We start from the raw sequence: 461373 nt of genomic DNA, 5'->3' as shown, positions 1-461373 counted from the left end.
GGGCGCGGCGCGGTGCGCGAAGTGTGCGACCTGGTGATGCGCGCGCAGGGCACCTACGACCAGGCGCTGGCGCCGTATTTCGGGTAACGCGATGGCACCGGCGAACTATAAACGCACCGCCCACCGCTGGCGTTTGCTGGCCCTGATGCTGACCGGCGTGTTCTTCGCGTTCGGCAGCTTCTGGCTGGTGCAGATCATGCAGCGCGGCGGCGACGGCAACCCCGACGTCAACCTCGGCGACGCGCCCGACTACATCATCGAGAACTTCAGCTTCGTGCGCATGTCGGAAACCGGCAAGCCGAAGTACGTGATCTCGGGCGCGCGCCTGACCCACCGCCCGGCCGACAACACCTCGGTGATCGACAAGCCGGTGGTGCAGAGCATGACGGTCGAGCACCCGCGCATGACCATGACCGCGAATACCGCGCACATCAACCAGGACCAGAACCAGATCGACCTGGCCGGCAACGTCGACATCCACCGTCCCGGCAACGCCACCACGCAGCCGATGCAGATCCGCACCGAGGCATTGACCCTGCTGCCGGACGAGGACATCGCCAAGACCGACCGCAAGATCGACATGACGCTCGGCGCCACCGCCGTCACCGGCACCGGCATGATCGCCAACAACGCCACCCAGCAGATCCACCTGGGCGGGCGCGGCCAGATCGTCTATCCGCCGCGCGGCAAGCGCTGAAGCGCCCATCACAAGGACCCGTAACCAATGAAAAAACTATTCGCCGTCGTTGCCCTGTCGCTGGCAACGCTCACCGCCTGGGCCGAAAAGGCGGACTCGCTCAAGCAGGCCGTGATCAAGTTCGATACCGGCGACGTCGACGAGGTCAGGCAGACCCGCACGCTGACCGGCAACGTGGTGGTGGAGCGCGGCACGCTGACGCTGAAGTCGGACAAGGCCGTGCTCAAGGAATCGCCCGAGGGCTACATGCTGGTGACGCTGACCGCGGCGCCGGGCAAGGTCGCCAGCTTCCGCCAGAAGCGCGACGGCGGCCCCGACCTGTGGATGGAAGGGCAGGCCCAGCGCATCGAGTACGACGAGCGCACCGAACTGGTCAAGCTGTTCTCGAACGCGGTGGTGCGCCAGCTGGAAAACGGCAAGCTGTCGAGCGAAGTCAACGGCGCCTTCATTTCCTACGACAACCGCACCGAGGTGGCCAACGTGCGCAACGACGCCAGCGGCCAGACCAAGGCGGGGCAGGGCCGCAACACCATCATCATCGCGCCGCGCCGCAATGCGAATGCGGCCGCCGCGCCGGCCGCCGCCGCACCTGCCGTGGCTGCGCCTGCGGCCGAGGGCAGCCGATGATGGACGTCCGCCCCGAAGCCGCCGTGGTCGAATGCAGCGGCGGCAGCACCCTGGTCGTCAAGGGCCTGCAAAAGAGCTACGGCAAGCGCCTGGTGGTGCGCGACGTCTCGCTGCAGGTCGCCTGCGGCGAAGTGGTGGGCTTGCTCGGCCCGAACGGCGCCGGCAAGACCACCTCGTTCTACATGATCGTCGGCCTGGTGCCGTCGGACGCCGGCAGCATCGACATCAACGGCACCGACGTGACGAGCATGCCGATCCACCGGCGCGCATTGCTGGGACTGTCGTACCTGCCGCAGGAAGCCTCGGTGTTCCGCAAGCTGACGGTGGAAGAGAACATCCGCGCCGTGCTGGAGCTGCAGCGCGAGAACGGCAAGCGCCTGGGCAAGGAGCGCATCCGCGAGCGGCTCGACGAACTGCTGGCCGAACTGCAGATCGAGAAGCTGCGCGAGAGCCCGGCGCTGTCGCTGTCGGGCGGCGAGCGGCGGCGCGTGGAGATCGCGCGCGCGCTGGCCACCAATCCGCGCTTCGTGCTGCTGGACGAACCGTTCGCCGGCGTCGACCCGATCGCCGTGATCGAGATCCAGCGCATCGTGCGCTTCCTGAAGGAGCGCGGCATCGGCGTGCTGATCACCGACCACAACGTGCGCGAGACGCTCGGCATCTGCGACCGCGCCTACATCATCAACCAGGGCGCGGTGCTGGCATCCGGGCGTCCCGACGACATCATCGCCGACGAGTCGGTGCGCCGCGTCTATCTCGGCGAACACTTCCGCATGTAGTCATGAAACAGTCGCTGCAACTCAAGACCTCGCAACACCTGGCACTGACCCCGCAGCTGCAGCAGTCGATCCGGCTGCTGCAGCTGTCCACGCTCGAACTGCACCAGGAAATCGAACAGGTGCTGAGCGATAACCCGCTGCTGGAACGCCTGGACGATCCGCTCGACCGCTCGGTGCGCCTGCTGGCCGACGGCGCCATCAACAACAACGCCGGCACGTCGACGACCCCGTCGAACGAGGCGCCCAACGCGGAAGCCAACGGCCAGGAAGGCGGCGCCGCTGCCGAGAACGGCGAAGGCGGCGAAGCCAGTGGCGACGAGGGCGGCGGCGCAGCCGAAGGCGCGGATGCCGACTGGGGAGAGACGGGACGCGCCAGCGGCAATGGCGACGACGAGGACGGCCGCCCGCAGCTGGAAGCCAGTCCGGTCTCGCTGCGCGAGCATTTGATGGAGCAGTTGCGCCTGACCTGCTTCGCCGCGCGCGATTGCGCGCTGGTGGAACTGGTGATCGACGCGCTCGACGACAACGGTTACCTGGAAGAGCCGTTGGACGACATCCACGCGCGCCTGCCGCAAGAGCTGGAAGTCGAGTTCGACGAGCTGCGCACCGCGCTGGCGCTGGTGCAGAGCATGGACCCGCCCGGCGTCGGGGCGCGCAGCGCGGCCGAGTGCCTGGCGCTGCAGATCCGGCGCATGCACGGCGTGCCGCTGGTGACGCGGCGCATGGCCCTGGTCATCGTCGAGCGCTACCTGAGCTGGTTCGCGCAGCGCGAATTCAACAAGCTGAAAAAGGCGCTCGACTGCGACGACGAAGACCTGCGCGAGGCGCAGGCGGTGATCCGCCAGTGCAATCCGCATCCGGGTGCGGCATTCGCAGCGGACGTGTCCGACTACGTGGTGCCGGACGTGATCGTGCGCCGCGCCAAGGACGGCTGGAGCGTGCAATTGAATCCGGAAGTGATGCCGCGCCTGCGCGTGAACAGCGTGTACGCGTCGCTGCTGAAACAGGGCAAGAGCGAGAGCCAATTGAGCGCGCAATTGCAGGAAGCGAAGTGGCTGATCAAGAACATGCGCCAGCGTTTCGACACGATCCTGCGCGTGGCGCAAGCCATCGTCGATCGCCAGCGCAACTTTTTCTCCCATGGCGCGGTTGCCATGCGTCCCCTTGTTTTACGCGAGATAGCTGATACACTAGGCCTACACGAGAGCACAATTTCTCGGGTTACAACTCAAAAATACATGCTGACGCCGCATGGCATGTTCGAGTTGAAGTACTTTTTTGGGAGCCACGTTGCGACCGAGGCGGGCGGTGAAGCGTCCTCGACGGCAATCCGGGCTCTGATCGTGCAACTTACAGGAGCGGAAGACCCCAAGAATCCCTTATCGGATAGCAAGATTGCGGACATGCTGGGGGAGCAGGGCATGGTGATTGCGCGCCGCACGGTCGCCAAGTACCGTGAAGCCTTGAAGATTCCACCCGTCAGCCTCCGCAAATCCTTGTAGCCGGCCTTCGTATCAAGCGCTGTTCGCCGCATTTTCCCCAAAGCCCGGACAGCTGCGTATCTTCAAAGGAGTGTGTATGAATCTCACCATCAGTGGACATCACCTGGATGTAACCCCCGCCATCCGAGAATACGTACAGAACAAGCTCGAGCGCATCACCCGCCATTTCGATCAAGTGATCGACTCCCACGTCATCCTCTGCATCGACAACCTCACCGAGAAAGAAAAACGCCAGAAGGCCGAGATCAACCTGCGTGTCGCGGGCAAGATCGTGCACGTCGCCAGCGCGGCCCACGACCTGTACGCAGCGATCGACATGCTGATGGACCGTCTCGACCGGCAAGTGCAGAAGTACAAGCAGATGCTGCAAAATCACAGTCGCACGGCGCTCAAGCATCTGTCCGATGCGGGCGATGCCGACGACGTTCCCGCCACGGCATAAGCCGGCTGCAGCAACGACAACGAAGGGCGCATCGGCGCCCTTTTTGCTTGATGGACGTCCGCAAAATACCATGAACCAACACGTGCACGCCCGCGTCGTCAACCGCACCGGCATCCTGACGCTGGACCGTCCCAAGGCCCTCAATTCCCTGTCGCTCGACATGGTGCGTGCGCTCACCGCGGCGCTGCTGGCGTGGCGCGCGGACGATGGCGTCGATGCCGTCGTCATCGGCAGCACCAGCGACAAAGCCTTGTGCGCCGGCGGCGACATCCGCTTTTTCCACCAGGCCGGCGGCGCCACGCCCGGCACCGGCAGCGCGCTGCTGGAAGATTTCTTCACCGAAGAATACACGCTGAACCACCTCGTGCATTTTCATGGTAAACCGTATATATCGTTGATGGACGGCGTGGTGATGGGCGGCGGCATGGGCATCGCCCAGGGCGGCCCCGGCTGCGGCCTGCGCATCGTGACCGAGCGCACCAGGATGGCGATGCCGGAGGTGAACATCGGCATGTTCCCGGACGTCGGCGGCAGCCATTTCCTGGCGCATGCGCCGGGCCGGCTCGGCGTCTACCTGGGCGTGAGCGGCGCCACCATCGGCGCCGCCGACGCGCTGTATGCCGGCCTGGCCGACCTGTTCGTGCCCGCCGCCCGGCTGGACGGCTTGCGCGCACTGGTCGGCAGCGTGCCCGGCGCCGCACTGCCCGAAGCGATGCGCGCCTTCGCCGCGCCGTTCGCAGCGCAGGCCGGAGACAGCGAGCTGAGCGCGCAGCGCGCGTCGATCGACCGCCATTTCGGCGCTGCCTCGGTGGCGGACATCGTGGCGTCGCTGGCCGGCGACCCGGACCCGTTCGCCCAGGCCGCCCTGGCCGCGATGCGGCGCCGCTCGCCCTTGATGATGTGCGTGACGCACGCGATGCTGGCGCGCGCCGCCGGCATGGACTTTGCCGATTGCCTGCGCATGGAGCGCAGCCTGGTGCGGCGTGCGTTCGAGCACGGCGAGATCCTGGAAGGCGTGCGCGCGCTGGCGGTCGACAAGGACAATGCGCCGCGCTGGAACCCGCCGGCGCTGGAACAGGTGACGCCGGAAATGATCGAACGCTTCTTCGCACCGGTATGGCCGCCGTACGCGCATCCGCTGCGCCATCTCTGAACCGTTTCATCGATCCCTGGGAGGATGCATGGACGCCGAGTCGATACCGCCGCAGTCGATACCACAGTCATGGCGGGCATCCCTGGCCGGCTGCCGCTGGACGCGCCAGGAAACCGGTTGCTCGGAGGCGCAGGTGTGGCGCCTGGATGCGCCCGGCCGTCCCGCGCTGTTCGTCAAGGCCGAACCCGCGGGTCCGCTGTCGGAACTGGCCGACGAGGCGGCGCGCCTGCGCTGGCTGGGCGCAAGCGGCATTCCCTGCGCGCCGGTGCGTGGCGAGGCGCACCACGCCGGCCACGACTGGCTGCTGCTGGGCGCCGTGCCCGGCAGCGACCTGGAAGCGAGCGGCATCGATCCCGGTGCCGGCGTCGCGCTGCTGGCCGGAGCGCTGCGCGCGCTGCACGCGCTCGATCCGGCCGGCTGTCCGTTCGACCACCGCGCCGCGCTGCGCATCGAACGCGCCGATGCGCGCCTGCAGGCGGGCCTGGTCGACACGGACGACCTGGACCAGGGTCACCGTGGCCTGGCGCCGGTCGAGCCGTTGGCGCGCCTGCGCGCGCAGGCGCCGCTGCGCGAAGAGCCGGTGGTCGCGCACGGCGATGCCTGCCTGGCGAACGCGATCGTGAACGAGGGCCGCTTCAACGGCTGGATCGATTGCGGCAGGCTGGGCGTGGCCGACCGCTGGCAAGACCTGGCGCTGGCCACGCGCGACATCGGCGACACCTGGGGAGAAGAATGGGTCGCGCCCTTCCTGCGCGCCTACGGCGCCGCACCGGACCCGGCGCGCAATGGGTTCTACCGCTTGCTCGACGAATTCTTTTGAAACGCCGCGCCGTTCAGGTCAGGGCTGTTCGCGGTGCCGCACCACTACCCGCTCGCTGTCGCTGAAGTAGGCGCCCAGGCGTTCCGCCATGTACACCGAGCGGTGCTGGCCGCCGGTGCAGCCGACCGCCACCGTCAGGTAGCTGCGGTTGTCCTTCTTGAACGAAGGCAGCCACTTGGCGACGAAGGCGCGCACGTCGGCCAGCAGCTCGATCGCCTGCGGCTGGGCGTCGAGGAAGGCGATCACCGGCGCATCCCTGCCGTTCAGCGGGCGCAGCGTCACGTCGTAGTACGGGTTCGGGACGGCGCGCACGTCGAACACGAAGTCGGCGTCGAGCGGCACGCCGTGCTTGAAGGCGAAGGATTCGAAGAACAGCGTCAGCGGCGCGTACTCGACCTCGGCCAGTTCCTTGACCCAGGCGCGCAGTTTATTCGCCGACAGTTCCGAGGTATCGATCACGTGGCCCAGCTTTTCGATCGGCAGCAGGCGCTCGCGCTCTTCCAGGATGCATTCGATCAGCGTGCGGCGCGAGGCCGGATTTTCTCCCGGGCGCAGCTCGTGCGACAGCGGGTGGCTGCGCCGCGTCTCGGAAAAGCGCGCCACCAGCGAATGGGTGCTGGCGGTCAGGTAGATCACCTTGACGTGATGGCCTTCTTCGCGCAGCGCAGCCACGGTGTGCGGCAGCTCGGCCAGCGACTGGGCGCTGCGCGCATCGACCGCCACGGCGACGCACCGGGTGTGTTCGCCGTCGACGGTGCGGACCAGGGCCGGCAGCAGCGGCGGCGGGAGATTGTCGACGCAATAATAACCTGCGTCTTCGAGGACGTTCAGGGCAACGGATTTACCGGAGCCCGAGATACCGGTAATGAGAAGGATGCGCATGCGGCGATGATAGCATCGGCGCGGCATCGACGCAGGCCCTGATCGCCGTCAATCGCTGCTCATCGCCTGGCGCTGGCGTTCCATGAATTCCTGCAAGGTATCGATGCCGCGCAGTTGCAGGATCGTGTTGCGCACCGCCGCCTCCAGCAGCACCGCGATGTTGCGGCCGGCCGCGACCGGAATGACGACCTTGCGGATCGGCAGGCCGAGCACGTCCTCGGTCGGGAAGTGGAAGGGCAGGCGTTCCACTTCTTCGTCGAGCGCTCCGCGCTTGACCAGGTGCACGATCAGTTTCAGGCGCATCTTGCGGCGCACCGCGGTCTCGCCGAAGATCGCCTTGATGTCGAGCAGGCCCAGGCCGCGCACTTCGAGCAGGTTTTGCAGCAGCGGCGGGCAGCGCCCCTCGATCATGTTGGGCGCGATGCGCGAGAATTCGACCGCATCGTCCGCCACCAGGCCGTGCGAGCGCGAGATCAGTTCCAGGCCCAGTTCGCTCTTGCCCAGGCCGGAATCGCCGGTGATCAAGACGCCTACGCCGAGCACGTCCATGAACACGCCGTGCATGATGACGCGCTGCGCCAGCTTCTTCGACAGGTACACGCGCAGGAAGTCGATCACCTGCGCCGCCGGCAGCGGCGTCGAGAACAGCGGAATGTTCTGCTCGTCGCAGATGGCGAGGATGTCGGGCGGGGTGTCGAGGCCTTGGGCGATGATCAGCGCCGGCGGACCGCCGCCGATCAGTTCGCCGATCACGTGGCTGCGCGACCCCGACTTCAGGCGCTGGTAATAATTCAATTCCTGGTGCCCGAACACCTGGATGCGGCCCGGGTGGATCAGGTTCAGGTGGCCGACCTGGTCGGCGGCCGAGACCGCGTCGCCCGAGATCAGGCGTTCGCCGCCGGGAAAGCCGGCGAACCAGCCCAGTTGCAGGCTGTCGCGGTTGTCGTCGTACAGCCGTTGGATGGTCAGCGGAGTCTGCAGCATGGCGGCGCCATCAACCCAGGGCTTGCAGGCTGGGCTGCCAATTGATGATGCGCTCGTGCACTGATTTCGGATCGGGATCGGTGGCCAGCGCCGTGCGGATCGCTTCGTCCGAGAACAGTTCCGCGATCTCGGACAGGATTTCCAGGTGCTGCTGGGTCACATGGTCCGGAATCAGGAGGAAGAACAGCAGTTTGACCGGCTGCCCGTCCGGCGATTCGAACGGGATCGGCTCGACCAGCCGCACGAACGCGGCCAGCGGCGCCTTTAAACTCTTGCTGCCCTTGATGCGCCCGTGCGGCACCGCCACGCCGTGGCCCAGGCCGGTCGACCCGAGGCGCTCGCGCGCGAACAGGTTGTCCGACACGGTCGAGCGGGCAATGCCGCAGTTGTTTTCGAAAATCAGGCCGGCCTGTTCAAAGGCGCGCTTCTTGCTCGAGACTTCCAGGTCGAGCTGGACATTCTCGAGCGAGAGGATTTTGCTTAAATTTGTCATAACACGCTTCGATATTGCGAAGCACCACCAGTGCTTGCGAGCGGGAATTATAGGCCCGTTTCATGGCCGTGACATTCGATTTCGCATACACCGGACAGGGTGTTTCGTCTCTGCTGCAAACGGGTTGCCGCACGCTTTACAAGCCACGAAAGGCAATGCGCAATTTCCTATGCGAAATCAAAGATTTTACGCATGAAAACGCGTCGGCAAGGCGCCTGCGCCGATTTTTCTGGCAGGCGCCGCGCCGTCCATGCGTAGCGCATAGGCAGCGGAATCATTGCCGGATCGATCACGGCACCCGGCCCTTGTCGCCTGAAACGGACAGCAGATGGGGACGAACTGCCGCATTTCACGCGGCCTCGCCCATCCGGTGCCATCCTTATTGACGCGCCGTGCGCAAATTCGGCGGTTTTCCCGTGCTGAAATTGGCGCGCCACGGGTTGATGTCGAGCCCGCCGCGCCGGGTGTAGCGGGCATACACCGCCAGCTTGTTCGGTTTACACTCGCGCAAGATGTCGGTGAAGATTCGCTCGACACATTGCTCATGGAATTCGTTGTGTTCGCGGAAGCCGATCAGGTATTTCAGCAGGGCTTCCTGGTCGATCTGCGGACCGGCGTAATGGATCTGCACGCTGGCCCAGTCCGGCTGGCCCGTCACCAGGCAATTCGATTTCAGCAGGTGCGACACCAGGACTTCCTCGACCGCCGCTTCCTCGTGGTTCGCCTTCAACCATTGCGGCGACGGGGTGTAGCTGTCGATCTCGACGTCGAGGCGGTCCAGCAGCAGGCCGTCCAGTTCGCCCATCTTGCACTTGCCGAACTCTTCCGGCATGGTCACGCTCACATGCACCGGCGCACCAAAGGCGTTCGACAAGTCTTCGCGCAGCAGCGCCAGCAGCGCATCGCCGTTGGCCAGGCGCGTCTGGTTGAAGGAGTTCAAATACAGCTTGAAGGATTTCGACTCGACGATATTCGGCGAATCGGCCGGCGCGGTGATGGTCGCCAGCGCCACCTGCGGCTTGCCGCGCATGTTCAGCCACGACAATTCGTAGGCGTTCCAGATGTCGACGCCGAAGAAGGGCAGGGTGCCGGTCAAGCCGAGTTCGTCGCGCTTTTGCTGGCGCGGAATCGGGAACAGCAATTCGGGCGCGTACTGGGTCTGGTAGGCCGAGGTTTTGCCCAATGGAGATTGATCAGGGGTATTGTTCATGGTCTTGTCTCGCAATGCCGGTGAAGAGATCGACATGCCGGCCCGGCGGCGGCAAAGCGGCGTATCGTACACCTTTCTCGGCAATGCGGGGCGCGGGAACGGAGAGCGATGCAAGGTCATCGCACGAATCGCCGTAGGGTGGATGGCTCCACCCGGCATCATGCATCGACGCGGCGTATGCGCCATCCCACGCGTTCACAAAAACAACTTGTACACCGGATTCGCGCTCTCGTCCCAATGGCGGTAGCCCAGGCTCGCCAGGAATTCCCGGAACTCGTCCATTTCCCCGCCCGGCACCTGCAAGCCGACCAGGATCCGCCCGACGTCACCGCCCTGGTTGCGGTAGTGGAACAACGAAATATTCCAGTTCGGCGCCATGCTGTCGAGGAAGCGCATCAGTGCCCCCGGACGCTCCGGGAACTCGAACCGGTACAGCAACTCGTGCCGCGCCAATGTACTCTTGCCGCCCACCAGGTGCCGGATGTGCAGTTTCGCCAGCTCGTCGTGCGTCAGGTCGAGCGTGCGGAACCCGTGTTCCTCGAAGGTGCGCGCCAGCGCACCCGACTCGCTGCGGTTGCCCACCTGCACGCCGACGAACACGTGCGCCTCGCGCTCGTCGCTGATGCGGTAATTGAATTCCGTGACGTTGCGCGGCCCGACCAGCGAACAAAAACGCTTGAAGCTGCCGCGCTGCTCGGGAATCGTCACGGCGAACACCGCCTCGCGGTCTTCGCCGACCTCGGCGCGTTCGGCCACGAAGCGCAGGCGATCGAAGTTCATGTTGGCGCCGCAGGCCACCGCGACCAGGGTTTCGTTCTTCACCGGCTGGCGCGCCATCTGGGACCGTTCGACATAGGCCTTGGCGCCGGCCACCGCCAGTGCGCCGGCCGGTTCCAGGATGCTCCTGGTGTCCTGGAACACGTCCTGGATCGCGGCGCAGATGGCGTCGGTGTCGACGATGATGATCTCGTCCACGACTTCCTTGGCCAAACGAAAAGTTTCCTCGCCCACCAGGCGCACCGCGGTGCCGTCCGAGAACAGGCCGACGTCGGGCAGCGTCACGCGCTGGCCGGCGCGCAGGCTTTTTGCCATCGCATCCGAATCGACGGTCTGCACGCCGACGATCTTGATGTCCGGCCGCACCGCTTTCACATAGGCGCCGATGCCGGACACCAGCCCGCCGCCGCCGATGGCCACGAAGATCGCATGGATCGGGCCGGCATGCTGGCGCAGGATTTCCATGCCGATCGTGCCCTGGCCGGCGATCACGTCCGGGTCGTCGAACGGGTGCACGAAGGTCAGGCGCTGTTCGCGTTCCAGCGTCAGGGCGTGGTTGTAGGCATCGGTGTACGAATCGCCGTGCAGCACGATTTCGACGCTGGCGCCGCCGCGCGCCTTGACGGCATTGATTTTTACCGGCGGGGTGGTGGTCGGCATCACGATCAGCGCGCGGCAGCCGAGGCGGCAGGCCGACAGCGCCACGCCCTGCGCGTGGTTGCCGGCCGAGGCGCAGATCACGCCGCGCTTCAATTGTTCCGGCGACAGGTGGGCCATCTTGTTGTAGGCGCCGCGCAGCTTGAAGCTGAACACGCTCTGCATGTCTTCGCGCTTGAAATAGATGCGGTTGTCCATGCGCTGCGACAGGGTGGGGGCCAGTTCCAGCGGCGTTTCTTGGGCCACGTCGTAGACGCGCGCGGTCAGGATTTTCTTGAGGTAATCGATGGTCATGTTCGGATGCAGGCTGCGAGTTGTCGAGATGCCCTTCCGGATTCCGGGGCGACGTGCCGGTGACGTGGAACGGGCGGACGCGGCGGCACGGCGGCGAGACGAGCGCCGGCGTGGATGCGCGTGCCGTTCCAGGTAGCGGCGGGACTGTCCTGCGGGGTGGGTAACCGCGGCGTGCAGTGCGGCGGGCGGCGCCGGGTGAGCGTGGCCAACCGTGTCGTTACGATGGGTTGCTCCTCATTATAATGGACCGCTCCGCCGCCAACCTCCTTCCCATCGATGATCGAATCCGCCGTCCTCTGGCTGCTGAAATTCCTTGCCGTGCCGAGCGTCGGCCTGACGTCGGTGTTCCTGATCAGCTTCGTGTCTGCCACCCTGGTGCCGCTCGGGTCCGAACCGGCCGTGTTCGCGGTGGTCAAGGCCAATCCCGCCATGTTCTGGCCGGTGATCCTGGTCGCCACCCTCGGCAACACGATCGGCGGCGCGGTCGACTACTGGATCGGTTATCGGGCCAAGGTCGCTTTTGCCAAGGAGCGCAAATCGCGCTGGTTCCACTGGCTGGCGAAATATGGTGCGAAGACCATGCTGCTGTCGTGGGTGCCGGGCATCGGCGACCCGCTGTGCACGCTGGCCGGCTGGCTGCATCTGCCGTTCTGGCCGAGCGTCATGTACATGATGATCGGCAAGTTCGGCCGCTATGTGTTCATGACGGTGACGCTGCTGTACGTGCCGGATGGCTGGTGGAAGTGGATCGGGGAAACGACCAGCCGCCTGATCGGCTGAACAGGCCGCATCGTGACGGTTGATCGCACCCGGACGGCGCCTGCGGCACCCGGTATGGATAAGTTGCCTGCTTGTCTAGCGCGCCAAGTTTTCTGTGGTAAATCGGCGATTTTCCAAAAAGAAATTTAATCGAAAGGGGGTTTTTCCGCGGCTTCCTGCTTTTTGCGCCCCTTGTAAATCGTTCCCTGCCCAGCGTGTTGCAGCGCAATGGGCTAGAATGGCTGTCCTACGCGTCAGTACGTCAGCCGATCTCATGAACGCTCCTGCCAACATCCACGCCCTGCTCGAAGACAACGCGCCGACCCGTTTGCGCGAAATCCCCTATAACTACACCTCGTTTTCCGACCGCGAGATCGTGATCCGCCTGCTGGGCGAATCGTCCTGGAAACTGCTCGACGAATTGCGCGGCGCGCGCCAGACCGGCCGCTCGGCGCGCATGCTGTACGAGGTGCTGGGCGACATCTGGGTGGTGCGCCGCAACCCGTATCTGCAGGACGACATGCTGGACAATCCCAAGCGGCGCGCCAAGCTGATCGAGGCGCTGCACCACCGCCTGGGCGAAGTCGACAAGCGGCGCCTGACGGTCGATGCGGGAGAAGGCGTCGATGCGGCCGCGGCGGCCGCATCGACGACCCGCAGCAGCGCGGTGGAGCAATTGCTGGCAGCGGCGCGCAAGGCGGTCGACGATTTCGGCCGCGAATTCTCCGACATGTACGACCTGCGCAAGCGCGCACGCGCCGTGCTGGGCCGTTATACCGACAAGCGCAACATCCGTTTCGACGGCATGCACCGTACGTCGCACGTGACCGACGCCACCGACTGGCGCGTCGAGTACCCGTTCCTGGTGCTGGTGCCGGACAGCGAAGACGAGATGGCCGGCCTGGTCAAGGGCTGCATCGAACTCGGCCTGACCATCATCCCGCGTGGCGGCGGCACCGGCTATACCGGCGGCGCGATCCCGCTGTCGCCCTTGTCGGCGGTGATCAACACCGAAAAGCTGATCCAGATGAGCGAGGTCGAGCTGACCCGCCTGCCGGGCGTGGAGCGCGAGTACGCGACCGTCTACACCGGCGCCGGCGTGGTCACCCAGCGCGTCTCGCAGGCTGCCGAAAAGGCGGGCTTCGTGTTCGCGGTCGACCCGACCTCGGCGCACGCCTCCTGCGTCGGCGGCAACGTCGCCATGAACGCCGGCGGCAAGAAGGCGGTGCTGTGGGGCACGGCGCTGGACAATCTCGCTTCCTGGCGCATGGTCGACCCCAACGGCGACTGGCTCGACGTCACCCGCGTCGACCACAACCTGGGCAAGATCCACGACGTGCCGGTCGCCACGTTTACCTTGGAATGGCGCCATCCGGTGCCCAAGGGCAGCGAGCGCGCGCAACCGTTCCGCACCGAGACCCTGTCGATCGAAGGCCGCCGCTTCCGCAAGGAGGGTCTCGGCAAGGACGTGACCGACAAGTTCCTGGCCGGCTTGCCGGGCGTGCAGAAGGAGGGTACCGACGGCTTGATCACCTCGGCGCGCTGGATCCTGCACAAGATGCCGAAGTTCACGCGCACGGTGGCGCTGGAATTCTTCGGCCAGGCGCGCGACGCCATCCCGTCGATCGTCGAGATCAAGGATTACCTGGACCAGTTGCCGAAAAGCGGCAAGCCGGAATTCGCCAGCCTGCGCCTGGCCGGCCTGGAACACCTCGACGAGCGCTACCTGCGCGCGGTCGGCTACGCCACCAAGTCCAAGCGCGGCACCATGCCCAAGATGGCGCTGTTCGGCGACATCGTCGGCGACGACGAGAACGCCGTGGCGCTGGCCGCCTCGGAAGTGGTGCGCCTGGCAAACACCCGCGTGGGCGAGGGCTTCGTTGCCGTCAGCCCGGAAGCGAGGAAGAAATTCTGGCTCGACCGCTCGCGCACCGCGGCCATCGCGCGCCATACCAACGCTTTTAAGATCAACGAAGACGTCGTCATTCCTTTGAACCGCATGGGCGAGTACACCGATGGCATCGAGCGCATCAACGTCGAGTTGTCGGTCAAGAACAAGCTGCAACTGGTCGAGGCGCTGCACGCCTATTTCGCGGCCGGCAACCTGGAACTGGCCAAGAGCGACGACGCCAATGGCGAAGGCGTGCCGGTGGAAGAGTTGCTGGGCGACCGTCCGCAGCAGGCCGAGGCGCTGCTGGCCCAGGTGGCGGCGCGCTGGGGCTGGCTGATGGCCAACCTGGACATGCCCTTGAGCGAGGCGCGCAACAAGCTGGCCGACGTCGGCCTGGACGGTTTATTGGCCGCCTTCGAGGAGCGCATCGGGCGCCAGCCGGACGCCACCCTGTTCGACGTGGTGCAGGACCACACGGTGCGCGTGTCGTGGAAGAACGACATCCGCGCGCCGCTGCGCCAACTCTTCAACGGCGCCTCCTACAAGCCGATCCTGGACGAGGCCACCGCCATCCACAAGCGGATCTTGCGTTCGCGCGTGTTCGTGGCGCTGCACATGCACGCCGGCGACGGCAACGTGCACACGAATTTGCCGGTCAACTCGGACGACTACGCCATGCTGCAGGACGCCCATAAAGCGGTCGAGCGCATCATGAAGCTGGCGCGGTCGCTGGACGGCGTGATCTCGGGCGAGCACGGCATCGGCATCACCAAGCTGGAATTCCTGACCGACGAAGAGATCCGCGAATTCCGCGAATACAAACAGCGCGTCGATCCGGAAGGGCGTTTCAACAAGGGCAAGCTGCTCGATACCGAAGCGGTGGCGGCCGACCTGCGCAATGCCTATACGCCGTCGTTCGGGCTGATGGGGCACGAGTCGCTGATCATGCAGCAGAGCGACATCGGCGAAATCGCCAACAGCATCAAGGATTGCCTGCGCTGCGGCAAGTGCAAGCCGGTGTGTACCACCCACGTGCCGCAATCGAACCTGCTGTACTCGCCGCGCGACAAGATCCTGGCGACCTCGGCGCTGATCGAAGCCTTTTTGTACGAGGAGCAGACCCGGCGCGGCGTGTCGATCCGCCACTGGGAAGAGTTCGAGGACGTGTCCGACCATTGCACCGTGTGTCACAAGTGCGTGACGCCATGTCCGGTGAACATCGACTTCGGCGACGTGTCGATGAACATGCGCAACCTGCTGCGCAAGATGGACAAGCGCAGCTTCAAGCCCGGCAACCGCGCCGCCATGTTCTTCCTGAACGCGACCGACCCGACCACCATCAACGCCACCCGCAAGGCGATGGTCGGGGTCGGCTTCAAGGCACAGCGCCTCGGCAACGCGTTATTGAAAGGCCTGGCCAAGGAGCAGACCAAGGCGCCGCCGCCGACCACGGGGAAAGCGCCGGTGCGCGAGCAGGTGATCCATTTTATTAACAAGAAGATGCCGGGCAATCTGCCGAAGAAGACGGCGCGCGCCCTGCTCGACATCGAGGACGACAAGGTCATCCCGATCATCCGCAACCCGAAGCTGACGAACGCCGACACCGAGGCCGTGTTCTACTTCCCCGGCTGCGGCTCCGAGCGCCTGTTCTCGCAGGTCGGCCTGGCGACCCAGGCGATGCTATGGGAAACCGGCGTCCAGACCGTGCTGCCGCCGGGCTACCTGTGCTGCGGCTATCCGCAACGCGGCGCCGGCCAGTACGACAAGGCCGACAAGATGATGACCGACAACCGCGTGCTGTTCCACCGCATGGCGAACACGCTCAATTACCTGGACATCAAGACGGTGCTGGTTTCCTGCGGCACCTGCTACGACCAGCTGGCGACCTACGAGTTCGACAAGATCTTCCCCGGCTGCCGCATCATGGACATCCACGAATACCTGCTGGAAAAGGGCGTCAAACTGGAAGGCGTGACCGGCACGCGCTACATGTACCACGACCCCTGCCACACGCCGATGAAGCTGCAGGACGCCACCAAGACGGTGAATGCGTTGGTGCAGACCGTGGACAACGTCAAGATCGAGAAGAACGACCGCTGCTGCGGCGAGTCCGGCACCTTCGCCGTGTCGCGCCCGGATATCTCGACCCAGGTGCGTTTCCGCAAGGAGCAGGAAATGGACAAGGGCGCGGATAAATTGCGCGCCGACGGCTTCGACGGCAAGGTCAAGATCCTGACCAGCTGCCCGTCCTGCCTGCAGGGCTTGTCGCGCTACAACGAGGATTCGGGCACCAGTGCCGACTACATCGTGGTCGAGATGGCGCGCCATCTGCTGGGCGAGAACTGGATGCCGGACTACGTGGCCAAGGCTAACAACGGCGGCATCGAGCGGGTGCTGGTATGACGTCCGCCCTGGAGCTGGTCGATGCGCCGGTCGAACCGGGCAAGCTGGCCGGTTGCGAACTGTGCGAATTGACGGCGGTGGCGGCCGCCACGGGCGTGCCGGCGCTGCCGGTGCTGTCGGCCACGCAGGCGCAGGGCGTGCTGGCGCCGGTCGTGCTGCGCCATGAGAAATTCATCGTGATCCTGGTGGACGACCCCGCCTACCCCGGTTTTGCACGCGTGATCTGGAACGACCACGTGCGCGAGATGAGCGACCTGGCCGACGAAGACCGCCTGCTGCTCAACGATGCGGTGTGGAAGGTGGAGCAGGCGCTGCGCGAAGTGATGCAACCGCTGAAGGTCAACCTGGCCAGCTTGGGCAACCTGGTGCCGCACCTGCACTGGCACGTGATTCCACGCTATGCGGACGATGCGCATTTCCCGGCGCCGGTATGGGCGCCGGCGGCGAGCCTGCCCCCGCCGGCGGTGCTCGATGAAAGAAGGGCGCTATTGCCGCAATTGGCAGAGGCGATCACGCGCAAGTTCGCAAGCCGTTAAAATACGCTACCCACGTCGTTCCCGCGCAGGCGGGAACCCATGCCGGACATGCCGAAGCCGCTCTGCTGACGATACGGCTTCGGTCGCTAAGCATGGGTCCCCGCCTGCGCGGGGACGACGGTATACGTGCCTCCTCATGTAGCGCCCAACACACCACGACCATGCCTACCCCCACCGAACTCACCGTCCACCAGCAGTCCAAGCTGCTCGATATCGCCTACGACGACGGCGCCGCCTTTTCCATTCCGTTCGAACTGCTGCGCGTCTACTCCCCTTCGGCCGCCGTGCAGGGCCATGGCCCCGGCCAGGAAACCCTGCAGGTCGGCAAGCGCCACGTCGGCATCAAGGGTATCGAGCCGGTCGGCAACTACGGCGTCAAGCCGCTGTTCAGCGACGGCCACGAATCCGGCATCTACACCTGGGATTATTTGTACAAACTGGGTAAGGAACAGAAGGAATTGTGGCACGACTACGTCGGCCGCCTGCACGCCGCCGGCTTCTTCGGCGACAGCGGCCGCGAGCCGATCCCCGACCTGGGCATCAAGCAGGCCAGCGGCGGCGGTGGATGCGGCAGCGGCAGCTGCGGTTGCCGCTGATCTGGCCGGCCGGCAAAAAGCGCACGCCGCAAATGAGAAAGGAGCGCCGGCGCATGATGCCTGGCACTCCTTCGATGGCCGGTTACGCGACCGGCGGCGGTAGGGATTGCTCCCTCGCGGGGTTTACTGCGGCTGGATGTTCGATGCCTGCTTGCCTTTCGGGCCAGTGGTCACGTCGAAGGTGACGCGCTGGTTCTCCGACAGCGATTTGAAGCCTTGTGCATTGATCGCCGAAAAGTGCGCGAACAGGTCTTCGCCACCGCCGTCCGGGGTGATGAAGCCGAAGCCCTTTGCATCATTGAACCATTTAACAATACCAGTCGCCATTTTAATCTCTCACAAGTAATTAGTTTTGATACCTTGCTCCCTATGCCGGGCAATCCCTGGCAAGGTGCCGGGGCTAGCAAAGTCAGGCAATTATAGAGAGCTTTTGAACACAGCAGAGCACAATTAATATAAATATTTACAGTGTAACTTAAGTCCAACAACCAAAAGTAAAAGCCTGTCACCGCAGGGTAATGGGCGGTTGGACAGCGCGATTGCGGCGGCCCAGGTCGCGCCAGGCCGGTCCCACCGTCGCCAGGACGATAACCATGAACAGCGCCTGGGCGCCGAAGGCGCGCCAGTCGAAGCCGTAGGCCAGGCCCGCGCAGGCGTTCACGGCGACGTCGGCGACGATGATCGCCGTCGTCAGCGCCAGGCCGGCACGCGGGGCAAGCAGCAGCAGGACGATGGCAAGGCTGTCGAACAGGTTCAGCGCAGTCCAGAAGCCGGCAATGAAAGGATGGATGCCGCCGTAATCCCACCATAGTCCATGCTCCGCCAGGATGCGTACATGGTTGAAGGCGGCGCCCGCGAGGCACACGATGTAGAAGCCGCGGACGAGGGGCGAGGCAGGGACGGGCAGGCGCATGATGGAAGGGAGGGCGGCGACCGGGCCATTCTAGCCGGGCTGGTCCGGATGGGACGGGCGGGATGACGATAAGGCACGGTTAAGTATTGACTACACCCGGCTTGTATAATGCGTCAACATCAATCCGGCTCCCAACCATGACCAACACCACCCATTTCGGCTACAAGACCGTTTCCGAGGACGACAAGGTCCACGAAGTCGCCAAGGTATTCCACTCGGTCGCGTCCAAGTACGACGTGATGAACGACCTGATGTCGGGCGGCCTGCACCGCATCTGGAAGGCGTTCACCATTGCCCAGGCCGGCATCCGTCCCGGCTTCAAGGTGCTCGATATCGCCGGTGGCACCGGCGACCTGTCCAAGGCCTTCGCCAAGCAGGCCGGGCCGAGCGGCGAGGTCTGGCTCACCGACATCAACGAGTCGATGCTGCGTGTGGGGCGCGACCGTCTATTGAACAAGGGCCTGGTGACCCCCACCTTGTTGTGCGACGCCGAAAAGCTGCCGTTTCCGGACAATTATTTCGACCGCGTCAGCGTCGCCTTCGGCCTGCGCAACATGACGCACAAGGACCAGGCGCTGGCCGAGATGCGGCGCGTGCTGAAGCCGGGCGGCAAGCTGCTGGTGCTGGAATTCTCGAAGGTCGCCACGCCGCTGCAGAAGCCGTACGACGTGTACTCGTTCTCGGTGCTGCCGTGGCTGGGCCAGCGCATCGCGGGCGATGCCGAAAGCTACCGCTACCTGGCCGAATCGATCCGCATGCACCCGGACCAGGACACGCTAAAGTCGATGATGGAAACGGCGGGCCTGGAACGGGTCCAGTATTTCAACCTGACGGCGGGCGTGGCTGCTTTGCACACCGGTATCAAACTCTAGGATGACGACCATGAAAAAAACCCTGGCCGCTAAAAAATTGTTAGCCACCTCCATGATCGCGCTCACCATGTTCTCGACGGTGGCGGAAGCGTTTGCCCGCCCGGTCGGCGGCGGCCGCTCCATCGGGCGCCAGTCGCAGGCGGTGCGCCAGATGCGCACGCCGGCCCCGGCTCCCACGCCGAGCTACCAGCAGCAGCAGCGCCAGGCGCCCCAGCCGGCGCCGGTACCGGCGCGCGCGCCGGCACCGCAACGCTCCGGCATGTGGAAGGGCATCCTCGGCGGCGCACTGCTCGGCCTCGGCCTGGGCGCGCTGTTCTCGCACCTGGGCATCGGCGGCGCCATGGCCAGCGCCCTGTCGACCATCCTGATGCTGGTACTGCTGGCGCTGGCCGTGATGTTCATCGTACGCATGTTCCGCCGCAAGTCCGCGCCCGCCAGCGGCGCCTTCAACCGCGACCCGCTGCCGGCCGGCGCAGCGCCCGGCTTCGGTTCGGCCCAGCCGGATACGGCGCCACCGAGCGCCTACCAGGGCGGCTACATGCAGCCGACGTCCAACGTGTCGCTCGACAAGGGCGGCCAGCGCGCGCACCAGCAGTGGGGCGTGCCGGCCGATTTCGATGCCGAATCCTTCCTGCGCCATGCCAAGGCATCGTTCATCCGCATGCAGGCCGCCTGGGACCGCAGCGACCTGGCCGACCTGCGCGAATTCACTTCGCCCGAGGTGTACGCCGAGCTGTCGCTGCAGATCCAGGAGCGCGGCGGCAATCCGGACTTTACCGAGGTCGTCTCGATCGATGCCCAGCTGCTGGGCATCGAGACCACCGAGCGCGACTACCTGGCCAGCGTCCAGTTCAACGGCATGATCCGCAATGCCCAGAATGCACCGGCCGAACCCTTCGTCGAGGTGTGGAACCTGTCCAAGCCGCTGCAGGGGCAGGGCGGCTGGGTACTGGCGGGCATCCAGCAGATCACGTAAATATTGTGGTTGCAAGTTCGTGCTGCCGGGCTCATACCCCGGTGAACTGGTAAGATCGACACCGCCCGACCGGGGGCGGCCGCAAACCGCCCGCCACGCCGGGCGGTTTTCTTTTTCGGAAGTGCGCATCCCATGTCATTGATTCCTTCTCTCCCTTCGCCGCAGCATGCCCTGGCGGCCTCCGCGGTCGCGACGATCAATCACTTGCTGGCCCAGGAAGCCTGGGCGCGCGACACCTTGCGCCGCCATGCGGACAAGGTCGCCTGCATCGATGTCGGACAACTGGGCGGCCACCTGCGCCTGTGCATGCGCGTGGCGCGCGACGGCATGCTGGAAAGCGCGCGCGGCAGCGATGCCGCCGCCGTCACCATCCACGTCAAGGCCAGCGACCTGCCGCTGATCCTGCAGAACCGCGAGCGCGCGTTTTCGTATGTGCGCATCGATGGCGACGCCGAATTCGCCAACACGATCTCGCAGCTGTCGAAAGGCTTGCGCTGGGATGCCGAGCACGACCTGGAGCGCTTCCTCGGGCCGATCGGCGCGGTGCGCGTGGCCGGCGGCGCGCGCAGCGTGCTGCAGGGCGCCGCCAGCGGCGGACGCCGGCTGGCCGAGAACGTGGCCGAATTCCTGCTGGAAGAGCGGCAGGTGCTGGTGCGGCCGGCCAGCGTGGCCGGTTTCGGCGACGAGGTCGGCCGCCTGCGCGACGACGTCGAGCGCAGCGCCAAGCGCATCGCCCGGCTGGAGCAGAAGCTGGCGCAGCAGGCGTCGGCGGCAAGCGCGGCCGCGCTACCGGCCCATCCCATGCAACGGACCGCCGATGCGCGGCAGGCCGCTGCCGCCCAGCCGGCCGCCGATGCGCAGTCGAGCGCTGATGCGCAGCCGGCACGCGCGGCTGCCGCCGTGCCGGGCGCCGCACCGGCGATCGATCCAGCCGTGCCGGGTGTGCCTGCCGCGCCGGCCGCTGCCATTCCGGATGCACCGCTTACCGTGCCGGCGCCGGCCCCGGCGCGCGCCGCGCTGCTGTCGCCCGCGGTGCGCACCATCCAGCCCGCACCCGCAGGCACTGGCGTCCCGGCCGCCGCGGCGCCCCCTGCACCGGATGCACCGTCCGCCGCTGCAGCGGATGCGCCAGCCACGGCTGCAGCGCAGCCGGCAGCCGATCCGACGCCCCCGGCCGAATCGGCCGCGGCTGCTGCCTCTTCTTCCGCACTCCCCGACACGAATCGCGACAGCCGATGATCCTGAAATTCCTGCGACTGCTGAAAATCCTGACGGTTGCCACCCGCTACGGCCTCGATGAAATCGCGATGTCGGGCCTGCACGTGCCGCGCACCGCGCGCCTGATGAGCGCGATGTTCTTCTGGCGCCGTATCACCTCGCCGCGCGCGGTGCGCCTGCGCATGGCGCTGGAAGAGCTGGGCCCGATCTTCGTGAAATTCGGCCAGGTGCTGTCGACCCGGCCCGACCTGATGCCGCCCGATATCGTGGCCGAACTGTCGCGCCTGCAGGACCGGGTGCCGCCCTTCGGTTCCGACTTGGCCATCGCCCAGATCACGCGCTCGCTCGGCGCCGCGCCGGAACAACTGTTCGCCACCTTCGACCCGGTGCCGGTGGCCTCGGCCTCGATCGCCCAGGTGCACTTCGCCACGCTGAAGGATGGCAAGCAGGTGGCGGTCAAGGTGCTGCGCCCGAGCATGAAGAGCACCATCGACGAAGACATCGCGCTGATGCAGATGGCCGCCGGCCTGGTCGAGCGGGTGTGGCCGGACAGCCGCCGCCTGAAGCCGAAGGAAGTGGTGGCCGAGTTCGACAAGTACCTGCACGACGAGCTCGACCTGATGCGCGAGGCGGCCAACGCCAGTCAGTTGCGCCGCAATTTCGCCAATTCGACGCTGTTGATGGTGCCGGAAATGTACTGGGACTATTGCTCCAGCAATGTAATCGTGATGGAGCGCATGAACGGCATCCCGATCTCGCAGATCGACCGCCTGGCCGCGGCCGGTGTCGACCTCAAGAAATTGTCGAGCGACGGCGTCGAGATCTTTTTTACGCAGGTGTTCCGCGACGGCTTCTTTCATGCGGACATGCACCCCGGTAACATCCTGGTGTCGGTGGACGAGGCTACCTTCGGGCGCTACATCGCGCTCGACTTCGGCATCGTCGGCACGCTGAACGACTTCGACAAGGATTACCTGTCGCAGAATTTCCTGGCCTTCTTCCGGCGCGATTATAAACGCGTGGCCGAGGCGCACATCGAGTCCGGCTGGGTGCCGCGCGACACCCGCGTGGACGAACTGGAAGCGGCGGTGCGCGCCACCTGCGAGCCGATCTTCGACCGCCCGTTGAAGCACATCTCGTTCGGCCAGGTGCTGCTGCGCCTGTTCCAGACCTCGCGCCGCTTCAATGTCGAGGTGCAGCCGCAACTGGTGCTGCTGCAAAAGACCATGCTGAATATCGAAGGACTGGGACGCCAGCTGGACCCCGACCTCGACCTGTGGAAGACCGCCAAGCCCTACCTGGAGCGCTGGATGGGCGAGCAGGTTGGCTGGCGCGGCCTGGTCGACCGCCTGCGCGCCGAGGCGCCGCGCTACGCCCAGATCTTCCCGCAACTGCCGCGCCTGGCGCACCAGGTATTGCAGCACCAGGCGCAGTCCACCACCGACCACGGCGAGCTGCTGGCGATGGTGCTGATGGAACAGCGCCGCACCAACCGGCTGCTGGTGTTCCTGGCGTGCGTGACGGGCGCGGCGCTGGGCGGGGCGGCGCTGATGGTGCTCGGCGGCGTCATCTAGCATGCGCGCCGCGCACGGTCCGGCGCAGGATGATCCGGCTGCGAGCGCGCCGGCTTCGGACATGCCGGTCGCGGACGTGCCGGTCACGGACATGCCGGTCAAGGACGCGCCGCAAGCCGGTGTCCTTTCATTCCAGAGCCGCGATCCGTTGAGCGCAGCCTTCTGGGACGAGCGTTTCGAACGGCGCTTCACGCCCTGGGACCGCGGCGCCGCGCCACACGCGCTGCGCGCCTTCGTCGCGGCGCCGGCGACATTGTCCTGCGCACCGGCCGCATCACCCACCGTACCGGCAGTATTGATCCCCGGCTGCGGCGCCGCCCATGAACTGGCCCTGATGGCCGACGCCGGCTGGGACGTGCAGGGGATCGACTTTTCTCCGGTGGCGGTGGCGCAGGCCCGGATGCAAGCCGAACGGTGGGCCGGACGCATCGCCCAGGCCGATTTTTTTACTTGGCAACCGGCGCGGCCGCTCGACCTCGTCTACGAGCAAGCCTTCCTGTGCGCGCTGCCGCGTGCGCAATGGCCGGCGGTCGCCGCGCGCTGGGCGCAATTGCTGGCGCCGGGCGGGCTGCTGGCGGGTTACTTCTATTTCGACGACAAGGAAAAGGGGCCGCCGTTCGGCATCGTGCGCACCGCGCTGGATGCGCTGCTGGCGCCGCATTTCGACTGTATCGCCGATGACGCTGTCGACGATTCGATTTCGGTGTTTGCCGGCAAGGAGCGCTGGATGGTGTGGCGCAGGAAATAAGATCGAAACAAAAAAGACAGCAACCGAGCGGAAAAAAGAAAGGCCCGCAAGCGGGCCTGATTTGAAGTCGTTCTTTTATGGCATTGCGGCGCAGTAGCATGAGCACTCGCGCAAACTTCTGTTTCTTGAATCTTTCGCGCCGGTCGAGCCGTCGCGTTCGAGGATGCTATTTAATCAGGTAAGTTGATGTTCGGCAAACGGAACCGAACTCAGCGCTGACGAAAAACAACACTGTTTCTTGAATGCAGCGCCTGCCAAGCATCAGACGCGGGATACCATGCACCGCCAAAGGGCAACAGCTTTTGCAAAAGCTTTATAATTCAGGGTTTTGATGATTTTTGCGGAGTATTCAGATGCCGATTTACGCCTACCGCTGCGATGAATGCGGTTTTGCCAAGGATGTGCTGCAAAAGATGTCCGACCCGGTGCTGACCGTGTGCCCGTCATGCGGCAAGTCATCGTTCAAGAAGCAAGTCACCGCAGCCGGCTTCCAGTTGAAGGGCACCGGCTGGTACGTGACCGACTTCCGCGGCGGCAGCGCGCCGGCGACCGGCGCCGCACCGGCGGCGAACGGGGCATCCGGCGGCGGCGACGGTGCCAAGGAAACGGGCACGCCGGCGGCCGCACCGGCGGCCGCTGCGGCGCCGGCCGCCACCACCCCTTCGAAAGAAGGCGGCGGCACCTGAATGGCCGCGCCGGCCGCGCGGCCGGCGTCGCACGACACGACCCTGGACGAGACACCGATGCGTAAATATTTCATCACCGGCCTGCTGGTACTGGTCCCGCTGGCGATCACCGCCTGGGTATTGAACCTGGTGATCGGCACGCTCGACCAGTCGCTGCTGCTGGTGCCGAAAGGCTGGCAGCCGAGCACGCACATCCCCGGCCTGGGCGCCATCATCACGCTGGCGATCGTGTTCGTGACCGGCCTGCTGGCGAACAACCTGGTCGGCAACTACGTGGTGCGCCTGTGGGAGCGCCTGCTGCACCGCATCCCGGTGGTCAATTCGATCTACGGCAGCGTCAAGCAGGTGTCGGACACGCTGTTCTCGTCCTCGGGCAACGCGTTCCGCAAGGCGGTGCTGATCCCGTACCCGCACGAAAACTGCTATACGATCGCCTTCTTGACCGGCGTGCCGGGCGGCGACGTCAAGAATTACCTGGTGGGCGACTACGTCAGCGTGTACGTGCCGACCACCCCCAATCCGACTTCCGGTTTTTTCCTGATGCTGGAGCGCAGCCGGGTGGTCGAACTGGACATGAGCGTCGACGCGGCGCTCAAGTACATCGTCTCGATGGGCGTGGTGGCGCCGGCGGACCCGACGCCGCAGGCGGCCGCGGCGCGCATCGCCGCGCACACCGGCTGAACCGGACGAAGCAAACCAAGAAGAAAACAAACGATAGAGATTCCCGCCTGCCATCAGGCGCGACCGAACAACCAACCTGGATCGAAAAACCATGTCTTCCATGCGTACTCACTACTGCGGCCTCGTCACCGAGGAACTGCTGGGCCAAACCGTCAGCCTGTGCGGCTGGGTGCACCGTCGCCGCGACCACGGCGGCGTGATCTTCATCGACCTGCGCGACCGCGAGGGCCTGGTGCAGGTGGTCTGCCACCCCGACAATGCCGAGGTCTTCAAGGCCGCCGAGCACGTGCGCAACGAATACTGCCTGCGCATCGTCGGCACCGTGGTCAACCGCCTGGAAGGCACCGCCAACGCCAACCTGAAGTCGGGCAAGATCGAAATCAACACCACCAGCCTGGAAGTGCTGAACGCCTCGGTGCCGGTACCGTTCCAGCTGGACGACGACAACTTGTCGGAAACCACGCGCCTGACGCACCGCGTGCTCGACCTGCGCCGCCAGCAGATGCAGCACAACCTGCGCCTGCGCTACAAGGTGTCGATGGAAGTGCGCAAGTACCTGGACAACCTGGGCTTCATCGACATCGAGACCCCGATGCTGACCAAGTCGACCCCGGAAGGCGCGCGCGACTACCTGGTGCCATCGCGCGTCAACCCGGGTAACTTCTTCGCGCTGCCGCAGTCGCCGCAGCTGTTCAAGCAACTGCTGATGGTGTCCAACTTCGACCGCTACTACCAGATCACCAAGTGCTTCCGCGACGAAGACCTGCGCGCCGACCGCCAGCCGGAATTCACGCAGATCGACTGCGAGACCTCGTTCCTGACCGAGCAGGAAATCCGTGACCTGTTCGAAGACATGATGCGCGTCGTGTTCAAGAACGCGGCCGGCGTCGACCTGCCGAACCCGTTCCCGGTCATGGACTTCGCCACCGCCATGGGTTCCTACGGTTCGGACAAGCCGGACATGCGCGTCAAATTGCAGTTCACCGAGCTGACCGAGCTGATGAAGTCGGTCGAGTTCAAGGTGTTCAACAGCGCCGCCAACATGGCCGGCGGCCGCGTGGTCGGCCTGCGCGTGCCGCAGGGCGGTTCGATGGCGCGTTCGGAAATCGACGCCTACACCCAGTTCGTCGGCATCTACGGCGCCAAGGGCCTGGCCTACATCAAGGTCAACGAGAAGGCGAAAGGCCGTGACGGCCTGAAGTCGCCGATCGTCAAGAACCTGTCCGACGAGGTGCTGGCCAAGGTGCTGGAACTCACCGGCGCAGAAGACGGCGACATCATCTTCTTCGGCGCGGACAAGGCCAAGGTCGTCAACGACGCCATCGGCGCGCTGCGCGTGAAGATCGGCCACTCGGAATTCGCCAAGAAGGCCGGCCTGTTCGAGGACCGCTGGGCGCCGCTGTGGGTGATCGACTTCCCGATGTTCGAGTACGACGAGGACGGCGACCGCTGGAACGCCACCCACCACCCGTTCACCGCGCCCAAGGATGGCCACGAGGACATGCTGGAAACCGATCCGGGCGCCTGCATCGCCAAGGCCTACGACATGGTCTTGAACGGCTGGGAACTGGGCGGCGGCTCGATCCGTATCCACCGCGAGGAAGTGCAGAGCAAGGTGTTCCGCGCGCTGAAGATCGACGCCGAGGAAGCCCAGCTGAAATTCGGCTTCCTGCTGGACGCGCTGCAGTACGGCGCCCCGCCGCACGGCGGCCTGGCGTTCGGCCTGGATCGCCTGATCACGCTGATGACCGGCTCCGAGTCGATCCGCGACGTGATCGCCTTCCCGAAGACGCAGCGCGCGCAGGATCTGCTGACCAATGCGCCGTCGGAAGTCGACGAGAAGCAGCTGAAGGAACTGCATATTCGCTTGCGTAACGAGCAGCCTAAGGTGGCTTGAGCCACAAGCCCAAATACCGTCGTTCCCGGCATTGCCGGAAACGACTCCCCGCGCATGGTAAAGAATGCCACTGGCATTCTTTACCCCATACTGAGTAACTTGAGCCGATACGTGCGCGTTTCGACTACATTACCGTCAGCTTGGGTCCCCGCCTGCGCGGGGACGACGTATTTGGCGGTTCTACGATATCGCCCTTGACGATTTCAGCACGAGTCAACCCGCCCCGCCGGCTGGCGCTACAATAGCGTCATGCCCCACAAGATCCCCGAATCCGTCCTGGTCGTCATCCACAGCGCCGACCTGGAAGTCCTCCTGATCGAACGCGCCGACCGCCCCGGTTTCTGGCAATCGGTCACCGGGTCGCTGGATGCCCTCGACGAGCCGCCGCTGCAGACGGCGGCGCGCGAACTGTTCGAGGAAACCGGGATCGCCGTCGACGGCGCACATATCAGCCTGCACGACTGGCACCTTTCCAACGTCTACGAGATCTATCCCACCTGGCGCCACCGCTACGCGCCCGGCGTCACCCGGAATACCGAGCACGTGTTCTCGGTGTGCGTGCCGCGCGACATTCCGGTCGTGCTGGCGCCGCGCGAGCACCTGCGGTACGCCTGGCTGCCGTTGCTGGAAGCGGCCGACCGCTGCTTTTCCAGCTCCAACGCGGAAGCGATCCTGCACCTGCCGCGCCACTACCCGCCGCGCGGCGCCTGATCGCGCGCGGCTGCCCGCTCGCCGGCAGCCCGCTCCGCAGTGCAGGCTGCGCATCCTGCCCGCTTGGCGGACGCCGCCGCGGTTTCCGGATTTATCGATACGGCGTGTTGCAATCATGCCGACTTTTGGTTTTTATTGCAAAATTTATGCTATTTTGTGCGCGGTCGAGAAATCATATTGCATAAAAACCTGCTGAATGCGCAATGAAAAACAAGTCAAGCTTCTTGCTGCGGTCGTGTTCGCCATCCTGGCGCTGGCGGCGGCACTGCCATTCTGGCTGAACCGGTCCAACCAGGCGCTGCTCGACGCGGCGCAGCGGGAAGGGCGCCAGCAGCAGCGCCTGGAGCGCATGCTGGACCTGCTGCGCGACGCCGAATCCAGCGAGCGCGCTTATGTCATCACCGGCAAGGATGCCTTCCTGGCGTCCTCGCTGCAGGCGCGCCAGGCACTGGCGCCGGCGCTGCAGCAGATCAAGGACGGATCGCGCTCCGGCAGCGCGCGCGTGGCTGCCTGGCGCATCGCCCGGCTGGCCGAGCTGAAGCAGGCCGAGATCGACGGCGTGATCGCGGTGCGCCGCCAGGACGAAGCGGCGGCCCGGGCCATGGTCGGTGCGATGCGCGGGCGTGACCACATGGAAGAGCTGCGCCGCCTGGTCGCGCTGGAAACCGCGCGCATGGCGCAGGACCGCGACGCGGGATATGCCGGCCTGGTGGCGGACTCGCAGCGCTCGGCCTGCATGGGCGCCGCCGCCGTGCTGCTCGCCGCCGGCCTGCTGGGCGGCTTGCTGCCGATCCTGCTGCGCATGCTGCGCGTGCGCGCGCAGGGCGTGCGCGCACTCGAAGCCAGGGCGGCGCAGCTGGGCGCGGCCGCCGACCTGGCGGCCAGGCGCAACCGCGAACTGAAGCTGATCGCCGCCATGCTGCGCGCGGTGGACGCGGCGCCGTCCAGCACCGCGGCCGCACCGCTGGTCGGCCGCTACGCCGCCCGGCTGATGCCGGGATTGAGCGGCAGCCTGTACCTGCTGCGCGAGGATGGCGCCCTGCGCCGCCATGCCCAATGGGGAGATGGACCGGCGCACCCGGCCGAGATGGCGCTGGATGCCTGCCGTGCGCTGCGCCGGGACACGGCCCCCGACCCGAGCCCAAGCGCATGCCACGATGGATGCAATGGCGCGGAAGACGAGCTTGGCGGGCGCACCTGCCTGCCGCTGGTGTCGCACGAGGAGCTGGTCGGCATGATGGTGGTGCAGGGCCTGTCGTCCGACCCGCGCCAGCAGGAGCAGCAGGAGCGCCTGGCGCAGGCGGTGGCCGAGCAGCTGGCGCTGGCGCTGGGCAATGCCAAGCTGCGCGAATCGCTGCGCCGGCAATCGGTGCTGGACCCGCTTACGGGCCTGTACAACCGGCGCCATTTCGACGAGACCCTGGCGCGCGAACTGGCGCGCGCGCGGCGCAAGGCGGCGCCGCTGTCGCTGCTGGTGCTGGACATCGACCATTTCAAGCAGGTCAACGACCGCCATGGCCACGCCGCCGGCGACGCCGTGCTGCGTACCATCGCCCAGCGCATCCGCGCCTGGGGCCGCGAAGGGGACGTCGCCTGCCGCTACGGCGGCGAGGAATTCGTGATGCTGCTGCCGGAATGCGCCGTCGAGGCGGCCGCGGTGCGCGCCGACGCCCTGCGCCGGGCGATCGAGTCGATGACGGCAAGCCCCGGCGGCGGCGGGCCGGAGCAGGTCACCGCCTCGATCGGGGTGGCCGCCTGGCCGGACCAGGGCGACGGCGCCGACGCGCTGTTCTGGGCCGCCGACAAGGCGCTGTACCGCGCCAAGCAGCAGGGCCGCAACCGGGTGACCGTGGCCGGCGCCGAAGATCGATGACGCCGGCGGCGTGCCGCAATGCGCACGCAGCATGCATCGATATGCGGCAAATCTTTTAACAAAAATAGTATATTCAAGGACAAAACCATTCGTTCCGGCACGGCGTGGCGACGGGTAGTCTGTTCCGATCCTCTTGACCGGAATCGACCATGAATGTGTTACTGCTGGGCGGAAGCCCATCCGCGCCATCGACCACCTGGCGCCTGCTGCGGCTGGTCGGCGAACGCCTGGCGGCGCTGGGCCACCGCACCACCGCGCTGCAGGTGCGCGAGCTGCCGGCGCACGCGCTGCTGCGCGCCGATCTCGACGATCCCGTCGTCGCCGAGGCGGTGGCGCAGGTCGCCGCCGCCGATGCGATCGTGGTCGGCACCCCCGTCTACAAGGCCTCGTTCAGCGGCGTGCTGAAGACCTTCCTCGACCTGCTGCCGCAGGACGGCCTGGCCGGCAAGCTGGTGCTGCCGCTGGCCACCGGCGGCAGCCAGTCGCACATGCTGGCGCTCGACTACGCCTTGCGGCCGGTGCTGGCCTCGCTGGGGCCGCGCCACATCCTGCCCGGCATCTACGCCACCGCCGCGCAACTGCCGTGGGACCCGGACAGCGGGGCGCCGGCGCCGGTGGCGGCGATCGCCGCGCGCATCGACGCCGGCGTCGAGCAGCTGGCGCACGAGCTGGAGCTGCGCCATGGCGCGGTGCGGCGCGCCAACGGCGCCGGCCCGGCTGCGGCGGCCGGCGTGCCGGCGAGCGCGCCGGCGGCGGTGCTGGCGGCGTGAGCGGCCCGGCGCCGTGTGCGGGGACACATCCGCGCCACCTCTTCTTCCATAAAAACATGAGGGATTTCCATGACTGACCGTTCCCACCACGGGCGCCAGCGCAGGCGCACGCTCGGCCTGCTGTCCGCCGCCGTCCTCGGTGCGTCGCTGCCGGCCGCGCTGCCGCAGGCGCGCGCCGCCCAGGCCGCGGCCTTGCGCGAGCTGCGCATCGGCTACCAGAAATATGGCACGCTGACCCTGCTGAAGGGCCGCGCCACGCTCGAGCCGCGCTTGGCCGCCGCCGGCATCGCGGTGAAATGGACCGAGTTCCCGGCCGGTCCGGCGCTGCTGGAGGGCCTGAACGTCGGCAGCATCGACTTCGGCACCGTCGGCGAGGCGCCGCCGATCTTCGCCCAGGCCGCCGGCGCGGCGCTGGTCTACGTCGGCAACGAGCCGCCGGCGCCGGGCGCCGAGGCGATCGTGGTGCCCAAGACCTCCGCGCTGCGTTCGCTGGCCGATCTGAAGGGCAGGAAGATCGCCCTGAACAAGGGCTCGAACGTGCACTACCTGCTGGTGAAGGCGCTGGAAAAGGCCGGCATCGCCTACCGCGACATCCAGCCGGTGTACCTGGCCCCGGCCGACGCCCGCGCCGCCTTCGAGCGCGGCGCGGTGGACGCCTGGGCGATCTGGGATCCGTTCCTGGCCGCGGCCGAGAAGCAGCTGGGGGCGCGCGTGCTGGCCGATGGTCGCGGCCTGGTCGCCAACCACCAGTTTTATCTGTCCTCGCGCGGCTTCGCCGAGCGGCACCCGGACGTGGTGCGCATCCTGATCGATGAACTGGCCAGGGTCGACGAGTGGGGCCGCGGCCATCCGCAGGAAGTGGCCGCGATCCTGGCGGCGCAGACCGGCCTGCCGCCCGACGTGGTCGGCCTGGCGGCGCAGCGCTATGCCTACGGCGTGCAGCCGGTGACGCCGCAGGTGCTGGCCGAGCAGCAGAAGATCGCCGACGCGTTCCACGGCCTGAAACTGATCCCGAAACCGATCGTGGTGCGCGACGCGCAGCCACCCGCCGCCTTGTTGGCCAAGGAGTAATCGCATGACTTCGCAACATCTTCCGCAGGACGCAGTGCAGGAAACGCCGGCATCGCCCGACGTGTTCTGGTTCCTGCCCACCCACGGCGACAGCCGCTACCTCGGCACCAGCCGCGGCGCGCGCACCGTCGACGGCGATTACCTGCGCCAGGTCGCGGTGGCCGCCGACACCCTCGGCTACGACGGCGTGCTGCTGCCGACCGGGCGTTCGTGCGAGGACGCCTGGATCGTGGCTTCCTCGCTGATCCATGAAACGAACAAGCTGAAATTCCTGGTGGCGGTGCGGCCGGGCCTGTCCACGCCGGGGCTGGCGCTGCGCATGGCGTCCACCTTCGACCGCCTGTCCCGCGGACGATTGCTGATCAACGTGGTCACCGGCGGCGACCCCGGCGAACTGGAAGCCGACGGCCTGTTCGCCAGCCATGCCGAGCGCTACGAAATCTCGGACGAGTTCTTCCGCGTCTGGCGCGGCGCGCTGGCGCCGGAAAACGCGGACAAGGGCTTCGATTTCAGCGGCAAGCACCTGACCGTCAAGGGCGCGCGCACGCTGTATCCGCCGCTGCAGAAGCCGTCGCCGCCGCTGTATTTCGGCGGTTCGTCGGCGGCGGCGCACGAGCTGGCGGCAGAGCAGATGGATGTCTACCTGACCTGGGGCGAACCGCCGGCCGCGGTGGCGGAAAAGCTGGCCGACATCCGCGCGCGCGCCGCCCGCTTCGGGCGCACGGTGCGCTTCGGCATCCGCCTGCACGTGATCGTGCGCGAAACCAATGACGCCGCCTGGCGCGCCGCCGACGAATTGATCAGCCACCTGGACGACGAGGTGATCGCCAAGGCCCAGGCCGCGTTCGCCAAGATGGATTCGGTCGGCCAGCGCCGCATGGCGGCCCTGCACGGCGGCCGGCGCGACCAGCTGGAGGTGTCGCCCAACCTGTGGGCCGGCGTGGGCCTGGTGCGCGGCGGTGCCGGCACCGCGCTGGTGGGCGATCCGGACACGGTGGCGGCGCGCATGCGCGAATACCAGGAACTCGGTATAGAGACCTTCATCCTGTCCGGCTACCCGCACCTGGAAGAGTCGTACCGCTTCGCCGAGCTGGTGTTCCCGCTGCTGGGTAAAGGAAAGCAGGGCGGCCAGCATTCGCTGACCGGGCCGTTCGGCGAGGTGATGGCCAGCGATATCGTTCCTAAACCCGGCGTCCCGAAACCCGGCGTCCCGAACAGCGTGCCGGGCGCCGCCGCGCCGGGCGCCGTTGCGCAGCAGGAAACGCCGAAAAAGGTGGCGTGATGACGCGCCCATCGACGCCGGCGCCGGCGCCGCGCCTGTTCTCGTGGGGGCGGGGACGGGCGCGGCCGCCGGCTGCGCGGCGTGCATCCACGCGCATCGATGCGGCCGACCCGCGCCAGCACGGCCGTCCGGCCGCCTGGCTGGCGCCGCTGGCCGCGTGGGTACTGCCGCTGCTGCTGGTCGTCGCCTGGGAAGCGGCGGCGCGGAGCAGCCTGCTGTCCAGCCGCATCCTGCCGGAACCGTGGGCGGTGGCCACCGCCTTCTACGAACTGGCGCGCTCCGGCGAGCTGTGGACCCACCTGCGCGTGAGCCTGTGGCGCGCCACGGCCGGCTTCGGCCTGGGCGCCGGCCTGGGGCTGGCGCTGGGCCTGCTCAACGGCGGCAGCCGGCGCGCCGAGGTGCTGCTCGACACCACCCTGCAAATGGTGCGCAACATCCCGGCGCTGGCGCTGATCCCGCTGGTGATCCTGTGGTTCGGCATCGACGAGGCGGCCAAGCTGTTCCTGCTGTCGGTGGGCGTGTTCTTTCCGATGTACCTGAACACCTTCCACGGCATCCGCTCGGTCGACGCCGGCCTGGTCGAGATGGCGCGCAGCTACGGCCTGTCCGGCTGGGCGCTGTACCGCGAGGTGATCCTGCCGGGCGCGCTGCCGTCGATCCTGGTCGGCGTGCGCTTCTCCCTGGGCCTGGTGTGGGTGCTCCTGATCGTCGCCGAAACCATCTCGGCCCAGGCCGGCATCGGCTACATGACCATGAACGCGCGCGAGTTCCTGCAGACCGACGTGGTGCTGGTCGGCATCCTGCTGTACGCGCTGCTGGGCAAGGCGGCCGACCTGCTGGCGCGGGCCCTGGAACGGCGCCTGCTGCGCTGGAATCCGGCATATCGCTGAGCGCCACCGCTATCGAGGAATTTTTTCATGCAAACCGATCTTATCGACCATTCGCGCAGCAGCCAGGCCGGCGCAGGCAAACGCCAGGGCGCGCACCTGCACCTGCAGCGGCTGACCAAGCGCTATGCCGGCCGTACCGTGCTGGACGCCGTCGACCTCGAGATCATGCCCGGCGAATTCGTCGCCGTGGTCGGCCGCAGCGGCTGCGGCAAGAGTACCTTGTTGCGCGCGATCGCCGGACTGGAGCGGCCGGATGCCGGCCAGGTCAGGATCGGCGGTGGCGGTGGTGGTGGCGGCGGCAGGCCGGAAGTGCGCATGATGTTCCAGGACGCGCGCCTGCTGCCCTGGAAGACGGTGCAGCAGAACGTGGCGCTGGGCCTGGCCGGCGGCGTGGAACGCGCGCGCGCGGCGCTCGCCAGCGTCGGCTTGCTGGAGCGCGCCGGCGATTGGCCGGCGCAATTGTCTGGCGGCCAGCGCCAGCGCGTCGCCCTGGCGCGCGCGCTGGTCCACGAGCCGCAACTGCTGCTGCTGGACGAACCGCTGGGCGCGCTCGACGCACTGACCCGCATCGAGATGCAGCAATTGATCGAATCGCTGTGGCAGCAGCGCGGCTTCACGGCGGTACTGGTCACGCACGACGTGCAGGAAGCGGTGGTGCTGGCCGACCGCATCTTGCTGGTGGAAGAGGGACGGCTGGCGCTCGACCGGGCAGTCGGCCTGGTGCGTCCGCGGCGCCGCGGCAGTCCCGAATTCGGTGCTCTTGAGCAAGAAGTGCTGGGCCGGGTGTTGCGTAGAAATCACGTACAGGAAAACGATTCCTTGCCAAATCTCACACTGGTGTATTGATGCTTCATGAGTGAAAAATCACGAAAACAGCCTCGGATTTGAAAAAGATGGGCCAATGTTCCTTGCTTGGCTGGCTTGACAAGCATTATTGATTTGATTACCGTCAATTTATCGCTAACAGCGATTTTATGTTGTGCAATCTTTAACGAGGACACTGGAGAGACCATGAGCGAACGCAAGCACGAGCAAAAGGTAAAAGATGTTGGTGTCGACAACGATTGCATCTGCATCGAATTGTTGAACGGACTGCGGCTGATGGGGCCGATGCGCACCCGTCCGGTCTACCGCGATCCGGTAATCCCGCCCGAAGTTCGCCCGCTGCCGGCTGCCGAGTTCGCCGTGTCGGCCATCGCTCCCTGAATCTGCACTGCCATGGCCGTCCGCGCCGACTGGTCCGGGACGGCACCCGCCGCACGATTGCACGCCGTTCGGCAAGAACACGGAATGATGGGGTTAAAATGTCCCCATGAAAATTCGTGTTGCGACCTACAATATCCACAAGGGCGTGTCCTCGTTCCGTAGCACGCCGCGTGTCCTGGCCCTGAAAAAAGCCATCGGCCTGTTCGATGCGAACGTCGTGTTCCTGCAGGAAGTGCAGGGACGGCACGATCGCCACCAGGCGCGCTACGGCGAAAAGGTGCGCAAGCCTCATCACCATTGGCCGGAAGGCTCGCAGCACGAGTTCCTGGCTGGCGAAGACCTGCATTCCGCCTACGGCATGAATGCCGTCTACGATCACGGGCACCACGGCAATGCGCTGTTGTCGGCCTATCCGATCGCCAATATGCACAACCACGACGTGTCCGATCATGCGTATGAGCAACGCGGCATCCTGCATTGCATATTGGAAACGCCAAGCTGCAATATCCATTGCTATGTTGTCCATCTCGGTTTGTTCGAAGGCAGCCGCCGGCGCCAGACCGACGCCCTGATCAACGCGGTGCAGGATTCGGCGCCGAACGGCGAGCCGGTCATCATCGCCGGCGACTTCAACGACTGGCGCAACACCCTCAGCGATTGCCTGCGCCTGAAACTCGGCGTGGTGGAAGTGTTCGACGAACTGGCCAAGCCGTCGCGCATCGGCGGCATCGGCGACATGGTGCGCGGCGTGGCGGGCCGCGAACGCCGCCTGGTGCCGGCGCGTACCTTCCCGGCGGCGATGCCGTGGTTCCGCCTGGACCGCATCTACGTGCGCGGCTTCAGCGTCGAGCACGCCGAGGTGCTGCACGGGCCGCAGTGGGCGAAGCTGTCCGACCACGCGCCGATCGTGGCCAGCCTGCAGCTGGCGTAGCGGCATGCGTCCGGTCGGCTACATCGCCAACAACGACGTCGTCCTCCTCGAAAGCGGCTGTTCCTACCTGCCGGCGCTGCTGGCGGCGATCGGCGCGGCGCGCCTCGAGATCCTGTACGAAACCTATATCTATTCGGAAGACAAGACGGCGCACGCGGTCACCAAGGCGCTGGCCGAGGCGGCGGGGCGCGGCGTCAAGGTGCGCGTCGTGGTCGACTGGTTCGGTACCGGCAGCCGCACCGCGCGCCGCCTGGGCGAGGAATTCCATGCGGCCGGCGTGCACTACCGCATGTTCAATCCGTGGTTCAAGCGCGGGGTGGCGCGCAGCCATCGCAAGATCTGCGTGGTCGACAACGAGGTCGCCTTCGTCGGCGGCATCAATACCAACGACGACCTGCTGTGCGACTACGCGCCCTACGAGCCGCTGCCGGGACCGCGCTGGGATTTCGCGGTGGCGGTGCGCGGGCCGCTGGTGCACGAGATCCACCGCGAGGCGCAGGCGCAATGGATGCGCGTCGGCCACCTGGACGTGGTGCGGCGCGTAAAACTGTTCCGCGAGATGCGCAAGAAGCCGGCCCCGCACGGCGACGGGCCGATGCGCGCCGCCCTGGTGGTGCGCGACAACCTGCGCAACCGGCGCACCATCCAGCGCGCCTACCTGCAGGCGTTCGGCCGCGCGCGCAAGCGCGTGCTGATGGCGACGCCGTACTTCGCACCGGGGCGCAAGCTGCGCGACGCCATGTGCCAGGCGGCGCGGCGCGGGGTCGACGTGTGCCTCCTGATCGGCGTCGGCGAATTCCGCATGCAGGATGCGGTGGCGTATTCGTTCTATCCGCAGTTGCTGGCCTGCGGGGTGCGCATCGTCGAATACCGCTCGACCCAACTGCACGCCAAGGTGGCGGTGGTGGACGACGACTGGGCCACGGTCGGCTCCAGCAATTGCGACGCGCTGTCGCTGTTCGTCAACCAGGAGGCGAACGTGGTGGTGCGCGATGCCGGCTTTGCCGCCGGCATGGCCGACAAGATCGAAAAGGGCATCGCCGCCGGCGTGCCGGTGCAGCTGGAAGACTTGCGGCGGCTCGGCTGGGTACGGCGCTTCAGCCATGGGGCGGCGTTCTTCCTGTATAAACTCACGATGCGGATCTTTTCGATCGGCTATGCGTGAGCGGAAGCACCGCATGCAATCGTCACGGGAAGGATGAGTCAACGATGGAAAACGCGATGGAAAACGACAACGTACGGATCGACAAATGGCTGTGGGCGGCGCGCTTCTTCAAGACGCGCTCGCTGGCCGCGGACGCGGTCGAGCGCGGCCGCGTAAAGATCGGCGGGGTGGCGGTCAAGGCGGCGCGCCCGGTCAAGCTCAACGACAAGATTTATGTCGACAACGGTTCCACCAGCTGGGAAGTGCAAGTGCTGGGCCTGTCCGACAAGCGCGGCCCGGCGCCGGTGGCGCAGGCGTTGTACCGCGAGACCGCGGAAAGCGTGGTCAAGCGCGAAAACGACCAGGAAGCGCGGCGCCTGTTCCCCGAGCCCAGCCTGGGCATCAAGGGCCGTCCCACCAAGCGCGATCGCCGAGCCATCACCCGCGCCGGTGACTAGAACACGACCTCTAAGTTCCCGTTTGACATTTCACGGCTGGTAGATAATAGTACGAGCGTTCGGATTTTTTCGATTCGGGAAGCGGGGCAGTATTCCGCTTCGTTCACGCAGAGGCACTTATCAACACTTCAGCCAAATCCATGAGCATGCGCAAGGGCGAGATGACGCGGGCCGCGATCCTCGACGTCGCGCTCGAGCTCGCCAGCCGCGACGGTCTCGAAGGCTTGACCATCGGCTTGCTGGCCGACCGCATGAACATGAGCAAGTCGGGCGTGTTCGCCCACTTCGGTTCGCGCGAAGACCTGCAGATCGAAGTGCTCAAGCTGTACCACAGCCGCTTCGAGCAGGAAGTGTTCTTCCCGAGTCTGCAGGAAACGCGCGGCCTGCCGCGCCTGGAAGGCATGTTCAACCGCTGGCTGGGGCGCGTCTCGGTCGAGATCGCGTCCGGCTGCATCTATATCAGCGGCGCGGTCGAGTATGACGACCGCCCCGGTCCGATCCGCGAGGCGCTGGTCGGCATGGTGCGCATCTGGCAGAGCGCGCTGGTGCGCTGCGCCCAGCAAGCCATCGATTGCGGCGACCTCAAGGCGGATACCGACGCCGCGCAGATGGTGTACGAAATGTATGGCCTGGTGCTGGCGGTGCACCACGATGCGCGCTTCCTGCGCCTGCCGGGCGCGGTGGACCGCGCCCACCGCGGCTTCGCGCGCCTGGTCAGGGATTACCGCAACGCGCAGCGCGGCGGCCAGGAAGCGGCCAACGCCGTGGGCGCCGCGTAGCCCGGTATCGCTATTCCATCACTTATTTAGCTCTTCACTCTTTACCTCGTCAGGAGATCAACATGGGTCAGTACGTCGCGCCACTTCGGGATATGCAGTTCGTTCTGCACGAGTTCCTGAACGTCTCGGAAGAATACAAGGGCATGCCCCGTTACCAGGACGTCGATGCCGACATCATCAACCAGGTCCTGGAAGAGGGCGCCAAGTTCACCCAGGAAGTCCTGTTCCCGCTGAACCACAGCGGCGACCGCGAAGGCTGCCACTACGATGCCGCCACCAAGAGCGTGACCACGCCGAAGGGCTTCAAGGAAGCGTATAAACAGTATGTCGAAGGCGGCTGGGCGGCGCTGGCCTGCGATCCGGAATACGGTGGCCAGGGCTTGCCGGTGGTGCTGAACAATTCCTTCTACGAGATGCTGAACTCGTCGAACCAGGCCTGGACCATGTACCCGGGCCTGTCGCACGGCGCCTACGAGTGCCTGAAGGAGCACGGCACCGACGAGCAGAAGGCGCTGTACCTGCCGAAGCTGGTCTCGGGCGAATGGACCGGCACCATGTGCCTGACCGAAGCGCATTGCGGCACCGACCTGGGCCTGCTGCGCTCGAAGGCCGAGCCGCAGGGCGACGGCACCTACCTGATCAGCGGCTCGAAGATCTTCATCTCGGCCGGCGAACACGATTGCGCCGAGAACATCGTCCACCTGGTGCTGGCGCGGCTGCCGGACGCGCCCGAAGGCTCGAAGGGCATCTCGCTGTTCCTGGTGCCGAAGTTCCTGCCCAACGCCGACGGTTCGGTCGGCGAGCGCAACCCGATCTTCTGCGGCGCCATCGAGGAAAAGATGGGCATCCACGGCAACTCGACCTGCCAGATGAACCTGGACGGCGCGCGCGGCACGCTGATCGGCCAGCCCCACAAGGGCTTGAATGCGATGTTCGTGTTCATGAACGCGGCGCGCCTGGGTGTGGGCATGCAGTCGCTCGGCCTGACCGAAGTCGCCTACCAGAACGCGCTGGTGTATGCGAAGGACCGCATCCAGATGCGCAGCCTGTCGGGCCCGAAGGCGCCGGACAAGCCGGCCGACCCGATCATCGTGCACCCGGACGTGCGCCGCATGCTCCTCACCGGCAAGGCCTACGCCGAAGCGGCGCGCGCGTTCTCGTCGTACGTGGCGCTGCAGATCGACCGCGAGCTGCACCACCCGGACGAGGACGTGCGCAAGGACGCCGCCGACGAAGTCGCGCTGCTGACCCCGGTCATCAAGGCCTTCCTGACGGATAACGCCTGGATCGCCACCTCGGAAGCGCTGCAGGTGTACGGCGGCCACGGCTACATCAGCGAGTGGGGCATGGAGCAGTACGTGCGCGACGCGCGCATCAACATGATCTACGAAGGCACGAACACCGTGCAATCGCTCGACCTGCTGGGCCGCAAGATCCTGATGGACAACGGCGCCAAGCTGCGCAAGTTCGGCGAAAAGATCAAGGCGTTCGTCGAAGACAACGGCCTGGACGAGTCGCTGTCCGAATTCGTCACGCCGCTGGGAGAGCTGGGCGACAAGGTCACCAAGCTGACCATGGAAATCGGCATGAAGGCCTTCCAGAGCCCGGACGAAGTCGGCGCCGCCGCCGTGCCTTACCTGCGCGTGATGGGCCACCTGGTGTTCAGCTACTTCTTCGCGCAGATGGCCAAGATCGCGCTGGAGAAGCAGGATTCGGGCGACAAGTTCTACGAATCGAAGCTGGCCACCGCGCGCTTCTACTTTGCCCGCCTGTACCCGGAAACCGCGATGCTGATCCGCCAGGCGCGTTCGGGTGCGAGCAACCTGCTGGCGCTGGACGCGGATCTGTTCTAAGACGCACCGTCACGACAAGCAAGTACACCCGCTGACCCGTCGTCCCCGCGAAGGCGGGGACCCATGCCGAGCCGCCGAAGTCGAAGACGCTGCGTCATGCAGCCGTCACCGGGTTCCGAAACTCAGTATGGGTTCCCGCCTGCGCGGGAACGACGCACATAAAAGGATAAACGATATGTCCAATTTCATCGTCAAGAAAGTCGCCGTGCTCGGCGCCGGCGTGATGGGCGCGCAGATCGCCGCGCATTGCGTCAACGCCAAGGTACCGGTGGTGCTGTTCGACCTGCCGGCCAAGGACGGCAACAAGAATGGCATCGTCCTGAAAGCCATCGAGAACCTCAAGAAGCTGTCGCCCGCTCCGCTGGGCAACAAGGACGACGCCGCCCTGATCGAAGTCGCCAACTACGAGGACAACCTCGACGTGCTGGGCGGCTGCGACCTGATCATCGAAGCCATCGCCGAGCGCATGGACTGGAAGCACGACCTGTACAAGAAGGTCGCGCCGCACATCGCCCCGAACGCCATCTTCGCCTCGAATACCTCGGGCCTGTCGATCGAGAAGCTGGCCGACGGTTTCGATGATGAACTCAAGGCGCGCTTCTGCGGCGTGCACTTCTTCAATCCGCCGCGCTACATGCACCTGGTCGAACTGATCCCGACCGCCGCGACCCGCCCGGACATCCTGGACCAGCTGGAAACCTTCCTCACCTCGACCCTGGGCAAGGGCGTGGTGCGCGCCAAGGACACGCCGAACTTCATCGCCAACCGTGTCGGCATCTTCGGCATGCTGGCGACGATGGTCGAAGCCGAGAAATTCGGCCTGTCCGTGGACGTGGTCGACGACCTCACCGGCGCCAAGCTGGGCCGCGCCAAGTCCGGCACCTTCCGCACCGCGGACGTGGTCGGCCTGGACACCATGGGCCACGTGATCAAGACCATGCAGGACAACCTGCAGGACGATCCGTTCTTTGCCGTCTACAAGACACCGGACATCCTTGCCAAGCTGATCGAGAAGGGCACGCTGGGCCAGAAATCCGGCGCCGGTTTCTATAAAAAGGTCGGCAAGGACATCCAGCGCCTCGACTTCGCCACCGGAGATTATGTGGCGGGCGGCGCCAAGGCGGCCGACATCGTCGGCCGCATCTTGAAAGAGAAAGACCCGGTCAAGAAATTCAAGGCCATGCGCGAATCGAGCAACCCGCAGGCGCAGTTCCTGTGGGCGATCTTCCGCGACGCCTTCCACTACATCGCCGTGCACCTGGAATCGATCGCCGACAATGCGCGTGACATCGACTTCGCCATGCGCTGGGGCTTCGGCTGGAGCGTCGGCCCGTTCGAGACCTGGCAGTCGGCCGGCTGGACGCAGATCGCCAACTGGGTCAAGGAAGACATCGACGCCGGCAAGGCATTGAGCAGCGCACCGTTGCCGGCCTGGGTGTTCGACGCGCCGGTGGCGGAGCAGGGCGTGCACACGCCGGAAGGTTCGTACTCGGCGGCGAAGAACGCGTATGTTCCGTTGTCGGATCTGCCGGTTTACGCCCGCCAGCAATTCCGCGCGCCGGTGGCGGGCGCGGGCGGCCTGGATGCGAAAAAATTCGGCACCACCGTGTTCGAGGACGAATCGGTGCGCCTGTGGCATTCGGACGACGAGGTCCTGGTGATCTCGCTGAAGACCAAGATGCACGTGATCGGCGACGGCGTCATCAAGGGCATCAAGCGCGGCCTGGAAGAGGCGGCGGGCGGCTACAAGGGCCTGGTGATCTGGAATACCGACGCGGCCGAAGGCGGCGCGTTCTCGGCCGGCGCCGACCTGCAGTCGGCCCTGCCGGCATTCATGACCGGCGGCGCCAAGGCGATGGAACCGATCGTGCGCGAGCTGCAGGATACCTTCATGGCGATGAAGTATTCGAACGTGCCGGTGGTGGCGGCCGTGGCCGGCCTGGCGCTGGGCGGCGGCTGCGAACTGGCGCTGCACGCGTCGAAGCGCGTGGCCTCGATCGAATCCTACATCGGCCTGGTCGAAGTCGGCGTCGGCCTGGTGCCGGCCGGCGGCGGCCTGAAGGAAGCGGCGCTGCGCGCGGCCAAGGAGGCCAAGGGCAACGACATCCTGCAATTCCTGAAGGTCGGCTTCACCAATGCCGCCACCGCGCAGGTGTCCAAGTCGGCGCTTGAAGCACGTGCGATGGGCTACCTGAAGGACGACGACGTCATCGTGTTCAATCCGTACGAACTGCTGCACGTGGCCAAGGTCACGGCGCGCGCCATGTTCGACGCCGGCTACCGCGCCCCGGCGCGCCGCCAGGTACCGGTCACCGGCCGCTACGGCTGGGCGACCATCCGCGGCCAGCTGGTCAACATGCGCGACGGCGGTTTCATCTCGGCCTACGACTACCACCTGGGCGACACTATCGCCGAGATCGTCACCGGCGGCGACATCGACCAGGGCAGCATGGTGAGCGAGCAGTGGCTGCTGGACATGGAGCGCAAGGCGTTTATCTCCCTGCTGAACAACCCGAAGACCCAGGAACGCATCATGGGCATGATGCAGACCGGGAAGCCTGTACGCAACTAAGCGGTGCGTAACTGACCCCGTCGCGGACAACAAGGACCAATGACATGAGCAAACAACTTCAAGACGCCTACATCGTCGCCGCCACCCGCACCCCGATCGGCAAGGCGCCGCGCGGCATGTTCAACAAGACCCGCCCGGACGACCTGCTGATCGCCGCGATCCGGGGCGCCATAGCCGCCGTGCCGGACCTCGATCCGGCGCTGATCGTCGACGCCGTGATCGGCTGCTCGTTTCCGGAAGCGGAGCAGGGCTTCAACATCGCGCGCCAGGCGGTGGTCATGGCCGGCCTGCCGAACACCGTGGGCGGCGTCACCGTCAACCGCTACTGTGCCTCCGGCATCACCGCGCTGGCGATGGCGGCCGACCGCATCCGCGTGGGCGAGGCCGACGTGATGATCGCCGGCGGCGTGGAATCGATGTCGATGGTGCCGATGATGGGCCATCATCCGTCGATCAACATGCGCGTGTTCGAGGACGAGAACGTCGGCCTGGCCTACGGCATGGGCCTGACCGCCGAAAAGGTCGCCACCCAGTGGAAGGTCTCGCGCGAAGACCAGGACGCGTTCGGCCTGGAATCGCACCGCAAGGCGATCGCCGCCCAGCAGGCCGGCCAGTTCAAGGACGAGATCACGCCGGTCGAGATCGTGACCCGCACGCCCAACCTGGCCAGCGGCCAGGTCGACGTGCAGCGCCGCACCGTCGACCAGGACGAAGGCCCGCGCGCCGACGCCAGCATCGAGTCGATGGCCAAGCTGAAGCCGGTGTTCGCGGCCAAGGGCTCGGTCACCGCCGCCACCTCGTCGCAGATGTCGGACGGCGCCGGCGCCCTGATCGTGGTCAGCGAAAAGATCCTCAAGGAGCACAACCTGACGCCGCTGGCCAAGTTCTCCTCGTTCGCCGTGCGCGGCGTGCCGCCGGAAGTCATGGGCATCGGCCCGAAGGCGGCGATTCCGGTGGCGCTAGCCGCGGCCGGCATCACCCAGGATCAACTGGACTGGATCGAGCTGAACGAAGCCTTCGCCGCGCAGGCGCTGGCGGTGATCCGCGACCTCGGCCTGGACCCGTCGAAGGTGAACCCGCTGGGCGGCGCCATCGCTCTCGGCCACCCGCTCGGCGCTACCGGCGCCATCCGCGCCGCCACCGTGGTGCACGCGCTGCGCCGCAACAGCCTGAAGTACGGCATGGTGACCATGTGCGTCGGCGCCGGCATGGGCGCGGCGGGCATCATCGAGCGCGTGTGATGCCGGCTTGATCGCTGTCGAAAAGGGCGCTGCGGGAACACCCCAGCGCCCTTTTTTAACGAACGTCGTTCCCGCGAAAGCGGGAACCCAAGCTGAGCGTATCGGAGAGACATCGCTCGCACCAAGGCATACGAACAACAAAGGAGCACCTGATGGACATCCTCGCCACCGCCGCCGACCACATCCTCACCCTCGAATTCAATCGTCCCCAGCGCAAGAACGCCATCACCGGCGCCATGTACACCGCGCTGGCCGAAGCCTTGCGCGCCGCCGACGCCGACCCGGCCATCCGCGCCATCCTCATCACCGGCAAGCCCGACATTTTCACCGCCGGCAACGACCTGGACGATTTCCTCAACAACGCGGGCGCAGGCGCCCTGGACGACGACCGCCCGGTGTTCCAGTTCATGCGCGCCCTGGAAAGCTGCACCAAGCCGGTGGTAGCGGCCGTGGCCGGCCTGGCGGTCGGCATCGGCACCACGCTGCTGATGCATTGTGACCTGGTCTACGCCGCCGAGAATGCGAAATTCTCGATGCCGTTCACCCAGCTCGGCCTGTGCCCGGAATTCGCCTCGTCGCTGCTGGTGGCGCAATCGGCCGGCTATACCCGGGCCGCCGAAAAGCTGCTGCTGGGCGAAGCCTTCGACGCCCAGGAAGCGCTCGGGATGGGCATCGTGGCCAGGGTGCTGCCGGCGGCCGAGCTGGCAGACTTCGCCCGGGGCCAGGCCGCCAAGCTGGCCAAGCTGCCGCCGGCCTCGGTGCGCACCACCAAGGCGCTGATGCGGCGCGCGCGCGCGGCGCTGGTGCAGGAAACCATCGCGGCCGAGAACGAGCGCTTCGGCGCCATGTTGAACGGCGACGAGGCCAAGGAAGCGTTCACCGCCTTCTTCGAAAAGCGCAAGCCGGACTTCAGCAAATTCGATTGATACGGCAGGCGCGCATGTTGTTGCAGGCATGTGAAATTTGACTGTGGAAACATCCTCAGCGAATAGTGCATTGTTTATTCAGTGTTAATATCGCGGATTACGACGGACGCGCCCCAGCGCGTCCACTGCCACCGCACTGCCACGCCGCCATGAAAATCCTCACCTTTTCCACCCTGTTCCCGAATGCCGCCAAGCCGCACCACGGCATCTTCACCGAGACCACGCTGCGCCACCAGCTGGCCACCGGAGAGATACAGGCCAAGGTGGTGGCGCCGGTGCCGTGGTTCCCGTTCACCCACAAGGCGTTCGGCCAGTACGGCGTGATGGCCAGGGCGCCCAAGGTGGAAACCCGCGTCGGCGTGGAGGTGTTCCACCCGCGCTACACGGTAATCCCGAAGGTCGGCATGTACCTGCAGCCGGCCGGCATCGCGCGCGCCGCCAAGCCGGTCATCGCGCGCATGATCGACGAGGGCTACGACTTCGACGTCATCGACGCCCATTATTTTTTCCCGGACGGCGTGGCCGCGGCCATGCTGGCGAAGTACTTCCGCAAGCCGCTGATCATCTCGGCGCTGGGCACCGACATCAATTTGATCCCGCAGTATCCGCGCGCGCGCAGCATGATCAAGTGGGCCGGCGAGCAGGCGACGCATTCGATCACCGTGTGCGAGGCGCTGCGCCGCGAGATGATCGGCTTCGGCATGGACGGCAGCCGCATCACCACGCTGCGCAACGGCGTCGACCTGGAACTGTTCCATCCGATCGACCGCGCGGCCGCGCGCAAGGAACTCGGCATGACCGACTTCACGCTGCTGTCGGTCGGCTACCTGGACCCGCGCAAGGGCCACGAACACATCATCGGCGCGCTGCCGCAACTGCCGGGCGTGCGCCTGCTGATCGCCGGCAGCGGGCCGGACAAGGCCAAGCTGGAAGCGGTGGCGACGGCCGCCGGCGTGGCCGAGCGCGTGACCTTCCTCGGCCCGCTGCCGCAGGACAAATTGCGCCAGTACTACGGCGCCGCCGATGCGCTGGTGCTGGCGTCCAGCCGCGAAGGCTGGGCCAACGTGCTGCTGGAGGCGATGGCCTGCGGCACGCCGGTGGTGGCAAGTAATGTGTGGGGCACGCCGGAAGTGGTGCGCGTGCCGGAATCCGGCGTGCTGATGCCGAGCCGCGATGCGGCCGGCGTCGCCGCCGGCGTGCAGCAGCTGCGCGCCAACTACCCGGACCACGCCGCCACGCGCGCCTATGCCGAGCTGTACAGCTGGGACGACACGACGCGCGGCCAGATCGACCTGTTCCGCCGGGCGGCGCAGCAGCCGATGCAAGCCAAGGCGCGCGCCACCGCGTCGGCATCCTGATGGCGGCCGTCGTGGAGCGCGCCGTGCCGCGCGCAGACGCGCCGCTGGTCGTGCATCTGGTGTACAGCTTCGAATGCGGCGGTTTGCAGACGCTGATCGCCGAGTGCATCAACCGCATGCCGGCACAGCATTACCGCCATGCGGTGGTCTGCCTCACCAACTACACCGAGTACGCGGAAAAGATCAGCCGGCCCGGCGTCGAACTGTATGCGCTGCACAAGCCGCCGGGGAACAGCCTGGCCACGCACCGCAAGCTGTGGGCGCTGCTGCGCAGGTTGCGGCCGGCGGTGATGCACACGTATAACGTCGGCACCATCGAATACAACGCCACCGCGCTGCTGGCCGGGGTGCCGCTGCGCATCCACGCCGAACACGGGCGCGACAGCGTCGAGATGGACGGCAAGCACAGTAAATACAACCTGCTGCGACGCCTGCTGACCCCGGCCATCCACGCCTATGTACCGGTGTCGGCCGACATCGCCGACTGGCTGCGCCAGACCATCGGCGTCCCGGCGCGCAAGATCGCGATGGTGCCGAACGGCGTCGATACCGTGCGTTATTCCCCGGGGCCGGCGGCGCAAGAGCAGGCACAGACGGTGTGCATCGGCACCGTCGGACGCAGCGACCGCATCAAGAACCACGCCGGACTGCTGGACGCGTTCGCGCTGCTGCTGCAACGCTTTCCGGCGCCGCAGTACGACTTGCGCCTGGCGATCGTCGGCGACGGTCCGCTGCTGCAGACGCTGCGCGAGCGGGTGGCGCGGGAAAGCTGGGCCGAGCGCGTCTGGCTGCCGGGCGCGCGCGCCGACGTGGCCGAGGTGATGCGCGGCTTTTCCGTGTTCGTGCTGCCCTCGCTGTCCGAGGCGACCCCGGTGACGATCCTGGAAGCGATGGCGACCGGGCTGCCGGTGGTGGCCAGCCGCGTCGGCGGCGTGCCGCAGCTGGTGCAGGAGGGGCAGACCGGCATGCTGGTGCCGCCCACCGACGCGCAGGCGCTGGCCGATGCGCTGGCGGCCTACGTCATCGATCCCACGCTGCGCAGCCGCCACGGCGCCGCCGGGCGCGCCTTCGTCGAGCAGCGCTTCAGCGTGGACGCGATGGTGGCGGGCTACGATGCGCTGTACGGCGGGCGGCACGTGGCTGCTTGATGTCGCCAACAACTCGTCGTCCCCGCGAAGGCGGGACCCATGCTGATTAACGATGTTCGATCATCGGGAGTACATCGAGTGCTTCAAATGTCGCGACTCGGGATGCTCAGCATGGATCCCCGCCTGCGCGCACTAGTGTCCGGGATATTAATTCCATAAAGACTCTATAAATAGAATCGTCGTTCCCGCGCAGGCGGGAATCCATACTGAGTGTGCTAACTTCATCGATCTGAGTCACCGAGTTAGTAACAAATTATCGAATTCTTTTAGTTTCTATGGGTCCCCGCCTTCGCGGGGACGACGGTTTTCCCCTATGACGGGTCTATTTAAGGCAGCAAAAATTATTCCGGACAGCAGTGCACCTGCGCGGGGAGTCGTTTCAGGCAGTGCCTGGAACGACGGTCTATAGGCTCACATCCACCCGCGCATAGAACGAGCGCCCATTGATGCCGAACGGGCAGGTCTCCCAGCAATACGTAAAACCCAGCTGCGGGAAGGGCGCGGCGCGCACCGGGTCCCATTTGGTCGGGAAGGTGTTGAAAAGGTTGTTGGCGCCGACGCTGACGCTGGTCGACTTGCTAAAACTGTAGCGCGCGGTGGCGTCGAGGATCCACTTGGCGCCCCAGGTCTGCACGAACGGCGCGGTGAAACCCTGTCCCTGGACTTCGCCGTAGTAGTTGGCGCGCAGGTTGCCGTTCCACGGGCCGGTGGTGTAGTCGGCCGACAGCACGTGGTGCTGGCGCGGCTGGCCGCGTTCGATCAGCGTCACCTGGGCGTCGTCGAACAGCTGGGCGCCGCTCAGCACCGGCGACAGCGAGTGGCGGTTCTTGACCTTCGTGCGGTTGAAATCGAACTGGCCGGACAGCACCAGCGTCGAACCGGTCCAGCGCGTGGTGTGCTCGGCCACGATGTCCAGGCCGCGCGTGCGCGTGTCGATGGCGTTGGTGAAGAACTGCGCCTGGCCGACTTTCAACGGGTCGAGGATGGCCTTGACCGGGCAGGCCGCGGCGGTGATGCAGGCGCCGCTCTCGGGTGCGATGTTCGAGGAGAACACGATGCGGTCGTCGATGTCGATGCCCCACAGGTCGGCGGTCAGCGAGAAATTCGGCAGCGGGCGCAGCACCAGGCCGACGCTGGCGTTCTTCGAGGTCTCTTCCTTCAGGTTCGGGATGCCGAAGGCGCGCGTGACGGCGCTGCCTTCGCGCGCCGTGAGCGTCTCGGTCAGCACGCCGGCGCCGTTCAGGTTGGTCGAGACCGAGCTGTAGAACTTCTGCTGCACGCTGGGCGCGCGGAAACCGGTGGACACGGTGCCGCGCAGGCCCACGGTCTTACTGGGGTCGTAGCGCAGGCTCAGCTTGCCGGTGGTGGTGCTGCCGAAGTCCGAGTATTTTTCCCAGCGCACGGCCGCGCCCAGCAGCAGTTCCTTGGTCAGATTGTGTTCGAGGTCGGCGTACAGCGCGATGTTGTGGCGGCTGTCGTCGACCGCGGTGGCAGGGGTGTAGCCGGGGAAGCCCTGGGTGCCCGAGGCCGCGGCGCCGCCGACCTGGTCGCGGATGACGATGGCCGGATTGTTGGTACGGCCGTACTGGTAGGAGACCGGGTCGCCGGCCTCGATCGCATAGCCGTCGCGCCGGTACTCGAAGCCGGTCGCGAACGACAGCTGGCGTCCGGCCAGCGTCACTGGGCCGCGCAGGTCGGCATTGACCGTGGTCTGGCGGAATTTCAGGGCGCCGGTGTCGGCTTCCAGGGGCGAGGCGGCGTAGATGCCGCCGCCCGGCTTCGGCTCGTACCAGTAGCTGACGTTGATGGTCTCCTTTTCGTGGAAATCGAGTTCGCTGCGGCCGTGGTTGACGGACAGGTCGGCTTTCCAGCCGTCGGCCAGGTCGCGCCGGTAGCCGATGGCCAGCGAAGCATCCTTGACGGTCGTGCGGATGTTGGGCAGGAAGCCGTTCGGATACACGGCGGGCACGGTACGGCCGTCGCCGGCCGAGCGGAAGAAGCCGGCCGAGTCGCCGGTGCGGTGCGAGACGCCGCCGAACGCGTAGAACTCGCCCTCGGCCGCCACCGGCAGCGCCGCGTTGTACCAGAAGTACTTGTCCTTGGCCAGGCTGTCGCCGATGCGCTGGGTGACGCGCGGCGGGTTCACGCGCAGCGTGTCCACGCCGGCGCGGTTGGTTTCGCCGCGGCGGCGGCCCTCGGCGGTGAGATTCAGGTAGCCGCCGTCGTTGCCGATCTTAAAACCCTGGTTGGCGCTGGCCGAGACCAGCGCGCCGCCGCCCTCGCTGGTACCGCCGCCGGTCGCGGACAGCTGTGTTTCACTCGTCTGCTGCTTGAGCACGATGTTGATCACGCCGGCGATCGCGTCCGACCCGTACTGGGCGGCGGCGCCGTCGCGCAGCACCTCGATGCGCTGGATCGCCGACATCGGGATCGCGTTGATGTCGGTGCCGGCCGAGCCGCGCCCGATGGTCTGCTGCACGTTGACCAGCGCTTGCTGGTGGCGGCGCTTGCCGTTGACCAGCACCAGGATCTGGTCGGGCCCCAGCGAGCGCAGGGTGGCGGGGCGGATGATGTCGGTGCCGTCGCTGATGAAGGTCGAGGAAAAGTTGAACGACGGGTCGAGCGTCTGCAGCAGCTTGCCCAGTTCCAGCGGTCCGGCCGTCTGCAAGTCCTTGGCGCCGATCAGGCCGACCGGCGCGGCGGCATCGAGCGCCGTGCGCGCCGCGCCGCGCGAGCCGAGCACCACCACCGAGGCCATGGCCGGATCGTCGGCCGGACGCGCGTCGGCGGCGCTGGACTGGGCTTGCTGGGCTTGTTGGGCTTGCTGGGCATGCGCCGGCGCGAAGGCCAGCAGCAGGGCGGAAGCGAGGAAGGTGAAGGTGAAACCCGGTGCGGCGGCTTGTCTCGTCATGGCGTTCTCTCTTGATTGTTATGCAGGACGCAAGGAGTCTACGAGGCAGCATCGATATGAACAATTGTTAACTGGTGAGCGTTGTAAATAGGTAAATAACTGTCAATATTGCTTGTTGTGCCAACACAGGATTCGCTATGCTCGGTAGAGTCGGCCGCTCTATCGGGCAAGGATTTTTACCGGCGAGCTGGCCGCGCATGCCGCCTGTCAATTGTGACATTTGGCGAGAATGTCCGGTGGACGCGGCCATCGCCGTCCCATTGACCCTTGTCGCACGCCCGTCATGCGACGTTGGTATCGTCTCCGCTTCGCGCCACGCGCAGCGCCGCCGTCATGTGTGCCTCGTCCGGCGCCGACACGGTAGAGTGGTCGCCATCAAAAGGAGAAAAACAATGGAATCCGAAATCAAGCTGGCGGTCGACGCCGCCAGTGCCAGCCAGATCAAGAAAAGCCCGGTACTACGCACCGACGGCGCTTCCAAGCCGCAGGAACAGGAACACGTCGACCGTTATTTCGACAGCGCCGCCTTCGACCTGTGGCAGCACGGCTTCGCGCTGCGCGTGCGCAGCAGCGGCGGCCGCCACGTGCAGACCCTGAAGGGCGGCGGCGACGCGCTGGCCGGCCTGCACCGCCGTACCGAGCTGGAAAGCGAGATCGCGTCCGAGACGCCGGACCAGGCCGTGCTGCACGAACAGCTGCGCCAGGCGCTGCCGGACCTGGCCAGGCACCTCGACGGACAGGGTCTGGCGCTGGACACGGTGTTCGTCAACCGCAGCAAGCGCACCAGCTGGATGCTGGCGCTGGCGGACGGTACCCGGGTCGAATGCGCGTTCGACAGCGGAGAACTGCGGCGCGGCGACAAGAGCGCGCCGGTGCGCGAGCTGGAACTGGAGATCAAGGAAGGCGACCCGGCCCGCCTGTACGAGCTGGCGCGCCAGGTGCACGCGGCGACGCCGGTGCGCATCGAGCATGCCAGCAAGGCCGAACGCGGCTACCAGCTGGCCGGCGCGGTGGCGCCGCAGGCGGTCAAGGCGGCCAAGGTGCGCGTCAAGCGCAAGGCCAGCATGGCGCAAGCGCTGGCGGCGATCCTGGCCAACTGCCTGCAGCAGATGCAGGCCAACGAACGCGGCGTGCTGGCCGGCGACGTCGAGGGCCTGCACCAGATGCGCGTCGGCCTGCGCCGCCTGCGCGCCGCGCTGGCGATGGTGGACAGGATGGTGCAGCTGCCGCAGCTGCTGCGCGACGACATCGAATGGCTGGCCGGCGAACTCGGCGACGCGCGCAACTGGGACGTGTTCATCGAGTCGGTGCTGCCGGGACTGCCGCTGCCGGACGAACATCAAGGCGCCATGGAGCGGGTACGGGTGGCGGCGCGCGAGGAAGCCCAGCGCCATCACGGCAAGGTGCGCTCGGCGGTGAGCAGCGCGCGCTACACCGGCCTGCTGCTGGGACTGGGCGCCTGGCTGGCCGGCAAGGGCTGGGAGCAGGACGGGCTCGATGCCGAGGCGCTGGCGCGCAAGGTGTCGAAGGCGGCGCCGCAGCTGGTGCAGCACGCCTCCGCGCGCGTGCGCAAGCGCGCCCGCGGCCACGACCTGGGCCGGCCGGAATGCCTTCACAAGGTGCGCATCGCCGCCAAGAAGGAACGCTATGCGCGCGAGTTCTTCGATGCGCTCGACCACGGCAAGAAGGCGGCGCGCCGGCACGACCTGCTGGCCGGCATGCAGGACGAGCTCGGCCTGATCAACGACAGCTTCGTCGCGCGCGGCCTGGTGGAGCAGTTGCGCGCACGGCTGCCGCAGGAACCGGCGCTGCTCGGCTTCATCGACGGCGTGCTGGCGGCGCGCGCGGCGCAGGCGCTGCCGCTGGCGCGCAAGCACGTGAAAGGCCGCCTGCGCGGACGTGCCGGATTCTGAGTTGGCTGGATTGTCGCGCCGGGCTGCTGGCGAGCCCGCGGCATGACATCGATGAGTGAACTCCGTCACGTCGTCCCCGCGAAGGCGGGGACGACGGTATCTCTGCGGGTTATCCGTTATCGAAATCCGCTCGGACAGCACTGCGCTTGCAGCAGTGTCACGCCTTCACCGCTAAAAACTCGCCTTTCCCCACCGGCACCAGGCTAACCGTGAACCCCGCGTCGCCACGCACCGCATCCATGAATTCCGCCATCTCGTGCGCATGCGAGGTGGCGTTATCGACCACCAGCAGCCCGCCGGCGCGCAGCACGCGCTTGATGTGCGGCCACCAGGCCAGGTAGGCGCTGCGCTGCGAGTCGAGGAACAGCAGGTCGAAGGCGCCGTCGTCCAGGTTCGCCAGCAGTGCGCCGGCATCGCCTTCGCGCTGGTCCACGACCGCCTGCAGGCCGGCGCGCGCGACGTTGTTGCGCGCCATGGCGACCTTGGCGGGCGCCAGTTCCACCGTGGTCACCATACCGCCGGTGGCGGTAGCGGCGTCGGCCAGCCACAGTGTGGAATAAGCGTTCGAGGTGCCGATCTCGAGGATGCGGCGCGCGCCGGTCGCCTTGACCAGCAGCGCCAGGAATGCGCCGGTGTCCGGGGTGATGTTGAGCATGCGGGTGGCGCGGTTGGCGGCGTCGCCGTCGTGGGCGTCGCCGAAGGCGGCGAGTTCGTCGAGCAGGGTGGTGAGGCTGGGGTGCACGGCGGTCTCCTGTGGTGAACGTTGGACCGTACATGGTGCCACAACAGCCGGCCGCCGGTGGCTGGGCGGCCGTTCGAAGATGGTGCCGGTATGTTTCCCGACCGCCGGCGCCGGTAGGGCGGCCATGCCGCCGTGCTCAGGGAGCGAGACGGATTCTGACGGTGGAATGTGACGCGCGTTTGACGCGCGGGTGACACGTGCGTGACCTCGCCACCGTCGTTCCCGGCCTTGACGGCCCCTTGGCGGTGGTCCATGCGGCGTGTCCAAAATTAGAATCTTGGAACGATCTGGGTAGTTCTTGAAATACCGAATTTTGTTGCTCAGTATGGGTCCCCGCCTTCGCGGGGACGACGTGTCGGGATGGCGCGTCAGTGAGGGCGCCGCGTCAGGGCGCGCCGCCGGCGTTGCCCGGCTTGAGTTCTTCTCCCCACTTGCGCAGCAGGCCGGCCAGCGTCGGCGTGCTGCGGGTCTGCGGCGCCAGCAGGGCCACCGCGGCCTGCAGCGCCTTGTCGTCGCGGGTGCCGAACATGCGCGTGCTCTCGACCGGATTGTGGCCGACCGCGGTGGGCGCCGCGCTTGCGCCGGTGGACGCCGGCAGGTGGTTGGCCAAGTCCGATTCGCGCAGCAGCAGGTCGTCCTGCGCGCCTGCCTTGGGCGCGACTACGATGTCGGGCGTCACGCCTTGCGCCTGGATCTCGCGGCCCTTCGGCGTGAAGTAGCGCGCTACGGTGAACTTGATGCCGCTGTCCGGCCCCAGCGGGATCACCGATTGGATCGAGCCCTTGCCGAAGGTCTGGGTGCCGACCACGGTGGCGCGGCGCTGGTCCTGCAGCGCGCCGGCTACCAGTTCCGCGGCCGAGGCCGAGGCGCCGTTGACCAGCACCGTGAGCGGCACGCTGCGGGTCCAGGCGGGCAGGCCGGCCAGCACGTCGGCTTCGCCGGGTTCCTGGTAGTAGCGCTGGTCGACGGTGACGGTGGCGTTGGCCCCGGCGACCTGGCCGCGCGCCGAAAACAGTTCGGTGCCGGGTTCGAGGAAGGCGCCGGCCACCGCCACGCCGGCCGACACCAGGCCACCCGGATCGTTGCGCAGGTCGAGGATCAGGCCGCGCGGCGCTTCCTTGGCGGCGTCCAGTTTTTTCAGCGCCGCCGCCAGCTCGGCGCCGGTGGCGCCGCCGAATTCGGCCACGCGGATCCAGGCCAGGCCGGGCGCCGCCATGCTCACGCGCACGGTGGCGTTGTTCAGCGCCGCGCGCGTCAGGCGCAGCGTGCGCAGGCGGTTGCCGCGCGCTACCCCGAGCGCCACCACCGAGCCGGGCGCGCCGTGCATGCGCCGCGCCACCTCGGTATTCGACAAGCCGGCGATGGCCTTGCCGTCGATCGCCACCAGGATGTCGCCGGCGGCGATGCCGGCGCGCTCGGCCGGGCTGTCCTCGGCGCTCGACACCACGCGCATGCGGTCGCGGTCGACCTCGACCTCGATGCCGACGCCGACGTAGCGGCCGGTGTTGGTGCGGTCGAGCTCGCGCATGTCGTCCTTGTTCAGGTATTGCGAGTGCGCGTCCAGCGAGGCCAGCATGCCGGCGATGGCGCCGTCGAACAGCTTGTTGTCGTCGGCCTGGCCGACGTAGTTGCGCTTGATGAGCGCATAGGCCGACAGCAGCTTTTCCACTTCCGCCTGCGGCAGCGCCAGCGGCGCGCTCAGGGTTTGTACAGTAGCGGCGGGTGGCTCAGCCGCGCCGCGCGTGGGCGGTGTGTCTTCGGCCTGCGCCGGCATGCCGGCGATGAGCAGGGTGGCGCCGGCGGCCAGGGCGGCGGCGGCGGCGCGCTGCCATCCGTGGCGGCGCTGCATGAGGTGTTTGGTCGTGCTTGTCATCGTGGCTCCTTGTACTTGCGGCCATTCTGGCGCGGACGCCTGTTAAGCGGGGTAGGGGACGGTAAATGTAGGTAAATGGACGGTAACAAATTGCCAATCACGTTCGTAGGGACGTGTTGTACCCGACAGCCGGCGGGCCGCTTTCGCTTGTTCCCCATGGCAAAAAGCACCGATAATCCTTCCTTTGCGGCCGCACGCTGCCGCCAGACAGGAGATGTCAGTGCAAGACCACGAACGAGATCACGAGCGCAGCCAGCAGGCTGCACAGGCCGGCGAACCCGCCAGCCCGTCGCGCCGCCGGATGTTCCAGGCCGCGGCGGCGGTCGGCCTGTCCGCCGGTGCCGGCCAGGCGGACGCCGCCGCCGCCAAGCCGGGCGCCGCCAAGGCGCACAAGCCGGCGCCCGGTTCGCTGGACGCCAAGCTCAAGGCCAACGTCAAGAACGTGGTCGTGATCTACCTGGAAAACCGCAGCTTCAACAACCTGTTCGCCGATTTCCCGGGGCTGGCGCAGCCGTTGGCGGCGCTGCCGGCCTCGGCCGCGGTACAAAAGGACCGCGACGGCACGCCCTTGTCCGAACTGCCGAAGATCTGGGGCGGCATGGTGCCGGCACGCCAGAACCTGGGCGGCAAGGATTACCTGATCAAGGAAGAGCAGGTCCACGGCCTGCCGAATGCGCCGTTCAAGCTGGCCGATACCGACGGCAAGCCGCTGCCGGAAGGCATCGTCACGCGCGACCTGTGCCACCTGTTCTACCACAACCAGATGCAGATCAACGGCGGCAAGAACGACGGTTTCGTCGCCTGGGCCGACAGCGGCGGCCTGGTCATGGGCCGCTACGGCGACACGTCGAAGAACCTGGGCTTGTGGCAGATCGCGCGCGAGTTCACGCTGTGCGACAATTTTTTCATGGCGGCCTTCGGCGGTTCCTACCTGAACCACCAATTCCTGATCAGCGGACGGGTGCCGGAATACTTCGACGCGGCCGCGACCCCGGCGAAAAAGAAGATCGCGGTGCTGGAAGACGGTCCCACCGGCCACCGCCTGGCGCTGGCCCCCGATTCTCCCAAATCGGCATTGGAGGGCAAGCCGAAGTTCGTCAACGCCGGCGCCATCACGCCGGACGGCTACGCGGTGAACACCATGGCGCCGCCGTACCAGCCGAGCTGGGTGCGCCCGGCGCCGGGCGACGACGCCGCCACCGCCGATCCGCAGGATCCGTCGGTGCTGCCGCCGCAGACCTACCATACGATCGGCGACCTGCTGAGCGAGCGCGGCATCGGCTGGGCCTGGTATGGCGGCGCCTGGCAGGCGGCGCTGGACGGCCGCGGCGAGGGCGCGCGCCCGAACTTCCAGCACCACCACCAGCCCTTCAATTACTTCAAGCAGTTTGCGCCGGGCACCGCCGCGCGCGCCGAACACATCCGCGACGGCGGCCTGGGCGACAGCCCGATCTCGAACAAGTTCATCGCCGACGCGGTCGCCGGCAAGCTGCCGCCGGTCGCTTTCTACAAGCCGCAAGGCAACCTCAACCTGCACGCCGGTTATTCGGACATCGAGAGCGGCGACGCCCACGTCGCCAACGTGATCGAGCACCTGAAGAAATCGCCGCAGTGGAAGGACATGGTGGTCGTCATCACCTTCGACGAGAACGGCGGCTGGTGGGACCACGTGGCCCCGCCCAAGGGCGACCGCTGGGGACCGGGCACGCGCATTCCGGCGATCGTCGTGTCGCCGTTCGCCAAGAAGGGCGCGGTGGACCACAATTTCTACGATACGACCTCGATCATGCGCTTCATCACGCGCCTGCACGACCTGCCCCTGCTGGAAGGCCTGGCCGCGCGCAACGCCGCCTTCGCCGAGCGCGGCGCACGCGGGCCGGGCGACCTGACCGGAACGCTCAGTTTCCGCTGATCCGGGGCAGCGCAACGAAACAGCGGCGCGCCATGCCGCATCGTCACATCAAGCGACCTGCACAGGTCGCTTTTTTTATTTGCATAGTTTGATTTCGCATAAAAAGTTTCCTATCGGCTAACGCGCGCGGGTTTCTCGAACACGGCGATACACTGCGTCATGGCCGTTGTCATTTGAATACGAGCTTGCGCATGGCCAGGCCGTCAAGCGCCCACATTCATATTTCATTATTCGTAGTTCGATCAGGAGAACAAAATGCAAAACAATAAAACCTTGAAGGGACTGCTGGCCGTGTCGGCCGTGGCCGCCATGTTCAGCGCATTCGGCGTCCAGGCGCAAACCGCGACCTCGACCACGTCGCCGACCACCACCAGCCAGGGCAAGCAGAACATGGCCGGCAAGGTCACGACGAACGGCGCCATCGACAACACCAACAGCACCGGCATGGAAAACCGCGACGTGCCGAACCGCGCATCGAACATGAGCGGATCGAGCGGCTCGGGCAGCATGTCCTCGGGCCAGTCGATGAACGACACCGGTTCGACCAACATGTCGGGCAAGACCACCAAGGACGGCGCCGTCGGCAACACCAATAGCCAGGGCATGGAAAACCGCACCGGCGCCAGCCGTTCGAGCGGCGCCAGCGGCGCGGCCGGCCAGACCGCTTCGGGCGGCACCAAGCTGAGCGCGGGCGACCAGAAAATCCTGAAGGACATGGCGATCGCCGACATGGCCGAAGTCGAGGGCGGCAAGCTGGCCCAGAGCAAAGGCCAGAGCGCCGAGGTGAAAGCCTTCGGCCAGCAGATGATCGACGACCACAGCGCCAACCTGACCGAAGTCAAGGCCCTGGCCGACGCGCGCGGCGTGACCCTGCCAACCGAACCGGACGCCAAGCACAAGCAGATGGCCGCCAAGCTGGAAAAAATGGACGGCGCCGCCTTCGACAAGGCCTACATGACCCAGGCCGGCGTGCAGGACCACAAGACCGTCCACGCCAAGCTGGTGACCGCCTCCAAGCAAGCCAAGGATCCGGAACTGAAGGCCCTGGTCGACAAGACCGAACCGGTGGTCGCCCAGCACCTGAAGTCGGCACAACAAATGCCGATGGCCAAGTCGGGTACCACGGCCGGCAAGTAAGCCGTAGTGCAAAGCAGAAAATGATGCCGGTTTCGGCAGCCATGTAAGAAAGTAGCTGCGTCGTCCCCGCGAAGGCGGGGACCCATGCTGAGCATCCACAGTTGGTATTTCTAAAATATCCCAGTTGCTTCAATGGTAATGAATTCTATTACTCAGTATGGGGTAAAGAATGCAGTGGCATTCTTTACCCTGCGCGGGGACGACGAGCTATGGGTTGAAGCAGAGATAACGATTATCTTGGATAGCAGTGCGCAAAGGCGGGGACCCAAGCTCGGCATCGGAAGTCAGTCAATCAGCGGTCCGCTGCTTATGTCGAAGCAGCGGACCGCTGTGCTTTAAAGCTACCGGCTCAACAGATACGCACTGATATCCAGCGCATCCTTCTCGCTCACTCCCATGTTCGGCATGGTCGTGTGCGGATCGACCCCCTGCGGATCGCGGATCCAGCGCACCAGGTTGGCCTGGTCGTTGGGCAGCGTCCCGTTGATGAAGCGCCGCTTGGCCAGGTCGTCCAGCGGCCGCCCGACATACACGCTGGAGCCGGTGATGCCCGGGATCATGTGGCAGGCGCGGCACGCGTACTGGTTGAGCGCCAGCTTGCCGCGCAGCGGATCGCCCTGCACGCCGGCCGGCGCACGGGCGCCGCCGTCGCAGGCGGCCAGCAAGGCCAGCGCCGCGGCGGCGCCCAGCAGGCGCATGGTGGTGGCGCCCATCATTTGCGCTCCTGCGGTGGCTGCCGCTGTGGCGCCGGCTGCGATTCCTGCTGCAAACCCGGCCGTGGTTCCGGCTGCGGTTTCATGTACTGGGGCGAGCGTTTCAATTCCTGCTCCTGCGCCTGCCCGCGGGCGTCGCCGCGCCGGGCCGGGGCGCCGTCGGCGGCAAAGGCCGTCAGCGCGCGGTACTGCCGCGCGTCCAGCGTCGGCATGGCCGCCACGAAGGCGACCACGGCCCAGGTTTCCGCTTCGCTCAGGTGCAGGTCCCAGGCCGGCATGCCGCTCATCTTGATGCCGTGGCGCGTGATCCAGTACAGCTCGCGCGCGCGCCAGCGCGAACTGGCGTCGACCAGCGGACCCGGCACCGGTTGCATGCTCATGCCGTGCTGCGCCTGCGCGAAGCCGGGGCCGCCGTGGCACTGGGCGCAGTTGTCGCGGTACAGGGCGGCGCCGCGCAGGATCTGCTGCGGCTGGCGCAGGTCCGGTTCGGCCACGTCGCGGGCGTAGCGCCGCACCGAATAGTGCATGCCCTGTTCCAGCAGCGTGTAGACCGGCTGCCAGTGCTGGGTGGTGGCGCTGATGTCGTACCAGCCGGCGCGCAGCACCACCAGGCCGGCGGCCGCGCCGAGCACGCCTGCGCCGAGCAGGGTGAAGGCGGCGGTCTTGACGACCAGGCGGGTGCGCGATGAAAGCATGGAGGTTGGCAAAAACGTATCGTGTTAAAAAAGTGTCATTACGTCCTGTATTATAAAAGTCATCCGCTTATCGTGATTCCAACCGTGCCCAGCCTCACCGCCTCTGCCGTCCGCCGCCCGTTCGCCGCCCTCACGCACCATGCCGTCCTGCCGTCTGTCCTGGCGTGCGCCTTCCTGCTGGCCGCCTGCAAGGAGCCTGGCGCGCAGCCCGGCAACGCCGCGCCCGGCGGCGCCGCCACTGTCCAGGCGGGCACGGCGTTGGGCGACGCAGCGACCGGAAAACGCCTGATGGCGCAATACCAGTGCGGCGCCTGCCACGCCATTCCGGGCGTGCAGGGGGCGGGCGGCGGCGCCGGTCCTTCGCTGGAGCACATGGGCAGCCTCAGCTACATCGCCGGGCGCATCCCCAACAACGGCGGCAATATGGTGGCCTGGCTGCGCGATCCGCCGGCACTAAAACCCGGCACGCCGATGCCGGCGCTGGGCTTGTCGGAACAGGAGGCGCGCCACATGGCGGCCTACCTGCGCACTTTGAAATGAGCGTTGAAATGACGGACCGTATGCACGCTGCGGCGGAGGTGCCGCTGGCCGCGGGGCAGGGCACGCTGCAATCGGTGCTGCACCCGGCCGGGGCCGACGCCGCCGTCATCGGCCAGTTCGCCTGGGTGCTGTTCGGCGCCGGCGCCGTGATCTTGCTGGCGGTGATGGCGCTGCTGCTGGCCAGCCTGCGCCGCCATGCGCGGCCCCTGCCGGCCAGGGCCTGGATCCTCGGTGCCGGCGTGGCGTTCCCGGTGGTGGTGCTGAGCGCCCTGCTGGTATGGAGCACCTGGCGCAGCGCCGAGCTGCGTCCGCAGACCTCGAACGGCGCCATGGCGCTGTCGGTGACCGCCAGGATGTGGTGGTGGGACGTGCGCTACGCCGGCCCGGGCGGCGGCCCCGAGATCGCCGCTGCCAACGAGATTCACATCCCGGTCGGCCAGGACGTGTACGTCGGCCTGAACAGCGCTGACGTGATCCACAGCCTGTGGGTGCCGGCGCTGGCCGGCAAGCGCGATACGATTCCCGGCCGCGTCACCGGCCTGCGCCTGCGCGCCGACAAGCCGGGCATCTACCGCGGCCAGTGCGCCGAGTACTGCGGCGCCCAGCATGCGCGCATGGCGCTGCACGTGGTCGCCCTGGCGCAGCCGGACTACGACGCCTGGCTGGCGCGCCAGGCGCGGCCGGCCGTGCAGCCGGCGGACGAACTGGCGCTGCGCGGGCGCGCGGTGTTCCTGGAGCAGCGCTGCCAGTCGTGCCACACGATCCGCGGCGTGGCCGAGAGCGCGCAGCTCGGCCCCGACCTGACCCACGTCGGCAGCCGCATGCAGATCGGCGCCGGCACCCTGATCAACCACCGCGGCACGCTGGCCGGCTGGATCGCCGACCCGCAAGCCATCAAGCCCGGCGTGTTCATGCCGCCCGCGTCCGGCATCGACGGCGCCTCGCTGCGCGCGCTGGCGGCCTACCTGGAACAACTGAAATGACGCAGCCCACCGCCAAGCCGGCCGCCACCGCCGCGGGTCCGCAGACGCACGATATCGATACCGGCGCCGGCGCATCGTCCGATGCGCTGCCGAATCCCTTGCCGCGTCCTGCCGGCGAGCTCGAAAAACTGGAAGCGGTCTGGCGCACGCCGCGCGGCTGGCGCTTCATCACCTCGGTCAACAACACCAACATCGGCCTGCTGTACATCGGCACCGCGCTGCTGTTCTTCCTGCTGGCCGGCGTGCTCGGCCTGTTGATCCGCACCCAGCTGGCCGTGCCGGAGAACACGCTGCTGGGCGCCGGCACCTACAACCAGGTGTTCACCATGCACGGCACGGTGATGATGTTCCTGTTCGCGATTCCGGTGGTGGAAGCCATCGCCGTCTACCTGCTGCCCAACATGCTGGGCGCGCGCGATTTGCCGTTCCCGCGCCTGTCCGCGTACGCCTTCTGGGCCTACGCCTTCGGCGGCCTGGCGTTCTTTTGCACGCTGTTCGTCGGCCTGGCGCCGGACGGCGGCTGGTTCATGTACCCGCCGCTGACCGGCATGAAGTATTCGCCCGGCCTGAATGCCGATTTCTGGCTGCTGGGGATCGGCTTCATCGAGATTTCCGCCATCGCCGGCGCCATCGAACTGATCGTCGGCATCCTGTTTACACGGGCGCCGGGCATGACGCTGGGCCGCATGCCGGTGTACGCCTGGGCCATGCTGGTGGTGGGCGTGATGATCGTGTTCGCCTTCCCGGCGGTGATCGCCGGCACCGCGCTGCTGGAACTGGAACGCGCCTTCGACTGGCCGTTCTTCATCCCCGAGCGCGGCGGCGATCCGCTGTTGTGGCAGCACCTGTTCTGGTTCTTCGGCCACCCCGAGGTGTACATCATCTTCCTGCCGGCGGCGGGCATGGTCTCGACCATGATCCCGACCATCGCCGGCACGCCGCTGGTCGGGCGGCGCGCCATCGTCGCCGCGCTGGTCGGCGTGGGCGTGTTCAGCTTCGGCCTGTGGGCGCACCACATGTTCACCGCCGGCCTGGGCGTGCTGGAGATGAGCTTCGTCTCGGCCGCCAGCATGGCGGTGGCGGTGCCGACCGCGATCCAGGTATTCGCCTGGATCGCCACGCTATGGAAGGGCAACGTGCAGCGCGGCGCGCCGACGCTGTTCCTGCTCGGCTTCATGTTCATCTTCGTGCTGGGCGGCCTCACCGGCGTGATGGTGGCGGTGATCCCGTTCGACTGGCAGGTGCACGACACCTATTTCATCGTCGCCCATTTTCACTACGTGCTGATCGGCGGGATGGTGTTCCCGGTGTTCGCGGCCATGTATTACTGGATGCCGCTCATCAACGGCAACCGCCTCTCGGAACAGCTGGCGCGCCCGGTGTTCTGGCTGATGTTCGGCGGTTTCAACGTGTCCTTCTTCCCGATGCACGTGACCGGGCTGCTGGGCATGCCGCGCCGCGTCTACACCTACGCCGCGGACCTGGGCTGGAATGGCCTGAACCTGCTGTCCACGGCCGGCGCCTACGCCTTCGCCGCCGGCGTGCTGCTGTTCTTCTACGATGCGATGCGTACCCTGCGCCGTCCCGAACGCGAGGTCGGCAACCCGTGGAACGCGGCCACGCTGGAGTGGCTGCCGTCCGAGGACTACGGCAACCGCAGTATCCCCCGCATCGCCTCCGCCGAGCCTTTATGGGACCAGCCGGCGCTGGCGCGCGAGGTCGGGCAGGGCGCGCACTACCTGCCGCAGAGCGCCCTGGGGGCGCGCGAGACCATCGCCACCAGCCCGGTCGCGGCGTCTCCGCGCTACCTGCTGGTGCTGCCCGGCGACAGCTGGCTGCCGGTGCTGGCCGCGTTCGGCACCGCCGCCTTCTTTTTGCTGCTGACGGTGAAGGCGAACGTGCTGGCCTGGACCGGCGGCGCGGTCGCGGTGGCGTCCACCATCGCCTGGTTGTGGCAATCCGACCGCCCGGCACCGCTGGACCGGCACGCCGGCGTCGACATCGGCGGCGGACTGCGCCTGCCGGTGGGCGCCGTCCGCACCGGCTCGCACTCGTGGTGGGCCACGATCATCATGCTGGTGGTGGACGCCAGCATCTTCGCTTCGTTCGCATTCGCCTACCTGCACCTGTCGATGCGTTTGCAGGTGTGCCCGCCGCCGGGCAGCACGCTGCCGCCGGTATCGCTGGCATGGCTGTCGGCCGGCCTCCTGGCGCTGGGGTCGGTGCTGGTGTGGCTGGCCACGCGCGCCATCGGCAAGCGGCGCCTGCCCTGGCTGGTGCTGGCGGCGCTGGGCTGCGCGCTGGCCTCGTTCGTGGTCGACCAGCATGGCTTGCGCCAGGCCGGGCTGGACGGCAGCGCCAACGGCTGGGCCGCGGCGGTGGCGGCGCTGGCGGCCTACCAGGGCCTGCACATCGTGCTGCTGGTGCTGCTGGCGCCCTACCTGGCGCTGCGCGCCTGGCGCCGCCACCTGACCGAACGCAGCCGTGCCACGCTCGACAACATCGCCCTGATCTGGCACTACACCACACTGCAGGGTATGGCCTGGCTGGCGGCGGTGCGGCTGGTGCCGCTGCTGATGGAGTGAGTGGAATGGCGACCGAACCGAACCCGAACGCCGCCGCGCCGAACGTGGCGCGGACCGACGAACATTTTTTCTCGCGCCTGCTGCGCGGCATCCTGCCATTGCTGGTCTGGATCGCGCACTTCGCCTTTTGCTACGGCCTGGCGGCGGCGCAATGCACGCCGGCCGCCGCGCGTGCGGGCGGTCCGGATCGCCTGACGCTGGGCCTGGCCACGCTGGCGGCGCTGGCCGCCTGCGCATGGCTGGCCTGGCGCGCGCGCGGGGTGCTGCGGCGCGAGGACGGCGGCCTGCTCGACTGGGCGGCTTTCCTGGGGGCCTTGCTGGCCACGGTGGCGGTGGCCTGGAACGGCGTGCCGGTGCTGCTGGTGGCCGGCTGCGCCTGATGTCCGGCGCGCCCAACATTTTTGAAGCGCCAAAAAAAAAACGCCCGCGCATCGCTGCTGCAGGCGTGAATCCAAGTCAGGGACTTGGAGGAGACAAGGGTGACCGGCACCGGGCCGGAAAACATGACACTAGTGTAAGGTAATTCAGCGCGCCGCAAGCGGCGATTCGGGTTATCCGAGGCGCATGTTCATGTCGGCCTCTGCCTACAATCACCTATGCCAGACGCGATCAGGCCGGCTGCGCCAGCAGCGCCCGCGGCGCGGCGGGGGCGGGCTGGCGCGGCGCGGCCGTTCCGGCATCGACGCGGAACATGCCGACCGTGCGCTCCAGCGTCACCGCCTGTTCGTTCAGGGCGCCCGCCGCGGCCGCCGCCTGCTCGACCAGCGCCGCGTTCTGCTGCGTGACCTGGTCCATCTGCACGATGGCCTGGTTGATCAGGTCGATGCCGGTGCTTTGCTCGGTGGTGGCGAGCATGATCTGGTTCATGGTGCCGGCCGCATTCACCACGCTGGTCACGATGCCGTCCATGGCGGCGCCGGCCTGGCCGGCCAGCACGGCGCCGCTGTCCACACTGGCCACCGCGCTGCCGACCAGCGCCTTGATGTCGCGGGCCGCCAGCGCCGAGCGCTGCGCCAGCGTGCGCACCTCGCTGGCCACCACGGCGAAGCCGCGGCCCTGCTCGCCGGCGCGCGCCGCCTCGACGGCCGCGTTCAGCGCCAGGATATTGGTCTGGAAGGCAATGCCTTCGACCGTGGCGGTGATTTCGGAAATCTTGCCCGAGGAAGCGGCGATCTCGCCCATGGTGTCGACCACCCTGGCCACGATGCGGCCGCCTTCCTGCGCCAGCTGGGCGGCCGAGCCGACCATGTCGTCGGCCAGGCGCGCGTTGTCCGCGTTCTGGCGCACGGTGGAAGTCAGTTCCTCCAGCGAGGACGCGGTTTCTTCCAGGCTGGCCGCCTGCTGCTCGGTGCGGCGCGACAGGTCCAGGTTGCCCTGCGCGATCTCGTCGCTGGCCACGACGATGGCGGCGCTGCCGTCGCGCACGCCGCGCACGGTGCCGGCCAGTTGCGCCTGCATGCGTGCCAGGGCCCGCATCAGCCGTCCCATTTCGTCGGTGCCGCCGGTGCCGATCGGATGCGACAGGTCGCCCGCCGCCATCGCGTCGAAATGGCGCACCGCGTCGTCCAGCGGACGCACGATCGCGCGCACCAGCGCAATGCCGGCGGCGGCGGCCAGCAGCAGGGCGCCGGCCGCGGCGGCGACCGACAGCATCAGGATGCGCCGGTACAGCTGCTGGCTGGCGTCGAACGAGCGCTGGGCGCTCGCCATCTGGTAATCCTCGAGCTTGTCGGAAGCATCGCTGTAGGCAGCGAACAGCGGCTGTATTTCCTTCATCGCCACGCGGTCGATGCGCGCGGCGTCCTGGTCGCGCAGCGCCTGCGCCATGGCGCCCAGGCCATTCTCGACGAAGGCCTTGCGCGCCGCGGCGGTGGCGTCGGAGAGCGCCTTTTCGTCGGCATCCTGCGGCAGCGACAAATAACGCTTCCAGGTCTCGTCCGACTTGGCCAGGAAGCCGTCGGCGCGTTCGAGCAGCGCCGCCAGTTGCGGCGAGTCGGGGTGCAGCACCGCGCGGTCCTGCACCAGGCGCGCCCGGCTGAGCGCATTCTTCGAGGCGCCGATGGCCAGTCCCGACGCCAGCTGATTGCGGTAGGTATCTTCCAGTGCGGCGTTGACCGATTGCATGCCGTAGACGCCGAGCGCACCGGCGGCGGCCACCAGCAGGCCCAGGATCGCCAGCGTGGCAACGAGGCGGGTACGGATATCGAAACGGGTGAGCATGGATCTCTCTCGGGCAGGCACGACGGTGATGGAATACCGCAGCAATGACGGTGAAACGGCTGTGGCAGATACGGCAATACCGGACAGGCAGCGCTGGTTTTATCCGGTGGCGACAGATTCCAAGGTGCCACAGTCATTGATATGAAGCAACAATTGGATAGATTCTTGTTGCTTTCCAGCCCAGGCAACCGTTTGTTTATACTTGCGCCATGAACCCGATCCGTTGCACCTGGGCCAATCCGGCCAACCCGCGCTACCTCGCCTACCACGACCACGAGTGGGGCGTGCCCTGCCATGACGAGACCACGCTGTTCGAGATGCTCAACCTGGAAGGGGCGCAGGCCGGGCTGTCGTGGGAAACCATCCTCAACAAGCGGGAGACCTACCGCGCCGCCTTCGACGGCTGGGATGCGGGAAGGATCGCGCGCTACGACGAGGCCAAGGTGGCATCGCTGCTGGCCGACCCCGGCATCGTGCGCAACCGCCTGAAGGTGGCGGCGGCCGTCAACAATGCGCGCGCCTATCTGGCGCTGCGCGAAGAGGGGTCGAGCCTGGACCAGTGGCTGTGGGATTTCGTCGACGGCACGCCGATCGTCAACGACTGGCCGGACGGCGCGCGCCCGGCCAGGACGGACCTGTCCGACCGCATCTCGAAGGCATTGGGCAAGCGCGGCTTCAAGTTCGTCGGCTCGACCATCGTGTATGCCTACATGCAGGGCATCGGCATGGTCGACGACCACGACCGCGACTGCTTCTGCCGACGGCGGCGCTGAGGAGGCGGGGCGATGGATTACCGTGCAGCGTGGCGCGGGCGGGCGCGCCATACCGTGTTCACGAACCGGCATGACGAGGCGCGCCTCGGCGCGATGATCGACGCCTGGCGCGCCGACCCGGAGCGCCCGCCGCACCTACACGTGATCGCCTTGATCGACGCGGCGCTGCCGGGTTTCCGGCGCGTGCCGCAGGCCGAGCCGGGCCTGACGCTGGACCTGCTCGGCGCCGCGCCCGGCGCGCCGTTCGGTGTCACGCTGGCGCAGTTGGCGGCGCGCATCGACCTGTTCCGCCTGGACGGCGGCGACGCCGTCATCGACGCCATGATCGACGATGACACGGCGCGCGCCATGGCGCGCCTGGCGGCCAGGGATGCCTGCCTGGTGCTGGAAGGAGCGGATGCGATGTCGGCGCCGGCCCTGGGCGCGGCCGCGGCGGCGGCCCTGGCGGCGCACGGCTTCGTGTTCGAAGAAGGGGGAAAGCGCGCGCGCTTCGCCGGCCGCAAGCCGCGCCCGCCGTTGCCGCCGGACCCGCAGCGGCAGGCGATCGTGCTGGGAGCCGGCATCGCCGGCTCAGCGGCCTGCGAGCGCCTGTGCGCGCGCGGCTGGCAGGTGACGCTGGTGGAGCGCCACGCGGGGCCGGCGCTGGAAGCCTCCGGCAACCGCGCCGGCATCTTCATGCCGCTGCTGTCGCGCGACGACAATATCCCGACCCGCCTGACGCGCGCCGCCTACCTGTTCACGCTGCGCCACTGGGAACGGCTGGGCGGCATCGGCCACGCGATCGAGGGCCAGGCTTGCGGCGTGCTGCAGCTGGCGCGCGACGCCGGCCATGCCGCAGTGCAGCGCGCGCTCGCCGCCGGCGGCGTGGGCGGGCGTCCGTACCCGCCCGACTTTGCCGAGTGGCTGGAGCGGCCGCAGGCCGAGGCACTGCTGGGCTCGAGCGCGCCGGATGGCGGCTGGCTGTTCCGCCGCGGCGGCTGGGCGCGCCCCGGCAGCGTGTGCGATGCCTTGCTGGCCGCCTGCGGCGAGCGCCTGGAACGGCGCTTCGGCGTGGGCAGCGTGACCGTCGAACACGACGACGGGCAGTGGCATGTGCTGGACGCGCACGGCATCCCGATCGCGCACGCGCCCAACCTGATCCTGGCCAACGGCGCCGGCGCGGCCGGGATGGCGGAGACGGCGCCGCTGCCGCTCAGCGCAATGCGCGGCCAGGTCTCGCACATCCCGGCGCAGATGCTGCCGCGCCTGCCGCTGGTGCTGTGCCGCGAAGCCTACCTGACCCCGGCCGCGCACGGCATATGCAGCGCCGGCGCCACCTACGACCTCGACCCGGACCCGGTGCTGTCGCTGGCGAGCCACCGGGAAAACCTGGCGCGCCTGCGCGGCCTGCTGGCCGATCCGCACGCGGCCGAGGGTGCGCCGCTGCAGGGCCGCGTGGGCTTCCGCTGCATCGCCCCGGACCGCCTGCCGCTGGTGGGGCGCGTGCCCGACGCCGCCGCGGCCGGCGGCACCGAGCGCCTGCGCGACGTGCCGCGCCATCCGGGCCTGTATGCGTTGCTCGGCTACGCTTCGCGCGGGCTGATCTGGGCCGGCCTGGGCGCCGAACTGCTGGCCGCACAGATCGAGGGAGAACCGCTGCCGCTGGAGACGGCGCTGGTCGATGCGCTCGATCCGGCACGCTTCGTGTTGCGCGCGCGCCGCAGTCCACGCGGGCCGCAAGCGGCCGACATTTGATTTCCATGAGGGAACTTCGGCTGGCAACTGTATAATTTATGCAGTGCAACATTCTCAATGGATCTCAGTGGACCCTCAGTGGACCATTTTATGGAGCCGGCCATGGACGACACGCCCCATTCGCATGCGCTGTCCCTGTTCCTGGCGTCGACCGCGCACGACATGAAGAACTCGATCAGCGTCCTGTCGGGCACGCTGGAGCGCCTGCTGGCGGACGCCGCCACGGCACAGCCGGCATCGGCTGACGAGGCGCCGGCCGCGGCGCACCTGCCGCAGATGGCGCACATGCTGTACCAGACGCGGCGCCTGAACGACAACCTGATGCAGTTGCTGGCCCTGTATAAACAGGTCGGCCAGCCGGCGTATCCGTTCGACGTGCAGCCGCTGCCGCTGGGCCAGCTGGCCGAGCAGGTGGTCGAGCTGGAGCGCGTGCTGCTGGCGGCGCGCGGCATCCGTCTCGAACTCGACGTCGATCCCGAGCTGGTCTGGCACCTCGACGAAGACCTGGTCGTCGGCGTGCTCTCGCATGCGATCAACAACGCCATCCACTACACGCGCGACACGGTGCGCCTGGCCATGCACGAGCTGGACGGCTGGCTAGAATTGCGCGTGGAAGACAACGGCCGCGGCTTTCCGGCGGCGATGCTGGAGGCGGGCGCGATCGCCGGGCGCGCCAGCGCCGGCGGCGTCAACTTCCTCACCAACAGCACCGGCCTGGGCCTGTATTTTTCGGCCGAGGTGGCGCGCATGCACCGCCATCGCGGCTGCCACGGCGCGGTGCGCCTGGAAAACGGCGGCCGGCTGGGCGGCGGCTGCTTCGTGCTGAGGCTGCCGTGACGGCGGCGCCGGCTGAGGCCGTGGCGCCGGCGGCGGCCGCGCCGGTTGCCGCTGCATCTGCTGCTCCAGTACCGGCTGCGCCAGCATCGGCCGCCGTGCCGCCCCCGGCAAGCGCGCCGGTGCCGCTGCTGTCCGCCGTGCCCGCCAAATCCGCCCAGGTCGACTGGGCCGCCAAGCACTACCTGATCGTCGACGATTTCATCGGCGTGCGCCAACTGCTGCGCGAAAGCCTGCGCAGCCTGGGCGCCAGGAACATCGACCAGGCCTCGTCCGGCGGCGAGGCGATCGGCCTGCTGGCGCGCACGCGCTACGACGTGGTGCTATGCGACTACAACCTGGGCGACGGCAAGAACGGCCAGCAGGTGCTGGAAGAGGCGCGCGTGCGCAACCTGGTCAACCCGAGCACGGTATGGCTGGTGGTGTCGGCCGAAAAGAGCGTGGAATCGGTGATGGGCGCCGCCGAGCACCAGCCGGACGCCTACCTGATCAAGCCGATCACCGAAGGCATGCTGCTGACGCGCCTGAACCGCGTCTGGCACAAGAAGCAGGTGTTCCGGCCGATCGACCAGGCCTGCGCCGACAAGGAGTACCTGCGCGCGGCGCGCCTGTGCGACGCCGCCATCGCCGCCGCCCGCCTGCACGAACTCGACCTGCTGCGCATGAAGGCGCGCCTGATGGAGAGAAGCGGCGAACCCACGCGCGCGCGCGAGATCTACGAACAGGTGCTGGCGCAGCGCGAATACCAGTGGGCGCGCGCCGGCCTGGCCAAGATCCGCATGGCCAACGGCGAGTTCGAGCAGGCGCGGCAGGTGTTCCAGGGCGTGATCGCGGAAAACCGCTACTACATCGACGCCTACGACCAGCTGGCCGTGGCCTGGCAGCACCTGGGCAAGCCGGAAGAAGCCTGCGCCGTGCTGGAAAGCGCGGCGCGGCTGTCGCCGAACTCGGTGGCGCGCCAGCGCAACCTGGGCCGCCTGGCCCTCAAGCTGGGCAACGTGGCGCTGGCCGAAAAGGCGTTCCGCAAGTGCATCGCGGTGGGCGAATATTCGGTCATGAAGACGGCCGACGCCTACCTCGGCCTGGCGCGCGTGTGCGGCCAGAAGAACGACCAGAAGGAAGCGCTGCAACTGCTGCTGGCGGCGCAGCGCGACTTCGGCCAGGAGCGCCCCGACGTGCGCCTGCGCGCCAAGATCACCGAGGGCCTGGTCTACCACGAGAGCGGCGACCACCGGCGCGCGCGCCTGAGCGCCGACGAGCTGGAAGACATGCTGCGCGCCGCGCCCGAGCGCCCGGACGTGCCGACCTGCCTGGAACTGGCCACGCTGCTGTTCGCGGCGGGCGGCAAGGACACGCCGGTGGAGTTGCTGTGCTACGTGGTGCGCAACAACCACGACAATCCGCTGCTGCTGGACGAGGTGCAGCGCATCTTCGACAAGGCGCACCTGGCCGACGAGGGCATCGTCCAGATCCGCGGCGCTCGCAAGGAAGCGGCCGACCTGATGAACCAGGGCGTGCTGCTGTGGAAGACCGGCAAGCTGGACGAGGCGGTCGCCTGGACGAGAAACGCGCGCCAGGCCGTGCCGAACAACCAGCGCATCCTGTTCAACGCCGCCCAGATCCTGGTATCGCAACTGCAGCAGCGCGGCCACGATGCGGCGCTGTCCGCCGAGGCGTACGCCATCCTGCACCACGTCGACAGCCTGCTGCCGGGGCAGCAGCGCTTTGCGCAGTTGATGGAGCAGCTGGGCAGGCTGCAGCCGGGGCGGGAGGAGGGTGGGGAAGCGGCCGGGCGGGAGGACGGCGTCGTAACGGCGCCGGACGACACGGCTGAAGGGAAATGAGTCCGTCGTTTCGGGCATTGCCTGCAACGACTCCCCGCGCAGGCGTACCGCCGTCCACATAGTGAGCAACAAAATTCAGTACATCAGAAGCAGCTCAGACACTTCAAGATACCGACTTTGGACACTCAGCATGGGTCCCCGCCAAGGGGGCCGCCGAGGCCGGGGACGACGGGGGATGCGATGCCGGCAACCGTTATGCCTTGTCCGCCTTCGGCCTGCCGCCTCGCCCCTTGCCGTTGCTGCCGGCAGCCCCGCCATTGCCGTTGACGCTGCCGCCTTCCGGCGCCGCGCCGCCAGTCTTCGCCTCGGGCGGCGGCGCTGCCTTGCCCAGGTCGGATGCAGCGGCGGCCGGCGCGGCTGAAGAACCAGCCGCGCCACTCGCCGGCGTCATCGCCGTCGTCACCGCCTGCGTAAATTGTTCTTGCAGCAGATTCCACCAAGCCATTGCAGCCGGCATGCCCATGCTGGCGGCCGACGCCGCCTCCGCACCCGGCGATTTGTCCGCCGCTCCGGCCTGGGACGCATCGCCTTGTGGCGCTCCCGCGCCGGGCTGGGCATTGCCGCCGCCGCTTGCGGTGTGCGGCTTGCCTGCCGGCGCGCCCGCTGCTGCGGATGGCGCCGCCGCCGCCGGTTGCCCGAAGAACGAGGCGAACGGCATGGCCGCCATCTTGTCGGCGCTCACGCCGGACTGGCGCATCGCCTCGGCCATCGAGGCGCCCATCGTCTTGAGCGTGACGAGGGTGCTGCGCTGGACTTCCATGCCCTGGATGGTGCCGCGCAGCATGGTCAGGTTCATGTTCAGCCAGGATTCCACCGCCTTCAGGTCGGCGATGCGTTTCTCGAGCTCGTCGGCCGACAGGGCCGGGCTGGCCAGGCCGGACATGGCGGACATGCCGGGAATGCCGGACATGTTGGTGCCGGGAATGCTCATCGAGCCCCACAGGTTCTTGACAAAATCCAGCGTATCGGTCATCCCGGGAACTGTTGCTGCAGGTGAAGATGGTTTCAGCATGATCGTCTCCTCGTTGGTGCGGTCTAGCGTAACAGATAACCAACAGCGCTTGAAGATGGGCGCGGCTGGCGTCCGGCAGCGTCTGCGTGGAACGGATAGACTAGCGCCATGAGTTTCGCTACCGCTTTGAGGGAAGGCCTGATGCGGCGGCGCCGGCAACTGGCCCTGGTGGCAGTCACGATCCTGCTGCACCTGGTCGTGTTCGACTGGTTCGGCGGCCAGCTCGGACAGCGGCGCGGCGAAGCGCTGCCGCAGGCCGAGGCGCCGATGACGGCGCGCTTGATCGCGTCCGCGTCGCCGTCGCCCGATCCTGCCGCCGCGCCCGCAGCGCCGATCGTGCTGGGGCCGCCTGCGCCGCCGCCGCCCTTGCCGCAGATCGTTCCCGATCCGGTGCCGGCGGATGAAGGCGCGCCTGCACAAACGGACGCGGCCGCCGGTGCCGTCGCAGGCGGTGCGCAGGATGCCGGCGCGGCAGCAGGCACGCCGGTGCCGCCCGGCGCCGTGCCGCCGCCGGACGCTGCACCGGCATCGCCGGCGCCCGCCGCCGCGCACGAGAACCCCGTTGCCGCCGCTGCCACGGCAACGCCGCCGGCGCAGGACGCCGCACCGGCGCCCACGTCCGCACCCGGTGCGCCGCCCGACCTGCTGCCGAATCCGCGCCGCTACAAGGTCGACCTGCCGCCCTCGGCCGACATCACGCTCGACGTCGCGCGCACCGACGCCGACGGCCGCCGCTGGAACGGCGAGGCGCTGCTGTCGTGGCGCGTGGCGCCGTCGAGCTACCGGGTCCGGGTCGAGGCCGGCATCCGCGTCGTGTTCGCGCGCGTTAACCTGCTCGAGCTGACCAGCGAAGGAACGGTTGGAGAACAGGGATTCGTCCCCACCTTGACCACAGAGAAGCGCCGCGGGCGTTCCTTGACGGCGACGCATTTCAACCGCAAGGACGGCACCTTGACCTTTTCGGCGTCGCAGGCGAAGTATGCGCTGTCGGGCGGCGCCCAGGACAAGGCCAGCCTGCCGCTGCAGCTGGCGGCGATCGCGCGCGGCGATCCGAAACAGTTGTCGGGCACGATCGACGTGCTGGTCGGCGAAGACCGCGACGCCAGCGTGTTCACGTTTACGGTGGCCGGCCAGGAAGAGATCGCGACGCGCATGGGCCGCATCGCCACCTGGCACCTGGTGCGTCCGCCCAAGCCGGGTTCGTACCACTCGCGCCTGGAACTGTGGCTGGCGCCGGGCTACGGCTGGTATCCGGTCCAGATCCGCAACACGGAAGCCAACGGCGCGGTCACCACGCAGACGGTCAGCAATATTGCAATGAAAGAGGCAGGGAGCGAATGAAAAAGAATAATTTGACGCCGGCAGCAGCCGGACTGGTGCTGGCCGTGATGCTGGCGAATCCGATCCATGCGGCGCATGCGGCGAGCCCGGCGAATGGGGCGGATGCGCCGGCCGCCGAGGAATCGCATCCGGCCATCAAGCGCGCCTTCGAACTGCCGCCCTCGGCCGACCTGGCGTATTCGATCAGCGCGCGCCAGCGCGGCTTCAACCTGAACGGCGACGCCACGCTGACCTGGCGCGCCGGGGACAACAAGTACGCCATCAACGCCGAGTCGCGCGTGGCGCTGGTGGGCAAGCTGACCGAGAACCGCAGCCAGGGCACGGTCGACATCTACGGCCTGGCGCCGGCCGAGTTCTACGAAAAGCGCTTCCGCAAGGAGCCGGTGACGGCCACCTTCGACCGCGACAAGAAGTCGATCGGCTTCACCGACGGCAAGCAGACGTACCAGATCAAGGGCGGAGAACAGGACCGGGTCTCGGTGTCGTGGCAATTGGCGGCGGTGGCGCGCGCCGCCAAGGACAAGTTCAAGCCGGGTTCGGAATGGCAGTTCTTCGTGGTCGGCCCGCACGATGCCGACCCCTGGACCTTCCGCGTGGTGGGGCGCGAAAAGATCCAGGCCGGCGCCGCCATCGGCGAGGTCGAGGCGGTGCACGTGGTGCGCGCGGTGCCGCCCGGCTCCAAGGACCAGACCCTCGACTTGTGGCTGGCGCCGTCGAAGGAGTGGTATCCGGTCAAGCTGCGCTTCACCGACAACGACCGCGACTACGTCGAACAGACGCTGGAGCGTATCACGCGCAAATAAACCTCACCATCGGACGCTAGCGATCCTGCCAGCCGGCCACGTGGTCCGGCAACGGCGCGGATGACTGATCCGGCGCCTTCGCCAGCGCCGCCGCACAGCGCGCGTCCGGCACCGGCGCGCCGCGCGCCACCCCCAGCGGCAGCACGCCGGCCCAGGTTGCGATGTGCAGATCGTCCTCGTCGTCGTTCGGCGGCCCGCTGCGCACCTTGCACGCCGCTTCGTCCAGCGCGATGCGCATGATCGTGGTGGCGGCGTACTCCTGCGCGTTCCCCGGGCGCACCAGCGGCAGGCGGCCAGGCGCCAGGTGTTCCATGAAGGCTTCCAGCGCCGCTTCCTTGTCCGCTTCCTCCACCACGGTAAAACGGCCGTAGATCATCGCGCTGCGGTAGTTCATCGAATGGTTGAAGGCGGCGCGCGCCAGCACCAGGCCGTCCAGGTGCGTGATCGTCACGCAGCATTCCTGTTCCGTCAGGCGCTTGAGCATGCGGCTGCCGTTCGATCCATGGATGTACAAATGGCCGCCGATGCGCCAGCAGGCGGTCGGGATGCAATGGGTGCCGTGGGCGTCGCCGAAGGCGACGTGGCACAGGTAGGCGGCGTCGACGATGGCGTGCAGGAGCGCGCTGTCGTAGGAAGCGTTCTTGGCGATGCGGCGCACCTGGGTGCGAAGGGAAGGGGCGGTGTCCATGGTCTCTCTGGGTTGGTGGAACGCCAACTATAATCAGGGTGCTGGTCCCATGAACAGGTCCAGCATCGATCGATTTCATGGAGCCACGAAAGGACGGGATGGACTACGCGCTGCTGTTCGATACATTCCGGCAGGCCAATGGAACCCACGCCTGGCCGCGCCAGCGCCTGCTGCACGCCTGCCTGCGCACGGCGATCCGCGACGGCATTTTGGCCGCCGGCACGCGCCTGGCGTCCACGCGCGCACTGGCCGAGGAATTACAGCTGGCCCGCAATACCGTGCTGTACGCCTACGAGCAGTTGGCCAGCGAAGGCTACGTGCTGCCGGACCGGCGCGGCACGGTGGTGGCCGCGCTGGCGGGAGCGGCAGTGGCGGCGCAGCGTACCCAGGGGCCGGCGCCCCAGGCCGGCCTGGCGCGGCGCGCGCGCGACCTGCGCAGCCTGAACGGACCGGCGGGCGGCGGCCTGCCGTTCACGCCCGGCGTGCCGGACTTGCAGGCGTTTCCGCTGGCGCCATGGCGGCGCCTGCTGGAGCGCGCCTGGCGCGGCCTGGATCCGGCGCAGCTGAACTACGGCGACCCGGCCGGCGAGCCGGCGCTGCGCGCGGCGATCGCGGACTACCTGCGCGCCTCGCGCGGCGTGGTGTGCGAAGCGGACCAGGTATTCATCACCGACGGCGCCCAGGGCAGCCTCGACCTGTGCGCGCGCGCCTGCGCCGACGAAGGCGACACCGTCTGGATCGAAGACCCGGGCTACGGCGGCGCGCTGGCCGCCTTCCGCGGCGCCGGCCTGGACGTGCAAGGCATCGGCATCGACGCCGAAGGCATGGCCCCGAGCACGCGCGACTGGCAGGCACGCCCGCCCAGGTTGGTCTACGTGACGCCCTCGCACCAGTTTCCGGTCGGCGTGGTGATGTCGCTGGCGCGCCGGCTGGCGCTGATCGAGGGTGCGCGCAGCGCCGGCGCACTGGTCGTCGAGGACGACTACGACAGCGAATTCCGCCACGAGGGACCGCCGCTGGCGGCGATGCAAGGCCTGGCGCCGGACGCGCCCGTGCTGTACTGCGGCACCTTCAGCAAGACCATGTTTCCCGGCCTGCGCATCGGCTACCTGGTGGCGCCGCCCGGACTGGCGCGCCAGCTGGCGGCGATGCGCGCCCAGTCGTCCGCCGCCGGCCGCGCGGCCGAGCAGCTGGCGCTGGCCGCCTTCCTGCACAGCGGCGACTTTCTGGCCCACCTGCGGCGCATGCGTCGCCTGTACCGCCAGCGGCGCGACGCGCTGGTCGAGGCCGTCGAGCGGCACCTGGGGCGGGCCGTGACGGTGCAGGGCGCGTCGGCGGGCATGCACTTGTCGCTGCTGCTGGAAACGCGCCTGGACGATGCCGCGATCGTGCGCCGCGCGCGTGAAGAAGGGATCGTGGTCAATCCATTGTCGGCGCATGCGACTAGCGAAGGTGCGCCGTGGAACGGGCTGGTGCTGGGTTATGCGCAGGTGCCGGTGGAGGAGATCGACGCGCTGGTGAAGCGGCTGGCGGCGGTGGTGCACCTGGCGGCATACGAGGCTGGCAAAAGGTAGATCGTCAGGGTGCGCAAGCGATGGCTGAGACGGAAAGCGCGACCGGTCAGGAGCACGCGGCTATTGATAGATGAAATAATTTCTCATAAAGAGTGACAGTAAGCTTTATTTTAAAAGCAGACATGCTGGTTGAAAATCCGACCGAATTTTTCATGCGATTGTATTCTGCGTAGCTACATTATGGGAACCTCGAAAAACCTCGGCTGACCTGGCCCTGGCTGGGTAAAATCTTGAGATCGAACCAAGCCAGCGAGTGTCGCCGTGATGAAGCCCAGGATCAGTCTATTTGCCGAGCAGGAGCGCGAGGACCGGCGCGCGAAGCTGGGCGATCCGCTGGTGGGCCTGGCCGAGCATGTGGATTTCGAGGCGCTGGCGGGGAGCATCGATGCCGCCGCGCCGCGTCCGTCGCGTGCCAAGGGCGGCCGTCCGCCATACCCGACAGTATTGATGATCAAGATCTTGGTGCTGCAACAGCTCTACAACCTGGCCGACGACGCGCTGGAATATCAGTTGCTGGACCGGCGCAGCTTCCTGCGTTTCCTGGACCTGACGGAAAGCAGCAGCATCCCGGACGCCAAGACGATCTGGCTGTTCCGTGACCGCCTCGCGCAGGCTGGCGTAGGCAATCAGGTATTCGAGCAAGTCCAGCAGCAGTTACTGTCGCAGGGCTATCTTGCGCGCTGCGGCCAGATCGTCGACGCATCGCTGGTACAAGCCCCGATCCAGCGCAACAAGCGCGAGGAGGCCGAGACGGTCAAGGAAGGCACGATGCCGTTGGGCTGGAAACCGCACAAGCGCGCGCAAAAGGACGTCGATGCCAAATGGACCAAAAAGCACGGCAAGAATCATTTTGGGTACAAGCTGCACGCCAGCGTCGACAAGCGTTGCAAGCTGATCCGCAAGATCGCCATCACCCATGCCGCTGTGGCCGATACCACGGTCTTCGAGGAGTTGCTCGACCTGAGCAACACGAGCCGGGATGTCTATGCCGACCGTGGCTATCCCAGCATCGAACGCGAAGCCAGATTGAAACAAGCCGGATGGCGCGTGCATATTCAGCGACGCGGCCATGCGACCAAAGGCATTTCCGAGACGCAGAAACGGCGCAACCGCGCGATCGCTATCCCGCGAGCCCGTGTTGAGCATGTATTCGGCGCCCTGGCTCAAATGGGTGGAAAACTGGTGCGCTGCCTTGGCATCGTGCGCACGACCTTCGTCCTGCAGTTGAAGGCTGCCAGCTACAACCTCAAGCGTCTCGTATTCTTGAAAGAACGCGGTCTGGCACCGTTCTAAACCCACGGTTTGGCAGCCTGCGGCTGCCAAACCAGCCTGTTCATATACGTGTCGCGATCAAAAATCGCGTTGTCGGAGCGTCGCGGTACGCTGAATCGTGCTTCAGATTGCCTGCTGGCGTTCAAAACTGGGTTATTCGAGGTGGCCTTATGTAGTGCAGTAATTGGTCACATAGACTGCTGTCTTGCACACTTATTCAGGCACTCAAGGACTGGTACGAAAAACGCCATGAATTGTTCAGAAAGCGCGTGTATAAGCAGGTGGGTCTTGACGGCTAACCTGATATTCGCTTGTGAAACATTTCGTGGCACAGCAGCTTTTACTTCTAGTCGGCTGGAAAAGTTCCTTGTATATTAATTTCGTGCTAGAAATAGCGCTCTCGTGAAAACAATTATGGGAATCTGAAAATTCAACAAGGAGCGGCATTTGAGCAGACCACTTATTGTCTTGGGCGACAAGACCAGTCATGGCGGCACAGTCATAAGTGCCGATCTCACCTTCGACATCCATGGCAAGTACGTTGCGCGCGTCGGCGACATGACCGTATGCCCAAAATGCAAGGGGACTTTCCCGATCACGTCTGGGCCAAGCGACTTGGTCGACAGTGACGGCAACGGCTACGCGCGCCACATGGATTCGACCGCTTGCGGGGCAAAATTGATTTCCGGTCAAATAACGACGATCTGGTCGGATCAATCGTCGCTGGGCGACCCGGCCGCCGAGGACAAGGCCGAAGCACTGGCGGCCACATCGCTGATCGCAGCAAGCACGACATCGGGTATCTGCCTGGATTGCCTGCTCAAGGCGGCGGCGACCGGCAGCGCGACCGTGGTGCGCGATTGAGCGCCCCACCCGATGTAGTGACGCGGCTCGCGCTATTGCAGCAGAGCACGGCCGCACTGCGGTTGTACGCGCTGGTTGATGGTGTTCAGTACCGCGCGCAGTGCGGCGAACCGTGTACGGCGCGCGAGGGTTTCCATTCACTGTTCGCCGGCACTCCGGACGCGGCCTTGGCCCATGCCGGGCCGTGGCTGATCGATGCCGAGCACGTCGGCGCGAGGCTCGTCGATACGCTGGCGGCAATGGAGCAAGCCGTCCCCGCAGTCAGCTGGCTGATCGCCGCACAAACACTTGAAGGCTTGGCACAACTGCTGCAACTGAACCTGGACATAGAACTACCTGACGGGCGCACTGCGCTGCTGCGCTTTTGGGACCCGCGTGTACTGGTGAACTTGGCCGAGGTGCTGGAACCGGTCCAGCGAGAAAAGTTCTTCACCCACATTCACGAATGGCATCTGCTGCACAAGGGGCAGCGGGTCTGGATAGGAAGGCAGCATGCTCAAGCTTAGCCAAACGCAGTGGGACCAACTGCAGGTGCGCGACACGCACCAGTTCGTGGCCGCCGTGAGCGATCAGTTCTTGGCCAAACGTCTCGACATGCTGGATAGTCCTGGCCGAACCGCGGTTCAAGACCGTATGCAGGCCGCACATGATTACGCGGTGCGTATCGGCTTCACGTCGACGCCGCATATCGTGCGCTTGCTGTACCTCGCGGCAGACGCACCGGGCATACACGACGACCCGCTCATCGATGCTTACCTGCGCAAACCCGGCGCCACGCCGGAACAACGGGTGGATGACATGCTTGCGGTGTTGAACAAGAAACTCGAAAGGGAGCACTGATGGCAGCTCTTGTAATTCCGGCGATTGAGGCGGTGGTCGCGCGCGTGCTCGTGGTAATGGGTGTCGGCGCGGTCGCCGGCGCCGCTGGCGACGCAGCGCGCAAACAGCAGAAAGAAGCCGATAAAGCCAAGTCGACACCGATCGCGCGTACCGATGCGCAGACCAAGGCCAAGGAGAAATGCAAGGAATGTCCACCGGACGCCGGCACGCCCTTCAACCGTTCCACAGCCGGTTGGTCAGAAACATCGATTGCCTACCAGGCGCGGATCGCCGGCCTACCGGTCGGTTCGGGCTTTATCACTGAATGGATGTTTGGTGGCGTGACTTTCGACGGTTTCGACTCAAGTCAGTGTACCCTTAAGGAAGCGAAGGCGAAGTACGATCAGTTCTTTGACGATTACGGCGATCCGCAAGAGTGGTGGAAGGGGGATGAGCCACTGCTGGCAGAAGCATCTCGGCAATCTGCCGTTGCAAAGCCGATACCACCGGTCCAGCTGCGTTGGTACTTCATGCAGCCTATGAGTTATCGGTTTTTCTCAAAAGCGCTTGCGTCCATGCGGCTTCCAATCGAAACGGTGTTCTATCCATGAAACGTCCATACGAACTCACAGCTATATTCCGTCATGCAATCGACCTTAATGTCATGACGATGCTTGATGAGCTATATGGCTTAGTGCCAGATCTCCTCGCTTGTTCACCGATGTTGGATGGGTGGCTTCTCAAAGGCAATACGAAGGCAGAGGCTTTACTTTACGATGTGTTTGGTCCCTCGGGCCCGACCGCTTCCGCCATCGCGGTCCTGACTGAATCATTGAAGCACGATGTTGATCCGCGCATTGTCAGCATGTGGAACGGTCGCGAAGGCAGCGAAGGCGCATCGGTGCAGTATGTTGGTCGACCGGCACCGGAAACAAGTATGCTGGTACTACGCGCAAAACCTGGCGCTTTCACGAATGAATGGGAAGCGGCCGCTGATCTGCTTCGAAGTTCCATCGGACTATTGCATCCCACCGTCGTGACGCTCGATTCGGCAGGCTACTTTGACAAGAAAGTATTCAAAGACCGCCCCGGAATTGGCTGGATGCTTTACCTGCCAAAGGTTCTCACCGCCCAGCAGGTGCCCGAGGCACGCGCGCTGGTTCCGGTGTTGGGAGCAGACAAGAAGCAGATCGGCACCATCGTTGTCACTGTAACGGACGAGCCATTCTCCGATGAGAATCCGGAGCACGTCAAGATCGCTAACGCCATCGAAATCCGATTGGTGGACCAGGACTTGCTGCCACGATACGCCGACCTCTGACCAAATAGTTTCGTGCAGTTTCTTAGGAGAACTCATGCCAGTCAGCTTTCTTTCGAACGATTAGCGCGAAAATTATGGCCGCTTTACAGGACCGCCTTCGCCGCATGAGTAAGGTCCTTTTACTGTGCGCTGTAGCTGGTGTATCGAATTAGCTGCCGGTACTTTATAGGTCCGCTTGTGGCCGATCTCGGCCGGTCCGCCAAGCTTAGCAGTGTGCCCGGCTCGAAAATTCACGGGCTGTCACGACAGGCAGGAACCGACCCGGAGTGGCCCTTCAACTGCCGAGTACGGACGTGACGTCTCGCCATTGGATGGCCTGAGGTAGCTCGTGACCTCGCAAGAATGCAGTAAAAGCTTCAATGACAAGCGGAGCAGATATCCACTCGTCGGCTTGGAGCTTTACTTGACCACCGCTGAAGGCGAGGATAGTACCGTCCGGATGTATGCCGCTCGGCGTTTCCAGATATGCCCGAAAGTGCTTCCCACCTGCCAGAGCTCTCCTTTCAAGCAGACAGGTTAGTCCCCCACCAGCCACCTGCAGGAAATTCCCGTGCTCATCGGTAAGTGACGCAAAAGATGACGGGCCATAAGACCGCAACTTCGTGATCGCAGCGCTTACCTGTGCCTCAGTCGGATCTTGCTTGGGAGCCTTCTTCTCTACTTCAAATAACACGACACCTCTCTCCAAACTGTTCCACGCCAACGGCCGCTCTTGGCCGAATCCAGGTATTGAACATCAAATGAAATGTACTAGAGGAAACTTAGCGTTCATAGTTAGCGGCTCATTGACTGTTTTATTTAGATTGCTATTAGCCGCAACCGAATCGGTTCGATTACTTGCCCATACTGCCCACCTCCTCATAAGCCATCAGACGTATTTGCAGAACGCACAGGATAATCGCAATCGCCGTCTCACCAACAAATCCCGCATCGAACCGGAGATGGAAGAACATCCCCAATGTCGCGCGCCCGAAGAGATAGATCGGAATGAGAAAATTGGAAACCTTGAGCTTGATCTTCAATCGCGCGCCGCAGCATGGACACGTGGTCCGGCCGTCGAAAGGGGGCGAAAGCTGGGCACGCCAGGAGATGGAAAAATGACGGCAATGCGGGCACATGTACATGGGGGCCTTCGTCCGGCAGCACGTTTCGCAAGCTTGTTTCCAGGCTCGGATTGCTACCAAGCCAGGTCGTTCACCGCAGCATACCAGCAGGTCAGGCTGGAAAAATCACGCACTGTCACGGCGAGCCGCACCGGTCTCTCCGTCCAGATCGCCGCGCCGCCACGCACGGCACGCCGCTCGCCCAACCGGTCTACTGCGCCGCTTCGCCCGGATCTTCCTGGCTATCCTTGTCCCAATGTAGCGTCATTGCCTTCGGCGCGCCGCCGACCTTGACGGTACGCTTGAAGGTCTTGTCCTGCGCCGCCGCGCTGATGCGGTAGGTGCCCGGCTGCAGCTTGGCAAAGAACATCGGGCCGGCATTGGCGGCGCTCAGCAGGCTGGCGCCCTTGGCGTCCATGATGTCGACGCGGACGTCGGAGCGGTATTCGCCGCTCTGGGCGTTGGCGAAGGTCAGCTGCAGGTTGTAGTCGGCGCGCACGGCGCGCATGGCGGTCTGTTCTTCCTGGCCGACGCCGCCGTTGACGTAGGCGATGCCGTTCTGTTGCTTTTCGGTGGGCGCCGCCAGCGCGGCGGTGGAAGCCAGGCCGATGGCCAGGGCCAGGACGGCGCTCGTAAAGGGTCGTTGCATGGCGTTCTCCTATCGATATCAATATGACAATGGCATTATGGCTGCGCCGGGCGACGAGGGGCGCGCGCCTGCCGAGCCCGTCAAGCGGCAACCGTCGCCCGTTGCATATCCGCCAGCATCGAAAAGGCGGCCGCCTATTCCTGTTAGTTGCTCATCCCTAACTGTTATACTGACGAACCCGCTGCCGCCTCGGCCGCGCGCGACATGCACAACTGCCTAGCTCTACGATGATCGACAATCTGGCTGGCGCCATCGCCGCCGACTCCCCCATACCGGTTCAGGACGAGTTCGACCCCTTGCAGGCCCACTTCCAGGAAGGCGTGGCGCCCGACGAGATCGAACAGGTCTACCTCCTCAAGCGCGCGCAGCCGATGCTGCAGGCGTTCACCGCGCTGTTCCACGGCGCGCAGGACGGCGTCATCGTGCGCCTGCTGGTGCTGCGCGAACTGGCGGCCGACCCGGCCGACTCGGCGTTTTCGCGCGCCGACATCAACCAGAAGTTCGCCTACCTGATCCCGGAAAGCCTGGAAACGGTGCTGGGCCGCCTGCGCGGCCACGGCCTGCTGGCCTGGGACAACCCGGCGGCGGTGTACCGCATCACGCCGCTGGCGCGCAACGTGCTGGCCGCGCTGGACACGCTGCTGGCGCTGGCGCGTCCGGAACAGGACGAGGCCGAGATGGGCTTCCTGCTGTCGCAGGTGGCCGGCGCCCAGGCGGTCGGCGGCGTCACGGTGGAACAGCTGAAGCACCTGCTGGGCCGCCTGGTCGAGCTGACCGAGGAATTCCGCGACGCCATCGCCTCCGGCTCCGAGTTCCGCCTGCGCACCTCGCAGGCGAAATGGCACATGGCCTGCGACTGGGTCGAGAAGGGTTCGGTGATCCTGCGCGCCATCACCTCGGACGAGCGCGCCGACTCGGCCACCCACCGCGCGGCGCAGGCGATCGGGCGCGCCCAGTCGCAACTGCTGAACATGCAGGGCATGTTCTCGCGTGCCCTGAACCAGATCGAGCGCCAGCGCGTGCACCTGGGCCAGTCCGGCCTGTCGACCACGGACGTGAAACGCTGGCTGCTGGCGCACGAGGACCTGGCCAGCCTGGCCGAGGGTGCCATCGACCGCCCGGTGGTGCCGCTGTTCGTCACGCCGGCCGAGATGATCGACGTGGCCGAGACCGAGCTGCTGCTGGAACGCGCGGCCTACACCGGTCCCACCAGCCTGCCGAGCGGGCAGGACGCGCCGCTGACCGTCAACGACAACCCGGCCATGCAGGTCGAGCTGGACGACTGGCTGAAGCGCCTGTCCGACTTCGCCAACCTCGGCAACTTCCCGGAGTTTTCCGAGGCCGGCCCGCGCAGCGTGCCGATCCAGGATTCGCTGCTGCCGGCCAACTTCGCCGTGGCGTCCTACCGCGCCTCGCTGCTGCCGCTGCTGGGCGACGCCGCCGAGGCCAGCCTGCAGGGCGCCACCGCCGAGCTGGCGCGCCTGCCGGTACGTTTTACATCGGAAGACGAGATGGTGCAGCTGGACGACCCGCACGTGGCGGCGATGTCGCGCGCCTCGCTCTCGCTCGACCTCGGCCTGGATTTCAATCTGGAGCTGGGCCAGGACCCCAATTCGGAAGAAGATGCCCATGAATGACGACGCCCAAATCCTGATCGCGCGCCTGCTCACGCACCAGACCCTGCGCCGCGACGACAAGATGGTCAAGCGCGCGCTGTCGGACGACCAGTTCCGCGCCGAGATCGACAAGCGCTTGCTGGAATCCGGCTTGAAACTGCTCGACAACGTGTACGCCGACCACGTGACGCTGGCGCTGCACCGCAACGTCGAGCCGAAGATCTTCGGCGCCAAGGACATCTGGCAGAACAACAATTTCGGCCTCACGCGCGACGGCGTGGCGCTGCTGGTGGTGCTGTGGGCGCAGATCATCCTGCCCAAGCGCCAGCGCCAGGAAACCCACCAGGCGATCGACGTCGACCAGTCCGACATGTTCGACAAGGACGCGCCGATCCCGCGCGCCGAGGACACCTCGATCGGCATCTCGTACAGCGCGCTGCTGGCGGATTTCGGCGAAAAGCTCGGCAAGAAGACGCGCATGGACATGAACCTGGGCCTGCTGTCGAAGCTCGGCTTCATCGAGCGGCGTGGCGACGTGATCGTGGAAGGTCCGCTGCTGGACCTGCTGATGGACACCGACCTGCTCAAGGAACGCATCATCAACGGCGCCCTGGCCGAGGTATTCAAGCGCGCGCCGCTGTCCGTGAGCGCGCGCCGCCCCGTCAACGACGCGGCCAACGACGCCGAGCCGCAGGCGGCCGAGGCGCAAGCGCAGCCGGCGGACGCATCCGCCGACGCATTGGCCGAACCCGCCGCCACCCCGGACAACCAAGCTTAAGACGCATGTTCCACATCAAATCACTCGAACTGGTCCACTGGGATTACTGGCAGCGCATCAAGAACATCCCGCTGGACGCCAAGATCATCACCATCGCCGGCCAGAACGGCTCCGGCAAGACCACGCTGCTGGATGCGCTGCGCACCCTGTTCGGCCTGGATTGCTCGATGGGGCGCACCTACAAGCATTACGCCCGCCACTCGGGCCAGCAGAGCGCCTGGCTGCGCGCCGTGGTCGACAACAAGCCGGTCGGGCGCCAGTTGTCGAACCGTCCGTTCCGTCATTCCGGCTTTTTCAGCGACGACGAGGTCACGCTGTTCTGCCAGGTGCAGAAGAACGGCGGCGACTGGAAGCGCCAGTACCTGATGCGGCCCGGGAACGTCGAGATCGAGGAAGTCACCGACGCCACCGACTGGCTGGGCGTGGAAAACTACCGCAAGCGCCTGGCCGCGGCCGGGCTGTCGCCGGCGATGTCGAAGGTGCTGGCGCTGGAGCAGGGCGAGACCGACAAGCTGTGCGAATACGCGCCGCGCCAGTTGCTGGACCTGGTGTTCCAGGTGTTCGGCGACAAGGAAGTGCTGGACGCCTACGACGAAGCCAAGCGCCACCAGAAGGATACCGAGCTTGAACTGAAACGCTTCGAGGCCGAACTGGAAACCTCGCGCCTGAACCTGGAAGGTCTGCGGCTGCGCGTGGCCAACTACCACCAGTGGGAAGACCTGAACAAGGAACGGCAGACGCTGGTCGAGGAAGTGCTGCCCAGCCTCGAATACCACGAGGCGCGCGAAAAGGCGGCCGCCGTCGGCCGCCAGTTGCGCGAGGCGAGGAAGCCGCTGCTGCAGGCCGATTCGATCCTGACCGAACGGAGGAATGCGCTGGCGGCGCAGCAGCGCGCCTTGAGCGAAGCGCAGCAGCAGGAAACCCAGCTGGAACAGGAAGCGACCGGCCTGGCCGGCCGCCTCACGCAGGTCAACGGCAAGCTGAAACCGCTGGAAAGCCTGCTGGAGCAAAAGGAACGACTGCACAAGCTGGCGGCGAACGAGGGCGCCGACATCGCCGAGGTGGCGACCCAGCTGGAAGCCAAGGAAGCGGAGCTGCAGCGCAAGCGCCAGGAGCGCGACGCGGTGTCGGCGAAGATCGCCGGCGAGATGGCGACCATCTCGGCGCTGCAGGGCAAGAGCACGATGCCGGAACCGGAAGCCCAGCGCCAGATGCGGCGCGCGCTGCGCGATGCCGGCATCGCCCACGCCATGCTGTCGGACATCGTCGAGGTGACCAATCCGAAGTGGCAGGGCGCGGTCGAGGGCGTGCTGGGCGGCTACGCCTCGGTGGTGCTGCTGGAACGCGCCAAGGATGCGCCGGCCGCCTATAAGCTGGCGGAAAAGGAGCGATATCGCCACTTCATCGTGCCGGATTGCGTGGCGGCGCCGGTGGTGCGCGACGATACGCTCTTGTCGGTGGTGCGCTTTTCCAGCGCGGCGCCGGGCTGGCTGATCGACCAGCTGGAACGCATCGAACGCGTCGAGTCGGTCGACGCCGGCTTCCAGAGCGATTCGGACGAATGGATCACGCCGGACGCCTATCACCGCGAACGCCGCGGCGGCCGCTCGCTGTTCGTCGAACCGTCGCGCTACCGCTTCGGCGCGGCCGGCAAGACCCAGCGCCTGGAAGCGATCCAGAAATCGCTGCCGGGGCTGGAGGCGCAGGAAGACACGCTGACGCTGGCGATCAGCAAGCTGGCGGCCGACGTATCGAGCCTGCGCGTGCGCATCGCCGGCGTGGACGCGGCCAAGGAACTGGCGGCGCGCCAGGCCGAGTTCGAGGAAGCCGTGCGCGCGCTGGAGCCCTTGAAGGCCGAGCGCCTGCAGGTGGGCGCGCGCCTGGGCGAGCTGCAGGTCCTGACCAAGAGCGCGACGGTGACGCGCACCCGCGCCGACACCGTGTGGCAGAACGCGCGCATGGCGCTGTCCGAAGCCGAAGCCGGCATGCGCCTGAACAACCGCCGCCAGATCGAGCAGCGCAGCGAACACGCGCGCGACCTGCTGACGCTGCGCCGCAACTGGCGCCACGTGCCGCAGAGCTGGCGCCAGGTGCAGCAGCGCGCGGCGCTGGTGGCCAGCCACCAGAACACCCACCAGGTCAAGTTGCGCGTCGGCTCGCTCGACCATTCTCTGGCGCGCGCCGACTGGGAACAGGACGCCACCGTGATCGACCAGTACGGCCGCCTGAACGAGCAGCTGCAGGGCCGCCAAGTCGAGACCGAGGAACGCCGCTACCAGAACAACCGCGCCATCGAAGCCACGGGTAACGCGCGTGGCGCCTACATCGAGCGCCTGCGCTACACGATCAAGACCTACTCGAAGAACATCAAGGAGCTGGGAGAACTGGCCAACATCGAGGTCAACGCCGACCCGGTGCGCCTGGAAAACGACGACGTGCTGCTGGCCCAGGCCGGCCTGCACGTGCGCTTCAAGTTCGACGGCAAGGACCAGATCGGCATGAACGACGGCGAAGCCTCCGGCGGCCAGCAGGTCATGAAGTCGCTGGTGCTCCTGATCGGCCTGCTGAAGTCGGAAGAGGGTTCCGGCGGCTTCGTGTTCATCGACGAACCGTTCGCCCACCTGGACATCCGCAACATCCAGCTGGTGGGCGAGTTCTTGAAAAACACCGACGCGCAATACCTGATGACCACGCCGCTGACGCACAATACCGACGTGTACGACCCGTCCGAGCTGACGCTCATCACCAGCAAGAAGAAGAAGGATGTGCAGTGGGCGCAGCCGATCTTCGTGCTGCAGCGGCGGGCGGCGGGGGAGGCGCCGGCGGCCAAGGCGGCGTAAGCCATCGGCACGTCGTCCCCGCGCAGGCGGGGACCCATACTGAGCAACAGAATTCGGTACTTCAAGAGCTATCCAAATGGTTCAAAGATACTAGCTTTGGATACTCAGCATGGGTCCCCGCCTTCGCGGGGACGACGCTGTTTTTACGTTTGCGTGATGGATAAGGATGCATGGCTGCAGTGGCGCAGCAGTGCACATAGCTATTGGGAGCAGCGATGTCGTTCGATACGCCTTTCATCCTCACCTTCGGCACCCTGGCGGCGGCGGTGCTATCCCTGTGGTTGCCGGCCCCCGCGCTGCGCGGAAAAAACGACTGGCTGTGGGCACCCCTGCTGGCCCTGGCCGCGCTGCTCGGCGTCGCCAACGGCTTCCTGGAGTGGCAAGCGCCGCTCTGGCTGCTGCTGTTCGCGGCGCTCGCCGTGCTGGCGCGCGACACGCGGCAAACCTGGCTGCGCATTCCCCTGCTGCTGGCGACCTGCATCGCGCCGCTGCTGTTCGCCGCGCACCGCTTCCCCGGCTTCCACAACCCGGTGCTGGCCAGCGGGCTGCAGTTCTCGCCCGGCGCGCCGCCGTTCAACCTGCACGTCAACTTCGACATGGCGGCGGTCGGCGTCATCCTGATGGGCGTGTTCTGCCCGCGGGCGCGCACCGTGGCCGACTGGACCGGTATGCTGCGCCGCACCTGGCCGATCACGCTGTCGACGCTGATCGTGGTGCTGGGCCTTGGCCTGCTGCTCGGCTATGTACGCCCCGACCCGAAATGGACGCCGTATTCGCTGGCCTTCCTGTGCGGGAACCTGCTGTTTACCTGCGTGACCGAGGAAGCCTTCTTCCGCGGTGTCATCTTCGCCGCCCTGGCGCGGCGGATGGCGGCCTGGCGCTTCGGACCGGCCGCCGCCGCCATCGTGTCGGCGCTGCTGTTCGGTGCCGCGCATGCCAGGGGCGGCATGACGCTGGTGCTGCTGGCGACGATCGCCGGGCTGCACTATGCGGCGGCGTATGCCAGGTCGGCGCGCATCGAAGGCGCGATCCTGACGCACTTCGCGCTGAATGCGGTGCACTTCGTGTGCTTTACCTATCCGTATCTGGCTGGGTGAAACGCTTGCCCTTTAGCGCTAGCGCGAAACTAATCCAACTTGTATGAGGATACCCGGCGATGCGCAATCCAACGGCCGGCGTTCTATGGGCGCCGGCCGTTTTTCTATTGCAGCCTTCCTTTGCAGTGCCTACGTACCATTCCTCAGCAATGGCGGTAATAGCCGCTCACACGAGTTCCGTCTTTCCTCGTATAACCATTCACCCAGCACATGCCGCTCGATGGGGAAGTTGAGGGTGGCGTATAAATCGTCTTTTCCAGATTGACATCCGAGGCCTCGCACGGCTTGCCGTCATGATCTCGATCGAGATAGGTATGGCCCTGCAAGTAGAGCAAGATGGCGTTCGCAGGTGAAAGGGTCGAACATTTATACGTTCCTGTATCTGCAATGCTTGGTACGGATGGAGATCTTTCATATGCAATATCCGATGCACTGCATGCCAAACCGTCTTTGTCTCGATCAAGATAAGTATGTCCGGAAAAATATAAAGCCTGCGCTTTGGTTGAGTCGATAGTCGAACATGTATAAATCCCGGAGTCCGCAACGATGGCGTGAGCTGTTACCATGATTTTGGCTGGCGAGTAGCTTTTTGATGTCGCATCGTTTACCCACAAGCTCAACTCGTACTTGCCAGGCTTATCAAGTACAATTTTCGGTTTGACGGTGTTCGAACTCGTGAATTCGGAAACACTTCCATTCGGTCTGCTGGAAACGGACCAGTTGTACTGGAGTTGATCGCCATTGGCATCGGTCGAAGTCGAACCGTCGACTTCGAAAAATACGCCCACCGGCACATCGGCAGGCGCAACAGCATTCGATACTGGAATATAGGATATGCCAGGTTCTGCAAAAGCCATGCCTTTCATGATGGCCACTGCAGTCGCAGTCTGGTTTTCTGGTGACTCGGAAAAGGATATTAGAACGTCAGTTCGTTTCGTTCCAGAGCGTAGTGTACCTATCCAGAAGTTTGCCCCTGCTGCGTCTGGCTTGCGATGTAGTACATTCTGGTACAGCCGTTCGACAAAAGTCGTATCATCGCTATCAGTGCCATACAATGATTTTGACTCGGTGCTGTTCAAGAATTCGTTAGCGACTTGGGTGAGCGGAAAACCCTTGTTTTCAAGTATATCTTTCCAATAACCAAAACCTGCAACGTCAGGTGTTCGGCCAAACGCAGCTTGGTAGAGTCTGAAAAGCTGCCCTGGCAAATTATCCTTGTCAAACGTGAGAGAAATATCCTGCAAGCGGACTTCGGGCGTAGCAAGCTGAAAATTGCCGAGCTCTGCTGACTTGGCTACGCCAACCAGCTTCCCCTGCGTCCAGCCGATATCATATGCCTTACGTTCTCCAGGCGTTGTCGAGGCCAGTTTGGCAGAGGAATGTTCTGTGCTTACTGATCCAAAAAATCGCGGCTGTTCGCTGTTTTGCTCCGTGTTTGCGCCACATGCAGACAACAAAAAGGCAAAGGAGAGTGCGGTAATTTTTTTCATTGTACTTGGCAGTATTAGGCAAGATCTGACGATGGTATTGATGAGTTCACTAATTTGCCTGGATGATACCAACTATATTTTCGTGAAAACTATCCAATAATTTTACTGGCGTTGAACAAGAAATAATTTTCTATTACCGCCAATTTCCGCGTCCCAGGCTGAAAACGACTAGAAGCAGGGAAAGCCCGACGGCGCACACGACCAGCAGCAGGGCCAGCGCCACGCTGATCATGAACGTGGTCCTGTCGCGCCGGCCGGCGCCGCGCACCGCCAGCAGCGGCGCGACGGCGATCAGCAAGGCCAGCGGATGCAAGCCCAGCACGTAGCCCAGGATGCCGCCAAGGACCACCGCGGCCAGGTGCTGCAGGATGAAGCGTCCGCGTGGTCGGGACGAGGGCTTGTCTATTGCGATCATGGGCATTGTTCCGTGTGGGTCTGCAAGGTCGAGGTTCAGGAACGCGTTCCCTGTGCCCGCCACTCGGCCAGGTAATGCTGCGGCGTCCGCCCCAACAGACGCCGGAACATCCCGGTGAACGCGCTCGGACTCGCATAGCCGAGCGTGGCGGCGATGCTTCCCACGCTCGCGCCGCGCGCCAGCATCTCGAACGCGTGCGCCAGGTGCACCTGTTGCACCCACTGGCGGTAATGCAGCCCGGTCTCCTTGGGGAACAGGCGGATCAGCGTGCGCGCGCTGGCACCGATGTCCTGGGCGCCGTCTGCCAGCGGGCGCAGGCTGCCGGGATGCGCCATGATGTCGGCGCACAGCGTCTGCAGGCGGCGGTCGCGCGGCCAGGGGACGGCGATCGGCACCGTCTCCATGTCGGCCAGCTCCGACAGGATCAGCCGCGCCAGGTGCTCGCCGCGTCCGCCCAGCGGATAGTCGACCGGCTCCAGCGACAGCGCCAGGATCAGCTCGCGCAGCAGCGGACTGACTTCCAGCACCTTGCAGCCCTCGACCAGCGCGGCGGCGGTCCGGCCGTCGAAGCCGGCGGCGTCGGCCTCGATGTACAGGGCGCGCATGCTGACGCGGCTGAGCATGGTCACTTCATGCACGATGCCGGCAGCGATCAGCAGCGCGCGTCGCGGCGGGATGATCCAGACGCCGAGGTCGGTGCGCACACGCATCACGCCTTCGCTGGCGTACAGCAGCTGTACCCATGGGTGGCTGTGCGCCTCGATCAATTCGCCATGCGCGGCCATGGATGGCACGGCGGTCACGCTGCGCGGCAGCGTCAGCCATTTGAAGCGATAACGCAGGGAAGGGGCAAGTGTCACTTGGGCGACGAAAAATGGAATAGGCGTTCTGTACGCACAGTCTACACTGACCGATCCCATTACCAAGATGCCATCATGACCACGCCATCCACTTCCTCCACGCCAGCCGCCGGGGCCGGCGCGACCGCGCGGCCGGGCGCCGTGCTGCAGATCCTGTTCTCGGTCGCCTTCGTGCACCTGCTGAACGATTGCGTGCAGGCCGTGCTGCCCTCGATCTATCCGCTGTTGAAACAGCAGTTCGCGCTCAGTTTTACCCAGGTGGGCCTGATCACGCTGACCTTCCAGTGCACGGCCTCGCTGCTGCAGCCGTGGATCGGCCTGTTCACCGACAAGCGGCCGATCCCGTTCCTGCTGCCGGCCGGGATGTGCGTGACGCTGGGCGGCGTCGCCCTGCTGGCCGTGGCCGGCAGTTTCGGTATGCTGCTGCTGGCGGCCGGGATGATCGGCGTCGGTTCCTCGACCTTCCACCCGGAAGCCTCGCGCGTGGCGCGCCTGGCCTCGGGCGGGCGCTTCGGTTTCGCCCAGTCGCTGTTCCAGGTCGGCGGCAATCTCGGCTCGGCGCTGGGGCCGCTGCTGGCCGCCGCGATCATCGTCGGCCGCGGCCAGGGCCGGATCGCCTGGTTCACGCTCCTGACGCTGCTGGCGGTGCTGGTGCTGGTGGGCGTCAGCCGCTGGTACGGCAGCCACCTGGCCAACGCGCCGCGCAAGGCAGCGCTGCACGCCGGGCCGGGCCTGCCGCGCGCGCGCGTGATCGGCGCGCTGGCGGTGCTGGCCATGCTGGTGTTCTCGAAATACATCTACATGGCCAGCCTGTCGAGCTACTACACCTTCTACCTGATCGAGAAGTTCCACATGCCGGTCGGCACCGCGCAGATGTACCTGTTCACCTTCCTGGCGGCGGTGGCGGCCGGCACCTTTGCCGGCGGGCCGATCGGCGACCGCATCGGCAGGAAACGCGTGATCTGGGTGTCGATCCTGGGCGCGGCGCCATTCACGCTGGCGCTGCCGTATGCCGACCTGTTCTGGACCGGCGTGCTGTCGGTGGTGATCGGGCTGGTGATGTCGTCGGCGTTTTCCGCCATCGTGGTGTTCGCGCAGGAGCTGGTGCCGGGCAAGGTCGGCATGATCGCCGGCGTGTTCTTCGGCCTGATGTTCGGCATCAGCGGCATCGGCGCCGCGGCCATGGGCCACATCGCCGACGTCGCCGGCATCGAGACCGTGTACCGCCTCGCCTCGTTCCTGCCGCTGCTGGGCATCCTGGCGGCGCTGCTGCCGCGCATGGAGTCGGCCAAGCGCTAGCGCGCGTTCATCCCGCCAGCGCCTGCAGCAGGTAGGCCGTATCGCGGCGCAGGATCGATTCGTTGAAGGCCAGCTGCACCTTGCCGTCGCCGACCTTCGCGATGCGCACGTTGGCGCGCTGCAGGCGCTGTTCCAGCCCGGCCAGGCGCTGCGGCGCGATCTCCAGCGTGGCCAGGTTGCTGCCGTCCTCGACGCGGCGCACCGTGAACCCCGGCGTGCCGGCCAGTGCCGCCAGCAGGCGTTCCCCGGCCGCGCGCACGTCGGCAAAACGCTGTTCGACGCCGTCCAGCGTATCCAGCGCCGGCAGCGCCGCCTGCCAGCCGTGGTAGAGGGTGCCGCCGAACACGTGGCGCAGCGCGCGCGCCCGCGCCATCGTTGCCTTCGCGCCGGACAGCACGCCGCCGAACGGCGCGCCCAGGTATTTGTAGAGCGAGACGTAGACCGTGTCGAAGTGCGCGCAATACGGTTTCACGGCGAAGCCGGCCATGCCGCTCATCAGGAGCAGGCGCGCGCCGTCCAGGTGCAGCGGAATATTGTTTGATCTGGCCAGGCGCGCGATGTCCGCCACCAGCGCCGGGCGCAGCGTCGCGCCCTGGGCGCGCCGCACCGGGCTTTCCAGGGCGATGGCGCCGACCTTGATCGGATACGGGCCGACCTCGGCGCGCTCGATGGCGGCGCCGACTTCGTCCAGCGTGGGCGCGGCGCGTCCGGGCGCCAGCGGCACCAGGTTGATGCCGCTGAGCGTGGTCACGGTGTTCGATTCGTCGCGGTAGACGTGGCTTTCCTGCTGCACCAACGCGTGGCGCGCTTCGCCGCACAGCAGGCGCAGGGCGATGTGGTTGGCCAGCGTCCCGGTCGGCATGAACACCGTGTCTTCCTTGCCGAGCAGGGCGGAGAATTTGGCTTCCAGTTCGGCGACGGCGCCGCCGGCCAGGTAGCCGTCGACCGGCTTCGCATGCCGGTCGAGCAGGGCTTGCAGGCGCGCCGGTTCGGCGGCAGGGTTGCGCGGCAGGGCGTCGCCGGCCAGCATGACCAGGGTGTCGTAGTCGGTGATGGGGGCCGGAGTTGTTGCGCTGGCGGCTGCGGCGCCGTACTGGGCCTGGGCATGGCCGGCGGCCAGGCCGAGCGAGGCGAGCGGGACGGCGCTCAGGAAGTTGCGGCGGTTGAGGGGCATGGCATCTCCGGAAAATGAGGAACGTTACGCCAAATTGATCGTCGCCGGCTTCAAAACGTCGTCCCCGCGAAGGCGGGGACCCATGCTGAATGTCCCAAGTCGGTATCGTTGGAGCAATCGCTTTGTTCCCGATTACCGAATTCTGTTGCTCGGTATGGGTCCCCGCCTTCGCGGGGACGACGTTGCTGGCTTATTCGACGCTCAACTGGAACGGCGCCGCCGGCAGGTCGTCGCCGTCGAACAGGTTGACGATCGGCGCGTCGGCCCAGGCGTAGCGTACCGACGTGACCCCCGCCGTGTTGGCGCCCTTGAGCACGACGCGCTCGCCCGCCACGCCGGCGTCGGCATAGCGGCAGACGCTGCCGGCGCAGGTCTCGAAGCCGAGCGCCTTGTCCGACGAGTAGGTCGCCAGTGCGCCATGGACGTTCCTGAAGGCGACGACGATGTCGGCGCCGCTGCGGCGTGCCGACAGCGCTTCCGGCCCGCCGGGCGCGGTTGCATCGCCGTAGGCCAGCGCGCGCGCCGCGCGCGCCAGGCGCTCGCCGACGATGGTCTTCTGGGTCGGATGGATGTCGGTGCGGTCGCCGACGTCGAGCGTCACGGCCAGCGCGGCGTGGCGGTCTTCACGGACGGCGGCCGCCTGCGCCTCGCGCAGTTCGGCCCAGGCCGACGGGCCGGGCGCCTTGGCGGGCGCGCCGAACGACGTCAGCTGCACCACCAGGAAAGGCAGTGCGGGCTGGCCGAAGCGGGTGCGCCAGTCGCGCATCAGGAGCGGCAGCAGGCTGCGGTATTCGTCGGCCGCCAGCGCGTTCGATTCGCCCTGGTACCAGGCCGCCAGCTTGAATTTGTAGCCGGCCAGCGGCGCGATCATGCCGTTGTACAGCGTGCTCAAGCTGGTCGGCACGTCCCATGGCGCCGCCGGCACCGACAGGCCCGCCAGGCGCGTGCCGGTGCGGTATTTCCAGCTTGGGGGCAGCGCGATGAATTGCCCGTCCGCGGTGCGCACGCCGCGCTTGTCCGGCTGGCCGGTGAGGCCGCCGCCCTGGCCGCCGCCCAGCACGCGCACGGCCACCAGGTTGCGGCCGGCCTTGAACACGCCCTTCGGCACCGGGTAGTCGCGCCACATCCAGCCGGTGCTGCCCCCGCCCACGCGCACGCCGTTGACCCAGGTGGTGTCGTAGGTGTCGACCGGGCCCAGTTGCAGCGCGTCGGCCTGCTCGGCCTGCGCCTGCGTCAGCGTGACCTCGGTGCGGAACCAGGCCACGCCGTCGAAGCCGGCCAGGTCCGCCGCGCCGCTGTCCTTCCAGGAACCGGCGGGCGTGATGCTGCGCCAGGCCGCATCGTCGTGGCCAGGCGCGTTCCAGGCGCGCTGGGTGCGCGCCGCCGGGTCGTGCGCATCCCACCAGGCTTCGATGCGCGCTTCCTCGTCCTTCATGGCGGCGGCCGGGTCGGCGGCCAGCTTGGCGACGGCATCGACGCCGGCCGCATGGGCGGGCAGGGTGCGCAGCGACGTGGCGCCGATCCAGCCCTGGATCGTGGTGCCGCCCCAGCTGGCGTTGATGAAGCCGACCGGCACCTTGTAGCGGCCCTGCAGCGAGCGCGCCATGTAGTAGCACACGGCGGAGGCGTCGCCGATGGTCTCGGGCGACGCCACCTTCCAGGCCGCCGGCTGTTTCAGTTCGTCCTGCGGCGTGGGAGAACTCAGCTTTTCCACGTTCAGGAAGCGCAGGTTCGGGTTGCCGGCCGCGTTGGTGTTGGACCAGGCGTTGGTCGAATTGCGTACCGCGAATTCCATGTTCGACTGGCCGGAGCACAGGTAGACATCGCCGACCATGATGTCGCCCAGGCTGGCCGTCTGGCCGCTGCCGCTGCTGACGCTCAGCGTGTAGGGGCCGCCGGCGGCCATGCGCGGCAGGCGGATGCGCCATTTGCCGTGGGCGTCGGCCGTGCCGGCTGCGCTGCGGCCGTTCAGCGACAGCGTCAGCTTGCTGCCGGCGCCGGCCGTGCCCCATACCTCGATCGGCTCGCCGCGCTGCAGCACCGCGTGCTCGCCGAACACGCGTGCGAACGCGGGTGCCGTTGCCTGCGTTGCCTGCGCTGCCTGCGCCGGCGTCCACGCGCCGATGCCGGCCACCACGGCGAGCGCGCCGGCCTCGATGGAGAATAGGCGGATACCGGCCAGTCTCGTATGGGTCATTCCTGTCTCCTGGTCGCGTGCGGGCTGCGCGCCCGCTATGTAATGTTTGCGCTAATCATTTGTTAGCGGAATAATGTTATACCAATTCACACCATTATTAGAAAAAAGGAGACGATTCCATGCCCCGACCGAAAACCGTGGCGCCCTTGCGCGCCGTCGCCCTGGCGGCCCTGCTGTGCGCCGGCCACGCCGGTGTGGCCGCCGCCGCTGCCGATACTGCCCCAGCCGGCTATCCATTCCGCGACACCGGCCTGGCGCCGGCCGCGCGCATCGCCAGCATGCTGTCCCTGATGACGGTGGACGAGAAGATAGATGCGCTGTCGACCAATTCCGGCGTGCCGCGCCTGGGCATCCCGAGCTTCGGCAGCACCGAAGGCATCCACGGCATCGTCCAGCGCGGGGACCAGGAACACGAGAAGCAGCGCATCACGACCACGCAGTTCCCGCAGCCGCCCGGCATGGGCGCCAGCTGGGACCCGGCGCTGGTGCGCCAGGCCGGCGCGGTGCAATCGCTTGAAGCGCGCTACATCTCGCAGAGCGCGAAGTACGGCAAGCCGGGCCAGCCGGGCCTGGCCGGCAAGCCGGTCCTGATGCAGTGGGGACCGCAGTCCGACCTGGCGCGCGACCCGCGCTGGGGCCGCAGCGAAGAAGTGTACGGCGAAGACCCGTTCCTGGTCGGGACCATGGCGGCGGCCTTCGTCCAGGGCATCCAGGGCGACGACCCGCATTATTGGCGCGGCGCCGCGCTGTTGAAGCACTTCCTGGCCAACAGCAACGAGAACGGGCGCGGCAATTCCTCGTCCGACTTCGACGAGCGCCTGTTCCACGAATACTACGCAGTGCCGTTCCGCATGGGCTTCCAGGAGGGCGGTGCGCGCGCGCTGATGGCCGCCTACAATGCCTGGAACGGCACGCCGATGGGCGTGCATCCGTTGTTGAACGATCTGGTGATCAAGCAGTGGGGTGCGGACGTGGTCTCCAGCGACGGCGGCGCCATCGGCAACCTGGTCAAACTGTATAAACGGTATCCGGACCAGAAGGCGGCCGCGGTGGCGGGCCTGAAGGCCGGCATCAACCAGTACCTCGACACCTACAAGGAGGAGCTGCGCGCCGCCGTCAGGGAGGGAACGGTTACCGAGGCCGAGCTCGACGCCGCACTGGCGCGCAAGTTCCGCGTCACCCTGAAGCTCGGCCTGCTCGACCCGGCCGCGAACAACCCGTACGCCGCCATCAAGGACGGCCAGGAACCGTGGCAGGGCGAGGCGCACCAGGCGGTGTCGCTGCAAATGGCGCTGGAATCGATCGTGCTGCTCAAGAACGAGCGCGCCGCGCTGCCGCTGTCGCGCGCCGGCATCAAGAGCATCGCCGTGATCGGCCCGCATGCCGACAGCGTGCACTGGGACTGGTACGGCGGCATTCCGCCGCACAAGGTGACGGCGCTGGACGGCATCCGCGCGGCGCTCGGGCCCGGCGTCAAGGTCAACTATGCCGCGGACAACGCCGGCGACGCCGCGGTGAAGGCGGCGCGCACGTCGGACGTGGCGGTGGTCGTGGTCGGCAACGATCCGACCTGCGGGCCGAACATGGGCAAGGAATGGACCGACGCCGGCACCAAGCCGTGCAGCGATCCCGGCGACGGCCGCGAGGGGCGCGACCGCGAGACCCTGGCGCTGGCGCAGGAAGCGCTGGTGAAACAGGTGCTGGCCGCCAATCCGCGTACGGTGATGGTGCTGGTGTCGAGCTTCCCGTACACCATCAACTGGTCCAAGGAGCACGTGCCGGCGATCGTGCAGATGGCGCATTCGTCGCAGGACCAGGGCAGCGCGCTGGCGCAGGTGCTGTTCGGCGACTACAACCCGGGCGGCAAATTGACCGTCACCTGGCCGGCCTCGATGGCGCAGCTGCCGCCGATGATGGACTACGACATCCGCCACGGCCGCACCTACATGTACGCGAAGCAGGCGCCGCTGTTCCCGTTCGGGCACGGCTTGAGCTACACGACGTTCACGTACGCCAACCTGCGCGTCGGCGTGCCGGGGGCACCGGCATCGGCAGCGGCGTCGGCTTCGGCGGCGCTGGCGAAGGGCGGCAGCGTCGACGTCGATGTCGACGTCGGCAATACCGGCAAGGTGGCGGGCGACAGCATGGTACAGCTGTATGCGGCGTGGCCGCAGTCGAAGGTCGCGCGTCCGCGCCAGGCGCTGGTCGGCTTCCAGCGCGTGCATCTGCAGCCGGGCGAGCGCCGCACCGTGCGCATCGCGCTGCCGGCGTCGCGCCTGGCGTACTGGGACGGCGCGCGCGGCAAGTGGGAAGTCGAGGCGGCGCCGGTCGAGTTGCGCGTCGGTGAATCGTCGGCGGCGATCCGCTTGACGCGCAGGGTCGACGTGCGTTGAGGGTGAGCGGCGCCCATCATTCGAGCGGCAGCGCGACCCGTTTGCCGTCTTCCTCCGCCGCGTGCGCGGGGACGTCGACATGCGGCCGCACCAGGTGATGCGCGATCACCGCCCGCGCCGCTTCTCCGATGGCGCGCCAGTGTTCGCGCCGCATGGCCGCGCGCTTGCGGTGCTTGGCCGGCGTCTCCGACAGCGGTTTCAAGCGGTGCTGCAGGTCGATCAGCCAGGCGCGCCCTTCGCCGGCCACGCCGCCCAGCGCCTGCCAGAAACCGTCGTAGGCATTCGTGAAGCGCGCCTGGTCGGCCGGGCGGCAGGCGCTCTGCCACTCGGCCTTGACCGCCGCCGCCTGCGCCATGCCGAGCCCCTCGGCGATGCCCTGCAGCGCGGCGAAGCAGAAGAAGCTGGGAGAATTGTGCGGAAAGGCGCGCTCGAAGGCGTCGAAGGCATCGGCGGCGTCGGCGCGGTGGCCCTGGTTGCGCGCGATGAAGGGCACCAGCGCGGGCGCGGATGCCGGCGCCGCGGCCAGTCCCGCGAACGCACGGCCGGTCCAGCTGAACGACAGCCGGTGCAGGCACTTGCCGCCGGCGCTGGCGGTCAAGGTCAGGTCGCCCTCGGCGTTCAGGCGCGATGCCATCTCCAGCGCGATCACGAACTGCGTGGCGCCGCTGCCGTGGCGCCACAGCACCAGGCCGCCGTTCAGGTAGACCGCGCGCTTGTAGGCGGCGTCGAACGTGGCGTCCTCGAAGCGGTAGTGGGTGCGCGCGCATTCCAGCCGCTGGCGCGGCGACAGGCCCTTGGCCAGGTAGTGGCGGTGGCTGAGGTGGTGGAACACGTCGTCGTGGGCACGCGTCAGGTAGCGGCGGTAGATGTCCAGCGCCAGCAACTGGCGGTGGGCGCGGTAGAACAGCAGCACGCGCGCGCTGCGCGCGACGCAGGCCAGCCAGGACGCCAGCGGGAAGTGGCGCCTGGCGTACCAATGGCGGCCGAGATAAGCGAAGACCATCGCATGCTCCGTCGATTATTGTCTAGATGACAATTATCTGCTTTATGCGGAACGCTGCCTTGGAGTGCGACAAACGACGCGGACGCCGGGCCGGACGGCCGTCACATGCGCCCGATTTCCTTGCGCTTCTGCATGCGCCAGCGCATCAGGCCGGCCGAGTAGGTGGCGAAGTAGCCGGCAGTCAGGCCCAGGCAATACATGGTCAGCGGGCTGTCGGAAAAGCGCGGGTTCGGCTGGTTGCTGCCCTGGTTCATGTAGATCTCGATGCCGAGGTAGATCACGCGCGCCACCAGCACCATCGCAATCAGGACGCCCAGGCGCGGATCCGGCGTGAAGTAATAGCCCTCGTCGGTATCGCTGAAACGGGTGCGGCGCAGGCCGTACACGCCCAGCAGGATGCCGAACACGGCGCCGCCGGCCAGCGCCACCAGCGCGTAGGCTTGGCCGGCGAGGCTGGCGGCCGGCACCAGCACCATGGCGCCGAACACAAGCAGGCCGGTGTAGTGGCGCGACATGATCGAACGCTGGCGCTGCATCTGGGTCTTGAGGCGCGAATAGATGCGCCACACCAGGACGGGAACGAGGACGATGAGGGCGAGGGTGGTGACGGTCATTGCGGGAGGGATCGGGGAACGGTGCGGCGGCGCCAGGCCAGCAGGCCGACGGCGAAGGTCATGTAGTAGCCGGCGAGGATGCCGAAGATGAACAGGGTCAAGGGACTGGCCACGAATTCCTGGTGCGCGAACGAGCCCATCGCATAGTATTCGTAGGCGCGCCAGGCCATGCGGCCCATGAACAGCAGGGCCACCAGCATGCCGATCGGCGCGAACGGCGTGAAGTAGAAATCCTCGCCCTGCTGCTCGAACTGGGTGCGTTTCACCGCCATGCGGCCCAGCACGATGCCCAGCGGCAGGCCGAGCGCCAGGCCGGCCAGCGCGATCGTGGAGGTGCCCAGCGCGACGATGGCCAAGGCAACCAGCAGCAGGGGAAAGAACACCAGCGTCGTGCGGTGGCGCCACAGCTTCGAGCGCTGGCGGGTCGTCAGCCGCTTGATGCGGCTGTACATGCGCCACAGGACCAGCGGGACCACGACGGCGGCAACGACGGGGGGTGGCAACATGACGGTTCCTTTCTGGTTCCTTGCTGTCGAATCTGCCATTGTAATCCAGCCGGGCGTCACCGATGTGCGGGCCGTGGTAATGTTTTCGGTCCATTTCGGCCTGTGCCGGCCGCGCCACGGCGACCATGTCGTGCGGTGTCCTTATGCCCGGCCGCAGGCTTTTCTGCCATCTTGTCCGTCACAGCCACCAGGAGAATCCGGATGATGCCATTCCCTCTGCACGCCCACCGCGCCCCCGACCCATCCCCCATCGAGGAGCCGCCGGCCGATCCGTTCGACCCGGCCGATCCGCACCAGGCGCCGATCCGCACCCCGTTCAACGACGAGCCGCCGACCGATCCGAACCCGAGCGTCGGACGCCTGTTGCACTGAACCGCCATCCACGGCACTGCATGGGCGGAAGACGCATCCCGTGCGGTCTTCCATCATGTTGCATCGATCGGCTATCTTGCATTGACGCCATCTTTTCTGCCGATTTATATTTAGATAAATTTCTAATTAAACATTGGTGAGGAGAACGGATGGCATCCACTTCACAAAGGCTGCTGGGCGCCGCGGTCATGGCGGTTGCGGTAGCCGGCCAGGCCGCCGAAGTACGCGAGCAGGCGATCGTGCTGGACACGGCGGGCGGCGCCATCGCCGGCACACTGGCCTTGCCGGATACGAAGACCAAGCCGCTGGTGGTATTGATCATCGCCGGTTCCGGGCCGACCGATCGCGATGGCAACAACAGCCTTGCCGGCCGCAACGACAGCCTCAAACTGCTGGCTGCGGCGCTGGCCGAAGGCGGGGTGGCGTCGGTGCGCTACGACAAGCGCGGCATAGGTGCCAGCCGCGCCGCGGCCCCGAGCGAAGCGGCACTGCGCTTCGATACCTACGTCGACGACGCGGCGGCCTGGGTGGCAAAGCTGCAAGCCGATGCGCGCTTTGCCGCGCCGGTACTGCTCGGCCACAGCGAAGGCGCGTTGATCGCGACGGTGGCGGCGCGGCGCGGCGGGGCGGCGGCGCTGGTATCGGTCGCCGGCGTCGCCCGCCGTCCCGGCGCCATCCTGCGCACCCAACTGGCCGGCAAGCTGCCGCCCGACCTGGCGGCTGCCAACGAGCGCATCCTGGCGGGACTGGAGCAGGGCGCCACCACGCAGGACGTGCCGCCCGCGCTGGCCGCCTTTTACCGCCCCAGCGTCCAGCCCTACCTGATCTCGTGGATGCAGTACGACCCGGCCGCACAGCTGGCCGCGCTCAAGTTGCCGACGCTGATCGTGCAGGGCACCACCGACATCCAGGTCGGCGCCGGCGAGGCGAGCGCGCTCAAGGCAGCCAGGCCGGACGCGGTGCTGGCGCTGGTGCCCGGCATGAACCATGTGCTCAAGGCGGTGCCGGCCGATCCGCAGAAACAGCTCGCATCGTATGCCGATCCGGCACTGCCGCTGGCGCCGCAACTGGCAGGCATCATCCTGGACTTCCTGCGCGGACTGCCGGCGGCTCAGCGGTAGCGCTGACAATACAACGCAGTGTGGACTCGGCCGGCGAGGCGGCTTTGCCGTCCACGCGTTCAACGAACGTCTGCGCCATTTGCACGCGTGGACGGGAAACCCATCTGGTCCGCCACGTCCACCGTATCGCCAATCTTGCCGCACATGAAGTGGAGGGTAGGCGTCGTCATGTCGGCACCATCGTCGAGGTGGTGGACGCGGCGACCAGTGCGCGCACCTTGGCCGCATCGTCCGGGGTGGCGGGATTGTAGACGACCATCGACAGGTCGGGCCGGCCGTCGACGGCGAACGACGAATATTCCATGGCCAGCAGTCCGGCCACCGGATGGCGCAACTGCTTGGTGCCTTCGCCGTAGGCGCGCACGTCCTGGCCGCGCCACATGGCGTCGAAGTCGGCGCTTCTCCGCGACAGCTCGCGCACCAGTTCCGCCGCGTGGTCCTGCATGCCCGCGCGCGCGACGTCGGCGCGGAAGGCGGCCACGGCGAAACGGGCCACCGCTTCCCAATCGAGCTGGCGGGCGCGGTTGTGCGGGTCGAGGAAGATGCGGCGCAGGATGTTGCGCTGTTCCGGCGGCAAGTCGTCGCGGTAGTCGAACACCGCGGCGGCGGGACGGTTCCATGCCACCAGGTCCCAGTTCAGGGTCTTGACGAAGGCCGGGCTGTCCGGCAGCGCATCCAGCACGCGCTGGATGCGCGGCGACAGCGCGGCCCCGAGCGGGTAACGCGGCTCGGGCGGGCGGCCCAGTCCCAGCAGGAACAGGTGCTCGCGCTCGACCTCCGTCAGCAGCAGCGCGCCGGCGATGCGTTCCAGCACCTCGCCTGACGGCGCGCCGCCGCGCCCTTGCTCCAGCCAGGTGTACCAAGTGGCGCTGATGCTGGCGCGCTGCGCCACCTCCTCGCGGCGCAGGCCGGGCGTGCGCCGGCGCGCGGCGCCGTAGCCGAGGGAGGCCGCATCCAGGCGCGCGCGGCGATCCTTCAGATAGGCGCCCAGCGGATTGTGGTCGACGGCGGCGCTTGGCATCCTGTTAGTCCTCATACCGGTATGAAGCCACTACTTTACCCGGATGCGCGCCGCGTCGATAGTAGCCGCATTCACTCAACCATCAGGAGCAACCCATGCGTGTTTTCGTTACCGGCGCCACCGGATTCGTCGGCTCGGCCGTCGTGCAGGAATTGCTGGCCGCCGGCCACCGGGTGCTCGGCCTGGCCCGCTCGCCGGAAGGCGCGGCGGCGCTGGCGGCGGCCGGGGCCGAGGTCCACCATGGATCGCTGGCCGACCTGCCCAGCCTGCACAGCGGCGCCAGCGCGGCCGACGGCGTCATCCATACCGGTTTTACGCACGACTTCAGCCGCTTCGCCGCGAGTTGCGAGCAGGACCGGCTGGCGATCGAAGCGCTCGGCGCGGCGCTGGCAGGGTCGCAGCGGCCGCTGCTGGTGACGGCGGGTCTGGCCGGCCTGGCGCCGGGACGGCTGGCGACCGAGAACGATGCGGCGCCGCCGGCCAGCGCCGCCTATCCGCGCGCCTCGGAACAGACCGCCGACGCGCTGGCGTCGCGCGGCGTGCACGCGTCCACGGTGCGGCTGCCGCCTTCCGTGCACGGCGAGGGCGATCATGGCTTCGTGCCGATGCTGATCGGTATCGCCCGCGAAAAAGGCATCTCGGCGTATGCCGGCGAGGGCGCCAACCGCTGGGCGGCGGTGCACCGGCTGGACGCCGCGCGCCTGTTCCGCCTGGCGCTGGAGCACGGCGCGCGCGCCGCGCATTACCACGCCATCGCCGACGAGGGCGTGCCGTTCCGGGATATCGCCGCGGTCATCGCGCGCCGCCTCGGCCTGCCGCTGGCAGCCAGGATGGGCGAGGAAGCCGCCGCGCACTTCGGCTGGTTCGCGCATTTCGCCGCCATGGACATGGCCGGCACGAGCCGGGAAACACGCGACTTGCTGGGCTGGGCGCCCACGCAGTGCGGTCTTGTCGAGGATATCGATAGCGAGCGCTATTTCCCGATCTAAAACCGGGGTCAGAGCCCGATTTTTGGAAAGATATCGACAACAATTTCATTGCCGTGATTTTGTTTTCTAATCCATTCACAAGCGCGGACTGGATCGAAAGAAATTGCCAAAAATCGGGCTCTGACCCCGGTTTGTGATCAGTCAAACGCCCACGAATACAGGACATCGAGCGCGGTGTTGGTGCCGGTCTGCAGCTGCACGGTGATGCGCGGGTTGATCTTGTAGCGCAGGCTGACCAGGCTGGTGGCGCTGGCGGCGCCTTGCTCGAAGCTCAGGTACAGCTTCGACGAGATGCGCTTGCCGACCGTGACGATGGTGTTTTCCAGGCCCTTGGTCTGGCCGCTGCCCTGGCGCACGCCGACTTCGTCCAGGCCGAGCTTGTTCGCGATCTTGCTCTGGAAGCCGCCGGTGCCGCCCTTGCCGCCGAGCAGCGCGCCGGCCGCGGCGCTGAGCACGTCGGCTTCGTTGCCGGTGGTGCCTTCCATGCCGTGGCCGAGCACCAGCCAGGACAGTTTTTCGCTGTCCTGCACGTTCGGCGTCGACACCAGCTTGGCCACCGGCGCCAGCGCGCTGCCGCGCACCTGCACGCCGGCTTCGACGTTGGTTTCGCTGAGCTGCTCGTTTTCCGGACGTTTTCTCACCGCCAGCACGTCGATCGACGGGTTGTCGTAGGCGCCGCTGAAGGTGACCACGCCGCGCTCGATGCTCAGCTTCTGGCCGTAGGCGGCGTAGGTGCCGCTGACGGTGCGCACGCTGCCGGTCAGGCGCGGCGGGCGGTCGCCGACGATGCGCACCTGCACCGCGCCGGCGAGATACGCGTCGGCGCCCATGCCGCGCAGGTGGAAGTCGTCGCCCAGGTCGGCGGTCAGGTCGATCGTCAACGGCACCGCCGCCGCCTTTTTCGACGCTGCCGGCTTCGTGGCGCCGCGGCCCAGCACGATCACATCGTCGGAAATGGTGGGGCGGTCTTGCGGCGCCAGTTCGATCAGCGCGCGGTCGGCGCGGAATTTGCCGTCGACGTTGAAGCGGGTGGCGTCGCGCACCACGCTGGCCTGGCCGCTCAGGATCAGGGTGCGGTCCGGACGCGACAGCGCTTCCAGGCGGTCGGCCACTAGGCGCAGGTTCATGCTGGCCTCGCCGCCGGCAAAGCGCACGCTGCCGTCGGCGGTGGCGCTGCCGCTGGCGCCTTCGAAGCGCAGGCGCTGCAATTGCAGCTGGTCGCCGGCCAGGGTCGCGCGCAGCTGGCCGTTGCGCAGGCGGATGCCCTGGTCGGGCCAGCGCATCGCCAGGCGGTCGCCGTTGACGCTGCCGTTCAGGGTCGGGGCGCCGATGGTGCCGGCGCCGCTGACGGCCAGGTTGAGGGCGCCGTCGACTTCCAGGCCGGGCTGGCCGGAAAGCGGCGCCAGCCAGGCCAGCGAGCCGAGGCTGGCGCTGGCGGTCAGTTTCAGGGGACTGTCGTTGTCGACGCGGCCGCGGATCATCTGCGCGGTGGCGTCCACGCGCGCGGTGCCGACGCGGCTGCCGTCCAGCGCCAGCTGGGTGCGCACGGCGCCACCCGCGACGTCGGCGCGCAGGTCGAGCTGGCGCAGGCCGAGCACCACCGGCACCGTGTCGCCGGCGATCAGGTCGCCCTTTTCGCGGAACACGTGCACGTTGCCGTCCAGCGCCGGCGGCGCACCGGTCGGCACGCGCAGGTCGAGCGCCCATTGTGCGCCCAGCGCCAGGTCGCCGCGCAGGTTCTGGCGCACCGATTCCGAGGCTTGCGCCAGGTAGCTGACCGGCACGCCGGTGGCGCTGCCGCGCGTGGTCCAGCGCGGCCCCACCTTGGACAGCGAATCGACCGTGATGGCACCGGCCGGCAATTTGACGACCGCGCCGTTGAAGGCGATCTGCTCCGGCTTGCCCAGGCCGGCCAGGCCGCTGCCGGGCGCGCCGGCGATGCGCAGCGGTGTCGGCGCGGCCAGGTTGAAGGCGTAGCGGCCGCGGTTCTGCAGCGTGTTGATGGTGCCGCTCCAGGCGCTGGTATTGCCTTTCATGCTGAGGCCGCCGCGCACTTCGACGGCGGCATCGAAGCCGTCGCCGCGCGCCGCCGCCGACAGCGTGTGCGCACCGCGCGTGCCGGTCGATTGCAGGCGCGCGCTGTCGATGCGGGTGGCGTTGTCGGCGCTGGTCGAACTCATGGCGGTGGCGTCCGCGCCTTTCTTGGGCGCCGCGGCGCCGACGTAGCCGGCCACCTGCACGTCCAGCGCCAGCGGATCGGCGGCGCCGCGGCCGGAACCGAGGTTGGCGTTGGCGCGCAGGCTGCGCACGCTGTGCACGCCCATCAGGCGCAGGTTCTGGCCCTCCAGCGCCGCCGTCAGCGACGGCGTGTCCATGGTGCCGGACAGCGTGCCCGAGCCGCGCAGCACGCCGCCGAAGTCCGGTCCGAGCGCGCCCAGCTGCGGCGCGTCGATGCGCCAGTTGAGCGTGTCGCGACCGCTGCCGAAGGCGCCCTTGGCGGCGACCAGGTTGCCGCCCAGGTGCAGGTCGACGTCGGCGTTCGACACGTGGCGCTTGTCGGCGGTCAGCCTGGCGTAGCCCCACAGCGGCGAGTTCGACAGCGTCGACTGCTGCAGCGCCAGGTCGACCGAGCCGCCCATGTTGGCGCCGCTGCGGCCGCTGGCATCGAAGCTGCCGTTGATGCTGCCCGGCAGCGGCGAGCCGAAGGCGGCCGGGTTCAGGCGCGTCATCGTGCCCTTGGCCTTTACTTCCGCCACGCGCGCGTTGTCCGGTCCGGCCAGCCAGGCTTCGCCAGTGGCGCGCAGGCTGCCGTTGTCCTTGTTGCGCTGGTTGGGCACCCAACCCAGGCCGCGCGCGTCGACGTCGAAGGTGGTGCGCGGCGCCTGCATCGTGCCGCTGACCACGCCGCTGGCCAGCAGGGCGCCGTACAGGTCGGCGCGCAGCGCGCCCAACTGGCGGCCGTCGAGCTTCCAGGCCAGCTTTTCGCCGGGCTTGCCGAAGGCGCCGTTCAGGTCGACCTTGTTCTGTCCCAGCGCCAGCGTCGCATCCACGCCGTGCACGTGGGCGGCGTCGGCGGCCAGCTTGCCGCGTCCGGTCAGCGCCTGGTCGAACAGGCGGCTCGGGCGCAAGGCAAAATCGGCGGCCACGTCCCATTGCGGCGCCAGCACGCCGGACGCGTTGATCTCGGCATTGATGTCGGCCTTGGGAAAATCGCCGAAGGCGGCCGGATCCAGGCGGCTGGCCACCACGTTGGCCTTGAACGGTTTCTTGTCGAGCAGGTTGGCGGTGCCGGTGACGCGCACGCTGCCCTTGCCGGCCGCCAGGCGCGCATCGCGCACCGTCAGCACATTGTTCGCCAGCGCGGCTTCGGCCACCAGGCGCAGGCCGGCGTCGGCCAGGTTGACGGTCAAGGTCTGCGTGTCGCGCGCGTTGGCGATGGTCAGGTCGCCGGCGATCGCGGTCGGCTTCATGCTGCCGTGGAGCTGCTTCAGGTCGATGCGGTCGGTGTGCAGCGTGAACTGCGCGGTGCCGATGCCTTGCTCGTCGGCGCCGCGGTCGACCGCGCCGCTGCCGGTAAAGCGCCCGGCGCCGCCCAGGTCGATCAGGACGTCCGAAATACGCATCGCCGACAAATTACCGCCCAACTGGCCGCGCATCGCCCGCAGCGGCAGGCGCTGCTGGTCGATGGTGCCGAGCGGGCCGTCGTTGACCAGGTTCACCGAGCCGGCGATGTCGCGGTTCGGGTCGAGTTTCGCGGACACCGCCAGGTTCAGGTCGGCGGTCGGCAGCGAGGGATTGAAGAAGCCGGGGTCGATGTTTTTCGCGTTCAGCGTGAACGCCTGCAGCGGGATGTCGGCGAACGGCGACAGCACCAGGTTGGCGGTGCCCTGGGCGCGCGCGGCCTGGCCGCTGGCGTCGATGACGGTGCGCTGCAAATCGCCGCCGGCGTGCAGTTTCAGCTGCGCATTCAGCGTGGCGGCGTTCAATGGTTGCGGCTGCTGCGCGGCCTGGTCGGGCGCCGGGGCAGGCTGCGCGGGCTGGGCCGGGGCGCCGGCCTGTGCCTGCGCCGGCGTCTGGCTCAGGCTGGCATTCGCATCCAGCTTATACGGCTTGGCATTGGCGATGGTGCCGTTGGCGGCCACCTGCCCCCATGGCGTGGACGCGTTGGCGTAATCCAGCTTCCACTGCTGCTGGTCGCCGTGCAGCTGCGCGCGGATATTGTCGATCTGCGTCTCGGCGCCCTTGTTGACGAACACGGCTTTCGCCAGGCGCGCGTCTTCCACCGCGATCTTGAACGGCGGCGCCAGCTTGTCCGGCATGGTCGACTTTTCTTCGCTTTCCTTCAGCGTTTCCATGCGCAGCGAAGCGGCGTACAGCTTCTGGATCTCGACGCCGCGCGACAGGTATTGCCAGGGCTTCCAGTCGATGTCGATGTTGTCGGCGGTGGCCACCTGCGTGTCGGTGCGGAACACCACGTGGTCGATGTGCATGTGGCCGTACAGCGAGCCGGACACGCCGGTGAGCGTCAGCTTGCCGCCGCTGGCGTTGGCCACGCGCTGGGCGATCATCTGCAGCGTGGTCTCGCGGCCCAGGTACCAGTAGGCGCCGCCCAGTACCAGGCCGGTGACGACGACGCCGGCGGCGACGCGGCGCGGCCAGCGGCGCGGGCGCGGCTGCCGGGGTTGCGGCGGGGTGGCCGGCGCATTGGCGCCATGCGGCGTGGCCGGGGTGTTGTTTTCGACGTCCATCAGAAAGTGAATCCCAGAGAAAAGTGCAGACGGACTTTCTTGACCGCCTCGCCGTAGGCGACATCGACGTTGATCGGCCCGACCGGGCTGCGCCAGCGCGCGCCGACGCCGTAGCCGGCCTTGGGCTTCAGGTCGCCGATGCGGTCGGCGGCATTGCCCACATCATAGAACACCGCCGCGCCGTAGGGCGGCTTGAACCAGTAATCGTATTCGGCGCTGGCGGTGAGCAGGTAGCGCGCGCCGGTGATGGCGCTGCCGACCGGCACGCCCAGTTGCTGGTAGCCGTAGCCGCGCACCGAGCCGTCGCCGCCGGCGCGGAACAGGAAGGTCGAGGGCACGCCGGCCTTGTTGCCGGAACCTACGGCGCCCAGTTCGCCGCGCGTGATCAGGGTGCCCTTCGGCCCCAGCGGTTTGTAGGCCAGGAAGCGGGCATAGGCGCGCACGAATTTTTCATCGGTGAGCACCGGCAGCGGCGCCACGCCGATCTGGGCGTTGGCGATGTAGCCGGTGGTCGGCGCCACCAGGCTGTCCAGGCGGCGCTTGGTGATCGAGAAGGTCAGCGGCACGCTTTTTACGCGCGAGGTCGGCAGGTCGTCGATCGTGATCTGTTCGGTCAGCGCTTCCAGCTTCAGGCTGCGCTCCAGCAGCGGCGAACCCCAGGCGCGCGTGGCCGAGATGCTGGTGGTGCGCGTGACCTCGCCGCGCACGTCCTGGCGGTCGTAGCCGGCGCCCACGCTGTCGCTGTAGCCGTTCGAGGTGGTCGGCCAATAGAAATCGGTGCGCGCGCTCTGGTGCAGCTGCTCGTACAGCAGGCTGCTCTTCATGCGCTTGCCGAACACGAACAGGTCGCCGTAGTTGGCCTGTGCGCGCGCGCCGGTATTGGTCGAGTAACCGAGGCCGACCGAGACGTTCTTGCGCTTGTTTTCCGTCACCCGCACCAGCACCGGCAGCGTGACCGGGCCGGTCTGCGTGGACGGCTGGGCGCTGCCGGTCTGGTTCAGGTCGCTGATCTGCTCGTTCAGCACCGAGGACAGGTCGGCGCTCACCTCCACGCTGGCGAAGTAACCGGTTTCCTGCAGCTTGCCCTGCAGCGCCTGCAGCGTGGCTTCGCTGTACTGCTCGCCGGGGCGGATCTGGTTCAGGTTCGTCACCACGCTGCTCGGATAGCGCGACAGGCCTTCGATGCGCAATTCGCCCAACCGGATTTCCGGGCCGCTGTCGAGCACCACCTTGAGCAGGGCGCGGTGGGTGTCCGGATCGACCGTGGCGCTGGAATCGAGCAGCTGGGCGCGCGGGAAGCGCGTCTGCGTGACTTCGCGCAGCAGGCCGCGCTTGGCCGATTCCCAGTCGGCGGTGCGGAAGCGCGCGCCCACGGCCAGGGTCCAGCGGTTGCGCAGGGCGGCGGCGTCCAGCGCCGGCGCGGTGCCGGCCGCCGCGTCGGTCTTGGGAAAGCCGCGCAATTCGAGGTCGACGTCGCCCACCACCACCGGCTCGCCCGGATCGACGATGACGCGCGCCACCGGCGTGGCGCCGGAGGTGTCGAGGCCGGCCGACACCTTGGGCGAGTAATATCCCTCGGTGGCGATCAGGGTCTTGACCTGCTCGGGCGCCACGCGCACCAGGCGCTGCAGCTGCTCCAGGTCGAGGCGCGGGTTGCCACGCCAGCGCATCAGGTCGAGGTTGTCTTCCAGCAGCCCGCGCAGGTTGCGCGGCGCATCGATGCGTACCGTGTAGTTGACGGCGCGCGGCGGCGCATCCGACACGTTTTCCTGCGTCACCGGCTGGCCCGACGGCGGCAGCGCCTGCGGCACCGGTTCCGGCTTGGCGTCCTGGGCCGAAGGCGGCGTGGGCGCCACCACCGCCTGCGCGAGCGCGCCTTGGGCCAGGCACAGCGCGTTCACGGCCAGCACGATTTGTGCCAGAATCCGTGGTTGCGCCGGGGTCGATGCCGTGGTCTGGTCGGGTCGCGCGGAAAACATATCACTCCATGTCAGTACAAATATCGCCGACATCTTAACTGATCGTTAAAAGAGGTGGCGGACGGTTTATTTTGGGAAAAATCACTATGCAACAAGCAGATACCGCGCTGGTTTTGTTCAGCGGTGGGCAAGATTCCACCACCTGCCTGGCCTGGGCGCTGGAGCGTTACGCGCGCGTCGAGACCATCGGCTTCGATTATGGCCAGCGCCACGCGATCGAACTGGCCGTGCGCCCGACCGTGCTGAGCAAGATGCGCGCGCTGTCGCCGGCGTGGGATGCGCGCCTCGGCGAAGACCACCTGATCGACCTGTCGCTGATCGGCCGCATCTCGGACACGGCGCTCACCAGCGACGTCGAAATCGCCATGCAGGAAAACGGTTTGCCGAACACCTTCGTGCCTGGCCGTAACCTGATGTTCATGACGGTGGCGGCGACGGTCGCCTACCGGCGCGGCTTGAACGTGCTGGTCGGCGGCATGTGCGAGACCGACTTTTCCGGCTATCCGGATTGCCGCGACGACACCATGAAGGCGCTGCAGGTCGCGCTCAACCTGGGCATGGCCACGCGCTTGAAGGTGGAGACGCCGCTGATGTGGATCGACAAGAAGCAGACCTGGGAACTGGCGGAACAGTGCGGCGGACAGGCGCTGGTCGACCTGATCCGCTTCGATACCCACACCTGCTACCTGGGCGAGCGCGGCGCGCCGCACGACTGGGGTTATGGCTGCGGCACTTGCCCGGCGTGTGCGCTGCGGGCACGCGGCTATGCGCAGTTTGCGCAGGAGCGCCGAGCCGCCTGAGTCACGCCGCGGCGCGTGCGGCGTGCGGCGGCGCGGCGCGCGCTGCCGGTTGTGCTCACACCGGCTGGTCGCGCAACACGCGCTGGCGGCGCGAGCGGTGCATCATGGCCAGCACCAGGCCGCCCAGCAGCAGCGGCAGCAGCAGCGGCGACAGCGCCAGCGCCGCCACGAAGGCCAGCGCCGCCACCAAGGCCAGCGCGCCGACGCCGAATCCCCCCACGCACAGCACGCCGACGCCGGCGAACACCAGCGCCAGGAGGCCGCCCACCAGCAGGATGACGAAGCCGGCCAGTAACAGGCCTCCGCCCGTGAACAGCAAGGCGAGCAGGGCGCCGAACGGCCCGTCGACGCTGTCGCCGTCGATGTCGAACATCACGCCGTTGTGGAAGGAGGCGCTCCACGCCAGCAGGGCGAACAGGAACAGGATGACGACGACGCTGCGCTTTTTCATGATGGTCTCCGGTGACGGGTTGCAGGCTGTGCCTGATGGGCACCTCGAAAAACTGTCGCGAGCGGCAGCCAGGGCAGCTGAGAAGCGCAGCTGTACGAGTAGTACAGCGAGCATCGCAAGCTGTCCTGGCAACGCGCAGTAGGTTTTTCGAGGTGCTCTGATGGGATGGGCGCACTGTAGTGGGGTAGGGCAGGGCACTCCAGCGGCCTGCGACAGGCTGCAAATCGGCGGCGCCGGACGGGCTGTAAACGGCGATGGGCTGCGCGGGAACAAGCGCGGTGCCGGCTGGCGTGGCCGGCAATCGCTCCTTGCAATGCTGGAATCGCTGCCTATACTGACAGCCTGCTCTGTCGCAGGAGGACACTATGCAATTCGCTCACAGTACGATCGCGACCGCATGGGCCGGCAAGTGGGATCACAAGAATCCGCCGTCGGCCCCTCCGGCCATTCCGCCAATCATCATCACGCCGTTCAGCCGGCAAGTCATCCCCATGCCGGACATCGATCCGCGCGCCGAACTGCCCGGACCGCCGATCGAGCCGCCGCCGCTGCCCGGCCTGCGCATCTAGCAGGCCTTCCGCTACGCCGCCGGAGCGCCGCGCCGCGCTCCGGCGTCGCTCTCGCCGTCCAAGCGGACGGCGCTTGTTGGATGCGCCGGGATTGCCTATGATCTGGCTTTCGGGCACAGCCCGCCAGATCGAGAACACCCATGAACCAAGAAGTCAGCGACCGCGACGAAGACGCCCCGGTCCAGGAAGCGCGCCTGTGGCAGGACAACGGCTGGACCGCGCGCGTGATCAAGAACGAGGACGACGACGGCTGGGCCGTCGCCATGTACAAGGACGGCGAGCCGGAACCGGCCCTGGTCGGCCCCTGGACCATGGGGCGCGACAAGAAGAACCCGAAGCCGCTCGACGTCAGCGCCTTTCATACGCTGGTGAAGACCGCGTCCGAAGTCATCCGCCGCCACGAGCAGCAGCGCCACGCGATGCTGCACAAGCACACCACGGTTTCGACCGCGGACGGCGAATTGAAGGTCACGCTCGACATCGTGCCGGAAGAGGACAATCCGTACGCCATCCTCACCGCCATCGACGAGATGGGAGAGCAAGTGGCGCAGGCGCGCGTCGAACCGGGCTTCAAACTGTCGCCGTCGTCGGCCGCCGCCTGGGTCGAAAACGATTTCCGCGCGCCGCGCTGAACGTTTGTTCGGGTAGCGCCGTCACATCGGCGCTACAGCCGGACCGCCGCGGTCCGGATCGTTTTCCCCTTCTCCTTGCGAACTGCTAATATTTCCTTGTGGAATTATAGAATGCGCGAGGGGATGGCATGGAAGGTGTGAGGGAAACGCGGCTGGTGCGCCTGGAAGCGGTGCAATCGATGCTGCTCGAGATCGGACAATTGTCCGCCAGCTGCACCGACATCGTCGACTTCGTCGGCGCCGTGCACCGGGCGCTGGGGCGCATCATGTACGCTGAGAATTTCTACGTGACGCTGGCCGACCGCGAGGACGGCAGCGTGCGCTTCGTGTACTTCGTCGACAGCGTCGACGCCGGCCCCGACCCCGACCAGCGCATCGTGCTGGCCTCGCCCGACCAGTCGCCCACCGCCTGGGTCATGCTGAACCGCCGCGCGCTGGTGATTACCGGCGATGAGCTGCGTGCCCGCAAGGATGGCGTCGGCCTGGGCCGCGGCAGCGTGCCCGAGCACTGGATGGGCTGCCCGCTGCTGGACCACCGCCACGAGGTGCTGGGCGCGATCGTGATCCAGAGCCACCTGGCGCAGCACACCTACAGCGCGGAAGACCAGGCGCTGTTTTCGCTGATCGCCAACCACGTGTCGAACGCGCTGCAGGGCTTGCAGAGCATGGACCGCCTGGAGCGCGCCGTGCAGGAGCGCACCCGCGCGCTGGCGCGCGAGGTGGCCGAACGGCGGCGCGCCGAGCAGATCCAGCGTGCGCTGTACCAGATCGCCGACCTGTCCAGCGCCGCCCTCGACACCGATGCGCTGGCCGCCGCCGTGCACCGCATCGTCGGCGAGCTGATGGTAGCGAACAACTTCCTGGTGGCGCTGGCGCAGCCGGACAGCGGCGAGATCGTGATTCCCTATTGCGTCGACGAAAAGGACGGCGGCGCGCCGCGCACGCGCTTTCCGTTCGGGGTCGGCATGGTGTCGTACGTGCTGCGGTCGCGCCAGGCGCAGCTGCACGACGCCGGCAGCTTCGCGCGCCTGCAGGCGGCCGGCCGGGTCGACCAACCGCTCGGCAACCTCGACATCGCCAGCTGGATCGGCGCGCCGATGCTGGTGGACGACAAGGCGCTGGGCGTGCTGGTGGTGCAGAGCTACGACCCGGCCGTGGTCTACGGCAAGGCCGAGCTCGACCTGCTCGCCTTTATCGCCAGCCACGTGGCGGTGGCGCTGGCGCGCATGGAGGCCGGGCGCGCCATCCGCCAGGCGCGCGACAGCCTGGAAAACCGCAACGCCGAGCTCAACCGCGCGCTGACCCAGCTGCGCGACGCCCAATCGGAACTGGTGCGTCAGGAAAAGCTGGCCTCGCTGGGCCGGCTGGTGGCCGGCGTGGCCCACGAGATCAACACGCCGCTGGGCATCTGCGTGACCGCCACCAGCAACCTGGTGCAGGAGCTCAAGCTCACGCGCGAGGACCTGGCCGCCGGCAGCCTGACCGAGGAGGGCCTGCACGGCTTCTTCGACGTGCTCGACCAGTCGCTGCGGATCATGACCAGCAACACCCAGCGCGCCGCGGCGCTGGTGCGCAGCTTCAAGCAGGTGGCGGTGGACCAGTCCTCGGACGGCATCCGCCGCTTCGACCTGCGTGCCTACCTGAACGAGGTGCTGCTGTCGCTGCAGCCGAAATTGAAAGGGCGGCCGGTGGCAGTGGAACTGGACTGCGCGCCGGACCTGGTGCTGGACAGCCTGCCGGGCGCGTTGTCGCAGGTGCTGACCAACATGGTCATGAACTCGCTGGTGCACGGTTTCGCGCAGGAGCAGCCGGGAACCATCCGCATCCGCGCGGCGCTGGAGGGCGGCATGGTGGCGTTCGAATACGGCGACGACGGCGCCGGCATGGATGCCGACACCCTGGGTCAACTGTTCGATCCGTTCTTCACCACCCGGCGCGGCAACGGCGGCAGCGGGCTCGGTGCGCATATCCTGTACAACCTCGTGACCGGGGCGCTGGGCGGTTCGCTGCGGGTGGAGAGCAGTCCGGGCAAGGGCTTGCAGTACTACCTGCGCTTTCCGCAGGCGCTCGCCAAGAAATGACGTGGATGCCGCCATGAGCCGGCATGCGTGCTCAATCCTGGTCCACCCGCAATTCCAGGAACCCGGTCGCGGCGTCGTGTTCGCGGCTGAAACGGTGGCCGGGCAGCAGCGCCACCAGCACCTCGGCGGTGGTGCGCACGATGCAGCCCGGCGCCATGTGGCCGCCGGTCACGCGCCCGTGCGCGTCCGCCACCGCCAGGTGCAGGTGCACGCCGTCCGGCGCCAGCGAGCCGCCCAGGCTCAGGAGTTCGAGGTCGCCGCGCAGTTCGGCCGGGTCGGCCACGCCGGCATAGCGGATGCGGGCCACGCTCAGGCTGCCGATGCCCTGCACCACGAAGGCGGCGGCGGCGCCGTACGCGGCGGGAATGGCGGCGAGCGCGGCGCGCAGGTCGGCGCCGGCAGGGATGCGCAGGGGCAGGGCGGTCATACTCATGGCAGCTTCCTTCTCGTCGGATGGCGACGCCATGTTACGTATTCGCCCGCGCGAGCGACCCCAGCAGCTCGATCAGCTGGCCGATCTCGTACGGCTTGGCCAGCACCTGCACACCGGGGACGACGGCGCGCTGGTCGGTATAGCCGGTGGCCAGCACCACTGGCAGGCCGGGGCGGCGTTCGTGCAGGATGGCGGCCAGGTCGATGCCGCTCACCCGGCCCGGCATGACGACGTCGGAAAACACCACGTCGGCGTCCAGGCCGCCCTCGATCATGGCCAGTGCCTCGTCGCCGCTGGCGGCCACCACCACGTCGAAGCCGGATTCCTCCAGGCCCGGCAGGACCGCCTCGCGCACCAGCGGGTCGTCCTCGACGAACAGCACCCGTCCGGCCGCGCGCGGTAGAACGCCGTCCTTGGCCGCCGCCGTGGGCGACAGCGCCTGGCGCGAACGCGGCAGGAAGATGTCGACCGTGGTGCCGGCGCCGACGCTGCTGGCCAGCGCCAGGTGGCCCTGCGACTGGGTGGCGAAGGCGTAGGCCTGCGGCAGGCCGAGGCCGGTGCCTTCGCCCGGCGCCTTGGTGGTAAAGAACGGATCGAGCGCGCGCGCCAGCACCTCGGGTGGCATGCCGGCGCCGCTGTCGGCCAGGCGTACCCGCACGCACTCGCCGCCGGCGCGCTCCGCGGTCGTCTCCAGCGCCACGTTGCGCACGTCGATGGCGAGGCGGCCGCCGGACGGCATGGCGTCGCGCGCGTTGATGGCCAGGTTCAGCAGCGCCAGGTCGAACTGCAGCGGGTCGACCGTGACCGGCCAGGCGTCCGCGGCGCAGCTCACCTGCAGGTCGATGTCCTGGCGCAGCACGCCGCGCATCAGCTGCACCGAGTTGCGCACCTGCTCGCACGGGTCGACGGTCAGTAGCTTGGCGTCCTGCACCCGGCCGAACGAACCCAGGCGCGTGGTCAGCGCGGCGGCGCGCCCGACCGTGCGCTTGCAGGTGTCGAGCAGGCTCTGCACCCTGGGTTGCGTGGCTGTGAGCGAGGCCATCTGCAGCGCCGTGGTCAGCGTCTGCAGCAGGTTGTTGAATTCGTGCGCGATGCCGCCGGTCAGGCGTCCCAGCGCCTCCAGCTTCTGGCCGCGCAGCAGGGCGTTCTGGGCGCGCTCGCTGTCGGCCACCGCCTCGGCCACGCGCCGTTCCAGTTCGCCCTGGGCGCGCAGGATCTTGCCGCTGGCTTCGGCCAGGCGCCGCGCCACCGCGTCGAACTCGTGCACGCGCTGCGGCGCATAGGCGACTTCGCGGCCCTGGCCGAGCTCCTCGGCGCTGCGCGCCAGGTAGTCGATCGGCGCCAGCGCGCGCTGGCCGAACCAGCGCGCCACCGCCACCGCCAGCACCAGCAGCAGCGCCATGATGGCGGCCAGGAAGGCGGCGGCGCGCTGCGGCACCCGGCGCATCTCTTCCTGCGGGATCGTGACCATCACGCGCCAGCCGGAATCGGGCACCGTGCTGAAATAGCCGTGCATCGGGATGCCGGCCAGGTTGGTGGCCGACACCATCCCGTCCGGCATGGCGGCGAACTTGCGCAGCACGGCGTCGCGCACCAGGCGGCCGCGGAATTTTTCCGCCTCCTGCAGGCGCGCGATGATGTGGCCGCCGCGGTCGACGATCACCGCCTGCCACTGGTCCGGGAAACCCTGCCGTTCCAGCAGGTCCTGCATGCTGGAAGCGTTCGAGCTCAGGCTCAGGAAATGGGTGATGCGGCCGTCGCGGCGCACCGGCACCTGGATCACGTAGTCGTAGCGGCTGCCCAGCGGCGCCGCGTACAGGTCGGACACCAGGGTGCGGTCGGCGCCGTGCTGTTTCATCAACTCGCCGATGTTGGAAAAACGCTGGGCCGGCAGCGCGCTGCCCAGCGGCGCACGGGTGTTGAGCAGCTGGCGCGCGTTCAGGTCGTACAGCACGATCGCGGTGTCGCGCGACGGTGCCAGCGATTGCGCGTGGCGGTAGAACTCGGCCAGGTCGCCCTTGGCCAGCGAGGGCGAATTGGCCAGCGCGCGCAGCGTGGCTTCGCTGGTTTCCAGCTCGTTGTCGACCAGCAGGGCGAAGGCGCGCACCGCCTCGTGCACGCTCTTTTCCTGGGCGCGCCGTTCTTCCAGGTAGACATAGCCGACCGCCAGCGCCGCCGCCACGAAGGCGGGCAGCAGAATGGCGAGGATCACGATCAACAGCCGGGTTCGAATGCGCATCTTCAGGAGGACGGTACGGCTTGCCGGCCGTGGACATGGGGAGCTTGTCCCGAAGCCGAGCATACTACCGGACAATCCCGGGCTTGTGGCACGGAAATAATCGGCAGGGTCAATCCGGCCACAGGCGGTTGATCTCCTCGGCCTTGTCGATATTCCTCACCAGGATGTCGACGTAGCGCGGATCGAGATGGCGTCCGGCCACTTCGCGCAGGTGGTCGCGCACCTGTTCCAGCGGCCAGGCTTGCTTGTAGCAGCGCGCGTGGGTGAGGGCGTCGAACACGTCGGCCACCGCCACGATGCGCGCGTACGGGTGGATCTGTTCGCCGGACAAGCCCTGCGGATAGCCGCTGCCGTCGTACTTTTCGTGGTGCTGGTGGGCGATCACGGCGGCCGCCTTCAGGATCGGCCGCTGCGAGCCGTCCAGGATCTGCAGCCCGACGGTCGGGTGCTGCTTCATGATCTCCCACTCCTCGGGCGTGAGGCGGCCGGGTTTCAGCAGCACCGCGTCCGGCGTGGCGATCTTGCCGATGTCGTGCATCGGCGCGGCGTGCACCAGCACCGCGGTCTCGTCGGCCGGCATGCCCGATTCCTGCGCCAGCAGGCGGCACACCTGCGCCATGCGGCGCACGTGGTTGCCGGCTTCGTGCGAGCGCGATTCGACCACGTCGCCCAGGCGCAGGATCAGCTCGGCCTGGGTATCGGTGATTTCCTGGTTGAGCAGGATGTTGTCGAAGGCGATCGCCACGCCCGAGCAGAACACGTCGAGCAGCTGGACGTCGATCTCGGACAGCTCGTCGACGCCCTTGAGCACCAGCAGCGAGGCTTTGCCGCTGGCATTCGGAAAATAGCCGACGTAGGTGTCGCCGTGCAGCTTGGAGATGCGGTTGTGGCGCGCTTCGTCCAGTTGCGCCACCAGCTGCGGACCGATGTCGGCTTCGCCCATCTCGCCGATGCGCGCCAGGATCTCGTAGCGGCTTTCCCCGGCGATGACGCTGGCGCCGGCCACGCGCAGCAGCATGCTCTGCTCCAGCTGCAACAGCGCCACCACCTGCTGCAGCAGGCCGCTGGCGAAATCCTTCAAATTACGCTGGCGGAAGATGTGCGACGAGGCCGCGATCACGCGCTCCAGGCCTTCGCGGTAATTGTGCTGGGTGCGGCGCGCCTCTTCCACCTTCATGATGTCGCGGTAGGCGCGCAGCGCGGCGAAGGTGGTGGTGAACAGCTTGGTGCGGTCGAGCTCGGTCTTTTCCTTGTAGTCGTTGATGTCGTAGTCGACGATCACGCGCTCCTCGGGCGCCTGGCCCGGCTGGCCGGTGCGCAGCACGATGCGGGTGAAGGCGTTGCCCAGTTCCTGGCGCATCCAGCGCGCCACCTCCAGGCCGCTGTCCTCGCGCTCCATCACCACGTCCAAAAATACCAGCGCGATGTCCGGCTCGCGCGCCAGTATCGCGCGCGCCTCGGCGCCGCTGTAGGCGTGCAGGAATTGCAGGGCGCGCCCGTCCAGGCGGAAACGCGCCAGCGTCAGCCTGGTGACGTCGTGGATGTCCGGCTCGTCGTCGACCAGCAGGACTTTCCAGGGAGCGAGCTTGGGCGCGGCTGGGGACAGGAATGACATGGGACGATCCGGTATCGAAAGGAGGCTGGAAACGATAAAGATTGCGCAAAAGCATCATGAATGCAAACCGATTGTAGTATGCGGATTTCGCCTTAACAACAAGTAATAAAGAAGTTTTTAGAGAAATTATTTTCTTGTCAGCCATCTTTTGATCGCTTGTCTGCCGCATGCAACATGGTTGCGTAGGTCTGCCAAACGGACGCTGCCTTGGAAACGGGCGTATATTCGAAGCGAAAAACCAATCGATCAAGGAGCAGGCCATGAAATCGTTCATGAAGGACATCGCCCTGGCAGGGCTGCTGGCGCTGGCCGCGGGCGGCGCCTCGGCGGCGGTCACCGTCACCTATGTCCACCCCGAAACCTTCCACGACCTGCCGTTCGCGACCTGGGAACGCGACGACATGCTGGCCCAGGTCACCGACCATTTCACCAAGCTCGGCAAGTCATTGCCCGAAGGCCAGGACCTGCGCATCGAAGTGCTCGACTTCGACCCTGCCGGGCGCCTGATTCCGAACGCGCGCCTGGGACGCGACCTGCGCGTGCTCAGCGGCAGCGCCGACTGGCCGCGCATGGACTTGCGCTACACCGTCGAGCAGAACGGGCAGGTGATCAAGAGCGGGGAAGCCAAGCTGTCCGACATGAACTACCAGCAAGGGCCGCATCACTACTTTGACAGCGAACCGCTGCGCTACGAAAAAGAGATGATCGACGAATGGTTCGAAAAGACCATCGCGCCCTTGCCACGGCGCCGTTGAGTTCGATTGCAGGCGGCATGAATGAAACGTTTTCGGGTGTTGTGATAAAAAATATCACTAATTTCTCATAAGATATTTCATTAATATTACTAATTTTAGTAATAACCTATTAGTCTCATAGTAATCATTTAACAGGGTTATTGTCCTTCTGTTAGTTATCCAACAGTGGGCGGGTCTGCACTCGGTTATGTTGTTCGTTGAAACAACAATGAAAGATTAACCAGTGAGGACAGGATGACCGCCCCCAAGAAAAACGCTACGCCAGCTTCCGTCGACGGTGCCGGCTCGGTATTGAGCACCGTGGCAGGACCCTCCACCAGCACGCCGCCGGCGAGCCTGGGCAACAACGACCCGGTTCCCGAGCGCCTGCTCGAAAAGACCACCGCCGAGAAGCAGCTGGCGGCCGCCATGCCGTACAACCCGACCAAGGCCGGTGAATACGGCGATGCCGCGCGCACCCCGTCCGAAGGCGCCCACAACCAGCCGTCCACGCCGGCCGCCACCGGCAGCACCAGCACGGAAATCGTCATGTCCGACAAGGTCGGCAATGGCCAGCCGCCGAATGGCGAGAACCGCACCACCGCGCCGCTGGACCGCGTGCGCGTCGATGCCGGCAACCAGGTGCTGACCACCAACCAGGGCGTGCCGATCGCCGACAACCAGAATTCGCTGAAGATCGGCCTGCGCGGCCCGACCGCGATGGAAGATTTCATTCTGCGCGAAAAGATCACCCACTTCGACCACGAGCGCATTCCCGAGCGCGTGGTGCACGCGCGCGGTTCGGCCGCGCACGGCTTCTTCGAATCCTACGGCGACTACACCGACCTGACCCGCGCCGTGCCGCTCGCCGAGAAGGGCAAGCGCACCCCGGTGTTCGTGCGTTTCTCGACCGTGGCCGGCGAACGTGGCTCGACCGACACCGCGCGCGACGTGCGCGGCTTCGCGGTCAAGTTCTATACCGAGCAGGGTAACTGGGACCTGGTGGGCAACAACATTCCGGTGTTCTTCATCCAGGACGCGATGAAATTCCCGGACCTGGTGCACGCCGCCAAGCCGGAACCGCACCACGGCATGCCGCAGGCCGCCACCGCCCACGACACCTTCTGGGACTTCGCCTCGCTGTCGCCGGAAATCACCCACATGCTGATGTGGGCGATGTCGGACCGCGCCATCCCGCGCAGCTACCGCACCATGCAGGGCTTCGGCGTGCACACCTTCCGCCTGATCAATGCGCAGGGCGAATCGCGCTTCGTGAAATTCCACTGGACCCCGCTGCAAGGCACCCACTCGCTGGTGTGGGACGAAGCGGTGCGCATCTCGGGCGCCGATTCCGACTTCCACCGCCGCGACCTGTGGGAAGCGATCGAAGGCGGCAACTTCCCGCAGTGGGAACTGGGCCTGCAGATCTTCACCGAAGAGCAAGCCGCGTCGTTCCCGTTCGACATCCTGGATTCGACCAAGCTGGTCCCGGAAGAACTGGTGCCGGTGACCCCGGTCGGCCGCATGGTGCTGGACCGTAATCCGGACAACTTCTTTGCCGAGACCGAGCAGGTGGCCTTCTGCACCGCGCACATCATCCCGGGCATCGATTTCTCCAACGACCCGCTGCTGCAGGGCCGTAACCACTCGTACCTGGATACGCAAATCTCGCGCCTGGGCGGCGCCAACTTCCACGAGATCCCGATCAACACGCCGATCGTGCAGATCCAGAACAACCAGCGCGACGGCATGCACCGCCAGGCCATCGCCCGTGGCCGCGTCTCCTACGAGCCGAATTCGCTGGGCGGCGGCTGCCCGTTCCAGGCCGGCCGCATGGGCTTCACCAGCTTCCCGGAAGCCTTCAATAATGTCGACAAGGTGCGCGGCAAGCCGGAACTGTTCGCCGAACACTACGGTCAGGCACGCCTGTTCTACCAGAGCCAGTCGCCGGCCGAGCAGACCCACATCGCCAACGCCTTCCGCTTCGAGCTGAGCCGCGTGCAGACCCTGGCCGTGCGCCAGCGCGTGCTGGCCCAGCTGGCCAACGTCGATGCCGGCCTGGTGGCGAAGGTCGCCGAAGGCCTGGGCCTGGACGTGCCGGAAGCGCTGCCGCGTGTGAACGACACGCCGATCCCGGCCTACGAGCCGTCGCCGTCGCTGTCGCTGCTGGCGCGTCCGGGCCAGACCGGCATCCGCACCCGCCGCGTGGCGATCCTGGTGGCGAACGGCGTCGACGGCGATGCGGTGCGCGCCCTCTATGCCGACCTGCTGAAGGATGGTGCGGTGCCGCGCCTGGTGGGCAACATGCTGGGCAAGGTCAAGACCAGCGGCGGCGATGCGCTGGACGTCGAAATATCGCTGGAAGCCGGACCGTCGGTGATGTACGACGCGGTGATCGTGGCCGACGGCGGCGCCGACCTGCTGGCCCGCAATGCCCAAGCGATCGACTTCCTGCGCGAGCAATATCGCCACTGCAAGCCGATCCTGGTCCTGGGCAACGGCGCCAACCTGCTGACCAAGGCGATGATCCCGCAGACGCTGCCGGACGGTTCGGCCGACCCGAGCCTGCTGGTCGATGGCACGCTGGACGCCTTCAAGGAAGCGCTGGCCAGCCATCGTTCGTTCGACCGCGAGACCGATCCGCCGATGGTGTGATGAGAGCCCGGCGCTTGCCGGGCGTATGAATGCAAAAGCCTGCCGCGACTTTGGTCGCGGCAGGCTTTTTGCTTTTTGCAGTGGCATGGTGCAAGCGGAACGCGTATTCGATTTTGGCCGCGTACCAATGCACGTCGTCTCCGCGCAGGCGGGGACCCATAGTGAACAACAGGATCCGTCAGCCTCGAAACATTGCGGTGTGCTTGGGTTTACGGCTTCGGCAACTCAGTATAGGTCCTCGCCTGCGCGGGGACGGCGGCTTCAAGGTCGACTCAACCGGTGCGCTCGTTCTGAATGAGCCGCCTCAATCCACCCAATTCACCCGCTCGAACTTGCCTCTAAAATCGTCCGGCATCATCACGACCTGGCTCGACTTGTAGTTGTAGAACACGAAACCCTGCTTGGCCATCGCCACCAGCGTGCGGTCCTGCGGCCGGGTGATGCGGAAGATGATGTCGCCGCCGTACTTGTTGAAGTCCATGACGCCGACTTCGAACAGCAGCTGGTCGCGCGCGTGCGCTTCGGCGCGGTAGGTGGTGGCGAGGTCGGTGACGATGATGCCGTTGCCGTCGCGCTCGGTTTCGCTGATGCCGAATTCGAACAGGAAGCGGGCGCGCGCTTCCGAGATCATCGAGATCATCGAATCGTTGCCGAGGTGGTTGCCGGCATTGATGTCGGTGACGCGCACCGTCAGCAGCGAGGAATAATAGTATTGGTCGTCAGGAAAGTTGAGCTGTAGTCGTGCCATGTCTTCACGTATCCCGGGTGGGCAAGCGGTCTTGGAATGCTCGACTGTACACCGATTCCGGCCGGCGGCGCGCAAGCCGCCGCTGGCCGCGCGGCCAGCGGCGTGCGCTCAGGCGGCCGGCGCGTCCAGCCGCTTGGCGCCCAGTTGCACCGACTGGCTGCGGATGCGGCCATCGACCACTTCGTAGATCGCTACCAGTTCCAGCGAGCCTTTGCCTTCGGGGAAATTCCTGGTGACGACTTCGTGGTCCATCACCAGCTTGCCCATCACGACGCGCTGCAGCAGGCGCGCGTGCAGGTCCGGTTCCTGGAAGCGCGCGGCGAAGCGCGGACGGAATTCGTCGTGGCCGCTGGCCAGCAGCGTGGCCGGGTATTCGTACTGGCGCGCGTCCGGCGCGTAGGTGGCGAGCAGGGCGTCGACGTCGCGTGCATTGTAGGCGTCGAGCTGGCGCTGGACGACGGCGGCGGGAGAATCGTGTTCGAGCATGGCGTGCGATGGCAGGGTTGAAAGCTTGTCATTCTGCCATAGATGCTGCGGGCGATCAGCGCCGCTGGCCGTCCCCGTCGCCGGGGTAGGGCGGCCGGCGCCGCAGCTTGCGCACGATGCCGTCGCGGTCCAGCAGCACGACCAGTTCCTCGCTGCGGCCGGCGCCGGCATCGGCCGTGTACAGCCAGGTTTCGATGCCGCTGTCGAAGGCGACCCGCTTGGTCGGGCCGAAGGCGGCCAGCAGTTCGGCGCGGGTGGTGCGGCCGGGTACGACCGTCTCGGTAAAATGGTCGGCGCCGACCATGGCGCCGGGGGCCGGCGCGCGCGTGGCGCAGCCGGCTACGGCGGCGCCCAGCAGCGCGGCCAGCAGTGCAGCCCGCAGCAGCGCGGCCAGCAGTGCAGCCCGCAGCAGCGCGGCGCCGGAGCGGCGCGTGCGGACGAGCGTCATGGCTGCGCTCCGGCGGCGGGTACGGCTGCTGCTGCTGCTGCTGCACCGTCGTCCATGTACTCGAAGCTGACCAGGGTATCGTCGGGCCAGCTGCGGTCCCAGATCGGCGCGTAATAGGTGCGGTCGAGCAGCACCTGGCAATCGCAATAGGGCAGCATGTCGGGCGTCTGGTCGCCGCCGGCGTACAGCAGGCGGAACGGCAGGATTTCGCTACGCGTGCCGGCACGCAGCGTCACCGAGAACAGCGGGCGCTCGGTAAAGAACAGGAAGTTGCCGTCCGGGCTGCCGCACACCTGTTCCGGACTGTTCAGGGCGCTCGCGATCCAGCCGAACAGCGGCGAACTGTTGGACACCAGTCCGGCTTCCACGCCGACCAGGCATTCCAGGCGCAGGTCGCCCAGGCGGCGCGTGTCCGGCGGCAGGTCGGGCGTGGTCACCTGGGCGCGCCAGGTCATGCTGGTGGTCTTGCGGTTGGCGATCACGGCGGCGTCCTCGTCCAGCGCCTGGCGGTTGCTGGGCAAGATAAAACTGTTGTCGGCAGCCACCGGCACCGGCACCGTGACGCGGTCGCCCACCACGCGCAGCGTGATGCCGCGCATGTCGACCCGCGGCGTGCGCGGCAGCAGCCGGAAGCGCAGCGTGGCCTGCGGCGCCAGCGCGTGCTGGCGCGTGAAACGCTCCATGCCGCGGATCATCTTGCGATAGGACTTGTCGACCGGGTCGCGCGTGCTGGTGACGACCACCGTCTGCGGCGCGGAGGCGGTTTGCGCGGCCGGCGGCGCCGGGTCCGGTGCCGCCGTTTGCGCCCGGGCTGTCCACGGCAGGGCCGCCATCATGAATACGATCGCCGTGCGCCGCATCGAATGCCTTACCAGTGGCGGACGCGGCCGACGTCCATGTGCACGAACTGCGAATCCGGGTAATAGCCGACGCCGCCGGCGCGCTGGGCCATCGCCGCCTTGCGCAGGCTGGCCAGGTTCCGGCCCGGGATGCGCACGTCGATCGCCTTGCCGTCCATGTGCAGGCTGTGCTTGGCCACGCCGCTGGTGTTTTCGTGCAGCATCTCGTTGGTTTCCGGCGAGCGGTAGCCGGAAATGATGTGCAGGGTAGGATGGTCGCCGAACTGGGCGCTGACGCGGTCGAGCAGCACCAGCAGTTGCGGATCGATCGGCGCGACCTTGTCGTTGCGGTGGTCGCGCAGCAGTTTGTTGATGTCCTGCAGCGCGTCCGGAATGAACCGGCCCTCGGCCCAGAACACGCTGCGCAGGCTTTCGCCGGTGTGGGTATTGTACAGGCGCAGGATGCGTTCGCCGGCGGCCACGCCGGCATCGGACGCCAGCGGCAGCGGCGCCGGCTGGGCCACGGCCGGGACCGCCCGGGCCGCGGCGCGCGACATCGCCGGGGCGCCCAGTACCGAAGCGAGCACGGCGGAACTCTTGAGGAAGGAGCGTCGTTGGTTCATGGTACGTATCCTGTACTGTGACGGATGGCTCATCATACGCTTCCTGGGCCGCTCATGCAGGCGGCGCGCCCATTCGTCCGCCTGCGGGTGTGGCAAACATGACGGCACGATGCGCGCCGTTGCCTGTCCGTTGGCATAAAATACACGGTCCGCCGGACGCGGCCGCGCCGCCGCCACGCTTGCCGGCAAACGCCGCGCGGCGCAGCGGCCGAGGGGAATCCATGGGTGTCACCGATCGCCGTCCTGCGCCGAAGCCGCGGTCCAGGGCCTTGCCGATGTTGCTGGGCCTGGCGGCCATGCTGGCGTCGTGGCCGGCCGCCTCCACGGCCGCTGCGCCGGCCCGCCGCGTCGACATCCCGGTCCCCGACATTCCCTATACGCGTTTCGTGCTGAAGAACGGCCTGACGGTGCTGGTGCACGAAGACCACAAGGCGCCGGTGGTGGCGGTGAATACCTGGTACCACGTCGGCTCCAAGGACGAACAGCCCGGCAAGACCGGCTTCGCCCACCTGTTCGAGCACCTGATGTTCTCGGGCAGCGACAATGTCGATCGACCCTTCCTGGCGGCGCTGGAAGGCATCGGCGCGCGCGACCTGAACGGCACCACCAACAAGGACCGCACCAATTACTTCGAGACCGTGCCGGCCTCGATGCTGGACACCGTGCTGTTCGCCGAGAGCGACCGCATGGGCCACCTGCTCGGCGTGCTCGACCGGAAAAAGCTGGACCTGCAGCGCGGCGTGGTGCAGAACGAAAAGCGCCAGCGCGAAAACCAGCCGTACGGCGTGGTCGACCAGATCGTCACCGAGAACACCTGGCCGCGCGGCCACCCGTATTCCTGGACCGTGATCGGTTCGATGGCCGACCTGGACGCGGCCTCGATGACCGACGTCGGCGCCTGGTTCAAGGCCAACTACGGCCCCAACAACGTGGTGCTGGTGCTGGCCGGCGACATCGATCCGGCCACGGCGCGCGCCAAGGTCGAACGCTACTACGGCGATATCCCGCCCGGCCCGCCGCTGGCCAGGCAGCGCGCATGGGTCGCCAAGCGCAGCGGCAGCCGGCGCGGCAGCGTGCAGGACCGGGTGCCGCAGTCGCGCATCTACCGCAGCTGGAACGTGCCCGGCGCCGACACGCCGGAAGAAGCGCTGCTCGACCTCGCCGCGCACGTGCTCGGCGGCGGCAAGAGTTCGCGCCTGTACCGGCGCCTGGTGGTCAGGGAGCAGCTGGCCACGTCCGCCTTCGCCGGCGACGATTCGGCCGAGATCGCCGGCCAGTTCGGCATCAACCTCACCGCGCGGCCGGGCGCCGACGTCGACCGCATGGAGCGCCTGGCCGACGAGGAGCTGCACAAGCTGCTGAAGGAGGGGCCGACGGGCGACGAACTGGAACGCGCCCGTATCGCCATCCTGGCCGGCTACGCGCGCAGCGTCGAGCGCGTGGGCGGCTTCGGCGGCAAGAGCGACGTGCTGGCGCGCTGCACCACCTTCACGGGCGATCCGGACTGCTATAAAACCTACTTGCGCCGTATCCGGGCCGCCACCCCGGCCACGGTGCGCCGGGCGATGCTGGACTGGCTGGCCGACGGCGACTACACGCTGCGCGTCGATCCGTTCCCGGCCGGCCTGGCGGCGCAGCCGCAAGCGCTCGACCGCAGCAAGGCGCCGCCGGCCGGCCGTCCGGAAACGCTGCGCCTGCCGCCGATGCAGACGGCGACGCTGTCGAACGGCTTGACGGTGGTGCTGGCCGAGCGCCACGGCGCGCCGGTGATCAATCTGTCGATGATGGTCGATGGCGGCTACGCCTCCGATGCGCGCGAACTGCCGGGCCTGGCCAGCCTGACGCTGCGCATGCTGGAAGAGGGCACGGGCGAGGGCGGGCAGGTCCGTTCCGGGTTTGAAATCAACCGCGAGCTGGAGGCGCTGGGCGCCTCGTTCGGTACCTCGACCAACCTGGACGGCGGCTTCGTCAACCTCAACGTGCTGAAACCGACGCTGGAGCGCGCGCTCGGCCTGTACGCCGACCTGGTGCTGCACCCGCGCTTCGCGCAGGCCGACTTCGAGAGATTGCGGCGCGAGCGGCTGGCGGCGATCGCGCGCGAAAAGACGGTGCCGCGCCAGATGGCGCTGCGCGTGCTGCCGGCCTTGCTGTACGGCCCCGGCCACGCCTATTCGCTGCCGCTGACCGGCAGCGGCACCGAGGCGGCGGTGCAGCGCATGACGCGCGCCGACCTGCAGCGCTACCACCGCACCTGGTTCCGGCCCAACAACGCGACCCTGCTGGTGGTCGGCGACACCACGCTGGCCGAACTGGCGCCGCAGCTCGAACGGGCGTTCGGCGCCTGGCCGGCGGCGCCGGTGCCGAAGAAAAACCTGCACAGCGTGGCGCAGCCGGCCGGCAGCACCATCTACCTGATCGACCGCCCCGGCGCGCTGCAGAGCGAGATCGTCGGCGCGCAGCTGGCGCCGCCGCTGGCGGGAACAAGCGTCACCGAGGCGCTGCAGCTGAACCTGCTGAACGACCTGTTCGGCGGCACCTTCAACTCGCGCCTGAACCTGAACCTGCGCGAGGACAAGCACTGGTCGTACGGCGTCGGCTCGTCGCTGGTGCCGGCGCTGGGGCAGCGCATCTTCCTCAGCGCCTCGCCGGTGCAGACCGACAAGACCGCCGACGCGCTGGGCGCGCTGGCGCGCGAATACGCCGACATCGCCGGCGCCCGCCCGCCCGGCGCCCGGGAACTCGAGGATGCGCAAGCCAACGAAACCCTGGGCCTGCCCGGCGCCTTCGAGACCGTGAACCAGCTCAGCGACGCCTACGCGACCATCCTGCAGTACCGCCTGCCGGCGGATTACTACGACACCTACACGGCGCAGGCGCTGGCCGTGACCCCGGCGCAGGTCGACGCGCTGGCCAGGCGCACGGTGCTGCCGAGGCAACCGGTGTGGATCGTGGTGGGCGACATGGACAAGGTGGAGGCGCCGATCCGCGCGCTGGGACTGGGAGAGGTGCGCAGGATCGATGTGGATGGGAAGGCGCTGCGGTAGGCGTCGAATGCAGGGTGTCGCAGCAGTCGAGCGGTGGATGAGCCGAAGATGAATGTCACCCGAAACGCGTCGTCCCCGCGCAGGCGGGGACCCATGCTGAGCGGCGGGACTCGATGAAGTCGAAAATGCTGCGGCGGTTTCAACTGCATGGTACTGAAAGCGCGGCATAGGTTCCCGCCTGCGCGGGAACGACGAGCAATCGGCATTCGTGTGCATGGTGCACGATGCGGGACGACGGCTATGATGCCCCCGCCTTTTTCTTCTTCTGCTCTTCCTGGTACTTCTGGAAGCGCTCGATGTGTTCTTCCCGCCGCAGCAGCTTCGAATGCGGATCGAGCGTATACGTCTCGCCGTCGCCCAGCGCCACGCTGCCGCGCCCGTCCGTCATCGGCACGGTCAACAAGCGCGTGCCCGCGCGCACCTCGACCGGCATCGGGAACGGCGTGTTCTTTTCCGTCTTCCACGCCAGCTGCAGCGTGTTGCCGCTGCGCGTGGCCTGCAGGTCCGGCAGCGCCGCCTGGTAGAGATAAGCCTGGAAGAACCAGCCCAGGTCGCGTCCGCTGGCGCGCTCGGCGAGGGCGATGAATTCCGGCGTGGTGCCGTAGCGCGGCGCGAACCGGCCCGGCTGCGGCCGGTCGGTGCCGTACACCATCTGGCGCACCGTGCGGAAAAAGGCGTCGTCGCCGACCAGGCCGCGCAGCGTGTGCAGTACCAGCGACCCCTTGCCGTAGATATCGCCGCCGGGGCCGCCGCGCTTGGTGTCGTAGACGTCTTCCTCGAGCTTGTGCTTGCCCGACACGATCGGCGCCTTATTCAGGATGCCGGCGCGCTGGCGCATCAGCTCGGCGTAGTATTCCCGGTCGCCGCGCAGGCGCTGCATGTACAGCGGCTGCATGTAGCTGCCCAGGCCCTCGTGCAGCCACATGTCGTCCCAGTCGGCGTTGGTCAGCTGGTTGCCGAACCATTCGTGGGCGAACTCGTGCTGCAGCAGTTCGTCGTAGCCGTAGGCGGTCTTGGCGTAGTTGTTGCCGTAGGCGTTGATGGTCTGGTGCTCCATGCCCTTGTGCGGTGTCTCGACCACGCCCATCTTTTCGTCGCCGAACGGGTAGGGGCCGATGGTGCTCTCGAAGAAGTCGAGCATCGGCGTGAATTCGGCGAACAATTCCCTGGCCTTGGCTTCGTTCTGCGGCAGGTACCACATGCGCAGCGGGATGGTATTGCCGTAGCGGCTCTTGTAGTCCCCTTCCAGCAGCTTATAGGGCGCCACGTTGATCGCGATGCCGTAGGTGCTGGGGTTCCTGGTTCTCCAGTGCCAGGTACGCCAGCCATCGGACTCGGTGACGCCCATGGCGATGCCGTTGCCGGCCGCCACCAGAGGCGCCGGCACGGTGATGTGCTCGTCGACCTGCCTGGCCTTGCCGGTCGGGTGGTCGATGCAGGGCCAGAACAGGTCGCAGCCTTCGCCCTGCACGGCGCTGGCGACCCAGGGCTGGCCGTCCGGCGTCTGCGACCAGACGAAGCCGCCGTCCCAGGGCGCGCGCCTGGCCACGTGCGGCTGGCCGTGGTAGCGCACGCGGATCGCCACCTGCCGGCCCGGCACCAGGCGCTGCGGCAGTTCGATGGTCAGCTTGCCGTCCGGATTGCGCCAGCGGCTGGCCGCCAGGGCCTGGCCGTCGACCTCGATGGCGTCGATCGGCAGGTTGCGGTCGAGGTCGAGCTCGATCCGCTCCAGCGGCGCGCGCGTGCCGAAGGTGAGCAGGACGTCGCCGCGGATGCTGCGGCTGGCCGGTTCCACGCGCAGTTGCAGGTCGGCCTTGTCGAACTCCAGGGCCAGCTGGTCGGCGCTGCGCGTGGCGCCGGAATTGACGCTGTAGTCGGTCAGCGCCGGTTGGCTGGCGCAGCCGGCCAGCAGCAGGGCGCTGGCAAAGGGGACGATCTTGGTCATGGAAGCGGCACTCTGAAGATAATTCCGGGAAATTTATCACAGCGCCAATGGGAAGCGGAAGGCGGCCGGCCACGCCGGCGCGCGCCGCCAGAACGGCGCTTGGCGGATACTGGACGCCAAGGAGGAAACATGAGCGAACTGAACATCGATATCGGCAGCACCGCGCTGGTGCTGATCGACCTGCAGAACAGCAACGTCAGGCGCGAACTGGCGCCCTACACGGCCGAACAGGTGGTCGGCAACGCCGTGCTGCTGGCCGGCGAAATGCGCGACCGCGGCGGCATGGTGGTGTATGTGCGCGTGCTGGTGGACCAGTTGCCGGCGCTGCCGGCGGATGCGCCGATGCCCAAGGCCGGCAACCCGCCGCCGGACGCCTCGCAGCTGGCGCCCGAGGCGCAGGTGCAGGCGCAAGACATCGTGGTGACCAAGCGCCAGTGGGGCGCGTTCTATGGCACCGAACTCGACCAGCTGCTGCGCCGCCGCCACATCAAGACCATCGTGCTGGGCGGGATAGCCACCAACTACGGCGTCGAATCGACCGCGCGCGCCGCCTTCGACCTGGGCTATGAACTGGTGTTCGCGGAAGACGCGATGAGCAGCATGCAGGCCGAGGCGCACCGTTTCTCGTGCGAGAACAGTTTTCGGACCATGGGCCGGGTACGTTCCACCCGCGCGCTGATCGATGCATTCCAGGCCGGCACCGGCGACGCTTGATGAAGGCTTGACACTGAAGGCTTGACACGCAAATGACACGCCCGCCGCGGCCCGGAAAATCGGGCGGCGGCGGGCGTGATGGTGGTGCGGCCGGTGCGTCGACTGGTCGTCTAGCCAATACTGCAGCCGACCCTGTTCATGGCGCGGCAATCTGCCTGCTTACGTAGGCAGGCTGCCAGCCCGACCGGCTCAGCGGCGTGGCGCCTGCTGGGCGGCCTGGGCATTGGCGTTTGCCTGGGCCTGCGCATTCGCCTGGGCTTGTGCCTGCGCCTGCTGGCGCTCCTGCTTCTTGCCCATGTGGTGGCCGACCGCGCAGCCGACCGCGGCGCCCAGCACGCTGTGCTTGCCGGCCACGTGGCCGCCGACGGCGCCGACGGCGGCGCCCTTCAGGCAGCCCGGCTTGGCGAACGCGCCGGCCGAGGCCAGGGACATCAACAGCGATGCGGCGATGAGTTTGGTTTTCATGGTGGTTCTCCGTTCGATCAGTGTGGCGGCGGCCGACGGGCCTCCCGTTGATGCCAGAGTAGCCCTGCCTGCGGTGCTTGAATGTGCGCCACACAACCGTACGCGCGATTTTCCGGTCGTGCCGGTCACGGCATCATGCAGCCGCGCGCGGCGGGCGCCGGGCGTCGCCCATCATACGGCGTCAGCTGCCGCGCGCGATCTCGGCCGCGATCTCGTACGAGCGCAGGCGCGCCGCATGGTCGAAGATCTGGCAGGTGATCATCAGCTCGTCGGCGCCGGTGCGGACCACGAAATCGTTCAACTGGCGCGCCACGGTGGCGGGCGAGCCGATCGCCGCGCTCGACAGCACGGAATCGAGCATGCCCCGCTCGGCCGGACCCAGCAGGTCGAGATAGCCCTCCACCGGCGGCTTCAGGCGGGTCGGATGGCCGCTGCGCAGGTTGACGAAGGCTTGCTGCATCGAGGTCGCGCGCCAGTGCGCTTCGGCGTCGGTGTCGGCGGCGAACACGTTAAAGCCGAGCATCACGTACGGCTTGTCGAGCTGGGCCGACGGGCGGAAGTTGGCGCGGTACAGCTCGATCGCCTGCATCATCATCTGCGGCGCGAAGTGCGAGGCGAATGCGTACGGCAGCCCGAGCGCGGCGGCCAGCTGGGCGCCGAACAGGCTGGAACCGAGGATCCACAGCGGCACCTGCAAGCCGGCGCCCGGCACCGCGCGCACGTGGCGACGCGGGGCGTCGGCGAAATAATCCATCAGTTCCACCACGTCCTGCGGAAACTCGTCGGCGTCGGAGGCCAGGTTGCGACGCAGCGCGCGCGCGGTGGCGTGGTCGGAACCGGGCGCGCGGCCCAGGCCCAGGTCGATACGGCCCGGATACAGCGACTCGAGCGTGCCGAACTGCTCGGCGATCACCAGCGGCGAATGGTTCGGCAGCATGATGCCGCCGGCGCCGATGCGGATGGTCGAGGTGCCGGCGGCCACGTGGCTCATTAGCACCGCGGTCGCCGCGCTGGCGATGCCGGGCATGCCATGGTGCTCGGCCAGCCAGAAGCGATTGTAGCCCCAGCGCTCGCCATGCCGGGCGAGGTCGAGCGAACGGCGGAAGGATTCGGCGGCGTCGCTGCCTTCCGTGATGGGGGAGAGGTCGAGTATGGATAATGGGATCATGTTCGGCATCATACGCCGATCGGATTGTTCGCGTGCACCGGCCCGCAAAACCGGAGTTGGCGTCCGTACAGTGTTTATTAAAGGAAATTGCCAAGAATTGTGCTCTGACCCCGAATTGTGGGCGCGAATCGTGCGGGGTCGGGTTTGGTGCTTGACCGGGGTGGCCGGGGCTGCCTAAGATGGGTTTTTGTCAAAGCGCCTGGCGCGCTGTCTGTCATGTCAATGTCGTGGATGCGGGCGCCCTGGCGGCGCCGTTGCCTGCTTGCCGGCGGTGTCGCGGTGCTGGCGGCGGGGTGTGCGGCGACCGGGCCGCGGCCGGTGCAACCGGGCGATGCGCGGCTGGATGCGGCGCGCTTTGCGGAAATCGATGCCGCCATCGGGCAAGCCATTGCGCAGCGCAAGCTGCCGGGGGCGGTGTTCCGCCTTGAGCGCGACGGCGCGGTGTTCGAGCGCGCCTACGGGCGGCTGAGCTATGCCGCGGACGCGCGGCCGGTGGCGGCCGGCACGCTGTTCGATGCGGCGTCGCTGACCAAGGTGCTGGCCACCGCGCCGGCGGTGCTGATGCTGGCCGAGGAGGGAAGGATCGATCTGGATGCGCGCCTGGTCGACTATTTTCCCGAATGCGCCGGCGGCGGCAGGGACGGCATCACGATCCGCCACCTGCTCACCCACAGTTCCGGCCTGCCGGCCGGGCTGGGCGCGCAGCCGGCCTGGCACGGCGACGCGGCGGCGCACGCGCTGGCCTGCGGACGCGCCTCGAGCGCTGCGCCGGGCACGCTGCTGCGCTATTCCGACGTCAACTACATCCTGCTGGGGCAATTGGTGGCGCGCGTGTCCGGCATGCCGCTGGATGCATTCGCGCAGCGGCGCATCTTCGGCCCGCTCGGCATGCGCGCCACCGGCTACCTGCCGCTGCGGCATGGGGCGGACGCGGCCGCCATCGCGCCGACCCAGCGCGGCGCGATGGCGGATGGAGCGGCGGGGGCGGCGGCCGGTCCGGCCTCCGCACATGGCGACCTCGCTCCCGGCCAGCTGCTGCAGGGGGTGGTGCACGACCCGACCGCGCGCCGCATGGGCGGGGTGGCCGGATCGGCCGGCGTGTTCACCACGGCGGCCGACCTGGCGCGCTACGCGCGCATGCTGCTGCAGGGCGGCGCGCTGGACGGCGTGCGCATCCTGAGCCCCGCCGGCGTGCGCCTGCTGACCACGGTGCAGACGCCCGCCGGCCTGGCGCCGCGCGCCATGGGCATGGACATCGATTCGCCGTACGCGCTGCGCCCGCGCGGCGCGCTGTACCCGGTGGGCAGCTACGGCCACACCGGCTTCACCGGCTGCGTGCTGTGGATCGATCCCGGCTCGCGCAGCTTTTATGTGCTGCTGTCGAACCGCGTGTATCCGGACGATGCCAGCCGCGTGCTGGAACTGTACACGCAGCTGGGCACGCTGGCGGCGCGCGCGGCCGGGGTGGCGCCGGCAGCGGCAACCGCCACGACAACGGCAGCGGCAACTGCGACGACAACGACAACGACAGCAGTAACTGCGACGACAACGTCAGCGGCAACGGCGGCGGCTGGGCACTGAATCCACGGGCCGCCGCACCGGTACGCCATGCGCGTGCACGGCGGCGCACCGCCTCTTTTCAGCCTGCAAACTTTTCCGTGCGGCTACCGCGCGCACCCTTTCCGGCGTCCGCCTTACACTGCAAATCCTCAATTTATCTTCTTGATATTGTTGAGTTTTTGCCCCAAATCCATGAGGAGAACGACATGAAAACGAATAAATTGTTGAAAGGTCTGTTGGGCGCCACCGTCGCCATGGCGATGTTCGGTTCGATGGGCGCGCAGGCGCAAACCAGCGGCAGTTCGTCGACCAGCGGCGGCAACAGCGCCAGCTCGCAAACGGACCAGACGTCGTCGGGCAGTTCGTCGACCAAGAAGTCGAACAAGAAGCACTCCCGCAAGAGCGGTGCCAGCGGCAGCAGCTCTTCGGGCAGCATGGGCTCCGGCGCCAGCGGCTCCAGCGGCAGCGGCTCCAGCATGGGCTCGGGCAGCAGCGGTTCGGGTTCGTCCAGCAGCGGCAGCGGCAGCACCAGCGGCGGCACCACGGGCAGCGGCAGCATGGGCACCAGCGGCTCGAGCGGTTCCAGCGGCACCTCGGGCGGCGGCACCAATAGCGGCAGCAGCGGCACCAGCGGCAGCATGGGCACCGGTTCCTCGGGCTCGAGCGGCAGCATGGGCACCGGGACCAGCAGCGGCGCGGGCAGCATGGGCACCGGCACCGGCACCGGCGGCATGAGCAGCAGCGGCAGCAGCGGCATGACCGGTTCTGGCACCGGCCTGAACAGCTCCGGCATGAGCGGTACCGGCTCCGGCTCGGGCAGCAATACCGGCACCGGTACCGGCGCGGCAGGCACCGGCACCAGCACCACCAGCGGCGGCAGCGGCACCGGCAGCCGCGGTTACTGATCGGCCGCCGTATTAATCGGCCATCATGTCGATCGGCCAGCATGTCGATCTGCCAACGTATCGATCGGCCCTGACGCCGATCGGCCGCGGCCAGGACGGCTGCACACCGGCGCCCACGCGGCGCCACCTGAACGACCAGCCCCGGGGCTGGTTTTTTTTCGTCCGCCGGCACCGGTTTCCTGGCTGGTAACCACACAGCCGGCTTGCGCTTGGCGTCTGTCCCCCTGGACGGGGCAAGCGAGTGCCATGCATGGCAAACGGGAGCAACGCAGCGCCCGCTTGCCAGGGGCAGCACGAGCGCCTGCGGGCTGCCGGGATACGCTGTCAGGTGAGCCGGTAGCCGACCGGCAGCAGCGGCGGCGGCAGCTCGCGTTCGCCGAGCGCGATGCGCAGGTCGATCTCGATGGTGCGGCACAGCGCCGCCAAGGGCAGGTCGTGGTCGGACACGCCGAACGGTTCCTCGATCTCGTCGCCGAGCGCGTCCAGGCCGAAGAAGGTGTAGGCGACGATCGCCACCACCAGCGGCGTCAGCCAGCCGACCGTGTCGACCAAGCCGAACGGCAGCAGGAAGCAGTACAGGTAGGCGGTGCGGTGCAGCAGCAGCGTGTACGAGAACGGGATCGGCGTGCCGCGGATGCGTTCGCAGGCGGCCGCTACCCCTGTCATGGCCGACAGGGTGGCGTCCAGCGCCACCGCCAGCGCCGGATCGATGCGCCGTTGGCGCAGGCACAGGGCCAGGTCGGCGCCCATGTGCAGCATCAGCGCGTGCGGCAGGTTGGGCAGCGTGCGCACGCCTTCCCATTCGCCGGCGTCGAGCCAGGGCGCGACGTCGCCCGCCGGGTCGCTGCCGCGCAGGCGGTGGCGCAGCGCGTGCGCGTAGGCGGCGGCGCGGCGCAGCATGCGCGCGCGCGGATCGCCGCGCTCATCGGCGCCATCCGCCGCAGCGCCGCCATCGCCATCGCCATCCTGCACCAACGACAGGCACTGGCGCGCCAGGCTGCGGCTGCGCAGTACCAGTTCGCCCCATTGCTTGCGGCCTTCCCAGTAGCGGTCGTAGGCGGCGTTGTTGCGAAAGCCCAGGAAGATCGCCAGCGGCAATCCCATCAGCGTGAACGGGATCGTGCTGAGGGCGATGCGCACGCCGCCGAGCAGGTCGAGCAGCGTCACCGCCGCCGCCAGCAGCGTGGCCGCGGCCAGGCTTTTCCAGATGCTCGGCAAGACCGAACCGCGCAGCACCAGCAGCAGGCGCAGCGCCGAGGGGCGCTCGCGCACGATCATGGCAATCTTCCCGGGAAGGCGGTGGCGCTGCGCTGCATGGTGGGTCCTGGCGATGTAGGGCGGAACGGGAAGCCGATTATAGGCGGTGCCGGCCAGCCGTGTGCCGCGCCCGTACCGGAGCGGTTATCGTGGACGATCATCTCTCACCACGACATCGGAGGAAGCACATGCAGACGCGCCAGCTCGGCAACACAGGATTGCAAGTCTCCAGCATCGGCCTGGGGTGCATGGGCATGAGCGATTTCTACGGCGCGCGCGACGAGCGCGAATCGGTCGCCACCATCCAGCGCGCCATCGACCTGGGCGTGACGCTGTTCGACACCGCCGACATGTACGGCCCGCACACCAACGAGGAACTGCTGGGGCGCGCCATCCGCGGCCGCCGCGAGGGGCTGGTCATCGCCACCAAGTTCGGCATCGTGCGCACGCCGGACAATCCGGCCGGCTACGACATCGACGGCAGTCCGGCCTACGTGCGCGCCGCGGTCGAGGGCAGCCTGCGGCGCCTGGGCGTCGAGGCCATCGATCTGTACTACCAGCACCGCATCGACCCGGACACGCCGGTCGAGGAGACCATGGGCGCGCTGGCCGACCTGGTCCGCGCCGGCAAGATCCGCCACATCGGCCTGTCGGAAGCTTCGGTGGAGACCATCGAGCGCGCCGTCAAGGTGCATCCGGTGGCCGCGCTGCAGAGCGAGTATTCGCTGTGGACGCGCGACCCGGAAGAGGGCGTGCTGGACGCCTGCCGCCGCCACGGCATCGGCTTCGTGCCCTACAGCCCGCTGGGGCGCGGCTTCCTCACCGGCGAGATCCGCAGCCCGGACGATTTCGCGGCCGACGACTGGCGCAGGAACAATCCGCGCTTCATGGGCGAGAACTTCGCGAAGAACATCGCGCTGGTCGACAAGGTGCGCGACCTGGCCCGCGAGGCCGGCTGCACGCCGGGGCAGCTGGCGCTGGCCTGGGTGCTGGCGCAGGGGCCGGACATCGTGCCGATCCCGGGCACCAAGCGCCGCAGCTACCTGGAGCAGAACGTGGAGGCGGCCGCCATCGACCTCGGTCCGGCGCAACTGGTGGAACTGGAGGCCATCTTTCCGCGCGGGGCGGCGGCCGGGTCGCGCTATCCGGAAGCGCGCATGAAGCTGCTAGATAAATAAAGACGTTCAGCAGCCGACCACCGCCGCGTGGCCGGCCTGCACCGCTTTCCAGTCGCGCAGGCCGGCGATGGCGTCTTCCTTCAATTTGGCCTCGATCTCGATCCAGGGCGCGGCGGCATACGAGGCCGGCATGGTCGTGATCAGGTCGGCGTGCTGGCGGTCGTTGAAGTGTTCGCGGCCGTTCGAGATGTGCACCAGCTGGTGCTCGGGCACGGTCCAGGTCTCGCGGGCGCGCGCCAGCATCTCCGCCACGCTGGGGTCGTCGTAGCTGGCCAGCTTGGCGTGCACGACATGGTGGTGGGCGTCGAAGATCATCGGCACGCCGCTGCGCATGCAGATGGCGTGGATCTGCGCCGCGCCGTAGGCGTATTCGTCGTTTTCCAGGCACAGGCGCAGGCGGATCGGGTCCGGCAGGTCGGCGATGCGCGCCACCAGCTCGTCGCTGCGCCCCGATTTGCCGCCGTGGATTTCCAGCAGCGCCCACGGCGAGCGCGGCTGCTGCAGCAATTCCATGATGTCGGCGTGCATCTGCAGGATCTTGACGCTGTTGGCCACCACGTCAGGCGAATCCGAACTGAGTACCACGAACTGGTCCGGATGCATCACCAGGCGCAAGCCCTGCGCCGTGGCGCGCGCGCCGGTGCGCGCCAGGGCCGGCGCCAGCGGCTGCATCACCTCGCGGCCGACGTCCTCGTCGAAGAACGGGAAGATCGAGGACGGCATGCGGTACAGGCGGATGCCTTCGCGCTGGCAGTACTGCAGGGCGCCGTCCAGGGTCTGGATGTTGTCGCGGTAGATGTCTTCGAGCAGCTTGCGCTGGCCGGCATCGGACTGCTCCAGCAGGCGCTTGCGCGTGACGGTGCGGTAGCGGACGTCCTTCGATACGGTGATACAGACCAGGCCAAGCTCGGGAGACATGTGAATGCAGAAATCGTTAGCGTTGTCACCATGTTCCTTCGAAACCCCGCTACCGTCAAACCAGTGCCGTGCCGCAAGCAAAATTTCGGGGTCAGAGCACAAATTCGGGGTCAGAGCAGAAATGGCGGAAAGATATTGAAGAAGATTTTTAATATAGGCATGGACGCGACAAGGAATTCTTACCCTGCAGCGGCAGATGACCATGCGTGTACCGTCTCTTCAATTTGCCTTTAAGCAATTGATCCAAAAAGTGCTCTGACCCCGAATTGGTGGTGAAAAGTGCTCTGACCCCGAATCGGGCGGCGGCAGGGACGGCGAGGGCGTGGCAGCTCGTGAAGAGTGCAGGGCAAGAAGGTGTGAGGAAACAGTGGCGAGCCAACAACTCGCGCTGAATTAATTTCCTTGTGGAAAATAAAATCCTTTCCGTATGCGTCAATGCTGGCTAGAGTAGCCGTGGATATTCACTAGGCTCGCTTGCCGGCGCCATCACACGCGATTACACCATGCTCAACAACATCAGCATCAAGCTGCGCCTGATCTTCCTCACCGTCCTGCTGAACGGCGTCGCCATCGTGGTTGGCGCCGTCGGCCTGGTCAACCAGGGCGCCACCAATGCCGCGCTGGGCACGGTCTACAACGATCGGGTGCTGGCGCTCGACCAGCTCGGCCGTGTGCAAGTTCTAATGCAGCAGAACCAGAACGCGCTGGCGCATGCCGCGCTGGACAGCGGCGAGGACCCGGTCCCGGTGCTGGCCGGCGTGGAGCAGCGTAGCGCGCAGGCGTCCGCCACCTGGGCCGCCTACGAGGCAACCTTTCTGACCGCGGACGAAAAGATCCTGGCGCGCAAGGCCGCCGCCACCCGCGCCGCCTTCCTCGAGACCGGCCTGCGGCCCGCGCTGGCCGCGCTGCGCACGCACGACAACGGCCTGCTGGTTTCCCTGGTCAAGGGGCCCATGAGCCAGGCCTACCTGCCCGCGCAGGACGCCATGCAGGCCCTGGTCAGGCTGCAGCTGGACGTGGCGAAGAGCGAATACGACGCCGCGCTGGCGCGCTACGAGCGCACCCACCGGCTGTCGATCGCGTTGATCGTGCTCGGCGTGGCCGGCGGCGCGGCGCTCGCCTTTTATCTCATCCGCGGCATTACCGGTTCCATTGCCCAGGCGCTGCACCTGGCGCGCAGCGTGGCCGCGGGCGACCTGACCCAGGCCATCCGCATCGATTCGAAGGACGAGATCGGCCAGTTGCTGGAAGCGCTGCGCGGCATGAACGCCAGCCTGGGCGGCATCGTGACCCGGGTGCGCGCCGGCACCGACACCATCGGCACCGCCTCGCAGCAGATCGCCGCCGGCAACCAGGACCTGTCCACGCGCACCGAGGAGCAGGCCAGTTCGCTGGAAGAAACCGCGGCCTCGATGGAAGAACTCACCGCGCAGGTGCGCAGCAACGCCGAGCATGCGCGCCAGGCCAACGCGCTGGCGCAGGCGGCATCCGGCGTGGCCGGGCGCGGCGGTGAAGTCATCCGGCAGGTGGTGGACACGATGGACGGTATCAACGACGCCTCGCGCCGCATCGCCGACATCACTGGCGTGATCGACGGCATCGCCTTCCAGACCAATATCCTGGCCTTGAACGCGGCGGTGGAAGCGGCGCGCGCCGGCGAGCAGGGGCGCGGCTTCGCGGTGGTGGCGGCGGAAGTACGCAACCTGGCGCAGCGCTCGGCCACCGCGGCCAGGGAAATCAAGGGGCTGATCGAGGATTCGGTACGGCGCGTGGACAGCGGCGGCCAACTGGTCGCCGCGGCGGGCCAGACGATGGGCGAGATCGTCGCCAGCGTGCAACGCGTGACCGACATCATGGCCGAGATCAGCGCCGCCAGCACCGAGCAGAATGCCGGCATCGAGCAGGTGAACATGGCGGTGGTACAGATGGACCAGGTGACGCAGCAGAATGCGGCGCTGGTGGAGGAAGCCGCCGCGGCGGCGGATGCGATGCAGCAGCAGGCGCTGCTGCTGCTGGACGCGGTGAGCGTGTTCCGCACGGCGGACCAGGCGGCGCGCCCCGGCCGGGATGCGGCGCCGGCGCCGCGTCGCTACGCCCTGGCTGCCGCCTGAGCGGGCGTGGCGGCCGGCGCGGCGGCCGGGATCAGGACTTGGCCTTGTGCGCCTGCAGCTGTTCGCGCAGCTGGTGCGCGTTCGAGTGGCTGTAATCCTTGTTCAGCTCCAGGTCGACCTTCTGCTTGAGCTGGTCGTTCAGTTGCGCGCGCAGCACCCCCAGGAAGCGCGGCTCGGCCACCAGCGTCAGCTTCTGGAAACGCTGTTCCTGGTGTCCCTTCAGCAGGAAGGCGCAGACGTCCTTGGCGAAGCGTTCGGCGTCGTGCTGTTCCGGCGTCTGGTTCGGCTCGTACAGCTTGCCCGGCGTGGCGCCGCCGGTATTGTGGATGCCCTGGGGCGCCGCGGTCGGGCTGCCGCCGTCGGTGTTGATGTCGGCGTCGCGCAAGCGGGCGTTGGCGCTGACCATGTCTTCGACTTCCTGCAGCGGCTGCTGCGGGTCGGATTCGGCGAAGATGCGTGCGCGGCCGGCGTCGGCGGAAACGATCCAGGTTGTGCTCATGTTACCTCCCAGTGTTGACGATGGTTGTTCCATGCGGCCCGTGGGCCGCGCGTTCGGTGCCTCGGCCTGCGTCGGTGCAGGCCATGCGTTGGAGGAAGTCTATCCGAAGCGGCATTTTCGGGCGGTACGAAAGGGAACGGAATGGAGCGCGCCGCGTTCGCCTGCGTTGCGGCATGATGAGACGGCGCCAAACCCGATCCCGTGGCTGTTGCGACGCCGGGACGCCGATTAGCAAGATTTGACAAACATCCCTCCCGGTTCGCCGACACAATGCCCTCCATACGAAGACGAGAGACGCCCTGAAGGACAGCTCGCTGTCCGGCCCTGCGCGTCCGCCGGATTCGACACTGGCAGTTTCATCGATGTCTGGGGAGAGCACATGGACAAGTCGTTCGAAGGGCAGCACTGCGCCCGCACCGCCATCGCGGCCGCGGTTTCCTTGTTGGCGGTGGGCGCCGCTGCGCAGGCGCGCGCGCAGGAGGCGGCGGAGCCGGGCGTCGCTACGCCGGGCGCCGCGCAGACGGTGATCGTGACCGGCGTGCGCGCCGCGCTGGAACAGTCGCTGCGCCAGAAACGCAATGCCGACGCGGTGGTCGAGGTGGTCACCGCCGAGGACATCGGCAAGATGCCCGACAAGAACGTGGCCGACGCCATCCAGCGCCTGCCCGGCGTGAACACCCAATCCTCGGCCGGCGGCGAGGGCGGCTTCGGCGAGAACGACCGCGTCAGCCTGCGCGGCACCAGCCCCAGCCTGCAGCAGACCCTGTTCAACGGCCACGCCATCAGCACCGGCGACTGGTTCCTGCTGAACCAGATCGGCGGCAACGTCGGCCGCTCCAGCAGCTTTTCCCTGCTGCCCTCGGAACTGGTGGGCTCGATCGTGGTGCAGAAGAGCGCCAGCGCCGACCTGGTCGAGGGCGGCGTGTCGGGCGCCATCAACGTGATCACGCGCCGTCCGCTGGACCTGCGCCAGCCGCTCACGGTCGAGGGTTCGGTGCAGGCCAACTACAACGATTTGTCCGGCAGGACCGAGCCGCAGCTGTCGGCGCTGGTGAGCTGGAAAAACCCGGACAGCACCCTCGGCGTTCTGGTGCAAGGCTTCTCGGAGAAGCAGGGCGTGCGCCGCGACGGCCAGGAAATCCTCGGCTACACGCCGATCGCCGCCGCCAGCGCCGCCGCGCGCGCCAATCCGCAACTGGCCGGCGTGCTGGTGCCGACCTTCATCGGCGCCGCCCTGTTCGAGCAGACCAAGAAGCGCCAAGGCGGCGCCTTCGACATCGAGGCCAAGCCGTCGCGTGCCTTCGGCGTCGACCTGAACGGCTTCTATTCGAAGCTGGAAGCGCCGCACCAGAACACCAACTGGCTGGCGGCGCCGGCCAATTCGATCAACAGCGCCGGCCAGGTGCCGCAGAACCCGGTCGTACGCAACGGCACGCTGGTGAGCGCCGCCTTCCCGGTCAATGCGGGCGAGGTCGACAACATCTACCGGCCGGACGCTGGCGGCGAATCCTGGTACCTCGACCTGAACGGGCGCTGGCGCGCCGGCGATGACCTGGGTTTTACCGGCCGCATCGGCAAGACCCACGGCGTCGGCTACGACCGCAACGACGTCTACTACCAGAACAACGTCGACGGCGGCATGCGCTACGGCCTGAACGGCATGACGCCGGCCGACGTCGCCTACCCCGGTGGCAACACGGTCACGCCCGGTTCCACCGCCTGGGCCGGCGGCGGCGAGGCGCGCTCGGTCGACCAGGAAAAGTATGCCCAGCTCGACGCCGAATGGCGCCTGCGCGATGCCGGCGCGGCGCAGGCGCTGCGCTTCGGCGCGCGCTGGACCGACCATGCGCGCAGCGCCGAACACCCGCTGGAAACCCGGCCCGGCGCTACGGGCTTCACCAATCCCGGTCCGGCCTGGAGCGGCCAGCTGTACCCGTCCGACTTCGGCCGGGACCTGGGCGGCAACGTGCTGTCGAATTACTTCAAGTACGACGGCGCCGCGCTCGGCGCCTGGGGCGCGGTGCCGGGCAACCGCCTGCTCGATTACACCCTGCGCCACAACTGGCTGGACGAATTCCGCGTCGGCGAAAAGACCGCGGCGCTGTACGCGCTGGCCGACATGCAGGGACAAGGCTGGAGCGGCAACGTCGGTTTGCGCGCGGTCCACACGCGCCAGACCACCGTGGTCAACCTGCCGGGCGGGCCGAATCCGGTCACCGGCTCGGCCTTCGGCCCGTACACGCCGACGACGTATCAACGCAGCTACCGCGACTGGCTGCCGAGCGCCAACCTCAAGTACGACGCGCGCCCCGACCTGGTGATCCGCGCCGGCATCGCCAAGACCATGGCGCGCCCCGACTACAGCGCGCTGGGCGGCTCGGTGTCGCTCAACGACGACGCCCTGTCCGGCAGCGGCGGCAACGTCAACCTGGATCCGGTGCGCGCGACCAACCTCGACCTGTCGGCCGAGTGGTACTACGCGCCCAAGGCGCTGCTGTCGGCCGGCTTGTTTTACATGGACTTCGGTTCCATCGTGGCGCAGGGCACCAGCAGCGGCAGCTACTACAACAACAAGCGCGGCGCCTTTACCGAGTACCAGATCACGTCTCCCTACAACACCGGGGCGAAAAACAAGGGCGTGGAGCTGAGCTGGCAGCAGCCCTTGTGGCGCGACTACGGCTTCCTGGCCAACTACACCTACGCGGACGGTGAGCTGGACGGGGGCGGCGAACTCCTGAATTCCTCGCGCAACACCTGGAACCTGACCGGCTACTACGAGAACGAGCGCTTCTCGGCGCGCCTGGCCTACAACTACCGCTCGGCCTACAAGGCGGGCGTGGACCGCGGCGCCAGCCAGCACGTGGACGGCATGCCGACGCTGGCGGCGTCGGTCAACGTCAAGCTGGGCGAGCACCTGACCCTGACCTTCGACGGCTTGAACCTCACCAACGAGACCATCAGGATGTATGCCGAGAACAAGGACCGGCCGCGCGCCTTTTATGCCAACGGCCGCACCTTCTACCTCGGCCTGCGCGGCAAGCTCTGAACGTGGGCTTGCCGAAGCGGGAAGGCGCGCCGGTGACGCTGGCGTGGGAATGCCTGTCGAACCTGGACGACGAACAGCGCTTCTCGGCGCGCCTGCGGCTGCATAACGCATCCGGCACGCCGATCGGCGCCGGCTGGGCGCTGTACTTCAACAGCTGCCGGCGCATCCTGCCGTGGACGGTGGATGGCGGTTTCGCCATCGTCCATGTCAACGGCGACCTGTTCCGCCTGACGCGCAGCGCGCAGGAAGACTGGGCGCCGGGCCGGGACTATGCGCTGCGCTACCAGGCGCGCTTCTGGGCGATCAGCATCACCGACGCGCCGCTCGGCTTCTACCTGGTGACGGCGGCCGGCCAGGCGATCGACCTGGGCGACCCGGCCATCGCGCCGTTCGTCCAGCCGTGCCAGCTGCTGCGCCATGCGCACGACCTGGTGCCGGCGGCCGACGCCGCCTGGCGCTACCGCGAGAACGCGGCCCTGGCCCTGCTGCCGCCGCACGCGGTCGGGCGCGTCACGCCGCGGCCGCTCGAGGCGCGTTTCGACGAGGATGCGCGGCGTGTGATCCTGCGCAGCGGCACGCCGCTCGTCGTGCGCGGCGACGCGGCGGCGCTGGCGGGCGAGATCGCCTTGTTGCGTGCCTTGCTGGGCGGGTTGCCGGCCGGCGCCGACGATGAAGATGGCGCGGCGGCGCACATCGTGCTGGAATGCGGCCCGGTGGCGGCGCCCGGCGCGGAAGCCTACCTGCTCGAGATCGGCGCCGGTCCTGGCGGCCGCGCCCAAGTGCTGCTGCGCGGCGCCAGCGCCCACGGCGTGTTCAACGGCCTGCAGACGCTGGCCCAGCTGCTGGAAGACGATGGCGCCTTGCCGGCCGGGCGGGTGCTGGACGCGCCGCGCTTCGGCTACCGCGGCCTGATGCTCGACGTGGCGCGCCATTTCGTCGGCGTGGACACCGTGCTGCGCCTGGTCGACTGCATGGCATGCTACAAGCTGAACCGCCTGCACCTGCACCTGACCGACGACGAAGGCTGGCGCCTGCACATCGACGCGTTGCCGGAACTGACGGCCATCGGCGCCCGGCGCGGCGTCCCCGGTGCGGACGAAGCGCCGTGCCTGCCGCCTTCGTTCGGCTCGGGCGCCGCGGTGGCCGGTTCCGCCGGCACCGGCTACTATGGCCGCGCCGATTTCATCGCCATCCTGCGCTACGCGAACGCGCGCCACATCGAGGTGATCCCGGAATTCAACCTGCCCGGCCATGCGCGCGCGGCGGTGGTGGCGATGCGCGCGCGCCACGACCGGCTGCTGGCGCAGGGGGATGCGCAGGGCGCGGCGCGCTACCGGCTGGACGATCCCGACGACGCCTCCGCGTACGAGTCGGTGCAGATGTGGCGCGACAACGTCGTCTGCATCGCGCTGCCCTCGGTCGACCGCTTCATCGAGACCGTGGTCGCCCACGTGGCGGCGCTGTACCGCGCCGCCGGCGTGCCGCTGTGGACGATCCACACCGGCGGCGACGAAGTGCCGGCCGGCGCCTGGACCGCGTCGCCGCGCTGCCGGGCGCTGATGCGCGAACGCGGCTGGGACACGGTCGGCCGGCTGCACGCCGACTTCGTGGCGCGCTGCCGCGCGATCCTGGCGCGCCACGGCATCGCCTGCGCCGGCTGGGAAGAGACGGCGCTGGTGCACGCCGGCGGCACCACGGCGATGCCGGCGCCCCCTGGGGGCCACGGCCCCGGCGTCCAGGTCTACGCCTGGAACAATGCCTGGGGCTCGGGCCAGGAAGACCTGGCCTACCGCCTCGCCAACGCCGGCCACGACGTGGTGCTGGCCAACGCCGCCAGCCTGTACTTCGACCTGGCCCATGCCAAGGACCCGCACGAGCCGGGCTACTACTGGGCCGGCTTCGTCGATACCCGCGACACCTTCGCCTTCCGTCCCTTCGCCATGCTCGACGCCGCCGCGGCCGACCCGATGGGGCGGCCGGTGGCGCCGGCGCGGCGCGCGGCGCTGCAGCGCCTGGACGCGGCGGGGCGCGCGCACATCCGCGGCCTGCAGGGGCAACTATGGGGAGAAAACGCAGGTTCGCCCGCGCGCATCGAATACCTGGCGGCGCCGCGCCTGCTGGCGCTGGCCGAACGCGCCTGGGCGCCCGACCCCGGCTGGGACGGCATCGCCGACCCGGCGGCGCGCGCCGCCGCCATCGGCGCCGCCTGGAACGAATTCGCCAACCGCCTCGGCCAGCGCGAACTGGCGCGCCTGGACCGCGCGCCGCTAGACTGGGCCTACCGCCTGCCGCCGCCGGGCGTGCTGTGCGAAGCCGCCGGCGACGCGACGATCGTGCATGCCAACGCCGCCTTTCCCGGCCTTGCCCTGCATTACACTGTGGACGGCAGCGCGCCGCGCGCCGACGGCCCGCGCTACCGGGCGCCGCTGACGCTGGCCGCCGGCGCGGTGCTGAAGGTGGCGAGTTTCGATACGCGCGGCCGCGCCAGCCGCGTCGTCACCATCGACAACCGGATGTCCCATCACGAGGAGCGCCATGGACGAGACCACAACGGTGCCGGCGGCGCCTGAACCCGCGCGCGGCGCGCGCCATCCGCTGGCCTGGGTGCCGACCCTGTACCTGGCGCAGGGGCTGCCGTTCTACAGCGTGGCGCTGGTGGCCGGGCTGATGTTCAAGAGCCTGGGCGTGGCCAACGACCGCATCGCCCACTGGACCGGGCTGCTCGGCCTGGCCTGGGTGTTCAAGGCGCTGTGGAGTCCCTTGCTCGAACTGGCGCCGGGCAAGAAGGCGGCGGTGGTGGCGTTGCAGCTGGTGGGCGGCGCCGCCCTCGGCGCGCTGGCGCTGGCGCTGCAGCTGCCGGGCTGGTTCGCGCTGTCGATCGGGCTGCTGGCGCTGGTGGCGCTGGCGTCCAGCACCCACGACATCGCCGCCGACGGCTTGTACATCGCCAGCCTGGACGCGCGCCGCCAGGCCGCCTACGCCGGCTGGCAGGGCGCCTTTTTCAACGGCGCCAAGTTCCTGTCCCTGGGCGGCCTGGTGATCCTGGCCGGGCACCTGGAGCAGAAAATCGGCGCGTTCGCCGCCTGGTCCGCCGTGTTCGGGCTGTTGGGCGCGCTGATGGCCGTCCTCGGCCTGTACCACGCCTGGGCCTTGCCGGATGCGCGCGCTCGCGCGGCGGCGGGCGTGCCGGCGGCGTCCGCACACCTGCGCGGCGTGGCGCTGATGCTGGACGTGGTCCGCACCTTTTTCGCCAAGCGCGGCATCTGGCTCGGCCTCCTGTTCATCGTGCTGTTCCGCGCCGGGGAAGGGCAGGTCCAGACCATCGGTCCGCTGTTCCTGCGCGATGCGCGTGCGCTCGGCGGCCTGGGCCTGTCGACCCAGCAGGTCGGCGCCATCTACGGCACCGCCGGCACTGCCGCCTTCCTGGCCGGCAGCGTGCTGGGCGGCTGGTTCAGCGCGCGCCTCGGCCTGCGCCGCGCGATGCCGTTCCTGATCCTGGCGATGAACCTGCCCAACCTGGTGTTCTACTGGCTGAGCGTGGCCCGGCCGGACGCGGCGGCCGCCGTCACCGCGGCGCTGGGATTGGAGATGTTCGGCTACGGCTTCGGCTTCGTCGGCATCATCCTGTTCATCATGCAGGTGATCGCCAGCGGGCCGTACCAGACCGCGCATTACGCGCTCGGCACCGGCTTCATGCAGCTGGGCTTCGTGCTGTCGAAGGTGGTCAGCGGCGACATCCAGCAGGCGCTGGGCTACCGCCATTTCTTCCTGTGGGTGTTGCTGGCCGCGCTGCCGGCGCTCGTGCTGGCGCGCTGCGTGCGGCTGGAAGTGGCGACGAATACGGAGGCGGGCGGCGGCACCGGCCAGCCGTCGGGAGCGGCGCCGGCCGCGCCGATGGCGGCGCAGCCGCTGGCGCGGCCGCCGTCCGGTCAGCCGCGGTAGGTGCGGCGCTGCGGCGGCGCGTTGCGCTTTTCGATGTGGCGGAAGGTGATGCGGCCCTTGCTCAGGTCGTACGCCGACATTTCCAGCGTCACGCGGTCGCCCGCCAGGATGCGGATGTGGTGCTGGCGCATCTTGCCGGAGGTGTAGGCGATCAGCTTGTGGCCGTTGTCCAGGTCGACGCGAAAGCGCGAGTCGGGCAGGATTTCCTGGACGATGCCGTCCATTTCGATGAGTTCTTCTTTGGCCATGTTGTCCTCGATAGGTAATGCAGACGACAGCGGGCGTCCTGCCCGGATGCGGTCGGCGAGCCGGCCTTGCAGATAGTCGCTGCAACGAACCGGAGCGTTGAAGTGGGATGGAGCGGCGCGCTGCGCGCCTGCGGGCGCGGTCAGTGAGGGCGGATCCGGCGCAAACTTTGCGTGCCGGAAACTACATTATAGCCCATGCCACTTTGTGGGTCTGACATTCATCAATTCCATCCCATCACCGGCGCGCGTGTTGCGCGCACGCTATACGCTTGTCGCAGGATCGTCCCGGGCAATCGATTGCTTCGGTCGATGGCGAAAATATCGCTTGAAATACTCCGTTTATACTCCAATTGGAGTATAAATAAAGCTCACCCACGGAAATCACACCATGAAGCTCGTCTCTTCCAAACAAAAACTGCCGGATACCGAAAAAGTCACGATCAACCTGGGACTGGTCGACCTGGCCCAGATGGACTTGTTGGTGGAGGAAGGGTTTTATACCAACCGTACCGATTTCGTCCGCACCGCCATCCGCAACCAGTTGCAGCAGCATGGCGAGGCGATCCGCCAGACCGTGGTGCGCAAGCGCTTCGTGATGGGCCTGCAGCGCTACACCAAAACCGAACTGGAGCAGGGTGTAGCGCGCGGCGAACGGCTCGACATCCACGTGCTCGGCCTGGCCTCGATCGACGACGACGTCACGCCGGAACTGGCGCGCGACGCCATCGCCTCGATCCGCGTGCTGGGCGCCTTCGTGGCCTCGGACGCGGTGCGCAAGGCGCTCGCCGACCGCACCTTCAGCTAATCAAAGGAACAGCCATGAAACCGTATGAACAATTTGTCGGCAAGATGCTGCGCGCGGTGCGCGACGGCCAGGGCAAGGACCCGGCCGCGCTCACCGGCATGATCCAGGAAGCGCTCGGCAGCGCCGGCCTGCTGCAGCCGCAGCCGGCGCAGGCGCCGGCCCGACCGGCGGCGCCCGAGCGCACCGCCTTCGTCGACCTGAACGAGGCGCCGGCGTGGGCGCGCAGCCAGGACGGCCGCGGCCCGGATCGCGCGCATGACGAGAATGCGGGCAAGGACGCCGGCGGGCCGGGCGCGGCGCCGTTCGGCGGCGCCATGCCGGCCTGGGACATGCAGGCCATGCGCGGTGCGATGCAGGACGCCATGCGCGGCGCCATGCCGGGCGCGATGCCGGGCAACTTCGCCGACCTGGCCGAGCAGCTCAAGCGCTTCCAGCCCGGCCAGGGCAGGGCGGACGCCGCACGTGACCTGGCGCGCGAACCGGGCGAATTCCTGCACGGGAGTTTCACCAACGACGCCGGCACGCGCCGCTATCGCCTGTACGTCCCGGCGCGCCCCGGCGCCGGCCCGCGCCCGCTGGTGGTGATGCTGCACGGCTGCAAGCAGAATCCGGAAGACTTCGCCGCCGGCACCGCGATGAACGTGCTGGCCGAGGAACACGGCTGCCTGGTGCTGTATCCGGAGCAGGCCGCCGGCGCCAACAGCCAGCAGTGCTGGAACTGGTTCGAGGCGGCGCACCAGGGCCGCGAGGCGGGCGAGCCGTCGATCATCGCCGGCATGACGCGCCAGGTGCTGCGCGAGCACGGCGGCGACGAGAACAGGGTATATGTCGCGGGCCTGTCGGCCGGCGGTGCGATGGCGGCGGTGGCGGCGGCGGCCTATCCCGAGCTGTATGCGGCGGTGGGCGTGCATTCCGGCCTGCCGGTGGGCGGCGCGCACGACCTGATGTCGGCCCTGAACGCGATGAAGGGCGCCCGCCACGGCAAGGGCGCGCGCCGCGCTGCGCTCGAGCGGCAAGTGCCGGCGATCGTGTTCCACGGCGACCAGGACGGCACCGTGCACGGCTCCAACGGCGAGGCGGTGTTCCACCAGTTCACCCACGGCGCCGGCCTGCGCGCGCACGAGGAACGCGGCGGTGCGGGCGGCGGCCGCAGCCATACCCGCACGCTGCTGCGCGACGACGCCGGCCGCACGGTGGCGGAATACTGGGTACTGCACGGCGCCGGCCACGCCTGGTCGGGCGGCAGCGCGGCCGGCTCGTACACCGACCAGAATGGTCCGGACGCCTCGGCCGAGATGCTGCGCTTCTTCCTGAGCCACGCGCGCCGATCATAGCGCGCCGGCTGGCGGGCCGGCCACCGGGTTTGCTATGCTAGCGGGTCCGCACGGCCAGGCTGGCAGCCAGGCCGGCATCCCTCATTTACGGAGCAGTAACATGGTTTCCCTGCAAGAGCAGCTGTTGAAGGCCGGCCTGGTCGACAAGAAAAAGGTCAAGGTGGCCAACCAGGAAAAGAGCAAGCAGCAGAAGATCGAACGCCGCACCGGCGTGGAAAGCGTCGACGAGACGCGCCAGGCGGCATTGGAGGCCCAGCGCAAGCAGGCCGAGCGCGCGCGCGAACTGAACGCCCAGCGCGACGCCGCCGCGCAGCAGAAGGCAGTGGCCGCCCAGATCACGCAGATGGTGCAGAAGAACCGCCAGAGCAAGGGCAACGGCGAGGTCGCCTACAACTTCACGATCGGCAGCAGGATCGAGCGCATCCACGTGTCGCCCGCGGTGCGCGACCACCTGGTGGCCGGGCGCCTGGCGATCGTCGCCCACGGCACCGGTTTCGAGCTGGTGCCGAAGGTCATCGCCGACAAGATCGCCGAGCGCGCGCCGGACAGCGTGGTGCGCGTCAACAAGCCCAGCGCCGAGGTCGATGCCGACGATCCGTACGCCGACTTCAAGATCCCGGACGATTTCACCTGGTAAGCCGCGCCGCCGGCGTCAGCGCTTCTTGACCGGCAGCGCCAGCCAGCCGCGCCAGCGGCCGTCCGCGCCGCGTTCCACGCGCTGGATGTGCGGCCGGGTGCTGTCCAGGCGCCACAGCGCCTGCCGGTCCAGCCAGTCCTCGTACATCGAACGGAAGCGCGGCCATTCGCCGTGGAAGTCGAGGCAGGCGTAGCTGCCGGCCGGCAGCAGGCGCAGGCCCAGGGCCGGGTCGTCGCTGCCGCCGCCGCCGTCGGCATAGCCGAAGTCGTAGCAGTATTCGCGCGCGCCCGTAAAACCCGGGTCTTCGTCGAACACGCCGTACCAGGCGCGCGCCGCCGCTGCGGCGGCGGGTGCGAGTTGGTGCGCATGCTCGCGTTCTTGCTCGTGCTGGCGGATGACGGCATTGCAGGCGCTCGACAGCGCTGCTCCGGATTGTCCGAAGAAGCGCCGGTAGCGCAGGGCCGCCGCCGGCAGGCTGCGCACCGCGATGCGCGCGGCGATGCTGCCGGGCGGCGGCGGCCGGTAGGGTGCCAGGAGCGCCTGCAGGTCGCCCGGTTCCGCCACGAAGAAGCTGACGTCGCTTTCGCGCCCGACCTGGCGGTCCATGTAGTCGCGCCAGCCGCCTTCGCGCCAGGCCTTGGCCGACATCGCGAACTGCTGCCGGAAGGCCTTGGCGAAGGCGGCGTTGGAGGGAAAGCCGCAATCCTGGGCGATGCGCACGATCGCCACGTCCGGCTCGTGGCGCAGCAGGTGGGCGGCGCGCCGCAGGCGCCGCTTGCGCTGGTAATCCACCGCCGAAAAGCCGGTCAGCTCGCGGAAGATGCGGTCGAAATGGAAGGACGAATAGCTGGCCGACGCCGCCAGCGATTTCAGCGCCAGCGGGTCGCCCACCGAACCGAGCATCAGGTCCATCGCTTCGTACAGGCGCGAGACCCGCGCGCCCGGTCTGGCGCGCTGCGCCGTGCGGCTGCTGGCAATCTCGGAATGCATCATGACAGGCGCCTCATGAGGAACGATCCAAATAATTTATATATTTGAAATATGGATGATCCTCAAACCCGCGCGCCTTGGCAAGCCTTTGTGGCGTCGATGCCGCGCAGCGTTGCCGGCACGCGGCGGCGCAGGGGTCAGCGGGCCGGGTCGGCGGCCTGCCTGGTCGGCGCGATCTTCGACACGTCGAAACCCTGGCGCGCCAGCCGCGCCAGCAGGGCATCGTAGGCCGGCTTCGGCACGTTCGGCGTGCGCGCCAGGATCCACAGGAACTCGCGCGTGGGCTCGCTCACCGCCGCCAGCTGGTAGGCGGGGTCGAGGTCGATCACCCAGTAGTCGCCCCACACCATCGGCAGGAACGACAGCCAGCGCGGTGCGAAGCGCACTTTCAGCTTGGGCGAATCGGGCGCGCCGCTCTGGCGCGCGCTGCCGACCGCGGTGTCGAGCCGGCCGTCGGCGCGGCGGCAGCGGTTCAGCACCTCCACCGTCCTGTCCGGCTGCAGGCTGTAGGTGGCGCTGGTGTCGCTGGCGCAGTCTTTCTGGAAGCGGTTCGGGTACTTGGCGATCTCATACCAGGTGCCCATGTAGCGCGGCACGTCGAGGCTGGCGATGGGCGTGACGGCGGGGGTTGCCGGCACGGCAGCGGCGGCAAGGGCGGCGCCGGCGACGCTTAGCGACAGCAGGAAGCCGGCGAGCAGCCGTGCCGGGTGCAAGGAGCAAGAAGTCATGGCGGGAATCGGTTGTTGATTTGCCGTCATCCTACAACGCCCGGCGGGGCAGCGGCGACCATCATCCGGCCGCGTCCTGATCCAGCATCGCCGCGATATCGGCATCCTGCCCGAAGGCGTCGGCAAAATACGCCACGAAGCGGTTGACCTTCAGCGACGGCCGCCGCGCCGGCTGGAACACCACGTTCAGCGGCAGCGGCGGGAGTTTATAACGCGTCAGGATCGGCTTGACGCGGCCGGCGCGGATGTCCGGCCCGTACACCCACAGGGTCGAGTAGCTGATGCCCAGGCCCTCGCACACGGCCTGGCGCGTCGCTTCCGAACTGTTGGAAAGGAAGCGGCCGTCGACCTTGACCGTCAGCGGCGCGCCGTCCTGGTCCATGAACACCCATTCGTTGATGCTCGAGAGACCCGTGTACAGGACGCACTGGTGCCCCTGCAGCTCGCTCGGATGCTGCGGCTCGCCATGGCGCGCCAGGTAGGCGGGCGCGGCCAGCGCGGCGCGGTGGGCGGTGCCGATGCGGCGCGCCACCAGGCGGCTGTCCTTCAGTTCGCCGACCCGGAAGGCGACGTCGACGCCGGCCGCGACCAGGTCGACGAAGCTGTCGTCGAGCACCAGGTCGATGCGGATGTTCGGATAGCGGTCGTAGAAACCCTGCAGGCGCGGCACGATGTGCTGGCGCCCGAACGCCGCCGGCGCCGACACCCGCAGCAGGCCCGAGATGTCGTGCTCGGCGCGCCGCACTTCGATGCGCGCTTCTTCCAGCGTGTCGAGCACCTGCCGGCAGCGCTCGTAGTACAGCTGGCCGGCCTCGGTCAGCGAATGGCTGCGCGTCGAGCGCACCAGCAGCCTGGCGCCGAGCTGGTTCTCCAGCGCCTGCACCTGCTTGCTGATGGCCGACTGGGTGGTCATTTCCTCGCGCGCCACCGCCGAGAAGCTGCCGCTTTCCACGACCCGGCAAAAGGTTTCCATCAAGCGCAGGCGGTCCATGGCGGCTCCTTCGATTCAGTCCTGTCAGGAATAAATCATATCACCGGCGCCGCCTATTCCATCCGGCCGGGAATGGGCATAATGGCTTCATTGCACGGGGCCGCTACGTCGCGACAGCGACCGACGCGGCCCCTTCACATTTCCAGAAAGGTTTTACCATGACCGATGTTTCGAACCATGCCCAGCCCCTGCTGTTCCAGCCGACCCGCATCGGCGACATCGACGTCGCCAACCGCGTCGTGATGGCGCCGCTCACCCGCAGCCGCGCCGACGAAGCCGCCGGCGACGTCCCGGGCAGCCCGATGAACGTCGAGTACTACCGCCAGCGCAGCAATGCCGGCCTGATCATCAGCGAAGGCACGCAGGTCTCGCCGCTCGGCAAGGGCTACATGGCGACGCCGGGCATCTACTCGGACGCGCAGGTCGAAGGCTGGAAGCCGATCACCGCCGCCGTGCATGCAGCCGGCTCGAAGATCGTGGCGCAGATCTGGCACGTCGGCCGCATCACCCACCCGGAACTGACCGGCGGCGCGCAGCCGATCGGCCCGTCGGCGCTGCGTCCGGAAACGCTCGCCTACACCCACAAGGGCAAGCTGGACGCGCCCACCCCGCGCGAACTGAGCCTCGATGACATCCGCCAGGTGGTCGACGAGTTCCGCCGCGGCGCCGCCAATGCCATCCGCGCCGGCTTCGACGGCGTCGAGATCCATGGCGCCAACGGCTACCTGGTCGACCAGTTCCTGCGCGACGGCGCCAACCAGCGCACCGACAATTACGGCGGCTCGGTCGAGAACCGCGCCCGCTTCGCGCTCGAGGTGGTGGATGCGGTGGCGGCCGAGATCGGCGCCGGCCGGGTCGGCATCCGCCTGTCGCCAGTGACGCCGTCGAACGACATCCGCGACAGCGACCCGCAGGCGGTGTTCGGCTACCTGGTCGAGCAGCTGAACGCGCGCGGCATCGCCTTCATCCACTTCGTCGAGGGCGAAACCGGCGGCGCGCGCGACGTGCCCGGCTTCGACTTCGCCTGGGCGCGCACGGCCTTCAAGGGTACCTACATCGCCAACAACGGCTATGACCGCGAGATGGCATTGGCGGCGGTGGAATCGGGCGCGGCCGACGCGGTCGCCTTCGGCCGGCTGTACATCGCCAACCCGGACCTGGTGCAGCGCCTGGCGCGCAACGCGCCGCTGAATACGCCGAATCCGCAGACCTTCTATACCTTCGGCGAGGAAGGCTATACGGATTATCCGAGCCTGCAGCAGGCGGCTTGAGTCCGGTACTCTGACCTTGTTCAGGCGAGTCGAAAACACTGGGCGTCGTTCCAGGCATTGCCTGAAACGACTCCCCGCGAAGGCGCACTAGTGTCCAAGATAGTATTGATGGCCTAAAGACCGTCGTCCCCGCGAAGGCGGGGACCCATGCTGAGTGTCCCAAGTTGGTGTTTTTGAAGCATTCTGGTTGCTTCTGGGTACCAAATTCTTTTGCTCAGTATGGGTCCCCGCCTTCGCGGGGACGACGCATTTGGTATTGAGCAAACGCAAACTCCGCTTTGATCTATCGCCTAAAGTAGCGCTGCATCACGAGGTGCACCGTTCGCCGTGGCCGCGTCGCGGCTTCCGCCACTTTTTGCGAGGATCCCCCATGAACAACCCGGTCGTCTGGTTCGAGATCTACGTGCAGGACATGGCGCGCGCCCGCGCCTTTTATGAAACCGTGCTGCCGGCGCAACTGGAAGCGCTGGATGCGCCCGATATCGAGATGTGGACCTTCCCGATGCAATCGAACGGCGCCGGCGCGGCCGGCGCGCTGGTGCGCATGCCGGGCTTCGAACCGGGCGCCAACAGCGTGCTGGTGTATTTCGGCTGCGAGGATTGCGCCGAGCAGGCGGGCAGGGTGGCCGGCGCCGGCGGCAAGGTGGTCAAGGACAAGTTTTCGATAGGGAAATACGGCCATATCGCCCTCGTGAACGATACCGAGGGCAACATGATCGGCCTGCATTCGATGCGTTGAACTTGCCGCGCAGGCGGCCGCCGATCAATCGTCGGCGTGCACGCCGCCGCCGGCGCACGCCAGCGCCACGACGATCGACGCCAGCACCACCAGGCCGAGCGCGCCGGCCAGCTGCAGCAGCCCTGCATCGTCGATCGGATGCAGGGGCAGGACGCCGGCATGGCGGCCGGCGGCGAACAGCACCGCCAGCGTCGGCACCACGATGGCGCCCCACGCCAGGCCGGCGCGCACGCCGCCGAGCAGCAGCGCCACCATCGGGCACAGCGCGAACCAGGACACGGTCGGCGCGCCGATGCCGCCCAGGTGCAGCGCCAGCCAGACTTTCAGCAGGTACAGCGCGCCGACGAACTGGTCGCGCGCCAGGGGCAGCGGCAGGCCGGCGCGCAGGGCGAACGGCGCCGCCACCATCGCGGCGCCGCCGCCCAGCACCACCGCGCCGGCGGCGTCGAAGCCGAGCAGGTGGTACAGCAGCGCCAGCAGCGGCGCGCTGAGCGCCGTCAGGCCGGCCAGCAGCGCCAGGTCGCGCGCCGCGCGGCGCTGGCGCGGCCGGGCCTGCAGCCGCGCCGGCACGATGCGCCCGATGCGGTCCAGGATGCCTGGGCCTTGCCCTGCGCTTTGCCCTGTCCCTGCGCGACTGCCGTCTGCCATGGCGGCTTACGGGCGCGCGCGCTGGCTGTCGATAAAGGCGGCCAGCAGTTCCACGCTCTGGTAGTCGAACAGCAGTTCCGGCAGGATCGCCATGCCCAGCTGCTGCTCGAGGTCGACCGCGATGGTGGCGGTGGCCAGCGAGTCCATGCCGAGCGTGGTGAACGGCGTGTCGTCGTCGAGCTGCACCACGTCGCGCCGCGCTTCCGAACGCAGCCAGCGCATCACGCACTCGTGCACCACGGCGCGCGTGGCGGCGGAAGCGCCCGCTGCCGCGGCATCCGGTGCGCCGCCACCGCCGGCATCGTTTGCCACGCTGTCTTCCACGCCGGCCGTGCCGTCGGCTTGGCCCTGCTGCTGCGCCTGGCGCGGCAGGTGCTGGGCCGCATGGCGCGCGGCGCCGCCGTCGCGCCGCAGCAGCGGGTCCATGAACTGGGTTTCGCCCGGCAGGCGCTGGTCGATGTCGCCGATGGCGGCGGCATAGCCGTCGACCATGGCCAGCAGCGCGTCGGCGGCGTTGTGCGGACGGTTGGCGGCCATTTCCGCCACCAGTTCCTGGGCCAGCGCGCTGAAGCGGCGGCGCGCCCAGGCCACGGCGTCGCTGGCGGCCTGCTGGTCGCACGGCCCGTCGAGCTGCTTGCGTTCGGCGGCCGCCAGCAAGAAGGCGCGCGCGGTCAGCTCGCCCAGGCGGTAGTCGAGCCACTGGCCGAGCGCGGCCTGGGTCGGGAACAGGCGCGCGCCGCCGTCCGCGGCGGCGCGCACGCGCGCGATGGCGGCGCCCAGTTCGGCGGCCAGCGCCGGGCGTCCGAGCGTCTCGCCCAGGTAGCTTTCCACCGGCCCGCCCGCATGCGAAGCCGAGGCGCCCAGGTGCGCGTACAGGGTCTCGGTCGGGCCTTCCAGGATGCGCAGCACGCGCGCGTCGCGCAGGATCTGCGGCGCCGCGTTGGTCTCGATGTAGCCGCGCCCGCCCAGCATCTGCACCAGTTGGTCGGCGGCGCTGCCGAGCGCCTCGGTGGCGGCGGTCTTGCAGGCCAGGTAGGCTTCGGCCGGGGCAGCCGCGCCCTGGTCGACTTGCCCGGCGATGGCGTATACCAGCGCTTCCACCGCGAAGATGCTGGAACCGAGTCCCTGCAGGCGCGCCACCGTCACCGGATTGGCGGCCAGCTTGCCGGTGGCGATGTCGCGCCGCGCCGCGTAGCGCGCCATCAGCTGGGCGCAGCGCTTCATGGCGCCGACGCAGATGCCGCCGATGCCCAGGCGGCTGAACAGCATGGCGTCGCGCGCCACTTCCATGCCCTCGCCCGGAGACAGCAGCATGGCGCCGTCGGGGACGAAGGCGTCTTCCAGGAACACCGTGTTCTGCACCATGCCGCGCATGCCCATGGTCAGCGATTCCGGTCCCTGCACCAGGCCCGGGTTGTCGGCTTCGACGGTGATGGCGCTGATGCCGAGCGGGGCGCCGCCCGCGTCGGTCGCCTTGGCGAACACGGTGGTCACGCCGGCCCACGAGGCCAGGCCGATCCACTGCTTTTCGCCGCTGACGCGCCAGCCGCCCTCGGTGCGCATGGCGCTGGCGCGCAGCGCCATCGGGTTCGAGCCGGCGTCGGGCTCGGTCAGGCCGAACGAGGCCATCTGGCGGCCGCTGGCCAGCGCCGGCAGCAGGCGTTCGCGCAGTGCCGGCGCAGCGAAGCGCAGCAGCGGGCGGATGCCCAGGCCGTTGTGCACGCCGACCATGGTGGCCACCGTCATGTCGACCGCGGCCAGCTGTTCCAGCACGCGCATCAGGTCGACGGTGGCGAGGTCGCGCCCGCCGTATTGCAGCGGCGCCTGCAGGCCGAAGAAGCCCTGGTTGCCGAGATCGAGCACGACGTACGGCGGCACCGTGCGGCGCTCGTCGATCACGCGCGAATTGATGCGGCGCTCGGCGTACTGGCGCAGCCAGGCGATCATGGCGTCGGCGCGGGCGCGGCTGCCGGCGGCGTCGGTGCCCGGCGCGGACGCGGGCGCATCGGGCGCGTCAAGGGCGGCCGGCGCCTCGGCAGCCGGCGCGGCCGGGGTGGCCGGCAGCGCCGGCGCGGCCGGGACGTCGGCGTCGGCATGGATGCTGCGGCGGTCGAACAGGCTGCCCGGCATCACCCACACCAGTTCCAGCTGGCCCAGCAGCGCCAGTTCCTTGCAGCGCGAGCGCTGCACCTTGCCGCTGGTGGTGCGCGGGAAGCTGCCCGGCCGCACGAACACGATCGACGACACCGACACGTCGAACTGCTGCGAGATCACGCTGGTGATGGCGCGCGCGCTGGCCTCGATCTGCGCCAGGTAGGCGTCGGTGGTGTGCGGGTGCTCGGTCTTCTGGGCGTGCTGGGCGGCGCGCACCAGGCTGCGGTTGGCCTCGGCCACGATCGCCAGCCGTTCCTGGCCCTGGATCTCGACCGAGAACGCGGCGCACATGTTCGGCTCGATGAAGTCGATGGCGCGCTCGATGACTTCCTCGACGTCCTGCGGATAGACGTTGCGGCCGTTGATGATGATCAGGTCCTTCAAGCGGCCGGTGATGAACAGCTCGCCGTCGCGGATGAAGCCGAGGTCGCCGGTGCGCAGGAACGGGCCTTCGTCCGTCTTGGCCAGGCGCGCGCCGAAGGTGGCCTCGGTCACGTCCGGGCGCATCCAGTAGCCGCGCGTCACGCTCGGGCCGCTGACCCAGATCTCGCCGACGCGCCAGTTCGACACCGGCAGGTGCGTTTCCGGATCGACGATCGCGACCCGGGTGCCGCTGCCGATGCGGCCCGAGCTGACGATCTCGCGCGCATCCTCGTCGTCCGGGGCGGCGTTGCGGATCTGGTTCCCTTCGAGCAGGGATTTACTCACCGTCATGACCACCGGCGCGGTCTCGATCGGCCCGCCGCTGACGAACAGCGTGGTCTCGGCCATGCCGTAGCACGGGAACAGCATGGTGTCGCGCATGCCGCAGGCGGCAAAGGCGTCGACGAAGGCGCGCAGCGTGGCGGCGCGCACCGGCTCGGAACCGTTGTAGGCGACCTTCAGGCTGGACAGGTCGAGCCCGGCCTTCTGGCTGTCCTGGACACGGCGCGCGCAGTAGTCCCAGCCGAAGTTGGGCGCGCCGGCGCAGGTGCCGCGGTAGCGCGAGATGGCCTGCAGCCACGCCAGCGGATTTTTCAAAAAGGCCGCCGGCGCCATCAGCACGCAGTGGAAGCCGACGTGCAGCGGCGAGACCACGCTGCCGATCAGGCCCATGTCGTGGAACAGCGGCAGCCAGCTGACCATCACGGTGTCCGGCGTGAAGCCGAAGCCGTTGCGGATCGATTCGACGTTGCTGGCGATGTTGCGGTGAGTGACCTCGACGCCTTTCGGCAGCGCGGTCGAGCCCGAGGTGTATTGCAGGAAGGCGATCGCGTCCGGATCGACCGGCGGCAGCGGCGTGGCCGTGTAGGTCGGTTCCAGTGCGTCGGTGGTCAGGACGGCGCGGTGGGCGGCGTCGACGAGGGACAGGCTGGCCTTGATCGCGCTCTCGCTGTCGACGCGGGTCAGGATCAGGGCCGGGTCGGCATCCTCGAGCAGGGCGCGCAGCCGGCGCGAGGCGCGGCTTTTATGCGGGATCGTGGCCGGCACGGCGATCAGGCCGGCCAGCTGGCAGGCCAGGTAGACGACGATGAACTCCAGCCCGGCCGGGTACAGCAGCAGCGCGCGCGAACCGGGCGCGGCGCGCTCGGCGAGGGCGCGCGCCATGCGCGAGGCGCGCTGCTCCAGCTGGCCGTAGGTGATCTCGTCGATCTTGCCGTCGTCGCGCAGGAAGGTGTAGGCCAGGCGCTCCGGCGCGGCCTGCGCATGGTGGCGCAGGCGATCGGTCAGCAGTTCGAGGGTGCCGTGCATGTCTCTCATGTCTTGTTCTCTCAGGCGTTGCCTTGGTTGCGTTGCAGGCGTGCTTCGCCGGCCTGGATCGCGGAACGTGCCCGCGCCACCGCGTTGCCGATCACCGGCGCGGCACGCTTGAGCTGCTGCATGTTGTGGTTGGCCATCAGCTGCAGGCGCAGGCGCGAGGCGCCCACCGGCACGCCGGGGAACTCGACCTGGTTGACGAACACCGACTGGTCGAACAGCATCTTGCCGACCAGGCGCGACACCTTTTCGCTGCCGATCAGCACCGGGATGATCGCCGACGGGATGCCGATGCAATTCAAGCCTTCGCCGGCCAGCAGGCCGCGCAGGCTCTCGACGTTGCGCATCAGGTCGGCGCGCAGGGCGGCGCCTTCGCTTGATCCGATGATGTTGATGCATTCCAGGATCACGGCCGACTGCACCGGCGACAGCGCGTTCGAGAACATGTGCGGGCCGGCGTACAGCTGCAGGTGGCGTTTCACGGCGCGCGAGGACGTCGCCACGAAGCCGCCGTTGGACGAGAAGGTCTTCGAGAACGCGCCCATGACCAGGTCGATCTTGCCGAGCATGCCCTGCTGTTCGATGCAGCCGCCGCCGTTGGGGCCGAGCGCGCCCAGGTCGTGTGCCACGTCCACCAGCAGGGTGGCGCCGTACTCGTGGCACAGGGCCTGCAGGCGGGCGATGTCGGGCGTGTCCGAGTCCATGCTGAACAGGCCTTCGGTGACCACCATGATGCCGTGCTCGGTGTCGCGCGCGCGGATCGCGCCCAGCAGCTGGCGCACGTGCTCGACATCGAGGTGGCGGTTGACCGTGACGTTGGCGGTGGCGGCGCTGGCGCCCTGGCGTAGCGAGGCGTGGGCGAACTGGTCGATGACGATGTGGTCCTGGGCCTGCACCAGCGCCGTGATGGCGCCGAAGGCGGCGCCCCAGCCGGTCGGGAACAGGGCCACGTGCTCGGCCTGCACCAGGCCGGCGATGGCCTGTTCCAGCGCCAGCGAGGTCTTGGTGTTGCCCAGCAGGACGGCCGAGCCGGCGCTGTGCGGGCCGGCGTCGCGCAGCGCCTTGGCGGCCGCTTCCGCCACGCCCGGGTGCGAGGCCAGCGACAGGTAGTCCTGGGAAGCGAAGTTGATGCCGCGCGCGCCGGTGCCGGCCTCGTCGCGGATGCTGGCGATCGGGTAGGGCGCGCCTTCGAGCGAGCGGGCGTACTGCCACAGGCCGTGCGCGGCGCGCTGGTCGTGCCAGCGCTCGACGCCGGCGGTGCGCGCCAGCAGGTCGGCGCCGCGCGGCTGCGCGAACTGGGCGGCGGTGCCGGACAGGGCGCCGCCGGCCAGCATCGCGTCGACCGCGCCGGCGAGCTGCCGTTCCGCGTCGAGTGCTGCGTTGTCCACTTGCGTATCGGCCGTTTGGAAAGGGATGGCCGGACCCGGACGTTCTTGACTCATATGCCTTCCTAACCCGCTCCCTGCACGGTCACGCCACCAGGCGCGCCGCCACGGACGGGGATGTCGTCTGCTGCCGCAGCAGCTCCGCGATGATGTCCGGACTGACCGGACGGTTGAAATAATAGCCCTGCGCGGCGTCGCAGCCCATGGCCTGCAGATCGGCCAGCTGCTCCCTCGTCTCGACCGCCTCGGCGATCACCTTCAACTGCAGGCGGTGCGCCATGTCGACGATCGATTCGGCCAGCGCATAGGCGCGCTCCTTGCCTTCCTGCTGCCCGAGGCGGACCACGAAACTGCGGTCCATCTTCAGGATATCCGCCGGCAATTCGGTGAGGTAACCCAGGCTCGAGTAACCGGTGCCGAAATCGTCGATCGAAATCTGTACGCCGGCCTGGCGCAAGCGGTCCAGGCCGGTCTGGTTCATGCTCATGTTGTCGATCAGGATGCCTTCCGTGATCTCCAGGTCGAGGCAGCGCGGATCGATGCCGGTGTCGGCGATCACGGCGAGGATACGCTCGACCAGGCCCGGATGCTTCAATTGGCGCACCGACAGGTTCACCGCCACCTTCAGCGCCGGCAGCCCGGCGGCGCGCCAGGCCACGTTCTGGGCGCAGGCGGTGCGCAGCACCCATTCGCCGATCGGCACGATCAGGCCGGTTTCCTCGGCCAGCGGGATGAAGCGGCCCGGCTCGATGCGGCCGTATTGCGGATGCGACCAGCGCAGCAGCGCCTCGACCCCGGTGATGCGGCCGCTGGCCAGGTCCACCTGCGGCTGGTACTCCAGCAGCAGCTGGCCGGCAGCGAGCGCCTCGCGCAGGTGGTTCTTCAACAGCAGGCGCTCGCTCGGCGGCAGGGCGGCGTCGGCCGAATACACCTGCACGTTGTTCTCGCCCCAGCTCTTGGCGCGCGTCATGGCGGTGTCGGCGCGCTTGAGCAGGGCGTCCATGTCGCACGACGGCGCCGGGTAGGTGGCGATGCCGATGCTCAGGCTGACGAAGCATTCGCGTGCGCCCGCCATCATCGGCAGCGCAAAGCGGTCGAGGATCTTTTCCGCCACCTGCTGGGTGTCGGCGGCGTTGGCCAGGTCTTCCAGGATGACGATGAACTCGTCGCCGCCCCAGCGCACGATGGTGTCCGATTCGCGCAGGCAGCCGCGCACGTGCCGGGCGGTCTGCACCAGGATCGCGTCGCCGGCCTCGAAGCCGAAGGCTTCGTTGAATTCCTTGAATTTATTTACGTTCAACAGCATCACGCCGATCTGGCGCTCGTTGCGCAGCGCGCGCGCCATCGCGTGGCCGAGGCGGTCGCGCAGCACGCGCCGGCCCAGCAGGCCGGTCAGCTCGTCGACCTGGCTGGCGTCGACATGCTCGGATGGCGCACCCGCCGCGGCAGGCTCGGCGTCCGGCCTGGCGGCCGCCCGGGCCGGCAGGTCGGGCTGCTGGCCGTAGCTCAGCACCAGGTTGCGCCCGCCCGACTTGGCCAGGTACAGCGCTTCGTCGGCGCGCGCCACGGTCTGGCCGATCGATTCGCCGCGGCGGAATTCGGCCACGCCGATCGACACCGTCACCGCCAGGTCCGGGGAGATAGCGCTAACGTCGAGGCGCTCGATACGCTGGCGCACCGACTCGGCGAATGCATGCGCCTCGTCCTGGCGGGTGCGCGGCAGCATCAAGAGGAATTCCTCGCCGCCGTAGCGGCCGAAGGAATCGGTCGCGCGGATCTGCTGCTGGATGCAGTGGGCGAATTCGCGCAGCACCGTGTCGCCGGCCGAGTGGCCGTAGGTATCGTTGATGCGCTTGAAGTGGTCGATGTCGAGCAGGCACAGGCTGAAGGTGGAACCGTCGCTGGCGGCGCGCTCGCGCTCGCGCTCGATCAGCTTGATCAGGTGGCGGCGGTTGTGGCTGCCGGTCAGCTCGTCGCGGATGGCCAGTTCGTTGATGAAGTTGAGCGCCTGCTCGAGCTTGATGAAGCCCTGCGTCTTGGTCAGTTCGAACAGCAGCACGAACACCACGATGACGATGTACAGGCCGAGGTCGCACAGCAGGTACAGCAGCGTGATGTCCTTGACCGGGTGGTCGGGCAGCGGGTAGCCCAGCAGCGGCAGCGCATATAGCGCAGCCACCGCCGCGCAGCTCATGACGAGCCAGAACACGGCGGTGGCCACGCCGCCCAGGAACATCGCCACCACCGGCGCCGCGATCAGCCAGCCGGCGGTGGGCGCCGACACCCCGCCCAGCGAATAGCTGAGCCAGGTGAAATTGAAGAACACCGCGCACAGGAACACCTCGCGCGCCAGCATGATGTTCCTGGTCAGGCGCAGCAGGAAGGGCGCCACGAACATGAAGGCGCAGCACAGCAGGATCTCGCGCGCCGCCGCGCCGAAGCCGAGCACGTAGTAGACCCAGGCATACACAGGACCCGAAAGGGCCGCCATCACGGCGGCGTTGATGACGTTCTGGGCACGCGTCAGCGTCGCGGCGTCATGCTGCGCATCCGGTGGAATGAACCACTGGATGGCTGCAATATACTTGCCGATGCAGCGTGAACCAAACGTCGTCATATCGTGTCTTTGTAACATCGCATGCATTGCCTGCTCTTCCATAGTTGCATGTTGAAAAGATTGCAATATGGAACTGATTTTAGATGGTAACATGGGGAATTATGCATACCCAATAGTTGTGCCCAATTCTTCGAGATACTGAACACTTAGTTGCAGCCGCGTCACACCTTGATGGTCGAAATCAAAGATGGGACTTGGCAAAGGGACATGTTTCGGAGTAGTAAATATGCCGCCGTAAATGGCCTGGATCGGCATCTAGCGGCACCGTGGCAGGCATGTCATCGATGCTGGGGATCGTCAGGCGTCGTGCATCCGGCAAACTGGTGCATGGAGACGCCGGGGACGGGACAGCGAGGCAGTGTAGCAGAGCTATATTTCCTCAGTGAACTTTATTACCCGTAAAGGGTATTGCTATTAAGGCAGTCATCGTCATGTCATGCGCTTGGCTTAAAGTCAACGATCCACTTTTGCGGATCCGACCATGCCAAGCCATCGATACCTCGTCCTTGCACCGCTGAACGCCGCCTTGCTGACCGCCATGCTGGCGCTGGGCACGGCGCCGGCGCGCGCCACTCCATTCACCATCATCGGCGCCAGCACGGCGGCGCAAACCCTCGGCAATGGACAGACCGGCACGGTCGCGCCGGGCGCCAGCCTGGGCGTTGCCGGCTCGACGGTGGCAGTGACCGTCGACGGCAGCAACGCCACGCTGAACAATGGCGGCGTCATCGCCCAGACCGGCAGCGGGCGCGCCATCCGCGACAACACCGGCGTGGCCAACCTCGTCATCAACAACGGCAGCCGCGACAACGGCAGCGCCGTCATCCGCACCGCGGACGCCGACGTCGTCCAGATGAACGTGGCGGGTGCCAGCGTCAAGCTGAACAACTACGGCAGCCTGGTCTCGCAGAACGCTTCCGCCGGCGGCGCCCAGGCGGTCGACTTCGCGGCCGTCACCGGCGCCAACGTCGTCAACAATTACGCCGGCGCGCTGCTGCAGGCCAGGGAAGCCGACGCCGTGCGCCCGGGCGCGGGCGGCATCGTCTACAACGCCGGCACCATCCGCGCCACCACTATCAGCGGCAGCGGCAGCGACGGCATCGACGGCCAGAACAACAGCGGCATACGCATTACCAACGACGGCGGCGGCCTCATCGACGGCGGCCGCCACGGCATCACCGGCGGCCAGGCTGCCGCCGCGGACGCGTTCGCGCTGAGCGTGACCAACAACGCCGGCGCCGTCATCCGCGGCAACAACGGTTCGGGGATCAATATCGACGGCCTGAATGCGCGGCAACTGCTCACCGTGATCAACCACGGCACGATCCTCGGCAACGGCATCAGCGGCGACGGCGACGGCATCGACGTCGATGGCCTGGCCAGCATCACCAATACCGGCATCATCCGCTCGACCAACGCATTCAATCCGACACCGGCGGGGCTGGCCTACAGCGAAGGCATCACCGCCGGCGGCGGCGTGATCGTCAACGCAGGCACCATCGAAGGCCTGGTCGCGGCCGGCAACGCCAACGCGGTCGGACGCGGCATCACGCTGGCCGGCAACGACATCGCCGGCGGCGCCCTGGCCGGCACCCGCGAAGGTTTATATGGCAACGCCACCATCGAAAACCGCGCCGGCGGCCTGATTCGGGGTCAGAGCGATTCCGCCATCGTCGCCCAGGGCGCCGCCAGCGGTTTCACGGTCACCATCGACAACCATGCCGGTGCCGTGATCCGGGGCGGCGGCGCCACCACCGCCGCCATCATGGGCGGGGCCGACCGCACCGTCATCGCCAACGCCGGCGTCATCGACGGCAGCAGCAGCGGCAAGGCGATCCAGCTCGGCGGCGCCGGCGGCAATGGATTGACCATCCTCGGCGGCGGCGCGCGCGTCATCGGCGCCATCGACGGCGGCGCCGGACGCGGCAACACGATGCTGGTCGACGCCGGCACCGGCAACCGGTTTACCTATGCCGGCGCGATCGCCGATTTCGACAGCGTCGAGTTCAGGAGCGGCGTCACCACGCTGTCCGGCCAGAGCAGCTACACCGGTGCGACCGTGCTGGGCGGCGGCACGCTGGCGCTGATGGGCGACGAGCGCATCGCCGCCGCCAGCGCGCTGGTGCTGGCCGGCGGCACGCTCGACCTGACCGGCGCGGGCAGCCAGACCTTCGCCAGCCTGAGCCTGCTGGACGACTCGACCATCGACTTCGGCCACGGCCGCCTTACCTTCGGCGGCCTGGGCACGGTCGCCGGCGGCAAGACCCTGGCGCTGGCCGAGGCACTGGCGACGTCCGGCTACCTCATGCGCTTTCTGGGCGATTATGCCGGCAATGCCGATTTCCTGGCCCTGCTGCGCGCGGCCGGCAGCGGAGACGTGAGGATCACGTCCAGTTTCGACGGGGTATATACGAACGTGCTGGCATCGGGTGAGGTGCCGGAGCCGGCCGGTCTTGCGCTGATGCTGGGCGGGCTCGCCATGATGGCAGCGCTGCTGCGGCGCGTCGCAAGATAAGCGATCTTATTTCAAGAAATTGTGAATTATTAAAGTTTTTTCCACTAAAAATGCTGGAAAGCAAAGCTTGTTTTATTAATTCAACCATAGCCGGTCGCCAAACGAAAATTTTGCATTTTGGAAAGGAAATAGTAAGGAGAAAATATAATGTTGTTCGCATGTTTATTTGTGACAATTCGAGAGTTTGTATTAATTACATTCACTTACAATAGTTAAATTATGCAAGCAATCTTGCTTGTCACAATCAAGAAGGAAGGCGCTTCAGGCGCCTGGCAATGAACATCATCGACATCGTCGCGGCTGGTATGCGTGAAGACAATAACCGTCTGAGCATCGTCAGCAGCAACCTGGCCAACGTATTGACTCCGGGCTACAAGCGCCAGATCGCGGCTGAACGCTTCGACGCCACGCTGGCTGCCTTGGGCGCGCCTTCCAGCTCCCATTCCATACAGATCGATAGCAGTGCGGGCGCCTTGCGTGCCACGGGTAACGCCGCCGACATTGCCATCGAAGGCGATGCCTGGTTCGAGTTCGACACCGCCGCGGGACCGCGCTACAGCCGCGGCGGCATGCTGCACGTCGACACCGCCGGGCGCCTGGTGAATGCACAGGGTGCACCGATCGTCACCTCCGGGGGCGCCGTACTCACCAGCGCGGCATTTCGCATCGATCCGAATGGCGACATCGTCCAGGGCGGGCGCGTCACCGGCCGGGTGAAACTGGTCTCGTTCGACCATCCCGAGCGTCTTCAGCCTGCCGGCGCCGGTCTGTACGACGCGACCGGACTGCAGGCATCGACGCAGACGCTGGACAGCCGGGTCCGCAGCGGTTTCATGGAAGCATCCAACGTCAACTCGCCGCAGGAAATGGTGCGGCTGAGCGAGACCGTGCGCCATTTCGAGTCGCTGCAGCGCGCGGTGCAAGGCTACGACGAAGCGCTGGGAAGCGCCATCCGCAAACTGGGAGAGTTCTGAAGATGAATGATTCGATGTACATCGCCGCGACCGGCATGGTGGCGCACCAGAAGAGTGTCGACGCGATCGCCAACAACATGGCCAACATCAGCACGCAAGGCTACAAGAAGAGCCGCGTGAATTTCGAAGACCTGGTGTATCGCGGCCTGGCCGCCGCCGCCAACCCGGACGCCGCCAACGGCGCGCCGGCCCTGCTGTCGGGCAGCGGCGTCGGTATCGCGGCCTTGACCAAGTCGTTCACGCAGGGCGAACTCAAGAAGACCGATGCCATGTTCGACGTCGCGATCCAGGGCGACGGCTTCATGGAAGTGACGCTGGCCGACGGCAGCCTGCAATACACGCGCGGCGGCGCACTGACGGTCAACCAGGACGGCTTGCTGGCCACCGCCGGCGGCTTGCCGCTGCGTCCCGCAGTACGGGTCGGCACCGACGTGCGCCAGCTGACCGTGCAGGCCGACGGCATCGTGATGGCGCAATCCGACAGCCAATCCTCGGCCATCGAGGTCGGCCGCATCGAGCTGGCCCATTTCGCCGATGCATCCGGCCTCACGCCGCTCGGTACCAACCTGTACAAGGCCACCGAACGTTCCGGCGATGCCATCTACGGCCAGCCGGGCGAGGGGCCGTTCGGGACCCTGGCGCAGGGTTACCAGGAATCGTCGAACGTCAACATCGTGCAGGAAATGGTCGATTTGATGGTGGCGCAGCGCGCCTACGAATCCAGCGTGAAGGTCATCCAGGCGTCCGACGAGATGCTGGCGATGGGAAACAACCTGCGTAAGTAATCCAGCCAGCAAGCCGCTCATGTTTCGTTTTCAGCATGCCGCCCGGACGGCGGCCTTCGCATGCCTGGCCTTGGGCTCGGCAACCGTTGGCGCCGCCGCCGTGCCCGTCGCCCTGGTCATGCGCGCCGACGTCACGGTCGAGACGCGCACCATCCGCCTGCAAGACCTGCTCGAGCGCCCGGCAGCGGCTTCCCTGCCGGATTGCGTGCTGCAGGCGCAGTTCGGTGCGGCGCCGCTGGTACAGCAGGCCGTGACCCTGAACCGCGCGACGGTAGAGCGGCAGCTGCTGCGCGCCGGCTGCGTCGCGGCCGTGCATTGGGAAGGGGCGCAGGTGGTGCGGGTGCACAGCGCCGGCCAGCTGGTCGATGCGGCGCTGCTGCAAGGGAAGGCCGAGGAATTCCTGCGCCAGCGGCTGGCCGGCCGCTACGCGCACGTCGACCTGGTGCCGAGTACGGCGCTGGCCGCCGTCGCCGTACCCAAGGGCGCGGTCGCGGTGACGGTGCGGGGCGACATTCCGCCGCCAGGCCAGGTGCGCATCCCGGTGTGGCTCGACATCGCGGTCGACGGGGACCTGTATCGCTCGGTGGTTGCCGGCTTCGATGTCAGGGCGAGCCAGCCGGCATGGATCGCGCGCCGCGACCTGGAAGCCGGCGCCACCGCGCAACGCGACGATTTCGTGTTGCAGGACACGCCCGTCGAGCGCTTGAAGCAGCTCCCCATCGGCGCCGATACGCCGCCTGACGCCATTCGCCTGCAGCGCCGCATCCATGCCGGCGAAGCGCTGACGGCGCTGCACCGCCCGGCCCGGGCCGCCGTGCTGCGCGGCGATCGCGTGAAACTGGTCTACGGTACCGGCACGGTGGTGGTGGAAACCGCGGCGATCGCCATGAACGATGCGCAGCAGGGACAGGCACTGCTGGTGCGCGCGCTGGCCGGCACCGCGCCCGTGCAGGCGCGCCTGGTTGGCGCGGGCATCGCCCGCCTCGAGGAATGATGATGACGACACGTAAAACGATCGCCCTGGGCATCGCCCTGGCCACGCTGCTGCAGGCCGCCCAGGGCACCAGCCTGTACGACCCCAAGACGTTCCAGCCGCAGACCTCGGACCTGCGCCCGCGCCGCATCGGCTCGCTGGTCACCGTGCTGGTCTACGAGAGCGCCAGCGCCAGCAGCACGGCCAACACCTCGGCCAGCCGCGATGCCGGCATCGGCCTGTCGGTGCAGACGCCGTCGCACGACCACCAGGCGGCGATCGACGCCTCCAACCGCATGGACGGGCGCGGCAAGACCGAGCGCCAGGGCAAGGTGCTGGCCCAGCTGACCGCGGTGGTGACCGGCGTGACCGCCGAAGGCGACCTGCGCATCGCCGGCGAGCAGGTGCTGGACATTAACAACGAACGCCAGCAGATCCGCATCGAGGGCACCGTCAGGGCCCAGGACGTATCGGACCTGAACGTGGTGCTGTCGACCCGCATCGCCAACGCCAGGATCAGCTACTCGGGACAGGGCGACCTGGCCGACCGCCAGCGGCCATCCTGGTGGCAGCGCTTCGCTTCCTTGTTCGGGATCTGACCATGAACCGTCCCGGACGCATCGCGGCATACCTGTTCCTGTCCCTGTGCGCCTGCTGCGCGCAGGCCCAGGGAATCCGCATCAAGGACCTGGGCAAGGTCTCCGGATGGCGCGAGAACGCGCTGCTCGGATACGGCGTGGTGACCGGCCTGGCCGGCACCGGCGATTCCGCGCGCAGCAAGATGACGCGCCAGTCGCTGACCAACATGCTGTCGCGCTACGAACTGAACCTCGCCGCCGAGGATATCCAGAGCAGGAACGTGGCGGCGGTCATGGTGACGGCCAACCTGTCGCCGTTCGCGCGCGCCGGCGACCAGATGGACGTGACGGTCACTTCCATCGGCGACGCGCGCAGCCTGGTCGGCGGTACCCTGGTGATGGCGCCGCTGAAGGCGGCCAATGGCCAGATCTACGCGCTGGCGCAGGGCGCGCTGTCGGTGGGCGGCTACAAGTACGACATGAACGGCAACGTGGTGCAGAAGAACCACCCCACGGTGGCATCGATTCCCGCCGGCGCGACGGTGGAGCAGGGCATCGTCAACGAGGTCGGCCGCGATGGCGCGATTACCTTCGTGCTGAGCGAGCCGGACTACACGACCGCGAACCGGGTCGCGACCGCGATCAACCGCGCCCTGGGCGCCGACACCGCGACCGCGCGCGACGCCTCCGGCATCGACGTGCGCCTGCCGGGCGGCAAGGCGCGCACCGCCGAATTCATGATGGCGCTGGAAAACGTGACGGTCGAGCCGGACCGCCGCGCCCGGGTCGTCATCAACGAGCGTACCGGCACCGTGGTGGCCGGCGCCGACGTGCGCATCGCCAAGGTGGCGATCTCGCACGGCGACCTGAAGGTGTCGATCGTGACCGACAACACCGTGGTCCAGCCGCTGTCGGTCGGCTACGCCGGCGCCGGGGTACGCACCGCACTCGTGTCCAACAGCCGGGTCGACGTCGCCGAACGCGGCGAAACCGGATTCGTCGCCAGCGACAACACGGTCGGCGACCTGGTGCAGTCGCTCACGCGGATCAGGACCAACACGCGCGACATCATTTCCATCCTTCGTGCGGTCAAGGCGGCGGGCGCACTCCACGCCGACCTGATCGTACAGTAACCGCAGCAGAGGAACCCGAATTGTTCAATCTCGTAGCAAGCAGCACCACGGCGCTGCTCGGCGCCGCCCTGGACGTGACGAGCCTGCGCCAGCAGGCGATCGCGCAGAACATCGCCAACGCCAACACGCCCGGCTACCGCCGGGTCATGGTCGACTTCGACGCCCAGGTCGACGGCCTGCGGCGCCAGGCCGGCGGCGCGCAGCGCACGGCGGGCACCTTGATGCGCCCGCACATCGTGCCGGCGGCCGATGCGGCGCAGGCGAACGACGTCTCGCTCGACCTCGAGGTGGCTGACCTGTCCGATACGGTCCTGCGCCACCAGGCCCTGCTGAAGGTCGTGAGCCGCGAATACGCGATCATCGGCACGGCGATCACGGAAGGGAAGCGTTGATGGCCTACGAAAACGCATTCCAGATCAGCGCCGCCGGCTTGGCCGTCGAGAAGCTGCGCGTCGATACCGCCGCCGCCAACATCGCCCACATGCACAGCGCCGCGCCGAACGCCGCGCAGCTGTACCGGCCGCTCAAGGTGGTGGCCGACCAGGCGCTGGCGTTTTCGCGCCAGTTCGACGGCTTGTACCGCCAGCGCGGCGCCGCGGCCCAGGTGGTGGAGCAGGACGCCGCGCCGCGCCTGGCCTACGAGCCGGGCCACCCGTACGCCAACGACAAGGGCTTCGTCGCCTATCCCGGCATCGACCAGACCCAGGAAATGCTGACCTTGACCACTGCGCTGCGCGCCTACGAAGCCAACGTGGTGGCGATGAGTGCCGCCAAGACCATGGCGGCGCGCGCCCTGGAAATCGGAGGCCAGCAATGAGCATCGATCCGATCGCGCTGCTGGCGCAGGCGGCGCCCGCCCAATTCACCGGCGACGGCATGCGCGCGGCGGCGCCGGCGCAACCCTTCGGCGCCTGGTTCGAACGCGAACTGGGAGAGGTCAACCGCGCCCTGGGCGTGGCCGACCGCGACGCGCGCCTGCTGGCCGCCGGCCAGCCGGTGGCGCTGCACGAGGTGATGATGCACGTGGAAGAGGCCAAGCTTTCTTTCCAGTTGCTGGCGCAGGTCAGGAACAAGGTCCTGGAGGGATACCAGGAAGTGATGCGGATGCAGGTGTAGGGGATACGGCGTGAGTTTCTTATCGACTATCTGGCGTGGCCAGGGAACGGGCGGGCGCGCCGGCATCGTGGCGGGCATGGTCTTCATCGTCGCCGCCGTGGCGGGGTTGGCGGTGTGGAGCCTGACCGCCAGTTACCAGGTGCTGTTTTCCGACCTCGGCCAGCGCGACGCCGCCGCCATGACGGCGGAACTGGACAAGCTGAAAGTGCCGTATCGCCTCGAAGGCGACGGCAACACCATCCTGGTGCCGGCCGAGCAGGTGCACAAGACCCGCCTGAAGCTGATGGCGGGCGAATTGCCGCTGCACGGCGGCGTCGGCTTCGAAGTCTTCAACAATGCCGACTTCGGCATGACCGAATTCGTCCAGAAGGTCAACTACCAGCGTGCGGTGCAAGGGGAGCTGACCAGGACCATCCAGGCCATCGAGAACGTGCAGTCGGCACGCGTCCATCTGGCGATCCCGGAACAGGGATTGTTCAAGAAGACGGTGAATCATCCCAAGGCGTCGGTGACGATCGCCATGAAGCGCGATACCGCGCTGTCGCACGAGCAGACGGTCGGCATCGCGCGCCTGGCGGCGGCGGCGGTGCCGGAGATGCAGACCGGCGACGTCACCATCGTCGACCAGCACGGCAACGCGCTTACCGGCGCCGCCGGCGAAGCCGACCTGCAGGGCGGCGCCCAGCTCGACAGCAAGCGCAGCACCGAGGAATACCTGGCCCGCAAGGCCGCGCGCGTCCTGGACAGCACCTTCGGCCCCGGCCAGGCGGTGGCCAGCGTCGACGTCGTGCTCAATCTGGACCAGAGCAAGGTCACCACCGAGGAAGTGCTGCCGGCGCGCGGCGCGGCCACCGGGCTGGCAGTGCGCCAGCGTGTCGTCAACCGCGACCCGGACGCCGACGGCGTGCAGGGCGCGCGCCCGGACGACGTCAAGCGCAGTACCGAAACCGAATACCAGGCCGGCCGTCGCGTCGAGCAGGTATCGGTGGCCGCCGGCGCCATCCGCCGCATGACCGTGGCGGTGATGGTGCAGCCGGCCCTGCACGAGATCCAGCGCGAACAGTTGAAGGAAGTCGTGGCGATGGCGGTCGGACTGAATCCGGACCGCGGCGACGCCATCGTGCTGTATTCGGCGGATCGTATCGCGCCGATCATGCCGCACACCGACGTCACGCCCCCGCAGGCGCCGGCTGCGCCGGACACGGCGCAAGCCCTGCCGCAGGCGCGGCGCGGCGAAGGGTTCGACACCGGCCTGGCCGTGCGTTTGCTGCTGGCCGCGTTCCTGGTGATCGCGGCAGCGCTGCTGCTGTACCGCCGGCGCCGCACCGCGCGCGCGCGCCAGCCGGGCCGCCTGAGCGCCAGCGAGCGCGAAGCCCTGCTGCGCGACGTGCGCGGCTGGATCGGCAACACGGACGGTGCGGCGGCGCTCGACCGGAGCAAGCCATGAGTACCGGACACCGCCAGGCAGCCGCGGCCTTGTACGGCCACGGCGATGCCGACCGCGAGGCGGTGCTCGGCGCGCTGCCCGAGGCCGACCGCGCCGTGCTGCGTCGGCACCTGGCCGAGATGGCCGCGCTGGGGTTCGAGCGGGTGCCGCTCGACCGCGCCGCCCTCGACCCGGCCGTGGCCGACGATGCGGATGCGCAGGCGCCGGACGGCGCCGCGCGACGCGTCCTGCAGTCAGCGTCCGCGCACCAGCTGTTCGGTGTGCTGGCCGCCGAACCGGCCGGCCTGGCGGCGTTGTTCCTCGAGTGCGGTCCGTGGCCGGCCGAACGCGCGCTGGTCGCCATGTTCGAACCGGAACGGCGCGCCCGCATCGACGCCGTGCGCAAGGCCGGCATGACGGCGGCGCCGGCCTTGCGGGCGGCGTTGCTCGATGCCCTGGCGGCGGACCTCCCCGCCGCCGTCCCGCAGGCGCGCGCCGCGCGCCGCGGCCTGGCACTGCTGACGGGATGGATGCCATGGGCGAAGTGATTTTCAAGCCCGAGATTTCCGGCGCCCCGCGCCAGCTGGCACGGCCGGGTGCGCCGTCGGCCCGCGACATGCTGCAGGAGCCGAGCGCCGAACAGCGCCTGCGCGACGAGAACACGGCCTTGCGCATCGCCCTGCAGGACGTGCAGAACGACCTGGACGCAGCACGTTCGGCTGCCGCGGCGGATCTGGCGCGCGTGCGCGAGGCCGTCGCACGGGAACAGGCCGCGTCGCATGCGCAGGCCGCGCGCGCCGGACTCGACGAAGGGCGGCGCCAGGGACTGGCCGAAGGCCGCCGCGCCGCCGACGAGGCGGCCGCCGCCAGGCTGGCGGAGATCGACAAGCTGATGCGCAGCCTGGCCGACGCCCGCCGCCGGGTGCTGGCGGAGGCCGAGGCGATGGTGGTGGAATCGATTTTCGCCGGCGTGTGCCGCGTGATCGGCGCGCATGCGCTCGACCCGCGGGTGCTGCGCGCCTCGATCGCGGCGGCGCGCGCGGCCTACGGTACGGCCGACGGCGTGAGCGTCGGCATCCATCCGGCCGACCACCGCCTGCTGGGCGAAACCGCCGCGCCGGAATGGCTGGCGCGCGCCGGGCTGGTCGCCGACGAAGGGGTCGGACGCGGCGGCTGCATCGTGCGCGGACCGGAAGGCGAACTCGATGCGCGCCTGGAAACGCAGGCCGGCCTGTTGCAGGCGGCGCTGCTGGCGGCCCATGGCGGCGGCGAGGAACGCGCCGATGCGTGACTATGTCCAGGCGATCCAGGCCGCCGAAATGACCCGCCGTACCGGGCGCGTGGTGGCCGTGGCCGGCGACATGCTGGAAGCGGCCGGGCCGCGCGCGGCGGTCGGCGAAGTCTGCGATCTCGAGATCGACGGGCGCACGACGGTGCCGTGCGAGGTGGTCGGCATCCGTCCGGGCCGCACCATCCTGATGCCGCAGCGCGCGCTGCGCGGCGTGCAGGCCGGCTGCCTGGTGCGCGCCACCGGCCGCCATGCCGGGGTGATGGTGGGCGACGCCCTGCTCGGACGCGTGATCGATGCCTTCGGCGCGCCGCTGGACGGACGGCCGGCGCCGGCCGGACTGGCGGCGCGGCCCTTGAACGCGCCCGCGCTCAATCCGCTGGCGCGCCCCGCCATCGACGCCATCCTGGAAACCGGCGTGCGCGCCATCGACGCCATGCTGCCGCTCGGACGCGGCCAGCGCATCGGCATCTTCGCCGGCAGCGGGGTCGGCAAGAGCACGCTGCTGGGCATGATGGCGCGCCACGTCGAGGCCGACGTCAACGTCATCGCCCTGATCGGCGAGCGCGGCAGGGAAGTGCGCGAGTTCATCGAGCACCAGCTCGGCGAGGAAGGCCTGGCGCGCAGCGTGATGGTGGTGGCCACCGCCGACCAGTCGCCGCTGGCGCGCACGCGCGCGGCCTATACGGCGACGGTCATCGCCGAGCATTTCCGCGCCCAGCGCCGCGACGTGCTGCTGATGATGGATTCGCTGACGCGCCTGGCGATGGGGCGCCGGGAAATCGGGCTGGCCGCCGGCGAACCGCCGACCGCGCGCGGCTATACGCCCTCCATCTTCAGCGAGATCCCGGCGCTGTGCGAACGCTGCGGCACCGCCGGCGGCGGCGGTTCGATCACCGCGCTGTACACGGTGCTGGTCGACGGCGACGACTTCAACGAGCCGATCTCGGATACCGTGCGCGCCACGCTCGACGGCCACATCATGCTGTCGCGCGACCTGGCGCAGGAAGGACATTTCCCGGCGATCGACATCCTGCAGAGCACCAGCCGGCTGGCGGGACAGCTCGCGACCAAGGACGAGCGCCAGCTGATGCGGCGCGTGCTGGAACTGCTGGCGACTTACCAGCGCAACCGCCAGATGGTCGACATGGGCGCGTATCGCGCCGGCGCCAGCGCCGCGATCGACCAGGCGCTGGCCTGCCATCCGGGCTTGACCGCGGTGCTGCGCCAGCAGCTCGACGAGCCGACCGCGCGCGCGGAGGCCGTGAAACGCCTGGCAGCCGTGCTGCAGGAGCAGGGCGCATGACGGCGCGCCGTTTCCGCTACGGCCTCGAAGCCATCCTGGCGACCAGGCGCTGGGAGGCCGATGCGGTCCAGCGCGAGCTCGGCGACGCCAACCTGGCGCTGGCGCGCCAGCAGGAGGAGGTGGACGCGCTGCGCCGGCAACTGGCGCACACGGCGTCTGCCGCCGCGCTCGGCGCGAGCGAGTTCGCCAACCGCCGCCGCCACCTGCTGGCCACGGCGGCGGACGTCACCGTGTCGCAGGGGCGGTTGCGCGGCCTCGAACGGGATCGGGATGCCGTGGCCGAGCGTGCCGTCGCGGCGGCGGGCGCGGTGAAGGCATTCGAAAAGGACCGCCGTGCGGCGCGGCTGCGCCACGGCGCCGCGCTGGACGTGCTGGCGGCCAAGGACGCCGACGACCATTGGCTGATGCACAAGGCAAGGGAGCGTAACGATGGAAATTAAGCCAGGCATGACGCCGGAACGCGCGGACCCGTTTTCCGCGCGCGCCAGCCGGCAGGCGCCGGAAGCGCGGCAATCGAAATGGCTGCAGGAGCTCGAGCGCGAGCTGCTGGAAAGCGGCCGCCAGCGGCCGCAGCCCGTCGCGGCCGTGAATGGCGCGCCGGCGCCGGAGGCCGCGCAGCCGGCCGCGGCGGCCGCGGGTGCAGCGGCCGCGGGTGCAGCGGCGGCAAGTGCGGCGCCGCGGGCGGGCGTGCGCATGCAGCCCGGCGCGGCGCATGCCGCCGCGGCGCCGGCGCCGGCGCAGGAGATGCAGGCGCGCGCGGCGCAGGATGGCGGCATGCACGACGCCGCGCCGGCGGCTGCCGAAGCCGCGTTCGCGGCGCCGCGAAGCGCGGTCGCGGCCGCCGCGGATGCCGCCGTGCCCGCGCAACAAGCGGCCGGCCTGTCCGCTGCAGCGATGGCCGCGCTGCCGGCCGCGCGCGGCGCATTCCACGCCGCCTCCGCGTCCGCTGTGCCGGTAGCGCCGGACAACGCCTCCACGATCGCGGTCGCGAGCGCATCGCCCCGCTTCGCGGCGGCGCCATGGCAGACGGCGGCGGCGCTCCCCGAGGCGCAGGCCGAGGCCGGCGAGCCGGCCGAGGAAGCACCGCCCGCGGCGCCGGCGCAGGCGGCTGGCGAGGAATGGACGGAACAGCGCCTGCACCTGTATCGCGACGGCGACCGGGTGCAGGCCTGGATCCGCGACGCGCGCCTGGACGCGGGACAAGCGCGTTCGGTGCGCGCCGCACTCTCGACCGAACTGGCCCAGGCCGGCCAGGCGCTGGTGTCGTTCAGCGTCAACGGCCAGCGTATCGCCGCTCCGTACGGCGCGGTACGAGCCGATGCGGCGCCGGCGGCGCCCGCGCGTACGGAACAGGGGGCCGGCGGCGCCCGTCAAGGCAGACAACCAGGGAGAAAAGCATGACCATCACCAGTACCGCGCCGGTGGGCGGCGGCGCCGCGGCCCAGGCCGGCAACATCGGCATCCAGGATTTTCTCAAGATCCTGACCTCGCAACTGAACAACCAGGATCCGCTCAAGCCGATCGACAACCAGGACTTCGTCGCCCAGATCGCCCAGTTCGCCTCGCTCGAACAGAGCCGGCAACTCAACGAGAAGCTCGATTCCCTGCTGACGGCGCAATCGTCGATGCAGTCGATCGGCCTGCTGGGCAAGACCATCGACATCGACAAGAACGGCAACACGCTCACCGGCAAGGTCAGTGCGCTGGACCTGTCGTCCGGCCAGCCCCTGCTGACGATCACCACCTCGAGCGGCCAGTTCGAGAGCGGCATCTCGCTTGCGCAAGTCATCACCATCCGATAGGAAGCGTCATGTTCGATACCATCTATGTCGGCACTTCGGGCCTGCTGACCCATGCCAAGGGACTGCGCGTGGTCGGCGACAACCTGGCCAACGTCAACACGCCCGGTTTCAAGAGCGCCCAGCTGCAGTTCTCGGACCTGTTCGAGCAGGGCTCCGGGCTGTACTCGCAAAAGCAGGAAAACCACGGCGCCACCGGCACCGGCGTGACCTCGCTCGGCAGCCGCATCAATTTCAGCGCCGGCCTCGACCAGACCACCGGCAACGCGCTCGACCTGAGCATCCAGGGCAACGGCTTCTACGTGATCAAGCGCGGCGACGCGTTGCTGTACACCCGTTCGGGCGATTTCCGCTTCGACGCCGACGGCATCCTGGTCAACTCGGCGGGCGACCACGTGCTCGGCATGGACGCCTCCGGCAAGCTGGCCGACATCTCGCTGGCCGGCTACGAGCGCAGCGCGCCGGTCGCGACCACCACCGTCAAGTTCAGCGGCAACCTGACCGCGCCCACCGCCACCGCCACCACGACGGATGCCGGCACCGCGACCGCCACGGTCATCGACGCGGGCGGCGCTTCGCATACGCTCAACCTCGCCTTCAAGAGCAGCGCCACGGGCAGCTATACCGTCACCGTGACCGACGGCACCACGGCGGTCGGCAGCGGCACCATCAAGTTCGCCGCCGGCGCGCCGGTGGCCGGATCGGATTCGATCACCGTCAACTATGCGCCGGCCGATACCACGCCGTTCGACGTCAAGCTGGACTTTTCCGGCAACGTCACGTCGCTGGCCAGCAGTACGCTGCTGACTGCTGCGCAGGACGGGTACGTCCCCGGCACGCGCAAGGACCAGTCGATCGAGGCCGACGGCACGGTCAAGATCTTTTATTCGAACGGCAAGGATGCCAAGGGCCAGCGCCTGGTGCTGGCCAACTTCGGATCGGAAGACGACCTGGAGCAGGTCGGCGGCAGCGCCTTCCGCCTGCGCGGGGAGGACGGCGTGTTCTACGGCTATGCCGGCGACGGCTCGTTCGGCTCGCTGCTGGCAGGCCACCGCGAGGGGTCGAACGTCGACCTGGCGTCCGAATTCAGCAACCTGATCCTCATGCAGCGCGGCTACCAGGCGTCGTCCCACGTGATCAGCACCGCCAACGACATGATCCAGCAGTTGTTCGACATGAAAGGCAACCGCTGATCGTGACGCACGTACTGAGCTTGATCGGCAGCGGCCGCCTGGCGCTCTTGGAGCGCGCCGTCGCGGCGGCGCTGCAGCCCTGGCGCGACGCCTGGGGCATTCCCGTGGATGCGGTCGGCGTCGCCGTGCGGCGCGCCGGCCAGGTGGAGCCGGCTGCGGCGGCGGCGCAACGGGCGGCCGCGGCGGCGGCATGGCGCGGCGCGCTGCGCGACTGCCTGTTTCCGGACGGCGGCGCGGGACTGTACGCGTCCCCGCCGCTGCTGGCGCCGCGCCTGGCCGGGCAGGCGGACGAAGCGCTGGGCGCATTGATGGCGCAACTGGCACAAGCGGCCGGGAACGCGGCGGCGCCGGCCGCGGTCGAGATCGACCTGGGCATCGGCGCCGGCGCCCGCCGCTTCGCCCTGCCGCGCACGGCGGTCGATGCGCTGGCGCCGAAGCCGGCCGCGCAGGGGACGGCACTGGAAGCGGTGGACCTGGGCGGCGTGACGGCGGCGGCGGAAGTGATCCTGGAAGTCGACGCCGGCGCGACCGAGGTGCCGCTGGGGGCGCTGGCAGCGCTGCGCCCCGGCGACGTGCTGCGGCTCGACAGCCGCCTGGACCAGGCCTTGACCGTGCGCGTACGCGGCGGCGCGGCGATCGCGCTGGGCTATCTGGGACGCAGCGGCGATTACGCCGCGGTGGAAATCGTGAAATCATCAACAGGAGCGGCAACATCGTGAGCAGTTCAAACAGCAAGAACATCGAACACCAGGGCGCCACGGCGCAAGTGCTCAGTCTCGGGGAACTGCCGCAGCGGCAGACCGGGCAGGCGGTGGCCGCGGGCGCCATGGGCGTGTTCGAAGGCGTGCCGGTATCGGTCAACGTGGTGGTCGGCACGGCGCGCAGCACCATCGGCGAGGTGATGGCGCTGCGCGAGCATGCGGTGCTCAAGCTCGACCGCCAGGTCGACCTGCCGGTCGACGTCGTGTTGAACGGCAAGGTCATCGCGCGCGGCGAGCTGCTCGCCGTCGACGACAATTTCGGCGTGCGCATCACTGAAGTCGCCAGCCTGGGCGCCAGCCTGTGAAGTGGTGCAAGGTCATGGCCGTGGCGGCCTCGCTGCACCTGTTGCCGGCGATGGCGCAAACCCAGCCGGCCCCCGCGGCGCGGCCGGGCGCGCCGTCCGCCATTCCGTTCAAGCGCGACAACGCCGGCATGGGCGCGGCGCCCTCCGCCGGTGCGGTGGGCGCTCTGCTGGCGCTGCTGGTCGCCGGCGGCGCCGGCGTCGCCTGGCTGCGCAAGCAGCTGAAGATCGGCGGACGCGCCGGCCGTCCGGGACTGGTCACGGTGCTCGAATCGCGCCGGCTCGGACCGAAGGCCTTGCTGTCGGTGGTCGAGTTCGGCGGACAGCGCTACCTGCTGTCGCAATCCGATGCCGGCGTGCAGTGCGTGGCCAGCGTGGCGGCACCCCAGGCGCAGGAGGACGCGTGATGGCGCCGCGTTCCGCACCGGCGCGCCGCGGCCGCTGGGCGCTGCTGGCCGCCGGCCTGCTGTTCGCCGGCGGCGCCGCGGCGGCGCCGGCGACGCTGCTGCCGGGCGTGCAGGTCGACCTGGCCGGCAACATCCCGGCGGGCGAACTGGCGGCGCCGCTACGCATCCTGTTCGCGCTGACGGTGCTCAGCCTGGCGCCGGCGATCCTGATGTCGATGACCTCGTTCATCCGGATCGTGGTCGTGCTGTCGATGCTGCGCCACGCGCTGGGCATGCAGGAGACGCCGCCGAACACCGTCATCGTCAGCCTGTCGCTGTTCCTGACCTTCTTCACGATGGCGCCGGTGCTGCAGCAGGCCAATTCGCAGGCGCTGCAGCCGTACATGGCCGGCCGCATCCAGTCGGCAGAGGCGTTCACCCGGGCGGCGGCGCCACTGCGCGACTTCATGGTGCGCCAGACGCGCGAGCAAGACCTGGCGCTGATGGTGGAACTGGCCAAGGCCGAGCGTCCGGAAACCATCGACCAGATCGGCATGCTGCAGTTGATCCCGGCCTTCATGCTGTCCGAGCTGCGCTCGGGCTTCCAGATCGGCTTCGTGATCTTCCTGCCGTTCCTGCTGGTCGACCTGATCGTCTCCAGCGCGTTGATGTCGCTGGGGATGATGATGGTGCCGCCGGCATCGATTTCGCTGCCGATCAAGATCCTGCTGTTCGTGCTGATGGACGGCTGGAACCTGGTGGTGCGGGCCTTGCTGGGCACCTTCGCTTGACATGGACCGCCTCGAACAGTCGTTGTCGCCGGCCGATGCGCAGCTGCAGGCGCTGTGGCTGGAGGCGCGCGGCGGCAATGCCGGCGCGCGCGAACGATTGATCGAGCGCTACCAGGGATTCGCGCGCATCATGGCGGCCAAGTCGTTCGCCAGGCGCGTCAACGACGAGAGCGAGTTCGACGACTATTTGCAGTACGCGCGCATCGGCCTGATCGAGTCGGTCGACCGCTTCGATGCCGGCCGCGGGATCAAGTTCGAGACCTTCGCCGCGGTGCGCATCAGCGGCGCCATCCTGAACGGCCTGGCGTCGAGCAGCGAACTGCAGCGCCAGCTGGCGACGCGGCGCAGCATCCTGTCCGAGCGCGTGGCTTCCTTGCGCGACGAGGAGGCCAGGCCGGACGAGGACGTGTTCGCGCAGCTGGCCGACATCGCGGTCGGCATGGCGCTCGGCTTCATGCTGGAAGAGACGGGCATGTACCGCGACGGCGAGCGCACCGGCATGGACGATTGCTACGCCGGGCTGGAGATGCGCCAGTTGCAGGAGCAGGTGCGCAGCGCGCTCAAGGAGTTGCAGGGCAACCGCGCGACGGTGATCGGCTACCATTATCTGCAGCAGATTCCGTTCGAGCAGATCGCCACGATGCTCGGGCTCAGCAAGGGACGTATCGCGCAGCTGCACCGCGAAGCGCTCGGCACGATGCGTGAGCGGTTGCGCGGCACGGCGCTCGATACACGGTTTTGAACAGCGCCGCCGGACGGCGCACGAGAAGAGGGGAAACGACATGAACAACGACCTACTTGGCGGCCTGGACCAGGCCGAACTGCTGGCGCTGGCGCTGGATGCCAGCCAGCGCGACCAGCACGCCGACGCGCTGGCCTGCTACAAGGAACTGGCGGGCCGGACCGGCGCGCCGGCGCAGGCGCACTTCGGCATGGGCGCGATGCTGGCGCAGCTGCGCCTGTACGAGCGCGCGATCGAATCCTACCAGCGCGCGCTGGACGCCGATCCGGCGCTGCATCCGGCGCGGGTCCAGCTGGCGCTGCTGCTGATCGGCCAGGCGCGCACGCAGGAGGCGGCCGAGGCCGTGCAGCCGCTGGCGGCGCTGCCCGACACGGCCTACCGCCACTTCGGCGCCGGCTTGCAGGCCCTGTGCGAGGACCGCCTGGCCGACGCCGCGCGCGAACTGAACGAAGGTATCGCCATCGGCAGCGGCAACCCGCCGCTGGACGGCGACCTGGCCAAGCTGGCCGCGGCGGCCGCCGAAGCGGCGGGCAAGACCCGGGACGATGCGCCGGCGCCGGCGCAGCCCGAGCCCGAGCCGGACCTGGCCGGTTCGCACCTGCTGCTGTCGGCCTATTCGCAATTGACGCGCCATTGATCCGGGGCGTGCGGTGACCCAGTCGATCAACCCGGTGCGCGACCTGGTCGCGGTGATCCAGGGCCGCTTCGCGGCAGGCACGCAGACGCTGCGCCGCGGCAAGCCCGCCGCCGTCAAGGCAGCGGGCGCCGCTGCGGCCCGGCGCGGCCTCGAGGCGGTCATCGAAAAGCGGGTCGCCGCCATCGATCCCGACGAACCGCAGCGTGGGCGCAAGGCATTCCGCGTGTTCCTGGAAGCGGTGCTGCTGTCCCAGTTCGGCGAACGGCTGATCAACGACGGCCGCTTCCAGCAGATGGTGGACGACGTCCAGCGCGCCATGGAAGCGGAACCGGGCTGCGCGCCGCTGGTCGACCGGGCGATCGCCCAACTACTCAATCCGGCCGGCGCCAAGGCCGCCACCAACCAGAAGGACTGACTCTCGATGCAAACCGAAGCAAGCTTGAACCCGGCCGATGCCGCCGCCCGCATGGAACGGCACCTGGCCGCCGATCCCGCCAATACGGCGCTGCGGCTGGCCGCGGTCGATGCCGCCTGCGCCGCCGGCATGCTCGACCGCGCCGCGGCGCTGGTCGAGGACGGGCTGGCGGCAGAGCCGGCACACGCCGGACTGCGCGCCAAGAAGGGAGAAATCTACCTGCGGCGCGGCGCCTGGAGCGAGGCGATGGACCTGTTCGCGGCCCTGCTGGAACAGCATCCCCATCCGGCGCTGGCCTACAACTATGCCTACGCCGCGCTGCGCATCCGGGCCTACGACGCGGCGATCGAGCGCCTGCTGCCATATGCCGAGGCCGACACCGAGGATGCCTCGCCCGAACTGGTCACGCTGCTGCTGAGCGCACTGCATCACGCCCGCCGCCATCCCGAGGCGCTGGCCATCGCGGCGCGCTGCGAGCCGCGCCTGGCGCAGTCCGGCGCCTTCCTGGCGACCTACGGCCTGGTGGCCTACGACGAGGGAGAATCGGCGCTGGCGCAGCGGCTGAACGCCGCCGCCATGCAGGCCGGCGCGGCCAGCCCGGAAGCGATGGTGCTGGGCGGTTCGCTGGCGCTGGAAGCCGGCGACGCCGAGCAGGCCGATCCGATGTTCAGCCGGGCCATCCTGGCCAATCCCGACGACGGCCGCAGCTGGTTCGGACTGGGCATGACCAGCCTGCTGGCGCAGGACTTTCCGCTGGCGCGCCAGCGGCTGGAGCGCGCGGTCGGCCTGATGCCGGAGCACATCGGCAGCTGGCACGGACTGGGTTGGGCCAGATTGTTCGACAACGACGGCGACGGCGCCCAGGCCGCGTTCGAGCACGCGCTCGGCCTCGACCGCAATTTCGGCGAGAGCCACGGCGCCCTCGCGGTGATGGCGGCGCTGCGCGGCGATGCCGCCGCCGCCGACGCCGCCCTCGAACGCGCCGAGCGCCTGGACGCCGGCAACGCCGGTGCGCAGTACGCGCGGCTGCTGCTGGCAGGGAAGGGGCGCGACCCCGAGTTCGTGCGCCGCGCCGCGCGCCGCCTGCTGGTGCGCAGCGGCAGCCCGGCGGCGCAGCGCCTGGGCGGCGACGACAACGGCAACGCCTGACGGGACGGCAACGTCATGGGTTCCGATCTCGCATTGCAACTGATGGCCGACCTGATGTGGAACGCGCTGATCATCGGCGCACCGCTGATGGCGGCCACGCTGGTCGTCGGCGTGCTGGTGAGCGTGGTGCAGGTGGTCACGCAGATCCAGGAAGCCTCGCTCTCCTTCGTCCCCAAATTGATCGTGGCGGGCGCGATCCTGCTCGCCTGCGGTCCCTGGATGCTGCGACGGCTGGTCAACCTGAGCGTCCAGATGATCGCCAACATCCCTTCGTACTTCTGAACCATGCTGCTCCAGATCGATGCCGACCGCCTGATGGCCGTGCTGCTGCTGTCGGTGCGCACTTCCGCCGTGACGCTGCTGACGCCGGTGTTTTCCGGCTTCGGCCGCATGACGACCGTGCGCGTGCTGTTCGCGATCGCCCTGGCGGCGCTGCTGCTGCCGGCGCGGCCGGACGCGTATCCGGCGCTGCCGGCCGACCTGGCCGGCGTCCTGCTGGCGGCGGCGGGCGAACTGCTGGCCGGCGCGCTGATGGCATTCGGGCTGTTCGCGGCGTTCGGCGCCTTCGCCGTCGCCGGCAAGCTGCTCGACGTGCAGAGCGGCCTCGGCCTGGGCAGCGTGTACGACCCGGTCAACCGCGCCGGCGCGCCGCTGTTCGCCACCATCCTCAACCTGGTCGCGCTGGCCGCCTTTTTCGGCATGGACGCGCACCATGCGCTGATGCGCGGCCTGGCGTGGTCGATCGAGCAGGTGCCGCCGGGTTCAGGCTGGCAACCGGCTTCGGTGGAACCGCTGCTGCGCCAGTTCGGATTGATGTTCTCGCTCGGCGTGGCGCTGATCGCGCCCACGCTGCTGTGCCTGCTGATGGTCGAGGTCGCGCTGGCCATGACCTCGCGCGTGCTGCCGCAGATGAACGTGTTCATCATCGCCGCGCCGGCCAAGCTGATCGCGGCGCTGCTGCTGGTGGCGGTCACGGCCGGCACGCTGGAGCCGGTCATGGCGCGCATCTTCGGCACCGTGTTTTCGTTCTGGCAGGAAGCGCTGGCCCATGGCTGAACGCGACGGCGACCCGACCGAGCAGGCGACACCGCATAAACTGCGCGAGGCGCGCAAGAAGGGCAACGTCGCCAAGAGCCAGGACTTCAGTGCCGCGGTGATCCTGGCCACCGCCGCCATGCTGGTGCACGGCGGCGTGGCCGACCGGCTGCGCGAACTGGCGCAGCTGCAGCGCGGCGTGATCGCGCGCGCATCGCAGGACAGCTGGACCGTCGACGCGGTCGCGGCCTGGCTCGACAAGCTGCTGGTGGCCAGCGCCGGCCTGCTGGCGCCGTCGCTGCTGATGATCGTGATCGCGGCCATCTGCGTCAATCTGGCCCAGAGCGGCGTCATCTTCAGCGGCGAACCGCTGAAGCCGGATTTCCAGCGCATCAACCCGGCCGCCGGCTTCAAGCGCATCTGGTCGATGCGCACCCTGTACGAGACGTTCAAGTCGATCGTGAAGGTGGTGCTGCTGGCGCTGGTCACCTGGTCGCTGCTCAAGGGCATGCTGCCGGGACTGGCGGGATTGTCCGGCGCCGACCCCAGGAGCTACCTCGGCATCGCCGCGCGCCTGGCCGGCGGCCTGATGACCAAGCTCGCCGCGCTGCTGTTCGTGATCGGCCTGGCCGACCTGCTGTACGTGCGCTGGGAATACACCAAGCGCATGCGCATGAGCACGCGCGAAGTGAAGGACGAGGCCAAAAACCGCGACGGCGACCCGCGCCTGCGCGCGCGCCGGCGCGAACTGCAGCGCGAAGTCCTGCAGCGCTCGGCGGCGGTGCAGAAGGTGCAGGGCGCCGACGTGCTGCTCACCAATCCGACCCACCTGGCGGTGGCGATCAGCTACCGCCACGGCAGCGGCGGTGCCCCGCAGGTGGTGGCCAAGGGCGCCGGCGAGGTGGCGCAGAACATGAAACTGGTGGCGGCACGCCACCGCGTACCGATCGTGGAAAACCGGCCGCTGGCGCGCGCATTGTTCCGCGAGGTGCGGCAGGAAGACTACGTGCCCGAAAAATTCTACCCGCAGGTGGCCCGGATCATGGTCTGGGTCTATTCGCTGCGCGACGCCCAACGCAGATCAGCAAGGAAGTAAGCCATGCAGTCCCTACGCCGCCTTTTTCAAAACAATACCGACCTGGTGATGGTCATGCTGGTCATCGGCATCCTGACCGTGCTGTTCGTGCCGGTGCCGGCCTACGTGCTGGATTTCCTGATCCTCACCAACGTCAGCTTCGCGCTGCTGATCCTGCTGCTGACCTTCTACGTCAACCGCCCGGTGGAATTCTCGACCTTTCCCTCGCTGCTGCTGATCGCCACGCTGTTCCGGCTGTCGCTGAACGTGGCGGCGACCCGGTTGATCCTGTCCGACGCCCAGGCCGGGCGCGTGATCGCCGCCATCGGTTCCTACGTGGTCGGCGGCAACTACGTGATCGGCCTGATCGTGTTCCTGATCCTGGTGGTGGTGCAGTACGTGGTCGTGACCAGCGGCGCCCAGCGCGTCTCGGAAGTGGCGGCGCGCTTCACGCTGGACAGCATGCCGGGCCAGCAGATGAGCATCGACGCCGACCTGAACATGGGCTTCATCGACCAGGAGGAAGCCAAGCGCCGCCGCAAGATGCTGGAAAAGGAGAGCGGCTTCTATGGCGCGATGGACGGCGCCAGTAAGTTCGTCAAGGGCGACGCCATCGCCGGCATCGTCATCATGCTGATCAACATCATCGGCGGCCTGGTGATCGGCATGATGCAGATGGGGATGCCCTGGAGCGAAGCGCTGCACACGTTCACGCTGCTGACCGTGGGCGACGGCATCGTCACTCAGGTGCCGGCGCTGGTGATCGCGGTCGGCACCGGCATCATCGTGACGCGCTCGGCGTCCGATAACAACCTCAGCGGCGAAGTGCTCAGGCAGATCACCGCCTTCCCCAAGGCCCTGCTGGTGATCGGCGCGGTGCTGGCGGTGCTGCTGGTGCTGCCCGGCATACCGTCGCTGCCGGTGCTGTTCATCGCGGTGATCCTGCTGGGCACCGGCTTCCTGCTGCGGCGCGCCGCCAAGCCGGCCGGCAAGGAAGAAGCCGAAGCGGAAAGCGCGGAACCGGAAGCCGGCGGCGGCGAGTATGCGGACATGCGCGTGGAACCGGTCGAGGTGATGGTCGGGGTGCGCCTGGCGCCGCTGGTGTCGGGCGAGCATTCGGTGTTCATGGACCGCATCGTGGCGATCCGCAAGCAGTACGCGCTGGACGCCGGCATGGTGCTGCCGCGCGTGCGCTTCCGCGAAGTCCAGCGCCTGGCCGAGCATGCCTACGAAATCCAGATCTTCGGGGTTCCGGTCGGCCGCGGCGAGATCTTCCCCGAACGCACGCTGGCGATTTCGGCCGGCGGCGACGCCAAGGCGGTCAAGGGCGTCGAGACGCGCGAGCCGACCTACGGCCTGCCGGCGCTGTGGATCGAAGACACCGAGCGCGAGGTGGCGCGCGCCGCGCGCTACACGCTGGTGGATGCGCCGACGGTGTTCATCACCCACCTGAGCGAGGTGCTGAAGCAGCAGTCGGCCACGCTGCTCACGCGCACCGAGACCGACAAGCTGCTGGCGCGCGTGCGCGAAGACCAGCCCGGCCTGGTGGAGGAACTGGTGCCGACGGTGCTGAGCGTCGGCGACGTGCAGAAGGTGCTGCAGAACCTGTTGAAGGAAAAGGTATCGATCCGCCACCTGGAACTGATCGTCGAGACCCTGGTCGACGCCGGCCGCGCCAGCAAGGACACCGGCTACCTGACCGAGGTGGTGCGCCAGCGCCTGGGCGGCGCCATCTGCCAGGCGCTGCTGGGCGACAGCAAGACCCTGACCGTGATGACGCTCGACCCGGCGCTGGAGCAATCGCTGATCGAGTCGATCCGCAACGTCGACCTGGCCAGCACGCTGGTGCTGGAACCGAAGCTGGCCGACACCCTGCTGAACCGGCTGGCCACGCAGTCCGACCGCATGATGAAGGCGAACATGCTGCCGGTGCTGCTGTGCGCGCCCGACCTGCGCCGCCACCTGCGCGCGCTGGCGGAGCGGGTGATGCCGCACACGCGCTTCCTGTCGATGAACGAGATTCCGAATACGGTCAATTTGAAGGCGTACGGCACGGTGGCGCTGTAAGGCCCTGAAATATTTTGTAGAAGAGTCAGTTTCCTATAAACAAAATCAGGAATGCGACGATACCTTGGCAAGGGGATGCCCCCGTTTTGCCAATGCCACTGATTGGAGCCTCAATGAAAATCGTGTTCAAGCTGCGCGACGAGCTGCGCAATCATCTCGACCATGTCTGCGAGACGCGGCGGGATACGGTAGATCCCTCGAAGCCCGCAACCGGCCTGAGCGGAAGATACGGCTTGTTCGGTTCGCTGGAATGGTGGGGCAACGTCGCCCAGGAGAAGATGCCCTTGCAGCGCGTTTCCGGCACCGTCGAGGCCGTCCATGTCGCGGGGACGGACGAGGCCGTCGTCCAGGCTGTGGACGTGCGTAGCGCGGACGGCAAGGTCCAGCGCATCGAGGTGCGCGCCAGGTGCGAACCCGGTGCTGCGCCGCTGCTCGTGGCCGGCGACACCGTTTCCATCCTGTGCGCGCTGGACGAATTGAAACGCCAGCCGGCACCGGACGGCGGCTTGAACGTCGCCAGGATCGCGCTCGAGATCGCCGTGCCGGCGGTGCCGGCGGCGGCGCCCGCGGGAGTCGGTTCCACGCAGGCGTCGACCGGATCGGCCGAGCTGCATCGATCGGGTAAATGAGCCATTCTTGAAAAATGTAATCTTGATAATACAAAGCGAAGATCGTCGTTAAAATTTTTTATCAAAATGACCGAAACGCCATAAACAATTTCAAAAACCACCGGATACCTTGCCAAGTGAGCGGTATTGCCCCTTCGGGCACCGCATGAATCGTCAGTTGGCTTGGGAGACTACAAAATGGTGGCAATCGTCGGCGGTAACGGTCTGGGCTTGTTGAACAGCTCTGCGGCATTGTTGGGACAGCGCGGCTTGGCCGGCAACGCGCTGCAGGGGCAGAACGGCGAGTCCGTGTACGTGAACGCCAGTACCGGCAACCTGGTGATCCAGCACCAGGACGATTTCCTGGCGTCGGTCGGCATCGACATCGCGGTGGGGCGCACCTACAACTCGCAGGGCAAGCTGGACGACGACAATGGCGACAACTGGAAGCTGGGGTTGTCCCGCCAGGTGACGGGGTTGACCGGCACGGCCAACGCCGCCGGCAGCACCGTCGAGCGGGTCGACGGCGATGGCACGCGCTACAAGTTCACCTACGATAGTTCGCGCAGCATGTATGTCTCGACCGACGGCGGCAATGCCTTCGATACGTTGAGCTACGACGCCGCCACCAAGGTCTGGACTTGGCAGTCCGGCAGCACGGATCTGTCGGAAACCTACGATGGCGCGAATGGCGGCCGGCTGGCATCGATGCTCGACCTGGACGGCAACCGCCTGACCTTCAACTACCAGGCCAATGGCTTGCTGGCGTCGGTGACCGATGCCACCGGCGCCGGCACGTTCTTCACCTATGCGGGTGCCAGCGGCAAAAACCTGATGTCTGCCGAAGTCCGTTATCGCGATACCGCCGACGGCCCGCTCAAGGTGTCGAGCCGGGTCAGCTACACCTACGATTCACAGAATCGCCTTGCGCAAGTCACCACCGCGCTGTCGGCCAACAGCAGTTTCACCACCAAATACACCTACGATGGCGCCAGCAACCGTATTGCGACCATCGAGCAGACCGACGGCAGCAAGCTGACCTTCACCTACCAGGGCGACCGTGTCGCCACGGTGAGCGACGGCAAGTACGAGAGCGAGACCTTTACCTATGCCGGCACCCAGACCACGGTGACGGACAAGGACGGCACCATCACCCGCTACGACTTCAATGGCAATGGCCAGATCCTGCATATGGAAATGGCCGGTACCAATGCCGCCAGCCTGCACACGTATTTCGAATACGATGCTCAAGGCAATGTGACCAAGATGGTCGAGCCGAATGGTAATACGATCACCAGGCGCTACGATGCCAGAGGCAACGCGACCAATGAAAGCGATAGTACGGGACGGGTGTTCGTTCGTACCTACAGCGACAATAATTTGTTGCTAGACGAAATGCTCAATAACGACGCCACGAGTTATTACATTTATGACGCACGTGAACATCTGCGCTTCGTGATTGATGGTGACAGGAACGTCCAGGAATACCGCTACGACCAGCGTGGTCAGCGTTCAGCTACGATCGCGTATGCAAAAGATTTCTATTCGTCAGCCGTCGTCAACCCGAACGAGTCGCAGCTGGTTAACTGGGTCGCTGGAATAGATAAAACGCGGGCGTTACGAACCGATTACGGCTATGACATTCGTGGCCGCCTGGCTACGGCAACCACCTACACTGACCTGGCCAGCGATGGCACTGGTATCCGTAACGGGACGGAGTCGGTTGCCCGCTTCACCTACGACCAAGCTGGCCAGTTGCTGTCAAAAATCGATGGCAAGGGCCATGTCACGTCCTATGTTTACGACGGCATGGGCCGCTTACTGACGACAGTTGACCCCGGCGCGAACAGCGTCGTCACGACGCGCGAGGATATACCGGTACAGCGCATCGTGAATGGTGTCAGCACACTGTCGACCCTGAGCCGGACGACATATCCCAACGGCCGCGTCAGCGAAACCACGTTCGATACCGCCGGCCGCACCCTCGCCGTCGTCGAGAAAAGTGGCTCCGCCGTTTTAAGCGAGGTGTACTACGGCTATGATGCCGAAGGCCGCCTGGCCATGGTGCAGGATGCTAACGGCAACCGCAATTTCACTCTGTACGATAGCCTCAACCGCAAGTCCCTGGATATCGACAGCGATGGCAGCGTCGTCGAATACAAATATAATGCTAAGGGCCTGGTAAGCGAGGTGATCCAGCATGCCGAGCGCTTAAGTACGAGCCTTAGGACGCCCAGCCTGGCGACGTCCCGCCCGGCGCAGCTCGACCTTAAGCCAGGTAGTGCAGACGTGCACGAATGGCGATTCTACGATGCCGCGGGTCGTCTGACGGATACCGTTGACGGCGCCGGCAACGTGACCTCGACCGTTTATGATAAGGCCGGTCGTGTCCTCGCACAGATCCAGCGCTTCAATGTGGCGAATATCTCTTCGGGAAGCCCAACCGGCGTGCCAGTGGTAGCCAACGACAGCGACCGCATCCATCGCTATCTCTACAAGACCGACGGCAAACTGGCTGGTGAAGTGGATGCGGCGGGTTACCTTACCGAATATGTTTATAATGCTGCCGAACAATTGGTGGAAACGGTGCGCTATGCAGGGGCCGAAGTAAAGCCTAATATCTACGCTACATGGGGAGTAGGAGAGTTTCGCCCAAGCTCTGGCAGTCCCAGCCATGCCAACGATATCCACGAATACAATCTGTATGATGCCAAGGGTCAATTAGTTGCCGAGATTGACGGACAAGGCTACGTGACCGTGCATGACTACGATGCGGCAGGCAATCTCGGCCGCAGTGTGCGCTATGCTAACCCGATCGCATACAAATCCGGCCAGACGTTGGTGCAAGTGCTCCCGCAGGTAGGCAACGACACCCAGTCCATCACCTACACCTACGATACCCTCGACCACGTGAGCAGCGTTACCGGCGTGGACGGTTCGGTAACGCGCTACGAATACGATGCCGTCGGCAACCGCACCTCGACCACCGCCGCCGCCGGGACCGCCGGCGCGCGCGGCGGCCTGGTACGCTACGACGCGCTCGGCCGCGTGACGGCCGAGCTGAGCGGCGTCGGTGCTGCCCAGCTGGCATTGGCGGGCACCTCCGCCCAGCAGGAAGCCGTGTGGACCTCGTATGCCGCCACCTACACCTACGACAAGGCCAACCACCGCACCACGATGACGGATGCGAATGGCCACGTGACCCGCTACTACTACGACCAGGACGGCCGCCTGGCGGCCACCGTCAACGCAGCCGGCGAGGTCGAGCAGCGCACCTACAACGCCATCAACCAGGTCACCAGCCTGGTCCGCTACGCCCAGCGCATCGATGGCGCAGAGCTCGGGAAGATGACCGGCGGCGAGTTCGGCGCGATCGAGGCGCGCCTGGCGACGCTGCGCAGCACGGCGCGCGACTATGTCGCCACCTATGCCTACGATGCCACCGGCAGGATGACCTCGCGCACCGACGAAACCGGTACGCATGTGTTCACCTACGACACTTTTAACGAGGTGGTGCTGGACCGGGCCGACATCGGCGACGGCCGCACCGCGCAAACCCGCTACACCTATACCGCACGCGGCGAACTGCTGGCGCAGGAAGACCTGGCCAACGCGCAGACCGGCGCCGTGCTGACCAGGTCGGTCATCACGCGCGACGCCTTCGGCCGCGTCATCTACAGCAAGAACGATAATACCGGTAGCGGCGATACCTATGCCTACGACAAACTCGGGCGCCTGGTGTCCGTGGTCAGTGCAACGGGCACGGGCAAGTCGACCGTCTACGACGCCTTCGACCGCGTGGTCAAGGAAATCGACACGTCCGGCGGCGTGACGACCTACAGCTACGACACCGCCGCGCGCAAGATGACGATGACCACCGCGGAAGGCGTGGTGCACTCGGTGGTGCGCAACGCCTTCGGCGACGTCGCCGAGCTGATCGACGCCAACGGCGACAAGACTACCTATACTTACGACCAGGACGGCAACCTCAAGTCGGTCAGCGATAAGCTGGGCACTAGCGAGGCGCACGATTATGACCGCGCTGGCAACATGGTGACCACGACCGATGGAAACGGCAGCGTCACGCGGTTCGAGTACGACAGCGTCGACCGCGTGCTGCGCCGCACCGTCGACGTGGGCGGGTTGAATCTCGTCACCAGCTATACCTACGATGCGCAGGGCCGTACCCTGACCGTCACCGACCCGACCGGCGCCATCACGGCCACCACCTACGATTCCCTGGGGCGCGTGCAGACGGCGGTGCAGAGCGCGGAGCAGGGCGGCTTGGCCTTGACCACCAGCTTCGCCTATGACAAGCTGGGCCGCACGGTGCGCACCACCGATCCGGCCGGGCGCGTGGTGGAATACCAGTACGACCTGGCCGGCCGCCGCACGGCCACCATCGCCGACCCGGACGGCCTGAAGCTCAAGACCACCTACGATTACGATAGCCTTGGCACGGCGCCGTTCCGCAGCACCGATGCCAACGGCAACATCACGCATTACATCTACGACCAGGATGGTCGCAAGGTCGGGGAGATCGATGGCGCCGGCGACGTTACTGTGTATGCCTACGAGGCCGGCAGCGACCGCATTGCCTCGGTGACGCGTTACGCGCGTCCATTGATGGCAAATTTCAAGAAAAATTTCGATAACGCCGGCAAGCGCCTGGATCTCGCCACCGTTCGGGGATATCTAGAGCCAGATGCGAACCGCGACAACGTCACCACCTACCTCTACGACAAGGACGGGCGCCTTCATTTCACCGTCGAGGGCGACCGCAGCGTCACGCAGCAGCGCTACGACAACAACGGCCGCGTCGCGCAAACCACCCAGTATGCCGTCTTCCTGCCGTCGAACGTGGCATTGACCGATGCGGCGGTGAGCGCCTGGGCGCCCGCCAATGTCGCCGGAAGCATCTCGGTGTCGAGCGTGTACGACGTGCGTGGCCAGGTGCTACAGCAGACCAACGCGGCGGGCGGCGTCACCAAGTACCGTTACGACGGCAACGGCAACGTAGTGTCCGCCAGGACCTCGTCGGATGCGACCGGCCCGGTCAGCGCCAAGCACATGTTGTACGACGCCGCCGGCCGCCTGGTCGGCAGCGCAACGGTACAGAATTTCGACAACGCCGCGGCGTACTGGTCGGTAAGCAAGATGGCCTACGACGGCGCCGGCCGCATGACCGAGCGCGTCGATTACGCGACGCTATTGTCGGACAACACCGTCGTCCTGGACCCGACCCAGGCCCAGCTGGCCCAGTGGCTGGCGAGCGTATCGGCCAACCCCGCCGCCGATGCGCACGCGCGCATGAGCTACGACGGCGCCGGCCGCATGGTCGTCTCGGCGGTGGCGCAGCGCGGCAATGCCGACGGCTTGCAGTGGTCGGTCACGCGCCAGGAATTCGACGCAGACGGCAACGTGACCGGCCGCACGGCCTACGCCAACTTCCTGGCCGGCACGGCGGACGGCAGTTTGACGGACGCGCAGGTGAAGACCTGGCTGGCCGGCGCCGCCGACGCCACCCGCGACAGCACCACGCGCTACGTGTACGACAAGGCCAACCGCCTCGGCTTTACCATCGATGCGCTGGGCAGCGTGGTGCGCCGCGAATACGACGGTGCCGGCAACGTGCGCGCCGAAACCGCCTACGCCAACCCGATCCGCCTGGCCGGCACGCCGACGCAGGAAGCGGTGCTCAAGGCGCTGGAAACGCGCACCGGCGCCTTGCTGTCCAACCTCGACGGCGACCGCGTTACCCGCTACCAGTACGATGCCGCCAACCGGGTGTCGGTCAAGACCGACGCGGTCGGCGTGTCGACGGCGTATACCTATGACGGCGCCGGCCACCTGGTGCGCGAAATCGAGAACAGCGGCGCCGCCACCCAGGCCGAATTCAGGGTCCATCGCACCGTGTACGGCGCCGACGGCATCGCGCGCTTGAGCATCGATCCGGAAGGCTACGTCACCGAGACGCGCTACAACGCGCTGGGCCTGGTATCGGACAGCATCCGCTACACGACCCAGACCGTGATCGGCGACGACCAGTCGGTGGCGAGCGTGCTGAGCAAGGTCAACCAGAACGATGTCCAGAACCGCCGTACCCAGTACCAGTACGACAACCAGGGCAACCTCGTCGCCAGCATCGATCCGATGGGGAAATCGGACCTGTACACCTACGATGCGCTGGGCCGCAAGACCGCGTATACCAACAGAAACGGCGCCACCTGGACCTATGTGTACGACGTGGCCGGGCACTTGCTGGTGGAACGCGCCCCGGCGGTGACGGTATCGGAGGGTTCAGGCGTAGGTAAATCCGTGCAAATCGAAACGCGCATGACCTACGATGCGTTCGGCCACCTGACTTCGCGTATCGAGGGCGTGGGTGGAGCGGGCACGCGCACGACCCGTTATGCCTACGACTTGGCCGGACGCCAGGTCAAGACCATCCTGCCGCAGGTCGCGGCCTACGATTACGCGGCTGATCCTTTGTCCGCTGCGAGCAATGCCGGCTACACCAAGGCCGTCGATCCGACCACGACGGTCACCTACGATGCGCTCGGCAACGCCATCGAAGGCACCGACGTGTACGGCAACGTCAGCCGCAAGGTGTACGACGCGCTCGGCCGGGTCGCCTACGACATCGACCAATTGGGCAACGTCACCGCCTACGAATACAACGCCTTCGGCGAGGTCGAGAAATTGACCCGCTATGCCGAGGCGATCAATGCCCCGGTCGATCCCGACAAGGCGGCCAGGGAAGACATCGCCAAGATCTATGCGGCGTTCTACAACCGCGCGCCCGACGGCGGCGGCGTGAACTTCTGGCTGGCCTACCTGAAGAGCGGCCACACCATGGCGGAGCTCGCCGACAAGATACTGGAACAAAAAGAGTCGCTGTACTACAACTTGCCCGGTATGGAGCTGCCATCCTACGTGGCGCGCCTCTTCAACGACACCTATGAACGGGCGCCCACGCAGGCCGAGACCGACTATTGGGTGAAGATCGGCGGCGAGCAGGGCATGACGCGCGGCAAGCTGATGCTGCGCATCATCAGCGAAGTGCCGGCCCAGCGCGACCGCGACGTGTTCGCCAACAAGATGGACGACTTCCTCCATCCGTGGGTGCTGAGCGCGCCGCGCTACCGCGTCAGCCTGCTGTACACGGCGATCCTCGGCCACGCACCGACCGCGACGCAACTGTTGGACGGCATGACCTACCTGGCCGGCGGCGGCAACGAGGCTGGCCTCGCCCACGTGTTGTTCGACAGCGCCGAAGGCAAGACGCTGTATCCGGTCAACATGAGCACCGCGGCCTTCATCACCGCGCTGAGCCAGAACGCGCTCGGCCGCGCGCCGGGCGCCGACCTGAATGCCTGGGTAACGGCAGCCGATGCGGCGCCGACCCGCACCCAGGCGGTGCTGGACTTCCTGCAGGCGCGTACCGCGGTACAAGGCAACGACGACCGCTTCAACCTGGAAATCCGCGCCAAGAAGAACATGCCTGCCAATACCCAGGTGTACGGCGCCGTGAGCGATTACTCGCTGGCCAGCGTGCGCAGCGCCATCGAACTGCACATGGGCGCGCTGGACCGCGTGGTCGATACGCTGCACGACGGCCTGGGACGCGCCATCAAGGTGGCGGAATCGGCGAGCTACTACTACACCGACGTCACCGCTGCCGGCAGCGCCAACCCCGCGATGGGCTACGCCAGCCTGCGCAAGGTGACCAGCTTCGCCTACAACGCCTTCGGCGACGCCGTGGAGCGCAAGGAATACGCCGCGGGCGGCGACTACCGCGACGCCAAGTCGCAGGTGGGCGAAGCGGCGGTCACACGCATGTACTACGACCGCCGCGGTTTCAAAACAGCCGAATTCGTGGCTGCCGACACGCTGGCCAGCAACAAGCTGGCGCGCGACAACGAAACCAGGATCGCGACCGAGACCGGCGGCTACCTGACGCGCACGGAGTACGACGCCTTCGGCAACCTGAGCCGGACCTATGAATACGCGCAGCGAAGCGGCGATCCGGGTTTGGCAGCGACGTCGGATTACACGATCAGCCCGACTTCGCCGGCAGTGACCGACAATGACCGTGATACTCGGTACGCGTATGACTTGGACGAGCGTAAGCTGTCCGAGCAACGCCTCAACGTGGCATACAACACCAGCGCACAGGCATCGACGCGTGGCACGCTGACCACCACCTATACCTACGACAACGTCGGCAACCTCACCTCGACTAAAGATCCACTGCTCAACAAGGTTCGTACGTTGTACGATGCGCTCGGACGTGTGACCCGGATTCTGAATACGATCGATGGCAGTGCTTCGGCCTATGACTCCAGCCGATCCTGGATCATCACGGACTTCGCGCGCGATTCCCTCGGCAATGTTGTGCGGCAGACCGCCTACAGCCAATACCAAACCATTGATGACGCCGGAAACTCAACGCTGAAAGTCGGCGCCGACGACCGTGTGACGATCAACGTGTACGACGCCAACGGCAACGTGACCGGAACCATCGACGCGAACGGCAGCATCACCTGGCATACCTATGACCAAGGCGGAAGGGTGGCCAAGGAATGGCAGACCGTGACCGACCACACGTCGAAAGATGCCACCGTCACGCTGAACAACTACAAGGTCTTCCGCTACGACGCCACCGGCCAGATGGTGTCGGTAACGACACCGGACAGCACGGTCGCGGCGCAGCAATCGGCGCCGGGCATGGTGACGGGCATCGTGGACAAGGCCGCGGCGGACATCGGCCGCAACGTCCAGACGCTGACCTACAACTCGTTCGGCGAAGTCACGTCGCGCGCCATGAACGGCAACGTCTACGAGTTCGCCGAATACGACAATGCCGGCCACGCATGGCACACCAATGTCGGCGACGGCGTCACCAAGGTGACGTACTACGACATCCACGGCAACCTGACCCAGCAAGTGACGGGGACCAACCGTGCAGGGGACAGCCTCAACGACCTGAGGCTGTACACCAGCGCCAAGGACGTGCGCGACGCGATTTCCGCCACCTATCTCGAGGTGAAGGGCTTCGACACGGTCGAGAACCGCTACGACCTGATGGGCAGGATGTTGCTGCACAAGGATGCCCAGCGCGTCGACGGCACCGTCAAGCTGGCCGATGGGCAGCCGGCCTCGGCCGCGCTGCGCACGCCCACCACGCATACCAAATACGACAGGTGGGGCAACGTCCTGGAGGTGACGGACCCGCGCAACGTGAACTGGCGCATGGAGTACGGATACAACGCGCTCAACGAGCAGACCACGAAGAGGCTGGTCAGCTTCGAACAGGGTGAGACGGAGCTGTCGAGCCAATACAATTACTACGACCGGCTGGGCCGCTCGTTGGGTAGCCGCGATTCGAACGGCAACCTGACATCCATCACCTATGCGAACGACGGTTCGTCGACCACCACGTTCGCCGATGGAACGACAGAAGTGTCTTCATTGAACCTGTTCGGCGAGCGAATCTCGCTCAAGGCGCGCGACGGCATGTTGACGTCGTATGCCTATGACCACATGGGCCAGATGATCTCGATGGTACGCAAGACAACCGACTTGTATTACGCCGGGGACTTCTACGGCACGCACGAGATGGAAGCGCTGATCGTCAGCGGCAGCTGGGACATCCGCGAGGAATACGCCTACGATGAAATGGGGCGCCGCTACCGCACCACCAGCTATGCGCAGCAGGGTACTACCCGTCGTCCGGAGATTACCAATATCACCCGCTACGACCTGGCCGGCAACGTCATCGCCCAGATCGACAACGCCGGAAACCGGACGAGATGGGTCTACGATGCGTACGGTCACAAGACTGCAGAAATGGACGGCGCCGGCAAGACCATGAGCTGGCAGAGCGATGCCTTCGGCCATGTGATGAGCCACGTGGACCAGGGCGGCGCGACGGTGCAGTACCAGTACGATGGCCAGGGACACCTGATTTACCAAGAATCGACCGCGCGCCAGAATACCGGTGCCCAGAAGATTTTTTATACCTACGATTACGGCTTGCTTGCACGTATCGACGACCAGGGCGTCGGCCTTGTCACGGTTTACAAATACGATCTGGCCGGTAACCACGTGCTGGAACAGACGATCTCGACTGCCGGACAGGTACTGACCGCGCAGAACAATCGCATCACCTACGATGCGTATGGCCGCATGAGCCAGGTCGAAGACGACTTCTTCAAGGTCAACATGGAGTACGACAGCAACGGCAACCGTACCCGCGTTACGACCCATTACGTCAACAGCAACAAACAGGCGGTCGATACCGATGTGTGGAACACGTATGACTCCATGAATCGCGAGGTGATCGCGAACGGTATCAAGGCCAACGGCAGTATCAGTATGGGGTCGAAGGGACACAGCCTCACGTATGACAGCCTGGGCCGCCGGGCTACCGATACTTACTACTATAAGAATGCGCAAAATAATACAGTCCCAACGACTGAACGTTTCGCGTACGACACGCTAGGCCGCTTAGCGACTGTGACGCGCGACGGCGTGGTGATCGAGGAACGCTTCTACGACGAATTCGGACGCGTGGTAAAGAGCGGGCCAAAGCGCAACGAGAGTGAATCCAGAATGAAGGAACTCGGTGTTCCAACGAACTACAAGACGTATCACTACAACGCCGCCGGTAAAGTTGATCGCATCAAGTTATTCAATCTGAAGGCAGACAAGCTCGACGACATCTATTACAGGCCCATCCAGTCCCATCCCAACGCCGGCTATGACGGCGCGGGCAACCTGATCCAATACGTACAAGTTCCTGCGGACAGCCTCGGTAACGCGAGCCGGCATTCGGAATACACCACGACCTACACCTACTTCGATTCGGCGAAAGAAGTCCAGGTGGTCGGCAAGATCGACAAGGTAACGCAGACCACCATCACGACCCTCGATGCGAACGGCTCGGTCATCGGCGTCATCGACAATAGCGCCACGAACAAGAACCGCACTTTCATCAACGACGCTGCAGGGCGTGTACTGCTCACGAACCAGGGCGGCAAGACCGAACGCACGCTGATCGTCAACGGCGAGGTATTGGGAAGCAACAGCGACCAGGCCGATCCGAGCAATTTCGCCAATGGCTACCAGTCTGCCCTGTCGGGCGCCAACCTGGCTTCGCCGACGATCCACTACGTGCAGCAGGGCGATACCCTGAAGTCGATCGCCAAGGCGGTATGGGGCGACGCCAACCTGTGGTACCTGATCGCCAACGCCAACAACCTGGACGTGGATTCGGTGCTGACCGAAGGGCAGACGCTGAAACTGCCGCCGCGGGCCAACGTCGTGCATAACGATGCGGGCACCTTCACGCCATACAACGCGCAACAGGCGATCGGTGATACGAGTCCGACGCTGCCGTTGCCGCCGGCGCAATCTTCCAAGTCGGGGGGGAGCTGCGCTAAGAAATTGATTGTGGCAGCGGTCTCGATCGCTGTCGTGTGGGCGACTTCCGGCCTTGGAAGCTTTGTGGCGGGGGCATTGGGTAGTGTCGCCGGTCAGGTTACCGGTATTGCTCTTGGAGTACGTGATTCCTTTAGTTGGGGGGAAGTATTCACCAGCGCAGTGGGTAATGCAGTAACTGGTGGCCTTGGTAAGGCATCTTCGCCTTTGGACGCAGCTAAGAATGCTGCGATCTCAAATGCTGTATCGCAGGGCGTTGGAGTAGTTGTTGGCGTGCAGGATCGCTTTGACTGGAAAGGGGTGGTGGCATCAGCGATTTCTGCTGGCGTAAGCAGCAACGTAGCCAGTAGTAGGATGCTGAGCGGTATTAACGAAATTGCACGATCGACCATCGCTCAGACTGCAGGTCAGACTGTAGCGACTGTTGCTACAGGAGGCAAGCTGGAATTAAAGTCGATTGTGGCCGACGCGTTTGGTAATGCTCTAGGAACAGCCCTCGGTAAGTCTATTTCGACCACTATTGAAGAATCACGTGCTAACAGCAGACTGATCGATACGTTAAACCGCTCTGGCACACCTTATGTACTTAACGAAAATGGCCGTGCAATCGCAGATCCAAGGTATCGAGCTTCTTTTAACTTTGTTCAAGGCGCAGTACAAGGAGGAGCCACACTTGAGCAAATCCAGCAAGCTACCGTTGCATTGGCAGATCCTATAAGTCGTTTGGATGCGGCGCCGGGTGATTTTTCGGAAAGCGAAATCGGTTCGCGTGTAGCTCATGCATTTAGAAATGATTCGAGTCCAATTGCTAGTCATGGCCTAGATCAACTTTCAAATGATTCCATAGAGCAACGTAGCGAGGGATATTCTGAAACCATCAATGGCGAGTATATTGGGCCAAGCGGCCAAAGTATAATTTCTGAAACCGTCTTGGGAGCGAGTCAGCTTCTTTCCGAATTTGCAGATTTCTATTCTGAACACCAGTTGGTTGCAACTGCTACCTACGCTGGTATAAAAGCCGTTATTGGAGGGGGGCCAGTAAAAACAGTCGCTATGGAGGTTGCTAGGGTCAGTTTAGAATCTGCTGTAGGCGATGTCACTGGTGCTATTTCAACTTTCGCTCAGATACAGGCACGTGACTATGTCACTGATCTTGCAGAAAGAAAGAAATGGAATTTTTCTTTCAGCGTCCATGGATATGAAGTTGAAATTGGTCCTAATGAGATCGGTCGATTTGCTGGGAATGTTGTTGGCAGTGTTGTTGATACCGTATTAAATAAGGGAGTAGATGCACTCGTTAATCGAGGTATCACGGTTAACAATATTATCGAGCGCCAACAGGTGGGGCCCCATACGGTAGGATCATACAGTGATGTTCAAGGCCATCACCCACATCAGCAGGCAAGCAGGAGTAATAATGAAAACTATAATCCTAGAAATGCTGTAGCTGTTGCAGATGACGGAACATATAATCATGATGCAATTTCTGCTGAGCAACGAAGGTTAAATGCTGAGTATGCCAGAACTCAAAAAGTATATACTTTAGAGGCTGAGGAAAAAATTCAAGTGGAAGCTATGATAAAAGGTGGAATTAAACGTGCTGATGCTGAAGAAATGCTTCGAATAAGTCGTGAGGAGCTACAAAGACAAGATGCTTTGAATCCAACTAGAACTCCAGGTACACGTAGAGGAAAATAATGGTCGGGTATTTTTTGGAAATTCAACCTGAAAAAGCTGCTTATGATGATAAAGTATATGTGGGTAGCTTGAATGAGGAAAAACCGGGCTTGTGTAAATGCCCAAATTGTGGTGAAAAAATGTTCCCTGTTTTTTCCATCCATAAATCTATTAATGGCATGCCTGACCTCAATTTTTACGATGAGTTAGGATACGTCACAATGGATGTTTGCCCTTTTTGTTCGCATTCTTTAAAGAATTATTTTGTTCGAATTGATAATGGTAATAGAGTTGCTGCTGGTGGATATATTGATGGGAATGGACCAAGCAATTTCATCGATACCCCTTTTGAGAGCCGTGCTGTAACGCTGGTTGCAGTAGCTGAAAGCGTATGGAATGAAAAGGAATTTTTGGAAAAATATGCAAAGCGTGAGATTTTAGGTGGAGTAAGGCATCAATTAAAAGGTAAAAAAATAAAAAACGAAGTTCAACCGTTAAAAAATTGCATGTGTTGTGGAGGTAAATTAGAATATTTTGCGACTATTGATTATGACGATCTGAATATTCCGCTATATGAAAAAAAAGAGCCGCGAGCTTTGATAATTGGAGATATGAAAAGTTTGAATGTAATGGCTTGCATGGAATGCGGTTCATTAAATTACGGAATTACGACTTAATAATGCTTTATTAGGCTTTGCTGCAAAAAATTTTTCTGGGTAGGCGCGTAGTGTTGGGCGGTTTGTCCTATTTAGGTTAAAAACCTTGGGTGTCAAGAGCCGCCTGGTTATACATGTATTTTCTGAAAAATCCAAGGCATTTTCGCGCTGGTCCTTGAGGACTTGGACAGGTATTTTGTGTTTGAGTGCTCGCTGCGGAATGCTGTGGTCGTACATTTTGACGTAGTTTCGTAGTGTCGATTCCAGCTCGACAACCAATTGATGCGCACCTCGAAAAACCGTCGCGAGCGGCAGCAGTTTCAGCTGAGAAGCGCAGCCGTACAAGCGTACGGCCGGGCTGCCGTAGCAGAGCATCGCAAGCTGAAAATACAACGCACAGCAGGTTTTTCGAGGTGCCCTTGATACTGCGGGCATCCACAAAAGCCGGAGCGATTCAAAATTAGAAAATTTTCAAAAAGAAATCAATTTGCTATAAACAAATTTCTAAGCCCCTGGATACCTTCCCAAGTAAGCGGCACACCCCCTCCGGGCGCCGCATGAATCGTCAGTTCGCACTTGGGAGAGTCACAAATGGTAGCAATCGTCGGCGGTAACGGTCTGGGTTTGTTGAACGGCTCTGCAGCATTGTTGGGACAGCGTGGCATGGCCGGCAAGGCGCTGCAGGGGCAGGACGGGCAAGCGGTGTATGTCAATGCCAGCAACGGCAACCTGGTGATCCAGCGCCAGGACGACTTCCTGGCGGCGGTCGGAATCGACATCGCGGTGGGTCGCACCTACAATTCCCAAGGCAAGACCGACGACGACAATGGCGACAACTGGAAGCTCGGCCTGTCGCGCCAGGTGACCGGCCTGTCCGGCGCTCCGAACAGTGTCGGCAGCACCATCGACCGCATCGATGGCGACGATACGCGCTACCGTTTCACCTACGACGCGACGCGCCGCCTGTACGTCACCACCGACGGCGGCGAAGCCTTCGACACGCTCAGCTACGACGCCGGCACCAAAATCTGGACCTGGCAAACCGGCACGACCGACCTCGCTGAAACGTATGACGGCACCAACGGCGGCCGCCTGCTGTCGATGGTCGACCTGGACGGCAACCGCCTGGCCTTCAATTACCAGTCGAACGGCATGCTGGCCTCGGTCACCGATGCCACCGGCGCCGGCACCTTCTTCACGTATGGGGGCCCTAGCGGCAAGGAGCTGCAATCGGTCGATGTCGCATATCGCGAGACTGCCGACGGCGAACTCGAATCCGCCAACCGTGTCGAGTATTTTTACGACAACCAGGGCCGGCTCGCGCAAGTCGATACCTTCCTGTCGATCAGAGGCACATTCAGCACCAAGTACACTTATGACGGCGCCAGCCGGCGCATCGCCACGATCGAGCAGAGCGACGGCAACAAGCTGACGTTCACCTACGATGCCGGCCGCATTGCCACCGTCAGCGACGGCAAGTACGAGAACGACACGTTCAGCTATGCCGGCAACCGGACCACCGTCACCGACAAGGACGGCACGGTCACCTACTACACCTTCGACAACAACGGCCAGATCCTGCACACCGAGATGGCGGGTGCCAATGGCGCCAGCCTCAACACGTATTTCGAGTACGACGCCAAGGGCAACGTCACCAAGATCGTCGAACCGAACGGCAACGTCACCGTCAAGCGCCACGATGGCAACGGTAACGTCATCTACGAGCGCGACAGCACCGGCCATGTCGTCACCCGTACCTATACCGCGACCAACCTGCTGCAAAGCGAAACCGTGTTCCGCGACGTCGATCCCGACGGCGAAGGGCCCGCCAATCCGGCCGACGCCAGCACCACCTATTATGTCTACGATGCGCACGAGCACCTGCGTTTCGTCGTCGATGGCGACCAGGGCGTCCAGGAATTCCGCTACGACCAGCGCGGCCAGCGCCAGGCCGCCATCGCTTATACGCAGGACCGCTACGCCGTCACCGGCGCCGCTCCAAGCGAGGCAGAACTGGCGCGCTGGGTAGCCGGCGCCGACAAGACCCGTGCCGTGCGCACCGATTACGGCTACGACATCCGCGGCCTGGTGGCCACGGCCACGACCTACAGCGACCTGGCCGCCGACGGCAGCGGTATCCGCAATGGCATGCAATCGGTCACCCACTTCACCTATGACCAGGCCGGCCGGCTGCTGGAAAAGATCGACGCCGACGGCAATGCCACGGCGTATGCGTACGACAACCTGGACCGCCTGCTGACCACGGTCGATGCCGGCTCCAATAGCGTCAGGACGACCTACGCCCAGGGCGGCAGCTACCTGGATCTGAGCGGCGCGACGGTCGCGGTCAATCGGACCTTCACCACTTATCCCAATGGACGCGTCACCGAAACGATCCTGGATACGTCGGGTCGCACCCTCGGCGTGCTCGAGAAAAGCGGTACCACCGTCCTCACCGAGGTGTACTACGCCTACGATGCCGAAGGCCGGCTGGCCATGGTGCAGGATGCCAACGGCAACCGCAACTTCACGCTGTACGACAGCCTGGGGCGCAAGGCGGTGGACATCGACGGCGACGGCAGCGTGGTCGAATACAAGTACGACGCCAAGGGCCAGCTCGGCGAGGTGATCCAGCGCGCCACGCGCCTCGACGCGAATCTGCGCGGCACCAGGCTGATCAACATGCGTCCGGAGCAGTTGCGTCTCCAGTCCAGCGCGCTGGACGTGCACGAATGGCGCTTCTACGACGCCGCCGGCCGCCTGGCCGAATCCGTCGACGGCGCCGGCAACGTCACCTCGACCGTCTACGACGGCGTCGGCCGCATGCTGGCCGAGATCCAGCGCTACACGCCCGTCGACGTTGCCTTGGGCAGCCCCAAGGGAGTGCCGCCGGCGGCAAGTGCGAACGACCGCATGCAGCGCTATTTCTATACCAACGACGGCAAGCCGGCCGGCGAGGTCGACGCGGCGGGCTACCTGACGGAATACCGCTACGACGGCGCCGGCCAACTGGTGGAAACCGTGCGCTACGCGGGCCTCGTGAAAAAGCCGGACCTGACCTCGGCGCTGGCCGACTTCCGTCCGGCCGCCGGCGACGCCAGCCATGCGGACGACATCCACGAATACAACCTATACGATGCCAAGGGCCAGCTGGTCGCCGAGATCGACGGCGAAAACTACCTGACCGTGCGTTCCTACGACGCGGCGGGCAATCTCGGCCGTACCGTGCGCTACGCCAACCGGGTCGCTTTCCAGCCCGGCCAGACCACGTTGGCGCAGGTACTGGCGCAAGACGCTTCCGGCAGCCAGTCGATCACCTACACCTACGACGCCCTCAACCATCTGCGCAGCGTGACCGGCGTGGACGGTTCGATAACGCGTTACGAATACGATGCCGTCGGCAACCGCACCTCGACCACGTCCGCTTACAACAGCGATGGCGCGCGCAATGGCTTGGTGCGCTACGACGCCCTCGGCCGCGTGACGGCGGAGCTGACCGGTGTCGGCGCAGCCCGGCTGGCGCTGGTCACCACGCCGGCGCAGCAGGAAGCCGTGTGGACCGCATACGCCACCAGGTACACCTACGACAAGGCCAACCACCGCACCACGATGACCGACCCCAACGGTCACGTGACCCGCTACTACTACGACAAGGATGGCCGCCTGGCAGCCACCGTCAATGCCGCCGGCGAAGTCGAACGGCGCGAGTACAACGCCATCAACCAGGTCGCCACCGTCACCCGCTATGCACAGCGTATCGGCGAGGCCGAACTGGCGGGCATGGCGGGCGGCGAATTCGGCCTGATCGAAAGCCGCCTGGCGCTGTTGCGCGACGGCGCGCACGACTACGTGGCCACCTACGGCTACGATGCCGACGGCAGGATGACCTCGCGCAGCGACGAGAACGGCACGCATACCCTGAGCTACGACAGTTTCAACCAGCTGACGCTCGACGAAGCCGACATCGGCGACGGCCGCATCGCGCAATCCCGCTATACCTACACTGTACGCGGTGAATTGCAGTCCCAGTATGACGGCTTCACGCGCGGCGAGCCCAAGCTGAGCAGGTCCTTCATTTCGCGCGACGCCTTCGGCCGCGTCATCTACAGCCAAACCACCGACGGTGACGGCGAAACCTACCGTTACGACCGCCTCGGCCGCCAGATCGCCGTGACCAGTGCCGAGGGCGTCGGCGGCACCACCACCTACGATGCCTTCGACCGGGTTGTGACCGAGACCAGCAATGCCGGCGGTACCACCACCTACCGCTACGACACCGCGGCGCGCAGCATGACCGTGACCACCGCCGAAGGCGCCGTGCATACGGTGGTGCGCACCGCCCAGGGCGACGTCGCCGAATTGATCGACCTGAACGGCGAAAAGACCACGTATGCCTACGACCAGGACGGCCACCTCAAGTCGGTCAGCGACAAATTCGGTGTCAGCGAAGCGCACACCTACGATTTTGCCGGCAACCTGACGACCACGACCGACGGCAACGGCAGCGTGACGAAGATCGAATACGACAGCGTCGACCGCGTGCTGCGCCGTACCGTCGACGTGGACGGCCTGAATCTCGTCACCAGCTATACCTACGACACTCAGGGCCGCACCCTGACCGTAACCGACCCGACCGGCGTCATGACGGCCACCACCTACGACGTGCTGGGCCGCGTGCAGACGACGGTGCGCAGCGCCGAGCCGGGTGGCTTGGCATTGACCACCAGCTTCGACTACGACAACCTGGGCCACGTGCTGCGCATGACCGATCCGGCCGGCCACGTGACCGAGTACCAGTATGACATCGTCGGCCGGCGCATCGCCACCATCGTCGATCCGGACGGCCTGCGGCTGACGACGATCTATGTGTACGATGATCTCGGTACCGCGCCGTTCCGCAGCTACGACGCCAAGGGCAACGTCACGCACTACATGTACGATGCCGACGGCCGCAAGGTCGGCGAGGTCGATGCCGCCGGCGACGTGACCGTGTACACCTACGAGCAGGGCAGCGATCGCATCGCCTCGGTGACGCGCTACGCGCGCCCGCTGGTGGGCGCGACCGTGGCGCAGTTCGTCGACGACGGCGTTCGTCTCGACCTGGCCACCGTCCAGGAACACCTGGCGCCGGACCCGAGCCGCGACAACGTCACCACCTACCTGTACGACCAGGACGGGCGCCTGCATTTCACCGTCGAGGGCGACCGCAGCTTCACGCAGCAGCGCTACGACGGCAATGGCCGCCTGGCCGAGACCACGCAGTATTCCAACTTGCTGCCGCCGGAAGTCGCCCTGACCGACGCCGCGGTGCGCGCATGGGTGCCTGCCGGCGGTAGCGGCGAAGTCTCGGTCTCCTACACCTACGACGTGCGCGGCCGGGTCGCGCAGCAGACCAACGCCGCCGGCGGCGTCACCACCTACACCTACGACGGCAACTTCAACGTCATCGCCAGCATTACCGGATCGCCGGAAACTGGAACGGTGGCTGCCAAGCGCATGGTCTACGACGGCGCCGGCCGCCTGGTCGCCAGCGCAGTCAAGCAGTACGGCGACGAGGACGCGTCCTACTGGTCGGTCAGCACCCAGGCCTACGACGGCGCCGGCCGGGTGATCGACCGCACCGACTACGTGACCCACCTGTCGGATGCCGGCCTGGCGCCGGACGCCACCCAGGCGCAGGTCGTCGCATGGCTGGCGACGGTGCCGGCCAGCTACGGCAACGATGCGCGCGTACGCATGCGCTACGACGCCGCCGGCCGCCTGGTGGCGTCGGCGACGGCGCAGCGCGGTGATGCTAATACCCTGCTGTGGTCGGTCACGCGCCAGGAGTTCGATGCGGACGGTAACGTTCTTGCACGTACCAGCTACGCCAACTTCCTGGGCGGCGCGCCGGCGCAAGGCACGCTTTCCGACGGCCAGATGCAGGAATGGCTGGCCGGCGTGGCCGTCGACGGCACGCGCGACAGTACCACCCGCTACGTCTACGACAGCGTCAACCGCCTCAACATCACGATCGACGCCCTCGGCGGCGTCGTGCGCCGCGAGTACGACGGCGCCGGCAACGTGCTCGCCGAAATCGCCTACGCCAACCCGGTCCGCCTGAGCGGCGCGGTGACGCGCGAGGCCGTGCTGGCCGCGCTCGAAAGCCATTATGGGCAACCCTGGAACCCGGAAGGCGACCGCGTCACCTACTACGACTACGATGCGGCCAACCGCGTCGCCGTGATGACCAACGCCGTGGGCGTCGCCACGTCGTATGTCTACGACGGCGCCGGCCATCTGGTACGCCAGGTCGACAACGCCAACAACGAAGCCGACTACCGCGTCCACCGCACGGTGTATGGCGCCGACGGCCTGCCGCGCCTGAGCATCGATCCCGAAGGCTACGTCACGGAGACGCGCTACAACGGCCTGGGCCTGGTGTCGGACAGCATCCGCTACGCCACCCAGATCGTGGTGGGCGACGACGCCTCGGTCGCCGACGTGCTCGGCCTGGTCGATACCAGCGATCCGCAGACCCGCCGCACCCAGTCGCAGTACGACAACCAGGGCAACCTCGTCACCAGCGTCGACGCCATGGGCAAGGCCGAGACGTACACCTACGACGCGCTCGGCCGCAAGGCCAGCTATACCAACCGCAACGGCGCGACCTGGACCTACGCGTACGACGCGGCCGGCCGCCTGCTGGTGGAACGGGCGCCGGCGGTGCTGGTGCCCAACGAGCAAGGCATTATCGGAATGGTGGAGGTCGAGACGCACATGGCGTACGACGCGATGGGGCGCATGACCTCGCGCACCGAAGGCTATGGCGGGCCGCATCCGCGCACCACCAGCTACGGCTACGACCTGGTGGGACGCCAGGTCAGGACCACGCTGCCGCTGACCGCCGTCTACGATCCGGCCTCGGATCCGCTGTCGGCCGCCGACGCCGATTATCACGTCATCCATGTGGCGCCTTTCACCACCGTCACCTACGACGCGCTCGGCAACGCCGTCGAAGGCACCGACGCCAACGGCAACGTCAGCCGCAAGGTGTACGACGTGCTCGGCCGGGTCGTGTTCGAGATCGACGCGCTCCAGAACGTCACCGGCTACGAGTACGATGCCTTCGGCGGCGTCGAGAAGTTGACGCGCTATGCCGAGGGGCTGAATGCCCTGGCCGATCCCGACAAGGCGGCCAAGGAAGACATCGGCAAGCTGTATGTGACGATGTACAACCGCGCGCCGGATGGCGGCGGCTTGAACTACTGGCTGCAGTTCCTGAAACAGGGCCAGACCCTGGCACAGGTCGCCGACACGATTCTCAAATCCAAGGAATCGGCGTTCTTCAACCTGCCGGGCATGAGCTTGCCCGACTATGTGGCGCGCATCTTCGATACGGCGTTCGGACGCGCCCCGTCCGAGGCCGAGACCACCTACTGGACCAATATCGGCAGCGCCGAGGGCGTGACCCGCGGCCAGCTGCTCGTGCGCATGATCGGCGAGGCACCGACGCAACGCGACCAGGATTTCTTCGTCAACAAGGTCGAGGACTACCTGCATCCGCAGATGTTGAGCTCGCAGCGCTACCGCATCAGCCTGATCTACACGGCCGTGCTGGGCAGGGCGCCGAGCGCCGCCGAGCTGGCGGACGGCATGACCTACCTGGCATCCGGCGGCAGCGAAGCCGGCCTGGTGCACGTACTGATGGATGGCACGGAGGGCCGCGCGCTGTATCCGCAAGACATGGATGGTGCTGCCCTGGTCACGCTCCTGAGCGAGCATGCGCTCGGACGCGAGCCCGGCCAGGACCTGCAGTGGTGGACGGGCGCGGCGGAGAACGCCTCGTCGCGCGCCCAGGCCGTGCTGGATTTCCTGGCCGGACGCGCCATCGACCGCGGCGATGACGACGACCTCAACCTGGAGCTGCGCGCCAAGCGCAACATGCCCGCCAACCCCGTCGGCTACGGACCGGTGACCGATTTCTCGCTGGCGACCATGCGCAGCGCCGTCGAGCTGCACGCCAGCATCCTGGACCGGGCGGTGGATACGCAGTACGACGGGCTCGGCCGCAAGATCAAGGTCGCCGAAGCGGCCACCTACAACTACACCGCCGTCGGCGGCTATGGCAACGACGAAACCTGGATGGGCTACGCCGAGCTGCGCAAGGTAACCAGCTTCGACTACGACGCCTTCGGCGATGTCACCGCGAAGAAAGTCTACGGCGTACGCGGCGACTTCAGGGACGGCGAGCAGCTCGGCGAAGCCGCCGTCACCCGCATGTACTACAACCGGCGCGGCGAAAAGACGGCGGAATTCGTCCTTGCCGACACCGAGAACAGCAACCGCCTGGCCCACAATTACGAAGACAAGGTCGCGACCGACAGCGGCGGCTACCTGACGCGCATGGAATACGATGCGTTCGGCAACCTGACCCGCACCTACGAATACGCGCAACGCAGCAGGGATCCGCGCGGGCCGGAAGATGGGCTGTACGACATGAATCCGGAATCGCCGGCGTTGACCGAGAGCGACCGCGACACCAGGTACGAGTACGACCTGAACGACCGCAAGCAAGCCCAACTGCAGGTGAACACGGCGTTCGACAACTTCACCTGGGACGGCAACTATTCGGCCCTGCGCGACACGCTGGTCACGAGCTATGAGTACGACGGTGTCGGCAACCTGACCTCGACCACGGATCCGCTGGGGAACACGGTCCTCAGCTTCTACGACGCGGTCGGCCGCGTGACGCGGGTCGCCAGCCGCAACGACGGCGTCGGCCGCTCGCAGATCATCCTCAGGCCCGAGCCGCTGCCGGACCCTGAGCCTCAGCCGACCCCTACGCCACCCTACGATCCCGAGAATCCGAACGACCCGAACCGCGTCTGGATCGTCACCGACTTCGTGCGCGATGCCTACGGCAACGTGCTGACGCAGATCGCCCACGCCAAGTACCAGGCCCTGTACGACGGCGCCAGCTCGCCGATGCTGGCCAGCGCCGACGACCGCACCACGAGTACGACCTACGACCTGATGGGGAACGCGCTGGCCGTCACCGACGGTAACCTCAACATCACGCGGCGCTCCTACGACGCGGCCGGCAGGCTGGCCAAGGAATGGCAGACCGTGACCGACCGCAGTTCCGCGACCAGCGCGGTCACGCTCACCAGCTACAAGCTGTTCCACTACGACGCCACCGGCCAGATGACGTCGGTGACCACGCCGGGCAGCACGAATGCGATGCCGTTGCCGGCAGTAGGCGTGGCATCGGTCGAATCGGCACCCGGATCGTTCGATCCGTCGCAGACCAAATCGATCTTCACCGGCACCAATACCATCAGCGTGCGATTCCCGGACACCGGCAATGCGCCGATTCGTGTGGTTGTGGATTACACGCAGGCCGACAACCCGCAATTCAAGCTCGGCCTGGACGGCTTCAAGCCGATCTGGATTCCAAACGGCGTGAAGCCGGGTGACCCGGCCCAGAAGACCTTCAGCTATCCGGCTGCGGAAGGAGAGTTGCCGCTGCAGCGCACCGATGGCGGCGCCACGCTGATCTGGTCGGAAAACGACCAGGTGGGCGGCGGCATCAAGTCGGTCCAGCGCGTGAAGGTCTATGTCCAGAACGCCAACGGCGAATGGGAATTGCGCCAGGACTTCGACGGCAGCGTCGCGCCGCTGTCGTCGACCATCGTGGACAAGGCGCCGGCCGACATCGGACGCAACGTGCAGTCGCTGACCTACAACGCCTTCGGCGAGGTGACGTCGCGCAGCATGAACGGCAACGTGTACGAATTCGCCGAGTACGACAACGCGGGCAACGTGTGGCACACCAATGCCGGCGACGGCATTACCAAGGTGATGTTCTACGACATCCGCGGCAACCTGACGCAGCAGGCGACCGGCACCGACCATGCCGGAGGCACCCTGGATGACCTGCGCCTGTACACCAGTGCCAAGGACGTGCACGACGCATTGTCCACACCGTATCTCGAGGTAAAGGGCGTCGACGTGGTCGAGACCCGTTACGACCTGATGGACCGCGCGGTACTGCACCTGGACGCGGCGCGCGTGGACGGCACCGTCAAGCTTGCGGAAGGACAGCCAGACTCGGTTGCCATGCGCACGCCGACCAGCCACGTCAAGTACGACCGTTGGGGCAACGTGGTCGAAGTGACCGACCCGCGCAACCTCGACTGGCGCATCACCTACAGCTACAACAGCTTCAATCAGCAGACCGAGAAATCGGTTGTGCTGATGAATGGTGGCGTACCGACCGTGCGTTCGAGCGAGCTGAATTACTACGACGAGATGGGGCGCGCCACCGGCAACCGCGATGCCAACGGCAACCTCACCTTCACGGGATATTTCGGGTTCGGCCTGTCGACGACGCGCTTCGCCGACGGCAGCGGAGAATCGTATGCGGTGAACGCATTCGGGGAGCGGACCTCGCTGCAGGCCAGGGATGGCTATGCGACGCTGTATACATACGATCACATGGGTAACCTGGCCTCGTCGTCGCGTTATTCCTCGCATGTGTATTACACCGTCGATCAAAGCGATGGCGGCGGAATGACAGCCCTGCTCAACCCTGGCAATTGGGAAGTCCGCGAAGAATTTGCGTACGACGAGCTCGGCCGGCGCTATGCCACCTCTACGCAGAAGTATCCCGCTAATGCGGGAGGACAATCCGACAAAATCCATGAAGTGATCTCGAGCCTGACGCGCTACGACCTCGCCGGCAACGTCGTTGCCCAGATCGACAACGCCGGCCGCCAGACCAGGTCGGTCTACGATGCCTATGGCCACAAGGTCGCCGAGGTGGACGGCGCCGGCAAGTCGATGACGTGGAATGTCGATGCCTTCGGCCGCGTGGTGGGCCACGTGGACCAGGGGGGCGCCCAGATCCGCTACGAGTACGATGGCCAGGGCCACCTGATCCACCAATGGTCGACCGCGCGTCAGGGCAGCGGCGCGCAGAACATCGTTTACACCTACGACCATGGCCTGCTGACGACGATCGACGACCATGCTACCGGACTCTTGACCACGTATACCTACGATCTTACCGGCAACCGCGTGACCGAGAAGGCGCTGGCGCGCAATGCCGAGGGCGGTCCGCTGCTCGTGCAGAACAATACCATCCGCTACGACCAGTACGGCCGCATGGAGCACGTCGAGGACGGGCATTTTACCGTCGACATCGGCTACGACGACAACGGCAATCGCCTGCATGTGGCGACGCACTATGTCGACAGCAGTGGCAGGGCGGTGGACAGCGATGCCTGGAACAAGTACGACGAGATGAACCGCGAAGTCGTCGCGAACGGCATCAACGTCAACGGCAACATCGTCATGGGCGACAAGGGGCACGTGATCACTTATGACGGTTTCGGCCGGCGCGAGACCGACAGCTACATGTACAAGGACGCGCAGAAGGGCGGGCCATACCTGCCGACGACCGAGAGGTACCAGTACGAAGACGACACCGGACGCCTGTCCCAGGTCACGCGCGACGGCATCGTCATCGACCGCCGTTACTACGACGAGTTCGGCCGCGTTATCCGGAGCGGCCCACCCGAAGGGACCAACAACGATCGGCTGAAGAGTTTCGGCATCGCCGGCGAGTACAGGACCTATCACTACACCAAAGGGGGCGAACTCCAGCGCCTGAAATTCTGGGCCTTGAACCACGATTTCCTGGACGATATTTACTACCTCGCCAATGGTGCGGAGGGTGGCTATGATGGCGCCGGCAATCCGATTGGCTACGCCGTCGTGCATCCGCATGACGACGGCACCGGGCGACAGCATTCGATCTACTTCAACACGTATGCCTACTTCGATTCCGCGAAGGAGATACAGGTCAGGGGTTCGATTAACGGCAAGCCCGAGTACACCACCACGACGCTCGACGCAAACGGCAATGTCGTGAAAGTGGTCGACACCAGCGCACCGGGTAAGGACCGCACCTACATCAACGATGCCGAGGGCCGGGTACTGATGTCGACCCAGTCCGGCGAGATGGTGCGCACGCTGATCGTCAACGGCGAGGTACTCGGCTCCAACAGCGACGAGGCCGATCCGAGCAACTTCGCGAACGCCTACCAGTCCGCGACCACGGGCGCCAACCTGGCCTCGCCGAGCATCTACCACGTGCAGGGTGGCGAAAACCTGAAGTCGATCGCCAAGTCGGTCTGGGGCGACGCCAACCTGTGGTACCTGATCGCGAACGCCAACAACCTCGAGGTCGACTCGCCGTTGACCATAGGCCAGACGCTGAGGCTGCCGGCACGGGCCAACGTGGTGCACAACGATGCGGACACGTTCACGCCGTATAATCCGAGCGACGCGATCGGCAGTACGACGCCGACCTTGCCATTGCCAGCCAGGTCGGATGCGAGTTGCGGCAGCAAGCTCGTCATCATTGCGGTGACGCTTGCGGTAACGTTCGCGACCCAGGGATTGGCAACCAGCTGGCTGGGCGGCGGCGGCGCCTGGCTCAGCAGCATACTGGGTAGTACGGGTGCCGCCGCTGCATCGTTAGGTATCGGTGCCGCTGCCGGCAGCATCGCCGGCCAGGCCATCGCCATCGACCTCGGCGTTCGCGATTCGTTCAGCTGGGGCGAGGTCTTTACCAGTGCAGTCGGGGCAGCGGTAAGCGGCGGGTTGAATGCCAAAGTGGGTGGCGACTGGTGGGATGTGGCTAAAAATGCGGCCATTGCCAATGCGAGTTCGCAAGCCGTTGGCATTGCGCTGAACTTGCAGAAGGGCTTCCAATGGAAGAGCGTGCTCGGATCGGCGATTTCCGCTGGCGTGGGCAGGAGCTTGTTCGATAGTCAGCTGCTGTCGGGTACCGATAAGGTATACCGTTCAATAATTTCGCAAACTGCTGGTCAAACATTGGGGACGTTTGCAAGTGGCGGAAAGGTGTCGTCGCAGTCGATTGCGATTGATGTTTTTGGAAACGTGTTGGCTTCTAATTTTGAAGCGAGACGCGATCCAAATAAAAATCAAATTTCAAACGGAAACCAAACAGCATTTTTAAATAATTCTAAATTTTCCGAGAACGAGTACGGTCAGTTACGGGCAAGATTAGCTGAATATGGAACTGATGCTCGCGCTGATTTTGCTACAGATGAAGAATTAAAAGCATTGGAAAGCGCTGCTGACAGCAATGGTGGTGTCTTGCCGAAGGCAGGAGAATTTCTTTCAAGGCCAGAAATATCAGTTGAAGACCTAACCAGTCAAAGAGTGATTGTAGTCGGAAAGCGACTGTCTATAGAGGACCAGGAGGCATGGTATAAACAGCAAATGCGGAGTTCAATGCCAGATTATGGGCGAAGCGCGCCAACTTCGCGCTCCAGTAGGAAAACAACTGCCGCCTCTCGACAAGTGACGCCAGTAGGGCAGCTAAATGTGCGCGCAGTTGCAATACCTCCTACTAAGCCTCAAATAAACGTGAGTGAGGCGGCTTTTGCAAATGCAGCACGAAAGCTTAATGTTGAGGTGGCTGCTATTAAAGCCGTCGCTGAGGTTGAAAGTAAAGGTAATGGATTCTTTAGCGATGGTAGGCCAAAAATCCTTTTTGAACGTCACTACTTTCATCGACTTACAAATGGAGTTTTCGATGCTTCAAATCCAGAAATTTCGAATTCAATTTCTGGTGGGTATGGTGCCAGTGGCGATAATCAGTACAGGAAGCTAGATATAGCATTTGCGCTAGACAATACGGCAGCTTTAAAATCTACTTCTTGGGGACAGTTTCAAATCATGGGAGCAAATTACCGAGCGGCGGGATATAATTCGGTAACGGATTTTGTAGATTCACAACGTCAGGGTGCGGATGTTCAATTGAAAGCATTTGCAGATTTTGTGGGAAGTGATCGGGGTCTCCTCAATGCTTTGCGAGAAAAAGATTGGTCCGTTTTTGCGCGAAAGTATAACGGACCTAATTATCGGGAAAACAACTATGATAATAAAATGAGAGAGGCATATGAGAAGTATAAAAATTAAGAGTGTTTTTATATTTTTGTTTTATGCACATTGCTCCGCGCATGCGCAACTGGTCCCAGTGTCAGATTCTGAGTTGGTTTCGCAAGGCAATTATGTCAACCAAATTCAGAAGTTTCCGAATTTGATTTTTAGTCAATTTAAAAATCAATCATTTAAGGACAAAGAAACGGGGGAATATATTTCTGCCGGGTCTGCACTGCGGCGAGATGGTTCATCAAAAATGGAATGTTTTCTTTACTATGGTATAAATAATAAATCAGGGATAATATTGTTTACTTCTGCTAGAACTGAATCGACATGGGAGTGTACTGGTAATCCAGCAGTCAGTCTAAAAAAACTTTCATTTGGGAGGAAGAGGAATACGATAGTATTCGCACTCTTCGAATTTAGGCCGCCTAGTGGGGAATATTTTAAATTTCCATTTGCTGCTGATGTGACCCCCAATAATTTAATTGGATTCCATGATTTACAAAGCTGCATCGAAAAGCGAACAGCAGGGATTAATTTGCAAAAGCTGCAGCAAGTAATATCTGCTGCTAGAAAATGTGGGTTCGAATAGAATCGCTTTGTTGCGTAAATTAGGCTTAGCCAGCGTAGTATAGTGGCCCCTGAATTTGAGACAGTGGTTTAAGCTGTCGTCCGCGAAAGGATGACAGCGAATGAGTGAAGGTAAAAAACGCAGGGTGCACAGTGCGGAGTTCAAGGGCAAGATCGGGCTGGAAGCGGTGCGCGGGGTGAAGACGATCAACGAGATCGCGCAGGAGCACGACGTGCATCCGCAGTTGGTGACGCAGTGGAAGAAGGAGATTCTGGAGAACGCCGGCGCGCTGTTCGACGTCAAGCGCGGGCCGAAGCCGGTGGACGAAAGCAGTGCCGAGGACAAGCTGTACAGCGAGATCGGCAAGCTGAAGATGCAGGTGGATTGGCTCAAAAAAAAGCTTGGGGAATGAGTCCTGCCGAGCGGGCACGGTGGATTGCACGGGAAGACGAGATGCCGCTGACGATGCAATGCGAGCTGGCCGGCGTGCCGCGTTCGACGGTGTATCGGCGGCTGGAAGCGGTAACACGCCAGGCATGCATAAACGAGGAAGACGACCGACTGCGCGCCCTGATCGACGAGGAATACACCAGCCGGCCGTTCTACGGTAGCCGGCGCATGGCAGTATTCCTGCGAGGTCGAGGGCACTAGCTCAATCGCAAGCGCGTGCAGCGCTTGATGCAGGAAATGGGTCTGGCGGGCATGGCGCCGGGGCCGGCGACGAGCAAGCCGCATCCGCAGCACAAGGTCTATCCATACCTGTTGCGCGGGGTGGCGATCACGCGGCCGAACCAGGTGTGGAGTACGGATCTAACCTATATCCGCCTGGCGAGTGGCTTTGCCTACCTGGTGGTGATCATCGACTGATACTTGCGCCGAGTGCTGGCCTGGCGCATCAGCAACAGCATGGACGCGTCGTTCTGCGTGGACTGCCTGGAAGATTCGCTGCGCCACTACGGCAGGCCGGATGTATTCAACAGCGACCAGGGCTCGCAGTTCACCAGCGACGCCTTTACCGGCGTGCTCAAGCGCGAAGGTGTGGCGATCAGCATGGACGGGCGCGGGCGGGCGCTGGACAACATCTTCGTCGAGCGCTTGTGGCGCAACGTGAAGTACGAAGACGTGTACCTGAAGGGCTATGCCAACATGCCCGGACTGACAGTCGACCTGGTGCAATACTTTGCGTTCTACAACGCCGAGCGACCGCATCAGGCGTTGGGATATAAGACGCTGGATCACGTCTATCGCGCCGGTATCGGAGGCGGCGCGCTGATCGTCGATAAGTTCGGCGACACGGACGTGGAGCAAGAAAAAATCGGCAGTACGGGGCAGCGCCAGGCAGCTGCTGAAGTGGAAACGGACACAGCTTTAACTAGCCGGCTGAGTGTCTTGACTGATGGGGCCACTCTATAGAACGCGTAGGTCTGCTATCCTGAATAGGATGAAGCCAGTTACGTAGAAGCACCGCACGACTAACTGAAGGATGTATAACGAAGCACTGAAGTCACGCAGTTCGTTGCTCATCTGGCTTAATCCGGCGATGAACTTGCATGGGCAAGTGAGCGGCAAGCGCGGACGCAGCCAGACATTCAGCGAAGAAGCGATCCAGTTTTGCCTTAGCATCAAGTGGCCTCTTCAATTGACCACTATGCCAAGCCATGGAGATGACGCAAGCCTGCTGCGCCTGAACGAGCTCGACTGGCGGGTGCCGGACTACAGCACGGTTAGCAGGTGGCAAAAGACGCTGCAGGTGGCCATTGGCGCTGTCTCGAGTACGACGGGCTTGTATCTTCTAGTGGACAGCACGGGCATCAAGATGCTGGGCGAAGGCGAATAGAAGACGAAGAAGCACGGTGCGGATTAACGCTGTCAAGGACGCAAGACGCATCTCTGGATCGAAGCGTCCACGATCGAAATCTGGGCCATTGAAGTCACTGACAACAGTGCTGACGACGCGCCTATCCTGCCAGCGCTGCTCAACCAGATTTCTGCTGACGAGAGCATTGCCAGCGTTAGTAGCGATGGCGCTTATGGGCACCTCGAAAAACCTACTATGCGTTGCATTTTCAGCTTGCGATGCTCACCGTACGCCTGTACGGCTGCGCTTCTCAGCTGAAACTGCTGCCGCTCGCGACGGTTTTTCGAGGCCCCCTTATGACACGTAGGACTGTCATGAAGCTATCGCGTTGCACACTGCGCATGCCATCATCCCAACTCGCAAGAATACTAAAGGCTTGGAAGGCGAACCGCTGTAGCGTCAATGCACGTAACAATATCCTGCGGGCGACAGATAGGATGGAATAGGTAATATGGAAGAGATGGATCGGCTACCACTGGCGCAGTCTTGTTTAAACCAAGATGCGCTGTTTCAAGCTGCTGGGTAAACGTCTCATGACACGTAGCTCCGACCGTTAAGTCGCCGAATTACAAGTGCAAGCTACTGTGTTGAACCGCTTCATTCGGCTGGGCACACCGGTCACAGTCCCCAGTGTTGTAAAACAAACTATCAATAGCGTCAGCTCGGCCTTCGCTCGATTTGCTCAACAAAGTCTATTGGAAGCGAAGGTTAGCGAGAATGCCAAGCGGGGCCAGTGGGTGGTCCCGATGGACGGCTTGCGCAAAGTGTTGGTCCTGAAAACGACAAAGCCCACTCGAAGGAATGGGCGTTGCATGGTTCTTGTTCTTGGTGGCCCGGGGCGGAATCGAACCACCGACACAAGGATTTTCAATCCTCTGCTCTACCAACTGAGCTACCAGGCCAAGGCGGCGAATTATAGCACGGCATCATGAAAAAGCCACCACCCCGTGCGTATCACAGTCAGGCGCGGGCGCAGCAGCAGCAGCTGCGCCCGCGGTCGATCACCAGCCGAGATCCTTCAGCAGGGGCACGGTCAGGTCCACCGGCGGCACCAGCGTGGTGGTCAGGTCCGAATTGATGTTCGGTTCCATCAGCAGGTTCGGGGTGGCCGTCACATCCCAGTGCGACACCGACGAACCGGGCGCCAGCGTGGCAGGGGTGTACAGCAGCGGGTTGCCGTTGGTGTCGGCGCCGGCGATGCGGGCCGGGTCGGTCGTCAAGTTGGCGGTGACCGTGCCGGCCTTGCTGCGGGTACCGTAGGGGATCGCGGCAGTGACGGCGGCCTTCAGCGCGTTGCCGTCGGCCTGGGTCACGCCCACTGCCGGGATGGTTATGGTGGTATCGGTGCCGCCCGGTATCAGCGCGCCGGTGGTGTTGTTCACCAGGATCACGCCGACCGCGCCGGCGTTCTGCGCGTTCTTGACCTTGATGGCGAACGAGCAGGTGCCGCGGCTGATGATCGCCACCTTGCCCTTGACGGCCATGGTGTTGGCGGTATCGAATGCATCGCAGCCCGGACCGGTCTCGTTGGTCTGGGTGGCGACGTTGGCCAGCACACCGAAGGTGCCGCTGGACGGCGCTGCGGGGCCGAAGCTGGCGGCGCTGAAGTCCAGGCTCAGGTTGCCGCTGGTGGCAGGCGACACGGTCTTGACGATCGGGATGTGCTTCAGGAAGCCGGCGCCGGCCTTCACGTTCGGGCCGATCCAGGCCAGCTGCAGCGGGTTGATGGCCGAGGCCTTGCGCTCCGCCGACGTCATGTTCAGCCAGGTCTTTTTGGCCGTGTTGTCGTACATGTACTGTTCCCAGATGCTCGGCAAGCCACCGGTGGCAACGTAACCGGTGCCTGCGGCGTTCAAGCGGCTACCGGTGGAAGTTGACACCGTCAGGACCGAGAAGCCGAGGCCATGGCCCAGTTCGTGCAGCAGGGTTTCGACAAAATTGACGTTGGTGCCGGCATTACCATCCAGACCCAGATAGAACTTCGAGCCGTCGAGGCAGCCGGTGTTGCCCAGATTGACGTTGAATTGGGTCTTGATGTCGAAATTGTCGTAGCCGGTCGAGTCAGGCTGACCATCGCTCAGGTTTACGCCGGCGAGCTTGTTGGCAAGGGCTTGCGGGTACCATGTGCCCGCTTTGCCGTTAGGGAAATCGTGCCAGATGTTGAGTGCGCCGGCACTGCCCAGGGTGGCCGAGGTGGAGGTGCAAGTCAGCGCTTCCCAACCAGCACTGACGTTGATGACGACGTTGCTGTCGATGTTCTTTTCCCAGATCGAGGCTACGTACTGGTAGACGTTCCAGCGCTGCGCACCGAGCGTGGTGCCCGGGTTGCCGCCGACCGGCGTCACCGGGGTCGGGTCGTTGAATCCTTCGCCGGCCTTGTCGCGGCTGGTGATCTTGATGGTGGCGGCCTGGCTGGCCATGCAGGCCAGCGCGCAGGCGGCGGCGATCAGCGAACGCGTGATGACAGGGGTACGCATGGGTTTACTCCGTGACAGGGGTGTTGGCGGCGGTGGCATGGACGTGGGCGGCGTGCTCGGTGCCGCCATGGCTGTCGTTGCATACCATGTCGATCGTGCCGTCGGCATTGCGCACTGCGGTCGATGAAGTCATGAACTCGTCGGTGAGGCGGGCGCCGCGCGCGCCGCTGGAGTGGAATTTCTGCTGCACCGTCTGGGTGGCGGCGCGCAACTGGCGTACCCGCGTGGCTTGCATTGCGGTCTGCTCTTCGGCGGTGGCGGGGCGCAGCTTGCCGGTGCTGGGGTCGCGGGTGACCGTGACGGCATCGACCGATTGCACGGCTTCCTGCTGCGCCTGCTGGGCGGCGGCGGGCAGGGCGGCGGCGCACAAGGCCAGGCCGGCGGCGCCGGCGGCCAGCAGGCGCTGGAAGGAATTCAGGTTCGACATGGGGTTCTCCGAAATCGTGACGATGGTGTTCAAGCGCGCGAGCGGCGGCGCAGGGCGCCCAGGCCGAGCAGGCCGCCGGCCATCAGTGCGATGCTGGCCGGTTCCGGCACGTCGACGGTCAGGCTGTCCAGGGCGACGGCGTTGGCGGTATCGTAGGTGCCGGTGTAGCGGAAGGCGAAACGGGTGGTGCCGGCCTGGTAGGCGTCCAGGTGAACGGTGTACAGGGTCCAGGCGCTGTCCGGTACCGGCGTGATCGTCGTCAGGGCGGTATTGGTGCCGGTGAAGCCGTACGAAACCGTATCCGTATAACCTTCCCCGCCGGCACGCAGGTAGAAGGAGATGTCGACGCCATAGGTGGCGTTGAATTCCGGGGTGATCAGCCAGCTGTCGATGCTGCCGCCGGAGGTGGTGTTGTTGAAATTGGCCTGCGCGTACGAGTAATTGCTGCCGGACTGTGCGGTGAACGGGCCGTCGGAACCCTGGAACCAGCCGCTGGTGGTGCCGCCCGGTGCACTGGCATTGGTGAAGCTCCAGCCTTGCGACGCCAGGGCCGCGACATTTTCAAAACCTTCATTGATCACGACACCGGCTTGTGCGGACATCGCCATTCCTGCAAGTGCCATTGCGGCCAACGCTTTTTTAATCATTGATAGTGCGCTCCAAAGTTTTGAAAGGCGGGGAGAACAAGATCGTTGCGCCCCTGTTGGTTGGCGCGGCGGAGTGGACGGCTTAGTGTCCAGTCAGGCAGCCAATGTGTTAGCCATTGCACATAGCATGCCAACCTAGATAACTTCCTGATTTCTCACAAATAAGCGTAAAAAATAGAAAAATTTGTCATCAAATTGTAAGATTTCTCGACGAAAACGTATTTTCGATGCATTTTTTGCACTGAAAACGTGCATCCTTTTTAACATTGTGTGAATGTGGTATGAGCAAAGGGATCACGGAATGTAACCGGTAATCACACTTTATTTGATGAAAGCTTTGAATTTCGCAGTAGGGAAAGAACTGAAAATCCACATGCGTTATGCATGAGAACGCTGACAAACCCATCGACAAACGTGACATGGGTTTGCATCAAAATGGACAAAACTTGAAGGAAGGCTCGGATGACAGGCAACAGTGAGTGCCTGATGGAAATTACCGTTGAGGGCGTATTGTAATAAAGCCTGGTTATGCCAGGCAGTTGGTAATCGTTACATTTGGCGTCAGCTGCGGGCCTGGTTGCGCTCGGCATGCTGGCGGTCGAGCGCCATGCGTGCTTCCTTGCGTCCCTTGGCTTCCTGGTGGCGGCGCTGTTCCTCGGGCGTGAACGGGCGCAGCGGCGGCACCGCGACCGGCTGCTTGTCGTCGCCGACCGCGACCATCGTGAAGAAGCAACTGTTCACATGGCGGACTTCCTGGGTGCGGATGTTTTCCGCCAGCACCTTGATGCCGATTTCCATCGAGGTGCGGCCGGTATAGTTCACGGATGCCAGGAAGGTGACCAGTTCGCCGACGTGGATCGGCTGGCGGAACGTGACCTGGTCCACGCTCATGGTGACGACGTAGGTGCCGGCGTAGCGGCTGGCGCAGGCGTAGGCGACCTGATCGAGCAGTTTCAGGATGTTGCCGCCATGGACGTTGCCGGAAAAATTGGCGGTGTCCGGCGTCATCAGGACCGTCATCGTGAGTTGGTGTGCAGGCAGGTTCATGGCTGGTTTGGCAAGTGGGTCATGAAATCATGTTGCACCACAAAATCGTTCTGCGCAACGGCCAAAAAAAACGCCATCCCGCAGGGCGGCGATGGCGTCGAAAGGTGGCGCGGCGCCGCCACGGAGGAGGCGGAACAGGCGCTCAGAATTCTTCCCAGTCGTCGGCCGCGCCGGCAGCAGCGGGGCGAGGGGACGCGGCAGCGGCACCGGCCTGGCGCGCCGCGGCGCCGCCGCGGGAAGAGGAGGGCGCCGCCGCGCGCGCGCCGGCAGGCGCGCGGACGGACGCGGTACCGGATGGAGTGCCGGACGCAGTGCCGGACGCAGTGCCGGACCTGGATGCCGGCCTGGATGCAGACTTGGCCGCGGGCTTGGCCGCAGCAGCATCCACGGCAGCGGCAGCGCCGGCCTTGGCGCCGTCGCGCGCCGTGGGCCGGGCCGAAGGCAGCGCGCGCGGCGCCGCGGCAGGCGCATCCGGCGTGGACGAGGCGCTTGCCGCCGCCCGCGCCGGCGCAGGCCGGGAGGCGGCGCGCGCCGCCGGCCGCGTCGCGCCGTCCACCTGGAACAGCGCCACCAGTTGCGACAGCTGGGCCGCCTGCTGCTGCATCGAGCGGGTGGCGCCGGCCGAGGCCTCGACCAGCGCCGCGTTCTGCTGGGTCATGCCGTCCATCTGGCCGATCGCCTGGTTGATCTGGCCGATGCCGCTGGCCTGTTCGCGGCTGGATGCCAGGATCTCGCTCATGATGCCGCTGACCCGGTCGATGCTCTCGACGATGCCGTGCATGGTTTCGCCGGCCTGGCCGGCCAGTGCCGAACCGCCGGCGATGCGCTGGGTGGAAGCATCGATCAGGCCCTTGATTTCGCGCGCCGCCGAGGCCGAGCGCTGCGCCAGCGCGCGCACCTCCGACGCCACCACCGCGAAGCCGCGCCCCTGTTCGCCGGCGCGCGCCGCTTCCACCGCCGCGTTCAGCGCCAGGATGTTGGTCTGGAAGGCGATGCCGTCGATCACGGCGATGATGTCGACGATGCGCGTGGACGATTCGTTGATCGCGCCCATGGTGTCGACCAGCTGGCCGACCATGGCGCCGCCCTGCTGCGCCACCAGCGAGGCCGCGGCGGCCAGCCGGTTGGCCTGCTCGGCGCTGGACGCGCTGTTGTTGATGGCCTGGGTCAGCTGCTCCATCGAGGAGGCGGTTTCTTCCAGCGCAGCGGCCTGGCTCTCGGTACGGCGCGACAGGTCTTGCGCTTCGCCGGCCATGGCGCCGATGCCGGTGCCGATGGCGGTGGCGCCGTGGCGCACCTGGCCGACGATGTCCGCCAGGCTGGCGCGCATGTGTTCCAGCGCGGCCATCAGGCTGGCGCCGTCTGCGTAGCTGCCGTGCGCGCGCGTGCCGGCGCCGAGCGGCACCTCGACCCGCAGGTTGCCGCGCGCGATCTCGGCCGCGACCGCCGCCGCCGCCGCCGGCTCGCCGCCCAGGCGCCGGAACAGGCTGCGCCCGAACAGGGCCCCGGCCGCCATGCTGAACACCAGCGTTGCCAGGCACAGCGCCACCAGCGCCGCCGTGCTGCGCGCGGCACTGTCGAGGACGGCCACGCTGCGGGCATCGATGGCCTTTTGCTGGATCGTCAGCAATTCTTTGACCTTGGCGACATAGGCATTCATTGCAGCGACGAACGTATTCTCGAATACGCTCTTGGCTTCATCGCTTTTGCCATCCGTTTTGAGCGCCATCACCCGGTCGCGCGCTTCCGTATAGTGCTGGCGCAAGGTCGCGATTTCCTGGAACACGGCCTTTTCCTCGTCGCTGTCGAGCAGGTCGCCCACCTGCTTCTGGACGCCGTTGGTGCGTGCGCTCGACTCGCGCGCCTCGTCGGCATACAGCCTGGCCAGTTCGCCGTCGGCGCTGCGCGCGACCAGCGCGGTGCGCTTGGCGGCGACCGAGATGTTCAGCATCCAGCCGGAGATCAGCCTTTCCTTGACCAGCGGGCGCTGGGTAAGCGCCTGCATGTCGTCGGCCAGCGCCTGCAGGCGCCAGACGGCGATGGTGGTGGACAAAAAGGAGAGCACGATCACGACGGCAAAGGCCCACCATAGCTGGCGGCGGACGCTGGAGGGGTGTTGTTGGCTCACTTCGGCTCCTGTGCGATGAAGGGATTCGTTTCCTGTAAACAAGCCTCCATTAAAAATGTTCCAAGTCGCACAAGGTCTGAGGAAACGCAGACGCCGCGGGAGAAAGGACGAATTACGACAATCGCCATGCCGCCGGCATGCGCCATGGCGCATGGGGCGGCGCGGCGATGCGGCCGTGCTTCTGCTAGGATGGCCGGATGTCGATTCTGCTCGTACCCGGCTTCATGGCCGATGAAACCCTGTGGGACGAGGTGCTGCCGCGCCTCGAACGCTTCGGCCCGGTGCTGCACGCCGACTTGCGCCACGACACCTCGGTCGCGGCCATGGCGCGGCGCGCGCTGGCCGCTGCGCCGCCATCCTTCGTCCTGGTCGGTTTTTCGATGGGCGGCTACGTCGCGCGCGAGATCGCGCGCCAGGCGCCGCAGCACGGCAAGCGGGTCGAGGCAATGGTGCTGATCGCCACCTCGACCCGGCCCGACAGCGCGGCGCTGCAGCGCCGCAAAGGCGCGATCGGCCACGCCGCGCCGTCGATCGCGTTCAGCGGCCTGAGCCGCACCGCGGTGGCATCTTCGCTGCATCCGCAACGGCGCGACGACGAGACCATGATCGAGCGCGTGCGGGCGATGGGGATGCGCCTGGGCGGCGAGGTGTTCCGGCGCCAGTCGGTGCTGGAACGGCCGGGCGACATCGACTGCCTGGGCGGCATCCGCTGCCCGACCCTGGTGGTGGCGGCCGCCCAGGACGGCCTGCGCAGCCTGGAAGAGTCGCGCGAGATGCAGGAACACATCGCGGGCGCCGAACTGGCCGTGATCGAGGACAGCGGCCACATGATCCCGATCGAGGCGCCGCAGCGCCTGGCCGATCTGGTGGTGCCGTGGCTGGAGCGGCATGCGGCCGGCCTTGGCGGCGAGCGGCATTCCCGGGCGCCGGATGCGCAGCCCGGGTTGCCGCTTGCGCCGTGATGCCAGCGGCAGCCTGGCCATCCCTGGGTGTGGCAACGATCGATGGCGCGGTGGTATCGGCCGCCGTGTCGGCGCCGCCGCCGGACATGCTGCCGGCCTGGATGAGAAGTGCGGTCTCTCGCCGCGTGCTGGTCGTGGTCATGATGAAAATTGTTATTTTTGTATAGACAGTACTACCAGCCAACTCAGCCGTGTAGCCCAGAAACCGCAATGAAAATAATGACTTATGTGATTTTCGTGAGAATTTCCGATGAGTGGATGTGAAAAGGGCCGCACAGTCGGACTGTGCGGCCCTTGCCGGTCCAGGCGGCGCTGCCGCGGGCGTCAGCCCTGCTTGCGCAAGCGCTCGATCGCCGCCGCCACTCCCTGACCATAGGCCGGATCGGCTTTCAGGAAATGCCCGATCTGGCGGTCCTGGATCGCCGCGTCGGCCTGGCCCAGCGCGCAGGCGATGTTCTCGATCAGGTTGTGCCTGGCCTGCTCGTCCAGCAGGCGGAACAGGTTGCCGGCCTGGGTGAAATGGTCGTCAGTGGCGCGGGTGTCGTAGCGGCCGGCCGTGCCTTCCAGCTGCCAGCCGGCGTCGCCGTGGCCGAAGCCGCCGGCGGCCGGCCCGCCCGCATTGACGGGATCGTAGTTGCCGGCCGCGCCGCCGTTGAAGATGGCCATCGCGCCGTCGCGCTGCTGGTTGTGGAACGGGCAGCGCGGGCGGTTCACCGGCAGGTGCTGGTGGTTGGTGCCGACCCGGTACAGCTGGGCGTCGTGGTAGGCGAACAGGCGCGCCTGCAGCATCTTGTCCGGGCTGTAGCCCATGCCGGGCACGATGTTGGCCGGCGACAGCGCGGCCTGCTCGACGTCGGCGTGGTAGTTGTCCGGGTTGCGGTCCAGTTCCAGGATGCCGACCTTGATGCGCGGGAACTCGCCCTGCGGCCACACCTTGGTCAGGTCGAACGCATCCCAGCCGGTGCGCGCCTCGAAGGCGGCGCGCTGTTCGTCGTCCATCACCTGCATCTCGACGCTCCAGCGCGGGTAGTCGCCGGCCGCGATGGCGCCGAACAAATCGCGCTGGGCGTAGTCCGGATCGGTGCCGGCCAGGCGCACGGCTTCGGCGGCCGGCAGGTTCCTGATGCCCTGCAGGGTCTTGAAGTGCCATTTCACCCAGACGCGCCGGCCGTCGGCATTGACCAGGCTGTAGGTGTGGCTGCCGAAGCCGTCCATGTGGCGGTAGCCGTCCGGGGTGCCGCGGTCGGAAAATAAAATCGTCACCTGGTGCAGGCTTTCCGGGGCACGGCTCCAGAAGTCCCACATCATCTGCGCCGATTTCAAATTGGTGCGCGGATCGCGTTTCTGGGTGTGGATGAAGTCGGGGAACTTGATGCCGTCCTTGAGGAAGAAGGTCGGGGTGTTGTTGCCTACCAGGTCCCAGTTGCCTTCCTCGGTGTAGAAGCGCAAGGCGAAACCGCGCGGGTCGCGTTCGGTGTCGGCCGAGCCTTTCTCTCCGCCCACGGTCGAAAAGCGCAGGAAGGTGTCGGTGGTCTTGCCGATCGCGTCGAACAGTTTGGCGCTGGTATAGCGGCTCATGTCGTGGGTGACGGTGAAGGTGCCGTAGGCCCCGGAACCCTTGGCGTGCACCACGCGCTCGGGAATGCGCTCGCGGTTGAAGTGCTGCAGCTTCTCGATCAGGTGGAAGTCCTGCAGCAGCACCGGGCCGCGTGGACCGGCGGTGATCGAATTCTGGTTGTCGGCGACGGGAATGCCGGAGGCGGTGGTCAGCTTGGTCATGGCGGTTCTCTTCAGGCAGTTGGATTGAGTGCTATCGAAATTCTTATTTCGATAGTGTTTATCTATATGACTATCGTAGCCAATCGGTTTCATTTGGGCAAACTATCTCTTTTTATGGATGAGATAGGAATAATTTATAGCGTGCGCCACCGCTAAACCTGTACTCTATTTCTTTAAATCATTTAATTTTGCTTTTTAGACAGAAAAATCATTGGAATGGAATTGACCATCGTGCCGCCCGGATCCCTGAAGTTGTCGGAACTGATGGCATCTCTCAGCTACGCCCTCGATATCACCGAGGGCCAGCCGCCCGGGCATTGCCTGCGCTGCTGCTGGATCGGCGTGCACATCGGGCGCACGGCCGGCTTGCCGGACGAGCAGTTGTGGGAGCTTTACTACACCTTGCTGCTGAAAGACCTGGGCTGCAGCAGCAATGCGGCGCGCATCTGCGAGTTGTACATGACCGACGACCGCGCCTTCAAGCGCGACTGGATGTTGAACAACGACAGCATTCCCCAGGCGTTTTCCTTCGTGCTCAGGCATACCGGGCTGAAGTCGAACCTGGCCGAACGGGTCCGCGGCGTGCTGGCGATGCTGCGCGACGGACGCCGCCTGCAGGTGGAGTTCGTCGCCACGCGCTGCGACCGCGGTGCCGAGATCGCGCGCCTGCTGCGCTTTCCGGAAGCGGTGGCGGCCGGCATCTACAGCCTGGACGAGCACTTCGACGGCAAGGGGCGGCCGCATCGCCTGAAGGGCGAACGAATCCCGGTCCATTCGCGCATCGCCCTGATGGCGCAGGTGGTCGACGTGTTCCACGCCGAGGGCGGACGCGAGGCCGCAATCAAGCAGGTGCGCGAGCGTGCCGGCAGCTGGTTCGATCCGCGCCTGGCGCAAGCCTTCGAGCAGGTGGCGCAGTCGGAAGTCTTTTGGGAAACCCTGGCGAGCGACGGCATCGAGCAGGCCGTGACCGGCCTGCAGACCGCCACCCACACCCTGCAGCATGTGCTGGACGACGATTACCTGGACGACATCGCCGCTGCGTTCGGCCAGGTGGTGGACGCCAAGAGCCCGTACACCAGCGGGCACAGCGCGCGGGTGGCGCTGTACACCGACATGATCGCCGAGTCGCTCGGCTTGTCGGCGCAGCGGCGCCGCTGGCTCAAGCGCGGCGCGCTGCTGCACGACGTCGGCAAGCTGGGCGTGAGCAACAGCGTGCTGGACAAGGCGGGCAGCCTGGACCGCGACGAATGGGCGGCGGTGAAGGAACACGCCTATTTCACCGAGACCATCCTGGGCCGCATCACCGCGTTCAAGGAACTGGCCAGGATCACCGGCGCCCACCACGAGCGCCTGGACGGCACAGGCTATCCGCGCGGCCTGTCGGCGGACGAGATCCGCATCGAGACGCGCATCATCACCGCCGCCGACATTTTCGACGCCATCACCGCCGAGCGGCCGTACCGCGGCGCCATTCCGATCCCGCAGGCGCTGGACATGATGGGCAAGACGGTCGGCACGGCGCTCGATCCGCACTGCTTCGACGCCCTCAAGCGGGCCGTGGCGCAGGTGCCGTTCTCGCAGGCGGCGTGATCCGCAGGCGGATGTTCTTCGCCTACAGGCGTCAACGACAAAAGGCGCCGTTCCCATCGGACGGCGCCTTTTGCGTTAACCGGTTGCTTCAGCGGCCGGCCATCGGGGCCGGCGCGTGCATCAGTTCAGGGTGATGTTGACGTCGATGTTGCCGCGGGTGGCGTTCGAGTACGGGCACACGACGTGGGCGGCGTCGACCAGTTCCTGCGCCACGGCGCGGTCCAGGCCCGGCAGGGTCACCGCCAGGTCCACGGCCAGGCCGAAACCGTTCGGGATCGGGCCGATGGCGACGCTGGCGTCGACCGTGGTGTCGGCCGGCACGGCGATCTTCTTCTGCGAACCGACGAACTTGATGGCGCCGATGAAGCAGGCCGAGTAGCCGGCGGCGAACAGCTGTTCCGGGTTGGTGGCGCCGCCCTTGCCGCCCATTTCCTTCGGTGCCGACAGGGGAACGTCCAGCAGGCCGTCGTCGCTGGTGGCACGGCCGTCACGGCCGCCGGTGCTGTGTGCTTTGGCGGTGTAGGCAACTTTGTCGAGCTTGGTGGTCATGGCATGTCCCTTTCGTTCATTGATTCGGAGGTTGGTTGTCGGCTGCACCGGCTTGGGCTGCATCCATGGATAGAACTATAGCGCGCAATTGAATAGCGCGCTATTTATATTTGTCGATGAGGCCGATAGGCAAAACCAATGCGTCGAGACGGCTAGCGCGGCTGCGCGAACACTTGCGTCCAGTATGGCGTCCGGTGCTCGTTGAGCGGATCGATGGCGTAGGCGGCGCCCAGTTCGGTAAAGCGCGGGTTCATCAGGTTGGCGCAATGTCCGGGACTGTCGAGCCAGGCCGCCACCGCGTCCTGCGGCGTGCGGTTGCCGGACGCGATGTTCTCGCCGACCAGGCGCCAGGCGTAGCCGCTGCGGGCGACGCGGTCGGCCGGCAGGCTGCCATCCTTTTCCTGGTGGCTGAAGTAGCGTCCCTGCGCCAGGTTGGCGCTGTGCCCCAGCGCGGCCCGGCCCAGCCGCTCGTTCCAGGCCAGCGGCGGCGCCGCGGCGAAGGCCTGCTCGCCGCAGCGGCGCGCCGTGGCGCGGGCGCGGTTGGTCAGGGCCAGCACCTCGCGCCCGGCGTCTTCCCAGCCGGGCAGGTCCGGAATCACCAGCGCGCGGGCCAGCACCACTTGCCAGGCGTTGCCGCTGCGCGCGCTGCCGACGGCATCGAATTCCTCGCTCAACAGCTGGCGGCAGTATTTCCGGCGCAGGACCTCGAAGGCCGCCTGCGCGTCTGGCGGCCCGGTCACCGAGAGCGATTCCGCGCGCTCGGCGGCGAAACCCAGGCGTTTCAGGGCCGGTTCGAGGAAGGTGCCGGGGCCGATCTGCACGGCCGACAGGGCGGGGACGGGTGCCAGCGGCGCCAGCGCCGCCGTGGCGCCGCCGCAATCGTGCGGCGCGGCGCGGTAGGCGTTGACCAGGCCGGCAAGCGGGTCGGCGGGCGGATCGGCATGCGCGCAGGCCGGCAGGGACAGGGACGCCGCGCACAGCAGGGCGGCAAAGGGTGCATTCATGCCGCCCAGGTGAGGGCGGGCGTCCGGAAATCCAGCGCCCGCGCAGGCCGTGCCGGGATCAAGCCTTGCGCACGAATTCCGATTTCAGGCTCATGGCGCCGAAGCCGTCGATCTTGCAATCGATGTCGTGGTCGCCCTCGACCAGGCGGATGTTCTTGACCTTGGTGCCCTGCTTGACGGTGCCGCCGCCGCCCTTGAGTTTCAGGTCCTTGATGACGGTGACCGTGTCGCCGTCCTGCAGCAGGTTGCCGGAGGCGTCGCGCCAGACCTTGGCGGCTTCGCCCGCGGTGTCGGCCTGGACCGGCCATTCATGACCGCATTCCGGGCAGACGTACAGCCCGGCGCCGTCTTCGTAGGTCAGGTCGGATGTGCAGGCGGGACAGGCGGGCAGGGTGCTCATGGAAAGACTTTCAAAAGGCGCGATGATAGCATCGCGCCGTCCCCGCCCTTCGAATGCCATGCCGCCCGGTTATCGGCGCCGCAACAGCGGTCATGGCCGGCCGGGCAATCAAGCCTTGGCAGTGGGCACACTTTAAATTAGCATCCAGCCCTCGATTCGACACCACGGAGACATCCCATGAAACGATCCCTGTGCGGCGCCGCCATTGCCGCCCTGTTCGCCGGCCTGGCCAGCGGCCCCATCCATGCCGCCGATACGCCCGCAGCCGCCTCCACCGCGGTATCGACCGCCGCGGTATCGGCCGCCGCGGTCTCCGGCGTCGACAAGGGCGCCATCGACGGCGCCGTGCGTCCGCAGGACGATTTCTTCCGCTACTCGCAGGGTAAATGGCTGCACGACGTCGACATCCCGGCCGACCGTTCCAGCTGGGGGGCATTCAACATCGCCCAGGAAAACGTCGAAGGCCAGATCCGCACGCTGATCGAAGGCGCGGCGCAGGACAGGAACGCCAGGGCCGGTTCCGACGCCCAGAAGATGGGCGATTACTACGCCAGCTTCGTCGACCGGCAGCGCCGCGACGCGCTCGGCGTCGCGCCCCTTCAAGCGGAACTGGCGCGCGTGGCGGCCCTGAAGGACAAGCGGGCGCTGGCGGTGCTGGCCGCGCATTTCAGCCGCATCGGCGCCGGCAGTCCGATCGGCATGTCGGTGTCGCAGGACAGCAAGCAGTCGACCCGCTACCTGGTCGAAATCTCGCAATCGGGCCTGGGCATGCCGAACCGCGATTTCTACATCCAGGCGAACGACGCCAAGCTGATGGACACGCGCGCCAAGTACCAGGCCCACGTGGAAAAGATGCTGGCGCTGGCCGGCCAGCCGGACGCCGCCGGCCAGGCCGCGCGCATCGTGGCGCTGGAAACGCAAATCGCCCAGGCGCAGTGGAGCGCGGTGCAGAACCGCGATCCGGTCAAGACCTACAACAAGGTGACGATCGCGCAGCTGAAGGCGCTGATGCCGGGCTTCGACTGGGATGCCTGGCTGAAGGAGCAGGGCGTGGCCGGCAAGGTGGACGCGGTCAACGTCAGCCAGCCTTCGTATCTGCAGGCGCTCGACAGGATCGTCGCCGCGACCCCGGTCGACACCTGGAAGTCGTACTTCAACTTCCGCCTGCTGAGCAGCTACGGCCCCTACCTGTCGCAGCCCTTCGTCGACGAGAGTTTCGCGTTCCGCGGCACGGTGCTGTCCGGCGCCAAGGTGAATCGTCCGGTGGAAAAACTGGCGATCGCCCAGATCAACCGCGACCTGGGCGAAGTGGTCGGCAAGGTCTACGTGCAGAATTACTTCCCGGCCGAGCGCAAGGCGCAGGTGCGCGAGATGGTCGACAACTTCCTGCTGGCCTACAAGGAGCGCATCGACACGCTCGACTGGATGAGCGAGGCCACCAAGAAGCAGGCGCAGGCCAAGCTGGCCAAGATCGCGGTGAAGGTCGGCTATCCGGACAAGTGGCGCGACTACGGCGCGCTGGCGATCAAGCGCGACGACCTGGTCGGCAACGCCATGCGCGCGCGCGAATTCGCGCACGGCTACAGCGTGAATAAACTCGGCAAGCCGGTCGACCGCAGCGAATGGCACATGACGCCGCAGACCGTGAACGCCTACTACAGCCCGGAGATGAACGAAGTCGTGTTCCCGGCCGCGCGCCTGCAGGCGCCGCTGTACGACCCGGACGCCGAGCCGGCAATCAACTACGGTGCGGTCGGCATCTCGATCGGCCACGAGATCAGCCACGCCTTCGACGACCAGGGCGCGCAGTACGACGGCGACGGCAATTTGCGCAACTGGTGGACCAAGGAGGATGGCGAGAAGTTCGCGGCCAAGGGCAAGGTGCTGGTGGCGCAGTACGGTGGCTACAGCCCGGTGCAGGGCTACAACCTGAACGGCGAGCTGACGCTGGGCGAGAACATCGCCGACAACGCCGGCGCCATCATGGCCAGCCGCGCCTATAAAATTTCGCTGAAAGGCAAGCCGGCGCCGGTCATCGACGGCTATACCGCCGAGCAGCGCATCTTCATGGGCCTGGCCCAGGCGCGGCGCGGCAAGGCGCGCGACGCCGCGCTGATCTCGCAGGTGAAGTCGGACCCGCACTCGCCGTCCGAGTTCCGCGTCAACGGCAGCCTGCGCAACCACCCGGGCTACTACGACGCCTTCGGCGTCAAGCCGGGCGATAAGATGTACCTGAAGCCGGAAGAGCGCGTCGTGTTCTGGTAAGCGCTGTCCTGCGCGCGCGCCCTGCACGCGCGTTTGTACCCCATCTGGCGGAACGCCAGCCTGCCGGGCTGGCGTTTTTTTTGCGCCGTCGGCCGTGTTCGCAATCGAATCGTGCATTGCGCCCTGCGGTCCTATACTCGGTGTACGTACACATCCACATCCGGGGAAGGAGCAATCATGAAACGCATCGTGCAATGTTCGATCCTGGCGGCGGCAGTTGCCGCGACAAGCGCCGCGGCGGGCGCCGCCAATGCCCAGGCCGGCGGCTACGGCGGCCCGTCCGGCAAGGCGGCGCCGGCGGGCTACAGCGGCCCGTCCGACGTGCCGCTGATGAGCGCAAAAGAGTTGCTGGAGAAGGGCAAGGACGACCAGTACGCCCGCCTGCGCGGCAAGCTGGTGAGCCACAAGGGCGGCGAGGACTACGAATTTGCCGACCAGAGCGGCAGGATGACGGTGGAGATCGACGCCAAGCACTTCCCGGCGGGCGTGAAGATCGACCAGAACACCATGGTCGAGCTGACCGGAGAGTTCGACAAGGACCTGGTGGGCGAATCGACGCTGGAGGTCAAGCAGATCAGGGTGGTCGGCAACTGATCGTCAGGCGCCGCCCTTGCCGGCGCCGGCGCGCCGGCAGCGCTCCGAGCAGTACTTCACGTTCTCCCAGTCGCGTTCCCATTTCTTGCGCCAGCTGAAAGGCAGGGCGCAATGGGCGCATACCTTGGACGGCAAATCCGCCTTTTTCCGCATCTTCATGGTTCGCTTCCGCGCGTGGTCGATGCACGCCATCATAGCTGCACCGGCGGCGCGGCCGGGTCCGCACGCCAGGCGGCGGCCGGCGCATGCGTTCGGCATTACAATCGTGGTATCCAATACATAGCAAAAGATCATCGCCATGCATCGTCTTGCCGTCATCCTGTCGGGCGCGTTCGCCCTGGCCTGCATCCCTTCCGCTTACGCCCAGAACGGCGCCGTGCAAGTGAAGATCGGCAGCGTGTCGCCGCTGTCCGGCACCGGCGCCCACCAGGGCAAGGACATCGAGAACGGCGCGCGCATGGCGATCGACGAACTCAACGCCAAGGGCGCGCCGGTGGGCGGCAAGAAGGTGCACTGGGTGCTGCAGCCGGAAGACGACGGCGCCGACCCCAAGCTGGGCACGGCGGCGGCGCAGAAACTGGTCGACGCCGGCGTGGCGGCGGTGGTCGGCCACCTGAACTCGGGCACCACGGTGCCGGCCTCGAAGATCTACGCCAGCGCCGGCATCCCGCAGATTTCGCCCGCGGCCACCACGCCGCTGTACACGCACCAGGGCTACAAGACCGCGTTCCGCGTGGTCGCCAACGACAACCTGGTCGGGCGCTCGCTGGCCGCGTATTCGATCGGCACGCTGAAGGCGAAGAAGATCGCCGTGATCGACGACCGCACCGCCTTCGGCCAGGGGCTGGCCGACGAGTTCGTGAAGGGCGTCAAGGCCGCCGGCGGCGCCGAGATCGTCAGCCGCCAGTTCACCAGCGACAAGGCCACCGATTTCAACGCCATCCTGACCCAGATCCGCGCGCGCAAGCCGGATGTCATCTTCTACGGCGGCATGGACGCGGTGGCCGGCCCCATGCTCAAGCAGATGAAGGCGCTCGGGATCGGGGCGAAGATGGTGTCGGGCGACGGCATCTGTTCGGAAAAGCTGCCGCAGCTGGCCGGCGACGCGCTCGGCGACGACCACGTGATCTGCGTGGTGGCGGGCGGTATCGACGGCCCGCAGGAAGCGGCCTACGCCGCCTTCGCCGAACGCTACCGCCAGCGCTACAAGATGGTGCTGCAGACCTATGCGCCGTATGCCTACGACGCGGTGATGACCTTCGCCACCGCCATGCAGCAGGCCGGCTCGACCGATCCGAATGCCTTCCTGCCGGCACTGGCCAGGGTGCGCTACCAGGGCATCACCGGCGCCATCGCCTTCGACGCGCGCGGCGACCTGCTGAACGCTGCCCTGACGCTGTACACCTATCGCAAAGGGCAGAAAGTCAAGTTGCAGGTGGTGCGCTGAGCGCGGCGCCGAACGCGTCCTCCATGCAAGAAACATGGGACAATGCCGGGATGAACGTGACCCCTGACGACCTGTTCCTGTTCCACGGCGATGGTGCCATCCGCGCCACGCTGCGCACCATCGACTGGACCGTTTCGCCGCTCGGCGCGGCGCAGGACTGGCCGGCCGAACTGGTGACCGCACTCGACCTGGCGCTGCATGCGCGCCATCCGGTCCTGCTGCTGTGGGGACCGCGGGCAGTCGTGTTCTACAACGATGCCTGCGCGGCCCTGCTGGGCGAACGCCACCCGGCCGCGCTCGGGCAACCGCTGCGCGCGGCGTGGCCGGCGGCCTGGGCGCGGGCGGGAGACGCCGTCCACGCCGCACTGGCCGGCACCGCCACGGCACTCCCGGACGCATCGCTCGATGCGCTGTGCGATTGCCTGTGCGACGCGGCCGGGCAGGGCGCGGGCGCGCCATCCGCCGCTGCGGCCGCGCCGGTGCGCGGCCGCAGCGGCGCGGTGCTGGGCATCCAGGTGTCTTTCGAGGCGCCGAGGCGCGCCGATGCCTCGCCGGCCGAGCGCCGCCTGGCGTTCCAGCTGGCGCTGGCCGACCGCCTGCGCGACCTGTCCACGCCCGAGGAGGTCGTGGCCACCGCCAGCGAAATGCTGGGCCGCGAACTGGGCGTGTCGCGCGTGCTGTACTGCGAGATCGAAGACGACGGCGACACCTTCTTCGTGCGCCGCGACTGGGCCGCACCGGGTATTCCGAGCGTGGCCGGCATCCGCCAACGGCTGGAAGAGTTCGGACCGGAAGTCGCCGCCGGCATGCGCGCCGGACGGCAGCTGGTCGTGCCCGACGTCGAGGCCGATCCGCAGGCGGCCGGCCACGGCGCCAGCTATGCCGCCATCGGCGTGCGCGCCCACGTGGCGCTGCCGCTGCTCAAGGCAGGCAGGCTGCGCGTCGCGTTCGCCATGCACAGCCCGGTGCCGCGCCCCTGGCAGGACGGCGACGTGCAGCTGGCGCAGGAAGTCGCCGAGCGCACCTGGGCCGCGGTGCAGGCGGTGCGCGCAGAGGCCGAGGCGCGCGACGCCCAGGCGCGCCTGTCGGCCGTGTTCGACAGCCTGCCGGTGGGCGTGGCGGTGGTCGACGCCGATGGCCACTACCTGATGTGCAACCAGGACATGCAGCGCTTCACGCCGACCAGGACCATGCCGTCGCGCGACGACGGACGCATCGGCCGCTGGCGCGCCTGGCACGAGGATGGCACGCCGGTGGCGCGCCACGATTTTCCCGGTGCGCGCAGCCTGCGCGGCGAACGCGTGGTGCCCGGCATCGACATGCTGTACACCGAGGACGACGGCAGCCGGCACTGGACCCGGGTGGCGGCGGTGCCGGTGCGCGATGCGGACGGCAATGTGAAGGGCCTGGTCAGCGTGGTGACCGACATCGACGCCATGAAGCGCACGGAAGCCGCGCTGCGCGTCTCGCAGGAGCGCTACCGCGCCCTGTTCGACGAGATGGACGCCGCCTTCTGCATCGTCGAGCTGCTGTTCGACGAACACGGCAAGCCGTTCGACTACCGCCACATCGAGACCAATCCGCGCTTCGAAGAGCACACCGGCGTGAAGGACGCGCAGGGCAGGACGGTCAAGGAACTGTTGCCGAACGTCGAACCCTTCTGGCTCGAGACCTACGCCGGCATCGTGCGCAGCGGCGAGTCGGTGCGCATCGAGCATTACTCGCCCGAGCTGGGGCGCTGGTTCGACGTCAACGCGTTCCGCCTGGGCCGTCCGGACGAGCGCCTGGTCGCCGTCATGTTCCGCGACACCACCGCGCGCAAGCAGGGCGAAGCCGACATGCAGCGCCTGGCCATCGGCGCTTCCGAGGAAAACCGCAGGAAAAGCGAGTTCCTGGCGGTGCTGGCGCACGAGCTGCGCAATCCGCTGGCGCCGATCCGTACCGGCCTGGAACTGATGCGCATGCGCGGCGACAGCCCGGAAACCGTGGCGCGGGTGCGCGAGATGATCGACCGCCAGACCACGCAGATGACGCACCTGATCAGCGACCTGCTCGACATCGCGCGCGTCACCAGCGGCAAGATCGAGATCCGCAAGCAGGCGGTCGACCTGAACACGATCGTGTCCGACGCCGTCGAGACCTGCCTGCCGGCGATCGAGGGCGCGCGCCACGCATTGTCGGTGCAGCTGGTGCCCGAGCCGCTGGCGCTGCAGGCCGACCCGACCCGCATCGCCCAGGTGGTCGGCAATTTGCTGACCAACGCCGCCAAGTACACGCCGCCCGGCGGGCGCATCCGCCTGAGCGTGACGCGCGACGACGGCGCCGCGCTGATCGCGGTGACCGACAGCGGCATCGGCATCCCGGCCGAATCGCTGGCCTCGGTGTTCGACATGTTCAGCCAGGTCGGACGCAACATGGGCCATTCGCAGGGCGGCCTGGGCATCGGCCTGGCGCTGGTGCGCCAGCTGGTCGGCCTGCACGGCGGCACCATCAACGTCGCCAGCGAGGGCGCCGGCCGCGGCAGCACGTTCACGGTGCGCCTGCCGCTCGACAGCGGCGCTATCCCCGCCACCTGGCCGGCGGCCGCGCGCCCGGCGCCCGTGCGCAGCAGCCGGCGCCTGCGCATCCTGGTGGCCGACGACAACACCGACGCCGCGCAGAGCCTGGCCGGCCTGCTCGGCGCCTACGGACACGAGGTGCGCATGGCGCACGACGGTGCGCGCGCGGTCGAGCTGGCCGAAAGCTTCCTGCCCGAAGTCGCCTTCCTCGACATCGGCATGCCCGGCATGACCGGCTACGAAGTGGCGCGCCGCCTGCGCCTGATCGAGGGGCTGGCGCGCATCACCATCGTCGCGGTCACCGGCTGGGGCACCGACGAGGACCGCGCCCGCTCGGCGCAGGCCGGCTTCGACCGCCATTTCACCAAGCCGATCTCGCCGGCCGCGGTGAACATGCTGCTGGACGGGGTGGAATAAGATGCGCTACCTGGATTTCAGTTCGTGGCAGGCGATGCTGACCACCTTTCTCGGCTTGGCCGTGTTCACGCTGCTCGGGGTCGGCATCCGGGTGCTCATGATGCAGACCGTCCAGCAGCGGCGCGAGCGCATGAACCGCCAGATCAACGAACGATTGCGTACCCTGATCGCCGCCTACCGCGCGCTGGGCGGTTCGTTCACCGGCCAGCTGACGGTCGACCCGACCCACCTGCGCGAACTGCGCATGGCCGGGCAGGGCGGCGCCGCGGCGGCAGCGCAAGCGGGCCTGGTGCCGCAGACCATTGCCGACAACGGCGCCAATTCCGAGCGCGCACGGCGCATCCGCGACGCGGTCGAGGCATCCCTGGCCGACATCCTCCTGCTCGGCACCGAAGAGCACTGCCGCCTGGCCGGCAAGGCCGCCGCCGACATGGCCGCCGGGCGCCCGATCCACACCGCCGAACTGGTGATCGCACTGCGCGACTTCATCCGCGAAGCGCTCGACCTCGGACCGATGCCGGCCGACGTCGCCATTCCGCTGCAGGGGCCGACGCGCACCCAGGGCGGTGCCGCCGGACGCGGCAAGGCGGACGGCGACAAGGGCGGCGGCAAGGGTAGTGGGGGCGATGGCGCTGGTGCGGGCGGAGAAGGCGGTGGCGGTGGCGGCGGCGGTGGCATGGGCGGCATGATGGGTGGACATGGTGACGGCGCCCACGACCATCATGGTTGAGCGGAAGCGGTCGCACAGGGAACACTGCCGGGAATGTTCAGTTTTGATTTAAAGCATTGTAATAAATAAATTATCTCCTGATGGCATCGTTTTAAAAGCATTTATCGCGTTTTACGATGCATTCGAGGATGGCTGGGTTAATTGCCGCACCGAGTTCCTGCCGTGCGCGCTTCAAAGTGGTTTCATTTTCTACAACGCGGCTGCGGCCGTGTTCTCATATTTCCGAACAGAAAAGGAACCACCATGAAAGCACTCGTCTACAACGGCCCCTGCGACGTCCAGGTCAAGGACATGCCGGACGCGAAAATCGAAAAAGCGACCGACGTCCTGGTGCGTATCACCACCACCAACATCTGCGGCTCCGACCTGCACATGTACGAAGGCCGCACCGAGATGGAAGCCGGGCGCATCCTGGGCCACGAGAACCTGGGCGAGGTGATCGAGGTCGGCGCCGCGGTCGAACGCGTGAAAGTCGGCGACATGGTGTGCCTGCCGTTCAACATCGGTTGCGGCTTTTGCGAGAATTGCGAGCGCGGCTACACCGGCTTTTGCCTGACCGCGAATCCGGGCAGCGCCGGCGCCGCCTATGGCTTCGCCGGCATGGGTCCGTACAGCGGCGGCCAGGCCGAACTGTTGCGCGTGCCGTATGCCGACTTCAATTGCCTGGTGCTGCCGGAAGACGCCAAGGAAAAGGAAAACGACTACGTGATGCTGTCGGACATCCTGCCGACCGGCTACCACGCGACCGAACTGGCCGGCGTCAAGCCGGGCGACTCGGTGGTGATCTACGGCGCCGGTCCGGTCGGCCTGATGGCGACCGCGTCGGCCTACCTGAAGGGTGCCAGCCAGGTGTTCGTGGTGGACACCCACAAGGATCGCCTGGCGCTGGCCGAAAAACTGGGCGCGATCGCCATCGACGATACCGAGCAGGGCGGCGTGCAGCGCGTGCTCGACCTGACCGACGGCAAGGGCGCCGATTGCGGCTGCGAATGCGTCGGCTACCAGTGCTGCGACAAGCACGGCAAGGAAGTGCCGAACCTCACCATGAACAACCTGGTGCAGACGGTCAAGGCGACCGGCGGCATCGGCGTGGTCGGCGTGTTCCTGCCGCAGGATCCGAAGGGCCCGGACCCGCTGGAAAAGGAAGGCAAGCTCGCCTTCGACTTCGGCAATTTCTGGTTCAAGGGCCAGCGCATCGGTACCGGCCAGGCCAACGTCAAGGCCTACAACCGCCACCTGGCCAAGCTGATCCATGCCGGGCGCGTGAAACCGTCGACGATCATCTCGCACGAACTGGCGCTGGAAGAGGCGCCGCATGCGTACGAGAAATTCGACAAGCGCGAAAATGGCTGGACCAAGGTGGTGCTGAAGCCGGGCAAATAAGCTTTACCGCCAGGCATGCACACGCAAGCACGCCTCCATTTTATTCTGGTCCCCCGCCTTCGCGGGGGCGACGGCATAAGGGACGATCATGACGAACGAATTCAAGGCGGGCGACAAGGTGCAGTGGGAATCTTCGCAAGGCACGGTGCACGGCACCGTCAAGAAGAAGCTGACCGCGCACACCACCATCAAGTCGCATGAAGTGGCGGCGTCGAGAGAGCATCCGGAATACCTGGTCGTGAGCGACAAGACCGGGGCGGAAGCGGCGCACAAGGGCAGCGCGCTCAAGAAAGCCTGAGCCGCTTTCTTTGCCCTCTCTGCAACGCCACCTTCGGGTGGCGTTTTCTTGATACTAGCGCTATTTCTTGTGCATATTTGCAGCGTACAGCCCGCTCTGTGTACCAGCGCACGGAAGCGGGGTTTCGTTCAATATATTATTAAATCGTCATCACCACACAACATCAAAGGGGGGTAGCATCATGGGTAAATATTTCCTGGCTTGGATCATGGGTGTTCCGGCAATCGTTCTGGTTCTGATCTATTTCTTCTTCCATTGATCGGACGCTGCATGCCGTACCAACGACAACGCCACCTTCGGGTGGCGTTGTGCTTTGTACGGATTGAAGGCTTCATGAAGCAACCGGCAAGCAGGCCGCGCGATCGACGATAATGGTGTACGGACCCACGCCATTACGCATGTCATGCAATTTACCTTTGAAAGTCTCACACTCCAGTTCGACGCCACCACCTTTTCCCGCGGCCTTGGCTATATGCGCAAAGGAATGGTTCGCGAGGTCACCCGCGAAGACGATGTGATCCGTAGCGAAGTGGGAGGCAGCAACGGCAGTATTTACCAGCAAATCATTTTGCTCAGAGAAAGCCGCCATGGCGTGCGCTTCGACGGCGATTGCAGCTGCCCGATGGATTTCAACTGCAAGCACGTCGTCGCGGCGCTGCTGGAGGCGCTGAAACAAGGCATGGGCGTGCCGGTGCAGTCCGGCGCCTTGCCTGCCAGGGCCGAGCAATGGTTGCGTCAACTGGCGGTGGCGGAGTCGTCGGCGAGCGAGAGCGCGGCGCCATCACAGCAGGCGACGCAGCGCTATCGGCTGGTATACATGCTGATTCCGGACGCGCGCAGCGGCGCCATGTACCTGCACGCAGGCAGGGCGCGCCTGCGCAAGGACGGCAGCATCAGCAGCGTCACCATCCACGACGACATGCGCGAGTTGCTGTCCACGCTGCCGGCGAATGGCAGTGCCGACGATGAAGACGTGTTGCGTATGATGATCGCGTTAAGCGCCGGCCACATGCATGGCGACGGTCTGCGCCCCACTGGCTGCCTCGGGGCGCGCCTGCTCGACCAATTGTGTGCCGGAGAGCGGCTGCTGGTGGCGGCCACGCTTGCCGACCCGAAGCGCGGCCATGTGTGGAAGGTTCGTCCGGGACCAGTACGGCATGCCACGCTTGGCTGGCATGCGCAGGAGGACGACAACGAGTCGGTAAAGCTGCGCTGGCGTTTCGGCGAGCACGATGCGGTCACGCATGTGTTGCCGACCGAACCGGTGCGCTACCTGTATGAGGGCCTGCTCGGTGAAATGGCGATGCCGCCAACCGCTGCGGGGCTGCCTGTGCCCGCGTTGCTGCGTCTCGTGGAGCAGGCGCCAGTGCTGCATGCCGAGCAGCGCGCGGGCATGGCGGCGCGCCTGGTCGAGCTGGGGCTGGACCGCATCCTGCCGCCGCCGCAGGCATTGCAGACGCGCGAGCGGCGCGACGTGGCGCCGGTACCGCACCTGCTGCTGGACAGCTTCGAGGCGCGGCACTACCGCGAATACCACGGGCACGATTACGCGCTGCTGTCGTTCGACTACGACGGCATGCAGACCGAAGGCATCGACGACCCGGTGCTGCGCAGGGTCGAAAACGACACGGTCGACCTCGTCGTGCGCGATTTGCAGGCCGAAAGCGCGGCGGCGGCCCTGCTCGCCGATATCGGGTTCACGGAGCCCGACCAGGATTCTCCACTGGCCGACATGGACGATGCCCTGGCATTGCCGACGCCGGACGCCTGGATCGCATTCGTGCGCCGCGACCTGCCGCGCCTGCGCGCCGCCGGCTGGCAGATCGAGATCGAAGAGGATTTCCGTTACCAGCTGGCGGAGGCCGAGGACTGGTATGCCGAACTCCACGAGGAAACCGACGGTGCCGGCGGCTGGTTCGCGCTGGAACTCGGCATCCTGGTGGAGGGAAAGCGCCATGCGCTGCTGCCGCTGCTGCTGGAAATGATCCGCAAGGCGCCGCGCGATTTCGATGCCGCGGCCCTGGCGGCGCGCGCCGACGACAGCGAAATCATCGTCGATCTGCCGCGGGGACCGCGCGTGATCCTGCCGTGGCAGCGCGTCAAGCCGATCCTCGCCATCCTGGGCGAACTGTATTTCAACGAGCGCATCGGCGATGCGCTGCGCCTGCCGGCCGCCGATGCCGCGCGCCTGGCCGAACTGGAGCAGGCGGCGCAATTGCGCTGGCTGGGCGGCGAGCGCCTGCGCGAACTGGGCCGCAAGCTGGGCCAGTTCGAGGGCGTACGCCGGATGGACGCACCGGCCGGCCTGCAGGCGACCTTGCGTCCCTACCAGCAGGCCGGGCTGGAGTGGATGCAATTCCTGCGCGAATACGGTTTCAACGGCATCCTGGCCGACGACATGGGACTCGGCAAGACCGTCCAGACGCTGGCCCACATCCTGGCGGAAAAGGAAGCGGGGCGCCTGGACGCGCCGGTGCTGGTGGTGGCGCCCACCAGCCTGATGAGCAACTGGCAGGCCGAGGCGGCCCGCTTCGCCCCGGACTTGCGCGTGCTGCTGTTGCACGGCAAGGAACGCGGCGCGCTGTTCGACCGGATCGCCGGCGCCGACCTGGTGTTGACCACCTATCCCTTGCTGGGACGCGACGAGGAGGCGCTGCGGGCGCAGCGTTATCACCTGCTGATCCTGGACGAAGCGCAGTACATCAAGAACAGCCGCTCCAAGGCGGCGCAGGTGGCCTGCCTGCTCGATGCGCGCCACCGCCTGTGCCTGACCGGCACGCCGGTGCAGAACCACCTGGGCGAACTGTGGTCCCAGTTCAACTTCCTCATGCCGGGCCTGCTGGGCGACGAAAAGAGCTTCAACAGCGGCTTGCGCAAGCCGATCGAACTGCAGGGCGACACGGTGCGCCAGGCCTGGCTGGCACGGCGCGTAAAACCGTTCATGCTGCGCCGGACCAAGGACAAGGTGGCCACCGAGCTGCCGCCCAAGACGGAGATCGAGCTGCCGGTCGACTTCGGCAGCGCCCAGCGCGACCTGTACGAAACCGTGCGCCTGGCGATGGACCGCAAGGTGCGCGACGAGATCGAGCGCAAGGGTGTCGCGTGCAGCCAGATCGTGATCCTGGACGCCCTGCTCAAGCTGCGCCAGGTGTGCTGCGACCCGCGCCTGCTCAAGAAACAGGGCGGCGCCGCCGCTTCGGCCAAGCTGGAGGCGCTGCTGGAATTGCTGGACACGCTGCTGAGCGAAGGGCGCAAGGTGCTGGTGTTCTCGCAATTCACCAGCATGCTGGCCTTGATCGGCGAGGCCCTGCAGGCGCGCGCCGTCGACTTCGTCACGCTGACCGGCGACACCGTGGACCGCGCCGCGCCGGTGGCCGCCTTCCAGCAGGGGCGGGTGGGCATATTCCTGATCAGCCTGAAGGCCGGCGGCGTCGGCCTGAACCTGACCGCCGCCGATACCGTCATCCATTACGATCCGTGGTGGAATCCGGCCACCGAAAACCAGGCCACCGACCGCGCCTGGCGCATCGGGCAGGAACAGCCGGTGTTCGTCTACAAATTGATCGCACGCGGCACGCTCGAGGAAAAGATCCAGGAGATGCAGCGCCGCAAGGGGGAACTGGCGAATGCGCTGCTGGACGCGGAAGGCGGACTGGCGCCCGCCCTCGGTGCGGACGATCTGCAGGCGATTTTCGCCGCGGCGCCGGGAGTGTGACCCTGGCGCGCTGCGCCAGGTGTTGCCATTGCAGCGTCAGTGATAGAAGTAAGGTTCCAGCACCGAGACTTCGCTGATATTGTTGACCGGCAGCCCGTTGCGCTCGGCGACCTGCTTGATCGCTTCCGGCGTCGGCGCATCGTAGATGCAATACGTGCGGGTTTTATCTGCGCTCACATAGGAATGCACCCAGGTGACGCCCTGGCTGCTGTTGGCCTCGACGATCTTGCTCAGGGCGCTGGCGCCCTCGGCATCGACGGGGACGTGAAGACCATCGGGAAAAGTGCGTTCGACCAGGTAGCGTGGCATACGTGTCTCCTTTGGTTGAATGGATCTTGCGATCTGCCGGGCCGCAAAATCTTGCATGCCCGGCTATTCAACATATGACAAAAATTCAACGATGACAATGGCCGGATGACCGATACCGCAAACGGTGCGCCAAAAACAGAAACGCCACCCGAAGGTGGCGTTCTGTCGTACTGCCGAATTCTTGGTGGCCCGGGGCGGAATCGAACCACCGACACAAGGCGTTTCAGTCCTTTTGTCCGTTTGAGGCTGAATTACTGACGCTGGATTCGGGCGTCAAGTGTTCAATAATCCCATGATGGCTGACGACAATTGTTGTACCAGTCATTCTCGCGAGGTCGTATGCACGTTTTGCTGCCCGCTGCATAGCGATTTGCGAAAGCCGCAGATCAGGATCGTGGGCCTGCTCGATCGGTCGTTTGTTCATGATCGTTCGCTCCAGTCGATAAGAATCGGGGTAGATCCGGCATTGTCATATAAAGCCCAGGCATCCACGATGGGCGCATAAATCTGATCGAAATTATGTTTCCCAGCAACAAAGCGGCGCTGGATAACGTCGTCAGGAATATGATGGCCGCCTTGCTTGATCCGTTGCGCCACGCGTGCGATGGCTTCGCCAGCACTTGCTAATTGTAAGAAAATAAGCTTGACGCGGTAACCGGCATTTTGCCATTCGCGGATCAGCCGAACATAGCCTCGACCTGAAAGCGTCGTCTCAAATGCAAAGCTGGTGCGGGCGGCAAAGTGGCGAGTGAGTTCTTGCAGATCAAACGTCCTGCTTGTATCGCAGCCGTTTCTGGAGCAAACGGCGCTAGTCCTGCCGCGATCAAATCCGCATTAACGAACACTGGGCATGCAGCTTCGCTCGGTAAAAATTCACGCGCGAAGGTAGTTTTTCCAGCGCCGTTGGGTCCGGCAATAATGATGATACGTGGCGTTGCTTCCATGCTCTAAACTCCATCCTCGCATGCTGCCGTAATCGAAACGATACTGCAAATATACCGGACAAGGGCAATGGCCTAAAAACAAAAACGCCACCCGAGGGTGGCGTCTTACTGTACTGCCGAATTCTTGGTGGCCCGGGGCGGAATCGAACCACCGACACAAGGATTTTCAATCCTCTGCTCTACCAACTGAGCTACCAGGCCAAGAGAGGCATGATTATAGCCAGCGGTGTTCGAGCCCGCAAGTCCTGGCAGGCAATTTTTTATGAACGGCGCCTGAACGCCGCCCAGGCCGCGCAGCCACGGCAGGCCAGCGCCACAGCCCGGAGCGCGCTGATTCGCCAGCGGCAAGGGCTATAATGCCCGCATGACCTCATACACCACTTCCTCCGCACCATTGCGCAGCGATGGGCGCAACAATCCGGGCCAGGGCGCGGGCCAGGGCGCCGTCCGCCGCAGCGACGTCTGCATCATCGGCAACGGCGCCATCGCCAAGACCGCGGCGCTGGGCCTGTCGCAGGCCGGCCATGGCGTGACGCTGCTGGTGCCGCCGGCGCGCGCCGAGCAGGCGTCGGCAGCGCCATCGTACGGTGGCGAGCGCCCGTGGGACGTGCGCGTGTACGCATTGAATCACACGGCGCACGCGCTGCTGTCGTCGCTGAAGGTGTGGGGCGCGCTCGACATGGCGCGCGTGGCGCCGGTCGATGCGATGGATGTGCAGGGTGACGGCGCGGGCAGCGGCCACCTGGGCTTCGATGCCTTCGGCGCCCATGCCGGCGCGCTGGCCTGGATCGTCGAGGACAGCAATTTGAATGGGGCGCTGGACGCTGCGCTGCGCTTCGCCCAGAACGTGACGGTGGTCGAAGGCCGCGCCAGTCGGCTGGCCTGCGCGCAGGACGGAGCCAGGGTGGAGCTGGAGCAGGGCGGCGCCATCGAGGCGCAGCTGGTGCTGGGCGCCGACGGGCGCGACTCGTGGGTCCGCGGCCAGTGCGACATCGGCATCGACTACCGCTCGTACCGCCAGCGCGCCATCGTCGCCAATTTTACCTGCGAAAAGCCGCACCACAACGTCGCGCGCCAGTGGTTCACCTGCAAGGACGGCATCGTGGCGCTGCTGCCGCTGCCGGGCAACAAGGTGTCGCTGGTATGGTCGGCGCCGGATGCGCTGGCCGATACCATCATGAACGAATCGCTGGGCGAACTGGCGATCCGCCTGGGCGAGCATGCCGACCGCGAGCTCGGCCTGCTCAAGCCCTTGCAGCCGGAAGTGGTGAAGGCGATTCCGCTGGCGCTGGTGCGCCCGCACGCGATCACCGCGCCGCACGTGGCCCTGCTCGGCGACGCTGCCCACGCGGTGCATCCGCTGGCCGGGCACGGGATGAACCTGGGCTTCGGCGACATCGTCGACCTGCTCGAGGTGATCGGCGCGCGCGAGGCGCACCACGGCATCGGCGACGAACGCGTGCTGGCGCGCTATGCGCGCGCGCGCAAGGAAGATGTGTTGCTGATGCAACTGGCGACCGATGGCCTGGAGCGTTTGTTCGGCACCAACCTGGAGCCGCTGCGCGTGGTGCGCAATATCGGATTAAACTTGCTGGATAAATTGCCGCTAGTTAAGCGCCGGCTGATCGCGCATGCGATGGGCAAATAATCCTTATCCAGTAGCGTCTTTTCAAGAATTGGAATCCAATCATGCTTAAAACCAAGCTCGCCGTCCTGTTGGCGACCGGCCTGATCACGTCGTGCGTCGGCGCCCAGAATGCGGTCGAAGCGACCATCAAGAAGGCGATCGAGCCGCGCCTGGGCGGCGCCAAGATCGATTCGATCAAGGAAACCCCGTATTCCGGCCTGTACGAACTGCGCGTGGCCGGCGATATCTTGTACACCGACAAGAAGGGCGAATACCTGGTCATCGGCCACGTGTACGACGCCAAGACCACGCGCGACCTGACGCGCGAGCGCATCGACGACATCAACAAGATCAAGTTTTCCGACCTGCCCTTGGGCGATGCGATCAAGCAGGTCAAGGGCGACGGCAAGCGCGTGATCGCCGTGTTCGAGGATCCGAACTGCGGCTATTGCAAGCGCCTGCGCCAGACTACGCTGAAGAACCTCGATAACGTGACGATCTACACCTTTATGTACAACATCCTGTCCGAGGATTCGTTCGCCAAGTCGAAGAACATCTGGTGCGCGCCGGACCGTTCCAAGGCCTGGGACGACTGGATGATCAGCGGCAAGGCCGCGCCGGCGGCGGCCGCAAGTTGCGAGACGCCGAACGACAAGGTGCTGGCGCTGGGCCAGAAGCTGCGCATCCAGGGCACGCCGGCGATCTTCTTCGCCGACGGCAGCCGCATCCCGGGTGCCGTCGACCAGAAGACGCTGGAAACCAAGCTGTCCTCGCTGAAGTAATCCCTCCCATGCGCGCCTGCCCCGTCGCGATCTTGCTGGCCGCCGGCAGGGGGCGCCGCTTCGATCCGGACGGCCGGCGCAACAAGCTGCTGCAAGCGCTGCCCGGCGGCGAACCCGTGGTCGTGGCCAGCGCGCGCAAGCTGCTGGCCGCGTTCCCGCGCGTGATCGCCGTGACGCCGCCCGAGGACGGCGGCGTCGGCGCACTGCTGGCGGCGCTCGGCTGCGAGGTGACCGTGTGCGCCGATGCCGACAGCGGCATGGCCGCTTCGCTGGTGCAGGCCCTGCGCCATTCGCTCGGACCCACTGCCGATGATCCGTCGTCCCCGCGCAGGCGGGGACCCATACGCAGCCTGCAGTACCCCGCTCATGACCTTATCGACGGCGCCGATACCGACAGCACCATCCCCAGCGCCTGGCTGATCGCCCTCGGCGACATGCCCCACGTCGCCTCCGCCACCTTGCTGGCCCTGCGCGAAGCGCTGGCCGCCGGCGCCCCCATCGTCGCCCCCGTGCACGACGGCCGGCGCGGCAACCCGGTCGGTTTCAGCCGCATCCACCTGGACGCGCTGCTGGCGTTACAAGGCGAGCAGGGCGCACGCCGCCTGCTGCAGACCTGCGCGGTCACCGAGGTGGCGGTGAACGACCCCGGCATCCTGCTCGACATCGACACGCCGTCCGACCTGGCCGCATCCTGACACCTGCCCGCGCGCTTGCGCACGGCGCACGCCTGGCCAGCGCGTCCGGCCGACTTTCCCGGTACCGGCAAATCCGATTACACTTAAGCGCATCGGAAAAGATTGCCCACACCATGAAAAAAACCACGTCCAAGAAGCAGCCCGCCATCCACTACACCATCGTGCCCAAGGATCTGTCGGGCCACCTGTTCAATGTCACCGTCACCGTGGCCGCACCGGCCGCGGACGGCCAGGTGTTCGCGCTGCCGGCCTGGATCCCGGGCAGCTACATGATCCGCGAGTTCGCGCGCAACATCGTGCGTATCCGCGCCGAGTCGGCCGATGGTCCGGTGGCGCTGGTCAAGCTCGACAAGCACGCGTGGCAAGCCGCTCCGGTCGACGGCCCGCTCAGCCTGCACTATGAGGTGTACGCCTGGGACCTGTCGGTGCGCGCCGCCCATCTCGACCAGACCCACGGTTTCTTCAACGGCACCAGCGTGTTCCTGCGCGCGCTCGGCCAGGAACACCAGCCGCACCAGGTCGACATCCAGCGTCCGGCCGATCCGGCCGCCAAGACCTGGCGCGTAGCGACCTCGCTGCCGGAACTGGGCGCCAAGCGCTACGGCTTCGGCACCTACGTGGCGGGCGACTACGACGAACTGATCGACCATCCGGTCGAGATGGGCGATTTCGCGCTCGGCACCTTCACCGCCAGCGGCATCCAGCACGACATCGTGATCACCGGCCGCGTGCCCAACCTGGACATGGCGCGCCTGGAGCAGGATTTGAAGGCCATCTGCGAGACGCAGATCGCCTTTTTCGAGCCGGCCACGCGACTGGCGCCGATGGAGCGCTACGTGTTCATGACGATGGCGGTGGGCGACGGCTACGGCGGCCTGGAGCACCGCGCCTCGACCGCGCTGATCTGCGCGCGCGCCGATTTGCCGACCACGGCGGCGCCCAAGACGGCCGAGCCGAACGAGGGCTACATCACCTTCCTCGGCCTGTGCAGCCACGAATACTTCCACACTTGGAACGTCAAGCGCATCAAGCCGGCGGTGTTCGCGCCCTACGACCTGCAAGTCGAGAACTACACGCCGCTGTTGTGGCTGTTCGAAGGGTTCACCAGCTACTACGACGACCTGATGCTGGTGCGCAGCGGCATCATCAGCGAAGCGACCTATTTCAAATTGCTCGGTAAAACGGTCGGCAGCGTGCTGCGCGGCAGCGGCCGCACCAAGCAGAGCGTGGCCGAATCCAGCTTCGATGCCTGGAGCAAGTATTACCGCCAGGACGAGAATGCACCCAACGCCATCATCAGCTACTACACCAAGGGTTCGCTGGTGGGCCTGGCCTTCGACCTGACCATCCGCGCCAAGACCGGCGGCGCCCGCTCGCTGGACGACGTGATGCGCGCGCTGTGGGAACGCTACGGCCGCGATTTCTATGCCGCCGATGCCGAGGGCGGACGCGGCGTGACGGACAAGGAGGTCGAGGCGCTGTTCGACGAGGTCAGCGGCGTGCGCCTGAAATCGATCTTCGACCGCTACATCCGCGGCACCGAGGACATCCCGCTGGCCAAGCTGTACGCCCCCTTCGGCGTCAAATTGGCGGACGAGCGCAAGAACACGAAACCGTCGCTGGATGCCGGCATCGGCCGCGATGCCGGCGGCGCCAAGCTGACGCAGATCCACGAGGGCGGGGCGGCGCACCAGGCCGGGCTGTCCGCCGGCGACATCCTGATCGCGGTCGACGGCCTGCGCGTGAACGGCAACCCGTCCAACCTGGACCAGCTGTTCGCGCGCTACCGCGTGGGCGACACCCTTACCGTGCACGCCTTCCGCCGCGACGAACTGATGGCGTTCGACGTGACGCTGCAGGGCGACCGGGTGCCGTGCGTGCAATTGGCGCCGGCGCCGGGCGTGCGCCGTACGGCGCTGCTCAAGCGCCCGAGCGCGACTTAAGGACGCGTAGGGTGGACGGCTTGACCTGCGCGGGATGATTCGCCCGAAACGTTGACGCCGTCCACGCGGCGATACGCGGCCGCCGCATTTTCATCGACCGGGATGGTCACTCCGACGCCTGCGGCCCGGCCAGGCTGCGCAACTGGTAGCGCTCGCGGTCCGCGAACAGGAAGGTCTCGGCAAACGTCAGCTTGGCGCCGGTGCGCGCCAGCTGGTGCGGGCGCGGCAGCGGCACGCTGCGCCACATCGCCGCCAGCGCCACCAGCGAGGCGTCCGGGTCGCGCGAGCGCACCACCTCGACGGCGGTCATGTGGCCGGCGGCGTCGACCGTAATGTTGAGCACCACGATGGCGGGCAGCAGCGGGGGCAGGGTGCCGCTGTACAGGTGTTCGCGGTTGTGCTGCACCACGTGCTGCGCGACCAGCGTTTTGTAGTCGTCCAGCCCGGCCGGGGAAAGACGCGATGGCGATAGCGGCGTCGGCGGACCGGGATAGTCCGCCTCGGTCCAGGGAATCGTGCCGAAAGTAGTGCGCCCGACCGAGTAGGGATCGGCCACGTCGTTCGAGAGGTTCGAGCATCCGCTCGCCGCTGCCAGCGCGATCAGCAGGCCCGCTGCGGCGAGCGGCGTGGCCGGCAAGTTTCCCGCACCGGGGCGCTGCAGCGCAGGCGGCATGCCACGGGCGCGCGGCGGGTAGGCCGCCAGGGAAGCGTCTGGGGATGCTTTCTGGCGCCGGCGGAAGGGCATTCTCATCTCGGGATCCTCGCAAGCCTGGCGCGCCGCGCTTCGGCGTCGGCCGGCGGCGTGGCGCGCACGACGCCGGTTCGCGCGTCCCCGAGGGATCAGTCGAACAGGCGTTGCAGTTCCGTGCCGGGATCGGGCGCGCGCATGAAGGCTTCGCCCACCAGGAAGGCATGCACGTCGGCGGCGCGCATGCGCTTGACGTCGTCCTGGCCCAGGATGCCGGACTCGGTGACCACCAGGCGCTCCGCGGGGATGCGCGGCAGCAGGCCGAGGGTGGTGTCGAGCGTGACATCGAAGGTGCGCAGGTTGCGGTTGTTGATGCCCAGCAGCCGCGTCTTGAGGCGCAGCGCCGCGGTCAACTCATCGCCGTCATGCACTTCGACCAGCACGTCCATGCCGAGTTCCTGCGCACAGGCTTCCAGCTCGGCCATCAAGCCATGATCCAGCGCAGAGACGATCAACAGGATCGCATCGGCGCCCATCGCACGCGCTTCGTACACCTGGTACAGGTCGACGATGAAATCCTTGCGGATCACCGGCAGCGTGCAGGCGGCGCGTGCCTGTTTCAGATAATCTGTCGCGCCCTGGAAGAACTGCACGTCGGTCAGTACCGACAGGCAGGAAGCGCCACCCCTGGCATAGCTCTCGGCGATGGCGGCCGGGCGGAAATCGGCGCGCAAGACGCCTTTCGACGGCGATGCCTTTTTCACTTCGGCGATGACGCCGGCGCGGCCGGCGGCGATGCTGCGGCGCAGGCCGGCTTCGAAACCGCGCAGCCCGGCGCGCAGCTCGGCGTCGCTTTCCACTTCGCGGCGCAGGCTGGCGAAGTCCTGGTATTTCTTGGCGGCGGCGACTTCATCGGCCTTGACGGCCAGGATCTTGTTGAGGATGTCGGACATGATGTTTTCGTTAGTTGAGTGCGCCCAGCCGGCGCGTGACGTCGACGAACTGGTCCAGCTTGGCCAGCGCCGCACCGGAGGCGATGGCGGTGCGCGCCTTGTGTAACCCTTCCTCGATCGAGGTAGCCACGCCGGCCGCGTACAGCGCGGTGCCGGCGTTCAGCGCCACGATGTCGGTGGCCGGACCCGGCTCGCCGCGCAGCGCTTCCAGCATACGCGCCTTGGATTCGGCGGCGTTCGCCACCTTCAGGTTGCGGCTGGCGACCATCTGCAGGCCGAAGTCTTCCGGGTGGATCTCGTATTCGCGGATCGTACCGTTCACCAGTTCGCCGACCACGGTGCCGGCGCCGAGCGAGACCTCGTCCATGTTGTCGCGGCCCCAGACCACCAGCGCATGCTGGGCGCCCAGGCGCTGCAGCACGCGCACCTGGATGCCGACCAGGTCGGGGTGGAACACGCCCATCAGGATGTTGGGCGCGCCGGCCGGGTTGGTCAGCGGCCCGAGGATATTGAAGATGCTGCGCACGCCCAATTCTCGCCGCACCGGCGCCACGTGGCGCATGGCCGCGTGGTGGTTGGGCGCGAACATGAAGCCGATGCCGGTCTGGGCGATCGACTGGGCGATCTGCTCGGGTTTCAGGTCGATGTGGGCGCCCAGCGATTCGATGGCGTCGGCGCTGCCCGAGGAAGACGAGACGCTGCGTCCGCCGTGCTTGGCCACGCGCGCGCCGGCGGCCGCCGCCACGAACATCGCCGCGGTCGAGATGTTGAAAGTGTGGGCGCCGTCGCCGCCGGTGCCGACGATGTCGAGCAGGTTGGTGGTGTCGGCCATCGGCACCTTGGTCGAGAACTCGCGCATGACCTGGGCCGCGGCGGTGATCTCGCCGATGGTTTCCTTTTTCACGCGCAGACCCATGGTCAGGGCGGCGACCATGGTCGGCGACATCTCGCCGGACATGATCTGGCGGAACAGGTGGAGCATCTCGTCGTGGAAGATTTCGCGGTGCTCGATGCAGCGCAGCAGGGCTTCTTGGGGGGTGATCATGGCGGGTCCAGTGTGAACGTCGTCCCCGCGAAGGCGGGGACCCATACTGCGCATCCAAAGCCGGAGGCTTGCAGATTCCGCGAACATTGCAGGTGGCCTATGGGTTCCCGCCTGCGCGGGAACGACGGGGAAATGCGCGGACTGTTGCTAGCGCTCGAGAAAATTCTTCAGCATCGCATGCCCATGCTCCGACAGGATCGACTCCGGGTGGAACTGCACCCCCTCGATGTCGAATTCCTTGTGGCGCACGCCCATGATCTCGCCGTCGTCGGTCCAGGCGGTGACTTCCAGGCAGGCGGGCAGTGAAGCACGCTCGATCGCCAGCGAGTGGTAGCGGATCACGGTGAACGGACTCGGTAAACCCTTGAACACGCCCACGCCGGTGTGCGCGATCTTCGAGGTCTTGCCGTGCATGACCTGCTTGGCGCGGACGACCTTGCCGCCGAAGGCTTCGCCGATGGCCTGGTGGCCGAGGCACACGCCCAGGATCGGCAGCTTGCCCTTGAATTGCCTGAGCACGTCGACCGACACGCCGGCATCCACCGGCGCTTTCGGACCCGGCGAGATGCAGATGCGGTCCGGCTTGATGCCGGCGATCTCGTCCAGCGAGATCTCGTCGTTGCGCACGGTACGCACGTCCTCGCCCAGTTCGCCGAAATACTGGACGATGTTGTAGGTGAACGAGTCGTAGTTGTCGATCATGAGCAGCATGTCAGATCTCCCCATCCAGGCCGTCTTGCACTTGTTCGGCCGCGCGCAGCACGGCGCGCGCCTTGTTCTCGGTTTCCTGCCATTCCATCTCGGGGATCGAGTCGGCCACGATGCCGGCCGCGGCCTGCACGTACAGGTTGCCGTACTTGATCACGCCGGTGCGGATGGCGATGGCGACGTCCATCTCGCCGCCGAAGCTCAGGTAGCCGCAGGCGCCGCCGTAGATGCCGCGCTTGACGGGTTCCAGCTCGTCGATGACTTCCATCGCGCGCACTTTCGGCGCGCCGGTCAGGGTGCCGGCCGGGAAAGTGGCGCGCAGCACGTCCAGGTTCGACATGCCGTCCTTCAGCGTGCCTTCGACGTTGGAGACGATGTGCTGCACGTGCGAGTATTTTTCGATGACCATGCGGTCGGTCACCTTGACGCTGCCGGTCGTGGCGATGCGGCCGATGTCGTTGCGCGCCAGGTCGATCAGCATCACGTGCTCGGCCACTTCCTTCGGATCGTTCAGCAGCTCGTGCGCCAGTTCGGCGTCGCGTTCCGGGGTCGCGCCGCGCGTGCGGGTGCCGGCGATCGGACGCAGGGTCACGGTGCGGCCGCCTTCCGGCTTGGCTTCGTTGCGGACCAGGATTTCCGGCGACGAGCCGACGATCTGCATGTCGCCGAAGTTGTAGTAGTACATGTACGGCGACGGGTTCAGCGAGCGCAGCGAGCGGTACAGCGACAGCGGCGAATCCACGTAAGGCTTGCGGATGCGCTGGCCGATCTGCACCTGCATCAGGTCGCCGGCCATCACGTATTCCTTGGCCACCGCCACCGCCTTCAGATAGTCTTCCTTGCTGAAGTCGCGGATCGCTTCGGTACGCACCGAGCTGGACGTCACCGGCGCATCGACGCTGCGGCGCAACATCATGCGCAGGTCCTTCAGGCGCTGGCGCGCCTTGGTAAACGCTTCCGGCTTGGCCGGGTCGGCGTACACGATCAGGTACAGCTTGCCCGACAGGTTGTCGATCACCGCCAGCTCTTCGGTTACCATCAGCTGGATTTCCGGCAGCTCCAGGTCGTCCCTGGGCGCGCCGCCGGCCAGCTTCTTCTCGATGTGGCGCACGGTGTCGTAGCCGAAGTAGCCGGCCAGGCCGCCGCAGAAGCGCGGCAGGCCGGCGCGCAGCGCCACCTTGAAGCGGGCCTGGTAGGCCTCGATGAAGTCGAGCGGATTGCCCTCGTGGGTCTCGACCACGCTGCCGTCGGTCTCGACCGTGGTGACCTTGCCGCGCGTGCGCAGCAGGGTCCGGGCCGGCAGGCCGATGAAGGAATAGCGGCCGAAGCGCTCGCCGCCAACCACCGACTCCAGCAGGAAGGTGTTCTTGCCGGCGCCCTGGCTCTGCGCCAGTTTCAGGTACAGCGTGAGCGGCGTTTCCAGGTCGGCGAAGGCTTCCGCGATCAGCGGAATGCGGTTGTAGCCTTGCGTGGCCAGCGATTTGAATTCGAGTTCGGTCATGCTTTTCTCCGGGCCGCCGGAAAGGAGGAGGGGGCGGCGATGTCTTCAAAAAACCTGCCGGTGCGAGCGCGCACCGGCAGCAATCGGGTCTTACTCGGACCAGGATTGCCAGCGTCGCCACAGCCAGGCCTCGAGGGCGCCGGTTTGCTGGACGGTGTGTTTTTTGGTGAAAAACATGTTCAGATGAGTTGGTTGGCTTGCGCGTGGGTGGTTTGCATGCATTCGGCGTTATAGGAAGAAATCCATGCCGCCGCCGACAGTATCGAATCAACTATACCATCGGAATCGATGTCTTGCACAGGCTTGCCGTGGTTATATCCGTATGGCACCGTGAGCACCCTGCAACCGGCCGCGCGCGCCGCCTCGGCGTCGTTGCTGGAGTCGCCGATGGCCACCACCTGCGCCGGCGCCAGGTCGACGTCGCGGCAGACCTGCAGCAGCGGCAGCGGATCCGGTTTCTTGCGCGCCAGCGAATCGCCGCCGTAGACGATCTCGAAGTACCCCGCCAGGCCCTTCTGCGCCAGCAGCGGCGTGGCGAAGGCGATCGGCTTGTTGGTCACGCAGGCCAGGCGCAGGCCTTGCGCCGCGAGCGCCTGCAAGCCCTCGATCACGTCCGGGAACAATGTGGTGCGGCTGCCGTTGATGGCCAGGTAGTGGCGCTGGTAGGATGCCATCGCCTGCGCGAACACGGCGTCGATGCGCGCGGCGTCGAAGTCGCGCGCCAGCACGTCGCGGATCAGCCGTTCGGAGCCCTTGCCGACCAGCGGCGTGACGATGTCCTGCGTGACCGGCTCCAGGCCGAGCTCGGCGCGCATGCCGTTCAGCGCCAGCTCGAAATCCGGCACCGTGTGCAGCATGGTGCCGTCCAGGTCGACGATGACGGCGCGGATCGGCGCCGCGCAGGTCGTCATTACAGCGACGCGCGGATGCCGACCGAGGCCAGTTCCGCGCGCATCGAGTCGATCACCGCCTTGTAGTCCGGCTTGCCGAAGATGGCGGAACCGGCGACGAAGGTGTCGGCGCCGGCGCCGGCCACCGCCGCGATGTTGTCCGGCTTGATGCCGCCGTCGACTTCCAGCAGGATGTCGCGGCCCGATTCGTCGATCAGGCGGCGCGCGATGGCGATCTTCTTGAGCGCTTCCGGAATGAAGGACTGGCCGCCGAAGCCCGGGTTGACCGACATGATCAGGATGATGTCGATCTTGTCCATCACGTGTTCCAGGTAGTGCATCGGCGTGGCCGGGTTGAATACCAGGCCGGCCTTGCAGCCGTTGTCGCGGATCAGCTGCAGCGTGCGGTCGATGTGGTCCGACGCCTCCGGGTGGAAGGTGATGATGTCGGCGCCGGCCTTGGCGAAGTCGGGGATGATGCGGTCGACCGGCTTGACCATCAGGTGCACGTCGATCGGCACCTGCACGTGCGGACGGATCGCCTGGCACACCAGCGGGCCGATGGTCAGGTTCGGGACGTAGTGGTTGTCCATCACGTCGAAGTGGATGATGTCGGCGCCGGCGGCGACGACATTGCGCACTTCCTCGCCGAGGCGGGCGAAGTCTGCGGACAGGATGCTGGGAGCGATGCGGTAGGTGGTCATGGTGGGTCGGCCAGGGTTCTTGTACGAGGAGCGTCATTGTACGCCGACGGCATGGCGCATGGCCGGGCGCACGCCGTCCGCATCCACGCATTTTGAGCGCGTTGTATCATGCGCGTTTGCCCCACGAGGCATCCGCATCACCTATAAGGAGCACCATGTCCGCCTACGATTTCGCGATTACCGTCAAGACCCAGTACCTGGCGGACCAATCCAGCCCGGACCGGTCGCACTACGTGTTCGCCTACACGATCTCGATCAAGAATACCGGCAGCGTCGCCGCCCAGCTGATCTCGCGCCACTGGGTGATCCTCGACGCCGCCAACAAGACCCAGGAAGTGCGCGGCCTGGGCGTGGTCGGCCACCAGCCGCTGCTGCAGCCGGGCGAGCAGTTCGAATACAGCAGCGGCACCCAGCTCGGCACCGCGCAGGGCTCGATGACCGGCGAATACTTCTTCGTGGCCGAGGACGGGCACCGCTTCGAGGTCACGATCCCCGAATTCCTGCTGTCGCCGCCGCGCACGCTGCATTGATGTCGCGGCGCGTCGGCCGCAGTCTTGTCAGGCGCCCGGCGTATCGTTTTTGGCGGACGCATCCGGATCGCCCGGCGGGCGTGCCGGCGCCGTCGGCCGCTGCGGCGGCGCCTGCGGCTTGCGGCCGGCAAACATCGTCCACCAGACGATGAATACCAGCAGGAACAGCGCCACGCCCGCTTCCAGCATCAGCATCCACATCACGGTTTCCTCATGTCCTCGATACGCCGCAGTGTACCCGTATTCTTGCCCCCGATCGCGCTGATGGCGCTGGTGGCGGCCTGTTCCACGCCGCCGCAGCAGCCTGCGCCGCAGCCGCCGGCCCAGCCGCGTCCGCCCGTGACGATGCCGCCGCCGCTGGGGCCGATTGCCGTGCCGGTGCCGCCGCAGCCGCCTGCCGCCACGTCCACGCCTTCGTCTTCGCCGGCGCCGTTGTTCACCCCCGTGGATTTCACGGCGCTGCCGGGATGGCAGAGCGACGACCTGCGCCAGGCCTGGCCGGCCTTCCGGGCCAGCTGCCGCGCGCTTGCCGCCAAGCCGGACTGGAACAGCGCCTGCGCCGCCGCGCGCGGCGTCGACGCTACCGACGGCGCGGCGCTGCGCCGCTATTTCGAGACCTGGTTCACGCCGAACCTGGTGCGCGCCGCCGACGGTGCCGACAGCGGCCTGGTCACCGGTTACTACGAAGCCTTTCTGCGCGGGTCGCGCCAGCGCGGCGGCGCCTACCAGACGCCTTTGTATAAAGTGCCGGACGACCTCATCACGGTCGACCTGGGCAGCGTGGTGCCGAGCCTGAAGGGCATGCGCCTGCGCGGGCGCTTGTCGGGCAAGACCGTGGTGCCCTACGCCAGCCGGGCCGAGATCGAGCGCGCGCGCATCCCCGGCAAGGAACTGGTATGGGTCGACGATCCGGTCGAGGCCTTTTTTCTCGAAGTGCAGGGCTCGGGCCGCATCCGGCTGGAGGATGGAGAGACGGTGCGCGTCGCCTACGCCGACCAGAACGGCCATCCCTATAAAGCGATCGGGCGCTGGCTGGTGGAACAGGGCGAGCTGACGTCCGCGCAGGCCACGGCGCAGGGTATCAAGGCCTGGATCGCGGCGCACCCGGCGCGGCGCCAGGAGCTATTGAACGTCAACCCGAGCTATATCTTCTTCCGCGAAGAGAAGCTGCCCGATCCGGATGTCGGCCCCAAGGGGGCGCTGGGCGTGCCGCTGACACCGGCGCGCTCGGTGGCGATCGACCCGGCCTTTTTGCCGCTGGGCGCGCCGATCTGGCTGTCGACCACCGAGCCGGCCGGCGAGACGCCGATGCAGCGCCTGGTGATGGGCCAGGATACCGGCGGCGCCATCCGCGGCGCGGTGCGCGCCGACTTCTTCTTCGGCTTCGGCGGCGCGGCGCCGGACAAGGCCGGCCGCATGAAGCAGCGCGGGCAGCTGTGGGTGCTGCTGCCGAAGGCAACGATCCGCTAATCCCTTACGTGGCGCAGCCGGGTGGCGAACAGCGTGGCGATGGTCAGCACGATGGCGCCGGCGGCCACCACGCCGAGGCCGCCGCGCACGCCGAGGCGCTCGCCCAGCAGCCCGGCGCCGGCCGCGCCCACCGGCGCCATCGCTACGGTGAGAAAGCGCATGGTCGAGGTCATGCGGCCGAGGAAGGCGTCCGGCGTGACGCGCTGGCGCAGCGCCAGGTAGGGCAGGAAGAACAGCATCGCGCCGCAGTCCAGCCAGAATACCACCACCGCATAGGCGCAGGCGCTGGCGGCGGCGCTGCCGAACAGGTCGCGCGGGATCAGCGGCATCAGTACGAAGCCGACGGCCGAGGCGCACAAACCGATCACGGTGGTGCCGCCCGAGCCGAAACGGGCGGTGAGCGGCTTGAGCAGCATCGAGCTGGCCAGCACGCCGACGCCGCCCAGCATCTGCGCCGTGCCCATGGTGCCCGGCGACAGGCCGAGGTCGCGCGTGGCGAACAGCACGTACAGCGCGGTGTAGGCATAGAACAGCAGGTGCCAAAACGCCGCGATCCAGCCCAGCAGGCGCAGGGTCGGATGGCGCCAGACGAAGCGTAAGCCCTCCAGCATGTCGCGCAGCAGGTGCGATTGCGGCGCATGCGGCTGCGGCTCGGGCCGGCGGATGCGCCGCAGGTTGGCGATCGACACGCCGAACGCCGCCACGTTGCACAGGATCGCCACCGGCGCGCCCAGCACCTGCACCAGCAGGCCGGCCAGGCCCGGTCCGAGCAGGCGCGACGCCGATTCGGTGGCGCCGAACTTCGACTGGGCGTCGGTCAGGCCCTCGCGCCCAACCAGGAAGGTGAGGAATACCTGCTCGGCGCCGCCGCCGACCACGTAGCCGGTGCCGATCACGAACTGCACCGCATAGATCCAGTGGACCGACAGCCAGCCCTGCCACCAGGCCAGCGGCACGCTGAGCAGGCCGAGCGCCACCATGGCGTCGCTGCACAACATGACCGGCAGGCGCCGGCTGCGCTCCAGCAGCACCCCGGTGGGCAAGCCGAACAGCAGGAAGGGCAGGGAGCCGACCGCGGCCAGCGTGCCCATCTGCGCCGGGGTGGCGTGCAGCAGCAGCGCCGCGCAGATCGGCAGGGCCAGCAGGGTGATCTGGGCGCCGAAATTGGTGAGGATGCTGCTGAACCAGAAAAGGCGGAAGTCGACGTCGCGCAGTTGCGGGTCGTGGCGCAGGCGGCGCAAAAAGGCGATGGGCGACAAGGGCGGCGGGGTCTCGTATCAAATTTTAATTGGTCCACGATGATAGCAAAGCACCGTTGCCATTTACGTCACGGCAAGCGCTACAATCGAGCGGTGACCATATTGAGAGGTGTCCCGTGGAATATTCTGACCTGCTGATCGAACACCATGGCAAGGTGGCCGTCATCCGCCTGAACCGTCCCAAGGCGATGAACGCGCTGAACGACAACATGATGAACGAACTGGGCGACGCGCTGTACAAGTTCGACGCCGACCCCGGCGTCAACGTTATCATCCTGACCGGCAGCGACAAGGTGTTCGCGGCGGGCGCCGACATCGCCGCGATGGCGGACTATGGTTATGCCGACACCTATCCGGGCAATTACATCGGGCGCAACTGGGAGCACATCCTGAATGTGCGCAAACCGGTGATCGGCGTGGTGGCCGGCTACGCGCTGGGCGGCGGCTGCGAACTGGCCATGATGTGCGACTTCCTGATCGCCGCCGACAATGCCAGGTTCGGCCAGCCGGAGATCAAGGTCGGCGTGACGCCGGGCGCGGGCGGCACCCAGCGCCTGCCGCGCGCGATCGGCAAGGCCAAGGCGATGGACATGCTGCTGACCACGCGCATGATCGACGCGCTTGAAGCCGAGCGCACCGGGCTGGTGTCGCGCGTGGCGCCGGCCGACGAACTGATGACGCTGGCGCTGGAGGTGGCGAACACGATCGCCGCGATGCCGGTGTCGGTGGCCATGCAGATCAAGGATTCCGTCAACCGCGCCTTCGAGACCACGCTGACCGAAGGCGTGCGCTACGAGCGCCGCTTCTTCCATGCCGGCTTCGGCACGCCGGCGCAGAAGGAGGGCATGAAGGCCTTCCTGGAAAAGCGCAAGCCGGATTTCGAAGGCCTGTAACAGCCATGTGCGCGCCGGCCTGGACGTGGCGGGGCAGGGCGCCGGCGGCGAGCGCGTCATCGTCGCCGGCCCGGTCCGGGCGGACGGCGCCAGGCGGCTGGCTGTTGCTGGCCGGTGCCGTGACGCTGGGCGGTTGCGCCAGCTTGCCGCCGCCGGGGCCGCGCCCGGTGTCGAGCGCTTTCACCGATACCGGCGCCACCGCCCTGGGCAGCGCGCTGGCGCCGCTGGCCGCGGCGCATCCCGGTCTGTCCGGCATCTATCCCTTGTCCGAGGGGCGCGATGCCTTCGCTGCCCGCATCCTGCTGGCGCAGCGCGCCGAGCGCAGCCTGGACATCCAATACTATATATGGCGCAACGACCTGACCGGCATGCTGATGCTGGACGCCCTGCGCAGCGCCGCCGCGCGCGGCGTGCGGGTGCGCCTGCTGCTGGACGATAACAACACGTCCGGACTGGACGACATCCTGCTGGCACTGGCCCGTCAGCCGAACGTCGAAGTGCGCCTGTTCAATCCGTTCGCCTTGCGCGGCTGGCGCAGTATCGGTTACCTGACCGACTTCGCGCGCCTGAACCGGCGCATGCACAACAAATCCTTCACCGCGGATAACCAGGTGACCATCGTCGGCGGACGCAACATCGGCGACGAGTATTTCGGCGCGGCGGCGGACCTGCTGTTCGTCGACCTGGACGTGATCGCCGCAGGTCCGGCGGCGCGGGCGGTGTCGGCGGACTTCGACCGCTACTGGAACAGCAGGTCCGCCTATCCGATCGCCGCGCTGGTGCACGATGCGGCGGCGCCAGGACCGAGCGTACTGGCGCAACGAGTTGCCGCGGTGCGCGCCCAGCCGGCGGCGCAGGCGTACCTGGATGCGATCCGCACGCTGCCCTTCGTCGAACAGCTGGCGCAGCGCCGCCTGCCGCTGGAGTGGGCGGCGGCGCGCCTGGTCAGCGATGCGCCCGACAAGGTGCTGGGGGCAGAGCAGCCGCAGGCGCGCATGTCCGCCGCGCTGCGCGAGCTGATGGGCGAGCCGCGGCGCCGGCTCGACCTGGTGTCGCCGTATTTCGTGCCGGGATCGGAGACCACGCAGAGCCTGGCGGCGATGGCGCGCCAGGGAGTACAGGTGCGCATCCTGACCAATTCGCTGCAGGCAACCGACGTCGCGGCCGTCCATGCGGGCTATGCCAAGCGCCGGCGCGCGCTGTTGCAGGCAGGCGTGACCGTGTATGAACTGCGCCGCATCGGTGGCGCACCGCAGCAACGGGCCGGATCGTTCGGCAGTTCCGCATCGAGCCTGCATGCCAAGACCTTCGGCGTGGACGGACAGCGCATCTTCGTCGGTTCGTTCAACCTGGACCTGCGCTCGATCGACCTGAATACCGAGATGGGGCTGGTGATCGAGAGTGCTGCGCTGGCCGACAAGTTGGATGCGAGGTTGACGCAGGTGACGCCCGGGCGCGCCTATGAAGTGCGCCTCGATACCGACGGCAAGTTGATCTGGCTGCAGCACACCGACGGTGGGGTAGTGCGCTATCACGAAGAGCCAGGCGCGAGCGTCTTGAAGCGCGCCGGGGTGCGTGTACTGTCCTGGCTGCCGATCGACTGGTTGTTGTAAAACGGCTCGTGGCAGAAACATCGGGCCTTGCGCACCAGCTCATCCATTTGCTATAGTTCGCGTCCTGCTTCTGCAGTGCAGTAAAAAGCTGAACCGAATCAACAGGTTGAGCTGGCTTGTTTGACCAAGCCGCTGGCGCTGAAGAAAAAGAAGGGGTTGACGAGTTAAGTAGCATGCTGCATAATCTCTCTCCTCTGCTGCTGACGAACAAAACGATTCGCAGAATGCAGCAAGGCAGTACCGAATACGAGTTCTTTAACAATAAACAGTCGATAAGTGTGGGCGTTTGATGAAGGTGCCGGCAGATGCGAAAGCGCTGCTGATTACTTAAATTATCAAATGTTCACAAAAAAGAAATACGTTGCTCAGCAATGAGTGACGGTCAGTATTTTGAGTGAGCGAAATCGATCCAGTGGATCGATTTCGAAATCGGTAGCAATGCCGGTTTCGACAAACAGAGATTGAACTGAAGAGTTTGATCCTGGCTCAGATTGAACGCTGGCGGCATGCTTTACACATGCAAGTCGAACGGCAGCGCGGGGCAACCTGGCGGCGAGTGGCGAACGGGTGAGTAATATATCGGAACGTACCCAAGAGTGGGGGATAACGTAGCGAAAGTTACGCTAATACCGCATACGATCTAAGGATGAAAGTGGGGGATTCGCAAGGACCTCATGCTCCTGGAGCGGCCGATATCTGATTAGCTAGTTGGTGAGGTAAAGGCTCACCAAGGCGACGATCAGTAGCTGGTCTGAGAGGACGACCAGCCACACTGGGACTGAGACACGGCCCAGACTCCTACGGGAGGCAGCAGTGGGGAATTTTGGACAATGGGCGCAAGCCTGATCCAGCAATGCCGCGTGAGTGAAGAAGGCCTTCGGGTTGTAAAGCTCTTTTGTCAGGGAAGAAACGGTTGGGGCTAATATCCCCGGCTAATGACGGTACCTGAAGAATAAGCACCGGCTAACTACGTGCCAGCAGCCGCGGTAATACGTAGGGTGCGAGCGTTAATCGGAATTACTGGGCGTAAAGCGTGCGCAGGCGGTTTTGTAAGTCTGACGTGAAATCCCCGGGCTCAACCTGGGAATTGCGTTGGAGACTGCAAGGCTGGAGTCTGGCAGAGGGGGGTAGAATTCCACGTGTAGCAGTGAAATGCGTAGAGATGTGGAGGAACACCGATGGCGAAGGCAGCCCCCTGGGTCAAGACTGACGCTCATGCACGAAAGCGTGGGGAGCAAACAGGATTAGATACCCTGGTAGTCCACGCCCTAAACGATGTCTACTAGTTGTCGGGTTTTAATTAACTTGGTAACGCAGCTAACGCGTGAAGTAGACCGCCTGGGGAGTACGGTCGCAAGATTAAAACTCAAAGGAATTGACGGGGACCCGCACAAGCGGTGGATGATGTGGATTAATTCGATGCAACGCGAAAAACCTTACCTACCCTTGACATGTCAGGAAGCTCCGAGAGATTGGAGTGTGCCCGAAAGGGAGCCTGAACACAGGTGCTGCATGGCTGTCGTCAGCTCGTGTCGTGAGATGTTGGGTTAAGTCCCGCAACGAGCGCAACCCTTGTCATTAGTTGCTACGAAAGGGCACTCTAATGAGACTGCCGGTGACAAACCGGAGGAAGGTGGGGATGACGTCAAGTCCTCATGGCCCTTATGGGTAGGGCTTCACACGTCATACAATGGTACATACAGAGGGCCGCCAACCCGCGAGGGGGAGCTAATCCCAGAAAGTGTATCGTAGTCCGGATCGCAGTCTGCAACTCGACTGCGTGAAGTTGGAATCGCTAGTAATCGCGGATCAGCATGCCGCGGTGAATACGTTCCCGGGTCTTGTACACACCGCCCGTCACACCATGGGAGCGGGTTTTACCAGAAGTAGGTAGCTTAACCGCAAGGGGGGCGCTTACCACGGTAGGATTCGTGACTGGGGTGAAGTCGTAACAAGGTAGCCGTATCGGAAGGTGCGGCTGGATCACCTCCTTTCTAGAGTAGCACCGGGGCGAAAGCCCAGCATCAAGCGTCCACGCTTATCGGCTGTTGAACAGTAAAGAACAGTGTTTCGGGGCTGTAGCTCAGCTGGTTAGAGCACCGTGTTGATAACGCGGGGGTCGTTGGTTCGAGTCCAACCAGCCCTACCAAGTTGTCGCCGGGTAGCACGTACCGGGGGATTAGCTCAGCTGGGAGAGCACCTGCTTTGCAAGCAGGGGGTCGTCGGTTCGATCCCGTCATCCTCCACCAAAAGTTCAAACGTAAGCGATGCGAGAGCATGCGTTTAGGTTTGGTCTTTTCGAGATCACTGTTTTTTCGTTCTTTAACAATCTGGAAGAAGTAAAGTTTTCTTTAAGCGTGTAGTTGGTCGAAAGATCAAATGCACACTTAGGGTAGTAATCTGTATGTATCAACAAACAAAGTAAGCTGAACTCTTGTAATTATGACGTTCCCTGACACTCATGCAGGGGCCAACGTTATAGGGACAAGTGAATAAGTGCACATGGTGGATGCCTTGGCGATTACAGGCGATGAAGGACGTAGTAGCTTGCGATAAGCTGCGGGGAGCTAGCAAACGAGCTTTGATCCGCAGATTTCCGAATGGGGAAACCCGGCCTTATAGGTCATCGTACACTGAATACATAGGTGTACGAAGCGAACGCGGCGAACTGAAACATCTAAGTAGCTGCAGGAAAAGAAATCAACCGAGATTCCCAAAGTAGTGGCGAGCGAAATGGGATGAGCCTTGTACGCGATAGTCGATCGGATAGTGGAACGGATTGGAAACTCCGGCCATAGCGGGTGATAGCCCCGTACACGAAATCCGAACGGTGATACTAAGCGTACGACAAGTAGGGCGGGACACGAGAAATCCTGTCTGAAGATGGGGGGACCATCCTCCAAGGCTAAATACTCGTAATCGACCGATAGTGAACCAGTACCGTGAGGGAAAGGCGAAAAGAACCCCGGGAGGGGAGTGAAATAGATCCTGAAACCGTGTGCATACAAACAGTCGGAGCCCCTTCGTGGGGTGACGGCGTACCTTTTGTATAATGGGTCAGCGACTTACATTCAGTGGCGAGGTTAACCGGATAGGGGAGCCGTAGAGAAATCGAGTCCGAACAGGGCGACAGTCGCTGGGTGTAGACCCGAAACCAGGTGATCTACCCATGGCCAGGATGAAGGTGCGGTAACACGCCCTGGAGGTCCGAACCCACTAATGTTGAAAAATTAGGGGATGAGCTGTGGGTAGGGGTGAAAGGCTAAACAAACCTGGAAATAGCTGGTTCTCTCCGAAAACTATTTAGGTAGTGCCTCAAGTATCACCATCGGGGGTAGAGCACTGTTATGGCTAGGGGGTCATTGCGACTTACCAAACCATTGCAAACTCCGAATACCGATGAGTGCGAGCTTGGGAGACAGACGTCGGGTGCTAACGTCCGGCGTCAAGAGGGAAACAACCCAGACCGCCAGCTAAGGTCCCAAAGATTGGCTAAGTGGAAAACGAAGTGGGAAGGCTAAAACAGTCAGGATGTTGGCTTAGAAGCAGCCATCATTTAAAGAAAGCGTAATAGCTCACTGATCGAGTCGTCCTGCGCGGAAGATGTAACGGGGCTAAGCCAGTCACCGAAGCTGCGGATATCTTTCTGATGCTTGCATCAAGATCGATATGGTAGGAGAGCGTTCCGTAAGCCTGAGAAGGTGTCTCGTAAGGGATGCTGGAGGTATCGGAAGTGCGAATGCTGACATGAGTAGCGATAATGCGGGTGAAAAGCCCGCACGCCGTAAGCCCAAGGTTTCCTGTTCAACGTTCATCGGAGCAGGGTGAGTCGGCCCCTAAGGCGAGGCAGAGATGCGTAGCTGATGGGAAGCAGGTTAATATTCCTGCACCGTCGTATGATGCGATGGGGGGACGGATCGCGGAAGGTTGTCCAGCTGTTGGAATAGCTGGTTTCTGGTTCATAGAAGGCGCTTAGGCAAATCCGGGCGCAGGATTCAAGGGACTGGGACGTGTAGCCATGTGCTACGAAGCAATCGGAAGTGGTTCCAAGAAAAGCCTCTAAGCTTCAGTCATACGAGACCGTACCGCAAACCGACACAGGTGGGCGAGATGAGTATTCTAAGGCGCTTGAGAGAACTCGGGAGAAGGAACTCGGCAAATTGGTACCGTAACTTCGGGAAAAGGTACGCCCCGGTAACTTGACTGCTTTGCTGCAGAAGGGTGAAAGGGTTGCAATAAACTGGTGGCTGCGACTGTTTAATAAAAACACAGCACTCTGCAAACACGAAAGTGGACGTATAGGGTGTGACGCCTGCCCGGTGCTGGAAGATTAAATGATGGGGTGCAAGCTCTTGATTGAAGTCCCAGTAAACGGCGGCCGTAACTATAACGGTCCTAAGGTAGCGAAATTCCTTGTCGGGTAAGTTCCGACCTGCACGAATGGCGTAACGATGGCCACACTGTCTCCTCCCGAGACTCAGCGAAGTTGAAATGTTTGTGATGATGCAATCTACCCGCGGCTAGACGGAAAGACCCCATGAACCTTTACTGTAGCTTTGCATTGGACTTTGAACCAATCTGTGTAGGATAGGTGGGAGGCTTTGAAGCGGGGACGCCAGTTCTCGTGGAGCCATCCTTGAAATACCACCCTGGTTTGTTTGAGGTTCTAACCTTGGCCCGTGATCCGGGTCGGGGACAGTGCATGGTAGGCAGTTTGACTGGGGCGGTCTCCTCCTAAAGTGTAACGGAGGAGTTCGAAGGTACGCTAGGTACGGTCGGACATCGTGCTAATAGTGCAATGGCATAAGCGTGCTTAACTGCGAGACCGACAAGTCGAGCAGGTACGAAAGTAGGACATAGTGATCCGGTGGTTCTGTATGGAAGGGCCATCGCTCAACGGATAAAAGGTACTCTGGGGATAACAGGCTGATTCCTCCCAAGAGTTCATATCGACGGGGGAGTTTGGCACCTCGATGTCGGCTCATCACATCCTGGGGCTGTAGCCGGTCCCAAGGGTATGGCTGTTCGCCATTTAAAGTGGTACGTGAGCTGGGTTTAAAACGTCGTGAGACAGTTTGGTCCCTATCTGCCGTGGGCGTTGGAAATTTGAAGGGGGCTGCTCCTAGTACGAGAGGACCGGAGTGGACGAACCTCTGGTGTACCGGTTGTCACGCCAGTGGCATTGCCGGGTAGCTAAGTTCGGAAGAGATAACCGCTGAAAGCATCTAAGCGGGAAACTCGCCTTGAGATGAGATTTCCCGGAGCCTTGAGCTCCTTGAAGGGTCGTTCGAGACCAGGACGTTGATAGGCTGGGTGTGGAAGTGCAGTAATGCATTAAGCTAACCAGTACTAATTGCCCGTACGGCTTGTCCCTATAACCTTGGCAGTCAGCCAAAGATGAGGGTTCGGCTGTTTGTTGATACAAGTAAGACCACAGATTACAGAAAATACTTCTTCCAGATTCAGGGTGGCATCGCGCACAGCACGACGCACCCGTACAAGTCATGCCTGATGACCATAGCAAGTCGGTACCACCCCTTCCCATCCCGAACAGGACCGTGAAACGACTTTGCGCCGATGATAGTGCTGCAACCAGTGTGAAAGTAGGTTATCGTCAGGCTAGTTATAAGCGAAACCCCACCGAGTGATCTCGGTGGGGTTTTTCGTTTTGGTAAAACGAAATCCCGTTGTTCGGATTCACATTTGTGAATCCTCGTTCTGAGCGGGGCTTTTTGCTTTTCAGGCGTGCCAAAAAGTTTTTCCCTTCTTCCAGTTTTCTGTCTGTTTGCCGGACCTTTTGGCGAAAAAACAGGTCTCACCACTGCTACAAACGTTCATTGGCGATTCTCGTTTCTCAGCAGGGGGATGTATGCGAACCAAGAGCAGCAAAAGCGAGGCAAGGCCTGCAGATGGTGACGGCATCGCCAACCCGATGGAAAGCCAGGCAGCAGCCGGCAACGGGGCCTCGTCGAACAATCCCGAGCAAATGCCCAACGACATGGGCGCCGGATTCCCCGATCCGGATGACCGTGGCATGCCCGGCAGCGGCCGGCATGACGCACCCGATGACATGCCGTCTGCGAGCCTGTTCCAGGCAAGGGCAGCGCAGGATGACGGCATGCCGCGCGGCGACATGGGTAGCGGTGGCGGAGCCGGGCGCCGCGACGCCGGTGACGGAGGCGGCGACGGCGGCGGCAGCGGTGGCAGCGGCGCCGACGGCGGCACGCGTCCGGTCAGGCGTTGCGCGACCATGGACGTGCACCGCCGCCTGCTGTCGACCGATCCCGGCTACGCCCAGCGTCGCGCCGCCATCGAAAACCAGGCGGCGCTGTTCGCTTCCGTCGATGCGGAAGCGCAGCGCAGCGGCATCACCCGCATCCCGGTCGTGGTGCATGTGGTGTGGAACACGCCGGTCCAGAACATCTCGGATGCGCAGATCCGCAGCCAGATCGATGTCCTCAACCGCGATTTCCGCCGTGCCAACCCGGACGTCGCCAGCACGCCGGCGCCATTCCTGCCCCTCGCTGCCGACTCGCGCGTCGAATTCTACCTGGCCGACAGCGCGCCGAACGGCACGCCATCCTCGGGCATCGAGCGGCGCCAGGCCACGGTCGCCAGCTTTTCCGATAACGACGCGGTCAAGGCGGCCGCCAGCGGCGGCATGGATGCCTGGCCGGCCGCGCGCTACCTGAACATCTGGGTCTGCCAGCTGGGCGGCGGCCTGCTCGGCTATGCGCAGTTCCCCGGCGGTCCGGCGCAAACGGATGGCGTGGTGATCCTGTGTTCGGCGTTCGGCACGGTCGGCAGCGCGGCGGCGCCGTTCAACCTGGGCCGCACCGCGACGCACGAAATCGGCCACTGGCTCAACCTGAACCATATCTGGGGCGACGACGGCAGCGGATGCAGCGGCACCGACAACGTGGCCGACACCCCGAACCAGGGCGGCGCCAACACCGGCGTGCCCGGATTCCCGCATGTCAGCTGCAGCAATGGCCCGAACGGCGACATGTTCATGAACTACATGGACTATGTCGACGACCGCGCCATGGTGATGTTCACGGCCGGTCAGGCGACGCGCATGCAGGCCTGCCTGGATGGGCCGCGCAGCCAGATCGGCACCGGGGCCAGCTTGGTGCGTCCGAGTTCCTCTCCCGTCGTGGCGTGGGGCCCCGACCGCCTGGATGCCTTCGTGCTCGGCATGGACCGCGCCCTGTACCACAAATGGTGGAACAGGACGGCCTGGGGACCGTCGGTCACAGGCTACGAACGGCTCGGCGGCGTCTGCACCAGCCCGCCGCAAGCGGTGTCGTGGGGACCGAACCGGCTCGACGTGTTCGTCACGGGCACCGACAGCGCGCTGTATCACAAGTGGTGGGACGGGGCGCAGTGGGGGCCCTCCTTTACCGGTTTCGAAGCGATGGGCGGCGCCTGCATCGGCACCCCGCGCATCGTTTCCTTCGCCGAGCGGCGGTTGGACGTGTTCGTCCTCGGCACCAACCGCGCCCTGTTCCACAAATGGTACGACGGCACCTGGGGACCGTCGCCGACCGGCTACGAAAGCCTCGGCGGCACCTGCATCGGCCAGCCGGAAGTGGTGGCGTGGGGACCGAACCGGCTCGACATCTTCGTCATCGGGATGGATCGCGCGCTGTATCACAAGTCTTGGGACGGCAGCGCGTGGCGGCCCTCGGTCAACGGCTACGAGCGCCTCGGCGGCACCTGCACGTCGTCCCCGCGCGCGGTGGCCTGGGGGCCGAACCGGCTGGACATCTTCGTCGCCGGCACGGACGGCGCGCTCTACCATAAATGGTGGAACGGTGCGGCCTGGAGACCGTCGCAGGAAGGCTTCGAACGCCTGGGCGGCGTCTGCGTGGGCGAAGTGGAAGCCGTGGCCTGGGGACCGAACCGCCTCGACCTGTTCGTGACCGGGACCGACAGCGGCGTCTACCACAAGGCATGGGACGGCGCGGCCTGGCGGCCTTCCATCACCGGCTACGAAGCGCTGGGCGGCGTCTGCACCTCGCCTCCGTATGCGGCGGCATGGGCGGCGAACCGGCTCGACCTGTTCGTCACCGGCACCGACAGCGCGCTGTACCACAAGGCCTGGACCGGCAGCGCCTGGGCGCCATCGATCCAGGGCTACGAGAACCTGGGCGGCACCGTTTCCGACCTGCGCAAGGCGCAATCGCAAGCGGCCGAGCGCGAGCCTGCCGCCGCCATGCCGCTGGCGCCGCCGCAACGCGACGCATCTTCGATGGCGAACGCATGATGGAGAACGGTCTGCCGGCCGGCAGCTGGACCCATTCCTTCGAAGAGGATGCGGATGGCATCGAAGTGTTCCGGCCCAGCGCGTCGTTTTCGTTTCCGCCGAGCCGGCGTCCGCGCCGGACGCTGGCATTCGGCGCGGACGGACAGGTCGGTCTCGGCACGCCGGGGCCGGACGACCGCCTGCGTCATGCGCAGGTGGCGTTGCAGGCCCTGGGCGCGAACCGCTTCCGGCTGGGCGATGCGCGTGTGGTCGACGTGGTCGAGGCGGGGCCGGACGTGCTGAAGCTCAAGGAGATTTGAGTCGTGGGCGGGCCGGCGATGGTTCAGCGGTTGCCGAGCGCCAGCAACCGCGCCATCAACGGTTCGGCCGCATCCGCGATCCGCTCCAGGCTCGCCTCGCGCAGCGCCGCGCTGTCCACCGCGTGCTCGCTGTGCAGCCCGGCCCAGCGCAGCAGGGCGGCGCAGGCGGCGGCATCGTCGAACAGGCCGTGCAGGTAGGTGCCGAGGACCTGCCCGTCTTCCGAACAGGCGCCTTCGGGGCGGCCGTCGATCTCGAAGGCGGGCCGGCGCAGCGCCTCGCCGCTGGACACGCCCATGTGGATCTCGTAGCCGGCCACCGCGGCGCCGGCGGCGTCGGGCGCGAACACGCAATGGCCGCGCACCTGCACCAAGCGTTTTTCGCGCGTCAGCGTGGTCGCCAGCGGCAGCAGGCCGAGCGCGTCGGTGCGGCCGGCAGCGCCTTCCACGCCGTCCGGGTCGATCACCTCGTCGCCCAGCATCTGGAAGCCGCCGCAGATGCCGATCACCTTGCCGCCGTAGCGCAGGTGGCGTCGGATCTGGTGCGGCCAGCCGTGCTGCTGCAGCCAGGCCAGGTCGCCGCGCGTATTCTTGCTGCCGGGGAGGACGATCAGGTCGGCACCGGGGATCGGCTCGCCCTGGCGCACGAAGCGCAGGTCGACGTCGGGATGGAAGCGCAGCGGATCGAAGTCGGTGTGGTTGCTCATGCGCGGGGTGCTCGGCACCACCACGCGGAACTTGCCGTCGCGCCGCGGCCCGGTCTGCACCGCATCCTCGGCGTCGAGGTACAGGCCGTGCAGGTAGGGCAGCACCGCCAGCACCGGCTTGCCGGTCTGCGCTTCCAGCCAGTCCAGGCCCGGCTCCAGCAGCTTGATGTCGCCCCGGAAGCGGTTGATGACGAAGCCGATCACACGCGCGCGTTCGCTGTCCGACAGGCAGGCCAGCGTGCCGAGCAGGTGCGCGAACACGCCGCCGCGGTCGATGTCCGCCACCAGCAGCACCGGGCAGTCGACCGCTTCCGCGAAGCCCATGTTGGCGATGTCGCGCGCGCGCAGGTTGATCTCGGCCGGACTGCCGGCGCCCTCGACGATCACCGCGCCGTACTGCGCGCGCAGGCGCGCGTGCGATTCCAGCACCGCCGCCATCGCCACCGTTTTATATTGGTGGTAGTCGCGCGCGCTCATGTCGGCGCGCACGCGGCCGTGGATGATGACCTGGGCGCCGGTGTCGCTGGACGGTTTGAGCAGCACCGGATTGAGGTCGGTATGCGGCTCGATGCCGGCGGCGATCGCCTGCAGCGCCTGGGCGCGGCCGATTTCTCCGCCATCGCGCGTCACCGCGCTGTTCAGGGCCATGTTCTGCGGCTTGAACGGCGCCACGGCAACGCCGGCGCGGCGCAGCAGGCGGCACAAGGCGGCCACCACGGTGCTCTTGCCGGCATCCGAGGTGGTGCCCTGCACCATCAGGGTGGAATAGGGAAAAGCGCTCATGGGCGTTTTACTTGCCACGATGCGCGCGCGCCAGTTCCAGCTTTTCGCACAGCACGGCGGCGCCGGCGATCATGCGCGGGCCGGCGCGGTTCAGCAGGTTGCCGTCGATGGTGAACAGGTTGTCGTTGCGTACCGCGGTGATCATGCCGTACTGCTTCCACATGTTCACGCCGCCGTAGTTCTTTTCGGCGGTGGCGAAGATGGCTTCCGGATTTTCCTGCAAGACGCCCTCGACGCTGACCACCGGTGCCGTCACCGCCAGCCTGGCGAAGACGTTCTCGCCGCCGCACAGGCGCAGCGCGTCGGTGACGATATGCGTGCCGTTGAGCGTGTACAGCGGCTTGTCCCAGACCTGGTAGAAACTGCGCACCGGCGGGCGGTTGGCATAGCGGCTGCGCAGGCTCGCCAGCTGGCTGCGCAGGGCGGCGGCGGCGGGGCGCGCGGCATCCTCGGTGCCCATCAGCCGGCCCAGCTTGTCCACGCTGTCCGCGATGTCTTCCAGCTTGTGCGGCTCGCTGTGGAAGACCGGCACGCCGAGCTTGCGCACCATCTCGATCTGGCGCTCGGAGCTGCCGTGGCGCCACACCACGAACAGGTCCGGTTTCAAGGCGATGATGCGTTCCAGGTCGAGTTCGCGGTTCGAGCCGACCTGCGCCACCTTCTTCGCTTCTTCCGGAAAGTCGCTGTAGGCCACCACGCCGACCACGCGGGCGCCGCCGCCGGCCGCGAACAGCAGCTCGGTCACGTGCGGCGCCAGCGAGATCACGCGCTGCGCCGGCTTTTGCAGCGTGACGGTGTTGCCGTCGTCGTCCTTGACGCTGACGGCGGCGTGGCCGGCGCTCGCGTGCAGCGCCAGCGCCAGCGCGGTCATTGACATCGATGTCTTCATGTTCGTCATTGCTCTCTCCAGTCGCGAAGTGCTCGTTCGATACGCTGCCAATCGGCTTCGTGCGCGGGCAGGCCCAGGCGGATGCCGCGCGCGGCCTGGCGGAACAGGCGCACCCAGATCGCCCGGCGCGCCATGTGCTCGTGAAAGGCTTCCGGGCGCGCCTCCGGCCACCAGTGGAACAGCGGCGTGCCGCCGGCCTCGATGCCGCTGCTGGCCAGCAGCGTGCGCATGCGCGCGCCGTCGCGCAGCAGGCGTTCCTGCGTGGCCGCCTGCCAGGCCCGGTCGCGCAAGGCGTCCAGGGCCACGGCCTGGGCCGGCCCGCTCACCGCCCACGGCCCGAGCAGGTCGGCCAGCTGCGCCAGCAGGCGCGGCGCGGCGGCGACGAAGCCGAGCCGCAGCCCGGCCAGGCCGAAGAATTTGCCGACCGAGCGCAGCACGACCAGTCCTTCGGCATCGGCGTGGCCGGCGACACTCAGGGCGGGCGCGGTGTCGCCGAAGGCTTCGTCGACCACCAGCCAGCCGCCGCGCGCCGCCAGTTCGGCGCGCCAGGCCAGCAGCTGCGCCGCCTCGATGGTGTCCCCGGTCGGGTTGTTGGGGTTGCAGACCACGACCACGTCGCTGTCGCGCACCGCCGCGTCCAGCTGCGCATACGGCACCTGGCGCAGGGTATGGCCGTGGCCTCCCCAGTGGTGGGCGTGTTCGGCGTACGAGGGCGCGGCCACCGTGATCCGGGACGGTGCGCGCAGGCGCGGCAGGGCTTGAATGGCGGCCTGGGTGCCGGCCACCGGCAGCAGGTGCGGCGCGCCATAATACGCGCAGGCGGCGCGCAGCAGTTCCGGGTCCGGCTCCGGCAAGCGCTGCCAGGCGTCCGGCGCCAATGGGGGCGCTGGATAGCCGAGCGGGTTGATGCCGGTGGAGAGGTCGATCCAGTCGCTGCCGCCGTAGTGGCGCATGGCGTCGCGCAGGTTGCCGCCGTGTTCAAGCATGCATGGCTCCCAGGATGACTGCGCCCACGAGCGCGAGGACGCACCACAGCAACGTGGCGCGCCATACCAGGCGCCAGGCACGCAGGATGTCGGCGCCGGCGGCGGCCGGGCCGGCGCCCAGCGGCGGACGTTGCTCCACTTCGCCGCCGTAGGTCGCGGCGCCGCCCAGCGATACGCCGAGCGCGCCGGCGCCGCTGGCCATCACCGGGCCGGCGTTCGGGCTGCTCCAGCGCGGCGCCTGGGCGCGCCAGCAGCGCCAGGCGCGCAGGCGGTTGCCGCCGGAGGCCAGCAGCACGTACGACAATGCGGTCAGGCGCGCCGGCACGTAATTCAAGGCGTCGTCGATGCGCGCCGCAACGCGCCCGAACAGATTGAAACGTTCGCTGCGGTAGCCCCACATCGCATCCAGCGTGTTCGCCAGGCGGAACAGCACGGCGCCCCAGCCGCCCGCCAGCAGGAACCAGAACAGGGTGCCGAACACGGCGTCGTTGCCGTTTTCCAGCAGCGATTCGGCGCCGGCCTTGGCCAGGTCGGATTCGCCAGCCCGGTCGGTATCGCGGCTGACGATGCGCGCGGTCAGCCAGCGCGCGCGCGCCAGGTCGCCGTCCAGCAGCGCCGCGTGGATCGGCAGCGTGTGGTCGCGCAGGCTGCGCAGGCCGATGCAGAAGTACAGCAGCAGTGCGTGCACGGCCAAGCCGCCGAGCGCGCAGGCGCCGCAGGCCAGCAACGTCGGCGGCAGCACCGCCAGCGTCCAGGCCAGCAGGCCGCGCCCGATGCGCATACCGCCCACGTTCAGGCGCCGTTCCAGCAGGCTCGCCACACGGCCGAAACCGACCAGCGGATGCCAGCGCCGCGCTTCGCCCAGCAGCAGGTCCAGCGCCACGCCGGCCAGCATCAGCAGCGCCAGCGTCAAGGGCGGCAGGCCGCTCAGCATGGCGCGCCCTTCAGGGCCAGCGGCAGCCCGGCGGCGACCAACAGCACGCGCTCGCAGCGCGCCGCCACGTCCTGGTTCAGGCGTCCGGCTTCGTCGGCAAAGGCGCGCGATACCGCGCCCCAGGGCACGATGCCCATGCCGACCTCGTTGGAGACGAAGATGACGTCGCCGGTGGACGGCGCCTCCAGCCAGTCCAGCAGCGCGGCGCGCTCGTCATGGAAGGACTGCGGCAGCGTGATCGTGCCGACGTCCGGATAGTCCTGGCCGGGGGCGAACATCAGGTTGCTCAGCCACAGCGTCAGGCAATCGACCAGTACGATGCGTTCGGGCGCGCACAAGGCGCACAGGGTGGCGGCCAGCGCCGTGGGTTCTTCCACGGTGCGCCAGTGCGGCGGACGGCGCGCACGGTGGTGGGCGATGCGCGCCGCCATTTCGCTGTCGTCCGCATGCGCGCTTGCGGGCGCGGTGGCGAGGTAGACCACTTCCTTGCCGGAGTCGCCTGCCAGGCGTTCGGCCAGCGCGCTCTTGCCCGAACGGGCGCCGCCGAAGACCAGGGTGCGCGTCATGGCGCGTCCCCGCACAGCAGGCCGGCGGCGGCGGCCGGGTTCGATGCGAAAAAGGCGTGGAAGTAGGAGGCGGTGAGCGAGCCGGTTCGGTACACCGCCTCGCCGGTCGCGCCGGACGGATGCTTGACCGTGTGTGCCTGCGCTTCGATGGCCGTATCCAGGCGCGAATAATGAAAGGTGTGGCCGCGCAGCTGGCCGGCGCCGGTCTGCAGCCCTTGTGCGCCCAGCCCGGCCAGGCGCTGCTGCATCGCCACCTGCCCCGGCAGCAGGCCGGCCATCGGCCACGTCTGCCCATCCTTGTCGGTGATCGATTCGGCTACCGCCATCATGCCGCCGCATTCGGCCAGGATCGGGCGGCCGGCGGCGTGCGCGGCGCGGATCGATTCGCACCACTGCCGCGCCCGGGACAGCAGAGGGCAGTGCAGTTCCGGATAACCGCCCGGCAGCCAGACGATATCCGCCGCATCGGGCACCGGCTGGTCGGCCAGCGGAGAAAAGAACAGCAGCGCCGCGCCCAATTCGCGCAGCACGTCCAGGTTGGCCGGATACAGGAAGCAGAAGGCGGCGTCGCGCGCAATCGCCACGGTCTTCCCGGCCAGCAGCGGTGGGGTGACCGCGAGCGGTTCCAGCGCTGCCGGCGCCGGGGCCGGCAACTGCGGCGTCAGCGCGTTCCAGGCCCCTTCGTCGAGCTGCAACTGGTCGGCCAGTTCGTCCAGGATGGCATCGATGCCGTCGACCTCGTCCGGCACCACCAGGCCCAGGTGGCGCTCCGGTAGCCGGCGCTGCTGCTTGACCAGGGTGCCCAAGAGCGGGATGTCGCGCAGCGAGGCCGCCACCATCGCCGCGTGTCCGGCGCTGGCGACGCGGTTGGCGACCACGCCGGCCATGCGCACCGGCCCGTAGTCGCGCAGGCCCAGCACCAGCGCGCCGGCGGTCTGCGCCATGGCCGACGCATCGATCACGGCCAGCACCGGAATGTCGAACTCGCGCGACAAATCGGCCGCCGACGGCTTGCCGTCGTACAGGCCCATCACGCCTTCGACCAGCACCACGTCGGCCTCGCGTGCCGCCTGCTCCAGCCGTTGCCGGCATTGTTCCAGGCCGACCATCCACAGGTCGAGCGTGTGCACCGGCGCGCCGCTGGCGCGTTCCAGCAGCATCGGGTCGATGAAGTCGGGGCCGCACTTGAACACGCGCACGCGCTGGCCCGTGCGCCGCAAACGGCGCGCCAGCGCGGCGGTGACGGTGGTCTTGCCCTGGCCGGAGGCCACTGCCGCCACCAGCACCATGCGCGCGCCTTGCTTGTCCCTCATCGTCTCCATGCTCACCTCCATCACCATTCGGTCCCTGCCTGCGCCGCGATGCCGGCGGCGAACGCGTGCTTGACGACTTTCATCTCGGTGACGGTGTCGGCCACCGCCACCAGTTCGGGCGGCGCCGCACGCCCGGTCACGACCACGTGCTGCATGATCGGGCGGTCGAGCAGGTCGGCGATGACCGCGTGCACGTCCAGGTAATGGTATTTCAGGGCGATGTTCAATTCGTCCAGCACCACCAGGCCGATGGCCGGGTCCTGCAGGAAGCGGCGCGCCTGTTCCCAGGCCAGCGCCGCCTTGGCGGCGTCGCGCTCGCGGTTCTGGGTCTCCCAGGTATAGCCTTCGCCCATCACGTGGAAGCTGACCTCGTCCGGGAAGCGGCGCAGGAAGGCTTCCTCCCCGGTCTTGATCGCGCCCTTGATGAACTGGACCACGCCGACCTTCATGCCGTGGCCGAGCGCGCGCGCGGCCATGCCGAAGGCGCTCGAACTCTTGCCCTTGCCGTTGCCGGTGTTGACGATGAGGATGCCAACCTGCTTGTCGGCGGCGGCGATGCGGGCGTCGATCATCGCCTTCTTGCGCGCCATGCGCTCGCGGTGGCGCTCGTTGAGGGCAGCGGTCTGTTCGGGAGTCAAGTCATGCATGGGGCGGTTCCAGTGGAATGAAGATGCGGCGGCCGCCGTGTTCGATCATCTCGATCGGATGGCCGAGGTAGTCGCCCAGCAGCGCCGGCCGCATGGCGTCGTCGACGGCGCCGGCATGCCAGGCGCCGTCGCCTTTTAAAAGCAAAGCATGGGTCGAGATGCCGTACGCCAGGGTCAGGTCGTGGCCGATCATGACCACGGTCTTGCCCTGCTGCCGGCACAGGCGCGCCAGCAGGCCGGTGATCCGCACCTGGTGCGCCAGGTCGAGTGCGTTGGCGGGTTCATCGAGCAGCAGCAGCGGCGTGTCCTGGGCCAGCAGGGCGGCGATGGCGACGCGCTGGCGCTCGCCGCCGGACAGGGTGCGCACGTCGCGCGCCGCCAGGTGTCCGGCGTCCAGCGCGGCCAGCGCCTGTAGCGCCGCCTGGTGGTCGTCGCCGCCTTCCCAGTAGCGCTCGGCGTGGTACGGGTGGCGTGCCGACAGCACGGTCTCGATGACGCTGTAGGCGAAGGCGTCGTGGCGCGCTTGCGCCAGGTAGGCGCGGCGGCGCGCCAGCGCTTCCAGCGGCCAGTCGCGCAAGGGGCGGCCGTCGATCTCGACGCTGCCGCCCTCCGGCGCGCGCAGGCCGGCCAGCGTGCGCATCAGCGTGCTCTTGCCGGCGCCGTTGCGGCCGATGATGCTCCAGCATTCGCCGGCACCGACGCGCCAGTCCAGGCCGCACACCAGGGTGCGTTCGCCGGCGCCGAGCGTCAACTGGCGCGTGCTGAGGGTCATGGCGTTGCCGGTCATTTGCGCAGGCGATGCAGCTGGTACAGGAACACCGGCGCGCCGATGATGGCCGTGATCGCGCCCACCGGCAGCTGGGTAGGCGCGATCACGGTGCGCGCCAGCGTGTCGCACAGCACCAGGAAGCCGCCGCCGGCCAGCACCGCCGCCGGCACCAGCACGCGGTGGTCGGGGCCGAAGGCGAAGCGGCAGGCGTGCGGCACGATCAGGCCGACGAAGCCGATCGAACCGGCATTCGTCACCGCGCTGGCGGTGAGCAGGCCGGACACCAGGAACAGCCCCTTGCGCAGCGCGCCGACGCCCACTCCCAGCGTGACCGCGGCTTCCGCATGCAGGGCCAGCATGTTCATGGCGCGCGCGCCGCGCACGGCGTAGGCGAGGGCGCCGCCCAGCACGATCCAGGGTAGGGCGCGCAGCGGCGCACCGGCCAGGTCGCCGATCATCCAGAACACCATGCTGCGCAGCGAACCTTCGGGGGCGATGGACAGCATCAGCGTCACCAGGGCCATGCAGGCCGAGGACAGGATCACGCCGGTCAGCAGCAGGGTCGAGGCGCCGCCTTCGGCCACCGTGCCGGCACGCATGTCGCGCCGCGCCAGCCCATACAGCAGCATCGACACCGCGATGGCGCCGGCCAGCGCGGCGCCGTCGACGGTGGCGGCGGCGCACATCAGCAGCAGCGCGAACAGGGCGCCGACCGAGGCGCCGGCCGAAATACCCAATATGTACGGGTCGGCCAGCGGATTGCGCAGCAGCGCCTGCATCATGACACCGGCCAGCGCCAGCGAGCCGCCGGTGACGAAGGCGGTCAGCGCGCGTCCCAGGCGCAGCGCCAGCAGCGAGGCCGCCAGCGAGTCCGGCGTCCCGTGCAGCAGCTGGGCCAGCGCCGCCGGCAATTCCGCCGGCGCCAGCGCCACCGAACCGATCATGCCGGACGCCAGCAGGATGGCGAGCGCCGCCAGCAGCAATGCGCCGACGATCAAGGCGGCGCGCCGCGGCTGCGACGGACGGGCCGGGAGCGGTCGCTGGTCGTGCAGCGGGGGCGGGGCGGGATGCATGCGCTGGACTCGGACGGTGGGCGGATCAGCGGATGCCGTAGCGGATCGCCGCGAACCAGGTGCGGCCGGCGGTGCCGTAGTTGCGCGCCAGTTCGTAGCGCTTGTCCGCCGCATTTTCCAGGCGCAGCAGCAGCGACCATTCGGGTGCCAGGTTCCAGGTGCCGTAGAGGTTCAGCAAGCCGTAGCCGCCCAGGCGGTTATTGTTGGCGGCATCGTCGAAGCGGCGGCCGGAGGCTTGCAGCTCGACGCCGCTGTCCACCTGGCCGGCAGTGTAGTTGGCGCTGACGGCGGCGTGGCGCTTGCTGCGGCGCGCCAGCTGCTTGTTCGTGGTCTCGTCGCGCGGATCCTGCAGGTCTGCGCTGGCGCGCAGGTCGATGCCGGCCAGGCGCGTGGCGGCCGACAGCGTCAAGCCTTCCAGCAGGGCGTGGTTGACGTTGTAGGCGCAGCTGCCGGCACGCCCGGGGCACGGGTTGGCGGTGACGATCATGTCGGTCAGGCGGTTGCGATAGTAATTGGCGCCCAGTTCGACGTCGGCGATGTCGTAGCGCAGGCCGGCTTCGGCGTTGCGGCCGCGTTCCGGCCGGTTGGTCGGCAAGCCGTAGCCAGGGTAGTACAGCTCGTTGAAAGTCGGCGCGCGGAAGCTGGTGCCGACGCTGGCGGTGGCGCGCAGGCCCTTGCTGAACTGGTAGCCGTAGCCCGCCGCGCCGGTGGTCTTGCCGCCGTACTCCGCATGGTCGCGGCGTGCGCTGACATCGAACAGGTGGCTGCCGCGCTTCATGTCGTACGAGGCCGCCACCGAATTGGTGATGCGGGTCTTGTTGAGCGGGCTCGGGGCGGCGCCGCCGCCGGTGACGGACAGGACTTCTTCCTTGCGGTGGCCGAACAGCACTTGCAAGGTGTCGGGACCGAGGTCGATCGTGTTCTGCCAGGTGAGTTCGTCCTGGCGCGTGTCGATGCGGCTGGTACCGGAGAGCGCGGTGCTGGTGTAGCTGGCCAGCTTGTCCTCGGCGCGCGCCGCCTGCACGCTGCTGCGCCAGTTGGGCAGGAAGCGATCGTTCAGGAACACGGCGTAGCTGTCCAGGTCCTGGGTATTGCGCGTGTCGAAGCTGGACGCGCTGCTGTCATACTGGGCGCGCAGGCGGCTTTTCAGGAACTGGGCGCCGGCTTCGTGGCCGGGCGCCAGCTGCACGGTGACGCGGCCGTTGGCATTGTTGCGGCTGTAGCCGTCGTCGTCCGGGTTGTAGCCGAAGGCGCCGGAACGGGTGGCCGAAAAGCCGTCCGCTTCCTCGTGGGCGACGCCGAGCGCATAGCTGACCGCGTGTTCGCCGCCGCTCGTGCCAGTGACGGCGGCCTGGGTTTGGTTGGTGCCGTAGGTGCCGCCGCCGATGCTGGCGCTGAGCGCCGGCGCGCCTTGGCCGCGCTTGGTGAAGATCTGCACCACGCCGCCGATGGCGTCGGCGCCGTACAGGGAGCTCAATGGACCGTACACGACTTCGATGCGCTCCACCGCCGACAGCGGAATCGCGTTCCAGGCCGCCACGCCGCTGGTCGAGGAACCAATGCGCACGCCGTCGATCAGCACCACCACCTGATTGGCGTTGGCGCCACGCAGGTAGACGCTGGTACTGGTGCCGGCGCCGCCGTTGCGCACGATCTCGATGCCGCGCTGGCGGCGCAGCACATCCGCGACCGAGCCGGCGCCGGAACGGGCGATCTCTTCGCCGGTGACGACGGTGGTGTCGGCGATCAGCTGGTCGGCGCGCTGCGGCGTGCGGGTGGCGGTGACGACCACGGTGTCGGGCAGGGCGTCGGCGGCGCCGGCATGCTGTGCGCCGAAGGCGGCGGCGAGGGCCAGCGCGAGCGCGAGCGGACGGGAAAGCGGGCGTGCAGGCGGCTGCGCGAACGAAGGCGCGGCCGGCCGGCCTGGAAGGATGTGCGTCATGGCGATGTTCTACGTGATTGGGCAACCGGCCGACGTCCCCGTGGGCCGGATTGAACGGAAGCGCATCCGCGGGCACGCCTCCACCTTTTGGCCGGTATCCGGGCTGGCAAGTATGGCCGTCCGGCCTTCCCATGCGAACGCACAGTGGCATAGAAGACGGTTGCCGCGCTCGAAGCGAGGCGGCACTTGCTTACCGTTGCGGGGGCAGCACACGTTGGCTCTGGCGGCATGTCCGGGCAATCGCGCCGTGCGCTGTCGATGATTGCCGGGATGCCGGGTGTTGGCAGAGTCCGTGTTTCCCGTTTAACTGCGTCCGTGGACACGGACGCGAGCACCAAAACGGCGTCATTATACGGCGGATCGGCGCGCCGACGGCGGTTTATCCGGCCTGCACGGCGAGCGATGGCGGGGCGCACGGCCTTGCCTCGGGCGCCGGCTTCAGCAGTCCAGCGCGACGATTTCGCCGTAGCCGATGCGGTGCGGCGTGGCGGCGGCCTGCAGCGCGGCCTGTTCGAGCGGCAGGCCGGTCGCCAGCGCCGCCAGCAGGCGGATCGTGCCGGCGTGGCAGAGCAGCAGCGCCTGCGCCTGCCCGGCCGGTTCGCCGCATGGGCCGTCGCCGCCCGTGCCGCCCGGTGCGCCGCTATATGACGATGTGCGCAGGTCGCCGACGAAGGCGGCGACCCGTGCGGCGACGTCGAGCACGTTCTCGGCGCCGCCGGGCCGGTAGTGCAGCAGGTCGGCCGCCCAGGCATCGACCTCGACGCGCGCGATGCCGGACCAGGGACGCAGTTCCCAGGCGCCGAAATCCATTTCGGCCAGGCGCGCGTCGAGCCGTAGGGCGCACGGCTGCAGGCGCCGCGCCAGCAGGGAGCAGCGCTGCAGCGGGCTGGCATAGACCGGCAGCGCGCCGGGCAGGCCGGCGCCGGCCAGGGCCGCATGCACGCGCGCCAGTTCCGCCTCGGCCACGGGCACGTCGCTGGCGCCGTAGCAATGGCCGGGGGCGATCGCGGGCTGCGGATGGCGCACGCACAGCAGCTTCATCGTGTCGACTTCATGGCGCCGGCGTCAGGAAGCCGTCCAGGCGCCATGGCCCAGCGTGGCCAGCACGGCCACGTAGGCCAGTGCTTCCGCCACCTGCTGGACCGCGCCCAGGCAATCGCCGGTATAGCCGCCGAGCCGGCGCACGAAGATGCGGCCGAGCCAGAACGCGGCCAGCAGGCAGGCCAGCACGGCGCCCAGCACGGCGGCCGGCGTAACCCAGCCGAAGGCCAGCAGCACGGCGGCGGGCAGCAAGGCGCCGAGGGTAGCGATGGCGAATTCCACATGCGTCATCCGGTGCGCCAGCGGCTTGGCCTTGCCCTCGCCGCGCACGTACGCCAGCCGCCAGATCAGCGCCGTGGCCGCCAGGCGCGACAACGGATGCGCCAGCAACAACGCGGCGACGGCGTCGCGCGGCGGCAGCATGGACAGGGCCGACAGCTTGGTGGCCAGCATGCAGGCGATGCCGATCGCACCGTAGGCGCCGACGCGCGAATCCTTCATGATCTCCAGCACCCGCTCGCGCGTCATGCCGCCGCCGAGGCCATCGCAGGTGTCGGCGAAGCCGTCTTCGTGGAAGGCGCCGGTACTATAGATCGACGCCGCGGTCGACAGCACCGCCGCCACCGGCGCCGGCAACACCAGCGCCGCCAGCGCGTACACGGCGGCGGCGATGGCCGCCACCACGCAGCCCACCAGCGGAAAATAGCGCGAGGCATGCTGCAGCCAGCTCGCCTCGAAGCCGACCCAGCCTGGGATCGGCAGCCGGGTGAAGAACTGCAGCGCGATGAAGAACAGGCGGACTTGCTGCATGCGCTCGTCCTGGTCTTATGCGGATTTGCCGCTGACGCTGGCCGAGGCGAAGGTCGCCATCTGCTCCAGGAAGTTGGCGGCGGCATGCAGCAGCGGCAGGGCGAGCGCGGCGCCGGTGCCTTCGCCCAGGCGCAGGCCGAGCTGCAGCAGCGGCGCCGCGCCGAGGGCGTCCAGCATGCGGCGGTGGCCGGCTTCGTCCGAGCAATGCGCGAACACGCAGTAGTCGAGGATGGCTGGCGCCATGCGCGCCGCCACCAGAACGGCGCTGGTGACGATGAAGCCGTCGATCAGCAAGACCTTGCGGCGGCGCGCCGCTTCCAGCATGGCGCCGGTCATCATCGCGATCTCGAAGCCGCCGAAGGTGGCCAGCACCGCAAGCGGATCGTCGACGCCGGCGTGACGTGCCGCCGCCGCTTCGATCACCTGCTGCTTGCGCAGGATGCCGTCCGGCGCGAGACCGGTGCCGGCGCCAACGCATTCCGCCGCCGGGATGCCGGCCAGCTTGTGCATGAGCGCCGCGGCGGCGGTCGTATTGCCGATGCCCATTTCGCCGAACGCGACCACGTTGCCCGGCAGGTCGGCGACCAGCGCGGCACCGTGCTCCAGCGCGGTGGCGCACTGCTGCGCGCTCATGGCCGGTTCCAGCGCGAAGTTGCGGGTGCCGGGCGCGATCTTGCGGTCGACCAGGCCCGCGCGCTGGCCGAAGTCGTGCTTGACGCCTGCGTCGACGATCGACAGTGCGCAGCCGTTCTGGCGCGCGAACACATTGATGGCGGCGCCGCCGGCCAGGAAGTTCTCGACCATCTGCCAGGTGACGTCCTGCGGATAAGCAGAAATGCCTTCCGCCACGACGCCATGATCGCCTGCGAAGACCAGCATGGCCGGCCGGTCGATCGATACCGCGGCGGTTTCCTGGATCAGGCCCAACTGCCTTGCCAGGCGCTCCAGCGTGCCGAGACTGCCGAGGGGCTTGGTCTTGTTATTGATGGCGTCATCGAGCTGGGAGGCAAGGGTGGGATTGGCGGTCGAGGGAATGAGAGGGAAATGCATGGCAATCGATGGTCTGGTGAAGGCGGCAACGATAGCACAGCAATAATGTACTAATGCAATCGGTAACGACATTAATGACGGCAATTTTTGTCGCCTTTGAGAATCTTTTTCGTCCCGACAACGCAATGGCAGGGCTTGCGCGACTATCGAACCATTTGCTATAGTTCTCTTCCTGCTTCTGCAGCACACGAAAGTTTAACGGAGTAAATGCGTTGAATTTTCAGATCGATTGACGATGTGTTGTAGAAAAAAAGAAGTTGACGACGCAAACGAAACACTGCATAATCTCGCTTCTCTGCTGCTGACGAACAAAACGATTCGCAGAATGCAGCAAGGCAGGTCTGAATACGAGTTCTTTAACAATAAACAGTCGATAAGTGTGGGCGTTTGATGAAGGTGCCGGCAGCTGCGAAAGCTCTGCCGATTACTTAAGTTATCAAATGTTCACAAAAAAGAAATACGTTGCTCAGCAATGAGTGACGGTCAGTATTTTGAGTGAGCGACTCGGTAGCAATACCGATGGCAGCAATGCCAACAAACAGAGATTGAACTGAAGAGTTTGATCCTGGCTCAGATTGAACGCTGGCGGCATGCTTTACACATGCAAGTCGAACGGCAGCGCGGGGCAACCTGGCGGCGAGTGGCGAACGGGTGAGTAATATATCGGAACGTACCCAAGAGTGGGGGATAACGTAGCGAAAGTTACGCTAATACCGCATACGATCTAAGGATGAAAGTGGGGGATTCGCAAGGACCTCATGCTCTTGGAGCGGCCGATATCTGATTAGCTAGTTGGTGAGGTAAAGGCTCACCAAGGCGACGATCAGTAGCTGGTCTGAGAGGACGACCAGCCACACTGGGACTGAGACACGGCCCAGACTCCTACGGGAGGCAGCAGTGGGGAATTTTGGACAATGGGCGCAAGCCTGATCCAGCAATGCCGCGTGAGTGAAGAAGGCCTTCGGGTTGTAAAGCTCTTTTGTCAGGGAAGAAACGGTTGGGGCTAATATCCCCGGCTAATGACGGTACCTGAAGAATAAGCACCGGCTAACTACGTGCCAGCAGCCGCGGTAATACGTAGGGTGCGAGCGTTAATCGGAATTACTGGGCGTAAAGCGTGCGCAGGCGGTTTTGTAAGTCTGACGTGAAATCCCCGGGCTCAACCTGGGAATTGCGTTGGAGACTGCAAGGCTGGAGTCTGGCAGAGGGGGGTAGAATTCCACGTGTAGCAGTGAAATGCGTAGAGATGTGGAGGAACACCGATGGCGAAGGCAGCCCCCTGGGTCAAGACTGACGCTCATGCACGAAAGCGTGGGGAGCAAACAGGATTAGATACCCTGGTAGTCCACGCCCTAAACGATGTCTACTAGTTGTCGGGTTTTAATTAACTTGGTAACGCAGCTAACGCGTGAAGTAGACCGCCTGGGGAGTACGGTCGCAAGATTAAAACTCAAAGGAATTGACGGGGACCCGCACAAGCGGTGGATGATGTGGATTAATTCGATGCAACGCGAAAAACCTTACCTACCCTTGACATGTCAGGAAGCTCCGAGAGATTGGAGTGTGCCCGAAAGGGAACCTGAACACAGGTGCTGCATGGCTGTCGTCAGCTCGTGTCGTGAGATGTTGGGTTAAGTCCCGCAACGAGCGCAACCCTTGTCATTAGTTGCTACGAAAGGGCACTCTAATGAGACTGCCGGTGACAAACCGGAGGAAGGTGGGGATGACGTCAAGTCCTCATGGCCCTTATGGGTAGGGCTTCACACGTCATACAATGGTACATACAGAGGGCCGCCAACCCGCGAGGGGGAGCTAATCCCAGAAAGTGTATCGTAGTCCGGATCGCAGTCTGCAACTCGACTGCGTGAAGTTGGAATCGCTAGTAATCGCGGATCAGCATGCCGCGGTGAATACGTTCCCGGGTCTTGTACACACCGCCCGTCACACCATGGGAGCGGGTTTTACCAGAAGTAGGTAGCTTAACCGCAAGGAGGGCGCTTACCACGGTAGGATTCGTGACTGGGGTGAAGTCGTAACAAGGTAGCCGTATCGGAAGGTGCGGCTGGATCACCTCCTTTCTAGAGTAGCACCGGCCCAAGAGGCCAATCACCAAACGCTCACACTTATCGGCTGTTGAACAGTAAAGAACAGTGTTTCGGGGCTGTAGCTCAGCTGGTTAGAGCACCGTGTTGATAACGCGGGGGTCGTTGGTTCGAGTCCAACCAGCCCTACCAGTCAACGCAGTTGCCTATAAAAATCATCTGGCTTTGCCAGGGATTTTTATCTGGATCCACAAAAAAGTAGGTTTGTACTTTTTTGTGAATGAATTCCGGGGGATTAGCTCAGCTGGGAGAGCACCTGCTTTGCAAGCAGGGGGTCGTCGGTTCGATCCCGTCATCCTCCACCAAAAGTTCAAACGTAAGCGATGCGACAGCATACGTTTAGGTTTGGTCTTTTCGAGATCACTGTTTTTTCGTTCTTTAACAATCTGGAAGAAGTAAAGTTTTCTTTAAGCGTTCAATGTACCGAAAGGTAGGTTGGACACTTAGGGTAGTAATCTGTATGTATCAACAAACAAAGTAAGCTGAACTCTTGTAATTATGACGATCCCTGATACTCATGCAGGGGCCAACGTTATAGGGACAAGTGAATAAGTGCACATGGTGGATGCCTTGGCGATTACAGGCGATGAAGGACGTAGTAGCTTGCGATAAGCTGCGGGGAGCTAGCAAACGAGCTTTGATCCGCAGATTTCCGAATGGGGAAACCCGGCCCTTTGGGTCATCGTACACTGAATACATAGGTGTACGAAGCGAACGCGGCGAACTGAAACATCTAAGTAGCTGCAGGAAAAGAAATCAACCGAGATTCCCAAAGTAGTGGCGAGCGAAATGGGATGAGCCTTGTACGTGATAGTCGATCGGATAGTGGAACGGATTGGAAACTCCGGCCATAGCGGGTGATAGCCCCGTACATGAAATCCGAACGGTGATACTAAGTGTACGACAAGTAGGGCGGGACACGAGAAATCCTGTCTGAAGATGGGGGGACCATCCTCCAAGGCTAAATACTCGTAATCGACCGATAGTGAACCAGTACCGTGAGGGAAAGGCGAAAAGAACCCCGGGAGGGGAGTGAAATAGATCCTGAAACCGTGTGCATACAAACAGTCGGAGCCCCTTCGTGGGGTGACGGCGTACCTTTTGTATAATGGGTCAGCGACTTACATTCAGTGGCGAGGTTAACCGGATAGGGGAGCCGTAGAGAAATCGAGTCCGAACAGGGCGACAGTCGCTGGGTGTAGACCCGAAACCAGGTGATCTACCCATGGCCAGGATGAAGGTGCGGTAACACGCCCTGGAGGTCCGAACCCACTAATGTTGAAAAATTAGGGGATGAGCTGTGGGTAGGGGTGAAAGGCTAAACAAACCTGGAAATAGCTGGTTCTCTCCGAAAACTATTTAGGTAGTGCCTCAAGTATCACCATCGGGGGTAGAGCACTGTTATGGCTAGGGGGTCATTGCGACTTACCAAACCATTGCAAACTCCGAATACCGATGAGTGCGAGCTTGGGAGACAGACGTCGGGTGCTAACGTCCGGCGTCAAGAGGGAAACAACCCAGACCGCCAGCTAAGGTCCCAAAGATTGGCTAAGTGGAAAACGAAGTGGGAAGGCTAAAACAGTCAGGATGTTGGCTTAGAAGCAGCCATCATTTAAAGAAAGCGTAATAGCTCACTGATCGAGTCGTCCTGCGCGGAAGATGTAACGGGGCTAAGCCAGTCACCGAAGCTGCGGATCTTCTTTATTGAAGATGGTAGGAGAGCGTTCCGTAAGCCTGAGAAGGTGTCTCGTAAGGGATGCTGGAGGTATCGGAAGTGCGAATGCTGACATGAGTAGCGATAATGCGGGTGAAAAGCCCGCACGCCGTAAGCCCAAGGTTTCCTGTTCAACGTTCATCGGAGCAGGGTGAGTCGGCCCCTAAGGCGAGGCAGAGATGCGTAGCTGATGGGAAGCAGGTTAATATTCCTGCACCGTCGTATGATGCGATGGGGGGACGGATCGCGGAAGGTTGTCCAGCTGTTGGAATAGCTGGTTTCTGGTTCATAGAAGGCGCTTAGGCAAATCCGGGCGCGGGATTCAAGGGACTGGGACGTGTGGCCATGTGCCACGAAGCAATCGGAAGTGGTTCCAAGAAAAGCCTCTAAGCTTCAGTCATACGAGACCGTACCGCAAACCGACACAGGTGGGCGAGATGAGTATTCTAAGGCGCTTGAGAGAACTCGGGAGAAGGAACTCGGCAAATTGGTACCGTAACTTCGGGAAAAGGTACGCCCCGGTAGCTTGACTGCTTTGCTGCAGAAGGGTGAAAGGGTTGCAATAAACTGGTGGCTGCGACTGTTTAATAAAAACACAGCACTCTGCAAACACGAAAGTGGACGTATAGGGTGTGACGCCTGCCCGGTGCTGGAAGATTAAATGATGGGGTGCAAGCTCTTGATTGAAGTCCCAGTAAACGGCGGCCGTAACTATAACGGTCCTAAGGTAGCGAAATTCCTTGTCGGGTAAGTTCCGACCTGCACGAATGGCGTAACGATGGCCACACTGTCTCCTCCCGAGACTCAGCGAAGTTGAAATGTTTGTGATGATGCAATCTACCCGCGGCTAGACGGAAAGACCCCATGAACCTTTACTGTAGCTTTGCATTGGACTTTGAACCAATCTGTGTAGGATAGGTGGGAGGCTTTGAAGCGGGGACGCCAGTTCTCGTGGAGCCATCCTTGAAATACCACCCTGGTTTGTTTGAGGTTCTAACCTTGGCCCGTGATCCGGGTCGGGGACAGTGCATGGTAGGCAGTTTGACTGGGGCGGTCTCCTCCTAAAGTGTAACGGAGGAGTTCGAAGGTACGCTAGGTACGGTCGGACATCGTGCTAATAGTGCAATGGCATAAGCGTGCTTAACTGCGAGACCGACAAGTCGAGCAGGTACGAAAGTAGGACATAGTGATCCGGTGGTTCTGTATGGAAGGGCCATCGCTCAACGGATAAAAGGTACTCTGGGGATAACAGGCTGATTCCTCCCAAGAGTTCATATCGACGGGGGAGTTTGGCACCTCGATGTCGGCTCATCACATCCTGGGGCTGTAGCCGGTCCCAAGGGTATGGCTGTTCGCCATTTAAAGTGGTACGTGAGCTGGGTTTAAAACGTCGTGAGACAGTTTGGTCCCTATCTGCCGTGGGCGTTGGAAATTTGAAGGGGGCTGCTCCTAGTACGAGAGGACCGGAGTGGACGAACCTCTGGTGTACCGGTTGTCACGCCAGTGGCATTGCCGGGTAGCTAAGTTCGGAAGAGATAACCGCTGAAAGCATCTAAGCGGGAAACTCGCCTTGAGATGAGATTTCCCGGAGCCTTGAGCTCCTTGAAGGGTCGTTCGAGACCAGGACGTTGATAGGCTGGGTGTGGAAGTGCAGTAATGCATTAAGCTAACCAGTACTAATTGCCCGTACGGCTTGTCCCTATAACCTTGGCAGTCAGCCAAAGATGAGGGTTCGGCTGTTTGTTGATACAGGCAACACCACAGATTACCGAAAACACTTCTTCCAGATTCAGGGTGGCGTCGCGCACAGCACGATGCACCCGTACAAGTCATGCCTGATGACCATAGCAAGTCGGTACCACCCCTTCCCATCCCGAACAGGACCGTGAAACGACTTTGCGCCGATGATAGTGCTGCAACCAGTGTGAAAGTAGGTTATCGTCAGGCTAGTTATAAGCAAAGCCCCGCTCAGTGAACTGAGCGGGGCTTTTTGCTTTTGGAAAAAGCAACCTCACTGTTCCGATTTGTACTACGGATCCTCATTCTCCCGCTAGGTACTGGTGCGTTCGATCAGGTCTTTCCCAGCGCGACCATCATCGCTTCCGTCGTTTCCTGGAACGCCGAACCGGATAGTGAAGGAATCAGGGCGATCACCAGCTTGCTACGATTTCACGTCAGGGACCCAGCCACCAGGTTCGGCACATAGCCGGTAGCGCGCACGGCTGCCTGCACCCAGCGCAGAATCTCGGGCGATACCTGTTCGGTCGAATTCAGCGCGCGTGAAACGGTGACCTTGGTGACGCCGACGATCTCTGCCAAGTCTTGCAGCGTGACGACCATCCTCGACCGACAGAAGTGAATCGCCCCGGATTTTGAGGAGGCTCCATTGTTTGAGAGAATGGAGCTATGAAGAAGCAACCGAAGTATTCACCTGAAGTTATCGAGCGCGCTGTGCGCATGGTCAGCGAAGCTGGCAGCGAGTATCCGTCGCAGTGGGCAGCGATCACATCCATCGCAGCCAAGATCGGCTGTACGCCTGAAACGCTGCGTCGTTGGATACGCCAGCAAGAAACCGATACCGGCCAGCGTCCTGGTGTCACTACCGCCGAGCAGGAGCGTATGAAGGCATTGGAGCGGGAGAATCGGGAGCTGCGCAAGGCGAACGAGATCCTACGCCTGGCGAGCGCTTTTTTCGCCCAGGCGGAGCTCGACCGCCGCTTCAAATCGTAAGAGCGTTCATCGACAAGCACCGCCATGCCTACGGCGTCGAGCCGATTTGCAGTGTCATGCAGGTCGCGCCGTCGGGCTACTGGCGTTACGCAGCGAGACGGCGTAACCCGGCATTGCAGTGTCCACGGGCGCAGCGTGATGAAGTCCTGAGCGCCGAGATCGAGCGTGTCTGGCAGGCGAACTTGCAAGTCTATGGGGTCGACAAGGTTTGGCGCCAGCTGAAACGTGAAGGTACTGACGTAGCCCGCTGTACCGTGGAGCGCCTGATGCGTCGCGCCGGCCTGCGTGGCGTTATACGTGGCAAGGTGGTACGCACCACCGTCCCCGATGCGAAAGCGCCGTGCCCACTCGACCGGGTCAACCGTCAATTCAAGGCACAGCGACCGAATCAGTTGTGGGTCAGCGATTTCACGTACGTGTCGACGTGGCAGGGTTTCGTCTACGTAGCCTTCGTTATTGATGTCTTTGCGCGCCGTATCGTAGGCTGGCGCGTCAGCAGTTCGATGCGAACCGACTTCGTGCTCGAAGCCCTGGAGCAGGCGTTGTACGACCGCCAGCCAGAACGCAGCGATGCCTTGGTCCACCATAGCGACAGGGGCTCGCAATACGTCAGCATTCGGTACAGCGAGCGCCTTGCAGAGGCTGGTGTAGAACCTTCCGTGGGCAGCAAGGGCGACAGCTATGACAACGCCCTGGCCGAAACCATCAACGGTTTGTACAAGGCTGAGCTGATCCATCGCCGCGCTCCCTGGAAGACGCGCGAGGCCGTCGAGCTGGCAACCCTGGAATGGGTTGCCTGGTTCAACCATCACCGTCTGCTGGAACCACTCGGCTATATACCGCCGGCGGAAGCTGAGGCAAACTATTACGAGCAGTTGAGCAGTCAAGCCATTCCGGCCTGACTCACATAAACCGGCCTCTACGAAAGCCGGGGCGATTCAGAAGTGCCCTTGCCGCAGCTGCATGATGCCGGCAATGTGCTGATCGCCAGGAGCCAGTTGGCCTTGGGCGAGCAAATCGAAGTCGACGGCGCCGTCGTGCGCCTGCGTCGGTCGCGACGTGTGTCCGGTCGACTACCTTCCGGAAGACCAGCGCGCCTGCTTCATGAGTTTCGTGCGTCCGGATGGCCGGGGGGCACCCGCTACGACATCGGCATCTTCTCTTCGGTGTACTGTTCGGCGACCACCATCAACAAGATCGTCGAGTGGTTCACGCCCGAGCGCCTGGCTGCTTATACGAACGTCGACGACGTGATCGCGTTCGCCCATACCAGCGGCTGCGGCATGTCGTCGCCGAGTTACCACGTCCACGTGCTGCGCTGGACCATCGCCGGCTATGTGCGCCATCCGAACCTGGCCGCTACCCTGATCGTCGAACTGGACTGCGAGCGCAACCGGGTCGCCGACCTGGTGCGTTCGCAGGCACTCGATGAGGGCCGCCCGATGCGCACCATGGTCATGTAGGATACCGGCGAAACGCGCCGGACCACTGAAGCCGGCATCGCCATGGTCAAGGAGATGCTGCCCGCCGCGAACGCCGTCGAACCTTGGCCGGTCGCGGCCAGCTACATCAAGATCGGCCTGGAATGCGGCAGTTCCGGCGGCTTTTCCGGCATCAGCGTCAATGCGGCGCTGGGTGCGGCAATGGACATCCTGGTGCGCCACAGCGGCACCGCGATTCTGTCGGAGACGCCGGAAATCCACGGCGTGGAAAGCATGCTGACCGGGCGTGCGGTGTCGCCCGAGGTGAGACAGAAACTGCTCGACCGGCTGGAATCGTGGAAGGAATACACCAAAGGCCAGAGCGCCCGATTCAACGGCGTCGTCCGCCATGGCAACCAGCAGGGCGGACTGGCCAACGTCGTCGAAAATCGCTCGGCTCGGCCATGAAGGCCGGCACCTCGGCCTGCGCCACACTTTCTAGTTGACCTACCGTGCCAGCCAGGACTCCAGGAAGCCGACGCAGACGCGCACGTTGGCCATGGTGCCCAGCCGCGCCGGGTAGATGGCCCACACGTCGGCCTGCTGGTGGTAGGCCGGCAGCACGCGGACCAGGCTGCCGTCCGCCAGGCTGTGGCCGACGTCCCAGATCGAGCGCAGGATGATGCCGTGGCCGTCGATGCCCCATTGGTGCACCAGCTCGCCGTTGTTGGTCGATAGCGGACCTTTCACGCGCACCGTTTCTTCGCCTGCCGGCCCGCGCAGCTTCCAGCGCCCGACGTCCTGGTCGCGTTCTCGGATCACGATGCACTGGTGCCTGGCCAGGTCGGCCAGCTGCGCCGGCGCGCCATGGCGTGCGAGATAGTCCGGCGCCCCGCACAGCACGCGCTGGTTGGCGGCGATGCGGCGCGCGATCAGGTGCGGCTCCTGCGCTTGCCCGACGCGGATATCGAGATGAAAGCCTTCGGCGATCAGGTCGACCGGACGGTCCAGCAATTCCAGCTGCACCTCGAGTTGCGGATATTGCCGTATCAGCGCCGACATCGCCGGCGCGATGCGGTTGCGCCCGAATCCCGAGCTGGTGCACAGGCGCAGCAAGCCGCGCGGCGCACTGCCTTTTTGCGAGATCGCCTCGCCGAGCTGGTCGACGTCTTCCCGGATGCGCTGCGCCCACTGGTGCACCACCGTGCCATGGTCGGTCAGAGCCAGCGTGCGCGTGGTCCGGTGCAGCAGTCGCACGCCCAGTGTTTCTTCGAGCATGGCGATGCGCTTGCTGACGAAGGCGTTCGACACCCCCAGTTCGAGCGCAGTAGCGGCGAAGCCCTGCTTGCGGACCACAGCGCAGAACAGGTTCAGGTCTTCCAGCAGCGAGCGGCTGGGCTTGAAGTCAGGATGCATGGGACAAGAGGGCAGGGCGATTGTTCACGTTTCGTGTTCTGTCGGTTTCCGGATTGGGGGATTATATTCTCCGGCGTATTCGATATGATGATTCCCAATTCATCCCTGTCAGGAAAGCGGCTCGCCATGAAAAAACACAAGATTGCAGTCATCGCCGGCGACGGCATTGGCAACGAAGTGATGCCGGAAGGCCTGCGCGTATTGGAAGCCGCCGCCAAGCGCTTCCAGCTCGACCTCGAATTCACCACCATGGAATGGGCCAACTGCGATTATTACCTCGAGCATGGCCAGATGATGCCGGACGACTGGCGCGAACAGCTGGACGGTTTTGACGCCATCTATTTCGGCGCGGCCGGCATGCCGAATCTGGTGCCCGACCATATCTCCCTGTGGGGTTCGCTGATCAAGTTCCGCCGCGATTTCGACCAATACGTCAACCTGCGCCCGGTGCGCCTGATGCCCGGCGTGCCCAGCCCGCTGGCCAACCGCAAGCCGGGCGACATCGATTTTTATGTGGTGCGTGAAAACACCGAAGGCGAGTATTCGTCGGTCGGTGGCCAGATGTTCACGGGAACCGAGCGCGAATTCGTGGTGCAAGACGCGATCTTTACGCGCAAGGGAACCGACCGCATCCTGAAATATGCGTTCGACCTGGCGCAGACCCGCCCCAAGAAACACCTGACCTCGGCCACCAAGTCGAACGGCATTTCGATTAGCATGCCGTATTGGGACCAGCGCGTGGAAGCGATGGCGCCGTCCTATCCGGACGTGAAATGGGACAAGTACCACATCGATATCCTGTGCGCCCGATTCGTGCTGTCGCCGGAGCGTTTCGACGTAGTGGTCGCATCGAACCTGTTCGGCGATATCCTGTCTGACCTGGGACCGGCCTGTACCGGCACCATCGGCATCGCGCCATCGGCGAATCTGAATCCAGAGCGTACCTTCCCATCGCTGTTCGAGCCGGTGCACGGTTCGGCGCCGGATATCTTCGGCCAGAATATCGCCAATCCGATCGGCATGATCTGGTCCGGCGCGATGATGTTGGAATTTCTCGGTAATGGCAATGCGACCTACCAGGCGGCGAGCGATGCCATCATGAAAGCGATTGAACAGGTGCTGGCGCAGGGGCCGAAGACGCCTGACCTGGGTGGCGCGGCAAATACCACCGAAGTGGGCAAGGCGATTGCGGCGGCGGTTTAATGATGTGCAAGCGGGGAGTGGGCTTGCACACCGGCGCCCGGTTTGCTATAGTTCGCGTCCTGCTTCTGCAGCGCAGTAAAAGTTGAACCGAATCAAGAGGTTGAGCTGGCTTGTTTGACAAGGCCGCTGGCGCTGAAGAAAAAAGAGGGGTTGACGAAGCAAGCGAAACACTGCATACTCTCACTTCTCTGCTGCTGACGAACAAAACGATTCGCAGAACGCAGCAAGGCAGTACCGAATACGAGTTCTTTAACAATAAACAGTCGATAAGTGTGGGCGTTTGATGAAGGTGCCGGCTGACATGTTCAGCCGATTACTTAAATTATCAAATGTTCACAAAAAAGAAATACGTTGCTCAGCAATGAGTGACGGTCAGTATTTTGAGTGAGCGAAATCGATCCAGTGGATCGATTTCGAAATCGGTAGCAATGCCGGTTTCGACAAACAGAGATTGAACTGAAGAGTTTGATCCTGGCTCAGATTGAACGCTGGCGGCATGCTTTACACATGCAAGTCGAACGGCAGCGCGGGGCAACCTGGCGGCGAGTGGCGAACGGGTGAGTAATATATCGGAACGTACCCAAGAGTGGGGGATAACGTAGCGAAAGTTACGCTAATACCGCATACGATCTAAGGATGAAAGTGGGGGATTCGCAAGGACCTCATGCTCCTGGAGCGGCCGATATCTGATTAGCTAGTTGGTAGGGTAAAGGCCTACCAAGGCGACGATCAGTAGCTGGTCTGAGAGGACGACCAGCCACACTGGGACTGAGACACGGCCCAGACTCCTACGGGAGGCAGCAGTGGGGAATTTTGGACAATGGGCGCAAGCCTGATCCAGCAATGCCGCGTGAGTGAAGAAGGCCTTCGGGTTGTAAAGCTCTTTTGTCAGGGAAGAAACGGTTGGGGCTAATATCCCCGGCTAATGACGGTACCTGAAGAATAAGCACCGGCTAACTACGTGCCAGCAGCCGCGGTAATACGTAGGGTGCGAGCGTTAATCGGAATTACTGGGCGTAAAGCGTGCGCAGGCGGTTTTGTAAGTCTGACGTGAAATCCCCGGGCTCAACCTGGGAATTGCGTTGGAGACTGCAAGGCTGGAGTCTGGCAGAGGGGGGTAGAATTCCACGTGTAGCAGTGAAATGCGTAGAGATGTGGAGGAACACCGATGGCGAAGGCAGCCCCCTGGGTCAAGACTGACGCTCATGCACGAAAGCGTGGGGAGCAAACAGGATTAGATACCCTGGTAGTCCACGCCCTAAACGATGTCTACTAGTTGTCGGGTTTTAATTAACTTGGTAACGCAGCTAACGCGTGAAGTAGACCGCCTGGGGAGTACGGTCGCAAGATTAAAACTCAAAGGAATTGACGGGGACCCGCACAAGCGGTGGATGATGTGGATTAATTCGATGCAACGCGAAAAACCTTACCTACCCTTGACATGTCAGGAATCCTCGAGAGATTGAGGAGTGCCCGAAAGGGAGCCTGAACACAGGTGCTGCATGGCTGTCGTCAGCTCGTGTCGTGAGATGTTGGGTTAAGTCCCGCAACGAGCGCAACCCTTGTCATTAGTTGCTACGAAAGGGCACTCTAATGAGACTGCCGGTGACAAACCGGAGGAAGGTGGGGATGACGTCAAGTCCTCATGGCCCTTATGGGTAGGGCTTCACACGTCATACAATGGTACATACAGAGGGCCGCCAACCCGCGAGGGGGAGCTAATCCCAGAAAGTGTATCGTAGTCCGGATCGCAGTCTGCAACTCGACTGCGTGAAGTTGGAATCGCTAGTAATCGCGGATCAGCATGCCGCGGTGAATACGTTCCCGGGTCTTGTACACACCGCCCGTCACACCATGGGAGCGGGTTTTACCAGAAGTAGGTAGCTTAACCGCAAGGGGGGCGCTTACCACGGTAGGATTCGTGACTGGGGTGAAGTCGTAACAAGGTAGCCGTATCGGAAGGTGCGGCTGGATCACCTCCTTTCTAGAGTAGCACCGGGGCGAAAGCCCAGCATCAAGCGTCCACGCTTATCGGCTGTTGAACAGTAAAGAACAGTGTTTCGGGGCTGTAGCTCAGCTGGTTAGAGCACCGTGTTGATAACGCGGGGGTCGTTGGTTCGAGTCCAACCAGCCCTACCAAGTTATCGTCGGGTAGCACGTACCGGGGGATTAGCTCAGCTGGGAGAGCACCTGCTTTGCAAGCAGGGGGTCGTCGGTTCGATCCCGTCATCCTCCACCAAAAGTTCAAACGTAAGCGATGCGACAGCATACGTTTAGGTTTGGTCTTTTCGAGATCACTGTTTTTTCGTTCTTTAACAATCTGGAAGAAGTAAAGTTTTCTTTAAGCGTGTAGTTGGTCGAAAGATCAAATGCACACTTAGGGTAGTAATCTGTATGTATCAACAAACATAGTAAGCTGAACTCTTGTAATTATGACGTTCCCTGACACTCATGCAGGGGCCAACGTTATAGGGACAAGTGAATAAGTGCACATGGTGGATGCCTTGGCGATTACAGGCGATGAAGGACGTAGTAGCTTGCGATAAGCTGCGGGGAGCTAGCAAACGAGCTTTGATCCGCAGATTTCCGAATGGGGAAACCCGGCCTTATAGGTCATCGTACACTGAATACATAGGTGTACGAAGCGAACGCGGCGAACTGAAACATCTAAGTAGCTGCAGGAAAAGAAATCAACCGAGATTCCCAAAGTAGTGGCGAGCGAAATGGGATGAGCCTTGTACGTGATAGTCGATCGGATAGTGGAACGGATTGGAAACTCCGGCCATAGCGGGTGATAGCCCCGTACACGAAATCCGAACGGTGATACTAAGCGTACGACAAGTAGGGCGGGACACGAGAAATCCTGTCTGAAGATGGGGGGACCATCCTCCAAGGCTAAATACTCGTAATCGACCGATAGTGAACCAGTACCGTGAGGGAAAGGCGAAAAGAACCCCGGGAGGGGAGTGAAATAGATCCTGAAACCGTGTGCATACAAACAGTCGGAGCCCCTTCGTGGGGTGACGGCGTACCTTTTGTATAATGGGTCAGCGACTTACATTCAGTGGCGAGGTTAACCGGATAGGGGAGCCGTAGAGAAATCGAGTCCGAACAGGGCGACAGTCGCTGGGTGTAGACCCGAAACCAGGTGATCTACCCATGGCCAGGATGAAGGTGCGGTAACACGCCCTGGAGGTCCGAACCCACTAATGTTGAAAAATTAGGGGATGAGCTGTGGGTAGGGGTGAAAGGCTAAACAAACCTGGAAATAGCTGGTTCTCTCCGAAAACTATTTAGGTAGTGCCTCAAGTATCACCATCGGGGGTAGAGCACTGTTATGGCTAGGGGGTCATTGCGACTTACCAAACCATTGCAAACTCCGAATACCGATGAGTGCGAGCTTGGGAGACAGACGTCGGGTGCTAACGTCCGGCGTCAAGAGGGAAACAACCCAGACCGCCAGCTAAGGTCCCAAAGATTGGCTAAGTGGAAAACGAAGTGGGAAGGCTAAAACAGTCAGGATGTTGGCTTAGAAGCAGCCATCATTTAAAGAAAGCGTAATAGCTCACTGATCGAGTCGTCCTGCGCGGAAGATGTAACGGGGCTAAGCCAGTCACCGAAGCTGCGGATATCTTTCTGATGCTTGCATCAAGATCGATATGGTAGGAGAGCGTTCCGTAAGCCTGAGAAGGTGTCTCGTAAGGGATGCTGGAGGTATCGGAAGTGCGAATGCTGACATGAGTAGCGATAATGCGGGTGAAAAGCCCGCACGCCGTAAGCCCAAGGTTTCCTGTTCAACGTTCATCGGAGCAGGGTGAGTCGGCCCCTAAGGCGAGGCAGAGATGCGTAGCTGATGGGAAGCAGGTTAATATTCCTGCACCGTCGTATGATGCGATGGGGGGACGGATCGCGGAAGGTTGTCCAGCTGTTGGAATAGCTGGTTTCTGGTTCATAGAAGGCGCTTAGGCAAATCCGGGCGCAGGATTCAAGGGACTGGGACGTGTAGCCATGTGCTACGAAGCAATCGGAAGTGGTTCCAAGAAAAGCCTCTAAGCTTCAGTCATACGAGACCGTACCGCAAACCGACACAGGTGGGCGAGATGAGTATTCTAAGGCGCTTGAGAGAACTCGGGAGAAGGAACTCGGCAAATTGGTACCGTAACTTCGGGAAAAGGTACGCCCCGGTAACTTGACTGCTTTGCTGCAGAAGGGTGAAAGGGTTGCAATAAACTGGTGGCTGCGACTGTTTAATAAAAACACAGCACTCTGCAAACACGAAAGTGGACGTATAGGGTGTGACGCCTGCCCGGTGCTGGAAGATTAAATGATGGGGTGCAAGCTCTTGATTGAAGTCCCAGTAAACGGCGGCCGTAACTATAACGGTCCTAAGGTAGCGAAATTCCTTGTCGGGTAAGTTCCGACCTGCACGAATGGCGTAACGATGGCCACACTGTCTCCTCCCGAGACTCAGCGAAGTTGAAATGTTTGTGATGATGCAATCTACCCGCGGCTAGACGGAAAGACCCCATGAACCTTTACTGTAGCTTTGCATTGGACTTTGAACCAATCTGTGTAGGATAGGTGGGAGGCTTTGAAGCGGGGACGCCAGTTCTCGTGGAGCCATCCTTGAAATACCACCCTGGTTTGTTTGAGGTTCTAACCTTGGCCCGTGATCCGGGTCGGGGACAGTGCATGGTAGGCAGTTTGACTGGGGCGGTCTCCTCCTAAAGTGTAACGGAGGAGTTCGAAGGTACGCTAGGTACGGTCGGACATCGTGCTAATAGTGCAATGGCATAAGCGTGCTTAACTGCGAGACCGACAAGTCGAGCAGGTACGAAAGTAGGACATAGTGATCCGGTGGTTCTGTATGGAAGGGCCATCGCTCAACGGATAAAAGGTACTCTGGGGATAACAGGCTGATTCCTCCCAAGAGTTCATATCGACGGGGGAGTTTGGCACCTCGATGTCGGCTCATCACATCCTGGGGCTGTAGCCGGTCCCAAGGGTATGGCTGTTCGCCATTTAAAGTGGTACGTGAGCTGGGTTTAAAACGTCGTGAGACAGTTTGGTCCCTATCTGCCGTGGGCGTTGGAAATTTGAAGGGGGCTGCTCCTAGTACGAGAGGACCGGAGTGGACGAACCTCTGGTGTACCGGTTGTCACGCCAGTGGCATTGCCGGGTAGCTAAGTTCGGAAGAGATAACCGCTGAAAGCATCTAAGCGGGAAACTCGCCTTGAGATGAGATTTCCCGGAGCCTTGAGCTCCTTGAAGGGTCGTTCGAGACCAGGACGTTGATAGGCTGGGTGTGGAAGTGCAGTAATGCATTAAGCTAACCAGTACTAATTGCCCGTACGGCTTGTCCCTATAACCTTGGCAGTCATGCCAGAGACGAGGGTTCGGCTGTTTGTTGATACAGGCAACACCACAGATTACCGAAAACACTTCTTCCAGATTTAGGGTGGCGTCGCGCACAGCACGACGCACCCGTACAAGTCATGCCTGATGACCATAGCAAGTCGGTACCACCCCTTCCCATCCCGAACAGGACCGTGAAACGACTTTGCGCCGATGATAGTGCTGCAACCAGTGTGAAAGTAGGTTATCGTCAGGCTAGTTATAAGCAAAGCCCCGCTCAGTGAACTGTGCGGGGCTTTTTGCTTTTGGAAAAGCAAACCCCACCGTCCGGATCTGCCGTGCAGATCTTCACTCTCGGTGGGGTTTTTCGTTTTGAAACAATAAAAGCCGACAGTGCAAATGTGCGTTGCACAGCAGGCTTTTTGCTTTCAAGTCGCCTCTCACGTTCTTGAAAACCGTATTCTGAACATCGCTGTTCGGATAGCATGAGGCCTCGGTACAGCTTTGTGGATATTCACATAGGTACCGACCGGCATTTGCGTGAATTTTCACAAAAAATGTAGTTTTTGGGAAACTTTTTGTGGAGTCAAAACTGCATGTGCGATAGCATTTTGATCCATGAATTCCTGGTTTCCCCATGACGCACGATAGCGACACTTCCTCCACGGGCAAGCCGACCAGGCTGCTCAGTCTGGCCACCCTGATCGTGTCGTTTACCTGTCTCATCGTGGCCATTACGGTCTTGCTGCAATTGACCCTGGTCGACCACTTTGCGATCCGCCATGCGACCGTCGAAGCCAAGCTCCGTCTTGAGCAACTTTCCTGGCAAATGCGCGACTCCCTCGACCGCACGCTGGAACAAACGGTGCGTGATGTCCACCTGTTGACCGCGCTACCGGCCGTGCGGCGCATCGACCACCCTGCCGATGCACGCGGCATCATCGACAACCTGCAGCGCAATTTTCCGAACTATGCCTGGATCGGTATCGCCACGCCCGATGGTAAGGTGCAAGCGGCTACCGGCGGACTGCTGGAAGGACGCGATGTCACGGCACGGCCCTGGTTTCATGCAGGCCAGCGTGAACTGATCGTCGAGGATTACCATCCTGCCATATTGCTGGGCAAACTGTTGCCGCGTATGCCCGATCCCTGGCGCTTCGTCGATGCCGCCGGTCCGATCAGCGATGCGGACGGCAAATTGCGAGGCGTGCTGGCCATCCACCTGAGCTGGGATTGGGCGCGTTCTCTTGCACAGGGGTTGCTGACGCCGGCGCTGCGCGACTTCGGCGCCGAGATCATCGTGGTGCGGGGCGACGGCGTGGTACTGCTCGGCCCGGCCGATATTCTCGAAAAGCGCATCGCCACCGACAGCCTGGCGCTTGCGCGGCAAGGCAAGACCGGCGCTCTGATGGAACGCTGGCCGGATGGCCGCACCTACGTGACCGGCTACAGCCTGACCGGGCACAGCGGCGATCGCACCAGCCTGCGCTGGGCGGTCCTGGTACGCCAGACCGAGGCAGTTGCGATGGCGTCGGCACACGCGTTCGAGCGGCGCGCGCTGGGCGTCAGCCTGGTCCTGGCAACCGTCCTGGCGGCGGCTGCCGCCGTGCTGGCGCGCCGCATCGTGGCGCCGTTCAAGGTACTCAGCCATGCCATCGAACACGTCGCCCATGCGCCCGACAAGGCAGGGCCGGCGGCGATCCCCGAAGTGCACGGTTTCCATGAAGCGCAAGTCCTGTCCGATGCACTGCGCGGCCTGATTCGCAGCGAGCGCAACCACCAGGCCGACCTCGAGCGCATGAACGCGCGGCTGGAAGATGCGGTGGCGGCCAGGACCGCCGAACTGCAGCAACTGCTGATGCGTGACGTGCTCACCGGTTTGCCGAACCGGCGCGCATTGATGCAGGCCTTGCCGGAAGCGATGGCGCGTGCGGCCCGGCTGAAGCGCCCATGCGCCGTCATGTTCCTGGACATGGATGGCTTCAAGACCGTCAACGATACGCGCGGTCATGAAGAAGGGGATGAATTGCTGCGCCAGTTCGGTACACGCATCTTGTACAGCATTCGCGAGACCGACCTGGTGGCGCGCCTGGCCGGCGACGAATTCGTGGTGATCCTGGACCTCGTCAACGATCGGCAGGAAGCCGAACACAAGGCGCAATTTCTGTTGTCCCAGCTGACGCGGCCGTTCGTGCTCGGCAGCGGTGGCATCCAGGTCGGTGCCAGCATCGGCCTGGCCATCCAGCATCCGCATCAGGTGCAAGACCCGACCCGCCTGCTGGCGCGCGCCGACCAGGCGATGTACCAGGCCAAGGGAAGCGGCAAGAACCGGGTCGCGCTCGCGTTCGACGAGATCGAGCATGCAGGCGCGTCCTGACGCGCTACGGTGACTGGCAACGGTTCAAGCGAACCGTCGTTCTGCGAACGCGCGCGTTGTCAACACGTTACCAGTGCGCTGGCAACGCAATAGCGGCGCCGCAACCGCGGCAAGCGGATGCGGCGCTTTTGCTTACACCCCCCAGAGGATGTCGCTGCCCTGGTCACGGGCAGCGCGCAGCATTTCGAGCAGCGGATAGGCGCGCGTGGAGAAACTCACCGCTTCGATCGGCTCGTGCTCGCCGTCCGGATGGTCGCCGTGATGCGCCTTGACGTCCTGCTCCATCTCGTCGGTCGCCTGGTGCTTGCGGCTTTCTTCGATTTCGTGCTCGAGCAGGTCGACGGCGCGTGACGATTCCTCGGCGGTGATGACGCCGCGTTCGCTGTCCTTGTGCAGCAGGTCGAGGATGCGTTTCGCGTGTTCCTGGTACATCAGGACGTTCGGATAGGCCTTGGATTTAAAAGTAATCAGCATAGTTGTCTCTTCTAATCATGAGTAGGCAAACGATATCACGACTCGAAAAGGCGCGTCGGTGCGCGGCCGCACCTGGCGGACGCATCTTTCAGGCCTCTCTCTCTTCGCATCGCTCAGACTCCGCGGCGCCGGAACAGCCAGGAGAACAGCAAGATCACCAGCGCGGCGGCCAGCGCGAACGCGGCGGTGGCCGCCGCCCAGGCCGGTGCATCCGTCGCCAGAGCGACCAGCGCCCAGGCCATGCCGCCCCACGCCAGGCTGGACAGCAGTTCGAAGAAGGTACACAGGAAGTTTTCCTTGCCGCGCGCCTTGAAATCGCTGCGCGCAGCCGGGCGTCCTACCCACAGCACGATCAACGCCGAACCCAGCACCGCGCCGGTGGCCGTAAAGCTGATCAGGAGGCCCGGCACCGGCGTGCGCGCGACCAGCCACAGCAGCGGCAGCGCCACCAGAAGCAGGGCCGGCATGGCGGCCGCGGCCAGCTTGGCCAGGCGGATGGTGCGCTGCGCCGCAGGCGCGGATAGCAGCAGGTCGGGCGCATCCTCGGCGGAGATGACGATCCATGCCAGCGACCCGGTAAGCGAACTGCACAGCAGCGTCAGGCCGGCGCCGATGGCCGGAAGCGAGCCGCCGCCGCGCAGGATCAGCAGCAGCAGCGGCAGCAGATACACCAGCTGCAGCAGCACCTGCGAGACCAGATGCGGATCGCGTGCGATCAGGCGCCACTCCTTGACCACCACGGTGTCGAACAGGCTGCTGCGAAAGCGGTAGCGCGCCGCTCCGGCCGGCCTTGCGCTCACGTGTGCCATGCCCGCCGCCTGCTGCAGGCCGCGCACGAAGAAACGGTGGGTGCGTCCGGCCGTCAAGAGCATGGCAGCCAGGGCCAGCAGCGCCAGGCCTGCCAGCGGCGCCGGTTCGCCCAGCGCGGCGCGGCCCGGGAGCCACAGCGGACTATCGGGGCCGAGCATGCCGCCTTGCGCCAGGGAGCGCATGACGCGCGCGGCGCCGCCGTCGCCGGCTTCGTGAGAGACCAGGTTGTAGGCCTGCGAGAGCAGGAACAGCAGCGCCCCGGCGATGGCCGCCACCACCTGGGCGATCGTGCGGGTGCGGCGCGCCCCGAACAGGCGCACCAGCGCCAGCGTCAGCAGCATGGCGGCGCAGGCAGCCAGCGCCGCCACTGCCGTCACGGCCGGATAGATGGCGATCCAGCGCGGCTGACCCAGGGCCAGCCCGACGTGGGCCAGCGGCGCCAGCAGGTACAGGAACATGGCGGCGGTGGCCGCCGTCACGCCGAGCAGGCGCACCGTGAAGATGGTGCGCGATGGCAATGGAGACGACAGCAGCAGGTCGAGGTCGCCGCGCTCGAACAGGGCCAGCACGCTGGCCTTGAGCGCATTGGACAGCATGAAGGTCGCGCAGACCAGCAGCGCGGCGCCGGCCAGCACCGCCAGGCGCGCATCGTGCAGGCCGTCCGCCTGCAGCGGCCGCAACAGGATATAGGCGAACGCGTGCAGGAACGTCCACCCCAGCAGCCAGGCCACGATGGCGCGCAGGCCGGGACGGCGCTTGCCGCCCTTGTTCAGTGCGGCGCCGTACCAGGACAGGCGCAGCTCGTGGGCGAGCAGCCACAGTGTGCTGCCAGGCGCGGCCTTCACGCCCGCTCCGTCAACTGCAGGAACACGTCTTCCAGGCTCCCGCCCAAGGTACGCGCGCGCAGTTCGGCGAGCGTGCCCTCGGCGATCAGGCGGCCCTGGCGGATGATGCCGATGCGCTGGGCCAGCCGTTCCGCCACTTCGAGGATGTGGGTGGTGAGGATCACGGTGCCGCCCTTGGCGACGTGCGCCAGCAGCAGGTCCTTGACCTGGCGCGCCGCCGCTGCGTCCAGCCCGGTGAGCGGTTCGTCGAGGATCAGCAGTTCCGGTGCGTGGATCAGGGCGCCGGCCAGGGCCAGCTTCTGCTTCATACCGCGCGAAAATCCTTCCGTCAATTCATGCGCGTGCCCGGCCAGGTCGAGCCAGTCGAGCAGGCGCCGCGCTTCCGGCTCGGCCTGCTCCGGGCGCAAGCCCCACAGGCCGGCCACGAATTCCAGGTATTCGGTCGGTTTCAGTTTCCCGTACAACATCGGGTCGTCCGGCAGGTAGGCGATGCGGCGCTTGGCGGCGGCCGGGTCGCGCGCCATGTCGATGCCGAACACCTCGACCTGGCCGGCGTCCGGCGCCAGCAGGCCGGTAACCATGCGCAAGGTGGTGGTCTTGCCGGCGCCGTTGGGACCGAGCAGGGCGTACAGCTCGCCGCGCCGCACGGTGAGATCGAGGCCGTCGACTGCGGGGCGGCCGAAGTTCTTGCGCAGCGCGCGCAACGCGAGGGCAGGAGAGGTCATGGATTCAAAGCACGCTGAAGGAAGTGAGGAATTGCTCGACCTGTTCCGGCGGCAGCGCCGGCGCGGGGCCGACCACGATGACCTGGAAGAAGCGCTTGCCGCGCGCCTCGAAGTGGCCGACCAGGCGCATCGGTCGGCCACGGCTGGTGCCGGTCGCGTCGATGTCGCTGCTGGCGCGGGTGTCGCGCTTGCCGTCCCCGGCGGACGAGGAAGCCGAGGCCGATGCCGATGTGGCGGCGCCGTCGGCGCCGATATTGCGTAGCAGCGCCAGCTTCATCGCTTCCAGCGCCGCCTGCGCGCGCGCCGCATCCGGCGCCTCGGCCGCGCCGACCGCGAAGGTCGCGCCGTCGACTTCGGCCGCCGCCATCGTCATGCGTACCTTCATCCCGTCCAGGTCGATCTCGCGCGTGGTGCTGGACGGCTTGGCCGGGAACAGGACGCGGTAGGACGCATCCGCAGCGGTGTAGTCGCGCCAGTTGTATTTCGGACTGCACGCCGCGATCAGCACCAGCAGGGGCAGCAGCAGCATGCCGCGCAGCCGCGCACGCGGCCGCCGGTACAGCCGTGCCAAGGACGAGGACAGCGCCGGCAGGAATAGGATCGTCATGCCGAGATGGTAACAGGACGGCGGCCAGCGCAGGCGCTCGGCGGTATCATTTCCGGCTACTGTCCGGACAAGCCGCGCCGGTACTGGATCGCTTCCGCCACGTGCTGCGCCTGCACCTGGCTGGAGGCAGCCAGGTCGGCCACCGTACGCGCCACCCGCAATACCCGGTGATACGCGCGCGCCGACCAGTGCAACTTTTGCATCGCTTCGCGCAATAGATGGCCGGCGGCGGCGTCGAGCTCGCAATGCAGGTCGATCTCGCGCGTGCCGAGGCGCTGGTTGGCCTTGCCCTGGCGCGCCAGCTGCAGGGCGTGCGCCCGTCCGACGCGCGCGGCGACCGTGGCGCTGGCTTCGCCGTCGGCCAGCAGCGCCATGGCGTCGGGCGCCATCGCCGCCACCGGGATCTGGATGTCGATGCGGTCGAGCAGGGGGCCGGAAATGCGGTCCTGGTAGCGTTGCACCGCGTCCGGCGTGCAGCGGCAGCGGCCCGACGGATGGCCCAGCCAGCCGCAGGGACAGGGATTCATCGCCGCCACCAATTGGAAACTGGCGGGAAAGTCGGCCTGGCGCGCCGCGCGCGAGATCGTGATCTCGCCGGATTCCAGCGGTTCGCGCAGTACCTCGAGCACCTTGCGGTCGAACTCCGGCAACTCATCCAGGAACAGCACGCCATGGTGCGCCAGCGACACTTCCCCCGGACGTGGATTGCTGCCGCCGCCGACCAGGGCCACGCCGGAACTGGTGTGGTGCGGCGTGCGGTAGGGACGGCGGCGCCACTGGGCGGCCGAAAAGCTGCCGGCCAGCGACTGGATCGCCGCCGTTTCCAGCGCTTCTTCCTCGCGCATCGGCGGCAGCAGCCCGGGAAAGCGCGAGGCCAGCATGCTCTTGCCGGCGCCCGGCGGGCCGATCAGCAGCACCGAGTGCAGCCCCGCCGCCGCCACTTCCAGTGCGCGCTTGACGTGCTGCTGGCCCTTGACGTCGGCAAAATCCGGATAGCGCGGCGCGGCATCCGGCGTGGGCGGACGGTGGCGCGCCAGCAGCGCATCGTTGCCCTTGGCGGCGAGGTGGGAGCAGACCTCGATCAGGGTGCGCGCGGGATAGATTTCCGCATCGGCCACCAGCGCGGCCTCGTCGGCGTTGGCTGCCGGCAGCACGAAGGCGCAAGGGCGGCCGGCCCCGGCGCGGTGCATGGCGAAGCTCATCGCCAGGGCGCCGCGCACCGGCCGCAGTTCGCCCGACAGCGACAATTCTCCGGCGAACTCGTAGCGCTCCAATTGCCTGGCCGGAATCTGCTCGGACGCGGCCATGATGCCGAGGGCGATCGGCAGGTCGAAGCGGCCCGACTCTTTCGGCAGGTCGGCGGGCGCCAGATTGATGGTGATGCGCCGGTTGGGCACCTCGTAGCCGGAGTTCTGCAGCGCCGCGCGCACCCGGTCCTTGGCTTCGCGCACCTCGGTGTCCGGCAGCCCGACGATGTGCATGCCCGGCAAGCCGTTGGCGAGGTGCACCTCGACGCTGACGGCCGGCGCCTGCATGCCGGCCAGTGCGCGGCTCTTGACGACGGCGAGACTCATCGGGGTTCCTTGGCATCCATGGTGACGCCACATCTTAGGATGCCGTCGCCGCACTTCCTTGCGCGGGAACAGCCGTGCGCGCCTGGCGCAGCCGGCGCTCTGGTAAGGTAGCGGACCGACACGCCATCCAACGTTACCGCAATGCCGAAACTGATCCTGACCGTCGCGATCCTGGGCGCCCTGTTCTGCCTGCTATGGGGACCGTCGTTTCTGGTGGCGCGGCGGCTGTGGTTCAGGGGCGACCTGACCGTATTCCGTTCGCTGCGCCTGCTATGGCCGGCGCAAACCGTGCTGGTGGCGGGACTGGTGTTCGCGGCCGATGCTGCCGGCTGGACCAACCTGCCGGGCTATACCGTCGCCATCACCGCCGCGGTCAGCCTCGCGGGCGCGGCGGCATTCGCGGCGTGGCGCCTGCTGCGCCGCCTGATGGTGCGCTGACGCCGGCCGGCACGCGCCGGCGGCTTCCTCCCTTCGACCGCGCAACAGCCGTATCCGTTGCGCCGGAAGGTCGGTCAGATCTTGGTGACCGGCGTGGATAGCTTGGCTTCCAGTTCCGCCACGCGCGCTTCCAGCGCGTCCAGCTTGGCGCGCGTCTTGGCCAGTACCTGCGCCTGGATGTCGAATTCCTCGCGCGTGACCAGGTCCAGCTTCGAGAAACCCTGCGTCATCATCGCCTTGACGTTGCGCTCGATGTCCTTGGCCGGCGAATTGTCGATCGCCTGGTTGATCTTGCCTTGCAGGTCGTTGAAGAAGTTATTCATTGTTCTGTCCTTGAGTCGGCGCCGGGCGCACCGTCACGGTGCACGCATGCCTGAATTGGTGCGCGCACCCATTTGGCACACGCGGGCCATTGCGGTTTGTCGTTTTTGAAACCAGAAATGGGGATAGGCCATGCGAAAACAAGGACCGTCCGCCACATTCGGGGTGGCACGCATCCTGCTAAATCAACAATCGAACACATGGCGGCAGGAGCGCAACCGGATTGTAAACCGCAAACAAAGAAGATGTTCAAACAAGGGGGTGTCGAATGAAGTGTCGTAACACCAGGTGGCCCCAGGCCACGGTCCTGGCAGCATGTCTCTGGACTCTCACCATCGGGCCCGCCGGCGCCCAGGAACAAAAGCCGGACAACGAAGTCAGTTTCAATGCCGCATTGACCAGCGACTACCGTTACCGCGGCGTGTCGCAGTCGCGCCTCGATCCGGCGCTGCAGGGCGGCGCCGACTACGTGCACAACCCGACCGGTGTGTACGTGGGCACCTGGCTGTCCACCATCAAGTGGACCAAGGACCTGGGCGGCAGCGGCGACGTGGAATGGGATATCTATGGCGGCAAGCGCGGCAACCTGAGCGCGGACGTGACCTACGACGTCGGCGGACTGTACTACTTCTATCCGAATAACGGCCTCGGCCCGAACGCCAACACCTTCGAGGTATACGGCCAGCTGGGCTACGGCCCGGCCTACATCAAGTACTCGCATTCCCTGACCAACCTGTTCGGCACCGCCGATAGCAAGGGCAGCGGCTATCTCGACGCCGGCGCCAATGTCGATATCAGCAACGGCTTCACCCTGAACCTGCATATCGGGCGACAGCGCCTGCGTCACAACGGTTCGCTGTCGTACACCGACTACAAGCTCGGCGTGACCAAGGACTTGGGCGTGTGCTCGGTCGCACTGGCCTATATCAAGGCCGACAGCAATGCCTACCTGAGTCCATCCAGGGAAAACCTGGGCAAGTCGGCGGCACTGCTCACCGTTTCAAAAACTTTCTGAAGAGGCAATAGCATGAAAATGATCACCGCCATCATCAAACCCTTCAAGCTCGACGAGGTCCGCGAAGCGCTCTCGGAAATCAATGTGCAGGGTATCACGGTGACCGAAGTCAAGGGTTTCGGCCGCCAGAAAGGGCACACCGAGCTGTACCGCGGCGCCGAATACGTGGTCGACTTCCTGCCGAAGACCAAGATCGAGGCCGCCGTGGACGACGCCATCGTCGACCAGGTGATCGACACCATCCAGGGCGCCGCGCGCACCGGCAAGATCGGTGACGGCAAAATTTTCGTCTCCAATCTGGAGCAGGTAATCCGCATCCGCACCGGCGAGACCGGCAACGATGCGCTGTAAGGGGAACCCGATGACGCATACCATCACCAAACTGTTCGCCGGCCTGGCCGTCGCCATGGCGCTCGGCGTTGCGGCGCCGTCCATGGCCCAGGACGCCGCGCCGGCCGCTGCGGCACCGGCAACCACGGCCCCGGCCGCCGCGGCACCGGCCGCCGCAACGCCGGCGAGCGCTGCGCCCGCAGCCGCCACCGTAGCCACCACCGCGGCGCCGGCCGCCGCCCCGGCCGCCGCACCCGCCCCGCAAAAAGGCGACACCGCCTGGATGTTCGTGGCGACCTTACTCGTCATCATGATGACGATTCCCGGCCTGGCGCTGTTCTATGGCGGCCTGGTGCGCGCCAAGAACATGCTGTCGGTGCTGATGCAGATCTTCATGATCTTTTCCGTCATCATCGTGCTGTGGTGCCTGTACGGCTATTCGTTCGCGTTCACCGAGAACAATGCCTTCATCGGCGGCACGGACAGGGTGTTCCTGAAAGGCATCTGGGACCCGGCCAAGGCCGCGTTCAGCACCGCCGCCACCTTCAGCAAGGGCGTGGTGATTCCGGAGTTCATCTTCGTCGCCTTCCAGGGCACCTTCGCCGCCATCACCTGCGGCCTGATCGTCGGCGCCTTCGCCGAACGCGCCCGCTTCGCGGCGGTGCTGGCCTTCGTGGTGCTGTGGTTCACCTTCGGCTACCTGCCGATCGCCCACATGGTCTGGTTCTGGACCGGTCCGGACGCGATCACCGCCGCCTCGCTCGCCACCGAGACCGCCAAGGGCGGCTGGCTGTGGCAGAAGGGCGCGCTCGACACCGCCGGGGGCACCGTGGTGCACATCAATGCCGCCGTGGCCGGCCTGGTCGGCGCGATCCTGATCGGCAAGCGCATCGGCCTCGGCCGCGAATCGATGGCGCCGCACTCGCTGACCATGACCATGATCGGCGCGTCGCTGCTGTGGGTGGGCTGGTTCGGCTTCAACGCCGGTTCGGCGCTGGAAGCCGGCGATGTCGCCGCGCTGGCCTTCATCAACACGCTGCTGGCCACCGCTGCCGCCACCGTGTCGTGGGTGTTCGGCGAATGGATCACCAAGGGCAAGCCGTCGATGCTGGGCGCCGCCTCGGGCGCGGTGGCCGGCCTGGTGGCGATCACCCCGGCCTGCGGCTTCGTCGGCCCGATGGGCGCGCTGGTCATGGGCTTGCTGGCCGGTATCGTCTGCCTGTGGGGTGTGAACGGCCTGAAGCGCCTGATCGGCGCCGACGACTCGCTCGACGTGTTCGGCGTGCACGGCGTGGGCGGCATCCTGGGCGCGCTGCTGACCGGCGTGTTCGCGGCGCCGCAGCTGGGCGGGCAGGGCATCTTCGACTACACCACCAACAAGATGGCGGCCGATCCGTATTCCATCGGCAGCCAGCTGCTGATCCAGGCCGAAGCGGTCGGCACCACCATCATCTGGTCGGCGGTGGTCTCGTTCATCGCCTACAAGATCGTCGACGCGGTGATCGGCCTGCGCGTGGAACAGGACGCCGAACGCGAAGGCCTGGACATCACCAGCCACGGCGAGTCGGCTTACCACTCCTGAGCAGCGTCGTTTCGACGGTAGCAGCCTGAAGCGCCCTGCGGGGCGCTTTTTCATTCAATTGGAATAAGGTATCTTTAAAAAACGGAACGCCGCCACCATGTGCGCTACCCGATCCCCCAAAGAAGCCCAAGAAGGACGTCACCATGGTTCCCCACCTCGCCACCGCCTTGAATGGTCCCCTGCTGGACCTGGAAAAGAAGATCCTGGAAGCCACCCCCGCCATCGAGCGCTGGTTCCGGCTGGAGTGGCAGGAGCATACGCCGCCGTTCTATTGCTCGGTGGACCTGCGCAATGCCGGCTACAAGCTGGCGCCGGTGGACACCAACCTGTTCCCCGGCGGCTTCAACCACCTGTCGACCGAGATGCTGCCGCTGATCGTGCAGGCGGCGATGGCGGCGATCGACAAGTATTGTCCGGACGCGCGCAACCTGGTGCTGGTGCCGGAAACCCATCCGCGCAGCCCGTCCTACCTGCAGAACGTGCAGCGCCTGATGCAGATCTTCCGCCAGACCGGCCTGAACATCCGCCTCGGTTCGCTGTCGCCGGACGTGACCCAGCCGACGCCGCTGGCGCTGCCCGATGGGAACATGCTGGTGGTGGAGCCGCTGGTGCGCTCGGCCAACGGCCGCCGCGTGGGCGTGGCCGACTTCGATCCATGCACGATCCTGCTGAACAACGACCTGTCGGCCGGCATTCCGTCCTCGCTGGAAAACATCCACGAGCAATCGCTGCTGCCGCCGCTGCATGCCGGCTGGGCGGTGCGGCGCAAGAGCAACCACTTCAAGGCGCTCGACGAAGTGGCCAAGAAGTTCGGCAAGCTGATCGAGATCGATCCGTGGCTGGTCAATCCGCTGCACAGCAAGTGCGGCGAGGTGAACTTCGAGGAAGACACCGGCATGGAGTGTCTGGCCGATAACGTCACGGCGCTGCTGTCGAAGATCAAGAAGAAGTACAAGGAATACGGCATGAAGGACCAGAAGCCGTTCGTCATCGTCAAGCCCGACGCCGGCACCTATGGCATGGGTGTGATGACGGTCAAGGATGCGAGCGAACTGAAGGACCTCACCCGCAAGCAGCGCAGCAAGATGTCGGTGGTCAAGGATGGCATGACCGTCACCGACATCGTGATCCAGGAAGGCGTGCCGACCTTCGAATCGATCAACGATGCGGTGGCGGAACCGGTGGTGTACATGATCGACCGCTACGTGGTCGGCGGTTTCTATCGCGTGCATGCCGAGCGCGGCGTGGACCAGAACTTGAATGCGCCGGGTTCGGAGTACGTGCCGCTGGCGTTCGCCCAGCAGCATGCGATGCCGGATTTCGCCGCCAAGCCGGGCACGGCCGCGCCGAACCGGTTTTACGTGTACGGCGTGGTAGCGCGCCTGGCGCTGCTGGCGGCGTCGCTGGAAATGGAACGTACCGATCCGGATCCGGAAATCTATTGATTCGCGGACGACCTGCGCACGGAAATCAATACGTCATTCTTTTTTCGCCATGTAGACGAAATGCGAGCGCAGCGGCGGCACCAGCGTTTCCAGCAGTTCGGGCAGCAGCCGCGGCAGGCGCGCCAGCACGCGGCCGAGCGGCGGGGCCAGCACCAGCGTGCGGTAGTGCCGGGTCTCGGTCGGCCAGAAGCGCAGCAGTTCGACGTCGCTGACCTTGCGTACATTGGGGTTGCGCGGGTTGTCGTAGCGGAAATCGAAGATCATGGTCCAGCCGCCCGGGCGCAACACGCGCCACATCTGCGCCGCCAGCGCGCGCCGCAGGTCTTCGTCCAGGATCGATGAAAACACCGTGTGCGCGCTGACCAGGTCGACGCTGGCGTCGGCAAAATCGTCGAGCTGGCCCAGGTGCCAGCGCACGCCGGGTGCGGTGTGCGCATGGGCGTGTTCCAGGCGGTCCGGTTGAAGTTCGGTGCCGGCCAGGTGCGCGGGCAGGGCGCCCCAGTCGATCAGCTGGCGCAGGAAGGCGCCGTTGCCGCAGCCGATGTCGATGGCGCGCACGGCGGACAAGTCGCGGCCGACGGTGGCCGGCAGCAACGCGGCCAGCACGCGCGCACGCGCCGCCGCCTGGCGCACGATTTCCGGACGGTGCCACGCATAGCGGTCGAGCGCCGCGCCGCCATGCCACTGGCGATAGACGTGATTGATACGTTCCTGTTCGGCCTGGTTGCTCATCGAACGCCTCCCCGTCCGCCATCTTCCCAACAGCACCGCGCATTCGCTTGAGAGTGCGCAAACGCCCACTACATAGATGACTTTTTGCCAAGTGGAATGGGATGCCGGGGTGCGCCTGCCGCCAATGCCCGGGTTTCCGCGAACATCCGTGTTTCCGGCTAAAATCGAGGCATTGACCAGATTGGAACCAACATGAAAATCGCTTTTCTCGCCGATCCGCTGTCCGGCTTCAAGACCTACAAGGATTCGACCTTCGCGATGATGCGCGAAGCGGCAAGCCGCGGCCACCGGATCTATGCCTTCGAGCAGCACCGGATGGTGCTGGAGGGCGGCGTGGTGAGCGCCGAGGCGACCGAGATCACCCTCACCGGCGACGCCGACGACTGGTATACCGTGGTCGGCACCGAGACCGTGCACCTGTCCGAGTTCGACGCCGTGCTCGAACGCAAGGACCCGCCGTTCGACATGGAATACATCTACGGCACCTATCTGCTGGAACTGGCCGAGCGCCAGGGTGCCCGCGTGTTCAATAAACCGTCCGCCATCCGCGACCACAACGAAAAGCTGTCGATCGCCCAATTTACCCAGTTCACCTCGCCGACCCTGGTGTCGTCGTCGGCCACGCGCCTGCGCGCCTTCCACGCCGAGCACGGCGACGTGATCTTCAAGCCGCTGGACGGCATGGGCGGCGCCGGCATCTTCCGCGTGCGCGACGACGGCCTCAACCTGGGCGCCATCATCGAGTCGCTGACCGACCTCGGCCGCCGCACCATCATGGCCCAGAAGTACATCCCGGCGATCGTCAAGGGCGACAAGCGGGTGCTGGTCATCGGCGGCAAGCCGGTGCCGTTCGCGCTGGCGCGCATTCCGCAGGGAGGCGAAGTGCGCGGCAACCTGGCGGCCGGCGGCGTCGGCGTGGCCCAGCCGATTTCCGAGCGCGACCGCGAGATCGCGGAAACCCTGGGGCCGATCCTGGCCGGGCGCGGCTTGTTGCTGGTAGGATTGGACGTGATCGGCGATTTTCTGACCGAAGTGAACGTCACCAGCCCGACCTGCTTCCAGGAGATCACCGACCAGACCGGTTTCAACGTGGCCGGCATGTTCATCGACGCGCTCGAACGGGCGGTCACGGGAAATTGATATGGTAGGCATCTTGCTGATGACCCACGCGCCGCTGGGTCAGGCATTCATCGCCGCGGCGGCGCACGTGTTCCGCAGCCCGGTCGAGCGCGTCGAGGCGATCGACGTGACCGCGGACCAGGACACCAATGAAGTCAACCGGCTGTCGCGGGAAGCCATCGCGCGCCTGGACGACGGCGACGGCGTGCTGGTCATCACCGACATCAAGGGCGGCACGCCCTCGAATTGCTGCAACTGCCTGGCCAATCCGGGCCGGGTCGAAGTCATCGCGGGCATCAGCCTGCCGATGCTGCTGCGCGCGATCACGTATCGGCGCGATACCCTCGACGTGGTGGTCGAGATGGCCCTGGCCGGCGCCCAGAACGGCGCGGTGCGGGTGGACAACCGGATCCGGGTCGGCTAGCCGGCTTTTTTGCAGTTCTTTTGCAGTTCTTAAACCGAAGCGAAAAGATAACTAGAACATGATTCAACAGGAACTCGAGATCGTCAACAAGCTGGGCCTGCACGCCCGCGCTTCCGCCAAGTTCACCCAGCTGGCCGCCAAATTCCAGAGCGACGTCTGGCTGACGCGCAATGGCCGCCGCATCAACGCCAAGTCGATCATGGGCGTCATGATGCTGGCTGCCGGCAAGGGCGCCAAGGTCACGCTGGAAGCCGACGGCGCCGACGAGCAGCAGTGCATCGACGCGCTCACCGCCCTCATCAACGACAAGTTCGGCGAAGGCGAATGATGGCCGCCGCCAACCGTCCGACCCTGAACCGCGCCGGGGCGGTGGCCTGATGCCGGAATCGCGCGCCGGACGCTTTTCTTCGGGACCCTCGATGGCGCCCTTCACACTGCACGGCATTCCGGTCTCGCGCGGGATCTCGATCGGGCGCGCGCACCTGCTCACGCCGGCCGCGCTCGACGTCAAGCATTACCTGGTGCCGGAAGAGCAGGTCGAGGCCGAAGTAAAACGCCTGCAGCACGCGATCGGCGAGGTGCACCGCAATTTGCAGGCGCTGTGGACCGAGCTGCCCAAGGATGCCCCGACCGAACTGGGCGCCTTCATCGACGTGCACGTGCTGATCCTGTCGGACCCGATGATTTCGGAGGCGCCGCTCGACATCATCCGCTCGCGCCACTATAACGCCGAGTGGGCGCTGGTGACCCAGATCGACGAGCTGTCGGCGCAATTCGACGAGATCGAGGACGCCTACCTGCGCGAGCGCAAGCACGACATCCAGCAGGTGGCCGAGCGCGTATTGAAGGTGCTGATGGGCACCGAGCTGCACGCGCCGCCGCCGCCGGCGCCCGGCGAAGACCATTACCAGCCGCAGATGATCGTGGTCGCCCACGATATCTCGCCGGCCGACATGCTGGCCTTCCGCGACCGCTCCTTCGTCGGCTTCGTCACCGACGTCGGCGGCCAGAACTCGCACACCGCGATCGTGGCGCGCAGCCTCGACATTCCGGCCGCGGTCGGCATGAGCCAGGCCTCGCGCCTGATCGAGCAGGACGACTGGGTGATCGTCGACGGCGACGCAGGCGTGGTGATCTGCAACCCGAGCACGCTGGTGCTGGAACAGTACCGCGCGCGCCAGGCCGCGCTGGTCAAGGCGCGCAAGCGCCTGCTGAAGCTGAAGAAGACCCCGGCGGTGACCAAGGACGGCACCGCGATCACGCTGCTGGCCAACATCGAGCTGCCCGACGATTGCGCGCCGGCGCTGGAGGCGGGCGCGGTCGGGGTCGGCCTGTTCCGCTCCGAATTCCTGTTCATGGGCCGTGGCGCCCAGGGCTTGCGGGTGCCCGACGAGGACGAGCAGTTCGAGCAGTACCGCAAGGCGGTGCTGGCGATGAAGGGCCGCCCGGTGACCATCCGCACGCTCGACGTCGGCGCCGACAAGCCGCTCGACCAGGCCGAGCACACCGCATTGAATCCGGCGCTGGGCCTGCGCGCGATCCGCTATTGCCTGGCCGAGCCGCAGCTGTTCCTGACCCAGCTGCGCGCGATCCTGCGCGCGTCCAGCTTCGGCAAGGTGCGCATCCTGATCCCGATGCTGGCGCACGCCTTCGAGATCGACCAGACCCTGAACATGATCGCGCAAGCCAAGGCGCAGCTGCGCGAGCAGGGCGTGGCGTTCGACGAGGCGATCGAGGTCGGCGCCATGATCGAGATCCCGGCCGCCGCGCTGGCGCTGCCGATGTTCGTCAGGCGCATGGACTTCCTGTCGATCGGCACCAACGATCTCATTCAATACACGCTGGCCATCGACCGCGTCGACTACGAGGTGGCGCACCTGTACAATCCGCTGCACCCGGCGGTGCTGAGCCTGATCGCGATGACCATCGACGCCGGCAACAAGGCCGGCATCGACGTCGCCGTGTGCGGCGAGATGGCCGGCGACACCAAGTTGACGCGCCTGCTGCTCGGCATGGGCCTGCGCGAATTCTCGATGCATCCGGCCCAGCTGCCGGCGGTCAAGCAGGAAATCCTGGGCAGCGACCTGACCCGCCTGGCCGCGCGCACCCGGCGCATCCTGCGCACCATGGAACCGGCGGCGATCGCCGACGCCGTGGAGCAGCTGCAGTCGCTCTAAGACACAAGAAATAAAGAATCCATGGGATCTCTCGGAACCGTTTCACCCCAGGCGATGCAGTTCGCCGAGCCGCTGCCGCTGCAAAGCGGCGCATCGATCGGCGACTACACATTGATGTACGAAACCTACGGCACGCTGAATGCCGACCGCTCGAACGCCGTCCTGATCTGCCACGCCCTGAACGCATCGCACCACGTGGCCGGCCACTACGCCGGCGACCCCAGGAGCGCCGGCTGGTGGGACAACATGGTCGGGCCGGGCAAGCCGGTGGACACCGACCGCTTCTTCGTCATCGGCATCAACAACCTGGGGTCCTGCTTCGGCTCGACCGGGCCGATGCACACCAACCCGGCGACGGGCAAACCCTACGGCGCCGCGTTCCCGGTGGTGACGGTCGAGGACTGGGTGGCGGCCCAGGCGCGCCTGGCGGACCGGCTCGGCATCGAACGCTTCGCGGCGGTAATGGGCGGCTCGCTGGGCGGCATGCAGGCGCTGGCCTGGAGCATCATGTTCCCCGACCGCCTGCGCCATTGCATCGTGATCGCTTCCACGCCCAAGCTGTCGGCCCAGAACATCGCCTTCAACGACGTGGCGCGCCAGGCGATCCTGACCGACCCCGACTACCGCGGCGGCGATTTCTACGAGCACGCTGTGGTGCCGAAGAACGGCCTCAAGGTGGCGCGCATGGTCGGCCACATCACGTATTTGTCGAACGACGACATGGCGGAAAAGTTCGGGCGCAAGCTGCGCAACGCCGCCGAGGGCAACGACTACAAATTCGGCTTCGGCATCGACTTCGAGATCGAATCCTACCTGCGCTACCAGGGCGACAAGTTCTCGGAGTACTTCGACGCCAACACCTATCTCCTGATCACCAAGGCGCTCGACTACTTCGACCCGGCGCGCGCCCACGGCGGCAGCCTGGACAAGGCGCTGGCCGGCACGCGCGCCCAGTACCTGATCGCCTCGTTCACCACCGACTGGCGCTTTTCTCCCGAGCGCAGCCGCGAGATCGTGCAGTCGCTGCTGGCCAACCGGCGCAAGGTGACCTATGCCGAGATCGATGCGCCGCACGGCCACGACGCCTTTCTGCTGGAAGACGCGCGCTACATGAACATCGTGCGCGCCTATTACGAGCGCGTGTGGGAAGAGTGCGCCACGGGCATCGCTGCCGTCGCCGCCAGGGAGGCCGCATGAAATTCGAAGACCTGAGCACCCTGCGTCCCGACCTGGCGTTCATCGCCCATTGGGTGAACAAGGGCGCCCACGTGCTGGACGTCGGCTGCGGCGACGGCGCCATGCTGCGCTACCTGGAGCGCGGCATGGGCTGCACCGGCTATGGCGTCGAGATCGCCGACGACAAGGTGCTGGAAAGCACCCGGCGCGGCATCAACGTGATCCAGCACGACATGGAGCAGGGCCTGGACCTGTTCGGCGACAACGCCTTCGACATGGTGCTGTGCCTGTCCTCGCTGCAGATGATGCAGCACGTCGAGGCGCGCCTGCGCGACATCGTCCGGGTCGGCAAGGAAGCCATCGTCTCCTTTCCCAACTTCGCCTACTGGCCGCACCGGGTGTCGCTGCTGAAGGGCCGCATGCCGTTGTCGCGCTCTTTGCCGTACCAGTGGTTCGACACGCCCAACGTGCGCTACGCCACCATCCACGACTTCAAGGACCTGGCCGAGAAGTGCGGGCTGGAAGTGCTGGAATACGTGGCGCTGGCGGAGGGAAAGCCGGTGTCGTTCCTGCCGAATTTGCGCGGCAGCCTGGCGGTGTTCAGGTTGCGCAAGAAGGACTTGGTCGTCGCGTAACCGCGTCGTCGTCCCCGCGCAGGCGGGGACCCATGCCGAGCATCAGAATTCGACATAGCCAGACATTGTGGCACTGTTGAATAATGGACTTCGGAGGCGAAGTATGGGTCCCCGCCTGCGCGGGGACGACGGTGTGCTTGTGCCATCTGCCACATCTTGCACTCATCTATCGTGTGCTGTACATACGCACTTTCTGCGAACATCGATGTTGACAAGAACGCATCCCGGAGTATCGACATGACCATGTTTTTCAAGCATCAACACGCCGCCGTCATCCTCGCCCTGAGCGCCGCGCTCGGCACGGCGCCGGCGCTGGCCCAGGATGGCCGCCAGGCCCAGAATGCCCCGCAGGTGGTTCAGGACGGCATCGCCGTCAAGCCGCTCAAGAACAGCACCTGGCGCAACATCACCGCGCCGGAACAGGCGATCAACGACCAGTCCGCCCAGCAGTACACGGCCATGATGTCGCAGGCGCGCGAAAAGGGCGTGCTGGTGGCCGAGAACGATCCGCAGGTGAAACGCCTGCGCGCCATCGCCCAGCGCATCATCCCGCACACCACGCGCTGGAACCCGGCCGCGCAGGGGTGGAAGTGGCAGGTCAACCTGGTGCAGTCCAGCCAGGTGAACGCCTTTTGCATGCCGGGCGGGCGCATCGGCTTTTATACCGGCATCATCGACAAATTGAATCTGACCGACGACGAGATCGCCGCCGTGATGGGCCACGAGATCGCGCACGCGCTGCGCGAGCACGGGCGCGACCGCCAGAGCAAATCGACCGCCACCGGGCTGTTCACGAGCGCCGCCGGCGCGCTGGTGTCGGCCTGGTCCGGCTACGACGTGCGCGGCCTAGCGAACACGGCGGGCCAACTGGTCGTGTTGCGATTCTCGCGTGACGAGGAACGCGAAGCCGACCTGGTCGGCCTGGACATCGCCGCGCGCGCCGGCTACGATCCGCGCGCCGGCATCGCGTTGTGGAACAAGATGGCGTCGCTGAACGAGCGCGGCGCGCCGATCGAATTGCTGTCGACCCACCCGGGCGGCGCCAACCGCATCGAGCAGATCCAGGACCACATGGACGTGCTGCTGCCGCTGTACGCGCGCGCCAAGGGCACCGCGGTGGACCGCCTGCCGCCGTACCGCACCAGCGTCGCCGCGCGCTGACGCACTTTCCCACACAACCAGGAGCCGCATGGCGCGTTTCATCCGCAAGGGCCACCAGGCCGAAGCCAATGCCTTCGTGCCGCTGCCGCTGCGCGGCGGCGTCGCCCCCAGCTACCTGTGGATCACGGAAGACCGTCCCGGCGGCATGCTGGCCTTCCTGGAAGGGCGCTTCGCCGGCGTCGGCGGCCCGTCCTGGATCGAGCGGCTGGCGCGCGGCGACGTGGTCGACGCCAAGGGCAACGTCTTGCAGCCGGACAGCCCGGTGCGCCAGGGCATGCGCATCTGGTACTACCGCGAGCTGGACGAGGAGACCCCGATCCCGTTCGAGGAAACCATCCTGTTTCGCGACGAACACCTGGTGGTGGTGGACAAGCCGCATTTCGTGCCGATGATCCCGACCGGGCGCTTCCTGCGCGAATCGCTGCTGGTGCGCCTGAAGGGCCGGCTCGACCTGCCGCACCTGACGCCGATCCACCGCCTCGACCGCGAGACCGCCGGCGTGGTCATCTTTTCGCACAACCTCGCCACGCGCGGCATCTACCAGTCGATGTTCCAGAAGAGAAGCATCCGCAAGGTGTACGAGGCGCTGGCGCGGCCGCTGCCGGGACGCAGCTACCCGTTCACTTATCGCAGCCGCATGGTCGACGGCGACAAGTTCTTCGTCATGCGCGAAGAGGCGGGCGCGCCGAATTCGGAAACCCTGGTCGAGCTGCTGGAACAGCGCGGTGACGTGGCGCGCTACCGCCTGCATCCGCACACCGGGCGCAAGCATCAATTGCGCCTGCACATGGCCTCGATGGGGGCGCCGATCCTGAACGACGCCTTCTATCCGGTGGCACTGCCGTGCAAGGGCGACGATTTCTCGGCGCCGCTGCAATTGCTGGCGCGCGCCATCGGCTTCGACGACCCGCTGACCGGCGCGCCACGCAGCTTCGCCAGCCAGCGCACGCTGGACTGGCCGGCGCCGGACTGAATTACATGCCGAAGGTGCTGAAGTTGCCGCTGCCGATGATGGCCACGTTGCCGGCCACGTCCTGGAGGGCGTCGTCGTTCATCGCCAGGTGGAAGGCGCCGGTAAAGGTGAAGAAGTTCATTTCCAGCACGCTCGCCACGCCTTGCGCATTGGACGCGATGTCCCAGTTGGTCTGCACGTCGCCCGAGAGGTGCGCGACCGGCATGTTGAACAGGTTGTAGACGTCGATCGAACCGCTTTTGGCGAACACGATCTTTTCGCTGAACTCCATGTTGAACCAGTTCTGGAACAGCATCCCCGTCGACTTGGTCGCGACGATGGTCGGCGCCTTGGTGTCGATCGTGATCGCCAGGGCGTCCGAGGCGGCGCCGCGGTTGCCGGCCACGTCGACCTGGCGCACCGTCAGCGCGTGGCTGCCGTCGGCCAGCGCCGCCGCGTCGGCGACCGTGAACGACCAGGCGCGGTCGGCGCCGACGTCGGCGCTGCCGAGCAGCCTGGCGCCGTCGTAGACTTCGACCTTGCCGCCGTCTTCCGCCGCGCTGCCCTTCAGGGTCGGGGTATTGTCCTTGGTGATGCCGTCGCTGGCCGACACGCCGGTATCGCTGGCCGCGTCCAGTTGCGGCCGGTTCGGCTTGTTCGGCGCCCTGGTATCGATGGTGACCGCCAGCGCGTCCGAATAATTGTCGCTGCCGCCGCCGATGCCGACCAGGCGCACGTACAGCGAATGCTTGCCTTCGGCCAGCGCCGGCGTGGTGTAGGTCCAGCTGCCGTCCGGGGTGTCGGTGGCGGCGCCCAGCAGCTTGCCGTTGTCGTAGACGAACACCTTCTTGCCGGTGCCCGCGCCGGACAGCGTCAGCACCTGCTGGTTGGTGATGCCGTCGTGGTCGGACAGGCCGCTGTCGCTGGCCGCGGCGAGCGTGGGCGCGGCAAAGATGCCGGTCGCGGCGAGGGTGAGCTGGAGCGCGGCCGAGGCCGCGCTGGCGTTGCCGGCGGCATCGACCTGGACGGCGCTCAAGGCGTAGGTGCCGGCCTTGTTCAGCCCGCTGTCGAGGACGGTCCAGCTGCCGTCGGCGCCGGCGTCGGTCGAGCCGATTTCGGTGGCGCCGGCATACAGCTTGATGTGCGCGCCCGGTTCGGCGCCGCTGCCGACGATCGCCGGATACAGGACGTTGGTGACGCCGTCGCCGGCGACGCCGCTGTCGGACCAGGCGGCCAGCTGCGGCGCCGCCGGCGCCGCCGGCGCATGGGCGTCGATGCGCACCGGCACCGCCACGCCGGCCGCGTTGACGGCGGCCAGGTGTTCGAACGCGATGTGGCTGGCGTCGAGCGCATGGCCGGCCAGGTCGGTGACCATGCCCGCCAGGCTGGCCGGCTGGAAGCCGAGCGCATCGCTGTCACCATCCCCGGCCGCCACCGTGTAGCGCAGCACCAGCGTGTGCTGGTCCGGCTCGATATGGTCGACCACGGCGCGCGCGCCATTGCTCAGGGCCAGCGTGGTTGCCGCGCCGTCCGCCAGGCGTACCGCCTCGTCGAAGCCGACGCGGATCGTCACCGTCTGGCCGATGCCGTGCAGGCCGCCGTCCGCGCTGGTGGCTGCGAGCGCGGTCGGCGGCGTCACGTCGACGTAGGTGCCGCCCGTGTGGAAGGCGATCGCATAGGCGCCCGGCAGGTTGCCCGCCTTGTCGACCAGGCCCGCCAGGGTGAGCGTGTAATCGTTGCCGCCGGCCAGCTGGTGCTGGTTGGCGCCGATGACCAGGCTTTTATGATCGCTCGAAAAAACGATGGCGCCGGGCGCCAGGTGCGTGCTGCCGCCCAGCTTGTTCACCAGGTCGACGCCCTGATCCGTCGCGGCGGCGCCGCTCCAGTACACCGCTTCGTCGAAGGTGACGACCAGATCGCCGGCCACGTCGACCGTGGCCGATTGCTGGCCGGGCGCGGCCACCACCTGCGGCCCCGTGGTGTCGACCGTGACCTGCCGGGTCGCGGCGGCGCTGGCATGGCCGTCGGCATCCACCAGGCGCGCGGACAGCGTGTGCACGCCGTCGCCGAAGACCGCCGCGCCGCCGTCGTAGGACCAGACCTTGACGCCGGGTTCGGTAGCGGACGCCGCCGGCTGCACCTTATGCACCTGGCCGTCGATGGTCAGTTCGACGTACTGGCCGGCCGCCACCTCGCCGACGAAACGGCCCTGCACGCGCTGGGCGGCGGCGTTGGTGATGCCGTCGGCGCCGTCGATGCCGCTGTCCTCGATGCGCAGGTCCGGCGAAACGTACGCGCCGACCACGCTGTCGACTGCGTAGGTGAGCAGGGTGCTGCTGCCGGCGCCGGCATTGCCGGCTGCGTCGCGCACTTGCGCCATGTCGAGCGTGAGCAGGTTGGCGGCGGCCGCGACCGGCGTGGCCGGCGCGCTCAGGGTGACATGCCAGGTGAGGCCGCCGTCGCTGGTGGACAGGCCGGACAGCACCGCGTTGGGCGCCTGCAGCGCCGCCTGCGCCAGGACCGGCACCGCTTCCGAGAAGTGGATGGTCAGCGCCACCGGGGCGCCGGCCGCCAGTGCATTGCCGCTGGTCTCGATCGACGCCACGGTCGGCGCCGTGGCATCGCCCGCCTCCGGCGTGGTGAAGCGCAGTTGCGTGGTCGAGCGCACGCCGCCGAAGGCGACCTGCTCGCCGGACGCCAGTACGCCGGCCGCCATCACCACGCTGTACGTGTGGCCCGGCAGCAGGCCGGCCACGTCCAGCTTGACGTTGTTGCCGTCGACCACCAGGCTAGCGGCGGAAACGGTATGGGTGTCGGTGGCGCCGGTCACGCGCATGACCGGCTTGCCGGTGGCGCGGTCGATCACGGTCTGGACCGTGCCGTCGGTGATGGTGACGACGCCGCCGCGGTTGGCGACCGCCATCGCCATGTCGAAGACGAGGTCGATGCTGGTATGCGCCGCGGTGCCGCTCGTGATCGCCTTGGACAGGGAGGGCGGCATGCCGCCCGTCGTCGCCGCGATGTCCGCGGACACGGCGGCGGCCGTCGCCGAGACGACGCCCATGGCGCCGCCCGGCGCCGCCGCCGCCAGGCCGGCGGACAGGCTGACAGGGAGGGAATCGGCCCAAACCGGCTCCAGGTCGTGGAGGGAGGACGTGACGGTGCGGGTTCGGATCATGGCGGTCGGTGCGGCGGCAAGAGGCGTGGAGGCGGCTTGGATGGTCTAAATATATCCGCCAGGAAACTTTGTCGGCCAGATCATATCAACAAAGCCGGCCCTGCACGACAGGAAGCGTGCGGATTCGCGCATTTACGACAAAACAAGGGTCTTGCGCCGCGCAGCGAACGGCCGGCCACCCGCCGCGGGTAGCCGGCCCAGGGCGTTACAGCGCGTAGTCGATGATCAAGGGCGCGTGGTCGGAAAAACGCTGGTCCTTGTAGATCGAGACCGCGTGCGCCCTGGCGGCGATGCCCGGGGTGGCGATGTGGTAGTCGATGCGCCAGCCGACGTTCTTGGCCCAGGCCTGGCCGCGGTTGCTCCACCAGGTGTACTGCTCGGCTTCCTGGTTGACGCCGCGGTGCACGTCCACCAGCCCGAGTTCGTCGAAGATGCGCGTCATCCAGGCGCGCTCTTCCGGCAGGAAACCGGAATTCTTCTGGTTGCTCTTCCAGTTCTTGAGGTCGATTTCCTTGTGCGCGATGTTCCAGTCGCCGCAGATGACGACTTCGCGGCCTTCGGCCTGCAATTGCTGCAAATGCGGCAGGAAGGCTTCCATGAAGCGGAACTTGGCCAGCTGTCGCTCCGGCGAGGACGAGCCGGACGGGCAGTACAGCGAGATCACCGTCAGGTCGCCGACGTCGGCGCGCGCATAGCGGCCCTCGTCGTCGAATTCGACGCAGCCGAAGCCGGTCTTGACGGTGTCCGGCTTACTGCGGCTGTAGACGCCGGTGCCGGAATAGCCCTTCTTGGCGGCGTAATGAAAATGGCCGTGGTAGCCGTGCGGCGCGAGAAATTCCTCGGTCATGTCGGCTTGCTGGGCTTTCAATTCCTGGACGCAGATGAAATCGGCATCCTGTTTGGCGAGCCAGTCGAAGAAGCCCTTCTTGTGGGCGGAACGGATGCCGTTCAGGTTGGCGGAGATAATTCGTGGCATGGGAAGGAGAAGGCGAACGAAGGCTGCGGGGACGTGCAACAGGTCCTCGGATTAAAATACAGCCATTTGATTTCGATGAGGTGATTGTGAGTAACTTGCGTCAACAGTTTATCGCGTTTTCGGTCGCGACGGGAGTGCTGAAGTTCGGCCAATTCACCACCAAGGCGGGGCGCCAGTCGCCGTATTTCTTCAACGCCGGCCTGTTCCACGACGGCGCCACGCTGGGCCAGCTGGCGCAGTTCTATGCCCAGACCCTGCTCGATTCCGGTGTGGAGTTCGACATGCTGTTCGGTCCTGCCTACAAGGGCATCACGCTGGCCAGCGCGACCGCGGTAGCGCTGGCCGCCAAGGGCCGCGACACGGCGTTCGCCTACAACCGCAAGGAAGCCAAGGACCACGGCGAAGGCGGCACCATCGTCGGCGCCGGCTTGACGGGCAAGGTCGTGATCATCGACGACGTGATCTCGGCCGGCACCTCGGTGCGCGAATCGGTGGCCATGATCCGCGCCGCCGGCGCCGAACCGGCGGCAGTGCTGATCGCGCTGGACCGCATGGAGCGCGGCGGCAAGGACGGCGTGCTGTCGCCGCTGTCGGCGGTGCAGGAAGTCAGCGACACCTACGGCATTCCGGTGATCTCGATCGCCAACCTGGAAGACCTGTTCGGCTACCTGTCGGCGGATGCGTCGCTGGGCGAGCACCGCGAGGCGGTGGCGGCTTACCGCCAACAGTACGGCGTAGTGTGATGTAATAGCGGCATCTTTACAGGGAGTCGCCATGGTCGGCGACGCTGTAAAAAGTGGTGAACGGCGCAAAAAAAACCGGGGCAAGCCCCGGTTCGTTGGATGCACCGCCGCGATGGCGCGCTCAGCCCGCCAGCTTCTTCTTCAGCAGCTCGGTCACCTGGGCCGGATTGGCCTTGCCCTTCGACGCCTTCATGGTCTGGCCGATCAGCGCGTTGATCGCCGCTTCCTTGCCGGCGCGGTACTGCTCGACCGACTTGGCATTGGCCGCCAGCACCTCGTCGACGATGGCTTCCAGCGCGCCGACGTCGGAGGTCTGCTTGAGGTCCTTCGCGTCGATGATCTGGTCGGCCAGGTGCTCGTCGCCCGATTTGGCTTCCCACATCGCCGCGAACACTTCCTTGGCCGACTTGTTGTTGATGGTGCCGTCGGCGATGCGTTTCAGCAGCAGTGCCAGCTGCGAGGCTTCCACGGGCGAATCGGCCAGGTCGACGCCTTCGCGGTTCAGCGTCGACGCCACTTCGCCCATCATCCAGTTGGCGGCGGCCTTGGCGTTGTCCTTGCCGGCCTTGGCCACCACCGCTTCGTAGTAGCTGGCCATGACTTGCGACGAGGTCAGGATCAGGGCGTCGTACTCGGGCAGGCCATACTCGCCGGTGAAGCGCGCGCGCATCGCGGCCGGCAGTTCCGGCATGCTTTCCTTGACGCGCTCGATCCACTCCTGGGCGATCTCCAGCGGCGGCAGGTCGGGGTCGGGGAAGTAGCGGTAGTCCTGCGCGTCTTCCTTGGTGCGCATCGAGCGGGTTTCCTTCTTGTCCGGGTCCCACAGGCGGGTCGCCTGGATCACCTTGCCGCCATCCTCGATCAGCTCGATCTGGCGGCGCACCTCGTAGTGGATCGCTTCTTCCATGAAGCGGAACGAGTTCAGGTTCTTGATCTCGCAGCGGGTGCCGAATTCGGCCTGGCCGACTGGGCGCACCGACACGTTGACATCACAGCGGAACGAGCCTTCCTGCATGTTGCCGTCGCAAATGCCCAGCCACATCACCAGCGCGTGCAGGGCTTTTGCATAGGCGACCGCTTCGGCGGCGCTGCGCATTTCCGGCTCGGACACGATTTCCAGCAGCGGCGTGCCGGCGCGGTTCAGGTCGATGCCGCTCATGCCGGCATAGTCTTCGTGCAGCGATTTACCGGCGTCCTCTTCGAGGTGGGCGCGGGTCAGGTTGACGGTCTTGGTCTGCAGCTTGCCATCCTTTTCGTAGGCGAAGCTGATGGTGCCGCCCTGGACGACCGGGTCTTCGAACTGGCTGATCTGGTAGCCCTTGGGCAGGTCCGGGTAAAAATAGTTTTTACGCGCGAACACCGAGCGCGGCGCGATTTTTGCGCCGACCGCCAGGCCCAGGCGGATGGCGCGCTCGACGGCGCCGCGGTTCAGCACCGGCAGCACGCCGGGCAGGGCCAGGTCGACCGGGCTGGCTTGCGTGTTGGGTTCGGCGCCGAACTGGATCGAGCTGCCGCTGAAGATTTTCGAGTTGGTCGTGAGTTGTACGTGGTTCTCGAGACCGATGACGACTTCCCATTGCATGATGTTCTCCTTAGACGCCGTCGGGTGTGCGGGTATGCCAGTCGGTGGCTTGCTGGTACTGGTGCGCGATGTTCAGCAGCTTGGCTTCGGCGAAATAATTGCCGATGATTTGCAGGCCGACCGGGCGCTTGGCATTCTTTTCTCCCTGGCCGAAGCCGACCGGGATCGACATGCCGGGCAGGCCGGCCAGGCTGGTCGACAAGGTAAAGATGTCGGCCAGGTAGTTGGCGACCGGGTCGTTCGACTTCGATCCCAGGTCCCAGGCCACGGTCGGGGCCACCGGGCCCATGATGACGTCGCACTGGTCCTTGAAGGCGGCCTGGAAATCGTCGGCGATCAGGCGGCGGATCTTTTGCGCCTGCACGTAGTAGGCGTCGTAGTAGCCGTGGCACAGCACGTAGGTGCCGACCATGATGCGGCGCTGGACTTCCTTGCCGAAGCCTTCCGCGCGCGTCTTCTTGTACATGTCCTGCAAATCCTTGTACTCGGGCGTGCGGTAGCCGTAGCGGGCGCCGTCGAAGCGCGACAGGTTCGACGAGGCTTCCGCCGGGGCGATGATGTAGTACACCGGGATCGACAGCGCCGTCTTCGGCAGCGAGATCTCGACCAGGGTCGCGCCCAGCTTCACGAACTCGTCCAGCGCGGCGCGCACGGCCTGCTCGACGTCGCTTGCCAGGCCTTCGCCGAAGTATTCCTTCGGTACGCCGATGCGCAGGCCGCTCAAGGGCCGGTTCAGGTCGCGCGTAAAATCCTCGCGCTCGTTGCCTTGCTCGGCGGTGAGGCTGGTCGAGTCGCGCTTGTCGAAGCCGACCATTTCGTTGAGCAGCAGGGCGCAATCCTCGGCGGTGCGCGCCATCGGGCCGCCCTGGTCGAGCGAGGAAGCGAAGGCGATCATGCCGAAGCGCGACACGCGGCCATAGGTCGGCTTGATGCCGGTGATGCCGCAGAACGCGGCCGGCTGGCGGATCGAGCCGCCGGTGTCGGTGCCGGTGGCGGCCGGGGCCAGGCGCGCGGCGATGGCGGCGGCCGAGCCGCCCGAGGAACCGCCCGGCACGGCCAGCGCATCCCACGGATTCTTCACCGCGCCGAAAGCGGAGTTTTCATTCGCCGAACCCATGGCGAATTCGTCGCAGTTCAGCTTGCCGAGCGTGACCATGCCGGCGTCGCCGAATTTCTCGACCACGGTGGCGTCGAACGGGCTGACGTAGTTGCCCAGCATTTTACTTGCGGCGGTCGAGCGCCAGCCGCGCGTCACGAAGATGTCCTTGTGCGCGATCGGAATGCCGGTCAGGACGCCGGCGCTGCCGTCGGCGAAGCGCGCATCGGCGGCCTTGGCCTGGGCCAGCGACAGTTCTTCGTCGACGTGCAAAAAGGCGTTGTGCCCGCTGGCGCCGATGCGCTCCAGGTAGTGGCGGGCCAGCTCGGTGGCCGATACTTGTTTCGCGCGCAGGAGCGTGGACAGCTCCTTGATGGTCTTGTTGTGCATTGCTTCGATCCCTAGCGGTTATTCGATGACTTTCGGCACCAGGTACAGGCCGTCCTGGGCCTTGGGGCCGGGGCCTGGTAGTCGGCGCGGCGGTCTTCCTCGGTCACCACGTCGTCGCGCAGGCGCAGGGGCAGCGACAGGATCGCGGCCAGCGGCTGCGACAGCGGGGCGACGCCGCTGGTGTCGACCGCCTGCATCTGTTCGGCCAGGGCGAAGATCCCGTTCAGTTCACCCAATGCGATCTCGGCATGGGTATCGTCCATGTCGAGCTGGGCCAGGTTGGCGATCCGTTTTACGTCTGCAAGTGTCAGGGACATGGCGGGTGGCGCGGTTCGATGCCGCGTTCATAGAGGGTTGTGCAAATGATGAAATTTGGATAACAGCGCGTTACGGACGATAAAAGCTTACTAAAGATGGAGATTTGGCTCGCTGATATGCTGGAGAATGCATCCGTTTTCGCGCGTTTAATCGGTAAATTATAAGGTAGAATGGCGGGCTAATGCGTTCTCGGCGCCGAAAGCGGGCCGCCCCGCGCATGACAAGTCCGCGGCAGCGTTTCCATGGCCGTGGCAAGATTTCCCCGATTAATGTTTGGGGCCACGAAAATCGCACTGCGATCGATACAGCGAAAATTGGCCAACGGCAATTTTGTCGTTGAGAACGCCGAATCATGATGTCCAGCCGCCTCCGGGCTCGACAGGCATCGTGGTGGGTCCCAGGACCCGGCCGGCATCGCAGGATGCAGTGCGCAGCAGGTTTTTCGGGGTCCGCTTTACGCGCAGAGCTTGCGCATCAGGACACACATGTTTGGTTTTTTACGCAGCTACTTTTCGAACGACCTGGCTATCGACCTGGGCACCGCCAACACGTTGATCTACCTGCGTGGCCTCGGCATCGTGCTGGACGAGCCGTCGGTCGTGGCGATCCGCCAGGAAGGCGGTCCGAACGGTAAGAAGACGATCCAGGCAGTGGGCAAGGAAGCCAAGCAGATGCTGGGCAAGGTGCCGGGCAACATCGAGGCGATCCGGCCGATGAAGGATGGCGTGATCGCCGACTTCACCGTCACCGAGCAGATGCTCAAGCAGTTCATCCGCATGGTGCACGACTCCAAATTCTTCCGTCCGTCGCCGCGCATCATCATCTGCGTGCCGTGCGGCTCGACCCAGGTGGAGCGCCGCGCGATCCGCGAATCGGCGCTGGGCGCCGGCGCCTCGCAGGTGTACCTGATCGAGGAGCCGATGGCGGCCGCGATCGGCGCCGGCCTGCCGGTGTCGGAAGCGACCGGCTCGATGGTGGTCGACATCGGCGGCGGCACCACCGAGGTCGGCATCATCTCGCTGGGCGGCATGGTGTATAAAGGTTCGGTGCGCGTGGGCGGCGACAAGTTCGACGAAGCCATCGTCAACTACATCCGCCGCAACTACGGCATGCTGATCGGCGAACAGACCGCCGAGTCGATCAAGAAGGCGATCGGCTCCGCGTTTCCGGGTTCCGAAGTCAAGGAAATGGAAGTCAAGGGCCGCAACCTGTCCGAAGGCATTCCGCGCGCCTTCACCATCTCGTCTAACGAGATCCTGGAAGCGTTGACCGACCCATTGAACAATATCGTTTCCGCCGTCAAGAACGCCCTCGAGCAGACCCCGCCGGAACTGGGTGCCGACATCGCCGAGAAGGGCATGATGCTGACCGGCGGCGGCGCGCTGCTGCGCGACCTCGATCGCCTGCTGATGGAAGAGACCGGCCTGCCGGTGCTGGTCGCGGAAGACCCGCTGACCTGCGTGGTGCGCGGCTCCGGCATGGCGCTCGAGCGCATGGACAAGCTCGGCTCGATCTTCTCGTACGAGTAAGCCCGGGCGCCGCGGCACGCTGCCCGGCGTTGCCTACCGGCGCCATCGATGCTGGCGCCGGTATCGCCATGCGGCGCTCGATTTGACGTTGGCGCCCCGCGCCTGCATTATTGGAAGTCATGGAATACAGTCCTCCGCCGCTTTTCAAGCAAGGCGCCCCCGCAAGGGTGAAGGTGACGGTGTTCGCTCTGGTCTCGATCGCGCTGCTGGTCGTCGATGCGCGTTTTCATGCGCTCACCGCCGTGCGCCAGGTCGCGGCCACGGTCCTGTACCCGCTGCAGATGGCGGCCCTGGCCCCGCGCGACGCGGTGGCCGGCGCGGGCAGCTATTTTTCCTCCATCGCCGCCCTGCAAAAGGAAGTGCGCGACCTCAAGAGCCAGCAGATCGCGCTGGCCCAGGCCATGCAGCAGGCCCAGCTCCAGACCGCCGAGAACGCCCATTTGCGGCGCCTGATGGAGGCGCGCGAACACCTGCCGGTGCGCTCGCTGATGAGCGAGATCCTGTACGACGCGCGCGATCCGTCCACGCGCCGGGTCGTGCTCGACCGCGGCTCGCGCAGCGGCGTCAAGCTCGGCCTGCCGGTGATCGACAATGCCGGCGTGGTCGGCCAGGTCACGCGCGTGTTCCCGTTCACCGCCGAAGTCACGCTGCTGACCGACAAGGAGCAGGCGATCCCGGTGCAGGTGCTGCGCAGCGGCCTGCGCAGCGTGGCCTACGGCCGCGGCCATTCCGGCCTGCTCGATTTGCGCTTCGTGGCGCCCAACGCCGACATCCAGGTCGGCGACGTGCTGGTGACTTCCGGCCTGGACGGCATGTATCCGGCCGGGCTGGCGGTGGCCAAGGTGGTGCAGGTCGAGAACGTCGCGGCCGGCGCCTTCGGGCGCGTGGTGTGCCAGCCGCTGGCCGGGGTCGAGAGCAACCGCCAGCTGCTGGTGGTGATGTCCGACCAGGTGCTGCCGCCGCGTCCGCCGGAAGAGGCGCCCAGGACGCCGAGCACGGCCGCTTCGCGCCGCAACCTGCCGAAGATGGCGCCGATTCCGGCGCTGCCGCTGCCGGCCCAGCCGCTGGCGGTGCCGCCGGCTGCTGCCGGTGGCGCGGCCGGCGGCGCGCGCGTTGCCGGCGCGCCGGCCACCGGTACGCCGGCCGCCGGTACGCCGGCCGCCGGTACGCCGGCCGGCACGGCTGCGAATGCGGCACGTCCGGCCGGCACGGCGCCGGTGCCCGGCGCAACCGCCACCCGTACGATACCGGCGGCCGCAGCCGTTGTCCGTCCGGCCGCGGGCGGCGCCGGTACGTCGGCCGCCGGTGCGCTGGCCGCCGGTACGCCGGCCGCCGCGTCCACGGTCCGCCCGCCGGCCGCCAATGCATCGCCTGCCGTCGCGCCGGCCCCGGCGCGCGCCGCCGCGCCCGCCGTCCAGCCGAAGGAGGGCAACTGATGCCGACCCGTCCGCACTACATCCTGCTGCCGGTCAGCCCGCTGTTCATCGCCTTCAGCTTGGTGTGCGCCTTCATGCTGAACCTGCTGCCCTGGGGGCGCTGGTTCGGCGCGCCCGACTTCGTGGCGCTGGTACTGGTGTTCTGGGGCATCCACCAGCCGCGCAAGGTCGGCATCGGCATCGCCTTCTGCATGGGCCTGCTGATGGACGTGCACGACGCCACCCTGCTGGGCGAGAACGCGCTGGCCTACACGCTGCTGTCTTATCTCGCCATCATGATCCACCGGCGCGTGCTGTGGTTCCCGATCGGCACCCAGGCCATGCACGTGTTCCCGCTGCTCTTGATGACGCAGGCGATCCAGATCGTGGTGCGCTTCTTCGTGACCGGACGGTTTCCGAGCTGGCTGCACTTCCTGGAAAGCGTGATCGCCGTGGCGCTGTGGCCGGTGATCACCTGGATGCTGCTGGCGCCGCAGCGGCGCGCGGTGGACAAGGACCACACGCGTCCGATCTGATCCCGCCCGCTCCGAGCCAATTCGATACGCATTTTTCGCATGACTGAAATCAAAGACAGCGACCGCGAAATCCACCTGTTCCGCATGCGCCTGACGGCGATGGTGGCCTTCGTGTTCATTTGCTTCGCCCTGCTGGTGACCCGCTGGATCTGGCTGCAGGTGGTCAAGCACGACCAGTACATGGCGCAGGCCGAGGACAACCGCATCGCGCTGGTGCCGATCGTCCCGAACCGCGGCCTGATCGTCGACCGCAACGGCGTGGTCCTGGCCAGCAATTATTCGGCCTACACGCTCGAGATCACGCCGTCCAAGCTGGAGGCCAGCCTCGACTCCGTGATCGACGAACTGGCCAAGCTGGTCGCCATCGAGCCGAAGGACAGGAAGCGCTTCAAGCGCCTGATGGAAGAGTCGAAGAACTTCGCCAGCGTGCCGATCCGCACCCGCCTCACCGACGACGAGGTGGCGCGCTTCACCGCGCAGCGCTTCCGCTTCCCCGGCGTGGAAGTGCAGGCGCGCCTGTTCCGCCAGTACCCGCTGGGCGAAGTGGCGTCGCACGTGGTCGGCTACATCGGCCGCATCAACCAGAACGAAGCCAAGGCGATCGATGCCGGCGACGACGCCGCCAACTACAACGGCACCGACCACATCGGCAAGGAAGGCCTGGAAAAGAGCTACGAGCGCCAGCTGCACGGCCAGACCGGCTACGAGGAAGTCGAGCGCTCGGCCGGCGGGCGCGCCATCCGCACGCTGTCGCGCACGCCGGCCGTGCCGGGGACGAACCTGGTGCTGTCGATCGACATCGAGCTGCAGAAGGTGGCGGAAGAAGCCTTCGGCGACTTCCGCGGCGCGCTGGTGGCGATCGAACCCGAGACCGGCGACGTGCTGGCCTACGTGTCGCGTCCCGGCTTCGATCCCAACCTGTTCGTCGACGGCATCGACGCCCAGAGCTGGAACGAGCTGAACACCTCGCTCGACCGCCCGCTGATGAACCGGCCGCTGTCCGGCACCTATCCGCCCGGATCGACCTTCAAACCGTTCATGGCACTGGCGGCGCTGGAACTGGGCAAGCGCCGGCCGGAGCAGGGCATCAGCGACGCCGGCTTCTTCATGCTGGGCGGGCACCGCTTCAACGACGACAAGCCGGGCGGGCACGGCTACATCGACATGTACCGCTCGATCGTGATGTCGTGCGACACCTATTACTACCAGCTCGGCAACGACATGGGCATCGACGCCATCAGCGGCTTCATGGGCCAGTTCGGCTTCGGCGCGCAGACCGGCATCGACCTCGAGCACGAGAAGTCGGGCGTGCTGCCGTCGCAGCAATGGAAGCGCGAGCGCTTCAAGCGCAACCGCGCGGCCCAGAAGTGGGTCGGCGGCGACACCATTTCCGTCAGCATCGGCCAGGGCTTCAACAGCTACACCATGCTGCAGCTGGCGCACGCGGTCTCGACCCTGGCCAACAACGGCGTGGTCATGAAGCCGCACCTGGTCAAGATCCTCGAAGACCCGACCACGCGCCAGCGCACCCTGACGGTGGCGAAGGAATCCGGACGCATCCCGCTCAAGCAGGACAACATCGACGTGGTCAAGCGCGGCATGGTGGGCGTGATCGCCGACCAGAGCGGCACCGCCTACAAGATGTTCCGCAACATCTCGTATACGGCGGGCGGCAAGACCGGCACCGCCCAGGTGGTGGGCCTGAAGGGCGCCAAATACAACCACAACATGACGCCCGAGCGCCTGCGCGACAACGCGCTGTTCACCGCCTTCGCGCCGGCCGACAAGCCGCGTATCGCGTTCGCCATGGTGGTCGAGAACGCCGGCTGGGGCGGCACCATCGCGGCGCCGATCGCGCGCAAGGTGCTGGACTACTACCTGCTCGGCAAGCGCCCGGGCGAGAAGGACAAGCCGGCGCCCGTGCTGCCGAAGGACGACCAGGCGACGCCGGAGGAATCCTTCGGCCCGAGCGCCGGCGCGCCGAAACCGCCGGGTGGCGAAACCCCCGGCAACCAGGAGTAAGCGATGGCACACATTCCCGAGCGGCGCTCGCTCAGCCGGCGTATCAAGCCGTATTTCACGGTGTTCGACGGTCCGCTGGCGCTGATCCTGTTCCTGCTGTTCGGCGCCGGCCTGCTGACGCTGTCCTCGGCCGGGCACGACTTCCCGGGCCGCCTGGAGGGGCAGATGCGCAACATGCTGCTGTCGTTCATCGTGATGTGGGTGGCGGCCAACATCCCGCCGCAGACGCTGCTGCGCCTGGCGGTGCCGGTGTACACCTTCGGGGTGGCGCTGCTGGTGGCGGTGGCGCTGTTCGGCGTCATCAAGAAGGGCGCGCGCCGGTGGCTGCACGTGGGCGTCGACATCCAGCCGTCCGAGATCATGAAGATCGCCACGCCGCTGATGCTGGCCTGGTACTTCCAGACCCGCGCCAGCATGCTGCACTGGAAATCCTTCCTGGTGGCGGCGCTGCTGCTGGCGATCCCGTTCGGCCTGATCGTGCGCCAGCCCGACCTCGGCACCGCGCTGCTGGTCGGCGGCGCCGGCTTCTGGGTGATCTTCCTGGCCGGCCTGTCGTGGAAGGCGCTGGCGGCCCTGGTCGCCGCCGGCGGCGCCAGCCTGCCGGTGATCTGGTCGATGCTGCACGACTACCAGCGCGAACGCGTGATGACGCTGATCGACCCGACCTCCGACCCGCTCGGCAAAGGCTTCCACATCATCCAGTCGGTGATCGCGATCGGTTCCGGCGGCGTGACCGGCAAGGGCTACATGAAGGGCACGCAGGCCTACCTGGAATTCATCCCGGAGCGCACCACCGACTTCATCTTCTCGGTGTATTCGGAAGAGTTCGGCCTGGTCGGCAACCTGGTGCTGCTGTTCTTCTACCTGTTGCTGATCGGGCGCAGCATGATGATCGCGGCCAACGCACCCAACCTGTTCACGCGCCTGCTGGGCGGCTCGATCGCGATGATGTTTTTTATTTATGCCTTCGTCAACATGGGCATGGTCAGCGGCATCCTGCCGGTGGTCGGCGTGCCCTTGCCGTTCATGAGCTACGGCGGCACCGCCCTGATCACGCTGGGACTGGGCAGCGGCATCCTGATGAGCATCCAGCGCCACCGCAAGCTGGTGCAGACCTGACATGGGACGCAATGCCAAATCGATGATGCGGTTGAAAGGCGTGGCGCTGGCGCCGGCGGCCCTGGTGGCGCTGGCGGTATTGGTGACCGGCTGCGCCGGTAGCGGCGAGCGCAAGGGTGGGAATGCGTCGTGGTCGAAGGGTGCGTCGAAAGGGAAGGGCAATCCCGCCCTGCCGCGCGCCGGTTCCGGGCGCGGCGGCTATTACCAGGACGACGGCCCGGGCGCCAATCCGCCGCCCAACCTGGACAAGGTGCCGGACGCGGTGGTGCGCTACGAACCCTACGCGCGCGCCGCCAACCGTCCGTACGAGGTGTTCGGCCAGAACTACGTGCCGATGCTGGGCGACGAGCCGTTCAGCCAGCGCGGCGTGGCCAGCTGGTACGGGGTGAAATTCCACGGCCAGCGCACCTCGTCGGGCGAACCCTACGACATGTACGCGATGACGGCGGCGCACCCGACGCTGCCGATTCCGTCCTATGTGCGCATCACCAGCCTGGAGAGCGGGCAGTCGGTGGTCTTGCGCGTCAACGACCGCGGCCCTTTCCACGCCGAGCGCATCATCGACGTGTCGTACACCGCCGCCTACAAGCTCGGGCTGCTGGGCAAGGGCAGCCACCAGGTGCAATTGGAGCGCCTGTTCCCGGACGGCAGCCGCGCCGCGCTGGCGGCGCGCGCGGTGGCGCCGCCGGTGCCGGTCGTGCGCCCGCTAGCGGCGGCGCCTGCCGTGCTGCGGCCGGTGCCGGTCGCCGCGGCGCTGCCGGCGGCGCAGGTGCAATTGCAGCCGCAGCCCGTGCCGGTCGCAGTGGCGCCAGCGCAGCAGCAGTCGCAGTTCGCCGCGGGCGGCACGGCGCAGATGCAGACGCAGACGCAGACGCAGCCAGTTATGGCGGCGCAGTTCCAGCCGCTGCCGCAGCCGCAGCCGGTATCGCTGCCGGCGCCGCAGGCACGCGAAGCGTCCTTCGCGCCAGCACCCACGGCGGGAGCCGCATTGAAGCCTGGCTTCTACCTGCAGCTGGGCGCCTTCGGGCGCGAAGACAAGGCGCAGGAAATCGGCGCGCTGCTGCGCAAGAGCGGCATGGCGCAAGCGGTCGAGGTGGAGCCGGCTGGGACCGTCAACCGCGTGCTCAGCGGGCCGTTCGACACCCGTGACATGGCCTTGGATGCGGCGCGCGACGTGCCGGCCTCGCTCGGTCTCAAGCCGATCGTCGTGCGGCGTTGATCGATGGCGCCGGGTTTACGCTATCGACTAGCGCTATACTTGTCGGACAACAACGACCGGAGGAGCGCGCAACGCCATGGCTGTCACACCTGTCCGAACTGTCTGCGCTAGCCTGATCGTGGCAGGCGCACTGCTTGCCACGCTCCCGGTCGACGCCGCAAGCACCGACCCATTGGAAGCAGCACCTCCCCGCGCCATCAAGCCGGAAAGCACCATGGGCAAAAAGGAAAACTTTCCGTCGATCGACGTCATCGAGCGTCAGGAACAGGCGCTGCAGTTCACGTCATTCGACAACGACACTGCGCTCGCGATCGGCAACCGCATCGTCGAGCAGGCCAAGGCGGACAAGGTCGCGGTCACGGTCGACGTTACCGTCGAGCGCAACCCGGTGTTCTTCCACGCGATGGCCGGCACCAGCCCGAACAACATCGACTGGATCCGTCGCAAGAGCAATCTGGTCAATCGCACGGGCCACGCATCGTTCTTCAAGCACATCGAAGCCATCAACAACGGCCAGGACTTCAACAACTTGCCGGCGTTCGACCCGAAGGACTTCGCCGCCCACGGTGGCGCGTTCCCGATCATTCTGAAAGGCAGGGGCCAGATCGGCACGATCACCGTATCGGGCCTGGCAGGCGTGGACGACCATGCGATGGCCGTTCGCGCGCTGAAGTGGTACCTGAAGCAGGACGACGTGCCGCTCGACTGACGCGTCACCCGTCGTTCCCGCAGTACCGACCAACGGACGAGATCGGCCAGAACCAGACGTTGCAATGACTCATCCCCAGGGAACGCTCACACAACGAGACAAGATAGAGAAACGAATGAAATATGATGACGCTAGCTGGCATGTCGGCGGTGACTTTCCCAAAGAGCTACCACCAGAGGCTGGGGCAACCCACATCGGCATGTTTGCGGCTTGGTGCATGCTAAACGGACTCGCTGGGGAACTTCACGAGGTAGAACTCGACGACGATTTGCAGCATCTGCGGCAGCGTAAAGTCACTCCTGGCGCTTGGTTTATTGCTGCCTGTGACGGGAAACTTGTCGACGAAGACTTGAATGACGAGGGTAATGACTTTGCCAAAAGTTACTACAACGACGCTCAGCCAAACTATCTGAGCGACTTGACCAGGGCTGTTGGTGATCGCCTTCCAAGCCCCTATCATCTTCCCGACAGTTGGGATATCTATGATCAGCTTGCGCCATTGCTCACGTTTCGGTACGGGGAATGGAAGCAACAGAATAGTTAACGCGTTCGTTGAACCGCCGAGTTCGGCATGCTTTTCGGAACGTCCGCAATGGATCGAAAGCGGACAACGTGAATCGTGCCTGGCAACTGTTTTATTCGTCCCCGGCTTGGGTAACCGCATCAATATTTCCCTCTTGGTGACAGCTTTCTCGACACGACGGGCCGATACCCAAGGGTAGAGTCACTGCCTTACGCCCTGGTGTGGTAGCAATGTACTCATTCAGTACTGCTGTGCTGCCAGCGCGCCTTTCACCTCCCTCATATCACGCGCTCGCGTACGCCCGCTTGGCGCCTCCTGTCGATCGCGTCAGCGTTGCATAAACGTCTATACCGCTATCGAATATTTATCATTGGACATCCGCCTACCATTACCGTTTTTTCACATGGTAACTGCCGGTTTCTCCGAATTTTCCCAAGTTCATAAAGTGAAACCGCCATATGAATGCCTTCCCGAGCAATAATGTTAGCGCATAACATCAATGTTTGAGGAATTGACATCAATAACATTGCACTTCTACACTTGCAAATAAGCCATGGGACGGCCACGAGCACGTCCCAGGAAATAACAACAGCAAGGAGACAGCAATGCACCAGCCCCACCAGCGGCGCCGCGCGCACCGCCGGCAGTTTGCGCTCGGACTGAGCGTGCTCGCCGGTCTGATCAGCCAGGCATATGCCCAGGAAACCCCGACCGTGCAGGCCGACGCCACCGTCGTGCGGGTGACCGGCTACCGCGGCAGCCTGGAATCGTCGGCCAAGGACAAGAAGGAATCGGTCGGCTTCCAGGACACCATCAGCGCCGAGGACTTCGGCAAGTTCCCGGACAAGAACATCGCCGAATCGCTCAGCCGCATTCCCGGCATCCAGATCGCGCGCGACGTGACGGGGGAGGGCATGAACGTGCAGATCCGCGGCCTCGGCTCCAGCTTCACCAAGGTCCTGCTGAACAATGCCCAGATCGCGGTGGCCTCGTCCGGCCCGGTCGACGGCCAGAACAGCAACCGCGAGATCGACCTCGACCTGCTGCCGACCGACCTGTTCACCAAGCTCACCGTCAGCAAGAGCCCGACCGCCGAGATGCTCGAAGGCGGCGCCGCCGGCGTGGTCAATTTGCGCAGCGCGCGCCCGTTCGACAACAAGGGCAGCTACGTTTCGTACAGCGCCACCGCGCAGAAGCAGCAGATCGCCGACGGCGTCGGCGGGCGCGGTTCGCTCCTGGCCAGCAAGACCTGGGGCGACACCTTCGGCATCCTGGCCGGCATCTCGGTGAACCGGCAAAAGGCGCGCACCACCGGCTACGAGACCGTCGGTCTCACCAACGCCAACCTGTCGGCGGCGCAGAACCCGTCCAGCACGCGCAACAACACCGGCGGCGGCAACTGGACCATCCCGGCGGTCGTGCCGGCCGGCGCCGGCGCCGGGCTGGTGGCCGGCACCCCGATCAACCAGGCCTTTTTGCTGGCGCAGAACCCGGGCCTGAACATCACCCAGATCGACAACGCGCTGGTGCCGCGCCTGGGCCGCACCATGGATTACTTCGGCACGCGCGACAAGGCCGCCGCCATCGTCAGCGCCGAATGGCGTCCGACTGCCGGCCTGCACTTCTACGTCGACAGCATGTACAGCAAGCGCGACGACGACATGTCGCGCATCGCCTACACCTGGGCGGTGCGCAACAACTTCGAGATCCCGCTGAACATGCAGGTCGACCGCAGCGACTGCAGCAACGGCTGCACCGCCACCGCCGGCACCTTCGCCAACTCGCGCTACTTCATCGAATACGGCCCGCGCCGCGACAAGGTCAGCCTGAAGGGCATCAATCCGGGTATGGAGTGGAAGATCGGCCCGACGCTGAAGCTGGACGCGCAGGCCAACTACACCAAGTCGACCTTCAGCCACGAAGCGCCGACCGTCATGCCGATCACGGCCGACGGCAGCGGCCTGGTCGCCACCTTCGCCAACAACGGCGGCGGCGTGCCCTCGATCACCTTCAACCAGGACGTCAACAACCCGGCCAACTTCGTCTGGGCCGGCGGCCGCGTCAACATCCAGAACGAGCTGCGCGACACCAGCACCAAGGGTTTTCACACCGACCTGACCTGGGGCGACGCCAAGCTCAACCTCAAAACGGGTATCGCCTACGACGACATCGACCGCCGCATCCGCGGCCAGGACAATTCGGCCGCCTGGCAGGCGGCGGTGTGCGGCAACAACCCGAACGTGTTCCTGCAGGGTCCGAACGGCGCCCCCGTCTGCAATGGCGCCAGCACGCCGGGCGCCAGCGCCGCGGCGCTGTATCCCGGCTATGGCACCGGCTACACCGCCGGGCAGACCACGCCGCTGGTGTACCAGGGTTCCCTGATCCCGGCAGCGCAGCTGGGCAGCTACCTGGTGCCCGGCCCGTACGGCAAGCTGGTGATCGACTGGGACCGCTTCCGCAAGGATTCCAACTACGACTACTACAACTCGACCGCGCCGGATTCGACCAGCTCCTCGACCGGCGCCAGCGCCGGCTACGTGCGCGAGCGCGCCACCGGCTTCTACACCGAGATCAACGGCCAGGCGGACGCCTGGGGTTTCCCGCTGCGCTACAACGCCGGCGTGCGCTACATCCGCACCAAGCAGGAAGTCGGCTCGCTGAACTCCTTCAGCGACCCGCGCAACGCCACCCTGCCGCTGAACGGCTCGAAGTACCCGAACCAGGCGCAGTGGGTGTACCAGGACACCACCTACAACAACACGCTGCCCTCGGCCACCGCGGCCTTGACGCTGCGCGCGGACATCGTGGCGCGCGCCGCGCTGTCGAAGAGCATGACCCGCGCCAACCCGAACTCGCTGCGTCCGGGCATCAACTTCAGCTCGACCTCGGCCGACATCGGCACCATCGGCAGCCCGGAACTGCGTCCCTACCTGTCGGACAACCTGGACCTGGGCATCGACTGGTACACCGGCCGCGAAGGCTACGTCAGCCTGACCGTGTTCGAAAAGCGCGTGAAAGGCTTCACCGTCAACGAGAACATCAGCCTGCCGTTCAGCGCGCTGGCCGAGTACGGCATCACCTACAACAACCTGATCCCGACCCAGCAGGCGGCGATTGATGCGCGCGGCGGCCCCGGCGCGGCCACCGTGGTGATGACCCGCGAACGCAATGCCGGCGGCATCCTGAAAGTGCGCGGCCTGGAGATCGGCTGGGTGCAGCCGCTCGATAAACTGCTGCCGATCCGCGGCTTCGGCTTCAGCGAGACCGCCACCTTCATCAACCAGCAGGCCACCGGCGAGGGCACCAACGGCTTCGTGGCGCTGGGCGTGCCGAAGAAGAGCAACAACTTCGGCATTTATTATGAGAACGGCGGCTACACGGCGCGCCTGTCGCACATGTACCAGCAGGGCAGCCAGGGCGCCAGCGCCAACCAGAACGGCATCGCGCTGGCGGCGCTGTACGGCCAGGATTACAAGCAGGCCGACTTCTCGTCGTCGGTGGACCTGGAAAAGGCGCTCGACCGCGACGGCTGGCCGACGCTGACCTTCGACATCGTCAACCTGAACAAGGCCAAGCGCGAGTCCTACTTCCAGTTCACCAACGCGCAGTTCACGTCGTACAACCCGGGCCGCACCTTCCAGCTGGGGGTGCGCGGCAAGTTCTGATATAAACCGTTTAGTACATCATTGTCCCTGTTCCCGCTTTCGGCCCGCAGATGCTTGCCGGCCGAAAGCGGGGTTTTTTTATTTGCGCGCGACGCTCATTCGCCCTTGGCCATCTGTTCGAACACGCCGTCGCGCCGCACCCACGCATGGAACAGCGCGGCGCCCAGGTGGCCCAGGATGACCAGGAACAGCAGGTAGGCCAGCACGCCATGCAGCGGACGCAGGACACCGTACAGCGCCGGGCTGTGCGGCAGGATCGGCGGCAAGTTGACGCCGTCGAACAGCACGACCGGATAGGCGCCGGCCGACAGCATGGCCCAGCCGATCAGCGGCATCGCCAGCATCAGCGCATACAGCAGCCAGTGCGACAGCGTCGCTGCCAGCTTCTGCAGGCGCGGCAGGTCGGCCGGCAGCGGCGGCGGCGCGTGGCGCAGGCGGTTGGCTAGGCGCACGATCGCCAGCAGCAGGATCGCCAGCCCGAGCGGCCGGTGCAGGTCGATCAGCTGCTCGCGGTAGCGCAGCGAGGCCACCATGCCGGCGCCGATGAACAGCATGGCCAGGATGGCGACGGCCATCGACCAGTGCAATGCACGGGCCAGCAAGTTGAAATGGCGTCGTTGACTCATGGCTTGCTCCCGTCCTTGGCGTTGCCCTGGCTGATTTCGCGTTCGCGGCGGTTGAACGACACCGAGTAGACCGACGAGCGCGCGTGCAGGACCGGATCGTCGGTGCCCGAAATCCCTTTCGGCAGGATCAGGGGATCGAAATTCAGGTCCAGGCAGGGACCCTTGACTTGCGGCTCGGCGCGCACCAGCGTCAGCGTGCCGGCCGTGGTCTCGGGCCGGGTATCGGGCCACGCCTGGGACGGGTCCTCGATCGGATCGCCCGGCGCGGCGAACTGCATCACCAAATCCCATTGCAATGGGCCCGCGGCCAGGCGCCGGTCGAGGTCGGCCGCCAGGTAGTCGCGATCCGCTGTTTTCAGCTGCTCCGGATCGGCGGCGACGAAGGGCGTGTGCGGACGCATCGACCAGCGCACCGTGCGCACGGTGCCTCCGGCATCGGTCAGGCGGAAGGCATTCACGCCGTTGAAGCGGGTATTGGCCAGGCTGTCGGGCGTTTGGGCGTTTTTCGACCACGCCATGAAGCGCGCGATTTCCGGATGGCGCGCCAGCACCGCCTTCATCTTTTCCGGGTCCGGCTTGCCGGTGGCGGGGTCGGGCAGCTTGGCCGCGTTCATCGCCTGGAATCCTTCCGGCGTGGCCGCCGCGAAGAACGGAAAGCTGTTCATCGCCATGCGCCATTCCTGGCCATCGTCGGTCTTCAGTTGCAGCGCCATGCCGCGCACCGCCGCCTTGTTGTCGGGCGCATAGGGATCGTTGCCGGGATTGGAAAAGCGGCCCAGCACCGGCGTGGAGGCCTGCGTGAACACGCGCGCCGTGGACAGCCGCGCCGCCGCCGGGGCCGGTGCAAAGCTGCCGACGATGCAGATGCCCTTGCTGTGCGCACGGCGGAAGCCCGGGTGCGGGGAACCGCCGGCTTCGACGGTATTCACCATCGTCTGCGGCGTCAGGTTGCGCTGGCCGATCCAGCCGCCGGCCCAGGCGAAGGCCAGGGCCAGTGCAAGCAGGATCGCGGCGATCGCCAGCAAGGTTGGAAGGGTGCCGCGACGCGGCTTGGGTATCGACATGGAGGCCTGCTTTCGTTGAAGTTACCCGCGCCGGCGTTGCGCGGCGGGCTGGGCAGGGAATTGTCGCACGATTGACGGCATTGCGCCGTCAGGCGCCCTGGCGCATCAACCCTGGCCGCAGCTGCGCGCCTCGGCGCCGTCGAAGCGCTCGGCGTAGTTGGCCAGGCGCTTGCGCGTGGCCTCGTCCAGATTGCGCAGGCGGTAGCTGTAGCGCGTGCTCTGCGGGCCGCGCGGCAGGATGCGGGCGCTGTGCACGCCCTGCTTGTTGAGGTTGGCCAGCAGGGTCTGGGCGCCGCTCTCGGTCTTGAACATGCCCAGCGAGATCGCGTAGCGCATCGGCGTGTCGCCCTGGATGATGTAGAAGTCGCCGCCCACGCCGAGTTCGCGCAGCTCGCCGGCCTTGCGCTCGGCCGCTTCCTTGCTGCCCTGCGGCGGGATGTGCACCAGCCAGTTGGTGATCTCCTGTTCCTGGGTCTCGCGGCGCGCGCCGGGGAGGCGGTCGCCCAGGTCGAGCGCGGCCAGGCGCGCCTCGAAGCGCTTGGCTTGCGCGGCGTTGAGGGTGCCGACGTCGAGGCAGGCCAGCGCGCGCGGCGCGGGAGGCGGCGCCGGCGCGGCTGCGGGTGCCACGGTGGGGGCGGCAGCGGCGAGCGTCGCGCCGGCCGAGGCGGCGGGAGCGGTGGCAGTGGCGGCGCCCGAGCCTGCCGGAGCCGGTGCGCGAGCCTGCTCCGGCGTGGCGGCGACATCGCGCGCATCCGCCGGCACAGCTGCCGGGGCGGCAGCCTGCCCGGCATCGAGCAGCACCAGCTTCGGCGTGTTGAACTGGCGTTTCAGGCGCGCCGGTTCGTGTTCTTCTCCGCCGGCGCCGAGGTAGCCCTGGCCATAGGCGAACAGCGCGCCGTTCAGCGCCAGCAGCGACCAGAAGGCGAACCTCAGCACGTGCGAAGCTCCGGCGCGGCGGCGGCCGCATGCAGGCCGACCAGCACCAGGTTGTCCAGCAGCCAGTGCGGCGCCGACAGCAGCGGCGCGACGTGGCCGGCGGCGCCGCCGGACAGCAGGCACAGTTCGGCGCCGTGGGCGGCGCAGGCGCGCTCGATGGCGCCGGCCTGCGCCGACAGGCAGCCGGATAGGATCGCATCGCGGGTATTGTCGGCGAAGGCCGGGGCGCGGTCGCCGTGCGCCGTCACCTGCGGCAGCTGGGCGGTGCCGCGCGCCAGCGCCGACAGCATCATGCCCAGGCCCGGCAGGATCATCCCGCCCAGGAACTCGCCGTCGGCGCCGACTGCGTCGACCGTGGTGGCGGTGCCGCAGGTCGCCACCACCAGCGCCTTGTCCGGCGCCAGCGCGCGCGCGCCGAGCGCGGCGGCGAAGCGGTCGGCGCCCAGTTGGGCCGGCTCGCGGTAGCGGTTGCGCAGGCCGCCCAGTTCGGGCTGCGAAACGAACCATTCCGGCCGCAGCGGCGGCGCCAGCGCAGCCAGCAGGCTGTCCAGTTCGGCGCGCATGGCGGCGCCGGCCACGTTGGCGACGATGGCGCGCACGGGGGCTGCGCCGGCGCCGGCGCTGGCCGCATGCGCGGGCAGGTGCGCCGCCCACAGCGCCGGCAGGCGTTTTACGTCCGCATGCAGCACGGCGCCGTGCGCGATCCAGTCGCCGGGGGCGGTGCCGGCGCCGGCAATCTCATGCGCGATCGCCCACTTGACCCGGGTATTGCCTGCATCGACCAGCAGCAGCATCGTCGGCTCCTTTGTCCGTTAATCCGCGGCCTGCATCCGCAGCGACACGTCGCCGGCGGCGATGGCGATGCGGCCGTGCTCGCCGTCCAGCAGCAGGCGGCCGGCATCGTCGACCCCGGCGGCCAGGCCTTCGTGCAGGATTTTCCCGTGGTCGAGGACCGCCACCGGCTCGCCCTGCCAGCCGTGCAGCAGGTTCCAGCGCGCGCCGAAGGCGGCGAAGCCGGCCTGCGCGAACTGCTGCAGGGACGCCACCAGTCCGTCCAGGATCGCCGCCACCAGGGCGTCGCGGTCCATGCGCGCCAGCCAGGGCACGGCGGCCACGCTGCGGCCTATCCTGGCTTCGAGTTCGTCCGGCATCGCCAGGTTCAATCCGATGCCGACGATGGCCCAGGTGGCGTCGCCGGCCGGGCCGGCGGCGCGCTGCGTCTCGACCAGGATGCCGGCCAGCTTGTCGCCATCCTTGAGCAGGTCGTTCGGCCATTTCAGGCGCACCGGCTGGCCGAGCCGGTCCAGGGTCTCGGCCAGCGCCACGCCGACCGCCAGCGGCAGGCCGCTCAGTCGCTGCAGGCCGCCGTCGAATTTCCAGGCCAGCGAAAAGGTCAGCGAATGCCCCGGCGCCGACAGCCAGCTGCGGCCGGCGCGTCCGCGGCCGGCGCTCTGGTGTTCGGCCGCCAGCAGCAACGGGCCGGACAGCTGCGGGCCGCACGAGCCGGCGGCGCGCGCCAGCAGGTCGGCATTGGTGGAGCCGGTCTCGCGCACCACCTCGACCTTGGCCAGTCCGTCGCGCGCCGACTGCGACAGGGCGGCGATGCGCGCCGCATCCATGGCGCCGGGGCGCTCGCCGGCGGCGTGTGCGGCGGCGTTCATCGCTTGTCCGCCTTGGCCTTGGCCACCAGGAAGTCCATCACCTGCAGCGCCGCCGCCTGCTGCTGGGCCTCGGTGGCGCCTTCGTTCACGTGCGAGGGCGAGGTGGCGTAGCGGCCGTCGATCACGACCATCGGCCAGCGGTCGATACCGTAGGCTTCCACCATGGCGCCCGCGCGGCGCAGCCTGGCGCCGATGCCGAAAGAGCGGTAGGTGTCGGCGAATTTGGCGCGGTCGATGCCGTTCCTGGCCGCCCAGTCGAACACCTGCTCGTCGCTGGAAAGGCGCAGGTGCTCGACGTGCATGGCGTCGAAGGCCTTGCGGTGGTATTGCTCGAGCAGGCCCATGGCGTCCAGCGTGTAGAACAGGCGCTGCTGCGGCACCACGGCGTCGCCGCGCGGCACGTGCACGCGCTTGAACGCGATGCGGTCGCCCTGGTTTTTCACCCAGGCGGCCAGCTGCGGCTCGAAGGCGTGGCAGTGCGGGCAGTAATAGGCGAAGAACTCGATGACCTCGACCTTGCCGGCCGTGTCCGCCGGCTGCGGATTGGCCAGCACCAGGTACTGGCTGCCGGCCTGCGGGTTGGCGGCCGAACCGGAGGCGGCGCCGGCGGCGTGGGCGGGCAGGATGGCCGTGCCGGCGGCCAGGCCGAGCAGGGCGGTGCAGAAGCGGCGGCGTGGCGTGTGCATGCGTGGCTCCCGGTCAGCGCTGGTTGCGCACGATGGCGACGTCGACGCCGTTGTCGATCAGCTTGGCGCGCGCCTTGTTCATCGCCTCGACCTGGTTGAACGGACCCATGCGCACGCGGTGCAGCACGCCGCTGTCGCTGGTGCGGTCGCTGATCGCGGCCTCGAAGCCGAGCAGGGCCAGCTTGGCGCGGGTCGCCTCGGCGTCGGACATCTCGCGGAAGGCGCCGGCCTGCAGGTAATAGATGGTGTCGCCGGCGGCGGCCGGCGCGGCTGCGGTGCGCGCTGCCGGTGCGGCCGCGGTCGTGCGGCTGTCGGCGCGGGCATCGGCCCGGCTGTCGGCCCGGGTATCCGCGCGCGATTCGACGCGCGATTCGGAGCGCGATTCGGAGCGCGATTCGGAGCGCGATTCGGAGCGCGATTCGGCACGCGCATCGGCAAGCCGGTCGGCGCGGGCATCGGAACGCGATTCGGTGCGCGCATCCGGCCGCTCCGCCGGCTCCTTCAGGCCGGCGATCATCTGGCCCAGCGGATCGGCGTCGGCGCTTGGCGCCGGCTTGCTGTCCGGCGCCGGCCTGCTCCCGCTGCTGCCGCTGCGCGCCGCCGCCTTTTCGTTGACTTCGCGGTTGGCCTGGCGCGCCGCCTCCCGGTTGGCATACATCGGCTTGTTCGGATCCATCGCCTGGCCCGGCGCCGGGTCGGCCGGGCGGCCCGACTTGGCGGTCTTTTCGGTGAACGGCGAGGCGCCCTTGCTGATGGTCAGGGCCACCGCCACCGCGATGCCCAGGCCGACGATCAGGCCGATGATCAGGCCGGTTAAGGTGCTGCCGCGCTGGCGCAGCGGCGGGAAGTGGGTGCGGTGGCGGAGTACCTTGGTCATCTTGGCTGGGCGATGGGTTGGAAGGGGTTTACATCTTTTCCGGCGCCGACACGCCGATCAGCGCCAGGCCGTTGCGCAGCACCTGGCGGGTGGCGGTGGCCAGGGCCAGGCGCGCCAGCTTCAGGGCTTCGTCGTCGACCAGCCACTTGTGGGCGAAATAATAGCTGTGCAGTTCGCTGGCCAGTTCGCGCAGGTAGAACGCGACCTGGTGCGGTCCGAGTTCGGCCTGGGCGCGCTGCAGCATTTCCGGATACGCCGCCAGCTTGGCCAGCAGGCCCATCTCGTGCGGCGTGGTCAAGGGCGACAGGTCGACGCCGGCCAGCTGCGCGGTGTCGCCGCCCCAGTTGGCCAGCGCCGAGCAGATGCGCGCGTGGGCGTACTGCACGTAGTACACCGGGTTCTCGTCGTTGGTGGCCAGCGCGACGTCGACGTCGAACACGAACTCGGTGTCGGCCTTGCGCGAGATGAGGAAGAAGCGCACCGCGTCGCGGCCGCGCGCGATGTCGCCGTTGCCGGACCATTCGATCAGGTCGCGCACGGTGACGTAGGAGCCGGCGCGCTTGGAGATCTTGACCTCTTCGCCATCCTTCATGACGGTGACCATCTTGTGCAGCACGTAGTCCGGGTAGCCCTGCGGGATGCCGATGTTTACCGCCTGCAGGCCGGCGCGCACGCGCGCGATGGTGCCGTGGTGGTCGCTGCCCTGGATGTTGATGGCCTGGTCGAAGCCGCGCTTGAACTTCTGGATGTGGTAGGCCACGTCCGGCACGAAATAGGTGTAGGTGCCGTCGGACTTGCGCATCACGCGGTCCTTGTCGTCGCCGTAGTCGGTGGTCTTGAGCCACAGCGCGCCGTCCTGCTCGTAGGTGACGCCGGCGTCGACCAGCGCCTGCACGGCGGCTTCGACCTTGCCGTCGGCGTACAGCGAGGACTCCAGGTAGTAATTGTCGAACTTGACGCCGAAGGCCTGCAGGTCGATGTCCTGCTCGTTGCGCAGGTAGGCCACGGCGAAGCGGCGGATCGATTCGATGTCGCCGGCGTCGCCGCTGGCGGTGGCCGGCGCGCCGTCGCTGGCCGACACAGTCTTGCGGGCCAGGAAGTCGGCGGCGATGTCGCCGATGTAGTCGCCGTTGTAGGCGGACTCGGGCCATTCGGCGTCGCCCGGCTTGAAGCCGCGCGCGCGCGCCTGCACCGAATTGGCCAGGGTGGCGATCTGCACGCCGGCGTCGTTGTAGTAGAACTCGCGCGTCACCTGGTGGCCCTGCGATTCGAACAGCGAGGACAGGGCGTCGCCCAGCGCGGCCTGGCGGCCGTGGCCGACGTGCAGCGGACCGGTCGGGTTGGCCGAGACGAATTCGATGATCGCGTGGTGGCCGGCGCCGCCGCTGCCGCGGCCGTAGTCCTGTCCCTGCGCGAAGATGCTGCGCACCACCGACTGCTTGGCCGCGTTCGCCACGCGCAGGTTGATGAAGCCGGGGCCGGCGACATCGGCCGACTCGACCAGGCCGGCGGCGGCCGGATCGGCCAGCAGGGCCGCGACCAGGCGCGTGGCCAGTTCGCGCGGGTTGGTCTTGAGCGGCTTGGCCAGCTGCATCGCGATGTTGCAGGCGATGTCGCCATGGGACGGATCGCGCGGGCGTTCCAGGACGACATTGGGCTTTTGCTGCGCGGGCGTGAGTTTGGTGCCGGCGACGATCGGCGCCAGCGCGGCCTGGAACAGGGCGACGATGTCTTGTTTTTGTTGGGCGAGCATGGACGGTGGTCAGAAATGTAATGAATAGTGCAATCGGGAGGCCGGCCGGGATGCCGTGGGAGGCATCGACCTGCGGCTTGGGCCAGCGCTGGGACCATAGCCTGGAACCAGAGGCAAACAGCAAGCATTATACTGGTTTGACGCAACCCGGAACACGTTCCGGGGCGCCGCCGGTGCTTCCTCAAGCGCACGCAACGCGCGTCTGTTCCTCGCCACACTGCTTCTCGCCACGCTTACCCGCTACAATGTGCCTCTTTATGCACCGACCCATTCACTATGACTGAAAAGCGCCCGACGCTCACCCTCAAACCCAAGACCGCCAAGGCCGCCGGCGCGGCGCGTCCCGGCCAGCCGCGGCGGGCGCAAGGGCAGGGCCTGGGCCGCCCCGAGCAGCGCGGACCGGCCCAGGGCGGGCAGGGCGGTGCGGCGCGTGTCGTGGAACAGCGCGCCGGACAGCGCCCCGCGCAAGCGCCGGCGCGCGACCCGCGCGGCCAGGACCGCGAGCAGGAGCGGCAGCCGCGCAGCCGGCCGCCGCAAGCCGAACCGCAGGATGCGCTGCGCCCGGCCGCGCGCGCCGACGAGACCCGCCTGCGCCACAGCCACGAAGTCAAGAATCCGGTCCAGCTCGATTACCGTCCGCACCTGAAGCCCGATGCGCTGGCGTTCGCCCTGCTGGGCGCGGCCGCCAGCCTGGCGCGCGTGCGCGCCGGCAGCGCCCTGCCGCAGGCGCTGGCCGAGGTGTTCCAGGCCTACGACGCCACGCCGCAGGCGCGCGGCGCGATGCAGGACATCGCCTATCGCACGCTGCGCCAACTGGGCCGCAGCGAGACCCTGCTCGGCATGATGACGAACAAGGCGCCGGAACCGCCGATGCTGGCGTCGCTGTTGTGCGCGGCGCTGGCGCTGCTCGACCCGCCCGAAGGATCGGACGCGCCCTACGAAGCCTTCACCGTGGTCGACCAGGCGGTCGGCGCGGCCGCCGCGCACCCGGACTTCGCGCACGCCAAGGCGATGGTCAACGCCGTGCTGCGGCGTTTCCTGCGCGAGCGCGCGCAACTGCTGCAGGAGGCGCTGCGCGAGCCGCTGGCGCAGTGGAACTACCCGCAGTGGTGGATCGATGCGGTGCGCGGCGCCTATCCGGCGCAATGGCAGGACATCCTCGCGGTCGGCAACCGCCAGCCGCCGCTGACGCTGCGCGTCAACCGCCGCCGTACCAGCGTCGAGGATTACCTGGCCACCCTGGCCGCGGCCGGCATGCAGGCCCGGCAGGTGGGGCCCGCCGCGCTGCGCCTGGCGGTGCCGGTCAACGTCGGCCAGATCCCCGGTTTCGACCAGGGCCTGGTATCGGTGCAGGACGCCGGCGCCCAGCTGGCCGCGCCGCTGCTCGACCTGCAGGACGGCATGCGCGTGCTGGACGCCTGCGCCGCGCCGGGCGGCAAGAGCGGGCACATCCTGGAAACCGCGGACGTCCACCTGACCGCGCTGGACGTCGACGCGCGCCGCCTGGCGCGGGTCGAACAGAACCTGGAACGCCTGGGCTTGCGTGCCCGGGTCGCCGCCGGGGCCGCCGAGGAGCGCGGCTGGTGGGATGGCCAGGCGTTCGACCGCATCCTGGCGGACGTGCCGTGCACCGCCTCCGGCATCGTGCGCCGCCACCCGGATATCCGTTGGTTGCGTCGCAAGAGCGATACCCACCAACTTGCAACACTTTCCTCGAAAATACTCGACAATCTTTGGCAGATGCTGCGGCCCGATGGTAAATTCCTGTTCGTGACATGTTCGCTCTGGCCGCAGGAATCGGAAGCGCAGGCCGCCGCCTTCGCGGCGCGCAACGGCGCGGTCCGTCTCGATGCGCCGGGCCAGCTGCTTCCAACAAGCGGTGCCGGGCAGGATCATGACGGCCTGTTCTATGCCCTGTTCCAGAAGGTTGGGGCATAACGTCCCCCGACTATGGCATTTCGAGAAACCGTCGCCAGCGCCGGCCGTTCCGGCCAGGAAGCGTTGCCGTACCAGGCTGCGGCGTGCAGCGGTTTCGCGCGATGCCGCAACGCTTTTTGTAAGGCTGTGGCCCCAGTGATTGTACGATTTTTCCGCCTCCTCGCCTGCCACCTGATGCTGGTGCTTGCGTGCGCAACGGCGCAGGCGGCGGACGGGATCGACATCACTCTTGCCAACATCGAAGCCTCGGACGAGGGCTATCGCCTGCGCACCGTGTACGCGTTCGACCTGACGCCCGGCCTGGAGCAGGCGGTGCAGCACGGCATGCCGCTGTATTTCACCACCGAGATCGAACTGACCCGGCCGCGCTGGTACTGGATCACCGACGACAAGGCGGTGTCCTCGCGCCGCACGGTCAAGCTGCAGTACGACCTGCTCACCCGCATCTACCACATCTCCACCCCGGGCAGCGTGCAGCAGACCTTCGACACGCTCGAGGAAGCGCTGCTGTGGATCCGCCGCCCCGGGCGCTGGCTGATCGCCCCCAAGGGCGCCCTCAAGCCGGGCGAGAACTACAACGTCACCCTGCGCATGTTCATGGACCGCGAGTACCTCAAGAAACCGCTCCAGGTCGACGCCCTCAACAATTCCGACTGGCGCCTCACCTCGCACAGGAAGACCTTTACCTACCGTGCGGAGTAAGCCGTGACCAAGGCCTTGCGCTATGCCCTGGTGATCGGCAGCGCGATCGCCTCCATCCTGCTGTTCATCCTGGCGTCGGCGTCCGACAATTCGGCCTTCGTCGAAACCAATTTCTACTGGCTGCTGGGCCTGAACGGCGCGGTGGCGCTGGCGCTGCTGCTGCCGGTGATCGTCTACCTGGTGCGCCTGTACTCGCAGTACAAGGCCGGCAAGTTCGGCTCGCGCCTGATGGCGCGCCTGGTGCTGCTGTTCGCCGGCATCGGCATCCTTCCCGGGCTGGTGATCTTCATGGTGTCGGTGCAGTTCGTCTCGCACTCGATCGATTCCTGGTTCGACGTCAAGATCGAGGCCGCCCTGCAGTCCGGCCTGAACCTCGGCCACGCCGCGCTCGACGAAGCGCTGACCGACCTCGGCGCCAATGCCGGCACCATCGCCGCCACCATGGCCGGCCAGGACGAGCTGGCCGCGCGCACCCTGCTGGCGCGCACCATCGAAGACACCAGCGGCATGCAAAGCGCGATCCTGCTGTCGGCCGACGGCAAGGTGCTGGCCAGCGCCGCCGAGGACCGCAACGCCGACCTGACCCCCGACCTGCCGAGTGCGCAGATGCTGCGCCAGGGCGCCATGCCCGGCGGCTATGCGCGCACCGAGGGCGGCACCGAGCACGAGCTGCGCGACGACAACGGCGAGCAGCCCAGCGGCCTGGACGCCGCCACCGGCCTGCGCCTGCGCGTGGTGGTGGCGGTGCCGGAACCGCCCGGCATGGCGCCGCGCTACCTGCAGCTGATGCAGGGCGTGCCGGTCAACCTGGCGTCCAACGCCGAGGTGCTCAGCACCGCCTACCGCGAATACCAGGAGCGCTCGGAAGCGCGCACCGGCCTGCGCAAGATGTACATCGGCACCCTGACGCTGACGCTGCTGCTGGCGGTGTTCGGCGCCATCGGCAGCGCCTTCCTCATCGCCGGCAACCTGGCGCAGCCGCTGCTGGTGCTGGCCGAGGGCACGCGCGCGGTGGCCGAGGGCGACCTGTCGCCGCGCCCGATCGTCGAGACGCGCGACGAGCTGGGCACGCTGACGCAGTCCTTCAACGCCATGACCGGCCAGCTGTTCGAGGCGCGCTCCGCGGTGGAGCGCAACCGCGCCGCGCTGGAAAGCGCCAAGGCCCACCTGGAATCGGTGCTGGCCAACATGTCGGCCGGCGTGATCGTGATGGACAGCGAGGGCGTGGTGGTCAATTCGAACGACGCGGTGCACCGCATCCTGGCGGTCGACGTCGCCTCGCTGGCGGGACGCCCGCTGGATGCGATCGCCGGCCTGGAAGCCTTTGCCGGCGCCGTCACGCGCGCGTTCTCCGCCCAGAGCGCGCAGAGCGCGGCGCGCAGCGCCGCCCAGCAGAATACCCAGGCGCCGGCCGGCCGCATCCATGCGCGCGGGCCGCTGCGCGCCCACTGGCAGCAGCAGATCGAGGTGCCGCGCCGCGCCGGCAGCGACGACGACCACGACCTGACGCTGCTGGCGCGCGGCTCGCGCCTGCAGGTCGGCACGGGCAGCGGCTTCATCGTGGTGTTCGACGACATCTCCGACGTGATCTCGGCGCAGCGCTCGGTGGCCTGGGGAGAAGTGGCACGGCGCCTGGCGCACGAAATCAAGAACCCGCTGACGCCGATCCAGCTGTCGGCCGAGCGCATGCAGATGAAGCTGGCCGACCGCCTCGACCAGCAGGGCGCCGAGCTGCTCAAGAAGGGCACCGACACCATCGTCAACCAGGTCGACGCGATGAAGCGCATGGTCGACGACTTCCGCGACTACGCCAAGGCGCCGCCGGCGGTGCTGTCGCCGCTCGACCTGAACGCGCTGATCGGCGAGATCCTCAACCTGTACCTGGCCGAGGACGATTCGGACGTGATCCACGTCGGCCTCGCCGGCGGGCTGCCGATGGTGATGGGCGACGCCACCCAGCTGCGCCAGGTGATCCACAACCTGCTGCAGAATGCCCAGGATGCGCTGTCCGACCGCGGCCAGCAGGCGGCGCCGCCGCGCGTCGACGTCACCACCGACGCCATCCACTACGTCGGCGCCGACGGCGCCAGCGGCACCGCGGTGCGCCTGTCGATCGTCGACAACGGCCCCGGCTTCGCGCCGCGCATCCTGTCGCGCGCCTTCGAACCCTACGTCACGTCCAAGGCGCGCGGCACCGGCCTGGGCCTGCCGATGGTGAAGAAGATCGTCGACGAACACGGGGGCCGCATCGACGTCGCCAACCGCGCCGACGGAACTGGCGCTTCGGTATCGATTTTGCTGTTAAAGTTAGCGCCAGAGGCGAACTTGGCCGCGAGCTTGGAAGACAAGTGAATCGCGCTTAGAATGTTGATTGCAAGTCAACCGGTGGATGCACAGGCGGGGAGCACGGACGTGAACGGAACGGGTCAGATCAGGAAGGCAGAATAAGAGATGGCGAACATACTCGTAGTTGACGATGAAATGGGCATCCGCGAGCTGCTCTCGGAAATCCTGGGAGACGAGGGGCACGCGGTGCAGCTGGCGGAAAACGCCCAGCAGGCGCGCCAGGCGCGCCAGCAGGGCGCGCCCGACCTGGTGCTGCTCGACATCTGGATGCCGGATACCGACGGCGTCACCCTGCTCAAGGAGTGGCAGCGCGACGGCCTCCTGAGCATGCCGGTCATCATGATGTCCGGCCACGCCACCATCGACACCGCGGTCGAGGCCACCCGCATCGGCGCCCTGAACTTCCTGGAAAAGCCGATCGCCCTGCAGAAGCTGCTCAAGGCGGTGCAGCAGGGCCTGGCGCGCGGCCAGGAAGTGGCGCGCGCGCCGGCGATGGCGCCGCGTCCGGCCATTGCTCCGTCCAGCGCCGTGGCGGCGCCGGAGCCGAGCGTGCAGGTGCAGCCGATGTACGCGCCGCAGCCGCCGCAGGGCAGTGCGATCGGCATCGCCCGCCCGGTCAACAACGGCGAGGCGCACGCGCACGGCTACACGCTGTCGTTCGACCTGCCGCTGCGCGAGGCGCGCGACGCCTTCGAACGCATGTACTTCGAACACCACCTGGGCCGCGAAGGCGGCTCGATGACGCGCGTGGCCGAAAAGACCGGCCTCGAACGCACCCACCTGTACCGCAAGCTCAAGCAGCTGGGCGTCGAACCCGGCAAGCTGGGCAAGAAAAGCGTCCAGTGACGCCGCCGTGCGCCACGGCGCGCGCCTGCGCGCCGTGGCGCATGTCCGTTCGACTCTCCATTCCCATGAACGATCGCCAGCCGCCGGGTGCCCGCATGCCGCGCGTCGTCACGACCCTGGTGGTCAGCGCCGGCGCCGCGGTGCGCGAGCAGGCGATCTGCGCGCGCCTGTCCACGCTGGCGGCGGCGCCCGTGCCGGACGCCGGCAAGCCCATGGCGGGCGCGCCGGCTGTCATCCTGGAGGGCATTGCTTCCGGCAGTTCTCCCCTCGACATCCTGGCGCCGCAATTGCACCTTGCGCGGATCGCGCCCGGTTGCCTGTGCTGCAGCGGCAATCTGGTTTTGCGTGTAACATTGAATCGCCTGCTGCGCCAGCGACCCGGCCGCCTCTTCATCGGCGTCGCCCGCAGCGAGCACCTTGATCAGTTGCGATCGTGGTTGCAGTCCGAGCCATACGATCAGCTGTTGACGCTGACTCCCGACATCGACGCACAGGACGTTTGATTGCAATAATTGCAATTGGCTGGGCTTGAAATCGGTTGCGGCGCCACCACTTTCTTGTTGAAGCAGTCAACACCAAAGTGGAATGTCAGCCGTCCGCCGCCGGACGGCGATTCGCACAAATCTGATCGAGTGAAGGAGTCATCATGAACATGATCTATAACAGCGAACAGTACAGCGTTGTCGAGTTCGGGGTCGACCATAACCTCGAAGCGCTGCGCTTCGGCGGCTATGAAATCGTCGACAAGTCCGGCCGGCGCGAAGCATTCATCGGCGGCAAACTGGCGCAAGCCTTCCGGCGTGACGTGAACACCCTGATCGCCAGCGAGCCGACCATGGAAGAGGTCGACGACTTCCTGGGGTCCTACGACACCCTTATGAGCCAACCGGTCGTACTGCATTGACGTTCGAAGGTTCCGGGCCATCCCAGTGATTGGCCCGGCCGCAAGCAGCCGTGGTTCCGGTATCATCCGCGTCGTAGCGCCATCCTCCTTCCTCGCAGTCTTCCTCCCCGCCAGCAAAATCGCGTTCTTCCCGTCTCGCATGGTAAGCTCCCTCCATGTGTCAACTTCTTGCCATGAACTGCAATGTCCCTACCGACATTGTCTTCAGTTTTACCGGGTTCGCCCATCGCGGCGGACGTACCGATACCCATCATGACGGCTGGGGCATCGCCTTTTTCGAAGGCGCCGGCGTGCGCCATTTCGTCGATCACCAGGCCGCTGTCGCCTCGCCGATCGCCGAACTGATCAAGCGTTATCCGATCAAGTCGCTGAACGTCATCGCCCACATCCGCAAGGCCACGCAAGGCCAGGTGACGCTGGAAAACTGCCATCCCTTCGTGCGCGAGATGTGGGGGCGCTACTGGGTGTTCGCCCACAACGGCGACCTCAAGGATTTCGATCCGGTGTTCGACGGCCCGTTCCGGCCGGTCGGCACCACCGACAGCGAGCGCGCCTTCTGCTTCCTGCTGCAGCAATTGCGCGAGCGCTTCGGCGACCATCCGCCCGCCATGCCGGCCCTGCGCGCGGCGATCGCCGACCTGGTCGCCGTCGTCGCCCGCCACGGCACTTTCAACATGATGCTGTCGGACGGCACCGCGCTGTTCGCCCATTGCTCGACCAAGCTGTGCTACGTGGTGCGCCAGTACCCGTTCGCCGCCGCCTGTCTGGCAGACGAAGACCTGTCGGTGGATTTTTCCCAGGTCACCACGCCCGACGACCGGGTCGCCATCATCGTCACCACGCCCCTGACCACCAACGAAGCCTGGACCGAATTCGCCCCCGGCGAATTGAAGGTGTTCGTCGATGGCTGGCCGCAGGCATGAGGCCGGCGGCGCCGGCAGTGCGGGCGTGATCCGGATGACACGTTTTTTAGAGGAAATAAGTTTCATCTAATCACCGTCAACGCGGAATGCGTTAAAGTGATTGCTTCGATCGTGAGGGGCCGACATGACCAATTCCGCCAGCCTGGACCAGACCAACCTGCCGCTGCGTGTGCGCGACTTTTATCTGGGTCGCCAGCCGGTGCTCGACCGCAACCAGGCCTTGTACGGCTATGAACTGCTGTTCCTGACCGGTACCCATGGCGCCATCGGGCGTTCCGGCGTCAACCCGGTGCCGGTGGCGGGCGGCGTCCCGGCAGCGGCCGGCGTCCCGTCGCCGGAAAGCGCCGGCTTGTCGGCCACCGCGGCCGTCATCGCCCACACCGCCCAGCTCGGCCTGGCGCGCGCCATCGGCGACGCCTGCTGCTTCCTGAACGTCGACGCCGAGGTGCTGGCCAGCGACATCTTCGCCTTCCTGCCGCGCGAGCGCACCGTGCTCGAGATCGCCGCGTCGGTGGTGCCGGACGCGGACATGCTGGCGCGCCTGCGCGAGCTGGGCACGCACGGCTTCCGCTTTTCGCTGGACGGCCTGGACAACAACCACGGCGACAGCAACGCCCGCCTGCAGCGCCTGCTGCCCTCGTGCAGCTTCGTCAAGCTCGACCTGCGCCGCACGCCGCAAGCGGCGCTGGCGACACTGGTGCCGCACCTGCAGAAGCTGGACAAGATCGTCATCGCCGACCGCGTCGAGACGCGCGAGCAATACCAGGCCAGCATGGACGCCGGCTTCGACTACTTCCAGGGTTTTTATTTCGCGCGCCCGGCGGTGCTGGGCGGCCGCAAGCTCTCGCCCTCGCAATCGGCGGTGCTGCAGCTGATGAACCAGGTGACCTCGGACGTCGACAACGCCGACATCGAGCGCGCCGTGAAGCGCGACGCCACCCTGGCGCTGAACCTGCTGCGCCTGGTGAACACGCCGGCGGTGGGCGCGCGCCAGCGCATCGACTCGATCAGCCAGGCGCTGCTGGTGCTGGGCCGGCGCCAGCTGCAGCGCTGGCTGCAGATCATGCTGTACGCCGAGCCGTCCAACCACGGCCATAACCAGACCCCGCTGCTGATGCTGGCCACCACGCGCGCGCGCCTGATGGAACTGCTGGCGCAGCGCTTGCGTCCGGCGCAGCGCAGCCTGGGCGAGATCGCCTTCACGGTCGGCATCATGTCGCTGATGGACGTGCTGTTCGGGATTCCGATGACCGACATCGTCGACCAGATCCCGGTCAGCGACGAGATCCGCCAAGCCCTGCTCAAGCGCAGCGGCTTCTTCGGCGAGCTGCTCCGGCTGGCCGAGAACATCGAGAGCGCCGACAGCGACGACGCGGTGGGCGACACGGTGCTGCCGGCCCTGAAGGGTCTGGCGATTTCCGGCGACGAGATGCTGGAGCTGGAAATGGCGGCGTTCCAGTGGACCGACACGGTGGTGCGTTACGCCATCTGAAGGCACCGCGCTGGAGCGGCCGCACGAAAGTTTTACTGCGGCGGCTGGCCGTTGGAGGCCCGCAGGCCGGCATCCACCGGCAGGTTGACGCCGGTGATCAGGCGCGCGTCGTCGCTGGCCAGGAAGGCCATCGCCGCCGCGATGCCTTCCGGGTCCTCGGGCGCGCCCAGCGGCATGCGTTCCTTGAACTTGGCGACCAGTTCGGCGTCGTCGACCATGTCCTCGGTCATCCCAGTCCTGGTGAAGCTCGGATTGACCGCGTTGACGCGCACGCCGTCTTTCGCCGCATCCATCGCCATCGCGCGCACCATGTTGCTGACGGCGCCCTTCGAGGTGTTGTAGGCGAACAGTTCCCAGTCGCCGCCCAGCCCCGAGACGGACGAGGTCATGACGATCGAACCGCGCGTCTTCACCAGTTCCGGCATCGCCGCCTTGGCCATGTGGAAGTAGCCGGTCACATTCACCGCCATCACGCGTTCGAAGTCTTCCTCGCTGGTCTGGGTGATGTCGCCCTCGCTCGCGATGCCGGCGTTGTTGACCAGGATATGCAGGCCGCCGAAGCGCTCGACGGCGGCCTTGACGGCGGCGGTGGCGGTCTGTTTGTCGGCCGTGTCGCCGACCTGCACCAGCACCCGCTCCTGCGGCAGCGCACCGGCGGCTTTCTCGAGGCCGGCTTCGTCGATGTCAAGCATGACGACGCTGGCGCCCTCGTCGAGGAAGCGGCGGGCGGCGGCCAGGCCGATGCCGGATGCTGCGCCGGTGACGAGTACGGTTTTTTCCTTGAAACGGCTCATTGATTTCCTTTCACGCAGGCCATGACGGGCCCGATTAGTTGACGGGATTTTAATGCCGACGATAGCACAGGCATGCGTCCACAGCCTTTTCGATGCAGGCAGGCAAATTCTCCATTTATCGCTTCATCGGGCAGTCCGTCGCAGGACCAGCCGTCGCCATCACTGCGCAGCTACAATGCCAAGCCATCCACTGTCATGGAGTCCATATGTTTGTGCGCCGATCCTGGATCACGACCCTTGCCTGTGTCTCCTGCCTGTCGCTGCTGTCGGCCTGCGCCGCCGTGGACAATGCTGTCAACGCTTCCCTGATCGATCGCCATGTGCCGAAGGATTACAGCGGAGTGATTGCCGTGCGCCCGAACGCGCATGCGGCCCTGGTCACGCAAGCGCGTGGCCTGGCCATGCGCGAGCAGGTGCGGGCAAACACCGCGGACACCCGCTTCCTGGTCGGCTCGGCGACCAAGTGGGTCACCGCCGTCGCCGTGCTGCGCTTGGCTGATATGGGCAAGCTCGATCTGGATGCGCCGATCGCGCACCACCTGCCGGAACTGCCGCCGCAGAACGGTGCGGTCACGTTGCGGCAGCTGCTGTCGAACCGCAGTGGCATTCCGAATGGCCTGGCGAACGCGCTGCGCAAGGATCCATCGATCCGCAACCTGGACCTCGGACCGGTGGCGGGCGCGCTGCGCTTCGGCGCCGGCGCGCTCGATGCCAGGCCGGGCACGAAATGGGATTACTCGGTGACCAACTGGCTGCTGGTGGCCGCCATCGTGGAACGGGCAAACGCGAAACCGTTTACGGAAACGGTGGAACAGCTGGTGCTGGCCCCGGCCAGGGTGCGCGATACCGGTTTCGCGGACAGCGGCTATGACGATGCAGTCGGCATGGCGGTCGCCTACGATGTCGCGGGCGGGCGCAAGACGCCGCCGGCGCCGCCCATGGTGGCAGCCAGCGGCACCTTGTACAGCACCGTGCGCGATCTGGTGGCGATCGCCGATACCGTGTATTCCACGACGCTCCTGTCCGCCAAGGCACGCCGGGAACTGATGACGATCCAGGTGGCGTCCGAGGATTATGCCTTGGGGGGCAGGGTCAAGACGATCACGACGAAGGAGGGACGCCGGACGCTTGCATGGGAATCCGGCGTCATCGGCGGGTACAAGACGCTGCTTGCCTACGATCCGAACGATGGCCGCGTCGTCGTCCTGCTCAACAATACCGACATGCAGCAATCCGAGCAGGCCGGGGTCGCCATCGCACTGTTCGACGATATGGGCGTGGAGCGCGCCGCCTGGTGACGAGGCGCCGCCGGCGTCAGTGCAGCTTGACGGTCGCCACCGCGCCTTCCTCGCGCACCGCCATGGCGGCATCGCCGAACGACGGCGGCCCGAACTTGCCGCGCGCGTCGCGGCTGAAGCCGTAGTTCTCGCTCGGGATGCCGATGAAGTTGCGGTCGAGCTGGTTGTTCTCGTTGGCGTCCTGGTAGGCCAGCACGGCCCAGGTGCCGGCCGGGACGTTCGGGACCGTCACCACCGTCTCGGCGGCGGTGGCCGGCGCCGAGGCGCTGTAGGCGCACTGTTTCAGGAAGCGTTCCTGGTCGCACACGGCGACGTTGATCTTGCCCTTGCCGGGGGTGACGCCGGTGACGTGGACTTCGACGTTGGCGGCGCTGGCGGCGGCGCTCAGGCAGAGCAGGGCGCAGGCGATGGCGGCGCGCGGGAGGGACAAGGAGAGGGTAGGTTGCATGAGGGGTCCTGATTGGCTCGGTATGGGTCCCCGCCTGCGCGGGGACGACGTTTTTAGGTCAGCAATATTATTCAGGACGCCGATGCGTCCCGTGGACGGTGACAGCGATGGCATGGCGTCCAAGCCGTGCGCGCAGGCGGATATGGTAGGCTGTTGTCATCCCATTCACACCGCCGATCCGGCGTTCGCATCCATGTTGTGGAATACGCTCATCGTCCTGGTCACCGTCGCGCTGATGGAATTGTTTTCCATCGTCGCGCACAAGTACATCATGCACGGCTTCGGTTGGGGCTGGCACAAGTCGCACCACGAGCCGCGTACCGGCTGGTTCGAGAAGAACGACCTGTTCGCCGTGGTGTTCGCCGGCGTGGCGATCGCGCTGATCTACGCGGGCACGCGCGGCCACCATCCGCTCGAATGGATCGGCGCCGGCATGACCGCCTACGGTGCCCTGTACTTCGTCGCGCACGACGGCCTGGTGCACCGGCGCTGGCCGTTCCGCTACACGCCGCGCAGCGGCTACCTCAAGCGGCTGTACCAGGCGCACCGCATGCACCACGCGGTGCCCGGCAAGGAAGGCGCGGTGTCGTTCGGCTTCCTGTACGCGCCGCCGGTGGCCGACCTCAAGCGCCAGCTGCATGCGCTGCACGGGGGACGCCCGCCGCAGGTTCATCCGCAGCCGCCTGCGGACGCTGCCACAGACCGGTGCGCCGCGCCGGCAGCCCCGCCAGACGCGAGCCGAGGGCGCTGACGCCGCCCTTGGCCAGCAGCCACAGCTTGGTCGCCTTGGACGTGCCGACGCGTTGGTCCCAGGCGTGCGGGCCGCGCCGCTTCACCTCGATGCCGATTTGCCGGTACACGTTGCGCGCGGTGGCGATGGCCCAGGCCGACCGTGTCGGCAGGGCGGCGATGCCGGCGGCGGCCGAATCGTAGTACGGTTCCGCGTGATCCACCAGGCGCGCCGCCACCCGCGCCAGTGCTTCCCGGTGGCGCGGCTGCGCCACTTCGTGCGGGGCGATGCCGGCCTCGCGCAGCCACGCGGCCGGCAGGTAGCAGCGCCCGGCCTCGGCATCCTCGACGATGTCGCGCGCGATGTTCGTCAGCTGGAACGCCAGGCCCAGGTCGCAGGCGCGGTCCAGCACCGCCTCGTCGCGCGCGCCCATGATCTGGGCCATCATCAGGCCGACCACGCCGGCCACGTGGTAGCAATAGCGCAGGGTGTCGTCGATGGTCTCGTAGCGGGCGCCGTCGACGTCCATGGCGAAACCGGCCAGGTGGTCGAAGGCGTAGCGCGGCGCGATCCGGTGTCGCTGCGCCACTTCCTGGAAGGCGGCGAAGGCCGGGTCGCGCATGGTTTCGCCGGCGTACGCGCGCCGGGTCTGCTCGATCAGCAGGGCCAGCTGGCGCGCGGCGTCGTCGGGCTGGCGCGGTACGGCATTGAAGCCGAGCTCCTGGCCGTCCACCACGTCGTCGCAATGGCGGCACCAGGCGTACAGCATCAGCACGCTGCGCCGCGTGCCTTCGTCGAACAGGCGCGCGGCGGCGGCGAAGCTCTTCGAGCCGACCGCGATGGTGCGGGTGGCGTGCTCGAGCAGGGCGGGATCGGCGGCGGCGCTCATGCGATGGCCCTGGCCTTGCCGTAGGCGCGCACGTCGTCCAGCATCAGGCCGGCGGTGGCCTTGGCCGAGCCGATCACGCCCGGCACGCCGGCGCCCGGATGGGTGCCGGCGCCGACCAGGTACAGGTTGTGCAGGTCGGCGTCGCGGTTGTGCGGACGGAACCAGGCGCTCTGGGTCAGGATCGGCTCCAGGGAGAAGGCCGAACCCAGGTGCGCATTGAGCTGGTCGCGGAAATCGAAGGGCGTGAAGATGCGGCTGGTGACCAGCTGGCTGCGCAGGCCCGGCATGTAGCGCTGTTCCAGGTAATCGAAGATGCGGTCGCGGTAGCGCGGTCCCTCGACGTCCCAGTCGATGTCGGCATTGCCCAGGTGCGGCACCGGCGCCAGCACGTAATGGGCGCCGCAGCCGGGCGGGGCCAGTGACGGATCGGTGACGCAGGGCGCGTGCAGGTACAGCGAAAAGTCCTCGGCCAGCGTGTCGCCGCCGAAGATTTCCGTGATCAGCTCGCGGTAGCGCGGGCCGAAGCACACCGTGTGGTGGCGCAGCTGGCTGTGGTGCTTGTCCAGACCGAAGTACAGCACGAACAGCGAATTGCTGAAGCGTTTCTTGTCCAGGCTGGCGGCCTGCGAAACGCCGCGCGGGTGCTGGCCCAGCAGCCTGGCGTAGGTGTGCATGACGTCGGCGTTCGAGGCCACCGTGTCGGCTTCGAACAGGCGGCCATCTTCCAGGCGCACGCCGCTGGCGCGATCGCCCCGGGTCTCGATACGCGCCACCGCGGCATTGAGCTCGATGCGCCCGCCGATGTCCTCGAACAGCCTGACCATGCCGCGCACCAGCGCGCCGGTGCCGCCGCGCGGGAACCACACGCCCCACTTGCGCTCGAGCGCGTGGATCAGCGTGTAGATGGACGAGGTCGCGAACGGATTGCCGCCCACCAGCAGCGAGTGGAAGGAAAACGCCTGGCGCAGGTGTTCGTCCTGGATGAAGCGCGACACCAGGCTGTACACGCTGCGCCAGGCCTGCAGGCGCGCCAGTTGCGGACCGGCCTGGATCATGTCGCGGAACGACAGGAAGGGGACGGCGCCGAGCTTGATGTAACCCTCTTCGAACACCGCCTTCGAATACGCCAGGAATTGCCGGTAGCCGGCCACGTCGGCCGGGTTGCGCGCGTGGATCTGCCGGTCCAGCGCTTCCTGGTCGTTGTCGTAGTCGAAGTGGCTGCCGTCTTCCCAGCACAGGCGGTAGAACGGCGACACTGGCAGCATCTCGACATAATCGCTCATGCGCTTGCCGGCCAGCGTGAACAATTCCTCGATGGCGGACGGATCGGTGATGACGGTGGGGCCGGCGTCGAACACGAAGCCCTGGTCTTCGTAGACGTAGGCGCGCCCGCCCGGCTTGTCGCGCTTTTCGAGCAGGGTGGTCTGGATGCCGCCGGCCTGCAGCCGGATGGCGAGCGCCAGGCCGCCGAAGCCGGCGCCCACGACGACTGCGCGTTTCGATTCGTTCATTCGGGTTTCCTGATCTGGTAAGGGTGGATCTTGCACGCGGCGGCCATCGCCTGGCGCACGGGTACCGGCGGCTTGCCGCTCAGGATGCGCGCCTTGTCGCCGAGCCGCAGGCGGCCGGCGTAGAAGCGGGAAATCAGCGGCGCCGGCAGGCGGTAGAAGCGCTGCATCACGCGCCAGCGGTGGTCCGGGCTGCCGGCCAGGAACAGCATGCGGTTCAGCAGCCGGAAGAAGCGCTGGCAGCGCCAGGATTCGCGCGCCTCGGCGCGGATGGCGTCGAACAGCGCCGGCGAATTCAGCGGCGCGGCGCTGATGGCGGCGATGCGTTCGCTCAGGCGGACCGCGTGCGGCAGCGAGTAGCCGGTGGTGAAGTGGAACAGGCCGGCGCGCAGGCCGGAAACGGGTTGGCCCTCCAGGTCGTCCCAGTAGCGCTCCAGGTCGCCGGCCAGCACGATCGGCAGCGAACCCTGTTCCTCGCGCAGCACCTCGCCGATGCGCCAGCCGCGCTTTGCCGCATAGGCGGCGACGTTGGCGCGCAGGCGCTCGGGCTCGATGCCGCCGCGGTCGACGTAATGGGTATCCTCGATCAGCAGGCGGTCCGGGCCGAACGGCAGCACGTAGACGAAACGGTAGCCGCCCTGCTGCTCGACGCTGGCATCCATGATGACCGGGGCGGTCAGGCCGTGCGGCGCGTCCAGGCGCACTTCCTGGCCGAGGAAGGTCTGGTAGCCGAGCGCCAGGTGCGGGCTGGCGCGCATGCCGCGTCCGTCGATCACGGCGCGTGCGCGCAGCACGCTGCCGTCGGCCAGGGTGACGGCGCCCGGCGCCACCTGTTCCACGCGCACGCCGGTGCGCAGCGCGGGCCCGAGCGCGGCTTCGATCACGCGCGCGAAATCGCTCGAGGCGATGCTGGCGTAGCCGCCCTCCAGCGTGCGCGCATGGGCGGGAAACACCACGTCGTAGCGCGGCCAGCGGCTCGATACCAGCGGCGCGATCCATTCGCGCTGGGCCGGCGTCAGGTCGCTGTCGTGGAACGACCAGGTGTGGTTGCCGCCGATGCGGTCCGCGCCTTCCAGCAGCAGGATGCGCAGGCCGGGCCGGCGGTTGCGCAGGCGCCAGGCGACCAGGCCGTTGGCCAGGCCGCCGCCCACCAGGATCAGGTCGTAGTCCACGCTCATGCCGGGGCACCCGCCGCTGCCGTCCCTGCTGCCATCGCCCGCTGCGGCGGCGCCAGGCCGAGCGCGGATTCGACGATGTCGGCGGCGCGCGCGGTGCCGCCGGCGCGCGCCACGGCGGCCGCCAGCGGCGCCAATCGCTGCTTGTAGCCCGGATCGTCGAGCAGGCGGCGCAGGTGCCCGGCCAGGGTTCCTGCGCGCGTAAACCGCGCCGAGGCCTGGATGCCGGTGCCGGCGTAACGTACGCGCGCCGCGCCGCCCGGATGGTCGAAGGCGATCGGCAACGCCAGCATCGGCGTGCCGGTGGCGATGGCGTCCATGATCGTGTTCCAGCCGGCGTGCGAGATCACCGCGTCGGCGCGCTCGAGTGCCGCCAGCTGCGGCGCGAAGTCGGTCACCCAGGTGGCGCCGGTGCGCAGCAAGACGGCTTCCTGGCGCGCGTCGAGGCCGCCGCAGTGGGCCAGCAGCAGCTGCACGCCGGCCTGGCGGCAGGCGCGCGCGATGCGTTCGAACAGCGCCAGGCGCCCGCCTTGCATGGTGCCGAGCGAGGCGAACACGAAAGGCCTGTCCGGATCGATCTCGGGCAGGGCGCCGGTGCGCGTCCCGGCGATGGTGGCGCCGTTGCGCGCCAGCGGGCGCAGCGGGCCGACGTGGTGGAACTGCGGCGGCAATTGGTGGCGCGGGAATTCGAATTCGGCCACCGTCTGGCTGACCTGCGCCAGCGGCGACAGGAACTCGTGCAGCATGCCGCGTACCGGAATGCCGAACCGGCGCGCCTGCGCCTCGACCGCGCGCCGGTGCGGGCCCATCATCCAGTCGTAGACGCGGGTACTGCCCTCGACCATTTTCAGCGAACGTTCGTCGGTGCCGTAGCCGAACGGCATGACCGGCAGCGGCACGCCGGGTTCGCGGTTCACCGGCAGCGCGCACGCGACCGAGACGAAGGGCAGGCCGAGCGCTTCGGCCACCAGGCCCCCGGCGGCTTCCATCTGGTCGGCCAGCACGGCGTCGATTTGCAGCGCCTGGAGCGCGGCCGGCAGCGTCTCGCACAGCATGGTGGTCGATTGCGCCATGTCGTCGATCACGCGGCGCAGGCCGAGCGGGCTGCCGGGGTGGGCCGCCAGCTTGAGCGAGGCGTCCAAGGAGCCGGGCGGGTGGGTGTCGTTGCCCACCGCGTGGAAGCCGAGCCGCCCGTCGCGCACGTAGGCGGCGGCGTCGGGGCGGTGCAGGAAGGTGACGCGGTGGCCGCGCTCGACCAGCGCGCCGGCCAGTGCCGACAGCGTGGTGTAGTGACTCAGGAATGCGGGAGCGACCACGCCGAAGTGCGCCATACGGTGTCCTTGTTCTCGTGCGGTCGCGCCGGTTCAGTTGTGGACGCGCAGCGGGCTGCCGAAGGCACGCCCGTCGGCGCCGCCGCCGAACAAGCCTTCGATGAAGCGGCGCGTGCGCCGGCGCTGGCCGAGCGCGGCGTCCAGGCAGCGGTCGGCCTCGGCCAGGTGCGCGGCCAGCTGGCGGCGCGCCTCGTCGCGGCCGACCGTGTTGATCAGCGTGGCCTTGCCGATGTCCTTGCCGGTGTCCTTGCCGGTGACGGCGCTGTCGTTGCCGGGCGTGTCCTGGAAGTCGTCGCGAATTTGAAAAGCGTGTCCGGCGGCCAGCGCGAAGGCGCGCAGCGATGCCGCCACCTCGTCGTCGGCCTGGGCGATGATGGCCGCCATGTCGACCGCGACCCCGAGCAGCACGCCGGTCTTCAGTTCGTTGGTGGTGGCGATGTCGTCGACCGTGGCACGCCCGCCGTGCAGGTCGAGGAACTGGCCCTTCACCAGGCCCTGCGTGCCGATGGTCTCGGCCAGCTTGGCGACCAGGCGGTTGCGCACCGTGGCCGGGATGTCCTGCGCCGCCGCCAGGATGCCGAAGGCGCGGCTGAGCAGGGCGATCGAGGACAGGATGGCGACGTCTTCGCCGAACTGCACGTGGATGGTGGGCTGGCCGCGGCGCAACTGGGCATTGTCCATGCACGGCATGTCGTCCAGCACCAGCGAGGCGGCGTGCACCATCTCGACCGCGCAGGCGACGTCGATGAGGGCAGGGGACGAGCAGCCGAGGTCGCGCGCCACCAGCATCAGCAGCAGCGGACGCATGCGCTTGCCGCTGCCGAGCGCGCCGGCGCGCATTGCCGAGGTCAGCAAGTCCTCGCGGCCGGCTTCGGTGAGCCAGTGGGCGATCCGCTCTTCGAACGCATGGCGCAGGACGCGCAGTTCGTTCACGGCATCGTCGTGCTCCTCGATGGCGAACGTGTCGAACCCATCGAACTTCTTGATGCCGTCGAACCCTTCGTACTGCCGTGTCTGTATGGCCATAACATCCCTTCCACCGCGCTGAACAGTCAAAATTGACGAATTCGTTCAATGATACCGGAAACAATCTTATTCATTCGCCAAGTGTTGCCAAACGTGCGGAGGTTGTTATAAATATATGATCAAGATGAAAAAAAACCGGCGGATTCGCCGGTTGGATGGATGCATTTACAGGTTCGGCGCCAGCCAGCGCTCCAATTGCTCCTTGCCGACGCCACGGCGCGCCGCCATGTCGTCCAACTGGTCTTGCCCGATCTTGCCGACCACGAAATACTTCGATTCCGGATGGGCGAAGTAAAAGCCGGACACCGCCGCGCCCGGCGTCATGGCGAAGGATTCGGTCAGCGTCATGCCGATCTCCTCGGCCTGCAGCACGCGGAACATGTCGGCCTTGACCGTGTGCTCGGGGCAGGCCGGATAGCCCGGTGCCGGGCGGATGCCGGCGTACTCTTCCTTGACCAGCTGTTCCACCGTCAAGTCCTCGTCGGGCGCGTGGCCCCACAGGTCGGTGCGCACGCGCTCGTGCATGTACTCGGCAAAGGCTTCGGCCAGGCGGTCGGCCAGCGCCTTGACCATGATCGACGAGTAATCGTCGCCGGCGGCCTCGAAGCGCTGCTCGATCTTTTCCGCACCCAGGCCGCCGGTCACCGCGAACAGGCCGATGTAGTCGGCGATGCCGGAATCCCTGGGCGCGACGAAATCGGCCAGGCACTGGTTGGGACGCTGCACGCCGTCCACCACCGGTTTCACGCCCTGCTGGCGCAGGCCGTACCAGGTGAAGGCGGTCGCGCTGCGCGACTCGTCGGTGTAGACCTCGATGTCGTCGTGGCCGACGCTGTTGGCCGGCAGCAGGGCAATCACGCCGCTGGCGGTCAGCCAGCGGCCCTCGACGATTTTCTTGAGCATCGCCTGGCCGTCGGCGAACACTTTGGTCGCCGCCTCGCCCACGATCTCGTCCGTGAGAATGGCCGGATAGGGGCCGGCCAGGTCCCAGGTCTGGAAGAACGGACCCCAGTCGATGTAGCGCGCGATCAGTGCCAGGTCGACGTTCTTGAAGACGCGCCGGCCGATGAACTTCGGCTTCACCGGCGCATAATTCAATTGCGCGCGGTTGGCGCGCGCCTGCGCCAGGGACACCATCGGCAGCGCTTTCTTGTTGGCGTGCTGCTCGCGGATGCGCTCGTAGTCCTGGGCTAGTTCGGCCACGTAGGCGTCGCGCGTTTCGGGTCCGACCAGCGACTGGCCGACCGACACCGAGCGCGAGGCATCCGGCACGTACACCACCGGGCCTTCGTAATGCGGCGCGATCTTGACGGCCGTGTGGGCGCGGCTGGTGGTGGCGCCGCCGATCAGCAGCGGCGTCTGCCGCTCGCGGAACCAGGGGTCGCGCTGCATTTCGCGCGCCACGTACGCCATCTCTTCCAGAGATGGCGTGATCAGGCCGGACAGGCCGACGATGTCGGCATTTTCTTCTTTCGCTTTGGCGAGGATCTCGGCGGCCGGCACCATCACCCCCATGTTGACGATCTCGAAGTTATTGCACTGTAAAACCACCGAGACGATGTTCTTGCCGATGTCGTGCACGTCGCCCTTCACGGTGGCGATGACCATCTTGCCCTTCGGTTTCGCCACCACGCCGGTGCGGCGTTCCTCTTCCGCCTTTTCCTCTTCGATGAAGGGCACCAGGTGCGCCACCGCCTGCTTCATCACGCGCGCCGATTTCACCACCTGCGGCAAGAACATCTTGCCCTGGCCGAACAGGTCGCCGACCACGTTCATGCCGTCCATCAGCGGCCCCTCGATCACGTGGATCGGGCGGCCGCCATCGTTGGCGGCCTGCTGGCGCGCTTCCTCGGTATCCTCGACGATCCACTGGGTGATGCCGTGCACCAGCGCGTGCGCCAGGCGCTTGCCGACCGGGGCGTCGCGCCAGGCCAGGTTCTGTTCCTGTTTCGCGCCGCCGGCCTTCAGCGTACCGGCGAACTCGATCATGCGCTCGGTGGCGTCGGCGCGGCGGTTCAGCACCACGTCTTCCACGCGCTCGCGCAGCTCGGCCGGCAAGTCGTCGTAGACGCCGACCATGCCGGCATTCACGATGCCCATGGTCATGCCGGCCTTGATCGCGTGGTACAGGAACACGGTGTGGATCGCCTCGCGCGCCGGGTCGTTGCCGCGGAACGAGAACGAGACGTTGGAGACGCCGCCCGAGATCTTCGCGTGCGGCAGGTTGGCGCGGATCCAGCGGGTGGCGTCGATGAAGTCGACCGCGTAGTTGTCGTGCTCTTCGATGCCGGTGGCGATGGCGAAGATGTTGGGGTCGAAGATGATGTCTTCCGGCGGGAAGCCGACCTTGTTCACCAGGGTGTCGTAGGCGCGCTTGCAGATCTCGGTCTTGCGCGCGAAGGTGTCCGCTTGCCCCCTTTCGTCGAAAGCCATCACGATCACGGCGGCGCCGTAGCGGCGGCACAGGCGCGCCTGGCGCAGGAATTCTTCCTCGCCTTCCTTCATCGAGATCGAGTTCACGATCGACTTGCCTTGCACGCACTTGAGGCCGGCCTCGATCACGCTCCATTTGGAAGAGTCGATCATGATCGGCACGCGCGAGATGTCCGGCTCCGAAGCGATCAGGTTCAGGAAGCGCGTCATGGCGGCGATCGAGTCGAGCATCGCCTCGTCCATGTTGATGTCGATGACCTGCGCGCCGTTCTCGACCTGCTGGCGCGCCACCGACAAGGCCTCGTCGAACTGCTCGTTGAGGATCATACGCGCGAAGGCCTTGGAGCCGGTGACGTTGGTGCGCTCGCCGACATTGACGAACAGCGAGCTGTCGTCGACCGTGAACGGCTCCAGGCCGGACAGGCGCAACGCCACCGGCACCTCCGGCACGGTGCGCGGCGTGGAGCTGGCCATCTGCTCGGCGATGGCCTGGATGTGCTCGGGCGTGGTGCCGCAGCAGCCGCCGGCCACGTTGATGAAGCCGGCTTCGGCGAATTCGCGCAGCAGGGCCGAGGTGTCGGCCGGCAGTTCGTCGAAGCCGGTGTCGCTCATCGGGTTGGGCAGGCCAGCGTTCGGGTAGATGCAGACATAGGTGTCGGCGATGTTCGACAGTTCCTGCGCATACGGGCGCATCAGGGCGGCGCCGAGCGCGCAGTTCAGGCCGATGGTCAGCGGCTTCGCATGGCGTACCGAATTCCAGAACGCCGGCACGGTCTGGCCGGACAGGATACGGCCGGACGCGTCGGTGACGGTGCCGGAGATCATCAGCGGCAGGCGCGGCGTGTCCGGGTGGTCGTCGAAATACTGGTCGATGGCGAACAGCGCCGCCTTGCAGTTCAGGGTGTCGAAGATGGTCTCGACCAGCAGCAGGTCGACGCCGCCGTCGACCAGGCCGCGCAGCTGCTCGTAGTAGGACGCGACCAGCTGGTCGAAGCTGACGTTGCGCGCCGCCGGGTCGTTGACGTCCGGCGAAATGGACGCGGTCTTCGGGGTCGGGCCGAGGGCGCCGGCGGCGAAGCGCGGCTTGTCCGGCGTGGAGTATTTGGCGCAGGCGGCGCGCGCCAGCTTCGCCGCTTCCACGTTCATCCGGTAGGCCAGGTGCGCCATGTGGTAGTCGTCCTGGGCGATGCCGGTGGCGCCGAAGGTGTTGGTCTCGATGATGTCGGCGCCAGCCGCCAGGTAGCGCTCGTGGATTTCCTGGATCACGTGCGGCTGGGTCAGGTTCAGCAACTCGTTGTTGCCCTTCACGAACAGTTCGCGCACGGCCTGGCCCGGCGGAGCGGCGAAACCGATGAATTCCTCGCCGCGGTAGGCGCCTTCGTCGAGCTTGTATTGCTGGATGATCGTGCCCATCGCGCCATCGAGGATCATGATGCGGCGCTCGAGGATCTGGCGCAGCCGGGCTTCGACGGGGGAGATGGGGGAGGCGATGGTCATCGGTGTACTTTCTTGCCGCGGCGGGACAACGGCGACTGGATGGTGAGGAGGCGGGTCTGAAATTATACCGTCACTGGCCGGGTTTGTTCCCGCTGCAACAAGAGAATGCAAGGTGCATCAAGCAGCCGATGCGTAAAGCCTTGTAAAGACATTTGTAACGTCGTGTTTCAAACATACAATTGTTACATACGGATACAAAACCCGCCTTATTAGCAATTTCCCGGATACATACAAGGCACAAAATGCACGCCATGGAACCGCCAATGGCGCGGTTCCTTAATCCAGATCAACGGAATGTGCGGACCCGTCGCTCCGCCGCCTCAATGGGAAGAATTACCATGAACAAAGAATACGTGCCTGAGTGGGACCAGCCTGCCGTCCGCAACGAGGACAGCGTTCCTGCCAAGCAGCACGCCGCAGCCGGCGTAAAGCAGATCGTCACCATCCGCCTGGACGTGGACATGCTGGACTGGTTCAAGTCGGCCGGTCCGGGCTACCAGACCCGCATCAACCAGGTGCTGCGCGAGTACATGGAAGCCAACCGCGTGCGCGCCCAGAGCGAGCAGCACTGATCGGTCATATGACCCGTCCGACGATTGGGGTGGACAGGTAGGGTGGACGGGAAACCCGTCCACGCCACGCCTCCGGTTCGCACCGCGCGTTCGGATTATTCGAACGTTAATCCGTCGAACGAAAACCCCTTCAGGAATTCTGCCGTCGCCAGGCGCTTGCCGCCCGGCTTCTGCAATTCCGTCAGGCGCAGCGCGCCTTCGCCGCACGCCACCACGATCCCCTCGTGGGCATTCGCCGACAGCACCTGGCCCGGCGAACCATTGCCCTCGACCGCCTGCGCATTCCAGATCTTGACCGTCACGCCGCCGGCCTGTCCGGCCGCGCCCGGAAACGGGTTGAACGCGCGGATCCTGCGCGCCAAATCCATGGCGGGCAGGGTGAAATCCAACTTGCCTTCTTCCTTGGCGATCTTGGCGGCGTAGGTCACGCCCTGTTCCGGCTGCGGCACCGCCTCCAGGCCGCCGGCTTCCATCTTCCGCAGGGCATCGACGATCATGCGCCCGCCCAGCGCCGCCAGCTTGTCGTGCAGGCTGCCGGTGGTGTCGCCGTCCTCGATGGCGATGCGTTCGATCAGCAGCATCGGGCCGGTATCGAGGCCTTCTTCCATCTGCATGATGGTGACGCCGGTCTCGGCATCGCCGCTCTCGATCGCACGGTGGATCGGCGCGGCGCCGCGCCAGCGCGGCAGGATCGATCCGTGAATATTGATGCACGGCTTGATGTCGAGCGTGGCGCGCGGCAGGATCAGGCCGTAGGCCGCGACCACCATCACATCGTAGTCGGTGGCCAGCAGGCGCGCGTGCGCGGCCTGCGCCTCGGCCGCGCGCTGCGGGTCCTTGGCATCCATGCGCAGCGACAGCGGCTGCAGCACCTCGATGCCCTGGGCCAGCGCATATTGCTTGACGCTGGACGCCTGCAATTGCATGCCGCGCCCGGCCGGACGGTCGGGCTGGGTCAGCACCAGCGGAATGGCGAAACCGGCTTCGTGCAGCGCACGCAGGGCGACGGCGGCGAATTCCGGCGTGCCGGCGAACACGACTTTCATGCGCGGCGCCGGCATCAGGCGCGGCGTCCGGCGTTCCTGGCGTCGTCGCGCTGCATGCCGCGGCCTTCCTTCATGAGCTTGGTCTTGATGCGGTTGCGCTTGAGCGGCGACAGGTACTCCACGAACACCTTGCCCATCAGGTGATCCATCTCGTGCTGGATGCAGACCGCCAGCAGGCCGTCGGCCTCGACCTCGAACGGCTGGCCCTTCTGGTCGAGCGCGCGCACCTTGACCCGCGCCGGACGCTCGACGCCGTCGTACACGCCCGGCACCGACAGGCAGCCTTCGTCGTAGACCTGCTTTTCCTCGCTGGCCCAGACGATTTCCGGATTGACGAACACCATCAGGTCATCCTTGGTCTCGGTGATGTCGATCACCACCAGGCGCTCGTGCACGTCGATCTGGGTCGCCGCCAGGCCCACGCCGGGCGCGTCGTACATGGTGTCGGCCATGTCCGCGACCAATTTGTCGATGCGCGGCCCGAATTCGGTGACCGGTTTCGCCACCTTGTGCAGGCGCGGGTCGGGATAGCGGAGGATGTTGAGTAAGGCCATGGTGTTTATCTATTCGTTAATGATGACGGGGCAGCACTTCCCGCACAGGCGGAAATGCAACACAACGTTCTGGTGAAACGATGCGCTTGTCTTGCCAGTTCAAGGATTTCTCGGCAGAATTAATTCAGTTCGGCAACCTTCGATCATCCACCAGCGCCCGGCGCCGACGATAATGACCATGTTGACCGCGGCTGGCGGCGGCGCAGCCGGCTTTTCCAGCTCGGGAAACGCGCTCGGCCGGCCGCAGGAACCTGCGTCGGCGGTGCGTCGGGATTTCCGCGATGCCGCACTTTACGGACTCTTTGATGAAAAATTTTAGCACAGGCGCCGCCCGTGCGCTGCCGCTGCCGGTCGCGCCACGTACGCCGGCGCTGGCCGCCCTGGCCGTCGCCGCGGCCGCCGTCTTCGCCGCCGCGCCGCTGCAGGCCGCCCCCGATTGCCGCTTCCGCCCGAATGCGCCCGACCAGCACCTGGTGGTCAAGGGCGATACCCTGTGGGACATTTCCGGCGCTTTCCTCGAACATCCGTGGTGCTGGCCGCAGGTATGGGGCATGAACCGCGACGAGATCCGCAATCCGCACTGGATCTATCCGGGCCAGGTCGTGTATTTCGACCGCGTGCATGGGCGCCTGAGCCTGACGAAACCGGGCCAGCCCGATCCGGATGCCGGCCTGGCACCGCCGATCCGCCTGTCGCCGCAGCTGCGCACCGAGGACATGGGCGGCAACGGCGCCGTGCCGGCGATCCCGGCCGCCATGATCGAGCCGTTCCTGACCCAGCCGCTGGTGATCGAGCCGAACCAGCTCGACGCCGCCCCGCGCATCGCCGCCACCCAGGACGGCAAGGTTTACCTGGGCGAGGGCGACCGCGTCTACGTGCGCGGCGACCTGCGCGGCGCCGCCAGCTTCCAGATCTTCCGCCCGGGCCAGCCCTTGCGCGACCCGGACACCGGCAAGGTGGTGGCGCATGAAGCCGCCTACGTCGGCATGGCGCGCCTGGTGCAGCCGGCCAGGCCGGGCGTCGACGTGCATACCTTCGTGATCGAGCGTTCGGTGCAGGAGGCGGGCGTGGGCGACCGCCTGTTGCCGGCGCCGCCGGTGCCGCTGCGCAACTACATGCCGCACGCGCCGCAGCAGGCCATCAAGGCGCGCGTGATGGCGGTGCCGTCCGAGGTCAATTACGCGGCCCAGAGCCAGGTCGTGACTGTCAACCGGGGCACGATTGACGGACTCGACGTCGGCTCCGTGCTGCAGCTCTATCATCTCGGGCAGACCGTGGCGGACCCGGGCGGCAAGCGAGGCTTCCTCGGCTTGAACCCCGCCAAGCTGCGGCTCCCGGACGAACAGTACGGCAACCTGTTCATCTTCCGGGTGTTCGGGCACGTTTCGTATGGCCTGGTCATGCAAGTGACGGCGCCGGTGCAGGTCGGCGACGTGGCGCAATCACCGGAGTGATCTTGCCGTGCAGGACACGGATTCCCTTTCGCCGGCAACAGTCCCGGCCACGACTTCGGCCTCGGCCGTGGCCTTGACCCCGGCGCGGCTGGCGGCGTGGCTGCGCCTGGAGCGCAGCCACGGCATCGGACCGCGCGCCGCCACCGCCCTGCTGGCCGCCTTCGGCGATCCGGAAGCCATTTTCCGGGCCGACCGCGCGGCGCTGGCGGCGCACGTCAGCCCGGCGCAGGCGCGTTCCCTGCTGCAGCCGATGACGCCCGACGGCGCGCGCCTGCTGGAGGCCACCTTGCGCTGGCTCGACCAGCCAGGCCATATCGATCAGTCTGGGCGCCGCGTGCTGGCGCTGGGCCAGCCCGGCTACCCGGCATGGCTGGCGCAGATTCCCGATCCGCCGTTGCTACTATATATAAATGGACATGTGGAATTGCTGGCGATGCCCGGCCTGGCCATCGTCGGCAGCCGCAATGCCAGCGTGCAGGGCAAGGCCAATGCGTCGGCGTTCGCCGAGGCGCTGTCCGACGCCGGCATGACGATCGTGTCCGGCCTGGCGCTGGGCATCGATGCCGCCGCCCACGAAGGCGCGCTGCGCCGGCGCGGTGGCACCGTCGCCGTGGTCGGCACCGGCCCCGACCTGGTCTACCCGGCGCGCAACCGCGGCTTGTGGGAACGCATCGCCGAGGAAGGCTGCATCGTCAGCGAATACCCGGTCGGCACGCCGCCACTGCCGAGTAATTTTCCCAAGCGTAACCGCATCATCAGCGGATTGTGCGCCGGCGTGCTGGTGGTCGAGGCCGCCGTGCAATCCGGCTCGCTGATCACGGCGCGCCAGGCCGCCGAGCACGGGCGCGACGTGTTCGCCATTCCCGGATCGATCCACGCCGCGCTGTCCAAGGGCTGCCACATCCTGATCCGCGAAGGCGCCAAGCTGGTCGATGGCGCCGCCGACGTGCTGGAAGCGATGGCGCTGTCGCCGCTGGTGGCGCAGGGGCTGGCGGCGCTGGCGCCGCCGGAGGGCGAGACGGCTTCTGGAGCGGCATCGCCTACAGCCGCAGCAGCGTCCGGCTTGCCGGCGGCGAGTACGGCGCCGCCCGCGCCAAGGACACGGCGAGCGCCCACGGCGCCGGCGCAGGAACGGTGTCTTGCCGACGCGTCGGCCGAGGTGGCCGGCTTGCCGGGCTGCTTGCCTGGATGCGATGCCGCGCTGCTGGCCGCGCTCGGCCACGATCCGGTCGAGCCGGACGTCCTGCTGGCGGCGGTCGGCGGCAGCGCCGGAGAACTCAGCGGCAAGCTGTTGCTGCTGGAACTGGCGGGCTTGATCGAGCGCCTGCCGGGCGGTGTCATTCAGCGCGTAGTAAAGTGAACAAGGCCGATAAACAACGCTGATATTTCCCTTTGGGAAACTGAGCACGTGCCACACTTGTGCCCCGGGAAGCTTAGCTGCTACAGTAGCGTCACCATGTTCGACATCCTAGTCTACCTCTACGAGACGTATTATCGTCCCGACGCCTGCCCCGAGCCGGCAGCCCTGGCACGCAAGCTGTCCGCTGTCGGTTTCGACGATGTCGAGATTACCGAGGCCTTGGACTGGCTCAACGGACTGACCGAAATGGCCAGCGCCGTCGATCCCGCGCTCGAGTCGAGCGGCACCCGTTTTTATATCGCCCAGGAAGTCGACACACTCGGCAGCGCCGCCGTCGGCTTCATCCAGTTCCTGGAACTGGCCGGCCTGCTCAGCGCCTCGCAGCGCGAGATCGTCATCGAGCGCGCGCTGGCGCTGGACGAGGCGCCGGTCACGCTGGGCAAGCTGAAGATCATCGTGCTGATGCTGCTGTGGAGCCAGGGCAAGGAGCCGGATGCGCTGATGTTCGACGACCTGTTCGGGTCGGACGACGAGGATGCCGAGCCGCGCCTGCTGCACTGACCGAGACACATTTGTCGTGACAAGAACGGAGCTGCGGCTCCGTTTTTTCTTGCAATGCAGAAAGATCAAGCGTATTTTTCAATAGGCTGTCTTGATGTTGCCAGGGAGATCACCCACATACGGCGCACTTGCGGAGTGCGCGGCAACCCGCTTATCATTGGCCGCACTCCGCCAATTGTTACCAATAAGCTATCAACGGCACCGGCTCCCGTGTGGCCGCCTCATGATGAAGCGCGCCGGGCCAATCGATCACGTAGAGAAAACCATATGACCAAAGCCCTCATCATTGCCGAAAAGCCTTCCGTGGCGAACGATATCGCCAAGGCGCTCGGCGGCTTTACCAAGCACGATGAGTATTTCGAATCCGACCAGTACGTGCTGTCGTCCGCCGTCGGCCACCTGCTGGAAATCGCGGTGCCCGAGGAATACGACGTCAAGCGCGGCAAGTGGAGCTTCACCCACCTGCCGATGATTCCGCCGTACTTCGCGCTGAACCCGATCGCCAAGACCGAATCGCGTCTCAAGGTGTTGAACAAGCTGATCAAGCGCAAGGATGTCACCACCCTGATCAACGCATGCGACGCCGGACGCGAAGGCGAACTGATCTTCCGCCTGATCGCCCAGAACGCCAAGGCCAAGCAATCGGTCAAGCGCCTGTGGCTGCAGTCGATGACGCCGAACGCGATCCGCGACGGTTTCACGCACCTGCGCAGCGACCAGGACATGCTGCCGCTGGCCGACGCGGCGCGCTGCCGCTCGGAAGCCGATTGGCTGATCGGCATCAACGGCACCCGCGCCATGACCGCCTTCAACTCGAAGGAGGGCGGCTTTTATTTGACCACCGTGGGCCGGGTGCAGACGCCGACGCTGTCGATCGTGGTCGAGCGCGAGGAAAAGATCAAGAAGTTCGTGGCGCGCGACTATTGGGAAGTGCGCGCCGAATTCGGCGCCGCCGCCGGCAGCTACGAAGGCCGCTGGCTCGACACCAAATTCAAGAAGGACGAGAACGATCCGGAAAAGCGCGCCGAGCGCCTGTGGAACCGCGCCGATGCCGAAGCCATCGTCGCCGCCTGCCTGGGCCAGCCTGGCAAAGTCACCGAGGAATCGAAGCCGACGACCTCGATGGCGCCGGCGCTGTTCGACCTGACTTCGCTGCAGCGCGACGCCAACGGCCGCTTCGGCTTCTCGGCCAAGAACACCCTGGGCCTGGCGCAGGCGCTGTACGAAAAGCACAAGGTGCTGACCTACCCGCGTACCGACGCACGCGCTTTGCCGGAAGACTATATCGGTACGGTCAAGAACACGCTCGAGGTGCTGAAGGAAAACCCGAACTACCACCAGTTCGCCAAGCAGATCCTGGACAAGGGCTGGGTCAAGCCGAATAAACGCATCTTCGACAACAGCAAGATCTCGGACCACTTCGCGATCATCCCGACCGGCGTGGCGCCGAAGAATCTGTCCGAGCCGGAACAGAAGCTGTACGACCTGGTCACGCGCCGCTTCATGGCGGTGTTCTTCCCGGCCGCCGAGTTCCTGGTGACGACCCGCTTCACCGAGGTCGTCGGCCACCAGTTCAAGACCGAGGGCAAGGTGATGACCAACCCCGGCTGGCTGGCGATCTACGGTAAGGACACCACCGGCGACGACAAGGACGGCGCCAGCCTGGTGCCGGTGGCCAAGGGCGAGCAGGTCAGCACCGACAAGGTCACGCCGAACGCGCTGGTGACCAAGCCGCCGGCGCGCTACAACGAGGCGACGCTGCTGTCGGCCATGGAAGGCGCCGGCAAGCTGATCGACTCCGACGAACTGCGCGACGCCATGGCCGGCAAGGGCCTCGGTACCCCGGCCACGCGCGCCGCGATCATCGAAGGCTTGTTGAACGAAAAATACCTGCTGCGCGAGGGACGCGAGATGATCCCGACCGCCAAGGCGTTCCAGCTGATGACCTTGCTGCGCGGCCTCGGCGTGAACGAGCTGACCGCGCCGGAACTGACCGGCGAGTGGGAATACAAGCTGTCGCAGATGGAAAAGGGCAACATCTCGCGCGAGGAATTCATGCGCGAGATCGAGCAGATGACCCAGATCATCGTCAAGCGCGCCAAGGAATACGATAACGAGACCGTGCCGGGCGAGTACGCGACCCTGGTCACGCCGTGCCCGAACTGCGGCGGCGTGGTCAAGGAAAACTACCGCCGCTTCGCCTGCACCAAGTGCGAGTTCTCGATGACCAAGGTGCCGGGCGGACGCCAGTTCGAGATCGCCGAGGTCGAGGAATTGCTGCAGAACCGCACCATCGGCCCGCTGCAGGGCTTCCGCTCGAAGATGGGGCGTCCGTTCGCGGCCATCCTGCGCATCGCGCGCGACGAGGAGATCCACAACTACAAGCTGGAATTCGACTTCGGCCAGGACCAGGACGAGGGAGAAGACGGCGAGGGTGTCGACTTCAGTGGCCAGACCGCGCTGGGACCGTGCCCGAAGTGCGCCGGCGGCGTGTACGAGATGGCGCTGGCCTATGTGTGCGAGCACAGCGTGGCGAAACCGAAGACCTGCGACTTCCGCAGCGGCCGCATCATCCTGCAGCAGGAAATCCTGCCCGAGCAGATGGCCAAGCTGCTCAACGACGGCAAGACCGACCTGCTGCCGGGCTTCGTGTCGCAGCGCACGCGCCGTCCGTTCAAGGCCTTCCTGGTGCGCGGCAAGGACGGCAAGATCAGCTTCGAGTTCGAGGAGCGCAAGGCCAAGCCGGGGGCGAAGGGCAAGGCGGCTGCGGCCGACGGCGCCGACGAGGGCGGCGATACCGCGGTGGCGACCAAGACCGCGGCGCGCAAGGTGGCGACCAAGACGGCGGTAACGAAGACGGCTGCAACCAAGACCGTGGCCAAGACGGCTGCGACCAAGACGGCCGCCGTCAAGGCGGCAGCCAGGAAGGCGCCCGCCAAGCGCGCTTGACCGCGTCGTCCCTGCGCAGGCGCACTACTGTCCAAGATAGTATTGCTGGCCTAAAGACCGTCGTTCCAGGCACTGCCTGAAACGACTCCCCGCGAAGGCGGGGACCCATGCTGAGCATCCACAGTTGGTATTTCTGAAATATTCCAGTTGCTTCAATGGTAATGAATTCTGTTGCTCAGTATGGGTCCCCGCGTGCGCGGGGACGACGAGCTACGGGTTTAAGCAGAGATAACGATTATCTTGGACAGTAATGCGCGCAGGCGGGGACCCATACCGGGCAACGGAATCCTGTAGCTCGAGAGCGTCCCGGGTACTTCAAGAATCCCGACTCCTGACACGCTGCATGGGTCCCCGCCTGCGCGGGGACGACGGCATGGGCTGCGGGGTTGAACAAGCTGTGGCTTAACACCGGGTCGGCAATACCGGGGTCAGAGCCCGAACGAATGAACCGGGCTCTGACCCTTGCCCACAAAAAAACCGCGATCGCCTTTCGGCGTCGCGGTTTTTTCATGCGCCGCGCACAGGCGGCAAGTACTGGTGAAGCTCAGTCTTCCTGCAGCGCGCGCAGGGCGGCCTCGCCGTTGTGGATGGCCTTGACGCGCTTGACGATTTCGGCGCGCCAGACTTCGTCGGCATCCTGTTCCGGCTCGTCGCTGTCGGTGAATACCTGGCACAGCAACTCGTGCTTTTCAGTAGCGGTCAGCTGCTGGATCTGTGCGGCCAGTTCGGCGACGTTCGGCATGAAATGCTCCTTCTGGGAAATATGGCCGAATGATAACGTGATCTTCAAGGTGTGTCGACAGGCAGCATGTTGTCTGTGGGTTTCCTGTCAATCAGCTTGTTGTCGGGGTCGATGCCGGCGCGCGCCGGGCGTCCGTTCACCACCAGCGTAACCACCTGGCCGGGCGCCGTGACGCGGCGCCGCTCGCGCGCCAGCGGCTTGCCGTCGGCATCGTCCACCCCGAATTCGATCGTGTCCGCCAGCGGCAATGCCACTTCTTCAGGCGACTGCGCGCCCGCCTTGCCGTCCGGCGCGGACGCGCGCACCTTGCCGGCGGTGGCGCGGATCGTGACCTCGTATCTGCCGTCCGGCCGGCGCACGGCCTGCGCGCTGTCGGCGCGGTTCTCGTACAGCACCACCGCGTCGAACAGGTCACCGATCAGGTAGGCCTTGTCGGGCGGCGTGACGGCGCGCAGGCGCTGCACCAGCGCCGATACCCCCGGGTAGGGCGGGCCCTTGGCGCCGTATTCGCGCAGCAGGTCGCGCAGCACGCCGTTCACCGCGTCTTCGCCCAGCAGGTCCTGCAGCAGGTACAGCGCCAGGCTGCCCTTGTAGTAGTGGATGTAGGCCTGGTCCTGGTTCTGCGCCAGCGGCAGTTCCTGCTGGTTGTCCATGGCGCGCCCCGTCAGGTAGCGTTCCAGGTCGTAGCGCAGGAAGCGGCGCATGCGCTCCGGCCCCACCGCCGCCTTCATCGTCATCAGCGCGGTGTATTCGGCCAAGCTTTCCGACAGCACGGTGGCGCCGCGCGCATCGGCGCCGATCAGCTGGTGCGCCCACCACTGGTGCCCGACCTCGTGCGCGGTCACGTAGAACGGGTAGTCGATGTCCTTGCGCGAGTCCGGATCGACGCGGGCGATGAAGCCGGCGCTTTCGGAAAACGGGATCGTGGCCGGCGCCGCCTGGGCGAAGGCGGCGTAGCGCGGAAACTCGGCGATGCGCAGCTCGCGGTACTGGTAGGGGCCGAAATGGCTCGTGCCGTAGGCCAGCGCGGCCTTGGCGCCGCGGATCATGCGCTCGACGTTGAACTCGTGGCCGGGGTGGTAATAGACGTCGATGGTCACGTCCTGCCAGCGGTCGTGGCGCACTTCGTAGCGCGCCGACTGGAAGGTGTAGAAATTCAGGATCGGCTTGTCGGTGCGGTAGTGGAACAGGCGCCGTCCGCCGGCCATCCATTCGCGTTCCAGCGTTCCCGGCGCGACCACGGTCTGGTCCGCACTGGTGCTGACCACGGCGTCGAAGCCGATGCGGTCGGCGTCGTTGGCGATCGCATTGTCGGCGCGTGCGCGCGGATCGTCGCCGGATGGCAGCGGCGCGCGCGGCGCCAGCCCGTGGCGTTTGCGGTCGCGCGCGTCGCGCAGTTCGGCCTGCGGCTGGTAGCCGATGCGCGGCAGCAGCGCGTTGCTGAAGAAGGTGCCGTTGCCGGCCACCGCGGTCTCGCGTCCCAGGCCGAGGACGCCGTCGGGCGCGTCGCGCAGGTCGAAGGCCAGCGCCAGGCGCTCGCCCGGCAGCAAGGGCGCCGCCAGCGCGTAACGGTAGAAGCCGCGCTCGCGGTCGGCCAGCAGCAGGCGCGCCGGGCGCGACAGGCGCGCCGCCAGCGCCGGGCCGGGCTGCTGGGTCAGGAAGATGTCGGTGAGGGGGCGCCCGCTGCGGTTTTCCAGCTGGTAGCTGCCGTGCACCTGCAGGGTGCGCGTCTCGGGATGGATGTCGATGCGCAGGCCGACGTCGGCGATGCGCGGCTGCGCCAGGCCGGCGTAGCGGCGGTAGTGCTGCTCGTAGCCGGCGCGCAGCGCGTCCTTGCGCCAGGCGCCCTGCCAAGCGCCGAGATGGTCGAGGTTATACCACAGCAGGGCGCCGCTGGCGCTGAACAGCAGGGCGCCGCCGCCGAACCAGGCCAGCACGCCCGGACGCAGGCGCCGCCGGGCCTGGCGCAGGCGCGCCGGCCAGGCATCGCCGGCGCCGCGCGGCCACAGCACCAGCGCGACGGCGCACAGCATCAGGGCGGCGCCGCCCCAGTAGGCCAGCAGGGCGCGCTGCAGCGCCAGGTAATGGCCGAAGCCGTTCATCGCCGAATAGGTGACGTCGGGCAGGGCGCCGTACAGCAGCAGCGGATGGTCGAGGCCGAAGCCGGCCAGGGTGATGCTGGCGACGTAGTACAGCGCGAGCAGGAAATACGCCACGTATTTCTGGTTGACGACGGCGTGCACCGCGATCGCCAGCACCGCCAGCAGCGCGTAGCGCGGCAGCATGATGCCGAACAGCGTGGACAGGTACAGGCCCGGCTCCAGCGCCAGGTAGCCGTGGGCCAGCTGGATCGCCATCCCGCACAGCAGCGCCAGCACCAGCAGCGCCGCCTGCAGGCCGACCAGCGCCAGCGTTTTGGCGGCCAGCGGCAGCCAGTCCGGCACCGGCAGCGCATCGATCATGAGGCCGATCCTGGCCTCGCGCTCGCGCCACACCAGCTCGCCGGCGTACAGGATGGTGACGATCAGCAGGAACAGGGAGAAGACGTCGCGCACCAGTTCCAGCATCATGTAGGTGACCGGGTAGGTGGCGGTGCCGTAGATGGCGCCCAGTTGCAGCGAACTGGCCACCAGCATCAGCACGCCGGCCAGCGCGATCACCGCGAAGTACACGTTCTTGACCGACTCGCGCAGGTTCAGCCAGGTCGATCGCGCCAGCAGGCGCGCCAGGTGGCGCGGCGCGAAGTCGGGCGCTTCACGGGTATCGCGGGCCGCCTGCGACAGCGGCAGCGGCGCGTCGTTGCCGTGGCGCGCCTGGCTGCGCCGGTTGGACGGATTGGCGACGAAGGAAAAGCGCCAGTAGCCCAGCGCCAGCACCACCAGCGAGAACAGCGACCACACCACGCGGTTGACCAGGAACACGCCTTCGAGAGGCACCTGGGTGGCGTTGCGCTCGCCGATGCTCCAGTATTCGGTCAGGCGCAGCAGGGCGGTGGTGCCGAACGGGTCGATCAGCGCCGCCAGCGTCTTGTAGTCGAGGTCACGCGCCAGCGAGGGCGCCACCACGTAGCCGATCATCATCACCACGCTCGACACGTACACCGGCAGCATGCGCCGCGTCAGCGCCGCCAGCACGAAGAACAGGGCGCCGAAGATGAACAGGTTGGGCAGCAGCGTGAACAGATAGGGCCGCAGGTAGGCGCCCAGCGAATGCGGTCCCAGGCGGCCGGGGTCGATGCCGGGCCACAGGGTGCCGGCCAGGTTGCCGATCAGGATGGCGGAAAACACCACCGCGAGCGTCGCCAGCGCGCCCAGGAAGCGGCCGAACACGTAGGCGTGCTTGGAAATCGGCGCGCTGAAGAAGAAGTGCTGGGTCTCGTATTCGACGTCCTGCTGCACCGCGCGGCCCATGACGGCGGCCGCCACCACCACGCCCAGGCAGCCGAGCAGCGAGGCGCTGATGGCGATCTGGCGCGGTCCGTTGACCAGCACCCGCCCGCCCATCGAGATGACGGCGTCCTTGAAGGCGCCGCCGGCCGCCGCCACCCACAGCATGGCCACCGCCATGAAGGCGAAGAAATACACCCAGGTGGACAGCAGCTTGAAGCGCTGCTGCGCCTCGAAGCGGGCGATGGCGATCAGGGCGCGCATGGCCTCAGCAATTCCCGGCCAGCGCGTTGTGGCGTCCGGCGATGGTGGCGAAGTAGACGTCGTCCAGGGTCGGGTGGATCGGCTCGAAACCTTCGCCCGGGTCGCGCTCGGCGAACACGTGGATGCGCGTGCGCCCGCTCAGCAGGCGGGTCGAGATCACGGTGTGGCGCTGCTGGAAGTCCGGCAGTTCCTGCTTGGTGACGAAGCGGGTCCAGATGCGGCCCTCGATGCCTTCGATCAGGCGCGCCGGTTCGCCGCACAGCAGCACGTGGCCCTTGTTGATGATCGCCATGCTGGCGCACAGGTCGGCCACGTCGGAGACGATGTGGGTCGACAGGATCACGGTGCGGTCGTCGCCGATGTCGGACAGCAGGTTGTGGAAGCGCACCCGCTCCTGCGGGTCGAGGCCGGCGGTCGGCTCGTCGACGATGATCAGGCGCGGGTCGCCCAGCAGCGCCTGGGCGATGCCGAAGCGCTGGCGCATGCCGCCGGAAAAGCCGCCGAGCTTCTGGTGGCGCACCTCGAACAGATTGGTCTGCTGCAGCAGGCCGTCGACCACCTCGCGGCGCCGCCCGCGCTGCGCCAGCCCCTTCAATTGGGCGAAATGGTCCAGCAGCTCGTAGGCCGTCACCTTCGGGTACACGCCGAAGTCCTGCGGCAGGTAGCCGAGCAGGCGGCGTACTTCGTCCTGTTCGTCGAGCACGTCGATGTCGTCCAGGAATACCGAACCGGCATCGCATTCCTGCAGCGTGGCCAGGATCCGCATCAGGGTCGACTTGCCGGCGCCGTTCGGGCCCAGCAGGCCGAACATCCCGGGCAGGATGCTCAGCGTGACCCGGTCCAGCGCCACCACGCCGTTGGCGTAGGTCTTGGACAGGTTGCGGATGCGTAATTCCATTAATGCTCCTCAAGAATTCCTTGTGGGAATGCGTGGATTTTCGTGATTATTGCATTGTATTAAAAATGAACGGCACAGGGCGGGCGATGCGACACACGGCCGTTTTGCCGGTCCAGGGCGCAGAAAAGCGGGACAGGGCGCGCCCGGCGAAGGGCATAATGACGGCATGGACACCATCATCAAGGAACAGATCCTGGCCCTGACGCGCCAGGGCCGCACCCGGCTCGAAGCGACCGACTGGTTCCGCGTCGCCACCGGCCTGCATTACCTGGCCGGGCTGATGACCAGCGAGGCCATCGACTTCAAGCGGGTCGACCGCGACTACAACCGCTTCATCTACCACAGCGTGGGCGGCGGCCACACCATCACCAGCGTGCTGCAGTTCATGAGCGGCGCGAAGGTGCTGCCGGTACTGGAGTCGGCGCGCTTCACGGCCGCCTTCGCGCAGGCTTGCCCCGAGGTGCCGCCGGACTCGATCCCGTTCCTGCTCGAACTCAACCTGGGCGTGGCCAAGAACCTGTCGAAGCTGGAGGTGGCCGGGCCGGTGCACGACTGGCTGCAGCGCAGGAAAGCGCAGGCGCAGGCACGGGCGCAGACCCAGTCCGACGAGGGCGAGGCCGCTTCCGGACACGGCATATAATGGCGCTTTCATGCCTAACTCATCGAACACCATGGACAATGCACAACGAGCCATCAATCCCTTCGACCACCTGATCGTCGGCCTCGACCGGGCGCTGCGCGTGGTGGGCGGGGTCGCCAAGGCGTCGCGTCCGAATCCGGGCGCGCAGGCGCAGCATGCCGAGCTCAACGCGCAAGAGCAGCGCCACGCCGCCGGCCTGATGCGGGTGAACCACGTGGGCGAGGTGTGCGCCCAGGCGCTGTACGATTCCCAGGGCCGCCACGCCTCGACCCCGGCCCTGCGCGCCCAGTTCGCCGAAGCCGGACGCGAAGAAGAAGACCACCTGGCCTGGACCGCCGAGCGCCTGGGCGAACTCGGTTCGCAGCCCAGCCTGCTCAATCCGCTGTGGTATGCCGGTTCCTACGTGCTGGGCACGGTGGCGGCGCGCATGGGCGACGCGGTCAGCCTCGGCTTCGTGGTCGAGACCGAGCGCCAGGTCGAGATGCACCTGGACGGCCACCTCGACGAACTGCCGCCGCAGGACGCCAAGTCGCGCGCCATCGTCACGCAGATGCGCGACGACGAGATCGAGCACGGCGCCAAGGCGCAAGCCATGGGCGCGGCCGAGATGCCGCTGCCGGTGCGCATGGCGATGCGCGCCATGGCCAAGGTGATGACCAAGACCGCGTATTACATTTGACCGTTACCGGCCGGGATCACGCCTCGACGATCTCGAACGAGTGCGTGATCTCGGCGCTTTTGGCCAGCATGATCGACGCCGAGCAGTACTTGTCGTGCGACAGGTTCACGGCGCGCTCGACCGCCGCCTGTTTCAGGTTGCGTCCGCTGACCGTGAAGTGGAAGTGCACCTTGGTGAACACCTTCGGATCGACCTCGGCGCGTTCGGCCTTCAGGGTCACGTCGCAGCCGCGCACGTCCTCGCGCCCGCGCTTGAGGATCAGCACCACGTCGTAGGCGGTGCAGCCGCCGGTGCCCAGCAACACCATCTCCATCGGGCGCGGCGCCAGGTTGTGGCCGCCGCCTTCCGGCGCGCCGTCCATGCTGACCAGGTGGCCGGAGCCGGTCTCGGCCCGGAAGCTCATTCCCGACGGGCCATTCCAGCTGACTTTCACTTCCATTGCATTCTCCGCTGTCGTGTCAAATGAGGGCTATTCTATGCGAGGGCGGGCATGGCTGCGGAAAGCCGCCGCAACGCCCGGCCGCGCGCAGCCTCACACCGCCAGTACGTAGCGCTCGCTCTGCATGCGCCGGCTGGCGAACGCCACCGCCGCCAGCGCCGCCAGCGCCGAGCAGGCGAAGGTCAGCACGAAGGGCAGCGGGCCGAGTTCGCTGCCCTTGGCGGTTTCGCGCAGCAGGGTCTGGTTCGACAGCATCGGCACCAAGTACATCCAGCCGGCCGTCTTGAGGTCGAGCATCGACACCGCCAGGCCCGGCACCATCGGCACCAGCGTCACGAACGACAGCACGCTCTGCGCTTCCTTGAACGACTTGGCGTTCATGGCGACCGCGATCTGCACGCCGGCGGCGAACAGCGACAGCGGTACCGAAGCCAGGCATACCAGCGCCAGGTCGCCCCAGCCCACGCGCCACGACAGGCCGATTTCCTCAAGCGGCAGCCAGGACAGGACCACGTGCGCCAGCGTCAGCGCCAGCGTCATGCCGGCGGCGGCCAGGGCGCCGGCCGCCAGCCATTTGCCGACCACCAGCTCCCAGGCATGCGCCGGCTGCGCCATCAGCACTTCCAGCGAGCGCCGCTCGCGTTCGCCGGCGGTGCTGTCGACCGCGGCCGACATCCCGCAGATAAAGGCCGGGAAGAACAGGAAGCCCAGCATGCTGCCGATCAGGCCGGCCGAGCGCGCCGCGGTGCTGCCGGTGTCGTAGCGCTGCAGCCGGATCGGCGACAGCGTGGCCGGCGATACGCCGTGCGCCAGCAGGCGCGCGCTGGCGATGTTGGCGTCGTAGGCGTGCAGCACGTCCTCGACGTCGCGCCGGCGCCGGTCTTGCTCGGTGGCCGAGTCGTACCACAGCTCGATGCGCGCCGGCCGCATCGCCTGGTAGTTTTCCGTAAAGCGTTCCGGCAGGCGCAGCAGCGCCACCATCTTGCGCGCGCGCAGCAGGGCGCCGATCGCTTCCTCGTCCATGGGCGCCGTCTCGTGCACGGTGATGTTCTTCTGCTTGAGCTGGGCCATCAGCGTGGGCGCCTGGGTGCCGCCGATCACGGCCAGCTCGATGCCTTCGCGCTCGCTGCGGGTGGCGCGCTCGATCTGCTGGTTGAGCACGTAACCGAGCATGATCGGGTAGATCACGGTGAACATGGCCAGCAGGCTCAGGGCGCGGCGGTCGCGCAGGGTCTCGCGCAATTCCTTCAGGAAGACGATGCGCCACTTCGCCTTGCGGCGTGCCTGCCCGGTAGCGGTCGCGCTCATGCGGCGATCCCCTCGTCGGTGCCGACCAGGCTGACGAACGCGTCTTCCAGGTTGGCGATGCCGGTGCGCTCGCACAGCGCGCGCGGCGAACCCTGGGCCACGGTATGGCCCTTGGCGATCACGATCACGTCGTCGCACAGGTGCGAGACTTCCTGCATCACGTGGGTGGCCATCACCACGCAGCAGCCCTCGTCGCGCAGCCGCGCCAGCGCCTGGCGCACGGCGCGCGTGCTCATCACGTCCAGGCCGCGCGTCGGCTCGTCCAGCAGCAGGTGGCGCGGGCGGTGCAGCAGGGCGCGCGCCAGCGCCACCTTGATGCGCTGGCCCTGCGAAAACCCCTTGCTGCGGCGCTCGAGGATGTCGCCCATCGCCAGCATTTCCGATACCTCGTCGATGCGGCGGCGCAGGGCGGCGCCGTCCATGCCGTTGAGCTCGCCGAAATAGGTGAGATATTCGCGCGTGGACAGGCGCTCGTACAGGCCGAACTGGTCGGTCAGGAAGCCGATGTTGGCGCGCACCCTGAGCGGCTCCCTTTCCGGGTCGACGCCGTCGATGGCGATGCTGCCGTGGTCGCGTTTCAGCATGCCGACCAGGGTGCGCAGCAGCGTGGTCTTGCCGGCGCCGTTGGGGCCGAGCAGGGCGGTGATGTGGCCGTCGCGGGCGGTGAACCCGACGCCGCCCAGCGCCTGGACGGCGCCGAACTGTTTGCGGACTTCGTGTGCTTCGATCATGGCGACTCGCTGGTCAAGGTTGGGGGCCGGCGCTGCCGAGCTGGAAGGTGGGAGCGGGAATCTCGGCGAGGCAGGCGCCGTCGACCTGGTCCTGCGGACGGTCGAAGAAGGCGCGCAGCAGGCGCGGCGCGCAGCCCAGCTGCGACACGCCGTGGCCGACATTGGGCGCGGTGAGCTGCTGGGCGTGCGCCATGTGGCGCGCCGCGCTGGCGGCGCGGTGCGGCGGCGTCACCGGGTCCTGGGCGCCGGACAGCAGCAGGGCCGGCGCGGCGATGCGCGCCGGTTCGGTCCACGGCGCCGCCGGCACGTTCATGGCGCGGCACAGCGCCGGCAGGCGCCCGACGATGGCGCGCGTCAGCGGTGCGGCGTCGCTGGCCGCCAGCGCCGGGGTCAGGCGCGGCATGTCCTCGGCGCACACCACGGCCAGGTGCATCAGGGTGGCGGGCGAGCCTTCGGCGCTGAAATCCGCCGCCAGGTTGCGCCGGGCGACGAACGGCTGCCAGCGGCCCTGGGCCGCGCTGTGCAGCAGGAACGGCAGGCGGCGCGCGTCGGCCGGGGCGTACAGCATGCCGTGCATGGTGCCGAACAGGCGCGCGCTGGTCATGGTGGTGTCGACCTGGCGCGCGGTGCGCGGATCGGGCAGCGACAGCTTGAAGCCGCCGGCGCTGGCGTCGAGTTTCGCCACCAGCGCATCGAACTCGGTGCGCAGCGCCGGATACGCCTTGCTGCAGCCGGCATCCGCGGCGCATTGCCGGAACAGCTGGTCGAGCGCGGCCTGGCTGTCGCGTCCGCCGGCCGGGATCACCTGGTCCGGCGCCGCCACGCCGTCCAGCGCCAGGGCGCGCACGTTACCGGGGTAGGCGCGCGCATACACCTGCGCCAGCCGGGTGCCGTAGGAGCCGCCCCACAGGTTGATCCGGCCATAGCCGAGCGCGCGCCGCACCTGCTCGATGTCGCGCGCCGCGTTGGCGGTGGTGTAGGCGGCGAACGGCGCCTTGCTGGCGGCGATGCAGCGCAGCATGGCGGCGTCGGCCTGCTGGTCGGTGGCGCTGTCGTCCGCGTCACCGCTGTCGCATTCGAGCTTGCCGGACAGGCCGGTGCCGCGCTGGTCGATGAACACGATGTCGCGTGTGGCGCGCACGCGCCGGAAGGCGGTGGACAGCAGCGGCAGCACGTCGCTGCCGGCTTCGCCGGGACCGCCGGCCAGCACGAATACCGGATCGGGACGCGCGCCTTCGCGCAGCGCCGGGGCGACCGTCACGTGCAGCGTGAGGGTGGCGCCGGGGCGCGCCGCATCGAGGGGCACCGGCAGGCGCAGGCAGCGCAGCCCTTCCTCGACGCCGGGCAGGTGGCAGCCGTGGGTGGCGGCCGGCGCAGCGTGGGCGGCAAGCGGCGCGGCGAAAAACGCGGCAAACAGGGCAGCCGTCAGCGGCGCTTGTGGAATCGGACTGGATCTCACGGAATCTCCTGGTGGATGCCGACCAGTCTAATTTGCAGCGGTTTTCACGGTCAACTAGAAGTTGCAAATATGCATGACCCAATTGTCGTGTTCGTCCAGCCACGCATGCGGCTGCATGCCTTGCGCATGACTTGACGATGGTGCGTGAAACCGGCTATGATCGTGGGCTTTCCATTTGCTCAGGAAAAGACAATAAGGCAGAGTCCGCGGCAGCAAGAGCGGAACCACCATTGAGCATTCATTACCTAGATATAGGAAGTCAACATGAAAACTTTTTCCGCTAAGGGCCATGAAGTCCAGCGCGATTGGTACGTGATTGACGCGACGGACAAAGTCCTCGGACGTGTTGCCAGCGAAGTGGCACTCCGACTGCGCGGCAAACACAAGCCGGAATTTACTCCGCACGTCGACACCGGTGACTTTATCGTCGTCGTCAACGCAGGCAAGCTGCGCGTGACCGGCACCAAGGCCACCCAGAAGACCTACTACCGTCACTCGGGCTACCCGGGCGGTATCTACGAAACCAACTTCCTGAAAATGCAACAGCGTTTCCCGGGCCGCGCCCTGGAAAAAGCCGTCAAGGGCATGCTGCCGAAGGGCCCGCTGGGCTATGCCATGATCAAGAAGCTGAAAGTGTACGCGGAAAGCACCCATCCGCACGCTGCCCAGCAACCGCAAGCACTCGACATCTAAGGAACTGCCATGATCGGTAACTACAATTACGGCACCGGCCGTCGCAAGAGTGCAGTCGCCCGCGTGTTCATCAAGGCCGGCACCGGCCAGATCATCGTCAACGGCAAACCGGCCGCCGAGTACTTCTCGCGCGAAACCGGCCTGATGGTCATCCGTCAGCCGCTGGAACTGACCGGCAACGTCGAGCGTTTCGACATCAAGGTCAACGTGCATGGCGGCGGCGAGTCCGGCCAGGCAGGTGCAGTGCGCCACGGCATCACCCGTGCACTGATCGACTACGACGCAGGCCTGAAGGGCGACCTGGCACGTGCCGGTTTCGTCACCCGTGACGCCCGTGAAGTCGAGCGTAAGAAAGTTGGTCTGCGCAAAGCACGTCGCGCAAAGCAATTCTCGAAGCGTTAATCCGTATTACCCAGTGGATGCGCGGCACCGCGTGCCGCCGTCCCCGCAAAAGCCGCCCGCTGCAAAGCCGGCGGCTTTTTTGTTGCCATAATTCGGGGTCAGAGCAAATTCGAGAAAAATTCGGGGTCAGAGCAAATTCAATCGAAATGGATTGGTAGAAAAAATAACGGCAGGCGGACTGAATAAGCGTGCTGATTCTCGTCCATGAAGTTTCCGACTGCGCGAAAACAGCATTCAAACTGCCTAAAAGCTATTTCTTTAATTTGTGCTCTGACCCCGAATTTGTGCTCTGACCCCGAATGGTGGTGAACTGCTAGAATTGCAGCCTCGTCTCGCTGAGCCCTTATTTTTTACAAGGAAAGAACATGATCAAAGTTGGCATCGTTGGCGGCACCGGTTATACGGGTGTGGAATTGCTGCGCCTGTTGGCGCCCCATCCTGAAGTGCAACTGACTGCCATCACCTCGCGCAAGGAAGACGGCTTGCCGGTCGCCGACATGTTCCCTTCGCTGCGCGGCCACGTCGACCTGGCGTTCTCGAGCCCCGACAAGGCCGACCTGACCGAATGCGACGTGGTGTTCTTCGCCACCCCGCACGGCGTGGCGATGGCACAGGCGCCCGAGCTGCTGGCGGCCGGCGTCAAGGTCATCGACCTGGCCGCCGACTTCCGCCTGAAGGACCAGGCCACCTTCGAGAAGTGGTACAAGATCCCGCACACCGCGCCGCAGCTGCTGGAAGAAGCGGCGTACGGCTTGCCGGAACTGAACCGCGAAGAGATCCAGAAGGCGCGCCTGATCGCCAACCCGGGCTGCTACCCGACCACGATGCAGCTGGGCTTTTATCCGCTGCTCAAGGCCGGCATCGTCGACGCCGGCAACCTGATCGCCGACTGCAAGTCGGGCGTGTCCGGCGCCGGCCGCAAGGCCGAGATCGGCACGCTGTTTTCGGAATCCAGCGACAACTTCAAGGCCTATGGCGTGCACGGCCACCGCCACACGCCGGAAACCGCTGCGCAATTGCAGCGCTTCACCGAGCAGCAGGTCGGCCTGCTGTTCACGCCGCACCTGGTACCGATGATCCGCGGCATGCACGCGACGCTGTACGCGCGCCTGAACCAGGACATCAGCAACGAAGCCCTGCAGGCCTTGTTCGAAGCGCAGTACCGCGACGCCGAATTCGTCGACGTGATGCCGTTCGGCGCGCATCCGGAAACGCGCTCGACGCGCGGCTCGAACATGCTGCGCATCGCCCTGCACCGTCCGGACAATGGCAACACCGTGGTCATCCTGGTGGTACAGGACAACCTGGTCAAAGGCGCGTCGGGCCAGGCCGTGCAATGCATGAACCTGATGTTTGGCTTCCCGGAAAGCACCGGCCTGAAGCAAATTGCGCTGTTGCCGTAAGGCATTTGTACCACACGAGCCAGATCAAGGCAGGCGCCTGCCGGCGAGGTAAATTGGTCGTTGCATGTCATTTGCCATGCAACCTTTACTTTGCACAGGGGCCTGCCAATGTTCGGTCGTAACGCTAAAAGCGAAATCGATAGCCTGATCGGTATTTCCGCGCGCATCGAGGGGGACTTGCTGTTCACCGGCGGCCTGCGCATCGACGGCGAAGTGCACGGCAACGTCATCGCCAGCAATGGCGGCGAGAGCATGCTGATCGTGTCCGAGCATGCGCGCATCGAAGGCGAGGTGCGCTGCGCCAACCTGGTCGTCAACGGCTACATCGCCGGCACCGTGTTTTCCAGCGAACTGCTTGAATTGCAGCCGAAAGGCCGCATCCATGGAGATGTCCATTACCGCCTGCTGGAAATGCATGGCGGCGCCCTGGTGACCGGCAAGCTGACCCATCAGCCGAGCTCGGCCGCAGCGGGCAGCGAGCCGGTGTTTCATTTAGGCGTAACCGAGGCAGGGGCCTCAGCATGACTGGCGCCAACCGTCTATAATGGACAAATTCCGCATTCAATCAGGAGCTTATCCATGACCGCAATCGCCGAATTGCATCGCTCGCAAGAGCAGGACGCCATGCCGTCCCCCATCGTCTTCTCGGACAGCGCCGCGCAAAAGGTGGCCCAGCTGATCGAGGAAGAAGGCAATCCCGACCTCAAGCTGCGCGTGTTCGTGCAGGGCGGCGGCTGCTCCGGTTTCCAGTACGGCTTCACCTTCGACGAGATCGTGAACGAAGACGACACCACGATGGAAAAGAACGGCGTCCAATTGCTGATCGATTCGATGAGCTACCAGTACCTGGTCGGCGCCGAGATCGACTACAAGGACGACCTCGAAGGCGCCCAGTTCGTCATCAAGAACCCGAACGCCACCTCGACCTGCGGTTGCGGTTCCTCGTTCTCGATGTAAGCTGTCGTCGTTCTGCCTGAATGGCCGCCCGGCATCGCCGGCGCGGCCATTTTCTTTTTTATTGGTAAATGGACAATCAAAAGGCATGCAAGTAGACTGAACGGAATACTTGTCAGGAAGCGAACATGCCGGGTAAAACCCTTTCGATCGTCGCCAGTGCGGCGATTGCCCTGTCGTCTTTCACCGCCCTGGCCCAGGATGTCAATGCGGCCGGCGTCGCGGCCGCCACTGCGCGAGCTATCGAGCTCGACGACGGCAACGGCGCTTACCGCACGCGCAGCCACCGCAACCTGCTGGCCGGGCGCCTGGGCGTCAGCCCCGTCGAGACCCATCGCAGGATCGAGCAAGCATTCCAGCAATTGTTCCATGGCGACGGGCAGGAACAGCGCGTGTATTTCGAGACCGGCGCCAACGCCGACGGGCCGCTGGCCTACGTCACCGATTGGGCCAACAACGACGCCCGTTCCGAAGGCATGAGCTACGGCATGATGATCGCCGTCCAGCTCGGCAAGAAGCGCGAATTCGACGCGCTGTGGAACTGGTCCAAGACCTACATGCAGAACACCGACCCGGGCAACCCCTCACGCGGCTACTTCGCCTGGTCGATGAACACCGACGGCACGCCGCGTTCGGTGAGCGCCGCACCCGACGGCGAGGAATACTATGCGATGGCCCTGTACTTCGCGGCGCGGCGCTGGGGCAACGGCAAGGGCATCTACGATTACCAGCGCGAAGCCGACGCCATCCTGCGCGGCATGCGCCACCATCCGGTCGTCACCGCCACCACGCCGTTCCGCATCCATCCGGCAGACGCGCCGTTCGTCGAACCCGCCACGCCGTGGCCGAGCCTGAACAACCGCAGCGAACAGGCGTTGGCGGCGAAGGCGGGCAAGCCCTGGCCGCCGCGCCGGCGCGACCCGGCGCCGCATGCGGTCACGGTGGGGCCGATGGTCGACGAAGCCCATGCCATGGTGCGTTTCGTGCCGGAAACCAACGTGCCGGGCAGCGACCCCTCCTACCATTTGCCGGCCTTTTACGAGTTGTGGGCGCGCTGGGGACCGGTCGAAGACCGCGCGTTCTGGGCGCGCGCCGCCGCCGTCAGCCGCGATTACTTCGTCAAGACCGCCAACGGTGCCACCGGCCTCGGACCCGACCGCGCCGATGCCGACGGCGTTCCCTTGCCCGGCTGGGACGGCAGCCCCGGTGCCTTCGGCTACGACAGCTGGCGCACCGTCAGCAACTGGTCGATGGACCAGGGCTGGTGGGGCAAGGATGGACGCCAGCGGACGCTCAGCGACCGCATCCAGGGATTCCTGTACGGGCAGGGCATCGACCGCTTTGCCGACCGCTACACGCTGGACGGCAAGCCGCTGTCGAACCGGCACTCGACCGGCATGCTGGCCGCGGCGGCGGTCGGCGCGCTGGCGGCCACGCCGGGGCCGGTGCCGGACGCTTTCTTGAAAGCCTTGTGGGAAACGCCGGTGCCGGCCGGCGAGCAGCGCTATTTCGACGGCATGCTGTATTTGATGAGCATGATGCACCTCGGCGGCGAGTTCCGCATCATCGACCGGCCCGATCCGGGCGGCACAAGGCGCTGACGACGCTGCGCACGCCGACGGCGCGCACGTTGCCCGGTGGATTCGACGGTTGGCGCTCAGGCCGGGTACAAGGCCCCCAGCACGCGTGGACCGGCCGCGCCGGTCACGGCCGGCAAGTTGCCCGGCCGCCGCCGCATGAACTGGTGCCCCAGCCAGGCAAAGGCGAGCGCCTCGACCCGGTTCGGCGCCACGCCCAGCTTGTCCGTGGATTCGACCGGCGTAGCGCCGCCGAGCGCCGCCGCCAGCTCGCGCAGCAGCGCGCCGTTGTAGGCGCCGCCGCCGCACACGTACACCGCCTGCGCCGTCTGCTCCCTGGTTTCCAGCCGGATCGCGCGCGCGATCGACACCGCCGTCAGGCGCGTCAACGTGGCCTGCACGTCGACCGGAGACAAGCCCGGGCGGCGCGCCAGCTTGGCATCCAGCCACTGCTCGTGAAACAGGTCGCGCCCGGTGCTCTTGGGCGCCGGCTGTGCGAAATAGGCTTCGTCCAGCAAGATGTCCAGCAACTGCGCATCGACCCGGCCGCTGGCGGCCCAGGCGCCATCGGCATCGTAGGGCTGGCCGCGGTGGCGCGCGATCCACAAGTCCATCAGGGCGTTGCCCGGACCGGTATCGTAGCCGCCCACGCGGCCGTCGCCGTGCAGCACGCTGATGTTGCCGATGCCGCCGATGTTGACCAGCACGCGCAAAGCACCTTCCTTGCCGAAGCGGGCCTGGTGGAAGGCCGGCACCAGCGGCGCGCCCTGGCCGCCGGCGGCGACGTCGCGGCTGCGGAAGTCGGCGATCACGTCGATGCCGGCCAGTTCCGCCAGCAATGCCGGGTTGTTGGCCTGGTGCGTGAAGCCGAGCTCGGGCCGGTGGCGGATGGTCTGGCCATGCACGGCGACCGCGCGCACCGGACCGGGAGAGCGCGCCAGCAGCGCCTTGACGCACTCGGCGTAGCAGCGCGCCAGGACATTGGCGGCCAGGGCTTCACGCTCGATTTCGTTGTTGCCGGGCGCCTGCAGCGCCATCAGCTGGGCGCGCAGCGCGGGCGGGAAGGGCGTGAAGGCCGATTCCAGGGTGCGCATGCCGCGTCCGGAAAAATCGGCCAGCACGCCATCGACGCCATCCATGCTGGTGCCGGACATCAGGCCGATGTAGAGGGAAGAAGCCGCCATCGTCGTGCTTTCGTATCGGTTAAAAACAAAACGCCTTGCAGCGCATGGTCATGCGGTGCAAGGCGTTCGCTCGGTGCCGGACCGGCTTTAAGAACTATCGGATCAGCGCGCCGCCATTGCGTTGCCGGCCGGGGTCAGCAGCGAGAAGCGGTGCGACATGTCGGCGGCCGCGACCTTGAAGCGCGACATTTCGCTGTTGTTCAGCGGTTGCGGGGTAATGTTCTTCATCGCCAGCGGATCGGTGGCCTGGCCGCCGACGCGGAATTCGTAGTGCAGGTGCGGGCCTGTGGCCCAGCCGGTCGAGCCGACGTAGCCGATCACGTCGCCCTGCGCCACCTTCTGGCCGCGGCGCAGGTTGCTGGCGAAGCGGCTCATGTGGCCGTAGGCGGTGCTGTAGTTGGACCAGTGGTTCAGGACCACCATGTTGCCGTAGCCGTTCGAGGCGCCGACGAAATCGACGGTGCCGTCGCCCGAGGCGCGGATCGGGGTCCCGGTCGGGGCCGCCATGTCGACGCCCTTGTGCTGCTTCCACACGCCGAACACCGGGTGCATGCGCATCGAGAAGCCCGACGAGATGCGGTTGAACGCCACCGGCGACTTGAGGAAGCCTTTTTTCAGCGACTTGCCGTCCAGGCTGTAGTAACCGCCCTGCTTGGTGACCGGATCTTCGTACCAGACCGATTGATAGGCCACGCCGCGGTTGATGAATTCGCCCGCCAGGATGCGGCCGGTGCGGACCATCTCGCCGTCCAGCCAGAAGGTTTCGTAGACAACATTAAAACGGTCGCCGCGCTTGAGGTCGCCGCGGAAGTCGATGTTGTTCGAGAACATCTCGATGATCTGGTTGACCACCGAATCGGGCATCTGGCCGCCGCCGTCGACGTTGGCGTCGGTAGCGGAATACAGCGAACCGTTGCTGATCTCGCGCGAACGCATTTCGACGCGGCGCTCGAGCTGGGCCGCGGCCTGGTTCGAGACGAATTTTTCGCCCTTGCGCATGACGGTGACGGTCTTGACATTGTCCTTGTCGCCGATGGTGGCGCGCAGGGTCAGCAGCAGGCCGTTCTCATCGGTCTCGGCCTGGATGCGCTTGCCGGTCTTGAGGCTCAGGATGTTGCGCGCCAGCTTGTCGCTGCGCACGAACGCTTGGGCCTGCTGGTCCTCAATGCCGAGGCGGGTGAAGACGGTGCCGAGGGAATCGCCGGCGCGGATGCGCTCTTCGTGGATGAATTGCTGCTGTTCCTGTTGCAGGGCAGCGATCTGGTCGGACAGGTTCGGCAGCTGCAGGTCCTGGGCGATCGACTTGGCCGGGGTGTCGGCCAGGTCGGCGATCGGGGCGACCGCGGTGGCGCCGAAGGCGCACAGGGTCAGGGCGGCGGCGCCGCCGGCCACGATGCGGGTTTTGCGGCTCGTGTCAGCCAGGCCGAACCAGCGCTTGCCGGTGATTTTCTGTATTGGGTTCATGCAATCAGTTAAAATTTACCGCTTGATTAGCCAAGACACAGCGCTTTAATTATTGTTTTGCTTCTTGTTGTCGTTGAAACTTTTCAGGCAGCAAGATTGATGGGATCGCGAATTATAGCCTAATACTCGTTCCTACAACCGTTTTAGCCAAACTCCTACAAATATTTTATGACTTCCCCAGAACAATCTGGTAATGCGAAAAGTACAACTTCCGTTTCCGGTGCACAGGTATTGCCCTTGAGCGACGCCGTCCAGGAAGCACTCGCCATTACCAAGCGCGGCGTCGACGAATTGCTGATCGAAAGCGAATTCGCCCAGAAGCTGGCGCGCTCGGAACAGAGCGGCAAGCCGCTGCGCATCAAGCTGGGCCTGGACCCGACCGCGCCGGACCTGCACCTCGGCCACACGGTAGTGCTGAACAAGCTGCGCCAGCTGCAGGACCTGGGCCACCAGGTGATTTTCCTGATCGGCGATTTCACCTCGATGATCGGCGACCCGTCGGGCCGCAACGTCACGCGCCCGCCGCTGACCCGCGAGCAGGTGGAAGCCAACGCAATGACTTATTTCAAGCAGGCTTCGCTGGTGCTCGACGCGGCGCGCACCGAAATCCGCTACAACTCGGAATGGTGCGACCCGCTCGGCGCGCGCGGCATGATCCAGCTGGCCTCGCGCTATACCGTGGCGCGCATGATGGAGCGCGACGACTTCACCAAGCGCTACAAGAGTGGGACACCGATCTCGGTGCATGAGTTCCTTTATCCGCTGATGCAAGGCTATGATTCCGTCGCTTTGAAAGCGGACCTTGAGCTGGGTGGAACGGACCAAAAATTCAATTTGCTGGTCGGCAGGGAACTGCAAAAAGATTATGGGCAAGAGCCGCAGTGCATCCTGACGATGCCGCTGCTGGAAGGCCTGGACGGCGTCGACAAGATGTCGAAGTCCAAGAACAACTACATCGGCATTACCGAGCCGGCCAACACCATGTTCGGCAAGCTGATGAGCATCTCGGACGTGATGATGTGGAAGTACTACGAGCTGCTGTCGTTCCGCTCGCTGCAAGACCTGGCCGCGCTGCGCGCCGAGGTCGAGGGCGGTAGGAACCCGCGCGACGCCAAGGTGGCGCTGGCCCAGGAAATCGTGGCACGTTTCCACTCGCAGCAGGCGGCCGAGGATGCGCTGGCCGACTTCGTCAACCGCGCCAAGGGCGGCATTCCGGAAGACATCGTCGAGATCACCGTGCCGGGCGCGCCGCTGGGCCTGGCACAGCTGCTGCGCGCGACCGGCCTGTGCGCCTCCAGCTCGGAAGCCATGCGCATGGTCGACCAGGGCGGGGTGCGCATCGACGGTGCCGTCGTGTCCGACAAGGCCTTGCAGGTCGAGGCCGGCACCTTCGTGCTGCAGGTCGGCAAGCGCAAGTTCGCGCGCGTGACCCTGTACGCCGGCGCATGATCGGCCTGCTGCAACGGGTCGGCGCCGCCAGCGTGACGGTCGACGGCGCCGCGGTCGGCGCCATCGGGCGCGGCCTGCTGGTGCTGGTGTGCGCCGAAAAGGGCGACACCGAGCGCGAGGCCGACGCCCTGCTGGCCAAGCTGCTCGGCTACCGCGTGTTTGCCGACGACGCCGGCAAGATGAACCGCAGCCTGGCCGACGTCGACGGCGGCCTGCTGCTGGTGCCGCAGTTCACGCTGGCGGCAGACACCCGCTCCGGCACGCGTCCGTCGTTCTCGCCGGCGGCTGCGCCGGCGGACGGGCGCCGCCTGTTCGATTATTTCGTACAGGAAGCGCGCCAACGTCATGGCACGGTCGAGACCGGCCGCTTCGGCGCCGACATGCAGGTGGCGCTGACCAACGACGGTCCGGTCACCTTCTGGCTGCGGATTGATCCACCCAAGACATCGGGCTGAAATACCTGAAACCAGCATCGCGCCGGCGGGGTCAATACCAGCAGGCCTCATGAGGGGACAACGATGAACATCTGGAGCGACTCCTTTACCGAAGGCAGCATGATTCCGGCGCGCTGCGCGTTCGCCGAGATCGATCCCGCCAGCCACGCCAGGCTGTCGAGCAACCGCAGCCCGCACCTGGCCTGGGACGAGGTCCCGGCCGGCACGCAATCGCTGGTGCTGCTGTGCCGCGACCTCGACGTGCCGACCGAGGGCAGCCGCGTCAACCGCAAAGGGCAGGTCGTCCCGAACGCCTTGCCGCGCACCGATTTCTATCACTGGTCGCTGGTCGACATCCCGGTCTGCCTGAAGTCCTTCGGCGAAGGCATGTTTTCCGACATGGTCACGCCCGGCGGCAAGAGCGGGCCGCCGGTGCCGTTCACGATCAAGAACGGCACCGAGCACCAGCTGCGCCACGGGATCAACGACTATACCGGCTGGTTCGCCAGCGACCCGGACATGGCCGGCGAGTACTATGGCTACGACGGCCCGTGTCCGCCCTGGAACGACGAGCGCGTGCACACCTACGTGTTCACCCTGTATGCGCTCGACATCCCGCGCCTGCCGCTGGACGGACGATTTACCGGCACCGAGGCGCGCCTGGCGATCACCGGGCACATCCTCGACGAAGCCAGCATCTTCGGCGTGTATTCGCTGAATCCCGCCGTCGCCGCCAACCTGCCCAGGGATTGACGGCCGGCTGGCGCAACCATGATCAAACCATGCTCGCCCCGGGGTTCGGGCCGGCGAACCTCATGACGACATCCGTGACACAGACAATCGACGCAGACTTCACATCATCCATGACCGGCGCCGACGCCGCCGACGTTACCATCCTCCTGATCCGGCACGGCGAAACCGCGTGGAATGCCGAGCGCCGCCTGCAGGGGCACATCGACATCCCGCTGAACGCCGAGGGCGAGCGCCAGGCCGCGCTGCTGGCCGCGGCGCTGGCCGGCGAAACCATCGACGTACTCGTGTCGAGCGACCTGATGCGCGCGCGCCAGACCGCCGGCGCCATCGCCGCGGCGCGCGCCATGCCGTTGCTCGAAGACCCCGGCCTGCGCGAGCGCAATTACGGCGGCTTCGAAGGCTTGCTGTATGCACAGATCGGCGAGCGCTATCCGCACGAATTCGCGGCCTGGCAGGCGCGCGAAATCGACGCCGCGGTGCCGGATGCCGTGACGGCGGCGGGCACCAGGCACGGCGAGACCTTCCGCGCCTTCTACGAGCGCGCCACCGGCGCCATCCTGGCGCTGGCAGCCCTGCATCCGGGCAAGACCTTGGTGTTGGTGGCGCATGGCGGCGTCCTGGAATGCGCCTACCGTATGGCACAGGGCCTGCCGTTGGCGACGCCGCGCGACTTCAAGGTGTTCAACGCCAGTATCAACCGGTTTACGGTGCGCGGCGGCAGCCTGCGCCTGCAGAGCTGGGGCGAGGTGGCGCACCTGCGGCCGGCGCTGATCGACGAATTGTCCTGAACCCGCACCGTCGGGCTGACGCTCAAGCTTGAATGTTCGCTATCTTGGCAGGCTGGCAATAACCGCAGGCAGGCTGGCGGACGATGGCATTTGCTGATCGGCCCTGCAACAATTTATGACAAAACCTGCCGCTAATTTAAGCAGGGCTTCGGGTAGAATAGCGCGTTCCCGTCGCCACCCATGATTTCCTGCCGTGCAAATTGGTCAATATACGCTGCGCAATAATGTCTTCGTCGCCCCGATGGCGGGGGTGACCGACCGTCCGTTCCGCCAGTTGTGCAAGCAGCTCGGCGCCGGCTACGCGGTGTCCGAGATGGCGGCGTCGAACCCGCGCCTGTGGGCCAGCGAAAAGAGCGCGCGCCGCACCGACCACGAAGGCGAGATGGAGCCGAAGGCGGTGCAGATCGCCGGCGCCGACCCGCAGGACCTGGCCGATTGCGCCCGCTTCAACGTCGAGCGCGGCGCCCAGATCATCGACATCAACATGGGCTGCCCGGTCAAGAAGGTGTGCAACAACTGGTGCGGCTCGGCCCTGCTGCAGCACGAAGACCTGGTGCAGCGCATCCTGGAGGCCGTGGTGAACGCGGTCGACGTGCCGGTCACGCTGAAGTTCCGCACCGGCTGGGACCGCCAGAACAAGAATGCCCTCGTCATCGCGCGCATGGCCGAGCAGGCCGGCATCGCCATGCTGACCCTGCACGGCCGCACCCGCGCCGACGGCTACAAGGGCGAGGCCGAGTACGACACCATCAAGGCGGTCAAGGCGGCGGTGGCGATTCCGGTGGTGGCCAACGGCGACATCACGACCCCCGAAAAGGCGAAATTCGTGCTCGACCACACCGGTGCCGACGCCGTCATGGTCGGCCGCGCCGCCCAGGGCCGTCCCTGGATCTGCCGCGAGATCGACCATTACCTGCGCACCGGTGAACACTTGCCGGCGCCGCTGGTCGAGGAAGTGCGCGCATTGATGAACGAACACCTGCCGGCCCACTACGCCTTCTATGGCGAATACCTGGGCGTGCGCACGGCGCGCAAGCACATCGGCTGGTACGTGCAGGATCTGCCCGGCGGCGAGGCATTCCGCCAGCGCATGAACCTGCTCGAATCCACCGCCGATCAACTGGCGTCGGTCGATGAATTCTTTAAATCGCAACACTGCCATGGCGAACGGTTACAATACCGGCCCGCGCCCGAAGCCGAGACCGCCATCGCCGCATAGCAGCACCAGAAAACAAGAAAAACAAGCAAGTCCCGGCAGGGCCAAAGCACCGCGAAGCCAGCGCAAGCGCAGCTATGGTAGTTGGAGACGCAACCATTCAAGCAGCGCGCGATTGAGGATGTTAACAAGCAGCGTAACAGTGGGTTTGTGGGCCGTAGCGAGCGGAAGAAGTTTTGTCCGAGAAGCGCAGCCGTACTCATGTACGGCGAGCATCGCAGGACAAAAATTCGACGCGCAGTAGGCCCACAAACCCACCACCACAAGAAGTAGGGGATATGAGTAAAGAGAGTATTCAGGAAGTCGTCCAAAAAAGCCTCGAAGACTATTTCAACGACCTGGGCGAGCAAAAACCGTCGAACATCTACGACATGATGCTCTTGACCGTCGAGAAACCGATCCTGCAAGTGGTGATGACACGTGCGGAAGGCAACCAGTCGCACGCGGCCCAGATGCTGGGCATCAACCGCAACACCTTGCGCAAGAAACTCCAGGAGCACGGGCTGCTCTAAGCCGCCGGCAGGAGGGGCCGCGGCGTGCTGCAGGCGTGCGCCGGACCGGTCCCGGCCGCGCACGTACTGCTCACCCATTTTCATCAACAGGCCACTCCCATGATCAAACAAGCTCTCATCTCCGTTTCCGACAAGACCGGCGTGCTCGATTTCGCGCGTGCACTGGCTGCGTTCGGCGTGAACATCCTGTCCACCGGCGGCACCGCCAAGATGCTGCAGGACAATGGCGTCGCCGTGACCGAAGTCGCCGACTACACCGGCTTCCCGGAAATGCTCGACGGCCGCGTGAAGACCCTGCACCCGAAGGTCCACGGCGGCATCCTGGCGCGCCGCGACCTGCCGGAGCACGTGGCCAAGCTGGAAGAACACGGCATTCCGCAGATCGACATGGTGGTGGTCAATTTGTATCCGTTCCAGCAGACCGTGGCCAAGGAACAGTGCTCGCTGGACGAAGCGATCGAGAATATCGACATCGGCGGCCCCACCATGCTGCGTTCGGCGGCCAAGAACCACCGCGACGTGGTCGTCATCGTCGATCCGGCCGACTACGGTCCGGTGCTGGCCGAGATGAAGGGCGCCGGTACCAGCCCGGACGCCGTGGACGGCACGGTCGGCTACGACACCAGGTTCCGCCTGGCCAAGAAGGTATTCGCCCACACCGCCCAGTACGACAGCGCGATCACCAACTATCTTACCAGCCTGGGCGAAGACAAGCAGCACGCCACCCGCGCCGCCTACCCGCAAACGCTGAACCTGCACTTCGAAAAAGTGCAGGACATGCGCTACGGCGAGAACCCGCACCAGAGCGCCGCCTTCTACCGCGACCTGGCCCCGGCCGCCGGCAGCCTGGCGAATTACCGCCAACTGCAGGGCAAGGAACTGTCGTACAACAACATCGCCGATGCCGACGCCGCCTGGGAATGCGTCAAGTCGCTCGGCGGCTTCGAGCAGCCGGCCGGCTGCGTGATCATCAAGCACGCCAATCCGTGCGGCGTGGCGATCGGCGCCGATGCGCTGGACGCCTACGGACGCGCCCTGAAGACCGATCCGACCTCGGCCTTCGGCGGCATCATCGCCTTCAACGTGCCGGTCGACGGCCGCGCCGCGGAAGCGATCGCCAAGCTGTTCGTGGAAGTCGTGATCGCCCCGGCCTTCACGCCGGAAGCATTGCAGACCATGGCGGCCAAGCAGAACGTGCGCCTGCTGGAAATTGCTCTGGGTGATGGCCAGAACCCGTTCGACGTCAAGCGCGTCGGCGGCGGCCTGCTGGTGCAATCGCCGGATGCGAAAAACATCGGCTTGGGCGACCTGCGCGTGGTCACCAAACAGCAGCCGACCCAGCAGCAATTGCAGGATTTGATGTTCGCCTGGCGCGTGGCCAAGTTCGTGAAATCGAACGCGATCGTGTTCTGCGCCGGCGGCATGACGCTGGGCGTGGGCGCCGGCCAGATGAGCCGCATCGATTCCGCGCGCATCGCCTCGATCAAGGCGCAGAATGCCGGCCTGTCGCTGGTCGGCTCGGCGGTGGCGTCGGATGCCTTCTTCCCGTTCCGCGACGGCCTCGATGTGGTGGTCGACGCCGGCGCCACCTGCGTCATTCATCCGGGCGGCTCGATGCGCGACCAGGAAGTGATCGACGCTGCCGACGAACGCGGTGTGGTGATGCTGTACACTGGTACGCGCCACTTCCGCCACTGATCGCGCCAATGGGGGAAAGGACAGGCAGCGTGGCGCTCGCGCCATCCTGCCTGTGTTTTTGCACAGTATTTTCCCCACGAAACACCCGCGCCGGTATACCATTCGACAATGATTATCCTCGGCATCGACCCGGGCCTGCGTACGACGGGTTTCGGCGTCATCGAAAAACAGGGCAACCGGCTGCGCTACATCGCTTCCGGCACCATCAAGACCGGCACCGCGGGCGCCTTGCCGCCGCGCCTGAAAGTCATCCTGTCCGGCGTCGGCGAGATCGTCTCGTCCTACCAGCCGACCTGCGCGGCCATCGAAAAAGTCTTTGTCAACGTCAATCCGCAATCGACGCTGCTGCTGGGGCAGGCGCGCGGCGCCGCCATCACGGCGCTGGTCGGCGCCGACCTGGACGTGGCGGAATACACGCCGGCCCAGGTCAAGCAGGCGGTGGTCGGCACCGGCAAGGCGGTCAAGGCGCAGGTGCAGGACATGGTGGCGCGCCTGTTGAAGCTGCCCGGCCTGCCGGGCACCGACGCCGCCGACGCGCTCGGCATCGCCATCTGCCACGCCAACAGCCACGACGCGCTGGCGCTGATCGGCGCGCTGTCGCCGGCGCTGCCGGCGCTGCACATGAAGAACGGCCGCCTGGTCTGAACCGGTGCATCCGGCACGGTGCGGCCGCTTGCAATCCGCCCCCGGCGGGCGCATCTGATGCTGTGACCAGTCTGCTTATCCATCCCACTTGTTTGTTCTCGATATTGAAAGGTCAACGATGATCGGTCGTCTCTCCGGCGTGCTGCTGGAAAAAAACCCGCCGCAAGTCCTGGTCGATTGCCAGGGCGTCGGCTATGAAGTCGACGTGCCGATGAGCACCTTCTACAACCTGCCACATACCGGAGAAAAGGTGACCCTGTTCACCCACTACGTGGTGCGCGAGGATGCCCACCTGCTGTTCGGCTTCGGCTCGAGCAACGAGCGTGTCGTGTTCCGCCAATTGATCAAGATCACCGGCGTGGGCGCACGCACCGCGCTGTCGATCCTGTCAGGCATGACGGTGGCCGATTTGTCGCAGGCGGTCACGCTGCAGGAAGCCGGACGCCTGGTCAAGGTGCCGGGCATCGGCAAGAAGACCGCGGAGCGCCTGCTGCTGGAACTGAAGGGCAAGCTGGGTGCCGACATCGGCGCCACCGGCGGCGCCGCGCGCGACGATGTCCAGGCAGACGTGCTGAATGCGCTGCTGGCTTTGGGGTATTCTGACAAGGAGGCGCTGGTCGCCATCAAGAACATGCCGCCGGGTACCAGCGTATCCGACGGCATCAAGCTGGCGCTGAAGGCGCTGTCGAAAGCGTAACCTAGAACCAGGCAATGAGTATCCAGACCGACAATTTCACCGAGCAGCGCATCATCGATGCGGCGCCTGCCTCGCCCAACGAAGAGGCGATCGAACGCGCCTTGCGGCCCAAGCACCTGGAAGAATACGTCGGCCAGGCCAAGATCCGCGACCAGCTCGAAATCTTCATCGCCGCCGCGCGCAAGCGGCGCGAGGCGCTCGACCACACGCTGCTGTTCGGTCCGCCGGGCCTCGGTAAAACCACGCTGGCGCACATCATCGCGCGCGAGATGGGCGTCAACCTGCGCCAGACTTCCGGTCCGGTGCTGGAGCGTCCCGGCGATTTGGCCGCGCTCCTGACCAACCTGGAAGCCAACGACGTCCTGTTCATCGACGAGATCCACCGCCTGTCGCCGGTGGTCGAGGAGATCCTGTATCCGGCGCTGGAAGACTACCAGATCGACATCATGATCGGCGAAGGCCCGGCCGCGCGTTCGGTAAAACTCGACCTGCAGCCGTTCACGCTGGTCGGCGCCACCACGCGCGCCGGCATGCTGACCAATCCGCTGCGCGACCGCTTCGGCATCGTGGCGCGCCTGGAGTTCTACAACGTCGACGAGCTGACCAGGATCGTGACCCGCAGCGCGGCCTTGCTGGAAGCGCCGATCGACGAGGAGGGCGCGCGCGAAGTCGCCAAGCGCGCGCGCGGCACGCCGCGGATCGCCAACCGCCTGCTGCGGCGCGTGCGCGACTATGCCGAGGTCAAGGGCAACGGCGAAATCACCAGGGACATGGCCGACCGCGCGCTGCGCATGCTCGACGTCGACACGGTCGGCTTCGACGTCATGGACCGCAAGCTGCTGGAAGCGGTGCTGTTCAAGTTCGCCGGCGGCCCGGTCGGCATCGGCAACCTGGCGGCGGCGATCGGCGAGGCCGCCGACACCATCGAGGACGTGCTGGAACCGTATCTGATCCAGCAGGGCTACCTGCAGCGCACCCCGCGCGGCCGCATCGCCACCCCGCTGGCCTACCAGCACTTCGGCGTGACCGCGCCGCGCATCAGCCCCACCGGCGACCTGTGGGATAGCCTGCCTCCGGCATGACGGACGACGAGGCCGTGACCAGCGGCGGCATGCAGATCTGGGTCGACGCCGACGCCTGCCCGGGCGCGGTCAAGGAAATCCTGTACCGCGTGGCCGAGCGCCGCCGGTTGCCGGTGACGCTGGTGGCCAACCAGCTGATGCGCGTACCCGGCTCGCGCTTCATCCGCGCCCTGCAGGTGCCGAGCGGGCCGGACGTCGCCGACGCCGAGATCGTGGCGCGCCTGGCGCCGGGCGACCTGGTCGTCACCGGCGACATTCCGCTGGCGGCGCAGGTGCTGGAAAAGGGAGGATGCGCGCTCAATCCACGCGGCGAGTTCTATACCAAGGACAATATTGCCCAGCAATTGACGATGCGCGCCTTCATGCAGGAATTGCGCGACAGCGGGGTCGACACCGGCGGCCCGGCGGCCTACGGCCAGTCCGACCGCCAGCAATTCGCCAATGCGCTCGACCGCCACCTGGCGCGCCGGCTGCAGGCGGGCAACCGATAGCGATTCAGCGGCGGCGCAGCTGCAGCACCACGGCGTCGTGGGCGTGGTGCGTCTCGCGCAGCGGATCGCGCTCGCGCATCGGACGGCGGCGGCGGTTCATCGTTGCCGGGAACACGAAGCTGGCGAACAGCAGGACGGTGATGCCCAGCAGCGCGCCGCTGGCGAACAGCATGGATTCATCGGTGCGGGTGGCCAGCGTCACCAGCGCCGCCACCATCGGCACCGTCAGCAGTACGCCGGCCAGCGTGCGTTCCGGGCCGGGCTGGCGCATGCGCCGGCCGACCACGCCCACGTACAGGAAACTGGCCGAGATCACGATCATGCCGAGGATGCCGCCGGCCACGAGCCAGGGCGGCATGCCGCCGGCGCCGGTATCGAACAGCATCATCGGCGGTACGAACAGTACCAATGCACCCGCAAGCAGGGACAATACCCGCAGCCCCATCATGGCTGCACCCGCGGGGCTGGCTGGAACAGGGAGGAAAGAAGAGGCATGACGGTCGCAAGTAAGGATGAGTTGCGACCGATATTAGCATAACGCAAAGAAAACTGAAAAATATTGATATTAATAATGCAACATCATATATTGCTCAGTTTCACCGATTCATTCCTGGCGTAACCAGGTCTGCGACCGGCCGAACACCGGCATGCCGATATAGCCGCGCACTTCCAGCTTCTTGCCGCCGTCCTGCACCGTCAGTTTGCTTTTATAGACCTTGCCATTCTTGGGGTCGAGGATTTCGCCGCCGCTGTAGTCGCTGCCGCTTTTCCTGAGGCCGGACACGATGGTCATGCCGACGATCGGCTGGTCCTTGCGTTCGCCCTGGCACTGAACGCACTTCGGATTCTGGTCTTCGGTGGGCGCGCGGAACAGCTTTTCGATCTTGCCCTGCAGTTCACCCTGCTGTTCGGTAATGCGGATCAATGCCGATGGCTTGCCCGAGGCATCGTCGATGGATTTCCACAGGCCGACCGGAGAAGTATCCTGCGCCCAGGCGAGCGGGGCGGCAAACACGGCGGCAATCAGGGAAGCGCGGATGAGGGTTTGCATGGTGTCTCCAGTCGTGGTTTGTGGTCGATCCAGTATAGCAAACTCGTTCGGTGTGCTGCCTCACGGAAATCCTGGCAGGGCAGCGCAGGCCGCCCTTCAGGGGCTTTTCCACTCCGGGCGTATCGGCAAGCGCCAATCCGCCGACGGCGGCAGCGTCAGCATCCAGCCGCTTCCCTGCGTGGACCGGGCCAGGCCGGCGGGCCGCCATACCGCCGCGTGAAAATTCGCGAGGCTGTTCACCAGCACCAGCGCGAGCATGCCGCCGGCCAGCGTCCTGGCGCCCGTACGCGGCGCAGTGTCGCGCAGGATCAGCAGCGACCACGCCATCGCCACGAAGGGGACGTAGAAGTAGCGCCCGCCCAGGTTCCAGCGCAGCTCCAGGTCCGGCATGCCGACCCGCACCACGCCGACGGCCCACAGCGCCGCCGCCAGTGCGAACAGGCCGGCCGTGACGAAGCGTTGGGAGCGCGCGCCCAGCAGCAGGCAAGCGGCCAACAGCAGGGCGGCGGCGACGGCGGCGATGCGCCAGCCGTCGCCCAACCGGTCGGTGAGGGAATACGGCAGCACGAAGTCGAGCGTCAGGTAATGCAGGAACTGGCCCTTCCACGGATAGTGCAGGTAGGCGCTCAGGGCCGGACGCGCCGCCGCGCCGGCGGGCACGGCAGGCGGCGGGTTGGCCAGGATGGTGGCGAGCTGGACTCCGACCGCCATGAAATAGGCGCCGATGGCGATCCAGGCGCGGCGCGTACGCGTCATGCCGCGCAGCAGTACCAGGCGCGCGGCGACCAGCGGCGAGAACATCAGTCCGAACGGCCCGGTCAGGGTCAGCAAGACGATCGCCGCGCCGCGCCGCAGTTCGCCGTGCGCCGGTTGCGCTGCGGACGGCGCGACGCAGAATGCGCTCCACAGCAGCACCAGCAAGGCGGGCGCGATCACCCATTGCAGGTTGGTGACCGTCAGCCAGACCTCGCCGGTATGCGGCACCAGCAGCGGCGCCAGCGCGAAGGCCCAGGCCGTGGGCGGGGAAAAGCGCCGGCGCGCGAAGGTGAACAGGTAGGCGCACACCGCGCTCAGCGCCAGCGCGCAGATCCACGCCAGCGGACGCGCCACCCGGTCGATGTAGCAGACCCTGGACACGGCATAGGCGATCAGGCGCGGCAGCAGGTGCAGGTATTGTGCATATGGCTTGAACAGCGATGCCGCGCCCAGCGCATAGGCGTCGCCCAGGAAGATCTTGCCGTCCTCGGCCCACAGGAAGCCGCCGGCGAGGCGCTCCGGCATGCGCGCCGCGATCAGCAGCATGGCGAGCGCGGCCACCATCAGGGCCTGGTAGCGCCCGGTCCTACCGGCGTGCGATGTCATTGGCGGCCGTCCCCGATTATCGATTGTTATTTACTAATTGTAATTTATGTACGGTTACATGATATGGTTAAATGAGCCGCATTTCATCGACAGCGCGGAACAAAAAAAAGCCGCACCGGCATGACCCGGTGCGGCTCCTGGACGGGTGTGCAGGACGGTCAGGCGTGGGCCAGCTTGGCCAGCTGCTCCTGCATCTTGGCCAGCGTCGCGCCGAAGTTTTCCACGCGCTCGCGTTCCTGCGCCACCACGGCGGCCGGCGCGCGCGCCACGAAACTCTCGCTCGACAGCTTGCCGTTGGCCTTGGCGATCTCGCCCGACACGCGCGCGATTTCCTTGGACAGCCGCTCGCGCTCGGCGGCGACGTCGATCTCGACCTTCAGCATCAGCTTGGTGGTGCCGACGATCGACACCGCGGCCGGCGATTCCGGCAGCGCGTCGACGATCTGCACCTCGGACAGCTTGCCCAGCAGCTGCACGTAGGGCGCGAAGCCTTGGGCCGCCTCGCGGTCGGCTTCGGAACCCGGCTCGACGATCAGCGGCACGCGCAGCGACGGCGACAGCTTCATTTCGCCGCGCAGGTTGCGGGTGGCGTCGGTCAGCTTCTTGAACTGGTCCATCCAGGCTTCGGCCGCTTCGTCGATCAGCGACTCGTCGGCGACCGGGTAGGGTTGCAGCATGATGGTGTCGCGGTTTTCTCCCGCTCCCTTGCCGGCCAGCGGCGCCACCGCCTGCCACAAGGCTTCGGTGACGAACGGGATGACCGGGTGCGCCAGGCGCAGGATCACTTCCAGCACGCGCACCAGCGTGTGGCGGGTGGCGCGCTGCTGCGCTTCGGTGCCCTGCTGGACCTGCACCTTGGCCAGTTCCAGGTACCAGTCGCAGTACTCGTCCCAGACGAACTTGTAGATGGCGCTGGCGATGTTGTCGAAGCGGTAGTCGGCGAAGCCCTTGGCCACTTCCAGCTCGACGCGGTTCATCAGCGAGATGATCCAGCGGTCGGCCTGCGAATAATCGGCGGCGTCCGGCTGTCCGCAATCCTTGCCCTCGGTGTTCATCAGCACGAAGCGGGTCGCGTTCCACATCTTGTTGCAGAAGTTGCGATAACCCTCGCAGCGGCCCAGGTCGAAGTTGATGTTGCGGCCGAGCGAAGCGTAGCTGGCCATGGTGAAGCGCACGGCGTCGGTGCCGAAGGCCGGGATGCCGTCCGGGAATTCCTTGCGCGTCGCCTTGGCGATCTTCTCGGCGGCGCGCGGGTCCATCAGGCCGGTGGTGCGCTTGGCCACCAGCGATTCGACGTCGATGCCGTCGATCAGGTCGATCGGGTCGAGCGTGTTGCCCTTCGATTTCGACATCTTCTGGCCGGAGGAATCGCGCACCAGGCCGTGCACGTACACCGTCTCGAACGGCACCTTGTTCGTGAAGTGCGCGGTCATCATGACCATGCGCGCCACCCAGAAGAAGATGATGTCGAAGCCGGTCACCAGCACGGAAGAGGGCAGGAACAGGTCCATCTCCTTTGTCTGCGCGGGCCAGCCCATGGTCGAGAACGGCACCAGCGCGGACGAAAACCAGGTGTCGAGCACGTCGTCGTCGCGCCGCAGTTCGCCGGCGATGCCGGCGGCAAGCGCCTGTGCCCTGGCGTCTTCCTCGCTGCGCGCGACGATGACTTGCCCTTCCGGGCCGTACCAGGCCGGGATGCGGTGGCCCCACCACAGCTGGCGCGAGATGCACCAGTCCTGGATGTTGCCCAGCCACTGGTTGTAGGTGGTGCTCCAGTTCTCCGGCACGAACTTGATTTCGCCGTTCGCCACTTTTTCCAGCGCGACTTCGGTGATCGACTTGCCCGGATTGAAGGTGCCTTCCGGTGCCGGCTTGCTCATGGCGACGAACCACTGGTCGGTCAGCATCGGCTCGATGATGACGCCGGTGCGGTCGCCGCGCGGCACCATCAGCTTGTGCGGTTTCACCTGTTCCAGCAGGCCCTGGGCGTCGAGGTCGGCGACGATTTTCTTGCGCGCCTCGAAGCGGTCCAGGCCGCGGTAGGATTCCGGCGCGTCGTCGACGATCTTGGCCTGCAGGGTCATGATGCTCGGCATGCCCAGGTTGTGGCGCTGGCCGACCGCATAGTCGTTGAAGTCGTGCGCCGGCGTGATCTTCACGCAGCCGGTGCCGAAGGCTTTATCGACGTATTCGTCGGCGATGACCGGGATTTCGCGGCCGGTCAGCGGCAATGTCAGCATCTTGCCGTGCAGGTGCGTGTAGCGCTCGTCGGTCGGGTCGACCGCCACGGCGACGTCGCCCAGCATGGTTTCCGGGCGGGTGGTGGCGACGGTCAGGTGGCCGCTGCCGTCCGCCAGCGGGTACCGGATGTACCACATCGAGCCGTCTTCTTCCTGCGAATCGACTTCCAGGTCGGACACCGCGGTGCCCAGCACCGGGTCCCAGTTGACCAGGCGCTTGCCGCGGTAGATCAGGCCCTGCTCGTACAGGCGCACGAAGACTTCGGCCACGATCTGCGTGCGCGGCTCGTCCATCGTGAAGTATTCGCGCTGCCAGTCGGCCGAGGCGCCCAGGCGGCGCATCTGGCCGGTGATGGTGCTGCCCGACTTTTCCTTCCACTCCCAGACCTTGTCGACGAAGGCTTCGCGGCCGAGGTCGTGGCGCGAGATCTTCTGGGCGTCCAGCTGGCGCTCCACCACGATCTGGGTGGCGATGCCGGCGTGGTCGGTGCCCGGCACCCAGGCGGTGTTGAAGCCACGCATGCGGTAGTAGCGGGTCAAGCCATCCATGATGGTCTGGTTGAACGCGTGGCCCATGTGCAGGGTACCGGTCACGTTCGGCGGCGGCAGCTGGATGCTGAACGACGGCTTGCCGTCATCCATGGAGGCGGCAAAATAGCCGCGCTGTTCCCATTCGCTGCGCCAGAATTGTTCGATGTCGGCTGGCTCGAAAGACTTTGCTAATTCCATGGCGTGTATTCGGATGTCTGTTTGGCGAAAACGGCCATTATAGTTGACGGCGTAAAGCCTGCGCCGGCGCCGGGACGCGATTTTTGGGCCGTCGTCACCGACCGGCATGCTATATTTTTGCCCTTTCAAAGCTCCTTTCCCAAATCACACGATCCCCATGAGCGCGCCCGCCACTTCCCGTCGCCCCGTCCTGCTGGTCGACGACGATGCCGTCCTGTTGGAATACCTGTCTACCGTCCTGCACCACGCCGGCTACGACACCGTGGAAACCCGTTCCGCCGCCGAGGCCCTGCAGCGCATCGGCGAGCGCGAAGCCGCGCACGAGCCGGATTTCGCGCTGGCGCTCCTGGACATCAACATGCCCGGCATGTCCGGCCTCGACCTGGCGCGCCGCCTGCGCGAGCACACGCAGGTGGCGTTCATGTTCCTGTCCTCGGTCGACGATGCCGAGACCGCGCGCCAGGCCGCCAGCCACGGCGCGGTCGGCTTCGTGGTCAAGCCGGTCGACGCCGCGCGCCTGCTGCCGGCCTTCGAGTCGGCCCTGGCGCGCGCCGACGAGATCCGCCAACTGCGGCGCACCGAAGCCAACCTGAACGCGGCGCTGGCCGCGGGCCGCGAGACCAGCCTGGCCGTGGGCCTCTTGATGGCGCGCTACCAGACCGACCGCAACGTCGCCTTCGAGGTGCTGCGCGACCATGCGCGCTCCAGCCGGCGCAAGATCAACGAGGTGGCCGAGCAGCTGGTGGCGGCGGAAGAATTGCTCAACGGCCTGCATGGGGCGTTTGCGGGACGGCTGCGCGGCAAGTGAATCAGTGTTGAAATTGTTCTAGGCCACAGCGTCGTCCCCGCGCAGGCGGGGACCCAAGCTGACTTCACGGAAGTCGAAATGCTGACATGCCGGTTCTCTTCATGCAGTATGGGTCCCCGCCTGCGCGCACTGCTGTCCAAGATAAGCGTTATCTCTGCTTTAACCCATAGCTCGTCGTCCCCGCGCAGGCGGGGACCCATACTAAGCAACAGAATTTATTACCATTGAAGCAACTGGAACATTTCAGAAATAACAACTGTGGATGCTCAGCATGGGTCCCCGCCTTCGCGGGGAGTCGTTTCAGGCAGTGCCTGAAACGACGGTATTTATTTTCACGCCAATAAAAACGCCTGCACGTCACCGGGTTTCCGCACAAATCAAACGCCTTCCGACGCCCTCCCGGCCGGCTTGGTATCATCCCGGATCGTCCGGCGCGCCATCGTCGCCGCGCGCAGTATTTGTCCATTCATCGAGCAAGGAACAACCAACATGAAAACCAAGGCAGCCATCGCATGGCAGGCGGGCAAACCGCTGACGATCGAGGAAGTCGAACTGGAAGGCCCGAAGGCCGGCGAGGTGCTGGTCGAGGTCAAGGCCACCGGCATCTGCCATACCGACTACTACACGCTGTCCGGCGCCGATCCGGAAGGCATCTTCCCGGCCATCCTCGGCCATGAAGGCGCGGGCGTGGTGGTCGACGTCGGCCCCGGCGTGACCAGTTTGCGCAAGGACGACCACGTCATTCCGCTGTACACCCCGGAATGCCGCCAGTGCAAGTTCTGCCTGTCGCAAAAGACCAACCTGTGCCAGGCGATCCGTTCCACCCAGGGCCGCGGCCTGATGCCGGACGCGACCTCGCGCTTCTCGCTGGACGGCAAGCCGATCTACCACTACATGGGCACGTCGACCTTCTCGAACTACATCGTGGTGCCGGAGATCGCACTGGCCAAGGTGCGTTCGGACGCGCCGTTCGACAAGATCTGCTACATCGGTTGCGGCGTCACCACGGGCATCGGCGCCGTCATCTTCACGGCCAAGGTGGAAGCGGGCGCCAACGTCGTCGTGTTCGGCCTGGGCGGCATCGGCCTGAACGTGATCCAGGCGGCGAAAATGGTCGGTGCAGATAAGATCATCGGCGTCGATCTCAACCCGGCGCGCGAAGAGATGGCGCGCAAGTTCGGCATGACCCATTTCATCAATCCGACCCAGGTCGAGAACGTGGTCGACGCCATCGTGCAGCTGACCGACGGCGGCGCCGACTACAGCTTCGAGTGCATCGGCAACGTCACCACCATGCGCCAGTCGCTGGAGTGCTGCCACAAGGGCTGGGGCCAGTCGATCATCATCGGCGTGGCGGAAGCCGGCAAGGAAATCGCGACCCGTCCGTTCCAGCTGGTGACCGGGCGCGTGTGGAAGGGTTCGGCCTTCGGCGGCGCGCGCGGCCGTACCGACGTGCCGAAGATCGTCGACTGGTACATGGAAAACAAGATCAATATCGACGATCTGATCACCCACCACCTGCCGCTGGAGCGCATCAACGAAGGTTTCGACCTGATGAAATCGGGCGAATCGATCCGCTCGGTCGTGGTGTTCTGACCGTTTCGGTTACTTCGGCAAGCGCCTTTTCCGCGCTTGCCGCAGTGCAGCGCCGGCGCCTGCCGACACCTGCTGCTTTCATGGGCGGGCACCGCACTGGTGCGTTGCAATGCATATGCGCACGATACGCCCCACCTTTGTGCAAAAATAATGTCAAAGCCGTATAATTTCCCGTTCACAAACGGTTGATACCGTTTGTGAAAAATCACACAACAATCATATTAACGGGAAAAACATGTTCAAGAAAATCGTTGCCGCAGCAGCACTGACCCTGGTGGCTTCCTCGTCGTTCGCAGCCGCCCCGATCGCCTTCTACGGCGGCCTGGATGCCGGCTCGACCAAGATCGACGACTTCGGCAGCAGCAAGGGCAGCTTCGGCGGCTTCGTGGGCTACGGCTTCAACCAGTTCTTCGCCGTCGAGGCGGGCTATCGCCACCTGGGTACCTACGACTTCGACGTCGTCGCCAACAATCGCCTGTACAGCGGCGACGTCAAGGCCAAGCAGACCCACCTGTCGCTGATCGGCTCCTACCCGCTGAACGAAGCCCTGGACGTGTACGGCCGCCTGGGCTACAACAAGCTGCGCGCCAAGGCGACCGTGATGGGCGTCAGCGGCGGCGCCGACGACAGCACCGGCCTGTACGGCATCGGCCTGAACTACACCTTCGCACCGAACTTCTCGGGCCGCATCGAGGCGCAAAAGCCGTCGAGCGATTCGCGCAACATCAGCGCCAGCGTCGTCTGGCAGTTCCGTTGATCTGACGGGCTGACGGCCGCCGGCGCTTGGCGCGCGGCGGCATGCATCGAATGCGGCACTGTTCCTTATTGGACAGTGCCGCATTTTGTTTGTGGTTTCGGAAGTCAATATTGCTCAGCCAATATTTGTATGGCAGCATAGCGCGCCTCGATGCACGCCTCGATGTTCACCCTCGATCGAGCCTTTCAGCCAACCGGAATCCTGCCATGCGCCCAGCCCGCCTCGCACTCTGTCTTTCCCTCGCCGGCGCCGCTGCGCTGGCCTGCGCCCAGAACCCCGCCGTCCCCGCCGCAAATGCCGCTATTGCCGCCGGCGAGCGTCCGGCCACCGCCTTCCCGTACACGCCCGGCCTGGACGTGAATTCGATGGACAAGAGCGCCGATCCCTGCGTCGATTTTTATCAGTACGCCTGCGGCGGCTGGATGAAGAACAACCCGGTGCCGGCCGACCAGGCGCGCTGGTCGGTGTACGGCAAGCTGGCCCAGGATAACCGGCGCTACCTGTGGGGCATCCTCGAAGACCTGTCCAAGAAGCAGGACGGGCGTAACGCCAGCCAGCAAAAGATCGGCGACTACTTCGGCGCCTGCATGGACGAGCGCGCCATCGAAGCGCGCGGCGCCGCGCCCTTGCGCCCGTATTTCGACCAGATCGCGGCGCTGACATCCAACCGCGATTTGCCGCGCGTGCTGGCTCGCCTGCATCTGTCGCTGGCCGATCCGGGCCTGTTCTTCGGTTTCGGCTCGAGCCAGGACTTCGGCGATTCGTCGCGCGTGATCGCCTTCGCCACCGCCGGCGGACTGGGCTTGCCGGACCGCGATTCCTACCTGAAGCAGGACGCCAAGTCGAAGGAAGTGCGCGCCAGGTACGTCGCCCACATCGCCAACACCTTCCAATTGCTGGGCGACGATGGCGCCGTGGCGCAGCGCAACGCCGAGCGCGTGATGGCAATGGAAACCGCGCTGGCCAAGGCCTCGCTGTCGCGCGTCGACAAGCGCGATCCGTATAAACTGTTTCATAAAGTCGATGCCAAGGGCCTGCAGGCGCTGACCCCGGGCTTCGACTGGCACGCCTACCTGGACGAGGTCGGGCAGGGCGGTCAAACCACCTTCAATGTCACCGAACCGGCTTTCTTCAAGGCGCTGGCCAAGCTGTGGGCTGGCCATGACGTGGCCGCCACCCGCACCTACCTGCGCTGGCACGTGGCGCGCAACCTGTCGCCGGTGCTGGCGGCGAATTTCGACAACGAGCACTTCGATTTCTTCAGCAAGATCCTGCGCGGCGTGCAGCAGCAGCAACCGCGCTGGAAGCGCTGCGTGGCGCTGGTCGACCACCAGCTGGGCGAGGCGCTGGGCCAGGAATTCGTCGGCCGCGCGTTTTCGCCTGAACTGAAGGCGAAGTCGCTGCACATGACGCGCCAGGTGGAAGAGGCGATGAAGAAGGACATCGATTCGCTCGAATGGATGAGCCCGGAGACCAAGACGCGCGCGCAGGAAAAGCTGGCGGCGATCGTCAACAAGATCGGCTACCCGGACAAGTGGCGCGACTACGGCAGCTACCAGGTCAAGCCGGACGATTTCGCCGGCAACGTCGAGCGCGGCAACCGCTTCGAGATGCGGCGCGACCTGGCCAAGATCGGCAAGCCGCTCGACCGCAGCGAATGGCACATGACGCCGCCGACGGTGAACGCCTATTTCGATCCGCAGATGAACGACATCAACTTCCCGGCCGGCGTGCTGCAACCGCCGCTGTTCGATCCGAAGATGGACGATGCGCCCAACTACGGCAACACCGGCGGCACCATCGGCCACGAACTGACCCACGCCTTCGACGACGAAGGCCGCCAGTTCGACGCCAAGGGCAACCTCAAGGATTGGTGGACGAAGAAAGACGCCAAGGCCTTCGAAGAGCGCGCCCAATGCATCGTCGACCAGTACGCGCAGTACACCGTGGTGGACGACATCAAGATCAACAGCAAGCTGACGCTGGGCGAGGACGTGGCCGACCTGGGCGGGCTGATCCTGGGCTGGATGGCGTGGCAGACCGAGATGGCCAGCATGCCGCAACAGGCACGGCCGTTGCGCGACGGCCTCACGCCGGAGCAGCGCTTCTTCGTCGGCAACGCGCAGTGGGCCTGCGAAAACGACCGTCCGGAAAACCTGCGCGTGACCGCGATGACCGACCCGCACTCGCCGGGCCGCTACCGCGTGAACGGCCTGGTGGTGAACATGCCGCAGTTCCAGGCGGCGTTCCAGTGCAAGCCGGGGCAGCCGATGGTCAAGGAACAGCGTTGCCGGGTGTGGTGACCGGCAAAGCCGGCGCTTGATCGGCCAGCACAACAGCCGTCGTCCCCGCGAAGGCGCACTACTGTCCAAGATAATCGTTATCTCTGCTTAAACCCGTAGCGCGTCGTCCCCGCGCACGCGGGGACCCATACTGAGCAACAGAATTCATTGCCATTGAAGCAACTGGAATATTTCCAGAAATACCAACTGTGGATGCTCAGCATGGGTCCCCGCCTTCGCGGGGAGTCGTTTCAGGCAGTGCCTGGAACGACGGTTTTTAGGCCAGCAATACTATTGCTATCGGTCGCTCAATGTTGTGTAATACTGCCGCGCCATCCGCCGGTTTCCTTGCCACGGCTTTCCAGCATGTCCTTAAACTTCTGCAGGTTGGTGCGGGTTTCCAGGCGCACCGCGCCAAAGGCGTCGCCCAGTTTTTCCAGCGGCCCTTCCGGGTGGTAATCCATCTGCAGCGTCACCCGCGTCAAGTCGCCGGAAATCCTGTGGAAGGTCACCACGCCGCCGTTCGGCACGCCGCTGGTGCTGCGCCAGGCGATGCGCTTGTCCGGGATCTGCTCGGTGATCTCGACGTCCCACTCCTTGTCCTGGCCGGCCACGTTGGCCTTCCAGTGCAGGTGCCTGTCGTCGAGCTGGCGGATTTCGTGGACGCTGGCCATGAATTGCGGGAAATCCTCGAACTGGGTCCACTGGTTATAGGCAGTTTTTACGGGGACATTGACCTCGACGGTCTCGAGGATCGACGCATCCGCGCCGTCGCCACGACCTTTCTTCATCTGCTTCGACAGCATCATGCCGCCCACCGCCAGCGCGGCCACTGTCACGACTCGGTTCAGCATTTGCTACCTCCTTCCGCCGATCGGCGTTTGATTGAGAACAACCGATCCACCACGTATCCCCATGCGGGGCGATGGCGGACCGGGCCATCCGGAGCGTCGCACACAACTGCCGCCAAGCTAAGGCAATTGCGGCGGACATGGCGCTAGCGAGCCTTGCGGAAAGACGGGGATGTTGTGATACTGTATATATAACCAGTATCTTGCTGCCCGAGGCGCCGCCATGCGCTGCCCCGACGTTATAATGCGCAGATGAATCTCCTCGACAACCTGAACCCCGAACAACTTGCGGCCGTCACGCTCCCGAACCAGAGCGCCCTGATCCTGGCGGGCGCCGGCTCGGGCAAGACGCGCGTGCTGACCACCCGCATCGCCTGGCTGCTCCAGACCGGGCAAGTGTCGCCGGCCGGCATCATGGCGGTGACCTTCACCAACAAGGCGGCCAAGGAAATGCTGACGCGCCTGTCGAGCATGCTGCCGGTGAACACGCGCGGGATGTGGATCGGCACCTTCCACGGCCTGTGCAACCGCCTGCTGCGCACGCACCACCGCGATGCCGCGCTGCCGCAGACCTTCCAGATCCTGGATTCGCAGGACCAGTTGTCGATGATCAAGCGCATGTTGAAGGCGCTGAACGTGGACGACGAAAAGTACCCGGCCAAGGACTTGATGTACTTCATCAACAATGCCAAGGACCAGGGCATGCGCGCCAGCTCGGTCGAGGCCTTCGACCAGGTGCAGCGGCGCATGGTCGAGCTGTACGACCTGTACGACCAGCAATGCCAGCGCGAAGGCGTGGTCGACTTCGCCGAGCTGCTGCTGCGCTCGTACGAGCTGCTGCAGCGTAATCACCCGCTGCGCCAGCACTACCAGATGCGCTTCCGCCACATCCTGGTGGACGAGTTCCAGGACACCAACGACCTGCAGTACAACCTGCTGAAATTGCTGGCCGGCCATGGCGAGGGGCGCGGCGGCGCCATGTTCGCGGTGGGCGACGACGACCAGAGCATCTATGCCTTCCGCGGCGCCAACGTCGGCAACATGCAGGCCTTCGAGCGCGACTTCGAAGTCAAGAACCTGATCAAGCTGGAGCAGAACTACCGCTCGCACGGTCACATCCTCGACAGCGCCAACTTCCTGATCGCGAACAACGCCAAGCGTTTGGGGAAGAACCTGCGCACCGACGCCGGCCAGGGCGAGCCGGTGCGCATCTACGAAGCCTCGTCCGACCTGGAAGAGGCGCAGTGGATCATCGACGAATCGAAGAGCCTGATGGGCGAGGGCATGCGCCGCAGCGAGATCGCGATCCTGTACCGCTCGAACGCCCAGAGCCGGGTGATCGAGCACGCGCTGTTCGCGGCCGGCCTGCCGTACACCGTGTATGGCGGCCTGCGCTACTTCCAGCGCGCCGAGGTCAAGCACGCGATCGCCTACCTGCAGCTGATGGACAACCCGCACAACGATTCGGCTTTCCTGCGCGTGGTGAATTTTCCGACGCGCGGCATCGGCGCCCGTTCGATCGAGCAGCTGCAGATGGCGGCCGAGAGCCATGGCGTGTCCCTGTACGCGGCGGTGCCGCACATCGGCGGCAAGGCCGGCGGCTCGCTCGCCAACTTCGTCAAGCTGATCGAGGGCGCGCGTTTCGAGACCCAGCAGTTGCCGCTGCCGGAAATGGTGCGCGTGGTGCTCGAACGCAGCACGCTGCTGGCGCACTACGAAAAGGAAAAAGAGGGCCAGGAGCGCATCGAGAACCTGCAGCAGATGGTCGGCGCGGCCACCCAGTTCGTACAGGAAGAGGGCTTCGGGGCGCACTCGCCGGCGCACCTGGGGCCGCCTTCGCAGGCCGCGGCCGGCGAAGGCGTGGTGTACGTGGACGGCATCGAACTCATCGAGGCCGATGCGCCGTTGGCCACGGTGATGTCGCCGCTGTCCGCCTTCCTGGCGCACGCGTCGCTGGAGGCGGGCGACGCCCAGGCGCAAGCCGGCCAGGACGCGATGCAGCTGATGACCGTGCACTCGGCCAAGGGCCTGGAATTCGACGCCGTGTTCATTACCGGCCTGGAAGAAGGCCTGTTCCCGCACGAGAGCAGCTCGCGCGAGCTGGATGGCGTGGACGAGGAACGCCGGCTGATGTACGTGGCGATCACGCGCGCGCGCCGGCGCCTGTACATGAGCTTTACCCAGCAACGCATGCTGCACGGCCAGACCCGTTTCAACGTGAAGTCGCGCTTCTTCGAGGAATTGCCGGAGGAGTCGCTGAAGTGGCTGACGCCGCGCGTGCAGACCAAGTGGTTCGGCGGGCGCAAGTCGACCACCGCCTGGGACGACGCCGATTTCCGCGAAGGCGGCAGCGACAACCAGATCGCCAAGCAGATCACGCAAAGGTCGAGCAACGCCAACGGTACCGGCTGGCGCATCGGCGAGTCGGTGAGCCACGCGCGGTTCGGCGAGGGCGTGATCGTCAACATCGAGGGCGGGGCGGGCAGTGCGCGCGCGCAGATCAATTTCGGCGCGGCCGGGATGAAGGTGCTCGATCTGTCGATCGCCAAGTTGGAGCGGGTGGGGACCTGAACGGCGCCGACTATGCCGGCTGCGCTTCCTTGCCTTCCGGCTTGCCGAAAATCGTCCGGTACCCCGCATACATCGAGCACTGCAGCAACAGCACGAACAGGAAGATCAGCCACATCACCACCACGCGCCCCACGCCCGCGTTGCCGAAGATTCCGACCGACACCAGCAGCACCCCGAAGAACAGGCTGAACCACGCCGCCAGCAGCACCACGAAGGCGCGCGCGGTGCGCATCACGGCAAAGAAGCTGTAGAAGGTCGCCTTGCCGGCGCTCATCTGCTTCCAGTAGGTCAGCGGCGCCGTGAAGCACAGCGTCACCAGCGCCGCCACGTCGACCAGGAACACGCCCAGCAGCGCCAGCATGTCGCCCGGCGCCACGTCGGGCGGGTTGTCCGGGTCGACCGGCTGCGCCATCGTCTGCAGGAATTCCGGCGCGATCGCCACCTTCATCAACAGCATCATCCCCAGCGACACGGCCAGGTAGATCAGACCCACCTTGCACAGCGCCACCAGCGCCGGCCGGCGAAAGCCGGTCAGCAGCACCGCCGGCGTGACCCGGTCGCCATTTTCGATCATCAGGCATGCCTGCATGAAGGCCATCGAGAACGACGGGATCAGCACCACCGCCAGCACCGGGCCGACGATCGGCAGCGCCGACAGCGCGATGCTGAACAGGATATTGGCGAACAGCAGGGTGGTCAGGGCGGCCGGCTGCTTGCGAAACAGGCCGACGCCTTGTTTGAGCCAGTCCCAGCCGGCGCGTGCGGGCAGCTTGTTCATGCGGTGAGGGCGGGTGCTTGCACCTGGATGCGTTGGCGCAGGACGCGCTCGAAGTGGGTCGGATCGTGCGGCGTCAGCATCTCGGCCGCGCGCGGACGATAGAAATCGTACAGGCGCGACAGCCAGAAACGCAGGGCGGCGGCGCGCAGCAGCGGCTGCCAGGCGGCCTGCTCGGCCTCGGTGAACGGCCGCACGGCATGGTAGGCGCGCGTCAGGGCCAGCACCCGCGCGGCGTCCAGGCGGCCGCTGTCCAGGTCGATGCACCAGTCGTTGACGGTGACCGCCAGGTCGAACAGCCAGGTGTCCCAGCCGGCAAAATAAAAGTCGAAGCAGCCGCTCAAGCGCGCGCCGACGAACATCACGTTGTTGCGGAACAGGTCGGCGTGCACCGGGCCGGTCTGCAGCGCACGGTAGACGACGCCGCCGGCGAAGTCCTGCTGGAACGCCAGCTCCGCACGCAGCAGGTCCGCCGTTTCCGGGGCCAGGTGGGGCAAGACCTTGGGGGCGGTCTCGACCCACCAGTCCAGGCCGCGCAGGTTCGGCTGGCGCATGGCGAAGTCCTGCCCGGCCAGGTGCATACGCGCCAGCATGGCGCCGACCTCGGCGCAGTGCACCGGCTGCGGATCCATCTGCGAGCTGCCGTCGAGCTTGCTGACGATGGCCGCCGGCTTGCCGTGCAGGGCCACCACCAGTTCGCCGGCATCGTTCGGCACCGGCGCCGGCACGGGGATGCCGCGCTCGGCCAGGTGGCGCATCAATTGCACGTAGAACGGCAATTGCGCGAAGCTGAGGTTTTCGAAGAGGGTGAGGACGAATTCGCCGCGCTGCGTCGTCAGGAAAAAGTTGCTGTTTTCGATACCGCTGGAAATACCCTGCAGCGCGAGGGCGTTACCGAGGGGGAACTGCTTGATCCACTGGGACAGGTCGTCCAGCGTGACCGAGGTGAAGACTGCCATCATATGAGAAAGTAAGGTCGCTATGACGGCCGCGCGAGCGGCCGGGCCCGGGACCACCTCGCGCCGGGCGCCGTGCTGCGCTTGTCGATGCCCGGTCGAAGTGGGTTGACGGCTTACTGCTTCCCGGGCGCGGCGGTAGCCGGCATGGGGGGAGGCGGCGGCGCGTCGGCCGTGGTCGGGGTGTTCTGGCCGGACTCGCTCGTGGCGCGTCGTTTGCCCGACAGGTCGAATTCGCCCACTTTCCATTGCGGTGCGCGGATCGAATTGGTCTGCGCATTGCCTGGCTGGGTATTCGGTTTCATGTAGTAATGGCTGCCGCCGGCGGTGACCTCGACTTCGGTAACCTGGCCGCCGTCGCGGGTTTCCTTGATCTCGGTGCCGCGCCGCGACGGGATGTTCGTGGCCGGCACGTCGCTGCCCGGCTCGACGCGCTGGACGGTCGGCGGGGTCCGGTTCGTGGCCGGCTGCGTCGAGGTCTGGGCCAGGGCCAGGCCGGCGTGCGCGGCCAGGCACAGGGTGATGAGTTTCAGGTGGGAAGAAGTACGCGGCATGATGGTCACCTTTGTCGTTTAGTCCATTGTAACAAAGGCCGCCCCTTCACTGTGAAAAGCATCGAGCCGTCCCCATGTAGGACGAACACCCGATTCTGCGATAATGATGACGACAATGCCCGCCGCGGCCTACCCTGATCTTCACTCCATGGACAATACCCTCCTTCTCGTCGACGGTTCCAGCTACCTGTATCGCGCCTTCCACGCCTTGCCCGACCTGCGCAGCCCTGACGGCTACCCGACCGGCGCCATGCACGGCATGGTCAACATGCTGCGCCGCCTGCGCTCGGATTTCCCGGCCGCCTACATCGCCTGCGTGTTCGACGCCAAGGGCAAGACCTTCCGCGACGAGCTGTACCCCGAGTACAAGGCCACGCGCGCATCGATGCCGGAAGACCTGGGCAAGCAGATCGAGCCGATCCACGAAGTGGTGCGCTATCTCGGCTGGCCGATCCTGATGGTGGAAGGCGTCGAGGCCGACGACGTGATCGGCACGCTGGCGGCGCAGGCCACCGCGCGCGGCATGAACACCGTGGTCTCCACCGGAGACAAGGACCTGGCCCAGCTGGTCAACGACAAGGTCATGCTGATCAACACGATGAGCAACGAGAAGCTCGACGAGGCCGGCGTGCTGGCCAAGTTCGGCGTGGCGCCGGACCGCATCGTCGATTACCTGACCCTGATCGGCGACACCGTCGACAACGTGCCCGGCGTGGCCAAGTGCGGTCCCAAGACGGCGGTCAAGTGGCTCGGGCTGCACGGCTCGCTGGACGGCGTGGTCGAGAATGCGCACACCATCGGCGGCGCAGTGGGCGAGAACCTGCGCGCGGCGCTGGACTGGCTGCCGCGCGGGCGCGAACTGATCACCGTGAAAACCGACTGCGATCTGGTCAACCACCTGGTGTCGATCGAGGAAAGCCTGGTCGGCCGTCCCGAGGACAAGGATGCGCTGCGCGCCTTCTTCGAGCGCTACGGCTTCAAGACCATGCTGCGCGAACTCGGTCCGCTCACCGGCAACGGCCGCGCCGACAAGTACGGCCGCCCGGGCGAGCCGGCACCGAATGGCAGCGGCGCGCTGGCGCTGAATTCGCCGGAAGGCGCCGGCCACCAGCCGGACATGCCGATCATCAAGGGCGAATACGAGACCGTCACCACCGATGAGCAGCTGGAGCGCTGGCTGGCGCTGATCGACGGCGCGGCGCTGACCTCGGTCGACACCGAGACCACCTCGCTCGATCCGATGACGGCGCAAATGGTCGGCATCTCGCTGTCGGTGGAGGCGGGCAAGGGCGCCTACATCCCGCTGGCGCACCGCTACGCCGGCGTGCCCGAGCAGTTGAATCGCGAAGAAGTCCTGGCGCGCATGCAGCCCTGGCTGGAAAGCCCGGACAAACCGAAACTCGGCCAGAACCTGAAGTACGACAGCCACATCTTCGCCAACCACGGCATCGCGTTGCGCGGCATCGTGCACGACACGCTGCTGCAATCCTACGTGTTCGAGTCGCACAAGCCGCACGACATGGACACCATGGCGATGCGCCACCTCGGCTACACCACCATCCCGTTCGTGGACGTGTGCGGCAAGGGCGCCAACATGATCTGCTTCGACCAGGTCGAACTGGGCCGCGCCACCGAATACGCGGCCGAGGACTCGGACATCACGCTGCGCCTGCACCAGAACATGATCGGCCACGTGGAAAGCAACAAGGGCCTGGACTACATCTACCGCAAGATCGAGCTGCCGACCTCGATCGTGCTGCAGAAGATCGAGCGCAACGGCGTGCTGATCGACGCCGACAAGCTGGCGGCGCAATCCAGCGAGCTGGCCAAGCGCATCATGGCGCTGGAGCAGCAGGCCTACGACATGGCGGGCGGCCCGTTCAACCTCGGTTCGCCCAAGCAGATCGGCGAGATCTTCTTCGGCAAGCTGCAGCTGCCGGTCATCAAGAAGACCGCCACCGGCGCGCCCTCGACCGACGAGGAAGTGCTGCAGAAGCTGGCCGAGGATTATCCGCTGCCGAAGGTGCTGCTGGAGCACCGCGGGCTGTCGAAGCTGAAGTCGACCTACACCGATAAACTGCCGAAGATGGTGAACCCGCAAACCGGGCGCGTGCACACCCACTACGCGCAGGCAGTGGCGATCACCGGGCGCCTGGCGTCGAGCGATCCGAACCTGCAGAACATCCCGGTGCGTACCGGAGAAGGCCGGCGCATCCGCGAAGCCTTCGTGGCGCCGCCGGGCAGCGTGATCGTGTCGGCCGACTATTCGCAGATCGAGCTGCGCATCATGGCGCACATTTCGGGCGACGAAGCGATGCTGCGCGCGTTCGCCTCGGGCGAGGACATCCACCGCGCCACCGCCGCCGAAGTGTTCGGCGTGGCGCCGCAGGATGTCGACAGCGAGCAGCGCCGTTATGCGAAAGTGATCAACTTCGGCCTGATCTACGGCATGAGCTCGTTCGGCCTGGCGCAGAACCTGGGCATCGAGCGCGGCGCCGCCGCCAACTACATCGAGCGCTATTTCGCCCGCTTCGCCGGCGTCAAGCAGTACATGGACGAGACCAGGTTGCTGGCCAAGCAGCGCGGCTACGTCGAGACCGTGTTCGGCCGGCGCCTGTGGCTGCCCGAGATCAACTCGCCGAACGGCCCGCGCCGCGCCGGCGCCGAACGCGCGGCGATCAACGCGCCGATGCAGGGCACGGCGGCCGACCTGATCAAGCTGGCGATGATCGCGGTGCAGGACTGGATCGAGCGCGAACAGCTGGGCACGCGCATGGTGATGCAGGTGCACGACGAGCTGGTGCTGGAAGTGCCGCAAGCGGAACTGGAACTGGTCAAGCAGAAACTGCCGGAGCTGATGGCCGGCGTGGCCGAGCTGAAGGTGCCGCTGGTGGCCGAGACCGGGGTAGGCAGCAATTGGGAGGAAGCGCACTAGCGCTTCCGCGCACTAGCGCTTCCGCGCACTAGCGCCTGCGCGCATGGAGCCGGTGCGCACCAGTGCTTGCGCCGCCAGTGACAGAGAATCAAACCGCCATCGCATGATGCGTCGTCCCCGCGAAGGCGGGGATCCATACCGAGCTACAGGATTCGATACAGAAGCGACTCGACTGCTTCAAGGATTTGATTCTGGATGTTCAGCATGGGTCCCCGCCTCCGCGGGGACGACGCTGCTCATGGCTTACCTTGCGCTGTATTATTTTCGGTACCGCCTCCCCGCCACGGCCAGCAACCCCATCCCACCCAGCAGCATCGCCGGCATCGCCGGTTCCGGTACCGGCAGCGCGTGCGATTCCGCCACGCCGTAGGCGCTCATCGTGACATGTCCCACGGCCCAGTCGTCTCCCGAATGCACGCTCAGCGACAACCATTCCGCCCGGGTATCTTGCGTGACCTGGCTGCTCGTGGAAAACGCCAAGCCATCATCGTCACCCACGTTCCTCAGCGAGCCGAACAGCTCGGCGATCGCGGTTGCCGTGTCGTGCTCGGCTGCCGGATCGTGTGCGGCCCAGACCAGGGCGTCGGCGCTGAAGACGACTTCGGTATGCGGCGTCAGCATGAAACGGAAGTCCTGGTTGGCGCTGGCGTAAGCGTAGCCGCTGTACAAGGACAGGGACGCTTCGGTGGCGCCGGCGCCGATCCCGAACCGGGCTGCGGCGTAATCGTTGGCGAAGCCGGCGTCGCCGGGCGCGTCGATGTCGGCGCCGTCGATGTGGTTTCCTTCCTGGTCGTAGACGTGGGCATAGCCGCTGGTCGTATAGGGGCTCACGCCGATCCAGGGGGCGATGCCGTCGTCGGGCGCCAGGTCGACCAGGCGGTAGCTGAAGTTGCCGACGCTGGCGCCGGCAACGTAGGGCATGGGCGTCGATTGCGCCAAGGCCGGTCCGGCGCCGGTGAATGCGCCTGCAGCCAGGATGGCTGCCGCGAAAGTGGATTGCAGGTTCATGGTTTCTCCGATAGGGACAACCACGGCACTCTACGGTACGGCTCGCTTCCAGCTTTATAAAAAGTCAATGCCCGCCGCGTATTCCTGCAGGCCATATTTACGTGAACACAGGAGAAACAGGCGCCCGGCAACGATCGGCGCGCACGGTTAAGATGGCAGCCTTTGTCAACCGGGACCGCGCAGCCCCGCCAACCGCACTGGAGAATCACGCATGAACGATGTCGTCAAGGACACCAAACCCGGCACCTTCGCCGTCGCCACCCTGCCGGTCACGAGCACCGTGATCCACACCGACGGCGACGGCTTGACCGCCGGTTTCGTCGACCTGGAAATCGCCGGCCAGACCGTTCCGGTCTACCGCGCCCAGCCGGCCGGCCGGTCGAACCTGCCGGTGCTGCTGGTGATTGCCGAGATCTTCGGCGTGCACGAACACATCGCCGACGTGGCGCGCCGCTTCGCCAAGCTGGGCTACCTGGCGCTGGCGCCGCAACCCTTCGTGCGCCAGGGCGACCCGTCCACCATCGACGACATCCCGACGCTGTTCAGGGAGATCGTCTCCAAGGCGCCAGACGCGCAGGTGATGGGCGACCTCGACGCCTGCGTGGCCTGGGCCGCGCAGAACGGCGGCGACACCGGGCGCCTGGGCATCACCGGCTTTTGCTGGGGCGGCCGCATCACCTGGCTGTATGCGGCGCACAACCCGCAGGTGAAAGCCGGCGTGGCCTGGTACGGCCGCCTGGCCGGCGACACCAACCCGAACCAGACGGCGCACCCGGTCGACGTCGCCCCGGGGCTGACGGTGCCGGTGCTCGGCCTGTACGGCGCCCAGGACACCGGCATCCCGCTCGACACCGTGGAAGCGATGAAGGCGGCGCTGGCCAAGGGATCGAGCGGTTCCGAATTCGTGGTCTATCCGGACGCCGGCCATGCCTTCTACGCCGATTACCGTCCCAGCTACAACGAACGCGACGCCAAGGACGGATTCCAGCGCACGCTGGCCTGGCTGAAGGAGCACGGCGCGGCTTGAGGCGACAGGGTAACGCCGGCTCGGCCGCCTGCGCCGCGCAGACAACGGTCGGGAGCGGTTACAATGCCCGGTTTGCACGGCCGGCATCGACGCCGGCGCCGGTATGCGCCCCACGGGCGCCGAATAACAAGAGGCTCTCCATCGACCCGATTCTCATTTCCATCCTGCTGGCCACCGGATTGGCCGGCGTCGTCAGCATCACGGCCGCCGCGGTCTTTTCGTTTTCGCTGCTCTCCAAAGTGGTCGAGCGCATGGTCAGCCTGTCGGTTGGGATCATGCTGTCGACCTCGCTGCTGCACGCCTTGCCGGAAGCGTTCGAGTCGCATGCCGATCCGCGCAGCCTGTTCGCCACTTTGCTGGGCGGCCTGCTGGCCTTCTTCGCCCTGGAAAAGGTGGCGCTGCTGCGCCATTCGCACCACCACGAAGGCGACGGCCACCATCACCACCACGGGCACGACGCCCAGCAGGCGGGCAAGGCCGGCTGGATGATCCTGATCGGCGACGGCATGCACAATTTCACCGACGGCATCCTGATCGCCGCCGCCTTCCTCGCCAATCCGCAACTGGGCATCGTCACCGGCGTGGCCATCATCGCCCACGAGATCCCGCAGGAGATCGGCGACTTCATCGTGCTGCTCAACGCCGGCTTTTCGCGCCTGCGCGCCTACGTGTTCAACCTGCTGTGCAGCCTGCTGGCGGTGGCCGGCGGCCTGCTCGGCTATTACACGCTGGACCGCGCCAGCAGCCTGATTCCCTACGTGCTGGTGTTCGCTTCGTCGGGCTTCATCTATATCGCCGTGAGCGACCTGATGCCGCAGATGCAGCGCCGCGCCACCGTGCGCGAAACGATCCCGCAGGTGCTGCTGATCGGCCTGGGCGTGGTGATCGTGCTGTTCCTGACCCACCGTCATTGATGCGTTGCGCCCTGGTGCCGCCAGGGCGATTTCCCGCTTCACCGAGCCGGGCTTCCGGCAACTGGCGCCTCCTGTCTTTACATGGATTTGCAACATAGTCGCTGCCGGCAGGTAGCTTGTTTGCAAGTATTTATTTATAATTGAGAATGATTCTTATTTATATTCAGGCTGTCTGCCTTTCCACGTGACCGCATGCGCTGGCGATTGCCCGGTGCCGTGCCGGCAATGACCAGGAGTTTCGATGTCCCACCCCAGTTCGTCCATCTCACCGTTCCGACCGACCGCGTTTCCCTTGACCCTGCGTCTGCATCCGCTGGCGCTGGCCTGCGCATTGCTGCTGGCCGGCGGCGCCCAGGCCGCAGAGCCTGCCGCCGCACAACCCGACGAGCAGCCTTTGCCGGAAGTGCAGACCGTGACCGTCACCGGCAGCGCCGACAAGCAAAGCTACCTGGCCGGCGACAGCGCTTCGGCCACCAGGCTCGACCTGTCGCTGCGCGAAACGCCGCAATCGGTGTCGGTCGTGACGCGCGCCAAGATGGACGACTTCAGGCTGAACTCGATCAACGACATGCTGGCCAGCTCGCCCGGCGTGACAGTGGAATCGGTGGAGACCGACCGCGTCTACTACACCGCGCGCGGCTTCGACATCACCAATTTCCAGTACGACGGCGTCGGCATTCCCTTCGTGTTCGGCAACGTGACCGGGAATTTCGACACCGCGCTGTACGACCGGGTCGACGTGGTGCGCGGCGCCAACGGCTTGATGTCGTCGACCGGCAACCCGTCGGCCACCGTGAATTTCCTGCGCAAGCGTCCCGGCACGCGGCTGGCGGCGGCCGCCGGCCTGACCTTCGGCGCCTGGGGCAACAAACGCCTGGATGCCGACGTCTCGGTACCACTGGGCGAGGACTGGGCCGCGCGCGTGGTGCTGGCGCGCGACCAGGGCAATTCCTGGCTGGACCGCTACGCGCTGCGCAAGACGGTGGCCTCGGTGATCGTCGAAGGCCGCTTGACGCCGGACGACAAGGTGGCCGCCGGCTATACCTACCAGAAGAGCGCATCGACCGGCAACATGTGGGGCGCGCTGCCGCTGTATTACACCGACGGCAGCCCGACCATGTATGCGCGCTCGGCCAATACCGGCGCGAACTGGTCGTACCAGAACGTCGCCGTCAACAGCACGTTCGGTGAATGGACGCACCGCTTCGGCAACGGCTGGTCGGGCAAGGCCACCGTGACCTACAACCTGTCGCCCAGCAGCTCGCGCCTGTTCTTCGTGTCCGGCATCCAGGACCGCGCCACCGGCCTCGGCCTGACCAGCTACTCGGCCGACTACAGTTCCAAGTTCAAGCAGACGCTGGGCGACCTGGCGCTGACCGGCGGCTTCGACCTGGCCGGCCGGCGCCACGACGTGAGCCTCGGCGCCGCCTGGGCCGAATCGAAGATCGGCAGCTATTCCGCCTACGGCACCGACATCGGCAGCAGCCTGCCCGGCACCACGGCGGTCGACGGCAGCTATGCCGAACCGGCGTTCGGCCCCGGCATGGATGCCGGCGGCTACACCGACAAGCGCAAGAACGCCTACGCCGCGGTGCGCTGGAACCTGGCCGACGACTGGAAGCTGCTCACCGGCGCCAACACGGTCAAGGTCGACACGCGCGGCAGCAGCTACGGCGTCGACAGCTACCGTTCGGCCAGCAAGACCACGCCGTATGCCGGCCTGGTCTATGACATCAACCGCACGCTGTCGGCCTATGCCAGCTACACCGCCATCTTCAACGCCCAGAGCGAGATCGACGCCAACCGCCGCACGCTGGCGCCGGCCGAAGGCAAGACCGCCGAACTGGGATTGAAGAGCGAGCTGTTCGACGGCAAGGCCAATCTGTCGGGCGCCATCTTCAAGACCAGGCAGACCAACCTGGCGCAGCTGGAAGGTTATCTCGGCGTGGATGCCTACTACAGCGGCGTGAATGCCGAATCGAAGGGCGTCGAGCTGGAATTTAGCGGGCAGCTGGCGCGCAACTGGCAGGCCAGCGTCGGCTTCGCGCAGATGTCGATGCACGGCGACGGCGGCGCCGACGTCAAGACCTACATCCCGCGCCGTACCCTGCGCAGCGCCACCACGTATCGCCTGGCATCCATGCCGGCATTGAAGGTGGGCGCCAGCCTGAACTGGCAGTCGCGCATCTTCCTGCAGGATCCGACCGCGCTGATCCACCAGGGCGGCTATGCCGTGCTGGGCCTGATGGCGCAATACGACATCGACCCGCACCTCAGCTTGCGCGCCAACCTGAACAACGCGACCGACAAGACCTACCTGAAAAGCCTGTACTGGAACCAGAGCTATTACGCGGCGCCGCGCAATGCGAGCGTCAGCTTGAACTGGACGTATTGAGGGGAGACGGATTAGGCAGTGGTACTGTTGCCCAGGATGATATTGTTGACCTACGAGTCGTCGTTGCCAGCATTGCCGGAAACGACTCCCCGCGCAGGCGCACTGCTGTCCAAGATGACAGTGCCGGCCTAAAAACCGTCGTCCCCGCGCAGGCGGGGACCCATGCTAATTATCCGGAGTTAGCATTTTGAAGCACCTGAGTTGCTTCTAATACACCGAATTCTGTTGCTCAGTATGGATCCCCGCCTGCGCGGGGACGACGCGTTTGTGGCTGAGTAGCCAGCCTCGCGTATCCCGACATTGCAACGTCACCCTCACACAGCGCCAGTCGCCACCGGCCGCGCCGGATCGGCGCTCCATTCGCTCCACGAGCCCGGATACAGGGCCGCGCCCGGCAAACCCGCCACTTCCAGTGCCAGCAGGTTGTGGCAGGCGGTGACGCCGGAACCGCATTGCATCACGGCGCGGGCCGGATCGCCGACCGCGCCGTCCAGCTCTTGCTTCAACTGCTGCGCCGTCTTGAAGCGGCCGTCGGCCTGCAGGTTGTCCTTGAAGAAGCGGTTCTTTGCCCCCGGGATGTGGCCGCCGACCGGGTCGATGGTCTCGTTCTCGCCGCGGAAGCGGTCCGGCGCGCGCGCATCGACGATGGTGCGGCTGCCGTCCTGCAGCGCGCCGAGCACTTCCCGTACGTCCAGCGTGGATACCAGCGCGGCGCGCGCCCCGATCGACCCGCGCGCGCGCGGCGCCGGCTGGTCCAGGCTCGATGCGTAGCCGGCGGCCTGCCAGGCCGGCAGGCCGCCGTCCAGCACCGCGACCGCCTCGTGGCCGACCCAGCGCAGCATCCACCACAGGCGCGCCGCGAACATGCCGCCGTGGGCATCGTAGGCGACCACTTGCGTGTCGTCGTCGATGCCCCAGTCGCGCAGCCGTTCGATGAAGGCGTCGCGTTCGGGCAGCGGATGGCGGCCGCGGAAGGCACCGTCGGCCGCCTTTTTCTCGCCCGACAGGGCCGACTCGACGTCGGCGAACTGCGCGTGCGGCAGGTGCCCGGCGGCGTAGGCCGCGCGTCCGGCGGCCAGGTCCGCCAGGTCGTGGCGGCAATCGAGGACGACCCAGTTGGCGTCGTCGGCATTGGCCGCCAGGTTGGCGGCGCTGATCAGGGTGGTGTAGGTGGACATGGCGGGCTCCTGTTATTCGCTGGCGATCGGATCGGTTTCCTTGACCACGGCGCCGCGCGCCGTGCGCATCGTATTGTAGAACGTCACCGCGATGCCCGAAGCGAGGATCACGCCCATGCCCAGCCACACGTGCCAGCCGAAGCGGTCGTGCCACAGGAGCATGCCCCACAGCGAGGAAAAGATGATGCCGGTGTACTGCAGGTTGGCGATCACCAGCACCTTGCCGAGCCGGTAGGCGCGCGTCATCGCCATCTGCGCCAGCAGGCCGCTGGCGCCGATCCCCAGCAGCAGGCCCACGCCGCGCCAGGTATGCGCGTGCAGCGGCGCGGCGGCGCCGTTCTCGAACGGCGTGCCCACCAGGCCGGCGGCCGCCATGGTCAGCGAAAAATAGAACACCACGCGGTATTCCGGCTCGCCCATCTGGCCGAGCTTGCGCACCTGCAGGTAGGCCATCGCCGCGATGATCGACGAGGTCACGGCGACCATGCCGCCCAGCCACTGGTTACTCTCGGCAGCGGGACGCAGCACCAGCACCACGCCGACGAAGCTCATGCCGATCGCCAGTACCAGCGGCCATTCGGTCTTGCCCTTGGCATGCCACCAGCCGTGGAAGAACATGTACGCGGCCAGCCAGATCGGCGCCATGTAGTTGAGGGTGACGGCGGTGGCCAGCGGCAGCTTGCCGATGGCGAAGAACCATAGCCACAGCGACGAGACGCCGACGACGCTGCGCCACAGGTGTTCGCGCGGGAAGGGCGTGCGCCAGGTATTCCCCGGCTTCAGGATCAGCGGCAGCAGCATGGCGCTGCCGATCAGGCCGCGGTACATCACGATCTCGGAAGTCGAGTACAGCGTGGAAGCCAGCTTCACGCCCGCGCTCATGGCGGCGAACGCGAAGCTGGCGAACAGCATCCATAACGCCGGCATTAAATTCCCGGAGGTATGGATTCGAGCCGGCGGCGGTACCACTCGTGGAAGTGCTGCATGCCGTCTTCCATCGGCGACTGGTAGGGGCCGACTTCGTTGACCCCGCGCTCCAGCAAAATCTTGCGGCCGGCATCCATGCGCAGGGCGATCTCGTCGTCCTCGACGCAGGTTTCCATGTAGGCCGCGCGTTCCGCCTCGACGAAGCCGCGCTCGAACAGCACGAATTCTTCCGGGTAGTAGAACTCGACCACGTTGCGCGTCTTTTGCGGCCCCATCGGCCACAGCGTCGACACCACCAGCACGTTCGGGTACCACTCGACCATGATGTTGGGGTACAGCGTCAGCCAGATGGCGCCGTACTTGGGCGGCTGGCCGCCGTTGAACTTCAGTATCTGCTCCTGCCACGCCTTGTAGGCGGGCGAGCCGGACTTCTGCAGGCCGCGGTGCACGCCCACCGTCTGCACGCTGTAGTCCGGACCGAATTCCCAGCGCAGGTCGTCGCAGCTGACGAAGTTGCCCAGGCCGGGGTGGAAGGGCTCGACGTGGTAGTCCTCCAGGTAGACTTCGATGAACGTCTTCCAGTTGTAGTCGCACTCGTGCACTTCGACGTGGTCGAACAGATAGCCCGAAAAGTCGAGGTCCTTGGTCACCGACATGTTCTTCAACTTGTCCATGACGTCGTAGCCGTTCTGTTCGAACAGCAGGCCGTTCCATTCCTGCAGCGGCGTCTTCGACAAATTCAGGCAGGGCGTGTCGGCGAAATGCGGCGCGCCGATCAGTTCGCCCTTGAGGTCGTAGGTCCAGCGGTGCAGCGGGCAGACGATGTTGCTGCTGTTGCCGCGGCCATTGAACATCAGCGCCTGGCGGTGGCGGCAGACGTTGGACAGCAATTCGATGCCGCCGGCGTTACGCACCAGCATGCGGCCCTCGTTTTCCGACTTGAGGGTCGCGAAGTCGCCTTTTTCGGGCACCATGAGCTGGTGGCCGACATAGCGCGGGCCGTTACGGAACAAATGCTGCATTTCGCGCTGCAGCAGCGCTTCGTCGAAATAGACATTTACCGGAAGCTGCGCGTTCGAGCGCGCCAGCTTGGCGTGGGTAGCCAGATCGGACATCCCAACCCCCCTTTACAGATTGTAGCCAAAGAAGAGAAAGAATCCGAGAACCAGTATTTTCAAGGCACTTGCGAACCTGCCAGAGACGCGGCGCCGGCAGGAAAGGCGGCAAGCGCGCAGCCGTACCGCATACGGCTGCGTCCTCGACCACCCGCCGGAAAACGTTTTCCGGACGATGCATCCCACCCACGCTGCTGCCGCTCGCTACGGTTTTTCGGCGCTTGTTGAAAGAGCAGAATACGGTATTTCGGAGACAGAACCGGAGATTATAGCCTGTAAAGCACCCACAAGGCTGGGGCCGGCGCGAGAATATGGCGCCCGGGTTCTGAGGAATTGCCGGAAAGGCATCGTTTTCATGAATCCTGAACGCTTTGCGATAAAATCGGTCTCTAGCTTTCGTACCCTGACAAGCATGTTGGGTAGTTTCAGCGTCATGCAAGAGCAGGATTGTTTAAAATACGCGATCAGACTGGCGTGCACGTCTTTACATCCAAATCATTATGCCAAATAAAACAATCGCGGAAAGTCCGGCAGCGCCGGCCTCCACAGCACCGGCTGCTGCCGCCCCCGAGTCCTTCGAAGGGGCGATGGCCGAGCTGGCCCAGCTGGTCACTCGCATGGAAGGCGGACAATTGCCGCTGGAAGCGTCGGTGGCGGCCTATGCGCGCGGCTCGGAACTGGTGCGCTATTGCGCGGCCCAGCTGGAAAAGGTCGAGGCCCAGGTAAAAGTGCTGGAAGGCGACATGCTCAAGCCCTTCAGCGCCGACGGCGGGAGCGACGAATGAGCGCCAGCGCGATGACTGGCGCAATCGCCGGCGCTACCCCGGCCGGCGCCGAGGGGCTGGCCTTCGGCGACTGGATGAAGTCGGTCCAGGCGCGCACCGAAGCCGCGCTGGACGCCTTCTTGCCGCCGGCGAGCCGGGTCCCGGCCAAGCTGCACGAAGCGATGCGCTACACGGTGCTGGGCGGCGGCAAGCGCGTGCGTCCGCTGCTGGCCCACGCCAGCGCCGACCTGTTCGGCGCCGACGACGACACGGCGGCGCGCGCCGCCTGCGCCGTCGAGATGATCCACGCCTACTCCCTGGTGCACGACGACATGCCGTGCATGGACGACGACGCGCTGCGCCGCGGCAAACCGACCGTGCACGTGGCGTATGATGAAGCCACCGCGCTGCTGGTCGGCGACGCGCTGCAGGCGCAAGCCTTCGAAGTGCTGGCGGGCAGCACGGTGGCGCCGCAGCGCCTGGTGACCATGCTGCGCCTGCTGGCCGAGGCGGCTGGTTCGGCCGGCATGTGCGGCGGCCAGGCGATCGACCTGGACAGCGTCGGCCTCAAGCTGGACCTCGAGCAGCTGGAGCGCATGCACCAGCTCAAGACCGGCGCCATGCTGCGCGTGTCGGTCGTGCTGGGCGCGCTGGCCGGGCGCGAACTGGAAAGTGCGGAGCTGGATGCGCTGGGCGCCTATGCGCGCGCGATCGGCCTGGCGTTCCAGGTGGTCGACGACGTGCTGGACGCGACCGCCGATTCGGCCACGCTCGGCAAGACGGCGGGCAAGGATGCGGCGGCCAACAAGCCGACCTACGTATCGATTCTGGGGCTGGCGCCGTCCAAGGCGCTGGCCGAACAACTGAGGGGCCAGGCCCATGCGGCACTGGCGCCGTTCGGAGACAAGGCACAGCGGCTGCGCGAACTCGCGGACCTGATCGTGCAGCGGAAGGCATAAATGAAACTGCTAGAGACCATCAACGACCCGGCCGACCTGCGCAACCTGCCGCGCACCCAACTGACGCCGCTGGCGCACGAACTGCGTGCGTACCTGCTCGATTCGGTGTCCAAGACCGGCGGCCACCTGTCGTCCAACCTCGGCACCGTCGAGCTGACGATCGCGCTGCACTACGTGTTCAACACGCCGGAAGACCGCATCGTCTGGGACGTCGGCCACCAGACCTATTCGCACAAGATCCTGACCGGGCGCCGCCACCGCATGCCGACGCTGCGCCAGCACCAGGGCCTGTCCGGCTTCCCCAAGCGCGACGAGAGCGAATACGACACCTTCGGCACCGCGCACTCGTCGACCTCGATCTCGGCGGCGCTGGGCATGGCGCAAGCGGCCAAGCTGAAGGGCGAGAAGCGCCATGCGATCGCCGTCATCGGCGACGGCTCGATGACCGCCGGCATGGCCTTCGAGGCGCTCAACAACGCCGGCGTCGAGGACGACGTGAATTTGCTGGTGGTCTTGAACGACAACGACATGTCGATCTCGCCGCCGGTGGGCGCCTTGAACCGCTACCTGGCGCGCCTGATGTCCGGCCAGTTCTACGCCGCCGCCAAGAACGTCGGAAAAAGCGTGCTGCCCGGCCCGGTGCTGGAACTGGCCAAGAAGCTGGAAGAGCACGCCAAGGGCATGGTGGTCCCGGCCACCATGTTCGAGGAATTCGGTTTCAACTACATCGGCCCGATCGACGGCCACGACCTGGAATCCCTGATCCCGACGCTGGAAAACATCAGGAAGCTCAAGGGCCCGCAATTCCTGCACGTGGTGACCAGGAAGGGGCAGGGCTACAAGCTGGCCGAGGCCGAGCCGATCCTGTACCACGGCACCGGCAAGTTCAACCCGGTCGAGGGCATCAAGCCGGCGTCGGCGCCGTCCAAGATCACGTATACGGAAGTGTTCGGCAACTGGCTGTGCGACATGGCGGCGAGCGACAGCCGCCTGGTCGGCATCACGCCGGCGATGCGCGAGGGTTCCGGCATGGTGCGCTTCCACCAGCAGTATCCGCAGCGCTACTTCGACGTCGGCATCGCCGAGCAGCACGCGGTGACCTTCGGCGCCGGCCTGGCCACCGAGGGCATGAAGCCGGTGGTGGCGATCTACTCGACCTTCCTGCAGCGCGGCTACGACCAGCTGGTGCACGACGTGGCGCTGCAGAACCTGGACGTGACCTTCGCGCTCGACCGCGCCGGCCTGGTCGGCGCCGACGGCGCCACCCACGCCGGCAACTACGACATCGCCTACCTGCGCTGCATCCCCAACATGGTCGTCATGGCGCCGTCCGACGAAAACGAATGCCGCACCATGCTGACCACCGCCTACCGCTATCCGGGTCCGGCGGCGGTGCGCTACCCGCGCGGCGCCGGCATCGGCGCGCCGCTGCAGGAAGAATTGACCACCGTGGAAATCGGCAAGGGCCTGGTGAAACGCCAGGGCAAGGGCGTGGCCATCCTGGCGTTCGGCTCGATGGTGGCGCCGAGCCTGAAGGCGGCCGAAGAACTGGGCGCGACCGTCGCCGACATGCGCTTCGTGAAACCGCTGGACGTGGAACTGGTCAGGCGCCTGGCCAAGGAGCACGAGCACCTGGTGACGGTGGAAGAGGGCTGCATCATGGGCGGCGCCGGCTCGGCGGTGGCGGAAACGCTGGCCGCCGAAGGCATCATCAAACCGCTGCTGATGCTGGGCTTGCCGGACAAGTTCATCGACCACGGCGACCCGGCGCTGCTGCTGGCCTCGGTCGGCCTGGATGCGAAGGGAATCGGCAAGTCGGTCCGCGAGCGCTTCAACCTGGGCGAGACGCGGCTGGTGGTGAACAACGGCTGAATCTCTTCCGGGAATCGGTTGAAAACGGCGAGCTTGCTGGAAACGGCCAGCTTGTGGAAAACGACAATGGGCAGATACGGATCTGCCCATTTTCTTTTGGCCGCCTATCCCAGCCGTCGTTTCAGGCACTGCCTGAAACGACTCCCCGCTCGGGCGCACTACTGTTCAAGATAATATTGCTGACCTAAAAACCGTCGTCCCCGCGCAGGCGGGGACCCATACATAGCTTCCAAAGTCGGAATTATTAAAGGTCCGAGGCTGCTTTCGATATATCGAATCCTGTTAATCAGCATGGGTCCCCGCCTTCGCGGGGACGACGGGGTGTTGGCTGCGCAGGTACGTGCAACGAGCGCGCCAGCAGATGCCCCGCCAGGTAACCCCCCACCAGCCCGCCGATATGCGCCGCGTTGTCGGTATGCGGATACACGAACCCCGCCGCGATATTAAACAGCAGGAAGGGTGCGATCGCCCCGCGCAGGTCCTGCACGACGGTCGGCGGCACGCCGCTGTTGGTGCGTCCGATGAAGGCCAGCAGGCCGCCGATGATGCCGAAGATCGCGCCCGAGGCGCCGACGCTGTTGCCGCCCGCATGGTGCGTCAGCAGGTTCCAGACCAGGCTGGCCAGGCTGCCGCACAATCCCGCCAGCAGGTACAGGCCGATGAAGCGCGCGCTGCCGAACACGCGCTCGCACAGCTGGCCGACCTGCCATAGCGTGAACATGTTGAACAGCAGGTGCAGCAGGTTACCGTGCAAGAACATCGACGTCAGCAGGCGCCAGTGCTGGGACGCGCCCAACGTCAGCAGCGGCATGTTCGACCCCCACTCCAGCAGTTGCAGCTTGAGCACGGCCGGGTTTACCGCCTTGCCCCAGCCGCCCAATGCGGCGATCTGCGTCCACCATTGCTTCGGCTCCGCCAGCATGCCCGGCAAGCGCCCCAGCCCCTGCGCCATCAACTGCGCATGCGCCAGCACGGCGTCGTGCGCGCCCCAGCCGGGAAACGGCTTGAACGGCAGCCGCGGCGGCGGCTTCAGGATGCCCTGGAGTTCCAGCCACATCGCCAGGAAGATGAGGATATTCGCCGCCAGCAGCGTCCAGATCGCCGGCGTCGACGGGCTCCAGTAATCCATGCGGTCGTGGAAGGTCTCGCGCTCGGTATAGGCCAGCTTGAATTCGTCGGTCCAGCGTTCCGGCAGCAGGGCGGCGATGGCCCTGGCGCTGGCGCGATCGGGCGTGCTGAAGCCGATCTCGCGGCGGCGTTCCAGGTCGCTCACATGGAACAGCACGTCCGGCCCCTCGACGCGCACGTTGAGGATGTCGACCATGCGCAGCCGGTGCCGCTCGCGCTTGGGAAAGCGGAACGAGCGGTGGCTCACCCCGTGCAGGGTGACGAAGTCGGGCTCGATCAAGACCTGGCCGGCGCCCTGGAACAACAAGGCGTTGCCCGGCCAATTGGCGCTGGCGCGGTGGAAACGGACGTCAAAGCTGGTGCTGTCCTGCATCCGCCCCCCGTCAGCCACGCTTGCGCTCGTGCTGCCACAGCACGTCGGCGCCGCCGGCGAAGCGGTTCAGCACGCGCGCCAGCACGAACATCAGGTCCGACAGGCGGTTCACGTACTGGCGCGGCTGCGCGTTGACGGTGTCGCCCTTGGACAGGGCGACGATGCTGCGCTCGGCGCGCCGGCACACGGTGCGGCACACGTGCGCGGTGGAGGCCGCGCGCGAGCCGGCCGGCAGGATGAATTCCTTCAGGACCGGCAAATCGGCGTTGTATTTGGCCAGCAGGCCGTCCAGGCGCGCGACGTGCTCGTCGGTGATCAGCTGGTAGCCCGGGATGCACAGTTCGCCGCCCAGGTCGAACAGGTCGTGCTGGATCGAGACCAGTTCCTCGCGCAAGGCGGCCGGCATGTCTTCGCACAGCAGCAGGCCGACGAAGGAATTCAGTTCGTCGACGTCGCCCAGCGCCGCGACGCGCGCGCTGTCCTTGCCGGTGCGGCTGCCGTCGCCCAGGCCGGTGCTGCCGTCGTCGCCGGTACGGGTCGCGATCTTCGAAAGTCGATTGCCCATGATGATGTCCCACCCAAGAAAAATGATAGGCGCAGAATACGCCAAAACGCTGCAATCGTGCTTAAATCACCACCATGATGCCTACCATTCCCGTCGATCCCGAGCGCCGCCGCCAGGTTGCCGCGGCCATGCGCGCCGTGCTGCCCGACCGTTGCGTGCTGGCCGATCCGGAAGACACGCGCCCCTACGAATGCGACGGCCTGGCCGCCTACCGCCAACTGCCGATGGTGGTCGTGCTGCCGGACACCGAGGAGCAGGTGCTGGCCGTGCTGAAGGTGTGCCGCGAGCTGCACGTGCCGGTGGTGCCGCGCGGCGCCGGCACCGGTTTGTCGGGGGGCGCGCAGCCGCTGGCCGACGGCGTGGTGATTTCCACCGCGCGCCTGAACCGCATCCTGCGCGTGGATGCCTATTCGCGCTCGGCGGTGGTGCAGCCGGGCGTGCGCAACCTGGCGATCTCGGAAGCGGCGGCGCCGCTCGGGCTGTACTACGCGCCCGATCCGTCCTCGCAGATCGCCTGCTCGATCGGCGGCAACGTGGCCGAGAATTCGGGCGGCGTGCATTGCCTGAAATATGGCCTCACCGTGCACAACGTGCTGCGCGTGCGCGTCGCCACCATCGAGGGCGAGATGATCGAACTGGGCGGCGCGGCGCCCGATGCACCCGGCCTCGACCTGCTGGCGGTGTTCATCGGCTCGGAAGGCATGCTCGGCATCGTCACCGAAGTCACCGTGAAGCTGGTGCCGAAACCGGCCGCGGCGCAGGTGATCATGGCCTCGTTCGGCGACGTCGCCAGCGGCGGCGACGCGGTCGCCAGCGTGATCGCCGCCGGCATCATCCCGGCCGGCCTGGAGATGATGGACCGGACCTCGTCGCGCATGGTCGAACCCTTCGTGAAAGCCGGCTACGACCTGGACGCCGCCGCCATCCTGCTGTGCGAGGCCGACGGCACCGCGCTCGAGGTGGCCGAGGAAATCGAGCGCATGGCGGCGGTGCTGAAGGAGGCCGGCGCCACCGCACTGACGGTGTCGCGCGACGAGGGCGAGCGCCTGCGCTTCTGGTCCGGGCGCAAGAACGCCTTCCCGGCGGCGGGGCGCATCTCGCCGGACTACTACTGCATGGACGGCACCATCCCGCGCAAGCGCCTGGCGCACGTGCTGGAACGGATCGAGCAGATGGAAGATACCTTCGGCCTGCGCTGCGCCAACGTGTTCCACGCCGGCGACGGCAACATGCACCCCTTGATCCTGTTCGACGCCAACCAGCCCGGAGAACTCGACCGCGCCGAAGCCTTCGGCGCCGCCATCCTGGCGCTGTGCGTGGAAGTCGGCGGCACCATCACCGGGGAGCACGGCGTCGGCGTGGAAAAGATCGATTCGATGTGCGTGCAGTTCGGCGCGCGCGAGCTGGACGCGTTTTTCGCGGTCAAGCGCGCCTTCGATCCCGAGATGCTGCTGAATCCGAACAAGGCGATCCCCACGCTGAACCGCTGCGCCGAACTGGGCGCGATGCGCGTGCACGGCGGCGCGCTGCCGTTCGCCCACCTGCCGCGTTTTTGAAGGACGACATGCAGCACACCATCGAACGCTTCCAGGAGCAAGTGCGCAGCGCCGCCGCGGCGCGGCGTCCGCTGCGCATCCGCGGCGGCGGCACCAAGGACTGGTACGGCCAGCGCATCGACGCCGCCGGTGGCGAGACCGCCATCCTCGACACCCGCGCGCACGCCGGCATCGTCGACTACGAACCCAGCGAACTGGTGATCACCGCGCGCTGCGGCACGCCGCTGGCGCACATCGAGGCGGCGCTGGCCGAACGCCGCCAGATGCTACCGTTCGAGCCGCCGCACTTCGGCCCCGCCGCCACGCTGGGCGGGACCGTCGCCGCCGGCCTGTCTGGACCGCGCCGCGCCAGCGCCGGCGCGCTGCGCGATTTCGTGCTCGGCGTGAAGCTGCTGGACGGGAAGGGCGAGGTGCTGACCTTCGGCGGCCAGGTCATGAAGAACGTGGCCGGCTACGACGTGTCGCGCCTGCTGGCCGGGTCGCTCGGCACGCTCGGCCTGCTGCTGGAAGTGTCGGTCAAGGTGCTGCCCGTGCCGCTGGCCGGGGCCACGCTGCGCTTCGCCCTGGGCGAAGCCGACGCCATCCGCAAGCTGAACGAATGGGCGGGCCAGCCGCTGCCGCTGTCGGCCAGCTGCTGGCACGACGGCGTGCTGGCGCTGCGCCTGTCCGGCGCGCGCGCCGCGGTCGATGCGGCGGTACGGGCGCTGGGCGGCGAACCGCTGGCGGACGATGCGCGCTTCTGGCAGGACGTGCGCGAGCAGCGCCATGCCTTTTTCGACGGCGACGCGCCGCTGTGGCGCCTGGCGCTGCCGCCGGCCACCGATGCGCTCGCGTTGGGACCGCAACTGATCGAATGGGGCGGGGCGCAGCGCTGGCTGCGTGCGCCGGCCGATGCCGAGGCCGACGCCGCCGCGTTCGCGCGCCGCATGCGCGCGGCGGCAACCGCGGCCGGCGGCCACGCCACCCTGTTCCGCGGCGGCGACAAGGCGGTCGGCGTGTTCCAGCCGCTGGCGCCGGCCATTGCGCGCATCCACGAACGCCTGAAGGCCGGCTTCGATCCCGCCAATATCTTCAACCCCGGCCGGATGGTTTGACCATGCAAACCAATCTCGCCGATTTCATCAAGGGCACGCCCGAGGGCATCGAGGCCGAAGCGATCCTGCGCGCCTGCGTGCACTGCGGCTTCTGCACCGCCACCTGCCCGACCTACCAGCTGCTGGGCGACGAGCTGGACGGCCCGCGCGGGCGCATCTACCTGATCAAGCAGGTGCTGGAAGGCGTGGCGCCGACCCGCAAGACCCAATTGCACCTGGACCGCTGCCTGACCTGCCGCAACTGCGAGACCACCTGTCCGTCCGGCGTCAAGTACGGGCGCCTGGTCGACATCGGGCGTGCGGTGGTCGAGCGGCGCGTGGCGCGTCCGCTGGGCGAGCGCATCAAGCGCACTACATTGAAGGAAGTGCTGCCGCGTGCGGCGCTGTTCAAGCCGGCCGTGCGCGCCGGGCAGGCGCTGCGTCCGCTGCTGCCGCAGGGCTTGCAGGACAAGCTGCGCGCCGCGCATCCGGCCGCGCATGGGTCCGCGCATGTGTCCAATACGTGGCCTGCGCGCACCCACGCGCGCCGCATGCTGGTGCTGGACGGCTGCGTGCAGCCGGCGCTGGCGCCGTCCATCAACGCCGCCACGGCGCGCGTGCTGGATGCGCTCGGCGTGCAGCTGATCGCGGCGCCCAGGGCCGGCTGCTGCGGCGCGCTGCGCTTCCACATGAACGACCAGGACGGCGGCCTGGACGACATGCGCCGCAACATCGATGCCTGGTGGCCGTATGTCGAACCAAGGGCCGGCGAGCCGGCGGTGGAGGCGATCGTGATGACGGCGTCCGGCTGCGGCGTCACCGTCAAGGACTACGGCCACCTGCTGGCGCAGGACCCGGCCTATGCGGCCAAGGCGGCGCGCATCGCGGCGCTGACGCGAGACCTCTCGGAAATCCTGCCGCAATTCGAAGCGCAGATAGCGGACCGGATTGCCGCGCATCCGGACGGCGCCGTCCGCGTACGCGTGGCCTACCACCCGCCGTGCACGCTGCAGCACGGCCAGCAGATCCGCGGCAAGGTCGAGGGCGTGCTGCGCGCGGCCGGCATCGACGTGACCTTGTGCGCCGACAGCCACCTGTGCTGCGGCTCGGCCGGCGCCTATTCGATGCTGCACCCGGACATCGCGCATGCGCTGCGCGAGAGGAAGCTGGCCAACCTGGCGCAAACCGGGGCCGGCGAGATCGTGTCCGCCAACATCGGCTGCATCACGCACCTGCAGGCCGGCACCGATACGCCGGTGACGCACTGGATCGAGCTGCTCGAGCGCGCGCTGGCCGGGTCGGCGCCGCGCTGAAACGGCGTGCGTTCGGGCGGATGACGCCAGCGGGACGCCGCCGCCATCCGGCCTGTGCCACACTGCGCCCATCTCGAACCCATTCAGCATAGGGAGCACGGCATGGCAAACGATCGGCACACGCAGCAGGACCGGCAGCAGGAGCAGGAGCAGGGCGCACGGCAGGACGGCAGCGGCAGCGCCGCGATCGATGGGCTCGCCAACAAGAAGCCGGAAGAGCTGACGCCGGACGAGCTGCGCCTGATGGCCGACACCATGCCGGGCGACGGGCCGGGCGACGACTGAGCCGGGGCGCCGGCCGCCGGGTCGCCGGCCGCCGGATCGCCGGCCGCCGGGTCGCCGGCCACTAGCCGCCGGCTTGCCCCATCCAGCGCCCGCTTCGCCACAAAGCGTTTGCCCGCGCGCGGCCGGCATCGCATCCTCTTTCCTGGTCATTCGATACGCACGACAGGGAGAGCGGCATGAAACGACGTGAATTGTTCAAGGGCGCGGCCGCGGCGACGCTGCTGCACGCGGCGCTGCCGGCCACGGCGCTGGCGCGCGTGGCGCAACCGTCCGCCGCATCGGACCTGCCATCGGGCGCATCCGCGGCTGCACCGCCGGATGCGGCAGCGACCGCGGCCACCGTCCGTACCCGCGTCCGCCCCGGCACGCCGGCCTGGCCCGCTGCCAGCGAATGGCAGCGCCTGCGCCGCGAGACGGGCGGCCGCCTGCAAGCGCTGGCGTCGCCGTTCGCCCGATGCGCGCCCGGCACGCCTGCCTGCGCCGCGCTGCTGGCCGGCATCCAGGACCCCTTCACCATCGGCGACGATCCCGCGCTGACCCAGACCAGCGGCTGGCAGGACGCCTGGACTTCGCAGCCGAGTGCCTATGCCGTGGCCGCGCGCGACGCCCGCGACGTGGCGGCGGCGGTGCGTTTCGCCCGTCAACACGACCTGCGCCTGGTGGTCAAGGGCGGCGGCCACAGCTATCTTGGCGGCTCCAGTGCGCCCGATTCGCTGCTGGTCTGGACCAGGGCGATGGACCGCATCGACCTGCACGACGCTTATGCCGCGCGCGGCTGCGCGGCGGACACGGCGCAGCCGGCGGTGAGCCTGGGCGCCGGCGTCATGTGGGGGCAGGCGTATGCCGCCGTCACCACGCGCGCCGGGCGCTACGTGCAGGGCGGCGGCTGCACCACCGTCGGCGTGGCCGGGCTGGTGCAAGGGGGCGGCTTCGGCAATTTTTCCAAGCGCTACGGCAGCGCCGCCGCCAGCCTGGTCGAAGCCGAAGTCGTCACCGCCGACGGCGAAGTGCGCATCGCCAGCGCCCATTCGCATCCCGACCTGTTCTGGGCCTTGAAGGGCGGTGGCGGCGGCAGCTTCGGCGTGGTCACGCGCGTGACGCTGCGCACGCATGCGTTGCCTGCCAATTTCGGCGCGGTGTTCGGCAAGATCGAGGCGGCTTCCGATGCGGCCTACCGTACCCTGATCGCGCGCTTCGTGGCGTTTTACCAGGAAAGCCTGTTCAACGAACATTGGGGCGAACAGGTGTCGTTGCGCGGCGGCCGCCGGCTGCAGCTGTCGATGGTATTCCAGGGACTGGGCCAGGCCGAGGCGGAGGCGGTGTGGGCGCCGTTCCTGGCCTGGGTGCGCGCGCGCAAGGAATACACGGTCGAGGAAGCGGCCATCAAGGCGATCCCGGCGCGCCACTTCTGGAACCCGGACTTCCACCGCAAGTACGCGACCGGGCTGATGGCGGTGGACGACGGCCCCAACGCGTCGCCCGACCGCTTCGTCTGGCGCGGCGACCGCGAGCAGGCCGGCTGGTTCATCCACGGTTACCAGTCGGCCTGGCTGCCCGCGCGCCTGCTCGACCCCACGCGCCAGGCGCTACTGGCCGATGCGCTGTTCGACGCGGCCAAGCGGTGGGACGTCGAGCTGCACTTCAACAAGGGCCTGGCCGGCGCGCCGACGGACGCGCTGGCCGCCACGCGCGACACGGCAATGAACCCGGCCGTGCTGGATGCGTTCGCGTTGGCGATCATCGCCGGCGGCGGCGTGCCGGCCTTTCCCGGCATGGCGGACGCGCGGCCGGATGCCACGCGCGCCCGCCATGACGGCGCCGCCATCCGCGCCGCCATGGACGCGCTGCGCCGCGCAGCGCCCGACGCCGGCGCCTACGTGTCGGAAAGCGATTATTTCCAGCAGCACTGGCAGGACGCCTACTGGGGCGCCAACTATGAGCGCCTGGCGCGCATCAAGCGCACGGTCGACCCGGACGGGCTGTTCTTCGTGCACCACGGCGTCGGCAGCGAAGACTGGAGCGCCGACGGTTTTACGCGCGCCGGCGCGCCGCGGGCGCGGGCCTGAACACGAGGAAATGCGGCGCCCGGCCTTTGCCGTGACGGCAATGGCCGTGCGCCCCGGTGGCGCCACCGGACCACGCGCACGCCGCCATCGTGGTAGCATCGGCGCCCCCTGTTTGCCCGATGGAGAGGCTCGTGAGTTTCGTGTTTCGCTTGATATCCGAGGACGAGGACGCGGCGGCGGCGGTCGCGTTCGAGGATTCGATCAGTCCCGGCTACGTCCCGCTGTGGGAAGCCGTCGGCGTGTACGACGCGCTGTACAACAGCGACGGCCGGCGCGGGCGCGACATTTCGCGCGCCATCGCCTACGGCATCGACCAGCTGGTCGAGAACGAAGCGCTGGGACGCTTGCTGCCGCCCACCTGCCGCCTGGGCGAGGCGATCCGCTTCCTGGAAAACGTGCACCGCGGCTGCACCACCCACGCGTCCGACCGGGTCGAAACGCGCTAGTTCCGGCGTCCATGGTAGATTGCGCACATTGCCGCCAGCGGCCACCAGTTACCCCAGGAGGAATCATGCAACTCGACGGACGCGTCGCCATCGTCACCGGCGCCTCGGGCGGTATCGGCATGGCCGTGGCGCGCCGCCTGCTGCGCGACGGCGCCAGCGTGACCCTGGTCGGACGGCACCAGGACAAGTTGGATGCCGCCCAGGCCGGATTGGCCAAGGACGCGCCGCTTGATCGCATCGCCACCGCCGCCTGCGACGTCGGCCACGAAGACCAGGTGCAGGCCGCGGTCGAGGCGACGCTGGCGCGCTTCGGGCGCTGGGACATCGCCGTCAACAATGCCGGCCTGATGGCCTTCAAGCCGCTCGAGCAGCAGACCCGGGAAGACTGGTACGAAGTGCTCGACGTCGACCTGATGGGCGCCTTTTATTTCACCAAGCAGGCCTTTTTGAAGATGGGGCAGGGCGGCGCCGTGATCAACGTCTCCAGCGTGCACGCCGTGGAAACCGAGGCGCTGGTGGCGCCGTACGCGGCGGCCAAGGCGGCGCTGCTGTCGCTGACGCGCTCGGCGGCGATCGAAGGCAAGCCCAAGGGCATCCGCGTGAATGCCGTGGTGCCGGGCGCGATCGATACGCCGATGTTGTGGGACAACCCGAACGTGAAGTCGGGCGTGGAAAAGATCGACAAGGCCGACGTCGGCACGCCGGACGACATCGCCGCCGCCATCGCCTTCCTGGCCGGGCCGGATGCCAATTTCGTCCACGGCGCCGCGCTGGCGGTCGATGGCGGACGGCTGGCGCGGCTGTAGGGAGTCAATTCGTCACGTCGCGCCGTTTCGGCAAGTCCCTGGTCGGGGCGCTGCCGAACAGACGCGCATATTCGCGGCTGAACTGCGAGGCGCTGGTGTAGCCGACCCGCCCGCCGGCGGTGGCGGCGCCAACGCCGCTCGCCATCAGCCGCCGCGCTTCCTGCAGCCGCAGCACTTTCTGGTACTGCAGGGGGCTCATCGAGGTCACCGCCTTGAAATGCTGGTGCAGCGAAGACGCGCTCATGCTGGCGAGGCAGGCCAGCTGCTCGACCCTGATCGGTTGCATGTAGTGGTCGCGTACCCAGGCCACCGCCCTGGCGATGCGGTGTACATTCGACTCCGCGCGGCCGATCTGCGCCAGGCGCCCGCCGACCGGGCTGCGCAGCAGGCGCACCAGCATTTCCTCGACGGCGAGCGGCGCCAGCAGACCGGCATCGACCGGATCGGCCAGCGCCGCCAACAGCCGCGCCCCCGCATCGACGATGGCTTCGCTGGCCTGCGCCAGCCAGATGGCGCGGCCTGGGGTTGCCTGTGGCACCCCGCCGGGATAGACCTTCAGCACCAGCTCGGCAATGCGGCGCGGATCGAGATCCAGCCGCAGGCACAGGTAAGGGCACACAGGACTGGCTTCATGCACCTGCGCGGCAACCGGCAGGTCGACCGAGAACACCAGCATGCGCGCAGGATCGTAGGTATACGCTTCGCTGCCCAGCAGGACCGTCTTGCTGCCCTGCGCCACGATGCACAGTGCGGCTTGCTGCAGCCCATGCACCAGGTCCGCGTTCGGACGTGACACGCGGATCGCGTGCACGCCCGGCAGGGCCAGCGCGAAACTGCCGTCCGCCGGCGTGTGCAGGGCGAGCAGCGCGGCCATGCGCGCCAATGGCGTGCCGGGAACGATCGGATCATTGTTCATCGAATGGCATCATACCGGTTGCCGTCCACCCTGATCCACGTAGGGTTTGTCGAAAACGCCATCGGTGGACGCCGACAGCGCGGCGAACGCGCCGATCTCGTCCAGCCGCGCCCGCAGCGCGCCGGTCACCATCGCGATCGCGTCGCTGCCGGCCAGGAACTGGCGCGGCGGCGCCGGCATGGCGGCGATCCGCACCAGCGCCGCGCCCAGCCTGGCCGGATCGCCGGCCTGGCGGTGGTTGTAGGCGTCGTAGGTCTCCTGTACCGTGCCGGCGGCGGCGTAATCGTCGATGGTGGCCTCGCCATAGCGGACCGAACTGGTGTCCAGGAAGTCGGTGCGGAAGAAGCCCGGCTCGACCACCGTCAGCTGGATGCCGAAGCCCGCGATCTCGGGCGCCACCGAGGCCGACAAGCCCTCGACCGCGTACTTGCTGGCGCAGTAGACCGAGGCGCCGCCGAAGCCGAGCGCGCCGCCGACCGAGGAGATGTTGAAGATGTGGCCGGCGCGCTGGCGGCGCATCGCCGGCAATACCGCGCGCATCATGTGCATGACGCCGAACACGTTGGTGTGGAACTGGCGCTCGACTTCGGCTGCGTCGATTTCCTCGAAATTGCCGAGCATGCCGTAGCCGGCATTGTTGACCAGGACGTCGACGCGCCCGAAGCGTTCGATGGCGGCCTGCACGGCCGCTTCCGCCTGGGCGGCGCTGGTGACGTCCAGTTCTAATAGCGCGATGTCCGGGTTGCCGGCGGCTTGCGGCCAGGCGTCGCGCAGGCGCGCCAGGTCGCGTCCGCTGGCGACGACCCTGTGGCCGGCTTGCAGCGCGGCGTGGGCGACGTGGGCACCGATGCCGCGCGCGGCGCCGGTGATCAACCAGACTTGCTTCATGTCGATTCCTTTCGTGTCGATGCGCCGCGATGGCGGCGCGGTGAAAGGATTCTAGGTCGTTGCTTGCGCGTGGACTTGCCTGAAACTCCGGGATGCTGGGGCAATACTGCAGACCGCGCATGAGGACATGGCGCATGGCCCCTACCTGATATGCTGGCGGCCTTCGCTTAACAGTCACACATCCATGTCCCGCCCAACCATCACCGTCAGCGGCGAACGACTCACCCGCGAACGCATCGAAGACCTGCTGGCGCAAGACGTCCTGCTGGTGTTCGAGGAATGCGACGCCCAAGGCGCCGACCTGTCGCGCCTGGACCTGCAGGACAGCTGCTGGCGCAACTGCACGCTGCTGGAAGCGTCGCTGTATTGCGCCCGGCTGGCGCGCACGCGCTGGCAGCGCTGCCGCGGCGGCCATGCCGACTTCGAGTCGGCCGACCTGGTCGACGCCCGCTTCGAAGCCTGCGACCTGAACAATGCGAGCTGGCGGCGCGCCAAACTGGCGTCGGCGCTGTTCCGCGGCTGCAAGCTGACCGGTGCGGTGTTCGAGGAAGCCGGCCAGCTCGGCTTGACATTCGAGGACTGCCTGCTGGTCGGCGCCGACCTGCGCCGCCTGTCGTTTCGCAAGGCGACGTTGAGGGGGCTGGATTTTGCCGATGCCGACCTGTCCGGCTGCGATTTCCGCGAAGCCGTGTTCGAAGGCGGCAGCCTGCGCGGCGCCCATATCAAGGACACGCGTTTCGAGCAGGCCGATCTGCGTGAGGCCGACCTCGGCGGCCTCAAGCTGTCCAACGCAAAACAGTTCGCCGGCGCCACGATCTCGCCGCGCCAGGCGGCCGAGCTGGTGCGGGCGATGGGACTCGACGTCGCTTGAATCGTCGCCTGGACGGTGTCCTGGCAGCATCGATTACCGTTGTTGGAAGACACAACTGTAGTAATATTACACATCTTCCATCTTGCCGGATTGCCAAGCTCTCCGGCCCAACGAGGTGTCACCGATGCGCTCCCAGCCGCGTTCCCGTTTTTCCTTGTCCACCATTTCCGCCGCCATGCTGTTGGCCGGTTACATAGCCGCGCCTGGCGCCTGGGCGCAAAGCGTGGTGGCCAGCGCCAGTTCGCCCGGCAACGTGCTGAACGTCGAAGTGCGGATCGACCCGGCCGGCAAGCTCGGCTACGACATCAAGCGCAAGGGCAAGGAAGTGATCGGGCTGTCGCGTCTCGGGTTCAATCTGGCCAACGCCTACAAGCTGGACGGCGGCTTCAGCGTGCGCGCGGCGCGCACCAGCGACCATGACGACACCTGGGAACAGCCGTGGGGCGAGCGCCGCTTCGTGCGCAACCATTACCGCGAGCTGCGCGTTGAACTGGAACAAAATGAGCTCGAGCAGAAGGAGCAGGGCAAGCGCGCGCTGGCGGTGGTATTCCGCATCTATGACGACGGCGTCGGCTTCCGCTACGAATTCCCGGACCAGCCGCAACTGCGCGACGTCGCCATTACCGACGAGCTGACCGAATTCGCGGTGGCCCAGCCGGCCACCGCCTGGTGGATTCCGGCGGCGGAACTGCCCGGCCTGGAAGAAGAGGTGCGCAAGGCGCCGTTGAAGGAAATCGGCACCGCCAACACCCCGCTGACGCTGCGCCTGGAGGACGGTACCCACGTCGCCCTGCACGAGGCGGCGCTGGTCGACTACGCGTCGATGTGGGTGCGCAAGGTGGAAGGGCAGAAGCTGCGCGCGCAGCTGGCGCCGTCCAGCCTGGGTCCGGCTGTGGTGCGCCACGGCGCCTTCAGCACGCCATGGCGCACGCTGCAGATCGCCGATAACGCGGCCGGCCTCTACATGTCCGACCTGATCCTGAACCTGAACGAGCCGAACAAGCTGGGCGACGTGTCCTGGGTGCACCCGTCGAAATTCGTCGGCGTGTGGTGGAGCATGCACCTGCAGCAGACCACCTGGAATGCCGGCCCGACCCACGGCGCCACCACCGCCAACACCAAACGCTACATCGATTTCGCCGCAAAGAACGGCTTCCGCGGCGTGCTGGTCGAAGGCTGGAACCAGGGCTGGGAAAGCAACTGGGGCCACGGCGGCGCCGACTTCAGCTTCACCAAATCGTATCCGGACTTCGACCTGCCGGCGCTGAGCTCCTACGCGCAGTCGAAGGGCGTGCGCCTGATCGGCCACCACGAGACCGGCGCCAACGTCGCCGCCTACGAACGGCAGATGGACGAAGCGTATAAACTGTATGCCCGCGTGGGCGTGGACAGCGTCAAGTCCGGCTACGTGCACGAAGCCGGCACCATGCTGTTCCCGGGCGCCGCCGGCCAGCCGCCGCATTATGGCAACTACGATTCGCAGGAAGGCGTGCGTCACTTCCAGAAGGCGGTGACGGAAGCGGCGCGCTACCGCATCGCGGTCGACACCCACGAACCGGTCAAGGACACCGGCCTGCGCCGCACCTATCCGAACTGGCTGTCGCGCGAGGGCGCGCGCGGGGTCGAGTACAACGCCTGGGGCAATCCGGTGAACGCGGTCGACCACGAGGCCAAGCTGGTGTTCACGCGTATGCTGAGCGGCCCGATGGACTACACGCCGGGCGTGCTGAGCCTGGTCGGCGCCGAGGGCAAGACCTTCAACTCCACCCAGGCCAAGCAGCTGGCCAACTTCGTGGTGATCTATTCGCCGATCGTGATGGCGGCCGACCTGCCGGAAAACTACATGAAATACCCGGCCGCCTTCAAGTTCATCCGCGACGTGCCGACCGACTGGGCCGACACCCGCGTGCTGAACGGTGAGGTGGGAGAATATGCCACCATCGCGCGCAAGGACCGCACATCCGACGACTGGTACCTGGGCGCCGTCACCGACGGCCAGGCGCGCACCCTGGCACTGCCGCTCGGGTTCCTCGACGCCGGCAAGACCTACACGGCCGAAATCTACCGCGACGGCGACCAGGCCGACTACCGCAGCGCGCACCGCTTCGACCTGGTGACCGAGACCAGGACCGTGACGGCGAAGGATACCCTGCAATTGAAGCTGGCGCCGGGGGGCGGGCAGGCGATCCGCTTTACACCGAAGCGCTGAACGTGTGCCGGGCGCACATGCTCAAGGCGTGCCGCCCGGCACCATGACGCCGATAATGAATTTTCTGTCAAAAGTAATTTTTGAATAAAACATTTGCAGAAAATGCAGGAATTTTATAATTCGATAAGTGAATAGGCGAATTTTGTAGCATTTATCAGACGAACAGTTAATTGTTCATGATCAATCAAGCATGGGTGGCTATACTCATGCCTCAAGGCAATATTTTCCATAAAGAAAATGCTATGAGAGAGATCATGACATCCCAAACCAGCGACGATTCCACCGTTAATTCCTTTTACCTGGCCTTCTACGGGCGCCCGGCCGATCCGGCAGGGCTGGCCTTTTGGTCGAACCAGCTCCAGCAGGCCAACGGCGACCTGACCGCCATTTCGACTGCATTTTCCACTTCCGCCGAGGCAACCGCCCGTTTCGGCAGCGAAGACGCCGGCGCGCGCATTACCGACATCTACCAGCAACTGTTCAACCGCGCCCCGGATGCCGCCGGCGTCGCCTATTGGCTCGACGTGATGAACAACGGCAAGACCAGCCTGGCCAACGTCGCCATCGCCATCATGAACGGCGCACAGGGCAGCGACGGCCAGCTGGTCGAGCTGCGCAAGCAGGCGATGGATAGCTTTACTACCCAGGTGCAAAGCTCGGGCAGCAGCTATTCCGGCTACGCTGCGGTGGAGGCGGCGCGCGTCCTGGTACGCGCGGTGACCCTGGAGACCGGCGCCAAGGACATGGATATGCTGGTGAAGGCGGCCGTCTCGTTCGCCGACACGGCCACCAAGACACCGGCCGTTGTCGACGCCATCGCTACCGGCACCACCTTGCTCGCCCTGTTCGACACCGCCCGCGGCAACGCGGATCCGGCGGCGCTGGCGCAGACGCTGGCTGATACCGCCAAGGCAGCGGCCGGCAATCCGGCCACGCTCGATTCGCTGCTGCGCGGCGGCGGCATGGCCAAGGTGCTGCAGGTGATGCCGTCCGACGCCACCCTGCACGACGTGGTGGACGCCCTCGCCAGCGGTGGCCTGCCGGCGGCGGTGGACGTGGTCTATCCATCCTATTACGTAAACCTCGCCTTCAAGGGCGTGACCCAGGGCGAAGGCGATACCCGCATCGACAACGTGACCAACGTCGCCAATGCCGACGTCCGGTTCAGCTACGCCGGCAAGACGCAAGGCGCCCAGCACTTCGAATACAGCACCGACGGCGTCCACTGGATCAGCAAGGGCATCGTCGCCGACACGGCGGGCGGGGTCATCACCATCAAGGGCATCGACCTGACCCAAGGCATTGCGGCCGGCTCGGGCGCGCCCAACCTGCACATCAAGACTCCGGTCGAGGGCCAGCCGAACCTGACCACCACGGTCTCCCTGCGCGCGGTCGACGCCAACGGCACGACCAGCGCCAGTGCGGAGCAGAAGATCGTGTACGACCACTACGCAGCCACCCCGCACGTGGTACTGATCAACGACACCGCCGGTGCGCAGATCGGCTCGGACTACGACATGGTGACCAGGGACAGTGCGTATACCTTGGACGGCATCGAGGCCGGCGCCACGGTCGAATTCCTGGTCGACACCGTGACGACGCCGATGATCGAGAACACCGGCCCGAACCAGGCAGCGCCGCAGATGCAGTCGCTCGTCATCCCCGGCGCCAAGTGGAGCGCCGCCGCCCCCGAGCTGAAGGAAGGCTTGAACAGCTTCTCGGTGCGCCAGACCGATGCGGCCGGCAACGTCAGCAAGATCTCGCACGTCGAGATCACGCTCGACACCAAGGCGCCGGCGGCGCCGGTGATCGCGCTGGTCAAGGACAGCGGCATCGCCGGCGACGGCATCACCAGCGATGGCCGCGTGTCGATCGGCGGCCTCGACCTCGACAGCGCCAGCGCATGGGAGTACAGCGTCGATGGCGGCAAGAACTGGACGTTCGGCGCCGTCAACGATGGCAGCGGCAAGGCGGTGCTCGACCTGACCGCGCAAGGCAACGGCGTCAAGGACGTGCAAGTGCGCCAGTATGATGCGGCCGGTAACGTCGGCACCGCCTCCAACCACGTCGGTTTCACACTCGACGCCGCCGCGCCCGCGTTTTCGCTCGACATTGCCTTCAAGGGCGTGACCCAGGGCGAACGCGACACCGTGGTCGACAACGTCACCAACGTCGGCAGCGTCGCCGTGCAGTTCAGCTACGCCGGCAAGGACCTGGGCATCGGCCAGCATTTCGAATACAGCCTGGACGGCGTCACCTGGTCCACCGCGCGCCTCACCGTGTCGGCCGCCGACCATGTGGTCACCATCGCCGGGGTCGACCTGACCCAAGGCACACCACTGGGTCCGAAGTGGTGGCTCAAGGCGCCGATCGAGACCCAGCCGAACCTGCAGACCACCGTCACCCTGCGCGCGGCCGACGACAACGGCGCGACCACCACCCCGGTCAGCCAGAAGATCGTGTACGACCACTATGCCGCCATGCCGTACGTGGTGCTGAACAACGACACTGCCGGCGCCGCGCTCGGTTCGGTCTACGACATGGTGACCAGCGACCCCGGCTACACCGTGAGCGGCGTGGAAGACGGTGCGATCGTGGAATACCTGGCCGGCGATACGCGCAGCGAATCCCCGAAAGCGAGCGCCGCCTGGACCAGGGAAGCGCCGCTGCTGCACGAAGGCCTGAACGACGTCGCAGTGCGCCAGACCGATGCCGCCGGCAACGTCAGCTTTTACTATCACAACCTGATCACGCTCGACACCCACGCGCCGGCGGCGCCGGTGATCGCCATGCTGACCGACAGCGGGATCGCCGGCGACGGCATCACCAACGTCGGCATGGTCTCGATCAGCGGGCTGGACACCACGGCCGCCACCGCCTGGGAATACAGTATCGACGGGGGCAAGCACTGGAGCTTCGGCGACACCGTCGGCAATAGCGGTACCGCCACGCTCGACCTGTCGCGCGCCGGCGACGGTCATGCGGATATCCAGGTGCGCCAGTACGACGCCGCCGGCAATGTCGGTGCCGCCTCCAACACGCTCGGCGCGACGCTCGATACGCACGCGCCGCTGGCGCCGGTGTTCGACCACGTGCAGGGCGCCAAGGCAACGGCGCCGAGCGTGACCGACCTGAGCAGCGCTGCCGTCTACTTTACGTATGGCGCCGGCCTGGATGCCGGCGACGCCTTCGAATACCGCGTGGATGGCGGCAAATGGGCTTCGGTGACCGACGGCGCCTGGAACGGCGCCACCCACACGCTGACCATCGACGGCATCGACTTGGGCCTGTCCGACCACACCGTCGATGTGCGCGTGGTCGATGCCGCCGGCAACGAAGGCGCGGTGGCCAGCCAGCTGATCGACAGCACCGCCAACAACGTGCCGGAAAAATCGGTGGTGAGCTCGGTCGATTTCGACCTGGGCAGCGGCGGGATCTTCATGAATACGACGCCGGATAACATTATCGCCGCCAAGGGCGCAGGTAGCCAGGACGGCGCGGCCAACAAGGCCACGCTGGTGCTGCAGGACATGCATACCGGCGTCGCGACCGTCACCGCGGCGAACTACCTGGACAGTAGCGCTTTCAGCGTATTCCAGGGCGGCGTACACCTGAGCAGCGCCCCTGCCTTGGGCTTGTACCGGCTGGGCTGGAGCGACGACACCTTCCTGACCGATGGGCAATCGGGCAAGGGGTA

General features: G+C 66.2%; 371 protein-coding genes, 9 tRNA genes, 9 rRNA genes, 7 pseudogenes, 1 riboswitch and 1 other annotated feature (2 of these 398 cut by a window edge). Of the genes and pseudogenes, 245 read left to right on the top strand and 151 right to left on the bottom strand.

The genetic code is table 11. The features are described 5' to 3' along the window. The 8 genes from HH212_RS05910 to HH212_RS05875 all read left to right on the top strand — a co-directional run. Nucleotides 1–87, top strand: the 3' portion of a protein-coding gene (locus tag HH212_RS05910; protein ID WP_169434578.1) for a KdsC family phosphatase. It extends 459 nt beyond the left edge of the window; 87 of the gene's 546 nt are visible here — the last part of the coding sequence; the start codon falls outside the window, past its left edge; it ends in the stop codon at nt 85–87. A gap of 4 nt (nt 88–91) precedes the next feature. Continuing rightward, nucleotides 92–697 carry an LPS export ABC transporter periplasmic protein LptC gene (gene lptC, locus HH212_RS05905; protein ID WP_169434577.1) on the top strand — a complete coding sequence of 202 codons (606 nt, stop codon included), beginning with the start codon at nt 92–94 and terminating at the stop codon, nt 695–697. A gap of 27 nt (nt 698–724) precedes the next feature. Next, nucleotides 725–1324 carry a lipopolysaccharide transport periplasmic protein LptA gene (lptA, locus tag HH212_RS05900; protein WP_169434576.1) on the top strand — a complete coding sequence of 200 codons (600 nt, stop codon included), beginning with the start codon at nt 725–727 and terminating at the stop codon, nt 1322–1324. Beyond that, entirely contained in the window at nt 1321–2103 is a 783-nt protein-coding gene (lptB, locus tag HH212_RS05895) for an LPS export ABC transporter ATP-binding protein (protein WP_229217593.1), read from the top strand. Before lptA ends, lptB begins: the two co-directional genes overlap by 4 nt. A 2-nt stretch (nt 2104–2105) precedes the next feature. Continuing rightward, complete coding sequence (locus HH212_RS05890) at nt 2106–3605, top strand: RNA polymerase factor sigma-54 (protein ID WP_169434575.1); 1500 nt, start codon at nt 2106–2108, stop codon at nt 3603–3605. Between the two features lie 76 nt (nt 3606–3681). Then, entirely contained in the window at nt 3682–4047 is a 366-nt protein-coding gene (gene hpf, locus HH212_RS05885) for a ribosome hibernation-promoting factor, HPF/YfiA family (RefSeq protein WP_169434574.1), read from the top strand. Between the two features lie 70 nt (nt 4048–4117). Beyond that, nucleotides 4118–5200, top strand: a complete 1083-nt coding sequence (locus tag HH212_RS05880) for an enoyl-CoA hydratase/isomerase family protein (protein ID WP_169434573.1) — start codon at nt 4118–4120, stop codon at nt 5198–5200. Between the two features lie 28 nt (nt 5201–5228). Further along, nucleotides 5229–6020 (top strand): APH(3') family aminoglycoside O-phosphotransferase, encoded by a 792-nt coding sequence (locus tag HH212_RS05875; RefSeq protein ID WP_169434572.1) that lies wholly within the window; start codon nt 5229–5231, stop codon nt 6018–6020. A gap of 18 nt (nt 6021–6038) precedes the next feature. Here the strand turns inward: HH212_RS05875 and rapZ are convergent, their stop codons facing one another. From rapZ to ilvA, 5 genes are all read right to left on the bottom strand, one after another. Then, a complete protein-coding gene (gene rapZ, locus HH212_RS05870; RefSeq protein ID WP_169434571.1) occupies nt 6039–6902 on the bottom strand; it encodes an RNase adapter RapZ in 864 nt (287 codons plus the stop codon). 48 nt (nt 6903–6950) lie between these two features. After that, on the bottom strand, nt 6951–7886 hold the full coding sequence (gene hprK, locus HH212_RS05865; RefSeq protein WP_169434570.1) for an HPr(Ser) kinase/phosphatase: 936 nt from the start codon (nt 7884–7886) through the stop codon (nt 6951–6953). Between the two features lie 10 nt (nt 7887–7896). After that, a complete protein-coding gene (locus tag HH212_RS05860) occupies nt 7897–8379 on the bottom strand; it encodes a PTS sugar transporter subunit IIA (protein WP_169434569.1) in 483 nt (160 codons plus the stop codon). Between the two features lie 379 nt (nt 8380–8758). After that, nucleotides 8759–9589 carry an NADPH-dependent 7-cyano-7-deazaguanine reductase QueF gene (gene queF / locus HH212_RS05855; protein WP_169434568.1) on the bottom strand — a complete coding sequence of 277 codons (831 nt, stop codon included), beginning with the start codon at nt 9587–9589 and terminating at the stop codon, nt 8759–8761. Between the two features lie 195 nt (nt 9590–9784). Next, the gene (gene ilvA / locus HH212_RS05850; RefSeq protein ID WP_169434567.1) at nt 9785–11317 is read right to left on the bottom strand and encodes a threonine ammonia-lyase, biosynthetic; all 1533 of its coding nucleotides are present in this window, start codon (nt 11315–11317) and stop codon (nt 9785–9787) included. A gap of 276 nt (nt 11318–11593) precedes the next feature. On the opposite strand from ilvA, the gene HH212_RS05845 reads away from it, so the two are divergent. From HH212_RS05845 to HH212_RS05830, 4 genes are all read left to right on the top strand, one after another. Next, the gene (locus HH212_RS05845; protein WP_169434566.1) at nt 11594–12097 is read left to right on the top strand and encodes a YqaA family protein; all 504 of its coding nucleotides are present in this window, start codon (nt 11594–11596) and stop codon (nt 12095–12097) included. A gap of 253 nt (nt 12098–12350) precedes the next feature. Then, nucleotides 12351–16370, top strand: coding sequence for a DUF3683 domain-containing protein (locus HH212_RS05840; protein WP_169434565.1), 4020 nt, complete (start codon nt 12351–12353; stop codon nt 16368–16370). Beyond that, complete coding sequence (locus HH212_RS05835) at nt 16367–16906, top strand: HIT family protein (RefSeq protein WP_169434564.1); 540 nt, start codon at nt 16367–16369, stop codon at nt 16904–16906. Before HH212_RS05840 ends, HH212_RS05835 begins: the two co-directional genes overlap by 4 nt. A 161-nt stretch (nt 16907–17067) precedes the next feature. After that, nucleotides 17068–17502: a gamma-butyrobetaine hydroxylase family protein gene (locus HH212_RS05830; protein WP_169434563.1), complete on the top strand. Its 435-nt coding sequence runs from the start codon at nt 17068–17070 to the stop codon at nt 17500–17502. 123 nt (nt 17503–17625) lie between these two features. Here the strand turns inward: HH212_RS05830 and HH212_RS05825 are convergent, their stop codons facing one another. Further along, nucleotides 17626–17829: a cold-shock protein gene (locus HH212_RS05825; RefSeq protein ID WP_169434561.1), complete on the bottom strand. Its 204-nt coding sequence runs from the start codon at nt 17827–17829 to the stop codon at nt 17626–17628. Nucleotides 17830–18007: 178 nt separating this feature from the next. Further along, nucleotides 18008–18415, bottom strand: coding sequence for a hypothetical protein (locus HH212_RS05820; RefSeq protein WP_169434559.1), 408 nt, complete (start codon nt 18413–18415; stop codon nt 18008–18010). Between the two features lie 137 nt (nt 18416–18552). Here HH212_RS05820 and ubiE point away from each other — a divergent pair, with 137 nt between their 5' ends. The 26 genes from ubiE to HH212_RS05690 all read left to right on the top strand — a co-directional run bounded on the left by ubiE (nt 18553) and on the right by HH212_RS05690 (nt 47280). After that, on the top strand, nt 18553–19287 hold the full coding sequence (gene ubiE, locus HH212_RS05815) for a bifunctional demethylmenaquinone methyltransferase/2-methoxy-6-polyprenyl-1,4-benzoquinol methylase UbiE (protein WP_169434557.1): 735 nt from the start codon (nt 18553–18555) through the stop codon (nt 19285–19287). Nucleotides 19288–19297: 10 nt separating this feature from the next. Then, nucleotides 19298–20263: a Tim44 domain-containing protein gene (locus HH212_RS05810; protein WP_169434554.1), complete on the top strand. Its 966-nt coding sequence runs from the start codon at nt 19298–19300 to the stop codon at nt 20261–20263. A gap of 132 nt (nt 20264–20395) precedes the next feature. Then, nucleotides 20396–21502, top strand: a complete 1107-nt coding sequence (locus HH212_RS27680) for a ubiquinone biosynthesis accessory factor UbiJ (RefSeq protein ID WP_211172459.1) — start codon at nt 20396–20398, stop codon at nt 21500–21502. Further along, the gene (gene ubiB, locus HH212_RS05800; RefSeq protein WP_169434551.1) at nt 21499–23055 is read left to right on the top strand and encodes a ubiquinone biosynthesis regulatory protein kinase UbiB; all 1557 of its coding nucleotides are present in this window, start codon (nt 21499–21501) and stop codon (nt 23053–23055) included. The genes HH212_RS27680 and ubiB overlap by 4 nt, the downstream gene beginning before the upstream one ends. 91 nt (nt 23056–23146) lie before the next feature. After that, nucleotides 23147–23803 carry a methyltransferase domain-containing protein gene (locus HH212_RS05795; RefSeq protein ID WP_170205292.1) on the top strand — a complete coding sequence of 219 codons (657 nt, stop codon included), beginning with the start codon at nt 23147–23149 and terminating at the stop codon, nt 23801–23803. Between the two features lie 353 nt (nt 23804–24156). Then, nucleotides 24157–24489 (top strand): FmdB family zinc ribbon protein, encoded by a 333-nt coding sequence (locus HH212_RS05790; RefSeq protein ID WP_169434549.1) that lies wholly within the window; start codon nt 24157–24159, stop codon nt 24487–24489. 57 nt (nt 24490–24546) lie between these two features. Then, nucleotides 24547–25170 (top strand): DUF502 domain-containing protein, encoded by a 624-nt coding sequence (locus tag HH212_RS05785; protein WP_170205291.1) that lies wholly within the window; start codon nt 24547–24549, stop codon nt 25168–25170. Nucleotides 25171–25270: 100 nt separating this feature from the next. Beyond that, nucleotides 25271–27067, top strand: a complete 1797-nt coding sequence (gene aspS / locus HH212_RS05780; RefSeq protein ID WP_211172507.1) for an aspartate--tRNA ligase — start codon at nt 25271–25273, stop codon at nt 27065–27067. Nucleotides 27068–27316: 249 nt separating this feature from the next. Next, a complete protein-coding gene (gene nudB, locus HH212_RS05775) occupies nt 27317–27778 on the top strand; it encodes a dihydroneopterin triphosphate diphosphatase (protein WP_169434545.1) in 462 nt (153 codons plus the stop codon). A 196-nt stretch (nt 27779–27974) separates the two neighbouring features. After that, nucleotides 27975–29651, top strand: coding sequence for a diguanylate cyclase (locus tag HH212_RS05770; RefSeq protein WP_169434543.1), 1677 nt, complete (start codon nt 27975–27977; stop codon nt 29649–29651). Nucleotides 29652–29800: 149 nt separating this feature from the next. Beyond that, a complete protein-coding gene (gene ssuE, locus HH212_RS05765; protein ID WP_169434541.1) occupies nt 29801–30421 on the top strand; it encodes an NADPH-dependent FMN reductase in 621 nt (206 codons plus the stop codon). 69 nt (nt 30422–30490) lie between these two features. Next, nucleotides 30491–31492, top strand: coding sequence for a sulfonate ABC transporter substrate-binding protein (locus tag HH212_RS05760; RefSeq protein WP_169434539.1), 1002 nt, complete (start codon nt 30491–30493; stop codon nt 31490–31492). A gap of 4 nt (nt 31493–31496) precedes the next feature. Further along, nucleotides 31497–32774, top strand: coding sequence for an FMNH2-dependent alkanesulfonate monooxygenase (ssuD, locus tag HH212_RS05755; RefSeq protein ID WP_169434537.1), 1278 nt, complete (start codon nt 31497–31499; stop codon nt 32772–32774). Further along, complete coding sequence (gene ssuC / locus HH212_RS05750) at nt 32774–33664, top strand: aliphatic sulfonate ABC transporter permease SsuC (RefSeq protein WP_169434535.1); 891 nt, start codon at nt 32774–32776, stop codon at nt 33662–33664. Before ssuD ends, ssuC begins: the two co-directional genes overlap by 1 nt. A gap of 27 nt (nt 33665–33691) precedes the next feature. Beyond that, nucleotides 33692–34510: an ATP-binding cassette domain-containing protein gene (locus HH212_RS05745; RefSeq protein WP_169434533.1), complete on the top strand. Its 819-nt coding sequence runs from the start codon at nt 33692–33694 to the stop codon at nt 34508–34510. 165 nt (nt 34511–34675) lie between these two features. Continuing rightward, the gene (locus HH212_RS05740) at nt 34676–34870 is read left to right on the top strand and encodes a hypothetical protein (protein ID WP_169434531.1); all 195 of its coding nucleotides are present in this window, start codon (nt 34676–34678) and stop codon (nt 34868–34870) included. Between the two features lie 106 nt (nt 34871–34976). Then, a complete protein-coding gene (locus HH212_RS05735; RefSeq protein WP_169434529.1) occupies nt 34977–35801 on the top strand; it encodes an endonuclease/exonuclease/phosphatase family protein in 825 nt (274 codons plus the stop codon). Nucleotides 35802–35805: 4 nt separating this feature from the next. Then, entirely contained in the window at nt 35806–36966 is a 1161-nt protein-coding gene (gene clsB / locus HH212_RS05730) for a cardiolipin synthase ClsB (protein ID WP_169434527.1), read from the top strand. 56 nt (nt 36967–37022) lie between these two features. Beyond that, the gene (locus HH212_RS05725) at nt 37023–37403 is read left to right on the top strand and encodes an RNA-binding S4 domain-containing protein (protein WP_169434526.1); all 381 of its coding nucleotides are present in this window, start codon (nt 37023–37025) and stop codon (nt 37401–37403) included. Between the two features lie 146 nt (nt 37404–37549). Further along, a complete protein-coding gene (locus tag HH212_RS05720) occupies nt 37550–38182 on the top strand; it encodes a TetR/AcrR family transcriptional regulator (protein ID WP_170205290.1) in 633 nt (210 codons plus the stop codon). Between the two features lie 62 nt (nt 38183–38244). Beyond that, nucleotides 38245–40035, top strand: a complete 1791-nt coding sequence (locus HH212_RS05715; protein ID WP_169434524.1) for an acyl-CoA dehydrogenase C-terminal domain-containing protein — start codon at nt 38245–38247, stop codon at nt 40033–40035. Between the two features lie 175 nt (nt 40036–40210). Next, entirely contained in the window at nt 40211–42607 is a 2397-nt protein-coding gene (locus HH212_RS05710; protein ID WP_169434522.1) for a 3-hydroxyacyl-CoA dehydrogenase/enoyl-CoA hydratase family protein, read from the top strand. Nucleotides 42608–42651: 44 nt separating this feature from the next. Beyond that, a complete protein-coding gene (locus HH212_RS05705) occupies nt 42652–43848 on the top strand; it encodes an acetyl-CoA C-acyltransferase (protein WP_169434521.1) in 1197 nt (398 codons plus the stop codon). A gap of 152 nt (nt 43849–44000) precedes the next feature. After that, a complete protein-coding gene (locus HH212_RS05700; RefSeq protein ID WP_169434519.1) occupies nt 44001–44774 on the top strand; it encodes an enoyl-CoA hydratase in 774 nt (257 codons plus the stop codon). Nucleotides 44775–44923: 149 nt separating this feature from the next. After that, a complete protein-coding gene (locus HH212_RS05695; RefSeq protein WP_169434517.1) occupies nt 44924–46132 on the top strand; it encodes a glycosyltransferase family 4 protein in 1209 nt (402 codons plus the stop codon). Continuing rightward, on the top strand, nt 46132–47280 hold the full coding sequence (locus tag HH212_RS05690; protein WP_169434515.1) for a TIGR03088 family PEP-CTERM/XrtA system glycosyltransferase: 1149 nt from the start codon (nt 46132–46134) through the stop codon (nt 47278–47280). Before HH212_RS05695 ends, HH212_RS05690 begins: the two co-directional genes overlap by 1 nt. 403 nt (nt 47281–47683) lie before the next feature. On the opposite strand, the gene HH212_RS05685 is transcribed toward HH212_RS05690, so the two are convergent. Continuing rightward, on the bottom strand, nt 47684–50191 hold the full coding sequence (locus HH212_RS05685; RefSeq protein ID WP_169434514.1) for a TonB-dependent receptor plug domain-containing protein: 2508 nt from the start codon (nt 50189–50191) through the stop codon (nt 47684–47686). 392 nt (nt 50192–50583) lie between these two features. Between HH212_RS05685 and HH212_RS05680 the strand changes: the two genes are divergently transcribed. Further along, nucleotides 50584–52104, top strand: a complete 1521-nt coding sequence (locus HH212_RS05680; protein WP_169434512.1) for a CYTH and CHAD domain-containing protein — start codon at nt 50584–50586, stop codon at nt 52102–52104. 157 nt (nt 52105–52261) lie between these two features. On the opposite strand, the gene HH212_RS05675 is transcribed toward HH212_RS05680, so the two are convergent. Together HH212_RS05675 and HH212_RS05670 are read right to left on the bottom strand one after the other, a co-directional pair. Further along, nucleotides 52262–52846: an O-methyltransferase gene (locus HH212_RS05675; RefSeq protein WP_229217592.1), complete on the bottom strand. Its 585-nt coding sequence runs from the start codon at nt 52844–52846 to the stop codon at nt 52262–52264. A gap of 385 nt (nt 52847–53231) precedes the next feature. Then, entirely contained in the window at nt 53232–54719 is a 1488-nt protein-coding gene (locus tag HH212_RS05670) for a S41 family peptidase (protein ID WP_169434509.1), read from the bottom strand. Between the two features lie 214 nt (nt 54720–54933). Here HH212_RS05670 and HH212_RS05665 point away from each other — a divergent pair, with 214 nt between their 5' ends. Next, nucleotides 54934–56631: an acid phosphatase gene (locus tag HH212_RS05665; protein ID WP_169434507.1), complete on the top strand. Its 1698-nt coding sequence runs from the start codon at nt 54934–54936 to the stop codon at nt 56629–56631. A 255-nt stretch (nt 56632–56886) separates the two neighbouring features. Beyond that, a complete protein-coding gene (locus tag HH212_RS05660; protein WP_169434505.1) occupies nt 56887–57768 on the top strand; it encodes a DUF4142 domain-containing protein in 882 nt (293 codons plus the stop codon). 341 nt (nt 57769–58109) lie between these two features. Here the strand turns inward: HH212_RS05660 and HH212_RS05655 are convergent, their stop codons facing one another. Next, nucleotides 58110–58484 (bottom strand): c-type cytochrome, encoded by a 375-nt coding sequence (locus tag HH212_RS05655; RefSeq protein ID WP_229217590.1) that lies wholly within the window; start codon nt 58482–58484, stop codon nt 58110–58112. Next, a complete protein-coding gene (locus tag HH212_RS05650) occupies nt 58481–59176 on the bottom strand; it encodes a c-type cytochrome (RefSeq protein ID WP_169434503.1) in 696 nt (231 codons plus the stop codon). Before HH212_RS05650 ends, HH212_RS05655 begins: the two co-directional genes overlap by 4 nt. An 84-nt stretch (nt 59177–59260) precedes the next feature. On the opposite strand from HH212_RS05650, the gene HH212_RS27235 reads away from it, so the two are divergent. Genes HH212_RS27235 through HH212_RS05630 form a run of 4 tightly spaced genes read left to right on the top strand, consistent with a single transcriptional unit; the run spans nt 59261 to nt 63664 of the window. Beyond that, nucleotides 59261–59716, top strand: coding sequence for a c-type cytochrome (locus HH212_RS27235; RefSeq protein WP_229217589.1), 456 nt, complete (start codon nt 59261–59263; stop codon nt 59714–59716). A gap of 8 nt (nt 59717–59724) precedes the next feature. Beyond that, nucleotides 59725–60699, top strand: coding sequence for a cytochrome c oxidase subunit II (locus HH212_RS05640; RefSeq protein ID WP_229217588.1), 975 nt, complete (start codon nt 59725–59727; stop codon nt 60697–60699). Next, nucleotides 60696–63284, top strand: a complete 2589-nt coding sequence (gene ctaD, locus HH212_RS05635) for a cytochrome c oxidase subunit I (protein WP_169434502.1) — start codon at nt 60696–60698, stop codon at nt 63282–63284. Before HH212_RS05640 ends, ctaD begins: the two co-directional genes overlap by 4 nt. 5 nt (nt 63285–63289) lie before the next feature. After that, the gene (locus HH212_RS05630) at nt 63290–63664 is read left to right on the top strand and encodes a hypothetical protein (protein WP_169434500.1); all 375 of its coding nucleotides are present in this window, start codon (nt 63290–63292) and stop codon (nt 63662–63664) included. A gap of 229 nt (nt 63665–63893) precedes the next feature. Here HH212_RS05630 and HH212_RS05625 read toward each other — a convergent pair whose 3' ends face one another. After that, complete coding sequence (locus tag HH212_RS05625) at nt 63894–65504, bottom strand: Tar ligand binding domain-containing protein (RefSeq protein ID WP_169434498.1); 1611 nt, start codon at nt 65502–65504, stop codon at nt 63894–63896. 209 nt (nt 65505–65713) lie between these two features. Here HH212_RS05625 and HH212_RS05620 point away from each other — a divergent pair, with 209 nt between their 5' ends. The 4 genes from HH212_RS05620 to HH212_RS05605 all read left to right on the top strand — a co-directional run bounded on the left by HH212_RS05620 (nt 65714) and on the right by HH212_RS05605 (nt 70689). Then, nucleotides 65714–66277, top strand: coding sequence for a DNA-3-methyladenine glycosylase I (locus tag HH212_RS05620; RefSeq protein WP_169434496.1), 564 nt, complete (start codon nt 65714–65716; stop codon nt 66275–66277). A gap of 12 nt (nt 66278–66289) precedes the next feature. Then, nucleotides 66290–68011 carry an FAD-dependent 5-carboxymethylaminomethyl-2-thiouridine(34) oxidoreductase MnmC1 gene (gene mnmC1, locus HH212_RS05615; protein ID WP_169434494.1) on the top strand — a complete coding sequence of 574 codons (1722 nt, stop codon included), beginning with the start codon at nt 66290–66292 and terminating at the stop codon, nt 68009–68011. A gap of 102 nt (nt 68012–68113) precedes the next feature. Continuing rightward, a complete protein-coding gene (locus tag HH212_RS05610; RefSeq protein WP_169434492.1) occupies nt 68114–68848 on the top strand; it encodes a sensor histidine kinase in 735 nt (244 codons plus the stop codon). 95 nt (nt 68849–68943) lie between these two features. After that, entirely contained in the window at nt 68944–70689 is a 1746-nt protein-coding gene (locus HH212_RS05605) for a tetratricopeptide repeat protein (RefSeq protein ID WP_370663910.1), read from the top strand. Between the two features lie 193 nt (nt 70690–70882). Here the strand turns inward: HH212_RS05605 and HH212_RS05600 are convergent, their stop codons facing one another. After that, entirely contained in the window at nt 70883–71701 is an 819-nt protein-coding gene (locus HH212_RS05600) for a PhaM family polyhydroxyalkanoate granule multifunctional regulatory protein (RefSeq protein WP_169434490.1), read from the bottom strand. 108 nt (nt 71702–71809) lie between these two features. Between HH212_RS05600 and HH212_RS05595 the strand changes: the two genes are divergently transcribed. Further along, nucleotides 71810–73042 carry a DUF3108 domain-containing protein gene (locus HH212_RS05595; protein ID WP_169434488.1) on the top strand — a complete coding sequence of 411 codons (1233 nt, stop codon included), beginning with the start codon at nt 71810–71812 and terminating at the stop codon, nt 73040–73042. After that, nucleotides 73039–73845, top strand: coding sequence for a DUF3108 domain-containing protein (locus HH212_RS05590; protein ID WP_229217587.1), 807 nt, complete (start codon nt 73039–73041; stop codon nt 73843–73845). Before HH212_RS05595 ends, HH212_RS05590 begins: the two co-directional genes overlap by 4 nt. A gap of 16 nt (nt 73846–73861) precedes the next feature. On the opposite strand, the gene HH212_RS05585 is transcribed toward HH212_RS05590, so the two are convergent. Then, nucleotides 73862–74533, bottom strand: coding sequence for a pyridoxamine 5'-phosphate oxidase family protein (locus HH212_RS05585; protein WP_169434486.1), 672 nt, complete (start codon nt 74531–74533; stop codon nt 73862–73864). A gap of 98 nt (nt 74534–74631) precedes the next feature. Here HH212_RS05585 and pdxR point away from each other — a divergent pair, with 98 nt between their 5' ends. From pdxR to HH212_RS05550, 7 genes are all read left to right on the top strand, one after another. Continuing rightward, nucleotides 74632–76107: a MocR-like pyridoxine biosynthesis transcription factor PdxR gene (gene pdxR / locus HH212_RS05580; protein ID WP_170205284.1), complete on the top strand. Its 1476-nt coding sequence runs from the start codon at nt 74632–74634 to the stop codon at nt 76105–76107. Nucleotides 76108–76371: 264 nt separating this feature from the next. Beyond that, nucleotides 76372–77400 carry an IS5 family transposase gene (locus HH212_RS05575; protein ID WP_169433898.1) on the top strand — a complete coding sequence of 343 codons (1029 nt, stop codon included), beginning with the start codon at nt 76372–76374 and terminating at the stop codon, nt 77398–77400. A gap of 426 nt (nt 77401–77826) precedes the next feature. Further along, nucleotides 77827–78243, top strand: a complete 417-nt coding sequence (locus tag HH212_RS05570; RefSeq protein WP_169434485.1) for a PAAR domain-containing protein — start codon at nt 77827–77829, stop codon at nt 78241–78243. Then, nucleotides 78240–78749 (top strand): DUF4123 domain-containing protein, encoded by a 510-nt coding sequence (locus tag HH212_RS05565; RefSeq protein ID WP_211172458.1) that lies wholly within the window; start codon nt 78240–78242, stop codon nt 78747–78749. Before HH212_RS05570 ends, HH212_RS05565 begins: the two co-directional genes overlap by 4 nt. Next, nucleotides 78736–79083 carry a hypothetical protein gene (locus HH212_RS05560; RefSeq protein ID WP_169434483.1) on the top strand — a complete coding sequence of 116 codons (348 nt, stop codon included), beginning with the start codon at nt 78736–78738 and terminating at the stop codon, nt 79081–79083. The genes HH212_RS05565 and HH212_RS05560 overlap by 14 nt, the downstream gene beginning before the upstream one ends. Next, nucleotides 79083–79673 carry a restriction endonuclease fold toxin 5 domain-containing protein gene (locus HH212_RS05555; RefSeq protein WP_169434481.1) on the top strand — a complete coding sequence of 197 codons (591 nt, stop codon included), beginning with the start codon at nt 79083–79085 and terminating at the stop codon, nt 79671–79673. The genes HH212_RS05560 and HH212_RS05555 overlap by 1 nt, the downstream gene beginning before the upstream one ends. Continuing rightward, on the top strand, nt 79670–80383 hold the full coding sequence (locus HH212_RS05550) for an immunity 52 family protein (RefSeq protein ID WP_169434479.1): 714 nt from the start codon (nt 79670–79672) through the stop codon (nt 80381–80383). Before HH212_RS05555 ends, HH212_RS05550 begins: the two co-directional genes overlap by 4 nt. Nucleotides 80384–81216: 833 nt before the next feature. Here HH212_RS05550 and HH212_RS05545 read toward each other — a convergent pair. Both HH212_RS05545 and HH212_RS05540 read right to left on the bottom strand, forming a co-directional pair. Next, nucleotides 81217–81405, bottom strand: coding sequence for a hypothetical protein (locus tag HH212_RS05545; protein WP_169434478.1), 189 nt, complete (start codon nt 81403–81405; stop codon nt 81217–81219). Nucleotides 81406–81697: 292 nt separating this feature from the next. Then, the gene (locus tag HH212_RS05540; protein ID WP_169434477.1) at nt 81698–82135 is read right to left on the bottom strand and encodes a carboxypeptidase regulatory-like domain-containing protein; all 438 of its coding nucleotides are present in this window, start codon (nt 82133–82135) and stop codon (nt 81698–81700) included. Between the two features lie 227 nt (nt 82136–82362). On the opposite strand from HH212_RS05540, the gene HH212_RS05535 reads away from it, so the two are divergent. From HH212_RS05535 to HH212_RS05520, 4 genes are all read left to right on the top strand, one after another. Continuing rightward, the gene (locus tag HH212_RS05535; protein ID WP_169434476.1) at nt 82363–83772 is read left to right on the top strand and encodes a hypothetical protein; all 1410 of its coding nucleotides are present in this window, start codon (nt 82363–82365) and stop codon (nt 83770–83772) included. After that, nucleotides 83765–84529 carry a hypothetical protein gene (locus HH212_RS05530; protein ID WP_229217585.1) on the top strand — a complete coding sequence of 255 codons (765 nt, stop codon included), beginning with the start codon at nt 83765–83767 and terminating at the stop codon, nt 84527–84529. Before HH212_RS05535 ends, HH212_RS05530 begins: the two co-directional genes overlap by 8 nt. A 5-nt stretch (nt 84530–84534) precedes the next feature. After that, a complete protein-coding gene (locus HH212_RS05525) occupies nt 84535–87369 on the top strand; it encodes an ATP-binding protein (RefSeq protein WP_169434475.1) in 2835 nt (944 codons plus the stop codon). A gap of 215 nt (nt 87370–87584) precedes the next feature. Continuing rightward, nucleotides 87585–88466 carry a CPBP family intramembrane glutamic endopeptidase gene (locus HH212_RS05520; protein ID WP_169434474.1) on the top strand — a complete coding sequence of 294 codons (882 nt, stop codon included), beginning with the start codon at nt 87585–87587 and terminating at the stop codon, nt 88464–88466. 143 nt (nt 88467–88609) lie between these two features. Here HH212_RS05520 and HH212_RS05515 read toward each other — a convergent pair whose 3' ends face one another. From HH212_RS05515 to HH212_RS05505, 3 genes are all read right to left on the bottom strand, one after another. Further along, a complete protein-coding gene (locus HH212_RS05515) occupies nt 88610–89956 on the bottom strand; it encodes a DUF4214 domain-containing protein (protein WP_169434473.1) in 1347 nt (448 codons plus the stop codon). 133 nt (nt 89957–90089) lie between these two features. After that, nucleotides 90090–90371 (bottom strand): hypothetical protein, encoded by a 282-nt coding sequence (locus HH212_RS05510; RefSeq protein ID WP_169434472.1) that lies wholly within the window; start codon nt 90369–90371, stop codon nt 90090–90092. A 35-nt stretch (nt 90372–90406) separates the two neighbouring features. Beyond that, a complete protein-coding gene (locus HH212_RS05505; protein ID WP_229217584.1) occupies nt 90407–91231 on the bottom strand; it encodes an AraC family transcriptional regulator in 825 nt (274 codons plus the stop codon). 144 nt (nt 91232–91375) lie between these two features. Between HH212_RS05505 and HH212_RS05500 the strand changes: the two genes are divergently transcribed. Then, nucleotides 91376–92530: an MFS transporter gene (locus HH212_RS05500; RefSeq protein ID WP_229217718.1), complete on the top strand. Its 1155-nt coding sequence runs from the start codon at nt 91376–91378 to the stop codon at nt 92528–92530. A gap of 7 nt (nt 92531–92537) precedes the next feature. Here HH212_RS05500 and HH212_RS05495 read toward each other — a convergent pair whose 3' ends face one another. Together HH212_RS05495 and HH212_RS05490 are read right to left on the bottom strand one after the other, a co-directional pair. Beyond that, on the bottom strand, nt 92538–93704 hold the full coding sequence (locus HH212_RS05495; protein WP_169434466.1) for a threonine aldolase family protein: 1167 nt from the start codon (nt 93702–93704) through the stop codon (nt 92538–92540). Nucleotides 93705–93894: 190 nt separating this feature from the next. Then, nucleotides 93895–95901, bottom strand: coding sequence for a sialate O-acetylesterase (locus tag HH212_RS05490; protein ID WP_169434465.1), 2007 nt, complete (start codon nt 95899–95901; stop codon nt 93895–93897). Nucleotides 95902–96020: 119 nt separating this feature from the next. On the opposite strand from HH212_RS05490, the gene HH212_RS05485 reads away from it, so the two are divergent. After that, nucleotides 96021–98294 (top strand): glycoside hydrolase family 3 C-terminal domain-containing protein, encoded by a 2274-nt coding sequence (locus HH212_RS05485; protein WP_169434463.1) that lies wholly within the window; start codon nt 96021–96023, stop codon nt 98292–98294. Between the two features lie 16 nt (nt 98295–98310). Here HH212_RS05485 and HH212_RS05480 read toward each other — a convergent pair whose 3' ends face one another. The 3 genes from HH212_RS05480 to HH212_RS05470 form a co-directional block, all read right to left on the bottom strand. Then, nucleotides 98311–99297: a DUF535 family protein gene (locus HH212_RS05480; RefSeq protein ID WP_169434461.1), complete on the bottom strand. Its 987-nt coding sequence runs from the start codon at nt 99295–99297 to the stop codon at nt 98311–98313. Between the two features lie 101 nt (nt 99298–99398). Then, on the bottom strand, nt 99399–99911 hold the full coding sequence (locus tag HH212_RS05475) for a CcdC protein domain-containing protein (protein WP_169434459.1): 513 nt from the start codon (nt 99909–99911) through the stop codon (nt 99399–99401). Further along, a complete protein-coding gene (locus tag HH212_RS05470) occupies nt 99908–100417 on the bottom strand; it encodes a CcdC protein domain-containing protein (RefSeq protein ID WP_169434457.1) in 510 nt (169 codons plus the stop codon). Before HH212_RS05470 ends, HH212_RS05475 begins: the two co-directional genes overlap by 4 nt. Nucleotides 100418–100618: 201 nt before the next feature. Here HH212_RS05470 and HH212_RS05465 point away from each other — a divergent pair, with 201 nt between their 5' ends. Then, nucleotides 100619–100789, top strand: a complete 171-nt coding sequence (locus HH212_RS05465) for a hypothetical protein (protein WP_169434456.1) — start codon at nt 100619–100621, stop codon at nt 100787–100789. 149 nt (nt 100790–100938) lie between these two features. Next, the gene (locus HH212_RS05460; protein WP_169434454.1) at nt 100939–101910 is read left to right on the top strand and encodes an alpha/beta hydrolase; all 972 of its coding nucleotides are present in this window, start codon (nt 100939–100941) and stop codon (nt 101908–101910) included. 166 nt (nt 101911–102076) lie between these two features. On the opposite strand, the gene HH212_RS05455 is transcribed toward HH212_RS05460, so the two are convergent. Then, nucleotides 102077–102931, bottom strand: coding sequence for a helix-turn-helix transcriptional regulator (locus HH212_RS05455; RefSeq protein ID WP_169434452.1), 855 nt, complete (start codon nt 102929–102931; stop codon nt 102077–102079). A 95-nt stretch (nt 102932–103026) separates the two neighbouring features. On the opposite strand from HH212_RS05455, the gene HH212_RS05450 reads away from it, so the two are divergent. Next, the gene (locus HH212_RS05450) at nt 103027–103920 is read left to right on the top strand and encodes an SDR family oxidoreductase (protein ID WP_169434451.1); all 894 of its coding nucleotides are present in this window, start codon (nt 103027–103029) and stop codon (nt 103918–103920) included. Between the two features lie 137 nt (nt 103921–104057). On the opposite strand, the gene HH212_RS05445 is transcribed toward HH212_RS05450, so the two are convergent. Together HH212_RS05445 and HH212_RS05440 are read right to left on the bottom strand one after the other, a co-directional pair. Next, nucleotides 104058–108668, bottom strand: coding sequence for a translocation/assembly module TamB domain-containing protein (locus HH212_RS05445; protein ID WP_169434449.1), 4611 nt, complete (start codon nt 108666–108668; stop codon nt 104058–104060). Beyond that, nucleotides 108668–110647, bottom strand: coding sequence for an autotransporter assembly complex protein TamA (locus tag HH212_RS05440; RefSeq protein WP_169434448.1), 1980 nt, complete (start codon nt 110645–110647; stop codon nt 108668–108670). Before HH212_RS05440 ends, HH212_RS05445 begins: the two co-directional genes overlap by 1 nt. A gap of 86 nt (nt 110648–110733) precedes the next feature. Here HH212_RS05440 and queC point away from each other — a divergent pair, with 86 nt between their 5' ends. Beyond that, nucleotides 110734–111447 (top strand): 7-cyano-7-deazaguanine synthase QueC, encoded by a 714-nt coding sequence (gene queC / locus HH212_RS05435; protein WP_169434446.1) that lies wholly within the window; start codon nt 110734–110736, stop codon nt 111445–111447. A 55-nt stretch (nt 111448–111502) separates the two neighbouring features. On the opposite strand, the gene HH212_RS05430 is transcribed toward queC, so the two are convergent. Continuing rightward, nucleotides 111503–111898, bottom strand: a complete 396-nt coding sequence (locus HH212_RS05430) for a hypothetical protein (RefSeq protein WP_169434444.1) — start codon at nt 111896–111898, stop codon at nt 111503–111505. A gap of 365 nt (nt 111899–112263) precedes the next feature. Here HH212_RS05430 and HH212_RS05425 point away from each other — a divergent pair, with 365 nt between their 5' ends. From HH212_RS05425 to HH212_RS05415, 3 genes are all read left to right on the top strand, one after another. Beyond that, nucleotides 112264–112467 carry a hypothetical protein gene (locus HH212_RS05425; RefSeq protein ID WP_169434442.1) on the top strand — a complete coding sequence of 68 codons (204 nt, stop codon included), beginning with the start codon at nt 112264–112266 and terminating at the stop codon, nt 112465–112467. A gap of 140 nt (nt 112468–112607) precedes the next feature. Next, complete coding sequence (locus HH212_RS05420) at nt 112608–113099, top strand: hypothetical protein (protein WP_169434440.1); 492 nt, start codon at nt 112608–112610, stop codon at nt 113097–113099. A gap of 128 nt (nt 113100–113227) precedes the next feature. Continuing rightward, on the top strand, nt 113228–115180 hold the full coding sequence (locus tag HH212_RS05415) for a GAF domain-containing sensor histidine kinase (protein ID WP_169434438.1): 1953 nt from the start codon (nt 113228–113230) through the stop codon (nt 115178–115180). Nucleotides 115181–115211: 31 nt separating this feature from the next. Here HH212_RS05415 and HH212_RS05410 read toward each other — a convergent pair whose 3' ends face one another. The 3 genes from HH212_RS05410 to HH212_RS05400 all read right to left on the bottom strand — a co-directional run bounded on the left by HH212_RS05410 (nt 115212) and on the right by HH212_RS05400 (nt 119467). Then, nucleotides 115212–115607, bottom strand: coding sequence for a PPC domain-containing DNA-binding protein (locus HH212_RS05410; protein ID WP_170205282.1), 396 nt, complete (start codon nt 115605–115607; stop codon nt 115212–115214). A gap of 40 nt (nt 115608–115647) precedes the next feature. Next, nucleotides 115648–117825 carry a hybrid sensor histidine kinase/response regulator gene (locus HH212_RS05405; RefSeq protein WP_169434436.1) on the bottom strand — a complete coding sequence of 726 codons (2178 nt, stop codon included), beginning with the start codon at nt 117823–117825 and terminating at the stop codon, nt 115648–115650. A gap of 136 nt (nt 117826–117961) precedes the next feature. Further along, the gene (locus HH212_RS05400) at nt 117962–119467 is read right to left on the bottom strand and encodes a response regulator (protein WP_169434434.1); all 1506 of its coding nucleotides are present in this window, start codon (nt 119465–119467) and stop codon (nt 117962–117964) included. A 260-nt stretch (nt 119468–119727) separates the two neighbouring features. Between HH212_RS05400 and HH212_RS05395 the strand changes: the two genes are divergently transcribed. Beyond that, entirely contained in the window at nt 119728–120222 is a 495-nt protein-coding gene (locus HH212_RS05395) for a DUF3016 domain-containing protein (protein ID WP_169434432.1), read from the top strand. A 234-nt stretch (nt 120223–120456) separates the two neighbouring features. After that, nucleotides 120457–122856 (top strand): catalase, encoded by a 2400-nt coding sequence (locus tag HH212_RS05390; RefSeq protein WP_169434431.1) that lies wholly within the window; start codon nt 120457–120459, stop codon nt 122854–122856. A gap of 304 nt (nt 122857–123160) precedes the next feature. On the opposite strand, the gene HH212_RS05385 is transcribed toward HH212_RS05390, so the two are convergent. The 5 genes from HH212_RS05385 to mepK all read right to left on the bottom strand — a co-directional run bounded on the left by HH212_RS05385 (nt 123161) and on the right by mepK (nt 126000). Beyond that, complete coding sequence (locus tag HH212_RS05385) at nt 123161–123604, bottom strand: thioesterase family protein (protein ID WP_169434429.1); 444 nt, start codon at nt 123602–123604, stop codon at nt 123161–123163. A 108-nt stretch (nt 123605–123712) separates the two neighbouring features. Beyond that, nucleotides 123713–124090, bottom strand: a complete 378-nt coding sequence (locus tag HH212_RS05380) for a nuclear transport factor 2 family protein (protein WP_169434427.1) — start codon at nt 124088–124090, stop codon at nt 123713–123715. A 55-nt stretch (nt 124091–124145) separates the two neighbouring features. Continuing rightward, nucleotides 124146–124538, bottom strand: a complete 393-nt coding sequence (locus HH212_RS05375; protein ID WP_229217583.1) for a hypothetical protein — start codon at nt 124536–124538, stop codon at nt 124146–124148. Further along, nucleotides 124535–125374 (bottom strand): hypothetical protein, encoded by an 840-nt coding sequence (locus HH212_RS05370; protein ID WP_229217582.1) that lies wholly within the window; start codon nt 125372–125374, stop codon nt 124535–124537. The genes HH212_RS05375 and HH212_RS05370 overlap by 4 nt, the downstream gene beginning before the upstream one ends. A gap of 32 nt (nt 125375–125406) precedes the next feature. After that, nucleotides 125407–126000 (bottom strand): peptidoglycan L,D-endopeptidase MepK, encoded by a 594-nt coding sequence (mepK, locus tag HH212_RS05365; protein ID WP_169434425.1) that lies wholly within the window; start codon nt 125998–126000, stop codon nt 125407–125409. A 221-nt stretch (nt 126001–126221) separates the two neighbouring features. Between mepK and HH212_RS05360 the strand changes: the two genes are divergently transcribed. Continuing rightward, complete coding sequence (locus HH212_RS05360; protein WP_229217581.1) at nt 126222–129044, top strand: M16 family metallopeptidase; 2823 nt, start codon at nt 126222–126224, stop codon at nt 129042–129044. Nucleotides 129045–129282: 238 nt separating this feature from the next. On the opposite strand, the gene HH212_RS05355 is transcribed toward HH212_RS05360, so the two are convergent. Next, a complete protein-coding gene (locus tag HH212_RS05355) occupies nt 129283–130989 on the bottom strand; it encodes a M1 family metallopeptidase (RefSeq protein ID WP_169434423.1) in 1707 nt (568 codons plus the stop codon). A gap of 129 nt (nt 130990–131118) precedes the next feature. On the opposite strand from HH212_RS05355, the gene HH212_RS05350 reads away from it, so the two are divergent. Next, a complete protein-coding gene (locus HH212_RS05350) occupies nt 131119–131703 on the top strand; it encodes an isochorismatase family protein (RefSeq protein WP_169434421.1) in 585 nt (194 codons plus the stop codon). 189 nt (nt 131704–131892) lie between these two features. On the opposite strand, the gene HH212_RS05345 is transcribed toward HH212_RS05350, so the two are convergent. After that, nucleotides 131893–132168 carry a glycine zipper domain-containing protein gene (locus tag HH212_RS05345; RefSeq protein WP_169434419.1) on the bottom strand — a complete coding sequence of 92 codons (276 nt, stop codon included), beginning with the start codon at nt 132166–132168 and terminating at the stop codon, nt 131893–131895. A 181-nt stretch (nt 132169–132349) separates the two neighbouring features. After that, entirely contained in the window at nt 132350–133336 is a 987-nt protein-coding gene (locus tag HH212_RS05340; protein WP_169434417.1) for an LLM class flavin-dependent oxidoreductase, read from the bottom strand. A 216-nt stretch (nt 133337–133552) separates the two neighbouring features. On the opposite strand from HH212_RS05340, the gene HH212_RS05335 reads away from it, so the two are divergent. Next, nucleotides 133553–134917, top strand: coding sequence for a serine hydrolase domain-containing protein (locus HH212_RS05335; RefSeq protein ID WP_229217580.1), 1365 nt, complete (start codon nt 133553–133555; stop codon nt 134915–134917). Nucleotides 134918–135102: 185 nt separating this feature from the next. Further along, nucleotides 135103–135801 (top strand): hypothetical protein, encoded by a 699-nt coding sequence (locus tag HH212_RS05330; protein WP_169434415.1) that lies wholly within the window; start codon nt 135103–135105, stop codon nt 135799–135801. Nucleotides 135802–136125: 324 nt separating this feature from the next. Here HH212_RS05330 and HH212_RS05325 read toward each other — a convergent pair whose 3' ends face one another. Next, a complete protein-coding gene (locus tag HH212_RS05325; RefSeq protein WP_169434414.1) occupies nt 136126–137079 on the bottom strand; it encodes a bestrophin family protein in 954 nt (317 codons plus the stop codon). A gap of 167 nt (nt 137080–137246) precedes the next feature. Between HH212_RS05325 and HH212_RS05320 the strand changes: the two genes are divergently transcribed. Next, entirely contained in the window at nt 137247–138236 is a 990-nt protein-coding gene (locus HH212_RS05320; protein ID WP_169434413.1) for an aldo/keto reductase, read from the top strand. 6 nt (nt 138237–138242) lie between these two features. Here HH212_RS05320 and uvsE read toward each other — a convergent pair whose 3' ends face one another. Continuing rightward, the gene (gene uvsE / locus HH212_RS05315; RefSeq protein WP_169434412.1) at nt 138243–139154 is read right to left on the bottom strand and encodes a UV DNA damage repair endonuclease UvsE; all 912 of its coding nucleotides are present in this window, start codon (nt 139152–139154) and stop codon (nt 138243–138245) included. A 503-nt stretch (nt 139155–139657) separates the two neighbouring features. On the opposite strand from uvsE, the gene HH212_RS27675 reads away from it, so the two are divergent. After that, entirely contained in the window at nt 139658–141265 is a 1608-nt protein-coding gene (locus HH212_RS27675; protein ID WP_169434411.1) for a methyl-accepting chemotaxis protein, read from the top strand. Between the two features lie 31 nt (nt 141266–141296). Here HH212_RS27675 and HH212_RS05305 read toward each other — a convergent pair whose 3' ends face one another. Then, nucleotides 141297–141764 (bottom strand): host attachment protein, encoded by a 468-nt coding sequence (locus HH212_RS05305; RefSeq protein WP_169434410.1) that lies wholly within the window; start codon nt 141762–141764, stop codon nt 141297–141299. A 379-nt stretch (nt 141765–142143) separates the two neighbouring features. On the opposite strand from HH212_RS05305, the gene HH212_RS05300 reads away from it, so the two are divergent. The 3 genes from HH212_RS05300 to HH212_RS05290 are packed head-to-tail and all read left to right on the top strand — an operon-like array spanning nt 142144 to nt 148752. After that, the gene (locus HH212_RS05300) at nt 142144–144810 is read left to right on the top strand and encodes a TonB-dependent receptor (protein ID WP_169434409.1); all 2667 of its coding nucleotides are present in this window, start codon (nt 142144–142146) and stop codon (nt 144808–144810) included. Between the two features lie 8 nt (nt 144811–144818). Then, nucleotides 144819–147380, top strand: coding sequence for a family 20 glycosylhydrolase (locus HH212_RS05295; protein WP_169434408.1), 2562 nt, complete (start codon nt 144819–144821; stop codon nt 147378–147380). Then, nucleotides 147346–148752, top strand: a complete 1407-nt coding sequence (locus HH212_RS05290; protein WP_169434407.1) for an MFS transporter — start codon at nt 147346–147348, stop codon at nt 148750–148752. The genes HH212_RS05295 and HH212_RS05290 overlap by 35 nt, the downstream gene beginning before the upstream one ends. Here HH212_RS05290 and infA read toward each other — a convergent pair. Then, on the bottom strand, nt 148740–149000 hold the full coding sequence (gene infA, locus HH212_RS05285; RefSeq protein ID WP_169434405.1) for a translation initiation factor IF-1: 261 nt from the start codon (nt 148998–149000) through the stop codon (nt 148740–148742). The genes HH212_RS05290 and infA overlap by 13 nt on opposite strands. Nucleotides 149001–149388: 388 nt before the next feature. On the opposite strand from infA, the gene HH212_RS05280 reads away from it, so the two are divergent. The 3 genes from HH212_RS05280 to HH212_RS05270 all read left to right on the top strand — a co-directional run bounded on the left by HH212_RS05280 (nt 149389) and on the right by HH212_RS05270 (nt 151776). Then, nucleotides 149389–149805, top strand: coding sequence for a ribbon-helix-helix domain-containing protein (locus HH212_RS05280; RefSeq protein ID WP_169434403.1), 417 nt, complete (start codon nt 149389–149391; stop codon nt 149803–149805). A gap of 14 nt (nt 149806–149819) precedes the next feature. Continuing rightward, nucleotides 149820–151139, top strand: a complete 1320-nt coding sequence (locus tag HH212_RS05275) for an extracellular catalytic domain type 1 short-chain-length polyhydroxyalkanoate depolymerase (RefSeq protein ID WP_229217579.1) — start codon at nt 149820–149822, stop codon at nt 151137–151139. Nucleotides 151140–151239: 100 nt separating this feature from the next. Further along, the gene (locus tag HH212_RS05270; RefSeq protein WP_169434401.1) at nt 151240–151776 is read left to right on the top strand and encodes a DUF2058 domain-containing protein; all 537 of its coding nucleotides are present in this window, start codon (nt 151240–151242) and stop codon (nt 151774–151776) included. Nucleotides 151777–151791: 15 nt separating this feature from the next. On the opposite strand, the gene HH212_RS05265 is transcribed toward HH212_RS05270, so the two are convergent. From HH212_RS05265 to HH212_RS05255, 3 genes are all read right to left on the bottom strand, one after another. Then, nucleotides 151792–152769, bottom strand: a complete 978-nt coding sequence (locus HH212_RS05265) for a helix-turn-helix domain-containing protein (protein ID WP_229217578.1) — start codon at nt 152767–152769, stop codon at nt 151792–151794. Nucleotides 152770–152903: 134 nt separating this feature from the next. Beyond that, nucleotides 152904–153494 (bottom strand): lipocalin family protein, encoded by a 591-nt coding sequence (locus HH212_RS05260; RefSeq protein ID WP_169434399.1) that lies wholly within the window; start codon nt 153492–153494, stop codon nt 152904–152906. 61 nt (nt 153495–153555) lie between these two features. Continuing rightward, entirely contained in the window at nt 153556–154485 is a 930-nt protein-coding gene (locus HH212_RS05255; RefSeq protein ID WP_169434398.1) for a LysR family transcriptional regulator, read from the bottom strand. Between the two features lie 158 nt (nt 154486–154643). Between HH212_RS05255 and HH212_RS05250 the strand changes: the two genes are divergently transcribed. Both HH212_RS05250 and HH212_RS05245 read left to right on the top strand, forming a co-directional pair. After that, entirely contained in the window at nt 154644–155756 is a 1113-nt protein-coding gene (locus tag HH212_RS05250; protein ID WP_169434397.1) for an alkene reductase, read from the top strand. 370 nt (nt 155757–156126) lie between these two features. Next, nucleotides 156127–156495 (top strand): VOC family protein, encoded by a 369-nt coding sequence (locus HH212_RS05245; RefSeq protein ID WP_169434396.1) that lies wholly within the window; start codon nt 156127–156129, stop codon nt 156493–156495. Between the two features lie 24 nt (nt 156496–156519). On the opposite strand, the gene HH212_RS05240 is transcribed toward HH212_RS05245, so the two are convergent. From HH212_RS05240 to HH212_RS05225, 4 genes are all read right to left on the bottom strand, one after another. Continuing rightward, on the bottom strand, nt 156520–157143 hold the full coding sequence (locus HH212_RS05240; RefSeq protein ID WP_169434395.1) for a hypothetical protein: 624 nt from the start codon (nt 157141–157143) through the stop codon (nt 156520–156522). Between the two features lie 6 nt (nt 157144–157149). Continuing rightward, complete coding sequence (locus HH212_RS05235; protein WP_169434394.1) at nt 157150–161037, bottom strand: AMP-binding protein; 3888 nt, start codon at nt 161035–161037, stop codon at nt 157150–157152. Nucleotides 161038–161048: 11 nt separating this feature from the next. After that, nucleotides 161049–162422: an aminotransferase class I/II-fold pyridoxal phosphate-dependent enzyme gene (locus HH212_RS05230; protein ID WP_229217577.1), complete on the bottom strand. Its 1374-nt coding sequence runs from the start codon at nt 162420–162422 to the stop codon at nt 161049–161051. An 82-nt stretch (nt 162423–162504) separates the two neighbouring features. Continuing rightward, nucleotides 162505–165036: a diguanylate cyclase domain-containing protein gene (locus HH212_RS05225; RefSeq protein ID WP_169434392.1), complete on the bottom strand. Its 2532-nt coding sequence runs from the start codon at nt 165034–165036 to the stop codon at nt 162505–162507. Nucleotides 165037–165517: 481 nt separating this feature from the next. Here HH212_RS05225 and HH212_RS05220 point away from each other — a divergent pair, with 481 nt between their 5' ends. From HH212_RS05220 to HH212_RS05065, 32 genes are all read left to right on the top strand, one after another. Then, entirely contained in the window at nt 165518–167551 is a 2034-nt protein-coding gene (locus HH212_RS05220; RefSeq protein WP_169434391.1) for a beta strand repeat-containing protein, read from the top strand. A gap of 275 nt (nt 167552–167826) precedes the next feature. Continuing rightward, the gene (locus tag HH212_RS05215) at nt 167827–168525 is read left to right on the top strand and encodes a flagellar hook-basal body protein (protein WP_169434390.1); all 699 of its coding nucleotides are present in this window, start codon (nt 167827–167829) and stop codon (nt 168523–168525) included. A gap of 2 nt (nt 168526–168527) precedes the next feature. Beyond that, a complete protein-coding gene (flgG, locus tag HH212_RS05210; protein ID WP_169434389.1) occupies nt 168528–169310 on the top strand; it encodes a flagellar basal-body rod protein FlgG in 783 nt (260 codons plus the stop codon). Nucleotides 169311–169410: 100 nt separating this feature from the next. Further along, nucleotides 169411–170304: a flagellar basal body P-ring formation chaperone FlgA gene (gene flgA, locus HH212_RS05205; RefSeq protein WP_169434388.1), complete on the top strand. Its 894-nt coding sequence runs from the start codon at nt 169411–169413 to the stop codon at nt 170302–170304. A gap of 2 nt (nt 170305–170306) precedes the next feature. Further along, on the top strand, nt 170307–170882 hold the full coding sequence (locus tag HH212_RS05200; protein ID WP_169434387.1) for a flagellar basal body L-ring protein FlgH: 576 nt from the start codon (nt 170307–170309) through the stop codon (nt 170880–170882). 2 nt (nt 170883–170884) lie between these two features. After that, entirely contained in the window at nt 170885–171994 is a 1110-nt protein-coding gene (locus tag HH212_RS05195) for a flagellar basal body P-ring protein FlgI (RefSeq protein ID WP_169434386.1), read from the top strand. Between the two features lie 20 nt (nt 171995–172014). After that, nucleotides 172015–172386: a flagellar basal body rod protein FlgB gene (locus tag HH212_RS05190; protein WP_169434385.1), complete on the top strand. Its 372-nt coding sequence runs from the start codon at nt 172015–172017 to the stop codon at nt 172384–172386. After that, complete coding sequence (gene flgC / locus HH212_RS05185) at nt 172386–172811, top strand: flagellar basal body rod protein FlgC (RefSeq protein WP_169434384.1); 426 nt, start codon at nt 172386–172388, stop codon at nt 172809–172811. Before HH212_RS05190 ends, flgC begins: the two co-directional genes overlap by 1 nt. Beyond that, nucleotides 172808–173110, top strand: a complete 303-nt coding sequence (gene fliE / locus HH212_RS05180; RefSeq protein ID WP_169434383.1) for a flagellar hook-basal body complex protein FliE — start codon at nt 172808–172810, stop codon at nt 173108–173110. The genes flgC and fliE overlap by 4 nt, the downstream gene beginning before the upstream one ends. A gap of 10 nt (nt 173111–173120) precedes the next feature. Beyond that, nucleotides 173121–174557 carry a flagellar basal-body MS-ring/collar protein FliF gene (fliF, locus tag HH212_RS05175; RefSeq protein WP_229217576.1) on the top strand — a complete coding sequence of 479 codons (1437 nt, stop codon included), beginning with the start codon at nt 173121–173123 and terminating at the stop codon, nt 174555–174557. Continuing rightward, nucleotides 174554–175084 (top strand): hypothetical protein, encoded by a 531-nt coding sequence (locus HH212_RS05170; protein ID WP_169434382.1) that lies wholly within the window; start codon nt 174554–174556, stop codon nt 175082–175084. The genes fliF and HH212_RS05170 overlap by 4 nt, the downstream gene beginning before the upstream one ends. Continuing rightward, the gene (locus HH212_RS05165) at nt 175072–175827 is read left to right on the top strand and encodes a FliH/SctL family protein (RefSeq protein WP_169434381.1); all 756 of its coding nucleotides are present in this window, start codon (nt 175072–175074) and stop codon (nt 175825–175827) included. Before HH212_RS05170 ends, HH212_RS05165 begins: the two co-directional genes overlap by 13 nt. After that, nucleotides 175820–177130: a FliI/YscN family ATPase gene (locus tag HH212_RS05160; protein WP_169434380.1), complete on the top strand. Its 1311-nt coding sequence runs from the start codon at nt 175820–175822 to the stop codon at nt 177128–177130. Before HH212_RS05165 ends, HH212_RS05160 begins: the two co-directional genes overlap by 8 nt. After that, nucleotides 177127–177570: a hypothetical protein gene (locus tag HH212_RS05155; RefSeq protein WP_169434379.1), complete on the top strand. Its 444-nt coding sequence runs from the start codon at nt 177127–177129 to the stop codon at nt 177568–177570. The genes HH212_RS05160 and HH212_RS05155 overlap by 4 nt, the downstream gene beginning before the upstream one ends. After that, complete coding sequence (locus HH212_RS05150; RefSeq protein WP_169434378.1) at nt 177560–178531, top strand: hypothetical protein; 972 nt, start codon at nt 177560–177562, stop codon at nt 178529–178531. The genes HH212_RS05155 and HH212_RS05150 overlap by 11 nt, the downstream gene beginning before the upstream one ends. Beyond that, a complete protein-coding gene (locus HH212_RS05145; protein WP_169434377.1) occupies nt 178528–178932 on the top strand; it encodes a flagellar hook assembly protein FlgD in 405 nt (134 codons plus the stop codon). The genes HH212_RS05150 and HH212_RS05145 overlap by 4 nt, the downstream gene beginning before the upstream one ends. Before the next feature lie 8 nt (nt 178933–178940). Then, nucleotides 178941–180122, top strand: coding sequence for a flagellar hook protein FlgE (locus HH212_RS05140; protein ID WP_169434376.1), 1182 nt, complete (start codon nt 178941–178943; stop codon nt 180120–180122). A gap of 2 nt (nt 180123–180124) precedes the next feature. Next, nucleotides 180125–180841 carry a FliM/FliN family flagellar motor switch protein gene (locus tag HH212_RS05135; protein ID WP_169434375.1) on the top strand — a complete coding sequence of 239 codons (717 nt, stop codon included), beginning with the start codon at nt 180125–180127 and terminating at the stop codon, nt 180839–180841. Next, complete coding sequence (locus HH212_RS05130; protein ID WP_211172457.1) at nt 180838–181188, top strand: FliM/FliN family flagellar motor switch protein; 351 nt, start codon at nt 180838–180840, stop codon at nt 181186–181188. Before HH212_RS05135 ends, HH212_RS05130 begins: the two co-directional genes overlap by 4 nt. Before the next feature lie 14 nt (nt 181189–181202). Continuing rightward, complete coding sequence (locus tag HH212_RS05125) at nt 181203–181592, top strand: flagellar biosynthetic protein FliO (RefSeq protein WP_169434374.1); 390 nt, start codon at nt 181203–181205, stop codon at nt 181590–181592. Beyond that, nucleotides 181592–182362 (top strand): flagellar type III secretion system pore protein FliP, encoded by a 771-nt coding sequence (fliP, locus tag HH212_RS05120; RefSeq protein ID WP_169434373.1) that lies wholly within the window; start codon nt 181592–181594, stop codon nt 182360–182362. The genes HH212_RS05125 and fliP overlap by 1 nt, the downstream gene beginning before the upstream one ends. Nucleotide 182363: 1 nt before the next feature. Then, nucleotides 182364–183104 carry a sigma-70 family RNA polymerase sigma factor gene (locus tag HH212_RS05115; protein ID WP_169434372.1) on the top strand — a complete coding sequence of 247 codons (741 nt, stop codon included), beginning with the start codon at nt 182364–182366 and terminating at the stop codon, nt 183102–183104. A gap of 40 nt (nt 183105–183144) precedes the next feature. Beyond that, on the top strand, nt 183145–183741 hold the full coding sequence (locus HH212_RS05110) for a hypothetical protein (protein ID WP_169434371.1): 597 nt from the start codon (nt 183145–183147) through the stop codon (nt 183739–183741). A 13-nt stretch (nt 183742–183754) separates the two neighbouring features. Next, nucleotides 183755–184156: a hypothetical protein gene (locus HH212_RS05105; RefSeq protein WP_169434370.1), complete on the top strand. Its 402-nt coding sequence runs from the start codon at nt 183755–183757 to the stop codon at nt 184154–184156. A gap of 6 nt (nt 184157–184162) precedes the next feature. Continuing rightward, nucleotides 184163–185305 carry a tetratricopeptide repeat protein gene (locus HH212_RS05100; protein ID WP_169434369.1) on the top strand — a complete coding sequence of 381 codons (1143 nt, stop codon included), beginning with the start codon at nt 184163–184165 and terminating at the stop codon, nt 185303–185305. Between the two features lie 15 nt (nt 185306–185320). Further along, nucleotides 185321–185587 carry a flagellar biosynthetic protein FliQ gene (locus HH212_RS05095; protein ID WP_169434368.1) on the top strand — a complete coding sequence of 89 codons (267 nt, stop codon included), beginning with the start codon at nt 185321–185323 and terminating at the stop codon, nt 185585–185587. A 3-nt stretch (nt 185588–185590) separates the two neighbouring features. Then, nucleotides 185591–186361, top strand: coding sequence for a flagellar biosynthetic protein FliR (locus tag HH212_RS05090; protein ID WP_169434367.1), 771 nt, complete (start codon nt 185591–185593; stop codon nt 186359–186361). Continuing rightward, nucleotides 186354–187436, top strand: a complete 1083-nt coding sequence (locus HH212_RS05085) for an EscU/YscU/HrcU family type III secretion system export apparatus switch protein (RefSeq protein ID WP_169434366.1) — start codon at nt 186354–186356, stop codon at nt 187434–187436. The genes HH212_RS05090 and HH212_RS05085 overlap by 8 nt, the downstream gene beginning before the upstream one ends. Nucleotides 187437–187439: 3 nt before the next feature. Then, a complete protein-coding gene (gene flhA / locus HH212_RS05080; protein WP_169434365.1) occupies nt 187440–189482 on the top strand; it encodes a flagellar biosynthesis protein FlhA in 2043 nt (680 codons plus the stop codon). Nucleotides 189483–189595: 113 nt separating this feature from the next. Continuing rightward, nucleotides 189596–190111: an immunity protein RhsI2 family protein gene (locus tag HH212_RS05075; protein ID WP_169434364.1), complete on the top strand. Its 516-nt coding sequence runs from the start codon at nt 189596–189598 to the stop codon at nt 190109–190111. Between the two features lie 177 nt (nt 190112–190288). Further along, nucleotides 190289–203233, top strand: a complete 12945-nt coding sequence (locus HH212_RS05070; protein WP_169434363.1) for a LysM peptidoglycan-binding domain-containing protein — start codon at nt 190289–190291, stop codon at nt 203231–203233. Then, entirely contained in the window at nt 203233–203889 is a 657-nt protein-coding gene (locus HH212_RS05065) for a hypothetical protein (protein WP_169434362.1), read from the top strand. Before HH212_RS05070 ends, HH212_RS05065 begins: the two co-directional genes overlap by 1 nt. A 76-nt stretch (nt 203890–203965) precedes the next feature. Here HH212_RS05065 and HH212_RS27220 read toward each other — a convergent pair. Continuing rightward, nucleotides 203966–204138: pseudogene (locus tag HH212_RS27220) on the bottom strand (IS481 family transposase); the annotation flags it as partial. 321 nt (nt 204139–204459) lie between these two features. On the opposite strand from HH212_RS27220, the gene HH212_RS05060 reads away from it, so the two are divergent. The 5 genes and pseudogenes from HH212_RS05060 to HH212_RS05040 all read left to right on the top strand — a co-directional run. Further along, nucleotides 204460–217866 carry an N-acetylmuramidase domain-containing protein gene (locus HH212_RS05060; protein ID WP_169434361.1) on the top strand — a complete coding sequence of 4469 codons (13407 nt, stop codon included), beginning with the start codon at nt 204460–204462 and terminating at the stop codon, nt 217864–217866. After that, nucleotides 217847–218425, top strand: a complete 579-nt coding sequence (locus HH212_RS05055; RefSeq protein WP_169434360.1) for a hypothetical protein — start codon at nt 217847–217849, stop codon at nt 218423–218425. Before HH212_RS05060 ends, HH212_RS05055 begins: the two co-directional genes overlap by 20 nt. A 100-nt stretch (nt 218426–218525) precedes the next feature. After that, a pseudogene (locus HH212_RS05050) lies at nt 218526–219715 on the top strand (IS3 family transposase); the annotation flags it as partial. 172 nt (nt 219716–219887) lie between these two features. Further along, a pseudogene (locus HH212_RS05045) lies at nt 219888–220436 on the top strand (IS5 family transposase); the annotation flags it as partial. Between the two features lie 121 nt (nt 220437–220557). Next, nucleotides 220558–220891, top strand: a pseudogene (locus HH212_RS05040) (IS5/IS1182 family transposase); the annotation flags it as partial. 197 nt (nt 220892–221088) lie between these two features. Here the strand turns inward: HH212_RS05040 and HH212_RS05035 are convergent. From HH212_RS05035 to HH212_RS27670, 6 genes are all read right to left on the bottom strand, one after another. Next, a tRNA-Phe gene (locus tag HH212_RS05035) sits at nt 221089–221164 on the bottom strand. Between the two features lie 99 nt (nt 221165–221263). Beyond that, nucleotides 221264–222739: a PA domain-containing protein gene (locus tag HH212_RS05030; RefSeq protein WP_169434359.1), complete on the bottom strand. Its 1476-nt coding sequence runs from the start codon at nt 222737–222739 to the stop codon at nt 221264–221266. Nucleotides 222740–222743: 4 nt separating this feature from the next. Then, nucleotides 222744–223166 carry a post-PEP-CTERM-1 domain-containing protein gene (locus tag HH212_RS05025; protein WP_169434358.1) on the bottom strand — a complete coding sequence of 141 codons (423 nt, stop codon included), beginning with the start codon at nt 223164–223166 and terminating at the stop codon, nt 222744–222746. 29 nt (nt 223167–223195) lie between these two features. Further along, nucleotides 223196–223768, bottom strand: coding sequence for a choice-of-anchor J family PEP-CTERM protein (locus HH212_RS05020; protein ID WP_169434357.1), 573 nt, complete (start codon nt 223766–223768; stop codon nt 223196–223198). Nucleotides 223769–224374: 606 nt separating this feature from the next. Beyond that, nucleotides 224375–224860 (bottom strand): acyl-CoA thioesterase, encoded by a 486-nt coding sequence (locus HH212_RS05015; RefSeq protein ID WP_169434356.1) that lies wholly within the window; start codon nt 224858–224860, stop codon nt 224375–224377. A 142-nt stretch (nt 224861–225002) separates the two neighbouring features. After that, complete coding sequence (locus HH212_RS27670) at nt 225003–226988, bottom strand: methyl-accepting chemotaxis protein (RefSeq protein ID WP_308633247.1); 1986 nt, start codon at nt 226986–226988, stop codon at nt 225003–225005. A gap of 197 nt (nt 226989–227185) precedes the next feature. Between HH212_RS27670 and HH212_RS05005 the strand changes: the two genes are divergently transcribed. Continuing rightward, on the top strand, nt 227186–227950 hold the full coding sequence (locus HH212_RS05005) for an alpha/beta fold hydrolase (protein WP_169434354.1): 765 nt from the start codon (nt 227186–227188) through the stop codon (nt 227948–227950). A gap of 324 nt (nt 227951–228274) precedes the next feature. Here the strand turns inward: HH212_RS05005 and HH212_RS05000 are convergent, their stop codons facing one another. Next, nucleotides 228275–229729: a catalase gene (locus HH212_RS05000; protein ID WP_169434353.1), complete on the bottom strand. Its 1455-nt coding sequence runs from the start codon at nt 229727–229729 to the stop codon at nt 228275–228277. Nucleotides 229730–229945: 216 nt separating this feature from the next. On the opposite strand from HH212_RS05000, the gene HH212_RS04995 reads away from it, so the two are divergent. Continuing rightward, on the top strand, nt 229946–231319 hold the full coding sequence (locus HH212_RS04995; RefSeq protein WP_169434352.1) for an HD-GYP domain-containing protein: 1374 nt from the start codon (nt 229946–229948) through the stop codon (nt 231317–231319). Nucleotides 231320–231439: 120 nt separating this feature from the next. Here the strand turns inward: HH212_RS04995 and HH212_RS04990 are convergent, their stop codons facing one another. From HH212_RS04990 to HH212_RS04980, 3 genes are all read right to left on the bottom strand, one after another. Next, nucleotides 231440–231868 (bottom strand): organic hydroperoxide resistance protein, encoded by a 429-nt coding sequence (locus tag HH212_RS04990; protein ID WP_169434351.1) that lies wholly within the window; start codon nt 231866–231868, stop codon nt 231440–231442. Nucleotides 231869–232020: 152 nt separating this feature from the next. Then, nucleotides 232021–232872 carry a CAP domain-containing protein gene (locus tag HH212_RS04985; RefSeq protein ID WP_169434350.1) on the bottom strand — a complete coding sequence of 284 codons (852 nt, stop codon included), beginning with the start codon at nt 232870–232872 and terminating at the stop codon, nt 232021–232023. A gap of 58 nt (nt 232873–232930) precedes the next feature. Then, nucleotides 232931–233272 carry a zinc ribbon domain-containing protein YjdM gene (locus tag HH212_RS04980; RefSeq protein WP_169434349.1) on the bottom strand — a complete coding sequence of 114 codons (342 nt, stop codon included), beginning with the start codon at nt 233270–233272 and terminating at the stop codon, nt 232931–232933. Nucleotides 233273–233449: 177 nt separating this feature from the next. Here HH212_RS04980 and HH212_RS04975 point away from each other — a divergent pair, with 177 nt between their 5' ends. Both HH212_RS04975 and HH212_RS04970 read left to right on the top strand, forming a co-directional pair. Continuing rightward, nucleotides 233450–235537: a M13 family metallopeptidase gene (locus HH212_RS04975; RefSeq protein ID WP_169434348.1), complete on the top strand. Its 2088-nt coding sequence runs from the start codon at nt 233450–233452 to the stop codon at nt 235535–235537. 177 nt (nt 235538–235714) lie between these two features. Then, a complete protein-coding gene (locus HH212_RS04970) occupies nt 235715–236131 on the top strand; it encodes a YgiW/YdeI family stress tolerance OB fold protein (RefSeq protein WP_169434347.1) in 417 nt (138 codons plus the stop codon). Between the two features lie 3 nt (nt 236132–236134). Here the strand turns inward: HH212_RS04970 and HH212_RS04965 are convergent, their stop codons facing one another. Next, nucleotides 236135–236290, bottom strand: a complete 156-nt coding sequence (locus tag HH212_RS04965; protein ID WP_211172456.1) for a DUF2256 domain-containing protein — start codon at nt 236288–236290, stop codon at nt 236135–236137. A gap of 139 nt (nt 236291–236429) precedes the next feature. Between HH212_RS04965 and HH212_RS04960 the strand changes: the two genes are divergently transcribed. The 5 genes from HH212_RS04960 (at nt 236430) to HH212_RS04940 (ending at nt 242964) form a co-directional block, all read left to right on the top strand. Continuing rightward, nucleotides 236430–237578, top strand: a complete 1149-nt coding sequence (locus HH212_RS04960; protein ID WP_169434346.1) for a branched-chain amino acid ABC transporter substrate-binding protein — start codon at nt 236430–236432, stop codon at nt 237576–237578. Nucleotides 237579–237601: 23 nt separating this feature from the next. Then, on the top strand, nt 237602–240553 hold the full coding sequence (locus HH212_RS04955; protein ID WP_169434345.1) for a hybrid sensor histidine kinase/response regulator: 2952 nt from the start codon (nt 237602–237604) through the stop codon (nt 240551–240553). A gap of 1 nt (nt 240554) precedes the next feature. Then, nucleotides 240555–241283, top strand: a complete 729-nt coding sequence (locus HH212_RS04950) for a hypothetical protein (RefSeq protein WP_169434344.1) — start codon at nt 240555–240557, stop codon at nt 241281–241283. 243 nt (nt 241284–241526) lie between these two features. Further along, a complete protein-coding gene (locus HH212_RS04945; protein WP_169434343.1) occupies nt 241527–242666 on the top strand; it encodes a glutathione-independent formaldehyde dehydrogenase in 1140 nt (379 codons plus the stop codon). An 88-nt stretch (nt 242667–242754) separates the two neighbouring features. Next, entirely contained in the window at nt 242755–242964 is a 210-nt protein-coding gene (locus HH212_RS04940; protein WP_169434342.1) for a hypervirulence associated TUDOR domain-containing protein, read from the top strand. A gap of 331 nt (nt 242965–243295) precedes the next feature. On the opposite strand, the gene HH212_RS27205 is transcribed toward HH212_RS04940, so the two are convergent. Then, nucleotides 243296–243607 (bottom strand): hypothetical protein, encoded by a 312-nt coding sequence (locus HH212_RS27205; protein WP_229217575.1) that lies wholly within the window; start codon nt 243605–243607, stop codon nt 243296–243298. On the opposite strand from HH212_RS27205, the gene HH212_RS04935 reads away from it, so the two are divergent. Continuing rightward, entirely contained in the window at nt 243587–246679 is a 3093-nt protein-coding gene (locus HH212_RS04935) for a DEAD/DEAH box helicase (RefSeq protein ID WP_229217574.1), read from the top strand. The genes HH212_RS27205 and HH212_RS04935 overlap by 21 nt on opposite strands. 36 nt (nt 246680–246715) lie before the next feature. Here HH212_RS04935 and HH212_RS04930 read toward each other — a convergent pair whose 3' ends face one another. The 6 genes from HH212_RS04930 to HH212_RS04910 all read right to left on the bottom strand — a co-directional run bounded on the left by HH212_RS04930 (nt 246716) and on the right by HH212_RS04910 (nt 248133). After that, nucleotides 246716–246988: a DUF4242 domain-containing protein gene (locus HH212_RS04930; protein ID WP_169434340.1), complete on the bottom strand. Its 273-nt coding sequence runs from the start codon at nt 246986–246988 to the stop codon at nt 246716–246718. 182 nt (nt 246989–247170) lie between these two features. After that, nucleotides 247171–247243: transfer RNA gene (locus HH212_RS04925), tRNA-OTHER, on the bottom strand. Then, nucleotides 247212–247412: a hypothetical protein gene (locus HH212_RS04920; RefSeq protein WP_169434339.1), complete on the bottom strand. Its 201-nt coding sequence runs from the start codon at nt 247410–247412 to the stop codon at nt 247212–247214. The genes HH212_RS04925 and HH212_RS04920 overlap by 32 nt, the downstream gene beginning before the upstream one ends. After that, a complete protein-coding gene (locus HH212_RS04915; protein WP_308633269.1) occupies nt 247409–247750 on the bottom strand; it encodes an ATPase in 342 nt (113 codons plus the stop codon). Before HH212_RS04915 ends, HH212_RS04920 begins: the two co-directional genes overlap by 4 nt. Beyond that, nucleotides 247666–247932, bottom strand: a complete 267-nt coding sequence (locus HH212_RS27665; RefSeq protein ID WP_308633246.1) for a hypothetical protein — start codon at nt 247930–247932, stop codon at nt 247666–247668. Before HH212_RS27665 ends, HH212_RS04915 begins: the two co-directional genes overlap by 85 nt. A gap of 125 nt (nt 247933–248057) precedes the next feature. Then, nucleotides 248058–248133, bottom strand: a tRNA-Phe gene (locus tag HH212_RS04910). 163 nt (nt 248134–248296) lie between these two features. Between HH212_RS04910 and HH212_RS04905 the strand changes: the two genes are divergently transcribed. From HH212_RS04905 to HH212_RS04890, 4 genes are all read left to right on the top strand, one after another. Continuing rightward, on the top strand, nt 248297–249580 hold the full coding sequence (locus tag HH212_RS04905; protein ID WP_169434338.1) for an FAD-dependent monooxygenase: 1284 nt from the start codon (nt 248297–248299) through the stop codon (nt 249578–249580). 41 nt (nt 249581–249621) lie between these two features. Next, nucleotides 249622–250341 carry a DsbC family protein gene (locus tag HH212_RS04900; RefSeq protein ID WP_169434337.1) on the top strand — a complete coding sequence of 240 codons (720 nt, stop codon included), beginning with the start codon at nt 249622–249624 and terminating at the stop codon, nt 250339–250341. Between the two features lie 8 nt (nt 250342–250349). After that, complete coding sequence (locus tag HH212_RS04895) at nt 250350–251036, top strand: nucleotidyltransferase family protein (RefSeq protein ID WP_169434336.1); 687 nt, start codon at nt 250350–250352, stop codon at nt 251034–251036. A gap of 113 nt (nt 251037–251149) precedes the next feature. After that, a complete protein-coding gene (locus HH212_RS04890; protein WP_169434335.1) occupies nt 251150–252979 on the top strand; it encodes a M61 family metallopeptidase in 1830 nt (609 codons plus the stop codon). Between the two features lie 106 nt (nt 252980–253085). Here the strand turns inward: HH212_RS04890 and HH212_RS04885 are convergent, their stop codons facing one another. The 7 genes from HH212_RS04885 to rpe form a co-directional block, all read right to left on the bottom strand. Further along, nucleotides 253086–253730: an energy transducer TonB gene (locus HH212_RS04885; protein ID WP_169434334.1), complete on the bottom strand. Its 645-nt coding sequence runs from the start codon at nt 253728–253730 to the stop codon at nt 253086–253088. A gap of 89 nt (nt 253731–253819) precedes the next feature. Beyond that, a complete protein-coding gene (trpC, locus tag HH212_RS04880) occupies nt 253820–254620 on the bottom strand; it encodes an indole-3-glycerol phosphate synthase TrpC (protein ID WP_169434333.1) in 801 nt (266 codons plus the stop codon). Nucleotides 254621–254630: 10 nt separating this feature from the next. Then, nucleotides 254631–255665: an anthranilate phosphoribosyltransferase gene (trpD, locus tag HH212_RS04875; protein WP_169434332.1), complete on the bottom strand. Its 1035-nt coding sequence runs from the start codon at nt 255663–255665 to the stop codon at nt 254631–254633. Nucleotides 255666–255812: 147 nt separating this feature from the next. Beyond that, nucleotides 255813–256376 (bottom strand): anthranilate synthase component II, encoded by a 564-nt coding sequence (locus tag HH212_RS04870; protein ID WP_169434331.1) that lies wholly within the window; start codon nt 256374–256376, stop codon nt 255813–255815. 1 nt (nt 256377) lies between these two features. Further along, on the bottom strand, nt 256378–257874 hold the full coding sequence (gene trpE, locus HH212_RS04865) for an anthranilate synthase component I (protein ID WP_169434330.1): 1497 nt from the start codon (nt 257872–257874) through the stop codon (nt 256378–256380). 179 nt (nt 257875–258053) lie between these two features. Next, a complete protein-coding gene (locus tag HH212_RS04860) occupies nt 258054–258785 on the bottom strand; it encodes a phosphoglycolate phosphatase (RefSeq protein WP_169434329.1) in 732 nt (243 codons plus the stop codon). Beyond that, nucleotides 258785–259468: a ribulose-phosphate 3-epimerase gene (rpe, locus tag HH212_RS04855; RefSeq protein WP_169434328.1), complete on the bottom strand. Its 684-nt coding sequence runs from the start codon at nt 259466–259468 to the stop codon at nt 258785–258787. Before rpe ends, HH212_RS04860 begins: the two co-directional genes overlap by 1 nt. A 155-nt stretch (nt 259469–259623) precedes the next feature. On the opposite strand from rpe, the gene apaG reads away from it, so the two are divergent. After that, nucleotides 259624–259998, top strand: coding sequence for a Co2+/Mg2+ efflux facilitator ApaG/CorD (gene apaG / locus HH212_RS04850; protein WP_169434327.1), 375 nt, complete (start codon nt 259624–259626; stop codon nt 259996–259998). Between the two features lie 27 nt (nt 259999–260025). Here the strand turns inward: apaG and HH212_RS04845 are convergent, their stop codons facing one another. Together HH212_RS04845 and HH212_RS27200 are read right to left on the bottom strand one after the other, a co-directional pair. Beyond that, nucleotides 260026–260199, bottom strand: coding sequence for a hypothetical protein (locus tag HH212_RS04845; RefSeq protein WP_169434326.1), 174 nt, complete (start codon nt 260197–260199; stop codon nt 260026–260028). Next, on the bottom strand, nt 260199–260453 hold the full coding sequence (locus HH212_RS27200; RefSeq protein ID WP_229217783.1) for a hypothetical protein: 255 nt from the start codon (nt 260451–260453) through the stop codon (nt 260199–260201). The genes HH212_RS04845 and HH212_RS27200 overlap by 1 nt, the downstream gene beginning before the upstream one ends. On the opposite strand from HH212_RS27200, the gene mltA reads away from it, so the two are divergent. Then, complete coding sequence (mltA, locus tag HH212_RS04840) at nt 260431–261468, top strand: murein transglycosylase A (protein WP_308633245.1); 1038 nt, start codon at nt 260431–260433, stop codon at nt 261466–261468. The two genes, HH212_RS27200 and mltA, sit on opposite strands and share 23 nt — an antisense overlap. Here the strand turns inward: mltA and HH212_RS04835 are convergent. After that, a complete protein-coding gene (locus HH212_RS04835; protein ID WP_169434324.1) occupies nt 261465–262727 on the bottom strand; it encodes an MFS transporter in 1263 nt (420 codons plus the stop codon). The genes mltA and HH212_RS04835 overlap by 4 nt on opposite strands. A 116-nt stretch (nt 262728–262843) precedes the next feature. Between HH212_RS04835 and HH212_RS04830 the strand changes: the two genes are divergently transcribed. The 10 genes from HH212_RS04830 (at nt 262844) to HH212_RS04785 (ending at nt 273801) form a co-directional block, all read left to right on the top strand. Continuing rightward, complete coding sequence (locus HH212_RS04830; protein WP_169434323.1) at nt 262844–263620, top strand: enoyl-CoA hydratase; 777 nt, start codon at nt 262844–262846, stop codon at nt 263618–263620. A gap of 5 nt (nt 263621–263625) precedes the next feature. After that, entirely contained in the window at nt 263626–265233 is a 1608-nt protein-coding gene (locus HH212_RS04825; RefSeq protein ID WP_169434322.1) for a phospholipase D family protein, read from the top strand. A 116-nt stretch (nt 265234–265349) separates the two neighbouring features. Beyond that, nucleotides 265350–265523: a hypothetical protein gene (locus HH212_RS04820; RefSeq protein WP_169434321.1), complete on the top strand. Its 174-nt coding sequence runs from the start codon at nt 265350–265352 to the stop codon at nt 265521–265523. A 173-nt stretch (nt 265524–265696) separates the two neighbouring features. Further along, nucleotides 265697–267227, top strand: a 16S ribosomal RNA gene (locus HH212_RS04815). Between the two features lie 78 nt (nt 267228–267305). Further along, nucleotides 267306–267382 (top strand) — tRNA-Ile (locus HH212_RS04810). Between the two features lie 24 nt (nt 267383–267406). Continuing rightward, nucleotides 267407–267482, top strand: a tRNA-Ala gene (locus HH212_RS04805). A 233-nt stretch (nt 267483–267715) separates the two neighbouring features. Continuing rightward, nucleotides 267716–270607, top strand: a 23S ribosomal RNA gene (locus HH212_RS04800). Nucleotides 270608–270740: 133 nt separating this feature from the next. Then, nucleotides 270741–270853: ribosomal RNA gene (gene rrf, locus HH212_RS04795) — 5S ribosomal RNA — on the top strand. Together the 16S, 23S and 5S rRNA genes with 2 tRNA genes alongside form the textbook arrangement of a ribosomal RNA operon. A gap of 249 nt (nt 270854–271102) precedes the next feature. Next, nucleotides 271103–273502, top strand: coding sequence for a DUF8189 domain-containing protein (locus tag HH212_RS04790; RefSeq protein WP_211172455.1), 2400 nt, complete (start codon nt 271103–271105; stop codon nt 273500–273502). Beyond that, the gene (locus HH212_RS04785) at nt 273499–273801 is read left to right on the top strand and encodes a hypothetical protein (protein ID WP_169434320.1); all 303 of its coding nucleotides are present in this window, start codon (nt 273499–273501) and stop codon (nt 273799–273801) included. Before HH212_RS04790 ends, HH212_RS04785 begins: the two co-directional genes overlap by 4 nt. 23 nt (nt 273802–273824) lie before the next feature. Here HH212_RS04785 and HH212_RS04780 read toward each other — a convergent pair whose 3' ends face one another. The 13 genes from HH212_RS04780 to cobT all read right to left on the bottom strand — a co-directional run bounded on the left by HH212_RS04780 (nt 273825) and on the right by cobT (nt 287308). After that, on the bottom strand, nt 273825–275288 hold the full coding sequence (locus tag HH212_RS04780; protein ID WP_169434319.1) for a cobyric acid synthase: 1464 nt from the start codon (nt 275286–275288) through the stop codon (nt 273825–273827). 7 nt (nt 275289–275295) lie between these two features. Continuing rightward, nucleotides 275296–276177, bottom strand: a complete 882-nt coding sequence (locus HH212_RS04775; protein WP_229217572.1) for a cobalamin-binding protein — start codon at nt 276175–276177, stop codon at nt 275296–275298. Nucleotides 276178–276182: 5 nt separating this feature from the next. Beyond that, a complete protein-coding gene (gene cobD / locus HH212_RS04770; protein ID WP_169434317.1) occupies nt 276183–277163 on the bottom strand; it encodes a threonine-phosphate decarboxylase CobD in 981 nt (326 codons plus the stop codon). Further along, nucleotides 277156–278097, bottom strand: coding sequence for a CobD/CbiB family cobalamin biosynthesis protein (locus HH212_RS04765; RefSeq protein ID WP_169434316.1), 942 nt, complete (start codon nt 278095–278097; stop codon nt 277156–277158). Before HH212_RS04765 ends, cobD begins: the two co-directional genes overlap by 8 nt. Beyond that, nucleotides 278091–278663, bottom strand: coding sequence for a bifunctional adenosylcobinamide kinase/adenosylcobinamide-phosphate guanylyltransferase (gene cobU, locus HH212_RS04760; protein ID WP_169434315.1), 573 nt, complete (start codon nt 278661–278663; stop codon nt 278091–278093). The genes HH212_RS04765 and cobU overlap by 7 nt, the downstream gene beginning before the upstream one ends. Then, a complete protein-coding gene (locus tag HH212_RS04755) occupies nt 278660–279976 on the bottom strand; it encodes a cobyrinic acid a,c-diamide synthase CobB (protein ID WP_169434314.1) in 1317 nt (438 codons plus the stop codon). The genes cobU and HH212_RS04755 overlap by 4 nt, the downstream gene beginning before the upstream one ends. A 20-nt stretch (nt 279977–279996) precedes the next feature. After that, nucleotides 279997–280623 (bottom strand): cob(I)yrinic acid a,c-diamide adenosyltransferase, encoded by a 627-nt coding sequence (cobO, locus tag HH212_RS04750; protein ID WP_169434313.1) that lies wholly within the window; start codon nt 280621–280623, stop codon nt 279997–279999. Next, entirely contained in the window at nt 280616–281395 is a 780-nt protein-coding gene (locus tag HH212_RS04745) for an ABC transporter ATP-binding protein (RefSeq protein ID WP_169434312.1), read from the bottom strand. Before HH212_RS04745 ends, cobO begins: the two co-directional genes overlap by 8 nt. Nucleotides 281396–281406: 11 nt before the next feature. After that, nucleotides 281407–282465 carry a FecCD family ABC transporter permease gene (locus HH212_RS04740; RefSeq protein ID WP_169434311.1) on the bottom strand — a complete coding sequence of 353 codons (1059 nt, stop codon included), beginning with the start codon at nt 282463–282465 and terminating at the stop codon, nt 281407–281409. Nucleotides 282466–282490: 25 nt separating this feature from the next. Next, nucleotides 282491–284407 carry a TonB-dependent receptor domain-containing protein gene (locus tag HH212_RS04735; RefSeq protein ID WP_169434310.1) on the bottom strand — a complete coding sequence of 639 codons (1917 nt, stop codon included), beginning with the start codon at nt 284405–284407 and terminating at the stop codon, nt 282491–282493. 72 nt (nt 284408–284479) lie between these two features. Next, a riboswitch (cobalamin riboswitch) is annotated at nt 284480–284761 on the bottom strand. A gap of 84 nt (nt 284762–284845) precedes the next feature. Next, nucleotides 284846–285448, bottom strand: a complete 603-nt coding sequence (locus HH212_RS04730; RefSeq protein WP_169434309.1) for a histidine phosphatase family protein — start codon at nt 285446–285448, stop codon at nt 284846–284848. 24 nt (nt 285449–285472) lie between these two features. Then, nucleotides 285473–286258: an adenosylcobinamide-GDP ribazoletransferase gene (locus HH212_RS04725; protein ID WP_169434308.1), complete on the bottom strand. Its 786-nt coding sequence runs from the start codon at nt 286256–286258 to the stop codon at nt 285473–285475. Between the two features lie 15 nt (nt 286259–286273). After that, nucleotides 286274–287308 (bottom strand): nicotinate-nucleotide--dimethylbenzimidazole phosphoribosyltransferase, encoded by a 1035-nt coding sequence (gene cobT, locus HH212_RS04720; protein WP_169434307.1) that lies wholly within the window; start codon nt 287306–287308, stop codon nt 286274–286276. A gap of 547 nt (nt 287309–287855) precedes the next feature. Here cobT and HH212_RS04715 point away from each other — a divergent pair. From HH212_RS04715 to rrf (HH212_RS04695), 5 genes are all read left to right on the top strand, one after another. Continuing rightward, nucleotides 287856–289386 (top strand): 16S ribosomal RNA (locus HH212_RS04715). Between the two features lie 79 nt (nt 289387–289465). Beyond that, nucleotides 289466–289542 (top strand) — tRNA-Ile (locus HH212_RS04710). A gap of 97 nt (nt 289543–289639) precedes the next feature. Then, nucleotides 289640–289715 (top strand) — tRNA-Ala (locus tag HH212_RS04705). Nucleotides 289716–289948: 233 nt separating this feature from the next. Beyond that, nucleotides 289949–292825: ribosomal RNA gene (locus HH212_RS04700) — 23S ribosomal RNA — on the top strand. 133 nt (nt 292826–292958) lie between these two features. After that, nucleotides 292959–293071 (top strand): 5S ribosomal RNA (gene rrf, locus HH212_RS04695). Between the two features lie 222 nt (nt 293072–293293). On the opposite strand, the gene HH212_RS27195 is transcribed toward rrf (HH212_RS04695), so the two are convergent. After that, nucleotides 293294–293464 carry a LacI family DNA-binding transcriptional regulator gene (locus HH212_RS27195; protein ID WP_229217571.1) on the bottom strand — a complete coding sequence of 57 codons (171 nt, stop codon included), beginning with the start codon at nt 293462–293464 and terminating at the stop codon, nt 293294–293296. Between the two features lie 66 nt (nt 293465–293530). Here HH212_RS27195 and HH212_RS04685 point away from each other — a divergent pair. Together HH212_RS04685 and HH212_RS04680 are read left to right on the top strand one after the other, a co-directional pair. Continuing rightward, nucleotides 293531–294756 (top strand): IS3 family transposase gene (locus tag HH212_RS04685; protein ID WP_169434306.1). Its coding sequence is split into 2 segments (ribosomal slippage): nt 293531–293810 and nt 293810–294756, totalling 1227 coding nucleotides; the frame shifts between segments, so codons are not numbered across the junction. After that, nucleotides 293809–293925 (top strand) — a sequence feature (AL1L pseudoknot). It overlaps the preceding gene by 117 nt. 151 nt (nt 294757–294907) lie before the next feature. After that, nucleotides 294908–295757, top strand: a pseudogene (locus HH212_RS04680) (UxaA family hydrolase); the annotation flags it as partial. A 25-nt stretch (nt 295758–295782) separates the two neighbouring features. On the opposite strand, the gene HH212_RS04675 reads toward HH212_RS04680, so the two are convergent. Then, nucleotides 295783–296691 carry a LysR family transcriptional regulator gene (locus tag HH212_RS04675; RefSeq protein ID WP_169434305.1) on the bottom strand — a complete coding sequence of 303 codons (909 nt, stop codon included), beginning with the start codon at nt 296689–296691 and terminating at the stop codon, nt 295783–295785. 126 nt (nt 296692–296817) lie between these two features. Between HH212_RS04675 and HH212_RS04670 the strand changes: the two genes are divergently transcribed. The 8 genes from HH212_RS04670 (at nt 296818) to HH212_RS04635 (ending at nt 305626) form a co-directional block, all read left to right on the top strand. After that, nucleotides 296818–297894, top strand: coding sequence for a tartrate dehydrogenase (locus tag HH212_RS04670; protein WP_170205271.1), 1077 nt, complete (start codon nt 296818–296820; stop codon nt 297892–297894). A gap of 110 nt (nt 297895–298004) precedes the next feature. Continuing rightward, entirely contained in the window at nt 298005–298178 is a 174-nt protein-coding gene (locus HH212_RS04665) for a hypothetical protein (RefSeq protein WP_169434304.1), read from the top strand. 169 nt (nt 298179–298347) lie between these two features. Continuing rightward, nucleotides 298348–299878, top strand: a 16S ribosomal RNA gene (locus HH212_RS04660). 78 nt (nt 299879–299956) lie between these two features. Then, nucleotides 299957–300033 (top strand) — tRNA-Ile (locus HH212_RS04655). A gap of 24 nt (nt 300034–300057) precedes the next feature. Further along, nucleotides 300058–300133: transfer RNA gene (locus tag HH212_RS04650), tRNA-Ala, on the top strand. A gap of 233 nt (nt 300134–300366) precedes the next feature. Continuing rightward, nucleotides 300367–303258, top strand: a 23S ribosomal RNA gene (locus HH212_RS04645). A gap of 134 nt (nt 303259–303392) precedes the next feature. Then, a 5S ribosomal RNA gene (gene rrf / locus HH212_RS04640) occupies nt 303393–303505 on the top strand. Between the two features lie 381 nt (nt 303506–303886). Further along, nucleotides 303887–305626 carry a sensor domain-containing diguanylate cyclase gene (locus HH212_RS04635; RefSeq protein ID WP_169434303.1) on the top strand — a complete coding sequence of 580 codons (1740 nt, stop codon included), beginning with the start codon at nt 303887–303889 and terminating at the stop codon, nt 305624–305626. 132 nt (nt 305627–305758) lie between these two features. Here HH212_RS04635 and HH212_RS04630 read toward each other — a convergent pair whose 3' ends face one another. From HH212_RS04630 to HH212_RS04610, 5 genes are all read right to left on the bottom strand, one after another. After that, nucleotides 305759–306100 carry a DUF1840 domain-containing protein gene (locus HH212_RS04630; protein ID WP_169434302.1) on the bottom strand — a complete coding sequence of 114 codons (342 nt, stop codon included), beginning with the start codon at nt 306098–306100 and terminating at the stop codon, nt 305759–305761. Nucleotides 306101–306213: 113 nt separating this feature from the next. Next, nucleotides 306214–307755 carry a hypothetical protein gene (locus HH212_RS04625; protein ID WP_169434301.1) on the bottom strand — a complete coding sequence of 514 codons (1542 nt, stop codon included), beginning with the start codon at nt 307753–307755 and terminating at the stop codon, nt 306214–306216. Next, nucleotides 307752–308480 carry an ABC transporter ATP-binding protein gene (locus HH212_RS04620; RefSeq protein WP_169434300.1) on the bottom strand — a complete coding sequence of 243 codons (729 nt, stop codon included), beginning with the start codon at nt 308478–308480 and terminating at the stop codon, nt 307752–307754. Before HH212_RS04620 ends, HH212_RS04625 begins: the two co-directional genes overlap by 4 nt. A 4-nt stretch (nt 308481–308484) precedes the next feature. Further along, nucleotides 308485–309087 (bottom strand): hypothetical protein, encoded by a 603-nt coding sequence (locus tag HH212_RS04615; protein WP_229217570.1) that lies wholly within the window; start codon nt 309085–309087, stop codon nt 308485–308487. Nucleotides 309088–309143: 56 nt separating this feature from the next. Next, nucleotides 309144–310661, bottom strand: a complete 1518-nt coding sequence (locus tag HH212_RS04610; protein ID WP_169434299.1) for a YifB family Mg chelatase-like AAA ATPase — start codon at nt 310659–310661, stop codon at nt 309144–309146. 141 nt (nt 310662–310802) lie between these two features. On the opposite strand from HH212_RS04610, the gene HH212_RS04605 reads away from it, so the two are divergent. Then, on the top strand, nt 310803–311099 hold the full coding sequence (locus tag HH212_RS04605) for a hypothetical protein (RefSeq protein ID WP_169434298.1): 297 nt from the start codon (nt 310803–310805) through the stop codon (nt 311097–311099). Nucleotides 311100–311173: 74 nt separating this feature from the next. Here the strand turns inward: HH212_RS04605 and HH212_RS04600 are convergent, their stop codons facing one another. Further along, the gene (locus HH212_RS04600) at nt 311174–311422 is read right to left on the bottom strand and encodes an accessory factor UbiK family protein (protein ID WP_169434297.1); all 249 of its coding nucleotides are present in this window, start codon (nt 311420–311422) and stop codon (nt 311174–311176) included. Between the two features lie 266 nt (nt 311423–311688). Between HH212_RS04600 and HH212_RS04595 the strand changes: the two genes are divergently transcribed. The 4 genes from HH212_RS04595 (at nt 311689) to gshA (ending at nt 315792) form a co-directional block, all read left to right on the top strand. After that, nucleotides 311689–312435, top strand: coding sequence for a TorF family putative porin (locus tag HH212_RS04595; RefSeq protein ID WP_169434296.1), 747 nt, complete (start codon nt 311689–311691; stop codon nt 312433–312435). A gap of 12 nt (nt 312436–312447) precedes the next feature. Beyond that, the gene (locus HH212_RS04590; protein ID WP_169434295.1) at nt 312448–312786 is read left to right on the top strand and encodes a P-II family nitrogen regulator; all 339 of its coding nucleotides are present in this window, start codon (nt 312448–312450) and stop codon (nt 312784–312786) included. Between the two features lie 10 nt (nt 312787–312796). Then, complete coding sequence (locus tag HH212_RS04585) at nt 312797–314347, top strand: ammonium transporter (RefSeq protein ID WP_169434294.1); 1551 nt, start codon at nt 312797–312799, stop codon at nt 314345–314347. Nucleotides 314348–314490: 143 nt separating this feature from the next. Beyond that, nucleotides 314491–315792, top strand: a complete 1302-nt coding sequence (gene gshA, locus HH212_RS04580) for a glutamate--cysteine ligase (RefSeq protein WP_169434293.1) — start codon at nt 314491–314493, stop codon at nt 315790–315792. A 33-nt stretch (nt 315793–315825) separates the two neighbouring features. On the opposite strand, the gene HH212_RS04575 is transcribed toward gshA, so the two are convergent. After that, nucleotides 315826–316524, bottom strand: coding sequence for a class I SAM-dependent methyltransferase (locus tag HH212_RS04575; protein WP_169434292.1), 699 nt, complete (start codon nt 316522–316524; stop codon nt 315826–315828). Nucleotides 316525–316716: 192 nt separating this feature from the next. Here HH212_RS04575 and gshB point away from each other — a divergent pair, with 192 nt between their 5' ends. The 8 genes from gshB (at nt 316717) to HH212_RS04535 (ending at nt 324189) form a co-directional block, all read left to right on the top strand. Continuing rightward, on the top strand, nt 316717–317664 hold the full coding sequence (gshB, locus tag HH212_RS04570) for a glutathione synthase (RefSeq protein ID WP_169434291.1): 948 nt from the start codon (nt 316717–316719) through the stop codon (nt 317662–317664). A 1-nt stretch (nt 317665) separates the two neighbouring features. Next, a complete protein-coding gene (locus tag HH212_RS04565) occupies nt 317666–318067 on the top strand; it encodes a PTS sugar transporter subunit IIA (RefSeq protein WP_169434290.1) in 402 nt (133 codons plus the stop codon). A 58-nt stretch (nt 318068–318125) separates the two neighbouring features. Further along, the gene (locus HH212_RS04560; RefSeq protein WP_169434289.1) at nt 318126–318395 is read left to right on the top strand and encodes an HPr family phosphocarrier protein; all 270 of its coding nucleotides are present in this window, start codon (nt 318126–318128) and stop codon (nt 318393–318395) included. A gap of 91 nt (nt 318396–318486) precedes the next feature. Beyond that, a complete protein-coding gene (ptsP, locus tag HH212_RS04555) occupies nt 318487–320244 on the top strand; it encodes a phosphoenolpyruvate--protein phosphotransferase (RefSeq protein WP_169434288.1) in 1758 nt (585 codons plus the stop codon). A 21-nt stretch (nt 320245–320265) separates the two neighbouring features. Beyond that, complete coding sequence (metX, locus tag HH212_RS04550) at nt 320266–321441, top strand: homoserine O-succinyltransferase MetX (RefSeq protein ID WP_169434287.1); 1176 nt, start codon at nt 320266–320268, stop codon at nt 321439–321441. Continuing rightward, nucleotides 321438–322055 (top strand): methionine biosynthesis protein MetW, encoded by a 618-nt coding sequence (gene metW, locus HH212_RS04545; protein ID WP_169434286.1) that lies wholly within the window; start codon nt 321438–321440, stop codon nt 322053–322055. The genes metX and metW overlap by 4 nt, the downstream gene beginning before the upstream one ends. A 237-nt stretch (nt 322056–322292) precedes the next feature. Continuing rightward, nucleotides 322293–323216 carry a M48 family metallopeptidase gene (locus HH212_RS04540; RefSeq protein ID WP_229217569.1) on the top strand — a complete coding sequence of 308 codons (924 nt, stop codon included), beginning with the start codon at nt 322293–322295 and terminating at the stop codon, nt 323214–323216. A gap of 28 nt (nt 323217–323244) precedes the next feature. Further along, nucleotides 323245–324189 (top strand): pseudouridine synthase, encoded by a 945-nt coding sequence (locus HH212_RS04535; protein WP_169434285.1) that lies wholly within the window; start codon nt 323245–323247, stop codon nt 324187–324189. A gap of 1 nt (nt 324190) precedes the next feature. Here the strand turns inward: HH212_RS04535 and HH212_RS04530 are convergent, their stop codons facing one another. Both HH212_RS04530 and HH212_RS04525 read right to left on the bottom strand, forming a co-directional pair. Continuing rightward, the gene (locus HH212_RS04530) at nt 324191–327346 is read right to left on the bottom strand and encodes an Ig-like domain-containing protein (protein ID WP_169434284.1); all 3156 of its coding nucleotides are present in this window, start codon (nt 327344–327346) and stop codon (nt 324191–324193) included. 205 nt (nt 327347–327551) lie between these two features. After that, nucleotides 327552–328322 (bottom strand): exodeoxyribonuclease III, encoded by a 771-nt coding sequence (locus tag HH212_RS04525; protein WP_169434283.1) that lies wholly within the window; start codon nt 328320–328322, stop codon nt 327552–327554. Between the two features lie 86 nt (nt 328323–328408). Here HH212_RS04525 and pyrE point away from each other — a divergent pair, with 86 nt between their 5' ends. After that, nucleotides 328409–329065 carry an orotate phosphoribosyltransferase gene (pyrE, locus tag HH212_RS04520; protein WP_169434282.1) on the top strand — a complete coding sequence of 219 codons (657 nt, stop codon included), beginning with the start codon at nt 328409–328411 and terminating at the stop codon, nt 329063–329065. A gap of 121 nt (nt 329066–329186) precedes the next feature. Here the strand turns inward: pyrE and gatB are convergent, their stop codons facing one another. The 3 genes and pseudogenes from gatB to gatC all read right to left on the bottom strand — a co-directional run bounded on the left by gatB (nt 329187) and on the right by gatC (nt 332450). Continuing rightward, a complete protein-coding gene (gene gatB / locus HH212_RS04515) occupies nt 329187–330647 on the bottom strand; it encodes an Asp-tRNA(Asn)/Glu-tRNA(Gln) amidotransferase subunit GatB (RefSeq protein WP_169434281.1) in 1461 nt (486 codons plus the stop codon). A gap of 10 nt (nt 330648–330657) precedes the next feature. Further along, nucleotides 330658–332133: an Asp-tRNA(Asn)/Glu-tRNA(Gln) amidotransferase subunit GatA gene (gene gatA / locus HH212_RS04510; RefSeq protein WP_169434280.1), complete on the bottom strand. Its 1476-nt coding sequence runs from the start codon at nt 332131–332133 to the stop codon at nt 330658–330660. An 18-nt stretch (nt 332134–332151) separates the two neighbouring features. Next, nucleotides 332152–332450 (bottom strand): annotated as a pseudogene (gatC, locus tag HH212_RS04505) (Asp-tRNA(Asn)/Glu-tRNA(Gln) amidotransferase subunit GatC). A gap of 486 nt (nt 332451–332936) precedes the next feature. On the opposite strand from gatC, the gene HH212_RS04500 reads away from it, so the two are divergent. The 9 genes from HH212_RS04500 (at nt 332937) to HH212_RS04460 (ending at nt 345188) form a co-directional block, all read left to right on the top strand. Then, nucleotides 332937–333980, top strand: a complete 1044-nt coding sequence (locus HH212_RS04500) for a rod shape-determining protein (RefSeq protein ID WP_169434279.1) — start codon at nt 332937–332939, stop codon at nt 333978–333980. 119 nt (nt 333981–334099) lie between these two features. After that, entirely contained in the window at nt 334100–335416 is a 1317-nt protein-coding gene (gene mreC, locus HH212_RS04495) for a rod shape-determining protein MreC (protein ID WP_169434278.1), read from the top strand. Then, entirely contained in the window at nt 335416–335931 is a 516-nt protein-coding gene (gene mreD / locus HH212_RS04490) for a rod shape-determining protein MreD (protein WP_169434277.1), read from the top strand. Before mreC ends, mreD begins: the two co-directional genes overlap by 1 nt. Before the next feature lie 39 nt (nt 335932–335970). Further along, entirely contained in the window at nt 335971–337953 is a 1983-nt protein-coding gene (gene mrdA, locus HH212_RS04485; RefSeq protein ID WP_169434276.1) for a penicillin-binding protein 2, read from the top strand. Nucleotides 337954–337956: 3 nt separating this feature from the next. Then, the gene (gene rodA, locus HH212_RS04480; protein WP_169434275.1) at nt 337957–339072 is read left to right on the top strand and encodes a rod shape-determining protein RodA; all 1116 of its coding nucleotides are present in this window, start codon (nt 337957–337959) and stop codon (nt 339070–339072) included. Nucleotide 339073: 1 nt separating this feature from the next. Then, nucleotides 339074–340291, top strand: a complete 1218-nt coding sequence (locus HH212_RS04475) for a septal ring lytic transglycosylase RlpA family protein (RefSeq protein ID WP_229217568.1) — start codon at nt 339074–339076, stop codon at nt 340289–340291. Between the two features lie 76 nt (nt 340292–340367). Continuing rightward, entirely contained in the window at nt 340368–341000 is a 633-nt protein-coding gene (locus HH212_RS04470) for a heme-degrading domain-containing protein (protein WP_169434274.1), read from the top strand. Nucleotides 341001–341115: 115 nt separating this feature from the next. After that, the gene (locus HH212_RS04465) at nt 341116–341544 is read left to right on the top strand and encodes a DUF7832 domain-containing protein (RefSeq protein WP_169434273.1); all 429 of its coding nucleotides are present in this window, start codon (nt 341116–341118) and stop codon (nt 341542–341544) included. Between the two features lie 584 nt (nt 341545–342128). After that, nucleotides 342129–345188 carry a TonB-dependent receptor gene (locus HH212_RS04460; RefSeq protein ID WP_169434272.1) on the top strand — a complete coding sequence of 1020 codons (3060 nt, stop codon included), beginning with the start codon at nt 342129–342131 and terminating at the stop codon, nt 345186–345188. A 95-nt stretch (nt 345189–345283) separates the two neighbouring features. On the opposite strand, the gene HH212_RS04455 is transcribed toward HH212_RS04460, so the two are convergent. The 8 genes from HH212_RS04455 to argS form a co-directional block, all read right to left on the bottom strand. Beyond that, on the bottom strand, nt 345284–345814 hold the full coding sequence (locus HH212_RS04455; RefSeq protein ID WP_169434271.1) for a cytochrome b: 531 nt from the start codon (nt 345812–345814) through the stop codon (nt 345284–345286). Next, on the bottom strand, nt 345811–346878 hold the full coding sequence (locus HH212_RS04450; protein WP_169434270.1) for a catalase family peroxidase: 1068 nt from the start codon (nt 346876–346878) through the stop codon (nt 345811–345813). Before HH212_RS04450 ends, HH212_RS04455 begins: the two co-directional genes overlap by 4 nt. Before the next feature lie 105 nt (nt 346879–346983). After that, nucleotides 346984–347814 (bottom strand): SPOR domain-containing protein, encoded by an 831-nt coding sequence (locus HH212_RS04445; RefSeq protein ID WP_229217567.1) that lies wholly within the window; start codon nt 347812–347814, stop codon nt 346984–346986. Next, nucleotides 347808–348608, bottom strand: coding sequence for a type III pantothenate kinase (locus HH212_RS04440; protein WP_169434269.1), 801 nt, complete (start codon nt 348606–348608; stop codon nt 347808–347810). Before HH212_RS04440 ends, HH212_RS04445 begins: the two co-directional genes overlap by 7 nt. An 18-nt stretch (nt 348609–348626) precedes the next feature. After that, nucleotides 348627–349475: a biotin--[acetyl-CoA-carboxylase] ligase gene (locus HH212_RS04435; protein WP_370663909.1), complete on the bottom strand. Its 849-nt coding sequence runs from the start codon at nt 349473–349475 to the stop codon at nt 348627–348629. Beyond that, nucleotides 349472–350161: a thiol:disulfide interchange protein DsbA/DsbL gene (locus HH212_RS04430; RefSeq protein ID WP_169434268.1), complete on the bottom strand. Its 690-nt coding sequence runs from the start codon at nt 350159–350161 to the stop codon at nt 349472–349474. The genes HH212_RS04435 and HH212_RS04430 overlap by 4 nt, the downstream gene beginning before the upstream one ends. Before the next feature lie 13 nt (nt 350162–350174). Further along, a complete protein-coding gene (locus HH212_RS04425) occupies nt 350175–351038 on the bottom strand; it encodes an SPOR domain-containing protein (protein WP_169434267.1) in 864 nt (287 codons plus the stop codon). A gap of 28 nt (nt 351039–351066) precedes the next feature. After that, nucleotides 351067–352791: an arginine--tRNA ligase gene (gene argS, locus HH212_RS04420; protein WP_169434266.1), complete on the bottom strand. Its 1725-nt coding sequence runs from the start codon at nt 352789–352791 to the stop codon at nt 351067–351069. A 276-nt stretch (nt 352792–353067) separates the two neighbouring features. On the opposite strand from argS, the gene rsmB reads away from it, so the two are divergent. The 8 genes from rsmB to HH212_RS04380 all read left to right on the top strand — a co-directional run bounded on the left by rsmB (nt 353068) and on the right by HH212_RS04380 (nt 361942). Beyond that, nucleotides 353068–354729, top strand: a complete 1662-nt coding sequence (gene rsmB, locus HH212_RS04415; RefSeq protein WP_169434265.1) for a 16S rRNA (cytosine(967)-C(5))-methyltransferase RsmB — start codon at nt 353068–353070, stop codon at nt 354727–354729. A 135-nt stretch (nt 354730–354864) separates the two neighbouring features. Next, nucleotides 354865–355431 carry a DUF4390 domain-containing protein gene (locus HH212_RS04410; protein ID WP_229217566.1) on the top strand — a complete coding sequence of 189 codons (567 nt, stop codon included), beginning with the start codon at nt 354865–354867 and terminating at the stop codon, nt 355429–355431. A 3-nt stretch (nt 355432–355434) separates the two neighbouring features. Beyond that, the gene (locus tag HH212_RS04405) at nt 355435–357783 is read left to right on the top strand and encodes a sensor histidine kinase (RefSeq protein WP_169434264.1); all 2349 of its coding nucleotides are present in this window, start codon (nt 355435–355437) and stop codon (nt 357781–357783) included. A 99-nt stretch (nt 357784–357882) separates the two neighbouring features. Further along, nucleotides 357883–358623: a response regulator gene (locus HH212_RS04400; protein WP_169434263.1), complete on the top strand. Its 741-nt coding sequence runs from the start codon at nt 357883–357885 to the stop codon at nt 358621–358623. Between the two features lie 65 nt (nt 358624–358688). Beyond that, nucleotides 358689–359126: a GTPase gene (locus tag HH212_RS04395; RefSeq protein WP_229217565.1), complete on the top strand. Its 438-nt coding sequence runs from the start codon at nt 358689–358691 to the stop codon at nt 359124–359126. 143 nt (nt 359127–359269) lie between these two features. Then, the gene (locus HH212_RS04390; protein WP_169434262.1) at nt 359270–359527 is read left to right on the top strand and encodes a BTH_I0359 family protein; all 258 of its coding nucleotides are present in this window, start codon (nt 359270–359272) and stop codon (nt 359525–359527) included. Nucleotides 359528–359682: 155 nt separating this feature from the next. Further along, the gene (locus HH212_RS04385; protein WP_169434261.1) at nt 359683–360450 is read left to right on the top strand and encodes a class II glutamine amidotransferase; all 768 of its coding nucleotides are present in this window, start codon (nt 359683–359685) and stop codon (nt 360448–360450) included. Between the two features lie 124 nt (nt 360451–360574). Beyond that, nucleotides 360575–361942, top strand: a complete 1368-nt coding sequence (locus HH212_RS04380; RefSeq protein ID WP_169434260.1) for an EAL and HDOD domain-containing protein — start codon at nt 360575–360577, stop codon at nt 361940–361942. 32 nt (nt 361943–361974) lie between these two features. Here HH212_RS04380 and budC read toward each other — a convergent pair whose 3' ends face one another. Beyond that, the gene (gene budC, locus HH212_RS04375; RefSeq protein WP_169434259.1) at nt 361975–362736 is read right to left on the bottom strand and encodes a meso-2,3-butanediol dehydrogenase; all 762 of its coding nucleotides are present in this window, start codon (nt 362734–362736) and stop codon (nt 361975–361977) included. A 92-nt stretch (nt 362737–362828) separates the two neighbouring features. On the opposite strand from budC, the gene HH212_RS04370 reads away from it, so the two are divergent. Beyond that, nucleotides 362829–364034 (top strand): serine hydrolase domain-containing protein, encoded by a 1206-nt coding sequence (locus HH212_RS04370; protein ID WP_169434258.1) that lies wholly within the window; start codon nt 362829–362831, stop codon nt 364032–364034. Nucleotides 364035–364050: 16 nt separating this feature from the next. On the opposite strand, the gene HH212_RS04365 is transcribed toward HH212_RS04370, so the two are convergent. Then, the gene (locus HH212_RS04365) at nt 364051–364482 is read right to left on the bottom strand and encodes a DUF2141 domain-containing protein (RefSeq protein WP_169434257.1); all 432 of its coding nucleotides are present in this window, start codon (nt 364480–364482) and stop codon (nt 364051–364053) included. On the opposite strand from HH212_RS04365, the pseudogene HH212_RS27660 reads away from it, so the two are divergent. After that, nucleotides 364442–365065, top strand: a pseudogene (locus HH212_RS27660) (sterol desaturase family protein); the annotation flags it as partial. The gene HH212_RS04365 and the pseudogene HH212_RS27660 overlap by 41 nt on opposite strands. 40 nt (nt 365066–365105) lie before the next feature. Here the strand turns inward: HH212_RS27660 and crtB are convergent. From crtB to metH, 6 genes are all read right to left on the bottom strand, one after another. Next, nucleotides 365106–366101, bottom strand: coding sequence for a 15-cis-phytoene synthase CrtB (gene crtB / locus HH212_RS04355; RefSeq protein ID WP_211172454.1), 996 nt, complete (start codon nt 366099–366101; stop codon nt 365106–365108). Further along, nucleotides 366098–367612: a phytoene desaturase gene (locus HH212_RS04350; RefSeq protein ID WP_169434255.1), complete on the bottom strand. Its 1515-nt coding sequence runs from the start codon at nt 367610–367612 to the stop codon at nt 366098–366100. Before HH212_RS04350 ends, crtB begins: the two co-directional genes overlap by 4 nt. Beyond that, nucleotides 367609–368787, bottom strand: coding sequence for a lycopene beta-cyclase CrtY (gene crtY / locus HH212_RS04345; RefSeq protein WP_169434254.1), 1179 nt, complete (start codon nt 368785–368787; stop codon nt 367609–367611). The genes HH212_RS04350 and crtY overlap by 4 nt, the downstream gene beginning before the upstream one ends. Beyond that, nucleotides 368784–370115 (bottom strand): glycosyltransferase, encoded by a 1332-nt coding sequence (locus tag HH212_RS04340; RefSeq protein WP_169434253.1) that lies wholly within the window; start codon nt 370113–370115, stop codon nt 368784–368786. The genes crtY and HH212_RS04340 overlap by 4 nt, the downstream gene beginning before the upstream one ends. Nucleotides 370116–370148: 33 nt before the next feature. Beyond that, complete coding sequence (locus tag HH212_RS04335; protein ID WP_169434252.1) at nt 370149–371141, bottom strand: polyprenyl synthetase family protein; 993 nt, start codon at nt 371139–371141, stop codon at nt 370149–370151. 165 nt (nt 371142–371306) lie between these two features. Continuing rightward, the gene (gene metH / locus HH212_RS04330; protein ID WP_169434251.1) at nt 371307–375071 is read right to left on the bottom strand and encodes a methionine synthase; all 3765 of its coding nucleotides are present in this window, start codon (nt 375069–375071) and stop codon (nt 371307–371309) included. Nucleotides 375072–375409: 338 nt separating this feature from the next. Here metH and HH212_RS04325 point away from each other — a divergent pair, with 338 nt between their 5' ends. Further along, a complete protein-coding gene (locus HH212_RS04325) occupies nt 375410–375643 on the top strand; it encodes a BrnA antitoxin family protein (protein WP_169434250.1) in 234 nt (77 codons plus the stop codon). Nucleotides 375644–375738: 95 nt separating this feature from the next. On the opposite strand, the gene fmt is transcribed toward HH212_RS04325, so the two are convergent. After that, nucleotides 375739–376689, bottom strand: coding sequence for a methionyl-tRNA formyltransferase (fmt, locus tag HH212_RS04320; RefSeq protein ID WP_169434249.1), 951 nt, complete (start codon nt 376687–376689; stop codon nt 375739–375741). 14 nt (nt 376690–376703) lie between these two features. Next, nucleotides 376704–377243, bottom strand: a complete 540-nt coding sequence (gene def / locus HH212_RS04315; protein WP_169434248.1) for a peptide deformylase — start codon at nt 377241–377243, stop codon at nt 376704–376706. A gap of 172 nt (nt 377244–377415) precedes the next feature. Here def and HH212_RS04310 point away from each other — a divergent pair, with 172 nt between their 5' ends. The 5 genes from HH212_RS04310 to HH212_RS04290 all read left to right on the top strand — a co-directional run bounded on the left by HH212_RS04310 (nt 377416) and on the right by HH212_RS04290 (nt 383567). Then, on the top strand, nt 377416–377562 hold the full coding sequence (locus HH212_RS04310; protein ID WP_169434247.1) for a hypothetical protein: 147 nt from the start codon (nt 377416–377418) through the stop codon (nt 377560–377562). Continuing rightward, a complete protein-coding gene (locus HH212_RS04305) occupies nt 377549–378697 on the top strand; it encodes a LysM peptidoglycan-binding domain-containing protein (RefSeq protein WP_169434246.1) in 1149 nt (382 codons plus the stop codon). Before HH212_RS04310 ends, HH212_RS04305 begins: the two co-directional genes overlap by 14 nt. Nucleotides 378698–378764: 67 nt before the next feature. After that, a complete protein-coding gene (dprA, locus tag HH212_RS04300) occupies nt 378765–380057 on the top strand; it encodes a DNA-processing protein DprA (protein WP_229217564.1) in 1293 nt (430 codons plus the stop codon). 96 nt (nt 380058–380153) lie between these two features. Beyond that, a complete protein-coding gene (locus HH212_RS04295) occupies nt 380154–380618 on the top strand; it encodes a Smg family protein (RefSeq protein ID WP_169434244.1) in 465 nt (154 codons plus the stop codon). Between the two features lie 267 nt (nt 380619–380885). Further along, the gene (locus HH212_RS04290) at nt 380886–383567 is read left to right on the top strand and encodes a DNA topoisomerase III (protein ID WP_169434243.1); all 2682 of its coding nucleotides are present in this window, start codon (nt 380886–380888) and stop codon (nt 383565–383567) included. A gap of 544 nt (nt 383568–384111) precedes the next feature. On the opposite strand, the gene HH212_RS04285 is transcribed toward HH212_RS04290, so the two are convergent. From HH212_RS04285 to HH212_RS04275, 3 genes are read right to left on the bottom strand one after another with little or no spacing between them, the layout of a single operon-like run. Beyond that, nucleotides 384112–384309 (bottom strand): addiction module protein, encoded by a 198-nt coding sequence (locus HH212_RS04285; RefSeq protein ID WP_169434242.1) that lies wholly within the window; start codon nt 384307–384309, stop codon nt 384112–384114. A 44-nt stretch (nt 384310–384353) separates the two neighbouring features. Then, entirely contained in the window at nt 384354–387959 is a 3606-nt protein-coding gene (locus HH212_RS04280) for an ABC transporter permease/M1 family aminopeptidase (protein WP_169434241.1), read from the bottom strand. Between the two features lie 4 nt (nt 387960–387963). Beyond that, nucleotides 387964–388857 (bottom strand): ABC transporter ATP-binding protein, encoded by an 894-nt coding sequence (locus HH212_RS04275; protein WP_169434240.1) that lies wholly within the window; start codon nt 388855–388857, stop codon nt 387964–387966. A 166-nt stretch (nt 388858–389023) separates the two neighbouring features. Here HH212_RS04275 and HH212_RS04270 point away from each other — a divergent pair, with 166 nt between their 5' ends. Together HH212_RS04270 and coq7 are read left to right on the top strand one after the other, a co-directional pair. Beyond that, nucleotides 389024–389497 (top strand): hypothetical protein, encoded by a 474-nt coding sequence (locus tag HH212_RS04270; protein WP_229217563.1) that lies wholly within the window; start codon nt 389024–389026, stop codon nt 389495–389497. Nucleotides 389498–389507: 10 nt separating this feature from the next. Continuing rightward, a complete protein-coding gene (coq7, locus tag HH212_RS04265; protein WP_229217562.1) occupies nt 389508–390176 on the top strand; it encodes a 2-polyprenyl-3-methyl-6-methoxy-1,4-benzoquinone monooxygenase in 669 nt (222 codons plus the stop codon). A 16-nt stretch (nt 390177–390192) separates the two neighbouring features. On the opposite strand, the gene HH212_RS04260 is transcribed toward coq7, so the two are convergent. From HH212_RS04260 to HH212_RS04245, 4 genes are all read right to left on the bottom strand, one after another. After that, the gene (locus HH212_RS04260) at nt 390193–390615 is read right to left on the bottom strand and encodes an OsmC family protein (RefSeq protein WP_169434239.1); all 423 of its coding nucleotides are present in this window, start codon (nt 390613–390615) and stop codon (nt 390193–390195) included. 93 nt (nt 390616–390708) lie between these two features. Continuing rightward, entirely contained in the window at nt 390709–391923 is a 1215-nt protein-coding gene (locus HH212_RS04255) for an ABC transporter permease (RefSeq protein ID WP_169434238.1), read from the bottom strand. Continuing rightward, on the bottom strand, nt 391920–392654 hold the full coding sequence (locus HH212_RS04250; RefSeq protein WP_169434237.1) for an ABC transporter ATP-binding protein: 735 nt from the start codon (nt 392652–392654) through the stop codon (nt 391920–391922). The genes HH212_RS04255 and HH212_RS04250 overlap by 4 nt, the downstream gene beginning before the upstream one ends. 13 nt (nt 392655–392667) lie before the next feature. Next, nucleotides 392668–394113, bottom strand: a complete 1446-nt coding sequence (locus HH212_RS04245) for an alpha/beta fold hydrolase (RefSeq protein WP_229217561.1) — start codon at nt 394111–394113, stop codon at nt 392668–392670. A gap of 264 nt (nt 394114–394377) precedes the next feature. On the opposite strand from HH212_RS04245, the gene rplM reads away from it, so the two are divergent. The 6 genes from rplM (at nt 394378) to HH212_RS04215 (ending at nt 399166) form a co-directional block, all read left to right on the top strand. Beyond that, complete coding sequence (gene rplM / locus HH212_RS04240; protein ID WP_169434236.1) at nt 394378–394806, top strand: 50S ribosomal protein L13; 429 nt, start codon at nt 394378–394380, stop codon at nt 394804–394806. 9 nt (nt 394807–394815) lie between these two features. Then, nucleotides 394816–395208 (top strand): 30S ribosomal protein S9, encoded by a 393-nt coding sequence (rpsI, locus tag HH212_RS04235; protein ID WP_028102305.1) that lies wholly within the window; start codon nt 394816–394818, stop codon nt 395206–395208. Between the two features lie 365 nt (nt 395209–395573). Beyond that, nucleotides 395574–396611 (top strand): N-acetyl-gamma-glutamyl-phosphate reductase, encoded by a 1038-nt coding sequence (argC, locus tag HH212_RS04230; RefSeq protein WP_169434235.1) that lies wholly within the window; start codon nt 395574–395576, stop codon nt 396609–396611. A 108-nt stretch (nt 396612–396719) separates the two neighbouring features. Further along, a complete protein-coding gene (locus HH212_RS04225) occupies nt 396720–397136 on the top strand; it encodes a bactofilin family protein (protein WP_170205261.1) in 417 nt (138 codons plus the stop codon). 54 nt (nt 397137–397190) lie between these two features. Beyond that, nucleotides 397191–397568 carry an iron-sulfur cluster insertion protein ErpA gene (gene erpA, locus HH212_RS04220; RefSeq protein WP_169434234.1) on the top strand — a complete coding sequence of 126 codons (378 nt, stop codon included), beginning with the start codon at nt 397191–397193 and terminating at the stop codon, nt 397566–397568. 125 nt (nt 397569–397693) lie between these two features. Then, entirely contained in the window at nt 397694–399166 is a 1473-nt protein-coding gene (locus HH212_RS04215) for a family 8 glycosyl hydrolase (RefSeq protein ID WP_169434233.1), read from the top strand. Between the two features lie 56 nt (nt 399167–399222). On the opposite strand, the gene HH212_RS04210 is transcribed toward HH212_RS04215, so the two are convergent. Both HH212_RS04210 and HH212_RS04205 read right to left on the bottom strand, forming a co-directional pair. Next, nucleotides 399223–400326, bottom strand: a complete 1104-nt coding sequence (locus HH212_RS04210) for an anhydro-N-acetylmuramic acid kinase (RefSeq protein WP_169434232.1) — start codon at nt 400324–400326, stop codon at nt 399223–399225. Between the two features lie 102 nt (nt 400327–400428). Continuing rightward, nucleotides 400429–401790 carry a M23 family metallopeptidase gene (locus tag HH212_RS04205; RefSeq protein ID WP_169434231.1) on the bottom strand — a complete coding sequence of 454 codons (1362 nt, stop codon included), beginning with the start codon at nt 401788–401790 and terminating at the stop codon, nt 400429–400431. A 168-nt stretch (nt 401791–401958) separates the two neighbouring features. Between HH212_RS04205 and tyrS the strand changes: the two genes are divergently transcribed. The 11 genes from tyrS to HH212_RS04150 all read left to right on the top strand — a co-directional run bounded on the left by tyrS (nt 401959) and on the right by HH212_RS04150 (nt 411555). Next, complete coding sequence (tyrS, locus tag HH212_RS04200; protein WP_169434230.1) at nt 401959–403239, top strand: tyrosine--tRNA ligase; 1281 nt, start codon at nt 401959–401961, stop codon at nt 403237–403239. Further along, a complete protein-coding gene (gene dtd / locus HH212_RS04195) occupies nt 403236–403694 on the top strand; it encodes a D-aminoacyl-tRNA deacylase (RefSeq protein WP_169434229.1) in 459 nt (152 codons plus the stop codon). The genes tyrS and dtd overlap by 4 nt, the downstream gene beginning before the upstream one ends. A 63-nt stretch (nt 403695–403757) precedes the next feature. After that, nucleotides 403758–404426 (top strand): YbhB/YbcL family Raf kinase inhibitor-like protein, encoded by a 669-nt coding sequence (locus HH212_RS04190; RefSeq protein WP_169434228.1) that lies wholly within the window; start codon nt 403758–403760, stop codon nt 404424–404426. Nucleotides 404427–404536: 110 nt separating this feature from the next. Further along, complete coding sequence (locus tag HH212_RS04185; RefSeq protein ID WP_169434227.1) at nt 404537–405214, top strand: histidine phosphatase family protein; 678 nt, start codon at nt 404537–404539, stop codon at nt 405212–405214. Between the two features lie 193 nt (nt 405215–405407). After that, the gene (dusB, locus tag HH212_RS04180) at nt 405408–406433 is read left to right on the top strand and encodes a tRNA dihydrouridine synthase DusB (RefSeq protein WP_169434226.1); all 1026 of its coding nucleotides are present in this window, start codon (nt 405408–405410) and stop codon (nt 406431–406433) included. A gap of 275 nt (nt 406434–406708) precedes the next feature. After that, the gene (locus HH212_RS04175) at nt 406709–406942 is read left to right on the top strand and encodes a helix-turn-helix domain-containing protein (protein ID WP_056447956.1); all 234 of its coding nucleotides are present in this window, start codon (nt 406709–406711) and stop codon (nt 406940–406942) included. Between the two features lie 99 nt (nt 406943–407041). Then, nucleotides 407042–408640: a bifunctional phosphoribosylaminoimidazolecarboxamide formyltransferase/IMP cyclohydrolase gene (purH, locus tag HH212_RS04170; protein ID WP_169434225.1), complete on the top strand. Its 1599-nt coding sequence runs from the start codon at nt 407042–407044 to the stop codon at nt 408638–408640. A gap of 108 nt (nt 408641–408748) precedes the next feature. Beyond that, the gene (gene ruvC, locus HH212_RS04165; RefSeq protein ID WP_169434224.1) at nt 408749–409285 is read left to right on the top strand and encodes a crossover junction endodeoxyribonuclease RuvC; all 537 of its coding nucleotides are present in this window, start codon (nt 408749–408751) and stop codon (nt 409283–409285) included. 118 nt (nt 409286–409403) lie between these two features. Continuing rightward, complete coding sequence (gene ruvA, locus HH212_RS04160) at nt 409404–409982, top strand: Holliday junction branch migration protein RuvA (RefSeq protein ID WP_169434223.1); 579 nt, start codon at nt 409404–409406, stop codon at nt 409980–409982. A 14-nt stretch (nt 409983–409996) separates the two neighbouring features. After that, on the top strand, nt 409997–411064 hold the full coding sequence (gene ruvB, locus HH212_RS04155) for a Holliday junction branch migration DNA helicase RuvB (protein WP_169434222.1): 1068 nt from the start codon (nt 409997–409999) through the stop codon (nt 411062–411064). A 29-nt stretch (nt 411065–411093) separates the two neighbouring features. Then, on the top strand, nt 411094–411555 hold the full coding sequence (locus tag HH212_RS04150; protein ID WP_170205260.1) for a YaiI/YqxD family protein: 462 nt from the start codon (nt 411094–411096) through the stop codon (nt 411553–411555). Between the two features lie 4 nt (nt 411556–411559). On the opposite strand, the gene HH212_RS04145 is transcribed toward HH212_RS04150, so the two are convergent. The 4 genes from HH212_RS04145 to HH212_RS04130 all read right to left on the bottom strand — a co-directional run bounded on the left by HH212_RS04145 (nt 411560) and on the right by HH212_RS04130 (nt 416937). Next, on the bottom strand, nt 411560–411964 hold the full coding sequence (locus tag HH212_RS04145) for a hypothetical protein (protein ID WP_169434221.1): 405 nt from the start codon (nt 411962–411964) through the stop codon (nt 411560–411562). A gap of 195 nt (nt 411965–412159) precedes the next feature. Next, on the bottom strand, nt 412160–412606 hold the full coding sequence (locus HH212_RS04140; RefSeq protein WP_169434220.1) for a DUF2147 domain-containing protein: 447 nt from the start codon (nt 412604–412606) through the stop codon (nt 412160–412162). Between the two features lie 96 nt (nt 412607–412702). Beyond that, entirely contained in the window at nt 412703–413968 is a 1266-nt protein-coding gene (locus tag HH212_RS04135) for a hypothetical protein (protein ID WP_169434219.1), read from the bottom strand. 158 nt (nt 413969–414126) lie between these two features. Next, on the bottom strand, nt 414127–416937 hold the full coding sequence (locus HH212_RS04130; protein ID WP_169434218.1) for a valine--tRNA ligase: 2811 nt from the start codon (nt 416935–416937) through the stop codon (nt 414127–414129). A gap of 157 nt (nt 416938–417094) precedes the next feature. Between HH212_RS04130 and HH212_RS04125 the strand changes: the two genes are divergently transcribed. From HH212_RS04125 to HH212_RS04110, 4 genes are all read left to right on the top strand, one after another. After that, nucleotides 417095–417745: an ANTAR domain-containing response regulator gene (locus HH212_RS04125; RefSeq protein ID WP_169434217.1), complete on the top strand. Its 651-nt coding sequence runs from the start codon at nt 417095–417097 to the stop codon at nt 417743–417745. A 489-nt stretch (nt 417746–418234) separates the two neighbouring features. Next, a complete protein-coding gene (locus HH212_RS04120) occupies nt 418235–419341 on the top strand; it encodes an S-(hydroxymethyl)glutathione dehydrogenase/class III alcohol dehydrogenase (protein ID WP_169434216.1) in 1107 nt (368 codons plus the stop codon). A gap of 235 nt (nt 419342–419576) precedes the next feature. After that, the gene (locus tag HH212_RS04115) at nt 419577–420098 is read left to right on the top strand and encodes an outer membrane beta-barrel protein (protein ID WP_169434215.1); all 522 of its coding nucleotides are present in this window, start codon (nt 419577–419579) and stop codon (nt 420096–420098) included. Nucleotides 420099–420304: 206 nt separating this feature from the next. Further along, nucleotides 420305–422401 (top strand): M13 family metallopeptidase, encoded by a 2097-nt coding sequence (locus HH212_RS04110; protein WP_169434214.1) that lies wholly within the window; start codon nt 420305–420307, stop codon nt 422399–422401. Nucleotides 422402–422688: 287 nt separating this feature from the next. Here the strand turns inward: HH212_RS04110 and HH212_RS04105 are convergent, their stop codons facing one another. Further along, a complete protein-coding gene (locus tag HH212_RS04105) occupies nt 422689–423234 on the bottom strand; it encodes an SRPBCC family protein (protein ID WP_169434213.1) in 546 nt (181 codons plus the stop codon). A 249-nt stretch (nt 423235–423483) separates the two neighbouring features. Here HH212_RS04105 and HH212_RS04100 point away from each other — a divergent pair, with 249 nt between their 5' ends. Further along, nucleotides 423484–425802 carry a UvrD-helicase domain-containing protein gene (locus HH212_RS04100; protein ID WP_169434212.1) on the top strand — a complete coding sequence of 773 codons (2319 nt, stop codon included), beginning with the start codon at nt 423484–423486 and terminating at the stop codon, nt 425800–425802. Between the two features lie 10 nt (nt 425803–425812). On the opposite strand, the gene HH212_RS04095 is transcribed toward HH212_RS04100, so the two are convergent. From HH212_RS04095 to HH212_RS04085, 3 genes are all read right to left on the bottom strand, one after another. Next, entirely contained in the window at nt 425813–426580 is a 768-nt protein-coding gene (locus HH212_RS04095; protein WP_169434211.1) for a BPSS1780 family membrane protein, read from the bottom strand. Further along, a complete protein-coding gene (locus tag HH212_RS04090; protein WP_170205259.1) occupies nt 426577–427536 on the bottom strand; it encodes a homoserine kinase in 960 nt (319 codons plus the stop codon). Before HH212_RS04090 ends, HH212_RS04095 begins: the two co-directional genes overlap by 4 nt. A gap of 113 nt (nt 427537–427649) precedes the next feature. Further along, complete coding sequence (locus HH212_RS04085) at nt 427650–428087, bottom strand: hypothetical protein (protein WP_211172453.1); 438 nt, start codon at nt 428085–428087, stop codon at nt 427650–427652. 148 nt (nt 428088–428235) lie between these two features. Here HH212_RS04085 and polA point away from each other — a divergent pair, with 148 nt between their 5' ends. Further along, a complete protein-coding gene (polA, locus tag HH212_RS04080; RefSeq protein ID WP_169434210.1) occupies nt 428236–431022 on the top strand; it encodes a DNA polymerase I in 2787 nt (928 codons plus the stop codon). Nucleotides 431023–431280: 258 nt separating this feature from the next. Here the strand turns inward: polA and HH212_RS04075 are convergent, their stop codons facing one another. Next, nucleotides 431281–432030 carry a PEP-CTERM sorting domain-containing protein gene (locus HH212_RS04075; RefSeq protein ID WP_169434209.1) on the bottom strand — a complete coding sequence of 250 codons (750 nt, stop codon included), beginning with the start codon at nt 432028–432030 and terminating at the stop codon, nt 431281–431283. 211 nt (nt 432031–432241) lie between these two features. Here HH212_RS04075 and HH212_RS04070 point away from each other — a divergent pair, with 211 nt between their 5' ends. Beyond that, nucleotides 432242–433057, top strand: a complete 816-nt coding sequence (locus HH212_RS04070) for a dienelactone hydrolase family protein (protein ID WP_169434208.1) — start codon at nt 432242–432244, stop codon at nt 433055–433057. 58 nt (nt 433058–433115) lie between these two features. On the opposite strand, the gene HH212_RS27185 is transcribed toward HH212_RS04070, so the two are convergent. Beyond that, nucleotides 433116–433334, bottom strand: coding sequence for a hypothetical protein (locus tag HH212_RS27185; RefSeq protein ID WP_229217782.1), 219 nt, complete (start codon nt 433332–433334; stop codon nt 433116–433118). Here HH212_RS27185 and HH212_RS04065 point away from each other — a divergent pair. Beyond that, a complete protein-coding gene (locus HH212_RS04065; protein ID WP_370663930.1) occupies nt 433309–433971 on the top strand; it encodes a ZIP family metal transporter in 663 nt (220 codons plus the stop codon). The genes HH212_RS27185 and HH212_RS04065 overlap by 26 nt on opposite strands. A gap of 241 nt (nt 433972–434212) precedes the next feature. Then, nucleotides 434213–436366, top strand: coding sequence for a TonB-dependent siderophore receptor (locus HH212_RS04060; RefSeq protein WP_229217558.1), 2154 nt, complete (start codon nt 434213–434215; stop codon nt 436364–436366). Nucleotides 436367–436680: 314 nt separating this feature from the next. Here the strand turns inward: HH212_RS04060 and HH212_RS04055 are convergent, their stop codons facing one another. From HH212_RS04055 to HH212_RS04045, 3 genes are read right to left on the bottom strand one after another with little or no spacing between them, the layout of a single operon-like run. Next, nucleotides 436681–437544 (bottom strand): sulfurtransferase, encoded by an 864-nt coding sequence (locus HH212_RS04055; protein ID WP_169434207.1) that lies wholly within the window; start codon nt 437542–437544, stop codon nt 436681–436683. Between the two features lie 12 nt (nt 437545–437556). Then, the gene (locus HH212_RS04050; RefSeq protein WP_169434206.1) at nt 437557–438471 is read right to left on the bottom strand and encodes a DMT family transporter; all 915 of its coding nucleotides are present in this window, start codon (nt 438469–438471) and stop codon (nt 437557–437559) included. Beyond that, complete coding sequence (locus tag HH212_RS04045; protein ID WP_169434205.1) at nt 438471–439586, bottom strand: aromatic ring-hydroxylating oxygenase subunit alpha; 1116 nt, start codon at nt 439584–439586, stop codon at nt 438471–438473. The genes HH212_RS04050 and HH212_RS04045 overlap by 1 nt, the downstream gene beginning before the upstream one ends. A gap of 500 nt (nt 439587–440086) precedes the next feature. On the opposite strand from HH212_RS04045, the gene HH212_RS04040 reads away from it, so the two are divergent. From HH212_RS04040 to dxs, 3 genes are all read left to right on the top strand, one after another. Then, the gene (locus HH212_RS04040; protein ID WP_169434204.1) at nt 440087–440371 is read left to right on the top strand and encodes an exodeoxyribonuclease VII small subunit; all 285 of its coding nucleotides are present in this window, start codon (nt 440087–440089) and stop codon (nt 440369–440371) included. 74 nt (nt 440372–440445) lie between these two features. After that, nucleotides 440446–441309 (top strand): polyprenyl synthetase family protein, encoded by an 864-nt coding sequence (locus HH212_RS04035; RefSeq protein WP_370663929.1) that lies wholly within the window; start codon nt 440446–440448, stop codon nt 441307–441309. Then, nucleotides 441310–443181 (top strand): 1-deoxy-D-xylulose-5-phosphate synthase, encoded by a 1872-nt coding sequence (gene dxs / locus HH212_RS04030; RefSeq protein WP_169434203.1) that lies wholly within the window; start codon nt 441310–441312, stop codon nt 443179–443181. A 286-nt stretch (nt 443182–443467) separates the two neighbouring features. On the opposite strand, the gene HH212_RS04025 is transcribed toward dxs, so the two are convergent. Next, complete coding sequence (locus HH212_RS04025; RefSeq protein ID WP_211172452.1) at nt 443468–444700, bottom strand: rhomboid family intramembrane serine protease; 1233 nt, start codon at nt 444698–444700, stop codon at nt 443468–443470. Continuing rightward, nucleotides 444693–445247 carry a cob(I)yrinic acid a,c-diamide adenosyltransferase gene (locus tag HH212_RS04020; RefSeq protein ID WP_169434201.1) on the bottom strand — a complete coding sequence of 185 codons (555 nt, stop codon included), beginning with the start codon at nt 445245–445247 and terminating at the stop codon, nt 444693–444695. The genes HH212_RS04025 and HH212_RS04020 overlap by 8 nt, the downstream gene beginning before the upstream one ends. A 74-nt stretch (nt 445248–445321) precedes the next feature. Here HH212_RS04020 and HH212_RS04015 point away from each other — a divergent pair, with 74 nt between their 5' ends. The 7 genes from HH212_RS04015 (at nt 445322) to HH212_RS03985 (ending at nt 452792) form a co-directional block, all read left to right on the top strand. Continuing rightward, complete coding sequence (locus tag HH212_RS04015) at nt 445322–446803, top strand: FAD-linked oxidase C-terminal domain-containing protein (RefSeq protein ID WP_169434200.1); 1482 nt, start codon at nt 445322–445324, stop codon at nt 446801–446803. 8 nt (nt 446804–446811) lie between these two features. Beyond that, a complete protein-coding gene (glcE, locus tag HH212_RS04010; RefSeq protein WP_169434199.1) occupies nt 446812–447897 on the top strand; it encodes a glycolate oxidase subunit GlcE in 1086 nt (361 codons plus the stop codon). Nucleotides 447898–447899: 2 nt separating this feature from the next. Then, nucleotides 447900–449189: a glycolate oxidase subunit GlcF gene (gene glcF / locus HH212_RS04005; RefSeq protein ID WP_169434198.1), complete on the top strand. Its 1290-nt coding sequence runs from the start codon at nt 447900–447902 to the stop codon at nt 449187–449189. Nucleotides 449190–449291: 102 nt separating this feature from the next. Continuing rightward, nucleotides 449292–449474 carry a hypothetical protein gene (locus HH212_RS04000; RefSeq protein ID WP_169434197.1) on the top strand — a complete coding sequence of 61 codons (183 nt, stop codon included), beginning with the start codon at nt 449292–449294 and terminating at the stop codon, nt 449472–449474. A 176-nt stretch (nt 449475–449650) separates the two neighbouring features. After that, entirely contained in the window at nt 449651–451540 is a 1890-nt protein-coding gene (locus HH212_RS03995; RefSeq protein WP_169434196.1) for an FAD-binding oxidoreductase, read from the top strand. A gap of 131 nt (nt 451541–451671) precedes the next feature. Continuing rightward, a complete protein-coding gene (locus HH212_RS03990; protein ID WP_169434195.1) occupies nt 451672–451986 on the top strand; it encodes a hypothetical protein in 315 nt (104 codons plus the stop codon). Nucleotides 451987–452051: 65 nt separating this feature from the next. After that, the gene (locus tag HH212_RS03985; protein WP_169434194.1) at nt 452052–452792 is read left to right on the top strand and encodes an SDR family NAD(P)-dependent oxidoreductase; all 741 of its coding nucleotides are present in this window, start codon (nt 452052–452054) and stop codon (nt 452790–452792) included. A 4-nt stretch (nt 452793–452796) separates the two neighbouring features. Here HH212_RS03985 and HH212_RS03980 read toward each other — a convergent pair whose 3' ends face one another. Both HH212_RS03980 and HH212_RS03975 read right to left on the bottom strand, forming a co-directional pair. Beyond that, nucleotides 452797–453708 (bottom strand): AraC family transcriptional regulator, encoded by a 912-nt coding sequence (locus HH212_RS03980; protein ID WP_211172451.1) that lies wholly within the window; start codon nt 453706–453708, stop codon nt 452797–452799. Nucleotides 453709–453717: 9 nt separating this feature from the next. After that, nucleotides 453718–454596 carry an SDR family NAD(P)-dependent oxidoreductase gene (locus HH212_RS03975; protein ID WP_169434193.1) on the bottom strand — a complete coding sequence of 293 codons (879 nt, stop codon included), beginning with the start codon at nt 454594–454596 and terminating at the stop codon, nt 453718–453720. A 184-nt stretch (nt 454597–454780) separates the two neighbouring features. Here HH212_RS03975 and HH212_RS03970 point away from each other — a divergent pair, with 184 nt between their 5' ends. From HH212_RS03970 to HH212_RS03960, 3 genes are all read left to right on the top strand, one after another. Further along, the gene (locus HH212_RS03970; RefSeq protein WP_169434192.1) at nt 454781–455467 is read left to right on the top strand and encodes a pentapeptide repeat-containing protein; all 687 of its coding nucleotides are present in this window, start codon (nt 454781–454783) and stop codon (nt 455465–455467) included. A gap of 154 nt (nt 455468–455621) precedes the next feature. Continuing rightward, nucleotides 455622–457676 (top strand): glycoside hydrolase family 97 protein, encoded by a 2055-nt coding sequence (locus HH212_RS03965; protein ID WP_229217557.1) that lies wholly within the window; start codon nt 455622–455624, stop codon nt 457674–457676. A 254-nt stretch (nt 457677–457930) separates the two neighbouring features. Then, nucleotides 457931–461373, top strand: partial view of a DUF4214 domain-containing protein gene (locus HH212_RS03960; RefSeq protein WP_169434190.1) — the 5' portion only. Its footprint extends 703 nt past the window's final position; the window shows 3443 of its 4146 coding nt (coding positions 1–3443); it begins with the start codon at nt 457931–457933; its stop codon lies off the right edge, out of view.

This window comes from Massilia forsythiae (assembly GCF_012849555.1).
In the GTDB taxonomy this organism is placed as follows: domain Bacteria; phylum Pseudomonadota; class Gammaproteobacteria; order Burkholderiales; family Burkholderiaceae_D; genus Telluria; species Telluria forsythiae.
The sequence above is the reverse complement of the archived record's forward strand: the minus strand, read 5'-3'. Positions and strand labels throughout refer to the sequence as shown.

What these genes read in the sequence shown, in the direction of transcription:
- HH212_RS05845 (WP_169434566.1), top strand. Translation starts at nt 11,594, where the DNA reads ATGATCGAATCCGCCGTCCTCTGGCTGCTGAAATTCCTTGCCGTGCCG.
- HH212_RS05600 (WP_169434490.1), bottom strand. Translation starts at nt 71,701, where the DNA reads ATGCTGAAACCATCTTCACCTGCAGCAACAGTTCCCGGGATGACCGAT.
- HH212_RS05705 (WP_169434521.1), top strand. Translation starts at nt 42,652, where the DNA reads ATGAGCAAACAACTTCAAGACGCCTACATCGTCGCCGCCACCCGCACC.
- HH212_RS05785 (WP_170205291.1), top strand. Translation starts at nt 24,547, where the DNA reads ATGCGTAAATATTTCATCACCGGCCTGCTGGTACTGGTCCCGCTGGCG.
- tyrS (WP_169434230.1), top strand. Translation starts at nt 401,959, where the DNA reads ATGACTTCCCCAGAACAATCTGGTAATGCGAAAAGTACAACTTCCGTT.
- HH212_RS04600 (WP_169434297.1), bottom strand. Translation starts at nt 311,422, where the DNA reads ATGAATAACTTCTTCAACGACCTGCAAGGCAAGATCAACCAGGCGATC.
- fmt (WP_169434249.1), bottom strand. Translation starts at nt 376,689, where the DNA reads ATGAAAGTCGTGTTCGCCGGCACGCCGGAATTCGCCGCCGTCGCCCTG.
- HH212_RS04055 (WP_169434207.1), bottom strand. Translation starts at nt 437,544, where the DNA reads ATGTCCACCTACACCACCCTGATCAGCGCCGCCAACCTGGCGGCCAAT.
- HH212_RS05140 (WP_169434376.1), top strand. Translation starts at nt 178,941, where the DNA reads ATGTTCGATACCATCTATGTCGGCACTTCGGGCCTGCTGACCCATGCC.
- ubiB (WP_169434551.1), top strand. Translation starts at nt 21,499, where the DNA reads ATGATCCTGAAATTCCTGCGACTGCTGAAAATCCTGACGGTTGCCACC.
- HH212_RS05540 (WP_169434477.1), bottom strand. Translation starts at nt 82,135, where the DNA reads ATGCAACGACCCTTTACGAGCGCCGTCCTGGCCCTGGCCATCGGCCTG.
- HH212_RS04620 (WP_169434300.1), bottom strand. Translation starts at nt 308,480, where the DNA reads ATGACCTCTCCTGCCCTCGCGTTGCGCGCGCTGCGCAAGAACTTCGGC.
- HH212_RS05520 (WP_169434474.1), top strand. Translation starts at nt 87,585, where the DNA reads ATGTCGTTCGATACGCCTTTCATCCTCACCTTCGGCACCCTGGCGGCG.
- HH212_RS05355 (WP_169434423.1), bottom strand. Translation starts at nt 130,989, where the DNA reads ATGACCAAGATCGTCCCCTTTGCCAGCGCCCTGCTGCTGGCCGGCTGC.
- erpA (WP_169434234.1), top strand. Translation starts at nt 397,191, where the DNA reads ATGACCGCAATCGCCGAATTGCATCGCTCGCAAGAGCAGGACGCCATG.
- HH212_RS04540 (WP_229217569.1), top strand. Translation starts at nt 322,293, where the DNA reads ATGACCATGTTTTTCAAGCATCAACACGCCGCCGTCATCCTCGCCCTG.
- HH212_RS04995 (WP_169434352.1), top strand. Translation starts at nt 229,946, where the DNA reads ATGGAATTGACCATCGTGCCGCCCGGATCCCTGAAGTTGTCGGAACTG.
- HH212_RS05665 (WP_169434507.1), top strand. Translation starts at nt 54,934, where the DNA reads ATGTCAGTGCAAGACCACGAACGAGATCACGAGCGCAGCCAGCAGGCT.
- HH212_RS05480 (WP_169434461.1), bottom strand. Translation starts at nt 99,297, where the DNA reads ATGGTCTTCGCTTATCTCGGCCGCCATTGGTACGCCAGGCGCCACTTC.
- HH212_RS04785 (WP_169434320.1), top strand. Translation starts at nt 273,499, where the DNA reads ATGATGGAGAACGGTCTGCCGGCCGGCAGCTGGACCCATTCCTTCGAA.
- HH212_RS04120 (WP_169434216.1), top strand. Translation starts at nt 418,235, where the DNA reads ATGAAAACCAAGGCAGCCATCGCATGGCAGGCGGGCAAACCGCTGACG.
- HH212_RS04100 (WP_169434212.1), top strand. Translation starts at nt 423,484, where the DNA reads ATGAATCTCCTCGACAACCTGAACCCCGAACAACTTGCGGCCGTCACG.
- HH212_RS04970 (WP_169434347.1), top strand. Translation starts at nt 235,715, where the DNA reads ATGAAACGCATCGTGCAATGTTCGATCCTGGCGGCGGCAGTTGCCGCG.
- HH212_RS05025 (WP_169434358.1), bottom strand. Translation starts at nt 223,166, where the DNA reads ATGTCGAACCTGAATTCCTTCCAGCGCCTGCTGGCCGCCGGCGCCGCC.
- cobO (WP_169434313.1), bottom strand. Translation starts at nt 280,623, where the DNA reads ATGCATGACTTGACTCCCGAACAGACCGCTGCCCTCAACGAGCGCCAC.
- HH212_RS05860 (WP_169434569.1), bottom strand. Translation starts at nt 8,379, where the DNA reads ATGACAAATTTAAGCAAAATCCTCTCGCTCGAGAATGTCCAGCTCGAC.
- HH212_RS05070 (WP_169434363.1), top strand. Translation starts at nt 190,289, where the DNA reads ATGGTGGCAATCGTCGGCGGTAACGGTCTGGGCTTGTTGAACAGCTCT.
- HH212_RS05555 (WP_169434481.1), top strand. Translation starts at nt 79,083, where the DNA reads ATGGCAGCTCTTGTAATTCCGGCGATTGAGGCGGTGGTCGCGCGCGTG.
- HH212_RS04985 (WP_169434350.1), bottom strand. Translation starts at nt 232,872, where the DNA reads ATGAATGCACCCTTTGCCGCCCTGCTGTGCGCGGCGTCCCTGTCCCTG.
- HH212_RS03985 (WP_169434194.1), top strand. Translation starts at nt 452,052, where the DNA reads ATGCAACTCGACGGACGCGTCGCCATCGTCACCGGCGCCTCGGGCGGT.
- HH212_RS04250 (WP_169434237.1), bottom strand. Translation starts at nt 392,654, where the DNA reads ATGATCGAAGCACACGAAGTCCGCAAACAGTTCGGCGCCGTCCAGGCG.
- HH212_RS05300 (WP_169434409.1), top strand. Translation starts at nt 142,144, where the DNA reads ATGGACAAGTCGTTCGAAGGGCAGCACTGCGCCCGCACCGCCATCGCG.
- HH212_RS04845 (WP_169434326.1), bottom strand. Translation starts at nt 260,199, where the DNA reads ATGTGGATGCTGATGCTGGAAGCGGGCGTGGCGCTGTTCCTGCTGGTA.
- HH212_RS04290 (WP_169434243.1), top strand. Translation starts at nt 380,886, where the DNA reads ATGACCAAAGCCCTCATCATTGCCGAAAAGCCTTCCGTGGCGAACGAT.
- HH212_RS05700 (WP_169434519.1), top strand. Translation starts at nt 44,001, where the DNA reads ATGGACATCCTCGCCACCGCCGCCGACCACATCCTCACCCTCGAATTC.
- HH212_RS05680 (WP_169434512.1), top strand. Translation starts at nt 50,584, where the DNA reads ATGGAATCCGAAATCAAGCTGGCGGTCGACGCCGCCAGTGCCAGCCAG.
- purH (WP_169434225.1), top strand. Translation starts at nt 407,042, where the DNA reads ATGATCAAACAAGCTCTCATCTCCGTTTCCGACAAGACCGGCGTGCTC.
- HH212_RS05625 (WP_169434498.1), bottom strand. Translation starts at nt 65,504, where the DNA reads ATGCTCACCCGTTTCGATATCCGTACCCGCCTCGTTGCCACGCTGGCG.
- HH212_RS04040 (WP_169434204.1), top strand. Translation starts at nt 440,087, where the DNA reads ATGCCAAATAAAACAATCGCGGAAAGTCCGGCAGCGCCGGCCTCCACA.
- HH212_RS04000 (WP_169434197.1), top strand. Translation starts at nt 449,292, where the DNA reads ATGGCAAACGATCGGCACACGCAGCAGGACCGGCAGCAGGAGCAGGAG.
- HH212_RS05890 (WP_169434575.1), top strand. Translation starts at nt 2,106, where the DNA reads ATGAAACAGTCGCTGCAACTCAAGACCTCGCAACACCTGGCACTGACC.
- coq7 (WP_229217562.1), top strand. Translation starts at nt 389,508, where the DNA reads ATGCCTAACTCATCGAACACCATGGACAATGCACAACGAGCCATCAAT.
- HH212_RS04335 (WP_169434252.1), bottom strand. Translation starts at nt 371,141, where the DNA reads ATGGCCATACAGACACGGCAGTACGAAGGGTTCGACGGCATCAAGAAG.
- apaG (WP_169434327.1), top strand. Translation starts at nt 259,624, where the DNA reads ATGTCCGCCTACGATTTCGCGATTACCGTCAAGACCCAGTACCTGGCG.
- HH212_RS04285 (WP_169434242.1), bottom strand. Translation starts at nt 384,309, where the DNA reads ATGCCGAACGTCGCCGAACTGGCCGCACAGATCCAGCAGCTGACCGCT.
- HH212_RS05690 (WP_169434515.1), top strand. Translation starts at nt 46,132, where the DNA reads ATGGCGGCCGTCGTGGAGCGCGCCGTGCCGCGCGCAGACGCGCCGCTG.
- HH212_RS04185 (WP_169434227.1), top strand. Translation starts at nt 404,537, where the DNA reads ATGACCGGCGCCGACGCCGCCGACGTTACCATCCTCCTGATCCGGCAC.
- HH212_RS05015 (WP_169434356.1), bottom strand. Translation starts at nt 224,860, where the DNA reads ATGAACCTGCCTGCACACCAACTCACGATGACGGTCCTGATGACGCCG.
- HH212_RS05430 (WP_169434444.1), bottom strand. Translation starts at nt 111,898, where the DNA reads ATGAAAAAGCGCAGCGTCGTCGTCATCCTGTTCCTGTTCGCCCTGCTG.
- trpC (WP_169434333.1), bottom strand. Translation starts at nt 254,620, where the DNA reads ATGTCCGACATCCTCAACAAGATCCTGGCCGTCAAGGCCGATGAAGTC.
- HH212_RS04460 (WP_169434272.1), top strand. Translation starts at nt 342,129, where the DNA reads ATGCACCAGCCCCACCAGCGGCGCCGCGCGCACCGCCGGCAGTTTGCG.
- HH212_RS05380 (WP_169434427.1), bottom strand. Translation starts at nt 124,090, where the DNA reads ATGCTCGAACACGATTCTCCCGCCGCCGTCGTCCAGCGCCAGCTCGAC.
- HH212_RS05220 (WP_169434391.1), top strand. Translation starts at nt 165,518, where the DNA reads ATGCCAAGCCATCGATACCTCGTCCTTGCACCGCTGAACGCCGCCTTG.
- HH212_RS05710 (WP_169434522.1), top strand. Translation starts at nt 40,211, where the DNA reads ATGTCCAATTTCATCGTCAAGAAAGTCGCCGTGCTCGGCGCCGGCGTG.
- HH212_RS04895 (WP_169434336.1), top strand. Translation starts at nt 250,350, where the DNA reads ATGCGCGCCTGCCCCGTCGCGATCTTGCTGGCCGCCGGCAGGGGGCGC.
- HH212_RS04150 (WP_170205260.1), top strand. Translation starts at nt 411,094, where the DNA reads ATGCAGATCTGGGTCGACGCCGACGCCTGCCCGGGCGCGGTCAAGGAA.
- HH212_RS05245 (WP_169434396.1), top strand. Translation starts at nt 156,127, where the DNA reads ATGAACAACCCGGTCGTCTGGTTCGAGATCTACGTGCAGGACATGGCG.
- HH212_RS05260 (WP_169434399.1), bottom strand. Translation starts at nt 153,494, where the DNA reads ATGACTTCTTGCTCCTTGCACCCGGCACGGCTGCTCGCCGGCTTCCTG.
- HH212_RS04560 (WP_169434289.1), top strand. Translation starts at nt 318,126, where the DNA reads ATGATTCAACAGGAACTCGAGATCGTCAACAAGCTGGGCCTGCACGCC.
- HH212_RS05065 (WP_169434362.1), top strand. Translation starts at nt 203,233, where the DNA reads ATGGTCGGGTATTTTTTGGAAATTCAACCTGAAAAAGCTGCTTATGAT.
- HH212_RS27665 (WP_308633246.1), bottom strand. Translation starts at nt 247,932, where the DNA reads ATGGAAGCAACGCCACGTATCATCATTATTGCCGGACCCAACGGCGCT.
- HH212_RS05165 (WP_169434381.1), top strand. Translation starts at nt 175,072, where the DNA reads ATGGGCGAAGTGATTTTCAAGCCCGAGATTTCCGGCGCCCCGCGCCAG.
- HH212_RS05510 (WP_169434472.1), bottom strand. Translation starts at nt 90,371, where the DNA reads ATGATCGCAATAGACAAGCCCTCGTCCCGACCACGCGGACGCTTCATC.
- HH212_RS04615 (WP_229217570.1), bottom strand. Translation starts at nt 309,087, where the DNA reads ATGACGATCCTATTCCTGCCGGCGCTGTCCTCGTCCTTGGCACGGCTG.
- HH212_RS27680 (WP_211172459.1), top strand. Translation starts at nt 20,396, where the DNA reads ATGTCATTGATTCCTTCTCTCCCTTCGCCGCAGCATGCCCTGGCGGCC.
- HH212_RS05590 (WP_229217587.1), top strand. Translation starts at nt 73,039, where the DNA reads ATGAAAAAGAATAATTTGACGCCGGCAGCAGCCGGACTGGTGCTGGCC.
- HH212_RS05345 (WP_169434419.1), bottom strand. Translation starts at nt 132,168, where the DNA reads ATGAAAACCAAACTCATCGCCGCATCGCTGTTGATGTCCCTGGCCTCG.
- HH212_RS04595 (WP_169434296.1), top strand. Translation starts at nt 311,689, where the DNA reads ATGAAGTGTCGTAACACCAGGTGGCCCCAGGCCACGGTCCTGGCAGCA.
- HH212_RS04205 (WP_169434231.1), bottom strand. Translation starts at nt 401,790, where the DNA reads ATGAACCCAATACAGAAAATCACCGGCAAGCGCTGGTTCGGCCTGGCT.
- ruvC (WP_169434224.1), top strand. Translation starts at nt 408,749, where the DNA reads ATGATTATCCTCGGCATCGACCCGGGCCTGCGTACGACGGGTTTCGGC.
- HH212_RS04075 (WP_169434209.1), bottom strand. Translation starts at nt 432,030, where the DNA reads ATGAACCTGCAATCCACTTTCGCGGCAGCCATCCTGGCTGCAGGCGCA.
- HH212_RS05155 (WP_169434379.1), top strand. Translation starts at nt 177,127, where the DNA reads ATGACGGCGCGCCGTTTCCGCTACGGCCTCGAAGCCATCCTGGCGACC.
- mrdA (WP_169434276.1), top strand. Translation starts at nt 335,971, where the DNA reads ATGACTGAAATCAAAGACAGCGACCGCGAAATCCACCTGTTCCGCATG.
- HH212_RS04270 (WP_229217563.1), top strand. Translation starts at nt 389,024, where the DNA reads ATGGACACCATCATCAAGGAACAGATCCTGGCCCTGACGCGCCAGGGC.
- trpE (WP_169434330.1), bottom strand. Translation starts at nt 257,874, where the DNA reads ATGACCGAACTCGAATTCAAATCGCTGGCCACGCAAGGCTACAACCGC.
- HH212_RS05055 (WP_169434360.1), top strand. Translation starts at nt 217,847, where the DNA reads ATGAGAAGTATAAAAATTAAGAGTGTTTTTATATTTTTGTTTTATGCA.
- HH212_RS04965 (WP_211172456.1), bottom strand. Translation starts at nt 236,290, where the DNA reads ATGAAGATGCGGAAAAAGGCGGATTTGCCGTCCAAGGTATGCGCCCAT.
- HH212_RS04930 (WP_169434340.1), bottom strand. Translation starts at nt 246,988, where the DNA reads ATGCCACGCTACCTGGTCGAACGCACTTTTCCCGATGGTCTTCACGTC.
- HH212_RS03975 (WP_169434193.1), bottom strand. Translation starts at nt 454,596, where the DNA reads ATGAAGCAAGTCTGGTTGATCACCGGCGCCGCGCGCGGCATCGGTGCC.
- HH212_RS04755 (WP_169434314.1), bottom strand. Translation starts at nt 279,976, where the DNA reads ATGAGGGACAAGCAAGGCGCGCGCATGGTGCTGGTGGCGGCAGTGGCC.
- HH212_RS04380 (WP_169434260.1), top strand. Translation starts at nt 360,575, where the DNA reads ATGACCAATTCCGCCAGCCTGGACCAGACCAACCTGCCGCTGCGTGTG.
- HH212_RS05075 (WP_169434364.1), top strand. Translation starts at nt 189,596, where the DNA reads ATGAAAATCGTGTTCAAGCTGCGCGACGAGCTGCGCAATCATCTCGAC.
- argC (WP_169434235.1), top strand. Translation starts at nt 395,574, where the DNA reads ATGATCAAAGTTGGCATCGTTGGCGGCACCGGTTATACGGGTGTGGAA.
- HH212_RS05325 (WP_169434414.1), bottom strand. Translation starts at nt 137,079, where the DNA reads ATGATCGTGCGCGAGCGCCCCTCGGCGCTGCGCCTGCTGCTGGTGCTG.
- HH212_RS05725 (WP_169434526.1), top strand. Translation starts at nt 37,023, where the DNA reads ATGGAAAACGACAACGTACGGATCGACAAATGGCTGTGGGCGGCGCGC.
- ssuD (WP_169434537.1), top strand. Translation starts at nt 31,497, where the DNA reads ATGACTTCGCAACATCTTCCGCAGGACGCAGTGCAGGAAACGCCGGCA.
- HH212_RS05085 (WP_169434366.1), top strand. Translation starts at nt 186,354, where the DNA reads ATGGCTGAACGCGACGGCGACCCGACCGAGCAGGCGACACCGCATAAA.
- HH212_RS05810 (WP_169434554.1), top strand. Translation starts at nt 19,298, where the DNA reads ATGAAAAAAACCCTGGCCGCTAAAAAATTGTTAGCCACCTCCATGATC.
- HH212_RS04725 (WP_169434308.1), bottom strand. Translation starts at nt 286,258, where the DNA reads ATGCAGCAAGTCCGCCTGTTCTTCATCGCGCTGCAGTTCTTCACCCGG.
- polA (WP_169434210.1), top strand. Translation starts at nt 428,236, where the DNA reads ATGGACAATACCCTCCTTCTCGTCGACGGTTCCAGCTACCTGTATCGC.
- HH212_RS04020 (WP_169434201.1), bottom strand. Translation starts at nt 445,247, where the DNA reads ATGGGCAATCGACTTTCGAAGATCGCGACCCGTACCGGCGACGACGGC.
- HH212_RS05650 (WP_169434503.1), bottom strand. Translation starts at nt 59,176, where the DNA reads ATGCTTTCATCGCGCACCCGCCTGGTCGTCAAGACCGCCGCCTTCACC.
- HH212_RS05640 (WP_229217588.1), top strand. Translation starts at nt 59,725, where the DNA reads ATGACGGACCGTATGCACGCTGCGGCGGAGGTGCCGCTGGCCGCGGGG.
- cobT (WP_169434307.1), bottom strand. Translation starts at nt 287,308, where the DNA reads ATGCATTTCCCTCTCATTCCCTCGACCGCCAATCCCACCCTTGCCTCC.
- HH212_RS04605 (WP_169434298.1), top strand. Translation starts at nt 310,803, where the DNA reads ATGCCGAAACTGATCCTGACCGTCGCGATCCTGGGCGCCCTGTTCTGC.
- HH212_RS04125 (WP_169434217.1), top strand. Translation starts at nt 417,095, where the DNA reads ATGAGCGCGCCCGCCACTTCCCGTCGCCCCGTCCTGCTGGTCGACGAC.
- infA (WP_169434405.1), bottom strand. Translation starts at nt 149,000, where the DNA reads ATGGCCAAAGAAGAACTCATCGAAATGGACGGCATCGTCCAGGAAATC.
- HH212_RS05655 (WP_229217590.1), bottom strand. Translation starts at nt 58,484, where the DNA reads ATGATGGGCGCCACCACCATGCGCCTGCTGGGCGCCGCCGCGGCGCTG.
- HH212_RS05415 (WP_169434438.1), top strand. Translation starts at nt 113,228, where the DNA reads ATGGAAGGTGTGAGGGAAACGCGGCTGGTGCGCCTGGAAGCGGTGCAA.
- HH212_RS05595 (WP_169434488.1), top strand. Translation starts at nt 71,810, where the DNA reads ATGAGTTTCGCTACCGCTTTGAGGGAAGGCCTGATGCGGCGGCGCCGG.
- HH212_RS04400 (WP_169434263.1), top strand. Translation starts at nt 357,883, where the DNA reads ATGGCGAACATACTCGTAGTTGACGATGAAATGGGCATCCGCGAGCTG.
- HH212_RS05160 (WP_169434380.1), top strand. Translation starts at nt 175,820, where the DNA reads ATGCGTGACTATGTCCAGGCGATCCAGGCCGCCGAAATGACCCGCCGT.
- HH212_RS04825 (WP_169434322.1), top strand. Translation starts at nt 263,626, where the DNA reads ATGTGCGCGCCGGCCTGGACGTGGCGGGGCAGGGCGCCGGCGGCGAGC.
- HH212_RS04225 (WP_170205261.1), top strand. Translation starts at nt 396,720, where the DNA reads ATGTTCGGTCGTAACGCTAAAAGCGAAATCGATAGCCTGATCGGTATT.
- HH212_RS04130 (WP_169434218.1), bottom strand. Translation starts at nt 416,937, where the DNA reads ATGGAATTAGCAAAGTCTTTCGAGCCAGCCGACATCGAACAATTCTGG.
- HH212_RS04350 (WP_169434255.1), bottom strand. Translation starts at nt 367,612, where the DNA reads ATGAACGAATCGAAACGCGCAGTCGTCGTGGGCGCCGGCTTCGGCGGC.
- mepK (WP_169434425.1), bottom strand. Translation starts at nt 126,000, where the DNA reads ATGAACCAACGACGCTCCTTCCTCAAGAGTTCCGCCGTGCTCGCTTCG.
- flgG (WP_169434389.1), top strand. Translation starts at nt 168,528, where the DNA reads ATGAATGATTCGATGTACATCGCCGCGACCGGCATGGTGGCGCACCAG.
- HH212_RS05525 (WP_169434475.1), top strand. Translation starts at nt 84,535, where the DNA reads ATGTTCCACATCAAATCACTCGAACTGGTCCACTGGGATTACTGGCAG.
- HH212_RS04065 (WP_370663930.1), top strand. Translation starts at nt 433,309, where the DNA reads ATGGTCAGCCTGTCGGTTGGGATCATGCTGTCGACCTCGCTGCTGCAC.
- HH212_RS05685 (WP_169434514.1), bottom strand. Translation starts at nt 50,191, where the DNA reads ATGACGAGACAAGCCGCCGCACCGGGTTTCACCTTCACCTTCCTCGCT.
- HH212_RS04945 (WP_169434343.1), top strand. Translation starts at nt 241,527, where the DNA reads ATGAAAGCACTCGTCTACAACGGCCCCTGCGACGTCCAGGTCAAGGAC.
- ubiE (WP_169434557.1), top strand. Translation starts at nt 18,553, where the DNA reads ATGACCAACACCACCCATTTCGGCTACAAGACCGTTTCCGAGGACGAC.
- ssuC (WP_169434535.1), top strand. Translation starts at nt 32,774, where the DNA reads ATGACGCGCCCATCGACGCCGGCGCCGGCGCCGCGCCTGTTCTCGTGG.
- HH212_RS04070 (WP_169434208.1), top strand. Translation starts at nt 432,242, where the DNA reads ATGAACGATGTCGTCAAGGACACCAAACCCGGCACCTTCGCCGTCGCC.
- HH212_RS04950 (WP_169434344.1), top strand. Translation starts at nt 240,555, where the DNA reads ATGCGCTACCTGGATTTCAGTTCGTGGCAGGCGATGCTGACCACCTTT.
- HH212_RS04775 (WP_229217572.1), bottom strand. Translation starts at nt 276,177, where the DNA reads ATGAAGACATCGATGTCAATGACCGCGCTGGCGCTGGCGCTGCACGCG.
- HH212_RS04435 (WP_370663909.1), bottom strand. Translation starts at nt 349,475, where the DNA reads ATGAACGCCGCCGCACACGCCGCCGGCGAGCGCCCCGGCGCCATGGAT.
- budC (WP_169434259.1), bottom strand. Translation starts at nt 362,736, where the DNA reads ATGAGCCGTTTCAAGGAAAAAACCGTACTCGTCACCGGCGCAGCATCC.
- HH212_RS04365 (WP_169434257.1), bottom strand. Translation starts at nt 364,482, where the DNA reads ATGCAACCTACCCTCTCCTTGTCCCTCCCGCGCGCCGCCATCGCCTGC.
- HH212_RS04215 (WP_169434233.1), top strand. Translation starts at nt 397,694, where the DNA reads ATGCCGGGTAAAACCCTTTCGATCGTCGCCAGTGCGGCGATTGCCCTG.
- HH212_RS05305 (WP_169434410.1), bottom strand. Translation starts at nt 141,764, where the DNA reads ATGAGCACAACCTGGATCGTTTCCGCCGACGCCGGCCGCGCACGCATC.
- HH212_RS05095 (WP_169434368.1), top strand. Translation starts at nt 185,321, where the DNA reads ATGGGTTCCGATCTCGCATTGCAACTGATGGCCGACCTGATGTGGAAC.
- crtY (WP_169434254.1), bottom strand. Translation starts at nt 368,787, where the DNA reads ATGAGCGTGGACTACGACCTGATCCTGGTGGGCGGCGGCCTGGCCAAC.
- HH212_RS04980 (WP_169434349.1), bottom strand. Translation starts at nt 233,272, where the DNA reads ATGAGCACCCTGCCCGCCTGTCCCGCCTGCACATCCGACCTGACCTAC.
- HH212_RS04015 (WP_169434200.1), top strand. Translation starts at nt 445,322, where the DNA reads ATGATGCCTACCATTCCCGTCGATCCCGAGCGCCGCCGCCAGGTTGCC.
- HH212_RS04780 (WP_169434319.1), bottom strand. Translation starts at nt 275,288, where the DNA reads ATGAGCGCTTTTCCCTATTCCACCCTGATGGTGCAGGGCACCACCTCG.
- HH212_RS05610 (WP_169434492.1), top strand. Translation starts at nt 68,114, where the DNA reads ATGGACGACACGCCCCATTCGCATGCGCTGTCCCTGTTCCTGGCGTCG.
- HH212_RS05250 (WP_169434397.1), top strand. Translation starts at nt 154,644, where the DNA reads ATGACCGATGTTTCGAACCATGCCCAGCCCCTGCTGTTCCAGCCGACC.
- HH212_RS05745 (WP_169434533.1), top strand. Translation starts at nt 33,692, where the DNA reads ATGCAAACCGATCTTATCGACCATTCGCGCAGCAGCCAGGCCGGCGCA.
- HH212_RS05255 (WP_169434398.1), bottom strand. Translation starts at nt 154,485, where the DNA reads ATGGACCGCCTGCGCTTGATGGAAACCTTTTGCCGGGTCGTGGAAAGC.
- HH212_RS04340 (WP_169434253.1), bottom strand. Translation starts at nt 370,115, where the DNA reads ATGGCGCACTTCGGCGTGGTCGCTCCCGCATTCCTGAGTCACTACACC.
- HH212_RS05535 (WP_169434476.1), top strand. Translation starts at nt 82,363, where the DNA reads ATGATCGACAATCTGGCTGGCGCCATCGCCGCCGACTCCCCCATACCG.
- HH212_RS04790 (WP_211172455.1), top strand. Translation starts at nt 271,103, where the DNA reads ATGCGAACCAAGAGCAGCAAAAGCGAGGCAAGGCCTGCAGATGGTGAC.
- HH212_RS05145 (WP_169434377.1), top strand. Translation starts at nt 178,528, where the DNA reads ATGACCATCACCAGTACCGCGCCGGTGGGCGGCGGCGCCGCGGCCCAG.
- lptA (WP_169434576.1), top strand. Translation starts at nt 725, where the DNA reads ATGAAAAAACTATTCGCCGTCGTTGCCCTGTCGCTGGCAACGCTCACC.
- HH212_RS05720 (WP_170205290.1), top strand. Translation starts at nt 37,550, where the DNA reads ATGCGCAAGGGCGAGATGACGCGGGCCGCGATCCTCGACGTCGCGCTC.
- HH212_RS04940 (WP_169434342.1), top strand. Translation starts at nt 242,755, where the DNA reads ATGACGAACGAATTCAAGGCGGGCGACAAGGTGCAGTGGGAATCTTCG.
- HH212_RS05830 (WP_169434563.1), top strand. Translation starts at nt 17,068, where the DNA reads ATGCCTACCCCCACCGAACTCACCGTCCACCAGCAGTCCAAGCTGCTC.
- HH212_RS05515 (WP_169434473.1), bottom strand. Translation starts at nt 89,956, where the DNA reads ATGAAAAAAATTACCGCACTCTCCTTTGCCTTTTTGTTGTCTGCATGT.
- queC (WP_169434446.1), top strand. Translation starts at nt 110,734, where the DNA reads ATGCAACAAGCAGATACCGCGCTGGTTTTGTTCAGCGGTGGGCAAGAT.
- HH212_RS04860 (WP_169434329.1), bottom strand. Translation starts at nt 258,785, where the DNA reads ATGACGACCTGCGCGGCGCCGATCCGCGCCGTCATCGTCGACCTGGAC.
- gshA (WP_169434293.1), top strand. Translation starts at nt 314,491, where the DNA reads ATGGTTCCCCACCTCGCCACCGCCTTGAATGGTCCCCTGCTGGACCTG.
- HH212_RS05445 (WP_169434449.1), bottom strand. Translation starts at nt 108,668, where the DNA reads ATGGACGTCGAAAACAACACCCCGGCCACGCCGCATGGCGCCAATGCG.
- HH212_RS05825 (WP_169434561.1), bottom strand. Translation starts at nt 17,829, where the DNA reads ATGGCGACTGGTATTGTTAAATGGTTCAATGATGCAAAGGGCTTCGGC.
- crtB (WP_211172454.1), bottom strand. Translation starts at nt 366,101, where the DNA reads ATGAGCGCCGCCGCCGATCCCGCCCTGCTCGAGCACGCCACCCGCACC.
- clsB (WP_169434527.1), top strand. Translation starts at nt 35,806, where the DNA reads ATGCGTCCGGTCGGCTACATCGCCAACAACGACGTCGTCCTCCTCGAA.
- HH212_RS05660 (WP_169434505.1), top strand. Translation starts at nt 56,887, where the DNA reads ATGCAAAACAATAAAACCTTGAAGGGACTGCTGGCCGTGTCGGCCGTG.
- HH212_RS05840 (WP_169434565.1), top strand. Translation starts at nt 12,351, where the DNA reads ATGAACGCTCCTGCCAACATCCACGCCCTGCTCGAAGACAACGCGCCG.
- HH212_RS04675 (WP_169434305.1), bottom strand. Translation starts at nt 296,691, where the DNA reads ATGCATCCTGACTTCAAGCCCAGCCGCTCGCTGCTGGAAGACCTGAAC.
- HH212_RS05420 (WP_169434440.1), top strand. Translation starts at nt 112,608, where the DNA reads ATGAACCAAGAAGTCAGCGACCGCGACGAAGACGCCCCGGTCCAGGAA.
- HH212_RS05060 (WP_169434361.1), top strand. Translation starts at nt 204,460, where the DNA reads ATGGTAGCAATCGTCGGCGGTAACGGTCTGGGTTTGTTGAACGGCTCT.
- HH212_RS04465 (WP_169434273.1), top strand. Translation starts at nt 341,116, where the DNA reads ATGAAATATGATGACGCTAGCTGGCATGTCGGCGGTGACTTTCCCAAA.
- glcF (WP_169434198.1), top strand. Translation starts at nt 447,900, where the DNA reads ATGCAAACCAATCTCGCCGATTTCATCAAGGGCACGCCCGAGGGCATC.
- HH212_RS04295 (WP_169434244.1), top strand. Translation starts at nt 380,154, where the DNA reads ATGTTCGACATCCTAGTCTACCTCTACGAGACGTATTATCGTCCCGAC.
- HH212_RS05280 (WP_169434403.1), top strand. Translation starts at nt 149,389, where the DNA reads ATGAAGCTCGTCTCTTCCAAACAAAAACTGCCGGATACCGAAAAAGTC.
- dtd (WP_169434229.1), top strand. Translation starts at nt 403,236, where the DNA reads ATGATCGGCCTGCTGCAACGGGTCGGCGCCGCCAGCGTGACGGTCGAC.
- rplM (WP_169434236.1), top strand. Translation starts at nt 394,378, where the DNA reads ATGAAAACTTTTTCCGCTAAGGGCCATGAAGTCCAGCGCGATTGGTAC.
- HH212_RS05620 (WP_169434496.1), top strand. Translation starts at nt 65,714, where the DNA reads ATGAACCCGATCCGTTGCACCTGGGCCAATCCGGCCAACCCGCGCTAC.
- gshB (WP_169434291.1), top strand. Translation starts at nt 316,717, where the DNA reads ATGAAAATCGCTTTTCTCGCCGATCCGCTGTCCGGCTTCAAGACCTAC.
- HH212_RS05585 (WP_169434486.1), bottom strand. Translation starts at nt 74,533, where the DNA reads ATGGACACCGCCCCTTCCCTTCGCACCCAGGTGCGCCGCATCGCCAAG.
- HH212_RS04190 (WP_169434228.1), top strand. Translation starts at nt 403,758, where the DNA reads ATGAACATCTGGAGCGACTCCTTTACCGAAGGCAGCATGATTCCGGCG.
- HH212_RS04305 (WP_169434246.1), top strand. Translation starts at nt 377,549, where the DNA reads ATGAAAAATTTTAGCACAGGCGCCGCCCGTGCGCTGCCGCTGCCGGTC.
- HH212_RS04745 (WP_169434312.1), bottom strand. Translation starts at nt 281,395, where the DNA reads ATGACCCTCAGCACGCGCCAGTTGACGCTCGGCGCCGGCGAACGCACC.
- HH212_RS04900 (WP_169434337.1), top strand. Translation starts at nt 249,622, where the DNA reads ATGCTTAAAACCAAGCTCGCCGTCCTGTTGGCGACCGGCCTGATCACG.
- HH212_RS04905 (WP_169434338.1), top strand. Translation starts at nt 248,297, where the DNA reads ATGACCTCATACACCACTTCCTCCGCACCATTGCGCAGCGATGGGCGC.
- mnmC1 (WP_169434494.1), top strand. Translation starts at nt 66,290, where the DNA reads ATGGATTACCGTGCAGCGTGGCGCGGGCGGGCGCGCCATACCGTGTTC.
- HH212_RS04635 (WP_169434303.1), top strand. Translation starts at nt 303,887, where the DNA reads ATGACGCACGATAGCGACACTTCCTCCACGGGCAAGCCGACCAGGCTG.
- HH212_RS04325 (WP_169434250.1), top strand. Translation starts at nt 375,410, where the DNA reads ATGAACAAAGAATACGTGCCTGAGTGGGACCAGCCTGCCGTCCGCAAC.
- HH212_RS05330 (WP_169434415.1), top strand. Translation starts at nt 135,103, where the DNA reads ATGAAAACGAATAAATTGTTGAAAGGTCTGTTGGGCGCCACCGTCGCC.
- HH212_RS04585 (WP_169434294.1), top strand. Translation starts at nt 312,797, where the DNA reads ATGACGCATACCATCACCAAACTGTTCGCCGGCCTGGCCGTCGCCATG.
- HH212_RS03995 (WP_169434196.1), top strand. Translation starts at nt 449,651, where the DNA reads ATGAAACGACGTGAATTGTTCAAGGGCGCGGCCGCGGCGACGCTGCTG.
- rapZ (WP_169434571.1), bottom strand. Translation starts at nt 6,902, where the DNA reads ATGCGCATCCTTCTCATTACCGGTATCTCGGGCTCCGGTAAATCCGTT.
- HH212_RS05340 (WP_169434417.1), bottom strand. Translation starts at nt 133,336, where the DNA reads ATGATCCCATTATCCATACTCGACCTCTCCCCCATCACGGAAGGCAGC.
- HH212_RS04975 (WP_169434348.1), top strand. Translation starts at nt 233,450, where the DNA reads ATGAAACGATCCCTGTGCGGCGCCGCCATTGCCGCCCTGTTCGCCGGC.
- HH212_RS05485 (WP_169434463.1), top strand. Translation starts at nt 96,021, where the DNA reads ATGCCCCGACCGAAAACCGTGGCGCCCTTGCGCGCCGTCGCCCTGGCG.
- mreC (WP_169434278.1), top strand. Translation starts at nt 334,100, where the DNA reads ATGGAATACAGTCCTCCGCCGCTTTTCAAGCAAGGCGCCCCCGCAAGG.
- HH212_RS05125 (WP_169434374.1), top strand. Translation starts at nt 181,203, where the DNA reads ATGGCCGTGGCGGCCTCGCTGCACCTGTTGCCGGCGATGGCGCAAACC.
- HH212_RS04475 (WP_229217568.1), top strand. Translation starts at nt 339,074, where the DNA reads ATGGGACGCAATGCCAAATCGATGATGCGGTTGAAAGGCGTGGCGCTG.
- fliE (WP_169434383.1), top strand. Translation starts at nt 172,808, where the DNA reads ATGAGCATCGATCCGATCGCGCTGCTGGCGCAGGCGGCGCCCGCCCAA.
- HH212_RS04450 (WP_169434270.1), bottom strand. Translation starts at nt 346,878, where the DNA reads ATGTCGATACCCAAGCCGCGTCGCGGCACCCTTCCAACCTTGCTGGCG.
- HH212_RS05475 (WP_169434459.1), bottom strand. Translation starts at nt 99,911, where the DNA reads ATGACCGTCACCACCCTCGCCCTCATCGTCCTCGTTCCCGTCCTGGTG.
- flgC (WP_169434384.1), top strand. Translation starts at nt 172,386, where the DNA reads ATGGCCTACGAAAACGCATTCCAGATCAGCGCCGCCGGCTTGGCCGTC.
- fliP (WP_169434373.1), top strand. Translation starts at nt 181,592, where the DNA reads ATGGCGCCGCGTTCCGCACCGGCGCGCCGCGGCCGCTGGGCGCTGCTG.
- HH212_RS05005 (WP_169434354.1), top strand. Translation starts at nt 227,186, where the DNA reads ATGTCGATTCTGCTCGTACCCGGCTTCATGGCCGATGAAACCCTGTGG.
- HH212_RS04525 (WP_169434283.1), bottom strand. Translation starts at nt 328,322, where the DNA reads ATGCCACGAATTATCTCCGCCAACCTGAACGGCATCCGTTCCGCCCAC.
- trpD (WP_169434332.1), bottom strand. Translation starts at nt 255,665, where the DNA reads ATGATCACCCCCCAAGAAGCCCTGCTGCGCTGCATCGAGCACCGCGAA.
- HH212_RS04090 (WP_170205259.1), bottom strand. Translation starts at nt 427,536, where the DNA reads ATGGCAGTCTTCACCTCGGTCACGCTGGACGACCTGTCCCAGTGGATC.
- HH212_RS05450 (WP_169434451.1), top strand. Translation starts at nt 103,027, where the DNA reads ATGCGTGTTTTCGTTACCGGCGCCACCGGATTCGTCGGCTCGGCCGTC.
- metW (WP_169434286.1), top strand. Translation starts at nt 321,438, where the DNA reads ATGAAATTCGAAGACCTGAGCACCCTGCGTCCCGACCTGGCGTTCATC.
- HH212_RS04430 (WP_169434268.1), bottom strand. Translation starts at nt 350,161, where the DNA reads ATGCACACGCCACGCCGCCGCTTCTGCACCGCCCTGCTCGGCCTGGCC.
- gatA (WP_169434280.1), bottom strand. Translation starts at nt 332,133, where the DNA reads ATGCACAACAAGACCATCAAGGAGCTGTCCACGCTCCTGCGCGCGAAA.
- hprK (WP_169434570.1), bottom strand. Translation starts at nt 7,886, where the DNA reads ATGCTGCAGACTCCGCTGACCATCCAACGGCTGTACGACGACAACCGC.
- HH212_RS05360 (WP_229217581.1), top strand. Translation starts at nt 126,222, where the DNA reads ATGGGTGTCACCGATCGCCGTCCTGCGCCGAAGCCGCGGTCCAGGGCC.
- HH212_RS05490 (WP_169434465.1), bottom strand. Translation starts at nt 95,901, where the DNA reads ATGACCCATACGAGACTGGCCGGTATCCGCCTATTCTCCATCGAGGCC.
- HH212_RS04565 (WP_169434290.1), top strand. Translation starts at nt 317,666, where the DNA reads ATGGTAGGCATCTTGCTGATGACCCACGCGCCGCTGGGTCAGGCATTC.
- HH212_RS04455 (WP_169434271.1), bottom strand. Translation starts at nt 345,814, where the DNA reads ATGAGTCAACGACGCCATTTCAACTTGCTGGCCCGTGCATTGCACTGG.
- HH212_RS04470 (WP_169434274.1), top strand. Translation starts at nt 340,368, where the DNA reads ATGGCTGTCACACCTGTCCGAACTGTCTGCGCTAGCCTGATCGTGGCA.
- HH212_RS05630 (WP_169434500.1), top strand. Translation starts at nt 63,290, where the DNA reads ATGGCGACCGAACCGAACCCGAACGCCGCCGCGCCGAACGTGGCGCGG.
- HH212_RS05335 (WP_229217580.1), top strand. Translation starts at nt 133,553, where the DNA reads ATGTCAATGTCGTGGATGCGGGCGCCCTGGCGGCGCCGTTGCCTGCTT.
- HH212_RS05110 (WP_169434371.1), top strand. Translation starts at nt 183,145, where the DNA reads ATGAACAACGACCTACTTGGCGGCCTGGACCAGGCCGAACTGCTGGCG.
- HH212_RS04060 (WP_229217558.1), top strand. Translation starts at nt 434,213, where the DNA reads ATGTCCCACCCCAGTTCGTCCATCTCACCGTTCCGACCGACCGCGTTT.
- HH212_RS04385 (WP_169434261.1), top strand. Translation starts at nt 359,683, where the DNA reads ATGTGTCAACTTCTTGCCATGAACTGCAATGTCCCTACCGACATTGTC.
- HH212_RS05740 (WP_169434531.1), top strand. Translation starts at nt 34,676, where the DNA reads ATGAGCGAACGCAAGCACGAGCAAAAGGTAAAAGATGTTGGTGTCGAC.
- HH212_RS04035 (WP_370663929.1), top strand. Translation starts at nt 440,446, where the DNA reads ATGAAGTCGGTCCAGGCGCGCACCGAAGCCGCGCTGGACGCCTTCTTG.
- HH212_RS04730 (WP_169434309.1), bottom strand. Translation starts at nt 285,448, where the DNA reads ATGAAGCTGCTGTGCGTGCGCCATCCGCAGCCCGCGATCGCCCCCGGC.
- HH212_RS04175 (WP_056447956.1), top strand. Translation starts at nt 406,709, where the DNA reads ATGAGTAAAGAGAGTATTCAGGAAGTCGTCCAAAAAAGCCTCGAAGAC.
- ruvB (WP_169434222.1), top strand. Translation starts at nt 409,997, where the DNA reads ATGAGTATCCAGACCGACAATTTCACCGAGCAGCGCATCATCGATGCG.
- HH212_RS05235 (WP_169434394.1), bottom strand. Translation starts at nt 161,037, where the DNA reads ATGAGAGACATGCACGGCACCCTCGAACTGCTGACCGATCGCCTGCGC.
- HH212_RS04765 (WP_169434316.1), bottom strand. Translation starts at nt 278,097, where the DNA reads ATGCTGAGCGGCCTGCCGCCCTTGACGCTGGCGCTGCTGATGCTGGCC.
- ssuE (WP_169434541.1), top strand. Translation starts at nt 29,801, where the DNA reads ATGAATGTGTTACTGCTGGGCGGAAGCCCATCCGCGCCATCGACCACC.
- HH212_RS05275 (WP_229217579.1), top strand. Translation starts at nt 149,820, where the DNA reads ATGAAACCGTATGAACAATTTGTCGGCAAGATGCTGCGCGCGGTGCGC.
- HH212_RS03980 (WP_211172451.1), bottom strand. Translation starts at nt 453,708, where the DNA reads ATGAACAATGATCCGATCGTTCCCGGCACGCCATTGGCGCGCATGGCC.
- HH212_RS05150 (WP_169434378.1), top strand. Translation starts at nt 177,560, where the DNA reads ATGGAAATTAAGCCAGGCATGACGCCGGAACGCGCGGACCCGTTTTCC.
- HH212_RS03970 (WP_169434192.1), top strand. Translation starts at nt 454,781, where the DNA reads ATGTCCCGCCCAACCATCACCGTCAGCGGCGAACGACTCACCCGCGAA.
- aspS (WP_211172507.1), top strand. Translation starts at nt 25,271, where the DNA reads ATGCGTACTCACTACTGCGGCCTCGTCACCGAGGAACTGCTGGGCCAA.
- dxs (WP_169434203.1), top strand. Translation starts at nt 441,310, where the DNA reads ATGAAACTGCTAGAGACCATCAACGACCCGGCCGACCTGCGCAACCTG.
- HH212_RS05225 (WP_169434392.1), bottom strand. Translation starts at nt 165,036, where the DNA reads ATGACGACGTTTGGTTCACGCTGCATCGGCAAGTATATTGCAGCCATC.
- HH212_RS05375 (WP_229217583.1), bottom strand. Translation starts at nt 124,538, where the DNA reads ATGACGCTCGTCCGCACGCGCCGCTCCGGCGCCGCGCTGCTGCGGGCT.
- HH212_RS04740 (WP_169434311.1), bottom strand. Translation starts at nt 282,465, where the DNA reads ATGCATCCCGCCCCGCCCCCGCTGCACGACCAGCGACCGCTCCCGGCC.
- ruvA (WP_169434223.1), top strand. Translation starts at nt 409,404, where the DNA reads ATGATCGGTCGTCTCTCCGGCGTGCTGCTGGAAAAAAACCCGCCGCAA.
- ilvA (WP_169434567.1), bottom strand. Translation starts at nt 11,317, where the DNA reads ATGACCATCGATTACCTCAAGAAAATCCTGACCGCGCGCGTCTACGAC.
- lptC (WP_169434577.1), top strand. Translation starts at nt 92, where the DNA reads ATGGCACCGGCGAACTATAAACGCACCGCCCACCGCTGGCGTTTGCTG.
- HH212_RS05550 (WP_169434479.1), top strand. Translation starts at nt 79,670, where the DNA reads ATGAAACGTCCATACGAACTCACAGCTATATTCCGTCATGCAATCGAC.
- HH212_RS05495 (WP_169434466.1), bottom strand. Translation starts at nt 93,704, where the DNA reads ATGCCCCTCAACCGCCGCAACTTCCTGAGCGCCGTCCCGCTCGCCTCG.
- HH212_RS04280 (WP_169434241.1), bottom strand. Translation starts at nt 387,959, where the DNA reads ATGCGCGCCCTGATCGCCATCGCCCGCTTCGAGGCGCAGCAGCGCTTC.
- HH212_RS05460 (WP_169434454.1), top strand. Translation starts at nt 100,939, where the DNA reads ATGGCATCCACTTCACAAAGGCTGCTGGGCGCCGCGGTCATGGCGGTT.
- HH212_RS04960 (WP_169434346.1), top strand. Translation starts at nt 236,430, where the DNA reads ATGCATCGTCTTGCCGTCATCCTGTCGGGCGCGTTCGCCCTGGCCTGC.
- HH212_RS27675 (WP_169434411.1), top strand. Translation starts at nt 139,658, where the DNA reads ATGCTCAACAACATCAGCATCAAGCTGCGCCTGATCTTCCTCACCGTC.
- HH212_RS04260 (WP_169434239.1), bottom strand. Translation starts at nt 390,615, where the DNA reads ATGGAAGTGAAAGTCAGCTGGAATGGCCCGTCGGGAATGAGCTTCCGG.
- HH212_RS05465 (WP_169434456.1), top strand. Translation starts at nt 100,619, where the DNA reads ATGATGCCATTCCCTCTGCACGCCCACCGCGCCCCCGACCCATCCCCC.
- HH212_RS05770 (WP_169434543.1), top strand. Translation starts at nt 27,975, where the DNA reads ATGCGCAATGAAAAACAAGTCAAGCTTCTTGCTGCGGTCGTGTTCGCC.
- cobD (WP_169434317.1), bottom strand. Translation starts at nt 277,163, where the DNA reads ATGCTTGAACACGGCGGCAACCTGCGCGACGCCATGCGCCACTACGGC.
- HH212_RS04050 (WP_169434206.1), bottom strand. Translation starts at nt 438,471, where the DNA reads ATGCCGGCGTTATGGATGCTGTTCGCCAGCTTCGCGTTCGCCGCCATG.
- HH212_RS04920 (WP_169434339.1), bottom strand. Translation starts at nt 247,412, where the DNA reads ATGAACAAACGACCGATCGAGCAGGCCCACGATCCTGATCTGCGGCTT.
- HH212_RS05670 (WP_169434509.1), bottom strand. Translation starts at nt 54,719, where the DNA reads ATGACAAGCACGACCAAACACCTCATGCAGCGCCGCCACGGATGGCAG.
- HH212_RS04135 (WP_169434219.1), bottom strand. Translation starts at nt 413,968, where the DNA reads ATGACATCGCACGCCGGTAGGACCGGGCGCTACCAGGCCCTGATGGTG.
- HH212_RS04395 (WP_229217565.1), top strand. Translation starts at nt 358,689, where the DNA reads ATGAACGATCGCCAGCCGCCGGGTGCCCGCATGCCGCGCGTCGTCACG.
- HH212_RS05170 (WP_169434382.1), top strand. Translation starts at nt 174,554, where the DNA reads ATGAGTACCGGACACCGCCAGGCAGCCGCGGCCTTGTACGGCCACGGC.
- HH212_RS04110 (WP_169434214.1), top strand. Translation starts at nt 420,305, where the DNA reads ATGCGCCCAGCCCGCCTCGCACTCTGTCTTTCCCTCGCCGGCGCCGCT.
- HH212_RS05820 (WP_169434559.1), bottom strand. Translation starts at nt 18,415, where the DNA reads ATGCGCCTGCCCGTCCCTGCCTCGCCCCTCGTCCGCGGCTTCTACATC.
- HH212_RS27185 (WP_229217782.1), bottom strand. Translation starts at nt 433,334, where the DNA reads ATGATCCCAACCGACAGGCTGACCATGCGCTCGACCACTTTGGAGAGC.
- HH212_RS05715 (WP_169434524.1), top strand. Translation starts at nt 38,245, where the DNA reads ATGGGTCAGTACGTCGCGCCACTTCGGGATATGCAGTTCGTTCTGCAC.
- rpe (WP_169434328.1), bottom strand. Translation starts at nt 259,468, where the DNA reads ATGACCACCTACCGCATCGCTCCCAGCATCCTGTCCGCAGACTTCGCC.
- hpf (WP_169434574.1), top strand. Translation starts at nt 3,682, where the DNA reads ATGAATCTCACCATCAGTGGACATCACCTGGATGTAACCCCCGCCATC.
- HH212_RS05100 (WP_169434369.1), top strand. Translation starts at nt 184,163, where the DNA reads ATGCAAACCGAAGCAAGCTTGAACCCGGCCGATGCCGCCGCCCGCATG.
- HH212_RS05395 (WP_169434432.1), top strand. Translation starts at nt 119,728, where the DNA reads ATGAAATCGTTCATGAAGGACATCGCCCTGGCAGGGCTGCTGGCGCTG.
- HH212_RS04935 (WP_229217574.1), top strand. Translation starts at nt 243,587, where the DNA reads ATGGATTTCAACTGCAAGCACGTCGTCGCGGCGCTGCTGGAGGCGCTG.
- HH212_RS05425 (WP_169434442.1), top strand. Translation starts at nt 112,264, where the DNA reads ATGCAATTCGCTCACAGTACGATCGCGACCGCATGGGCCGGCAAGTGG.
- HH212_RS04630 (WP_169434302.1), bottom strand. Translation starts at nt 306,100, where the DNA reads ATGCTGATTACTTTTAAATCCAAGGCCTATCCGAACGTCCTGATGTAC.
- HH212_RS05560 (WP_169434483.1), top strand. Translation starts at nt 78,736, where the DNA reads ATGCTCAAGCTTAGCCAAACGCAGTGGGACCAACTGCAGGTGCGCGAC.
- HH212_RS04990 (WP_169434351.1), bottom strand. Translation starts at nt 231,868, where the DNA reads ATGACCACCAAGCTCGACAAAGTTGCCTACACCGCCAAAGCACACAGC.
- HH212_RS04140 (WP_169434220.1), bottom strand. Translation starts at nt 412,606, where the DNA reads ATGCAAACCCTCATCCGCGCTTCCCTGATTGCCGCCGTGTTTGCCGCC.
- metH (WP_169434251.1), bottom strand. Translation starts at nt 375,071, where the DNA reads ATGACCATCGCCTCCCCCATCTCCCCCGTCGAAGCCCGGCTGCGCCAG.
- HH212_RS05320 (WP_169434413.1), top strand. Translation starts at nt 137,247, where the DNA reads ATGCAGACGCGCCAGCTCGGCAACACAGGATTGCAAGTCTCCAGCATC.
- HH212_RS05000 (WP_169434353.1), bottom strand. Translation starts at nt 229,729, where the DNA reads ATGACCAAGCTGACCACCGCCTCCGGCATTCCCGTCGCCGACAACCAG.
- HH212_RS05835 (WP_169434564.1), top strand. Translation starts at nt 16,367, where the DNA reads ATGACGTCCGCCCTGGAGCTGGTCGATGCGCCGGTCGAACCGGGCAAG.
- HH212_RS04085 (WP_211172453.1), bottom strand. Translation starts at nt 428,087, where the DNA reads ATGCCGCGTACTTCTTCCCACCTGAAACTCATCACCCTGTGCCTGGCC.
- HH212_RS05020 (WP_169434357.1), bottom strand. Translation starts at nt 223,768, where the DNA reads ATGTCCGCACAAGCCGGTGTCGTGATCAATGAAGGTTTTGAAAATGTC.
- HH212_RS05575 (WP_169433898.1), top strand. Translation starts at nt 76,372, where the DNA reads ATGAAGCCCAGGATCAGTCTATTTGCCGAGCAGGAGCGCGAGGACCGG.
- HH212_RS04095 (WP_169434211.1), bottom strand. Translation starts at nt 426,580, where the DNA reads ATGAACAAGCTGCCCGCACGCGCCGGCTGGGACTGGCTCAAACAAGGC.
- HH212_RS04275 (WP_169434240.1), bottom strand. Translation starts at nt 388,857, where the DNA reads ATGGAATTACGCATCCGCAACCTGTCCAAGACCTACGCCAACGGCGTG.
- HH212_RS04440 (WP_169434269.1), bottom strand. Translation starts at nt 348,608, where the DNA reads ATGCTGCTGCTGGTCGATGCAGGCAATACCCGGGTCAAGTGGGCGATC.
- HH212_RS05880 (WP_169434573.1), top strand. Translation starts at nt 4,118, where the DNA reads ATGAACCAACACGTGCACGCCCGCGTCGTCAACCGCACCGGCATCCTG.
- HH212_RS04870 (WP_169434331.1), bottom strand. Translation starts at nt 256,376, where the DNA reads ATGCTGCTCATGATCGACAACTACGACTCGTTCACCTACAACATCGTC.
- HH212_RS05090 (WP_169434367.1), top strand. Translation starts at nt 185,591, where the DNA reads ATGCTGCTCCAGATCGATGCCGACCGCCTGATGGCCGTGCTGCTGCTG.
- HH212_RS04670 (WP_170205271.1), top strand. Translation starts at nt 296,818, where the DNA reads ATGAAAAAACACAAGATTGCAGTCATCGCCGGCGACGGCATTGGCAAC.
- metX (WP_169434287.1), top strand. Translation starts at nt 320,266, where the DNA reads ATGGGATCTCTCGGAACCGTTTCACCCCAGGCGATGCAGTTCGCCGAG.
- rodA (WP_169434275.1), top strand. Translation starts at nt 337,957, where the DNA reads ATGGCACACATTCCCGAGCGGCGCTCGCTCAGCCGGCGTATCAAGCCG.
- gatB (WP_169434281.1), bottom strand. Translation starts at nt 330,647, where the DNA reads ATGCAATGGGAAGTCGTCATCGGTCTCGAGAACCACGTACAACTCACG.
- HH212_RS04390 (WP_169434262.1), top strand. Translation starts at nt 359,270, where the DNA reads ATGAACATGATCTATAACAGCGAACAGTACAGCGTTGTCGAGTTCGGG.
- HH212_RS05350 (WP_169434421.1), top strand. Translation starts at nt 131,119, where the DNA reads ATGAGCGAACTGAACATCGATATCGGCAGCACCGCGCTGGTGCTGATC.
- HH212_RS05240 (WP_169434395.1), bottom strand. Translation starts at nt 157,143, where the DNA reads ATGGCAGACGGCAGTCGCGCAGGGACAGGGCAAAGCGCAGGGCAAGGC.
- HH212_RS05215 (WP_169434390.1), top strand. Translation starts at nt 167,827, where the DNA reads ATGAACATCATCGACATCGTCGCGGCTGGTATGCGTGAAGACAATAAC.
- HH212_RS05270 (WP_169434401.1), top strand. Translation starts at nt 151,240, where the DNA reads ATGGTTTCCCTGCAAGAGCAGCTGTTGAAGGCCGGCCTGGTCGACAAG.
- HH212_RS05530 (WP_229217585.1), top strand. Translation starts at nt 83,765, where the DNA reads ATGAATGACGACGCCCAAATCCTGATCGCGCGCCTGCTCACGCACCAG.
- HH212_RS05455 (WP_169434452.1), bottom strand. Translation starts at nt 102,931, where the DNA reads ATGCCAAGCGCCGCCGTCGACCACAATCCGCTGGGCGCCTATCTGAAG.
- HH212_RS04575 (WP_169434292.1), bottom strand. Translation starts at nt 316,524, where the DNA reads ATGAGCAACCAGGCCGAACAGGAACGTATCAATCACGTCTATCGCCAG.
- flhA (WP_169434365.1), top strand. Translation starts at nt 187,440, where the DNA reads ATGCAGTCCCTACGCCGCCTTTTTCAAAACAATACCGACCTGGTGATG.
- HH212_RS05115 (WP_169434372.1), top strand. Translation starts at nt 182,364, where the DNA reads ATGGACCGCCTCGAACAGTCGTTGTCGCCGGCCGATGCGCAGCTGCAG.
- ctaD (WP_169434502.1), top strand. Translation starts at nt 60,696, where the DNA reads ATGACGCAGCCCACCGCCAAGCCGGCCGCCACCGCCGCGGGTCCGCAG.
- HH212_RS05760 (WP_169434539.1), top strand. Translation starts at nt 30,491, where the DNA reads ATGACTGACCGTTCCCACCACGGGCGCCAGCGCAGGCGCACGCTCGGC.
- HH212_RS05400 (WP_169434434.1), bottom strand. Translation starts at nt 119,467, where the DNA reads ATGTCATTCCTGTCCCCAGCCGCGCCCAAGCTCGCTCCCTGGAAAGTC.
- HH212_RS04370 (WP_169434258.1), top strand. Translation starts at nt 362,829, where the DNA reads ATGCAGGCAGGCAAATTCTCCATTTATCGCTTCATCGGGCAGTCCGTC.
- HH212_RS04045 (WP_169434205.1), bottom strand. Translation starts at nt 439,586, where the DNA reads ATGTCCGATCTGGCTACCCACGCCAAGCTGGCGCGCTCGAACGCGCAG.
- mreD (WP_169434277.1), top strand. Translation starts at nt 335,416, where the DNA reads ATGCCGACCCGTCCGCACTACATCCTGCTGCCGGTCAGCCCGCTGTTC.
- lptB (WP_229217593.1), top strand. Translation starts at nt 1,321, where the DNA reads ATGATGGACGTCCGCCCCGAAGCCGCCGTGGTCGAATGCAGCGGCGGC.
- rsmB (WP_169434265.1), top strand. Translation starts at nt 353,068, where the DNA reads ATGACTGAAAAGCGCCCGACGCTCACCCTCAAACCCAAGACCGCCAAG.
- HH212_RS04310 (WP_169434247.1), top strand. Translation starts at nt 377,416, where the DNA reads ATGACCATGTTGACCGCGGCTGGCGGCGGCGCAGCCGGCTTTTCCAGC.
- HH212_RS04590 (WP_169434295.1), top strand. Translation starts at nt 312,448, where the DNA reads ATGAAAATGATCACCGCCATCATCAAACCCTTCAAGCTCGACGAGGTC.
- HH212_RS05410 (WP_170205282.1), bottom strand. Translation starts at nt 115,607, where the DNA reads ATGACCGCCCTGCCCCTGCGCATCCCTGCCGGCGCCGACCTGCGCGCC.
- HH212_RS05470 (WP_169434457.1), bottom strand. Translation starts at nt 100,417, where the DNA reads ATGTTGCCACCCCCCGTCGTTGCCGCCGTCGTGGTCCCGCTGGTCCTG.
- HH212_RS05370 (WP_229217582.1), bottom strand. Translation starts at nt 125,374, where the DNA reads ATGATGGCGGCCCTGCCGTGGACAGCCCGGGCGCAAACGGCGGCACCG.
- HH212_RS04610 (WP_169434299.1), bottom strand. Translation starts at nt 310,661, where the DNA reads ATGAGTCTCGCCGTCGTCAAGAGCCGCGCACTGGCCGGCATGCAGGCG.
- HH212_RS27195 (WP_229217571.1), bottom strand. Translation starts at nt 293,464, where the DNA reads ATGGTCGTCACGCTGCAAGACTTGGCAGAGATCGTCGGCGTCACCAAG.
- HH212_RS04500 (WP_169434279.1), top strand. Translation starts at nt 332,937, where the DNA reads ATGTTTGGTTTTTTACGCAGCTACTTTTCGAACGACCTGGCTATCGAC.
- pdxR (WP_170205284.1), top strand. Translation starts at nt 74,632, where the DNA reads ATGGACTACGCGCTGCTGTTCGATACATTCCGGCAGGCCAATGGAACC.
- rpsI (WP_028102305.1), top strand. Translation starts at nt 394,816, where the DNA reads ATGATCGGTAACTACAATTACGGCACCGGCCGTCGCAAGAGTGCAGTC.
- HH212_RS04115 (WP_169434215.1), top strand. Translation starts at nt 419,577, where the DNA reads ATGTTCAAGAAAATCGTTGCCGCAGCAGCACTGACCCTGGTGGCTTCC.
- HH212_RS05385 (WP_169434429.1), bottom strand. Translation starts at nt 123,604, where the DNA reads ATGGCACGACTACAGCTCAACTTTCCTGACGACCAATACTATTATTCC.
- glcE (WP_169434199.1), top strand. Translation starts at nt 446,812, where the DNA reads ATGCAGCACACCATCGAACGCTTCCAGGAGCAAGTGCGCAGCGCCGCC.
- HH212_RS05735 (WP_169434529.1), top strand. Translation starts at nt 34,977, where the DNA reads ATGAAAATTCGTGTTGCGACCTACAATATCCACAAGGGCGTGTCCTCG.
- HH212_RS05695 (WP_169434517.1), top strand. Translation starts at nt 44,924, where the DNA reads ATGAAAATCCTCACCTTTTCCACCCTGTTCCCGAATGCCGCCAAGCCG.
- HH212_RS04530 (WP_169434284.1), bottom strand. Translation starts at nt 327,346, where the DNA reads ATGATCCGAACCCGCACCGTCACGTCCTCCCTCCACGACCTGGAGCCG.
- HH212_RS04105 (WP_169434213.1), bottom strand. Translation starts at nt 423,234, where the DNA reads ATGCTGAACCGAGTCGTGACAGTGGCCGCGCTGGCGGTGGGCGGCATG.
- HH212_RS05030 (WP_169434359.1), bottom strand. Translation starts at nt 222,739, where the DNA reads ATGCGTACCCCTGTCATCACGCGTTCGCTGATCGCCGCCGCCTGCGCG.
- HH212_RS04735 (WP_169434310.1), bottom strand. Translation starts at nt 284,407, where the DNA reads ATGACGCACATCCTTCCAGGCCGGCCGGCCGCGCCTTCGTTCGCGCAG.
- nudB (WP_169434545.1), top strand. Translation starts at nt 27,317, where the DNA reads ATGCCCCACAAGATCCCCGAATCCGTCCTGGTCGTCATCCACAGCGCC.
- argS (WP_169434266.1), bottom strand. Translation starts at nt 352,791, where the DNA reads ATGCTCGCCCAACAAAAACAAGACATCGTCGCCCTGTTCCAGGCCGCG.
- HH212_RS04885 (WP_169434334.1), bottom strand. Translation starts at nt 253,730, where the DNA reads ATGAGAATGCCCTTCCGCCGGCGCCAGAAAGCATCCCCAGACGCTTCC.
- HH212_RS04890 (WP_169434335.1), top strand. Translation starts at nt 251,150, where the DNA reads ATGAAAAAAACCACGTCCAAGAAGCAGCCCGCCATCCACTACACCATC.
- HH212_RS04955 (WP_169434345.1), top strand. Translation starts at nt 237,602, where the DNA reads ATGCAAGAAACATGGGACAATGCCGGGATGAACGTGACCCCTGACGAC.
- HH212_RS05200 (WP_169434387.1), top strand. Translation starts at nt 170,307, where the DNA reads ATGACGACACGTAAAACGATCGCCCTGGGCATCGCCCTGGCCACGCTG.
- HH212_RS05290 (WP_169434407.1), top strand. Translation starts at nt 147,346, where the DNA reads ATGGACGAGACCACAACGGTGCCGGCGGCGCCTGAACCCGCGCGCGGC.
- def (WP_169434248.1), bottom strand. Translation starts at nt 377,243, where the DNA reads ATGGCCTTACTCAACATCCTCCGCTATCCCGACCCGCGCCTGCACAAG.
- HH212_RS04210 (WP_169434232.1), bottom strand. Translation starts at nt 400,326, where the DNA reads ATGGCGGCTTCTTCCCTCTACATCGGCCTGATGTCCGGCACCAGCATG.
- uvsE (WP_169434412.1), bottom strand. Translation starts at nt 139,154, where the DNA reads ATGTCTCCCGAGCTTGGCCTGGTCTGTATCACCGTATCGAAGGACGTC.
- cobU (WP_169434315.1), bottom strand. Translation starts at nt 278,663, where the DNA reads ATGACGCGCACCCTGGTCTTCGGCGGCGCCCGTTCGGGCAAGAGCGCG.
- ptsP (WP_169434288.1), top strand. Translation starts at nt 318,487, where the DNA reads ATGGCGCCCTTCACACTGCACGGCATTCCGGTCTCGCGCGGGATCTCG.
- HH212_RS05390 (WP_169434431.1), top strand. Translation starts at nt 120,457, where the DNA reads ATGACCGCCCCCAAGAAAAACGCTACGCCAGCTTCCGTCGACGGTGCC.
- HH212_RS05790 (WP_169434549.1), top strand. Translation starts at nt 24,157, where the DNA reads ATGCCGATTTACGCCTACCGCTGCGATGAATGCGGTTTTGCCAAGGAT.
- HH212_RS05875 (WP_169434572.1), top strand. Translation starts at nt 5,229, where the DNA reads ATGGACGCCGAGTCGATACCGCCGCAGTCGATACCACAGTCATGGCGG.
- HH212_RS05795 (WP_170205292.1), top strand. Translation starts at nt 23,147, where the DNA reads ATGCCGGTCAAGGACGCGCCGCAAGCCGGTGTCCTTTCATTCCAGAGC.
- HH212_RS05265 (WP_229217578.1), bottom strand. Translation starts at nt 152,769, where the DNA reads ATGATGCATTCCGAGATTGCCAGCAGCCGCACGGCGCAGCGCGCCAGA.
- HH212_RS04425 (WP_169434267.1), bottom strand. Translation starts at nt 351,038, where the DNA reads ATGACCAAGGTACTCCGCCACCGCACCCACTTCCCGCCGCTGCGCCAG.
- HH212_RS05195 (WP_169434386.1), top strand. Translation starts at nt 170,885, where the DNA reads ATGAACCGTCCCGGACGCATCGCGGCATACCTGTTCCTGTCCCTGTGC.
- HH212_RS04255 (WP_169434238.1), bottom strand. Translation starts at nt 391,923, where the DNA reads ATGAGCGCGACCGCTACCGGGCAGGCACGCCGCAAGGCGAAGTGGCGC.
- HH212_RS04535 (WP_169434285.1), top strand. Translation starts at nt 323,245, where the DNA reads ATGGCGCGTTTCATCCGCAAGGGCCACCAGGCCGAAGCCAATGCCTTC.
- HH212_RS05440 (WP_169434448.1), bottom strand. Translation starts at nt 110,647, where the DNA reads ATGTTTTCCGCGCGACCCGACCAGACCACGGCATCGACCCCGGCGCAA.
- queF (WP_169434568.1), bottom strand. Translation starts at nt 9,589, where the DNA reads ATGAACAATACCCCTGATCAATCTCCATTGGGCAAAACCTCGGCCTAC.